Source organism: Arthrobacter sp. SLBN-122, assembly GCF_006715165.1.
In the GTDB taxonomy this organism is placed as follows: Bacteria; Actinomycetota; Actinomycetes; order Actinomycetales; family Micrococcaceae; genus Arthrobacter.
Map to the genome: position 1 here is coordinate 1,077,161 of NZ_VFMS01000001.1, position 453,754 is coordinate 1,530,914.

Below are 453,754 nucleotides of genomic sequence, written 5' to 3' on the forward strand. Positions count from 1 at the left end.
GCCGGAAACCGGGCAACTCCACGCTTCCAACCTCCTGACGGACGGGCTTCAGTCCTGCCTGACCGCAGCCCCCTCCCCTGTGTTCAGCTGGCAGCTGGACCTGGACCACGACGCCGATCCCGCCCTTGCCCGGCAAACCGGCTATGAGCTTGAGGTCCAGGACTCACAGGGCACGGTCTTGTGGACGTCGGGGCCGGTGGCGTCATCCTGCCAGCGCGGCATTCCGTATGGCGGTTCCCCGCTTGGCGACGACGCCGATTACGCCTGGCGCGTGCGTATCCGGGACGGAGCCGGAGCCCCCGGTTCGTGGTCCGCCCTGCAGACCTTCAGCACCGGCCTCACGGACAGTTCCTGGCAGGCCGGCTGGATGGGCCGGACGCCGGGTGGACGTGCTCCGCTGGAACTACTTAACGACGCGCTCCGGGTGGCCGGATCCCCCTTCCTGCCAGTCCCCTGCCCCGGGCTCCGCAGCTTCCGGTTGGAGGCCCGGCTTCGCCCCATGATGGGCCGCGCGGGGCTGCTCCTGCGCAGCAGCGGCCCCGGAACCGGTCTGCTGCTGGAGCTGGGCGCCGACGGACAGGTATCGCTCCGTCTCGCTCCGGCTTGGGAGATCCCGGCCTCCGCCGCTCCGGAAACCCCGGTACTGGCGAGCGCCCACGCCCTGGGCGCTGCGTCCGGCGCGTGGCGGGACCTTGCGGTCAGCGACGACGGCAGGACCATTCGGGTGGCTGTCGACGGCCTGGAACTGCTGGCCGTTGATGAGCCGCTTGAACAGTCCGTGGGCCAAGTCGCCGCGGGCACTATCGCCCTGCACCAGGGCCCGCGAAGCCAGGCCGAGTACGCCTCGCTGCGAATCGCGGGCACCACAGAAGGGAAACCCGGCGAACGGGAAGAACTCCTGTTAGACCACCGCTTCGATGCCGGCAGTGAACTGGCCCTGGCCTGCCTGGCACGCTGGTCCCGGACCACGGCACACCGCCAGCCCGATGAGTGGACCCTGTTCCGGACCACCCTGAACCTCACGGGGACGGTGCGGCGGGCCCGGCTCTACGCCGCAGCCCACCACCACGCCCAGCTCTCCGTCGCGGGGACACCCTGCCTCAGCACCACCTCGTTCGGCTACCCCGGCGAAGGCTATTACGACGCCGCCGACCTCACGGAGGTCCTTACTCAACACCCCGCGGACACGCCCGTGCCGGTGACAGCCCTGCTTCACTGGTACGGCCCGGGCCAGGGCCGCGCTGCCAGCATCCCGGGCCTCCTGGTCCGGCTCACCGTGGACTACGACGACGGGCGCCGCGAGGTCCTCACGTCCGGCCCGGGCTGGACCGCCGGCGAAGCCCCGTACCGCCAGTCGGGCTACCGCAACGATGAGGGCGATCCGGTGGAGCACCTGGACGGGGAAGCTGCGGCGTCCCTTAGCGCCGCCGTTGACCTGCCGGCCGCCATCACCTCAGGCCGCCACCCGTCGTCGGACTTTCCCCGGCTGCACCCCCGCAGGACCTTCCTTGCCGGCCGGTTCGTGGCGCCGCAGCAGTTCCTGACCGCCGTCGATGGCACCATGGTGGCGGACTTCGGCCAGGTGGTCCCCGCGAGGCCCGAAATAGATTTTCTGGCTGGCGCGCCAGGGCGCACCGTCATGCTCCGTGCCGGCTACGCGCTGGGTCCCGACGGCAGGGTGGACGCCGGGAAGACCGCCAGCCAGAACACCGACATGTCCTTTCCCTACACCCAAACCTCAGGGCCGCAGCAGTACCGGGCGTCGGTGCACCTGGGCTTCCGTTACCTGGAGCTCCCCGGCGTGGACGCCGCGGAGGTCTCACGCATCGGCGCCGCCAGTGTCCACGCCAGCCATCCCGGCGAGGGCAGCTTCAGCAGCTCGGACCCGGTGTTGGACTCCGTGTTCGGGCTGCTCCGCGATTCTGCGCTGTATGGCGTGCAGGAGCAGTTCGTGGATACCCCCACCCGCGAAAAGGGCCAGTTCCTGGCCGACGCCGCCAACATCTCCTATGCCACCATGGCGCTGTTCGGCGAACACGCCTTCACGGCGCAGGCGCTGCGGGAGTTCGCATGGTCCGCCCGCCGTTACTGGAATGCCGGGGAGGAGAAGGGGCGCTATAACGCCGTCTATCCAAACGGCGACGGCAAGCGCGATATCCCCGATTTTTCCCTGATGCTGCCGGAGTGGGCCGAGGAGTACCACCTCCGCACGGGTGATCTTGCCCTGGTCCGGGAGCTGCTGCCGCACCTGCGCGACACAGCTGACTACGCCCTGCGCTATATACCAGCAGAAGGCCCGACGGCGGGACTGGTCACCAACCTGGGCGGCGGCTCCGGCCCCTACCTGCACGGCATCGTGGACTGGCCGGCGCCCGGCCGGTTCGGCTACGACATGGAGTGCGCGGCCAAAACCACTGTCAATGCCCAGGCCTACTCGGCGCTGGTGTCCACGGCCCGGGTCTGCGGGGCGGCAGGTGAGGAGGACGCGGCGGCCCGCTACGCCGCTGCTGCCCGTGCCCTGGCAACTGCCGTCCGCACCCGTTTCCGGGTCAACGGAGTCATGGTGGACGGGCTGCAGGCAGACGGGACGCCCAGCTCCCACGCCTCCCAGCACGCCACCTCCTTCCCGCTGTCGCTGGGCATCACTGAGCCAACGTACGCCGCTACGGACGCCGCCCGGATCGCCGGGATGGGCATGCGGCAGGGCCCCATGACCGTGCACCGGCTGGTCCGGGCGTTGGTGGGCCAAGGGATGACGGATGGCGTGCTGGACCTGCTGACGAACAAGGATCAGCCCGGCTGGGCGCAGCTCCTGGACCGCGGCGCCACCTTCACCTGGGAGGCGTGGGACCTGGCGGACGGCAGCGACTACAGCCAGTCGCACGCCTGGTCCGCAGCGGTGCTCAAGGAGATCCTGGAGCACCTGCTCGGAGTCCGCTTCAGCGTGCCGGGCGGGAACGGGGTGGTGATCGAGCCGCCGCTGTGCCGGCTGGAGCACGTCCGCGGCAGCGTCCCGGTGGGCAACGGGTATGTGCAGGCCGCTTGGCGGCGCCGCGGCGGACAGGTGGAACTGGAGTGCACCATTCCACCTGGCGTTACAGCCACCGTCCGGCTGCCCGCCGGCACGTACGGCGTCAAGGGGCCCGGTGCGGATGCCGCCGTCGTGCCTTCCGCTGCAGGTGACCGTCAGGCGGACGGGGCCGCCCGGGACTTCCGGGTGCACACCGGAACCTGGACCTTCACGCCCGCCTAAGCCTCCGTTGGCGCAGAATCCCGCTGCCGCCGCCCGTGCCACCAGAGCAGCAGGCCCACCACGGCCGCGGAGAGCATACCAAGGCCGCCGGTGACCACCAGGCCGGTGCGGACGCCGAACTGTTCGGTCAGCCAGCCCGCCAGGAGTCCCCCGCAGGCGTGCCCGCCCAGCAGGAGCGGAAGGTACAGCGCCATGACGCGGCCGCGAATGGCTGGCCCCGCCTCCAGCTGGACAGCTGTGGCGGCGCTGGTCAGGAACAAGAGCGTCATGATGCCCACCACCACCAGCATGCCCACGAACAGCACCAAGTTGGGCATGAGGGCGGCCACCAGCTGCGACAGCCCGAAGAGACCTGCCGCAGCCACGATGCCGCGGCGGCCCATGTTCCCCAGCCGGGCCGCAAGGAGCGCGCCTGCCAGCGCCCCGAGGGCACTGACGGTGTTGAACAGCCCGAAGCCTTCCACACCGTTGTGCCACACCCGTTCGGCGAAGGCGGCGAGGACCACGGGCCCGTTCATGCCGAAGGCACCCAGCAGCCCCGCCAGCAGGATGAGGAGAAGCAGCCGCGGCCGTTCCCGAACGTACCGGAAACCGGCCAGTACCTGCCCGCGCCCCCGCTCCGCCGGTACACCCGGATGCAGCTCCCGGCCACGGATGGCGGCGATCATGCCCAGCACCAGCACGCCGATCAGCGCGTTTGAAGCGAAGGCCGCCGCCGGGCCCGCCTGTGCGATCAGGATGCCGCCCAGTGCCGGGCCGGCCATTGCGCCCAGCTGGGACAGCGCGTTGTTGAGTCCGATGGCGGGCCGCAGGCCGGCGTCGCCCACCACTTCATTGACGAAGACCTGCCGGGTGGGCTGGTCCACCGCTGCCGTAATGCCCAGGGCAATGCAGCTGGCGTAGACCACCCATACGGTGATGGTGCCGCTCGCGGCCCACGCGGCCAGCCCCACACCGAGGAGCACAATGATTGACTGGCACACCATCATGATGCGGCGCTTGGGGAAGATGTCCACCACCAGTCCCGCGAGCGGCCCCACCACCAGCATGGGCAGGAATTGGAGGGCGACGGCGGCACCCACCGCGGCGGGGCTTCCGGTCAGCTGCAGCACCAGCCAGTCCTGGGCCAGGCGCTGCATCCAGACACCAAGGCTGCCGGCCAGCTGCATGGCCAGGAACAGGCGGTAGTTGTGCTGCTTTAAGGGGTGGTACCAGCGGGGCTGGCTGATCCCGGGACGGGCGGCCGGAGCCGAACGGGTGCGGCGGGAAGGCACAGTCAGTTGCGGTGGCGGTGGGAGCGCAGCTTCACTGCGGCTGCGGCCAGGATCAGGGTGCCGGGAACCACCACGAAAAGTGCGGCGAGCATCCAGACGAACACCACGGCACCGAACAGCGCGGCGGCGATCAGCAGGGAGCCGGTCCAGTCGCGCAGCGAGATTGCCTGGCCGGCGTGGAGGGCCCGGCGCCACGTGTCCTTGCCGGTGCTTCCGGTGCAGGAGGAATCAGACCATGCGGATGCCGTGCGGAGCAGCAGGATGGCTGCGCCGGCGGCAAGCAGCAGCGTGGCGGGAAGGACCACGCCACGGCCAGGCAACTGGCCCACCCACGCGAGCAGCAGGTTGAGGACAATCACGACGGCGGCTGCCGCCGTCATGAGCCCCAGTTTCCAGCTGCCGGGCAGGGCAGCCTTGAACAGGCCCCAGAGGCCGCGGACCGAATCGTCCCGGCCGTTCAGGTGCCGCTCAAGGTGGGCGGTACCGGCGGCGTAGGCGGCGGGAATGGTGACCAGCGGGATGGACAGCACCAGCACCAGCACCCCCGCCAGGAGGGTTTCGGAGAACAGGGCGAACCGGTTCACCGGGATGGGCTCGTGGCTGGATGCGGGCGTGGTGCTGTCCATGGTGCTCATTTTCTGTCTCGTTTCCGCTAGCCCTTGAGGCCCTGGGTGGAGACGCCTTCAACAATGTACCGCTGGAAGATCAGGAAGAAGATCAGCACCGGCAGCAGGGCCAGGACGGACATGGCAATCATGGCGCCGTAGTCCGAGGACTGGGTCTGGTCCACGAAGAGCCGCAGTGCCAGCGGCAGCGGGTACTTGTCCGGGGTGTTCAGGTACAGCAGCGGACCCAGGAAGTCGTTCCAGCTCCAGATGAAGGAGAAGATCGACGTGGAGATCAGGGCCGGCTTCATCAGCGGCAGCATGATGGAGCCGAAAATCCGTGCGTGTCCTGCGCCGTCGATCCTTGCCGCCTCATCCAGTTCAGCGGGCAGGCCGCGCATGAACTGGACCATGAGGAAGACGAAGAACGCATCCGCGGCCAGGAACTTGCCGATCAGCAGCGGCACATAGGTGTCCACCAGGCCCAACTGCTGGAACACGATGTACTGCGGGATGATCACCACGTGGAAGGGCAGCAGCAGGGTGGCGATCATCATGCCGAAGAAGACGCTGCGGCCGGGGAAGTTGATCCGGGCGAATGCGTACGCCGACACACTTGCCGAGAGGACGGTCCCCACCACCGCACCGATGGCCAGGATCAGCGAGTTGGTGAAGAACTGCAGGGTGGACACCCCGCCGATCCCGTCCATCGCCGTGACGAAGTTGTCGAAGCTGAAGTTGTTGGACCACAGCGACGTGTTCTGGCCGCCGATTTCCGCGTTGGGCTTGAAGGACGAGGCAATCATCCACAGACCGGGGTAGAGCACGATGCCGGTCAGGATCAAGGCCACGAGGTGGAAGATGACGCTCTTGGCCCGCTTGGTCCCGGTGGATTCGGATTTCGGGTTGTAGGCCTGGGCCGCGGTGTCCGGGGCGGACTGGGTTGGCGTTGCCATGGTTGTCATTTTGCATCACCGCTGTAGTGGACCCAGGACTTGGACGTGCGGAAGAAGATCAGCGTGATGATGCCGACCACGATCACCAGCAGCCAGGCCATGGCCGAGGCGTAGCCCATCCGGAAATCGCTGAAGCCCCGCAGGTACAGGTAGAGGGTGTAGAAGAGGGTGGAGCCGGCGGGGCCGCCTTCACCGTTGGAAATAATGTAGGCCGATGCGAAGATCTGGAATGCGTGGATGGTCTCCATCAGCAGGTTGAAGAAGATCACCGGGGAGAGCATGGGCCAGGTGATGTTGAAGAACTTCCGCACCGGGCCGGCGCCGTCCATCGAGGCTGCCTCATAGAGATCAACGGGGATCTGCTTGAGGCCGGCCAGGAAGATCACCATCGGGGCACCGAACTGCCACACCGTCAGCAGGATGAACATCGGCATGGTCATTGCGGGGTTGCCCACCCAGCCGCCCAGGTTGATCCCGAAGAAGGACAGGCCCTGGTCCACCGGGCCGCTGTCGCCGAACATCGCTTTCCAGACGATGGCGATGGAGACGGATGCACCGATCAGCGACGGGGCGTAGAAGGCGGAGCGGTAGAAGCCCTGGCCACGGCGCTTGCTGTTCAGCAGCATGGCCACCGCCAGCGCCGCCGCGAGTTTCAGCGGCGTACCGAACACCACGTAGCCCACGGTCACGCCAACGGACTGCAGGAAGCGCTCGTCCTGGAACAGGGTGGTGTAGTTGTCCAGGCCGATCCACTTTGGCGGCTCGAACAGGTTGTAGTTGGTGAAGGACAGGTAGAGCGAGGAGATCATTGGCCCAACCGTGAGGGCAATGAATCCCAGCAGCCAGGGCAGCAGGAAGGTGTAGCCGGCACGGGCATCCGCGCCCCGCCGCCGCGACTTGCGCGGCAGCGGGGATCCGGACGACGCCGAACGCCTGCTCAGGGTTGGGCTTTGAGTCACGAGGTCATTCCGTCAGTCGTGAACGCTTGATGAGGCAATGTGCCTGATCAGCCGTTCTGCTTGATGAGGTCTTCGGCTTCCTTGAACCAGGCATCGGTGGCACCGTCGATGGTGAGCTTGCCGTAGTTCAGGTCCGAGGCGATGCGCTTGAAGGAGGCTTCGAGCGTGCCGAAACCGACGATGGGCGGCTCAGGGGCGTCCTTGAGGTACTTTTCAATGGACTTTTCGTAATCCACCACCAGCTTGTCCGTGCCTTCGAACGTGGTGCCGTCACGCTGGGTCTTGGAGGCGGGGACGCCGCGGGAGGTCTTGAAAATCTGGCCCACCTCCGGGTCGTTGACCATAAAGTCAATGAACCGGGCAGCAGCGTCCTTGTACTTGGTCTTCGCACTGGCCACCATCAGCATGGAAGGCTTGAGGAACAGGCCAAGATTGTTCGGATCGTCGGACGGAACCGGCACCAGCTTGAGTTCCTTGGCGCCGCTGTCGCCCAGGTAGCCGGCCATGAAGTTGTCCCAGGTGACTTCCGTGGCAGTGGCGTTGGAGCCGAACGGCGACTTCGGAGCCAGCTGCGTCACGCGGTCCTCGGGAATGATGGCACCTGTACCCCGCAGGTTCGCGGGAAGGTTCCACCACTTCTTCAGGTCGTCCTTGCTGAAGCCCAGCTTGCCGTCAGAGGTGAAGGCCTCGATCTTGTTCTGGCGCAGCCAGATGTTGAACATCCACCAGACGCCGGTGTAGTCGGTGCCGCCGTAGAGGGCGCCGTTGCTCTTGGTTCCCACCTGGGTAAGGAAGTCGTTGAATTCCTTGTAGGTCCATTTGCCGGTCGGCTCCGCGATGCCCAACGGGGCCAGCTTTGCGGGGTCATAGTAAACGGCGAAGGCGTTGGTGCTGGTGGGGATGCCGTAGGTCTTGCCCTTGATCTGGCCCGACGGCAGGAGGGACTTGTCAAAGGCGGATGTATCGATCTTGACGGTGCTGAGGTCCAGGAGCTGGTTGCGCTGGCCGTAGTCGCGCAGGTAGGACAGGTCCCACTGCATGACGTCCGGCAGGCCACCGCCGGCAGCCTCGGTGGCACGCTTCTGCCAGTAGCCGGCGAAGTCGGTGAAGTTGCCGTTGACCTTGATGTCCGGGTTCTTGGATTCGAACAGCTCGATGGCCTTGCGGGTGCGCGTCGCGCGGTCGTCGTTGCCCCACCAGGTGTAGTTGATGGTGACGGGTTTCTCAGCGGATCCGGTCTGGCCGGAAGAGCTGGATCCGTTGCCGCACGCCGACAGCGCTGCGGCGGATGCGGTGCCGATGGCCACGGTAGTGAGGAAATGCCTTCTGTTGATCACGGGAGCCTCCTTGCTCGATGAGTGCTTTGCCATTTCTCGGCCTACAACGTGAGTAGTGAGCTGGCTTACACGGCTTCTGAAACGATACAATATCTTCATTCCCGAAATTGGGCAAGCGTTTTCCAAAGGTCTGATGTCAGATCGGGTTTTCGCCCCAAACAGACAAAGGAGTCCCATGACAGAGCAGGAAACCACCGGGCCGTCGAGCATCTGGACCAAGATCCAGGGCATCGGTTTCGGTGGTGACTACAACCCTGAACAGTGGCCGGCCAGCGTCCGTTTGGAGGACCTGGAACTTATGCAGGAAGCGGGGGTGAATTTCCTCAGCGTGGGGATCTTCTCCTGGGCGCTGCTGGAACCCTCCGAAGGGCACTACGACTTCGGGTGGCTGGACGAGGTGATGGACAACCTGGCCGGCATCGGGGTGAAGGTGGCCCTGGCCACCGCCACCGCCGCTCCCCCCGCCTGGCTGGTCCGGAAGCATCCGGAAATCCTGCCGGTCACGGCTGACGGAACTGTGCTGGGCCCGGGCTCGCGGCGGCACTACACGCCGTCGTCGGCCGTTTACCGCCGCTACGCCACCGGGATAACGCGCGCCCTCGCGGAACGGTACAAGGACCATCCGGCCCTGGCACTGTGGCATGTGGACAACGAACTGGGCTGCCACGTCTCCGAGTTCTACGGGGACGACGACGCCGCTGCCTTCCGCGCCTGGCTGGAGCGCCGGTACGGGAGCATCGATGCGCTCAACGCTTCCTGGGGGACGGCATTCTGGTCCCAGAACTACGGCTCCTTTGAGGAGATCCTGCCGCCTTCCGTTGCGCCGTCCACCCTGAACCCGGGCCAGCAGCTGGATTTCCAGCGGTTCAACTCCTGGGCGCTGATGGACTACTACCGGGAGCTCGTGGCTGTCCTGCGCGAAGTCACCCCGGACATCCCCTGTACCACCAACCTGATGGCATCCAGCGCCACCAAGTCCATGGACTACTTCGACTGGGCCAAGGACCTGGACGTCATCGCCAATGACCACTACCTGGTGGCTGCCGACCCCGAACGGCAGATCGAACTCGCGTTCAGCGCGGACCTCACCCGGGGGATTGCGGGCGGTGACCCGTGGATCCTGATGGAGCATTCGACGTCGGCCGTTAACTGGCAGCCGCGCAACCAGCCCAAGATGCCCGGCGAGATGCTGCGGAATTCGCTGGCCCACGTGGCCCGCGGGGCCGACGCCGTGATGTTCTTCCAGTGGCGGCAGAGCTTTGCCGGGTCCGAGAAGTTCCATTCGGCCATGGTGCCGCACGGCGGACGCAACGCGCGCGTGTGGCGTGAGGTGGTGGAGCTTGGGGCTGCGCTGAAACGGCTTGAGCCCGTGCGCGCTTCGCGGGTCCAGTCCCGGGCTGCCATTGTCTTTGACTACGAGGCCTGGTGGGCCAGCGAGATCGACTCCAAGCCCAGCATCGACGTGAAGTACCTGGACCTGATGCGGGCCTTCCACCGGGCACTGTTCCTCCGCGGGATTTCCGTGGACCTGGTTCATCCCTCCGCTTCACTGGAGGGGTATGACCTGGTCCTGGTGTGCACGCTGTACTCGGTGGCTGACGATGCCGCGGCCAACATTGCCGCAGCCGCCTCCGCCGGTGCCACGGTGCTGGTGAGCTACTTCAGCGGCATCGTGGACGAGAAGGACCATGTGCGGCTGGGCGGCTATCCCGGCGCCTTCCGCGAGCTCTTGGGGGTGCGGGTTGAGGAGTTCCATCCCCTCCTTGCCGGTTCGCAGCTGAAGCTGAGCGACGGCACGGTGTCTTCGATCTGGAGCGAGGACCTCCACCTGGCCGGTGCGGAGGCAATGCAGTCCTTTACCGGGTACCCGCTGGAGGGAGTCCCTGCCCTCACCCGCCGCGCCGTGGGCTCGGGGGCGGCCTGGTACCTGGCCACCTTCCCCGACCGGGACGGGATTGATGCTGTCCTGGACAAACTGCTGGCCGAGTCCGGCGTCTCCCCCGCCGCGGCTGCCGATCCCGGCGTGGAGCTGGTGCGCCGGCTTTCCTCCGACGGGCAGAGCTACCTGTTCGCGATCAACCACACCCGTTCGGACGCTTCGGTGTCGGCCACCGGCACCGACCTGCTGACCGGCGGGACATTCTCCGGGACCGTTCCGTCCGGCGGTGTTGCGGTTATCGCGGAGGCATAGGCGTCCGGGCGCGCCGGCTGGTTCAGCGCCCCCTTGCCCTGCGTCTGACGGAAACGCGTACGACGGCGGCACCCCCTTGGGTGCCGCCGTCTCGGTGGCGAAGCGGGCCGCACGCGCGGCCACCGAACGGAGTGTGAGCCTGCGCCCGGCACAGGACACCATGACCTACCTGACCGCGCTGCTACCCGTCGCCCAAGGGGTGGCCGCCTACGCCGCCCTCAGCAAGGATGCCGACACGGCACGCCCGGCCGGTGATGAGAGGTCGCGGGGGCAGGTCATGGCCGACACCCTCGTTGAACGCGTTACCGGTACCCCGGGCGGGATCAGCGGGGTTCAGATCCAGCTCGTCATGACCGACCGCATGCTCCTCCAGGCCGATACCGAACCCGCCCGGGTCCCCGGCTACGGCATCATCCCCGCAGCAGTCGCCCGGGACATCGCACTCACCCCTGCAACCACCAAACCCGGTTCCCCCGCCACTGATGACACCGCCGAACACCCCGCCGACACGGCCGACAATGGCGGCCGGCGTGACCTGGACGTGTGGGTCCGCCGCCTCTTCGCCGCCCCTGGTAGCGGGGAGATGGTGGCGATGGACTCCAAGGCAAGGTTCTTTCCGGGCGGGTTAAAACGCTTCCTCCAGGTCCGGGACGATACCTGCCGCACGCCGTACTGCGACGCCCCCATCCGCCACCACGACCACATCGCCGCGTGGCACGACGGCGGCCCCACGAGCGCCAGTAACGGACAGGGGCTCTGCGAAGCCTGCAACCACACCGAAGAAACACCCGGCTGGACCGCAAAAGCAGTCCCCGGCCCGCGGCACACGGTAGCGACCTGCACCCCAACCGGCCACACCTACCACTCCACCGCACCACCACTGCCCGGCAGCGGCATGGGTAAGCGGCTCAAGGAACAGCTTCTGCACGGGGCGTCCTCCCTACCCTGCCCTCCGGACGTGCCCTTTCCATCCAGGTCCTGGGGCGGATAGTGCCCGCCGAACCGGTCGGACGGGCTTCTGAACCGGAACGACGACATAACGAACCTCGGACCAGGCGAAGGGAACGCGCCGCTCCATAGAAGCCATGCCTTGGAACGCGGCTGCTCCATTCCATTACCCCGCCAGGTCAGCCTGACAACTGCGCCTTAAACAGCTCCGCCCCGGAAGGAACATTGGTTCCTTCCGGGGCAGAGCTGCCACCCGCCGTCGGACGTCTGTGATGAGGAGGCACCATAGAGACGGTCCGGAGCCGTGTTGGCGGGGTGAGGACTATTTGCTGATGGCGGACTTCATCTCGTCGGTGGCTTTCTTGCCTGCATCTTCTGGAGAGAGCCGTTCGAACAGGACTTCGGAGGTGTACCGCTTGATGATTTCCTGGATGGCTCCTGCACCCTTCGGGGGCGGTGCCGGTGCCTCGCCAAGCTCATCCTTGATCTGGTCGATGAACTTGACCACCTTGACGTCGGCCGGAGTCAGCTTCGGCTGGATTGCGGCCCGGACCTCCGAGTTGGGGTAGACACCGCGGTCAGCGAGGAGGGCCTCTCCGGCTTTGACGTTGTTGGTCAGGAAGTTGATGAACTTCGCCGTTTCCTGCGGGTGCTTGGTGCGCGAGGAGGCGGACCAGAACTGTGAGGCCTTGTACCAAAGGCCCGCATCATCAGCAGAGCCGGTCTTGGTGGGGAACCGCAGGATCTTCAGGTCCCCGCCGCTTGCCTTCTCCAGTGCCGGGGCCTGGTTGGACCACCAGAAGGCCATGCCGTTCTTGCCCGTGGCCAGTCCGCTCTGGTCAAGGGGGGCAGCCTCGGCTTCCACCACCTCGGACGCGGACGGCACCGCCTTGTTCTGGCTCAGCTGCTTCAGGAAGGCCCACCATTCGGCGATGTCGCCCGGCTCGAAGCCCAGCTTGCCGTCGGAGGTGTACAGCGACTTGCCGTTCTGCCGGAGCCAAACCCCCAGGGAAGCCTCATCAGTTCCGTACGCTGCAGCGCCATAGGTTCCCTTGGGCGACTTGGCGGTGATTTCTGCGGCGATGCGGCCAAAGTCGTCCCACGTCCACTTGGTGTCGTCCGGGAGCGGCACTCCGGCTGCCTGGAAGACGGCGGGGTTGGCCAGGATGGTGGCGGCGTTGATGCCTGCGGCGATCCCGGTCAGTCCCTTCTCGCTCTTACCGGCGTTCAGCGCCGCTTCGTCCAGTTTGGAAGTGTCGATGTCGTACTTGGACAGGTCAAGAAGGGCACCCCGGCTGGAGTACTCCGTGATGTACTTCTCATCCATCTGGATGACGTCCGGGGCATCATTGGCCGCTACCTGGGTGGCCAGCTTGTCCCAGTAACCGCTCCAGTCGCCGAACTCGGGCTTGACCTTGATCTTCGGGTTTTCGGCTTCGAACTGCTTGATGGCCTCCTGGGTCAGCTGGGCGCGCTTGTCGCCGCCCCACCAGGAAAAGCGAAGCTCCACGGTGCCATCGGCGTTCTGCGGGGCTGCTCCCCCGCCACAGGCGCTAAGGGCCATAACGGCGGCGACTGCGGCGGCAACCGCGCCGGCCTTACGGGTTCGGCCCAAACGGGGTGGGTGGCTGGTGCCTGATGCGGGTGCCCCTGCAGGCTGCTTGGCAGCAGACGCAGGACGGGGGAAAAGCGGCACTGTGTACTCCGATCTTCGTTGATCCAGGTGCGGGTTGATGTGGGGACGGCGGCTGACTTCAGCGGAAGTCTGGCCGAAAGCCGTGAAAGCGCTTTCTGGTCCTAATGCTATAAGTTGCTCACTTGTATTACAAGACGGTGCTGCCATGAATATTGAGCGATTGGTGCACCGGAAAACCAAGACGAACGGCCCGCCGCTCGGACAGGCCGTTCGTCTTTGAGGTTTGCGCCCGGCTTATGAGATGCCCGGGGTTATTTGATGCCCGTGGTGGCGATGCCCTTGATGAGGAACCGCTGGCCGAAGAGGAAGACCAGGAAGACCGGCAGCAGGGACACGATGGACATGGCGAACAGCGAGCCCCAGCTCGTGGCCGACTGTGAATCCACGAACGCCCGCAACGCCACCGGAACGGTGAACATATCCGGGTCCGTGAGGTAGATCAGGGCGCCGAAGAAGTCGTTCCAGGTCCAGATGAAGGTGAAGATGGTGGTGGTGGCCAGGGCCGGCACCATCAGCGGCAGGATGACCCGCAGGAAGATCCGTGGATGGCCGGCACCATCAATTCGCGCCGCCTCATCCAGCTCCTTGGGGATGCCGCGGATAAATTGCACCATGAGGAAGACGAAGAACGCGTCCGTGGCCAGCAGTTTGGGCACCAGCAGTGGCCAGAAGGTATTAACCCAGCCGATCTGCGAGAACAGGATGTACTGCGGAACGATGACCACGTGGAACGGCAGCATGATGGTCAGCAGCATGATGCCGAAGAACAGCTTCTTACCCGTGAACTGGAGCCTGGCGAAGGCGTAGGCGGCCATGGAGCAGGAAACGAGGTTCCCCAGGATGGAGCCGATCACCACGATGGCCGAGTTCAACATGTAGTGGCCAAAGGGGTGCGTCAGCGCTGACCAGCCGGAGGTGTAGTTGCTCATTTCCAGGCTGTTGAGCCAGAGTCCCGGCTCGCGGAAGATCAGCTCATTGGGACGCAGGGAGGACACCACCATCCACAGGAGCGGGTAGATCATCAGCCCGCCGGCCAGGATCAGGATGCCATGCTTCATCAGCGATTTACCGCGCTGGGCCCGGCTGAAGGCCAGCGTTCCACGGGACTCGCGGACCCGGCGCTTGCGGTTCTTAGGCTTGCCGTCGCCCGCGGACTTCTTGTCCGGGGTGGGCAGCGTCTCAAGCTTAGTCGTCATAGAAAACCCAATACTTAGAAGCGATGAAGTTGATGGCGGTGAACACGCCGATGATGAGCAGCAACACCCACGCCATGGCGGACGCGTAGCCCATGTCGAACTGGCCAAAACCCTTTTGGTAGAGGTACAGCGTGAAGAACATGGTGGAGTCCGAAGGCCCGCCGTTGCCGCCGGAGACGATGAACGCCTGCGTGAACGACTGGAAGGAACCGATGATCTGCAGCACCAGGTTGAAGAAGATGATGGGGCTCAGCATGGGCAGGGTGATCTGCCGGAACTGCTGAAGCGTCGATGCGCCATCCACCCTGGCGGCCTCGTAGTACATGTTGGGGATCTGCCGCAGGCCTGCCAGGAAGATGATCATGGGGGCACCGAAGGTCCAGACGTGCAGCAGGATGATCGAGCCCAAAGCCGTACTGGGGTCCGAGATCCAGCCCGGACCCTGGATGCCGAACATGGCCAGGACCTGGTTGACCAGCCCGGTGGTGCCGAAGATCTGCTTCCACAGGATGGCAACGGCAACCGAACCGCCCAGGAGGGACGGCAAGTAGAACACCGAACGGTAGAACGGCAGGCCTCGAAGCCCCTTGTCCAGGACGAGCGCGATGAGCAGCGCCACGGCGAGCTGCAGCGGCACGCCCACAAAGACATAGGTGAACGTGACCCGGAGCGAGTTGTGCAGCCGGGCGTCGCTGAGCATCCGGGTGAAGTTGTCCAACCCGGTCCACTCCGGCGGCTGGAGCAGGTTGTAGTCCGTGAAGGAAAGGTAGAGGGACATCAGCATGGGGCCGATGGTGATGGCCACCAGGCCCACCAGCCACGGCAGCAGGAAAATGTAGGCGGCCTTGTTGTCCCGCCTGTTGGCCTTCTTCTCCTCGGGGGTGGCCTTGCCTTTCCGCCGGGTGATGGAACTGAGCTCGCTGATGGCGCTCACGGGACCTGCTCCATCCGGGACGCCAGGGTCACGGCGGCCGGCGCCAGCGCCGGACGCAGTGTCCTGGAGATGTGTTTTGCGGCCATGTGGTCTCCTTTGGTCATCGTGGCCTCCACGTTACGGTCATCGCCAGGCGATGGGGATCGGGCACTTCCGGCACGGTCTGCTGCCGCCTTACAGGACTGCAGGATCCGGGGCCCGGGGTGCCGTTTGAATTGCGGCTCCGTACCAAAGTAAACGGTTTCTTGACTCCTGTATAGCCCTTTGTTAGTTTTTGAGAAAACGTTTTCTGTTACCGGCGTTACGCCACCCCCACCCAACAAGCCGAGGGGCACAACCAATGAAGTTTGGTCTCAAGAAATCCGTCATGGGCGTCACCGGCGTTGTTGCCGCACTCACCTTGGCACTGACCGGTTGCGGCAACAGCCAGCAGGCCGCAAAAGTGGGCACGGCGGAAGACCCTGTCACCATCCGCTTCGCCTGGTGGGGCAACGATTCGAGGGCGAAAACCACTATGGAGGTTATCAAAGCCTTCGAAGCCGCAAACCCCACCATCAAGGTCCAGGGCGAAAACACCGAATACAGCTCCTACTGGGACAAGATGGCCACCCAGATTGCGGGCGGAACCACACCGGACGTCATTGCCATGAGCGGCGCCTACCCCAGCGAATACGCCAGCCGCGGCGTTTTGCTGGACCTGGACAAGGTCAAGGACCAGATCGATACCTCGAAGTTCGCCGAAGGCACCGCGGACCTGGGCAAGATCGACGGCAAGCAATACACCATCACGGCAGGGGTCAACTCCATGTCCATGGTCCTGGACCCCAAGGTGTTCCAGGCCGCAGGCGTGGCGATGCCGGACGACGAGACCTGGACCTGGGACGACTACGCCAGGATCGCAGCCGAGATCACGCAAAAATCCCCGGCCGGAACCTTCGGCACCACGCCCATGTCCAACGACTCCTTCCTTGCGGTATGGGCACGCCAGAACGGGGAAGCCCTTTACACGGATGACGGCAGGAAGATGGGCATCAGCGAGGACACACTGGCACGCTGGTTCGAGCTCAACAAGAAGCTGATGGATACCGGCGGCGCCCCCTCCGCGTCACAGACCGTTGAGGACGGCTCCGCGCAGCCGGAAATGACCCTGATGGGACAGGGAAAGCAGGGCATGAAGATCTCCTGGAGCAACCAGATGACGTCCTACTCCGGCGCTCCCCTGGTCATGGCCAAGCTGCCCGGCGAAAGCAAGCAGGCCGGCGCATGGCTGCGCTCCTCGATGGAGTACGCCATCTCCTCCAAATCCTCCCAGCCCAAGGAAGCGGCCCTGTTCATCAACTACCTGGTCAACAACATGGACGCGGCCGCGAAGATCAAGAGTGACCGGGGCATGCCTGCCAATACCGAACTGAAGGCGGGGATCACTCCCCTGCTGAAGGAAACCCAGCAGAAGGAAGCGGCCTACCTGGACCGCATCGCCGCCCTGAAGTCCAGGCTCCCAAGCCGTTCCCGGCAGGATCATCGGCCACCATGGAAGTTTTGAACCGTTACAACACGGATGTACTCTTCGGAAAGATCTCCCCGCGGGACGCAGCCAAGGGCCTGATCCCCGAGGTCAACCAAAACCTGGGCTGACCAGACCATCCGCGCGGTAAAGGCCAGCATCACCATCGGAAGGAGGCCGGCACAGTGACCCCAACACCACAGATCCCAGCGGTACGGCCCAGCGCAATCGCCGGCTACCACGACTGGCCCGCCTATGTGCGCGAGCATCCACGCCACCAGGCGTCCACGCAGTCGACGCAGGAGTTCTCGGACGCCTTGGGTGTGCCGGGGGCAGGGGAACCACCAGAAGTGACGGTGCACTGGGAGGAAACGTACGACGGCGCCACCACCTCCCAGCTCAGCTGGCAGTTGGGCTTCGGGCCGCGGACAACGGGCTGGCTGGTCCGGCCGGCCGGAAGTCCAGGACCCCTCCCGGGGGTCCTGGCCCTGCACTGCCACGGCGGAAACAAGTTCGGCGGGGCCGACCGGCTGGTGGAATTACCGGACATCCACCCGTCGGCGGCGGCCGCCCGTTCAGGCCATTACGATGGCCGCGCCCTGGCCACCGACATCGCACGGCGCGGCTTCGCTGTCCTGGCCCATGACACGTTCGCCTGGGGCAGCCGCAGATTTGACCTTTCAACTCCACCCTGGCGGACCGCCTCGGCGACAGCGGCGAGGCAGGCGCAGTGGCGGGAGGACGGCGTCGTGCCCTCCGACGCCGACCAATACAACGCCGCTGCGGCTTTCCACGAAGACACTGTTGCCAAAGCCGCCGGCCTCCTGGGCACCAGCCTGGCCGGCATGGTGGCGCACGACGACCTTGCCGCCCTCGACATCCTGGCGGCCCTGCCGGAGGTGGACCGGGACAGGCTCGGCTGCATCGGCTTCTCCGGCGGCGGCGGCCGGTCACTCGCCCTCTCAGTCCTCAGCCCGCGCATCCGGGCCGCCGTGGTGACCTGCATGATGACCACCTTCGAATCCCTTCTCCCTGACTACCTGGACGCCCATTCCTGGCTGCTGCAGACGCCCGGACTGTGGAAACTGGGCGACTGGCCGGAACTCACAGCCCGCTCAGCAGACGCCCGGTTCCTGGTCCAGTACGCCCTGGCCGACGAGCTCTTTCCGAAGGACGGGATGCGCCAGGCGCACGGGATCCTGGAATCCCTGCATGGCGGCACCGGCCGGTACACGGGCAGCTTCCAGCCCGGCGGGCACGTCTTCACCGCTGCCATGCAGGACGAAGCCCTTGATTTCCTGGCCAAAACGCTGGCATTCTGACCACTTTTACAACTGCTCCCACGTCTTACAACTGCTCCCAAGGACCCACGTGACCACACAGCATTCGGCGGAATCCACCCACCAGCAGACCGCTCCGACCGCCATCCCGCGGGTGGCCCTGGTGGGCGTGCACGGCTTCGGCGAGCGGCACCTTGCCAACCTGTCCCGGCTTGAACAGGCGGGCGCCCTGGAACTGGTGGCCGTCGCCGATCCCAACCCGCCGCAGCCTGGCAGCCTGGCCGCTTCGGTGGCCGTGTTCCCGGGCCTGGACGGACTGCTGGCCGCCCAGCCGGGCGTCGACGTCGTCATTATTGCCACCCCCATCCAGACGCATGCCCCGCTGGCCATCGCCGCCCTGGCCGCCGGGATGGACGTCTACGTGGAAAAGCCGCCCGTGGCGTCCCTGGCCCAGTTCGAGCAGGTCCTCGCCATTGCCCGGGAGAATGGCCGACTGGTCCAGGTGGGCTTCCAGAGCCTGGGATCCCGCGCCCTGCCCGCCATCAGGGACACTGTAGCCGCCGGGGAGATCGGTACTGTCCTGGGCATCAGCGCCACAGGCCAGTGGCTCCGGACCCAGGCATACTTCAAGCGCTCACGCTGGGCCGGAAAGCGCAGCCTGGACGGCGTGGATGTGGTGGACGGTGTTGCAACCAACGCCCTGGCCCACGCCGTTGCCACGGGCCTTTCCCTGGCCGGCGCGCGGACCCTCGCCGACGTCGCCTCCGTGGAGACGGACCTGTACCGCGCCAACCAGACCGAAAGCGACGACACCTCCGTCCTCCGGGTCCGCACCACCCAGGGAACCACGCTGCTGTGCGCCCTCACGCTCTGCGCCCCCGAACAGCTGGACCCGACCGTCACCGTGCACGGGACCCTGGGCGACATCACGCTCTCCTACACCCGGGACGAGGTGGTCATCACTACCGCCAACGGCGAGCGGCGGGAGACCTACGCGCGCACGGACCTGCTGGAAAACCTCCTCGACGCCCGGGCCACCGGGGCTCCCCTGCTCTCTGCGCTGCAGGACACCGGCGCGTTCACCGCCGTGCTGGAAGCGATCCGCACCTCTCCCGCGCCGGCCCCGATCGACGGACAATACATCTCGTGGGAGGGCGGAGGCGACGACGCACATCCCGTGGTCCAGGGCATCACCGACCTGATGGCCCGCGCCGTCAAAGCGCAGGCAACCTTCGCCGAGCTCGGAGCCCCCTGGGCCCGCGCCCTGCCGCCCACCCACACGCTGCCCCTGGACGGCCACCCGGTGGCGGACTACCGCGACGGCAGCCACATCCGCGCCGTCTCCTCCCCGCGCCCCTACCTGCACCCGGTCCGGACCCTTGCCGGAACGGTGGTGACGGACCACCAGCCACTGGACCATGTGTGGCACCTGGGCGTTGGAGTGGCGCTGCAGGACGTGGACGGAGTGAATTTCTGGGGCGGCCGGACCTATACCCGGGAGGCCGGGCAGTACGTCTGGCGCCCGGACCACGGCAGCATCGCCAGCACCGGCACCGCGGCCGAACAGAATGACGCGGTGGACGGCCGCGAGGGCCGACTCCAGGAGACCCTCAGCTGGAACGGCCCGGACGGTACCCCCATCCTTGTGGAGGAACGCTCCTGGGCCTGGGCAGGCGTCGCGCCCTCCATCTGGCGGCTGTCCCTCGACTTCGCGCTGTCCCCCGCCGGTGACACGCCGGTCAGCCTGGGCAGCCCGGGATCGAACGGACGCTTCGAGGGCGGGTACGGCGGCTTCTTCTGGCGCCTGCCGCAGTGCGGGGACGCGGCAGTCTGGACGCCCGCCGGTGCCGGCGAATCACAGACCCACGGCAGCGTCACGCGCTGGCTCGCCTGGTCAGGAGAGTTCGACGGCGGCCCAGCCACCTTGGTGTTCGTCGCCCCGGAAGGCTCCACTGATCCCTGGTTTGTCCGGGTGGAGGGCTACCCCGGAATAGGCCAGTCGCTGGCGTGGGACGCCCCCGTCAATGCCCGGCGGGGCAGCCCGGTGCGGCGGAGCATCACCGTCTTTGTGGCCGACGGAATCCTGTCCACAACCGACATCCAAGATCTGATCAACCAGCAGGGGGACCCGTCATGACCCAAACAACCACTTCAGCCGTCCCCCATGGGGAAGCGCGCCTGGCCCCCGGATCCAGGACGGACCGGGCCATCAAGCGCCGGCGCGTCCTGGACATTCTGGACGGGACCGGGCAGGACTCCCTGCTGCTCACCACCAACACCGCCCTGACCTGGTACCTGGACGGCAGCCGCGTCCACATCAGCCTTGCCGGCGATCCCATCGCCGCCCTGCTGGTGGACCGCGACGGTGACCACCTGGTCACGTTCAACAACGAAGCCGGCAGGATCGCCGCCGAGGAGCTGCCCGCCGGAGTCAACCTGCACACCGTCCCCTGGTACGGGAACCTGCACCAGGCCGCGGCCGCCGTCGGGAACGGCTCCCGGCCGCCGCTGGCCGAAGCGGACGTCGCGGCACAGTTGCGCGCCGCCCGGCAGCAGCTCCTCCCGGCCGAAACTGCCCGCTATTCCATGCTCAGCGCGGAACTGGCAGGGATCATGACCGATGTCCTGTCCGCCGCCCGCCCGGACACCACGGAGTTCGAGCTGGTCTCTGCGCTGGCCGCCCGGGTGGTGGCCGCCGGTGCGGAACCGCTGGTGCTCCTGTGCAACGGCAGCTCCCGCAGCACTTTCCGGCACCCGCTGGCAACCCATTCCCCGCTTGGCCGCCGCGCCATGGCCGTCGTGTGCGCCCGCCGGGACGGCCTGGTTGCCAACATCACCCGCTGGATCCGGTTCGACGCCGGCACCCCCGAAGAGCGCGACGCCGAGGCCCGCATCGCGGCCGTGGAGGCGGACATTTTTGACGCCACCGTTCCCGGCGCCCGGCTGGATCGGATCTTCGCCGAGATCCAGGCAGCCTATGCGCGGCACGGTTTCGGGGCGGACCAGTGGGAACAGCACCACCAGGGCGGTCCCGCCGGTTACGCGGGCCGGGATCCCCGGGTGACCTCAGAGGTGACCGACACGGTGTTGCTGGACCAGGCCTTCACCTGGAACCCCTCGGGCCCCGGCGTCAAGATCGAAGACACCGTGCAGCTCACCGAATCCGGACTTCGCGTCCTCACCGTGGACCCGCGCTGGCCGGTGGTTACGGTGAACGGGCTGGACCGGCCGGTGACGCTTCAGCTGTAGGAAGGATCCGCAGGCAACAGGAAACCCCGGGACCGATGCGGTCCCGGGGTTTACCGTTGGTGGTTGAGCTTGTCGAAACCTCAGCCTACGGAAGCTGCAGTTCACCGTCCACGCGGCGCGGGATGCCCAGGGGGTTGTCCTCGCGAAGCGCCGGGTGCAGCACCGCCTCGGGAGCATCCTGGTAGGCCACCGGACGCTGGAACCTGCGGACCGCCGTCGCACCAACCGAGGTAAAGAGGGAGGTGGTGGCCGGGTACGGGCCGCCGTGCTGCTGGGCCCAGTTGACGGCCACGCCCGTGGGCCAGCCTTCGAACAGGACACGCCCGGCGAGCCCGGAAAGCTGTTCGGCCAGATCCGCAATGTCCTCATCGGGCTGCGCGTGCAGGGTGGCGGTCAGGCTGCCCGGGACCTTGGCCAGGACAGCTGACAGTTCCTCCTGGTCCGTGTATTCGATCAGGATGGTGGTGGGGCCAAAGCATTCCTCCAGCAGCTGCTCGGGGCGTTCCAGCACCTTGGCGGCGGTGGTGGAGAACACCACCGGAGCCGCACCATTGGACGCGGCGTCCTGCTCCACGGTGCCGGCGACCACAGCCACGCCGTCCACTGATGCGAAGGCGCGCAGGCCGTCCGGGTAGGCTTCGGCGATCCGGGTGGTGAGCATGCCCAGGGCAGGCTTGTCCTTGCTGGCCTCCGCCACTTCCTTGGCGAACTGCGTTCCCGCAGGGATGAACACCAGGCCCGGCTTGGTGCAGAACTGGCCCGCACCGAGGGCGAAGGAGCCGGCCAGTCCGGCGGCGAGTTCGGCGGAGCGGGCCTGCAGTGCCGCGGCGGTGATGACCACGGGGTTCAGGCTCCCCAGTTCGCCGTAGAACGGGATGGGGTCGGGACGGGAGGTGGCGAGGTCGAACAGGGCACGGCCGCCGGGGATGGAGCCGGTGAAGCCCACGGCTTTGATGGCGGGGTCCTGCACCAGCGCCGTTCCCACTTCGCGTCCGTGGACCAGGGCGAACAGGCCTTCCGGTGCACCGGCGCCGAGGAGCGCCTCCGCCACGATTTCAGCGGTGCGCTCCGACAGGCGGAGGTGGCCCGAGTGTGCCTTGACGATCACCGAACAGCCGACGGCGAGGGCGGAGGCCGTGTCCCCGCCCGCTACCGAGAAGGCGAACGGGAAGTTGGAGGCGGAGAAGACGGCAACCGGGCCGATGGGCTTGAGGATCCTGCGCAGGTCCGGCCGGGGCGGGGTTGCCGCCGGGTCCGCGTGGTCGATGATGGCCTCAAGATAGGAGCCCTCGGTGATCACGCGGGCAAACAGGCGCAACTGGCCGGTGGTGCGGGCAACTTCACCGGTAAGGCGCGCGGCGCCCAGGCTGGTCTCGGCATCGGCGATCTCCACCAGTTCGGCAGCGTTGGCGTCCAGGGCGTCCGCCACGGCGTTCAGCCAGCCGGCGCGTTCAGCATCGGAAGCTGCGGCCGAGATCCTGGCCGCTGCTGTGGCCGCAGCGGTGAGCTCGGTCAGGGAAAGCGTTGCAGTTGTCACGTCAGGTACCTGTTCGTCGTATGGAAATTCATGGTTGCAGCGTGTCCCGGAAACGGAAGCCCAGTCCGGGCTGGTCCGCCAGGGCCAACCTGCTGTTGGTGAACCGCACCGGCGACGGCCCGGCCAGGATCCCCAATTGTTCGAAGGAAGCCTCTTCGACGTCCTCCACCATGGTGGGTTCGGCCAGGGTCAGGGCCAGTTGCCCGGACAGTTCCGGCAGCAGGTGCGGCATGACCTTGATGCTGTTGGTCCTCGCCAGCTCAACGATCCGCCGGAACGGGGTAATCCCACCCACGCGGATGATGTTGGGCTGGATGATGTCCACCGCCTCCGCCTCAATGAAATCGCGGAACCGGTAGATGGTGTGCAGGTTTTCACCAAGGGCGATGGGCACGGGCGAATGCTTCCGGAGCCGGCGGTAGGCCCAGAGGTCGTCCGCGCGGATGGGTTCCTCCAGCCATTCCAGCCCGAATTCGGCCAGGACATCCAGGGCCCGGAAAGTGGTGGGCAGGTCCCACCGCTGGTTGGCGTCGATCATGAGCCTGCGGTCCGGGCCCAGGACGGTGCGGACGGCGGCTACGCGTTCGCGGTCCTCGCGGATGTCCGGTTTTCCCACCTTGATCTTCACTGCCTGGTGGCCGGCGGCCACCCAGCGTTCGGTCTGCGCCACCAGCTCGTCCAGAGTGTAGTGCAGGTTGACCCCGGAGCCGTACACCTCTGCCGATTCCTGCCGCTGGCCCAGCAGGCCGGTGACCGAGGTTCCGGCGCGGCGGGCCTGCAGGTCCCACAGGGCCAGGTCCACGCCTGCCATGGCGATGGTGGTGAGGCCGCCGCCGCCGGCCTCGTGCAGCCGTTTCCAGAGCACATCCCACACCGTCTCCGGGGTGGCCGGCAGGCCGGTGACGAAAGGGGCGATGTCGTAATCCAGGAGCGCCTTGACGGCCTGGGGACCGATGGTGGGTGTCCACGAGAAACCGAAGCCCGTGCCGCCGTCGTCCGTCTGGATTTCCGTGGCAATCACGTGGTTCTCCGGCGCCTCCGCCCCCCAGCTGCGGAGCAGCGGAACGGTGAAGAGCCGGGTGGACAATCCGGTGATGCGCGGAACAGTGCGGACGGCTTCGGCCGCCGGTGCGCTCATCAGCGCCCGGCCAGCTCGTAGCCCTTGGCCAGGATGGCTTTGAGCTCCACGAGCTGTTCCTCCGTAGGATCGACCAGCGGCGGCCGGACCGAGCCCACCGGCAGTCCGCCCAGCCTCAGGCCGGCCTTGATCAGGGAAACGCCGAAGCCGGGGGTCTGGTCGCGCAGGCGTACCAGGGGTGCGTAGAAGCCCTCGAGGAGGGCGTTGCGGCGGTCCTCGTCCCCTGCGGCGTAGGCGTCGTAGTAGGCCTTGGCGATCTCGGGGGCCATGGCGAACGCCGCCGAGGAGTAGAGCGGGATGCCCAGGCCGCGGTAGGCGCCCTGCGTCAGTTCGGCGGTGAGCAGGCCGTTGAAGAAGGCGAAGTCCTGCCGTCCGGTGGCCTTGACCGCGGTGACGATTTCCTGGGCCAGGCCCACGTCGCCCAGGCCGTCCTTGAAGCCGATGACCTTGGGATTGGCGGCCAGCTTGGCCATGGACGCCGCGGTGAACTTCGCGTTGCCGCGGTGGTACACGATGACCGGCAGGCTGCTGGCGTTGGCCACGGCCTCGATGTAGGCCACCAGTCCGTCCGTGGGACCGGTCACCAGGTACGGCGGCAGCACCAGGAGCGCGTCGGCGCCGGCTTCTTCAGCAGCCCGGGCGGCGGCAAGGGCGTGGCCCAGGGGTCCGCCGGCGCCGGCCACCACGGGGACCTGTCCGGCAACAACCTCGACGGCGGCTGCCACCACGGTGCGGACCTCCTCGATGCTGAGGGCATGGAACTCACCGGTGCCGCAGGCCGGGAAGACTCCGCCGGGGCCAAACGGCAACCGTGAGCTGATGTGTTCCTTGAGCAGGTCCACGTCAACGGCGCCTTCGGCGGTGAACGGGGTGACGGGGAAGAACAGTACGCCGTCGAATTTCATGGTGTCTCCTTGCCTCCGGTGCCGGCTGTGACCAGCGTGGAGGCCTCGTCGTTGAGGGTTGGATTGGACTTGAGCTCACTGCGCCAGGTGCGCTTTGGCTGCCAGCCCAGCAGCTCATGGGCTTTGGCAATGGAGAATGCGGGGCTGGTGCCGGTGAGGCCGGCGCTGAGCGCTTCGCTTCCCGGCAGGAATTGGGGCATCAGCTCAGCAAGCGGGACGGTGGCCAGGGCGTCGGCTGCCCCCACGAAGAAGGTTTCCCCGTTGGGAATGTCTTCCATCTTCTGCAGCAGCACGTCCAGGAAGTCCGCTACGTCGCGGGCGTCCACATAGTTGAAGAGCGCCGGTGCTGAGAGGGCGGGGTCGGCCAGGCGTTCGGCAAGGGTGTGTCCCTGCTGGGTGGGAGCGCCTTCCCATTCCTCTGGCGAGATGACAAAGCACGGACGGAACGCCGCGTACCGGATCTTCTCCCCCTGCGCAGCGGCGAACATCTGCACGGTCTGTTCGGCGATGAGCTTAGACAGCGCGTAGGCGTTCCAGGGCTTGGGCGGGGTGCGCTCATCGAGCGGGAACGACGGCGGCAGCCACCCCGCCGGGCAGCCGTAACCCAGGACCGTGGGGCTGCTGGCGGTGACGATTTTGCCGATTCCCAGTTCCGTTGCTGCGCTGATCACGGCGAAGGCGAGCCGGGTGTTGGTGCCGAAAATGACGTCCTCCGGCGCGCTGAACGGTACCGCGATCGCCGCAAGGTGGATGACGGCGTCGGGCTTTGCCGCCCGAAGGAGGCGCAGCGCCTCACCCGGCGCCAGGAGGTCCGCGGTTTCCTGAACGACGCCGGCCGGCAGGAGTTCGGGGGGCACCACGTCACGGTCCACCGAGACTACCTCGTGTCCCGCCTGTGCCAGCCCCGCCACCACGCTGCGGCCGAGGCGGCCGGAGCCGCCGGTAACGAATATCCTGCTCATGGTTGTTCCTCTACTTGCCGCGGCGAAGGTCGACGCCGAGGTCCAGGTCCTCGACCCGGACGGGCAGGGACGTTTCCAGGGAGCGGTTGCCGGCAATGCCCACGGACACCGAACGCAGCCCGTCCAGGTAACCGGAGGGACGGCCCAGCGGGTCCTCGCCCGGTCCGTTGAAGAGATCCGACAGCAGCAGCTCGTCACCGCCGCCATGGCCGCCCTCACCGTTGACGATCGGCACCTCGTACGCGGCCTCCCAGTGGCGCTGGACCACCAGGCGCTCGCCGTTGCGGCGGACGGCGTCCTCTTCCTCAACAGGGGTTGCGGACGGGTCCACGACGGTCTTCTTGTCCGTACTGTGCAGGACGGCGGCGCGTTCCACCACCTCAAGCTCGGCGCGGCCTTCGGTACCGTTGACAGCCACCCGGTAGCCTTCCCACGGGCTGTGGGCATTCAGCGAGTAGCTCAGGCGCGGGCCGCCCTGGTATTCCACCACCAGAGCCAGGTTGTCCTCGATGGTGATGCCGGCGGTGAACACATCCTGGTCGCGGCGGTAGCCGTCGTAGTGTTCGTTGTCCAGGAACAGGGCCTTGAGGCGCTCGTCCTCCCTCAGGTCAAGCGCGAAGGGGTCCTTGGCGCCGCCGGGGGCATCGGCGTCGGGCGTTCCCCGTTCCGGGCGGGGGCCAAGCCCGCGCTCGGCGGCGTTCTTGTCGCCGTAGAACTTCAGGCCACCGGACGCGAAGATCCGCTCCGGGACGTCGTCGATCCACCAGTTGACCAGGTCGAAGTGGTGCGACGCCTTGTGGATGAGCAGCCCGCCGGAGTTCTTCTTCTCCCGGTGCCAGCGGCGGAAGTAGTCCGCACCGTGGACGGTGTCCAGCACCCAGCTGAAGTCCACGGAGGTGACCTTGCCGATCACGCCGCTCTGGATGATTTCCTTGAGCGCGCTGTTGCGGGGCGAGTAGCGGTAGTTGAACGTGACCACCACGTTCCGGCCGGTCTCCTGGACGGCCTGGGTGATCCGGCGGCAGCCTTCGGCGTCGATGGTGAGGGGCTTTTCGACGACGACATCCGCCCCCGCGCGAAGGCCCTCCACGATGTAGTCGGCATGGGTGTAGTCCGGTGTCGTGACTATGATGCGGTCGATGTTGTTGGCCTGGATGAACGCGGTCAGGTCCGCGGGATCAAACGATGCCACCGGTCCCGGCGCACCGAGTTCCTGGATGAGCTTCTGGTAAAACTCAACGCGTCCGGGGTTCACGTCGGAGAACGCCACGAGCTCGGCAGTATCGGCGTGCTTGCCGAAGATGGCGCGGATGTACATCTCGGACCGGCCGCCGGTACCGATCAGCGCGATCCGTGCCTTCCCACCATTGGGGCTGGTGACCTGCGAAATGGTGTCCGGGGAAGCAGCTGCGGCCGACGTCGTCTCGGCTGTGTTGACCATGGGGTCCCTTTCAAAACTAATTGCCGGCCGTGCGAACGGCGGCTGTGGATCGGCGGCGGCACTGGTAGCACCGGATGGGGAAACGCCTGAGAAAGCGTTTTCTCAGCTATCTATAGAAGTTGTATCAACCCCTCGGGCGATCCGTCAACCATTTTCCAGCTTGAAGGAAAGCGTTTTCTGAGGCTGCTCCCCGGCTGTTCGCCATCGGCGCGGGAAAACAGGTGGGAAAAGCGTAGAAATCGCTTTCCTGCTCCCGTATATGCTGTCTTTCAAAGCATCTGCCATCCCCGCCCAGCTGCCGGAACACCAAGGGTTCGGTGGCGGCGCGGACGGATGGCGCAAAAGAAGGGTTCCCTATGGCCAGGAAATCGGCAAGCGGCCGGATCGGCATTGCGGATGTCGCCGTGAAGGCGGGAGTTTCCCATGCCACCGTTTCACGCGTCATGAACGGAAACTTCACCGTGGACCCGGACATTGCCGCCCGGGTCCGGGCAGCCGCAGTCGAGCTGAAGTACCAGCCCAATCCCGTGGGCCGCAGCCTGGCCCTGGGCAAAACGGACACCATCGGCATTGTGGTGCCGGACCTGGCCAACCCCACCTTCCAGGCGATCCTCCGCGGCCTGAGCAGGGCGGCCGCCCAGGACGGTTACCGCGTGCTCATCGCGGACTCATTCGAAGTGTCAAGCGAGGAGTCCATCTTGGCGGGCGAGGCGCGGCGGCGGTGTGACGGGCTGGTCCTCTGCGCCCCGCGCATGTCGGACGCGGAACTGGAGGAGATTGCACCCTCCCTGCACCCGGTGGTGCTGATCAACCGCACCACCGCCGCGCCGAATGTGCCCAGCCTGGTGGTGGACTACGGCCAGGGCGTCCAGGACATCGCGGGGCACCTGGTGGAACTGGGCCACACCCGCCTGGCTTTCCTTGCGGGACCGCACGGCAGCGCCTCCAATGAGATGCGGCTCAAGGGCCTGGAAACGTTCAAGGCCGCCCACCCCGAGGTGGAGGTGACCATGCTGGAGGGCGGCTCCGACTTCGACACCGGGCACGAAGCCGTGGATGCCGTCCTGCACAGCGGGGCCACAGGCATCCTGGCCTTTAATGACCTGGTGGCGATGGGCCTCATGAGTGGCCTGCATGAGCGCGGCATGGATGTCCCCGGGGACATTTCCGTGACGGGCTTCGACGACATCCCTTTCGCCAGGTACACGACGCCGGCCCTCACCACGGCCGCGGTCCCCATCACCGAACTGGGCGAGCAGGCCTGGCATCAGCTCCGGGCGCTGATCCGGAAGGAAGGCCATGAAACCCCGGGCAGCCGCTACCAGCCGCGGCTGGAAGTCCGGGCCAGCACAGGGCCGGCCAAGGCGCCGCGCAGCATGGTGCACGGCTGATTCTCATCCCGCTGCATCAGAACCCAGCCCGGCCTCTTTGTAGAACCCCCCAATGTGGGCCGCCACCAGATCTGCGGCCCGGCCGCCGTCGCCATTCCTGACGGCAGCCAGGATGCCGTGATGCTCCGTGCGCAGCCGAGAGGCCGTGGCTTCCCAGTCCGGCAGATTGGCCGTCAGTTCGGCGGCGTATCCCTGGATGGCTTCCCTCAGCGACCCCATCATGGCGCTGACCACGGTATTGCCGGCTGCGTTGGCCAGCGCCAGGTGGAACCGGACGTCAAGGGCCAGGAAATCCCCGGCTGACAGGCCGTCCGGGGCATCCATGGCCGCCAGGAGGGCAGCCGCGTCATCGAGTTCGGGCGCGTCCTGCGGTGCTTTCGCCGCAGCCCACGATTCCAGCAGGACCCGCGTTTCCACAATGTCCGCCACGGGCAGGTGCTGGGTGGCCACGTGCAGCCGAAGGGCAGAGCCCAGCGCGGACGTGGGGTCCGAAATCACTACCGTTCCGGAGTCCGGCCCGGACCCCACGCCGGCGCGGACCACTCCCATTGCCTCGAGGATCCGGATGGCCTCCCGGACGGACGTGCGGGAAACCTTGAGTTGTTCGGCGAGCGTGCGCTCGGCGGGAAGCCGGCCACCCACGGCCAACCCGCCGGCGGAGAGTTGGTCCTCGATCCAGGTCAGGACCAGCTGATGGGTGCGCATAGGCCCAATGGTAGTTGATGTGGTTGGACCACATCACCTAGAGTGTGGTTGGACCATAGGAGGAGCCATGACCCACACCATCCAGCCCAACAATCCGGAGGCTACCCCGGCGCCGGACGCCACGGACATCCCCGCAGCGCCGGCACCCGCCGGGGCTCCGTCGTCGTCCGCCCTGCCTGCCGCACTGAAGCGGCGCATTCCCAAATACTCTGACCTTGCGCCGCTGATGCAGTTCAAGAAGCCGGAGTTCAGCAGGGAGGCCCGGCTGAAGCGGGCCAGCACCATCTGGGAGTTGCGCGACATCGCCAAGCGCCGTACTCCGCAGGCACCGTTCGACTACACCGACGGCGCTGCAGAAGAGGAAATCACCCTCCGCCGCGCCCGCCAGGCCTTCCTGGACATCGAGTTCCGCCCGGGCATCCTGCGCAACGTCTCCAGCATCGACCTCAGCACGGAGATCCTGGGCAAGCCGTCACGGCTTCCCGTTGGCATTGCCCCCACCGGGTTCACCCGGATGATGCAGTCCGAGGGCGAGTACGCGGGGTCGCAGGCAGCCGAGGCAGCCGGGATCCCGTACACCCTGTCCACCATGGGCACCGCTTCCATCGAGGACGTTGCCGCAGCGGCACCGAACGGCCGCAACTGGTTCCAGCTGTACCTGTGGACGGACCGGGACCGCTCGCTGGAACTGATCGAGCGGGCAGCCAAGGCCGGCAACGACACCCTCATGGTCACCGTGGACACCGCCGTGGCCGGCGCCCGCCTCCGCGACGTCCGCAACGGCATGACCATCCCGCCCGCGCTGACCCTCAAGACGGTCCTGGACGCCTCCTACCGGCCGGCCTGGTGGTTCAACTTCCTCACGCACGAGCCGCTCACCTTTGCGTCGCTGTCCCGCTACACGGGTACCGTGGCGGACCTGATCAACTCCATGTTCGATCCCACCCTCACCTTCGAGGACCTGGACTGGCTGCGCGAAACCTGGAAAGGCAAGCTGGTGGTCAAGGGCATCCAGACCGTGGAGGATGCCCGCCGCGTGGTTGACCATGGCGCCGACGGCGTGGTGCTGTCCAACCACGGCGGCCGCCAGCTGGACCGGGCGCCCATCCCCTTCCATCTGGTTCCCGAGGTCAAGCAGGCCTTCATTGCAGACAACAGCAATGCCGCCGTCATGCTGGACACCGGGATCATGAGCGGCGCGGACATCGTGGCGGCGCTGGCCCTCGGCGCCGATTTCACGCTGATCGGCCGCGCCTACCTTTACGGGCTGATGGCCGGCGGACGGGCAGGCGTGGACCGCACCCTACAGATCCTGGAGAAGGACATGGCACGGACCATGGCACTGCTGGGCGTCAGCAAGGTCTCAGACCTGACCCCGGACCACGTGCGGCTGCTGCAGAAGTAAGCCCTACTTCTTCCGGCCGAACTTCGGCAGGTTGGGGAGGTTGGCCAGCAGGTCCGCCGCCTTCGTGGCGGCCCGGCCCACCGTGCGGCCGATCTGCTGCGGAACGCTGTCGTCACTCAACGGAGCGGCCGTGCCGCCGGGAATCACGACGGCGGGGCTCAGCTCGGCGCCCTCCCGCACCAGCACGGGCGCCGGGGCTTCCTCCCGGGCCGTCCGCGGCGCGGCAGGCCTTTCAGCGGCGGACGGGCCGGCAGCGTGGGGCAGGGAGGGGGCTGCGGCTGCAACGCCTTCCTTCAGGTGGGCGGCGACTTCCGGGGCGGGGACCGCCTGTTGCGGGACTGTCAGATCATGGCCGGCCGGTGAAGCGGCGGCTTTGGCGCCAAGGCCGACGTCGAACGTCTCCAGCCAGCTGGCGATGCCCTCCAACGGCCCGCGGTTCAGGGCGTAGTAACGCTTCTGGCCCTGCGCGCGCATACTGACCAGCTGTGCCTCACGGAGGACTTTCAGGTGCTTGGAAATGGTGGGCTGGCTCGCCGCCAGTTCCTCCACCAACTCCCCCACGGCCTTGTCTCCTGCCCTAAGGGCCACCAGGATGTCCCGCCGGGTGGATTCCGCTATGACGGCAAATACGTCGTCTGTCACCATGCCTCCCACCCTAGCGACATATGCCTCGAAAGGCATCAACTATTTCGGGCGCCCGGAGAGCTAGTCGAACCAGGGATCCAGCCCGTGCAGCGGGAACACCGCCTTGCGGGTTGCCATGACGCTGCGGTCCACGGCGTCGTTGGGGTCGAAGCCCACTTCCCAGGACCGCCACCACAGCTCCACATCGTCCCCCATCAGGGCCGGAGCGTCCCTTCCAAACTTCTCGGTTACGTACTGCCGCCAGTCCCCGGGCACGGGCGTTCGCAGCGGCACAGGCCGTCCGGCAGCGATGGCCACCAGGTGCGTCCAGGCCCGCGGCACCACGTCCAGCACGTTGTAGCCCCCGCCGCCGGTGGCGATCCACCGTCCCCCACAGTAGCGTTCGGCCAGATGTCCGACGGCGTTCGCCGCCTCGCGCTGTCCGTCCACACTGAGATTGAGGTGCGTCAGCGGATCGTTCCGGTGTGAATCGCAGCCATGCTGGCTCACGATGACCTCGGGCTCGAAGGCACCCACCAGCTGCGGCACCACGGCGTAGAAGGCGCGCAGCCACCCGGCGTCCCCGGTACCTGCGGGCAGGGCGACATTCACCGCGGTGCCTTCCGCTGCAGGCCCGCCGATCTCGTTGGCGAACCCGGTCCCCGGAAAGAGGGTCAGCCCCGTTTCGTGCAGCGAGAGCGTGAGGACCCGGGGATCGTCCCAGAAGATGTTCTGGGTGCCGTCCCCATGATGGGCGTCGACGTCGATATAGGCCACCTTGCGCAGGCCGCCGTCGAGCAGCTTCTGCACCGCAACGGCGGCGTCGTTGTAAATGCAGAATCCGCTGGCGCGGTCCCGGGCCGCATGGTGCATGCCGCCGCCGAAATTGACGGCGTGGACGGCCGATCCCTCCAGGACCCGGCTGGCGGCCAGCAGGGATCCCCCGGCCAGGCGCGCCGCGGCCTCATGCATGCCGGCAAACGCGGGGTCGTCCTCAGTACCCAGCCCCCGGGACTCGTCCGGCTGGGAGGGGTCGGCACTGACCCGGCGGACCGCCGCAACGTAATCTGCCGAGTGAACGGACTCCAGTTCAGCGTCAGAGGCCACATCCGGTGCCGCGACATCAACATGGTCCAGGTCGAAGAGCCCCAGGCTGCGGGCCAGGCGGGCCGTCAAGTCCATCCGTTCCGGCGCCATGGGATGGCCCGGACCAAAGTTGTAGGCTGTCATGTCAGGACTCCACGCCACCATCGTTGGCGGCGCGGGCTGGCTGAGGCCGGGCAGGTATGTCATCAATCACAGGCTACCCGAGCCCGCGCTGCCGCCCACCGGCCATGACGCGGGCTTTAGTGGTTTACTACTGGGGGAAGCCGTTTCAACCGAGGAAAAGCCACACATGACGCAGAGCCAGTCGAGGCCCCGGACACCGGCCGCCTGGCACCCCCCGGTGCAGGAGCGGGAGGGCCTCTGGGTCCTGACGCGGCTGCGCGACTTCATCGACGACATCGCCAACACCACCCCGGCGCGGCTGGCGTTGACGGCGTTCGCCGCCGTCTGCACGGTGTTTACATTTCTGTTGTCCCTGCCGGTCTCTTCCGCTGACGGAACCCCCACGCCCATCCACCAGGCGCTCTTCACTGCGGTCTCAGCGGTGTGCGTTACGGGACTCACGGTGGTGTCGACGGCGGTCCACTGGTCCTTCTTTGGCCAACTGGTGATCCTGGTGGGCATCTTCATCGGTGGCCTGGGCACCCTGACCCTGGCGTCGTTGCTGGCATTGATGGTGAGCAAGCGGCTGGGCGTCCGGGGCAAGATCATCGCGGCGGAGTCCATGAACAACGCCGGCCGCCTGGGCGAGGTCGGCACCCTGCTGCGGATCGTCATCACCACGTCCGTGGTCATCGAGGGCGTCCTTGCCCTCGCACTGATCCCCCGGTTCCTGACACTGGGTGAACCGTTCTGGCAGTCGGTCTGGCACGGTGTCTTCTACGGCATCTCGTCGTTCAACAACGCCGGTTTTACGCCGCACTCGGACGGCATCGTCCCCTATGAGACGGACCTCTGGATCCTCATCCCCCTCATGGTGGGAGTCTTCATGGGAAGCCTGGGGTTCCCCGTGGTGATGGTCCTGCAGCAGAACGGCCTGAACTGGAAGAAGTGGAACCTCCACACCAAGCTCACCATCCAGGTTTCCCTGATCCTCCTGGTGGCGGGCGCCTTCCTCTGGGCGCTGATGGAGTGGGACAACGCCAGGACCATCGGCTCCATGAGCGTGGGCGACAAGATCACGCACGCGCTTTTCGCGTCCGTGATGACCCGTTCAGGCGGGTTCAACCTGGTGGACCAGAACCTGATGGATTCCACCACCATGCTGCTGACCGACGCCCTGATGTTCGCCGGCGGCGGCTCCGCGTCCACGGCCGGCGGCATCAAGGTGACTACCATCGCCGTGATGTTCCTGGCCATCATCGCCGAAGCCCGCGGCGACGCCGACGTCAAGGTCTATGGCAGGACCATCCCGCAGGGCAGCATGCGGGTGGCCATCTCCGTGATCGTCGCCGGCGCCACCCTGGTGTCCGTGTCGGCTTTCCTGCTGCTGCATATCAGCGGCCAGTCCCTTGACCGCGTATTGTTCGAAACCATCTCCGCGTTTGCCACGGTGGGACTCAGCACCAACCTGAGCGCCGAGGTGCCGCCGGCCGGCGTCTACGTCCTCACGCTGCTGATGTTCGCGGGCCGCGTGGGTACCGTTACCCTCGCCGCTGCCCTGGCCCTGCGCCAGCGCAGCCAGTTGTACCACTACCCCGAAGAGAGGCCGATCATTGGCTAGTTCCACAGACGCCGCCCGGCGCCCCGCCCACAATGCTCCGGTACTGGTCATCGGGCTGGGCCGGTTCGGATCATCAACGGCCGAGCAGCTGGTGAAGCAGGGCCGGGAAGTCCTGGCCATCGAACGGGACCGGAACCTGGTGCAGAAATGGGCGCCCCTCCTGACCCACGTGGTGGAGGCCGACGCCACCAACATCGATGCGCTCCGCCAGCTCGGCGCCCAGGAGTTCAGCTCCGCCGTGGTGGGTGTGGGCACCTCCATCGAATCCTCGGTGCTGATCACCGTCAACCTGGTGGACCTTGGCATCGAGCACCTGTGGGTCAAGGCCATCACCCCGTCGCACGGCAAGATCCTGACCCGGATCGGCGCCAACCACGTGATCTACCCGGAGGCCGACGCCGGGGTCCGCGCCGCGCACCTGGTGTCCGGGCGCATGCTGGACTTCATCGAGTTCGACGACGACTTTGCCATCGTGAAGATGTACCCGCCGCGCGAAACGGTGGGGTTCACCCTGGACGAGTCAAAGGTCCGGTCCAAATACGGCGTGACCATCGTGGGCGTGAAGTCCCCCGGCGAGGACTTCACCTACGCCCGCCCCGAGACCAAGGTGTCCTCCCGCGACATGCTGATCGTCTCCGGCCACGTGGACCTGCTGGAACGGTTCGCCGCGCGCCCTTAACCCAGCTGTTTGGTGATCTCCGCTGCCCGGTTGGCTGCGGCGCGGGCCCCGGCGGCGATGATGGCAGGGATGCCCTGCTCGTCGAATGTGGCAATGGCGCGTTCGGTGGTTCCGTTCGGACTGGTCACGGCCCGGCGGAGCGCGGTGGGGTCTGCTCCGGGCTCGGCAAGCATGAGGCCGGCACCGGCCACCGTTTCGCGGGCCAGCAGCAGGGACAGCTCCCGGTCCAGGCCCAGTTCCTCCCCGGCAGATGCCATGGCCTCGGCCAGGTAGAACGCGTAGGCTGGGCCGGACCCGCTGATCGCGGAGAGCGCATCCACCTGCTCCTCAGGGACCTCCACAACGGTCCCGGCCCCCTTCAGGATCCCCTTGACCTTCTGGAGCTGCTCAGGGGTGCAGTGGGTCCCGGGCGAGACGGACACAACGCCGCGCCCCAGTTTTGCCGGCGTGTTGGGCATGGTCCTGATCACCGGCTGCCCGGGAGGCAGGGCAGCCTCCAGCTGGGCGATGGACACGGCAGCGGCCACACTGACCACCACCGTGTCGGGCGAAAGGGCGGGGCTGATTTCCCGGGCCAGGTCCGTGATGCCCACGGGCTTGACGCCAAGGATGACGACGGCGGATCCCTTGGTGGCCTGCCTGTTGTTGTCAGGCTCTTCCTCACCGGCGATCGCAGTGATCCCGTGGTACCGCTCGGCCAGTTCCGAGGCGCGGCCTGCCCGGCGGACCGTGGCCACCACATCCGCCGGATCCGTTCCTGCCTCCAGCAGGCCGCCAAGAATGGCCTCGTTCATGGATCCACAGCCAAGGAATGCGATTCGGTTGCTCATGCCTCCATCATTGCAGTTCGCACGCATTCACAGGCAACTCCCATGTTGGGCGCAGGCAGCACACAACTTGGGGTCCTAACGTAGTTATTACCTCATTGAGGGTGCGAGTGATGCGGCAGGCATGGGGATGCCTGCCAGGGCACCGGCGGCGCGGCAACAGGTTTTCCCCCATTTTCCTGTTGCCCGCCCCGGTGCTTCCGCTTTTAACGGATCAGGCGCGCTGCTGGGCGGTTAAACCGCGGCTTCCACAGAGCGGGAAGCGGCCACGTGCGGTGCGGGCTCGAGGGGACCGGAAAATACCAGCTGGTCCAGGCGGCGGAGAATCAGGCCCTCGCGCAGTGCCCACGGGCAGATGCGGAGCTTCTTGAACTTGAACATCTCAAGGGCGGCCTCGGCCACCAGCGCGCCGGCCAGGAGCTGATGGGCCCGGGCCTCCGAGACGCCGGGAAGGTGCAGGCGGTCCTCCGAGCTCATGGCCGAGATCCGCTGGGTCCAGATGCCCAGGTCTGAGGCGTGCAGTTCCCGTTTGACGTACGGGCCTTCCGCGCTGGGGGCAGCACCGGCGATCCGGGCCAGGGAGCGGAAGGTCTTGGAGGTGCCGGCCACCACGTTGGCCCGGCCCAGGCCGTCGAATTCGCGGACGGCAGGCTTGAGCGTGGCCCTTATATAGCGCCGGAGTTCCTTCACGCTCTTGGCCGACGGCGGGTCCTCGGCGAGCCAGTCCCTGGTGAGGCGGCTGGCGCCAAGCGGCACGGAAGTGGCCACTTCGGGAAGCTCGTCCTGGCCGAAAGCCATTTCAAAGGAACCGCCACCGATGTCCAGGTTCAGGATGGGCCCGGCACCCCAGCCGTGCCAGCGCCGCACCGCAAAGAACGTCATGGAGGCTTCTTCGCTGCCGGTGAGTTCCTGGAGGGTGACCGTGGTTTCGTGCTTGACCCGGGCCAGCACTGCGGGGCCGTTGGTGGCCTCGCGGATGGCTGACGTACAGAAAGCCAGCAGGTCCTCGGCCTTGTGCCGGGCAGCGAATTCCCACGCTTCCAGCACGAACTCGGTCAGCTCGTGCTGGCCCTCGTCGCTGATGCTGCCATCGGGCTCAAGGTACTGGACCAGGGACAGCGGCCGCTTGTGGGACGCGAAAGGGACCGGCTGCGCGCCGGGATGGGCATCCACCAGGAGCAGATGGACAGTATTGGAACCAATATCGAGGACGCCTAGACGCATGGGGACATTATTGCTCGTCAGCGCGCTTGAAGTCGCGCCGGATGTTGGCCACGCCTTCGGGATTGATTTCGAAACCATAGGCGGCGCCGGGGTTGATCACCATGCCGAGTTCATCGCCAAGGTTGGCGATGATGGCTGCGCCCTGCGTGCCCAGCACGTTGGGTGCAGCTTCCAGGTACTGCTGGTCCACCCTGCTGGGGTGCGAGAAAACGGCGAGGACGGGGTCGCCGTCGGCGTTGGCGAGAACAAGGGGCTCCACCTGGGAGTCCATGCCCTCCACCGTGTCCGAGCTGATGATGTAGACCTCGCTGTTCAGGAACGACAGGATGACGTCCACAGGGTTCGCGTCAGGCTGTCCGCCGGTGGCGAGCTTCTCTTCGAGGTCGTTGAGCGGCTGGAGGTCCGTGTGCGCAGGCTGTTCAGTCATACGACTACCCGATCACGATCCGGTGGCCGGCGCAAACGCGCCGGCCAGGGCGCTATTTCTTGGCTGTTGCCTTCTTCTTGGCCGGCGCCTTGCGGGTGGCGGTCCGCTTGACGGGGCCCTTGGCGCGTTTCTCGGCCAGCAACTCCACGGCCTGCTCCCGCGTGAGCTCCTCGAGGGAGGTGGCGCGGGGAACCGTGATGTTGGTGATGCCGTCCGTGATGTACGGGCCGAACCGGCCTTCCTTCACCACGATGTTCTTCTCGGACACGGGGTCCGGGCCGAACTCGGCCAGCGGCGGCACGGCGGCACGGGCGCCGCGCTGCTTGGGCTGGGAGTAGATCTCCAGGGCCTGTTCCAGGGTGATGGTGAAGATTTCCTCCTCCGACCCGATGGAGCGGGAGTCGGTGCCCTTCTTCAGGTAAGGGCCGAACCGGCCGTTCTGGACCGTGATGAGGTTGCCTTCGGCGTCCTCCCCCAGCGCACGCGGCAGGCTCATGAGCTGCAGTGCCTCGTCCAGGGTGACCGAGTCAACGGTCATGGACTTGAAGAGCGACCCGGTGCGCGGCTTGGCCTTGACCGGCTTCTTGGGCGGCTTGGGCTTGCCGTTCTTGTAATACTCCACCGGCTGCTTGGCCAGTTCTTCCTCTGTCATCTCGGGGATGATCTCGGTGACGTAGGCGCCGTACCGGCCGTTCTTGGCCACGACGGTGTGCCCCGTGTGCGGGTCGGTGCCGAGGACGCGTTCCTCCGGCGCCGCCGTCTCCATGAGTTCGATGGCCTTGGCTGCCGTCAGTTCGTCCGGAGCCAGGTCCTCGGGCACGTTGGCGCGGGCCGATTCGACGATCTCGCCGGTCTTCGGGTCCACCACTGCGGCCGAGCTTTCCAGGTACGGGCCGAACTTTCCCACCCGGAGCGTGATGTCGTCCGTGATGGGGATCGAGTTGATTTCCCGGGCGTCGATCTCGCCGAGGTTGTTGACGATGCTCAGGAGGCCGGGATCAGAGTCCTCGCCGAAGTAGAAGTGCCGCAGCCAGGAGGCGCCCGCTTCCTGGCCGTTGGCGATCTTGTCCAGGTCGCCTTCCATGTCGGCAGTGAACTCGTAGTCCACGTAGTCGGAGAAGTGCTGCTCCAGGAGCCGGATGACCGAGAAGGCGATCCAGCTGGGCACCAGCGCGGAACCCTGCTTCCGGACGTAGCCGCGGTCCTGGATGGTGGAGATGGTGGAGGCGTACGTGGAGGGCCGGCCAATGCCCTTCTTCTCCAGTTCCGCAGTCAGCGACGCTTCCGTGTAGCGCGGCGGCGGCGAGGTTTCGTGGCCCACGGCCTGGATGTCCGCGGCGGTGAGGGAATCGCCCTTGGCCACGTTGGGCAGGCGGCGCGCTTCGTCGGAGTCGTCGTCGCCGCGCGTCTCGTCCTTGCCTTCCTCGTAGGCTGCGAGGAAGCCGGGGAACGTGATCACGGTACCGGACGCGGAGAACTCGGCGTCCCGCCCGTCGGACGCCACGGCACCCAGGCGGATGGTCGCCGTCGAACCCTTGGCATCGCCCATCTGGGACGCGACGGTGCGCTTCCAGATCAGCTCGTAGAGGCGGAACTCGTCCCCGGACAGCTGCTTGGCCACCTGGGCAGGCGTGCGGAAGGAATCACCGGCGGGGCGGATGGCCTCGTGCGCTTCCTGCGCGTTGGCGGCCTTGTTCGAGTACACGCGCGGCGACTGCGGAACGTATTCGGAGCCGTACAGCTCGGAGGCCTGCCGCCGGGCAGCGGTGATGGCTTCGTCACTCAACGCGGAGGAGTCCGTACGCATATAGGTGATGTAGCCGTTTTCATACAGCCGCTGGGCGATCTGCATGGTGCTCTTGGAGGAGAAGCGCAGCTTGCGGCCCGCCTCCTGCTGCAGCGTGGAGGTGGTGAACGGCGCCGCGGGACGTCGGGTGTACGGCTTGGTGTCCACCGACCGGACCGTGAACGAAGCATCCTGCAGCCCGGCCGCCAGCGACGTTGCCAGTTCCTCGTTGAGGTGGGCCACGTTCCGGGACGTGAGTTCGCCGTTGTCGTTGAAATCACGGCCGGTGGCCACCTTGGCGCCGTCGACGGCGGCAAGCTTGGCCTTGAAGGAGCCGGAATCGGCGCCGAACTGTCCGGTCAGGTCCCAGTAGGAGGCCGACTTGAAGGCCATGCGCTCACGTTCGCGGTCCACCACCATGCGGGTCACTACGGACTGCACGCGGCCGGCGGACAGGCCCCGGGCCACCTTGCGCCACAGCACGGGCGAGATTTCGTAACCGTAGAGGCGGTCCAGGACGCGGCGGGTTTCCTGGGCGTCCACCAGGTCCTGGTCCACGTCGCGCAGGTTGCCCATGGCGCGCTGGATGGCTTCCTTGGTGATTTCGCCGAATGTCATCCGGTAGACCGGGACCTTGGGCTTGAGCACTTCCAGCAGGTGCCACGCGATGGCTTCGCCCTCGCGGTCCCCATCGGTTGCGAGATAGAGTTCGTCGGCGTCCTTGAGCGCAGCCTTGAGCTCAGTCACCTTTTTCTTCTTGTCCGGGGACACCACGTAGTACGGCTTGAAGTCGTGATCAATGTCGACGGCGAACTTGCCCACCGAGGTCTTCTTCAGCTCGGCAGGGAGTTCGGACGGCTGCGGCAGGTCGCGGATGTGACCGATGGAGGCCTCAACGATGAAGCCCTCGCCGAGGTACTTGGCGATGGTCTTGCTCTTGGCCGGAGACTCCACAATCACGAGTTTCTTGCCGGTTTTGGCCTTGCTTGGCACGGTGCTCCTACAGAAAAAGGTTGCTGGGGCAGATGAGCCCATGTCCGCCTAGTTCACCATATTTTGGGGAATCGTGCGCATTCCTGTGGAAAAGATGCCGGTTCCGGCGAGCGCTTGTGGGGCTTGCCGTCAGGCCGGAACCGCTGCCGGAATGAGGAAGCCGTCGCGGACCAGGTTGGCCACGTCGGCGAGCAGCGCACCTTGGAAGGACCCGGCGTCTCCACCCAGGAGGGCCTCCAAAGCGGCGGCGATCTGCCCGGCGGTCAGGTCGCCGTCGCACGCCGACACAAAGCCTGCCAGTTCGGTGCTCATCAGATTGGTCCGGCGCAGCCCGGCGCCCTGCCGGAGCAGGATCACCCCGGGGTGTTCGGCGCCGGGGCGCTGGTGGCGCTCCTCGGTGACGTCGTCCGCCACGAGCAGGTGCGTGCCGGCAAGGTCGTGCCCGGCCAGCCAGTCGCTGCGTTCGACGGCGGCGCCCAAGTGGGGTCCGATGGGCTGCTCGATGGGGTAGGTGATTTCCTCGAAACGGCTGATGGCGGCCCCGTCGCCGGCAGCGGGACGCCGCAGCCACACCATGCCGAATCCGATTCCCGCCACATTCCTGGAGGCGAAGTCTTCAAGGTAGGCGGCGTAGGCGTCGCGGTAGTGCTGCCGGTCCCGGGACTCCGAGGCATCCTGCAGCCAGGTTTCGGCGTATTGTTCGGGGCTGACCTGCTCGCGCTGGATAAACCAGGCGTCGGTCCCCGGCCGTATCCATGACTGTGGCCGCTCGTCCCAGCCGGCACCGGCTGGAACTTCCCAGTTCCCCAGCATCTGGGCCGACCCGCCGGGTGCCAGGATGCCGGGCAGGTCCGCCACCAGGGCTGAAACGATCCCGTCGCCCGGCAGGCCGCCGTCGCGGTAGGTGAATCGGTCCGCTGCATCCTCCCCCGCACTGCGCGGAGTGATGACGAACGGCGGGTTGGAGACCACCAGCCCGAATTCCTCACCGGCCACGGGCTCCAGGAGCGAACCGAGGCGCAGGCTCACCCGGTCTTCGAGGCGGTCCGGGTCGACGGACAGCGCCTCTGCGTTAAGCAGGATGTTGAACCGGGCGTAGGCCAGGGCGCGCGCGGAAATGTCGGTGGCGGTCACATGCTGGCAGTGGTGCAGCAGATGGAAGGCTTGGATGCCGCAGCCGGTCCCCAGGTCCAGGGCGCGCTCGGTGTGGCGGCGGACGGTGGTCTGCACCAGGGTGGTGGATGCTTGCCCGATGCCCAGGACGTGGTCGTGCCGCAGCACTCCCGCCTGCTGATGCGCCGCGAGGTCGCTGGCCACCCAGAGCTCGGCACCGCCGGTGCCGTCGTCATTCCTGTCCCAGCCGTACGGCCGCAGGTCCGCCTTGGCGGTGAGCAGGCCCGAGCCGGGTACGGGCTGCACCAGCCCGAGCTCAAGGAGGCCTTCAACGCCTGTGTCCGGCAGCGCGGCGTCGAGCGTTTCCCGTTCCTGGGGCTCGGCGAGGAGCCAGAGGCGGACGACGGCGGCAAGCGGGGCCACCCCGTTGTCCTCCTTCACTGCCCGCTCGGCAGCGAGCAGCGCGGGAATGATCTGGTCCCGGCTCAGTGCCGCGGAGGCCGTAGGGCCCAGCAGCCCGGCCACGCCGTCCAGCGTGTACTCGAGGCGGCGCAGGTCTGCGGCGAGCGCCGCCAGCAGGCCGGGAAGGTCGCTGCGGGGAGCGTCGGGGGTGTTGCCGGCGGTGAACTCGTAAGGGGATCTAGGCACCGCTCAAGTTTAGTCCGGCGTGCCTGCGGGGTACGGTGGAGCCATGCCTTCCCGCCTTGCCCTCCTTCCGCGCGCCCGCACGGCAGCTGCTGCACTTCGCCGTCCGCTGCCGGGGACAACGCTGGCGGGGACGGTGCTTGCCGCGGTCCTCGGCCTGGCTGTGGCCGGGTGCTCGCCCGTGTCTTCCGTGGAAAACGCGGATGTGCCGAAGTGGCGGGCAACCGCCCTGCCATCGTCACCGGCTGCTGTTGTGCTTCAGGACTCGGGCAAGATCCTCAACCGGGACCGTATTGTGCAGGATGCCGCAAACGTTCCTGCCGGAAGCTACACGCTCACGGCTGTCTGTGACGGAGCGGGGAAGGCCTTCTTCGCGGTGTCGCTGGACGGCAAGCCCGTGGCCGAAGCCGGGGCCGCATGCAACGGCCGGCAGGAGACCACCAGGATCAGCCTTCCCGCCGCCGGACGGGTCGAAATCAGCAGCTCCAGCGTGGACGCTCCGCTGCTCTACGCCTACCGGCTGGTGCGCACGCAATAACGCCCGTTCCGGCTATGGCCCGCCGCCCGCTGCGGGCATAAAGTCTGACTATGCCCAGTGTGCGGAGGTTCTCCGCGCCCCTTTCCCAAGGGACAGCACGGGTGCCGCCGGCAACGAAGCCCCCGGCCGCCGTCGTCCTTGCGCTGGTGCTTGCGGCAGGTGCGCTGGCGGGCTGCGAATATACGTACGACGACGCCCGGGCCGGCACCGTGCAGGGCACCGCCACCATTGCCCCGGCACCGGCCTTCACCCGGGACCCCCTGCAGCAGGACCCGGTCAGCGACGCGGAACTGGGCGACTGGGTGTCGCGGGCGCTTCCGGACAGCACCGGCCCCGTGGTCCAGGCAGATGCCGGGCTCCTTGCTGCCGCTGAGGTGCGGATCATCTCGTCACCGGTCCTGAAGACCGGAACGTACATCCTGGCCATCGCCTGCCGGAGCCAGCGCCGGGTGACCTTCACGGTGCGCACCGAGACCCTCACCCTGGTGGACCTGGGCCTGCGCTGCGGCATCAACCGTGAAAACGTTATCTACGTGTCCACGGACAGCGTCCTGACGGTCAGGGTGGAAGCCAGGACCGCGGCCAACTACGCGTTCCGTGTGTACCGGCTGGGATGATGCCCGCGTGGACCCGGCAGGCTTATGGCGGGCCGGGGCTCAGGCTGCGGCGCAGCCTTCCGGGCAGCGGAGCGTCTCGGGGCTGGCCGCGCATTCTTCGCAGTACAGCGTGAGGGAGCGGCAGCTGGGGTTTGAGCAGTTCTCGAACTTGCTGGTGGGCGCGGAGCAACGGGCGCACTCGCCAATGGTCTTGGCGTCCTCGCTGAACTCCAGGTGCATGCGTTTGTCGAAGACATAGAGCGAGCCTTCCCAAAGGCCCTGGTCCTTGAAGGCTTCCCCGTACCGGACGATGCCCCCGTCCAGCTGGTACACCTCTTTAAAGCCGCGGTTCACCATCAGGCTGGAGAGCACCTCGCAGCGGATGCCCCCGGTGCAGTAGGTCACCACCGGCTTGTCCTTCAGGGAGTCGTATTTTCCCGAGTCGAGTTCCTTGATGAAATCGTGGGTGGTGGCGACGTCCGGGACCACAGCGTCCTTGAAGCGGCCTATCTGCGCTTCAAACGCGTTGCGGCCGTCGAAGAAGACCACATCCTCCCCGTCCTTCTTCCTGGCGTCCACGAGCTGGTGCAGTTCTTCGGGCTTCAGGTGTTTGCCGCCGCCCACCACGCCGTTGGCATCAACCGTGAGTTCTCCCGGTGCGCCGAAGGAGACGATCTCGTCCCGCACCTTCACGCTGAGCCGCGGGAAATCCTCCGCGCCGCCGTCGGACCATTTGACGTCGATTCCCCGGAACCCGGGGTACTCGCGGGTGGTCTTGACATACTGCTTAACCGCGCCGATTTCCCCACCGACCGTGGCGTTGATTCCGTCCTTGGAGATGATGATGCGCCCGGTGAGGCGCAGCTTCTCGCAGAGGGCGCGCTGCCAGAGCCGGACGGCGTCCGGATCAGCGATGGGGGTGAAGCCGTAAAAGAGCACAATTTTGTTCAAAGCCACGCATTTAAGGGTACCGGCTGCCGTGGCGGCCTGGTCCTGCTCCACAACGGCGGGAGGACTGGCCTCATTACGATTGCATAAGCACTTCCCTACCCCCTGTTGCTGGCGATCGGGCTGGAATAGTCTCTTGCCATGAGTCCGGAAACCCTGGTTGAAGACATCACTGGCCTGCTCGAGGTGTGGGTTGCGGGCTGGGCCGGGTGTCGCGGCTACCAGACCACCACCGAGGGCCGCTTCCCTGCCGCGCTCCGGACTGATACCAGCGGCGAATGGGAAGTCTTCGCGTCAGAACCAACTGAAGACGAGTTCGCCGCGCTGGCTGCCAGGACGGCAGCATCCCCCGCCAAGGTACTGACCGTCCTCACCAACGATCCCTCCCGGTATGCGGCCATGGCAGGCCGGCATGGGCTCAACGTCACCTCCGACTCCCAGACGATGATGATCGTGGACATGGAGACCCAGGACACTGAGGACCCCTGGCTTTCCGACGACGATCTGAGGCTGTCCACTTCCGAACAGAATGGCGTCCACTACGCCGAGGTCAGGTCCGGAGACGCCGTGGCGGCCAGCGGCCGGGTGTTCGTGGTGGGTGACACCGCGGTGTTCGACAAGATCATTACGGAGCCGGCCTTCCAGCGCAGGGGCCTGGGCAGCCTCATCATGCGCGCCCTGGCGGCCCAGGCTTCCGGGCACGATGTCCGCAGCGGCCTCCTTCTGGCGTCCAGGGACGGGCAAAAGCTCTATTCGCACCTTGGCTGGACAACCGTTGCGCGGGTCCTGATGCTCTCGGCGTCCCATGACGGATCGGATCTCTCGCTGAGCTAAGCCGCCCCGGCGGAAGTACGCCCCGTGCTGTTTTCCCGTTGGCGAACCGCGTGCCCGGCCCGCAGCACCGGATGAAAGAATGGTGGGGTGAATCCCCATGACTCCCTGATTCCTTTGCTGGGCCGCGGCCCGGAACCGGAACAGCTCCGTCATGTCCGGACCATACCGGCGCGGGAGGCAATCCACGCGCCGTGGCCCGATTGGGTGCACCCGGACATTGCTGAGGCGTACGGGTCGCTGGGCATCCGCGAGCCCTACCGGCACCAGGTGGACGCGGCCAATGCGGCGCACTCCGGGGCGCATGTGGTGGTGGCCACCGGAACCGCGTCCGGGAAGTCGCTGGCGTACCAGTTGCCGGCGCTTGACGCGATCCACCGCTCCGAACTGCGGGTGCTCGCAGACCCGGGAAAGATCCACGACGACGGCGCCGTCACCCTGTACCTGTCCCCCACCAAGGCGCTGGCCGCCGACCAGCTGAACGCCATCCGCGCCCTGAAGCTGCCCACGGTCCGGGCGGAAACCTATGACGGCGATACCGATCCGGCCGCCCGCCGCTGGATCCGGGACCACGCCAACTTCATCCTGGCCAACCCGGACATGCTGCACTTCGGCATCCTGCCCAACCACGCCTGGTGGGCCGGGTTCTTCCGCCGGCTGCGCTACGTCATTGTGGACGAGGCGCACAGCTACCGGGGCGTGTTCGGATCACACGTGGCCAACCTCATGCGGCGGCTCCGCCGGATCTGTGCGTACTACGGGGCGGGAACCTCTTTCCCGGAACCAGTATTCATTGCGGCATCCGCAACCGCCTCCGAGCCCGATGTCTCCTTCGCACGCCTCATTGGTGCCCCGGTGAAGGCGGTATCCCAGGACTGCTCACCCCACGGCGCCACCACTGTGGCGTTTTGGGAACCGGCGCTGACCGAGGTCCGCGGCGAGAACGGGGCTAAACAGCGCCGGACGGCAGTGGCCGAGACCTCGGACCTGCTGGCCAACCTGGTGTCCGCCCGGATCCGTACCATCGCCTTCATCAAGTCCCGCCGGGGTGCCGAAACCATTTCGGCCATCACCAAGCGGCTCCTTGACGAGGTGGATCCCAGCCTGCCGCAGCGGGTGGCCGCCTACCGCTCGGGATACCTGCCGGAGGAACGCCGGGCAGTGGAGAAATCCCTGCGTTCCGGCCAGCTGCTGGGCGTCTCCAGCACGTCCGCCCTGGAGCTGGGGATCGACATCTCCGGCCTCGATGCAGTCCTGGTGGCAGGCTGGCCCGGCACCAGGGCCTCGCTCTTCCAGCAGATTGGCCGGGCCGGCAGGGCAGGCCAGGATGCCATCGCCGCGTTTGTGGCCAGTGACGATCCGCTGGACACCTTCCTGGTGAACCACCCCGAGGCCATTTTCGACGTCTCGGTGGAGGCCACGGTCTTTGACCCGTCCAACCCCTACGTGCTCGGACCACACCTCTGTGCCGCGGCGGCGGAACTCCCCCTGGGACCGGCGGAGCTGGACCTTTTCGGGGGAACCGCCGAGATGCTCCTGGACCGGCTGGTGGCGCAGGGCTACCTGCGGCGGCGGCCTGCCGGCTGGTTCTGGACCCACTCGCAGAGCGCTGCGGCCATGGTTAATCTCCGGGCCGACGGCGGAGGTCCGGTCAGCATCGTCGACGCCGAGACCGGCTCCCTGCTGGGCACGATGGACTCGCCCCAGACCCATTACCAGGCACATACAGGCGCTGTGTACGTCCACCAGGGTGACACGTATGTGGTGGAGGACCTGAACGAGGACGACCACTGCGTCATGGTGCGGCGGGCAAACCCCGACTACTACACCACGGCAAGAGACGTGACCCAGATCGAGGTCCTGGACACCGTGCGGACCATGCAGTGGGGTGATGTGACCGTCCACTTCGGTGACGTGAAGGTGACCACGCAGGTTGTCTCCTTCCAGCGGAAGGCCTTGATTTCCAATGAGGTTTTGGGCGAGGAGCCGCTTGAGCTGGGTGCCCGCGAACTTTTCACCAAGGCAGTGTGGTTCGTGGTGGACAACCGTTCCCTCACGGGGGCCGGCCTCATCGAAGCCCAGTTCCCCGGTGCACTGCATGCCGCGGAGCACGCGGCGATCGGGCTCCTCCCCCTCGTCGCCTCCAGCGACCGCTGGGACATCGGCGGGGTCTCCACGGCGCTGCACGCGGACACCGGGGTGCCCACCATCTTTGTGTATGACGGGCACCCCGGCGGGGCCGGCTTTGCTGAACGGGGTTTCGACAAGGCCATGGTGTGGCTGGCAGCAACCAGGGACGCCATCAAGGCCTGCGAGTGCGACTCCGGCTGCCCGTCCTGCGTGCAGTCCCCCAAGTGCGGAAACAAGAACAACCCGCTGGACAAGGCCGCCGCGGTGACCCTGCTGGACGTCCTGCTCAAGGACGCCTCCGAGACCACCCTTTTGGATGTGGAGGCCAGGAGCTGACCCCGCTCCTGGCATGACCACTACGGCGGAGGCCCTGCCCGGGCACGGCCGGTTGCGGCACCCAGCAGCGAGCAATCCACCAGCTCGGTCCGCACCTCAACGGTCTGGCCCACGCCCTCTGAACAGTTAAGAACCGTGGCGGCGTGGCGGGCGGCCACCTCCGCGGCGACACTGCAGGGCTCACCCGTGGTGATGCCGCGAAGGGCATCGGCTGCGGCAAGGGCCGCCAGGTCCGCGGCCGCTGCCGCCCTGCTGGCCAGCACCGCCGACTGCGCCAGCAGCAGCATGACGGCCATGGCCGTCATGACCACCAGTGCCAGCCCAGCGGCCAGGACAGTCCCGGAACCGCGTTCGCGTCCATCACGAGTCCCCGGCCCGCACCTGCCCGCGGTGCGATGACTGCGCCCGACTGCGGGATGGCGCAACCCGGCGGCGGCGTACTTCAGGACCACGACGGCGTTGCCCCGCCCCTTGACGTGATACCGCCATTCAGCATTGCCCATCATCTGACTGCCCGGCCGTGCGCCGGGCCGCCGACGCCACCAGTAGCACTGCCGGCACCGGTCCCCGCTGTTTCGCTCCGCGTTGCCGCACGTGCCGTGAGGGTCCAGGGGATGGATGCTCCTAATGGTCCAGGCACCCGGTCCGTAACGGTGACGTTGAACCATTCACCGTCGGCAGCGACCGACGCAGCGGCCGAACTGCCGGCCAGCGTCCTCACTGTCCGTTCTACTGCCGCCGGGTCCTCGCCCCGGGCCAGCGCCCTGGCACCGGCCCGGGCTCCCTCCTCGATGCGCAGTTGCGTCATCCCCGCGGCGGCTCCGGCCAGCAGCATGGCCAGCAGTGCGAGCACGGCCGGCAGTGCCACGGCGAACTCCGCAGTGACGGCACCCCGTGCGTTTGCACCAGAGGCTGTTGGTCCGTGGTCCCCTTTGCCGCTGGCCATACGGCCGGTCCCGTCTTCCGAGGACCTGGCTTTCAGGTTCCCGTCTTCCAAGGAACTGGCTTCGACGGGACTTGCTTCGACGGACCTGGAACCGAGGGTCCTGGAATCGAGGGCTCCAGGGAGAAGAAGCCGGGCCGGTTTAGCCGTCACGGCAGCGCCAGGGCGGTCCGGATGAGGTTGAGGAGGAAGCCACGCACCTCGTCGCTGCGGAGAATGAACACAAGCAGCCCCGCGAATCCGACTGCGGCGAGGGTGGCGATGGCGTACTCGGCAGTGGCCATACCGGCCTGTGAACCCAGCAGCCCCCCGCGCCGGACCTGAGTTCCGGTACCGCCCGAACCGGGATAGAGCTCCACGACCTTGCTGACTGCGGGGACAGAAGCTTTGGGGGCAAGGGAAGAGGCGGAAGCGTACGGTGCCCTGTTGGTGCCTGGCCGGCTGCTGTCCCGTTGTCCGGGCTTCAGGCCGGATGCGGCGAGCGCGGAGGTTCCGGCGGTGTAGTGGCGGCGGTGGTGGTTGATGTACATGTGGTTTCCTTTCCGTTGTGCCGGTGCTCTTCCCGGCTGTCTTGACTCTTCCCGGCCCCGCGGGAGTGGGTAAGTGGGTGGATGGGCTAAGTGGAAAAGGTGGGCAATTCAGCCTTGTGGAGGAAGGGACCGGCGCTCAGTTCCGGGCACGGCAGCTGTGGGTCAGCCGGATGGCACCAGGGCCAGCAGGACCGGGACGACGCCAAGGCAAATGAAAGCGGGAAGGGAACACAATCCCAGCGGAACCACCAGCTTCACGCCCAGCGAAGCGGCCCGTTTTTCCGCGGCCCTGAAGCGTTCCCGGCGAAGCCTGGCGGCCTGGGCGTAGAGGATTGCGGACGACGGCGCCCCCGTGAGTGCGGCGAAGCCCAGCGCATCCCTGAGTTCCAGGATTTCCGGGAGCCGAACGGCAGAGCTGCGCCACGCTGTTTCCCAGTCGGCACCAATGGCGAGCGCCGAGACCACGGGCCGCAGGGAGTCCCTGTATTGGGGCACGGCTGAGGCAGCCACCAGTTCCAGCGAGCGCCCGATGCCCGCGCCGGCGTCGAGCATCGCCGCGACGAGTTCGAGCATCATGGCCGTATCCTTCAGGCCAGTACTGCGCTCACCCTCCGGCCCCTCGGCGGCGGCCGTCCGCTGTGTTCCTGGTGCGGCGTGAAACAGGTGACGGAGCCGGTGACGCGACCGGTCGGGCCCTGAACATGCAAGCCAGACAGCTGCGCCGAGCAGCAGGAACAGCGCCAGGCCCGGGGGCCAACCCGGTGTCATGGCACTCCTGCCCCTGCAGCCACCGAAACAAGCCGGGCGGACCAGGCCCTCCCGGCTGCCGTGAGCACCACGCCGCCGAACAGCGCGGCCAGCCCCAGGGGTGTCCCCAGCAGGGTGGCCAGCGGGTCCACGCCCAAGGCGGCGCCCAGTCCAAGACCCATCGCCGGAAGCCAGGTCAGGAGGCGGACTGTGGCTTTGGGGCCAGCGAGAGCGGTCTGCCTGGCTGCGTCCGCATCGTCCTCCGCTTCCAGCTGGGCAGCGAACCTGGTCAGCACGTCGGCGAGCGGGCATCCGCTGGCTTCGGCGATGTCGAAGCAGGCAGCAAGCTCAGACCAGGTCCTGGCTTCCCTGCCCCTGCGCGGGAACGCAATGGAAACAGCACGCCGGATGGCCTCCGAAACAGGGGCTCCGGTTGCCGCAGCCGCGCGTGCGGAGGCCAGGACTGCAAGTGAACCACCTGACAGCACCGGGGACGGGAATGCCGGGTGCTGCCCCTGCCGATCATCAGGGGTTCCGTATACAGTCCACAGTTCGTCCCACAGCCGCCCCGGTGTTCGTCCGCCTTTGAGCAGCGCCGCCAATTGCTGAACCACCAGGGTCAGGCCGGGTCCACGCATTCCTGCGGTACCCCTGCCGGCGTGGCTGCCCGGAGGCCGTATCCGGTTTCTCCGGCCTCCGGTCGCCTTCATGCTTTTGCCGCACGTTGAGCGCAACCTGTAGGCGGCATTCAGGGGCGGCTTGAGGAGCAGCACCACAGCGGTGCCCAGGAGCGCACAGAGGAGGACCGTCACAGGATGTCCCCCGGGTCCATCCCCAAACGGGCCGCCAGGGCAGGCCAGCCCGGGGCCCGCGCACCTGATTCTTCAAGGGCCGGCACCACCCTCAATCCCTCCGGGCCGTCGGCAATGAGTCCTACGCACAGGACTTCCCTGCCCCGGAGCGTCCTGCCCACATGGATGACAACATCGAGGGCGCTGGCAGCCTGGAGCCGCACGGCTTCGGGTCCCAGCCCTGCGAGCGCCCCGAGGGCGTTGAGCCTGGCGGGGACTGCTGCTGCCGTATTGGCGTGGATGGTGCCTCCGCCGCCGCTGTGCCCGGTGTTCATCGCGGTGAGGAGTTCGCGGACTTCCGCGCCCCGGCATTCGCCCACCACCAGCCTGTCCGGGCGCATGCGCAATGCCTGCCGGACGAGTTCACCCAAATCCACTGCCCCGCCGCCTTCAAGGTTTCCGTGGCGTGATTCCAGGGCGACCACATGGGGATGGACAGGATTCAGTTCGGACGCGTCCTCGATCAGGACCAGCCGTTCCTCCGCCGAACACAGGCCCAGCAAGGTGGACAGCAGGGTGGTCTTCCCTGAGCCCGTGGCCCCGCTGATCAGGAAGCTCAGCCTCCGCTCCACTACTTTCTCCAGCACGGCCTGCAATCCCGGACCGAACATTCCACCGGACCGCAGCTCCTCCATGCTGAAGACCCGCTCCCTGCGGATCCGCACGCTCAGCAGCGTCCCGGACGTGGAAACCGGCGGCAACACGGCATGGACACGGTAGCCGCCGGCAAGCCTGACATCGACACAGGGTGAACCGTCATCCAGGCGGCGCCCGCCCGCAGCAACAAGCCTGCAGGCCAGCGCCCGCAACTGGGCCTCGCCGTCGAACAGGACGGGAACCCGCTCGATCCCGCGGCCCCGGTCCACCCAGACGGAGCCGGGAGCGTTGACGAAGATGTCCGTGACTGCGGGGTCCCGGGTGAGCTCCTGCAACGGCCCCAGTCCGTTCAGTTCGGCGCTGATCCGCTCCACCGCGGCGAGGGAACCAGCGGTGCCCAACAGCCTGCCGGTGGCCTGGACTGCCGCCGCGACGCGTGACGGCGTCACGGCTCCCGCCTCAGCCATCATGGACTCCCGGACGGATTCCAGCAGCCCGGAATCGACCCTCCTGGCGCCGGCTGTTTCCCTGCTGCCCACCGGGCGGGCTGCCTGGTGCGCTTCCAGGACGCGGGTGCTGCGCCGTGAACCCAGGCCTCCCGCCGCCGCTGCACTGCCCGTTTCACCGGCCGGAGCCGGCGGACTGCCCGCCGCGCGCCTCATGCCATGTCTCCCACCGTCAGGTCCTCGCCTAGCCAATCGAGCGCAGAGGCAGCAAAGCGCCGGATATTCCGGCACTTCCCCAAGTCCAGCAGTCGGCCGGATTCCATTGCTCCTGCAACGGCGCGCAGTTCAGGTATCCGGCCCTGCACCGGCAGCCCTACAGCATCAGCGATCAGCGCACTGTCCAGGGCAGAACCGGGCCGGCCCCGGACCAACAGGGCCGCCTCCACCGGCGGAAGCTCCTGGAGCAGGCGCACCGCCGCCACTGCCGCCTTCAGCTGGGCGGGCACCACCATCAGGATCCGGTCGCAGTCCCACGCCAGCGTATGGAGCGGCTCTGCACCCCTCCCCACGTCGAGCAGGACCAGTTCATAGCCACGGCGGGCCGCGTCAAGCACACCGGCTGCTGCGGCGGCGGCGACAGGAAGGGGCTGCTCCCGGGTGGCAGGCCAGGACAGGAAGGAAAAGCCTCCCGCGACTGGCAGGGAATCCGAGAGCTGGAGGGGGTCGATGCTTCCCCGGGCCTCAGCGAGGTCCGGCCACCGGAGCCCGGGGTTTTCCTCGGCGGCGAGGGCCAACTCCAGGCCCCCTCCCCATGGGTCGCCGTCGATGAGCAGGACACGCACCCCCAGCCCTGCTGCCGCCTGCGCGATCCAGATGGCGGCGGTGGTGGCTCCGGCCCCGCCGCAGCCGCCCGTGATGCCAAGGACCAGTCCGCCAGGGCCCGGCGACCGGGACCTGCTGAGATGGTCGGCCAGCCAGGCAGCAGCATCCGGCAGCACGGCAACACGTTCCGCCCCCAGGGCAGCCGCGAGGTGCCAGAGGCTGTCCCCTTCACCGTCGAGGCCCACCATGACCGCAGGTGTGTGCCGCCGCGGCGGCAGTTCGCGCACGTCACTGCCTACCAGGACGGCGGACGCCGCTTCCCAATAGCGTCCAGCCTCCACAGCATCGGGCACAACGCGCAGCTGCGCAGCGGCGGCTGCCACGATACGCTCCACTTCGGCCCGGAGGACGCCGGAGGAGGTCACCAGCAGCACCTCGCCCGAACCGGCCGGCAGGGAACCACCAAGCCTTGAACCATCAGGCTTTGAACCATCAGGTTTTACCTTGTCCGGCAGCCAGGCCGCGCCGGATGACGCCACCTCCGTTGGCCGCCAGGAGGAGCCGGCGGCCTGTCCCGGTCCGGATGGGGATGCGTTCAGCTGGTGCCTGCTCATGGAGCCACTCTGCCGCGGACACCCAACCCGGTTAAGGGAACAAACTCCGTATGTGGACAAACCGCACCACGGACACCGCTGACCCACCACCTCGAGGGCAAGCCAGACCGAACGGCAAAGCACACCGAACGGCAGGGCAGAATGGAACCATGTACCTGCTGCTCGCCGCCCACCCCCACGGCGCGGCACTCCAGGAACTGACGCAGGCGGGCCACGCCCAGCCAGCCAACCCTGAACCCCGCACCGTGGCACTCAGCGGCCTTGCCGGCGTCGTGTGCGAGCTGGAAGCCCGGCGCCCCGGCGGCCAGCCGCCGCGCTGGATCTGGCAGCGGACCCAGGACTGGTACCCGGCGCTGCTCGCATCCCGGGTGGAGGTGGAACGCTGCTATGACCTCACCCTTTGCGGCAACATCCTGGCCTTCTCCCAGTTCAGCGCCCACACTGACTATGCCCGGAACACGGACAGGATGCCGGTGGAGGATCCCGTGCTTCCGCCAAAGGCGCTGCAGCCACCGCGTCCCCCTGCGGACCAGGGGGCCCTGTTCGACAACCCCGCCGCGGCACCGGCATCCGGCTGGACGCTTGAGGAGATCCGGGCTGAATACGCGGCCCAGCAGGCCGCGCTGGCCGCCGTGGGCACGGAGGAAAACCGTCGGAACCGCCTCCAGCTGCTGCTCGCGGCGGAGTCCGCGGCCGCCATCGTGGCCGCGGAGATGCAGCACGCCGGCGTCCCGTGGCGCGAAGACCTGCACGAACAGATCCTGGCCAGCCATCTGGGTCCCCGCCCGCCGATGGGCCAACGCCCGGTAAAGCTGGAGGCGCTGGCGGCGGAGCTGCGCACCCTGCTCAACTCACCCGGGCTGAACCCGGATTCCCCGCAGGACCTGATGCGTGCCCTGCACCGCAACGGGATCGAGGTCAAAAGCACCCGGAAGTGGGAGCTCAGGGAGTCCAGCCATCCAGCCATCGAGCCGCTGCTGGAGTACAAGAAGCTTTCCCGCCTCCATACCGCCAACGGCTGGGCCTGGCTGGATGCCTGGGTGGACGGCGGGAGGTTCCGCCCGGAGTACGTGGTGGGCGGCGTGGTGTCGGGGCGCTGGGCTTCCCGTGGCGGCGGCGCGCTGCAGATCCCCCGCCAGGTCCGCGGCGCGGTGCACGCCGACCCCGGCCACAAGCTCATCGTGGCTGATGCCTCTCAGCTGGAACCGCGCGTTTTGGCTGCGCTCGCGCAGGACTCGTCAATGGCTGAGGCGGCGCGCGACCAGGACCTGTATGCCGGGATTGCCGCCAAGGGCTTTGGCGGGGACCGGGCCAAGGCGAAGATGGCGCTGCTGGGGGCCATGTACGGGGCCACGTCCGGCGAGGCGGGCCGGCTTATGCCGCAGTTGACCCGCATCTATCCGCGCGCCGTGGACTTTGTGGAACGCGCGGCACGGACTGGTGAGTCGGGCGGGACGGTGACCACCAGGCTGGGCCGCAGCAGCCCTCCGCCGTCCGGGCAGTGGTTCCTGAGCCAGCGCTCGGCCACGGCGGAGGAGCATCGGCGGGCAGAGTCGATCGCCCGGTCCCGCGGGCGCTTCACCCGGAACTACGTGGTCCAGGGCTCGGCAGCGGACTGGGCGGCCTGCTGGCTTGCAGAATTACGACGGCGGCTGCGTGCCTTGCGGACGGCAGGAACCGGTGGCAGCGGCGGGGGTGTCCGGGCCGAGCTTGCCTTCTTCCTGCACGATGAGGTGATGGTGCACGCGCCGGCAGACGGCGTCGGCGCCTGCATCACGGCCATCGAGGAATCAGCGAAGGCGGCGAAGGAACTGCTGTTCGGCCCTATCCCTGTGGAGTTCCCGGTGAGCATGGCCGTCGTCGACTCCTACGACCTCGCCAAATAGCCGGGCGCAAGGGCATGCTGCTGCCGAGGCTGGCAGTACCCTTGGCGACGCAAAAGTAACCTACCGGGCGGTAGCTATACTCCCCCGGTGACGGACGTTACAGTCGAAGCGGCGACTGAAGCAGACCGGTCCACACGCTGATGCAACGACGCATACCAGGGAGGTCCCCGTCCATGGCGGGAAGATTTGAAATACACCGTGCAGGCGACGAGTCGTACCGGTTGAGGCTAACCGACGCCGAGGGCAACATCGTTGCGGTGTCCCCAACCTTCAAATCCCTCAGCATGCTCCGCGACGGGATCAAGGCCATGCGCGGGAATGCCGCCACCGGGATCGTGGTGGATTTGCGCCAGCAGCAGGCCTGAGCCAGCAGCAGGCCTGAAAACTAGACCCCTATCGGGTGCAGCCTGGTGCGGTCCCACGGGACGGACCAGCCGAGCTGGTCGAAGAGGCCGCTCAGGACAATGCCGGTGAATCCCCACACCACCATGCCGTTGACGGTGAAGGCAGGGCTGTCAAACGTGCGGCCCGCCCGGTGGACGGTGGCCATGACCCTGTTGTCCGGGTCCAGGAGGTCCCTGACCGGGACGCGGAACACCTGCGCTGACTCGCCGTAGTCCACCACCCGGACCGGCGACGGCGAATGCCACCACCCGAGCACGGGCGTCACCAGGAAGTTGCTGTGGGCCAGGCCCAGGTCCTGGAGCGTGCCCAGGACTTCCACCCCGCCTGCGTCCAGCCCGGTTTCCTCCTCGGCTTCCCGCAGGGCAGCCGCCACCGGCGTTTCGCCCGGGTCGATGCTGCCGCCGGGAAACGCCACCTGCCCGGGATGCGAGCCCAGGGTGTGGGCGCGCTCCAGGAGCAGGACGTCCAGGTCCGCCGGCGCCAGCGGTTTGCCGGACGCTGCCGGGACATCATCAAGCACGCCGAAGAGCATCAGGACGGCTGCCCTGCGGGCACGGGCGGCATCAACGGTCAGCGCGGCCCAGCGTGGATCAGGCGGGCCGGCCGTTCCGGATTCCGCCCGCCGGACCAGGCCGGCCAGGTCTTCGCGTGCGCTCACGAAGTCCTCGTCTGGGAAGCCATCCGGATCTCCGCGGCCCGGTGCTGTTCCGACAGGTACTGCTCCAGCAGTGCCTCGCTGCCGGGTGCAAGTTCATATTTAAGGAGCTTGGCCGCCTTGCCGGGGTCGGTCTCCCCCAGCCCGTAACTGGGGCACCAGTTGGCGACCGGACAGGCCCCGCAGGCGGGCTTCCGGGCGTGGCAGACGCGGCGGCCGTGGAAGATCACCCGGTGGGACAGCATGGTCCAGTCCCTGCGCTCAAACAGTTCCGCCACGTCCTGTTCGATCTGCACCGGGTCCTCGGACTGGGTCCAGCCAAACCGTTTGGCGAGCCGGGCGAAGTGCGTGTCCACGGAGATGCCCGGGATGCCGAAGGCGTTGGCGAGCACCACGTTGGCGGTCTTGCGGCCCACGCCGGGCAACGTGACCAGATCCTCCATCCGCCCCGGGACTTCGCCATCAAAGTCGTCCACCAGGCGCGTACACAACGCACGGACGTTACTCGCTTTGGCGCGGAAGAACCCGGTGGGCTTGAGGATGGTTTCCAGCTCCGTGGGGTCGGCCTCAGCCAAGGCCCGGGCATTGGGCCAGCGCGCGAACAGCACCTTGGTGACCTGGTTGACCGTGACGTCGGTGGTCTGGGCGGACAGCACGGTGGCCACCAACAGTTCGAACGGGTTGCGGAAGTCCAGTTCCGCATGGGCGTACGGATACTTTTCGGCCAGGGCCCGGTGGATGCGCCGTGCCCGCCGCTTCAGCGCCAGGACGGATTCGGACGAGACCACGGGCATCCCCGTGGCCTGCCCGGTCTTGCTGCGGGGCCCTGCCACCGGCGTCAGCCGCGCTCGATGTTGCTGAGGTCGCGCAGGACGCCCAGCCGCCCGTCCGTGTGCTGGACCAGGAATTCGTTGCCCCGGTCCTCAAGTGCCAGCACCCATCCGCCGGGTTCAATCACGAAGGCAGGGGCACCAGTGCGGGGGTCGTACGCGGTGCGGTGCTGGGCAACGGCGAACCAGAACGCCTCATGGATCGGTTGCCCGTCAGCCTCGTCGTGGCGGCTTGACGGATCCACCGTTGCCCCGATCGGCTGCTCGGCACGGACCTGCTGGTGCACGGCCGTGGCGGCCGGCGGTTCCCATGCCGCCTGTGGAGCGCCGGCTGCAGGGGCTGCCGGGTGCTGCGTCTCCTCCGCTGCCGGGGTTGGGCCAGGGCGGACGACGTCGGCTGCCTGGGTGGGCGGGCCAGCGTCCGTATGCGGTGTGCCGGCTTCCTGGTCGGAGACTTCGGGGGCGGTTGATACGGGAGCGGTTGGCGCGGGGGCAGAGGCGGCCGCTCCGGCAGCGGCGGCGCCGGCGGTGGCGGTGCCGGCTCCGGCAGCTGTCGCGCCGGTGCCCGCACTGGCGGTTCCTGCGGTAGCGCTGCGGGGACCCGTCACGGGGACGGCAGCGGTGGCGGGCATGTGGGCGGAAGGCGCCGGCTCATGGTTGGGGCTGGAAGATCCCGGCTGGACTGCGGAGGAACCTGCTCCGGCGCCACCGAACAGGGCACCGCCTTTGAAGCCGCCCTTTGACTGGTTGGAGCCGGACTGGTTGGAACCGGACTGGGGCTTGGGGGCTTTGGGGGTCCGCGGCTTCCGGGCCGGGACCGCGGCCTCGCGTGCCACGATGTGGGCCGGCGCTTCAGGCCGGTCCTTGAAGTCGGCCGAGAGGTACGGCAGGAAGCGGCCGAGCACGGTGGCGGCGAAGAGGATGAGCGCGCCGATCAGCCCCACCAGCAGGCTGGTGGCATATCCGCCTGCAACCGACAGGAAGAAGAAGGCCAGGGCGAAGGAGGCCACTACGGAGGCGAACTGGTCGATCGAGAGCGACCCCACCCGGATCCTGGTGGCGGGTGCAAGGCGGCGGGCGGCGAACAGTGCGCTGGCGATCAGCGGCAGGATGATGCCCAGTCCCAGGAAGAACAGGTTGTTCAGGTTCCACAGGTTATACCTGGCGCCGAAGAGGGGAAGCAGGGATGCGACGAACAGGACCAGGGTGGCGGCGAAGACGGCCAGGTCCCGCACGGTGAACGGACCAAGCACGGCCTGGTTGGCGTTCGGGTCGATCTTTGCGGAAGCGGCCTTCTGCCCTGCAGACTGCCCCTTGGCGTCGTTACCGGCCGGTGTTGCGTGCCCTGGTGCTCCCAGGGCGGATCCGGATCCTCCGGTTTCCGCCGTGGTATCCGGGCCCGTTCGCTGGCCGTAGCTCTGCTGGTTCATTCTGCTCTCCTTAGCGTGGCGGCACCGGGCCCGGTCCGGACCCGAAAACTGTGCCGTCTTGACATGCGGTCCGGGCCCGGCAAGGCACTGTTTGCGCCCCGCCGGAGGGGTCCGAAGTGAAGTCACAATTCCATCTCAGCCTAGTCAACGGCCAAGCTGATCACTAGCTGGGGCAGGTCTCCACGCGTGCCGGGCGAGTCATGAAGACGCCATTCACCGCATAAAAAATGCCGCTCGCGGTGGTACATGTGACGCCGCACACAGACGGTGCGCGGGAAGCATTAGGCTTGATTGCGGAACAGCTCTTTGCGGTATGCCGCCCCGGCTGAAGCCCATTGCCGTGCGAACGGCGGGCCATGCGGTGGCGGCGTCCCGCGCGGCAAAGATCGATGAATGATGAGGTTCACATGTCCCAGGACACCCCCAGCTCCACGGCCACCGTTCCGTCCGCTTCGGCCCAGCCGGCAGGACAGGAAGGCCGCCAGGGCGACGCCTTTGAGAACCTGCTCAATGAGACCCGGGCTTTCCCGCCCTCCCCTGAATTCGCTGCCGACGCCGTTGTCACCGCAGCCGAGTACGACGAGGCGAATGCTGACCGGCCGGCATTCTGGGCCAAGAAGGCACGGGAACTGCTGACCTGGAGCAAGGACTTCACGCAGGCCCTGGACTGGTCCGATCCGCCGTTCGCCAAGTGGTTCGTGGGCGGCGAGCTCAACGCCGCCTACAACGCCCTGGACCGGCACGTCGAGGCCGGCAAAGGCGACCGCGTAGCCATTTACTTCGAGGGCGAGCCCGGCGACACCCGCACCTACACGTACGCCCAGCTGACCGAAGAAGTGAAGAAGGCAGCCAACGCTTTCGAGTCCCTGGGCGTGGCCAAGGGTGACCGCGTTGCCGTGTACCTGCCCATGATCCCGGAAGCCGTCATCACCCTGCTGGCCTGCGCACGGATTGGCGCGGTCCACTCCGTGGTCTTCGGCGGGTTCTCCGCCGATGCACTCCGGTCACGGATCGAGGACGCCGAGGCCAAGCTCGTTGTCACTGCCGACGGCACCTACCGCCGCGGCAAGCCGAGCCCCCTGAAGCCCGCCGTTGACGACGCCCTGGCCCACGACGGCCACACCGTGCAGAACGTGGTGGTGGTCAAGCGCAACGGCCAGGACGTGGACTGGAAGGAAGGCCGTGACCACTGGTGGGCGGACACGGTTGAAGCCGCATCCCCCGACCACACTGCCGTGGGACACGATTCGGAGCACCCCCTGTACATCCTGTACACCTCGGGCACCACCGGGAAGCCCAAGGGCATCCTGCACACCACCGGCGGATACCTCACCCAGACCGCCTACACCCACAGGGCTGTCTTTGACCTGCATCCGGAAACGGACGTGTACTGGTGCACGGCCGACGTCGGCTGGGTCACCGGCCATTCCTACGTCGCCTACGCGCCGCTCATCAACGGGGCCACGCAGGTCATGTACGAAGGCACCCCGGACTCCCCGCACCAGGGCCGCTGGTGGGAGATCGTGGAGAAGTACAAGGTTTCCATTCTCTACACCGCCCCCACCGCCATCCGCACCTTCATGAAGTGGGGCGCGGAGATCCCGGCGAAGTACGACCTCTCCTCCCTGCGGGTGCTGGGTTCGGTGGGCGAGCCCATCAACCCTGAGGCCTGGATGTGGTACCGCAAGGTGATCGGCGGCGACAAGGCGCCCATCGTGGACACCTGGTGGCAGACCGAAACCGGCGCGCAGATGATCGCCCCGCTCCCCGGCGTCACTGCCACTAAGCCCGGTTCGGCGCAGGTTCCACTGCCCGGTATTGCCGTGGACGTCGTGGATGAGATGGGCGAATCGGTCCCCAACGGCCACGGCGGCTTCCTGGTCATCCGCGAACCGTGGCCGGCCATGCTCCGCGGCATCTGGGGGGACCCGCAGCGGTTCAAGGACACCTACTGGTCCCGCTTCGAGAACATGTACTTCGCCGGTGACGGTGCCAAGAAGGACGAAGACGGGGACATCTGGCTGCTGGGCCGCGTGGACGACGTCATGAACGTCTCCGGGCACCGGCTCTCCACCACCGAGATCGAATCCGCCCTGGTGAGCCACCCCGCCGTGGCCGAGGCCGCCGTCGTGGGCGCTACGGACGAGACCACTGGCCAGGCCGTCGTCGCGTTCGTCATCCTCCGTGGCGATGCTGTGAACAACGGTGACGCCACCGTCCAGGAACTGCGCAACCACGTGGGCAAGGAGATTGGGCCCATCGCCAAGCCCAAGAACATCCTGGTGGTGCCGGAGCTGCCCAAGACCCGGTCCGGCAAGATCATGCGCCGGCTCCTCAAGGACGTGGCAGAGGGCCGCGACCCGGGCGACGCCACCACGCTCTCCGATCCCACGATCATGCAGCAGATCGCCCAGTCGCTCAGAAAGTAACAGTGGCTTAGCATCCCTTTGCGGACCACGGAATGGCCCCGTTTCCCCCGTCACAGCGGGAAAGCGGGGCCATTTTGCCGTTGTGACGATTCAAAAGGTCCTAGTCTCGAAACTGTTATTTAAAGTTCTTCCATGTTCGCTTTTGCAAGATTATAGTCAGCGTGTGAGATGCCTCACACCGGCTATTTTTCAAGGGAGAGAACATGGCTTCAAAGTTCGATGCGTCGGCAACTGCGTTTCCCAGCAGGCGGACCATCCTCAAGACAGTCGGCGTGGGGGCAGCCGGACTGGCCGGCATCCCGTTCCTGGCAGCATGTACCGGCGGCAGTGGCCCGTCGGCAACGGGCTCGGAGTCCTCCGGCCTGACGTTTGGATCCGGTTCTTCCGATGACGTTCCCAAGCGTGCGTACCAGGCCGTCACGGATGCCTTCACGGCAAAGACCGGCAAGAAGGTCACCACCAACGTAGTGCCCCACAACGATTTCCAGAACAAGATCAATTCGTACCTGCAGGGTTCACCGGATGACGCCTTCACCTGGTTTGCCGGCTACCGCATGCAGTACTACGCGGGGAAGGGACTGCTCGCGCCCATTGACGACGTCTGGCAGACCATTGGCGGCAACTACTCCGATGCGCTGAAGAAAGCCTCCACCGGCCCGGACGGCAAGATGTATTTCGTGCCCAACTACAACTACCCGTGGGGATTCTTCTACCGGAAGAGCCTGTGGGCCGAAAAGGGCTACCAGGTCCCGGAAACCTTTGATGCGCTGAAGTCGCTCGCCGCGAAAATGAAGGCCGACGGCATCATTCCCATCGGCTTTGCGGACAAGGACGGCTGGCCGGCCATGGGCACCTTCGACTACCTGAACATGCGGCTGAACGGCTACCAGTTCCACGTGGACCTCTGCGCCCACAAGGAATCCTGGGACCAGCAGAAAGTCAGCACCGTCTTTGACACCTGGAAGGCGCTCCTGCCGTTCCAGGACCCCGCGGCGCTCGGCCAGACCTGGCAGGATGCCGCCAAGGCCCTGGAAGCAAAGAAGACCGGCATGTACCTCCTTGGTTCCTTCGTCACGCAGCAGTTCACCGACCCCGCGGTGCTGGACGACATCGATTTCTTCGCCTTCCCGGAGATCGCCATGGAAGGCCGGGACGCGGTCGAGGCACCTATTGATGGCCTGCTGCTCTCGAAAAAGGGCGGCGAGAACAAGGCCGCCCGGGACTTCCTGGCGTTCCTCGGCACTCCCGAGGCCCAGGATGCCTACGCCAAGGTGGACAACTCGAACATCGCAACGGCCAAGGGCGCGGACACCTCAAAGTTCACGCCGCTCAACAAGAAGTGCGCGGACACCATCAAGGATGCCAAGTACATCAGCCAGTTCTTTGACCGCGACGCGTTGCCGGCCATGGCCAACAACGTGATGATCCCTGCCCTGCAGAGCTTCATCAAGGACGGCAGCGTGGATGTCAAGAACCTTGAGGCGCAGGCCAAAACCCTTTACGCAGCGCAGTAGTCCCCTTAAACGGAGGACGACGGCGGCAGGAGACTTCCGCCGTCGTCCATCCCACCTGCACAGGCCCCAGCTAGGGAAAGATTTCCATGAGCAGCACCGCACAAGAACTGATCCCGCCGGAAGCGCGGGAACCCGCCGGCTCCCGGCCTGCCAAAGGCGGCCGTGTCCGCCGTTTGTCCGGACGGGACAAACTGGTCCTGTCCCTGATGGTCGGCATCCCCACCCTGATCGAACTGGCCCTCGTCTGGCTGCCCACGCTGATGTCCGTGGGACTTAGCTTTACCCGCTGGAACGGGCTGGACCTGGCGGACATCCGTCCGGCGGGAACCGAAAACTACCAATTCATCTCGCAGGACTACCCACCGTTCTGGCCCGCGGTCCAGCACAATTTGCTGTGGCTCCTGTTCCTGGCACTGATCGCCACGCCGCTGGGCCTGTTGCTGGCCGTGCTCCTGGACCAGAACATCCGCGGCAGCAAGATCTACCAAAGCATCTTCTTCGCTCCCGTCATGCTGTCCCTCGCCCTGATCGGCATCATCTGGCAGCTGTTCTACCAGCGGGACAACGGGCTCCTGAATTTCCTCCTGGGTACGGCCGGCACACCGAAGGCGGTGGACTGGTTCGGAGATTCGTCGGTCAACATCTGGGCGGCAATGATCGCAGCCACCTGGCGCCATGCGGGCTACGTGATGTTGCTGTACCTGGCCGGCCTGAAGGGCGTGGACCCGAGCCTGAAGGAAGCTGCGGCCATCGACGGCGCCAGCGCCGTCCAGACCTTCTTCCGCGTGGTCTTCCCGGCCATGCGCCCCATCAACATCGTCATCGTGGTGATCACCATCATCGAGTCCCTCCGCGCCTTCGACGTCGTCTACGTCATCAACCGCGGCACCAACGGCCTGGAAATGCTCAGCGCCCTGGTGATCCAGAACCTGGTGGGCGAGGGCCAGGTGATCGGCGTCGGATCTGCCCTGGCGGTGGTGCTGCTGGTCATCTCGCTTGTTCCCATCGTTTTCTACCTCAGCCGCACCTTCGGCAAGGAGAACCGAGCATGAGCATTACCGCTGCCCGCGCCGCCGGGAACGCCACCGCCAACCAGGCCCGCTCCGGCAGCCGGCCCAAGCGCCACTACGGGACACATATCTTCCTTGCGGCCATGGCTGTCATGTGGCTGGTTCCGCTGGGCTGGGCCCTCTTCACCGCGCTCCGGCCGGTGGCCTCCACCAACGAGCATGGGTACTTCAGCGTGGCCGGGGAGTTCAACTTCGACAATTTCGTCCAGGCCTGGACCCAGGGCGGGTTCGCCACCTATTTCTGGAACTCGGTCATCATCACCGTCCCCTCCGTCCTGCTGACGCTGTTCCTTGCCTCCCTGATGGCGTTCGCCGTCAGCCGGGTGAACTGGAAATTCAACATCACGCTGCTGATCATGTTCACGGCCGGCAACCTCCTGCCCCCGCAGGTCCTGGCAGCACCCCTCTTCGAGATGGCCAAACACCTGGAGGTGCCGTATTCGTTCAGCGACTCCGGCAACCTGCTCAATACGTACATCGTGGTGATCGCCATCCACATCGGGTTCCAAATGGGGTTCTGCACCTTCGTGCTGTCCAACTATATGAAGGCACTCTCCGCAGACCTGACCGAAGCTGCGCTGGTGGACGGTGCCGGCATCTGGCGGCAGTACCGGGAGATCATCATGCCCTTGTGCAGGCCCGCGTTCGCCGCACTGGCCACGCTTGAGGTCATCTTCATCTACAACGACTACTTCTGGCCGCTCCTCTTCATCCAGAGCGGCAACCGGCTCCCCATCACCACGGCGATCAACAACCTGCAGGGACAGTTCCTGAGCAACTACAACCTCCTGGCCGCGGGAGCGGTCATCACCGTGATTCCCACCCTGGTCATCTACCTGCTCCTGCAACGGCAGTTTGTTGCGGGCCTGACGCTGGGTTCCAGCAAGGGGTAGGTAAAGATGGACTGTGACGGGGACGCTGCTCCCCCAACCGCCGCCCGAAAGGAACACCATGCTCCCCGCTGCACGACACCAGGCCATCGTGGACACAGTCCAGCGGGAACGGGTTGTCCGCGTGTCAGACCTCGCCCAGCAGCTGGGCGTTTCCCTCATGACCGTCCGGCGGGACATCGAACTGCTGGAGGAAGCCGGCCAGCTTGAACGGATCCACGGCGGCGCCAAGCTTCCCGGCGACGCCAGCACCCATGAACCCGGCTTCGAACTGAAGTCCACACAGCTGACCTCCGAGAAGCGTGCCATTGCCGTCGAAGCGGCTGCGCTGGTCCATGAGGGGATGGCTGTTGGCCTGAGCGCCGGAACCACCACGTGGGCCCTCGCCAAGGAACTGGTCAATGGGCCGCCGATCACTGTGGTTACCAATTCCGTGCGCATCGCGGACTTGTTCCACCATGCCGCGGCCACCGGCCGGGCCCACTACAGCTCCACGGTGATCCTCATCGGCGGCCAGCGGACCCCGTCGGACGCCTTGGTTGGCCCCATCGCCACGAGCGCCCTGAAGCAGCTGCACCTCGACCTGCTGTTCCTGGGCGTCCATGGCATGGACGCGGTGGCCGGCTTCACCACTCCCAACCTGCTCGAGGCGGAAACGAACCGCGCCTTTGTGGCTGCCGCGCGCAAAACCGTGGTGCTGGCGGACCACACCAAATGGGGCGTCCTGGGCATCAGTTCCATTGCGTCACTGGACGAAGTGGATGAGGTGATCAGCGATCCGGGACTGGGTTCGGACGCGCAGCGTGTCCTGCAGGAGAAGGTGGGCAAGCTCCGGCTCGCTGCAGCCTAGGGGCAGCCGCAGGACTGCCGGACCTGCAGTTCGGCGGGAAAGATCAGGTGCTCGGCGGCGGTGCCGCGATGTGCGCCGATGAGGGCACTGACGGCGGCCTCCGCCATGGCCTTCGCGGGTTGCTTCACCGTGGTGAGGGGCGGCCAGCTGTACTCCGCTTCAGCTGAACCGTCAAAGGACGCCAGGGCGATGTCCTCCGGAATGGACAGCCCCGCTTCATGGAGGGCCCGGAGGATCCCCACGGCCTGCAGGTCGGAGGTGGCAAAAATGGCGGTGGGGCGGTCCGCGGCGGCCAGGAGCCGCTTGCCCGCCGCGTACCCGCCCTCCCGGGTGAAGGGCGCGCGGACAATGGGGCCCTCCGGCAGGCCCGCCTCGGCCAGGGCCTGCAGCCAGCCCTCCTCACGCCCGTCATAGTAGTTGCCGGTGTTGGTACCCATGGCGAGGGCGATGTTGGTGTGCCCATGGCCGATCAAGTGTTTGACAGCCGATTTTGCCCCGGCCACCAGGTCCACCCCCACGCTGTTAAATCCGGGCGCATCGCCGCTGTGGTTCAGCAGGACAACAGGGATCTCCGCAGATTCAAGTTCCGGCAGGGCAGGTTCCATCAAAACGCTGGAAAGGATCACCCCGTCCACCTGCCGGGCAGCAAGGTTGCGGACGTTCCGGAGTTCCTTCGCCAGGTTTCCGTCCGAATTGGTCAGCACCAGGGCGTAGCCCAATTCTGCGGCGGCATCTTCCACCGCATGGGCCAGCAGCGAGAAGAAGGGGTTGCTGTTGTCCGGGATGACCAGGCCTATCGTTTCGCTGGACCCCAGCTTCAGGGCCCGGGCGGCAGCATTGGGACGGTACCCCAGCTTTCGGATGGCATCCTGGACTTTCGCCTCCGTAGCCGGGGCCACCTTTTTGGGTCCGCCATTGACCACATAGCTGACGACGGCGGTGCTGACGCCGGCATAGCGCGCAACATCCTTGCGCGTCACCGGTCCGCGGGGCGCCGGGGCAGTCGAAGTGGCCATGGAGTACATGCTAGCTACCAGTGGACGGGGCGTCGCCAAAGTCGCGGATGGGGAGCCGCGCGCCGTTTTGCAGGGCGGACTGGTGGGCCACGATGCCCGGAAGGGTGAAGCGGGCAGCAACCCACGCGTTCACGGGCGGCAGGGTGCCGTTGTTGACCGCGGTGACGAAGTCGTCCACGAGGAAGTGGTGGCTTCCCTCGTGCCCGTTCGGTGCGCCGCTGAACTCATCCGGCAGCCGTTCGGCGTCGTGAACGGGGGAAAGTCCTGACACGAACGCGTCCCGTAGCTCCGGGGCCACATTGGCCAGTGAGGGGTCGTCCAGGGACATGCTGGGCCGGGTTTCCATTTGCTCGGAGATGTCATGGACATCCTGCTTGTCCTGCCACACGGTGACCTTGGCGAGCTGTTCAAAGCTTGCCTCCGTACCGAAGAAGCGGAAGCGTGATTCCCGGATGTGGGAGGGGTAGCCTACGCGGCGCATCTCATTGGTGCGCATCACGCCGCCGTCGTTCAGCTCGAATAGCGCGGTGGCGTTGGAGAAGTCGTTGCCGAACATGCTGACGTCCCGGTCGAAGACGCCGTCGTTCCGGTCATCCCGGACCCCTACACAGCTGACGCTGACCGCGTGCGCCGGAATTGCCCCCAGTACACCGCCGATTGCATGCGTGGGATAGAGCATGGGCGGGTAGCTGGCCGTCTCTTTCCAGCGCTCACCGCCGCTGTACTGGTAGGCGTCGTAGAAACCGAGGTCCATGTCGTGGACGTAGTCACCTTCCGAATAGAAAATCCGGCCGAACCTGCCTGCCGCCTGCTGCTCGCGGGCATACACGGTGGCCGGGTTGTAGTAGCTGGTCTCGCCCATCATGTAGACCTTCCCGGTGTCCCGGACCGCTTCGATGATGCGGGCGATTTCCTCTTCGGAAACCGCCATGGGCACGGCTGAGTAGACGTGCTTGCCGGCGCGGAGCGCCTGTTCCACGAGCGGGCCGTGGGTCCAGCGCTGGGTAAAGATGGCAACGGCGTCGACATCCGAGGCAAGGAGCTCGTCGTAGTCCCCCTTGGTCCCGGCAAGGTGGTAGCGCTCCGCGGCTTCGGCAGCACGCTCCGGCCGCTCGTCCACCGCATACACGTCACTGACGCCCGGGTGGAGGTTGAAAAGGTGGGCGAACTGGGCGCCGAACTGGCCGGCTCCTACCACGCCGATGGAAAACGTCATTGTCATGCCTTCCGTTGAGGGGATAACCGAGTCTTGCACCACGATCTACTCGAGTCAATAACCAATAGACGAATAAGACAGCCCGCACGTAAAAGAAAAACATCCTCTTGCCACCCGCATATCTACTCGTGTAGATTGCTTCACAGCCTGTTACTTTCATCACACTCGCCGAAAGGGTCGACGATGACCACCCTTACCAGGAACGCCAGCCCGGCCCAGCACACGGTGCGCCGGCCGCTGAAGCGCCGGGGACAAAGCGACCTGAAGATCGCACTGCTCTTCATCGCCCCGGCCATGATCGGATTTATCGTCTTTTACCTGGTGCCCACGCTGCGGGGCATCTACCTCAGCTTCACCGAGTACAACATCCTCGGGGACCCCGAATGGATCGGCCTCGGGAACTACCAGGCCATCGCCAAGGACCCGCTGTTTTGGAACTCCCTTGCGGTCACCGGGCAATACGTCCTGATCAACATCGCCCTGCAAACAGCCCTGGCCCTGGGCCTGGCACTGCTGATGCACCAGGTGGCCAAATCCACCCTGGTCCGCGGGGCGCTGCTCCTGCCCTACCTGATGTCCAATGTCATTGCCGCGCTGCTGTGGTTCTGGATGCTGGACTACCAGATCGGCGTGGTGAACCAGTTCATCGATTGGGCGGGGCTGCCCCGTACCGCGTTCTTCGGGAGCGAAGCGTGGGCCATCCCCACCCAGGCCCTGATCAACACCTGGCGCCATATGGGCTACACGGCGCTGCTGATCTTCGCCGGCCTGCAGGCCATTCCGGGCCACGTCTATGAAGTAGCAAAGCTGGACGGCGCCTCGCCGTGGCAGACCTTCCGCAAAATCACCATCCCGCTGCTGCGGCCGGTCCTGGTGCTGGTCCTGGTGGTCACGGTGATCGGCTCCTTCCAGGTCTTCGACACCGTGGCCGTTACCACCCAGGGCGGTCCGGTCAACGCCACGCGGGTCATCCAGTACTACATCTACCAGCGGGCCTTCACGGAATCCGACTTCGGATACGGATCAGCCATCGCCGTCATTCTCTTCCTCATCCTCGCCCTGGTGGCCTTCATCCAGATGAAGTTCCTCAAGGGCAACGAGTCGGACCTGGACTAAGGAGTCCCGCATGACCACCACCACCAGCCGCGTCCCGCTGGCCAAGCCAGCCAGCCGCCGTCGGCGTCCCTTCAATCCGCGCCGCGCCGGCGCATGGGCCCTCCTGGTCCTCGCCATCGCCGTCTCGGTCCTCCCCTTCCTCTGGGTGCTGCGAACGGCCCTGTCCACCAACTCGGCCCTGGCATCCCAGTCGGCCAGCCTGCTGCCGGCGGACTTCACCTTCGGCGCGTTCCTTCGGGTGTTCGGACTGCAGTCCCCCGCCGAGGCCGTCGCAGAAGGCGGTTCCGGGGCAGCCATCGACTTCTGGCTCTACCTGCGCAACTCGGTCATCTTCTCCTCGGTCACCACCGCCGGCGCCGTCTTCTTCAGCGCCATGGCCGCCTATGCCTTCGCCCGGCTCCGCTGGAAGGGCCGCAATGCGGTCTTCAGCCTGTTCCTGGGCACCATGCTGGTTCCGCCGATCTTCACGGCCTTGCCCAACTTCCTGCTGATCAAGAACCTGGACCTCCTGAACACCATGCTGGGCATGGTCCTGCCCTACCTCTTCATGACGCCGTTTGCCATCTTCTTCCTTCGCCAGTTCTTCCTGAACATGTCCCGCGAAGTGGAGGAAGCAGCAATGCTCGACGGCGCCAAGCACCTACGGATCTTCTTCCAGATCGTGCTGCCCAACGCCGCCGCCCCCATCGCCACCCTGGCGCTGCTCACCTTCATCGGCCAGTGGAATGAATACTTCTGGCCACTGCTGGTGGGGTCGCAGGACGATGTCCGCGTTCTCCAGGTGGGTCTGGGCGTCTTCAAGTCCCAGTCCCCGCAGGGCGCCCCGGACTGGTCCGGCCTCATGGCGGCAACGCTGGTTTCGGCCCTTCCCGTCCTGATCCTCTTCGCCGCCTTCGGCAAGAAGATCGTCAACTCCATCGGCTTTTCCGGCATCAAGTAACCCCTCATCACGCAACCCTCCCCACCCACCCTGCAATTTCCCCACCTCCCTACCCCGGCGCGCCATGGCGGCCTGCCGGAAGTACCTTCCCGAAAGGACCCGTCATGAAAAAGAAAGCAATCGGCACCCTCGCTGCTGCCGCTGCCGCCGTCCTGGCCCTCTCCGCCTGCGGAGGTGGCGGTGGATCCGCCGAATCCGCCAAGGGCGAGATCAACTACTGGCTCTGGGACGCAAACCAGCTTCCCGCCTACCAGCAGTGCGCGGATGACTTTCATAAGGCCAACCCGGATATCTCGGTCAAGATCACCCAGCGCGGCTGGGACGATTACTGGAGCACGCTGACCAACGGTTTCGTCGGTGGGACAGCCCCTGACGTTTTCACCGACCACCTGGGCCGGTACGGTGAACTGGCCAAGAACAAGCAGCTGCTCGCCATCGATGACGCCGTCAAGAAGGACAGCATCGATGTGGCCGGCTACAACGAGGGCCTTGCCGATCTGTGGGTGGGCCAGGACGGCAAGCGCTACGGCCTGCCGAAGGACTGGGACACCATCGGGCTGTTCTACAACAAGGCGATGGCTGCCTCCGCCGGCATCACCGAAGACCAGATGAAGAACCTCACCTGGAACCCGCAGGACGGCGGCACCTACGAGAAGGTCATTGCGCACCTCACGGTGGACAAGAACGGCAAGCGCGGTGACGAGCCGGGCTTCGACAAGAACAACGTGGACGTCTACGGGCTCGGATTGAACGGCGGCGGCGACTCCTCGGGCCAGACCGAGTGGAGCTACCTCACCAACACCACCGGCTGGTCGCACACGGACAAGAACCCGTGGGGCACCCACTACAACTTCGATGACCCCAAGTTCCAGGCCTCCATGGAGTGGTTCGCAGGCCTGGCCGACAAGGGCTACATGCCCAAGCTGGAAACGACAGTGGGTGCCAGCATGGCGGACACCTTCGCGGCCGGAAAATCGGCCATTAACGCCCACGGGTCATGGATGATCGGCCAGTACACCGGCTACAAGGGCATCGACCTTGGCATCGCCCCGACGCCTGTGGGCCCGGAGGGCAAGCGGGCGTCGATGTTCAACGGCCTGGCGGACTCGATCTGGGCCGGGACCAAGAAGAAGGACGCGTCCATCAAGTGGGTGGAGTACCTTGCTTCTGCCGACTGCCAGGATGTGGTCGCAGCCAAGGCCGTGGTGTTCCCCGCGCTGAAGACTTCCTCCGACAAGGCTGCCGAGGCGTTCAAGGCCAAGGGCGTGGACGTCACCGCGTTCACCGAGCACGTCAAGAACAAGACCACGTTCCTCTACCCCATCACTGACAACACGGCCAAGGTCAAGGGCATCCTGAAGCCGGCCATGGATGCCGTGGTCTCCGGCAAGGCCCCCGCCAGCTCCCTCACGCAGGCGAACGACCAGGTCAACGCCCTGTTCAAGTAGGCACCTGCCCAAGCCGTGGCTGCGTATGTGGTCGCAGCCACACAACGGATGCCGCCGCCCCCTCCTCGCGGCGGCGGCATCCGGCTATCCTCAGCTCATTGAGGGATTTGCCCTGGGCCCCCAGGCGCGTCCCCAGCACAACGAAAGAGACCTCCTTATGGAACCCCTCCACCTCCGTTCCGCCGGCACCAGCCTGGTGATCAGCTTCGACAGCGGGGAGGCCGAGGTCATCCACTGGGGCGCGGACCTGGGCGCGGACTTGCCCGATCCCGCCATCCTGACCGCCCCAGTGGCGCACTCCGCCATCGACGCCCGCGTCCCCGCGGGACTCCTCCCCCAGGCTTCCTCGTCATGGCGCGGGCGCCCCGCGTTGCGCGGCTCCCGCTTCTCCGAAGGCGGTGCAGGCCTGGACTTCTCCTCCCGCCTTCGCGTCACCTCCGTCACCGCCGACGGAGCCGGCGCCACCATTGTCCAGGCCGACGCCGATACCGGGATCAGCGTCTCGTCTTCCCTGACGCTTCACGACGGCGGCCTGCTGGAACTCCGCCACACCGTCACCAATGACGGTGCCACTCCTTTCCAGGTCGATGAACTGGCCACCGTCCTCCCGGTGGCGCCGGACGCCGTCGAACTTCTCGACCTGACCGGCCGCTGGTGCCGCGAGCGCCACCCCCAACGCCGCACCATCCAGCAGGGCACCTGGGTCCGCACAGGCCGCCACGGCCGCACCGGGCACGATTCCTCCCTGCTCTTCGCCGCCGGCACCCAGGGTTTCGGCAACCGCCACGGCAAAGTCTGGGCCACGCACCTGGCCTGGAGCGGGAACCACGAGCAGTTCGCGGACACCATTGGCGACGGCCGCACCATGATCGGCGGCTCGGAGCTGCTGGGTCCGGCCGAGGTCATCCTGGAGCCCGGCGGCAGCTACACCACACCCGCCCTGTTCGCGGCCTACTCGGACCGTGGCCTGGACGGGATCACCGCGGCGTTCTACAGCTGGTTCCGGTCCCGCCCGCACCACGTCCTGCCCGCCGCCTCCACAGGCCTGCCCGCCGGAAAGCCCCGTCCCGTGGTGCTGAACACCTGGGAAGCGGTCTACTTCGACCACAACCTCCCCACCCTGATCGAACTCGCCGATTCGGCCGCGGACCTCGGCGTGGAGCGTTTCGTGCTCGACGACGGCTGGTTCCGGGGCCGCCGCGATGACCACGCCGGCCTGGGCGACTGGTACGTCGACGAAACCCTGTGGCCCCAGGGCCTGACCCCGCTGATCGACGCCGTCACCTCCCGTGGCATGGAGTTCGGGCTGTGGGTGGAGCCGGAGATGGTCAACCTGGACTCGGACATCGCCCGAGCCCACCCGGACTGGATTGTTGGGCCATCCGCGATCCAGCACAAGGACGGCGGCCGGCTGCCCCTGGAATGGCGCAACCAGCACATCATCGACCTGGTGAACCCGGAGGCCTGGCAGTACATCTACGACCGCATCAACGCGCTGCTCGCCGACAACAACATCTGCTACCTGAAGTGGGACCAGAACCGGGATCTTCTGGAGCACGGCCACGCCGGCCGCCCTTCTATCCACGAGCAGACCCTGGCCGCCTACCGACTGTTCGACGAGCTCCGGAAGGCGCATCCCGGCGTCGAAATTGAAAGCTGCTCCTCCGGCGGCGCGCGCGTGGACCTGGGCATCCTGGACCGGACGGACCGGATCTGGGCCTCGGACTGCAATGACGCCCTGGAACGGCAGACCATCCAGCGCTGGACCGGCGCCGTGGTCCCGCCGGAGCTGGTGGGCAGCCACATTGGCCCCACCACCTCGCACACCACCGCCCGCACCCATGACCTGTCCTTCCGGGCCATCACCGCGCTCTTTGGCCATTTCGGCATGGAGTGGGACATCCGCGGCGTGCAGGGCAGGGACCGCGACGAGCTGCGGCGCTTCGTGCGGCTGTACAAGGAACACCGGGGCCTGATCCACAGCGGCCGCCGGGTCAATGCCGATGTCATGGATGAAGCGTTTCTGCTGCATGGCGTGGTGGCGGAGGGGGCCGTTGCGGAAGGCACGACGGCGGCACTGTTCGCCGTGGTCAGTATGCGCACCTCCGCAGCCGAGGTCCCGGGCCGGCTCGGCTTCCCCGGGCTGGAGCCGGAACGCACCTATCGGGTGGAAGCCCTCTTTCCCACGCCGGGTGACGCCGATTACGCCCACAACTACACGCAGGTCCAGCCGCCCGCCTGGCTGGCCGAAGGAGCGGTGGCGAACGGCAGGTTCCTCGCCGAGGTGGGCCTCCCCATGCCCATCCTGAACCCCGAGCATGCCCTGCTGCTGAAGGTGACCGCCGCCTAAACAACCGTCGATTGCTCCGTATTTGTCGTTTTCGGGCCTCAAAACGACACCTACGGAGCAGTCGATGGGGGTGGGTGGGCGTAAGAATGCGCGGCGGGCAGGGCCAACCGATAGATTTGCACGCATGACTGAAGCCTCCTCCATTGTCGAAGCCGGCCGCGGCACCATCCTGGTCATCAATGGCCCCAACCTGAACCTGCTGGGTACGCGGGAGCCGGAGAAGTACGGTACGTCCACCCTTGCCGATGTGGAGCAGCTGGCCGCTTCCGCGGGAGAGCAGCATGGCTTTGCAGTGGAGTGCGTCCAGTCCAACCATGAAGGCGTCCTGCTGGACACCATCCACGCCGCCCGGCAGAACGCGGTCGGCATTGTCCTCAACGCCGGCGCCTTCACGCACACGTCCGTGGCACTTCGTGACGCCCTGGCCGCCGTGCAGCTCCCCGCCGTCGAAGTTCACATCACCAATGTGCACCAGCGGGAGGAATTCCGGCACCACTCCTACCTGTCGCCGGTCTGCGCGGCGGTGATTGTTGGCGCCGGGGTGTTCGGCTACAAGCTCGCCATCGACTACCTCGCCGAGGTCCTCTAGCCGGAGGCGCTATTTCTGGATGCACTGCCCGGACGAAACGGGAGCGGACAGTGCCGGCGCCTGTTCTGCCACCGGGTCAAGGTCGTTCATGGTGATGGCGAACCCCACCTCGGCATCGGAGGTTGCCTTGGCGAAGATCACGCCGGCCACCTGGCCGTCGTTGGTGAGCAGCGGGCCGCCCGAGTTTCCCGGCTGCACATCCCCTGCCAGGCGGTAGATGTCCTCCGGCGAGGGGTTGTTTCCATAGATGTCCGGGACCAGGACCGTGGCGATGTCCTGCACCGTGGCGGGCTTGGACTGGAAAGGTCCGCCGTGCGGATATCCGGCGAACGCGGCCTGGCTGCCGCCGGGCAGGTCGCGGCTCAGCGGCAGCGGCCGGGACGGCAGGTTGTCTACGGCAAGGACCGCCAGGTCCCGCTTGGTATCGAAGTAGACCACGCGCCCGGGCATCGCGCCGCCGTCGGACATCTCCACCACCGGCTGCGACACGCCCGCGACCACGTGCGCGTTGGTCACCACGCGGTCCTGGGAAACCACGAAGCCGCTGCCGGTCTGGTTCTGCCCGCATTCGTACGCGGTGCCGGCGATCCTGAGCACCGACTGTGCCGCTTTGTTAAGCGCAGAGGTATTGGTGCTGGTGTTGGGCACCTGGACTTTCTGGCCCTGGTCCAGCCCTTCGATCAGCGTGGGGATGCCGTTGCCGATCACCGTGGAGCGCAGCTGCGCCATGGTGGCCTTGACGGGTGTCGGAGTGAGCCCGTCGATAAAGCGGATCACCTTGGACTCGGCCAACTGCTGGGACACCACCGGGACGCCGAGGGAGCTGACACTGAAGGCCAGCATGGACATCACCAGGGCCGAGACCACGAGGTTCAGCGCACCGCCCACCAGCCGGTCCACAGCACGCAGGGGCCGGATACGCACCACGCCGCGGAGCTGGCGCCCCACCATGGTGCCCAGCCCGTGCCCCAACGCCATCAGGACGACGGCGGCGGCGATGATGGCGGTAAGCCTCCATCCGGAGTCCTCGACGAAGGTGCTGACGAGGGGGACGGCAAAGAAGGCGGCAATGGCACCTGCAGCAAACCCTGCAAGGCCACCGGCCGTGACCAGGAACCCGTTGCGGAGGCCATAGATCAGGTATGACAGCAGCGCCAGGATCAGGACGATGTCCAGGACAGTCAGGCCGACCACAAAGGCTCCTTATTAACAGTTGAATTCCCATTCTAGTGGCGGACCCTGACAATCTTCCGCGGCCTGCGGCGCCCTCCGGCAGACCCGCGCTCAGCTGCCTGCAGGCGTTTCGGCTGCCAAGTTCGTCACAGAACGTTGAAAATTCTGAAACAATGGCACAAGCGCCACAGCCGATACTTTTACTCAGGAGATTTCATGGACATCGAGGTACTGCGCCGAGCACCCCTTTTCGCCACGCTCGACGACGACGCATTCCGGCTTCTGACGGATGAGCTGACCGAGGTGGACCTGTCCCGCGGCGCGTCCGTGTTCCGCGAAGGCGACCAGGGTGACCAGCTGTACTTCATCGTCTCCGGCAAGGTGAAGCTCGGACGCACCTCCCCCGACGGCCGCGAATCGCTCCTGGCCATCCTCGGCCCGGGTGAGCTCTTCGGCGAGATGGCGCTGTTCGACCCCAGCCCGCGCACGGCCACCGCCACCGCAGTGTCCGAAACCCGCCTGGCCGGGCTCAAGAACGAGAGCCTGAACACCCTGCTGCGCACGCGCCCCGAGGTTTCGGCCCAGCTGCTGCAGGCCCTGGCCCGCCGTCTGCGACGCACCAACGATTCCCTCTCCGACCTGGTGTTCTCCGACGTCCCCGGCCGCGTGGCCAAGGCCCTGCTGGACCTGGCAGACCGCTTCGGCCGGCCGGCCACCGATGGCGTCCTGGTGGCACACGAGCTGACCCAGGAAGAACTGGCGCAGCTGGTGGGCGCCTCCCGCGAGACGGTCAACAAGGCCCTGGCCGAGTTCGTCCAGCGCGGCTGGCTCCGGCTCGAGGCCCGCGCCGTGGTCATCCTGGACATGCAGCGCCTCCGCCAGCGTTCCCGCTAGGACCGGGCAAAAAGTAGGACAGCAAAAAGGCCGCCCCGAGGGGCGGCCTTTTCCGTATCTGGGTAGCGGGTCAGTTCCTGACCACGTCCAGTTCGACGACGGCCCACGACAATGCGGGAAGGCTGAGCCGGAGCTCGGACCCGCTTGCTTTGGCTCCCTGGAGCGGCTTCAGGCCCACCCGGTCCGGATTCTCCTGGTTGTTGATGGTGAAACGGTCACCGCCCTCCGGGATTTCGAGCACCTCCGCCCTGACCACCCGCTGCGCGTCGAAGCCACGCAGGCTGACCTCCACCTCGGCGGCCTCCTCCAGTCCCCGGTTGGCCAGGAACAGGGCCACGCGGCCCGTTTCCTCATTCCAGGTGGCGCTGACATCCACCAGGTCCGTGTCGCCGAACCGCGCGTTGTCGTACTTGTCCGAGTCCACGGACAACCGCAGGATCCGGCCCTTCGCCAGTTCTGCCATCCTTGCGAAGGGGTGGAAGATGGTCTGGCGCCAGGCGGGCCCATTCTCCTCGCTGAAGATGGGGGCAATGACATTGACCAGCTGTGCCTGGTTGGCAATCTTGACCCTGTCCCCATGGCGGAGCAGAGAGTTGAGCAGGGTCCCAACGACGACGGCGTCCGTCACGTTGTACTTGTCCTCGATGACCCTGGGGTGCTCACGCCAGCCGGCCTTGGAGACGTTGTGCGGCTGGTCTTCGGTGTCCAGGCCCCGCTGGTACCAGACGTTCCACTCGTCGAAGGACAGGTTGATGTGCTTCTTGTGCTTGCCCTTGGCCCGGACGGCGTCGGCAGTGGCGATAACCGATTCAATGAAGTAATCGGTATCCACAGCGCTGGCGAGGAAGCTGCCCACGTCGCCGTCACGCTCCTGGTAGTAGGCGTGCAGTGAGACGTAGTCCACCTCTTCATAGGCATGCGACAGGACCGTCTGCTCCCATGCACCGAAGGTGGGCATTCCGGAATTCGAGCTTCCGCAGGCCACCAGTTCGATGCCCGGATCCACGAACCGCATGGCCTTGGCCGCTTCCTGGGCCAGCCGGCCGTACTCTTCGGCCGTCTTGTGGCCGATCTGCCACGGACCGTCCATCTCGTTGCCCAGGCACCACAGTTTGATGTTGAACGGGTCCTTGTGGCCGTTCTTGGCCCGCAGGTCGGAGAGGCGGGTGCCGCCGGGGTGGTTGGCATATTCGACGATGGCCCGGGCGGCGTCCACTCCCCTGGTGCCCAGGTTGATGGCTTCCATGATTTCGGTGCCGGCCTGCCGGGACCAGTCCACGAACTCGTGCAGGCCGAAGGCGTTGGTCTCCAGCGTATGCCAGGCGCCGTCCAGCCGGCGGGGCCGGTCCTCGCGGGGGCCGATCCCGTCCTCCCAGTCGTAGCCGGAGACGAAGTTGCCGCCGGGATAGCGGATGACGGTGGCGCCGAGCTCCTTGACGAGTTTGAGGACGTCCTGGCGGAAGCCGTTGTCGTCGGCCTCCGGGTGGCCCGGTTCGTAGATTCCGGTGTAGACGCAGCGGCCCATGTGCTCCACGAATGAGCCAAACAGCCGGCGGGGCACGTCGGCGATGGTGAAGTCGCGGTCGAGGGTGATCCTGGCGCGGGACATGTGCAAATCTCCTTGGTTGTGCTTGGGGTCTGTGGTGGAAAAGCGAAGGCGGGGTTCAGGTGCCGGCGAGTCCCGTCGTCGCAACGCCCTTGATGATCTGGCGCTGGAAGAACAGGAACATCAGGATCAGCGGCAGTGCTGCGAGCAGGGCCGATGCCATGTTCTGGGCGTACTGGATGCCGTATGCACTCTTGATGGTCTGGAGCCCCACGGGGAGGGTCAGGATGGAGCCGTCGTTGGTGGCGATGAACGGCCAGAGGAAGTTGTTCCAGGCGCCGATGAACACAAAGATCGCGACGGCGGCCAGGATGGGACGGGACAACGGCAGGACCACCTGCAGGAAGATCCGCATGCGGCTGGCACCGTCCATCACCGCGGCCTCCTCGAGTTCACGGGGAATCTGGTCGAAGAACTTCTTGAGCACGAACACCATGGCGGGGTGGATGACCTGCGGCAGGATGATGGCCCAGGAGGTGTCGATCATGTGCAGTGCCACCATTTGGTAGAACAGCGGAATGATCAGGACCGGCGGCGGGATGATGATGGAAGCGATGATCACCACCATCAGGACCTTCTTGCCCCGGAAATCGATCCGGGACAGGGCATAGGCCACGAGTGCGGAGATCACCAAGGTGATGGCGGTGATGGCCGCCGAGGTGTACAGGGAGTTCCAGGTCCACAGCGGGATGTTGCCGTCCTGGAACACCTTTATGAACGCATCGGCGGTGAAGCCCGACGGCGGGATCCAGCTGATCTTCGGAGCGGCAGCGTCCGTCTCGCTCTTGAAAGCAGTGGCGGTTGCCCAGGCGAAAGGCACCAGCCAGAGGACGGCCAGCAGCGCGGCGACCGCCAGGACTGCAGCCCGGCCGGGGGTCATCCTGCGGCCGGTCCTGCGGCCGGCGGATGATTTGGCAGTGGCGGTGACGGGGCGGGTGAGGGTTTCGGTTGCCATGGCTATGCACTCCTGCGGCGGGTGATGAAGAACTGGATGACCGAAACAGCCACGATCAATCCAAAGAAGATGTAGGAGATGGCTGCCGAATAGCCCAGCCGGTAACCGGTGAAGCCGGTTTCAAAGATGTACTGCACCACCGGCCTGGTTGCTCCACCGGGCCCGCCGGCGGTCATCTGGTAGACCTGGTCGAAAATTTTCAGCGAGGCCAGGATCTGGAGGAGCACGATCATCACGGTGGTGGGGGCCAGCTGCGGCAGGGTGATGGAAAAGAACTGCCGCCAGGCGCCGGCACCGTCCAGCGATGCTGCCTCGTAGTGCTGGGCCGGGATGTTCTGCATCGCAGCCAGGTACAGCAGGAAGTTGAACCCCACGGTCCACCACAGCGTGGCGATGACGATGGCCCACATCGCTACGCCGGGGTCATTCAGCCAAGCCACCTTCGGCAGCCCGATCTTCACCAGGGTGTCGTTGATGAGGCCCAACTGGGGGTTGTACATCCAGGTGAAGAACAGGGACACCACCGTGGAGGCCAGCAGGTACGGGGCAAAGTAGGAAAGCCGCCACAGCCATTGTGCAGGCAGTCCGACGTTGACCAGTGCCGCCATGATCAGGGCAACGACCACCAGTGGGATGGTGCTGATGACCGTGAAGTAGAGGGTGTTGCCCAGCGAATGCCACATGTCGGCGTCGGCGAGGGCTTCCGCATAGTTGGCGAAGCCGATGACACTGTCGTTGGCACCGGTGAGCGACTTGCCCGTCATGCTCATGTACAGCCCGTAGAGGAGGGGCCAGACGAGGAAGACCAGGAAGAACGCCAGGAACGGCGCGGCGAACGCCCAGCCGTTGAGGTTGTCCCTGCTCCCTTGGGGACGGGGCCGGGCGGACCGGGATCCCGTCCGGTTGGACTGTTTTTGGCGGGACAGCCCTGGCAGCGTGCGCGCCTGCCCCTCGCTGTCGTGTGATGTTGCTAAGGAACTCATTTGGACTCCTATGTCACTTGGCGGTTCACACCGGGTTGGGACGGGAAAGCAGGGTGTTGGTGCGCCGCACGAAGGCATCCCAGCCATCAGCAGCCTTGTCGCGGCCGAGGAGTACGTTCTGTACGGTCTCGGCAAAGTAGGTCTGCCAGTCGGAGCCTGAGCCGCTGAACCAGGCCTCGGGGTCGTAGGCGATAATGTCCGCCGCGTTGGCATAGTGGATCTGGGGGGTGAGGTCGCGGTAAGCCTGGGACTGCACTACCGGCTGGTACGCCGGGATGTGGCCTGCCTCGGCCCAGGACAGGGAGCCTTTGAGGATGTCACTGACGAATTTGTAGACATCACGGCGCTTCGCGTCGTCGACATTCAACTGCCGGGGCAGCACGAAGGAATGCGAGTCGGCATAAGCCGCTGGTGTGCCGTAAAGCGTTGGAATGGTTGCTGCGTCTACCGGGATGCCTGCCTTCTTCATCGTTGGCAGTTCCCAGACGCCGCTGAACAGCATCCCCGAGCCGCCGCGGGCGAACTCCGCGATCCCTGTACTGATATCACCGCTCTGCGCCGCAATGGTGTCATCGAAGAGCGATGCCATGAACTCCAGGGACTCCACCGCCGCTTCATTGTCCGCAACCATCGGCTTGCCGGGCGTCAGCTCCATGTCCGCGCCGTGCTGCCGGTAGAGGGTGTAGAAGAGCCGCCACATCTGGGACCCGCTGCCAAGGTAGCCAAAGGACAGCCCGTGCGCCTGGGTCACCTTCTGCATTTCCCGGGCCATGCTGAGGAATTCCTGGGGCGACTTCGCCTCCTGCAATTGCCCGTTGCTGCCAAGCAGTCCCGCCTTTCCCGCCACGTCACGGTTGTAGAACATGACAAAGGGGTGCGAATCCAGGGCGATGGAAAAGACTTTGCCGTTGTTCTGGCTCTTGTCCCAGATCCTCGGCGCGAAGTTCTGGGCCGTGACGCCGAATTCGGACAGCAGGTCCAGGTCCCACGGGTCGATCAGGCCGCCGGGCGCGTAGCCGGGAACCCGGCTGGCATGCATGATGGCCAATTGCGGCGGCCGCCCGCCAGCCGAAGCCATGGCGAGCTTGGTGTAGTAGGGCGGCCCCCAGGCAAGGACCGTGGGATGAACCTTGAACCCGGGGTTTGCGTCATTGGCTTTGCTGATCATGGCCTGCATCTTGATGCCGTCACCGCCGGACAGCAGATGCCAGAACTGAATGTCCCTGACGGCTGCGGCGGAAGCGTTCCCGCCGCACCCGGCCAGGGCCGCTGCAGCAAACACGCTGCCCACGGCCGCGGTTCCTGATAACAGCTGCCGTCTTGACAGCTGCCTGCCTTCGAAAAACTCAAACTGCTTCACCCGTCACTCCTTTGGATGGGTCCGCTGAAAGTCATTTCCGTGCCACAAATCGTTGTCGCTGCCTGCCGGCAGCCACGCCCCGGAGGGCTTTAGTGTGACGCCCGCCTCAGATTACATCGATGTAATGACTACCGCAATGAAAAATTGTTAGCGTTCCCAAAGTGACCCGCTGCTCTCGGTTAGCTGCCGGAAGGTGTGGCACAGGGTTGAGCCTGGGAGGCGGTACTCTCCCTCTCCACGATGCGGTAGTCGATGGCCACAACCCTCTGCGGTCCCTCGCGGTCGCCCATGCGTTCGGTCAGCAGGCGCAAAGCCTCCCTGGCCACCTGGCGCTTGTCGAAGGAAACAGTTGTCAGCGATGGCACTGCGTACTGAGCGTCGGCAATATCGTCGAACCCGGCAACGGCTACGTCGTCCGGAACCCTTAGCCCGCGTTTCCACAGCACGCTGAGTGCTCCGATGGCCATGGAGTCCGTGAAGCAAAACAAGGCCTCGGGAAGCGGGTGCGAGTCAAGATAGGTGGACAGTGCTTTCGCCGCTGTGTCCGGGCTCCATTTTTCGCAGCGGATGATCAGAGAGTCATCCCGGGCAATGCCAAGTTCTTTGAGTGCCGCATGGTAACCACGGGTGCGGAGAACCGCCGCCGCCGAACCCCGGCCTTCAGCTGCTCCCAGCACTGCGATACGCCGCCTGCCGGTCCTGCCGAGCGCCAGGGTCATGTCACGGGCAGCCGCAACACTGTCCACCCATACGCGGTCGGCCAGTTTCTGGGACACCTCCCCCAGCAGGACCACCGGCGGGAGGGCAACCCCCACTTTGACGGCACTTTCATCCAGAACCACGGGGTTCAGGATGAGCCCGTCGATCAGGTTGGACCGCGCCCGCGACATCAGTTCGTACTCACGGGCGGGGTCGGACCCCGTCTCCTCGATCTGTACGCTCCACCCCTGCTCGTGGGCTACTTCCACCACGCTGTGTGCGATCTCGGCGGAGTACGGCGTTCCGAGGTCGGGCAAGGCCAGGGCAATGACGCCCGACCTGCCGTTGCGGAGCCCCCTGGCCGAGAGGTTGGGGACGTAGTCCAGTTCCGCCATGGCCCGCTCCACCTTGACCCTGGTGGGACCGCTGACCGGAACAATGCCGTTCATGACGTTCGAGACCGTCTTCGGCGAAACCCCTGCGAGGCGCGCTACGTCCTTGACCGTTGCGCGCAACGGCGCCCCCTTGCTCCCGGTATGGCTTTGCTGACGATTTTACTCCGGCCCGCACTCCCCCAAGCTGCACCGAGGGCGGAGCGTCAGCGTTCGCGCTGGTGGTCCCCCGCCACGGTCTTGGCGGCCTCGACTTCGAGCATGAGCCTGCCGTCTTCTTCAACCAGTGTTGGCTGGTAGACATGCGGCTTGCGCTTGTAGCTCAGGTAGGCGATGCAGCCGTTGGCCGAGGCCATCTTCTCGAGCATGATTTCGGAGCCGGGGACCAGCAGCTCACCCAGCTGGCGGCCTACGGTGTTCTCCTGCGCCGCCTCATCGCCCAGGGCCGTGGTGTTCCGCTCCTGGATCACCTGTGCGGCGTTGACCCACCGGCCCCACACGCCCTTGCCTTCGAGCAGCGAGGGTTCCTGGCCGAGCGGAACGGTGGCGGCGAAGTAGCGGGTGTCGAACCGGCGGTGTGCAAAATCGGGGCTGCGCCAGTTGACGAGGGACTTGAGCAGATCGGTCCGCAGGGAGAGGCCGCGTTTGCCCAGCAGCTGGGCGAGCGTTTTCTCCTGCTCGGCCACCGCAATGCGTGCCCGCATCCACTCGGGGGTGGAGGTGGCCTCGACCGTGCTGGACATGTCCGGGCCGGCCAGCAGCACCCCGGTTTCCTCGAAGAGCTCACGGATGGCGCCCACCACGTGGCGCCGCGCCAGCCCGACGTCGTCCGTTCCCATCTGCTCAGCCCAATGCTGCGGTGACGGGCCCAGCCACCCCATGGCATCGTCGTCGGCCGGGTCAAGGGACCCCCCGGGGAAGGCAAGGACCCCCAGCGGCGAGGAGCCGGGCCGGTAACCCAGCCACGTCTCCAGGCCGGTGGGCGAATCACGCAGGAGGACTACTGATGAGGCGTAGCGCGCTGCCCGGGGGGTGCGCTCGCCGTGTTCGAGCCAGCTTTGCGCTGCCCCTTCAAGGTCCTGGGGAAGTGCAAAAAGGCGTCGCGCGAGGTGTGGCAAGGGAAGTGTCCGGTCTTAACTGAATTCGGCGATCAGCTCGACCTCTACGGGAGAGTCGAGCGGAAGAACGGCAACGCCGACGGCGGAACGTGCGTGCTGCCCGGCCTCACCAAGGACGCGGCCCAGCAGTTCCGAGGCGCCGTTGACGACCGCGGGCTGGCCGGTGAATGAGGGATCCGATGCGACGAATCCCACAACCTTCACGATCCGGGTGATCCTGTCGAGGTCGCCGATGACGCTCTTCACGGCGGCCAGGGCGTTGACGGCGCAGACGGCTGCGTAACGCTGCGCGTCCTCGGGGGAAACGGTGGGCTCGTCGGCGTACCCTTCGCTACCGGCGGACACCTTGCCCGTAGCTTCGAGTTTGCCGCTAATGAACGGCAGCTGGCCCGAGGTGTAGACGTGGCTGCCGGAGATGATGGCGGGAACGTAGGAGGCCACCGGGGCGGCCACCTCGGGGAGGGTGATGCCAAGTTCCGCGAGGCGCTGTTCGACGGCGGAAACGGGCGCCGTTGCGGCGCTGGACTGGGCTTCGGCGGGGGTGCTCATGCTACTGCTTCTCCCTCTTGAGGTAGGCGACCAGGCCGTTGCCGTCGGGTCCGGGGACCACCTGGACGAGCTCCCAGCCGTCCTCCCCCCACTGGTCCAGGATCTGCTTTGTGGCGTGGATAATGAGCGGAATCGTCGCGTACTCCCATTTGGTCATGAGAGAAAGCGTAGCCCTTGCCGGTAAAGTGGAAAACATGGCGACTCGCAACAACCCCTTATTCGACACTGCCACCACACTGGGTAAGATCCTCGTTTTCCTTGGTGTGAGCGCGATTTGCGGTGTCCTCGTGGCAGGCCTGCTGGTCCCTGCCGCGGCCGTCTCCGGCAGCGCGGCAAGCGGTTCCATTGACTTCTTCGATTCCCTTCCGGCAGAGCTGAAGGTTGATCCCCCCAGCCAGACCACCAGGATCCTGGCCGCGGACGGCAGCGAGATCGCCAGCGTGTACACCGAGAACCGCACCAAGGTTCCGCTGGACCAGATTTCGCCGAACATGAAGAACGCCATCATCGCCGTTGAAGACAGCCGGTTCTACGAGCACGGCGGCGTGGACACCACCGGTATCCTCCGCGCGTTGGTGAGCACCGCCCGGGGCAACAAGCAGGGTGCGTCCACCATCACGCAGCAGTACGTCAACAACGTGCTCAACGCGAACCTCGCCGCCGCCGGCGAAGAGGACCAGATCAAGCTCAACGGCGTCAACAAGGGCGTGGGTGACAAGCTCCGCGAAATGAAGCTGGCCATCGCCCTGGAGAAGGAGTTCAGCAAGGACCAGATCCTTGAGGGCTACCTGAACATCGTGTTCTTCAACCGTGACGCATACGGCATTGAGGCCGCTTCCCGGTACTTCTTCAGCACCACCGCGAAGGACCTCACCCTCCCGCAGGCAGCGCTCCTGGCCGGCCTGGTGAACAGCCCCTCCGCCTTCGACCCCATCACCAACCCGGAGAAGTCCAAGCAGCGCCGCGACCTGGTCCTGGGACTCATGCTGAACCAGGGCAAGATCACCCAGGCCGAACATGACGCCGCCGTGGCCACCCCGGTGGAGCCCAAGGTGACCCAGCCCAAGCAGGGCTGCGCCTACGCGGCCTCTGCCCCGTACTTCTGCGATTACATCCTGCACCTGCTCGAAAACAACCCGGCCTACGGTGCGGACGTGAAAGAGCGCCAGCGGCTGATCTACGGCGGCGGGCTCACCATCACCACCACGCTGGATCCCAACGCCCAGGCCACGGCCCAGGAGCAGGCCAATGCAGCCGCCGGCGCCAACCCTGATAAGTGGGGCGCCGCCATGGTGTCCGTGCAGCCCGGCACCGGCAAGATCATTTCGATGGCCCAGAACACCACCTTCCTGCCCGGCCAGGGCTTCGACTCACAGTTGAACTTCAACTTGGACAAGCTGGACAAGGACGGCAACGACCTCAACGGCATGGGCGGCGCGCAGCCGGGGTCCACCATGAAGCCATTCACATTTGCCGAGTGGCTCAACGAGGGCAAGACCATGAACACCACGGTCAACGCCGCGCAGCGCGTCTATCCGGTTGGCTATCCGTGGAAGAACACCTGCGGCAAGATCCAGGGCGCCTACAGCACCGCACAGAAGAACGCCGGCCTGGACGCCGCGGACGACCTCCAGAACGCCGAGCCCCAGTGGTACAGGCCGTTGACGGTCCTGGAGGGCCTCTATAACTCCATCAACACCGTGACGTTTGCTTCGGCCGCCCAGCTGGACTTCTGCGGGATCCAGAAGATCGTGGACGCCGTGGGACTGCACAGCGGTTTGCCCTCAGCTGACGGCAGCGAGCCGAACCCCAAGGTGAACATGATGACCCTTGGCAACCTGCTGGGTTCCACCCAGACCTCGCCGCTGACCATGGCCAGCGCCTTTGCCACCTTCGCGAACGACGGCAAGTACTGCGAACCCATCGCCATCACCGCGGTCACGGACGCCACCGGCAAGCAGCTCCCGGCGCAGTCCAGCAGCTGCCGTGATGCCATCAAGCCGGAAGTTGCCCGTGGCGTGAACTATGCGCTGCAGGAAGTCCTGAACCGGGGTTCGGGCTCGCTGATCCAGCCCCGCATCTCTACCCGGACCAGCTTCCCCATCGGCGCCAAGACCGGTACGTCCAACAACAACGGCTCCACCTGGGTTGTGGGCCACACCACGGGACTGGCAACGGCTGCCTGGTTCGGCGATCCGTTGGGCGACCAAAGCCGTGCAGGACAGAACATCACGGTCAACGGCAAGTTCTATAAGGGCATTGACGGCTACATGATCGCCGGCCCCATGTTCTCCACCTACATGGCCAAGATTGCCCCGGCGTACGGCACCAACCCGTTCCCGGCACCGCCGAGCAACATGATCAGCGGAACCACCACTACCGCCCCTGGAAGGACCACCCCGCAGGCTACCCAGGCCCCCGTCCCGACGGCACCGGCTCCGCAGGCTCCCGCCACCCAGGCGCCGGCCCCGGCACCCACGAGCAACGGCAATGGGAACGATAAGAAGGGCAACGGCTAAGCGCCCATGAACATCGACACCTTGGCAAGCCGCGCACGTGCAATCGGGCGCGGCTTTGCCGTCACTGCAGGCGCTGGCGCAGCAGCCGGAATGGCTGCCTTCGGCTATGGACTGTGGGAGAAGAACCAGTTCGTCCTCCGCGAGGAAACGCTGGCCATCCTGCCTCCCGGCCGCGAACCATTCCGGATCCTGCACCTCAGCGACATCCATTTCGTACCGGGGCAGAACAAGAAGGCTGACTGGCTGGGGTCGCTGGCGGACCTTCAGCCGGACCTCGTGGTGAACACGGGCGACAACCTGAGCCACGTCAAGGCCGTGGACCCGCTGCTGGACGCTTTGAAGCCGCTGCTGCAATTCCCCGGCGTCTTCGTCCCCGGCTCCAACGATTACTTCGCGCCCAGCCCCAAGAATCCGGCAGCGTATCTGTTGGGGCCGTCCAAGGTGAAGCCGAAGCCGATCGCCCTCGACTGGCCGCGCCTGCGCTCGGGCTTCGGCATGAGCGGCTGGGTTGACCTCACCAACCGCAACCAGTCCCTGGTCCTCAAGGGCATGCGCTTCGATTTCTCCGGCGTTGATGATCCGCACCTGAAGCGGGAACGGTACGCCGGCTGGCCCCGCGGAACGGTCAGCCAGGATGCGAATGACCACCTCCGGGTAGCGGTCATCCACGCGCCGTACCAGCGGGTCCTGGACCACTTCACCGAAAGCGGAGCGGACCTCCTGCTGGCCGGACACACGCACGGCGGCCAGCTGTGCATCCCCGGTTACGGAGCCATCGTGTCCAACTGCGACCTTCCCACCTGGCGTGCAAAGGGCCTCAACGACTGGTCAAGCAACGGAAGCACGACGCCGGTCAACGTCTCGGGCGGCATCGGCACCTCGCGCTTCGCCCCGGTAAGGATCGCCTGCAAACCTGAAGCGGTCCTACTGACCCTCACCTCCCCCAACTGACCTGTTGCTCCATCACTTAGGGTCCCCAAAAAGGGGTTATGAGGACCATATCTGATAGGGCATCGGCATTACGGTCTGCAATAACTGGGCAAGCAGCACGCGCCGCTCAAAATCAGTGTGAACCGCCTCACGCCAATGGCATAGGGTAGTTGCTAGAGGAAACTACATTCGTTTTAGAGCTTGAGAAGCGGGCATGGCCAAGCAGACTCCATTTTTCCGATCCATCAGCCGTCTTTATCCGCACGTCCGGCCCATCATCCCCAGGCTCCTGCTGGGACTCCTCTGCGCCCTCCTGGCCAGCGTGGTGGCCCTGACCATCCCGCAGGTGCTGCGGGTCCTGGTGAACACGGCACTGCAGCCAGGGGGTACGCCGGATGCCGTCTGGGTTTCCGCCGCAATCATCCTGGTCCTGGGCATCGCCGAGGCGGGACTGGTGGCCCTGCGCCGGCAGTTCGTCATCAACCCCGCCACCTCCGTGGAAACCCGGATGCGGGTGTCCCTCTATGACCACCTGCAGGAACTGACCGTCTCCTTCCACGACCGGTGGGGCTCCGGCCAGCTGCTGTCCCGGGCCATGACGGACCTGAACTTCCTGCGCCGCTGGATGGCCTTTGGCGCCATCATGCTGGTGGTCACCACACTGACCGTGATCATCGGCATCGTGGCCATGTTCGCCATGAGCTGGCAGCTGGCCCTGATCTTCCTGGGCGCCGCCGTTCCCATCACCATCAACAGCTTCCGGTTCCGCACCCGGTTCAGCAAGGTTGCCCGCCAAAGCCAGGACCAGGCCGGGGACCTTGCCACAACGGTAGAGGAATCCGTCCACGGCATCCGGGTGCTCAAGGCCTTCGGGCGCAGCCGGGAGGCCCTGGAAAACTTCAACGAGCAGGCGGAAGAACTGCGCCAGACGGAGATCGCGAAGGCACGCCACCAGGCAACGTTCACCATGGTGGTCACACTGCTTCCCGAACTCGCCTTGGGAGCCGGCCTCGTGGTGGGCGTGATGCTGTGCGCCAGCGGCGAGTTGAGCATCGGCGCCCTGGTGGCGTTCTTCGCCACCGCCGCAGTCATCGCCTCCCCCGTGGAATTTTCCGGCATGCTGCTGGCCATGGCACTCACGGCCAAGACCGCCGTCGACCGCCACTACGAAGTGATGGACACGCAGAACGCCATCACCAGCCCTGCACAGCCCAGCAGTCCGGGCCAACTGGCGGGGGCGCTCCGCTTCAACCACGCAGCCTTCGCTTTCGAGGACGCACCGGACAAGCCGATCCTCAAGGACATCGACCTGGATATCCTGCCCGGAGAAACCATGGCACTGGTGGGCATTACCGGCAGCGGCAAGAGTGCGCTGATCCAGCTGGTGGCCCGGCTGTACGACGTCAGCGGCGGCGCCATCACCATCGACGGCGTCGACCTGCGGGACTTCGATGTCGAGGAGCTGCGCAGGATCGTCGGGGTGGCTTTCGAGGACACCACGCTCTTCTCCAATTCTGTGCGGGACAACGTCCTGCTTGGCGCCCCGGTCCGCACGGAGGATGTCCTGGACGAGGCCCTGGACGTGGCCCAGGCTCACTTCGCCTATTCCCTGCCCGAAGGCGTGGACACGCTGATCGGCGAGGAAGGCCTGAGCCTGTCCGGCGGCCAGCGGCAACGCATTGCGCTGGCACGTGCCATCGCCGCGCGTCCAAGAGTCCTGGTCCTGGACGATCCGCTGTCCGCCCTGGACGTTCACACCGAAGAACTGGTGGAGGCCCGCCTCCGGGAGGTCCTGAAGGACACCACCACCCTGATCGTGGCCCACCGTCCTTCCACCGTGGCCCTCGCAGACCGGGTGGCTTTGCTGGAGGACGGGCGCATCACCGCCGTGGGAACGCACACCGAGCTGCTGGCCGCCAACCAGCACTACCGTTACGTCATCGCCAGCCTGGACCGGGAGCCGCGGGACCTGGACTCCGAACTGTCGGCCCTCGAAGACCAGGCTGAGGAAGTGACCCGATGAGCACCGCAACGTTCGGCACCGCCAATGAAGACAACGCCCACCTCAGCAAGAGCGACAGCAGGGCAGTACGACGCCGGTCGCTCGCCCTGCTGCGGTCGCTGATCCGTCCGGTGCGGGTACGGTTCTGGCTGACCATCGCCATGGTGGTCCTGTCCCAGGCCGCACGGGTCGCCGGCCCCGCACTAATAGCGTTCGGGATCGACCACGCCCTGCCCGCCCTTCAGGCCGGCGACAACCTCCCGCTGGTGTTCACCGGCGTCGCCTACCTTTTGGCAGCCATTGCGACGGCGGGACTCACCGCCCTCTACGTCACCTCCACTGCGCGGCTCAGCCAGGCGATGCTGCTGGACCTGCGCGTGCGCGTCTTCCGCCACACGCAGCGGCTCAGTCTGGAGTTCCACGAAAAGTACACCTCGGGCAGGATCATCGCCCGGCAGACCTCGGACCTGGAGGCGTTGCGCGAACTCCTCGATTCGGGCGTCAGCTCGCTCGCTTCCGGCATGCTCTTCATGGCCTTTACCGCCGTCACCATCTTTGCCCTGGACTGGCGGAGCGGTTTGCTGGTGTTGGCGGCGGGCGTGCCGATGTTCTTCCTGTCCCGCTGGTACCAGAAGCACTCGCAGATCGCGTTCCGGGAATCCCGCGTGGTCTCCGCCCGGCTGATCGTGCACTTCGTGGAAACCATGACCGGCATCCGCGCCGTCAAGGCCTTCCGCAAGGAGAAGGAGAACTCGGAGCGCTACGGCAAACTCGCCGAGGACTACCGGCTGGTCACCGTCCGGTCCATCAACCTCAACGGCATCTTCCAGCCTGGCCTGGTGCTGATCGGCAACGTCTGCGTTGCCGTGGTCCTGCTGTTCGGCGGATTCCGGGTGCTGGACGGCGACCTGGCAGTGGGCGTGCTCCTGGCCCTCATCCTCTCCACCAAGCGGTTCTTCCAGCCCGTGGACCAGATGGCCATGTTCTACAACTCGTTCCAAAGCGCCCAGGCAGCCCTGGAAAAGGTGTCCGGACTGCTCGAGGAGGTGCCCACGGTCCGGCCGCCGAAGAACCCGGTGCCCCTTCCCAGTGCCACGGGGCGCATCGACTTCAACGGCGTGGAATTCCGCTACGGCGATGGCCCATTGGTGGTTCCCCTTCTGGACCTGCACATCCCGGCAGGACAGACCGTTGCCCTGGTGGGACAGACGGGCGCCGGGAAATCCACCCTGGCCAAACTCATTGCACGCTTCTACGACGTCACCTCCGGCACCCTCACCCTGGACGGCGTGGACCTCCGCGACCTGGCCACCACCGACCTCCGGCGGAACATCGTCATGGTCACCCAGGAAGCCTTCCTGTTCAGCGGCTCGGTGGCGGACAACATAGCCCTTGGCCGGCCTGAAGCATCACGCGGGGAGATCGAAGAGGCCGCCAAGGCGGTGGGCGCGCACGAGTTCATCCTGGAGCTTCCCGAAGGCTACGACACCGACGTCAACAAGCGCGGCGGCAGGGTCTCCTCCGGCCAGCGGCAGCTGATCAGCTTTGCCAGGGCGTTCCTTGCGCAACCGGCGGTGCTGATCCTGGACGAGGCCACCTCCTCGCTGGATATCCCGTCGGAGCGGCTGGTGCAGGCCGGGCTGGCCCGCCTGCTTGCCGGGACGGAGGCGGAGCGCAGGACGGCCCTGATCATCGCGCACCGCCTGTCCACGGTGGAGACGGCGGACCGTGTCCTGGTGGTGCACGACGGCCGGATCGTGGAGGATGGCACGCCGGAGGAACTGATCGGCGGCGGCGGACGCTTCGCCGACCTGCACGGGGCATGGAAAGACTCGCTGGTCTGACCCGCTTCTTCGGTTCGCCGCCCGGGATTTCGCATCCAGAGCCTGGATCGGCTATCCTTGTAAAGTTGCTTTTGCAGCGGATCGGGATGTAGCGCAGCTTGGTAGCGCGCTTCGTTCGGGACGAAGAGGTCGCAGGTTCAAATCCTGTCATCCCGACCATAACGAAAAGAGGGTCTCCTTGCGGAGGCCCTCTTTTTTCATCTCGATGTGGTCACGGCCATAACTGATCCTCTAACAGAAACAGCCCCGGAGCGGTTGCTCCGGGGCTGTCTCATCGCCTCCTGCTGTGAGGAAGCTGTTTACGCGGGATCGGGCCAGTTGCCGATGTAGGTGACGACGGAGGTGTCAGTGGTAGTGGTCTTCTTGTCCTTCTTCACCTTCGTGGAAGCAGGGTCAGGCCAGTTACCGATGGCTACCGACGTACCCGGGTTATCGGCGATGGAACCTGCAGACAGGACGGCCGGAGCCGCCGCGGAGAAAGCCAGGGCCCCAGCCAAGGCAGCCGCGGTTGCGATCTTCTTCAACATATAAGTTCCTCAATACGAGTCGGATTCGTTACAAAGCCAGCACTGTCCTTGTTGACACACATTGTAAAATATTTTCCACAGGGGCTGTCAAGCATTCGCGCAGCCTTGGCTGTCCAGAAGGAGGAAACGCGTGGGCAACGGATTCGGAGAAAAGCTCCGGGCGGAGCGCCTTGAGCGTGGACTGACACAGGCCGAACTGGGCAAGGACCTGTATTCACCCAGCTATATTTCGCTGCTCGAAACCGGACGCCGGGAGCCGACGGCCGAAGTAATTGAAGAATTGGCGCGCAGGTTGGAGCTGGCTCCCAAGGCCCTGGAGGCTTGGAGCCAGCCGATTTCCGTAAGTGATGCCGAGTACGTGCTGGCAGGGCTCTATGCCCGCCAGGCATGGGATCTGCGTGACTACCCCTTGGCTGCAACCCACGCTGCGGCAGCCGCGCAGATAGCGCTTGACGGCAAGAACACCAGTGCCTGGTGGAACATGACCTACATGCAGGCCGAGTGCCTCATGAAGCAGGGTGACCTGCAGGAGTGCCGCAAAATTGTTGAGCGCCTCCTTGAGCATCCAATGGCAACAGAGTCTGTGGGCCTTGGCGTGCGTGCCCGCCAGATGCTGGCCGCCGTGTGCCACGGCCAGGGCCAACTGCCCATCGCCGTGGAGCACGCGTTGGAAGCTGTCAGGCTCTCTGTCAATCTGCCCCGTGGTTCGACCGTGCTTATCGGGGCCCACAGAATCCTGATTGGCGCCTTGGCCGAAAGCGGTCGGTTGGATGAAGCCTGGAAGTACTGCCAGGCTCTGCTTGACCAGGTCGACGAGCACGCCATGTCCCAGCTCGCGGGCGAAGTTGCCTGGGTGATTGGCAATGTGGCGTTCATGCGGCACGACTATACGGAAGGCGTCAAGCACCACGAGAGGGCCGCACGTCTGCTTTCTCCTGCAAACGACATCGAATTGTGGGCCCGATTCAATAAGGCGTCTGCTGCTGTTCGGCTTTCCTCCGGGATCGTTGAACCCGAGACGCTCTCGGCGATCGAGCGGGCAGAGTTGGCCTTCTCTATTGTGGGCGGAACCAAGAGTGACGAACTGGAAGTCGCCTTCATCCGTGCCCGCTGGCTGTACCTGACCGGGGACATTGTTGCCGCCGTCGAAAAATTGCGCGAGATCCATGCCGAGCGCGACGCGCTGGGCAAGCACACGGCTGGGGAGGTTTCACTGCTGCTTGGCAAGTCCCTCAAGGCCGCGGGCGATACCGACGAAGCATTGGTCCATCTTGAGGACGCCCAAAAGGCCTTCGCGGCCGCCGGCGCACAGGACCGGGTCCAGCAGGCGCTGGACGCGATCCTGGAAATCAAGCTGGCGCAGAAACGCGCTGCCGCGGCCGCAAAGGCCAGTTGATCGAAACCAGGTAAACCCGCGAAAGCGGGCTTACCTGGCTTCAAGGTTGGCCGAGGCTGGCCTAGGAGAACGTCTTTCCAGTGATCTTCTCGTACGCTTCGACGTAGCGGCCGCGGGTACGCTCCACGACTTCCGCGGGAAGCGCGGGCGGCGGGGTGTCCGAAGATTTGTCCCAACCGGACTCGGCTGAAGTGAGCCAGTCCCGCACATACTGCTTGTCATAGGAAGGCTGGGCCTGGCCCGGCTTGTAGGTGCCGGCGTCCCAGAAACGCGAGGAATCCGGGGTCAGAACCTCGTCGCCCAGGGTGATGGACCCGGAGACGGCGTCGTAGCCGAACTCCACCTTGGTATCCGCCAGGATGATGCCGCGCTCACGGGCGACCTTTTCCGCCGTCGTGTAGATCTTTAGCGTCAGCTCGCTGAGGCGGGCGGCGATGTCATCGCCAACCAACGCCACCACGGCGTCGTAGGTGATGTTCTCGTCGTGTTCACCGATCAGCGCCTTGGCCGACGGCGTGAAAATAGGGCGCTCGAGCCTGGACCCGTCCACCAGGCCTTCGGGCAGCGGGATGTTGCACACCGTTCCGGAAGCCTTGTACTCCTGCAGGCCAGACCCCGTGAGGTAGCCGCGGGCGATGCACTCCACCGGGAACATGTCCAGCTTCTTGCAGATCATGGCCCGGCCTTCCACTTCGGCCGGCACTCCGTCCTCCACGGTGGAGCCGAGCACATGGTGCTCCACGCCCAGCTGGTCGAACCACCAGAGGCTCAACTGGGTCAGGATGCGTCCCTTGTCGGGGATTTCGCTGGACAGCACATGGTCGTAGGCGCTGATCCGGTCGCTGGCCACCACCAGCACGCATTCCTGGCCAACGCGCTGCAGAATGGACTCGTCGGCGGGCTCGTAGAGGTCGCGCACCTTGCCGGAGTAGACGTGTGTCCAGCCGGGCAGGTCAACGGTTTTCGTGGCGTAGCCGCGGTTCTCTGGGGTTTCAGTCATGGGTCAGGCCTTTGCTTTCACGATGGGCATGGAGCCTGTGGCACCATACGGTACCTTGATTTCCCCGCGGGCGGCTTTGCGACCGATGTCCGTGCGGAACTGCGAGCCGTCCAGCTTCACCAGCTCCACGCCGTCGTACGCTTTCTCGCGTGCCTCCACCAGGTCGCTGCCCAGGGCGACGACGGCCAGCACCCGCCCGCCGGCGGACACCACCTTGCCTTCCTCGTCCAGGGCGGTTCCGGCGTGGATGACGTGCACGCCGTCGAGTTCCTCAACCTTCTTGAGCCCGCGGATGCGGTCGCCGGTGCGGGGCTTGTCCGGGTAGTTCTCCGAGGCGATGACCACGGCGACGGCAGTTTCCCTGGCCCACCGCAGCTCTTCTGCCTTGTCCAGTTCGCCCTTGGCGGCCGCCATCAGCAGCGCACCGAGGGGGGTCTTGAGCCGGGCGAGGACCGCCTGGGTCTCGGGGTCGCCGAAGCGGACGTTGAACTCGATGACGCGAGTGCCGCGCGAGGTGAGGGCCAGGCCCACGAACAGTACGCCTACGAACGGGGTGCCGCGGCGGGCCATTTCCTTGACGGTGGGCTGGGCTACCCGGTCAAGGACTTCCTGGACCAGCCCTTCGGGGGCCCACTCGAGCGGCGTATAGGCGCCCATGCCGCCGGTGTTGGGCCCTTCGTCGTTGTCGAAGATGCGCTTGAAATCCTGTGCGGGCGAGAGCGCCACGGTGTTCTGCCCATCGCAGAGGACAAACAGGGAAACTTCAGGGCCGTCCAGGAACTCCTCGATGACCACCGAACCGCCGGCGTCGAAGCAGGACTGGGCGTGCGCCAAGGCTTCGTCGCGGTTGCGGGTGACCACAACGCCCTTGCCGGCGGCGAGCCCATCGTCCTTCACGACGTACGGGGCACCGAAGGTGTCCAGGGCGGATGCTGCTTCCTCGGCAGTCGTGGCCACCATGGCCATCGCCGTGGGGACGCCTGCTTCCGCCATGACTTCCTTGGCGAAGGCCTTTGAGGCCTCAAGCTGGGCTGCTGCCTTGCTGGGCCCGAACACGGGAATCCCGGCTTCGCGGACGGCGTCCGATACGCCCGCGGCCAGCGGCGCCTCCGGGCCCACCACCACGAGGTCCACACCGAGCCGGGTGGCCAGCTCCGCAACTGCCTCAGGATCGTTGCCGTTGATGTTGTAGGTGGGAACCAGCTTGCTGATGCCGGCATTGCCAGGCGCCGCGTGGACCTCGGACACGTTGGGGTCGGCAAGCAGGGAGCGGACAATGGCGTGTTCGCGGCCTCCGGGGCCAATGACGAGTACCTTCACAGTGTCCAAGGGTACTTTGTGCACCCTCCCCGCTCCTAAGCTGTGTCCTCCCCCGACCGGTCAATCCGGACTCCCGCCCGCTCCGAACCATAGACATGACAAAGTTGCGAAACAGGATTACAGGCCCGGCAACCATGGCCGCGTTGGCAGGCGTGGTGGCAGCCGCCGTCGTACTTGCTGTTGCGGAGCTGACGGGGGCGTTCTTCACCGCCAGGGCTACCCCCCTGTTTGCCCTGGGGTCCACCTTCATTGATTTCACGCCGCCCGCCCTGAAGGACTTTGCCATCGCCACCTTCGGCACCAACGACAAGGCGGCGTTGTTCGTGGGCATGGGCCTGACCATCGCGGTGCTTGCCTGCATCCTGGGCGTGGTGGCCTACCGGAAATGGGCGCTGGGCGTCCTGGGCGTGCTCTTCATGGGGGCCGTGATCGTGGCCAGTGTGGTGACCCGCGCGGGGGTGGGCGCCGCGGATTCCATCCCTTCCGTGCTGGGGACCATTGCCGGGCTGGTGGTCCTGCGCCGCCTGATGGTGCCGCTGTGGGGGTTGAAGGCGTGGCCGGAAGCGCCGGCGGATACAGCGTCCGACGGCGGAGAACGGGTTGGGAGCGACGGTACCAGCCGTCGCCGGTTCTTCGCCGCTGCCGGGATCACCGCCCTGGCCGCGGGCATTGCCGCCACCGGTGGGCGGGTGCTGGCTGCCGCGCGCAGCAATGTGGCCAAGGCAAGGGAGGCACTGACGCTGCCGTCGCCTGCAGAGGCCGCAGCCGCCGTACCGGCCGGGGTCCAGTCCCCGGTGCCCGGGGTTCCGCCGTGGCTGACTCCCAACGGCGAGTTCTACCGGATCGATACGGCGCTGAGCGTGCCGGAAATCAATGTTGACGACTGGGAACTGCGCGTGCACGGGCTCGTGGAACAGGAAGTGACGCTGACCTTCCAGGACCTGCTCGACGCCGACCTGATCGAGTCGCATGTCACGCTGACCTGCGTCTCCAATCCCGTGGGCGGCAACCTGGCCGGCAACGCCAAGTGGCTGGGCCTGCCTATCCGTGAGGTCCTGGCCCGCGCCAAACCCAAGGACGGGGCGGACATGGTGCTGTCGAAGTCCATCGATGGCTTCAGCGCCTCCACTCCCCTGGAGGTCCTGCAGGACGACAGGGACGCCATGCTGGCCATCGGCATGAACGGGGAGCCGCTTCCGCTCGAGCACGGCTACCCGGTCCGGATGGTGGTTCCCGGGCTGTATGGGTTCGTCTCCGCCACCAAGTGGGTGGTGGACCTGGAGGTCACGCGGTTCGCCGACAGCAAGGCCTACTGGACCGAGCGGGGCTGGTCGGAGCGCGGTCCCATCAAGACGATGGCACGCGTGGACGTGCCGAAATCCTTTGCGAAGGTACCCGCCGGGAAAGTGGCCGTGGGCGGGACCGCCTGGGCCCAGACGCGCGGCATCACCAAAGTGGAAATCCAGATCGACAACGGCGACTGGACGGAAGCCACCCTTTCCACCGAAGCATCCACGGTCACCTGGCGCCAGTGGTCCTACGAATGGGACGCCACGCCCGGCCCGCACTACATCAAGGTCCGGGCCACGGACGGGACCGGGGCGGTACAGACGGACCAGCGCGCCGATCCCGTCCCTGACGGCGCATCGGGGTGGCAGTCGGTGATGGTCACGGTGCAGTAGTCCCGTGCAGTAGTCCCCGGCATCTGCTGGACTGGCCCATAGACTGGCTGTATGCCGCACAATCCGCATGCCACCTTCACTGTTGACTCCGCCGTCGAACTGGCCGTGATCGAACGAAGCGGCTTTGTGGAGTCGCGGCACATCGGTTCGGCCGTGCTCCTGTCCGCGGACGGTTCGGTGGTCACTGAACTCGGGGACATCAACACCCCCATCTATGCGCGGTCCACGCTCAAGCCGTTCCAGGCCCTGGCGTCCATGCAGTCAGGGGTTCCGCTGCGGGGCGCCCAGGTCGCCATCGCCTGCGGAAGCCATACCGGATCCCTGGACCACATGGATGTGGTGGCGGGCATGCTCAAGGCAGCGGGCGTCCGTGAAGACCAGCTGCAGTGCCCTGAGGCGTGGCCACAGGATGAAACGGCCCGGAACTGGCTGGTGCGCTCGGAGAAGGGGAAGTCGCGGCTGGCGTACAACTGTTCCGGGAAGCACGCAGCCTTCCTGTGGGCCTGTACTGAGAACGGGTGGGACACCCACAGTTATCTGGAGCCAAACCATCCGCTGCAGCAACGGGTGCGGACCGTCGTCGAGGAATATGCGGGCGAGAAGATCGCGCACCTGGGGATCGACGGCTGCGGCGCCCCCGTGGCGGCTGTTTCCCTGAAGGGCCTGGCGAGGGCCTACTCCCACCTGGCCAAGGCCCCCGGTGACCAGAGCTTCAGCGCCAGGGCCGCCACCATCGCCACCTCGATGCTCGACTACCCCTGGGCGGTGCAGGGCCGCGGCGAAGCCAACACCCTGGTAATGGATGAGCTGGAGGTCATTGCCAAGATCGGGGCTGAGGGCGTCCTGGCCATGGCAACGCCCCAAGGGGTCTCCGTGGCAGTTAAGATCCTTGACGGAAATGTCCGCGCCACCTCGCTGGTGGCCCTCACCCTCCTCGCGGCGGCAGGGGCCGTGGAGATCCCGGGAGTTGCCAGCGCCCTGGAGCGCGTGGTGGAACCCGTACTCGGCGGCGGCCGCCCGGTTGGCAAGATCAGGCTGGGCCCGGCAGTTTCCGCGCTCCTGGACTGACGCCCACCCCCCAGCAACACGCCGAAGGAAGATTGAACGCATGGCCGTAGCCCGCCGTCGTATTGACGTCCAGCAAGGCAAAGCAGCACTGAAGGCGTGGCTGGAAGCTGCCCAGCCGACGTCGGACGTTCCCTTGCCGCGGACGGTCCTGGCCACTGCCGTCAGGTACTCATTGGAGGAGGTGACGGCGCGCGCGCCCGGAAACTCCGTAGAGGTGCGCGTCCCGCCCTTTGGCGTCACCCAGTGCGTTGAGGGTCCGCGGCACAGGCGCGGAACCCCGCCCAACGTGATTGAGTGCGACGCCGCCACCTGGCTTGCTATGGTGACCGGCCAGTTGGGCTGGGCGGAGGCAGTCGGGGCCGGCAAGGTGGCCGCGTCCGGCCTGCGCGCGGACCTGTCGGCCCTGCTGCCGCTGTAGTCCTTCCGGTGCGGCTACCCGCGGCCGATGAAAGGCATCCCTGCCGCGGTGACCACCACTGAGCCCACGCTGGCAGAGGCCGGCATGTTGGCCATCATCAGCACCGCACGCGCAGCATCCGCCACCGGAAACATCGGCTCCACCTTGCGGCTGCCGTCCGCCTGCAGCGCACCCGAGCCGACGCCGATGGTGTCCATGATCTCGGTGGCGGTGTTGCCGATATCGATCTGCCCGCAGGTGATGCCGTAACCGCGGCCGTCCAGTTCGATGCTCTTGGTCAGGCCGGTCATGGCGTGCTTGGTGACGGTGTAGGCCACGGTGCGCGGCCGGGGTGAATGCGCGGAGATGGAGCCGTTGTTGATGATCCGCCCGCCCTGAGGTTCCTGCGCCTTCATGGTCCGGACGGCAGCGGCGGCGCAGAGCATGGACCCGGTCAGGTTCACGGCCAAGGTGGCGTTCCAGTCCGCCAGGCTGATCTCATCCACCCCGGCCGCCGGGCCGAACACCCCGGCGTTATTGAACAGCACGTCCACGCGCCCCCACCGTTGGCGGGCCGCCTCGAAAAGGCGTTCGACGTCGTCGGGCCGGGTCACGTCGCAGGGAACCACCAGTGCGTCCGGGCTGCCGTCCGCTGTTTCCTTCAGCTGCGCCTCCCGGCGGCCGGCAAGTGCCACCCGGTATCCGTCGGCCAGCATCTGCCGGGCAACCTCCCGCCCGATGCCGGAGCCTGCGCCCGTGACGACGGCGACGCGTGCTGTGGGAGGGGAAGTGTTCATGCGCTCTCCTGGGCTAAAGCTGGGCCGGCACGGCCGGCTTGTTCAGCGGCCAGCCTATGACGGTCTTGGGCCGCGGCGCAGCGAACGTCCGCACCTTGGAGGTGGTCAGGCGCATGCGGACCAGGGATTCGGCGATGGTCACGGCAGAGGCTACGCCATCCACCACGGGAACACCTGCCCGTTGCCGGATCTGCTCGTCCAGGCCGGCCATGCCGCCGCAGCCAAGGACAATCACCTCAGCCCGGTCCTGGGTTACGGCCAGCATTGCCTGGTTGATGATGGCTTCCACGGCGCGCTCCGGTTCTTCCTCAAGTTCCAGGACTGCCATGCCGCTTGCACGGACTGACGCGCATCTGGCGTCCAGCCCGGCCAGCTTCAGCCGGTCCTCGATGAGGGGTACCGTCCGGTCCAGGGTGGTGACCACCGAATACTTGTGCCCCAGGAACATGGCCGTGCTGGCGGCGGCCTCGGTGATGTCAACGACCGGGACGTCCAGCAGCTCCTGCAGCCCCTCGCGGCCGTGCTCGCCGTATCCTGCCTGGATGACGGCGTCGAAGGGCCCGGGGTGGGACGTGACGGCGTCCATCACGGCTATGGCGGCAAGGTAGCTTTCGAAGTTTCCTTCGCAGGAGTCGGCGCCGAACCTCGGGGTGATGCCGACGATCTCTGTGCCGGGAGCGGCCACGCTGCGTGCCGATGCGGCGATCGAGTCTGTCATTGACTGGGTGGTGTTGACGTTTGCGACGAGTATGCGCATGGGGAGGATCCTTGGTCGGGCGGCCGTGGTTGGGCCGTGTTCAGTGGTGGGGCTTAGTGGGTGCTGACGACGGCGATGGCCTCGCCGTCGCGGTCGTCCAGCCTTTGGTTGCGGTCGGCGACGAAGAAGTACAGTGCCGCTGCTATGCCCGCTGCGAAGAACCAGGCGAAGGGTGCCGCGGCAGCCAGCCCGGGTACGAAGGCGATCAGCAGGGCCAGGACGGCCGCCGGAACCATGGCGATGATCGCCCGCGGGTTCACGCCTTTCCGGTAGAAGTACGCGCCTTCCGGTGATGCCGTGTAGAGCTCGGGGACATTGACCTTGCCGCGGCGGATCAGCCAGTAGTCCGCCATGACGACGCCAAACAGCGGGCCAAGCAGCGCACCGAGGCCGCCGAGGAAGTACACGATGACCAGCGGGTTGTTGTAAAGGTTCCACGGCAGGATGACGAGTCCGATGGTGCCCGAGACCATTGCCGCCCTGCGGAAGTTCAGCCGGCGGGGAAACAGGTTGGTCAGGGCGTACACGGGGGCGACGAAGTTGGCCATGAGGTTCACGGCGATGGTCAGGATCAACAGGGCAAGGCAGGCAAGGACCAGGAACAGCGTGTTGGGGATGGTCTGGACGATATCCGACGGGCTCTTGATGATGGTGCCGTTGATCTTGAACTGGCCGCCGGCCATGACCACCACGATGGCGCCGAACACGAGCATGTTGATGGGGATGCCCCAGAAGTTGCCGCGGACCACCGCCTTTTTGGAGACCGCTGAGCGGGTGAAATCGCAGAAGTTCAGGACGAACGTGCCGTAGATCGAGACCCAGAGGGCGCCGCCGGCGAAGATGGTGAGCCACATTTCCGGCCCTTCCAGGGCCTTGTTGGAAGACCAGGCGATGCTTCCACCGGCTTCCACGAAGATCCAGACGGCCATCGCCGCCATGGTGGCGAGGATCACAGGACCGGCAAAGGCCTCATATTTGCGGATCATTTCCATGCCGAAGCTGACGATGACCAGCTGCACCACCCAGAGGGCCACGAAGGCCATCCATCCCAGCGTGGACAGTCCCAGGATGGAGTCCTGGTCCAGGTCCCCCAGGGCCGGGAACATGGCTACGAGCATCACGCGGAAGACCACGGAAGCGAGGTAGGTCTGGATGCCGAACCATGCCACGGCCACCGCGCCGCGGAGGAGGCTGGCAATCTGGGCACCCCTGATGCCGAAACTGATGCGGCTCATGACCGGGAAGGGGACACCGGTCTTGACCCCCATGAAACCGGAAAGGGTCAGGAGTCCGAACAGCAGCGCGGCACCAATGCCAAGTGCCATCAGGATCTGCCAGCCGCCCAGACCCAGGGCGAACAGTCCGATGGCAAAGGCGTAGTTGCCCAGGCTGTGCACGTCGTTGGCCCAGAGGGTGAAGATGCTGTAGCTCGTCCAGCTGCGGCCCGCGCGTTTGGTGGGGGCAAGGTCGGCATTGTAGAGGGAAGGGCTGATGCTTGTGCTTGAAGCTGCGCTGGCGGTTTCGCACAGGGCTTCAACGCTGCCCGACGGATGGGCTGGAACGGCTGACGTCTCTGTCAGCCCCTGGCCCGCGTCAACGCCCGTGGAGGGAGGGGTTTGCATAGGGTTCTCAATTCTTTGGAGGATTCCGGGTGGTGAGGCCGACGTTTCGTCGTTTCTGTTATTCCACATTGCGGAATCAAGATATTGAATAGTGAAATAAGAATATGACCTGCGTCACTGACGGTCAAGCAGCAGCATCAGTGCAAGCCAGTCACAAACCGCTGCTTTCTGCCGTCCGCCTGATTCTCCGCCCGCATGCCAGCCGTCACGTTGACCGAGGCTCAGACTCCTACTATTCTCATCTAGCAATAATGTTTTCTCGCAATACGAAAAACATGAGCCCGATGCATTCAAAGATGAAAAGAGGCTGACGTGGCTGCAGGAGAAGATACCTCCCATATCCTCAGCGGGTTGACTAACCAGCTGCCTGATCGTGATCCGGAAGAGACTGCCGAGTGGGTTGAGTCCCTGGACGCGTTGATCAGGGAACAGGGCACCGAGCGTGCCCAATACATCATGCGGAGCCTGCTGCAGCGCGCGGGCGCGCAGAGCGTCGGGGTGCCGATGGTGACCACCACCGATTACGTGAACACGATCCCGGTGGACCAGGAAGCCGAATTCCCGGGCAACGAGGAGTACGAGCGCCGGTACCGGGCGTACATGCGGTGGAACGCCGCGGTCATGGTCCACCGGGCGCAGCGGCCCGATATTGGGGTCGGCGGGCACATCTCCACCTACGCCGGGGCCGCGACCCTGTACGAGGTCGGGTTCAACCACTTCTTCCGCGGCAAGGACCACCCCGGCGGCGGGGACCAGGTCTTCTTCCAGGGCCACGCCTCCCCCGGCATGTACGCCAGGGCGTTCATGGAAGGACGCCTGTCCGAGGAGGACCTGGACGGGTTCCGGCAGGAAAAGTCCCGGGAAGGGCATGCCCTGTCCTCCTACCCGCACCCGCGCCTGATGCCGCACTTCTGGGAATTCCCCACCGTGTCCATGGGCATCGGGCCGATGAACGCGATCTACCAGGCCCAGAACAACCGCTACCTGCACAACCGGGGCCTGAAAGACACCTCGGACCAGCAGGTCTGGGCGTTCCTGGGCGACGGGGAAATGGACGAGCCCGAGTCCCGCGGCCTGCTCCAGCTGGCCGCGAACGAGAACCTGGACAACCTGAACTTCGTGATCAACTGCAACCTCCAGCGCCTGGACGGCCCGGTGCGCGGCAACGGCAAGATCATGCAGGAACTCGAAGCGTTCTTCCGCGGCGCGGGCTGGAACGTGATCAAGGTCGTCTGGGGCCGGGAGTGGGATGACCTGCTCACCCGCGACACCGACGGGTCCCTGGTGAAAATCATGAACGAGACCGTCGACGGGGACTACCAGACCTACAAAGCCGAATCCGGCGGGTTCGTCCGTGAACACTTCTTCGGGAAGACCCCGCAGACCAAAGACCTCGTCGCGGACCTCACCGATGACCAGATCTGGAACCTCAAACGCGGCGGCCACGACTACCGCAAGGTCTACGCCGCCTACAAGGCCGCCACCGAATTCAAGGGCAAACCCACCGTCATCCTCGCCCACACCGTCAAGGGCTACGGCCTGGGCCCGCACTTCGAGGGCCGCAACGCGACCCACCAGATGAAGAAACTGACCCAGGATGACCTGAAGAAGTTCCGCGACCACCTCCGGATCCCCGTCACCGACGAACAGATCGAGAACGACGCCTACCGGCCGCCGTACTACCACCCCGGTAACGACGCCCCGGAAATCAAGTACATGATGGAACGCCGTGCCGCCCTCGGCGGGTCCGTGCCGGAGCGCCGGAACACCCACGCCGAAATCGCCTTGCCGGACGCGAAGTCCTACGAGGTGGCCAAGCGCGGTTCGGGCAAGCAGCAGGCCGCCACCACCATGGCCTTCGTCCGGCTCCTCAAGGACCTGATGCGGGATAAGAACTTCGGCAAGCACATCGCCCCGATCATCCCCGACGAAGCCCGCACGTTCGGGATGGATGCGTTCTTCCCGACCGCGAAGATCTACAACCCCAAGGGCCAGAACTACCTGTCCGTGGACCGCGACCTGGTCCTGGCCTACAAGGAATCCCCCGCCGGGCAGCTGATCCACCCGGGCATCAACGAAGCCGGCGCCGTGGCAGCCTTCACCGCCGCCGGGACCTCCTACGCCACCCACGGCGTTCCCCTGGTCCCGGTCTACGTGTTCTACTCCATGTTCGGCTTCCAGCGCACCGGCGACGCCTTCTGGGCAGCAGCGGACCAAATGACCCGCGGCTTCATTATCGGCGCCACCGCAGGACGGACCACCCTCACCGGCGAAGGCCTCCAGCACGCCGACGGCCACTCCCCCCTGCTGGCCTCCACCAACCCCGCCGTCATCACCTACGACCCCGCCTACGGCTACGAAATCGGGCACATCGTCCGCTCGGGCCTGGAACGGATGTACGGGCCGGACTCGAACGACAAGAACGTCATGTACTACCTCACCGTATACAACGAACCCATCATCCAGCCCGCAGAACCGGAAAACCTCGACGTCGAAGGCGTCATCAAGGGCATCTACCTGCTCGCCCCGGCAAAGATCGACGGTCCCCGCACCCAGATCCTCGCCTCCGGCGTCTCCGTGCCCTGGGCCATCGACGCCCAACGCATCCTCGCCGATGACTGGAACGTCTCCGCCGACGTCTGGTCCGTCACCTCCTGGAACGAACTGCGCCGCGACGGACTCGCCGCCGAAGAAGAAGCCTTCCTCAACCCCGGCCAACCCGCCCGCACCCCCTTCGTCACCCAGCAACTCGAAGGCGCCACCGGCCCCATCGTCGCCGTGTCCGACTACATGAAAGCCATCCCGGACCAAATCCGGCAATTCGTCCCCAACGAATTCGCCACCCTCGGCGCCGACGGCTTCGGCTTCTCCGACACCCGCGCAGCAGCCCGCCGCTACTTCAAAAACGACACCCACTCCATCGTGGTGAAAGTGCTGCAGCTGCTAGCGGCGAGGGGCGAAGTGGAGGCGGGAGCGCCCCAATACGCGCTGGACCGTTACAAGCTCCTGGACGTTACGGCCGGAACCACGGGCGGGGCAGGCGGCGACGCCTGATCGCGGCACAATCCGGCAGCCGGGTCATTTCCGTGGGGAGACTGACCCGGCTCCCTTGTTTGGTTAGGGTTCAGTTATGGGCAACACAGGGCCGGACAACTCGCAGGATCGGCAGGCGACGGGCATCGTCCTGGCTGGCGGTGGAGGCAGCCGGCTCGGTCTGGGCCCTAAGGCGTTGCTCCCCTACCGCGGACGGCCGCTAGTGGAGACGATTGCCGGGAACCTCCTCGACGGCGGCTGCCGCGAGGTGGTGGTGGTCCTTGGAGCGGGCGCACCGCACGTGGCAGCCGCAGCCGAACTGGACCGCTACCGGGTCATCGTCAACCAGGACTGGCACACGGGAATGGGCCGTTCCTTCCTGCTCGGCCACCAGGCCGCTGATCCGGGAGACCACCTACTGATCGCCCTGGTGGACCAGCCCGGCCTGACGCCCGCAACGGTGAAGCGGCTGCTTGCCCGCCACCGCCCCGGACGGATCACCGCCGCCGCGTACCGCCGCCGGGACGGCCTCGACAAAGGCGGGGACGCCGAACTCCAGAGGGGTCACCCGCTGCTCATCGACGCCTCGCTGAGGGATGCGGTGTGCGCAACAGTGACGGGTGACGCCGGGGCGCGCGGCTTTCTGCGGGCACATCCGGAGTTGGTGGATGAGGTGGATTGCAGCGATCAGTCAACCGGTGAGGACGTGGATACTCCCGACCAGTTGCACCTTCTCCGCTGACACCCGCTGATGGTCATGCCTGCACCCGAAGGTACCGTTCAAGGGCATCTTCTCCGGGTGACTTTCCATGTCGAAAGAAGTCGACACTGCCAAGCCTTAGTCCCTCCGGCCAGTGTGGTGGCTCCCAGTCCTGGTGTTCGCTTTTGTAGTGCCGGCCCGTGGGTGAGGTCCAGCCGGGTGGTTCATTCTTGGTCGCGGGGGTGGGTTTCCAGCCTGTGATGTGCCGGAGCCGGTGGTGCTTGGGGCATGATTGTCCCAGGTTGCTGATGCCGGTGGTGCCGCCTTTGTGCCAGGCGAGGATGTGGTCGGCCTCGTTGTCCAGGGAGTTGTTGCTGCAACCGGGGAACGGGCACTTGCCGTCCCGCATCCGCAGCCAGGCCCGCATCGCTCTTGTGATTCGGTAGCTGGTCCTGCCGATCTCCAGCGGTGCACCGTCGCGCGGGTCCACCAGGACCCGGTGGAAGGAATCGGCCCCGTCCGCGACGAGCCGCCGTGCCATGGACGCCGGGATGGGCCCGTACCCGTCCAGGACCGCCGGCTCCTCCGTCACCCCCATCAGCGCGAACACCGGGACCGTGACCAGAACCTGCGCCTGGATGTGCGTCGACAGGTGTTCCCGCCCGGCGCCGTCACTCCTACCGTCGCCGCCACCGGCCGCGACGACGCTGCCCGCGACGACGCTGCCCGCGACCTCGCCCGTGGCGCCGGCACTGCTCCCGCTCATGTTGCCACTGGTGTCACCGCCCGTGCCCAGCCCACCACTCAGGATCGCTTCGGCAAAGGTATCGGCACGCAGCTGGGGCATGGTGCGGGACTCGTTAGGGCCCTGCATCCCACGGGCAATAGCGGTGAGCCGGTTCCAGCCCGCCAAGGCCTGGTCCGCGGGCAGGCACGCGCTGAGCCAGGCCATCCCGTCCTGGTCCGGCCGGAACTCCACCCGCCGGTCCGCCACGCCCTTGGCATGGCGCTTCTCGATGCTTTCGGCGTGGTGGCGTTCCCGCCAGAGCCGGGCCTTGGACTTGAACCGGTGCGCCGGCATCTGCCCCATCGGGCACCCCCGGGCCGCGTCAAGTGCGTCCGGGTCAAGGAAATGCGCCTCCAACGCCGCCGCCCCCGCAGCATCAAGGCTGGCCGTCTCATCGGCCATGGCCACGGCGTGCTGCCATGAGATCACCCCGGCCTGCAACCCCTCCAGGGTCAGCGGCAACCTGGCTGTTACGGCGTGGGACGTGGCAAGGAAAGACCCCGCAGCCCGCGGACCCAACGCCAGCACGCACCCGATCTCCGCCGAGACCGCCATCTCCTGCGCCACCACCAGCACATCCGGCCCCGCAACAGCCCAGGCAGCCTCCGCGTACCTCACCGCGGCCTTCGCCTTTAGCCCCGCGATCCCCGCCTCGACCTGCCGGGACCCAGCCAAAATATCCAGGCACCCATCCGCCAACCCCGCCAACGGATCAGCGGCCGAAAACGGCAACGACCCCGCCCCATCAACCTCCGCATCAAGCACAGCGAGGGCAGCCTTGATGTCCTCAAACGCCCTCGCCACCGCCGCTTTCCCCATAAACCCATCATGACAAGGGGGTCTGACAATCAAGACCGGCCACGGAGAATTCAGCTCAGCCCTGCATCCTTCCCGCCAGCAACTGCTCCAGTCCCCGTTTGAAGCCAGCCCGCCCGCCGTGGGCGGGATGCCGGATTTTGGGGGCGTTCAGGCCGCTGCGCTGCAGGCTGTGCTGGGCTACGTTGCCCACCGCCACGATGGAACTGATCCCGAACAACGCTGCGAGGTCCTGCCAGAAGGGGGTTCCGAGTTTCGTCTCGGACGGCTTGGGCGTGCGGTTGGACAACGGCTTCCCTGGTTGATGGGGATGCCAGGGAAATGCGCTCCACAGCAGTGGCAGAAGCCCTACGTCCTCCAGCACCTGCCACATCACGGTGGCCGTTGGCTCTGCGGCAACTCCCGCAGCTTCCGGCGGAAGCACGTACCCCTTCCCGGGTCCAAAGAGGCCAAAGCTGTTGGCGGGGCCCTCAAAGATGGTCCGGTTGGTGAAGGGAACCCCGGTGACGCGCATGCCCCTGAATCCCGGTGCCTCCCCTACCAGCAGTATCCCGGGCCGCCGGTCGAGCATCTCCTGCAGGTAGATTTCCAGGTTGCGGCGGCGCAGCTCATTTGCCGGCACCGCATGGTTGAAGAAGTTGTTGGCCGCCGCTCCCGTTTCCACAGCCGCAAGCCGCTCAACAAGATCGTGGAAGGAGGCAGTCACCGGCGTGCTCTCAACCAGGCGGCGAACGTTACCAGCGGGGGTGGATGGCCTCGCGGAAGTAGTGGTCGTAGATCCAGCGGACGCCTTCGTCGAAGTCCTTGCCAACGCTGACCGTGGCTGCGGCAGCGTTAGCCCGGGCCTGCTCCACATTGCGGGCACCGGGGATGACGGTGGTGACCCCATCCTGTGCGGCGATCCAGGCGATGGCAGCCTGGGCGTTGGTGGCACCCTCCGGCACCAGCTGCTCAAACTCAGCCACGGCCTTCAGGCCCAGTTCGTAGTCCACGCCGGAGAAGGTCTCGCCGACGTCGAAGGCTTCGCCCTTGCGGTTGTAGTTCCGGTGGTCATTCTCGGCGAAGGCGGTGTCTTTCGAGTACTTCCCTGACAGCAGCCCGGAGGCGAGCGGCACGCGTGCGACGATGCCCACGCCTGCGGCCCTGGCAGCCGGGAGGACCTCATCCAGCGGCTTGAGCCGGAAGGCATTCAGAATGATCTGGACCGACGCGGTCCCCTCGTGCCGGATCGCCTCGAGGGCCTCGTCCGTCCGTTCCACGCTGACGCCGTAGTTCTTAATGGCGCCTTCGGACACCAGGGTGTCCAGGGCGTCGTACACCTCGTTGTTGCTGTAGACCGGAGTGGGCGGGCAGTGCAGCTGGACCAGGTCCAGGGTGTCCGTGCCCAGGTTCGTCCGTGACCGGTCAACCCACTGGCGGAAGTTGGCCAGGGTGTAGTTTTCCGGCCGCTGTTCCACGCGCCGGCCCATCTTGGTGGCCACCGTAACGCCCAGGCCCGGGTTGTCCGCGAGGAACTTTCCAATGGCCTGCTCGCTCTTGCCGTCCCCGTAGACGTCGGCGGTGTCAAAGAGGGTCACGCCGGCCTCCACGGAGGCTGCGAGGATGGCCTGCGCCTGTGCCGGGTCAACGTTGCCCCAGTCCGCCCCGAGCTGCCAGGTACCCAGCCCCACAATGGAGACGTTCCGTCCGGTCTTGCCTAAAATCCGCTGTTCCATCCCACGACTATATGCAACGATGCAACCCGCGGTCAGATCCGCCCCGCTGCGAACGCCTCTGGGGTCCGGATGTGACCTCGTTGCCCTAGGACGGAACGTGCTCCACCTTGGGCACCAGCCCTGCCTCCTTCAGCCCCAGGTAGATCCGGTCCCGCGCAATGGGCAGGGATGCGAAGCGAACTCCAGTGGCGTTGCGGATGGCGTTCGCGAGCGCGGGGGCCACCGGGTTGAACGGGCTTTCGCTCATGGACTTGGCCCCCAGCGGGCCCATCTTGTCGTTGGTGTCCGCGAAGTAGACCTCGCTGCGCGGCACGTCCGCAAAAGTAGGAATGTGGTACTGCCGGAGGATGTCCGTGGTGACCTTGCCGGCGTCGTCCACCACCACTTCCTCGTACAGCGTGGCACCCAGGGCCTGCGCGATCCCGCCTTCGATCTGGCCGCGGCACTGCCGCGGGTTGACCACCACCCCGGCGTCAGCTGCCTGCACGCTTTGCAGGATTTTCAGCTCGCCGGTGCCGCGGTTCACCCCCACCCGGAAGCCGTGCACGTTGAACGCGACGGAGCGCGGCGTACCGCCCCAGCGCCCTTCGGCAGCGAGTTCGACGCCGGCTTCCGCGGCCGCCTGCGCAAGTTCCGAAAGTGCCACGGGAGTCCCGTCCACCACCAGGGAATCCCCATCGAGGACGCACGCCGAGGCCTGGGTCTGCCGGATGCCGGCGGCGAACGCCCGGATCCGGACCGCCAGTTCCTCCGCTGCTGCGAGGGTGGCCTTGCCGGCCACCACGGTGCCGGCTGAGCCGAACGCGCCGGTGTCGTGCTCCACGAGGTCCGTGTCCGACTGCCGCACCGCCACCCGGGACGCCTGCGTGGAGAGGGCGGTGGCGGCAAGCTGGGCGTGCACCGTGGTGGTGCCGTTGCCGAATTCGGCGGTTCCGACGTCGGCCTGGTACGTCCCGTCCGTCAGGAGCCGCAGGCGGGAATGGGCAAAGTGGCCGCGCGGCGGCACGGTGTCGATCATGGACAAGGCAGCGCCTTCGCCCACCATCCAGTCCGGCCCAAGATCCTCAAGGCCTGCCTGCCGGTAGCGTTCGCGGCCGCGGTCCAGGGCATCCCGGACCAGGTCCAGGCACTGGTCCAGCCCATAGCTGCCGTAGTGGACGTCTTCCTCCGGGTCGGGCTGCGTGGACAGCATGTGGTCCCCCTCGCGGACCATGTTCAGGCGGCGGAACTCCAACGGATCCATGCCGATGCCGGCGGCCAGCTCATCCATGGCCGACTCGATGGCGAAGATCATCTGGCTCAGCCCGTACCCGCGGAAAGCACCGGCCGGCACGGTATTGGTATATACCGAATGCGCGTCCACCTTCTTATTGGCGCAGTTGTACACCGACAGCGATTCGCCGCAGCCGTGGAACATGACGCCGGGACCGTGGTTGCCGTAGGCGCCGGTGTTGGTCACCACGTCCAGCTCCAGTGCCGTCAGCTTCCCGTCCCGGCTGGCCCCGGCCTTCAGCTTGATGGTAAACGGGTGCCGGGTGGTGGTGGCGGTGAACTGTTCGGTGCGGGTCAGTTCCAGCTGGACCGGCCGCTGCAGCTTCAGGGCCGCGAGCGCCACGAGGTCCTCCGTGAGGACTTCCTGCTTGCCGCCGAATCCACCGCCCACACGCCCGGCCACCACATGCACCTTGTCCTCTTCAAGCCCAAAGACACGGCAGAGGGTACGGCGGACCAGGAACGGGACCTGGCTGGAGGTGCGCACCTGCAGCCGGCCCTCTGCATCCACCGAGGCGATGGCCGCGTGGGTTTCCAGTGCCACGTGCTGCACCCGCTGGGTTTGGTAGGTCTGTTCATGGATGAAGTCGGCGGCGGCGAAGCCATCGGCCACGCTTCCCAGCTCCGAGTGCAGCTCCGCCACCACGTTCCGTTCCGGCCCCGCAATCCGGGAGCGGGCAGCATCCTTGTCCCCGTGGACCAGCGGCGCGTTGGGGAGCAGCGCCTCCTGGGGCGAGAGGACGGCCGGGAGTTCCTCATACTCCACCTGCAGCGCACGCACGCCTGCTTCCGCGGCGCCCATTGATTCCGCCACGACGGCGGCCACCCGCTGCCCGATGAACCTGACCACGTCATCGAGCACCCGGGTATCGTCGGGGTCATCCGTGAACAGCTCGTGCTGGGCCGTGGAGAACAGTTGCTCGGGCGCATCCTCGGAGGTGAGGACAGCCACCACTCCGGGGACCTTCAGTGCCGCGGCCTTGTCGATGGACACCACGCGGGCATGGGCAAGCGGCGACCGCAGGATCTTTAGGTGCAGCAGGCCCTGCAGCTGCTCCTGCGGAACGTCCAGGGTGTACCGGGCCGTTCCGGTGACCACTGCCCGGCTGGCCGGAGCCGGGACGTCGTCACCCAGCCGGCCCGCTTCCGGGTCCGGCTGCCCCTCCCCTGCGATGCCGGACCCCGGCCCCTGGGGATCCGGATGGCCGGCATCCCCGCAGACCGCATCAGCGATGGCGCGGTACCCGGTGCACCGGCAAAGGTTGCCCTTGAGGTTCCGCGGCAGGTTCTCCTTCTGTTCATCACTGAAGGAGGCGGCAGTCATCACCATGCCGGCCGTGCAGAAACCGCACTGGAAGCCCTGGCGCTCCAGGAACTGCTGCTGCACGGGGTGAAGCTGCCCGCCGGGGAGCTTCCCGTCGGCGCAGTTGGCCGCGGCGAGCCCCTCGATAGTGGTGACGGAGTGCCCTTCTGCCCTGACCGCCGGGTAAATGCAGCTGTGCACCGGCACGCCGTCCACGTGGACCGTGCAGGCCCCGCAGTCGCCGCCGTCGCAGCCCTTCTTCACCCCCAGGTTTCCCTGCTCCCGCAGGAAGGTCCGCAGGCACTGCCCTGGACGGGGCGCGGCGTTCGCAGAAGTTCCGTTGATCTCAATGGCCATGCTCAGGCCCCTTTCGAAAGAGTTGTGGGCCCGGACTCCGGGATCCCGCCGTTCCGCGGCGGCCAGAAGTCTCCGGACACAGCCAGTCCCGGCGTTCCCTGCGGCGCTGCAAGTTCGGCCCGGATCTCCTCGGCCAGCCGGTAGGTCATGTCGCGGCGCCAGGCCGGCAGCCCGTGGATGTCGTCGTGGTAAAGGTCTGCAGGGATCGCCTCATCGAGCGCCGCCGTTAACTGGTCCACGTCCGGCAGCGCGTCGAAACGGAGCTGCACGGGCCGCTTGGTGGCGGCGGTGACCGTCAGCACCAGCGAGGTCCCGGCGTCGAGCCTTCCAATGAGCAGCACCCCGGACCGGCCCAGGTTGCTCAGCGACAGGCGGCGGAAGGCCACGCAGGCGGAAAGGGCCGACGCCGGGAGGTGCACGCTGCGGAGCAGCTCACCTGGTGCCAGGCCGTTCCTGGCATCACCGGTGATGAAGTCCGCCACCGGGAGGGCGCGGCTGCCGCCGCCGGGAGCCAGGATGGTGGCCACGCCGTCCAGCCCGGCGCAGAGGGAGATGACCGGTCCGGCGGGCAGCGACGTGCAGAGGTTGCCGCCCACCGTGGACATGTTCCACACCTTGAAGGAGGCCACGAAGGAGTCGCAGCATGCCCGGACCAGGTCCAGCGCCGGCCAGCCGCGGCCCGAAACATCCGGCAGGCCGGGAAGGCTGTACAGCTGGGCGATGGTGCAGGTGGCGGCGAACTCGATGCCGTCGTCGGTCACCGTGATGGGCGTCCATCCTGCAGCGCCCAGGTCCAGGAGCCGTTTGAGCGGCTGCGGCCCGAAGGCGTAGCTGCCGTAGGAGAAAAGGACCGTCCCGCCGGCCAGCCAGGCATCGCCGTCACGCCATTCCGCGGGGTCGGTGGTGGGGACCACCGCCTCAATGGTGTTCATGTCCATGCGATCTCCTGCTTGTCAACGTCTGTGGGCGCCGGGGCGGGCGCGGGGTGGGAATGCGTGGGATGTTGATGGATGGCGCCGGACGTTTCCCGCAGCGGCAGGCAGCTGGCCGCACGGCTGCGGGCGGCGATGATTTCCGCGGTGATGGACACCGCCACTTCCGCGGGCGTGACGGCACCGAGGTCCAGCCCGATGGGTGAGTGCAGCTGCGCGATCCGCTCCGGCGGGACGCCTGCGCTGAGGAGTTCGCCAACCCGCTGGAGGTGGCTGCGGCGGGAGCCCATGGCGCCCACGTAGGCAAGGTCCAGGGCCAGCGCGGTTTCCAGCAGCGGGATATCGAACTTGGGATCGTGGGTCAGGACGGCGGCCACGGTTCGGCGGTCCGTCCGGCCGGCGGCCGCCTCCGACGCAAGGTACCGGTGCGGCCAGTCGGCCACCACCTGGTCCGCGGCGGCAAACCGGGGCTGCCCGGCAAACGCCGGCCGGGCGTCCACGAGGGTGACGTGGTAGCCCAGCAGCTTGGCGGCCGGGACCAGCGCCGCACCGAAGTCGTTGGCGCCGAACACCAACATCCGCGGCGGGGCCAGCCGGGACTCCACGAGGATGGCGTCCCCGGCTGAAGGCTGCCCGGTGCCTGTCCGGTCCGGAGGACAATCCCCCGGCTGGCCCAGCCGGACCAGGCCCGTGCCGCCGCTGCGCACCAGGGATTCCACGTGGGCAGCCGGTTCCCCGTGCAGCAGGGCTGCCAGCTCCGGGGACGCAGCCAGAGGGAAGGTGGCGGGATCGGAAAGGACGACGGCGCCGCCTCCTGCGCTGCCCAGCACCCGTACCAGGGCCACGGGTTGGTCCGGGCTGGTACCGGAGAGTTGCAGCAGGGCGGTGCGCAGCGGATGCGCGGCCTCTCCGGGCTGGGCGGCGGGCACCGGCTGGATGTGGATGTCCAGCTGACCCCCGCAGGTGAGCCCGGCGGCGAAGGCGTCGGCGGCGCTGAAGCCGAAGGTCTCAAGGCGTGTGGCGTCGTCGTCCATTGCCTCCTGCGCGAGCGCCACCACGGCGCCTTCCACGCAGCCGCCGGAGAGGCTGCCCAGCACCTCGCCCGATTCGGTGACCAGCATGGACGTGCCCACGGGCCGGGGCACGGAGCCGGAAGCAGCCACGATGGTGGCCACGGCGAACCACCGGCCTTCGAGCCGGGGCATCCAGGGGCCGAGCGAAGGGATCAGGTCAAGCATGGCGGCACTCCTTCTTCCGCGCGGCGGTGGTGTCCATTGTCTGTCCTGCAGGGGGCCGGGCCAAGAGTTGACCCGGCCCCCCGGCTGTTTGGGGCAAAGCTCAGCCGCCCAGCAGGTGGTTGATCGGTCCGCGCGCGAAGTACACCAGGAAACCGATGCTCACCACCCACATCAGCGGATGGATCTTCTTCGCCTTGCCCGAGGCCGCCCCGATGATCGCCCAGCTCACGAAGCCGACGCCGATGCCGTTGGCGATCGAGTAGCTCAGCGGCATGGTGACGATGGTGAGGAATGCCGGCAGGGCCACCGTGAACTTGGTGAACTTGATCTCGCGGATCTGGGCCATCATCATCGCGCCCACCACCACCAGCGCGGCGGCCGCAACTTCCAGCGGCACCACGCTGGTGAGCGGCGTGAGGAACATCGAGCCAAGGAACAGCACGCCGGTTACCACTGAGGCCAGGCCGGTGCGGGCACCTTCGCCGATGCCGGCCGCGGAGTCGATGTACACGGTGTTGGAGGAGCCTGAGGTGGCCCCGCCGGCCACGGCGCCGAAGCCTTCTACGATGAAGGCTGCCTTCAGCCGCGGGAAGGTGCCGTCCTTGTGCGCGACGCCGGCGCTTTTGGCCAGGCCGGTCATGGTGCCCATGGCGTCGAAGAAGTTGGTGAACACGAGCGTGAAGACCAGCATGGTGGCCGCGAGTCCGCCGATCCTGGCAAACGAGCCAAACAGATCGAACTGGCCAACCAGGCCAAGGTCCGGTGCCGAGACCAGCTGGCCGGACAGGACCGGGGTGTTCAGGTGCCAGCCGCCGGGGTTGGTGGCGCTGGCGGGGCCCAGCTTCAGGATGGCTTCCACGACGGCGGCCAGCACGGTGGTGCCGACGATGCCGATGAGCAGGCCGCCCTGGACCTTGCGGGCCACCAGGATGCCCATAGCCAGGAGGCCGACGACGAACACGAGCGTGGGCACCGAGGTGATGGAGCCGCCGTCGCCCAGCTGGACAGGGGGCCCGCCTGCCGTGGGCCGGACGAAGCCGGAGTCCACGAAACCGATGAAGGCGATGAACAGGCCGATGCCCACGGTTATGGCCGCCTTGAGTTCCTTGGGCACCGCCCGGAAGATGGCGGTCCGGGCACCGGTGACGCCGAAGAGGACAATCAGGATGCCGTTGATCACCACCAGGCCCATGGCCTCGGGCCAGGTGACTTCCTGGATCACGGAGACCGCCAGGAACGAGTTGATGCCCAGCCCGGCGGCAAGTCCGAACGGGAGGTTGGCGATAAGGCCGAAGAGGATGGTCATGACGCCGGCCGTGAGTCCGGTGACGGCACCCACCTGCGCGGCGGACAGCCAGCCCCCGGCGACGTCGGTGGGGGCGTTGTCCGCGCTGAACCCGCCGAGGATGAGGGGGTTCAGGATGACGATGTACGCCATGGTGAAGAAGGTGACCAGGCCACCGCGGAATTCACGGGCAAGGGTGGAGCCGCGCCGGGTGACCTGGAAGAAGCGGCCCAGGAAGGATTCGGGGGGCTGGGGGGTTTGTGATCCCTGCGCCGAAGTGTGCGACGTCCGCCGGGAGGTGCTGGTGGTTGGAGCCGAATGCTCCTCGTGGGAATGGTCCAGGATGGTCATCGAAGCCGCCGGGCCTAGTAGTCGATCCTGGATTCGAGCGTGTTCCAGGTGTTGAACGGCTCCAGCGGGGCGGGGGCCTGGGGATCGCCCAGTTCCAGCTTGGATACCGGCATCAGGGAGTCCCTGTCCTGGTTTTCGAAGTATTCGTAGAACACCGCGTCGTCGAAGCCCACGGAGGCGGCGTCGTGGCGGTCGGCTGCGTAGACAACACTGCCTACCCGGGCCCAGAGCGCGGAGGCCAGGCACATGGGGCAGGGCTCGCAGCTGGTGTAGAGGGTGGCGCCGCTGAGATCGAAGGTGCCGAGTTCGCGGCAGGCGGTGCGGATGGCCGTGACTTCGGCGTGCGCGGTGGGATCGTTGTCCGCGGTGACGCGGTTGACGCCGTCAAACGTTTGGCCGTCCGCCGTGACGATCATGGCGCCGAAGGGGCCTCCGCTGTTAAGGACATTGGCCGTTGCCAGCCGGATGGAGCGGGCCAAAAATTGTTCGGCCGTGACGGTGGTACTCATGATGCGACTTCCTTTTGCCGGGAAGCCTGGTGTTGCGCAGGACCAGTAGAACCAGGTGCGAACGGTTACCAGGCTTCAGCATGTGCTGTGAAGGTTAAGTTGCGCCTGGTAGATAGCTTCCCGGGTTCGGGCGCCCGCCTTTGGCAGAATCGAGATTAGCACCGCTGTGTGGGCCACGCCATAGTTTTCTGGAAATTTAATTTCGTAATGTGAAATCGATGTTTCGGCGTCTTCACGGTGCTGCCGGCCGGGCAGTCACAAAGACTCCCGTTGACGTAGGCGGGGGCGTCTTCCTAGGCTGATCCCACCCGTCCTGCCCTGCAGGCCGCGGGCACCTGGATCAGCAGACAGGGCCTCACTGAGCTGGATTGAAAACCATCAGCGCTCAGAGAAGGACAGCCATGACGCAATCCACCGCACCCGCATCCCGTCTATGGATCAGGAATCCGCAGGCAGCTTTCACCGCCAACACCCTTGATGCTTCAGGCGGCCTGGTGGTCAGTGGCGGCGTCATTACCGAGGTCCTGGCAGCGGGACAGCAGCCGTCCGCACCCTGCACGGAAACGTTTGACGCCCGCAGTCACGTGCTCTTGCCGGGCCTGATCAACACGCACCACCACTTCTACCAAACCCTCACCCGGGCCTGGGGTCCGGTGGCCAATGCACCGCTGTTCCCCTGGCTGCAGAACCTCTATCCCGTGTGGGCCCGGCTCACCCCCAAGGACCTGGAACTGGCCGCGACGGTGGCCCTCGCCGAGCTGCTGCTCTCCGGCTGCACCACCGCTGCCGACCATCACTACCTGTTTCCCGCCGGCCTCGAAGATGCCATCGACATTGAGGTGGCGGCAGTGCGCCGGCTGGGCATGCGCGCCACGCTAACCCGCGGCTCCATGACGCTGGGAACGGACGACGGCGGCCTGCCGCCGCAGTCCACGGTGCAGCGCCCAGAGGTGGTGCTGGAAGACAGCGAGCGCCTGGTGGGCCGGTACCACGAGCGCGGCGACGACGCGGGGATCCAGATCGCGCTGGCTCCCTGCTCGCCGTTCTCGGTGACCAGGGAGATCATGGCCGAGAGTGCGGCACTGGCGGAGCGGCTGGACGTCCGGCTGCACACCCACCTGGCCGAGACCCTCGACGAGGAGGACTTCTGCCGGGAGATGTTCGGAGTGCGGACGGTGGACTACCTGGACAGCGTTGGCTGGCTGACGGACCGCACCTGGCTGGGACACGGCATCCACTTCAGCGATGCGGAGATCACCCGCCTCGGCGCCGCGGGGACCGCCGTCGCTCACTGCCCCACCTCCAACATGCGGCTGGCCTCGGGCACCGCACGCGTTCTGGAACTGGAGGATGCCGGAGTGCCGGTGGGGCTGGGGGTTGACGGCTCGGCGTCGAACGATGCCTCCAACATGATCCTGGAGGCGCGGCAGGCCCTCTACCTCCAGCGGCTGAGGTACGGCGCGGATGTTCCGGTGGAGCGGGCGTTGGGCTGGGCCACCCGCGGTTCCGCCGCCGTCCTGGGGCGGCCGGCGCTGGGCCAGCTGGCACCGGGGATGCAGGCGGATCTTGCAATGTTCAGGCTCGATGACCTGCGCTTCTCCGGCAGCCACGATCCCATCGCCGCCCTCCTCCTGTGCGCCGCGGACCGGGCAGACCGCGTGATGGTGGCCGGGCAGTGGCGGGTAGTGGACGGGCAGATCCCGGGGCTGGACGTGGCAGGGTTGATTGCCGAGCACTCGGCCGCGGCACGGCGCCTGGTGAGCGGCTCGCGCTGAACGGCTGACGCTTTCCCGGCCAACTGCTAGCGTGGCGCCATGACTCCGTCAAAGACGCCGGCCGAGATCCTGGACATTGAGGGTGTTGAGGTCCGGATCTCCAGCCCGGACAAGGTGGTATTCCCCCAACCGGGGCTGACCAAGCTCGACCTCGTTCAGTACTACCTGGCCGTGGCGGACGGTGCGCTGCGGGGTGCGGGAGGCCGGCCCATGGTGCTCAAACGGTTTCCCAAAGGCATCGACGCCGAGCCGTTCTTCCAGAAGCGCGTACCCGAAAACCACCCTCCCTTCATCGACACCACCACGCTGCATTACGCGTCCGGAACTTCGGCCGAGGAAGCGGTGATCCGCGACGCCGCTGGCCTCGCCTGGGTCATCAACCTCGGCTGCCTGGACCTGAACCCGCACCCGGTCCGGGCAGAGGACCTGGAGCACCCGGACGAACTCCGGGTGGACCTGGACCCCATGCCGGGCGTGGACTGGTCCCAGATCGTGGACGTGGCGTATGTGGCGCAGGAGGTCCTGGACGACGTGGGGCTGATGGGATGGCCGAAGACCAGCGGTTCACGGGGACTGCACATCCTGGCGCGCATTGCCCCGGAATGGTCCTACCGCGACGTCCGGCTCGCCGCCGAAACGCTGGCCCGGGAAGTGGAGAACCGGGCCCCGGGCCTCGCCACGGCACGGTGGTGGAAGGAGGAGCGCGGCGAGAGCGTGTTCGTTGACTTCAACCAGAACGCCAAGGACCGCACGGTGGCCTCCGCCTATTCCGTCAGGCCCCTACCGGATGCCCGGGTGTCTACGCCGCTCACGTGGGAAGAGGTCCGCAAGGCCCGGCCGGAGCAGTTTACGGTGCCCACGGTCCTGGAGCGGTTCGCGGAGATCGGCGATCCGCATGCCGGCATTGAAGGTGCCGTGGGCAGGCTGGACGGCCTCCTCGCCCTTGCCGAAAAGCTGGGGCCAGCGGAGAAGGCGCCACGCAGCGGCAACGGCTCCGGACGCCGGCAGTCGCTGATGCCGCTCATAGAGGTGGCCCGGACCAGGACCAAGCCCGAGGCACTCGCGGCGCTCGATGAATGGAAGGCCGGGCATGCCGGCGTCGTAGCTGCCCTCCAGCCCGCCGATGTCCTGGTGGACGGGATGCGCGGGTCCAGCTCGCTCTGGTACCGGGTCCGGGTGAACCTGCAGCATGTGCCCGAGGCTGAACGCCCTCCCCAGGAGGACCTCATCGCGGACTACGACCCCTGGGCCGGCAAACAGTGGCCTGGCGGGCCCGGCTCCTGACTGGCTGCTGTTAGATCAGCGCCGGCCGAAGACCGGAAGGGCGCGGAGCCAGCGGGAAAATCCCCCGGCCCGCCGCTCATGGTCGGCGGGAATGTAGAAATCCGGGTCACTGGCCCCGAAGGGCAGGTACAACTCCTGGCCCGGTGCCGGAAATTCCACAACCTGCTTCTGCTCCTGGGGGTTCATCTGCTCCTCCTGTTCCACATAGCGTTTCCGTATCTCGGAAAATATTTATTGCTATATGAAAAGGATAGGCAGCGGCTTCCCGGGCGTCAGTGCCCGCCTGACGCAGGCCTTGACGCCCGGCAGTCACAAAATGAATTTTGGCCCTGTGATGTACACCACCGGATTGCGGAGGTACGCTGTTAGGCAACTCGTGGCGCACGTCACGTAACCTGGGAGCAGCAGGCAGGGTCGTAATGAGCTGGCATCAATGGATGCCGGCTCTTTTTTGTTGGGTCGGCTCCACCGGAAACGCGCTCGAAACGCGCGCTTAATTTCAGTGATGGAACCTTGGTTCCACTTACCGGAGATTGGGAACAGACCATGAGCAGCAAGATCATCCTCGGCGAAAACCAGTACGGCAAGGCAGAAGTCCGCGTCGTCAAGATCACCCGGGACACCAACCGCCACGAGATCGAAGACCTGAACGTCACCTCGCAGCTGCGGGGCGACTTCGCCGCGGCCCACCTGGAGGGCGATAACGCCCACGTGGTGGCCACCGACACCCAGAAGAACACCATCTATGCCTTCGCCCGCGACGGCATCGGCTCACCGGAAGCGTTCCTGCTGCGCCTCGGCGAGCACTTCACCTCCAGCTTCGACTGGGTCACCGGCGGCCGCTGGGAAGCAGAGTCCTACGGCTGGAACCGCATCCAGGCACACGGCAGCGAACACGACCACTCGTTCGTCCGCAACGGCCAGGAAGTCCGCACCGCGGTCCTGGTCCGTGACGGCGCCACCAGCCACCTGATCTCCGGACTGAAGGACCTCACCGTCCTTAAGTCCACCCAATCCGGCTTTGTCGGCTACCCCCGGGACCGCTACACCACGCTGCCCGAGACCACCGACCGCATCCTGGCCACCGACGTCTCGGCCCGCTGGCGCTTCAAGACCGGCACCGATTTCAGCGCGCTGGACTTCAACAAGAGCTACGACGACGTCAAGGGCCTCCTGCTCGAAGGCTTCACCGAGAAATACTCCCACGCACTGCAGCAGACGCTGTTCGACATGGGCGCCAAGGTGCTCGAGGCACACAGCGAAATCGACGAGATCAAGTTCTCCATGCCCAACAAGCACCACTTCCTGGTGGACCTCTCGCCCTTCGGCCTGGACAACCCCAACGAGGTCTTCTTCGCGGCAGACCGCCCGTACGGCCTGATCGAGGCCACTGTCCAGCGCGAGGATGCTGCGGCAGCCCCGGCCGCCTGGTCCGGCATCGCCGGCTTCTGCTAAAACACAACACCCACAGGGTTTCGGCGGGCCCAGCCACGCACCGCATGACTGGGCCCGCCGGGGCCACCCCACAGCTTTCACCTTGTTAGCCAGACACCAGTTAGCCAGACGATGACGTCTGCCATGAACCAAGAAAGTCTGCCATGAACACCAAGAAGAAACTGGCCCCTGCAGCCGCCGAAAAAGGTGCACGGCCTTCACGCCCCGAGGACCAGCGCCTCCCGATCGGAAGCATGTTTGCCTACGGCTTCCAACACGTCCTCACCATGTACGGCGGCATTATTGCCCCTCCCCTGATCATCGGCGCAGCCGCAGGAATGAACTCCCAGGACATCGGCCTGCTCATTGCGGCCTGCCTTTTCGTGGGCGGCCTGGCCACCATCCTGCAGACCGTGGGCGTCCCCTTCTTCGGTTCGCAACTGCCGCTGGTACAGGGCGTCTCCTTCGCCGGAGTCTCCACCATGGTGGCCATCGTCCATGGCGGCGGGGGAATCCAGGCCGTCTTCGGTTCGGTCATCGCGGCTTCCCTGATCGGCCTGCTGATCACGCCGCTGTTCTCAAAGATCATCAGGTTCTTCCCGCCCGTCGTCACGGGCACCGTGATCACCACCATCGGCCTCACCTTGATGCCCGTCGCCGCCAACTGGGCCATGGGCGGAAACAGCAAGGCGCCCAACTACGGCAGCGTCGCAAACATCGGCCTGGCAGCAGCCACCATGGGCATCGTCCTGCTCCTGAGCAAGGTGGGCAGCGCCGCCATCTCCCGACTGTCCATCCTGCTGGCCATGGTCCTGGGCACGCTGATCGCCTTCGTCTTCGGCATGGCGGACTTCTCCAGGGTGGGCCAGGGCGAGATTGTCGCGTTCCCCACCCCCTTCGCCTTCGGACCGCCCACGTTTGAGCTTGCTGCCATCATCTCCATGCTGATCGTCATCCTGGTCACCCTCACGGAGACGTCCGCGGACATCATCGCAGTGGGCGAGATTGTGGGCACCAAGGTGGACTCCAAGCGGATCGGCAACGGCCTGAGGGCTGACATGCTGTCCAGCGCCGTCTCCCCGCTGTTCAACTCCTTCACCCAGAGCGCGTTCGCCCAGAACGTGGGGCTGGTGGCCATCACGGGCGTCAAGAGCCGGTTCGTGGTCAGCGCCGGCGGCGTGATCCTGGTGGTACTTGGCCTGCTGCCGGTCCTTGGCCGGGTGGTCGCAGCGGTGCCGACGCCTGTCCTCGGGGGTGCCGGCGTCGTGCTCTTCGGCACGGTGGCGGCCAGCGGCATCCGGACCCTGTCCAAGGTGGACTACAAGAACAACATGAACTTGATCGTGGTGGCCGCCTCCATCGGCTTCGGCATGATTCCCATCGCCGCCCCGGCGTTCTACGACAAGTTCCCGTCCTGGTTTGGCACCATCTTCCACTCCGGCATCAGCTCCGCGGCCGTGATGGCCATCCTGCTGAACCTGCTGTTCAACCACCTGCGGGCGGGCAATTCGGATAACCAGTCGGTGTTCGTGGCCGGCACTGAGCGGCTGGTGCGGGCGGAGGACCTCCGCTGCCTGGCCGAAGGCGACCGCTTCGAAAACGGCCGGCTGATCGATTGCGACGGCAAGGAAGTCGCCGTCCAGGCATCAGGGAAGGCATCAGAGCACTGACCTCCCCTGCAACATACGACGGCGGCGGCCCACTCCGAAAAGGAGGGGCCGCCGCCGCGCGTGGTTGGCGCAGTCCGGACAGGACAGGTGGCTTAGGTGCGGTTGAGCTCGCGGGAGATGGCCTCAGCCGCCTCGCGGAGGACGGGTACGGCCTTGTCGGCGAAGTCCTCGTCCACCCGGGAGACCGGACCGGACACGGAAATCGCACTCGGGGTGGGGGCGTTGGGCACTGCCATGGCGAAGCAGCGGACACCCAGCTCCTGCTCTTCCTCATCGATCGAGTAACCGCGCTCGCGGATCAGCTTGAGGTCGGCCAGGAGTTCGTCCACGTCCCCGATGCTCTTGGCAGTGGGGGTAGGCATTCCGGCGCGGGCCACGATGCCGCGGACAGTGTCGTCATCGAGCTGGGCCAGGATGGCTTTTCCGACCCCCGTGGCATGGGTGTGGGCGCGCCGGCCCACCTCGGTGAACATGCGCATCGAATGCAGCGAGGGAACCTGGGCCACGTAGATCACCATGTCCGAATCCAGCACGGCCATGTTGGAGGTCTCCCCCAGCCGGTCCACCAGGACCTTCAGCTGCGGCTGGGCCAGGGCGCCGAGCTGTTTGTTGGCGCCCTCCCCCAGCCTGATGAGCCGGGGACCCAGGGCGTAGCGCCGGTTGGGCAGCTGGCGAATGTAGCCGAGCGAGACCAAGGTGCGGAGCAGCCGGTGGATGGTGGGCAATGGCAGGTCCGTGGAGGACGAGAGCTCGCTGAGCGTCACGTCGCCGCCGGCATCGGTGATGAGCTCCAGCAGTTCGAAAACGCGCTCCACCGACTGCACCCCACCAGAGGCTTTTTCTGCCATTCCGTTGTCTCCTATGGCTCGGAATCCGACAACTCTTATCCGCATCGTGAAAAGAATTGCTTAGAACACCCAAGATACAGCACAGAGGTTTCCCCGGCGACGTCCGCCTTCGGTCGCAATCGGAGGGCTTGTATTTCCATAAAGTAGATAATAATATCCATAATACGAAAACATTCGGTTTGAAGCAGCAACAGGCCAAGGCCCTAACAGGAGGACATTCAATGGCGAACCCGAGCCCCGGAAATTCGATCACCCTGCGCGTGGAAGCACCGTCAAGCTTCAGCGCCACCAGCGAGCTGGCCGCAGCCGTGGGAGCCGCCGGCGCCGCGATCACCGCCCTCGACGTGACCGAATCCCACCACGAGACCCTGGTTGTTGACGTCACCTGCAACACCACCGACGACGCCCACGCCGCCCGCGTCAAGGACGCCCTGGACGCACTCGACGGCGTCACGGTCCAGCACGTCTCCGACCGCACCTTCCTGATGCACCTCGGCGGCAAGCTCGAGGTTGTCCCCAAAGTAGCCCTGCGCAACCGGGACGACCTCTCCCGCGCCTACACTCCCGGCGTCGCCCGCGTATGCCTGGCCATTGCCGAGGATCCCGCGGCAGCCCGCAACCTCACGGTCAAGCGCAACACCATTGCTGTTCTCACCGACGGTTCGGCCGTCCTGGGGCTGGGCAATATCGGCCCCGCCGCCGCCCTCCCCGTGATGGAAGGCAAGGCTGCCCTGTTCAAGCAGTTCGCCAACGTGGACGCCTGGCCGGTCTGCCTGGACACCCAGGACACCGAAGAAATCATCATGATCGCCAAGGCCATGGCACCGGTCTACGGGGGCATCAACCTGGAAGACATCGCCGCCCCGCGCTGCTTCGAGATCGAGAACCGGCTGCGCGACGAGCTGGACATCCCCGTGTTCCACGATGACCAGCACGGCACCGCCATTGTCACCCTCGCCGCCTTGGTCAATGCGCTGCGCGTGGTGGACAAGAAGCTGGAGGACGTGAAGATCGTGGTTTCCGGCGTCGGCGCCGCCGGCTCCGCCATCATCCAGCTGCTCAAGGCGCAGGGTGCGCGGCACATCATCGCCGCCGGCCGCTCCGGCGCCATCCACGCAGGAGAGAAGTACGACGACGAGCACCGCAGCTGGATTGCCGCGAACACCAACGAAGAGGGCTTCTCCGGAACCCTGCACGACGCCCTCAACGGTGCCGACGTGTTTATCGGCGTCAGCGCACCGCACGTGATCGGCGAAGAACAGGTGGCGTCCATGGCGGAGAACGCCATCGTCTTTGCGATGGCCAACCCCACCCCGGAAATCGACCCCGTCATCGCGTCCAGGCATGCGGCAGTGGTGGCCACCGGGCGCAGCGACTTCCCCAACCAGATCAACAACGTGCTGGCATTCCCGGGCTTCTTCCGCGGCCTGCTGGATGCCGGAGCCTCGGACATCACGCCGGACATGCTGGTGGCCGCCGCGGAGGCCATTGCCAACCGCGTGGCTGACGATGAGCTCAATGCCAGCTACATTATCCCCAGCGTCTTCGATCCCCATGTGGCTGCCGACGTTGCCGCAGCGGTGGCCGCGGCCGCCCGGTCAGCCCGCGTTGCAACGGCTGAACCGGCCGATTCCGCCACGGAACCAGCAGCAGCACTGGCTTCCGCCTGACCGCCCGACTTCCAGCCAAAGGAAAGGACCAGAAATGGCCATCACCGTCACAGATCCCCGGCCCATCGCCCGCGCAGAGGAGATCCTCACGCCCAAGGCACTGGCCTTCATCGAGGAGCTCCACACCCGGTTCGCCGGCACCCGCAACGAGCTGCTGGCGGCCCGCGCCGCCAAGCGGCAGCGGGTGGCCGAGAACGGAAAGCTGGATTTCCTGCCGGAGACGCAGGACGTGCGCGACGGCGACTGGAAAGTTGCGCCCGCACCGGCGGCTTTGCAGGACCGCCGGGTGGAGATGACCGGGCCCGCGTCACCGGCGAAGATGGCCATCAACGCCCTGAACTCCGGCGCCAAGGTATGGCTGGCGGACCTCGAAGACGCCAGCACTCCCACCTGGGCCAACGTCATCGACGCCATCCTGAACCTCCGTGACGCCGCCCAGGGCACCCTCAGCTACACCTCGGACGAAGGCAAGGAGTACCGGCTCCGCAGCGACGCGCCGCTCGCCGTCGTGGTGGCCCGCCCCCGCGGCTGGCACATGCAGGAGAAGCACCTGCTGGTCAACGGCGAACCCGCGGTAGGTGCGCTGGTGGACTTCGGGCTGCACTTCTTCCACATCGCCAAGCAGCTGGTCCTCAACGGGCAGGGCCCGTACTACTACCTGCCCAAGATGGAGAGCCACCTCGAAGCACGGCTGTGGAATGACGTGTTCGTCTTCGCCCAGGACTTCCTGGGACTGAACCAGGGCACCATCCGCGCCACAGTGCTGATCGAGACCATTCCGGCCGCCTTCGAAATGGACGAGATCCTGTATGAACTCCGGGACCACGCCTCCGGCCTGAACGCCGGCCGCTGGGACTACCTGTTCAGCATCATCAAGTACTTCCGTGATGCCGGCGAGGAATTCGTCCTGCCGGACCGTGCCTCGGTGGTGATGACCGCGCCCTTCATGCGCGCCTACACCGAGCTCCTGGTCAAGACCTGCCACAAGCGCGGCGCCTTCGCCATGGGCGGCATGGCTGCGGTCATCCCCAACCGCCGCCACCCCGAGGTCACCGAAGCCGCCTTCGAAAAGGTGCGCGCGGACAAGACCCGCGAGGCGAACGACGGCTTCGACGGGTCCTGGGTGGCGCACCCGGACCTGGTGCCCACCTGCCGCGAGGTCTTTGACTCGGTGCTCGGCGACAAGCCCAACCAGGTGGACAAGCAGCGCCCGGAGGTCAACGTTACGGCGGAACAGCTGCTGGATGTCTCCTCCGCCGAGGGCCAGGTCACCGAGGCAGGGCTGCGGCTCAACCTCTATGTGGCCATTGCCTACACGGCCGTGTGGCTGTCCGGGAACGGCGCCGTGGCCATCCACAACCTGATGGAGGACGCCGCCACCGCTGAAATCTCCCGCTCGCAGGTGTGGCAGCAGATCCGCAACAAGTCAGTCCTGGCGGACACCGGTAACACCGTCACCCGCGAACTGGTGGAGCGGATCCTAAACGAGGAGACCGAGCGGCTCCGCACCGAGTTCGGTGACGAGGCCTTCCGCCGCTACTACCAGCCGGCCAGCGAACTGATCGCGGACATCTGCCTGTCCGAGGACTACACCGACTTCCTCACCACCCCGGCCTACGAACTGGTGGGCTGAGGCATGGCAGCATCACCCAAAACGTCACTGACCGCCGGAGACCTGGCGGCCATCGACGGGCAGCTGGCCGCCACGGACCGGCTGCTGGAGCAGAACTACCCGGGCGACGACGGCTCGCGCCAGCCCGTCCACACGGTGTACGTGCCCGCGGACCGGTTCACGGCGTCGTTCGCTGCCGACTGGGGCGCCGAGGCGCTGGCCACGGCCAACGCCCACGGCGGCCTGGAAAAGCTCGGCGCGCTGCTGGACCAGGACGCGGCGCTGGCGGAGGCCGTTGCCCCCCGCGTGGAAGCAAAGCTTGCCGGCGAGCCGATCGAGGACCTGCGCCTGGACTTTGAGGACGGGTTCGGGGACAGGGGCGACGACGCCGAGGATGCCGCCGCGGTTGCTGCGGCTTCCGCTGTGGCCGGCGCAGTCGCGGCGGGCACTGCGCCCCCGTTTATTGGGATCCGGTTCAAGTGCTTTGAAGCTCCTACCCGCGCCCGCGGACTGCGCACCCTGGACCTGTTCGTTTCGGGCCTGGCCGCAGCGGGCGAACTGCCCGAAGGCCTGGTCCTGACCCTGCCCAAGGTGACCACCGTGGCCCAGGTCCAGGCGATGGACTACGCCGTGTCGCGGCTGGAGGAAGTGCACTCGCTCCCGGCGGGAAGGCTCCGCTTCGAGGTGCAGGTGGAAACGCCGCAGCTGATCCTCGGCCCGGAAGGGACATCGCCGGTGGCGCAACTGCCGCACGCCGTCCCGGGCCGGATCAGCGGGCTGCACTACGGCACGTACGACTACTCCGCGTCACTGCAGATCTCAGCCGAATACCAGTCCATGGAGCACCCCGTGGCCGACTTCGCCAAGGAAGTCATGCAGCTGGCCGTGGCCGGAACCGGTATCCGGCTCTCTGACGGGTCCACCAATATCATCCCGGTGGGGGACAACGTGGAGAACGCCTGGCAGCTGCACGGCCGGCTGGTCCGCCGTTCGCTGGAGCGCGGCTTTTACCAAGGCTGGGACCTGCACCCGGCCCAGCTGCCCAGCCGGTTCGCCGCCACCTATGCCTTCTACCGGCAGGGCCTTCCGGCCGCCGCGGCCCGCCTGCGCAACTATGTGGAGCGGACCGAGGGCGGCGTGATGGACGAACCCGCCACGGCCCGCGCCCTGGCCGCCTTCGTCCTGCGCGGCGTCCAGTGCGGCGCAGTAGGTGCCGAAGAAGTCCAGGCGCTTGCCGGCGTCGGAATTCCGCAGCTTACCGGGCTGGCGCACCCGCGGCTCGCCACCACTTCCAACTCCTAACTAAGGATCTCTCTTCATGGGCAAGTACTACTCCCCCACCGGCGGGCTGCCGCCGCAGACGCACCTGACCACCGAGCGGGCCATTGTCACCGAGGCGTACACGGTGATTCCGAAGGGCGTCATGACGGACATCGTCACGTCCAACCTGCCGGGCTTTTCGAACACGCGCTCCTGGATCATCGCCCGCCCCATCTCCGGCTTCGCCACCACCTTCTCGCAGCTGATCGTGGAGATCGGCCCGGGCGGCGGTGCCCCCAAGGCCGAGTTCGAGGCAGGGGTGGAAGGCGTCATTTTCGTGACCCGCGGCAAGGTCAACCTCACCCTCGACGGCGAACTGCACCAGCTGGAGGAAGGCGGCTACGCCTACCTGGCGGCCGGGTCGGAGTGGGGCCTGGAAAACGTTTCGGACGACGAGGTGTCCTTCCACTGGATCCGCAAGGCCTACGAACGGCTCGAGGGCTTCGAGGCCAAGTCCTTCGTCACCAACGAAAAGGACGTGGAGCCCACGTCCATGCCGGACACCAACGACGTCTGGAAGACCACCCGTTTCACGGACTCCAACGACCTGGCCCACGACATGCAGGTGAACATCGTGACCTTCCAGCCGGGCGGCGTCATCCCGTTCCCGGAAACCCATGTGATGGAACACGGCCTGTACGTCCTGGAGGGCAAGGCCATGTACCTGCTGAACAACGACTGGGTTGAGGTGGAGGCCGGCGACTTCATGTGGCTGCGCGCGTTCTGCCCGCAGGCCTGCTACGCCGGCGGCCCCGGCGAATTCCGCTACCTGCTCTACAAGGACATGAACCGCCAGGTGAAACTTACCTAAGCACCACCCGCCCAACTGGGTAGCAGTAGGTGTCGTTATGGAGCCCCAGAACGACACCTACTGCTACTTACATGGCTCAGGCGCCCGGGTTGAGGACCACCTTGATGCAGCCGTCCTGCTTCTTCTGGAACTTCTCGTACAGGGCAGGTGCACCTTCCAGTCCCGAGCGGTGGGTGACCAGGTCCATGACACCCAGCGGGTCGGCGTCGTCCTCTACGAGGGGCAGCAGCGTATCCGTCCAGTTGCGCACGTTGCACTGGCCCATGCGAAGTTGCAGCTGCTTGTCGAACATGGTCAGCAGCGGCAGCGGGCTGGCCGTTCCGCCGTACACACCGCTCAAGGAGACCGTCCCGCCGCGCCGCACGGCGTCGATGGAGGTATGGAGCGCGGCCAGCCGGTCAACGCCGCCGGTCTCCATCGCTTTCTGGGCGAGCTTGTCCGGCAGGAGTCCCAGCGCCTGGTGGGCGAAGCCGGCCAGCGGTGACCCGTGGGCTTCCATTCCGACGGCGTCAACCACCGCGTCCGGTCCCCTTCCGTCGGTCATCTCCCGCAGTTCGTCCGCAATGTCCTTGCTGTAATCAAAGGTCTCCACCCCGTGGCGGGCCGCCATCTCCCGCCGTTCGGGAACGGGATCCACACCCACCACGCGGAATCCCCGCTGCACACCGATCCGGCTGGCGAATTGGCCCACCGGCCCCAGGCCGAAGACCCCGAGCGTTCCGCCGGGCGGCACGTTGGCGTACTCCACCGCCTGCCAGGCGGTGGGCAGGATGTCCGAAAGGAAGAGGTAGCGTTCGTCCGGAAGCTCTGATCCCACCTTGACCGCACCGTAGTCGGCGTGCGGAACCCGCAGGAATTCGGCCTGGCCGCCGGGAACGGACCCGTAGAGCTCGGAGTAGCCAAACAGGGCCGCGCCGGACCCTTTCTCCCGCACCTGGGTGGTCTCACACTGGGACTGCAGGCCCTGCCTGCACATGTAGCAGGAACCGCAGGCGATGTTGAACGGGATCACCACGCGGTCACCCTTGCGGAGGTTGGTGACGCCGCTTCCCACTTCCTCCACAATGCCCATCGGTTCATGGCCGATGACATCGCCCTTGTGCATATACGGCCCCAGGACCTCGTAGAGGTGGAGGTCGGAGCCGCAGATGGCGGTGGAGGTGATCCGGATGATTGCATCGGTCGGTTCCTGGATCACGGGATCGGGTACTTCCTCCACGCTTACCGACCGTTTTCCCTGCCACGTCAGTGCTTTCACAGTCTCCCTTTCGCTCTGTCTTGCCCCCGGGGTCTCTCCGGAGGGCGGCCAGGACGCCCGCAGGCACCCTTTCTTCGACGCTATCGGTTTTACGCGAAAAAAGTAAGCATGCTGATGAAACCTTGTGGCCGCCGTCGACTGCTCCTAGCGTAGGAAGGGCAGGGAAGAAGACCACGCGAAAGGAACGCCATGTCGCTGTACCAGCCGGAACCGGTCGAAATCTCCACCCGCATGCGTCCGGGTGAATGGACGGAGGACAGCTTGGTGGAATTGGTCAACAGCTACCGCACGCGGATTGCAGAAATGGGTGCACCCGCATCAGAGGTGGCCACGGACATCGAGCGGAACGACGACGGTTCGGTGAAGGTGGTGGTGTCATGGGTCAAGCCCGCCATCGCAGGCGACGAGGAATCAGTGCCCGGCGGCCAGCCGCTCTGAATGCCGGACGCCGTGGCTGTCAAGGGTTCGGCTGGAGGGCGAGCAGCCGGCCAATGGCACTGGAGCCCAGGTTTTCCAGCAGGTGGCGCGGCCCGTCATAGACCTCCACTGCGCCGGCCTCGCGCAGCTGGCTTGCCTGGATTCCCCCGCAGGTAACACCGATGGACGGGATTCCCAGCGCCGCTGCCGCCTTCATGTCCCACACCGCGTCGCCGACATAGACGGCATCTGCCGCGTCAACGCCCACCGCAGCCAGGGCCGCTTCCAGGATGTCCGGCGCAGGCTTGCTTTCCTTCGCATCGTTCGCGCTGGTGGCGGCATCGATGAAGGAGTCGGCGTCCAGCACGGAGCGCATCACCTGCAGGTCCCGCTCCCGCGCCGAGGATGCCAGCGCCACCGCCAGGCCGCCGGAATGGCACTGGCCCAACAGTTCCTTGCCCCCGTCAAAGGCGCGGAGCGAGGGCCAGTGTGAGGCATACAGGGCGCCATGGCTGGCCATGATATCCCCATCCTCGTCGCGGTCCCGGTCCGCCGGGAGGAGGTTGTCCACCAGCCGGGCACCACCCATGCCGACGAGCTGGTGGATGGCCGCCATGGACACGTCGTGGCCGTACTGGCGGAACGCGCCCCACCAGGCGATGGTGTGGATATAGGACGAGTCGATCAACGTCCCGTCTACGTCAAAGAGGACCCCCCGGCGCGTGCCGCCAGGGGGTGTCGTGGTATCCGGCATCAGCCCACCGCTGCCCGTCGCACGTCCGGCGCCTTCTTCCGCCGGGCCGCCTCCTCCTTAGGAGAGTTGACGGTGCGGACGCGGTCGCGGATCACGGATCCAGCCCCGTCCAGGCTCTTGTCCCGAATGAGGCCCGTGCCGGCGATTTCCCGGGCCATGGCAACGCCTGCCACAGCAGCCCTCTTGGTGGGGAAGGTCACCGAAATGGCCATCAGGTTCCCGCTTCCGTCCATCATCCTGATCCGGTATCCACCATCGGGGGCGTCAACGAGTTCAAAATATCCGGCCATAACTATCACTCCTCCATCAATCACGGCGCTGTGCTTGGGAGCACTCCATGAGGTGTTAGTAAGTATACTTATCTATCCTGCGAAGGAGAAGTTACAGCCCCGGTCCGCGCCGCCTCAGCGCGAATCCGCCCCTTCCGGCGGAATGGGGGTGTCACTGCGCCGAACCGTATCCTGATGCAGCTCCAGGGCGCTAGTCACAAGGGCAAAATGGCTGAAGGCCTGCGGGGTATTGCCCAGCTGTCGCTTCGCTTTCACTGCCCATTCCTCGCTCAACAGCCCCACGTCGTTGCGCAGGTCCAGCAGCCGCTCAAAGAGTTCGCGGGATTCCTCGGGGCGGCCCGCACCCAACAGCGCCTCCACCAGCCAGAACGAGCAGGCCAGGAACACGCCCTCATCGCCCGGCAGGCCGTCGTCGCTCTGTTCCGGCCGGTACCGCAACACAAAGCCGTCCTGGGTCAGCTCCCGCTGGATTGCCTCGATGGTCCCCACCACCTTGGGATCATCGGGCGGCAGGAAACCCACCCTGGGGATCAGCAGCAGGCTGGCGTCCAGCTCGGGACGGCCGTAGGACTGGACAAACGTGTTCCGGCCGGCGTCGAAGCCGTTGGCCATGATGTCCCGGCGGATCTGGTCCCGCAGCGACTCCCAGCGCTCAACGGGGCCCGGCAGGCCGGACTCGCGCACGCCCTTCACCATCCGGTCGGCGGCGACCCATGCCATGACCTTGGAGTGCGTGAAATGCCGGCGCGGTCCCCGCATTTCCCACAGCCCGTTGTCCGGCTGGTCCCAGATGGTTTCGAGGTGTTCCATCAGCGCAACCTGCACGTCCCACGCCTCATCAGTGTGCTTCAGCAGCGAGTTCCGCGTCAGCGCCAGGCAGTCGAGGACCTCGCCCCATACGTCCAGCTGGAACTGCTCGGCGGCTGCGTTCCCGATCCGCACCGGTACCGAGTTCTCGTACCCCTTCAACCACGTCAATTCCATCTCCGGCAGCCGCCGTTCGCCGTGGATCCCGTACATGATCTGCAGGTCCGCGGGATCACCGGCCACGGCCCGGAGCAGCCAGTCCCGCCAGGCGGCGGCTTCCGCGGTGTAGCCGGCAGCCAACAGCGCCTGCAGGGTCATGGTGGCATCCCGCAGCCAGCAGTAGCGGTAGTCCCAGTTGCGCTGGCCCCCCGGCTGCTCCGGCAGTGACGTTGTGATTGCGGCCACGATGCCCCCGGTGGGGCCATAGGTCAGCGCCTTGAGCGTTATCAGGGAGCGGACCACGGCCTCCTGGTACTTCCCTTTGACAGTGCATTGCGAGGACCAGCCCCGCCAGAACGCAAAGGTGCTGTCAAGGACTGCTTCCGCTTCCACGGATACCGGGCGTCCCACATGGCTGGGCGCCCAGGTCAGCACGAACGGCACTTTCTCGCCCGCGTTGATGGTGAAGTCGCTGACCGTGTGCATGTTCTCGCCATGCAGCGGCGCCGGAGTGACCAGGTAGACGGCATCGGGGCCCGCGATCGCGTGCAGCCCGCGCTTGTCCTTGCGCACCCACGGGATGATGTGCCCGTAGTCGAACCTCATGACCAGCTCGCCGTGCATTTTGACGCTGCCGCTGATCCCTTCCACAATCCGGACGATGTCGGCCACGGAATCGCGCGGCGGCATGAAGTCGGTGACGCGAACGGTTCCGTCCGGCGTCTCCCATTCGGTGTCCAGGATCAGGCTGCCGTCGCGGTAGCTCCGGCGCGTGCACGCACCGCCGCTTTCGGGCGCCAGGAGCCAGCGCCCGGAGTCCGGCGTGTCCAGCAGGGAATTGAAGCAGGCAGGGGAATCGAACCGCGGCAGGCAAAGCCAGTCGATCGAGCCTTCCTTGCTGACCAGTGCTCCGGTTTGAAGGTCGCCAACTACCGCATAATCTTCGATTCGCGCCATGACATTACCCTGCCACAGAGAGCTCCGAAGGGAAGGGGATGCCCAGGTGTAGCCTGAGGCAGATGGCAATCCACATCGGCACCTCCGGCTGGAGCTACGACCACTGGGAGAACGTCCTGTACCCGCCCGGGCTGCCCGTCCGGGACCGGCTCCAGTGCTATGTCGCCGAATTCAGCACGGTGGAACTGAACGCCAGCTTTTACCGGTGGCCCAGGGACACCACCTTCGCCGGCTGGAACAGGCGGCTGCCGCCGGGGTTCAGCATGTCAGTGAAAGCTCCGCGGGGACTCACCCATGCGCGCAAGCTGTATTCACCGGAAGTCTGGGTGGAGCGCATCGCCCGCTGCTGGCACGAACTCGGGGACAAGCGTGCAGTGCTCCTGGTCCAGCTGCCGCCGCAACTGGAGCGGGACGACGCCCGGCTGGACTACTTCCTCGCTGCCGTTCCCCCGTGGATCCGGGTAGCTGTGGAGTTCAGGCATCCCACCTGGGACTGCCCTGAGGTGTTTGCCCTCCTGGAGCGGCACCAGGCCGCCTACTGCATCATGAGCGGCGCCAACCTGCCCTGCATCCTGCGGACCACCGCCCCCTTCGCGTATGTCCGGCTGCACGGACCCGACCAGGAGCACCTGTACGGGGGCTCCTACGCCGACGCCGACCTCCACTGGTGGGCCGACCGGATCCGTGAGTGGGACGCCACGGGCATCGACGTCTACGCGTACTTCAACAACGACGGCGGCGGGAACGCCGTGCGGAACACCCGGACCCTGCGCGCGATCCTTGGCAACAACGGCTGATGCCTGACGCTGCCCTGTGGCAGAGTGGTGGCATGGACACGGCCCCGCAGAACCCAGCCCAGGACACGGCACGCCCAGCCGCGCGGAACACGAAGGGCTACGCCGCCCTTTCCGGAAGCCAGTTCTTCCGGCTGGCACACCGATTGTCGGACGCAGTCAACGACGTCCGGATCCAGCTCGCCAAGCGTTGGAACTTCGTGCCGCAGACCATCGCCTACCAGGGCTACGGCTCCACTACCCGGGTGCGCGTACTGGGCAGGGTACTGCTGACTCAGAAGCCACTGCCCGGAAGCAAAGCCGAGCACGCGGCCAGGAACGGCAACCAGAACGTCCGCGGCTGGCGGGCATTCACGGGCGTGCCGTTGCAGTTTTCCGACGTCGAAATCACCATCGGCGATGTGGTCACCCACGTCACGGCGGACCGGGGCGGACTGATCGACACCGAGGTTGACGTGCAGCTGTCCCCCGGCTGGCACACCGCGGTGCTTCGGGCTGAGGGGACCGATCCGGCGGAAGCGCTGATCCAGGTGATCGCCCCGGGCGTGGAGTTCGGCATCGTCTCCGACATCGACGATACCGTCATGGTCACAGCCCTCCCCCGGCCCTTCCTGGCCTTGTGGAACACCTTTGTGCTCAGCGAACGGGCGCGCATGGCCACGCCGGGAATGGCCGTGCTGCTGGACCGGCTGACCATCGAACACCCGGAAGCCCCGGTCATCTACCTGTCCACCGGCCCCTGGAATGCCGCCCCCACCCTGGCACGGTTCCTGACCCGCAACATGTACCCCAAGGGCGCGCTGCTGCTGACCGACTGGGGACTGACGCAGGACCGCTGGTTCCGCAGCGGCCAGGACCACAAGCACCGCAACCTGGAGCGGCTTGCCCAGGAATTCCCGGATATGCGGTGGCTCCTGATCGGTGACAACGGGCAGCATGACGAGGCCATCTACTCGGCCTTTGCCACCGAAAACCCGGACAAGGTTGCTGCCATCGCCATCCGCCAGCTGTCCGTCAGCGAGTCCGTGTTCGCCGGCGGCCACTCCGAGGACGGTGACCACACCACCTCCAGGGTGCCGTGGATCTACTCCCCCGACGGCGCCGGCATCGCAAAGCAGCTCGCCATGCTGGACCTGCTCCGGGGCTGACCCAGCCGCCCTCGGTTGCTAGGCGCTGGCACCCAGTGCCGCGCCGCCGTCGGGCGCTTCAGTGGGCTCTGCGCCTTCATCGGCCAGGACATCCGGGACCACCGCCTGGGCGATGGCAAGGTCAGCTGCTGCAGCCAGGTCGCGTTCCTCGATAAGTTCCTGGAACCAGAAATAGGAGGCCTTGGGCGTGCGCTCCAGCGTCTCGAAGTCCACGTGCAGGAGCCCGAACGGCTGGTTGTAGCCGGCGGACCATTCAAAGTTGTCCAGGAAGGACCACACGTAATAACCGCGCAGGTCCATGGACTCCGCCACGCCCCCGGGCGCCGTGGCCCGCAGCGCGGTTTCCAGATGGTCGGAGAGGTACTTCAGCCGGCGCTCGTCCGGGATGAAGCGGGTGTTGGTGGACTTGTCGCGGACGATGATGTCCTCGAAGCTCGCTCCGCCCTCGGTGATGATTACGGGAGGGAGGTTGGGGTACCGCTCCGCCATCTCCTTCAGCGCCACCGCCATGTACTCCGGCTTGACCGGCCAGCCGTAGGACGTGATGTCGGCTTCCGGCCAGGCTTCCACGTGGAACGGTGTTGTCCCGCTGCCGGTTGCGTTGAGGTCGCTGCCCATGGCCTCCGCCATGCTTGTCGGCACCGTACCGCCGCCGGGGCCAGCTGCAACCTTGGTGGGCATGTAGTAGTTGAGCCCGTAGAAATCCAGGGGCTGGGAGATGACCGCCATGTCCTCTTCAGGGTGCTCGAAGGAGCTGAAGAACTTGGCCGCGCGGATGAGGTCCGGGTACTTGCCCGTCAGGACGGGATCGGCGTAGAGCCGGTTCTGGCCCAGGTCCATGAGCCCGGCACTGATCCTGTCCAACGGGTTGATCGAGTTCGGCACCATGGGCGAGTACACGTTGGTCATGCCGATCTCGCCCGGCACTTTTGCCGCGCGCAGGGCCTGGACGGCGAGCCCATGCCCCAGCAGCTGGTGGTGGACGGTGGGGAAGGCGCCGAGGGCCAGCTCCTTCCCGGGTGAGTGCAGGCCGAATGCGTAGCCATTGGCGCTGACGGTGGCCGGCTCGTTAATGGTCACCCAGCGTGCCACCCTGTCACCGAAAGCCTCCGCCACGAGCGCGGCATAGTCCCCCAGGCGGTAGGCCGTATCCCTGTTCATCCAGCCGCCCGCTTCATCCAGCTCCAGGGGCGTGTCCCAGTGGTAGATGGTGGCCATGGGCGAGATGCCGTTGGCCAGGAGCTGATCCAGGAGCCGGTCGTAGAACGCCAGGCCTGCGCTGTTGGCCGGGCCGGTGCCGCCCGGCTGGATCCGCGGCCAGGCGAAGGAGAACCGGTACGAGTCAACGCCAAGCTGCTTCAGGAGCGCCACGTCCTGGGGCATCCGGTGGTAGTGGTCCGTGGCCACCACGGGACTGTGGTCCTCCACGATGGCACCGGGTTTGGCGGCGAACCTGTCCCAGCCCGCGGGCCCGCGGCCGTCCTCGTCCAGCGCCCCTTCGATCTGGAATGCTGCGGTTGCGACGCCAAGCGTGAACCCCGGAGGGATGAGCGCTGCGAGGTCCTTGGCGGAGATATGCATTGGGTCCAGCCTTTTGGTCACGGTGGTTAGGGTACGTCTCAGGATGGCACAGCGGAGGACTGCCGGGCAGCAACCCGCTAGCCGGGACGGGGGTCACTGCGATCCAAAGAGGAACTCCTTGGCGTGCGCCACTGCCTTGCGGAAGGCATCATTGCGCAGGGTCACCAGGTGTTCCGTATCGCCGTCGGACGGCTCCAGGTAGCCGGTGAATCCGGGCCGCAGGACCCAGATGTCCCCGGCTGGCGGGAGGTAGAACACACCGAAGGAGCGCTGCTGCGTCTCGTCGGCGGTCCAGACCGGGACCACCGCCAGCGCAGCACCCGTGGCGGGGTTGATCCACTGCGCCCGCGGCAGTGGCTGTTCATGCGCTTCCGGGTCCAGGAAGGGCGCCGTTCCCTCGCCCCACCGCTGCTCAAAGCGCTCAAAAAATGCAGGAATAAGGTGTGAATCGTAGCGCCGCCAGTCGCTCATGCAGTCTTCCGCCTCCTTGGCTGAATGGCCCTGCCCCTGTTCAGGACCAGGGCCCGCTTTCCCACCGCACCGGGGTGACGCGGATGGCTGGTCCGGACGGGCCGCCACTCCTGCGGACTTTCCGGACCGGAATAATGGTGGGCGCCGCTGCCGCCAGCGTCCTGTCATAGTCGGCGCGGCGCACCGGGTCACGCAGCACGTTGAATGCCTGCATGATCCGGAGAAGTTCGTCCCCCTGCCCGGAGTGGCCCGTCGTCCCAGGCGTGTCCCCTATCGTTTCCGTGACCCCGTACGCGCGCCCGCCGTCCAGGTCCGGATGGTGGCTGCGCATGAGAGCCCGGTACGCGCGGGAGATTTCCTGCCGGCCGGCATCCCTGCCTACGCCCAGGATGGCGTAGTAGTCGGGAACTTCAGTCATCCCTGCCTCCTGTTTCGCCCGGCGCCCCTGTCGAAGGGCAGGGGCGCCCGGCACGAAAGCATGGTCCTAGCTCTTGATCTGGTGCTTTTCGCCCTCTTGCGTCTGGATCTCGATCCTGCGCGGCTTGGCCTGTTCGGCAACCGGAATCCGCAGGGTCAGGACGCCCTGGTCGTAGCTGGCCTTGATCTTTTCGCTGTCCAGGGTGTCACCGAGGATCAGCTGGCGGCTGAACACGCCACGGGGACGCTCAGAAGCCACCAGCTCCACGTTGGGCTGCGTGGGGTCCTGGCGCTCGGCCCGCACTGTCAGGACATTGCGTTCAACGTTCAGGTCAAGGGAGTCCACCTTCACAGCGGGAAGGTCGAACGCCACAACGAATTCCCCGTCTTCCTGCCAGGCGTCCATGGGCATGGCGGCCGGGCGGGCGGCGGTGCCAAAGACCTGCTGCGTGAGCCGGTCCAGCTCACGGAACGGGTCCGTGCGCATCAACATCATTTCCCACTCCTTAGCTTCCAGGTGTTGGATCTGTGGCTACCCACCACCTGCTTAATCTATGGTGGTGAATATAGATTTTTTATAGCACCCGTGCGAAACTGAAGCAAGATTCCGGCGGCGCGATTTTTGGGAGAGACAATGGCAGATCCTGTTGCGGGACGGGCCGGCCGCTCCCCCGGCCCGCGGGCCCTGTACGCCATCTCGGTGGCAGCGGAGCTGACGGGAACCGGGCAGCAGAACATCAGGCTTTACGAAACCAAGGGGCTGCTGACGCCGGCACGGACAGCGGGCGGCACCCGGCAGTACAGCGATGACGATATTGCCGTGCTGTTGCGGATCGGCGAGCTCCTGCAGGAGGGGCTGAACCTGGCAGGCGTTGCCAAGGTCCTGGAGCTGGAGGCGGCCAACGTGAAGCTGCACAGGGCGCTCCAGCGGGCCAGGTCGCGGCCACAGTGAAGGCAGTATCCCTGCAGGAGTTTACTCGTGCGGCGACTCGGCCCTTGACAGCTCCCCGGTGACCGGCTCCCCCGGAATCCTGGCGGTCCGCCAAGTGTCCAGCGCGATGACGCCGCCGAGGATCAGCAGCGACAGCGAGAACGACGCAAACGCATCCGTGGTCCAGTGATAGCCGAGGTACAGCCGGCTGACCACAGCGAGGACGATTCCGATTCCGGCTCCGACGAATCCAAACACTGCTGCCCGCGGGTTCCGGCGCCTGGAGAAGATGAGGTAGGTCCCCACCAGCAGGAAGTCGCAGGCTCCCAGGACGTGCCCGGACGGGAACGAGAACGTCTGGTCCGCACCAAACAGCATCTGGTCCACCGGCGGCCGGGAGCGCTGGACGATGTGGAGGATGATCTGCGAAATGATCACGCCGGTCAGCATGGCGGATGCAAGCAGGATGGGGCGCCAGGCGTGCTTCGCCGCGAATCCCCAGACAAGGATCACCACCAGCACGATGATGGGCAGTGCAATGGGGCCGAAGAACACCGCCAGGAAGATCATGATGGCAGTAACGGCGCCTGAACGCGTGGTGAGGAGCCAGTCATGCACGGGGACATCGGCGGCGGAAAGGCCGTCGGCCTGCACCACGCTGATCAGCGTGGCGATGAAGAGTGCCACCCCCACGACGGCCAGGATGATGGACGTCCGGTAAAGAGCGCGCCGGTCGGCAGGGTCCAGGTAGCGTTCCTCCACCACGAACTTCTCGTGGAAGACATGCCACCTGCCCGCCCTTCGGTCAGAGACTGCGGAACCTGCTGATTTCTGCGCCAATGTGCTGCCCGTCCCTATGCCGCGGAAGTTGCGTGCCGTGATGAATGCCTAGGGTGAAGATTATCCCGGGGTTGGGCCGTTCACTCCATCACGCGGTCAAAACGAGCCGGTGGTGAACTGCCAGCTCCGGCCCGCGAGCGGGTTTCCGGCCAGGTCCCGGATACCGGCAGTCCCCCCGGCAAGGGTCACGGTGTACCGGGTCTTGGCGGCCAGGGGCTCCTGCGGGTCCAGGATCCACTGGTTGGTGGTGCCGTTGCGGTAGGCCGATGCCGCCACCACGGCGCCGGTTGCGGAATTTTTCAGGGTGAACGTGGTGGTGCCCACGCCCTGGACTGCCTCGCTGAAGGTGGCGCTGATGTTGCTGCTCCTGCGGACCAGGAGGGCGTTGCTGCCCGGCGAGTAGCTGGTGACGGTGGGCGCCGGGCCGGTGGTGAACGTCCAGCTGGTGGACGCCAGCGGGGTGCCTGCGGCATCACGGACGGCCGAGGTTCCGCCGGTCAGGGTGGCCGTGTAGCTTGCGTCCGGAGCAAGGTTTGCTGCCGGATCAAGGGTGGCAGTCGTGGTGGTGGCGTTGTAGGTGACAGTGGCCGCGATGCTGCTGCCGGCCGCATTCCTGAGCACGAAGGTCCCGGCGGACACACCCTGCACGGCAGTGCTGAAGGTGGCTGCTACGTTCGCACCGGAGGCGGCTGCCGTGGCCTTGGGTGCCGGCGAAACGGACGTGACAGTGGGCGCAGGGGCAGGAGCAGTCACTGGAGCAGGAGCCGCTGCAGCGGTGTACAGCAGGCGGTTCGGGGTCCCCGCGGAAGCCCCGGCGATCACTCCGGGAGTGGCATTGGACACCAGGGCTGCAGCAACGTCAGCCGGAGTCAGGGCGGGGTTCTGCGACAGCATGACGGCGGCTGCTCCGGCGGTGTGCGGTGCGGCCATGGAGGTCCCGGACATGGATGCCGTGGCGGTGGTGGACGTGTAGTAGGCGGAGGTGATGCCCACGCCGGGAGCATAGAGGTCCACGCAGGACCCGAAGTTGGAGAAGGAAGCCTGCCGGTCGGCCGAGTCGCTGGCTGCCACGGTGATGGCCCCCGGGACGCGGGCAGGTGACGCGGTGCAGGCGTCCACGGCGGAGTTTCCGGCGGCAACCACGGTGGTGACGCCGTCGTTGAGGACTGCTTGGATGGCGGCGTCCACCGTGCTGCTGGCTGCCCCGCCCAGGCTGAGGTTGGCCACGGCGGGCGTGCCGGCGGCATGGTTCGCGGCGATCCAGTCCAGGCCTGCCACCACATCCGAGTTGTAGCCGGAGCCGGCGCAATCGAGCACCCGGACCGGTACCAGGGTGGCGCCCTTGGCCACGCCGTACGTGGTGCCGGCCACGGTTCCGGCCACGTGGGTTCCGTGGCCGTTGCAGTCAGTGGTCCCGTTGCCATCCGCCACGGCGGTCCAGCCTGCCGTCACCCGGCCCCCGAAGTCGGTGTGCGATGCCAGGATGCCGGTATCCACCACGTAGGCCCTCACACCGGCGCCGGCCGCTGCCCAGGAGTAGGAACCGGAGAGTGGAAGGGCACGTTGGTCCGTGCGGTCCAGGCCCCAGGGGGCGGGCTGCTCGGTCCCGGAAAGTTTGATGGGGGCGTCGGCCTCCACGGACAAGACCTTTCCGGATTTGGCCAGTGCGGCCGCCTGGGTGGGGGTGGCGGTGATGACAGCGCCGCGGATGGCGTGCTCGAAGGTGCGGCCGACGGCAAGGCCCTGGCCGCGCAGTCCGGCAACCTCTGCTGCGACGTCGGTGGTGGCGGCGTACTGGACGATGTAACGGCCGGCACCGGCAACGGGAGCGGGAGCGGGAGCGGGGGCAGCAGCCGCCGGTAGGGACGCCATGGAAAGGGCGACGGCGGAGAGCAGCGCCGTGAGGACAGGCAGCGCGAGGAAACGGGTACGAATTTTGGGGTCCTTCAGACGGCGGGAAAGGGGTGGCTGTACCAAAAGGATAGGAGCCGGAAGCACACGGCTTCCGGCTCCTTGGATGATCCTTCGCCAACCCTTGGCGGTTCCTGCGGACCGGTATCTATTCCTGGTTTTCTCCGGCGCTGGCGGCGGCCCCCACGTGGTTCCGCCAGCTGTGCTCGGGCTCGAAACCGAGCAGGCGCCGCGCCTTGTCGATGGAGAGTATCGTTTCGTGCTCACCCAGTTCCTTGGTCACCTTGACACCGGGGAAGACCTCGGCGGCCAGGCCGGCGCTTGACCGGCTCATGACCGTGTCCGCATTGGCGATGATGAAGGCTTCGAATCCCGGCTTGGCGTTCTCCAGTGCCCGCACTACTGCCTGCGCGCCATCCCGGCCGTCGATGTAGCCCCACAGGTTCCATTTCCGCAGGGTGGCGTCGGCATCGAAGGAGGGGAATCTGGCGTAGTCCGCCTCGTCCATGACGTTGGAGAACCGCAGGCCCGTGATGCTCAGCTCCGGATCCCACCGCGTCATTTCCACGGCCATCTGCTCCTCGAGGCGCTTCACCAGCGAGTAGGTGCTTTCCGGCCGCGGCGGGTATTCCTCATCCACCGGGATGTAGGGCGGGTCGATGTCGAACGGCAGGCCCAGCACGGTCTCGCTGGAGGCGTACACCACCTTCTTGATGCCGGCGCGCCGTGCGGCCTGGAAGACGTTGTAGGTGGAGAGCATGTTGTTCTCGAAGGTGGCTGCGTCCGGAAGGATGCCCGGGGCGGGAATGGCACCCAGGTGCACCACGGCGTCGAACCCGTCATGCCGGTCATCCACGCCCAGCAACGCGTCCACTACCTGGCCGTAGTTGCGCAGGTCCACCACCAGCAGCTCCGGACTCCGGGCACCCGCCCGGTCCAGGGTGAGGACCTGGTGGCCGTCATCGGCCAGCCGGCGCACCACATGCCGTCCCAGTTTTCCGCTTCCGCCTGTAACGGCAATTCTCATCACTGTTTCCTTTTGCTCGAGTGCGTTCACCGTGCGGTGTTTCGGTCAGGACGGGGGCCGCGGGGCTGCAAGGAACTGTTCGACGGCGGCGATCGCGAGGGCGGTAATCCCGCCCGGGTCCCCGCTGCCGTTGACGGACACAAGAATGCCCCTGCCCGCGTACACCGAGACTACTTCATGCGTCTGCCGGTGGTAGAGGTCCAGCCTGCGCCTGAAGACGTCAATGGTGTCATCCGTGCGCCCCTGCTCCAGGGCCCGGCGTTGCATGCGCTGCTCCAGTTCCGCGTCCGGTGCCTGGAGTTCGATCACGGCATCCAGCACATGCCCCTGGGCCGCAAGCATGCGGTCGAGTTCCGTTGCCTGGTGCGCTGTCCGCGGATAGCCGTCCAGCAGGAACCCTTGCACCGCGTCGCTCTCCAGGAGGCGGTCCCTGACCAGCGCGTTGGTGAGATGGTCCGGGACGAAATGGCCGTCGTCCAGGTACTTGGCGGCCTGGTTCCCCAGTTCGGTCTGCCGGGTGACGTTGCTGCGGAAAATGTCCCCCGTGGAAACGGCCGGGACCCGGAAATGCCGCGCCAGGTGTTCGGCCTGCGTTCCCTTGCCGGACCCGGGCGGGCCGATGATGAGCAGCCTGGTCATGTTCCTGTCCCTCCGCCGCCGGGCAGCCGTTGGTCCCAGGGCCAGCCCGCAGCAGTACCGGCGCCTGCTTCATTGTGCCGGTACTGCCTGGCCCCGCGCCAGCCTTCATCCCGTTCCAGGGCGGCGAATATGACGCTGTGGGCGTCCCGGGAATGTATATACTTCTGGTTATCGGTTTAGCAGCAGGCCGTTGGAAAGTTCGTCGATCCAGCGACCATCACCGGCCCCCACCCAGTTGCGGGGGTTCGCGTGTTGCCGGCTCGTTTTGACCTGAACGAATGGCACCAGAAAACCGTGGCCAGCGAGTCAACAGCAAAAACTGATACATCGATTACCGAGCATCTGCATGAACTAGTCCTCAACAGCTCCGACGTTGAGGACTTCCTTAATGAACTGGCACAAGTCTCCGCACGCAATCTCTCCGAGCCCGGCGACGAAATGCTGTGCGCCATCGCCCTTCTCCGGCAGCGCAAAGCCGCCACGGTGGCCAGCAGCAGCCAGGAGGCGAAGTCGATCGGACGGCTTGAGCACAGCTTCAGCGACACCCCGGGCCTGACGGCTTCCACCGTCCAGGAGATTGTCCATGCCCCGGACCTCACCGCCGACGGCCGCTGGCCGGACTACTCCACGGCCGCCATTGCCCAAGGGGTCCGCTCCGTGGCAGCGGTTCCGTTCCGGCTTGAAGGGGAAACCAAGGCGTCCCTGCTGCTGTACTCCCGCCGCGCACACCGGTTCGAAGGCCGGGTGCTGAAGTTCGCCGAGGATTTCGTCAGCCAGACATCGCTGGCGCTCCGCCTCGCGGTGCGGTTTGCCCATTACAGCGAGACGGCCGCGAACCTCCGGGCCACCCTTGAGTCCCGCACGGTTATCGACATGGCTGTGGGCATCATCATGGCCCAGAACCGGTGCAGCCAGCAGGACGCTTTCGACATCCTGAAGACCGCTTCCAGCACCCGCAACACCAAGCTGCATGACGTGGCAGCCGCAGTGGTCAACGCCTTGGGACAGGGACCGGCACGGACGCATTACGACGGTTAGCTTTACAACTGGTGCGGCCGTCCGCAGGCGGCTTTTCCGCCGGTAGACTGGTCCCAACTTTTCGCCGGGGGGCTTGATGGAACAGCAGCGTGTTTGCCTTGTCGTGGAAGATGACGACGATATCAGCGGACTGATCGAAGTGGTCCTGTCACAGGCGGGCTTTGAGGTCAGGACCGTGGGCACGGGGGCTGGGGCCATCGCCGCCGCGGCCGATCCCGCCATTGCCCTGGTGACCCTGGACCTTGGCCTGCCGGACATGGACGGGCACGTGGTGGCCCGCGCCATCCGGGAGGTCAGCAGCGCGCCCCTGCTGTTCCTGACGGCCCGTTCGGAGGGTGACGACGTTCTGGCGGGCATGGCATCGGGGGCTGCCGGCTACCTCACCAAGCCTTTCCGGCCGCGGGAGCTCAGGGAGCTCGCAGGACAGCTCGCAGCGTCAACGCCACCGGTTTCACAGGAGCCGCACATAACGGGCAAATCCTGCTGCTAAGTTCGCCTCCTAGAAATGAGGCATGACACCTCAGCAGCGATCAGCACGAAAACCCGGACGCGTCCGCCGGGCCGTCACGGCAGGAGCGGTAGCCTTCACACTGTCCGCCGGAGGGGCAGCCGCCTGGGCAGTTGACCGGTACGTTGTCCCGCACGTCGAGATCTCCGACGTCTCCGCCTACCAGGCCGGCCAGGCAGGCACGGCGGCGGACACCTCCGCCGCCTCCAGCGGCACCGGCGGCGCGGTCACCACCGACAGCACCCACGTCTCCGATTCTTCCAACATCTCGATCTCCAAGGTGACCACCGGCAGCGGTGACACCACGGTCACCTACTACGTTGCCGACGTCGTCCTGTCCGACGCCACGGCGTTGCAGTCCGCGTTCGCCAACAACAGCTTCGGCGAAAACATCACCGAAAACACGTCCGCCATCGCAGCGGACAACAATGCCGTGTTCGCCATCAACGGCGATTACTACGGCTTCCGCGATACCGGGATCGTCATCCGCAACGGCGTGGTGTTCCGGGATGCCGGGGCGCGCCAGGGGCTGGCTTTCTACCGGGACGGGACCGTGAAGGTCTACGACGAGACCACCACCACCGCCGCGCAGCTGGTGGCCGACGGCGTGTGGAACACCCTCTCCTTCGGCCCGTCCCTGCTGGACAACGGCCAGGTGGCGGCAGGGATCGAGGACGTGGAGGTGGACACAAACTTCGGCAACCACTCCATCCAGGGCGAACAGCCCCGCACCGCCGTGGGCGTCATCGACCAGAACCACCTGGTGTTCGTGGTGGTGGACGGGCGGAGCCCCGGCTACAGCGCGGGCGTGACCATGACCGGCCTGGCCGGGATCATGCAGGGCCTGGGCGCCACCACCGCTTACAACATCGACGGCGGCGGCTCCTCCACCATGTACTTCAACGGGTCCCTGGTGAACAATCCGCTGGGCCAGGACAAGGAACGCGGCACCTCCGACATCCTCTACATCGGGCAGTAGGAACAGCCATGGTCATCCTGATCCCGGCCTTCGAGCCGGACCGGCAGCTTCCCGCCCTGGTCCGTTCCATCCGCAGCACCAGGCCGGAGGTGCCAATCGTGGTGGTGGATGACGGCAGCGGGCCCGCCTTCCGGGACGTGTTCGACGACGTCAGGGCACTTGGGTGCCACGTCATCGGCTACGCCCGCAACCGGGGAAAGGGCTTTGCCCTCAGGGCGGGATTCGGCTTCATTGTGGACAACCTGCCCGGCCGGGACGTGGTGTGCGCGGACAGTGACGGGCAGCACACCGTGGCGGACATCCTGCGGGTGGCGGATTGGCTGCTGGCCAACCGGGACCTGGAATGGGGACACTCCACCATGGTGCTGGGCGCCAGGAGCTTCACCGGGAACGTCCCGGCCAGGAGCCGCCTGGGCAACACCGCCACCGGTCTGCTCTTTGCCCTGGCCACCGGCGAGCGCATTCCGGATACCCAGACGGGGCTCCGGGGCTACCCTGCCGCTATGCTTCCCTGGCTCCGCTCAGTCCAGGGAGACCGCTACGAGTACGAGTTGAACCTGTTGCTCGAGGCACAGAACAACGGCTATTCCATCGAATCCATCACCATCGCCACGGTCTACCTGGACCACAACTCCGGCTCGCATTTCCGGCCGTTCGCGGACTCGGCCAGGATCTATGCGCCGCTCCTGAAGTTCCTCGCCTCCTCCTTCACAGCCTTTCTGGTGGACACCGTGGTGTTTGTCCTGCTCACCGTGGCCATCGATTCCCTGCTGCTGGCGGTGGTCGGCGCCAGGGCCGTGAGCTCCGCGGTGAACTTCCTGGTCAACCGGCGGCTGGTGTTTGAGCGCGGCAGGGACAGTTCGGCCGGTAAGGCGGGCGTCCGCTACTTCAGCCTGGTGGCCGTGCTGCTGGCCGCCAACTTCGGGCTTGTCTGGGCCCTTGAAGCCGCCAGGGTGCCGGCCCTTCCGGCGAAAGTCCTGGCCGAGGCCGCGCTCCTTGCCGTCAGCTTCGCCGTGCAGCAGCGCTTCCTTTTTACCGGCCGGACCGCCACGGGAGCGACCGGCAGTTCCCGGTCCCGGACTCATATTTCCGCCTAGGGCCCGGCACAGCCCCGGCACAGTTTGGCCGGGCAATGTCAATACCAGCCCACCGTTACCACCCGGAGAACTTCACATGAACCAGCTTCTTTTCATCACCGCGGACCTCGCGGCCATCAGCATCCTCACCTTTGCCCTGTACCTGCGCAGGCACCGCCGCCGTGACCTGGTGGTGTCCTACCTGGGCATGAACGTGGGCGTCCTGGCCGTGGCCACGGCCCTTTCCGGTTCCGCAGCAGGCCTTGGCCTTGGACTGGGGCTCTTTGGGGTCCTGTCCATCATCCGGCTGCGCTCCACCGAACTGGCCCAGCACGAGGTTGCCTACTACTTCTCCGCCCTGGCCCTGGGCCTCATCGCCGGACTGGGAATCGAACCGCTGTGGCTGACCGGATCCCTGATGGGGCTGATCCTGCTGGTGATGTTCATCGGCGACCATCCGCGGGTACTGCCGGCCTACCGGCACCAGACAGTCATCCTGGACCGCGCCATTTCCGAAGACGGCGAACTCCGCGCCCGGCTGGAAGAGGTCCTCCACGGGAAGGTCCACTCGGCCACCATCTCCGAGCTGGACCTGGTGAACGACAAGACCATCGTGGACGTCCGGTTCGCCTACGCCCCGGCCGCAGTCCCTGCCATGCCCCGCCGTGCCTATGCCGGCCCCTCCCCTGCCCAGGCACCCGTCCAGGAAGCCGTCCAGGCAGGTGCCGCATGAGCACGCTGGTGGACACCGCCGTCGGCCACCTCGATTTCCTGCCGTCCGTCAGCCTTGAGGAACTCAACGCCCAGGCGGCCCTGCAGACGCGGGTGGACCGGAAGTATGTGGTTCCGCTTGAGGTGGCCGGCCGGCTGCTTGCGACCGTCCGCACCGGAATGCGCGTCCTGGACATGGCCGGCACCCGCAGCTTCGCCTACGACTCCGTCTACTTCGATACCGCCGCGCTTGACAGTTACCTGCTGGCTGCACACGGCCGGCGCCGCCGCTACAAGGTCCGCACCAGGACCTATGTGGACAGCGCTTTGAGCTTCCTTGAGGTGAAAACCGAGGGATCGCGTGAGGCAACGGTCAAGGAACGCATCCCGTACAGCCTTGGCGACCGGACCCGCCTGACCCCCGAGGGCCTGGCCTACATCCGGGAAACCCTCAGCGCATCCGGGATTGAAGTACCCGCACTGCCCCTGGAACCCGTGCTGGTAACCCGCTACGACCGAACCACGCTGTACCTGCCGGAATCGGGCAGCCGCGCCACCATCGACACCGACGTGATCTGGCAGCGTCCGGAGCACCAGCCCTGGGTCCTGCACGGCGCCGTCATCCTGGAAACGAAGTCGGGCTCCACGGCCGGGCCCCTGGACCGGCACCTCTGGGCCGCCGGCGTCAGGCCCTCCCGGATCTCGAAATTTGCCACCGGGATGGCGGCGCTGCGTCCCGGGCTTCCCGCCAACCGCTGGAACCGGACCCTGCGCCACCTGGCGCTGCGCCCCGTTCCGCCCGCCTGACCAACCCACACCGACTGCCTCCTGCCTTCCCCCACACGTCAAAGGACACCCCATGAAGAAAATCCGCTCCTACCTGTCAGTCGCTGCCCTGGCCCTCTCGCTTGGTCTCGCCGGCTGCTCCACCGCCGGCACCAGCACAGGCAGCACCTCGTCCGTCAGCGGCACCTCGTCCACCGCTGCAACCGGCGCCACTGCCGCCGTCGCCCTGGGTACCGTGGCGGAGGACACGCACTACGATGCCGACGATCTCACCTGGGATGCCGCCAGCGAGGTGGCCGTGGCCCTGGCGGACGGCGCCAGCAGCGTTGCCGCGGGGTCGGACGCCGTGAAGGTGGACGGCGACACGGTCACCATCAGCGCCGCCGGCAGCTACCGCCTCAGCGGGTCCCTGGCCAACGGCCGCATTGTGGTGGCTGCGGGCGATCAGGACACGGTCCGCATCATCCTGGACGGCGCCAGCATCTCAAGCGCGGACGGCTCACCGTTCGTGGTCCAGAGCGCCGACGAGGCCATTCTCTACCTGGCGGACGGCACCTCCAGCTCCCTGAGCGACGCCACCAACTACGCGGACCAGGGCACCGACGCGCCCAACGCCGCCCTCTACTCCAAGGCCGACCTGACCATCGCGGGCAGCGGATCCCTGAGCGTGGACGGCAACTTCAACGATGGCATCTCGTCGAAAGATGGGCTGGTCCTCGCATCCGGCAACGTCAGCGTGAAAGCAAAGGACGACGGCATCGTGGGCAAGGACTACGCCGTCCTGCTGGACGGGGCATACCAGGTGACCGCCGGGGACGACGGCTTCAAGTCCGACAACGACCAGGACGAGGGCCGCGGCTGGGTGCTGCTCAACGGCGGCACCCTGAACGTCTCCGCAACGGACGACGGCATCAAGGCCCACAACACGCTGACCATAGCGGGCGGGACCGCCACCGTCGCCAAATCCGAGGAGGGCCTGGAGGCCCAGCACATCGTGGTGTCCGGCGGCGCCACCACGGTCACGTCCAACGACGACGGCGTGAACGCCTCGGGCGGGTCTTCCACCTCCGGCGGGGGCGGCATGGGCGGCGGAGGCATGGAGGTGGGTGACTACAGCGTGGACGTCACCGGCGGCACCCTGACCATCAATGCGCAGGGTGACGGCCTGGACTCCAACGGCAACGCCGGCATCTCGGGTGGCACCGTGGTGGTCAACGGTCCTACAGCCAACAACAACGGCGCCCTGGACGTCAACGGCGAGCTGACGGTTACCGGCGGTACCGTTGCGGCGGCCGGCAGTTCGGGCATGGCGGTGGCACCGGGCGATTCCTCCACGCAGTCAGGCGTGCAGGTGACGCTGGGGTCCCCGGTTCCGGCCGGGACCGTGATCCAGCTTGCCGATTCGGCCGGCAAGGCGGTGGCGGCGTTCACCACCACCAAGGCCACGGCCTCCCTGGTCTTCTCCTCACCTGACATTGCCAAGGGACAGCAGTACACCGTCTACACCGGCGGCACGGCCACTACGGCCGCCGGGATCGGCGCCGGCAGCCTGGACGGGGCCAAGCAGGTGGGGACGGTGACAGCTGGCCAGTACACCGCGTCCCAGGGCCCGGGCGGCGGTGGCGGGCCGCGCTGGTAGTCCCGGAAAACAGATGGCGACGGCGGGAACCCGCCGTCGCCATCCGCGTTTGCCGATCGCTACTTCGAAAGGAAACCGAGCAGGGCCTCGTTGACCTCTGCGGCGTGGGTCCACAGCAGCCCGTGCGGGGCGCCCTCGATCTCAACGTACTCGGCGGCCGGCAGGACCTTGGCGAAAAGCCGGCCGGTGGAGTCGATGGGCAGGATATTGTCCGACGTGCCGTGCAGAATCAGTGCCGGAACGTCGATCTTCGGGATGTCGCCGCGGAAGTCCGTGATCCAGGTGGCCTGGGCGGCAACCAAGGCGGTGGCGCCCGCTCCGGCGGCCACGTTCCAGCTGGCGTTGACGGCCTCCTGGCTGAGGCGCGGGGTGCCCAGGAAGGTGTCGGAGTTGTAGAAGTTCTTGAAGAAGTCGCCCAGGAAAGCGTACGGGTCAGCCGTGACCGCCTCCTTGAGGCCGTCGAACACGTCCTGCGGGACGCCGTCCGGGTTGTCATCCGTCTTGAGCAGGAACGGCTCCAGGGATCCGAGGAATGCGGCCTTTGCAACCCGGGCCGATCCGTAATTGCCCAGGTACCGGGCCACCTCACCGGTGCCCATGGAGAAGCCCACCAGCACGGCGTCACTGAGGTCCAGGGCAGTCAGGAGCGTGTTGAGGTCCGCCGCGAAGGTGTCGTAGTCATACCCTTCGGTGGTCTTGCTCGATTTCCCGAACCCGCGGCGGTCGTAGGTGATCACGCGGTAACCGGCATCCAGCAGCGCAGTGGTCTGCTTCTCCCAGGAGGCCCCGTCCAGCGGGTAGCCGTGGATCAGCACCACAGGCTGCCCCGACCCGTGGTCCTCGTAGTAGAGCTCGATGTCAGTGCTGTTCTCGGTACCTACGGTGATCAAAGCCATGGAGGCGGTCCTTTCGAGGCTGTGGAATCGGTCCGGGCCGGGCAGTGCCTGGCCCTGCAGTTCCTACTCTAGGGGGGTCCGCCATGCCGGCCGCTACCGGGAAGGCTGCGGAAGTTCGCAGGATATCCGGGGGTTGGCGCCCATGTAGTTCAGTGGGCCTGCTGCGATGGTCAACGCTACAGTGCTGGCCTCGGCGCAATTCCCCGGCGCCGAGCCGAAGTAACCGCGCTGCCAGGCGGCCACGCCGCCGATGATCAGCCAGATGACGATAAGTGCTCCGAGAATCCGCATGATTCCTCCATGGCCGCGGCGGCTGTGGGATCAATTATGCGGCAAAAATGCACCTCCGGTCCCGGGTGGTTCCCGGTGCCGGAGGCGCATTTTTGTCAGGCGGTTTTGGCTAGGCGCGGGCAGCCTTGCCGGGCAGTGCCAGCTTGAAGACCTTGGCCCAGGACGACCCCACCTGCTTCAGCAGCGGGCCCGTGGTGTACTTCAGGCCGTAACGCTGGCAGATTTCGCGGACCCTGGGCGCCACCTCGGCGTACCGGTTGGAGGGCAGGTCAGGGAAGAGGTGGTGCTCGATCTGGTGCGAGAGGTTGCCCGTCATGAGGTGCATGAACTTGGAGCCCGAGATGTTGGCCGAGCCGATCATCTGCCGCACGTACCAGTCCCCGCGGGTTTCCCCGTCAACCATCTCTTCCGTGAAGGTGTCGGTTCCTTCCGGGAAGTGGCCGCAGAAGATGACCGCGTGGGCCCACACGTTGCGGACGGCGTTGGCAGTGATGGTGCCGAGCAGGGCCTGCTTGGCGGATCCGGTCAGCATGGCTACGGCGGGGGTGGCAGCGTAGTCCTTGGTGAACTGGGTGACAACCTTCTTGCCCAGCGCCTTGAGGTCCTTGAGCAGGGCCTCCTTGGACTTGGTGCCTTCCTTGTACTCGGTCAGCTCGAGGTCGTAGATGGCGATGCCCCACTCGAAGACCGGTGCCAGGATGGCGTTGAACAGCGGGTTGGCAAGGTTGATGGGCTTCCACGGCTGGTTCTCGTCCATCCGGAGGAGGTTGTATCCGACGTCGTTGTCCTTGCCCACCACGTTGGTCCAGCGGTGGTGCAGGTCGTTGTGGGTGTGCTGCCAGGACCGTGAGGGGGTGACGAAGTCCCATTCCCAGGTGGTGGAGTGGATGTCCGGGTCCCGCATCCAGTCCCACTGGCCGTGCAGGATGTTGTGGCCCAGCTCCATGTTTTCCAGGATCTTGGCCAGGCTGAGCAGGGTGGTGCCCGTGACCCAGGCGGCCTTGTTCTTGCTGACCAGCAGGGCTGCGCGGCCGGAGAGTTCCAGGCCGCGCTGGATCTTGATCATCCGGCGGATGTAGGCGGCATCCTCGGCCCCGCGCTTGCCCAGGATCTCGTCCCGGATGGCGTCGAGTTCGCGGCCAAGCTCGGCTACCTGTTCATCGCTAAGGTGCGCGGCGGCAGGCGGCCGGACGGCGGGGCTGCCGGATTCGGCCAGCTTGCCGGGCCGCGTCCGTGAGGTACCGGCGCTGGCTCCTCCGGCGGCAGTGGTCTTTGTGGGTGAGATGACAGACATACGTACTGCTCCTCAGAGTTCGAGGTTGACGGGCCCGGCGGCTGCCGAGACACACGTTTGGATCAGTTGGCCTGGTTCGCCGTGGATTTCCCCGGTCCGCAGGTCGCGGACCTGGCCGGCCAGGAGCGGTGTGAGGCAGCTGTGGCAGATGCCCATGCGGCAGCCGCTGGGCATCAGCACCCCGGCGTCCTCGCCGATATCCAGGATGGGGGTGTCGCCGTCGGCTTCCACCTCCCGGTCGGACGCTTCGAAGGTGACCAGGCCGCCGTCGTGTCCTACGCCGGCGTTGAAGGTGGTGTTGAAGCGTTCGATCATGAGGTTGCCGGCTTCCCCGGCAACGGCGACGTCGGTCCCCGGCGCCCGGGTGGTCAGCGCGGCGCGCTTCCAGAGGGCTTCGGCGTCGTCCAGGAAACTGTCGGGCCCGCAGGCGTAGGCAGCGCGGTCCTTCCAGTCGGGGCAGATCTCGTCCAGCTCCTTGGTGCTGGAGAAGTCCATGCGGCCCTGTTCTCCGGTGTACCAGTGGGCCAGCCGGAAGTTGGGGAACTGGTCGGCAAGTTCGGCCAGCTCTTCCCTGAAGAGGCTGTCACCCGGAGTGCGGGCGGAGTGGACCAGCACGACGTCGGCATCCGGGCGCCGCGGCACGAGGGTACGGATCATGGACATCACCGGAGTGATGCCGCTGCCCGCGGTGACCATCAGGAGGGGGCGGGGGTGTTCCGGAAGCACGAAGTCGCCCTGCGGCGGAGCCAGGAACAGGACGTCACCGGGTTTGGTGGTACGCACCAGGGTGCCGGAGACCGCGCCCACGTCGGTGACGGTGATGGCGGGGTCTTTTCCGGCCGGGGCGCTGAGCGAGTAGGAGCGCCAGTGGCGGACGCCGTCCAGTTCGACGCCGATACGCGCCCACTGTCCTGCCATGTGCGCCTTCCAGCCGCGTCCTGGGCGGAAGAAGATGGTGGCCGACTGGGCGGTCTCCTGGACCACCCTGGTGACCACGCCGCGGAGCTGGCGGGCTGAGTAGACAGGGTTGAACAGCGCGAGGACGTCTTCGGGTGCCAACGGGGTGGTAAGTACTGAGGCCGCCTGGGCCAGCTGTCGTAGCCGGATCATGCGGTTAAGCCTAAGGCGGCGCGAGCCATATTTCTCTCTCTCCGTCGTACGACCGTTCCGCAGTCACACAGTAGTAGGGGTGCGCAGCCCCCACCACGCACTTAAAGGATAACGGTTAGGTCTCGCAAAAGGTTCCCGCACCCTATCGGCGGCTCCAGCCGAGGGCGGGGGCGACGTGCTCCACGATGCTGCCCAGCAACTTGGCGTTGAACTCCACACCCAGCTGGTTGGGGACCGTCAGCAGGAGGGTGTCGGCCGCCTGCACGGCCATGTCGGCGGCCAGTTGCTCCGCCAGGAGGTCCGGCGCACCCACGTAGCTCTTCCCGAACCTGGCGGTCAGTCCGTCAATGACGCCCACCTGGTCGCGGCCGTCCCGGAGCGCGCTGCCGGCGAAGTAGTAGTTGTCCTCCTCGTCCACGATGGGAAGGACGCTGCGGCTGACCGAAACACGCGGGGTGTGGGCGTGGCCTGCCGCCGACCACGCGTCCCTGAACAGCTGGATCTGTTCGGCCTGGAGTTCATGGAAGGGAACGCCGGTGTCCTCGGTGAGCAGCGTGGAGCTCATCAGGTTCATGCCCAGTTCCGCGGCCCACACGGCGGTCTTCCTGCTGCCGGCGCCCCACCAGATCCGTTCGGACAGGCCCGGGGACTGCGGCTGGATGGGCAGGAGGCCGGTGGCACCGCCGGCGTACCGGGGGTCCGCCTCAGCCATGCCGGCCCCCGTGATGGCCTTGCGGAACACGGCAGTGTGGCGCCGGGCCATGTCCGCGTCGGTCTCCCCCGGCTCTGGGCGGTAGCCGAAGGCTGACGCACCCTCCCTGGCCGGTTCGGGTGAACCGCGGCTGATGCCCAACTGCAGCCTGCCGCCGCTGATCAGGTCTGCCGCTGCGGCTTCCTCCGCCATGTACAGGGGATTTTCGTAGCGCATGTCGATGACGCCGGTGCCTATTTCGATGCGGCTGGTGCGGGCGGCGATGGCCGACAGGAGGGGGAAGGGCGATGCCTGCTGCCTGGCGAAGTGGTGGACGCGGAAGAATGCGCCGTCCACGCCGAGTTCTTCAGCGGCAACCGCCAGTTCGATCCCCTGGAGCAGGGCGTCCGCCGCTGTCCTGGTTCGGGAACCCTGGCCGGGGCCCCAGTGGCCGAATGAAAGGAATCCTATGCGCTCCATACCTTCCCCAACTGCACGGCCGGCGGCGGCATTCCCGCGTGATTGCGCTCGGCGCCTACGGCTTCGTGGCCACCCTGCAGCCGGACGCGCACTTCGGCAGGATCCTGGCCGCCTATGGCGGAGTGTTTGTGGCCGGTTCCCTGGCCTGGGGAATGGCCTTTGACGGTTTCCGCCCGGACCGATGGGACATTGCGGGATCCCTGGTCTGCCTGCTGGGTGTCGCCGTGATCATGTTTGCCCCGCGGAGCGGCGGATAGGCCACGGCTAAACTGGCCCGGTGACCAACAGCGAGCAGCAGCCAGGACCGGCAGGCCCGCCCCCGCGCGGAAGAATCGCCGAACGGCTGCTGCCCGGCGGCGAGGAACCCGACCCCCGCTTCACTCTTGCCAACGAGCGAACCTTCCTGGCGTGGATCCGTACGTCGCTCGCGCTGCTGGCGGGCGGCATTGCCGTCGAGGCGTTCACGTCCGGCCTCTTCATCGAGCCTGTCCGGAAAGGCCTGGCCGTCCTCCTGCTCCTGCTGGGCATGATGCTCAGCGGTGGCGCCGCCGTGCGGTGGCTTCGGGTGGAACGGAGCATGCGCACCAAGGCACCGCTGCCCCTGCCGCTCTTCGTGCCCCTGTTGGCCGGGGCAGGCGCGCTGGCTGCCGCCGTCGTACTGGTCTTTATCCTCTGGCGCTGAGCCGATGGCATCGCGCGCACCCAGCCACCATGGCGACCCCGGCCTGCAGCCCGAACGGACGGCCCTCGCCTGGGGCCGGACCATGCTGGCGCTGGTGACGGCGAGCGCCTTCTTCCTGCGCTGGCTTCCCACCTACGGGCCGCCCATCCTGATGCTGCCGGCGATCTCCGGGGGCGCCGCCCTTGCCATTTACCTCACGCAGCGCCGCCGGTACCAGGCCAGGTCCCACGGCCTGGCAGGCGAAAGCATCGAGGCCGACCTCACAGCGGTGTTCTGGACCGCTGCCGCCGGAGTTGTCCTTGGCGGGCTGGGCATTGTGGTGGTCCTGGTCAGCTAGGACATCAGTCAGCTAGAACATCGGCAGGACGAAGCCGGCCAGGAGCGCCACCGAGCCGATCGCCGTCAGGCAGCGCCCCAGGACCGAGGCCGTCCTGCCGGCTTCCTCCGGCGTGGTGGTTTGCCATTGGGTTGGGCGCTTGGGGTGGTAGTAGATGGGCAGGGTGTCCCCCACTGCCATGTCCCGGATGTCGTAGGGGGACATGGGCGCGTTGTGCACCTGGTGCCTCCGGTCGACCCAGCGGAACCCCACCCCGGTGGAATCGGAATACACCACGGCTTCGGCCACCTCCCACGGGTGCACGAAGCGGCGAAGGAAACCGGTGTAGAACAGCAGCCCCAGTCCGGCGGGCAGGCACAACCAGGTGAGCACTTCCAGGATGGGACCTGCCATATCGAGCGCAGTGGGCATGAAGTTGATGGTACAGCGCGGGGACTGGTGGCTTAAGCACCTGATCCGTACGCTGAAGGAGACCGGACCGACGTAAGGGGAAACCATGAACGATCAGGACATTTTGACGCACATCCAGGCCCTGGTGGAGGAGGAGCACTCGCTGCGCGAGGGTTCCGGGGACGGGCAGGCGCCGGACCAGGCGCGCCTGAAGTACGTGGAGGAAAGCCTGGACCAGTGCTGGGACCTGCTGCGCCAGCGCCGGGCCAAGAAGGAATCGGGCGAAAACCCGAACGACGCCGAGCCCCGCCCCATCAGCGAAGTTGAGGGCTACCGGCAGTAATGCGGATTGCAGTAGCGCAGATCATCAGCGGCGCCGACACCGCCGCCAACCTTGAACTAGTGTGGGACTACGCCGCCCAGGCCAGCAATGCCGGCGCCCGGTTAGTGGTGTTTCCCGAGGCGACGATGCGCGCCTTTGGCCACTCGCTCAAAGACATTGCCGAGCCGCTGGACGGCCCCTGGGCCAGCGAGGTCCGCAGGATCGCCAAGGACCTGGACATCGCGATCGTGGCCGGCATGTTCACTCCCGGGAAGGACGGCCGCGTCCGCAATACGCTGCTGGTCACCGGCCCCGGGGTGGAAGCGTCCTACGACAAGGTGCATCTTTTTGACGCCTTCGGCTTTACCGAGTCCCGGACGGTTGATGCAGGGGAAGCGCCGGTGACGTTTGAGCTGGACGGGACCTTATTCGGCCTGGCCACCTGCTACGACGTGCGCTTCCCGGGCCTGTTCACGGCAAACGCCAACGCCGGCGCCCAGGTGAACATCGTGTGTGCTTCCTGGGGCGCCGGTGAGGGCAAGACCGAGCAGTGGGACCTGCTGGTGCGCGCCCGGGCGCTGGACAGCACCACATTTGTGGTTGCCTGTGGCCAGGGTGATCCCGAAACCACTGGCGCAGGTCCCGCGGGTGCGGCTCCCACCGGAGTGGGACACAGCGCTATTGTCACCCCCTTGGGCAAACCGGTGGTGGCACTCGGCGGCAAGCCCGAACTCGCCGTCGTCGATATTGATCCCGCAACCGTGGATGACGTGCGGGCCACGCTGCCGGTGTTGGCCAACGCCCGCAGGTTCTAACCCCGTGAGGCGCCGTTCACCGCTCTGAAACAGAAGGCAAAACAGGGTACGACGGCGTTTCCCACCTTGGGCGGGCCGGGTGGCCTGTAGTGGCGGGAATCGCCGCGGAAATTCCCGCCGCGGGAGTCTTCAGCCAGAGCCGCCGTTTACATGCCGGAAACATGGCGGATACGTGAACTTCACGCGGGAGCAGTTTGTGTAACGTGGCCGCAACTTTAAGCGGCATTGGTTGAAACACGGGGCGCCAAAAATGGAACCCGGGGGAAATGCCCCGGGGCCAAACGGGCCCCTGGACCACGATCACGTTGCGAAGGGACCCACCGGTGGAAATCACTGCCCAACACGTCTGGCTGATGATTTCGGCCGCCATGGTTCTGCTGATGACCCCCGGGCTTGGCCTGTTCTACGGCGGCATGACGCGCGCCAAGGCCGCGCTGAACATGATCATGATGAGTTTCATCTCGGCAGGAATCGTGGGCGTTGTCTGGGTTCTCTGGGGTTACTCGATGACCACGGGCGACGGCTTCCTGGGGCTCTTTGGAAATCCCTTCACCAGCTTCGGCCTGCAGAACCTGATGGGTTCGCCGGACCTCATCAAGGCCGGTTACAGCGCCACGTTCGCCATCATCACCGTGGCCCTCATCAGCGGGGCCATCGCAGACCGCGCCAAGTTCAGCGCCTGGGCTCTGTTCGTGCCCGTATGGATCACGCTGATCTACTGCCCCCTCGCCTACATGGTCTGGGGTGGCGGCCTGATGAGTGCCGGCGGAGCCGTGACTGCAATCTTCGGCCAGGTGATCGACTTCGCCGGCGGCGCTGTAGTGGAGATCAGTTCAGGAACTGCCGCGCTGGTGCTGGCGGTCATCGTGGGCCAGCGCCATGGCTTCGCCAAGGACCCCAACCACCGCCCCCACAACCTGCCCTTCATCATGCTGGGCGCGGCCATCCTGTGGTTCGGCTGGTTTGGCTTCAACGGCGGCGCCGCAACCAGCGTTGAACAGGCCGGCCTCATCTGGATCAACACCCTGGTGGCCCCTGCCGCAGCCATGCTCACCTGGCTCATTACCGAAAAGGTCCGCCACGGGCATCCCACCTCGCTGGGCGCCGCCTCAGGCGTTGTCGCCGGCCTGGTGGCCATCACCCCTTCCTGCGCCAACATCAGCCCAGTGGCAGCAATCGGCCTGGGCCTGGTGGCCGGAGCGGCGTGCTGTGTTTTCGTGGACCTCAAGTACCGCTTCGGCCTTGACGACTCCCTGGACGTGGTGGGTGTCCACCTGGGTGCCGGCCTCATCGGCACCCTGTCCCTGGGCTTCATCGCCCTGCCTGTGGATGGCCAGGGCGGCGGCCTCTTCTACGGCGGCGGTGTCCAGCAGCTCATTGCCCAGACAGCCGCCGTCGTCATTACCCTGCTCTTGTCCGGCATTGGCACGGCAGTCATTGCCCGGATCATCAACAACACTGTGGGCTTCCGCGTCAGCCACGAGGCCGAGACCGCCGGCGTGGACCTGTCCGAGCACGCCGAGACCGCCTACGCGTTCGGCGAGATCGGAGCAGGCTTTAATCCCCTGCGCCAGGCTGCGGTCCACATCCCCACCACTGCGGCTCCCGCAGAACGGCACGCCAAGGAAGACTCCTTCGCGTAGGTCCTAGTCCGCGAGGATCTTGTACAGCGCGCGGCGGGTTTCGTCCATCTTCTCGACGGCAGCAGCACGCTGTTCCTGCGTCACGCCCGTGCGGAACTGGTGGATGGCGCCCAGGAGCTTGCCGATGCTTTGGTGGAAGTCCCTGTCAGCACTGTCCGGTTCGGCGTTCCAGGCGTTCTCCATCTCCTCGGCGTGCTCCGCCACGTAGGCCCTGCCTGCGTCGGTAAGGGCAAACTCTGTGCCGCGCCCTTCGCTCAGCGCCTCGATCAGGCCCTCGTCCACCAACTGCTGCAGCGTGGGGTAAATGGATCCCGGGCTTGGCCGCCACATTCCGCCGGTCTTCGCGGCGATGGTCTTGATCAGTCCGTAACCATTGGAGGGCGCCTCCGCCAGCAGCGAGAGGATGGCTGCGCGGACGTCACCCCGGCTGGCGCGCCGGCCGCCCCGTCCGAAACCCGGACCGAAGCCGGGTCCGAAGCCGGGTCCGAAACCCGGGCCAAAACCGGGCCCAAATCCAGGTCCGAAACCGGGACCCCGGTGCCCGTGGGGTCCCCGGTGGCCCCTCCCCCGCTCGAAACGCCCCTTGCCAAACTCGGGGCCCGGATTCCTGTCGTCGAATATGCCTTTCATGGTGGCATGGTCCTTTCATTCCTGAAGTCGTCGCTGCTTATTCAGCGATAGTTAACGATATGTCGGTAACTATCGCTGGTCAATGGTTTTGCGTGACCAAATCCTGACCTTCCCCCCCCCTGTTTCACCCCTTGGCCGGAGCGTATTCTGTTCCCACCTTCAAGGACGAGGGCTGAGGAATGGTGAAGAGGCGGAAGCGCAGGCGTGGCTTTGGCGTTGCTCTGGGACGGATCCTGGGGTTCCTTGCAGCGAGTGTCATGTGCGGCGTGCTGGTGGCCAGCCTGGTGGTCCCGGCGGTGGCAGCCGCAGGGATGGGTGTCAGTTCGTCCATTGGCTACTTCGAACGCCTGCCGGAGGAGCTGGCGGTGCAGCCGCCGTCGCAGGCTACGAAAGTCCTGACGTCCGACGGGCAGCCAATCGCAACGTTCTATGCGGAAAACCGCGTGCGCGTGCCGCTGGACCAGATGTCACCCTTCATCAAGGACGGCATTATCGCCATCGAGGACAGCAGGTTTTACGAACACGCAGGTGTGGATCCGCAGGGGATCCTGCGGGCACTGGTGTCCAACCTGACCAAGGGCGGCGAGCAGGGCGCATCGACCATCACCCAGCAGTACGTCACCAATGTCCTGAACGAGGCGCAACTTTCGCAGGACAGGCCGGACGAGGTGGTCCTGAACGGGCAGAAGACCCTCGGCGACAAACTGCGGGAGATGAAACTCGCCGTCACCTTGGAGAAGAAGTACACCAAGAACCAGATCCTCGAGGGTTACCTCAACATCGTATTCTTCAGCAGCAATGCCTACGGAATTGAAGCCGCGGCGCGCTACTTCTTCAGCACCACAGCGAAAGACCTGACGCTTCCCCAGGCAGCCCTGCTGGCCGGGCTGGTCAACAGCCCCACGCTGTACAACCCCGCCACCAATCCGGACAAGTCCACGGTGCGCCGCAACCAGGTCCTGTCCGAGATGCTGCGCCTGAAAAAGATCACGCAGGCCCAGCACGATGAGGCCGTGGCCGCTCCCATCGAATTGAAGATCACTCCGCAGCAGCAGGGTTGCGCCAATGCGGCCATGGCGCCGTACTTCTGCGACTACATCTCACACCTGATCCTGAACAACCCCGCCTACGGTCCGACGGAGCCTGAACGTGAGCGGAGGCTGTACCGGGGCGGCCTCACCATCATCACCACCTTGGACAGCAGGCTCCAGGCGGCCGCGCAGGCCCAGGTGGACGGGACTGCAGGCGCAAATCCGGACCGGTGGGCAGCTTCGCTGGTTACCGTTCAGCCCGGCAGCGGCAAGATCCTGGCGATGGCCCAAAACACCACATTCCTTCCGCAACCCGGCAAGTTCGACACCAACCTGAACTTCAACGTGGATGCCAAGGACGCGCAGGGCAATGACCTGAACGGCGCCGGCGGATTCCAGCCGGGGTCCACCATGAAGCCCTTCACTTTCGCGGAATGGTTGAACGAGGGCAAGCCGATTACCGCCGAAGTGGACGCATCGAAGCGGGTCTACCCCCTGGGCTTCCCGTGGAAGGACAGCTGCGGCAAGGTGCTGGGAGCCTACAGCACTGCGCAGGCAAACCCTGCCCTTGGTGCTGCCGATGACCTGCAGAACGCGGAAGAGGGCTTCTACCGGCGCATGCCAGTCAACTACGGCCTCTACAACTCGATCAACACCGCCACCTTCGCTTCGGCATCCCAGCTGGACTTCTGCGGCATCCAGAAGATGGTGGATGCCGTGGGCCTGCACAGTGGCCTCGACAGCAGCCCTGTCAACATGCACCAGCTGGGCAACCTGCTGGGTGGCACCGGCGTTGCCCCCCTCACCCTTGCGAACGCGTTTGCCACTTTCGCCACGGACGGCCGCTACTGCGCACCCATCGCAGTGGCTGAGATCACGGATGCGGCCGGAGCGAAACTGCCTGCCCAGGCATCGGACTGCCACGACGCCGTCAAACCGGACGTGGCCCGCGGCGTCAACTCGGTGCTGCAGGATGTCCTGAAGAAGGGCTCCGGCGTCTGGATCAACCCCAAAGTGCATGACAAGGTTCCCACTGCGGCCAAGACCGGCACCTCGAACAACAACGGTTCCACCTGGGTGGTGGGGTACACCACCGGGCTGGTCACCGCGTCCTTCTTCGGCGACGCCCTGGAAGGCCAAAAGCGGGCAGGACAGAACGTGACCATCAACGGCACCTTTTACCCGCGCCTTGATGGGTTCATGATCGCCGGGCCGCAGTGGGCCAACTACATGCTCAAGGTGGCACCGCTTTATCCCGCTGCGCCGTTCGCGCCGCCTCCCGCGTCCATGATCGGCCCCAACCCCAATTACAAACCCTAGGGCCGGTTACCTGCCGTGGGTGGAACCCCTTGTCCTAGCCTGTCCCCTTCCACAGCCGCTTCCACCAGGAACGCCCCTGCTCCGGCTCGGCAGGAAGTTCCACAACCCGCGCTGCCCGCCGGCCGCGCCAGCGCTCCACTTCTTCCTCCACGTCACGGGTCTTGGTGATCACCGGCGGCCCGCCCTGCAGCTGGCGGCGGGCATCGATCACCCGCCGGTTGAAATCCTGCAGGAGATCCCGGACCTGCTGCTCCGTGTATTGGACGTCCAGCTTGGCATCGAGTTCAGCATCCTCGGTGCGGAGCAGGATGGCAGCCGGGCCCAGGCCGCTGATGTTCTCGCGCTGGATCAGCCCCTTGACCCACCAGTCGGGATCGTAGGATTCGCCCAGGCCGGGGATCGGCTTGCCCGCGTACTTGAGGTTGTCGAACTTGCCGTGCGCCATGGCGTCCCGGACCAGGTATTCGGCGCGGGCGGCGTCGCTGACTTTCCTGCGCTTCTCCCGCTCCTGGGCGTCGAGGGCATCCAGCGCGGCTTCCTCTTCGGCGCTGATGCCCGCGCCGCGGTATGAACGGAGCTCCGCCGCCCTCTCCAGGCGCTTCCGGAAATCCCCTGCCCCGCCGCTCATCGCTGCCACCGCCTTCCCTCGGGCTGACTGGCTTCCAGTATTTCAGCGGCGGGCTTGCTCTATCAACGCCCAAAGGTGGGCGGACGACGGCGGGACGTCCCGCCGTCGTCCGCCCACCTGGCGCCGTGGCGGAGGTTGGTGACGGCAATCAGGCGTTGGCGTGCTCGGCGAGGATGCCATCGATCTGGCCCACGGCCTCCTTGAGGCCCTCTTCCATGCCCATCTGCATCACCTGCTCCAGCTGTTCCTCGGACTCAAACGTGGACAGGATGGTCATTCTGGTCCGCTCCCCCGCGGGCTCAAGGGTGACTGTGGCGTGGCTGATACCCAATTCCCCGGTGGGATTGCCGTCATTGTCCGCAAAGCCGTCGTTGAACTCGAGCTGGCGCGGCGCCTCGATACTGGTGAACTCCCACCAGCCGTGCGCCTTGTCCCCTTCAGGACCTGTCATGTAGTAGCTGGCCTTGCCGCCCGGAACGAAGTCATGCCTGTAGAAGGTGGCCGGGTAGGTGGGTGGACCCCACCAGCGCTCCAGCTGCCGCGGGTCCTCGAAGAGCTGCCAGACGCGTTCCACGCCGGCATCGAACTCGGCAACCAGGGTGAGGCTCAGGGCCTCGGGGTTCTTATCCGTACTGATGACTGTCATGGCAAAGCCTTCCTAACCTTCAGCGAGAATCTCTTCCATCCTGGCGGCGCGCTGCCGCCAGATCTGTTCATATTCATCGAGCAGCCGCCGGGCTTTTTCGAGTCCTTCGTGATTGCCCCGCACGATTTGCTCCCTTCCGCGTTTTTCCTTGGTGACCAAGGATGCGCGCTCCAACACCGCCACATGCTTCTGGACGGCCGCGAAGCTCATGGCGTAGAGGGCTGCCAGGCCCGAGACGGAGTACTCGCCGACAGTGGCCCGGCGGACGATGTCGCGGCGGGTGGAATCGGCGAACGCCTGGAAAAGGCGGTCCAGTTCGGTCTCACTCAGCTTATCTACAACCATTTGGTTGTAGATTAGCCCTCAGGTAGACGTGCGTCAATGGGTTCTGGTCGCATCCATCCGGCGCCCCCGCCGCCGCCCTGCCGGTGCCGGTATCTTGAACCCCATGAGCATTTTCCTCGCCGGCGCGGGCCCGGATCCGCTGGGATTCCCGGAAGTCTTTGACCGGTTCGCACTCGATGCCCGGGAGCATGCCGGCAGGGACCGGCAGGCACGCATTGCCGTCGCAGGGCACGTTCGCGAAGGAAACGCGAACGACCTCGTGGCGATCTATGCCGGACCCCTCCAGGCCAGGATCGATTGCGAAATAATCGCCCTGCCGCTTATTACGGGAAACCCTGCCGAGGCCGCCGCCTTGGACGAAGTGGATGCAATCGTGGTGGGCGGGGGTTTGACCCCGGCCTACTGGGACGCCCTTCATCCTCTGGCCGCAGTCATCAGGAGAAAGGTTGTGGACAGGACGCCGTACCTGGGGTTCTCCGCCGGCGCCATGGTGGCAGCGCAGGGCGCGCTGATAGGCGGATACAGGATCTGCGGGGTGGAAGTGTGCGGCCAGGAGTGCTGGAAGGCCTGGACTCAGTAGATATCCGGGAAGGCCTGGGGCTTGCCGCGTTTTCTGTGGATGTCCACGCGGCGCAGGCCGGGACGCTGAGCCGGGCGGTGGGCGCCGTGGCGGCGGGTCTGATGGAGAGGGCCGTGGCCATAGACGAAAACACAGCCGTTGTTCTGCCGGCGCCGGGAGACCTGGACTACGACGTCATCGGCAGCGGGAACTGCTGGGACATCCACCGAACCGGAGGGGCCGCCACCGCCGTCGTCGTCCGCTCGGCGACCTGACCGGGCCGGAACAAGGCTGGCGCAAACGTACGGGCTATGAGTCGAAGTGGGTGCGGACGCTGCTGCCGGACAGCTGCTCGATCAATTCCCTGGCAACATCCCGGAGCTTGCGGTTGCGGTTGCTGGAGACCTTGGTGAGGATTTCCATGGCTTCCTCCTGCGAGCACCGGTTCTGCGCCATGATCACGCCGCAGGCCAGATTGATTGCAGTCCTGCTCTCGAGCGCGGCCTCAAGATCTTCGGCGCGGTTCTCTATCGTGTTGATGCGCACGGAGAGTTGCATGGTGTTGTGCACCGCCCCAGCGAAACCCACTGCCTTGTCGTAGACATCCGCTGTGAACACATGTGGTTTGGTTGCGAAAAAGTTCAAGGCCGCCCTGGCATCACCCGTGATTTCCAGCGGCACGCCAAGGGAGCTGCGCACGTTGTGCTCTGCCAGCTTTTCGTTGAATTCAGGCCACCTCGGATCTCTTGCGACATCATCGATCATGATGGGAGTCATTTCCCGGAGGGCACGGACGCAAGGCCCATCGCCCAACATCTGCTCGATGTGGTCAAGTTCCACGGCACGTGCACTGCTGCCGGCTGCAGTGGTGGGCCGACGACGGAGCTTGAGGGTGACGGCGCACTCGATCGTATCGTCCGCAGCTTCGGAGACCGCGGCGGCAGCCATCTCCGAGAGCCCGGACAGGAAATCCACAATGCCCTCGGCGCCCACCAGGATTTCCTGCAGCTGGCGCACGGACTCGTTATCTGCTGACGTCGACATGGAGCAATCTTACTGTCACAAGGCGCCGGCCGCATGGAGGCGTCTAAGGGTTGGCATATGCTGGAGAAATGCCCCAGCATCTCCCCCTTGACGAGCTCAGCACCGTTATCGCTCGCATCCAGGGACTGTTGTTAACGGAAGAAAAGGTGGGCACCGCGGTGAGCCTCCTGGCCCAGGCGGCCAAGGACTCAGTCCCCGGCACCATTGGCGCCGGTGTCTCCCTGCTGGATTCCAGGGGCCGCCGTACCAGCAGCGGCTACACGGACAGGGTGGTGGAACAGGCTGACGCCGCCCAGTACCGGCACGGTGAAGGCCCCTGCCTGACGGCCTGGGCAGCAGAGACTCCCGTCCTGGTCCAGGACCTCCACGACGACTCGCGCTGGCCGCTGTGGCGGGATTCCGTGCGGGACCTGCCCATCCGGTCTGTGGTCAGCGCCCCATTGATAGCCGGCAAGGAAACGCTCGGCGCCATCAAGCTGTACGCGGCCACCCCATCCGCCTATGACGCGGGGAGCGTGCGGCTGCTTCAACTGTTCGCCGCACCGGCGGCCACCCTCCTGTCGCATATCCAGGGGACCGAGGCTCCGCACAAGATGACGGAGGCACTGCGAACGTCGCTCCACAGCAGGGATGTCATCAACCGCGCCTGCGGTGTCCTGATGGAACGCCGGGGAACAACGCACCAGGCGGCGCTGCAGCAGCTGATGAACCAGGCGCGGCAGGAGCGCACCACCCTGCTCAACGTCAGCGAATCCATCCTGGCCGGGACGCCGGCGTCCGGGATTTAGGCAGCGCGGATGGGTTTTGATCCACACGAACCAGAGCAAAGACGCCGGCTCCGCGCAGCCATCAGGGCAGCAGACATTTCCGTGCCTGAGCTGTGGTTGAAGTACTTTGGCATGTCCGGGGACGCAGGCGAGTACGAGGTGGAGGCCTACCTTCAGGGCCTTCTCTCGCTGCCGCCGGTCCAGCGCGACCTGCTGGCACTGGCTGCGAACGAACTCATTGACGAGCGGCCCCGGCCGCGGGCGCCGTACTCCAATGACTTCACATCCGAGCCGCGGGCGGCGGAAGGAAATGACGACGGCGGCAGCCAGCCAGGTGCCGCATCACCCGGCCCCTAGGTTCCGGCTTCCCGCCAGAAGGACTTGGGGCCCTGTTCCGAAGCCCCTGCACAGGCGTAGTGTCGAACACAGGAGATTTCCGGACGCAGCATCCGGACATTGAATTCCGGGCCTTCCGCATCGAGAGCAGAAGGCCGACAGCCAGCAGCAACGGTCACTGGCGCAACTAGGGATCGAGGCCCTATGGCCCACAACGATGCAGTCACCACAGCGGACGAGTACCAGGACTTACTGCTCAACACTCCGGAATTTTCAAAGTTCCTCCTGGGCCTGGCGACCATATCGGCATCGCAGCTTGGGGGTGACGGCGCTCCGGTGGAATGCACGGTCACGGTGGAGCGCGACGGTGCGCTGTCCACCTTTGCCTACAGCAGTGAAGAGGGCCGCCGGCTGGATGAGACGCAATACGCCTTTGGTACCGGTCCTTGCCTCACGGCTCTCCGGGAGCAGCACACGGTATTGATTGAGGACCTGCAGCTTGACCAGAGGTGGGCCCCGTACACCTATGCCGTTGCAAAGCTGGGCGTCCGTTCGGCCCTGGCGGTCCCCATCCACACGGATCCCCTTTCCCAGGCAGCCCTGAACTGCTACGCGCATACCGTCCATGCGTTCGGCCCGGACACCGTCAAGCTGGTGGAGGACCAGGCCGCGTCGATGTCCCGCATCCTTCGGCTCGCCCTGCGGCTCCACGCCCCTGAAGTCTTTCCCGAGGACCTGCGCGCTGCCCTTAAATCCCGCGCGGTGGTGGACGCGGCCGTTGCGCTGGTGATGCTCCAGGCGCGCGGCAGCCGGGATGGCGCACTGGAGCTCCTCCAGGCCGCCGCCAAGTCGGGCAACCGCCGGATCCAGGAAATTGCGCAGGAAATCGTGGCAAGGGGAAGCTTCAGCGCTGGTCCGGGTAAGGGGGAAGCATGAATGCCGAATGGACCGGGGGTCCGGACCAGTTGGTCGAAGCCGACGAGCAGCGGCATGGAGCAGCACGCCGCTTCCAGGACACCGGCGTTCCACTCCTGAATTTGTGGACGTATTACTACGGCATCGGCGGGGACGTGGACGAGCTGTCCCTCGACGCCTACCTCAACGAAGCACTGCACCTCCCCGCGGCCCAGGTGGGACTCGTGAACACGGCCATGACCGAATTGACATGGGATGATGCCGAATGACGGACAACACGGGACCGCTGCAGGAACCTGGTGGCCTGGCCGATTCGGACTCCGAACAGTCCTTCCAGCGATTGGTCCTGGAGAGCCGCGACGTCCGTGACTTCCTCGCGGAACTGGCCGTCAGGGCAGCTTCACGGTTGTCCGTACGGGGAAATACCATCCACAGTGGTGTGACCGTCATCCGCCGCAGGAAGCCCCAGGCCGTAGCGGCCAGCGAGGCCGCGGCCAGGGTGCTTGACGAACTGCAGAACGGATTCGGCGATGGCCCCTGCCTCACGGCGCTCCGAAAACGAACCACCCTCCTGGTTCCCGATCTGGCCGCCGAAAAGCGCTGGGAGCCCTACGTCCGGGCCGCCCTGGAACACGGGGTTTCGTCGATCCTTGCCATTCCACTGGACCTTTCGGGGGATGCCGAGGCCGTGCTCAACCTCTACTCCGGCTGCAGCAACGGCTTCTCGGCCGAAGACATCAGCACAGCGGAGGCATTCGCCCGGCAGGCAGCCGGCTCCATCCGGCTGATCCTGCGGATCACCCAGCTGAACGAAGCACGGGAAGACATGTCAGCAGCCATGCAGTCGCGCACCGTCATCGACATGGCCATCGGCGCCATCATGGCTGAAAACAGATGCACCCGGGACGAAGCCTTCAACATCCTCACCCGGGCCTCCAGTACGCGCAACATCAAACTCAGGGACGTGGCGGCGTCGGTCATCACCTCGATCTCCGGTGAAGAGAAGATTCCCACCCATTTCAGTGAGTAGACGACTGTGTCGCCGCTCACAGGTGATGAGAATCACTCGCAATAATTCAGTGTTTTGGTTGAGTCGGTTGTTCAAGCACGGGCACTATGGATAGGCAGGGCGGGGAACATCCGCCCTTGACATCCTGGTGACGCAACGAGGCCCACCGGTGAGCACAGGCCACCGACCCTCCGAGCGCGGACAGGCCATTGACCGGACACAGCGCCGGCTTGATACAGGAAAGTACTGAACAATGACGTTTAACACTGCCGAATCCGTGACCCTGAAGATCTGGGACCGTGCCGCACTCCACGAGACCCTGGATTCCGCCGTCACCGATCTTTCGTCCCGCCACAACACCACCACGTGCCGGATCGCTGTCACCTGCAGCGGCCCCAACACCTTCACGCTGAGCCTGCGCGGCGAAGAGCCGGCACTGGTTCTCTAAGCACTCCAGTACCAAAGGGAGCGGACCACGCCGGACACCACCCGGCGTCGTCCGCTCTTTTCCTGTCCTTGGAACGGCGTAGCATTCGTCAGGTACGCGCAGCAGGACGGGGAGGACAGATGGATAACCAGCACAAGGCCAGCCGCTTCAATCCTGGGTCACTGGCAGTCCCGGTCATCCAGGCGCCGATGGCCGGCGGACCCTCCACCCCGCAACTCGCCGCGGCCGTCAGTGCCGCCGGCGGGCTGGGGTTCCTGGCGGCAGGCTACAAAACCGCTGCCGTCATGCGCTCCGAGATTGAAGCCATCCGGTCGCTCACGGACCGGCCCTTCGGGGTCAACCTGTTCGTCCCCCAGCCGTCGGTCGTCAGCCCTGCGCCCCTGCAGCAGTACGCGGCGTCCCTGGCCGCCGACACCGAACGCTTCGGTGTCAGCCTGGGAGAGCCGCGGCATGACGACGACGACTGGGACAAGAAGCTCGAGGTCCTGCTGGAGCTCGCACCGGCGGTTGTTTCGTTCACCTTCGATGTTCCCGGTTCCGGGGTTGTCGAAGCGCTTCACAAACGCGGTGTCTATGTGATCGCCACGGTGACGGACCGCGGGGAAGCACTCCGGGCGCTTTCGGCAGGCGCCGATGCCCTGTGCGTCCAGGGCCCGGAAGCCGGCGGCCACCGGGGAACGTTCAACGCCGTTGCTCCGCCGCCCACAGTGCCCCTGCATGGCATCCTCGAAGAGCTGGCCGATCTTGAGGTGCCGCTCATTGCAGCAGGCGGCATTGGGACGCGGGAGGATACGCGGGCTGCGCTCGACGTCGGCGCCGCAGCGGTCCAGGCCGGAACGGCTTTCCTCCTGGCCGATGAAGCAGGAACCAAGGCGGCGCACCGTGCCGCATTGTCGCCGGCCGGACGCTTCACCACCACCGCCGTCACCCGGGCTTTCTCCGGCCGCAATGCCCGCGGCCTCTACAACGAATTCATGCGCCGCCATGACGCGGACGCGCCGTACGGGTACCCGGAGATCCACCACCTGACCACTCCCCTGCGCGCCGCGGCCGCAGCCGCAGGAGAGCCGGACTGGCTGAACCTGTGGGCTGGCATCAACTACCGGCATGCCAAGGAAGGCCCTGCCGCGGTCGTCCTGACAAGCCTCGCGCCGTAGGGGCAGCACCTCCCCTGCCACGAACGACGGCGGGCCGGCCCCTTTCGGAGCCGGCCCGCCGCGCGTGGGTGGTGCTTTAGAAGGTGGCGGTGTCGATCACGAAGCGGTACCGGACGTCCGAGGCGAGGACGCGCTCGTAGGCCTCGTTGATCTTCTCTGCCGGGATGACCTCGATCTCGGCGCCCAGGCCGTGCTCGGCGCAGAAGTTAAGCATTTCCTGGGTCTCGCGGATGCCGCCGATCATGGAACCGGCAAACGAGCGGCGGCCGCCGATCAGAGCGAAGGCGTTGACGGGGAGCGGCTCGGCGGGGGCACCGACGTTCACCAGGGCGCCGTCGAGCTTCAGCAGGCCCAGGTAGGAGCTGATGTCGATCGAGGCGCTCACGGTGTTGATGATCAGGTCGAAGCTGCCGGCGAGGTCGCTGAAGGTGCTCTCGTCGCTGGTGGCGTAGTAGTGGTCCGCACCAAGCTTCAGGCCGTCTTCCTGCTTCTTCAGCGACTGGGACAGGACCGTTACGTCGGCACCCATGGCGTGGGCGAGCTTGACGGCCATGTGGCCCAGGCCGCCGAGGCCGACGACGGCGACCTTCTTGCCGGGCCCGGCGCCCCAGTGGCGCAACGGGGAGTAGGTGGTGATGCCGGCGCACAGCAGCGGCGCCGCGACGTCGAGCTCGATGCCCTCGGGAATGGTCACCACGAAGTCCTCGGTTACCACGACGTGGGTGGAGTAGCCGCCCTGGGTGATGGTTCCATCGCGGTCAACGGCGCCGTACGTGCCGACATTGCCCTTGAGGCAGTACTGTTCCTCGCCTTTCTGGCAGTTGACGCACTCCTTGCAGGAATTGACCATGCAGCCAACACCAACGCGGTCGCCAACGGCGTGCTTGGTCACGGCCGCTCCCACCTCGGTAACGATGCCGGCGATCTCGTGGCCGGGTACCAGCGGGTATTGCTGCGGGCCCCAGTCGCCGCGGACCGTGTGGATGTCCGAGTGGCAGATGCCGGCGAACTTGATCTCGATCATGACGTCATGGGGACCCACTTCGCGGCGCTCGATGGTGGTTGCCACCAGGTCCTCCGTGGCGGACGGGGATGCATAAGCCTTGACGATAGTCATGGTTCTCCTGTGATCTGTTGGGGGACTATTAAAATGCTACCGGGGTTGTTCGGATCAAACCCCGGAAAAAGTGGGGCCAGCATGGCCCTGTTGTACCTGGTCTTGGGAGTCCTACCCTGGGCGGCAGCCAGGGCCACGCCGGTGGAACTGTTGGTCAGGGGCGGAGGAGCACCTTGATGGCACGCCGTTCGTCCATGGCCTTGTACGCCTCTGCCGCCTGGTCCAGCGGGAGTTCGAGGTCGAACACCTTGCCGGGGTTGATCTCACCCCGGAGGATCAGGTCGATCAGTTCGGGGAGGTACTGCCGGACCGGAGCCGGACCGCCGTGCAGGTGGACGTGGGAGTAGAAAAGGTCCCGGCCGGGCAGCGCTACGTCGTGGGACACGCCCACGAATCCGACATGGCCGCCGGCACGGGCGGCGTGGATTGCCTGCAGCATCGATTCCTGGGTACCCACAGCCTCGATGACCGAGTGTGCTCCGAGCCCGGCGGTGAGTTCCTTGATCTTCTTCACCCCTGCGTCACCGCGCTCCGCCACGATGTCGGTGGCACCAAACTCACGGGCCAGGGCCTGCCGGTCGGCGTGCCGGGACATGGCGATGATCCGCTCGGCTCCCATTTGCTTTGCTGCCAGGACCCCCAAAAGTCCCACGGCGCCGTCGCCCACTACCGCCACGGTCTTGCCGGGTCCCACCTCGGACGCCTTGGCGGCAAACCATCCTGTACCCAGCACGTCGGAGGCGGCAAGCAGCGACGGAACCATGCCGGCGTCGGGCATCTCCGGCGTTGCCACAAGGGTGCCGTCCGCGAGCGGGACGCGCAGGTACTCAGCCTGCGCGCCGCCTACGCCCTGCCGGTGGATGCAGCCGCTTTGGTAGCCGGAGCGGCAGATTTCGCAGGTGTTGTCCGAGGCAAAGAAGGACCCGACGACGAACTGGCCCCGCCGGACGTTCTTCACCTCAGCCCCGACTTCTTCGACCACCCCCACGTACTCGTGGCCCATCGGCATGGGCTTGGGCAGTTTGTCGGCGCCGCGGTAGGGCCACAGGTCGGACCCGCAGACACAGGCGGCAACGATTTTGATAACCGCATCCGTGGGCTGCTTGATGGCGGGCTTGTCACGGTCCTCGACGCGCACGTCTCCGGGAGCGTGCATGATGGTTGCTCGCATGCTGGGTCCTCCAAGTGGGGAAAGGCTGAAAGCGGACATTCCCATCAAACCCGGCCAGGGACCCGTTAGCGAGGGTCCTGCTGTAACTGGTTCCGGCAGAACCTCCTTAGGGTTGGACCATCCGTCGTAACGTGTTCACTATGGATAACCGAGCCGAGGTACGACAGTTCCTGTCCTCCCGCCGTGGGCGCATCACCCCTGAGCAGGCAGGCATTGAACCGTACGGCGGACGGCGGCGCGTGCCGGGTCTGCGGCGCGAGGAAGTGGCGCGGCTTGCGGGCGTGAGCGTGGACTACTACACCCGCCTGGAACGCGGCAATCTTTCGGGCGTTTCGGACAGCGTGCTGGATGCCATTGCCGGTGCCCTGGAACTGGACCGCGCCGAGCACGACCACCTCTACGACCTGGCGCGGGCGGCAAACACGCCGGCGCGGAAGAGGGCTTCAGGCGGCGGTTCCGCTCCCTCCAAGGTCCGCCCGGAACTGCAGTACCTTTTGGACACCATCACCGGAGCGCCTGCCTTCATCGGCAACAACCGGCTGGACATCGTGGCCGCCAACACGCTGGGCTACGCCCTGTATTCGGACATGTACCGCACTCCGTCCCGGCCGGCCAACCACTCCCGGTTCATCTTCCTTGACCCCCGCGCCCACAACTTCTACCCGGACTGGGACCGGGCAGCCAACACCAACGTGGCCATCCTCCGCCGGGAGGCCGGCCGCAACCCGCACGACAAGGGGATCGCCGAGCTCATCGGTGAACTGTCCATGCGCAGCGACGAATTCCGTACGCTCTGGGCAGCCCACAACGTCCGCCGCCACTACGCCGGGACCAAGTTCTTCCAGCACCCCGTAGTGGGCCTCCTGGAACTGAACTACCAGGTCCTGGGCCTTGAAGAGGACCCGGGGCACACCCTGACCGTCTATCCCGCCACTCCCGGCAGCCCCTCCGAGGAAGCCCTCAAGCTCCTGGCGTCCTGGGCCGTGACCGAGAACATCGTGGAGATGGCCCACGCACGCGCCTGACGCGCCTGACGGCCACCGGCCCGTCCACGCACACTGATTCCAGTCACATTGACCCCCGTTGCGGTTCGTGGCTCCGCATTGCCTGGCTTGTCGCCGTGGGTCCGCATTTGTCGCCCGGATGGCGCCATAAGTAGCGCCGTTTCGCAGGATTTAGCGTTCATTGCGCGCTGCTGGCCAACGCCGTGGCCGCCGTGTTTAGGTGTTTCCACGGCACCGGCCAGGCCGTAAGCAGAACCCCAAAGCACCAGCCAGAAGCACGCGCACACCGCCGCGCAGGCGGTCCCATCCACCTCCCACGCCCACCCGGGCACACACCCCGGGTGCCGTCGTCGTACCCGGAATCTTTCCCCGAAAGGAACACCATGTCCTTCCCAGCACCCAAGCCCCACTCCAGTCCCGGCTCCCCTGCCTTCACCCGGCGCAGCGCCCTTGGCGCACTCCTGGCGGTTCCCGCCGCCGGCCTGCTGTCCGCCTGCGGTGGAACCGCCACCGCCGGCAGCCAACGCATCAGCCAGGCCGCCCTGGAACCTTTGGCTGCCTCCGTGCCGGCCGGAACCACCATCAAGGTGGGCGATCCCAGCATCAAAGTGGCGCTGGAACTGTCCGGGCTGGCCAAGGAACTGGACCGCGTCACGGTGGAGTTCGCCAACATCTCCGGCGGCCCGCAGACCACCGAAGCGTTCCGGGCCAACGCCCTGGACGTGGGGTCCGTGGCGGACATTCCGCCCATCCATGCCACCTGGACCGGCCTGGACGTCCGCATCATCGCAGCCGGCTACCGGCAGGACGCCGTGAACCATCCGATTTACGAGCTGGGGGTCGCGCCCGGAGCCGGCATCAGCAGGCTTGAGGACCTGCGCGGCAGGAAGGTGGCGTACAGCCCGGGCCAGGCGCAGGGCGCCCTGGTCCTGCGCCTCCTGGACAAGGCCGGGCTCAAGCAGGAGGACGTCAAGCTCGTGGAGCTGCCCAGCACCGGCGACGCCTATGCCACGGCACTGGCCAGCAGGCAGGTGGACGCCGCTCCCCTGGGCGGGGTGCAGATCAAGCGCTACCTGGCCAAGTACAGGGCCGACGGCGCCACCACCCTCCGCCACGGGCTGCGCGACGATCCCAGCCTCCTCTACTCCCCCGCCAAGGTCCTCGCCGATCCCGCGAAGGCAGCCGCGCTTGCCGCCTACGTAAGGGTCTGGGGCAAGGCGCAGCGCTGGATCGAGGACCACCCCGCCGAATGGCTGGAGGGCTACTACGTCAAGGACCAGGGCCTGTCCCGCGAGGACGGCCAGTACCTGATCGATGCCACCGGCAAACGCGACCTGCCCACGGCCTGGGCCGAGGCAATCGACCGGCACCAGGAGACCATCGACCTGCTGGCCCGCGAGCAGAAGAAGCCGCAGTTGACGGCGGCCGACCTGTACGACGCCCGGTTTGAAGCCATCGCCGGCACCGCATTCGCTTCCGCCGGAAAGGCAGGTGCCGCATGAGCGCCGTCCTGGACCGTCCCGTGCTGGCCCCGCACCAGGATCCGGCATTGGCCGGGGCGGCAGACGTGCGGCCAACAGGGAAGAGGCTGGGGCCCGGCCGACGCCGGCAGCTCGCCTGGGTGGGCCCGTCCGCTTTGCTGCTGCTGTGGACAGCCTCTTCCGCGACAGGGCTCCTTGACCCCAGGATCCTGTCCGAGCCGTGGACCGTGGTGGCCACCGCCGGTGAGCTCATCGCGGACGGCCGGCTGCAGGAGAACCTTGCCATTTCCGCCCAGCGCGCAGGCCTGGGACTGTTCTTCGGCATCCTGGTGGGCGCCGTGCTGGCGCTCCTGTCCGGGCTGAGCCGGGTGGGCGAGGCCCTCATTGACGGTCCCGTGCAGATCAAGCGCGCCATCCCCGGGCTGGCCCTGATTCCGCTGCTGATCCTGTGGTTCGGCATTGACGAGACCATGAAGGTCCTCACCATCACCATGGGCGTCTTTGTCCCGGTCTACCTGCAGACGCACGCGGGGCTGCGCGGCATCGACCTGCGCTTCGTGGAACTCTCGCAGACCGTGGGGCTCAGCCGGGCCGGGTTCATCCGCAAGGTTGTCCTCCCCGGTGCGCTGCCCGGGTTCTTCCTGGGACTGCGCTTCGCGGTGACCGGCGCCTGGGTGTCCCTGGTGGTGGTGGAGCAGATCAACGCCACCAGCGGCATCGGCTACATGATGGAGCTCGCCCGCACCTATGGCCAAACCAACATCATCGTCCTGGGCCTGGCGGTCTACGGCATCCTTGGCCTCCTCTCCGACGGCATTGTCCGCCTCATCGAACGAAAGGCCCTCTCATGGCAGCGCACCCTGGCGGGCTGACCGCCGTCGACAACCGTCCAGCCAGCACTGCGGCTTCCGCAGTCTCGGTTCGCGGCCTCATCCGCGGCTTCGGCCCCAAAGGAGTCCTGAACGGCGTGGACCTGGATATCGCCCCCGGCGAGTTCGTGGCCCTGCTGGGACCCAGCGGCTGCGGCAAAAGCACCCTTCTCCGCGCCCTCGCCGGTCTGGATCACGATGTCCTCGGCAGCGGCGTGATCAAAGTCCCGGACCGCGTCTCCGTGGTCTTCCAGGACTCCCGCCTCCTGCCCTGGGACAGCGTGCTGGGCAACGTCACCCTTGGCATTCGGGAGCGCGACGCCGGTGCCCGGGCCCGCAAGGCCCTCGCCGAGGTGGGCCTCGCCGGACGCGAAAAAGCGTGGCCGCACCAGCTGTCCGGCGGCGAACAGCAGCGCGTGGCGCTGTCCCGATCCCTGGTCCGCGAACCCCAGCTGCTGCTGGCCGATGAGCCCTTCGGCGCGTTGGACGCACTGACCCGGATCAGGATGCATGGGCTGCTCCAGGACCTGGTGGCCGCCCACCGGCCCGCAGTCCTGCTGGTCACCCACGACGTGGACGAGGCCATCGCGCTTGCAGACCGGATCGTGGTCCTGGACCACGGCCGCATCACCACCGTCCGCCCGGTGTCGCCGGAGATCCGCTCGTCCACCAACGCCGCCGGGCATGAAGCCCTCCGCCGCGACCTGCTGGCCGCGCTGGGTGTCCTTAGTGCAGCGGGCGTCGAGCCAACCCACACTGCTGAACCCGGCGCCGTCGGCCATTAACCCACCCCTACCGCAAGGAGCCTTCCCATGACTGACCAGACCCCTTCCCGGCGCCAGCTGCACCTGAACGCCTTCCTTATGAGCACAGGCCACCACGAAGCCTCGTGGCGGCTGCCGGAGAGCGACCCGCACGCCGGCACCAACGTGGAGCACTACCAGCAACTGGCCCGTACCGCCGAGCGCGGCAAGCTGGACTCCATCTTCTTCGCCGACTCCCCCGTCCTGTTCGGCGAGGTGGGCCGGCGTCCGGCCGGCAAGCTGGAGCCCACCGTGCTGCTGACGGCAATTGCCGGGGCCACCGAACGGATCGGGCTGATCGCCACCGCATCCACCACCTACAACGAACCGTTCAACCTTGCTCGCCGCTTCGCTTCCGTGGACTGGGCCAGCGGCGGCCGTGCCGGCTGGAACGTGGTGACCACCGCCGGACCGGACGCCGCGCGCAACTTTGGCGTGGACGACCAGCCTGCCCATGCTGTGCGGTACGAACGTGCCGCCGAGTTCATCGACGTGGCACAGAAGCTGTGGGACAGCTGGCAGGACGACGCCGTCCTCGCGGACCAGACAGGGGGCGTGTGGGGCGATGACGGCAAGATCCGGACCATCGACCACGAGGGAAAGCACTTCAAGGTCCGCGGCCCGCTCAATGTCCCCCGCTCCCCGCAGGGGCACCCGCTGATCGTCCAGGCGGGTTCATCCGAAGACGGCAAGGGCCTCGCCGCCTACTATGCCGACGCCGTCTTCACCGCCCACCAGACCCTCGCCGACGCCCAGGAGTTCTACCGGGACCTCAAGGCCCGTACCGCCGCTGCCGGCCGTGACCCGGAGACCATCAAGATCCTGCCCGGCATTGTGCCCGTCATCGGTGCCACCGAGGCGGAAGCCCTGGAGCTGGAACGGGAACTGGACCGCCTAATCAAGCCGGAGTACGCCCGGATCCAGCTGGCCAGGACCCTGCGCGTGGACCCGGAGGACCTGCCGCTGGACCGCCAGCTGCCGGACAACCTGCCCAGCGAGGATGAGATCGAGGGCGCCAAGAGCCGCTACACGCTGATCGTGCAGCTGGCCCGCCGGGAACAGCTCACCGTGCGGCAGCTGATCGGCCGCCTGGGCGGCGGCCGCGGGCACCGCACCTTCACGGGCACCCCCGTGCAGGTGGCGGACGCCATCCAGGAATGGTTCGACGGCGGCGCGGCAGACGGCTTCAACATCATGCCGCCGGTGCTCCCCGCCGGCTTGGAAACCTTTGTGGACCAGGTGGTGCCCATCCTGCAGGAGCGCGGCCTGTTCCGCACCGAATACAGTGGCCGGACCCTGCGGGAGCACTATGGCCTGCCGCGGCCGGAGAACCGGTTCAGCCGGCAGGCGGCCACGGTTGCGGCGGCAGCGGTGTGATTCGGGGACTTCCGGAGGGTACTCCCTAGACTGGCAGCTGAACGTTGATGCCAGGACTGGATAGAGGAGCAGGATATGAGCGGAGTAATCGTTGTAGGTGTGGACGCCAGCCCGTCGGCACGGAAGGCCGCGGAAGTGGCGCTGGGCCTGGCGGACTCGCTGGGGGCGTCCCTTCATGTGGTGACCGCCTTTGACGTCGAGAACGCTGAAACCTTCGGGGTGGGCTCGGACAAGGTGCGGATCTCCAACGCGGACAGCTCGGAGATGGTGGCAAAGTCCCTGGGCGCATCGCATCCGGGAGTGGAAATCACCCACTTCGCTGCCCGCGGCAAGCCGGCCGATTCGCTCATCAAGGAAGCCGTCCGCTTGGATGCCCGGCTGATCGTGGTGGGAAACCGGCGGATGCGCGGCATCGGCAGGCTTCTGGGCAGCGTCGCCAACAGCGTGGCGCACAACGCCCCGTGCGATGTCTACATCGCCAACACCTACGACGACTGACCTGACTCCCGCAAAAGGGGAGCGGACGACGGCGGGACCTCCCGCCGTCGTCCGCTCCCCTTTGCGCAATGGCCTGGTCAGGCGCCGTACTCCTCATCGGTCACGTGGTCGAGCCAGGTGACCACCTCGCCGTCTTCGTCGGCCTCGTGCATGGCCACATGGGCCATGAACCGCTCCGGGGTGGCCCCGTGCCAGTGCTCCTCGCCGGGCTCGATGTAGACCACGTCGCCGGGACGGATCTCCTGGACCTCCCCGCCGCGCCGTGCCACCAGCCCGATCCCGTCCGTGACGTAGAGGGTCTGGCCTTTGGGGTGGCGGTGCCAGGCAGTCCGGGCGCCGGGGGCAAACCGGACGTGCGCGCAGCCGATGGCCGATTGTTCATCAGGGTTCCGGATACCGTCAATCTGCACGGTTCCGGTGAACCATTCCTCGGGGCCGGCTCCTGTCTGGCCGCCGCTCTTGGTGTACTTCATGTTCTCCTCCTCAGGGATGGATTATGTGGTCTGGCGGGCCGGGGCCCGGGATGTCAGGTATGACAGGACGGCGGCGATGGAAAGAATGGCCGCGGCGGCCAGGAATGCGGCCTGGTAGCCCGCAGAGTCGAACAGCACGCCCCCGAGCGTGGATCCGATGGCGATGGACGTCTGGACCACCGCGACCATCAGGCCGCCGCCGGCTTCGGCGTCATCCGGCATCGCCTCCGCCAGCCAGCTCCACCAGCCGACGGGCGCGGCCGTGGACATCAGGCCCCAGAGGCCCAGCAGAACCACCACGGCGGCGATCCAGCCGCCGGCGGGAACGAGCGCTGCGGCAATGGCCGCCATCAGCACCGGAATGACGGCCAGCGTCCGGTACAGGCCCTTGCCCAGGAACCGGCCAATGAGCAGCGTTCCGGCAAAGCCCGCCACGCCGATCACCAGCAGGACGAGGGACACCGTGGCAACGTCCACGCGCGTCACGGTCTCCAGGAACGGGCGGATGTAGGTGAAAAGGACAAACTGGCCCATGAAGAAGGACCCACACGCAGCCATTCCCCAGGCGACCGGCCGGCTCTTGAGCCCGGCGAAAATCCCGAGCACGTTGCCGGGTGCCCGCTTCTGGACCTTCATCGACGGCAGGCTGATCCACTGCCAGGCCAGGGCAAGCACCGCTATGGGCACCAGGCAAAAGAACGCGCCGCGCCAGCCGATGAGCGAGCCAAGGTAGCTTCCCAGGGGTGCGGCCAGGACCGTGGCCAGGGCATTGCCGCCATTGAAGATTGCGAGGGCCCGCGGCACCCTGTGCGCCGGCACCAGCCGCATGGCCGTGGCTGCCGACATGGACCAGAAGCCGCCAATGACCACGCCGATGAGGGCGCGGCCCACCATGAACAGCAGATAACCGGGTGCGGTGGCCACCAGCGCCCCGGAGACCGCCATCAGCCCCGTCAGGCCCAGCAGGAGTGTTTTGCGGTTCATGCTGCCGGCCAGGGTGGAAACCGAGAGGCTGGTCAAGACGGCGAAGACACCGGAAATCGCGATTCCCTGCCCCACCGTGCCTTCTGAAACCTGCAGTTCGGCGGCCATGGGCGTGAGCAGGCTGACGGGCATGAATTCGGAGGCGATCAGCGCGAAGACGCACAGCGACATCGCGAAGACTCCGCCCCAGTGGGCCGGGTTGTGTCCGCGGGCGCCTGCTTCCTGCGGCTCGCTGGAACTGATGACTGTTGTTTCGGGTGGCATGTCCTCCATCAAACCGTGCTCCCGGCACCCTAGCGAGGGCCCTGCTGAAACGGGTCTTGGCAGACCCCCCTTACGCGCCCTCGCCGCAGTGGACAACTGGGCCTCCCGCCGTCGTCCGTGTCCTGTCCCCTGTCTTCTGGTTCTCACCCAGGTTGCCATGGTTTTGTATCGACGGGGAGGTTGTAGGCTTGGAGAAGTTAAGCCATGGCGGCCGTTTCGCATCATGCCTCCATGAGGCTTAGCGGGAAAGAGCAGGACAGCGTGGCCAGAGACCGCATGATCCAGCATGATGAAACAGTCACAGAACACCTGCAGGACCTCCTGCTGGAGTCAGTCGACGTCGGGGCGCTGCTCAGCGAGCTCGCAACTGTTTCAGCCGCCACCCTCTCGGTTGACCACGAGGTGATGTGCGGAGTGACGCTGATGCGTCGGAAGAAGCCCACCACGGTTGCGACGAGTAATTCCCGTGTTCCGGCCCTGGACGAGCTGCAGTACGGGAAGGGCGAAGGGCCCTGCCTGACGGCGCTTCGGGAACTGACAACCATCCATGTTCCAGACGTGCGCGAAGACACACGGTGGCCCCACTACACTGCGGCTGCCTGGGCGGAAGGCATAGGCTCCATCCTGGCCGTCCCGCTCCCGCTCGAGGGCGAAGCGAACGCCGCACTTAACGTCTACTCCGCGAAGACCCATGCCTTCAGCGGGGAAGCCATCGAAAAAGCGGAAGCCTATGCGCTGGAAGCGTCCAAATCCCTGCGCCTGGCTGTCCGGATCGCCCAGTTGGTCGATGACCGCGAGAACCTTATCGCGGCAATGGAATCAAGGACCACCATCGACGTCGCCGTCGGGGCGATCATGGCCCAAAACCGGTGCAGCCAGGAGTCGGCCATCAAGATTCTGCGCATCGCCTCCAGCTCACGCAACGTCAAGCTCCGTGATGTGGCAGCCGCCGTAGTCGCTTCGGTGGCTGATGATCCGAAAGTCCTTACGCATTTTGATGACTGACAGCAGACTGGCCTGACTGGGGGTTCCTTTTCAGGTCCTTGTCCAGTTCACGCAGGCAGTAATCCTTGAACCAGTACCTGATGCCCTGCGGCAGCTTTGGGTAGGCCACGGCCAGGAGGCCGAACGCGCGGTTGAAGCGGCGCTCGTGCCGGTCACTCCAGGCCAGTCCGAAGTCCTTCCGCAACTGCTCCGGAAGGAGCCCCGCGGTGAGGAACCTGGCCGGGGGGATGATGGCGCGGTACCAAAGGGCCGTGTGCTTGGGAAACAGCAGGCCGCGGCCAACGCGCACCCCGGGGTACTCCGCCCTGAGGGTGGAGATATGTTCCGCCCAGTAGCGGCCGAACTCTGTACGGTCCTTCGGCCACATGCCGGGGGGAAGCTGCAGGGCGGTACCGATCCGTGCATAGTCCCGGTACATCGAGTCCGCAGCGGCGTCGTCCAGCGGGCCGTAGATCTTCTCAATAATGGTGAGTGCGGTGTCGTAGAGGGTGGCCACCACCCAGAGCTGCAGTTCCGGATCGTAGGCGCTGTATCCGGCGGAGGCTTTATCTGCCGGGCGCTGCACCGGCACGTGGGCCCGGTTTACCCTGCGGCGGACCTCGTTCACCTGTGCGTCGTTGCCATAAACAACGGCGTAGACGTAGGTCAGGGTGCCCTTGAGCCTGTTGACCGGGCGTTCGGTGAACGTGCTGTGTTCCGCCACGCCCCTGCCGATGGCCGGATGGGCAAGCTGCAGCAGGATGGCTCGACCTGCCCCAGCAAGCAAGATGCCTTCCGCACGGTAATCGGAAAATTCCTGCACCATGTCAACAGGGTACCGTCACCGCAGGAGCGTGGAACCGGACCTTTGGCCCGTTGACATGGGACACCTTCGGGTCCCCGTCCGCGGCTACCTGTTCGCCGGCCGCAGCGAGGTGATCATCCTCTTGATGTCCGCGTACTCGGCCGTGCCCCGGTATTTCTTCGCCAGTTCCAGATAGGGCAGCGACGGGTCACCGGGCGTTGCGTTGTTCTCCGGGTTGTAGGATGCGCCGAACATGGCAGCATTCGGCGGCCATCGGAAGAATTGGAAGATGGGACAGGCGTCAGGGCCGCTTGCCGCGGGGCCGGACGTAATCCCGTAGCCGGCAGCCGGGGTGCGGTAATTACCCGGCGTGGCGGCGTTTCCGCGGGTCTCGAAAACGAACTGCGGCACCACCCCGCCCTGGGCCAGTACCGGGATATCCGCTGTGTCCAGGATTTCGTAGGGATACCGCTCGGTGCATGTGGATCCGGTGGCCATGTTGGTCCGCAGTGTCGCCATCACATTGCCGGCCTGGTTCCGCACCTCGGCGAAGGCCCCGCCGCCCTCGGCCAGTTCCCCCGCAGGGTCCTTGACGCGCCAGGCGGCAGGGAGGTCGAACGCCATGGTGCCGTCCGCCGTCGTAGAGGTGGTCCACTCCGCCGCGGCGGTGCTGACGGGAGGATTGCCGGCGGCGGAGGGAACGTCCGACGGCGTGGGCGCGCCTGACGTCCCGGCTTCCGTTGCGGAGGGACTGGCAGGGCCGGATGACGTGGGCGAGGGCTGCGGACTTCCGTCCTGCGGGGAGCACCCGGCCAGGACCGGTGTGAACAGGACCACGGCGGCCATTAACAGTCCGGGGAAAGCTTTGCTGAGCCTGCGCACCACACCCTCCTTTGGGCCTGACGGTGACCCTTCAAGTGTGGCGCGGCATGCCCAGGCGGGGCAGGGCCAATGGACCTATCCCCTCCCCCGCCGGCAGCCGTGTTACCGCTCCAGTGTTACCGCTCCAGCAGGGACACGTCGCGGACGGCGCCCTTGTCCGCGGACAGGGCCATGGCAGCGTAGGCGCGCAGCGCCGCGGACACCTGGCGGTCCCGGTCCTTGGGCTTGTAGCCGCCGTTGACCTCCAGCTTTTCGCGGCGTTCGGCCAGGATCTCGTCGGAGACCTCCAGCTGCAGGGTGCGCTGGGAGATGTCAATGCTGATGATGTCGCCGTCTTCCACCAGGGCGATGGCACCCCCGGAAGCAGCCTCCGGCGAGATATGCCCGATGGACAGGCCGGAGGTTCCGCCGGAGAAACGGCCGTCGGTGATGAGGGCGCACTTCTTGCCCAGGCCGCGGCCCTTGAGGAACGACGTGGGGTAGAGCATTTCCTGCATGCCGGGACCGCCGCGCGGGCCTTCGTAGCGGATGACCACTACGTCGCCTTCCTTGATGGTCTTGTTCAGGATCTTTTCCACGGCTTCGTCCTGGGACTCGCACACCACGGCCGGTCCGGAAAAGGTCCAGATGGACTCGTCCACGCCCGCGGTCTTCACCACGGCGCCGTCGATGGCCACGTTGCCGCGGAGCACGGCCAGGCCGCCGTCCTTGGAGTAGGCGTGCTCCACGGAGCGGATGCAGCCTTCGGCAGCGTCGGTGTCCAGGGAGGTCCATTCATTCGACTGGGAGAACGCGGTGGAGGAGCGGACGCCGCCGGGAGCGGCATGCCACAGGGCCTTCGCTTCTTCCGTGGCCTTGCCGCCGCGGATGTCCCAGTCGTCCAGCCAGCCGTCCAGGTCGGCGGAGTGCACGGAGTGGACGTCCTTGTGCAGGAGGCCGCCGCGGTTCAGCTCGCCCAGCAGTGCAGGGATGCCGCCGGCGCGGTGCACGTCCTCCATGTAATAGGTCTTGTTCCCGGCAACGTTCGGGGCAACCTTGGCCAAGCAGGGCACCTGGCGGGACTTTGCGTCCATCTCGGCCAGGCCGTAATCCACGCCGGCTTCCTGGGCCGCGGCCAGCAAGTGCAGGATGGTGTTGGTGGAGCCGCCCATGGAAATGTCCAGGGCCATGGCGTTGTCGAAGGCCTTCGCAGTGGCGATGGAGCGCGGCAGCACGGAGTCGTCGTCGCCGTCGTAATAGCGCTTCACCAGCTCGACGACGGTGCGGCCGGCTTTCTCGTAGAGCGCCTTCCGCGCGGTGTGGGTGGCCAGCACGGAGCCGTTGCCGGGCAGGGCCAGGCCGATGGCCTCGGCAAGGCAGTTCATGGAGTTGGCGGTGAACATGCCGGAGCAGGAGCCGCAGGTGGGGCAGGCGTTTTCTTCGATGAGGTTGATGTCAGCATCGGAGATGGATTCGTCCACGGCGTCGGCAATCGCGTTCACCAGGTCCAGGGAGCGCACGGAGCCGTCGGTCAGGGTCACGCGGCCGGCCTCCATGGGGCCGCCGGAAACGAAGACCACGGGGATGTTCAGGCGCAGCGCGGCCATGAGCATGCCGGGGGTGATCTTGTCGCAGTTGGAGATGCAGACCAGGGCGTCGGCGCAGTGCGCGTTGACCATGTATTCAACGGAGTCGGCGATCAGGTCGCGGGACGGCAGCGAGTAGAGCATGCCCGAGTGGCCCATGGCGATGCCGTCGTCCACGGCGATGGTGTTGAACTCGCGCGGCACGGCGCCGGCGGCAAGGATCGCGTCGGAGACGATCCGGCCCACGGGGGCGAGGTGGGTGTGGCCGGGAACGAATTCGGTGAAGCTGTTGGCCACGGCGATGATCGGCTTGCCGATGTCAGAGTTGGCGACGCCGGAGGCGCGCAGCAGTGCGCGAGCGCCGGCCATGTTGCGGCCGTGGGTGACTGTTTTTGAGCGGAGTGCAGGCATGCGTACCATCCTGTCCTGTCGCTCCCGGTCCCGGAAGACGGCGCTGCTACTAGTAGCAGGAGTACCAGAGTAATAGTATTTACGGGTGAGTGATCCCGGGCGGCGCAAAGAACTTGGCCTCTTCCTGCGGGCCCGCCGGGACCAGGCGCTGCGGGCCGATTACGGCCTGCCGCCGATCGGCCGCAGCCGCGAGCGCGGGCTCCGCCGCGAAGAGGTGGCCTTCCTGTCCGGCGTCAGCGTCACCTGGTACACCTGGCTTGAACAGGGCAGGGACATCAGCCCGTCACGCCAGGTCCTGGAGGCCATCAGCCGCGCACTGCATCTTTCCCCCACCGGCCTTGGCTATGTCCTGTCCCTGGGCGGCTACGCATCCGCCGCCCCTGCCGGCCCCGCCGCAGACACCGCCCCACCCCATATCCAGCGCCTCCTGGATGCGCTGGATCCCAACCCGTCCTTTGCCCTGTTCCCGGACTGGGGCGTGGCCGGCTGGAACAAGGCCTATGCGGCGCTGTATCCCAACATTGCCACGGTGCCGCCAGCGGACCGGAACCTGCTGTGGCTGGTGTTCACGGACCCCTATGTCCGGGACCTACTCCCGGACTGGGACACCACCAGCAAGCGGTTCCTTGCCGAGTTCCGGGCCGAAACCGGGCAGCGGCTCGGAGATCCGGACATCCAGTACCAGGTGGAACGACTCAAGGAAGCCAGCCCGGAGTTCCGGCAGGGCTGGGACCTGTACAGCATCCTGGGCTTCGAATCCCGCGAACGCCTCTTCCACCATCCTGCCGTCGGAGTCCTGCAACTGGAGCACCACCAGGTCTCCCCCTCGGACCGGCCGGACCTGCACATCGTGGTGTACACGCCGACCCCGGGCAGCGATGCCGCGGCGCAAATGATGTCCCTGCTGTCCGGGGCCTAAACGGGTTCCGCCGCGAGGTAGGCGAGCGCGGCGGCTGCCTGGGCCCGGGTGGCCATGCGGAGGGTGGGGTCAACGGCGGGCAGGAACGACGGCGAGTGGTTGGCAGGGATGTCAGCGTCCACTGTGCCATTCGCCACGGCCCGCCGGTAGGTTTCCGGGGGCACGGAGCCGACGACCCAGTACACGTAAGGGATGCCGAAGGCGTCAGGGATGCGGCTGAAGTCCTCGGACGCCGTCTGCGGGGCGGTGCGGTAGACAGCGTCCGCGCCGAAGGTCCTGGTGAAGGCTGCAGTGACCAGGGCGTTGGCCTCCGCGTCGTTGCTGGTCAGCGGGTACTGGTCGTAATACTCGAACTGCGGTTCCTGCGGCGAGCCGGCGGCTGCGCACTCGCCCCGTACGATCCGCTCGATGGCGGCAATCATGGCGGCCCGGACGGCCAGGTCGTATGTGCGGAGGTTGAGCAGCAGCTCTGCCCGGTCGGGGATGATGTTGGCCGTGGCTCCGGCGCTCACCGATCCAACAGTCAGCACGGCGAACTCCCCTGGCCTGGTTTCCCGTGACACCACAGTCTGCAGGCGGAGGACGAGCGAGGCGGCGAGCACCACCGGATCAACGGACTTGTGCGGCATGGAGCCGTGGGCGCCGCGGCCGTGGACGATAATCCGTACCGAGTCGCCTGCCGAGAGTACCGGGCCCGGGGTGGTGCCGATGGTTCCCGCCTCGGTGGGCATGACGTGCTGGGCCAGCGCGACGTCCGGCCGCGGGATTCCGGCGGCCAGGCCGTCGTCGAGCATTGCCTGCGAGCCCGCCGCCGTTTCCTCTGCCGGCTGGAAGAGGGCGGTGTAGGTTCCCTGCCAGGCCTCCCGGTGTTCCGCCAGGTACTTTGCCGCACCAAGCAGCGCCACCACGTGCATGTCGTGCGCGCACGCGTGCATCACCCCCGGAACCATGGAGGCGTAGCTTGCCCCCGTCGCCTCGGTGACCGGGAGGGCATCCATGTCTGCCCGGGCCAGGACGGCCGCACCTGCGCCGTTGGCAAGGACACCGACGACGCCGGTGCCGCCAAAGTGCCGCACGTCAAAGCCCCAGCCGGCCAGCTTTGCCGCAACTGCGGCAGACGTTTCGTGTTCGGCGAGGCCGAGTTCCGGGTGTTGGTGGAGCTGCTCGTAGAGCGGGATCTGCCAGGCCAGCTCCTGCTCGATGCCGTCCGCAGCGCTGTTCGCTAAGTCCATCGAAGCCTCCTCCCGGCCGCCTGCCCCGGCCCTTCCGGCCACCATAGGCAGCACCTGTGGATGGTGTCCATGGGCAACCAAAAGCGGCAGGCGGCGGGAGAACCCGCCGCCTGCCGCTTCCTTGCCTCCGAATGCTAGGCCGGCACCCCCTGCCGCACGACGGCCGGCTTGAACTGCGCACCCGCGCCCGGGAATACCGGCACGTCAATCCGCGCGTGGGTGTGGACCTCGGTGACCGTGGCCTTGGTGTGCAGGGCAATCTGTTCCATGGTGGTCACCCACATTCCGTCCATCGACTTCACCCGCTCGATGAGCTGCTCCAGGGCGACGGCCTTGGAGGGCCGGCCGGAGATGAACGGGTGGTTGGTCAGGACGAAGCAGCTGCCCTGGGAGTGGTGGGCCTCGGCTTCAAGCGTCCACATTTCCAGGACCTTCGCCGGGCTCTCGATCACACCGCTTCCGGTCACGCCAGGGTAGAAGGCGTACTGCTCCCAGTCGTCCAGGGTCCAGTCCACGGGAATCTCCACGATGTCCCGGGGATCGTCGGCGGCGACGGCGAAGCGGTAGGGGGCATCACCGTCGAGCAGGCTCGAATCGTAGAGGAAGCCGCGGTCCGCCAGCAGGCCCGGGGAGTGCCAGTTCAGTTCCCACCACGGTGCGCGGTAACCCACGGGCCGGACCCCTGCCACCTTGGCCAGGGCCTCGAGGCCGCGGTCAATGTAGCTGGCCTCGGTGGCGGCGTTGATGCCCTGCATGGGTTCGTGAAGGTAGCCGTGGTGGGCCACCTCGTGCCCGCCGTCCACGATCTGCCGGACCACATCCGGGTAGGACTCGGCTGTGAAGCCGGGGATGAAGAAGGTGGCCTGGATGTCCTGGCGGGCCAGGATGGCCAGCAGCCGGGGCACCGCGATCTTGGGGCCGTAGGACTGGTGGCTCATCAGCGACATACGCCGGGTGCTGGTGGGATCGTGGGCGATGGTGCAGGACTCGGCGTCGACGTCGAAGGTGAAGGACGCTGCGGCCTTGAAGCCGTCAGGCCAGGTGATGGGGTGCAGGGCGTCCGCGATGGCGGGCTTGTTCACGGGAAATCCTTTCGGCGGGCGCTGTGCGCCCGCCAGGGTTTGTGGAAGAGGAGTTGTGCCGCTTAGAGGGCGGGAAGGGCGGGCGAGCTGTCCGCCGCCTTGCCCTCTGTTCCGGGAGCGGTATCCGCCTTCTGTGAGGCGCGGGGCTCAAGGGCCAGATAGCGGATGTGCTGCCGCGGCCCGAGGATGGCGTACACTCCGGCGCTGGTCAGTCCGCCGGCCAGCCAGGACAGGTCCCAGCCGCCCAGGGCCACGGCGATGGGGCCCTGCATGATGGGGATCAGTCCGTACATGAACAGCCAGGTGGCGAAGATGCCGGCCAGGAGGGCAATGACGCCCGCCCAGTTGACGCCCGGCAGGCGCTTGGTGCCCACGCCGTCGAACAGGCGGTCCGGCGCACCGGGCCAGCGCTTGTCCAGCCAGAAGTAGTGCACCAGCATGATTCCGCCCCAGGCGGCCACCCAGGCCACCAGGCCGATCAGCCAGGCGTCGAGCACGGCGGCGAAGTCCTCCTGGAAGATGAAGAAGACGACGGCGGCGAGCGAGAAGACGCCAACGAACAGGTTGAGCTTGCGGCGGCTGATGGAGATGTCCAGGGCCTGGGTGGCCACGGAGAAGGTGTAGATGTTCAGGATGTTGGTGGCGATGGGGCCGTGGAGCACCATCAGCAGCACCGGCAGGGCCATGGCGCCGAAGTTCAGGACGATCAGCTTGCCGGGGTCGATTTCGCCGCTGTTGGTGGCCAGGCTGGCGCCCAGGACACCGAGCCACACCACGGGGATGAACTGGCCCAGCACGGAGGCCAGGTAGACCTTCTTCTTGGGGACGCTGGTGCTGACGAACCGGGAGTAGTCAGCGGCGTAGGTGAACCAGGTGATGCCCCAGCCGATGCCTATGGCGGTCATGACGGCGCTCATGGCGGCGATGCGCTCCGAGCCTTCAAGAATGGCGCCGGCGGGTCCGGCGTAGCCCCAGTCGATGTCCATGCCGAACCAGGCCACGGCGGACATGACGGCCAGGATGAGGATGGTGGGCGGTACCGTCCATTTTTCGAAGGCCGCGATGGCCTTGTAGCCGAACCACGCAATGGCCACCTGCAGGGCCATGATGAAGGTGGCGACGCCGATCTTCCAGCCGTAGTTGGGGGCGTCCGGGTCAACCCAGCCGAGGGTTCCGAAGAGCGCCATGACCAGGTCCAGGATGATCCAGGTGTTGACCGCGCACCAGCCGATGACCAGCAGGGCCTGGATGGCGGCTGGCAGATAGTTGCCGCGCCGTCCGAATGCGGCGCGGGCCAGGACCATCCCGGTGGCTCCGGTCTTCTGGCCCAGGAGGACGAAGCAGCCAAAGAGCAGCATGCCGATCAGGTTGCCCAGTACCAGGACGGTGATGGTGTCCGCGAGTCCGAGTCCCAACTGGATGCCGAGTGCCCCCAGCACCCAGTTGATGGGTGCCAGGTTGGCGCCCGCCCAGATCCAGAACTGGCCGGATACCTTGCGTGTTCGTGCTGATTCAGGGATGGGTTGGAGCCAGGCTTCGTGGTCCACGACGTTGTGGTCCTGCGTGCCCTGGCCGGGTTGGCCGTGCGTGGCTGGTGAAAGCTTTTTTTGCATGGGGGCCTCCGTGAGGTGAATAAGTACCAAAAGGCTATGTGGCCCCCATCACAAGGAACAAGATACGATATGTCGAACAGATTCTCCTACTACGTTACGGAACGTCGTGTCAGTGTTTCTCGGCGAAATACTCGCCCACCCCGCCCTTGCTGCCGCCGACCCCCTGGTCCATCCGCTGGGCGCGGTGGCCGACGCGCAGCCGGTCCGCTGGGTCCACTCCAGCGAGGTGCTGGACATCGCTCCCCTGCTCCGCGGCGGCGAACTGCTGCTCTGCGGCGGGATAACCCTGGCCACGGCCACGCCGGCAAAACGTGAAGACTACGTGCGCGAACTGGCCCAGCGCGGCATTGCGGCGCTCGCCATCGAGACCGGCGGCGCCCTGCCCGAGATCCCGGCCGACATGCTTGCAAAGGCCGAGGAATTCGGCCTTCCGGTAGTGGAGCTGCGCAAGGTGGTGCCTTTTGTGGGCGTCATGCAGGCCATCAATTCGATGCTGGTCAGCGAGTCCGTGGGGCACCTGCAGCAGGCCGACGCCGCCACGCGCGCCATGGCCGCCGAACTGGCCCACGGTGCTTCGCTCGACAAGATCCTGGGCGTGCTGGCCGGCATCACCGGTTCCGCTGTGACGCTCACCTCCCCGTGGGGAGTCACCATGGGCAGCGCGGCGCCAGAGGATTGGGAGGACGACGGCGACGCGCGGGCAGGCGTGCAGGACGCGTTTTCCGGGGTGGCCGGCGAAACAGTGGTCACCGTGGACATCCCTGTGCGCGGGGTCCTCATGGGCCGGCTGGAGGTGCGGGTGCCTGACGCTGCGGACCTGGCACTGGCGCAGGTGGCAGGGGAACGCGCCGTGGACATCCTGGGCCTGGCACTGCTGCAGCACACCCCGCCCGGGCTGCATGCCCTGGCGGGCGCCGAACTGATGCGGGCCGTGCTTCACTCTGCCCCCGAGTGGCGCCTGGAGCAGCTCGCGCCGGCCGCCGGCTTCCCCATTGACTCCCCCGCCGTGGTGGCAGCAATCCACGCGGCATCGCCGCAGGAGCTGCGCGGCGCCGTCGAAACCTTCCTGAGCTCGCAGCGCATCCCGTGCGCTGCGTACCTGGACGATGCCGAACTGGTGGTCATGATCGGCCTGCCCTGCACGGACACCGCCGGCGAACGGCGGCAGCTCCTGGAATCGCTCCGCGGGCTGGAAGGGGACCATGATGCGGTGATCGCCGTCGGTCCGGTAGCCGGCGGGGTGGCTGACGCTGCCTGGTCCCTGGCCGAAGCCCGCCGCACCTTGGAGGTGCGCCAGATCCGGCGGCGGAACGCCTCGACGCGCAGGCGGTTCCCGGCCCGCGGCCTGGTGGTGGTGGACGCCGACGACGCCGCCGTGGAGAGCCTCTCCCTGACCTGCCTCGACGGCTCAGCGCGCGAGGCGTTCGTCAACCGGCATCTGCGCGCAGTGTTGGAGCATGATGCGCAGCGACAGTCCCAGCTGCTGGAGACCCTGCAGGTGTGGCTGGACTCAGGCTGCAACACGGCGCAGTCCGCACGCGAACTGCACCTGGAGCGGCAGTCGATGCACCACAGGCTGCAGCGGATCTTCGAGCTGTGCGGCGGCGACCCGCGGGGCACCGGGCGGCTCGCGGCGCTGCACCTGGCTGCACGGATGGCCGGGCTGCCATAACTAGCCGCCGAATACTTAACGCTTCGTTTGGTACCTGGAAAGCACCACACCTTCGGGAAACGTCCGGGCCTCCACCAGGCTCAGCTTGACCCAGTGGTCCAGGGCAGTGAAGAAGGGCGTGCCGCCGCCTACCAGGACCGGATGGGAGACGATCACGTACTCGTCGATCAGCCCGGAACGCATGGCTGCCCGGGCGAGGGTGGCACCGCCGATGTCCATGGGGCCGCCTTCTTCCGCTTTGAGCCTGGTGATCTCAGCGACCGCGTCGCCGATGACCAGCCGGGTGTTCCAGTCGACTGTGCGGGTGGTGGAGGAGAACACCACCTTCGGCATGTCCCGCCAGCGGTGGGCGAACTCGACGTGCGCCGGTGTGACGCCAGGCTGCCGGTCAGCCGTGGGCCAGTCGGCGCTCATCGTCTCCCACAATTTGCGCCCGTACAGCGCCAGGCCCGTCGCCCCCACCCGGTCGGACCACCACTGGAACAACTCGTCGCTCGGTACGCTCCACCCGAGGTCGTCGCCGGGCGCGGCAATGTAGCCGTCCAGGCTCACGTTCATGGCGAAGGCCAGTTTGCGCATGGCGTCAGTCTTCCCTGAGCCGGCATTCGTTGTACAGAGCAGCACGGCACGGGATTATCGGGTCAGGTTGCCGGGCGGCCGCCCAGGCGGGTGGTGACCTTGGCGGCGGCGGCCACGCAGGCCTCGCCCAGGCTCCCGAACTGTTCCTTCGACACCCGGAATCGGGGGGCGGGGATCAGGACGGCAGCCACCACGTCGCCGCGGTGGTCCCGGACGGGGGCGGCCACGCCCACCTCGTCCATTGACGATTCGCCGTAGTTTCCCGCCCATCCCCGTTGTGCCACATCCTGGAGCCTGGCTTCGTAAGCCGCCAATCCGGCGTCGTCCAGTCCAGGGAAGGTGATGGTTCCGCTGCGCAGCAGCTCCCGCACCCGCTCTGCCGGCAGAGTGGAGAGGAACACCTGCACGGAGGCGCTCATGGCGTCCCGGTAGCGCGCTCCAAGGGGCGTGGTGTGCTTGATCTGGTGGTGGCTGGCGATTTGCTCCACGCAGATGGCCTCGTCGCCGTTCCACAGCATCAGTGCACTGGTCTCCCCGGTCTGCTCGGTCAATTGCCGCAGGACCGGATATGCCACGCGCCGTTCCTCCATCTCGGCCAGCAGCGGTCCGGCGACGGCGATGAGGCCCAGTCCCAACCGGAACCGCTTGGTTTCCGGATCCCGTTCCACCAGGTTTTCCTGCTCGAAGGTGGCAAGGATCCGGGAAACGCTGCTCTTGTGCATGCCCACGCGGTTGGCAATTTCGGTGACGCCCAGCAGCGGTTCGTCCGCCGTGAAGGTGCGCAGGACGGCAATGGCATTGACGACGACGGAGGCGCCTTTGGCGTCCGTCCCGCCATTGGTGCCGGTGCCGCTGCCGTTGCTGTCGGAGGTTGTTGCAGGAGTCATGGTGGACACCATCTTTCCTCATGCGCAGGTATTTGGCCGGGACGGCGGAAGCGGCGCCACGTGTCCGTGGCGCCGCTTCCCGGTACTGATTGTTAGCCCTGGATGATGTTGTGCTCCGGGCCGAAGGGGAACTTGGTGATGTTCTCCACCGTGTTGTCCTCGCCAATGACCAGGATGTCGTGTTCGCGGTAGCCGCCTGCGCCGGGCAGGCCGTCCGCCACGGTGATCATGGGCTCCATGGACACCACCATGCCTGGTTCCAGTACCGTGTCGATGTCCTCGCGCAGTTCCAGGCCGGCTTCGCGGCCGTAGTAGTGGCTGAGGACGCCGAAGGAGTGGCCGTAGCCGAAGGTGCGGTTGGCCAGCAGGCCGTGGCTGATGTAGATCTCGTTGAGCTCGGCGGCGATGTCCTTGCAGACGGCGCCGGGCTTGATGAGTTCCAGGCCGCGCTTGTGGACCTCCACGTTGATGTTCCACAGTTCCAGGGACCGTTCGTCCGGCTGGCCCAGGAAGAGGGTGCGCTCCAGGGCGGTGTAGTAGCCGGAGGTCATCGGGAAGCAGTTGAGCGAGAGGATGTCGCCCTGCTGCAGCTTCCGGGTGGTGGCCCAGTTGTGCGCGCCGTCGGTGTTGATGCCGGACTGGAACCACACCCAGGTGTCGCGGACCTCGCGGTGCGGGAACGTGCGGGCGATCTCGTGCACCATGGCCTCGGTGCCGATCAGTGCCACCTCGTACTCGGTGATGCCCTCGCGGATGGCGTTGCGGATGGCTTCGCCGCCCAGGTCGCCGATGCGGGCGCCATGCTTGATGACCTCGATTTCCTCGGCGGACTTGATCATGCGCTGGCGCATGGCGTCCTGCGAGACATCCAGAAGTTCTGCCCCCGGGAAGGCTGCGGCGATCTTCTCGCGGGTCAGGCCCGGGAGGAAGTCGTCCTCGACGCCCAGCCGGGAGGCCTTGACGCCGCGCTGGCGCAGAGCCTCCTGCAGGCCGAAGAAGAAGTTGTCGCGGCGCCAGTCGGTGTAGACGATGTTCTCGCCGTAGGAGGTGCGCCACGGCATGCCGGCGTCGATGTTCGCGGTGACGGTGACGGAATCCTCTGCCGTAACCACCAGGGCGTAGTTGCGGCCGAACGTGGTGTACAGGAAGTCGGAGTAGTACTTGATGCCGTGGTAGCTGGTCAGGATGACGGCGTCCAGGTCCTTGGCGGCCATGATCCGGCGGAGCCCGCCCAGGCGGCGCTCGAACTCTGCGTCGGAGAACGTGAGCTTGCCCTTGGAGCCGATGTGGAGGACCTTGAGGCGCTCGAGTTCGGCGATGGACGAGGCGTTATCGGTGGTGATAGTCACAGGGGTGGTGCCTTTCTAATGGATGCCAGCTGCTGTTGATGCAGTTGGTGTTGGTTTGCGTAGTGAGGTTGGTTTAGGGGCCTCTGGTTGCTCAGAGGTGTTTGAGGGGTTTCCGCGACGTTTCGGCGGCGAACAGCACGGCCACCAGGGATACGGCGGAGGCGGCCACCAGGTACCAGCCGGGGGCCAGCTTGCTCTGGGTGAGGCCGATCAGCAGGGTGGCCATGAACGGCGCGGTGCCGCCGAAGAGCGCGTTGGAGAGGTTGAAGCTGACGGCGAAGCCGCTGTACCGGACCTTGGTGGGGAACAGTTCGGCAAGGAAGCTGGGCAGGGTGCCGTCGTTCAGGGTGAGCATGCCGCCCAGCAGGATCTGGACCAGGACGATGACCAGGAAGTTGCCGGTGTCCAGCAGCATGAAGGCCGGGACGGTCAGGAGCATGAACAGCACGGAGGCGGTGATCAGCATGCGCTTGCGGCCGAACCGGTCTGACGCGATGCCGGTCAGGAAGATGAAGCCGATGTAGCTGGCCAGGGCGATGGTGGTGGCCAGGAAGGATTCGGTGGGCCCGAAGCCCAGTTCCTCGGACAGGTAGGTGGGCATGTAGCTGAGGATGACGTAGAAGCCGACGGCGTTGAGCAGGACTGCGCCGCAGGCGATGATCAGCTGTCTGCGGTAAGTCCTGAACATGTCCAGGGCAGGCGCTTTGGGTGCTGATTCTTCCTGCTCAGCCAGGGCGCGGAAGGCAGGAGTGTCTTCGAGCTTGGTGCGGATGTAGCGACCGATCAGGCCCATGGGGGCGGCCAGGAGGAACGGCAGCCGCCAGCCCCACTCGTGCAGCTGTTCGGTGCTGAGCACCGAGCTGAGGAGCGCCGCGATCAGTGAGCCCAGGAGCAGGCCCGCTGCGGTGCTGGCCGGCACCACGGCGGCATAGAGTCCGCGGCGGTTGGCCGGCGCGTATTCCACCAGGAAGGCTGAGGCGCCTGCGTATTCGCCGGCTGCCGAGAACCCTTGGACCACCCGGACCAGGAGCAGCAGGAGCGGAGCCAGCATGCCGATGGTGGCGTAGCCCGGGATGAGGGCGATGCAGAAGGTGGAGACGGACATGATGACGATGGAGAGGGACAGGGCTTTGCGCCTGCCGAGCTTGTCGCCGATATGGCCCCAGAAGAAGCCGCCCAGGGGACGGACGAAGAAGGAAATGGCAAAGACGCCGAAAGTTGCCAGCAGTGCGGTCTGCCGGTCCGCCTCGGGGAAGAAGACCGAGGAGATGACGGCCGCGAGGTAGCCGTACACGGCGTAGTCGAACCACTCGACGAAGTTGCCGATGAAGCTCGCGGTAACCACCCGTCGTCGTACATCTTTGCTGGGCACCGTATTGTCCACGCCATGCCCTGCCCGGGCAGGAGCATTGCCGTCATTGGCAACGACTCCTGCGGGGGGTGAGGTTGATTCTGTATTCAATGGAACCACCAGAGAAAGTAGGAGTTGCATCTGTTGCAACGTGGTTGTTTCAAGATAGGCCGTGACGCGCACCACAGTCAATAGGTGCAGCGCAGATTTATCCCCTTAGTTTCCGACGGAAACAGTACCTGCGCGGAAGACCATAAGGAGGAGTTCCACCGCTAGGGCATGTTGCGCTCATTGCAACAAAGTTGAAACAAGCGGACGCTGCCGAAAAAGGGTCCTAAGACACGGGCCAAAAACCCCGCCCTGCCGCATACTTTCGCCATGGACGTTGCAGCGCGAAAACCGGACCGGATCCTGCTCGCGCTGGTGGGCGTGGTGGTGGTTCTGGTGGTTGTTGCGCTGGCTGTGGTGTTCACCCGGGGTGAGCCGGCCCCGCTGGATCAGTCCAGCCCTGCCGGAGTGGTCCAGCAGTACAGCAAGGCCGTGATCGACGGCGACATTCCCACCGCCCAGTCCTTCCTCACGCCGGGTGCCCGGAGCAGTTGCCGGGGATCCTATCCAGGTGAACCCCGCCCCGCCCGCGTTGTGTTGATTTCGACGACGGAGCGAACGGATTCTGCCACCGTGAGGGTTTCGATCGTCCAGTCATCCCAGGGCGGACCGTTCGGCCCGTCGGAGTATGAGATGGAGGAAGCCTTCTTGCTCCTGAAAGTGAATGGGAAGTGGATGATTGACCAGCCGCCGTATCCCCTGACGGCCTGCTCCGTAGTTCCGGCCAAGCAATGACGGCGCCGGCAGCCCCAGCAGTCCGCGCGCAGGCCAGCGGCCTGGCAACCCTCCGCCGGCTGATCCTGTATGTCCTGCTGTTTGCTTTGGTGGTTATCACGGCGTCAGGCCTCAGCGGACTGCTGGAGCGCCTTTTCCGTACGGCGTCAGTCCTTGTCCAGGGCGACGTGGCCGGCCTGGCCCTGTCCCTGGCCTTCACCCTGATCGGCGGCCCGCTTGCGCTCCTTCTGTGGTGGTTCGTGTGGAGGCGGCTCGACGACGAGTCGGAGCGGACAGCCGCAGGCTGGGGGCTCTACCTCACCGGGATGTATGCAGTCTCCCTCATCATTGCCACCACATCGCTGCTGAACCTGGCCGCATCCTTCCTTGAATTCCAGGCAGCCCAGTGGCCGTCCCCCTTGGCCAACGGCCTTGTGTGGGGAGCCATCTGGTGGTGGCACCGGTGGATGTGGAAGCACCCGCACAGATCCCCGCGGCATCTCGAAGATATCCGGGTGCTCATCGGGTGGGTCTTCGGCTTGCTGCTGGGCGCAGGCACCGCTATTGCCGCACTGAGCTCACTGCTGGACGTCGCGATCCGCGGCTTCACCTCCACTGCCACCCTGGAACCCTGGTGGTTTCCCATCCTGCGGTCCCTCATTTGGGCAGCCGGCGGCGCGGTGGTGTGGTGGTGGCACTGGATCAGGGAAGGCGGGCGGCGCTTCCAGACAGCACTGGTGGACGTCACCATCATCGCCGTAGGAATCTTCGTCGCTGGCATCACGGCTTTGGGCGGGCTGGGCCTCATCCTGTTTGTGCTCCTGCGGCTGGCGTTCGACCGCAGCGAGCCGCTGAACCTCCTCCTCGAACCGCTCGCCCCGGCCATCGCGGCCGCCGTCATCGGGGCCGTGGTCTGGCGGTACCACCGCACCGAGTCCGTCCACAGGTCCACCCGGACCCGCCGGGCCAGCCTGCTGGTGACGTCGGCTGTGGCACTCGCGGCAGCGGCTTCCGGCGTGGGGGTAGTGGTGAATGCCTTGCTCGCCGCAGCGGTGTCGCCGCTGGCCGGCGGCGCCACGCGCACCCTTCTTCTGGGCGGCATCAGTTCGCTGGTGGTGGGAGGCCCGGTATGGTGGCTGGCCTGGAAGCCGAGGCGCCAACCGCGGACGGCAGACGACATTCCCCCCGGCCGGCGGCTCTATCTGGTGGCGTTTTTTGGTGTCAGCGCGGTGGTGGCGCTCATTACACTGCTGGTCATTGGCTACCGGCTGTTCGAATTCCTGCTGGGCGATGTTTCGGCTGGAAGCCTCCTGGACCGCGTCCGGGCACCACTGGGACTCCTGGTGGCCGCCGGGCTGGTGGCGGGTTACCACTTTGCTCTGTGGCGGCACGACCGGGCACTGCTTGCTGCCGCGGCCCCAGTGCACCAGCGGGTGATTGACCAGGTCACGCTGATCAGCGGCTACGCACAGGACGCAGTGGACCCGGAGGTTTTGGCGCGCGGCATCACTGATGCCACCGGCGGCGCCAAGGTGACCACGTGGCTCAGGGCGGACGACGACGGCACCGGACTTCCGCCGTCGTCCGTCCCTTCTGGCGGGGTTGATGAGGTCATCCGGCAGGTGGCAGCGGCCCTGGAGGGCGTGACGCCCCGGCACGTCCTGGTGATTGCGGGGCCGGGGACGCGGCTGGAAATCGCCCCGCTGGTTGCCGCGGGCGCGGAAACCTGGAAGGCTGCGAGCGCTGCCCGCACGCCGGCTGCTTCGGGTACCGATTAGCCCGATCCTCAAGATTTGCCAAGTTTATCCTGCCAGTGGATTAATCCTCTTCCTTTGGCTTTGCGGGGTGCCTAGTGTGGCACACATGCTTGCCAAGGGGGATAAATGAAAAGCACCACCGAAGGTTCTCAGGACGCCGCAAACCAGGACACGCAGCAGGTGGCGGCGCCAAATTCCATGGACTCAGAAGGCAACGTTGCCGAGTGGACGTCTGACTGCCTTCTCACACTCAAGAGTCCCATCCGCTTCATCCGGGCCGACTGGCCCTAAGCGCGGACCGCGCCGCCCGGGGACGGGCCACCTGGACCACCGGTATGACTCCTTGGAGCCATGTGCCCAACACGGCCAGCACACTGGTCCAGGTCGTTACCCGCCGTTTCAGGCCCGCCCGGGTTCGCCAAGCGCGTGCTCCCTGACGCTAAAAGCCAAGTGTCAGCTTGAGGCGTCCCGCTCGATTTCTTCGGCGAGGTCTTCCACCTCTTCGGGGCGGGCTTCAATACCCGCTTCCTCGAAGCGCTCCTCGAGGACGTGTGTCACATCGTCCTGGACATGGCCCAGCTGGATGTCATGGCGGACATCCTCGGCGATACTTTCAGGCGTCTCATGGTGCTCGGTTCCGGCCACGATCTCGTCGTTGCCGTCAAAGGGGTCGTTGGCGCCGCCAGCTCCGGAATCAGTCATACTCCATCGTTACCCTTCGCTGTCCGGCAGTAAACGGGCAGTAGGCGCCGATGGAAACGGACGAGGGCGGGCGCGTCCCCCTGTCGTCTGTTTCCATTGCGCCTCAGGAGACGTCGGCGAGAATCCCTTCAATCCGGGCCAGCAGGCCCGGCCAGCCGTTGCCCATGCCTTCGATGGCCTGCCTGCCCGTTGGGGTGTCGAGGCGGAATCCGGCGTGTTCGTGGTGGAGGATGGTCCCGCCGTCCACCGGCTCCAGCCGCCAGGTGATGGTGGTGTCAAGCATGCCCTCCGAGAAGAGGAAGCTGATGGACTTTCCCGGGTCCACGGTGAGGACCTCGCACTGCTGGTGGCCCCACGCATCCATGTCCATGGTGAAGCGGTGGCCCACCACGGGTGCGATGTCGCCCGGTGCCCACCAGCGGGCCAGCAATTCCGGGGTGGTCAGCGCGGCCCACACCGCCGTGGCGGGGTGCGAAAAGCGGCGTTCCAGCCGGATGGCGTTCTCGGTCATGACGGATTCTCCTCGTCGCCTAGGTCGGTTGCGCCGGGTTGGACATGGCCCCGGCCCGCCGTCCAAACCTGTAGCCGGCCCAGAAAGCGAGGAACAGCAGGCCCACGACGGCAACGGCAAGGCCGAGCTGGGTTCCCTGGGTGACAAAGGCCGCTCCATTGGCGCTGAACGGCTGGTTGCTCAGCGGGGCGTAGGCAACCCACCCGGTGAAATCCCGGTTGAGGTAGGCGATCAGGAAACCAACAAGCACGGCAACCAGGCCAAGCAAAGGCACGACGGCGGCAGGAACCTTGCCGCGTCTGGACCCCGGGCGTTCTTCAGGTGTTGCATTCTCCCCCATGCAGGCGAGTCTAGCCGCGAGCGTCGACCTGCCGGAGAGCGCTCACTCGCAGTACTTCCGCCACTTTAGAAACATCTGCCTCTTCTATTGCCGAGAAAACGCTTTCTCGGTATGGTCCTTGTCAGCGCTCACAAATATTCGGCGGCAAAGTGGCCCCGGACCGGGGCGCAGTTCATTCCAATGACGGAAGAGAGAACATGCGAAAAAGCAGTACGCACTTATCCATGTCTGCAGCCATCGCCGTGGCAGGAGCACTCCTCGTTGCCGGACCGGCAGGGGCTTCCCCAAACCCGGCGGCCGATCCTACCGCCCAGACCACCCAGACACCCCTTGAACGTCAGGTCCTGCCAGCAGGAAACGGCTGGGCATCCGAAGGGACCGGAACCACCGGCGGATCGGCAGCAGAGGCCGCCAACGTTTACGACGTCTCCAGCAAGGCAGAACTGCTGGCCGCCTTCGCCGCCGGAAGCCAGGCCAAGATCATCCGGATCCACGGCAGCATCAACGCCAACACCGCGGCGGACGGCTCCCCTCTCACCTGTGAAAGCTATGCCGAAGGCACGGGCTACAGCCTTGCGCAGTACCTCCACGATTTTGACCCCGAAACCTACGGGCGGGACCAGGAGCCGGCAGGTCCACAGGAGGACGCCAGGCGCCTGGCAGCCGCCAAGCAGGCGAAAACCATCCGGTGGGATATTCCCAGCAACACCACGATCGTTGGCGCCACCCCGGACAGCAGCATCACCGGCGCCGCCCTCCGCATCAATGGTGCCGGGAACGTCATCGTCCGCAACCTCACCCTGAGGGATGCGGCGGACTGCTTCCCCGCCTGGGATCCGACTGATGGCACCGAGGGAAACTGGAACAGCGAGTACGACCTGCTGCAGGTCATCAACAAGGCCACGCACGTCTGGATTGACCACTCGGCTTTCACGGACGCCCCCAACCTGGACAGCGCCCAGCCGCTCTACTTCGGCCGCCCCTACCAGGTGCATGACGGCGCAGTGGATGTCACCAACGGCTCGGACCTGGTGACCATGTCCTACAACCGGTTCTCCGAGCACGACAAGCTGCTCCTGATCGGTTCCACCGATTCACCCACGCGCGGCGACCCCGGCAAGCTGCGGGTCACCATCCACCACAACGTCTTCGAAAACGTGGGCCAGCGCGCGCCGCGCGTCCGATTCGGCCAGGTGGATGTGTACAACAACCACTTCGAGGTGACCGAGGACAGCAAGATCCCTTACAAATACAGCCTGGGCGCCGGGTTCAGCTCCCACCTCTACGCCGAGGCAAACGCCTTCACGCTTCCGGCCGGCATTGATGCTGCGGACATCATCGGCCGCTATAAGGGAACGGCCATCACCACTATCGCCAATGCGGTCAACGGCAAGATCACCGACCTTCGCGCGGAGTACAACGCGGCCGCAGCCCCCGCCGACCAGCTGGCTGAGGATACGTCCTGGACCCCAACCCTGCGTACCCAGGTCCACCCGGCCCAGGCCGTGCCGGCGCAGCTCAAGGACTCCACTGGACCGGTCTTCACGGCAGGAGGCAACCTTTAATGGCTGCCATCCTGCCCAGCCGCCGCGGCGTCCTGACGGCACTGGCACTCACCGCAGGGGCCGCGGCATTCTCCGGAACAGGCATGGCGAACGCACTCTCCCAGGCCGGTCCCGACCCCACCAAACCCCGCACCAAGCCGGTCATCTTCGTGGTGGGGGACTCGACGTCGTCGGCCTACCAGCAGTCCGAACGTCCCCGCGCCGGCTGGGGACAGGCCCTGCCGCTCCTGCTGGGCCCGCAGGCCACCGTCTTTGACTACGCCTGGTCCGGCGCCTCCTCGAAGAGCTTCGCGGACGCCGGGCTGCTGGACCGGGTGCTGGCGCTGATGCAGGCGGGTGACTACCTGCTGATCTCCTTCGGCCACAATGATGAAAAAGTGGCGGACCCGGCCCGCGGAACGCTCCCCGACACCACCTTTAAGGAGTACCTGGGCAGGTACATCGACGGGGCCAGGGCGCGTGGGGGCATGCCTGTGCTGGTCACCCCAGTGGAACGCCGCCGCTTCGATTCGTTCGGCAATGCCAAGGACTCCCACGGGGCGTATCCGCAGGCCGTCCGGGAGCTCGCCGCCGCGTCCGGGACTCCCCTGGTGGACCTCACGGCGTCCTCCAAGGCGCTGTGGCAGCAACTGGGGCCGGAAGGAACCAAGTCGCAGTTCCTCTTCCTGGCTCCCGGTGAGCACCCGCAGTATCCGCAGGGTTCGGAGGACAACACGCATTTCCAGGCCGCCGGTGCGGTGGCTGTGGCCGGCCTGGTGGCGCGCGAACTGCAGTCCAAGGAGATTGCCCCTCCGGGCTACTTCCTGAACATCGACGCGGTCACGGATCCCCTGCTGGATATGTACTGGCCTGCCGAGCGGCCCATCGACCTTCCGGTGACGCTCGACGTCGGACCGGGCCGGACGTTCGCGACAGTTCAGTCCGCCATCGATTCCGTCCCTGCGGGCAGCCTCCAGCGGACCATCATCAGGATCCAGCCCGGCACCTACCGGGAAGCCGTTCGGGTTCCGGCGGACAAGCCCCGGATCTCCTTCCTTGGCCAGGGCGGGCGGCCGGAGGACGTGCTGCTGGTGTTCAACAACGCATCCGGCACGCCGAAGCCCGACGGCAGCGGCAACTTCGGCACCTCCGGCAGCGCGTCCGTCCGCATTGACGGGCCGGACTTCGTGGCGCGGAACCTTACCATCAGCAACGATTTCGACGAGGCCGCCAACATGGGGATGAAGGACCGCCAGGCCGTGGCGCTGCACATCACCGGGGACCGTGCGGTGCTGTCCAACGTCAGGCTGCTGGGCAACCAGGACACCCTGCTGGTCAACTCACCGGGGGCAGGCGTCCAGGCCAGGTTCTACTTCGAGGGCTGCTACGTGGAGGGCGACGTGGACTTCATTTTCGGCCGCGGAACTGCCGTCTTCAGTGGCTGCGAGATCACGTCGCTGGACCGCGGCTCCAGCACCAACAACGGTTACGTGACGGCGGGCAGCCAGGACCTGTCCATCCCGTACGGCTACCTCTTTGACCAGTGCAGGCTCATCTCGGATGCCGCGAGGGATACCGTCCATCTCGGCCGGCCGTGGCATCCCAGCGGTGACCCGAAAGCCGTTGCCCAGGTGCTGGTGCGGGATTGCTGGCTGGGCGCGCACATCTCCGGAACGCCGTGGACGGACATGAGCGGCTTCTCCTGGCGGGAGGCACGGTTCCACGAGTTCAACAACCGCGGCCCCGGCGCGCAGGTTACGCCCGACCGTCCGCAGTTGCCCGGGGCTGAGGCGGGCAAGTACACGGTCCGGACGTACCTGCAGGGAACGGACGGGTGGGCGCCGCAGCTCGCCGGTACCAGGGCGGACTGCAGCGTGGTGCCGGCGGAGGCGGCTGCCTAGCTGCCGAGGGGATGCCCGGTTCCGGAATGGAGCCGGGCATTTCTCCTCTCCAGGGCCGGGACAGCGGGCCGGACCCGGGGTTAGGCTGGGCGGATGTTGACCATTGGAACCATCGTCCTCGGCGTCAACGACGTTGCCGCCGCCACCAAGTTCTGGCAGGAAGCCATCGGCTACGTCCCCCGGGAACCCTGTGACGACACGTGGGTGACCCTTGTGCCGGCGTCGGGCCCGGGCGCGGCACTGTCCCTCATGCTCAGCGAAACCCCGGTCCAGGCCTATCCGCGGATCCATCTGGACCTGTACGCGGATGACCAGGGTGCGGAGGTGGACCGGCTGGTGTCCCTCGGAGCCAAGCACGTGGACTGGGACATGTACCCCGACGACCCCGACTTTGTGGTTCTGGAGGATCCGGACGGAAACCGGTTCTGCGTGATCGACAAGAGTCCGCGGTAGCCGCCGGGAACAAGCCCGCCGTCCAGGCCGTTGGCACCCGTACGACACCTGCCGCATTCCAAGCGGCGGCAGCGACGGAAGGGAACCTCATGGTCAGGGCTATCTGGAACGGAAAAATCATCGCCGAGTCCGCGGACACGGTGGTGGTTGAGGGCAACCACTACTTCCCGCGAGACGCCGTCAACGCCGGCTACCTGCGCGACAGCGACAAGAACACGTTCTGCCCCTGGAAAGGCCAGGCCAGCTACCACACGCTGGAAGTGGACGGCCGGCGGAACGACGCCGCTGCCTGGTACTACCCCGATCCAAAGGACAAGGCCAAGCACATCGAGGACCGGATCGCCTTCTGGCGCGGCGTCACCATCGAGGACTAGCAGGCAGATAAGAAGGACGACGGCGGGTGGGCACCCGCCGTCGTCCTTCTGCGTCACTTGCTGCTGCTACCGGCGGCGGGTGGCCGGGCTAGGAGTTCCGGCCGCCCGCTGGCCTGGTCAGCGCCGATTTTTGCGGGGCTTTACAACGTTGAGTTCGCCGCTTTCATGCTTTGCTTTTTTGTCAGCCCGTTTTTCGAGGATCGACTTGCCGACTTTCTTGGCGGCGCTGCTTTTGGGGGATTTTCCGGACATCGGAATCACGCCTTTCCTTGCTTGCGTACCCGCAACGCTACGCGCTTTTATTTTTTTGGCTAGCCCTCTGAAGTACCGGGATCCCGGCTGATCTGCTTGCTACACCCCCGAGTTTTCTCTCATTCCTTCAGCGCCAAAATTCGGTGAGCTGTTGCGCAAGCATTTCACCTTGGCGGTGCCCCGCCCGGGCTGCGGCCGGGCGCAACGAAAAGTCCATCGCGTTGGGGCCGAACAAGTGCTCAGCTTCGCTGCCGGGGAAGACTGTTTCCACCCTGCTCCCGCCTGCCCGCAACTCCTCCACCTGCGCGGCGAGCTGCATTCCCCACTCCAGCGGCGTCCGGGTCCTGCCGCCGAAGGGCGAGAGCACCAGGACGCGCGCGAACCCCGACGCAAGGTCCGCGTTCTCGTTGCGCCGGTAGCCGCCGTCAATATAGCGCCTGTCCCCGATCCCATAGGCGAACCCGCTGGCACAGCTGGCGGCAACGGCGTCCACCAGATCCACGCCACTGCTGCTGTCGAACACGGCCGGCTCGCCGGTGTGGGCATCGACGGCCGTGATGAGCAGCTTGTGGTGCGGCCAATTTCGGATTGGCAGCCGCGCGGCCACAGTCCCGCGCCAACGTGCGGTCGGGTCATGGGCCGCGGCCAGATCCATGGCCAGAACCCCCATCCGGCGGCGCATGTCCCCCGCGTCTTTCGATGAGGCGATGATCCTGCCCGTCCGCTCCAGGTGGTCAGACACGGGTCTGGAAGGAGCGGGGCCAGTGGTGGATCCTGGCGAAGCCGTCGGGTGCGGGGGCGCATCCAGGACTGCGGCATAGAGTTCTGTGGCCGCGGCACCGGCGATCTGCGCCGCAGCGGTGGACCCGGCCGAGGTGCCGATGACCAGGTCCGCGTCCGTCACGTCCAGGCCGGCGTCGGCCAGCCCGGCGAGGACGCCGATCAGCCACGCGTTGCCGGTTGATCCGCCGCCGCCGAGGACCAGTGCCCGTCGGGAGTCCGCCGGCGGGATGAGGTGTGGTGTTGAAGAAGGTGTTGAGTTCATGGGAGTCGCCTTTCGCGAATAGCGTGTTTGGCGCTCCCGGTGGCGGCTACGTCAGCCGCGCGATCGTGGACTGCGGGGAGCACCCATTGCGGATACAGCATTCATGGGTCTCACCTCCTGCGGTCGGGTCACGATCACGGGAATCATGGCACAGCGGAGAAGCTGCCCGCAACAGGTAAATTTGAGGCGATGATTTCCATAGACCGGGACAACCCCACGCGTGACGACGTCCACCTCCTGCTCAGCGAGCACCTGGCAGACATGTTTGCCACCTCGCCGGCTGAGAGCGTCCACGCCTTGGACCACTCGGCGCTGTCCGCCCCCTCGATCACGTTCTGGACGGCCCGGGAGGACGGCAACCTGCTGGGGTGCGGCGCGCTTAAGCTCCTGGACTCCCCCACCGGCCCGGCAAGGCACGGCGAGATCAAGTCCATGCGCACCACGGCAACCGCGCGGGGACGGGGCGTTGCCACCCTCATGCTCCGGCATATCCTGGACGAAGCCCGGGCCCGGAACCTTGAGCACGTCTACCTGGAGACGGGAACCGAGGACTACTTCGCGCCCGCCCGCCGCCTCTACGCCCGGCACGGTTTCGCCGAGTGCCCGCCGTTCGCCGATTACGTGCTGGACCCCAACAGCGTCTTCATGGAGCTTCGCCTTTAGCAAGGCACATGCCCGGCACGTAAGGAGGCGGACGACCGCGTGTGGCCACCCGCCGTCGTCCCTCCTGCGTTTGGGCGCGTTCCGGTCACCCCTGCCGGGCTTTGCTGGCACACTGGGCCAATGAATGAGGCCCTCCCACCCACCCGCCGGCCCGGCATACGTGCTGCAATGTTCGTTGACTTCGATAATGTCTTCACCGGCCTGCAGGCCATCGACCCGGAGGCCGCGAAGCGTTTCGCGGAGGACCCCAAGCATTGGGCCGAAGCACTGTCAGCCGGAGACTCTGGCAAGAGCGCCCGCCGCTTCCTGATCCGCAACTGCTACCTGAACCCGACGGTGTACTCGAAGTACCGGACCTACTGGACCCGCGCCGGATTCCGCGTGATCGACTGCCCGTCACTGACACAGCGGGGTAAAAGCAGCACTGACATCAACCTGGTACTTGATGCCATGGACGCACTCTCTGGAAGCGTCGGCATCGAAGAGTTCTTTCTCGCCTCTGCGGATGCGGACTTCACATCGCTGATACAGCGGTTCCGCGCCGCCGACCGGATGACCACGGTGATAGCGGCCGGCGCCGTCGCCTTCGCGTACCGGGAGATGGCGGACCACGTGGTGGAGTCCCACGACTTCGTTGCTATCCTCAACGGCACCGCGGGCGAACCCATTCACGCGGTTGCCCCCGGGACTCAACGCCAGGCCCCCGCCGCAAGCAAGACCAAAACAAAGGCGGCTTCGCCGGGTGTCCGGGACGTGCTGGAGTTCGTCCGCGCCGCCCCGGGTCCGGTAGTCGGTGCGATGGTTGCTCACCGTGCCCTCGCAGCAGATCCTTCCCTGAAGACGGACTGGGGCGGTTTTGGACGATTTGGAACGTGGGTCTCACAAATTGGCAAGGACATCGAGTATTCGTCGGTGCAGGGCGGCTGGGTTTGGGACGCAAAGCGGTTTTCACTTGAAGATCTTCCGGCTCCTGCTGACAAGCAGCCCGGCGTTGAAGAGCAAGTTACGCGGGTAACGGATGTCCCGGCCCTCTCGGCCGCCCAGTTCCGGCAAATCTTCCAGTCCATGGCGGCCCGGCTCGGCGAGCATCCGGCCAACCGCACCGAGCTGTCACGACAGGTTCGGGATGATTGCGTCAGCGCGGGCGAGCCCGTGTCCCGTAACGCCGTGAGTTTCGTGCTGCAGGGCCTCTCCTACGCCGGCTTCCCGCTCAGTGATGAGGCAACGTCAGCCCAGCTGGCAATTGCCTGGACACGGTACGTTGAGGAACTGTGCCGGGTTGCGTTGTTGGAGTTCGACGCGGCTGAGCAGCTCGCGGTCCGGCGTTGGGCCAGCGGCGGGCTGTTGGATACCTAGCATCTCCACAGCCGAGGACTGGAAACCTTACACGGCCACAGGCAAGCCCGCGTCGAACCGACGCACCGAACGGAGACGGACAACGGCGGGTGGGCACCCGCCGTCGTCCGCTTCAGTTTGCCAGGTGTCTAGAACTGTCCGGTGGGCCCGGTGTCCTTGACCTCGCCGCGCCAGCCGCCGGTTTCGGTACCGCGCGATTCGATGAAGTCCTTGAACTTCCGCATGTCCGCCTTCACCTGCATCTCGTCGACCTTCAGGGCCGCGCCGGCTTTTTCGGTGGCGGTTTCCGGCGCCCATTCGAAGTGGACCTTGACCTTGGTGTGGTTGGCATCCAGCGGCGTGAACCTGATGATTCCGGCGTGGGACTTGCCGTCGGTGCTGCGCCAGGCGATGCGGTCGTCCGGCTCCTGGTCGACTATTTCGGTGTCGAATTCGCGCTGGACACCACCCACTTTGGTTACCCAGTGGTTGGTGGTGTCGGTGAGCTGGGTTACGGATTCCACGCCGGACATGAACCGTGGAAAGGATTCGAACTGGGTCCACTGGTTGTACGCGGTGTGCACCGGTACAGCGACGTCAACGGTCTCTTCTACGTGTTCCATCTGCTGCCTCCTAAAAACGGACGGCCGCAACAGCGGACTGGCAGGGCTTGGCATCCTGCCAGTCAGGCAGCCGCCACCTTTTCACGATAGATCCGCCGGCTACCGGGGTCCAGACCTCCGCAAAGAAGCGGACGACGGCGGGCGGGAACCCGCCGTCGTCAGCTTCCGCTGGGTGACTACCCGCTGAAGGGGACCTTTTCCCAGCTCAGCACGTCTGCACCCGGGGCGCTGTTGCCCGTGACCGTGAACCGGACATAATCGACTGCATTGCTGGCGCCATCCACCGTGATGCGCTGCAGGTTGCCCGGCGGGGCTACAGAGCTGCCCGAGCAACCCGGAACAAGATTTACATCCCGGAAACGCAAAGCCCTGTTCGCAAACGAAATTGCAGAGTACATTGGATGCAATTGCACTTGCAGAGTGATCTGCGTTACAGGACAGGCCTACCGTGAACCCCAGCGCTTTCCCAGAGCAGGCACCCGAGCAGTCCGTCGAACTGGATACCAACGGCTCCGACATCAGCTCGCACGCCTGGCTCGGCGACGCCCTGCCCCATGTTCCGCTGACCAAGGCCCAGAGCCGGGTGGTGGAGGTCATCCGCCGCAACCCGCAGCTCTCCTCCTACGCGGACATCGCCGAAATCGCCCAGCGCGCTGATGTGAACAATTCCTCCGTAGTGCGCACTGCCCAGCACCTGGGCTACCGGGGCTGGCCCGACCTGCAGCGGGAACTCCGCTCCCGCTACCTGGTGATGATCTCCACCGAAGACACCCTCACCGAGCACGGGGAAACCCGCAGCCCCCTGTATGAGGCCATCAACCACGACATGGAAAACCTCCGCCTGACGCTGGACTCCAACACCCCGGAGGAAGCCGAGGCCACCATTGCCGCGCTGGCGGCAGCCAAGTCCATTACCGTCGTCGGCATTGGCTCCTTTGCCGGACCCGCCAGCGTCATGGCCCACCTGGGGTCCACCATGGGTTATCCCATCAGCCTGGAAAGCCGCGCCGGCCCGCACCTGGCCTCAAGCACCAACAGCCTGGGCCCCGGCGACGTCCTAGTGGTCATCAACATGTGGCGCTCGGTCAAGCAGATCATCATCGCCGCAGAAGCCGCCAAGCAGGCCGGTGCCACCGTCGTCGCCATCAGCGACCTGCGCCGCGGCCGACTGGCCACGGCAGCTGACCACCTCCTGGTGGTGGCCTCCGAAGGCATCTCATTCTTCCAGTCCGTCACCGCCGCGAACTCCCTGGTTTACGGCCTGCTCGCCGGCATGGAAGCAGCGCACCCGGAGCGCAGCCGGGCCACCATCCGCCGCACCCAGCAGCTCTGGAAAGACCTGGACATCTACCTCGACTAACTGCGCTGCACAAACAGAACGACGCACCCAGAACCACCACAGCCACCCAGGAGTACCCCTATGAACGAGCCACAAAACCGCCGCGTCGCCGTCATCGGCCTCGGCGCCATGGGCGGAGCCATGGCCGCCACCCTGCACAAGGCAGGCTGGGACGTCACCGGCTTCGACCCCTCGGAAGCCGCCCGGAAAGCTGCCGAAGAAGCAGGCATCAGCACCACGGACTCCCTGGCCGGCCTGGCCGGAACCCCCTACGCCGTCCTCTCCCTCCCCGCCGCCGGCATCGTGGAAACCACCGTGCCGCAGCTCCTGGCCAGCCCGGGAACCGTCGCCATCGTCGACACCACCACCTCAGAGCCGGCCACCAGCAAGCACATGGCCGAGCTCGCGGAATCCCATGGGGCTGCCTTCATCGACGCCCCCGTATCCGGCGGCCGCGACGGCGCCGCAACCGGCAGGCTCAGCGCCTTCGTGGGCGCCACGGATGCCGCGCTGAAGGCCGCCGAGCCCGTCCTGCTGGCGCTCACGGGCGGCAACTTCAGCCACATCGGCGGCCCCGGCAGCGGCAACGTGGTCAAGCTCCTCAACAACGTCCTGGCGGCCGCCAACCTCGCCTCCGTGGGCGAGGCCCTGGGCGTGGCCAAGGCGTACGGCATCGACCCCGCCACGGCAGCGGCCAGCATCAGCGGTGCCTCCGGCGGCAGCAAGGTCTCGGCCACGATGTACCCCAACTGGGTCCTCACCGGCAGCCACGACTCGGGCTTCTCCATGGGGCTGATGGCCCGCGACGCCGCCCTGGCCGTGGACGTCGCGGCGCAGATCGGTGAGAAGCCCGCGCTCCTGGCCGCCGTCGCCAACCAGTGGCAGGACGCCCTGGCAGTGCTCGGACCAAAGGCCGACTTTACCGAGATCGCCCGCACGGTGGCTCCCGCCATCACCCCGGCCGGCGCGCCCGGCACCCCGTCCGCTGCATAGGCCTCCAGCGACACGATCCCCCAAAGGAACAGCATCTTGAGTATCACCACAGCACCCACCTCATCCTCCGCGGCCACTGCCAGGGAAGTCCTGGACGCCGCCTTCCCGGACGGCCTTGGTGCCTTCATTGACGGCGGCATAGCCACCGGCAGCGGTGACAGCATCACCCTCACCGCCGCCGCCACCGGCGAGCCCTTCGCCACCTACGCGGACCCTGGAGCCGAGGGTGCCAACACCATCCTGGAAAGCGCGACGGCGGGAGCCGCCGTGTGGGGGCGGCTGAACGGTTTCGAGCGGGCCGCCATCCTGCGCAATGTCAGCCGCGCGGTGGAGCAGCATGCCGAGGAACTCGCCATCCTCGAATCGGCCACCACCGGCAAGCCCATCCGCGACGCCCGTGCAGAAGCCGCCAAGGTGGCCGAAATGTTCGGCTATTACTCAGGCTGGGCGGACAAGCTCACCGGACAGACCATTCCCGTCCCTGGCAACTGGCACACGTACACCGAGCGCGTGCCGTGGGGTGTCGTCGTCGCCATCACCCCCTGGAATGCTCCCCTGTTCACCGCCGGCTGGAACTCTGCCGCACCGCTCGCCGCGGGCAATGCGGTGATCATCAAGCCCAGCGAATTCACCCCCGCGTCCTCGGTCCGGCTCGCCCAGATCGCCCACGAAGCAGGGCTTCCGGCCGGCGTCTTCAACGTTGCCGCCGGCCTGGGCCAGACGGTGGGCGCAGCCCTCACCACCGATCGCCGCGTGGGCAAGGTCAGCTTCATCGGTTCCGTCCCCACCGGCCGCCGCGTTGCCGTGGCAGCAGCCCAGGCCGGCATCCCGGCCCTGCTGGAACTCGGCGGCAAGAGCGCCAACATCGTCTTCGCCGACGCCGACCTGGACCGGGCCGCGGACGGAGCCATCTCCGCCATCTTCTCGGGCGCGGGCCAATCCTGCGTGGCCGGGTCCCGGCTCCTGGTGGAACGGAGCGTGCACGCACAATTCGTGGAGCTGGTCGCCGCCAAGGCAGCAAGGCTTCGCGTCGGTGACCCGCTCAGTGCTGACACCGAGGTGGGCCCCATCATCACCCCGCAGCAGTTCGCCACCGTTACCGGCCTGATCGAGGCAGGAATGGACGACGGCGGCCGTCGCCTCACCGGGGCCACATTGCCGGAGGCGCTGAGCGGCTCAGCCCTGAAGGGCGGGCACTGGGTGATGCCCACCCTGCTGGACGGCGTCACGCCCCAGAACCGGCTGGAAACCACCGAGGTCTTCGGACCAGTGGTGGGCGCGGACGCGTTTGATACTGAAGCCGAGGCCATTGCCCGGGCCAACAACACCAGCTTCGGCCTGGCCGGCGCGGTATGGACTTCGGACGTTTCCCGGGCGCACCACGTGGCCCGCGAGGTCAAGGCCGGCACCTTCTGGATCAACTCCTACAAGACCATCCACGTGGCGGTGCCGTTCGGCGGGTTCGGAGATTCCGGCCACGGCCGTTCCTCCGGCCCGGGCGTGCTGGACGAGTACACGCAGACCAAGGCCGTCTGGGTGCCCACACGCGCCGCCGGTTCCCCCTTCCCGTCCCTGTCCTACTAGGAGACCCATGGAAACGACTGACACAACCCCCGCGGCCGATGCGCTGCGCACTGCCCTGGCGGACGGCGTCGAACGCTGGAAACCCAAGGTGGAGGCGCTGGCCAAGGACATTCACGGTTTCAAGGAAGTCTCCTTCGAGGAGGTGAAGTCCGCGGAGGCCATCACCGCGCTGCTGGCCGAGGGCGGCTTCGAGGTGGAGCACGGCACCAGCGGCCTGCCCACCGCCTTCACCGCGACTGCCGGCAGCGGCGACCTGGCGGTGGCGCTGTGCGTGGAGTACGACGCGCTGCCTGGTATCGGCCACGCCTGCGGGCACAACCTGATCGCCGGCGCGTCCGTGGCTGCGGCACTGGCGCTACAGCCGTACGTGGACGAACTTGGCATCACGCTCAAGGCCATCGGCACCCCGGCGGAGGAGCACGGCGGCGGCAAGGCGCTGATGCTGCAGCAGGGGGCGTTCGACGGCGTGGGGCTGGCGTTGATGGTCCACCCCGTCCAGGACGGGGTCACCTACAACCCGGCCGGCACCAGCGCCCAGGCTGTAGGCCGGTACAAGGCCACGTTCACCGGCAAGGCGGCCCATGCGGCGGCCGCCCCGCACATGGGGGTGAACGCCGCGGATGCGGCCGTGCTGAGCCAGGTGGCGATCGGCCTGCTGCGCCAGCAGATCCCATCCGACCACCGGATTGCCTGCTTTGTGGCCGAGGCCGGTCATGTCACCAACATCATCCCGGAGAAGGCCGTGGTGGAGTTCGAGTGCCGTGCCTTCACACTGCGCGAATTCGAGGCGCTGCTGGTGCGGGTGCGCCGCTGCTTCGAAGGGGCAGCGCTTGCCACCGGAACCACGCTGGCGTTCGAGGACACCGAACCGCTGTATGAGCCGCTGATCCAGGATGACGACCTGGCAGCGCACTGGACCGCGGCGATGGACGCATTCGGCAAGGACACCTCGCCCGCCGCCGGGCTGAGCGGCGGCTCCACGGACATGGGCAACATCTCCCAGGTCATCCCGTCCCTGCACCCGTGGCTGAGCATTCCGGGTGCGGACGTTCCCATCCATTCGCATGCGTTCGCCGCACTGGCGGATACTCCGCAGGCGTACGGGGTGATGTTCGAGGCCGGCACCGCGCTGGCCTGGACCGTTGCCGCGGCTGCCTCAACCCCCACCCAACGTCAACGCTTCACCCAAGCGGCGTACCGCCGTCGTACTTTCACCCAGGAAGGCGCATCATGAGCACTGTCAAAACAGCCCGGACGGATAAGGCCGGCACCAGGCTGACCATCCCCATCGCCGCTCTGGCGTTCGTGATTGCCCTCGCCGTGCAGTTCATTGGGCAGGCGAAGATCGACCTGGGCATCGGCGCCATCATCATTTTTCCCATGGTGTGGGGCCTGATCCTTGGCCTGCTGGTGTCCATCCAGAAGTTCAAGCCGCTGGGCATTGACCTGCAGCGGGTTGCGGCTGCCCTGGTGGGCGTGGCCGTGCTGCTGCTGGTGGCGCGGCTGGCGTTCAACATCGGCCCCAGCCTGCCCACCCTGCTGAAGGCGGGTCCGGCGCTGCTGCTGCAGGAGGTGGGCCACCTGCTGGGGACCATCGTGCTGGCGCTGCCGCTGGCCGTGCTGCTGCGGATGGGCAAGGCCACCGTGGGTGCCACCTTCTCGCTGGACCGTGAACCGTCCTTCGCCATGGTGTCCGAGAAGTACGGCCCGGACTCGGACCAGTACCGCGGCGTGCTGGCGATGTACGTGTTCGGGACCCTCTTCGGCGCCGTGTTCATTACGCTGCTGACCTCGCTGGTGGCCAACTGGAAGATCTTCGATCCGCTGGCGCTGGCCATGGGCGCCGGCGTGGGGTCCGGTTCCATGATGGCCGCGTCCGTCGCGAGCATCACCGCCGCCTACCCGGGCGACCAGGAAGCTGTCCTGGGCATGGCCGCCGTATCCAACCTGATCACCACGGTGCTGGGCGTGTACGTGGGCATCTATGTGGCGCTGCCGCTGGCGGACAAGTTCTACCGGGTGCTGACGCGGAAGCAGGTGAGCCGTGAGGTTGTTGCTGCTGGTGCTGGTTCTGGCTCTCCTGCCGCTCCGGCCCGCAGCGCTGCCGATGTGGAGCGCGAGGCCGCGCAGGCGGAGGAGAACCGTCGGTTCCGTGAGCGGGTGGCCGAGTCCTCCGCGGCCATCAAGCTGCCGCTGTGGCTTTCACTGTCTGTGCTGACGGTTCTGGGTATTGGCACGGCGTCGATCGCAGCGAAGGGGTTCAGCCTGACCATCGTGCTGGGGTATGTGGTCCTGCTGGCGCTTGTCCTGGTGGGCATCGCGCTGGCGAAGGTGACGCGGAAGATCTCTGCCATCGTGTTCATCACCACCATCGGCGCATACATTTCCAGCCCGTGGTTCTTCGGGGCCGAGGCGCTTAACGCGGCCGTCAAGACCGTGGACTTCCTGTCCATCGCCACCGTGATGCTGACCCTGGCCGGCCTGTCCCTGGGCAAGGACATCCCGCTCCTGAAGAACATCGGCTGGAAGATCATCCCGGTGGGGCTGGTGGCCATCACGGCGTCGTTCCTGCTGTCCACGGTTATTGCCGAGTTCGCGCTGGGGTTGTGGCACTGAGTTAGTTGCGGGTCGTCGTCTTTGGGCGGCTTGCGCGGAACGGACGACGGCGGGTGGGCACCCACCGTCGTCCGCTTTCATTTCAAAGGCCGGATCCGGGAGGCTGCTCGATGGGGATTTTCAGCTCGCGCCTATTCTGCGGTCAGCCCGCGCCCTGGCCCTCGCGCGCCGTCTCCTCCAGAATCCTGGCCGAGGGCGCTGCGGTCATCAGTTGCCCTATCACGTCGGGGTTGTCCCACACGTCGCGGCGGAGCCCCTTCAGAAAGCCGTCCGCAGCATCTTTGGTATCGAAGTCAAGGAGTACGGTAACGCTGTTCTGCTCCTGGGTATCCCGGAAAAGCCGGACAGACCTGGCGCCGGAGGAAGCGCGGCCTGCAGGATCACTGTCGAATACCTTCTTGAAGGCCTCGTAATCCCGGACTGGATAGCTGATCTGCAAGGTGAACATCATTGTTCCTTTCCTCGGGCTGGGTCAGGTAAAGATAGGCCTTCCCGTGTCATCCCGATAGGGGCGGAGGGCCCCGCTGCCCCGGCTGCCTTTCCATCGTCCTGCAAGGCCAGCCCAGCCGCCGTCGGGCGACAGAACGGGCCTTGATATTGATGCCCACCGCGGCGACGAGCGGAAGCGAGCCCCTTAAACCTCCGCCACCGGCGCCGCGAATTGGGCCTCGTACAACCGCGCGTAAGCGCCGCCGGCAGCCAGCAGTGAACCGTGCGTCCCCTGCTCCACGATCTGGCCGTTCTCCATCACCAGGATGAGGTCGGCATCGCGGATGGTGGACAGGCGGTGTGCAATCACAAACGACGTCCGGTCGGACCTCAACGCACTCATCGCCTTCTGCACCAGCACCTCGGTCCGGGTATCAACCGAGGACGTCGCCTCGTCGAGAATCAAAACAGACGGCTGCGCCAGGAACGCCCGCGCAATCGTCAGCAGCTGCTTCTCACCAGCGGACACGTTGGCGCCCTCGTCGTCCAGCACCGTGTCGTACCCCTCGGGCAGGGACTTCACGAACCGGTCCACATAGGTAGCCGTTGCCGCCTCCAGAATCTCGTCCGAAGAAGTAGTAGGCCGCCCGTACGCGATGTTGTCCCGGATGGTCCCCCCGAACAGCCACGTATCCTGCAGCACCATCCCCATCCGCGAGCGCAGGTCGTTCCGCGTCATGGTGGTGATGTCCACGCCGTCCAAGGTGATCCGACCTGCGTCCAGCTCGTAGAACCGCATCATCAGGTTCACCAGCGTGGTCTTGCCCGCCCCCGTCGGTCCAACAATCGCCACAGTCTGCCCCGGCTCCGCCACCAACGACAACCCACTAATCAGGGGCTTGTCCGGTGAATACGAGAACGACACATCCTCAAACACCAGCCGCCCCCGCGCAGCACCGTCCGGACTCTGAAGGGAGGCCCCCGCAGGATCCGCCGACTGCTCCTCCGTGTCCAGCAGCTCGAACACCCGCTCAGCAGAAGCCACGCCGGACTGCAGCAGGTTGGCCATGGACCCCAGCTGCGCCAGCGGCTGCGTGAACTGCCGCGAGTACTGGATGAACGCCTGCACATCCCCCAGCTGCATCGCCCCGGACGCCACCTGGAGGCCGCCCACGACAGCGATCCCCACGTACACCAGGTTCCCGATAAACGTCATGGCGGGCATGATCAGCCCGGATATGAACTGCGCGCCGAAGCTCGCCTCATACAGCTCAACGTTCTTCTGCCGGAACCGCTCCCCCACCTCGCGCTGCCGGCCGAACACCTTCACCAGCGCGTGCCCTGTGTAGGTCTCCTCGATCTGCCCGTTCAGCTCGCCCGTGTTCTTCCACTGCTGCACGAACAGCTTCTGCGAGCGCTTGGCAATCAGCGCAGTGATCCCCAGCGTCAGCGGAATGGTCACCAGCGCGATCAGCGCCAGCGTGGGCGACAGGATGAACATCATCACCAGCACGCCCAGCACCGTCAGCACCGACGTCACCGCCTGGCTGATGGACTGCTGCAGGCTCTGCGAAATATTGTCCACGTCGTTCGTCACCCGGCTGAGCAGCTCACCGCGCTGGATCGAGTCGAAGTACCGCAGCGGCAGCCGGTTGATCTTCGCCTCAATCTTCTCGCGCAGCCCGAACACGGTCCGCTGCACCACGCCGTTCAGCACATACGCCGTCCCCCACATGAACGCCGACCCCAGCACATACAGCACCAGCGCCCACGTCAGCACGCTGGCCAGCGCCCCGAAATCGATCCCCGTCCCGGGCGTCAACGTCATGGCGCTGAGCATGTCCGCCTTCTGGTTCTCCCCCGCCGCCCGCAGCTGCGCAATCAGCTGCGCCTGCGTCACGCCCGGCGGCAGCTGCTTGGACACCACCCCGGCGAAAATCAGGTTGGTGCCCTCGCCCAGCAGCCGCGGCCCGATCACCTGCAGCACCACGCCCGCCACGGCCATGAACAGCACCAGGATCAGCCACGCACGCTCCGGCCGCAGGGTGGCCAGCAGCCGCTTGGCTGAGCCTTTGAAGTTCATCGCCTTCTCGGCCGGGACGTTCATCCCGGCAAAAGGACCGCCCCTTCCCGGTCCGCCGGCCGGGCGGGGAATGCGTACGACGTCGGCACTTGCAGTTTTGGACGCAGGCCCGGCCTTGGTGCCGGCTTCACGAGTGGGTTCCGGACTCATACCGTCTCCTCCGCTGCGAGCTGGGACGAGACAATCTCGCGGTACGTCTCTGACGTCTCCAGCAGCTCATGGTGCGTTCCGTGCGCAACGATCCTGCCGTCGTCGAGCACCAAAATCCGGTCCGCATCCACGATGCTGGACACGCGCTGGGCGATGATCACCAGCGTGGCGCCGGCGGTGCTGCGCTTCAGGGCCTGGCGCAACCGGGCATCGGTGCCCGTGTCCAGGGACGAAAACGAATCGTCAAAGATGTAGAGCTCGGGCCGCTTCACCAGGGCCCGGGCGATGGCCAGCCGCTGCCGCTGACCGCCGGAGACGTTGGTGCCGCCCTGCGAGATGGCCGCGTCCAGCCCTTCCTCCATCTCCTCCACGAAGTCCCGGGCCTGCGCGATCTCCAGCGCGCTCCACAGCTCGTCCTCCGTGGCGTCCGGATTCCCGTACAGCAGGTTGCTCCGCACCGTACCGGAGAACAGGTACGGCCGCTGCGGCACCAGGCCGATGTGCCCCCAGAGCAGGTCCGGATCCAGCTCGCGGATGTCCACGCCGTCGATCAGCACCGCCCCGGAGGTGACGTCGAAAAGCCGCGGCATCAGGTTCACCAGAGTGGTCTTGCCGGACCCGGTGCTGCCGATGATAGCCGTGGTCTGGCCCGCCTTGGCGGTGAAGCTGATTCCGGACAGGACGGGCTGGTCGGCACCCGGGTAAGCGAATCCGACGTCGCGCATCTCCAGCTCGCCGCGCCGCTTCCCGCCTGCGAGGGCCGCGCTGGTGACCGGGTTCTCGGGCGGCCGGACGCTGGACTCGGTACCCAGCACCTCGCCGATCCGGTCCGCGGACACCGACGCGCGCGGGATCATCACGGCCATGAAGGTGGCCATCATGACGGACATCAGGATCTGCATCAGGTAGCTCAGGAACGCGATCAGGGTGCCCACCTGCATGGACCCGTCCTCGATCCGGAACGACCCAAACCAGATCACCGCCACGCTGGAGACGTTCAGGACCAGCATGACCACGGGGAACATGAGCGCCATCAGGCGGCCGGCGCGCAGGGCAACGTCCGTGACGTCGGTGTTGGCGCGGGCGAAGCGGGCCGTTTCCATGTCCTCGCGCACGAATGCCCGCACCACGCGGATGCCGGTGAGCTGCTCACGCAGGACACGGTTCACGGTGTCGATCCGGGCCTGCATCTTGCGGAACAGCGGCACCATGCGCGTGACGATCAGGCCGACGGCGATCAGCAGCACCGGGACGCACACGGCAATGAGCCAGGACAGCTGGGCGTCCTGCCGGATGGCCATGATCACCCCGCCGATGCTGAGCATGGGCGCGGCAACCATCAAGGTGGCGGACATCAGCACCAGCTGCTGGACCTGCTGGACGTCGTTGGTGGACCTGGTGATCAGGCTGGGGGCGCCGAAGCGCGTGACCTCCTGCTCGGAGAACTCTCCCACCCGTTCAAAGATGGCGCCGCGCAGGTCGCGGCCCAGGCCCATGGCGGCCTTGGCGCCGAAGTACACGGCGATGACGGCGCACACGATCTGGGCCAGCGTGATGAGCAGCATGAAGCTGCCCGTGGACATGATGTAACCGGTATCGCCCCTGGCCACACCCTGGTCAATGATGTCCGCGTTCAACGTGGGCAGGTACAGCGACGCGATGGACTGCGCCAGCTGGAAAACCACGACGGCGGCGAGCAGCGGCCGGTGCGGCCGCAGGTATTCGACGAGCAACTTCCAGAGCAAGGCCGGGCTCCAACCTGACGGAGTGTCCACAAACGTGTGGTGCGAAGGTCAGTGTACGTCCGGAAACTGGCACTTAACCGGGGTTTTTGCAGGAAGTTGCCCGGTTCTCTTACGGCGTACGTCTGTCCTACGCATGCCGCGCGTCGAACCGCCGCCTGTAGTCCGTGGGGGTGGTGGAAAAGGCGGCTGCGAAGTTCTGGCGCAGGGTGACAGCGTTGCCGAATCCGCAGTCGGCGGAGATCTGTTCGATCGAAAGGTCCGTGGTTTCGAGCAGCCCCCGGGCTGCGTCCAGGCGGCGGGCGCGGATCCAGGCGGCCGGAGTGGTCCCGGTTGCTGCCCGGAAGGCGCGGACAAATGTGCGGCGGCTCAGGTGCGCCTGGGCCGCCAGCCGGTCGATGGTCAGCGGCTCCCCCAGGCGGGCCAGCGCCCATTCAAGCAGGCGCGAAATCGGGTCGTCACTTGAGCGCGCCGGCACCGGATGCTCGATGTACTGCGCCTGTCCGCCCTGCCGGTGCGGCGCGATGACCAGGCTGCGGGCCACCTGGTTGGCTGCCTCCGCCCCCAGGCGGGCCCGCACGACATGCAGGCAGGCATCCAGCGCCGAAGCAGTGCCGGCGGAGGTGAGCACATCACCGTGGTCGATGTAGAGGACAGACTGGTCCAGCGGGACATCCGGGTGCCGCGCAGCAAGGGAGTCGAACGCCTGCCAGTGCGTGACGGCCGGACGCCCGGCGAGCAGTCCGGCGTCGGCCACGGGGATCGCGCCAAGGCACAAACCCAGAATGGGTGCCTCGCGCCCGTGTGCCTCCTGGAGCACCTGCCGCAGCGAATTGCCCAGCATTCGCCCGTCGTCGAACCATGAAGGCACCACCACGATGTCCGCTTCCTTTGCGGCCGCCGGTCCTTCCATCTCCCCCAGCCGGTATCCCTCAGCGGTGGTGATCCCGCCTTCCTGGTCGGAAAAAAGAACCGTCGTCCAGCCGGCAAGGCCCTGCCGCGCCACCTCATCGAAAACCATCTGTGGCACGGAGAGGTGGAACATCGTCACCCCGTCGAAGGCATACACGGCGATCCTCATGGCACCCCTCCCCGTACTTTTGGCCCGAATCCATCGTACGTTCGCCTTCGTGCCACTGTTGACCTGCATCGGGAACGGGAAGAGTGGAACGGCCGCCAACCGGCAGCCGAATCAAACGCCAGGGAGAACCAAGACCATGAGCAGCCCCCGCCGCGCCCTCATCCTCATCGATGTGCAGCAGCAGTACTTCAGCGGCCCCCTCGAAATCCAGTACCCGCCGCACCAGGAGTCCCTGCCCACAATCGCCAAAGCGGTGGACGCCGCCACGGCCGCCGGCATTCCCATCGCCGTGATCCAGCACTCCGCGGGCGAAGGCGCGCCGGTGTTTGCTCCCGGCACACCTGCCTTCGAGCTGCACCCCGAGATCGAACGCCGCAGGACCGGCGAATGGAAGTCGCTGGTCAAGCAGTACGGCTCGGTATACGCCGGTACGGACCTTGCCGAGTGGCTGCGGAAGCACGACGTCGACACGGTCACCTTGGTGGGCTACATGACCAACAACTGCGTGCTCGCCTCCGCCGTGGAGGCAGAGTTCCTCGGCTTCAGCACCGAAGTCCTCTCCGATGCCACGGGTGCCATCAACCTCGCCAATGACGCAGGTTCCGCCGACGCAAAAACAGTGCACACCACGCTGCTCGCGCTGCTGAACTCGAACTGGGCAGCAGTGGCTGACACCGACACCTGGGCCAACGCCCTGAGTGCGCAGCAGCCACTCACCGGCAGTGACCTCGGCAGCTCCGCCGTGGCCGGACTGGAACTGGTTCCGCAAACCTAGCCAGCGTCCCCGGCTTCCCGCCTGCCCTTCCCGGCGGGAAGCCCGGGAACACCGGCAGCAATCGCGGCGTTGCATCCACGGGAACCAGCCCAAACGAATGTCAAGGACTTTTTGGATGAAGTGGATTTTTCTCGCCGGCGCCATCCTGAGTGAGGTGACAGCCTCCCTCTCATTGAAAGCGGCCCTGGATAATCCTGCGCTCTTCATCGTGGTGGTTCTCGGCTATTCCGCCTCCTTTGCATTCCTCGCCGGAGTCCTCCGCAAAGGCCTGGGCCTCGGTGTTGCCTACGGCATCTGGGCTGCCCTGGGGGTGACACTCACCGTGCTGCTGGCGGCCCTCATCTTCGGCGAAGCGCTGACGCCGGTGATGATGATCGGCGTCGCCATGGTGATCGGCGGTGTGCTCTGCGTTGAACTCGGATCGCGCAAGGAGCCGGCGGAGGAACCTGCCAAAGAAATGGTCAACTCATGATGTGGCTGCTGCTGGCAGCGGCAATCCTCACTGAAGTCAGCGCCACCCTCCTCCTGCGGGTCGCTTCCACCGGTAAGCGGCGCTGGTACGTACCGGTCGGCGTCGGCTATGTCCTGGCGTTCACGCTCCTCACGCTGACCCTGGACCAGGGCATGAGCCTCGGCGTTGCCTACGGCATCTGGGCCGCAGCCGGCGTCGCACTCACTGCCCTGGCCAGCCGCGTCTTCTTCAAGGAGGCCATCACCCCCGTCATGATGCTCGGCCTCGTACTCATCATCGGCGGCGTCCTGCTCATCGAACTGGGCACAGTGCACTAAAGGAGGCACCCAGACGTCAGGACAGTCAAGCGCCGCCTTAACCTCCGGGCTGGCCGTGAGAGCATGATAACGATCCCAAAAACGGGTGTATTGAGTCGGCAACCGCGGACGCAGCGCTGAAACTTCCTGAGGAGGGGAACCCCGTGAGCCAACCGCCGCTTCCTCCAGCCACCATTATCGACGTCGCATTGAAGGCAGGCGTTTCGAAGTCAACTGCCGCCAGGGCGCTGGCTCGGTACGGATCGGTCAGCCCGAAGACAAGGGAACGGGTGCAGAAAGCGGCGGATGAACTGGGTTACCAGCCCAACGCCCTTGCCCGCAGCATGATCACTGGGCGAACGCGGACCATTGGCGTGGTGATACCCGATGTGGGAAACCACTTCTTCGCCGTCGCGATGAGGGGAATTTCCACTGCGGCGCGCGACGCAGGTTATGAGGTCCTGCTGAGTAGTACCGAGGGCGATCTGGCGCTGGAGCGCCGCGCCGTTGAACTTCTCGCTGGTAAACGGGTAGACGGCATTGTCATTGCGCCTGTTTCCACAGAGGAAACAGAGCACCTGGAAAGACTGGAGAGCCAGGGTATTGCAGTGACCTTGCTAGATCGCCCGGCCCCTAAAGTCAAGGCTGCTTCCTACATCTCGGTGAATCACGTGGAGGCTTCCAGTCTTGCCGTTAATCACCTGATTGACCTTGGACACCGCGACATCGGGATAGTCACCGAGGCGCTGATGCCGGAGGGATGGCAGGCATCTGTCCCTGAGGAGGGCAAGAAGTTGCGGCCCAGCGCGGCACGTCTCCTCGGATATGTGAATGCACTCCAGAGCGCGGGAATTCGGTACCGGGACGAGTACGTCGCGCACAGCGCCTATGCAAAGGCTGCGGCCTACCAGGCTACCCGGCGGTTGATAAGGGATAACCCCGGGCTGACCGCGATCTACTGCACGGACAGTGAACTGAGCGCAGGGGCCTTCGCGGCCCTGCAGGATCTGGAGATCGCGTGCCCGAAAGATATGTCCTTGATCGGATTCGACGACCAGGAATGGGCCACTCTGGTCCGCCCCAAGCTGACGGTTGTGGACCAGCCCAGCCACCAGCTGGGGATGGCGGCCACCAACGAACTGCTGCTGGCTATAGGTGCGCCCCAGGACCGGCGGGGAGACCGGACGCTGAGCGGACGCCTCATCGTGAGGGACTCTACCGCCAGGCCCCGCACACCATTGGCAGCGGATCGCTGAAGCTTTCTGGGGTGAGCAGGGGAAAGGCCGGGACGGGCAAATGCCTCGTCCCGGCCAAACTCCTGATCAGGCCGTAACTGCTACCTCCGTTTTGGCAGGCAGCACCCGGTGGAGTGCAGCGGGGAGGGCGAAGATCGCCACGCAGATCGACACCACGCATGCGGCTGTCGTGTACCAGCCGAACGAGACATTGGACCCGGTGACCGAGAAGAGCCATACGGCGACGAGTCCTGCGGTGGCTCCGATCACGGAGGTGCCGATGTTGAAGTTCAGGGCTGCAGCCGTTGCCCTCACTTCCGGTGGGAAGCTGAGCACGTAGGCCACGCTCAATGGCGCCGCGACAAGGTTGTTGATGAGGGTGAAGACGATGACCGCGGCGGTGGCCAGCAGGATGGACTTGTTGCTGATGGCGTAGAAGGCCGGCACGGTCAGGGCGACGAAGAGTCCGTATCCGGTCAGCAGTACACGCCGGGCACCGTACTTGTCCGAGAGCTGTCCACCCCAGATGCTGGTGATGGGTCCAACGAGGTAGGTCAGCATTGAGGCCAGTAGCGCCTGGGACGCCGGGAAGCCTGCGGTGATCAGAGCTGTGACGAAGTACGCCTGGATGGTGTAGGAGCCAATCCGCTGCCCGGCGCCCAGGCCGATAGCCTTCAGCATGTCTCGCCAGTACAGCCGCAACGCGGTGCGCAGCGGGGTCTGCTTGACCTTTTCGGCTGCGACTGTCCGGACCACTTCTTGGAATTCGGGGGTCTCACTGAGGTGGTTGCGCATGTAGACGCCGATGAGGGCAATGGGGATCGAGAGCAGGAAGGGGATGCGCCATCCCCATGAGGTGAAGACGTCTCCCGGCATGGCGACGCTGAGGACATAAGCCAGCCCTGCCGCAAGGAAGGAACCCACGGAAGCGGTGGAATTCAGCACCCCGGCGATGAAGTTGGGCCGGCGGCCCCGTTCATGTTCGAAGAGGAAGTTTGCCGCCGTCGTGTATTCAACGCTGGCTCCGATTCCCTGAAGGAGCCGGGAGAGCAGCAACAGAACGGGTGCTGTGACGCCAATGGCAGCGTAAGTCGGCAGGAAACCAATCCCTGCCGTCCCGATGCTCATCAGGGCGATGGTCAGGATCAGCACGAATTTCCGTCCCTTGATGTCGCCCAGCGGCCCCAGGATGATGCCACCGAGGGGGCGGATGGCGTAGGAAAGGACGACGCCGACGTACACGGCCAGGAGGGCGACGGTGGGATCGCCGGAGGGAAAGAACTGGGTGGCGATGATAGCTGCCAGGGTTCCATAGAGCGTGAAGTCGTAATATTCGACCACGTTTCCCAGCATTGTGGAGGCGAAGATCCGCCGCCGGGCTGCCGGTGCCGCCAACAGGTCGGTGTCCGGCGTCTTGTTATCAGACATGATTCTTCCTTTGGGTGAAGGCTGAGCCTCGAGGCGTCAGCGGGGGACTTTCGGCACAGCGTCTTTGCCGGGCCGAAAGCCGACTGTTACGGGAAACAAAAATTTGCGAGCGTTTTCAGTTGAAGTGCCGGGCCGCCGGCGGGCTGCTGCGCCGCCCACCGGCGGCCCTGGCACGATTCCTGGTCAGGAGCCGTCGGACTTGGTGAGGTCCTGCATCTGGTTCGGGTAGGCCTGCCGAGCGTAGGCGTCCGAGATTTTCTGTTCGGCCAGGTCGCGGGCGACTTGCTCCGCTTCCCGGAGTGCGGGTGAGCCGTATCCGCCGGCGCCGGCCGTCTCAATGGCAACCCGGTCACCTGGCTGCAGCACCGTATACCCGTGGTCGATAGGCCGTGCTTCCGGATTGAGCACTGCTTTCGCACTGGCTCCCGGCATCCCTCCGTCCAGTCCCCAGGGCTGGGACTTCTGCCGGCTGGTATCAAGCCAGAAGTGGATGTCCGGATCTTCCACCCGGACGGCGCGCCGGATGCCAAGGCCTCCCCTGTGGCGCCCCGCCCCGCCCGAGTCCTGGATCAGTTCGTAGGCTTCGATGACCAGGGGGTATTCGGCTTCAAGGCTCTCAACCGGCAGGTTGGAGGTGTTGGTCATGTGGACCTGGACGCCGTCGAGCCCGTCCTTGGTGGCCCGGGCGCCGCATCCGCCGCCGATCGTTTCCAGGTAGACGAACTCTTTGCCGGTGCGTGAGTTTTTTCCGGAGAAGTGCACGCCGGTGTTGGCTCCATTGCTCGCCGCGGTGACGCGTTCGGGCACCGCTTCGGCAAGGGCGCCGTGGATCAGGTCAACGATGCGTTGGCACGTTTCGCTGCGTCCATTGACAGCGGCTGGTTCCTGGCAGTTGATGATGGACCCTTGAGGCGCCTCGATACGGACCGGCCGGTACAGGCCGGCGTTCGGCACGATGTCGGCGTCGATGAGGCTCTTCAACGAGTAGTAGACGGATGCGTAAAGTGCCGTCCAGACAACGTTTACACTGGCCCTCACCTGTGGCGGGTTGCCGTCGAAATCGAACAGGATTTCCTCCCCGGAGACTGTAATCCGGATCTGCAGATCGAGTTCGTTGTCGAGCTCCGGGCAGTCGAATTTGTCGGTGAAGGTGTAGACGCCGTCAGGCATATTTCCGATCGCTGCCCGGGTCCGGCGTTCTGTATAGTCCAACAGTTCGGCGGCGGCGGAGACCATGACCTCCCGGCCGTAGCGGTCACACAGGTCCTTGTATCGTTGGCAGGCCAAGCGGTTGGCTGCCTGTTGGGCCCGGAGGTCGGCCTGACGCTCGTGGGGTACCTGGCAGTTGAGCAGGATCAGGTTGAGCATTTCCTGCTGCAGGATGCCGGCCCTGATCAGGCGCACAGGCGGGATCCGCAGGCCTTCCTGGAAGATGTGGGCGTGGCCGCGGTCACCGAAGTCGGCATGGTGGGCAAGATTGGCCGCCCAGGCGGTGAGCACGCCATCGATGAAGATGGGGGTGGCCAGGACGATATCTGGAAGGTGCGAGCCACCGCCGCTGTAGGGGTCGTTTCCGATGAAGGTGTCACCCTCGGCGATCTCTTCGAGCGGGTAGCGGGCGAGAATTCCGTCCACGATGCCCATCAATGATCCGAGATGCAGTGGCGAGCCTCCTTCGTCCTGGGCGATGCCATGTCCGCTGGCATCGAAGAGTCCGGCGGTGCAGTCCCTGCGTTCCTTGATGTTGGTGGAGTAGGCGGCACGGACGAGGGTGCCGCCCATTTCCTCCACGATGGTTGACAGTGCGGAGCCGATGACCTCGACCAGGACAGTGTCCAGGCGGGCGGAGTCGGCTGAAACGGGCTTATTCACTGGTGCTCCTGCGGATTTCGATGACAAGGTTGCGCAGGTCGTCCACAACGCAGACGTCCGATGGCAAGAGGAGGGTGGTGGTGTCCATCTGTTCGACGACCGCGGGTCCGGCAACGCGGTGGCCGACGTCCAGCTTGGAGCGGTCATAGACCGGGCAAGGGACGTAATCTGCCTTTTCGGGCAGGAAGACATCCCGGTATCCGATGATGGCGCCTTCAGGCTTGCGCCCCTCCGAGTTTGAGCGGCGCAGGTCTGCGCGCGGAACGGTGGCGATGGCCTGGACGCGGAAGGTGACGGCCTCGACCACTTCGTTCCGGGCGCTGTAGCCGTACATCCGGTCGTGGGCCCGCTGGAAGGCTTCGATCAGTGAGCTGATCGATTCCTCGTCCAGGGCACCGTCAGGGACATCGACGGGAAGTTCATAGTTCTGCCCGGCGTAGCGCATCTCGACACGGCGCAGGAGGCTTCGACGGTCCTCTCCAATGTTTTCCTCGGCGAACCAGGCGGAAGCCTGGTCCGTGAGTTCGGCGAAGACCTGACTGAAGCCGCTGGAGGATTCGGGAGTGACCTGCAGGATCTTGGTCCGCATGAAGTCGCTGCGGATGTCGGTCATCAACAGCCCCAGGGCGGATTGGGCACCGGGGGTCTCCGGAACGATGATCCTGTTGATTCCAAGTTCGGTGGCCAGCCGGGACGCGTGCAGCGGACCGGCTCCTCCGAATGGCACGAGGACGTAATCACGGGGATCGTATCCGCGCTGCACAGAGATAACCCGGATGGCGCGGGCCATGTTGGCCGTGACCACGCGGATGATGCCTTGTGCAGCTTCCGGCACTGACAGGCCGAGCGGGTCTGCGATGGCCTTTATCGCCCGGTGTGAAGCCTGCGCATCGATTTTGAGCTGGCCGTTAAGCAGGTATTCAGGATTCAGGACCTGCAGAACCACATTGGCATCGGTCACAGTCGCTTCCTGGCCGTTGCCGTAGCAGGCTGGTCCGGGGAAGGCTCCGGCACTGGCGGGGCCGACACGCAGGTGGTTTCCACTGTCGATCCAGGCGATTGAACCGCCCCCGGCACCGACGGTGTGGATGTCGAGCATGGGAGAGCGGATGGGCCGGCCGTCGAGCTCCATGCTGGAGGTGACTTTGGGGGTGCCGTTCTGGACGAGCGAAACGTCCGAAGATGTTCCGCCCATATCGAAGGTGATGATGTCCGGGCTGCCTGCGGCCGCGGTGATGGCTGCAGCTCCCACCACGCCTGTACTTGGGCCTGACAGGACAAGGCGGACCGGAAGTTCTTCCGCCGTCGGGAAGGGGATGATGCCGCCGTTTGACTGTGTGACGTGCGGAAGGCACTTAAGCCCGGCGTCCGCAAGGTTACTCCGAAGCCGTGCCAGGTACTTGGCAACGACCGGTCCGACATAAGCGTTCGTCACTACCGTTGAGAGCCGCTCGAATTCACGGAATTCGGGCAGCACCTCACTGGACAGGGAGACATAGGCTTCCGGAAATTCCTCGGCGATGATACGGCCGATTTCACGCTCGTGTTCCGGGCGGACGTAGCTGTACAGAAGGCACACCGCAATTGATTCAACGCCCTTGGCCTTCAGGTCGCGGACCACTGCCCGGACTTCATTGGGGTCCAGGCCGGTTTCCACCCGGCCATCGTGACGCACGCGTTCGGTGACTTCCACGCGCAAGTCCCGGGGAACGAACGGCTCCGGCTTATCCGCCTGGAGGTCGTACATGTGCGGCCTGCGTCCCCGGCCCAGCTCCAGCAAGTCCCGGAAGCCCTTGGTGGTGATCAGTCCTGTGCGCACGCCGCGTCCAGTCAGGAGGGCGTTTGTACCTACGGTGGTCCCATGGGCAAAGTAACTGATCTCCCCGATATTCCGCCCGCCGATCTGGTCAAGCAGTTCTTGGACTCCCTGGATGATGGCCCGGCCTGGGTCATCCGGAGTAGAGGAGACCTTGCGGACATGGACCTGTCCGGTCAATTCGTCGAACGCGCAGAGATCCGTAAATGTACCTCCGGTGTCGACACCGATTCTTAGACTCATGATTTTCTGCCTGCCTGTCGTGCGGCTGCTGTTAGGGGTCTTTGGTCCCGCAGTGAGAAATTTTGGGAAGGTTCCCATCGGGATCTGATATCGAGTGTGACATGAGCTGGATCACACGTCAACGCTTTTTGGGATCGTTCTCAATCGAACCGGGAAGTCGCTGATTCGGGCAGCGTCGGAAACGCCCCGCGGCACCACAGCGACCTATTGACGAGCTGCACGGGTCAGCTGTAGCGTCATCACAACATCTTTTGGGAACGTTCCCCACTAGTTGTGATATTCGAAAGGATGAGCCCTTGAAAAGGCGCACACCCGTACCGGCAGCCCTTCCGGGACCGCACGCGCCACCAGCCCCTGAAGACCTGCCGGCATGGGATGGGGTGCAAAATGTCCTCCTGCGCGTGAGGCCCGCAAACTTCGAAGCTGGCGCTGATCGCGAAACGAAGACCGGAAGCCACTGTCCGTTATCCGGAATGTGGACCACCGAGGCTGAAGACCAAACCGTCGAAGCCTGGATCAATGAAGGCGAACTTATGCCTCCCAGTGCGGGCGCCGCGGCCACATGGACTTACCGGGCGGACGGGCTGGGACTCCCGGTCGAAACGGAGTCAGCCGCACCGCGAACAAAAGCAACCATTCAAATTGAAGAAAGTGAGTCCCAAGAAATGACTTCCACCAGAAGTGAAATCGACGTCGCCGTCCTGGGAGGCGGCATCCTGGGCGTTTCGACGGCCGTCCATCTCCTGCGTAGCGGGGCTTCCGTGGTCCTCATTACGGAAGGTGAACTTTCCAGCGGTGCAACCGGACGTTCCCTGTCGTGGCTGAACTCTGCAGGACATCGATCCCACGCTTATCACCACCTGCGCATGGCTGGCATTGACCGCTACCGGACGCTCTTCGCAGAGGACCCCACACGGGAATGGCTGCAGTTCCAGGGTGGCCTCTTCTGGGCACCGGCCGGGGACGCGCCGAAGGCGGAAGCCCGGCATGAGTACGAGCAATCCCATGGGTACGATTCCATCCTGATCAAACCCGAGCAAATTTCGGCACTCACCCCCGGAATCGATGACACAGCGGTCACAGACGCTGCAGTCTTCAACCCCGGAGAAGGATGGGTCAGCCTCCCGCACCTGGTGGCCTATCTTATGGAAGAGTTCCGGGCCCGCGGGGGCGAGCTGGTTACGAACTCAGGCAAATCACGGGTCCTCGCCACAGACGGAATGGCAGCAGGCGTCATAACAGAAGACGGCACCAGGTACACCGCCGACAAAGTGGTCGTCGCCTGTGGAGCCGCTACACCCAGTGTTGTTAAAGAGCATGGCGTCTATATCGCAGACGCATCACCTCTCTCCGCGCTCGTCATTACCGAGCCCGCGAACACTGACCTTGAAGCCGTCCTGAACACACCCCGGGCAGCAGTTCGACCCAACCCCGGAGGCAGCCTCGCACTCGATCATTCGTGGTACGAGGAGCAGATAGTGGAAGCAGCAGACGGTACCTTTTCCATGCCGGATGAGGTGGTGAAGGAGCTGACTGAAGAAGCCTCCCGGCTCCTGCAAGGCAATCCCCAGCTCACAGCTGCCAGCTGCAGGGTCGGTCGGAAGCCGGTACCGGGAGATGGCCAGCCGGTGTTCGGAGAATTGGAAAAACTCCCGGGTTGCTTTGTGGCTTTCTCCCACTCTGGAGCGACCGTGGGACTCATCGCCGGAGAACTGCTCTCCTTCGAAATCATCACCGGACAAAAGCACCCAATGCTGGAGACTTTCCGACCTGAACGATTCAGCCGCTGAGGCGGGTTTCCGCACGGCGTACGGCTGGCCCTACTGACAGATATATGGGCCTCCACCATCAGGGAATCAGGTTTTCCGCCCGGTAGCGGTCAAAGAGTGCGGTGAACGAGTCCAGCGTCCGCCGGTACCCCGTGAACCCCGCGTCACGGCTCTTGCCCATGTCCGTCACCACCTCGATATTGCGCCCCAGGTCACCATCCGTGTGCCACCAGGACGCCACCCGGTCCAGCTCCGGTTCGCTCAGGTTGTGCTTAGCGGCAAGCTGCCGCCACTGGTCTTCGCGGCCCGCCATGGACTGCTCCAGGTGACGTGGCTCACCTTGGTATCCCTCCCACTCCACGCCGAAGTAGGCTGCGAGTTTCGGCCACATCCAGCGCCAGCGGAACACATCACCGTTGACGATGTTGAAAGCCTCGTTCGCGGCTGCGGGAGCGGTGGAGGCCCAGAGCATATGCTCGGCCAGCAGACCGGCATCCGTCATGTCGGTCAGCCCGTTCCATTGTGTCTCGGATCCCGGGAAGACGAACGGCTCGCCGCTTTCCCGGCACAGGGTGGCCTGTGCGGCGAGCGTGAGGCCCATGTTCATGGCATTGCCCACCGCGTGCCCGATCACGGTGTGTGCACGGTGCACGGACCAGGTGAAGCCCTGCTGAGCCGCCGCCGCCCAAAGTTCGTCCTCCTGGGCGTAGTAGAAGTTGGGCACCTGAAGGCGCGGTTCCTCCTCGTGGAAGGGCGTGTCCGGCATTTCCCCGGCGGCGTACGCCTCAAACGGTCCGAGATAGTGCTTGAGGCCGGTCATCAGGGCAACGTGGGCCACTTCCTTTCCCCGGAGGGCTGCGAGGAGGTCACGGACCATGCCGGCATTGGCGGCGATGTTCTCTTCCTCCGTGGCACGCCGGGACCACGCGGTGAAGTAGACATGTGAGGGGTTCTCCGGACCAAGTACGGCGGCCAGGGAGGCAGCCGAGGTCAGGTCTGCGGCGAGCCACCTGACGCCGGCGCGCTCGGCTCCGGGCCTGCGGGACAAGGCAAGGACCGCCCAGCCTTGTCCAACCAAGGTATCCACCAGGGCAGACCCCGCGATTCCGGTGGCTCCGACGACGAGGGCCGTCCGTCCGTTGCCCGCTGCTATTCCTGCGCCGATGGTCATAGTGCTCCTTCTGGTGGGTGCTTGGTCGGGCCGGGATGTTAATTCCGACGACGGCCTCCTAGCGACAAGCTGCAGCCTTAGGCAGATATTCCGCACCTATGCGGTGGCCGCTCCGGAAACGCCAGGCCAGACGCGTTCGGCGAGCGCGATGACCGGCGGCACGGCGGGGTTGTCCGAGTCCGCGGGCCGCGCCATCCACAGGTAGACGGGCAGGGGAAGCGCTCGACGCAATGCGTTTCCTATTGTTCCTGCAGTTTTCCCGGACAAGTTCCTGCAGTTTTTCCGGACAAAGAGGACCTCCCCCGGGCGGCCCGCCTATGTTCAAATGGGAAGGTTGAACCGGCCCCCCCCGAGTCCGCTCCACGGCCTCGACCCGATGGAAGGAAGCACATGACCGACCGCCAGGAACACCCTCCAGTCCCCACGCCGGGTAGCGCCCAAGGCCTGGACAGCAAGGCTGAGGGCGGGTGCCCGGTGGCCCATGGCAGCGCCACAGCCCAGGGCAGTGAAAGTGAAAACCCGGCGATCGATTCCCCGCAGCCCAAGGGCCACCGGCCGCGGACCAACCAGGACTGGTGGCCCAACCAGCTGGACCTTTCCGTGCTGCACGCGCACGGCAAGGCGAGCAATCCGCTGGACCCGTCGTTCAGCTACCGTGAGGAATTCCAGAAGCTCGACGTCGAGGCCCTGAAGCGCGACATCACCGAGGTCCTGACCACGTCACAGGACTGGTGGCCGGCGGACTTCGGCCACTACGGCGGCCTGATGATCCGCATGAGCTGGCACGCGGCCGGTACCTACCGCGTCCATGACGGCCGCGGTGGAGCGGGCGACGGCGGCCAGCGGTTCGCGCCGCTGAACAGCTGGCCGGACAACGCCAACCTGGACAAGGCCCGGCGGCTGCTGTGGCCGGTCAAGCAGAAGTACGGCCAGAAGCTCTCCTGGGCCGACCTGCTGGTCCTGGCCGGCAACGTTGCCCTGGAATCCATGGGCTTCGAGACTTTCGGCTTCGCCTTTGGCCGCGAGGACGTGTGGGAGCCCGAGCAGATCTTCTGGGGCCCTGAGGACGCCTGGTTGGGCGACGAGCGCTACGTGAGCGAAGGCCAGATGTCCGAAGACGTTGGTTCCACCGAAATGGGCCTGATCTACGTCAACCCGGAAGGCCCCATGGGCAATCCCGATCCCGTGGCTGCTGCCGCCTTCATCCGCGAGACGTTTAAGCGCATGGCGATGAACGACGAAGAGACGTTCGCGCTGATCGCCGGCGGCCACACGTTCGGCAAGACCCATGGCGCCGGCCCGGCCGATGCGCACGTGGGTCCCGAACCGGAGGGTGCCAACCTTGAGGCACAGGGCCTGGGCTGGCTGAGCACCTACGGCAGCGGCAAGGGCGGTGACACCATCACCTCGGGCCTTGAGGTCACGTGGACTGACAAGCCCACGCAGTGGAGCAACCGCTTCCTGGAGATCCTGTTCGAGTACGAATGGGAACTGGTCAAGAGCCCCGGCGGCGCCCACCAGTGGGTTGCCAAGGACGCGCCCGAGATCATCCCGGACGCCCACGATCCCGCGAAGAAGCACCGCCCCACCATGCTGACCACGGACCTGTCGTTGCGCTTCGACCCCGTCTACGAGGAAATCGGCCGCCGCTTCCTCCAGAACCCGGACGAGTTCGCCCTGGCCTTCGCCAAGGCCTGGTACAAACTGCTGCATCGTGACATGGGGCCGGTTGGCCCGCACATGCTGGGTCCCTGGGTGCCGGAGGCGCAGCTGTGGCAGGATCCCGTTCCCGCCGTCGACCATGAACTGATCAATGAACAGGACATTGCCTCCCTCAAGGCCAAACTCCTGGACTCCGGCCTGACCATCCCGCAGCTGGCAGGCACGGCCTGGGCCTCGGCTGCCACGTACCGGAAGACGGACCGGCGTGGCGGTGCCAACGGTGCCCGGATCCGGCTGGAGCCGCAGCGCAGCTGGGAAGCGAGCGAGCCTGGGCAGCTGTCCACCGTGCTGCAGGCCCTTGAGCGCGTGCAGGAGGAGTTCAACGCCGCGCAGACGGGCGGCAAGAAGGTCTCCCTCGCTGACCTGATCGTCCTCGGCGGTGCCGCCGCAGTGGAAAAGGCCGCTGCCGACGCCGGCTTCCCCGTCACCGTGCCGTTCCGCCCGGGACGCACCGATGCCGCGCAGGAGCAGACCGACGTCGAGTCCTTCCAGTACCTGCAGCCGAAGGCTGACGGCTTCCGCAACTACTTGCGGCCCGGCTCGAAGCTCCCGCCCGAAACCCTGCTGCTGGACAAGGCCTACATGCTGGACCTCTCCGCACCGGAGATGACGGCGCTGGTGGGCGGCATGCGTGCCCTGGGCACCAACGTTGGCGGTTCCAGCCACGGCGTGCTGACGGACAAGCCGCAGGTCCTGACGAACGACTTCTTCGTCAACCTGCTCTCGCCGGGCACCAAGTGGAAGGCATCCGAGTCGGAGGAGAACGTCTACGAGATCACCGACGTCGCCACCGGTGAGCTGAAGTGGACGGCCACCCCCGTGGACCTGGTGTTCGGCTCCAACTCGCAGCTGCGGGCCCTTGCCGAGGTCTACGCCAGCGGGGACGCCAGGGAGAAGTTCGTCAACGACTTCGTGGCCGCCTGGACCAAGGTCATGGAACTGGACCGCTTCGACCTGAACTGATCAGGGTGAACTGAACCGCTGTGTCAGGGCCGGCTGCAACTGCAGCCGGCCCTGACTGCTCATCATGCCGTTTCAAATAGGGTAATCACCCGCATGGGGGGGTTATTGCCCGATATTGCCGGTATTGCCCAGGGGTTATTGCCCCCATTGCGGGGGAGGTTTATCACCCGCATTGGGGGATTATTGCCCGATATTGCCGGTATTGCCCAGGGGTTATTGCCCCCATTGCGGGGGAGGTTTATCACCCGCATTGGGGGATTATTGCCCGTAAAAAGGGGAAGTATCGCCCAATAAAGGGGGTGATTGCCCGATGAGGACAAACAGTTCGCTATGTCAGAATGGGCATGGTTTCGCTTGTCCGCGATGGGAAATTCGTAGAAAGCAAAGTCTTGTCTGGCCGCGTGACTCAGTTCTTACGCGGCCAGTTCCGTCCCCGCGATGCCGGGGGCGTGCCGGGTTGCGGGTGGCAATTCAGCATTCTCCTACAGCCATGGCACCCCATGAGCCTGAATAAGGCGTCCCAGTAATCGGAACTGGCGGTGGAGCCGTTCCGATCGATGATGGGAACGGAAATCATGGCACTGCTCCTCCGCCTAAGCCTTGACGTTGGCCCTAAGACGAACCGCACCGGAATATCCGGATTGATTCTGCACCCACGATGCCAACGCCATGCGCACTGAACTGTCTCTCCCCACCAACGGTGAAAAGGACGGCGCCCTCCGCAAGATGGGACCGCCGGAGGGCACTTTTACTGTCGCGGCCGTTCCGCTGCAACGGGTGCTGTTCGCCAGCGCCGAGGCGTACCCCTTCATGAAGGTGGGCGGACTGGCTGATGTCAGCAGTGCTCTGCCGAAGAGATTATCCGAGCTGGGCCTTGACGTCCGTCTCGTCATCCCTGCCTACAGGGGCCTCGGAGGCAGCCCGGTGCTGACGATCGATGTGCCGTTCGGTCCGATAACCGAGCGAGTCATTGTTCGCCGGCTCCCGTCCCTGGGCGCCGTGGACGTCCTCGCACTTGATGCTCAGGGGTGGTTCGACCGGGAGTTGCCGTACAGCTACCAGGACAACGATGTCATGCCGTTTGTGCTGTTCTCCAAAGCAGTCACAGCGCTGGCTGCCCGGGAAGAGTGGCGTCCGAACATCATCCACTGCAACGACTGGCATTGCGGGCTCGTGGCGCAGGAAGCCCGGCAGGGACTGCACAGGCAGGCGTTAGCGAGTACTGGGATCGTCTTCACCATCCACAACATCACCTATCAGGGGCCTGTAGGTGCGGCGACCAACCAGCTGATAGGACTGCCACAGGGCGGAAGTTTGCTCCAACGGGGTATCGCGTTCGCAGACCGGATTAACACCGTAAGTCCCCGCTACATGGAGGAGATCCTCACCCCGGCCCAGGGAGCGGGTTTGGACGGGCTGCTGCGCGACCGCAGGGACGTCTCGCGGGGCATCCTTAATGGCGTCGACTACGCCGAGTTCAGCCCCGGGCAGGACCCGTGGATTGACACCCGCTACAACGGTGACTTTATCGCAGGCAAGGGCGCGAACAAGAAAGTCTTGCAGAAGCTGAGCAACCTTGAGTCCTCTCCAGACCAACCGGTCTTCGGCATGGTCGCCCGGCTGGTATCCCAGAAAGGGATCAGCCTGCTGACTTCCGCTTTGGCGCAGTTTGTCGCCCGGGGAGCCCAGGTGGTGGTGCTGGGTGAAGGTGCGCCTCGGTACCGGCGCCAACTGCAGTCGGCCACCCGGCGTTACCCCGGAAGCGTAAGCTACCTTCCCACTTCCAGTGAGTCCCTGGCACGGCAGGTCTACGCAGGCAGTGACTTCTTCCTTGCGCCGTCCGTTTTCGAGCCCTGCGGGTTGACGCCGCTGATCGCCTTGAAATACGGGACCATCCCCGTCGTGCGCCGCACCGGTGGCCTCGCCGACACCGTGACGGATTACGCCGAGGACCCGGCCGAAGGTCTGGGGTTCGTCTTCGTGCAACGGCGCGTCGCGTCCATGCTGTCGGCTGTGGATAACGCACTGGCAGTCTACTCACGGATGCCTGAAATGAACCATCTCCAGCGGCGGGCAATGAAGGCGGACTTCTCCTGGCGGGTGCCTGGGCGTGAGTACGTGGCCGTGTACGAGGAGGCCCTGCACTCACGCAGTCACGTGGAGGTCAGCCGGAGCACCGAACAGACCGCCCAACCACGACGCCCCTCGAGGCCGTGTCCCGCTCCGCTTCCCTTGGCGCTCGTCCATCATGCCAATCAGTTCCTGATTACCGACGGCTATGAGGACCGGGAGGGTCTGACCTCGCTCGTTAGGGGGTACAGTGCGCTGCTGCAGATGCACGAGAAGTACCGCATCCCGCTGAACCTCCACTTCTCCGGGACACTGATTGAAGCCGCGGCCTGGCAGCACCCCTGGTTCCTGGCGGAGGTCCGCCGGCTTCGCGACGTCGGCCTGGTCTCACTCACGGGCGGGACATACTCCGAAAACATCCTGACCGCCTTCGATAGGGAATACAACCGGCGGCAACTGCGGGAGTTGTTTTGGCTCTACCGGCACCACCTCGGGTGCGCCCCGAGCGATCTGCAGATCTGCTGGGTCCCTGAGCGGGTGTGGGATACGGACCGCCTTGCGAAGGTCCTGACCGACCCTCGGCTGCCAAATGGCGGATACCGTTACGTCCTGCTTGATGACCGGCTGCTGTATCCCTCCGACGGTGCCCACGGAGTCAGCGACAGGGTTGAATTTGACGGGGCTGACCCTGCCAGCCCTCCGCCTTCGGATGCCCTCCGCCCATACCGGATCAAGGGCGGGAAGGGCCTGCAGGTGGTGCCGATGTCGACCCGGCTGCGGTACTGGATACCTCCTGATGACAGGAGCCACTGGCGTAGCCTGTCCCGGGCCGCCGCGCTCCCAACGGCTCCCGGTGATGACAGCGTCCTGGTGTATGCGGACGACATGGAAAGGAGCGCGGGAGTGGGGCCGTGGCATCCCAGTGCACTCGGCCGGTATGAGGAGTTCCTGCGTTGGCTTGCCACCGAGCCCAAGCTTTTACCTGTGGACCTCTCATCGTGGCTTCGCCAGCGCCGGAGGAGCCCCGGTGTTCGGGTTGTGGAACGCGGAACCTTCGTGGAGCTGGCGAAGGATTGGCACGCGGGAGAGGACTACAGCGGCTGGTCCAAGGACGAGGCGTGGGCCCCTTATCAAGAGCACCTCGCCCGGGCCCGCCGTGTGGTGGCCGACGCAGAGCAAGCGGGTGCAGAACGCCGGCTGACGGCGCTGGCCTGGAAGCATCTGCTTGCTTCTGGATTTGAGACGGCATGGCACGACACTGACCACCCCGACCGGATGCCGGCCGCCTGGGCCAAGGCTGTGGCAAGCCATGGGCGGGCCGCCTGCGTGTTGGCTGCTGCGGCGAGGTGGTTTGGCCGGCAGGCCCGCCCGCTGGAGGCCGAAATGGTTGACATTGACGAGGACGGCGCCGAGGAGCTGGTGATGCGAAGCGACCACCTGTTCGCGGTGCTCGCGCCCGAGCATGGTGGTCGGCTGGTCTACCTGGCCTACCGCGGCGCGAAGGGAGGCGTTTTGGTGATCGGCAACCCCACCGACGACTGGAACCGCCAGGAGGAGCTGAACATCTACATGGACGTCCCAGCCAACCACCCCGGCGGCCTTGCCGATGGCGGAGGGGTCCACGACCGATACGAAGTCAGCATCCACTGGGGGGACGGCATGATCGTATCGGAGCTGAGGAATGTGCAGGAGGACAGCCCTCTGTTCGGGTTGTCCAAAAAGGTGGTCCTTGACGACGCTGTCCCATCTCTGCTGGTGGCCTACGACCTGCCTCCGGGCGCAGACGGGGTCACCGTCCATACGTGCCTGTCGCCCGACTACTACCGGTTACTCCGCTACGGCGTGGCAGAGCTGCAGCGTACTGGAGGAACCAGCTGGCGGGGCGCCTCCAACCGGGCCATACAGGTATGGGTGGTGCTGGCCGACGACGAAGGCAGCGCATGGTGCGACCCGAAAGCACAGGAACCGGGACACGGCGTCCTCATCAGCCTGCGCGCGCAAGCAAGACCCTTCCACCTGCTCATCGGCCTCGGCGAGATCAACGAGGAGGTCGCCCAAGAAAAGATGACGTCGGCCCGGGAAGGGCTCGCCGCCCTGGCTGCACGCGAGCTGACGGGAGACCCGGCGTGAGTGCACCAAACCCTGACACTGATGCACGTGCGCTGAGGCAGGCGATTGCCGAGGCTCTGCTCACCTCGCCGCCACCGCTTGATGCCCTGCCTCCGGGACGGGCGCAAGTGCTCACACGCTCGGTTGTGCATGCCTCCCGCAGCCGGCCCGTTGTCCGGTGGACCGTAGCCCTTGGCTCAGGGTCCGGCACCTCAACTCTGCTGGCAGTAATCGGCAAGGCCTACCTTGCCGGCGGCGGCGAGCAGGCATGGCGGCTGCTCAGGAGCCTGCGTGAAGTTTGCTTCGACGACGGTGACCTCAGGGTCCCTGCACCATACGGGTATGACCCGTCCCGTCAGCTCCTCGCACAGGAGGAGGCCCCGAGCACCACGCTGCATTCACTCCTTGACGGCGACCCACGATCCGCCGCGCCCGAAGCGGGCCGAGCAGGGCGCTGGCTGGCCCGCCTCCACCATGTCAGGGGTGTTCATGTGCCCGACCTGGCGGCAGACTTCGAGCGGCTCAAGCTGGCAGAGTATGCCGAGGCGTTGGCCGGGCTCCTTCCCCAGGTCGCCGCCAGAGTGGCTGAGCTTACCGCAGCCACCGTTGAGGAGCTGGCCCGGGCGGATGGGTCCCGCGTGCTCACACACGGGGACTTCCAACCCAAGAACATCCACTTGGACCGGAAACGTCTCGTGGTAATCGACTTCGACCGCGCCGCTTGGGCCCCTGCCGCGCGGGACCTCGGCCATTTCATCGGCCAGACGCTGACCATGGGCGCCTCCCGTCATGGAAACCTGGCGGCCGCCGTGCCTTGGGTGGACACGTTCCTGGAAAACTACTTGGCTGCCGGCGGCGATGAAGGTGCAGTCCGGTCCGTCCCTGCCTACGTTGCCCGTACCTTCGCAGAGGTCCTTTTCTACCGCCTCGTGGTGCGCCCGGTAAAGGACTCCTCGTTCGTCCCTGACTGGCTGGACGCTTGGGAAGAGGCCCTCAGTGCCACCGCCGGAGGGAGGTCCCCGTGAGACCAACCAGCAGGCGTCGGACTCCCATGGCTGCCGCAGCGGCACACCCGCCAGGCACCCCTATTCCGGTCATGCATGCCCACATGATCCTGCGTACCTTCGGGCCATTCCTGCGCCCGCAGTGGCCCGGCTGCCTGCTGGCCGCGCTGCTCGCGGTCGCCGGGACGGGCATCGCGCTGCTCAAGCCGTGGCCGCTGAAGTATCTCTTCGACGAAGTGCTGCTGCCGAGCGGGAATCCCACAAGCCAGGACGTCCAGTACATCCTGGTCCTGGTCGTCGTGGCGCTGGCCGGCATCGCCGTACTGGACTCCCTGGTCGGTGCAGTCCGAAGCTATGTCCTGACCGTGATCGGCGAACGTGTCGCGGCATCGATCCGCACGGAGCTCTATGATCATCTGCAGCGGCTGCCCCTTGCGTACCACGAAGGGACACCAACAGGTGAACTGACCACCCGCCTGACTGGAGACGTCGACAAAGTGCGGGCACTGCTTACCGTGACGTTCGTTGACGCCTCAACGCACGTGCTCACCCTGGGCGGCATGGCCGGGGTGCTGCTGATCATGGACTGGCAACTCAGCCTGGCACTGCTGTTGGTGCTGCCACTGTTGCTGCTCACGGTGTCCAGCTTTCGGGCCCGCATCCGCAAAGTGGAAGAAGACGCGCGCGACAGCGAGGGCGACCTGGCGGCCGTGGCACAGGAGTCACTGGTAGCGATCAAGCTGGTCAAGGCCACAGGACGGGAAGAGGACGAGTCCAAGCGCTTCCGCCGCCACTCCGATGCCTCCGTCTCTGCTGTGCTGCGCTCGGCGCGCACCAGCGCCGCGTTTGGCGCCGCCGTGGATGCTGTGGTGGCCGTAGCCACCACAGGTCTGATCTGGCTTGGAGCCCAGCGTGTGCTCGAAGGTGCGCTAACACCAGGAGACCTGGTCATCTTCACCTCGTACCTGCGTGACTTCTTCGGTCCAACACGCGCCCTGTCCAAGCTCCCCGCCCAGCTGACTCGTGCCGGGGTGCGCGCGGCACGCATCGCGGACACCCTCCGGCGCAGCCCTGACATCCAGGACAAACCCGGTGCCGTTCCCGCAGGCCCACCCCGGAAGCAGCTGAGCCTGGACGCGGTCGAATTTGCCTACACCCATGACCGCCCCGTCCTGTGGAATGTGGACGTGACGGTCCCGGTGGGCAGTTCCGTGGCCGTCGTCGGACCCACCGGGGCAGGGAAATCAACAATCGCCGCCCTTATGTGCCGGTTGCAGGACCCCACCAGAGGCCGGGTCCTTCTGGACGGCACAGACTTACGTGACCTGACTGGCAAGAGCCTGCACGCACAGGTGGGGCTGGTTACCCAAGACGCCGTGCTGTTCCGGGCATCCGTCCGGGAGAACATTGCATACGGCCGGCCGGACGCGTCACTCCAAGAGGTCCAGGACGCAGCCCGCGCGGCCCAGGCCCACAACTTCGTACAGGCGCTGCCCCGCGGCTACGACACCGTGCTGGCCGAACGCGGGGCAACACTGTCCGGAGGCCAGAAACAGCGTTTGGCGCTGGCGCGCGGTTTGCTGCAGGGCTGCCCTATCCTCGTGCTCGACGAACCGACGACGGGTCTGGACGCCCAATCCGAGCACGCGCTGCTGGAGGCCCTCCGGCAGGTGGCCTCCGGGCGGACCACAGTGATCATCACGCATCGCATGGCTGCGGCCATGGCAGCGGACGAGATCATCGTCCTGGATGCGGGCCGGGTAGTGGAACGCGGTACCCACCACCGGCTCATCGCCGGCGGCGGCCTCTACAGCGAGATGTGCCGTCTACAAGGCATCACCGGCTTACGCCCCACGTGGAACGGCACCAGCCAGGGCAATGGGCGCCACCCCTCGCCGCAGCCCATAGTCGAACCTGACCAGCCCGCCATCTACCGGAGAGGAAGCCGACCGTGACCGGGCTTAATTTCCAGCCGGACCCAACCGACCTGAGGGCTGGTGTCAACGGCAGCAGGACGCATGCGCTGTCCGGCGTCATAGATCCCTCAGCCGAATCGGCAGCGCACGTGCTGCTGCATTACCCATCACCCCTTCCCAGTAAAGGATGACGCATGAACCGCACCCAAGTCCCATCCCAACACCGCCATATCAAGGAGCAGCAGGTCAATCGTGCCGAACGGGTCTGTGCACCGGAGTTCCTCAACCGCTATGTCCGCCCACACTTGGGTCCGGCGGTTCCGGGCGCCTCGGACGGAGGGACGTGGACAACAAAGGTGATTCAGCTGGACGGATCGGGAGCCGCCACTGTGGAGATTAATCTCGACGACGGCCCCCCTGTTTTCGCCAAGCTGTTCCCCTTCGAGGATGGCCCTGCCGTGCACGCAAAATTGCAGGCCCTGCGCAATGCCGGGCTGGGCGCCGGCTCCCCGTTCCAGGCTGTTGAGCCGCTGGCGTGGTGCGGGGAAGAGAAGGTCCTGCTGTGCCAGGGAGCCCCGGGCAAGGCACTGTCAGAAGTACTCGACGACGGCGCTGAGCTCATCGAGGGCTGCGCCCGAGCGGGATCGTGGCTGGCCCACCTGCATAAGGTGGATCTCCGGATCGGGGCTCCACACTCCCTGCTGGTGACAGGGGAACTGGCCAGCCTGGCTAAACGCCTTGTCAGAGTGGCGACAGACCGTCCTGGCTACGCTGAGGTGGCATTGGGCATGCTCGAACGGTTGGACGACCTCACCCATGACACCCTGGACGGCGTCCAGGCCCAAAGCCACGGGCAGTACCGGCCGATCCACGTCTTTCTGACCGAGGACACCGTTACGGTGATTGACCTCGACCGCAGCGCCCCGGCAGACCCCGCCCGCGATGTGGCCGAGTTCCTCCACCGGCTGCGCCAAGGCGTTCACTCAGCCACCGGTGACATTTCCCGGGCCGACCAGCCGTGCAACGCTTTCCTCGGCGCGTATCGGGAGGCAGCTGGCGTCGAGCGGCTGCGAAACCTGCGGTTCCACTGGTGCCGGTATATATTCCACAGCCTCAATCGCGACGTGAAAAACGGGGACGCCGACTGGCGCAACGGTGCAAACGATGTCTTCCGGCGCTACCGGGAGGAATTCTACCGGGTGGCGGAAGGGCGGGCAGGAGCATGACGTCAACTATGGGCGTCCTGCTGGACCGTGCAGGGGTGGAGCTCCCGCTGTCAGAGCTCGTGAGTCTGTGGCCGCTGGGCGGCTGGAAATCAGTTGCCCCCGTGGCAGGCGGCAAGAACGAGCACCTGCGCGTTGAAGCCGCGGATGGTGTCCACTACCTGCGCCGCTCGTACCGATCCAAACCGCATGAGGAACTCGCCCTCCAACTCCGCCTGATGCGGCTGCTTCGGGAGCGGGGATTTCCCGCACCGGAGGTGGCCCCGGCCAGCTCGGGCAAGGACCACGCCGAGCTTGCCGGCCGGTTATGGATCGCCACGCGGGGAGTCGAAGGGACACCGTTCATCGATGCATCGCCGGCGCACGTGCGGGCTATGGGACGAACGCTTGCACGGTACCACCAGACCGTGGCCGACCTTCCAGCCGCAGTAACCGAACCCGCCGTGCTGGCTGAACTGCGTACACGGGCAGATGACGAAGGGGTAGAGCCGGCCCTGAGAACCCGGACCGCGCTCCTGGTCGCACAATTAATCGCCATCCTGCCACACCTGCCCCGGGTGGTGGTGCACGGCGGTGCCCGACGAGGCAGCCTGGTATTCAACGGCAGCGAGATAGTGGGCGTCCTGGACTTCGACAGTGCCCACGCGGACGTGCGCGTCCTGGACCTTGCCGTCGCCGTCCACGACGTCGGCAAGGTCTACACCCGTCCAGGCGAAGCCGACAATAAGGTCGCCCTCGACCTCAACCGGGTCACTGAACTGCTGGCCGCTTACAGCCGGGACTTGTGGCCTACCGAGGCAGAGATCGAGGCGCTTCCGCTGCTGCTGGAGGCCAAACGGTTGAAGCGCGGCCTGGGGCGGATCAGCCGTTCACGGCACGGCGAAAAGCTCTCCGACAACGACTACACGAAGATCCGGTTGGAAGATCAGCGGATCGCTTGGCTGGACGAGCACCGCAGCGCCTTGGCGGCCGCTGTCAGGAAAGCCCTGGCGGGCCAGGGTTAGACAGGCCCGGGCCTGTCTAACGGTCGTACTGGTCGGCCGGGAAGCTGACCACCACGGTGGTGCCGCCGCCCGGCGTCTCCTTCAGGCTCAGCTCTCCCCATGCGCTTCAGCAATCCGCCGGCAGGTGGTCAGGCCCAGGCCCGAACCTTGTCCGTCGCCCTCCCGGTGCAGCCGGATCAGGGGTTCCAGCACGCGCTGCCGGTCCCCGGAAGCTATCCCCTTGCCGTTGTCCGCCACCAGGACCATGGCTCCGTGATAGTTGGAAGTCGCGCTGATCCGCACCTTAACGTCCCGGTCCGGGCTCCGGTAGTTCACGGCATTGGCAACCAGGTTCTGCAACAGGGTGCGCAGCTGGCCCGGTCCACGTGGAGCGTCAAATCCTCGCTGTCCACGACCGCATCAGGCCCGAAGGAGCGAAGCGGGGATCCAGGGAGGCATCAGTAACAACAGTCGTTTCACTGGTGAGGAAGACTTTGGCGCACATGGAGTCCTGCCGGGAACAGACCGCGGCTTCAAAACCGACGGCGGCCACCTGGCGCTGCTCGTCGGACGTGACAACGTTGATCACCCCGTTAGGCACGCCGCAGAGTTTGGCGGCCAGCTCAACGAGGTTTTGAAGGGGTTCGATTGACTGCTCGGCGCCGGTGACAAGCAGGCCCTGACCAGTTGGGGATGCCAAACCGTATTCCTGCAGTAGCTCGTCCCGCCCGATCGGATCCCCGAGGGCTGTAGGTGCCGCGAGAGTGCGCGCCATTGATTGTCCCCTTTCAGTCCGCAAATTAGGGTCCCGGGCGATAGTACAGGCCAGTGCCTGTTTTCCGCCGAACGCCCTCGCCGGGCGCGGCCGGCAGGAAGCCCGGCACCGTAGGATCTTGTGATGGCCCAGCTCATTGCCCCAAACATCAGCTTCCACCGGTCCTGGCTTGAAGCAGCCGCGGAGTTTGGCGGCGCCCGGCAGGACGGTGCGGGCGCCGACGGCTGGTCCCTGGACGAACTCAAGGACGCCCAGGTGTTTGGCCGCTTCGTCGATGCCCTCGTCAAGGACGCCCTGCCCGAAACCGTGCGCAAGCCCGGCTTTGTGCCCTGCACCTACCTTTGGATTGTCGACGGCGGCACTTTCCTCGGCTCGCTGGCCATCAGGCACGAGTTGACGGGCTACCTCCTCAACGAAGGCGGGCACATCGGCTACAGCGTCAGGCCCAGTGCCAGGCGGCGGGGCCATGCAGCGCAAGCCCTTGCTGACGCGCTTCCCGTGGCGCGGACACTGGGGATCGAACGGGTTCTCCTGACCTGCGACGAGGACAACGCCGGATCGCGGGCAACCATCGAGAAAAACGGTGGCCGGTATGAGGACACGCGCAACGGCAAGCGCCGCTACTGGATCAATAACCCCTAGCCAGGCGTATTCCCCGCCACCGGTCTGCCAGACTTGCCCAGTGATTACCGAACATGCGCTGCTTTCCGTCGTCCCTGGCCGCGAGGAGCAATTCGAGGCCGCGTTCCGCCAGGCCCGTCCCATCATTGCTTCGATGCCGGGCTTCGTTTCGTTGTCCCTGTCCCGATCGATCGAATCCCCTGGCACCTATTTGCTGCTGGTCGAGTGGGAGAAGCTGGAGGACCATACGGTGGGTTTTCGCGGGTCCCCGAAATACCAGCAGTGGCGGGCCCTGTTGCACCGGTTCTATGACCCGTTCCCGGTTGTTGAGCACTTCGAACACGTAAACTTGGCAGGTCGCTGACACGGCCCGAACACGGGGGAAGCCCCCGCGCGAGTCTGGCTCCAGCGCGGGGGCTTCTTGCTTCCCTGCCGGGGGAAATGGCGGGCAAGCACTTAAAAACTACCGGTCAGTAGGTTGGCCAAAGTGCCAAAACGGGCACCTTCGGCCAATCTTGAGCCAACCTTGAGAGGAGCCCCGGGACCTCCTCAAGGTACCTCAGTCAGCAGGCCCCGCCGTGGCATCAGGATCCTCTTCAGGTTCAAAGGTGTTGGGCTCGGCGCCATCGGATATACCCACGCCGTCCTTGCCGCCGGGGATACCGCCGTCGGGATTGCCCTTGCCGCCCGCCGAACCGTCCTGCGGCTCATCCTCGGGCAGTGAATCAGGTGAATTGATGGACATCGCTCCTCCTTCTGTGGCTGGGCCTCCACGCTAACAGCCCCCGCGGCAAAAGGCGCCTGTAACGGGGGCATCACTTTTGCAAGCAAACAGGAAACATCAAAATCTCACACCGATCTCCCAAATTGTCTTGACTTCGAACGTTTAGCGCTGTTACAAATTTTGTAACACCGGCAGCATGCCATTCACCACATCGCCAGGCCTCAGGCCATCCGTTACTCAGCGCATTTTTGAATCGATACAACAACGATGCGTACAAAGTCCACCCCCATCAAAGGAGATGAACGTGACAGCAAAACTCCCCACCTTCCGATCAAGGTTCAATAGGCCGATGGCTTGTTCCCTCGCTCTGGCCGCACTGGCGGCAGGCGCGGGACTCACGGTGTCCGCTCCCGCAGCCAATGCCGAGCCCAGCAACTATCGCTTCGACTTCGGCGCCGGTCCCGTAGAGCAGGGCTACACCGGAGTCAGCGCAACGGACACGTACAGCCCCGAGAGCCGCTACGGCTTCAACACCCCCGAAAACATGGCCAACGTCCCGGCAAAGGGCAGCGGCGCCGGCAGTGATGCAGTCCGTTTCCTGGAGTTTGGAACCAAGAGCACCAACACGTTCAACGTGGATCTGAAGGAGGGCCTGTATAAAGTCACGGTCACCCTGGGCGACACCTCGCGGGCCAGCATCGCGGCCGAAGGGGTCTTCCAGGCCATGAACCTCACCGGCAACGGCGCTACGGATTCCTTTGAGATCCCGGTGACGGACGGCCAGCTGAACCTGCTGGTCACCGAGGGCAAGGTGGGAACGGCCTTTACCCTGAGCTCGCTGGAGATTGAAAAGGTGTCCCGCCATCCGGAGATGGACCCGACTATCTGGGTGGGCGGCGACTCCACGGTGGCCAACTACTACCCCTTGGAAACAAGCGTCCAGGGCGGCTGGGGCCAGATGCTCCCGCAGTTCGTGGACCCGGAGGCCTTCGACATCCGCAATATGGCAACAGGCGGGCAGATCGCGCGCGGCTTCCGCAACGACGGCCAACTCGAGGCCATCCTGCAGTACATCAAGCCCGGCGACCTGTTCCTCCTCGAAATGGGCATCAACGACACCGCCGCGAAGAACGCCACCACCGAAACCGAGTTCAAGGAGATCATGCGCGACATGGTCCGCCAGGTGGCCGCTACGGGCGCCACCCCCGTCCTGGTCACGCCGCAGGGCCGGGCCACCGACTTCGTGGACGGAATCCACACTTCGGTCAACCGCTGGTACAGGCACTCCATAGTGGCCCTGGCCCAGGAGGAAAACGTGCCGCTGGTGGACCTGAACGTCCTGTCCTCCGCCTACTTCACCGAGATCGGGCCCGAAAAAACACTCGCCCTGTTCATGACCGGCGATACCCTGCACCCCAACCGGGCAGGTGCAGCGGAACTGGCCCGCCTGGTCACCGCTGACCTCACGAGGCAGGGCCTGCTGGGCGGGGCCGCCTGACGGGAGCCACAAAAGGAATCGCGACGGCGGTGTGCGGCACCCATGGCTTCGGAACCCCGGTGCCGCACCCCGGCGTCGTCCTTTCCTGTCCTGCTTAACTGCCCGCTTCCGCGGCCCGCTGCTGCCTCAGGATGTAGCGCTGCAGCTTCCCCGACGGCGTCTTGGGCAGGTCCGCCGCAAAGTGGATGCGGCGCGGGTAGGCGTGGGCGGCGAACTGCGTCTTCACCATGGTCTGGAGTTCGGTCACCAGGGCGTCACTGCCGTTGGTCCCTTCCGCCAGGACAACGTAGGCCTCCAGGACTTCTCCGCGCAGTTCGTCGGGTGCGCCCACCACGGCACTTTCCAGGACCGCCGGATGGGTGGCCAGGACGCTCTCGACGTCGAAAGGGCCGATCCGGTATCCGGCCATGATGATCACGTCGTCATCCCGGGAGGAGAAGAAATAGTAGCCGTCCGCGTCCACCATGCCCGCATCACCGGTCAGGTACCACTTGGCGTCCGCGCTGAACCTTTCGGCCGTTTTGTCCGGGGCGTCCCGGTACCCCCTGAACCACATCATGGGGCTTTCTGCCACGTTGACGGCAACCCTGCCCAGTTCACCCGGCGCGGCCGGTTCGTCGGCATTGTCCTTGAGGACGGTGCAAGTCCACCCCGGCAGGGGCCGGCCCATGGAACCGGGCCTGAGCTCCGTCCTGACCTCGTCATGCCAGGCGTTGATAATCATCATCCCGTGTTCGGTCTGTCCGTAGTGGTCCCGGACGGGAACGCCCAGCACCTCGCGGGCCCAGCTGATCACTTCGGGGGTCAGCGGTTCCCCGGCGGAGGAGGCACGCCGAAGCCGGAAGGGTCCCGTTCCGGCCTCGGTTTTTGCGCGCATGGTGCGGTACACCGTGGGAGCAGCCGCGAAGTTGGTGACGGAAAACGCCTCCAGCACCTTGAAGCTGAGTTCCGGCGAGAACCCCGGCCGCAGCAGGAGGTTGCCCCGTCCTGCCGCCATGGGCCCTAGAATCCCGTAGTACAGGCCATATGCCCAGCCGGGATCTGCGGCGTTCCAGAAGACATCCTCTTCACTGACGTCCAGGCCCACTTCGACGTACTGGCGGAAAGCGGCCAACGCCCGGACGGGCACCGGCACGCCCTTGGGGGCACCCGTGGTGCCGGACGTAAAGATCAGCACCAGGTCACCGTCACCGCCCACACCTTCGGCCGCGATTCCCGGTTGCTGCCTGGCCAGGAGCGGCGTGAGCGCCAGGTCCGGACCGGATGCTTCTGCACCGGCAACCACCACGACGGCAGCGGTTTCCTGGATCTTCGCCCGCTGGTCGTGGTCCGTAACCACAGCCTTTGCGCCGGACGCTGTGAGGCGAAGTTCGATGGCAGGCCACGCGAAGGCAGTGAACAGCGGAACATGGACAGCCCCGCGCCGCCAAATGGCCAGGAGCATGACCACCAGGTCAGCCGATTTCCCCATCAGGGTGGCCACCGCATCTCCGGGCCCCACCCCCAGCTCGGCCAGGGCGGCGGCTCCCCGTTCCGAGCGTTCCCGGAGCTCGCCGTAGGTGATGTCCTCCGCGGAGAGGTCGGCGGCAACCACCGTGAAGGCAACATTGTTGGGATCGTGGCTGTCGCACAGGAGTTCGGCTGCGCAGGCATCAGGAGCACCGTAAGTGGCAAGAAGGGCATCAACGGCTGGAACCGGACGGGACATTCATTCTCCTTTGAACAATGCGATCTGGGGCAGTGGAATAAACCTACTACTCAGTCAGCCCTTGGCCCCCGGCGCCCGGATGATGCGCCGCTGCGTGGCCGCGGCGATGGCGGCCGTACGGTTGTCCACGCCGAGCTTGCCGTAAATGTGCACCAGGTGGGTCTTCACCGTGGCCTCCGAGATGAAGACCTGCTTGGCGATGGCGCGGTTGGACAGGCCGGTGGCCAGCAGTTCCAGCAGCTGCACCTCGCGCGGGGTGAGGGAGGTGCCGGGATTGCTGATCCGTTGCATCAGCAGGGCAGCGGCCCGGGGCGCCAAGGCAGTGCCGCCCGCCGCGGCCTGCAGGACGGCCTGCCGCAGCTGTTCCGGCGGCGCGTCCTTGAGCATGTAGCCGCTGGCCCCGGCCTCCACGGCGGCCAGGATGTCCGCGTCGGTGTCGTACGTGGTGAGGATGAGCACCGGCGGCGGTGTGGCGAGCTTCCGGATCTGTGCGGTGGCCGTGACCCCGTCCATTCCGTCGCCCATCTGCAGGTCCATGAGGACAACATCCGGCGCCTCGCCAAGTGTCCGCAGCCGTGCCAGTTCCTTCAGCGCAGCAGCGCCGTCAGCGGCCTCTGCGGCTATGGAGATGCCCTCGAATCCGGTGAGCATGGCCCTCAGTCCGGCACGGACCACGGGATGGTCGTCCACCAGCAGGACGCGCACTTCAGCCACGCGGTCCCCCGTCCATCGGCAGCCGGATGGCCACCACGGTGCCCTCTCCCGGCACGGATTCAACTGCAAGCGAGCCGTTCAGTGCTGCGACGCGTTCCCGCAGTGAGCGCAGCCCAAACCCGCTGCCGTCCGCTGCGTCCCCGGCACCGGCCGCAGCGGCGGGATCAAAGCCGGCGCCGTCGTCGTAAATGTCCATGGTCACCTCGCTGCCCAGGAAGGCAAGGGTGACGACGGCGGTGGCGGCCCGGGCGTGTTCGCGGACGTTCGCGAGGCTTGCCTGCGCCGTCCGCAGCAGGGTGACGCGGACCGGCTGGGGCAGCTCCTGCGGCTCGCCGTCCACCTCGAGCCGGCACCGCAGCGCCACTCCCGCGGCCGCGGCGCCGGTCTCCGTGGTGCCGCAGAGCCGTCGCAGGGCCTCCACCAGGGTGGTCCCCTCCAGCTGCGGCGAGGACAGGCCGCGGACAAAGTTGCGCGCCTCCGCAAGGTTGTCCGCAGCGGTCTGCTGCACCAGCGCCAGTCGGGCGGAAGCGGTGGCAGTATCACCGTCCGTGAGCGACTTCTCCGCCGCCCGGCCCAGGAGCACGATGCTGGACAGCCCCTGCGCCAGGGTGTCGTGGATTTCCCGGGCCAGCCGCTCCCGCTCCGCCAGCGCCCCGGCCTCATGCTGGGACCTGGCCAGTTCCTCCCGGGTGCGGCGCAGTTCGTCCGCCGCACGCCGCTGGTTCTCGGCCTCCCGGTACAGGGCCCCATAGGCAAGGCCGGTAATCACCGAGAAGACCGCCCCCAGCACGGGCCCTACGATGGCCGCCGCGTGCGGCACCGGAGCACCGCTGGCAACCCATTGGGATGCGGCCACCGCCACGGTCATCAACGCGATCGCCGGCAGCGCTGCGCGGCGGGGCAGCAGGTGAAGGTGGAGAAAGAAGATGGGGAAGGCCAGCCAGGCGAAGTCGGCGCTGCCCGCGAGCAGGAACGCCCACAGGCCCGTGACCAGGCCCAGCCACAGCAGCCCGTAGCGGCGGGGGTTGAACCCTGTGCGGGCTTCGGCATGGCGTTTTTCGAGGACCGTTCCGGCCAGGTACACAGCGGCCAGGACGATCGCGCCGCCCGCCCACAGCCAGCGCAGCGGCCCTCCGGCCATCAGCATCCGAACCAGTGCCACAGCCAGCAGCACGGCGAACCCCGTGTGCAGGGTGACCCGCAGGACCCGGAGGATGGCCGCCGACGAGGCATTTTCCAAGGCATTCAACGGCCCCTTCGCCGGGATGCTGCCGGCCTTTTCCAGTGTTTGCATCAGGGGCGTGGCAGGCATTCCCTCAGCTTATGCCGAGACCGCCCACCGGGGATCAACTGAAAGGTTGACTCCGGAATCAACCTTTCCACGCCGCCGGATCAACCGTCCCCGCGATGCCGCTCGATGCCGTTCCCGGGAAAGTGGAAGGACAGAAGAAACCACCCCTGCTGAGAGAAGAAACAACGTGTTCCTGGCAATCCGCGATATCCGCTTCGCCAAAGGCCGGTTCGCCATGATGGGCGGCGTCGTAGCCCTGATCACCCTCCTGCTGGTCATGCTGTCAGGGCTGACCGCGGGCCTTGCCGAGCAGTCGACGTCAGCCATCGGCAAGCTCGGTGCGGCCGGCGCCAAACCGGTGGACATCATCGCTTTCGGCGCCCCCGGTTCGGCCGCCCCCAAGGCGTCCTACACGGAAAGCTCCGTGACCGCCGCCCAAGTGGAGAGCTGGCGGAACCAGTCCGGCGTCGAGTCCGCCGAGCCGCTGGGAATCACCCAGACCCGGGCCCAGACGGCCGGTGGTTCAGGAACGGCCAACGTGGCGGTTTTCGGTGTTTCACCCGGCAGCCGGTTGGCGCCAGTTGAGGTATCCACCGGCACTGCCGTGCTGGGCACAACCGTTGCGGAGGCCCTGTCCGTGGGCCAGGGGGACACGGTGTCCTTTGGAGGCGTGGAGCTTTCAGTCGCCGCCGTGGTGCCGGACCAGTGGTATGCCCACACCAGCGTGGTGTGGACGGCGCTGCCCGCTTGGGCTAAAGCAGCGCACGTGTCCGACGGCGGGCAGTTGGCTACTGTCGTCGCCGTCACGTACGGGGACGGGGCTACGGTGGACGAGGCTACTGCCAACGCAACCGCGCATACGGTCAGCGAGTCGCGCACGGGATCTTTCCAGGCGCTGGGCTCCTTCAAGAGCGAGAACGGCTCCCTGACCCTGATGCAGGCGTTCCTGTACGGGATCTCATCGCTGGTGATCGTGGCCTTCCTGACGGTCTGGACCATCCAGCGCACCCGGGACATCGCGGTGCTGAAAGCCATGGGCGCCCCCGGTTCCTACATCCTGCGCGACGCCATGACCCAGGCCGCGATCGTCCTCGTCGCTGGAGCTACCGTCGGCGGATCCGTGGGCGTGGCCGCCGGTTCCCTGGCCGCCCAAGCTGCCCCGTTCCTGCTGAACGCAGGCACCACGGTGCTTCCCGTCGTCGGGATTGTTGCCCTGGGCCTGGCCGGTGCCGCCCTGGCCGTCCGCCGCGTGACCAAGGTCGATGCGCTCCTGGCGCTCGGCGGCAACTAACTCCTCCCTCCCGAAAGGAACACCCTTATGTCCTCCATCCCCGCGCCCCTCAGCCTGGTCAACGTCACCCTCGAATACCCGGACGGCGGCGGAACCACCACGGCCCTGGACCGGGTCACCCTGACGGCACAGTCCGGGCAGCTGGTTTCGCTCGTGGGGCCGTCGGGCTCCGGCAAATCCAGCCTCCTGGCCGTTGCCGCCACCCTGGTCCGGCCCACCCGGGGGCAGGTCACGATCGACGGCACCGACACCACGGCCCTCAAGGACAAGGAGCTCACCGCCCTGCGCCGCGGCAAAGTGGGCATCATCTTCCAGCAACCCAACCTGCTACCCTCGCTCACCGCCGTCGAACAGCTCATCATCAGCGACCACCTGCGCGGGAAGCCTGCCAAGGCGGCAGGGACCAGGGCAGCGGAACTGCTGGACGTTGTGGGCCTCTCCGCGAGCGCCCGGAAGCTGCCGCACCAGCTTTCCGGCGGGCAGCGGCAGCGGGTGAATATCGCCCGGGCACTCATGGGTAGCCCCAAGGTGCTGCTGGTGGACGAGCCCACCGCCGCGCTGGACCACGAGCGCAGCGCCTCGATCATCGCCCTGCTGCGCCAGGTGACAACGGAGTTCGGGGTAGCAACGGTGATGGTCACGCATGACACCGAGTTCGTGCCGCTGACGGACGTCGTGGCCACCATGCGGGACGGCCGGCTGACGGAGCCTGTCCTGGCCCTCAGCCCAAGTGATGCACCGTAAATGCCGTCAGGAACCCCACGGAAGCGGTCAGCCCGGTGAGGTTGTGGTGCTCTTCGAAGGCCTCGGGAATCATGGTGTCCGCGAGCATCGCCAGGATGCCGCCGGCCGCAACGGAGGTGATGAAGGCAACCAGCTCGTCCGGCGCGTTTTCCAGCGTGACGTAGCCCAGCAGCGCGGCCAGTCCGCTCAGGATGGCAATGCCGCCCCAGAGCCCGAACACATAGCCCCTGCTCCGGCCGGCCTTCTTCATGCCGGCCGTACCGGACAGGCCTTCGGGCACGTTGGAGATGAAGACGGCCGCCAGCATTGCAGGACTCACCGCTCCCCCGGCCAGCAGGCCGACGCCCAGAACCACCGATTCCGGAACGCCGTCCAGCAGTGCGCCGACGGCTATGGCCGTGCCGCTGCCGGGATCGTCCTTCTCGGAGGGCTGCTGGTCCCCGGACCGTTTGCGGTGCTTGGCGCCGGCCCTGGACAGGAGCATGTTGGCGCCCACGTACACCACCGCACCGGCCAGGAAGCCGGCCACCGTGGGCCACAGACCGCCGCCCTTCACGGCCTCGTCCACCAGCTCAAAGGCAAGCGCGGAGATCAGAACGCCTGCGCCGAAGGCCATGATCGTGGAAACAACTTTGGACGGGATGGACCACCGCCAGGAAACGGCAGCTCCCAGGACCAGGGCTGCACCGGCACCGGTGCCCCATAACAGCGACATCAACCAAGTAGGCATACGTCTTCCGTCCCCAGTGCGGCGGAAATGAAACGAAGGGCATCAGTGCACCCCGTCACGGTCCGCGCGCCGAATTGATGCGATCTTGAGGCAAACCTTGCGATCCCTAGACCTTACTGGTCCACGCTGAAGCCATAGGACAAAACCAGCTTGTGGGGAGCAGGAAGTCATGGGAAGCAGAACAGCGTTGGACAACGAAGTCACAACCGTGGGAGGCGTGCTGACGGACAAGCAGCCGCTGGATTTCCACACGTTGGGGCTCGCCGGATGCATCGACCGGCTCACCGCACCCCTGCGGCAGCGCGGGACCGCGGTCCACTGGGATACTCCGCACTGGGGCGTCGAGATCCCGGCGGACTGCGCGTCCCTCCTGTACCAGTCCGCCCGCGAGGTGCTCAGCAACGCGTTCAAGTTCTCGTCCGCGTCCACACTGAACATCCAACTGGCGGCCGTTGACCACGGCATCCGCCTGGTAGTGGCCGACGACGGCACGGGCTTTGACAGCAACCTCGCCACGTGCGGGCGGCACCACGGGTACGGCCTGCGGCTCATGGCGGTGGCCGTGCAGGAAGCCGGCGGTGCGATGGACATCAGTTCCACTCCCGGCCAGGGCACCAGCGTGACGGTGACACTGCCGCTTGACTGACCCGCCGGCGCACCATGCCGGCCCAATAGACTCGGATGCCCGCCGTTGCTGGGACGGCGGGCATCCGTACGCCTGCACCTCCATGTGGTGGCCCCGGAACTTGGCCGGGGAGTCGTCCTTGACCTCGCCGTCGTCGCCGAAAACCGCAGGACCGTACTTTGCCTGGGCGCGGAAGGTCCTTGACAGGTCAGGGAGCGGGGCGCTGAATGAGGGGTACCGCGAACACCGCCACGAGGAGCAGCCATGACCGAGAATCCCACAAAGGACGACGACGACCGGATCCACAACCAGGCGCCTGCCGAAGGCGATCCGGGCGCGGACCCCACTGATCTCCGCGCCCACCCCCAGGACCCGGCCGAGGGGCCGGACGACGACGGGGACGCCAAAAAGTAACCCCTCCCGGCTTCCGCCTGTTAACACCCCCTTGCACCCACGCCACTGGTCTACTACGTTGTAGTTGAAATCGAGAAAGCGCTTTCCCGCTTTGATTGGGACTTCTTTGCGCAGCAATCACCAGTGGAATTGGATGACATGACGGACAGCACCCTCATCAGGTGGATCGATGGACAGGCACCGGCGGAAATCAGCGGCGGGACCACGTGGGGCATGCCGTTCCCGCGCGGGACCGTGCCCGGCGCGGAGGCCCTGGCTGTTGCCGACAGCAGCGGCACACCGGTTTCCAGCCAGGCCTGGCCATTGGCAACATGGCCGGACGGCTCCCTGAAGTGGGCGGGCATCGCGCTCCCGGCCACGGATACGCCGTCGGCCAGCTACCACCTGACGGCCGACGGCGGCACAGTCTTCACCGCCGGCCATCCGTCCCCGGGCGGTGGGTCCGTCACGGTCACCGAAAGTGCCGACGCGCTCACCGTGGACACCGGAGTCCTGCAGATGGTGATCCAGCGCAGCGGGTCCACCCTCTTCAGCAGCCTTTCCCGCGACGGGCGGGAAGTTGCCCGGGATGCCCGGCTGGTCAGCCTGCTGCAGGACAGCGTTTCCGAGGGTGCGGGAAGGGTTGACCGGAACGCCTTCACCGGCGGCGTCAACGCCGTCGTGCTGGAGCAAAGCGGTCCCGTGCGTGCCGTTGTGCGGCTTGAAGGCCACCACCGCCCGGACGTGCCGGAGAGCGGAAAGCGGGACTGGCTGCCGTTTGTTGTCCGCTTCTACTTCCACGCCAACTCCCGCAGCGTCCGGATGGTGCATTCGTTCATCTGGGACGGCGACGCGGACCGTGATTTCCTGGCCGGGCTGGGCGTCCGCTTCACCGTGCCGCTGGAGGCCGACCTGCATAACCGGCACATCCGGATCGCGGGCGCCGATGGAGGATTCCTCACCGAAGCGGTCCGCGGCCTTACCGGCTTGCGGCGGGATCCCGGCGAGGAGGTGCGGGACGCCCAGATCGCCGGCCGCCCCACTCCCCCGGCGGACAGCTGGAATCCCGAAGTCTCAAACCGCCTGCACCTGATCCCCACCTGGGGCGACTACACCCTTAGCCAGCTCAGTGCTGATGGATTCGAACTGCGCAAGCGCACTGCCGCCGGCCATGGGTGGGTGGGGATCTCCGGGGGCACCCGCGCCGGCGGTTTCTGCTCCCTGAGCGATACCCGGGGCGGCCTGGGCGTGGGGATCAAGGATTTCTGGCAGTCCCACCCGGGCCAGCTGGATATCCGCAGCGCCGGCACGGACGAAGCATCCCTGACCGCCTGGCTTTACTCCCCCGAGGCCCAGCCGATGGACCTGCGTTTCTACCATGACGGCCTGGGCCAGGACACGTTCGAGGAGCAGCTCGAGGGCCTGGAGATCACGTATGAGGACTACGAGCCGGGCTTCGGCAATCCCACCGGAATCGCCCGGACGCATGAGCTGACCCTGTTCGCCTACGAAGCGACCCCCACCACCGAAAGCCTCGCCGCCGACGCCGCCTCCGCTGCCGCTCCCGCGCTTCTGCAGGCCACACCGGAATACATGCACGCGGCGGGCGTCTTCGGCGACTGGGATCCGGTGGACCGCAGCACTCCGGCGCGGGCACGGCTGGAGGACCGGCTGGACTTCCTGTTCGATTTCTACGCCGGCCAGGTGGAACAGCGGCGCTGGTACGGCTTCTGGAACTACGGCGACGTGATGCACACCTACGACTTTGACCGGCACGTGTGGCGCTATGACGTGGGCGGCTACGCGTGGGACAACTCGGAGCTCTCCCCGGATCTGTGGCTCTGGTATTCCTACCTGCGCTCCGGCCGGGCGGATATCTTCCGCTCCGCCGAGGCCATGACACGGCACACGGGCGAGGTGGACGTCTACCACCTGGGCCCCTGGAAGGGCCTGGGTTCCCGGCATAATGTCCAGCATTGGGGCTGCAGCGCCAAGCAGCTGCGGATCAGCACACCCGCCTACCGCCGCTTCTACTACTACCTCACCGCTGACGAGCGCACCGGGGACCTGCTCACCGAGCTGGTGGACAGCGACCAGAACTTCCTGGGACTTGACCCGGTCCGCAAGGTCCGGCCCGATGCCGCCACCTACCGTCCCAACCGTGAAGCACTCGGCGTGGGCCTGGGGACGGACTGGGGCTCACTCGCCGCCACATGGCTGACGGACTGGGAACGTACCGGCAACCCGCGGTCCCGGGACCGGCTGCTGGGCACCATGGCGGACATCGGCGCACTCAAGTACGGATTCCTCACGGGTGAAGCGCTGTACCACCTGGACAAGGGCCGGTTCGACACGGGCCGGGAAATGATCTCGGTTTCCCACCTCAGCGCCGTGTTCGGCCTGGTGGAGATCTGCAGCGAACTGGTGGACCTGGTGGACGATCCGGAATTCGAGCGGGCGTGGCTGCAGTACTGCCGCCTCTTCCTGGCAACCAAAGAGGAACAGGTGGACGCCGTGGGCCAGCCGCTCGAGGGCATCTACCTCACCCAGGCACACAGCCGGTTGACGGCCTACGCGGCGGCGAAGCTGAATGATCCCCATCTGGCAGCGCGGGCGTGGCATAGCTTTGCCGAAGGCGGCGAACACCTGAACCACGAATCGGCCTTCACGCTCCGCAGGATCGCGCCGCCGCACGTGCTGCTGCCGGTGGACGAAGCGCCCACCGTCTCCACCAATGACACCGCCCAGTTCGGGCTGGCAGTCATCCAGAACCTGGCACTGGTGGGCCAGTACCTGGACTGACGCTGCCGGCCCCAAACAGACCGCGGCGGCGGCACCCACCCACGTGCCGCCGTCGCGGTTTTCCATGCCCGCTGAAGTGAGGCTCTGGAAACATCCGCACCCAAAAGGTATGTTGGTAAGCATGCTGATGATTTTTCCTACTCATCAGTTCCCGGTAGCAAAGCGAAGGAGACGTTATGAGCACGAAGGTGGAAAAACGCATTCTGGTGAACGTACCGGTGAGCACCGCTTATAACCAGTGGACGCAGTTCGAGGAGTTCCCGCACTTCATGGGCGGCGTCAAGAGCGTGACCCAGCTCAGTGATGACCGGCTGGAGTGGGTGGCCGAAATCGGCGGCGTCCGCAGGCAGTGGGAAGCCAAGATCCTGGAGCAGGTTCCGGACCGCAAGGTTGCCTGGGCCGCGACCGAAGGCGCCACGAACGCCGGGGCGGTGGAATTCGAGGACGTCGGAGGCGGTCAGACCTCCATCAAGCTGACCCTCGAATATGAGCCCGAAGGCCTGATCGAGAAGGTGGGCGACAAGCTCAATGTCGTGGACCGGCAGGCAGAATCAGACCTGCAGAAGTTCAAGGAATTCATCGAGGACGAAGGCTACGCGAGCGGCGCATGGCGGGGTTCCGTCAATCCCGGCGCCACGGTGGGCACGCCCGGTGTTGAGCATGCGGGCGCGTCCCTCGGTGATTCCGGCAAGGCCGGCGTCTCCGGCAAGGTTGCTGCCGGCGTGGGCATCGCAGCAGCGGCGGGCGCAGCAGCGGCCATGGCTGCAAGCGGCAACAAGGGAGACACGGCGGCCGCCGATGAAACGGTAACGCCGGTGGCTTCCGGCGAGCCGGCCACCGTCACCCCGATTACGACGGACACCACCACGGACACTTCATCCACCGGCACCGCCGGCGCAGTCCCGGCCGAGCCCCTCACCACCGGCGCCACCACCGGCAGCGCCTACCCGGGCACGGGGACAGCTGACACCACAACGGCAGGCACGACGTCGGCAGCCGGCTCTTCAGGCTCGGTCGCCGACCTGGATGACGGCAGGATCGGCCACCCGTTCGACCAGACCAACGGGCTGGTGGACGCCACGGGCGAGTCCGATGAAACGCTGGAGGGTGAGAACCTGAGTGCCGGCGAACGGCGCGAGGACGACCGCAACGACGGCGGCCTGCCGCCGGTCGGCGGCAACCTCGGCGGCCACTGACCGCCACCCGCAAAAGCAAGTGCCGCCCGCCTTCCCCCAAGGCGGGCGGCGCTTTGCCGTTATGCAGGGCGGTTTACTTGGTGCTTCCTGCGTAGAAAACGGCCGGCATGGCCGGGGTCTGCATGCCCTCGCCGATGAAGAAGCTCGGGTGCGGCGGCTGGTTGTAGCCCACTGTTTCGCGGGCTACCGCGGTCCGGTACATCGGGTCGTGCATCAGGGTGCGGAGCCGGATCTCCGTGGGTGAGGTGGTGGTGTAAACCCGCAGTTCGGTGCTGTCCGCGGACGGGAACACCAGCTCCTCGCGCCAGTCGCCCAGCAGGTCCGCCTGAAGTGACGGGTTTCCCTTGGTGTGGTTGTTGGTGCGGGCGCCGGTGGCCGTGAGGAGCCGGTCGCTGGTTTCGGTCTCCCAGTTCCATTTGGAGATGGTGGGTACGCCCACGCCGGCCTCGGCATTGAAGTCGTGGTCGACGATTTCCCGCAGCGGGTCGCCGTCCCACCACGCCATGAAGTTGGCGGCCGGGATCTTGTCCGAAATCCGCTCGCCCTTGGCGGACATCAGGAACCCGACGGGCGAGTTCCAGGCAGCGTCGCCGCCGACGGCCCAGCTTTCCGAGCCGGGGAAGCGGGGGTCGATGTCGCCGGTGGCGCCGCGGCCGGTGTCCTTGACGGCGGGAATGCTCCACAGCACCTCGCCCGTTGCGGCGTCACGGAAGGTGGCACCGCGGTTGCCACTGGCGGACATGCTCTCGTGCACGGCGAACGTCTCCAGGCCCGGGCGTGACGGATCAAGGTCGCCGGTGTGGATGGCGTCGCCGTGGCCCAGCTTGGTGTTGTACAGCGGGGTGCCGTCGTCGTCGATGGTCATGGAGCCGAAGACGAACTCGTCCTTGCCGTCCTGGTCCACGTCCGCCACGGAGAGGTTGTGGTTGCCCTGGCCTTTGTATTCGGCGCCGGCAACGTCGGAATCGAACTTCCACCGCTTGACCAGTTTGCCGTTGACCAGGTCGTAGGTGACCAGGACGGTGCGGGTGTAGTAGCCGCGGCTGAACATCATGGACGGGTGCTCGCCGTCGAGGTAGGCAACGCCTGCCAGGAAACGGTCCACGCGGTTTCCATAACTGTCTCCCCAGGCGGCAACGCTTCCACGGGGCGGGTCGTAGGGAACGGTGTCCATGATGGTGCCGCTGGCGCCGTTGAACACCGTGAGGTATTCCGGCCCGGAGAGGACGTAGCCGGCGCTGTTTCGGTAATCCGCGGCGGGGTCGCCGATGACCGTCCCTGCCGCATCGGTGGTGCCGTCCGCGGTCTTGAAGGCCACTTCCCCCTTGCCGTCGCCGTCAAAGTCGTAGGCCAGCATCTGCGTGTAGTGGGCTCCGGCACGGATGTTTCGGCCCAGGTCGATGCGCCACAGCTTGGTGCCGTCCATCTTGTAGGCATCGACGTATACGTTGCCGGTGTAGCCGGACTTGGAGTTGTCCTGCGCGTTGGAGGGGTTCCAGAGCTGGATGATTTCGTAGGCGCCATCGCCGTCCAGGTCCGCCACGGTCGAATCGTTGGCCGTGTAGGTGTACGGCTTACCGTCCTTGCTGACGCCATCAGCCGGCTTGTCCAGTTTGATGGGCAGGTAGTTCTGCGGCAGCGGGCTGAACTCCGCACTGAGCTTGTCCTGCCCATTGCCGTTGCCCACCGTCTTGATGACGTACTTCGAGGCGGCCGTTCCCGCCGGGTCCACATAGGTGGTGGTGCTGCGGATGGGCTCGTCGGTGATTTGGACGCCGTCGCGGATGACATGGAAGCCCACGCTGTCCTTGTCCAGGCCCAGCATCCGCCAGCCCAGGGTGACGCCCTGGTCCGTGAGCACTGCCACCGGGGCGCGGTCCAGGTTTTCCACCTGGCGCGTGGGTCCGGACACTGCCGGGGTTGGCTGGCCTGGATCAGCAGCGGCGAACGGGACACCGGTGAAAGCGAGCGCCGCTGCGGTGAGAGTGGCCGCGGCTGCGGCGGGCGCAGCCTTCCAGGCCCTGCCCGCTGGCGACTTCGGGGAACACATTGAGGGGTGTGCCAAAAGAACATCTCCTTTGATGCGGCGGCAGCTGAGTCTGCCGCACGACAGTTTTGTAACGTTTCATTCACGCAGCCGCACATGCCCTCAAAAGTGATTTCGAGGAGAGTTGGGCTGCGAGGAAACGCTTTCTGCCCTTCAGGTTTATCAGCGCCTGACAAAGTCCGTCAACAGTTTGACCGAAAGTTATTGGGAGAATTTGTTCTATTGCGTTTGCTTCTACGCCCCTTGGACGCCCGCTCACTCGGAACCCCTGGAGTGGGCGGGCGTTGCCAGAAAACGTGCCAAAGGTGAGCGGGCGTTGAGCCGCTATTTGCGTGTTGCCGCCTGCAGCAGCGGCAGGGTGCGGGTGGGCATGACCTCCACCAGGGACATGGCCGTGCTGGTGCGGACGACGCCGTCAATCGCCAGCATCGCGTTGGTGATGCGGTGGAGGTCGGCCGGGTCCTTCGCGGCCACCTTGGCGAGCAGGTCGGCGTCACCGGTGGTGGCATGCATCTCGATGATTTCCGGGATGGTCTGCAGCGCCGCCACGGCAATGTCACTCGAGGACTGGCTGATGGAAATGGAGATGAAGGCCAGCAGCGGCAGGCCCAACGCTTCCGTCCGCACCCGCTGGCTGAAGGGCGCCAGGCTCCCGTCGCTGGCAAGGCGGCGGAGCCGGGCGTGCACAGTATTCCGCGCCACGCCCAGCGTCCTTGAGAGGGACAGCACGGTGGCCTGCGGGTCCTGGTCGAGTGTGAGGAGGATCTCTGCATCAAGAGCATCGATGAGGTGCATACTAAGCATTTTGCCACCAGCGTCTTTCACAAAGGCCGGATCTGTCCTCCACCAAACAGTTGTGTTGCGCAAACGTCCTGAATCCGCGCACCATGCTGTCCATGACCAGCACCCTTCCCGAAGCCGCGGCACCCGAGGTCCGCGCCGCCGTCGCCCAGCTTCCCGCCTACGTGGCCGGCAAGAGCGCGCAGTCTGCCCTGACCGCGGCCCTGGCCTCGAATGAAAGCCATTTCACTCCCCTGCCATCTGTCATCGAAGCCATCTCAGCCGAGGCGGGCAGGATCCACCGGTACCCCAGCATGGGTGCGGTGGAGGCAAGGGATGCCATCGCCCGCCACTTCGGTGTCAGCGCCGGGGAAATTGCCGCCGGGCCGGGAAGCTCGGGTGTGCTGCAGCAGATCATCTCCGCCGTCTGCGGCCACGGCGACGAGGTGGTGTACGCGTGGCGTTCGTTCGAGGCCTACCCCATCCTGGTGGCAGTGGCAGGCGCCGTTTCAGTCCCCGTGCCGCTGCTGGCCAATGAACACCACGATCTGGACGCCATGGCCGCGGCCATCACCGACCGAACCCGCCTGGTAATCCTGTGTTCACCCAACAACCCCACGGGCGTGTCCATCAGTGAGGCCGCCCTGGAGGAGTTCCTCCGCTCGGTTCCGCCGCGCGTGCTGGTGGTGCTGGATGAGGCCTACATCGAGTTCCAGCGCGGGCCAGGCGTGAATTCGCTGGATTTCTACCGCCGCTACCCCAACCTGTGCATCCTGCGGACCTTCTCCAAGGCATACGGGCTCGCAGGCCTGCGGATCGGCTACGCCATCGCCCGCCCCGACATTGCGGAAGGCCTCCGCCGCACCGCCATCCCCTTCAGCGTCAACAGGATGGCGCAGGCGGCCGCGGTTGCCTCGCTGGCGGCCGGGGATGAGGTCCTTGAGCGGACCGAGGCGGTAGCCCGGGAGCGCACCCGGGTCGTCGAGGCGCTTCGGAGCTACGGCTGGGATGTGCCGGACAGCCAGGCCAACTTCTACTGGCTGCGTGCCGACGACGAACTGCGGGTGCGGCTGCTCGATGCATTGGCAGACGCCGACATCCTGGTGCGCGGCTACGCCGTGGACGGAGTACGCATCACCCTGGCCGATGAAGCCACCAACGATCGTGTCCTTGCTGTCCTGGCCGACCGGTCGCGGTTCCTGCGCGGGGCGGGCATGGCCCAGCGAGTACCTCCACAGAAGCACCTGCTGCCGCAACCCCTGCTGCCCCCGCCCCGCATATGGAAGGGCCGACGGCGGCACCTTCAGCGCCGCCGTCGGCCGTCCGTCATTCCATGGTTGAGGACGTCCTGGGCATCGGGACGGGGGCGTTCGCCGCGTCGCTGGGACTGTTCCTGCTCAAATCCAGCGGGGCGGTGACCGGCGGTACCGCCGGCTTGGCGCTGCTGCTCAGCTATTCGGCCCCGCTGCCGTTCGGCGTCCTCTTCTTTACGGTGAACCTTCCGTTCTTCGCCCTGGCGGTGTGGAAGAAGGGCTGGAACTTCGCCCTCCGCACCGGCGCCGCCATCGCCCTTGTCTCGGTGATGGCCAGCCTGCACCCTGCAGCCCTGGGGTCCCTGCATATCGACCCGGCGTACGGCGTGCTGGGCGGAAATCTGCTCGCCGGCGTCGGCCTCCTGATCCTGTTCCGGCACCAGTCCAGCCTGGGCGGTTTCAACATCCTGGCCCTTCTGCTGCAGGAAAAGCTGAAATGGCGGGCCGGGTATGTGCAGATGGTGCTGGACGTAGCCATCGTCCTGGCATCGCTCATCCTCGTGACGCCGCTGATGGTGCTGCTGTCCGCCGCCGGCGCCACTCTCCTGAACCTGATCATTGCCCTGAACCACCGGCCCGGCCGCTACCTGGGAAAGTAGGCAGGCGGCCGGGCATTTATTCCCCGCAGGCGGCTGAAATATCTGCGCGGGGACCTGCGTTGGCGCCCATATGACAACAATCGGAATCATCGGTGCAGGACATATTGGAAGCCAGGTTGCACGGAAGGCCGTGGAACTGGGCTACGACGTAGTCATCAGCAACTCCCGGGGCCCGCAAACCCTCCAGGACCTGGTTTCCGAGCTGGGCCCCAACGCCCGGGCGGCAACGGCAGCTGAAGCGGCAGCCGCCGGGGACTTCGCCGTGGTCACGGTGCCATTCAAGAACTACAAGGACGTTCCCGTGGAGCCGCTCGCGGGCAAGATTGTGATTGACACCAACAACTACTACTGGGAGCGGGACGGCAGGATCCCCGCCCTGGACAATGGTGAAGCAACCACCTCGGGCCTGCTGCAGGAGCACCTGCCCCAGTCCAAGGTGGCCAAGGGCTTCAACCACATCATGGCCAAGGACATCACCACCGACGGAACTCCGGCCGGCACCGAAAACCGGCGTGCGCTGGCCACCGCCAGCAATTACCCCGAAGCCGCGGAGCTGGTGACCCGCCTCTACGACGAATTCGGCTTCGACACCGTGGACGTCGGGCCGCTGTCCGAGAGCTGGCGCGTCGAGCGGGACCGCCCCGCCTACGTGAAGCGGCAGAACGCCCTGGAGCTGAAGGACAACCTGGCCAAGGCGCCACGGACCGTCTGATCCGTCCCACTCAAAACTTTCGTCCCACCCCAAACTGGCTGGCAGTTCCCACTGCCAGCCAGTTTTGTGTTTTCGGCACTACTTCCAGGCGGGTACCAGCACCACTTCGAACGGGCTCGGCGGCTGGTTGAACTGGGCATTGACCGCAGCGAGGGTGCCCTCCCCGAACAGGGCCACGGTGGTGGGGATATTGAATGCGCCGCTCTTGATGATGTTCCTGACCTCGGCGGAGGACAGGTCACTGGAAAGATCCAGGCGCGTTATCTGGTTCAGCTGGTTCTGGACCGCCCATACGTTGTCGCCGCGCACCAGGATGCCGTCCACAAACGGTACGCTGGCGCCCTTGATCGCGGTGCTTTCCCCGGTCTTGGGGTTGACCGTGTACAGGGCTCCGTTCATGGAGTGGGCCACGATCAGCACTTTGCCGTCCTCGGAGGCGGCGATGCCGTTGAGGTTGAATCCCTGCGTGAGCTCTGCCGCCGGGCCGCTCAGCTTAAGGGTCTCCACCTTGCCCAGCTCGCCGTGTTCGCCCACGGGCAGGAAGTAGAGTTCCGCCGCCGCTGAATTGGTGAACCAGGCTCCATCGCCGGTGAGGGTGACGTCGTTGATGAACCCTTTGCCCAGCTGGAAGTCGGCAACGGGCTTGCCGGTTTCGGTGCTGTAAACGAACGCCTTGCCGGTGGCTCCCCCTGCCACAAACAGCAACCCGTTGCAGGGATCGGCCTTCATCCCCACGGCGGCGCGGCCGGCGGGAGCGTCGATGAAGCGGGTGACAGTGCCCTTGCGGATATCGCCGCGGAAAATGTCACCGGTAGTGAGTTCACCTGCGTAGAAAGTCTTGCCTTCCCCTGCCGCGATGCCCTCAGCGGAGGTTGCGCCGTCGAGCACTATCTCCCTGGGATCCGGGGCGGCCAGCGCCGGAAGGGCGGTGGGAAGAAGCAATGAAAATGAGGCCACGAGCCCGGCGGCGGCACGGCGGCGTACTGTTTGGCGCATGCTGGTTCCTTAGTCTGGGTCGATGCGCGCGGGGCCCATCTGCGGAAGCTCCGCACGATTGGTGCTGCCAGTTTAAGCGCCGGTATTGGGCTTGCGAAGGCATGGGGCTACCCAATCTGCTTACAATCGAAACCTCTGACCACTACTGAGGGACCCATGAAGAAATTCGCCACAGCCCTGTTTGCCGCCGGCCTCGTTGCTTCCGCCACGGCCTGCTCCGCCACGCACCAACTGTCCACCGCTGAAACCTGCGAGCGGATCCAGGCCGTTGTGTCGAACCCCGCCAACAACGCCGGCAAGACGGGCATGAACAACCTCGCCAACCAGATCCGCCCCATCCACGCGGTTGCCTCGGACGATCTCAAGCCCGCCCTGGCCTCGATCCTTGCGTACACGGACGAGCAGGCCAAGGAAAACCCGGACAAGGACAAGCTGGCCGATCTCCAGTCCGGCTACCAGGAGGCAGGCAGCACGTACAGCAAGTTCTGCGGCCAGGCCGGCGGCTAAACAATCCGTTTACAAAGGGGACCAGCCGCCTGCGGACAGGCGGCCGGTCCCCTTTTCGCGTCCGTGCCTACAGCGTGGCCGGATCCGTGTTGGCGCCGCACAGGATGACCGCAACGCGTTCATCCTTCCGCGGCACGTAGGCGCCGGAGGTCAGCGCGGCGTAGGCAGCTGCGGCGCCGTGCTCCACCACTATCCGGTAGTCGTTCCACAGCGCGGAACGCGCGGCAATGATCTGTTCGTCGGTCACCAGGACGCTTTCGACGCCGCAGCGGACCGCCACGGAGAATCCAATGTCGCCTATGCGCCGGGCACCCAGGGAGTCCGCCGCCACTCCCGATACCGCTACGTCCACCGGTTCCCCCGCCGCCAGGGCAGCGTGCAGGGTGGGGGCCGTTTCGGGCTCAACGGCCACGACTTTGGCAAAGCCTTCGACCGCGGCAGCTACTCCCGCCATCAGCCCCCCGCCGCCCACGGCCACCAACACGGTGCCCACGTCCGGCACCTGTTCCAGTAACTCGGAGCCAACGGTCCCGGCACCCGCGGCGATTTCCGGCTGGTCATAGGCATGGCAGTAGATGGCGCCGGTCTCCTCCGCGTGCACGACGGCGGCCTGGTAGGCGGCCGCGTACTCTGCACCGCCCTGGATCACGGTGGCGCCGATGGCCTTCAGTTTGCTCACTTTGACTGGCGGAGCTGCTTCCGGCACGAAGACGGTTGCGGGCACCCCGAGCTGCCTGGCCGCATAGGCGTTGGCCAGGCCAGCGTTTCCGCCGGACGCCACCACAACGCCCACGTCCGCCCGCAATTCGCCCCGCTCCTTGCTGGCCAGGATCCGGTTGAGTGCGCCGCGTGCCTTGAACGTGCCCGTGTGCTGCATGAATTCGCATTTGAACCAGACCTGGCCCTTGACGGCGCCCGGGTCCGCCTCCATGACGGGGGTCCTGCGGATGAGGCCCGCGGTCCGCTGTGCGGCCTGGTCAACGTCGGCGCGGGTGATCATCCGTCAGACTTCGTCATCCCACGTGCCGGGCTCCTTAAGCGCGTCTTCCGGCTCGGGCTCCCGGGCCGCTTCTTCGCCGCCCACGTATGAGGCCGGGACCGTGCCCGCAGCGTGTGCCTGCTGTTCCTCCCGGATGTTCGATGCACCCGGCTGTTCCGGGTGCATGCCGGCCTGCGGCGCCTCTTTGGCTTCGCTCCTGGCCTCGTCCGGGTCGCCCGGTCCGCGAAGGTCTGCGGTGTTCTGGGGATCGTCGCTGGAAACGGTCATGGTCCTGCCTTTCACCTGGGAACTGCTGTGCAACCGGCCGGGTAACCCCGCCGGCTTCCAGCCTACGGTCTACAGGTAGTCGCCGGCCCGTTCCCGCGCGATTTCCAGCAGGGTTGAGTGGAAGGCAACCTCCGCCGGGGCGTACACCTTGTCCTGCCGCTGCGCCAGCAGCACCCTGCGCAGCGGTGCAGCCTCGCCCAGGCTCAGTACCCGCACGTCGGGATGCTGCAGTGCCACCGCAGTCTTGGGGACCATGGCCACCCCCATCCCGACGCTCACCATCGCCTGGGCCTCCTGGTAATCGTTCGCCTGGAACGCAATCACCGGTTCGAAACCGGCGTCATGGGCGGAGCGCTGAAGCACCTCCACTACCGGGTGCGCCTCCGCCCGCACAATCCACGACTCGGTGCGAAGATCCTCCATGCTGACCTCCTCCCGGTCCGCCAGCCGGTGTCCCCGGGCCACCAGGACAACCGTGCTCTCACGGAAGACTTCCGTGACGCGGATGGCCTCGTCGTGAAAGGGATTCCAGGGGTAGTCCCAGAGCAGGCACAGCCCGGTAACCCCGGATTCGAGGTCCGCTACGAGTTCGTCGAAGCGGGCGCTGCGGAGGGACAGGCCGATTGCGGGGTAACGCTTCTTGAAGGCGCGGATGACGAGGGGCAGGAAGGATCCCGCCAGCGTTGGAAAGGTACCTACAGTCAGGGATCCGCGGTTCAGTCCAGCCAGCTGGTTCAGGTCGGACTGCGCCGCCCGCATCTGGCGCACGATCTTGCGTGCGTGGCCGGCCAGCATCTGTCCTGCTTCGGTGGGCACCACGCCACGGGAACGGCGGTTCAACAACGGCTGGCCCACCTCCTGCTCCAGCTTCCGGAGCTGCTGGGACACAGCCGACGGGCTGTACATCTTCAGCTCGGCTGCCGCGGTGATGGAGCCCTGCTCCACCACCTCCAGCAGCAGGGCGAGCCGCCGGATGTCGAATAAATTGTCCTCTTCTTCGTGAAGCAACGCTTAACCCTTCTGAGGATTCGATTCATTGGCTGAAGTGGCCCGCGTAAAAGCTGTTCGTTGCCGGACTTTTCCAGCCGCGAGGGCACACACTGCCACTCCGTTCACCGTATATTTCAAGTGATTGAAGCAATACTACAGACCTCTTCAACTATTGAACATTGTCTTAACTTGTGATCTGGCTCATTCTCGATTCAGGCGCCACAACGAAGATCAGGCACAAGGAGATGTGGGACGACAATGAGGTTTGAAGCGGAATGGATGCGCGGGGGCACCAGCAAGTGCTGGGTCTTCGAGGCCGGGCACCTTCAGGAGGGCGGCGCCAGCCTGGATGTGCTGCTGCCGCGGCTGTACGGGAGTCCCGACTCCCGGCAGATTGACGGCGTGGGCGGGGCCACGTCCACCACCAGCAAGGCCGTGATCCTGCATCGGCCCGCGGGGGAGGGCGTGGATATCGAGTTCACCTTTGCGCAGGTAGGCATAGAAGAGGCCACCGTTGATTGGGGCAGCAACTGCGGAAACTGCTCGGCAGTAGTCGGCCTGTACGCCATCGAGAAGGGGTGGGTGGTTCCCGTCGGCGACGTCACCCGCGTTGTCACGAGGAACACGAACACCGGACAGATCATCGTCCAGCGTGTGGCCACTCCGTCCGGGGAACTGCCGGACGTACCGTCTGCCCACATGCCCGGCGTACCGTTTGCGGGCCACCTGGTGGGCCTGGGTTTCCAGGACCCCGCCGGGAAGACCACCGGAGCCCTGCTGCCGACCGGTGCCGCAACCGACACCATTACTGCCGGCGGGACGCGTTGGACAGTCTCCATGGTGGATGCCGGAGCCCCGGTGGTGATGGTCCAGGCTTCTGAACTCGGGCTGGACCCGTCCCGCTACGAAACCTGGCAGTCCGGCATCGAACAACAACTCGACGTCCTGGAACAGATCCGGCGGCAGGCAGCCGTGCGGATGGGGCTGGCTCCCACCATCGCCGGTGCGGCCCGCGCCATCCCCAAGCTCGCCGTCGTCGGACCTCCCGTTGACAGGGACCCGGACTGCGATGTCAACGTCATGATGCTTTCGATGGGCAAGCCGCACCCCGCGCTGGCCATCACCGGGAGCATCGCCCTGACACTGGCCGCCCGGACGCCGGGAACCATACTGCACGCCTTTGCTGGCGACTCCCTTGGCGCCACGCTGCGCCTCCGCACCCCGGCCGGGGTGATCGAGACGTGGACCGAAGCCCACGACGGAAGCCTGCTCGTCGGCGTCGACCGCACGGCCCGCACCATTGCCACCACCATCATCCATCTCCCCGAGGTCTCCGGCAGCGCCGCCGCTGCAGCCCTCGCGGGCGCTACCCTCTGAGGAGACCGTCATGACCAAGACTGCCCAAACAGAAGAAACGCAGACCAAAGACGTACTAACCCAAAGCGCGCAGCCCAAGGCAGCGCCTGTACCGGAAACGCTGGATGGGCGCCCCTCGCGCGCTTCCTCCCGGCGTCGTCGTATCCTGCTGTGGGTGGTGGCCGGCCTGGCCATCCTGGGTGTGATCGCCCTCGTTGTCGGCGGCATCTTCAACCAGGGAGCCGCCACGGACCCGGAGCCGACCATGACCGCTGTCCAGATCATCCCGCTGGTGATCCTCGTGGTGATGTTCGTCGTGGCCACCAAATGGCCGTTGAACATCGGCGTGATGGGGCTCGTGGCGTCCTTCGGCGTCGGCTATTTCATGCTGGGGATGTCCGATAAGCAGATCCTTGAAGAGTTCCCTGCCAGCATCGTCCTGACCATCATCGGCGTGACGTACTTCTTCAGCATGGCCCAGCGGAACGGCACCATCGACATCATCGTCAAGGGCTGCGTGCGTATGGTCCGCGGCAAGACGCTGCTGCTGCCGTGGGTGTTCTTCCTGATCGCCGCCGCATTGACCTCGCTCGGAACGTTCTCCCCCGCCGCCATCGCACTGCTGGCACCGGCCGCCATTGGATTCGCGTACGAATCGCGCATCCACCCAGTGGTCATGGGCGCCTTCATCATCAACGGTGCACATGCCGGTGGCTTCTCCCCACTGTCCGTGGCCGGCGTACTGGTCCACGACATCGCGGTGAAGAATGACTTCCCGATTTCCCAGGGTGGCTTGTTCATCGCCAGCTTCGCCCTGAACCTGATCCTGTCGGTGCTGACCATCGTCCTGTTCGCCCTGATCGGCAAGCTGCGCGACGGCAGCGGGCAGCACATGGACATCGATACGTCCTCCACCGGCCGCCCGCACGGCCAGCAGATCCTGACGCTGGCGCTGATCGCGGCAATGCTGGTGTGCACCCTCGGCTTCCACATGCCCATCGGCTTCGTGGCCCTCTCCGCCGGCCTGCTGCTCGCCTTCATCAACATCAAGGAACACAAGACCTTCATCGGTGGCATCTCCTGGTCCACCGTCCTGCTGGTGGCCGGCATGATCACCTACGTGTCCCTGCTGCAGCACGTGGGCGTTATCGACACCCTGGCCGAGCAGGCACTGGCCCTGGGCGCTCCGCTGCTGATCGCGCTGGTCCTCTGCTACGTGATCGGTGTTGGCTCCGCCTTCGCGTCGTCCACCGCCCTGCTCACCGCGTTCATCCCGCTGGCCGGCCCTCTCCTGGCCACCAGCTCGCTCAGCGCCTCCGGAACCGTGGCCGCCCTGGCCATCGCCGCCACCGTCGTCGACGTCTCCCCCTTCTCCACGGACGGTGCGCTGGTTGTGGCCAACGCGCGCGACGACGACCGGCAGCGCGTCTACAAGCAGCTGATGTTCTACGCAGGCGGCGTGGTGCTGGTAGCCCCCGCCCTGGCCTGGGCATTGCTGGTGCCCACCGGCATCATGTAGTTCTTCTTTCATAACCGGGCGGCCCGTCAGCATCTGCTGGCGGGCCGCTTGGCTGTTCCCTTTATTTCCGCCCGTCTCCCCTGATCCTGTCTCCCAGCTGTGAATTACGGCTTACCCGGGACGTTGTGCGCGCCCGCGGCGTTAAACGGAGCGGCGGAAGGAGGCCGGATGATCATTGTGCTGACGGGAATCGACGGATCGGGAAAGTCGACGGCGGCCCGCGCCTTGGTCTCGTCGGTGCGGGCGCAGGGCGGCAGGGCGCTGCTCCTGAGCAACCATGCGGGTCGGCGGGTCATGTCCCTGCTGGCCGCCAGGCTGGGAGTGCGCCTGCCCGCCAAACCGGCTGACGCCGTCGAGACCGCCCTCCGGGTGGGCAACGTCCTGGTCTCGCACCTGCGCGCCGGCCGCTTCGACGGCCTGGTGGTCATGGACCGGCACCTGCACTGCCAGCTGGCGCTGCGTTCCGCCAATGGACTGCCGCGCGGGCGGTTCCTGCCTTGGCTGCTGGCCCGCCTGCTGCAGCCGGACGCCGTCTTCCACCTGGCCATCGAGCCCGCCGAGGCACACCGCCGCATCGTTTCGCGCGGAACTGATTCCGAGAGCCTTGGCGATCTCGCAGCGTTCCACGCGGGGTACCGGGAACTGCCGGAGTACGCGGGGTTCGTGAAGGTGGACGCCTCCGTCCCGAAAGAGCAGTTGATGGCGGAGCTGTTCTCGCGGCTGGCCACCGTCGGCGTGGATACAGACCCCGCATTATCCGGCTAGACGCCTTGTTCTTAAAGAAAGGGGCGGGCCAGGACAGTTATGTCCTGGCCCGCCCCTTTCAAACGTTGCGGAGTGGGTGCCGCTACCGCGATGCCGTGGGAGAGGCCGACGACGAGGAGCCGCTGCCGGAGGACATCGTCGCCGACGAGGTGGACGAGGCAGTGGACGAGGCCGAGCTGCTCGGCGAGGATGTGCTTGCCGCACCGGCGGAACTGTTGGCGGTGGCGCTGGAGGTCGCGCTGCTTTCAGCCTTCTTCAACACGTCGTTGATGAGGTCCTCAAGCTCCTTCTGGTCCTGGTCGCCCAGGTCCGTGCCGCTCTTGGTGGCAACCACCAAAAGGCGGCCTTCGGCAGCGGAAACCTGCATCAGCTTCTGCTGGTCGTCGCCGCTGCGGGTGCTGACCGTGGCGAAGGTCATTTCAGCGTCAGTGTCCGCCTTCAGCTCCTGGCTGGAAACGTCGTACTTCTGGCCCAGCGCGGAGACCGAGAATTTGGCGCACTGGTTCATCTTGCCGCTGATGTCGCTCAGCGTCTTGACGGCGTCCGTGCCCTCGCTGCCGGACTGGGCGGACAGCGTGCGCGGCTGGTTGCCTTCGGAGAGCGCCACGGCCACGTCGCCGCTTTCCACCTTGTCCAGCAGGCCGGCGGTGGCAATGTCCTTGCAGTCCTTGGGATCAATGGTTGCCGTGCTCATCAGCAGGTTGGCGATGTTACCGCCCTGGTCAACCTGTTCCTTGGAGTAGAGCTTGAGTTCGTTCCCGCCGGCGTCCTTCTTGCCCGAGATGAGGTTGCGGAGCTCATCCTCCGAATACGCCTTGGCGTTCGCGGTCTGGGTGGGGGAAGGGGTCGCGGATGTGGTCGTGCTTGACGGGGTGGCAGTACCGCCGCCTCCTCCCGTGCAGCCGGCCAAGGCCAGCATCGCCGCAGTCACCACTCCAAGCGCAGAAACTTTTCGCATCAGGATCAACCTCCGAAATAGACAGCATGCTTAGTAGTTCTAAGCGTAAAGGGTGATGGGCGGGGACGGAAATAACAGAACGGTTTCAAAACAGGCGTGATGGCTGGGGTGGCCGCAGGTCAGGCGGGGGAATGCCCCGATGGTGGGCTGACGCCCGGCCCGGCAACAAAGGTGGCCTGGCGGCGCCGACAGCCCCCGCCTATGGAATAATCCAAGCAGGTGGTCCGTACCGGACTGATCCAGCAGCAGGAGGGGCCTCAATTGTCCGCCATATCAAGGGGCGCCGCCGGAGCGGCGGCCATGGCCATCAATAACACCCAGGTCCCCAAGCACGAGCAGCTGCGGCTGATCATACTCAAGCTCGCCAAAGAGGAACTGGAGCCCGGAGCCCGGCTTCCCAGCGAGCGGACGCTCATGGACTCTTACGGTGTAAGCCGCATCACAGTCCGCGCTGCCATCGGCCGCCTGGTCAATGAGGGGCACCTGGTCCGGGTTCCGGCGAAGGGTACCTTCGTGGCGGATTCCGCAGTGCAGTCAACGCTCCACCTGGCCTCGTTCACGCAGGAAATGGAGGCGATGGGACACGTGCCCAGCACGGTGGTGCTGGTGGCCGAGGCGGGCACTGCCCCCACGGATACGGCCGAGGCGCTCAGCCTGCCACCGAGCTCAGAGGCCATCCACTTGAAGCGCCTCCGCCTTGCAGACGGCCGGCCGGTCAGCGTGGATGACGCCTGGTACAACCCCGAGCATGCCCGCGGACTTCTGGATATCGACCTGACAGGCTCGGTTTACAAAGCCCTCGCCGCGCAGTTCGGGCACCAGATCGACAGGGCCCGGCAGAGCGTGAGGTCCGAGGGCGCCCCCGCGGATGTGGGGGCGCTCCTCGGAACCGGCACAGGGGCGCCGGTGCTGGCCTTCGACCGGGTGTCCTATTCAGGGCCCCTTGCCATCGAACATTCCCGCTCGTGGTACCGCTCCGACCGCTACTCCCTGAACATGGAAGTCCGGCTCTAGAAACAAACCCCTAGTCCAGCGAGAACAGCTCCTGGCCGGCGGTGACAGTGCCGGCTCCAGTGAGCGTTGCCACGTCCGGCTTCGTGTCGAGGACGACGACGGGACTCACCATCGAGTAACCGGCCGCGAGGGCGGCGGTGGGATCGACGCGCATGACGGCAGCGCCGGCGTCGACAGTGTCGCCTTGGGCAATCAGCAGCTTAAAGCCATCGCCTTTGAGCTTGACCGTGTCGATGCCCACATGGGTGAGCACACCGCGCCCTGAGGACTCAACCACTACAAAGGCATGTGGCAGCAGCTTGATCACCTTTCCCGCGACCGGGGAGACGACGTCGAACATCTCGCCTGCCGGCGGTTCCACTGCGGCGCCGGAACCCACCATCTGGCCGGCGAAAACAGGGTCGGGGACTTCGGCAAGGGGAACTACGGTACCGGCGATGGGTGCCAGCACCACCAGGGACTGTGCCACTAGAGGAGGTCCTCGATGTCTTCGGCCAGGGTGTCGGCCTCGGGGCCAACGATGACTTGGACAGCCGTGCCGGAGGCCAGCACGCCGTGGGCTCCGGCGGCCTTCAGGGAGGCCTCGTTCACGAGGGAACCATCCTTAACCTCAGTGCGAAGGCGGGTAATGCAGGCTTCAATCTCCACGATGTTGCCGGCTCCGCCCAGTCCTTCAATGATCTTTTCTGCTTTGGACATGGCTGCCCTTTCTGACGGTGCCCGCTCGGAGCACTGCTTCCTCACCGGGGCCGGCGGCCCAAGTGCGACCAATTATGGCTTCCACCACCGGCCATTTTGAATGGCCCGGCAGAATTTCCCATTGCCTTGACAGGCGCTCGTGGGATGGATCACACTGAACTGGTCATAACCAGACAGTACCGGCTGGAACCCCTCCTTTACAAGCCCCACCAGAACCCGCAAAGGTGCAACCATGTCAACATCCGAGACCGCCGCCTTGGCTCCCGAAAAGAAGCCAAACAAGGCGTTTGCCACACTGCAGCGCCTGGGCCGCACCCTGATGCTGCCCATCGCTGTTCTTCCCGCCGCAGGCATCCTGCTGCGCATTGGCCAGGCCGACCTGCTTGGGGCCATCCCTGGATTTGAAGGCGGCGCCGCCGTCATTTCCGCAGCCGGCAATGCCGTTTTCACTTGGCTGCCGCTCATTTTTGCAGTGGGCATCGCCATCGGCTGGGCCAAGAAGGCCGATGGTTCCACTGCTTTGGCCGCCGTCGTGGGCTACATGGTGATCGACGGCGTCTTCAAGGCCATGTCCCCGCTGGTCCTGGCCGGACAGGTTGATCCGGCCGGAAAGCAAGCAATGATCAACTACGGCGTCCTGGCCGGCATTGTGGTGGGCCTGCTCTCCGCCACACTGTGGCAGCGGTTCTACCGCACAAAACTGCCGGACTTCCTTGGCTTCTTCAGCGGCCGCCGCTTGGTGCCCATCCTGACCTCCGTCTCCAGCCTGGTAGCCGGCGTCGTCCTGGCCTTGGCCTACCCCCTTTTCAACGCCGGCCTTTCCGCGGTGGGCCAGGCCGTGGCCAGCAACGCTGTTGCCGGCGGCGGCATCTACGGCTTCGCAAACCGCATGCTGATCCCCGCCGGCCTGCACCACATCCTGAACTCCGGCGTTTGGTTCCTTATCGGCGACTACACCGACGCCTCGGGCCACCTGGTCCGCGGTGACCTCAACCGCTTCTTCGCCGGGGACCCCAGCGCGGGCATCTTCATGACCGGTTTCTTCCCCATCATGATGTTCGGCCTGCCTGCAGCAGCACTTGCCATTTGGCGGCACGCCAAGCCCTCGCAGAAGAAAATCGTGGGCGGCATCATGCTCTCCACCGCGCTGACCGCTTTCTTCACCGGCATCACCGAACCGCTTGAGTACTCCTTTATGTTCGTGGCCTTCCCGCTCTACATCGTCCACGCCGCCCTGACCGGAACGTCCATGGCGCTGGTCAACGCGCTGGGAATCCATCACGGGTTCACGTTCTCTGCAGGCCTGATCGACTTCGTCCTCAACTTCGGCAAATCACAGAACGGCTGGCTGCTCATCCCCATAGGACTGGGCTACGCCGCGATCTACTACTTCCTCTTCTCCTTCGTCATCAAGCACTGGAACCTGCGCACCCCTGGCCGCGAGGACGACGAAGTCACCGTGGAGACCGACGCCGCCAAGTAGCGTCACGCGCCTTCATCCTCATCTCCCGCAACTGCAACCGGAAGCACCCAGACCGCATGGAAATCATCATTCTCCCCACCCCTGCCGAGGTCGCCCGCGCGGCCGCGGACGCCGTCGAGGACCAGGTCCGCCGCGGCCCGTCCGTCCTGGGCCTGGCCACCGGGTCCACGCCACTGGGCACCTACCAGGAACTTATCGAACGGCACCGCAGAAGCGGCCTGAGCTTCGCAGAGGCCCAGGCGTTCCTGCTGGACGAATACGTGGGACTGTCCGCCGGGCATCCGCAGTCATACCACTCGGTCATCCGCGAGGAATTCACGGCAAGCGTGGACTTCGGCGCCGACGCGGTGCATGGCCTGGACGGCATGGCGGAAGACCTGCAGGCCGAGGCAGAGCAGTACGAGGCGCGGATTGCAGCTGCGGGAGGGGTGGATCTCCAGATCCTTGGCATCGGCACGGACGGGCACGTGGGCTTCAACGAACCGATGTCCTCGCTCGGCTCGCGCACCCGGATCAAGACCCTTACCCGCCAGACGCGCCAGGACAACGCCCGTTTCTTCGACTCCGCGGACGCCGTCCCGGACCACGTGCTGACCCAGGGGCTGGGCACCATCCGCGAAGCCCGGCACCTGCTGCTGCTCGCCATGGGCGAGGCCAAGGCCGAGGCCATCGCGGCCGCCGTCGAGGGCCCTGTCGCCGCCAACTGCCCCGCGTCGGCGCTCCAGCTGCACCCGCACGTCTCGGTCCTGGTGGACGAGGCCGCAGCCTCGCGGCTGACCCACCGGGACTACTACACGGACACCTTCGGACGGAAGCCGGCGTGGCAGGGGCTCTGAGCATGGGCCAGGGCACACCCGCTGCTGTCCGCCGCCCGCAGCTGGAACTTGCCGTGGAAAACGGCGACGGCGTCCGGCTGGCCGCCGCCGTGGGCGCGGCCCGGGTTGAACTTTGCGCCGCCCTGGCGGAGACGGAGGGCATCACGCCAAGCATCGGCACCATCGAGCAGGCGTGCGGGCTGGGCCTTCCCGTCCACGTCCTGGTGCGTCCGCGGCCGGGCAACTTCACCTATTCACCCGGCGAGCTCGATGTCATTGAGCGCGATGCCGCTGCGGCTTTGGGTGCCGGAGCCGCGGGCGTGGTGGTAGGTGTCCTGGCATCGGACGGCGGCCCGGATGTTCAGGCACTCCGGCGCGTCGTGGCAGCAGCGCGGGCCGTGAGGCCGGACGCCGAAGTCACGTTCCACCGCGCGTTCGACGCAGCCCTGGCCGCCGGCCTGGACCCCGCCGAGGCGCTCTCCCGGCTGGAGGAGGCCGGGGTGGACCGGGTCCTCACCAGCGGTGGTGGCCTCGACTGCGCAGCAGGGTTGGAGATGCTTGGCAGGATTGTGAAGCAGGGACGCCGGAGTGCTCCCTCGGTCCAGATCATGGCAGGCGGGGGTGTCACCCTGGCGCTGGTACCGTCGCTCCTTGAAGCGGGAGTCCATGCCGTGCACACCTCGGCGCGGCCCCGGTACGGGGGCGGGGACCGGGCTGGCGCCGCAGACCACGGCCTGGCCGCCCGCATGGCTGCCGCCGTGTCCGCCGTGCCGCTGATGCAACCGACGAACGAAGGACAGTAAACGATGGGCAATGAACTGTTTCTTCGCGGCCGTATTGTCACCGCATCGCTGGATATCGCGGACGGACTGGTGGCGGCCGACGGCGGCCTGGTCACCTTCGCGGGACCGGCGGAGGACTTCCCCGGGGTACTTCCGCCGGACGCAGCCGCCGGCCGCGTCCTGCTGCCGGGCCTGGTGGATGTGCACTGCCATGGCGCCTATGGTTCGGATTTCTCCGAGGGCGATCCCGACGGCGCGGAGCGTGCTGCACGCTACCTGCACAGCCGTGGAACCACCACGCTGGTGGCCAGCCTGGTCACCGGAGAGCCCGGCCACCTGGTCCGGAACCTTGGGATGTTGCGGGAGCTGGCAAGCCTGGGGCTGATTGCCGGATCGCACCTGGAGGGCCCTTTCCTCTCGGGCCAGCAGTGTGGCGCGCACGATCCCGCCCTGCTCCTGGAACCAGATCCGGATGTGGTGGCCCGCATGCTGGCCGCAGCAGGGCCAACCTTGGCCTCCATGACGTTGGCGGCCGAGCTGCCCGGCGCCCCCGAACTTGCTGGCCAGCTCGCCGCCCGCGGCATCATTCCTTCGCTGGGCCACACCGCGGCGGACCATACGACGGCTTCAGCCTTCCTGGCGCGCGCGGCGGCGGCTTTGGACCCGTCCGGCGATTCCACCGGGAGGAACCGCCCGACGGTAACGCACTTGTTCAATGCCATGCCTTCCCTGCACCACCGCTCCCCCGGCCCTGTCTCGGCCAGCCTCAGCGCGGCAAAAGCTGGAAAAGCAGTGGTGGAACTCATTGCCGATGGCGTGCACCTGGCCCCGGAAACTATGAAGCTGGTGTTCGACCTTGTGGGTGCGGAGAACATCGCCCTGGTAACCGACGGGATGGCCGCCACCGGCCTGGACGACGGGCGGTACCGGCTGGGTTCCCTCTCGGTGACAGTCAGCGGAGGCGTGGCGCGCGTGGATGACACGGGGGCCATCGCCGGTGGTACCAGCACTTTGCTGGACGTCGTCCGGGCCACCGTTGCTGCTGGTGTTCCCCTGCGGGATGCGGTGACGTCCGCGACCGCCGTCCCCGCCGCCGTGCTGGGGCTTTCAGCCAAGGCAGGCGATCTGCGGCCCGGGATGCCCGCCGATGTGGTCCTGGTTGATCAGGACCTGAACCTGGCCGGGGTGCTGCGAAAGGGTGCTTGGGCCACCGCACCAAGCTGAGCGGCCCGATACGGCAGGTCCCGGTCGTCCTGGCCGGGGCTTGATGCCTGGGAACCGTAGTTCGCAGACCCAGTTGCCTATGCTGCCTCGGGCCCTCCCGCAATGCGGCGACGAAGTGGGATCCGTTGAGCGCGCTCCCCGGCAGCCAGAGCCCGTAGCCGGGGCACAACCCCCATGGCCAGCGGCGGCCCGTGGCCGGGTGCCAGCAACCGGGGGCCCAGCTCCGCCAGGCGCGCAGCCGAGTCCTTTGACAGTTTCCAGTTCCACGTGGTGTACCGGGGCGGTCCGGACAGATCCGGCACCCCGAACAGGATTCCGCCGATCGAATTCAGGTTCACTGTCACAACAGCATCGCCGGTGATCAGGACGCCGTCGCTGGAGCGCCAATATGCTACATGCCCGGCGGTGTGGCCAGGGGTGGGGACGGCAGCCCACTCGGGCAGGCCAGGCACTTTCCCGTCCGGGGGAAGGCTCTGCACCACGTCGGTAATGTCGCCTGCCGCTTCTATCCGCCGGCGTGCCCGTGCCGGCAGGGACCACAGGAACGGGGCGATGAACCACCTGTCCAATGGCATGGAAAACTCAGGGATGTACCGCCCGGAAGCCATAGGCAGCTCGGCCTGGTGGACGAACACCGGGACGCCCCACAGCCGCGCCAGGGCTCCGGCTGCGCCGGAGTGGTCCGGATGGATGTGCGTCAGGAAGATGGCTGCGGGGGCGTTGCCGGGTCCGAGAATTCTTCCCACCGCAGCGCGCACCGGTTCCGCGCTGCCCGCCCATCCGCAATCAACCATCACCCACGCGGAACCGGACCTCACCAAGTAGAGATTTGAGGCCATCGGCCCGGAACCTGTGGTCATGAGAATCACTCCGGAGGCAATCTCCCGTGGTTCCGAAATCCGCATCATCGCCCTCTCACACCACCGGGTGGCGAATCAGGGTGCGCAGCTTTTCCGGTGCACTGCGCCGGGGATCACCCAGGTAAATCTCGTGGTGGCGCCCCCGGACCTTTAGTCCGGCTTCCGTGATGGCAGCGTCCAGTCGCGCAATAGTGGGACCTTCGTCCGCGTAGGGACCGATATGGAGCACTTGGGCACATCGGCCTTCTTCCCAACGTTCGAAGCGGACCAACGCCAAGCCCGGAAGGCCTTTGGGACGGGAGTCGTCCAGGGCCCGTTCCAGAAAGGCTTCATCGATAGGTTCCGGCTGGAGCATCATGGCCTGCCAGCGCCATGACTCCCGGGCAATGCCTGATAGTCCCGTAAAGTTAGCGGCCACACCTTCCTCATTCTCCGCATGGTTCGGGTCCTCAAACCACCACAAGGCTTCCAGGGGCATTACTTTTGTCACCTCGCCGGACTGCTTCTTGAGCCCGAAGTGCGCTGCGTAGCTGACCGTAAACAGCGCCTGGACCGCCTCGGCGAATGCCGGCCCGTCAGGGTCCCCCTGACCCTGGACAAGGGCGAAGAGCAGCGGAGGAACATCCACGAAGTCGACAGACCCCTTGCGTGTTTTATAGAGAGCCGCAACGTCCTGCCGAAGGTCACTCACCGTACATGCACTCCATTCGGCTGCCTTGGATGGAACGGCATGGAGAGCCCCGCCGCGGGAAGCCCAAAGCCTCCGGGGCCAAGCCAAAGCACGTGTGGCCCTGACAATGTCACTCCAATGGACCTCGCCATGAAGCCAGTTTTCCCCCGCCCTGGAGCAGCCAGTAGGGCCGAATGTCCTTCTCTACCCGTCTGCCCCGGGCAGGCACACTTCCACGAGTTCCCCACTCACGCGGGTCTCGAAAACAGGCTGCCGGGAAGTGGCGGGACCGGCCTTCACTTCCCCCGTGCGCAGCGCGAAAGTGCTCCGGTGCCAGGGGCAAACTACGCACGCTTCCCCGGCTACGTCTTTGATCTTGCCTTCATGCAGCGGCCCGGACAGGTGGCTGCAGACGTCGGACAGCACGTTGACGGTGCCGCCTTCACGGTGGACCAGCAATGGAATCCCCGCGACCTCGCGCTTATGGAGGCCGCCCTCCGGCAGCTCGGTCAGCGGTGCCAGCGGATGCCAGCCGGACGGAAAACGGTGCAGGATTTCCTCGCTGTGGTTGACGCCGGCGGCCTGCCGGTATGTGAGGTGTCCGCCCAGGAAACCGCCGGCGCTGACTGTGGCAAGCCCCAGATACGCAAGTACCTTGCCGCTGCCCTGGCTGCCCCTGGCCCGCTGGACCAGTGACGCAATGTAGAGCCCGGTTGCCGTGACGTTGGCCGCTGCATGCACCAGTCCCACCCTCTGCTGCTGTGGATGCAGCTGCGTCCAGTCGGTGAGTCCGGCCAGCGCAGAGGGAAGCACACTTGCGGTACCCACACCGATCAACAACCTGGCAGCTTTCTCACCACCCGGAACGGCATCAAGGACACCGGCCGAGAGCCAGGCGCCGATGGGGACCTGCACTGCAAGGGGGTGCACCGGGTGGCCGATGGGAACGCCATGCAGGAGGTCGCGGGCCCACTGTGGCTTGATGACCTTCTTGACGGCTTTCCGAACGCTCTTGGCCAGCGGGTCCAGCCATTCAGCTTCCTCAAGACGGGTGACAAGCTCAAGTGCAGGCAGTGGCTTCATGTGTGTCCCCTTACCCCGTTTCCAGGTATCCAGTCGATGCCCGAGAGCATAGCCCTGGATCAGGAGGGGCAACAATGGTGGGCCGGAAGTCAGGTGGCTACGGTCAGCGCAGGGGTGACCCCAGCACCGTGAACCGATGGCCTCCCATCTCCCCGGACAGCAGCGGCATCGCCTCGGCGATCGCGGCCCTGGTGCTGTCCAGTTCCAGCGATGCCCGGTGGGCCTCCGCCGATTCCCACAGTTCGGAAACGAAAACGGTGTCCGGCAGGTCATCGTTGATGCCCACCTCATAGAGCAGGCAGCCCGCGTCCTTCATTCCGGTCTTGGGTCGCAGCAGGATGGCCACGAGGGCGTCGCGCTGGCCGGGCTTGGTTCCAAGTACTCCCACATTGGCAAATGTCATAGGGACAGTGTGCAGTACCATCCGGACAACGGTCGCGGTCCACAGCCGTACCCTCGCGGGCCCTTGAAATCTCTGCGCAAGTAGGGTAAGCCTCCCCCTAGCACAGTGTTGGACACAGGCGGAGGATTAAACGACCGGACTACCCCGGAAGGGTCCGGAGTCGAAGCCGCCCGCATTTCCGGGCTGGCCGTTAAATGGGGCGGGCAGTGGGCAGTGCCGCCACGCTGAATCAGCGAAAATGCTCATGATGTGACGGCTTTAAGGCTGCCCGCAAAGGTGAATGGCACCCTTTGAGGAGCAACGAGAAATATGTCCAACACGCAAAAAAACCACTCGACCCGGGCAAAGGTGGCCCTGGTTCCGGTTCTGTCATTAGGTATGTTCGGAGGTTTCCTGGCTCTGGCCGCACCGGCCAATGCCGAAACCAGCCGCTACGGCTGTACGGTCGACCCGCTTGATCCAGAGGACCTCAGCGGCGACAAAGTCGACTTCAGTATTAAGGTCGATTGCAACGGCGAAAAGTCCGTCGAGATCCGCCAGTGGATCTACGAGAACGAACGAGGTCATCACCACGACGACCGCCTGGCGGAAAGGACGGTCAGCGTGGACTTTGACCGTCATGACGACGCAACGACTATTCACTGATACGTGGATTTCGGCGACGACCATGGACGCCATGACTACGCGATGAATAACCACGACGACTGTAAAGATCTCGAAATGGATGACCGCAAACATGACCGCAAGGTTGAAGAGGTCTACCAACTCGTCTCCTTCCGTGTTCAGAACCACGGCGGACACTGGTCCGACTGGACTGATTGGGAGGAGAGCGCCGTAGTGGAAGTGGACCATCACGGGCACTAGTCCCTAGTCGCCCGCACCCACAAAGTAAGGAGCCAGGGCCGGCGCCCCTGGCTCCTTACTGCTCTTGCCGCTTCACTCCGCGGCGCCCAGGCTTCCGCCATGCACGACGGCGCCACTCGCCGTCGTGTCTTCCTTCAGCATCCAGCCCACGCGCTTGACCGTCCGCAGCATCACCGCGCTCTCCACGATCTCAATGCCGGGCACCTTCTGCTGCAGCGCCAGCTCGGCGGACATGACGTCGGCGAGCGTGTGCAGCCACATGATGATCACGAAGTTGGTGGGCCCTGTGGTGGAGGCGCTCAGCCGGACATTGCTGATGGTGCGGATCCCGGCGGCAGCCGCCTCATGCTGCCCCGCCGGTACGTTGACGAACCACTGGCACGTCACCGGGAAGGACGAGTACCGCTGGGCGATTTCGCAGCGGAACGACAGAATGCCGCTTGCCAGCACCCGGTTCAGCTGGCGCTGCACCGTTGCCGGATGACGGCCAAGGGAGCGGGCGATGTCGGCAGCCGTTGCGCGTCCGTCCCTGGCAAGGAACGGCAGCAGGTCGAGGTGGCTTTGCGGAAGTTGCGCCGGCTGAACGGAGGCCGGACCAGCCGGGGCGGCAAGCGTCCGGAGCGTGGCCAGCTGTGAACGGCTCAGGACATTCAGCCGCCAGTCGTCACCGCTGCTGTGCAGCCGGGTACAGAGGGCCACCTGGTATTTGGTGAGCCCCTCAACTGCCTTCAGGCGCCTGACGACCTTGTCGCTGAACTCCTCCAGTGACCGCGTAATCACCGTCAGCATCAGGTCGCGGTTGCTGGCCGCCTCCTCCACGGTGATGATTTCCGGAACGGCGGCCAGTTCCGCCGTGACACTGTCCCGCCGGTTCATCTCGCAGTCCACCGCCACGTAGGCAAGGAGCATCTGCTTCGGGTCGCCCGCGAGGTGTGCCGTCACCCATGCGGCGCCGCTGGCGGCAAGCCGTTCCCAGCGGGCTGCCAGCGTGGTGGCATGCACATCCAGCACCTTGGCAGCATCCGCCCAGCCGAGGCGCGGCGCGGCCTGCAGGACCTGGATCAGGGCAAGATCATCCTCGCTGAGCTCCATTTTCGCTTCCTTTGCTTATTTATGAATCCTGCCCTGAAACAGCATATTTTGAATACTTCCTGCGCTTTCGCTACATGTGAACCACGCCACTTCAGAATAGTCCCCAAGCCCCGATGCCCATTTCCAAGGAGTGACACGTGCCCATAACCGATGACGCCAAGGACCTGCAGGAAGACCTCACCAGGCTCCGCCACGACCTGCACCGGCAGCCGGAAATCGGCCTTCACCTCCCCCGCACCCAGGAACGGGTCCTTCAGGCGCTGGACGGACTTCCGTACGAGATCACCCTGGGCAAGGACACGACGTCAGTCACTGCGGTCCTGCGCGGCGGGCACCCGGACGCCGGGAAGCAGGAGGCTGCAGGGGACACGACGGCCCGCCCGGCCGTCCTGCTCCGCGCCGACATGGACGGCCTCCCCGTCCAGGAAAAGACCGGCGTGGACTTCACCTCGCAAGCCGAGGGTGCCATGCACGCCTGTGGCCATGACCTTCACACTTCCATGCTCGCCGGCGCCGCCACCCTCCTTGCAGAGAAGAGGCACCAGCTGCACGGCGATGTGGTCCTCATGTTCCAGCCGGGTGAGGAAGGCTTCGACGGTGCCAGCTACATGCTGCGCGAAGGCGTCCTCGACGCTGCCGGACCCCGCGTCCAGGCGGCCTACGGCATGCACGTGTTCTCCTCGCTCGAGCCGCACGGCACCTTCTGCACCAAGCCCGGCGTCATGCTCAGCGCCTCGGACGGCCTGGAAGTCACGGTGCTTGGCGCCGGCGGCCACGGCTCGGCCCCGCATTCAGCGAAGGATCCCGTCACGGTGGCCGCTGAAATGGTGACGGCCCTGCAGGTGATGGTCACCAGGCAGTTCAACATGTTCGATCCCGTGGTCCTGTCCGTGGGTGTCCTCCACGCCGGCACCAAGCGGAACGTCATCCCGGAGTCGGCCCGCATCGAGGCCACCATCCGGACGTTCTCCGAAGCATCGCGCCTGAAGATGATGGAGGCCGTGCCGCGCCTGCTCAAGGGAATCGCGGCCGCGCACGGGGTGGAGGCCGCCGTCGACTACCTGCAGGAATACCCCCTCACCATCACCAACGAGGACGAAACCCACACCGCCGAAAAGGTGATCAGCGAACTCTTCGGCGAGCGCCGCCTCTCGCGCTGGGCCACTCCCCTCAGCGGCTCGGAAGATTTCTCCCGGGTCCTCGAGGAGGTGCCCGGCACGTTCGTGGGGCTCAGCGCCGTCGCTCCGGGCGGCGATCCGGCAACCTCGCCGTTCAACCACTCACCGTACGCAACGTTCGACGACGGCGTGCTGGCTGACGGGGCCGCCCTCTATGCGGAACTCGCCATCTCCCGGCTGGCCGCACTTTCACAGCCCGCCTAAGGCCGGCAGCAGCTCCACCGGCATCCCCCCAGACCCAACCGACCAGGAAGAAAACCATGTCCGTTGCAGCAACCAAGGCACAGACTGGACGCATGTCCACCGTCAAAACCGTCATCGGCACCGGCATCGGCAACGCCGTTGAGTGGTACGACTGGGCCATCTACGCCACGTTCACCCCCTTCATCGCCAGCCAGCTGTTCAGCAAGGCGGACCCCGCGTCGGCCGTCCTGTCCACCCTGGCGATCTTCGCCGTCGGCTTCGTCGCCCGGCCGTTCGGCGGCTTCCTCTTCGGCTGGATCGGCGACCGCGTGGGCCGGAAGACGTCGATGACCCTCGCCGTCGGCCTCGCCTCACTGGGCAGCCTGATGATCGGCGTCGCCCCCACCTTCGCCAGCGTCGGGGCGTTCGCCTCCCTGATGTTGCTGGTGGCACGGCTGGTGCAGGGCCTGGCGCACGGCGGTGAGCTGCCATCGTCGCAAACGTACCTGTCCGAGATGGCCCCCAAGGAGCACCGCGGTTTCTGGGCCACCCTGATTTACACCTCCGGGACCGTGGGCATCCTCTTCGGCACCCTGCTGGGCGCCGTCCTGAACATGAGCCTGAGCACCGAAGCGATGAACGCGTGGGGCTGGCGGATCCCGTTCCTGATTGGCGCCGCCATGGGCCTTTATGCGCTGATCATGCGGTCGCGGCTGCACGAAACCGAGGCCTTTGAAGGTGAAGCCACCTCGGAACGGCGCGCCCCGATCTGGCCGCAGATCGTCCGCTACCGCAAGCAGGCGCTGCAGGTCATCGGACTGACGGTGGGCCTGACGGTGATCTACTACATCTGGGGCGTGGTGGCCCCGAGCTACGCCACCACTGCCCTGAAGATCGACCGCGGCGAGGCGCTGTGGGCCGGCGTCATTGCCAACATCGTATTCATCGCCGCCCTGCCGGTGTGGGGCAAGCTCTCGGACCGGATCGGCCGCAAGAAGGTTCTCTGGGCCGGCGCCATCGGCTCCGCCGTCATGCACTTCCCCATGACCTGGCTGCTGAAGGATTCCGCCTGGCAGCTGGCGGTCAGCATGTCCGTGATGCTCGTCTTCATTGCCGCGAGCGCCGCCATCGTCCCGGCCGTGTACGCAGAGTTGTTCCCGACGTCGATCCGCACCGTTGGCGTGGGCGTCCCGTACTCCATCTGCGTGGCCGTGTTCGGCGGCACCGCGCCCTACCTGCAGCAGTGGCTCGGGTCCTCGCTGGGTGCCCCGCAGGTGTTCAACGTCTACGCCGTGCTGCTGCTGGTGGTCAGCGCCGCGTTCGTCTTCAGCATCCCGGAGACCAGGGGCAAGGACCTGACGCACTAGCCGCCCGTACTGGCAGAAGGGTCCCCGGCGCAGTTGAGCGCCGGGGACCCTTTTCTGCATTTGTGTTGCGGGCTGCCGCCGTCAGTGGGCGCCGATCTTCAGTGCCTGCTTCACCGCGGCTTCCGCCCCCTGCTTCCAGGGCTCGCCGTGCCCGGGCAGCAGCGTGGTGGCTCCTGTGGCGGCGATGGCCTCGAGGGATGCCAGCGCCTGTCCTGTGTCCTTGGTGGCGGCGGAGGCCACGATCTGCGCACCGGCCTTTCCGGTGTAGGGGTCCAAGGTCACCAGGGCGTCGCCGGTGAGGAGGACGCCCCGGTCCGGGAGGTGGAGGATGCAGTGCCCGTCCGTGTGGCCGGGAGTATGGACGACGGCGGGACGGCCAGTCAGTCCGTCCGCGACCCCGGTGCCCAGCGGCTGTGTGTCGGAGATGCCCTTGACGGCCAGGGCACCTGCCGCTGCCATGCTGCCGAGCCGCGGCAGCGATTTGGGGTGGGTGAACGGGTAGAGGAACCTGTTCCGTTGTGGCTTGTAGCGGTAGGGATGCGCCGCGAGCCTGGCATCTCCCTGATGTACCAGCACCGGGATTCCCCACTGCCGGTGGGCCCGCAGCGCGAATCCCACGTGGTCGAAGTGGCCGTGCGTGAGGACCAAGGCCTTGACGTCCTGCGGGCGCCGGTTCCGTTCCTCAAGGAGCTGGGTGAGCATGGGCCACATGGTGGGCAGGCCCGCGTCCACCAGGGTCACGCCGTGGTCGTCCTCGATCACATAGCAGTTGACGTTGGCGTGGGTAATCAGGTGAACGCCGTCTGCGACGCTGGGAATGATCATTGCCGGGGGCTCCTTCAGGCGGGCTGCTTGGTCACTGTCCCCTGGACGTACCCAGCAACAGGCAGACTGAAGCCTCGGCCGGACACTTGTCCTGTCCCATGTGTCCCAACCCCGGTGGTGCCGAGGGCTAGTGCCGGGGAGGCCCGATGGAAGAGCGGCTCACCAGCGGGCAACCCAGAATGGTCGGGCGAACCGCCGTTTGGGGCAGGTCGGATTTGCCCTCTATCGCATCAATCAGATGCTCTGTGGCCCAGGCTCCCATGGCATAGTGCGGCAAGGCCACGGTGGTCAGGCCCGGATGGAGATTGGCGGCAATCAGTTCCTGGTCGTCGAAGCCGACGACTGAAAGGTCGGCGGGGATGGAGAGCCCCAGCTCGGCGGCGGCGCGGTAGGCTCCCATTGCCATGCGGTCGTTGTAGCAGAACAGGCCAGTGGGCGGCTCCTCCCCCGCGAGGACCCGCAGCGCCGCCTCATAGCCGCCCTGTGCATCGGAGGCTGCGGACTCGACAGGTGCCGCGTCGCCGTCGAGCCCTGCTTCAGTCAGGGTGGCGCGGAAGGCCTGAAGCCGCTGGCGGGTTGAGGGTACGTCCGTGGTGTTGTTGATGAAACCGATCCGGGTATGGCCGGCCTCAAGGAGCGCTTGCACTGCAACGCGGGCACCCCCTGCTTCGTCCGGGATGACGGCGACGATGCCACCGTCGGCCGCTACGGAGTCGACCAGGATGGAGGGCACGCTGCCGAGGTTTGGCGGCAGCTCAACGCTGCGGTGGTACATGGTGGCGTAGAGGATTCCGTCCACCCGGCGCTCCAGGAGGGCCTCGACGTCGGCCTGCCGGGATTCCAGGCTGGCCGAGCCGGACGTGTTGATGACCATGAGGTTGTACCCGCCCGCCCTCGCAGCTTCATCAGCGCCCATGATGATCCTTCCGGCATGGGGCGTGGTGGCGATGTCCTCGCTGAGCAGGCCCAGCATCCCGGTCCTTTGGGTGCGGAGGGCCTGGGCCAGACGGTTGGGCCCATAACCCAACTGTTCCGCGGCGGACCGCACCTTATTCCGGGTTTCCTGACTTACCCTGGCGTAAGAGACCTCGTTGAGGACGTGTGAAACGGTGGTGGCGGACACGCCGGCGGCCACGGCCACGTCCTTGATGCCAATATTCCTGTTGCTCATCCGTCTCGGACGTCCTCATGTTTGGATGCTGCCGCGGGGGTTACCAGTAGGCTACTCGCTACTTTGTCCCGCGCCTGGCGGCGCTCAGGCAGCAACCGGCAGTACCAGGAGGTACCCCGCGGAAAGGCTGCTGCTCCAGCGGCGCGGCTCACGGACCACGAACTGCCTGGCCAGCTCCTCCGGCGTGAGCAGGCTGTTGGGGACAGGCGACGGTCCCCACTGTCCGCTGCCGTACGGGTACAGCGGGTCCAGGACATGGACGCCGGTCACGGCGAAGTCAGGGAACTGCCGGGGGTCGCCGAGGGATTCGAATCCGCTCATCACCCAGGCATGGCGCCCGCTCCACATCACCAGCCCTACCGGCCTGCCCGTGTCAGTAATAGCGCGGGCCGCCGTCCGAACCGCCTCGCCATAGTCGGCAATGCTCACCACGCGGTAAGGCCCCATCCCCGATTCCGTCAGCACCTGCGCCCAGCCGAACGGGTTGGCGCCATTGAACGAGTCGGAGGAGCGGGCGCGGGCCATCTCCCACAATTGACCCTGCTGCGTGGAGTCGGCCCAGGTGCCGCCGCCTGTGTCATCAATGAGGTTGTGGGCCATCTGGATGCTCGCCGCCACGCACCAGTCGAATGTGTACTGCGGAACAAAGTCCCCCTCCCGGTACAGGTTCAGGGCGAACGGCTGTGGCACTGGCGCAGGGGCCGGGGCAGCGACGGGCGCCTGGGCTGGGACCGGTGCCGGAATTGGCGTCGCGGACTCGACGGGAGCCGCGGGCGCAGCCAGGGCAGTACCCCCGGACGCGTCTTCAGGCGAACCTGCCTCAACGGAGGAACCCGCCGAGGCGGCGGGAGCGGGAGTGGCGGCGCCCTCCTGCAATCCGGCCACGGGAACGCAGGCGGTAAGGAATCCGGCCAGGGCAACGAGCCAGGCCACAAGGCGCAGACGGGCACCGGTCATGATCGCTCGTATCCATTCCTGTTGAGCTGGCTTACCTCATACCAGTCTCCTGCCACTGGCTCCCCTTGACTACCCCACCCCACTTTCCCTACACTTTTCATAAAGCAGAATCTAAATTCCACAAAGCGGAAACGGTAAGGAAGCCGGAAGCAAGGGAAGATAGATCAAAGCCCCTCCTCGGAAGGACCTACGATGACGTACACAGTGAACTGCTCCATCCTCCTCACGGAGCTTCCCCTGCTCGAGCGCCCCGCTGCCGCAAAGGCAGCAGGCTTTGAGGCCGTCGAGTTCTGGTGGCCCTTCGAAACCTCGGTCCCGGCAGACAGCGAGATCACCAAGTTCGAGAACGCCATCACGGACGCCGGAGTCCAGCTCACGGGCCTGAACTTCAATGCCGGCAACATGCCCGGCGGCGACCGCGGCCTGGTTTCCTGGAAGGGGCGCTGCTCCGAGTTCAAGGACAACATCGACGTCGTGGCCGGCATCGGCGAGCGCCTGGGCTGCAAGGCCTTCAACGCCCTCTACGGCAACCGGCAGGAAGAATTCACTCCGGAGGAGCAGGACGAGCTCGCCGTCAAGAACCTGGCTGCAGCGGCAGAAGGCGTCGCCCGCATCGGCGGCACGGTCCTCCTGGAACCGGTCAGCGGCGCACCCAGGTACCCCCTCCTCAGCGCCGACGACGCACTCAAGGTCATCGCCCGCGTCAAGGCGGAGGCCGGCGTCGGAAACATCAAGCTCCTCGCCGACTTCTACCACCTGGCCGTCAACGGCGACGACGTCCCGGCCGTGATCGAGAACCACGCCAAGGACTTCGGCCACATCCAGATCGCCGACAACCCCGGCCGGGGCGCCCCCGGCACCGGCACACTTCCCCTCGGTGAATGGATCGCCCGCAGCCGCGAACTCGGCTACGAGGGCTACATCGGCCTCGAGTACAAGGAACCGCAGGAGACGGCCTTCAGCTGGGCCATCCGCGACCACGCTTCCCGCTAGGCCTTAGCCGCACAGCAGCAAAGACCACACAAGACTTTCAGGAAAGAGAACCATCATGAGCAACGTTGCAGTCATCGGACTCGGAATCATGGGCCTGCCCATGGCCATCAACCTGGTCAAGGCCGGCCATACCGTCACCGGTTTCAACCGCAGCCAGGACAAGATCGACAAGCTCGTCTCTGAAGGCGGCAAGGGCGCCTCGAGCATCGCTGACGCCGTGAAGGATGCCGACGTCGTCATCACCATGGTGCCGGACTCCCCCGACGTCGAGGGCGTGGTCAGCGGCAAGGACGGCGTCTTCGCAAATGCAAAGCAGGGCACCCTGTGGATCGACGCCTCCAGCATCCGCCCCGACGTCGCCGTCCGCCTCGCGGCAGAGGCCAAGGAAGCAGGCATCCGCCCCCTTGACGCCCCGGTCTCCGGCGGCGAACAGGGCGCCATCGACGCCGTCCTCTCCATCATGGTGGGCGGCGAGAAGGCCGACTTCGACGCCGCCTCGGACGTCCTGAACGCCGTCGGCAAGACCATCGTCCACGTGGGCCCCTCCGGCTCCGGCCAGACCGTCAAGGCAGCCAACCAGCTCATTGTCGCGGTCAACATCGAGGTCCTCGGCGAGGCCATCGCCTTCCTCGAGGCCTACGGCGTGGACACCGACGCAGCCCTCAAGGTCCTCGGCGGCGGCCTTGCCGGCTCCAAGGTCCTGGACCAGAAGGGCCAGAAGATGCTGGACCGCAACTTCGACCCCGGCTTCCGCCTGGCCCTGCACCACAAGGACCTGGGCATCGTCACCTCCGCCGCCCGCGAAGCCAACGTCGCCATCCCGCTCGGCGCCGTCGTCGCACAGCTCGTCGCCGCCACCGTCAACCAGGGCGACGGCGCGCTGGACCACTCCGGACTCTTCAAGCAGGTCCTCCAGCTCAGCGGCCGCAAGTAACCCCGGCAGCAGGCAAACCAGCCCCTCCATAACGGGGCACTTCGACACAGACACGCCGGCCGCCGTCGTCAATTACGACGGCGGCCACCCCCAAAGTGCCCCACGACGGTTCGTGGGCGCACTTCAGCACACCCAAAAACAGACTTCCCAAGCTTTCAAGGAGCACCCAATGAGCAAGATGCGTACCGTTGATGCAGCGGTGGCCATCCTGGAAAAGGAAGGCGCCATCGAGGCGTTCGGCCTGCCAGGCGCTGCCATCAACCCCTTCTACTCCGCAATGCGCGCCCACGGCGGCATCCGCCATACCCTGGCCCGACACGTTGAAGGCGCCAGCCACATGGCCGACGGCTTCAGCCGCGCCAAGGACGGCAACATCGGCATCTGCATCGGCACCTCCGGCCCCGCCGGCACCGACATGATCACCGGCCTCTACGCCGCCTGGGCAGACTCCATCCCCATGCTCTGCATCACCGGCCAGGCCCCCGTGGCCAAGCTGCACAAGGAAGACTTCCAGGCCGTGGACATCGAGTCCATCGCCAAGCCCGTCACCAAGATGGCCATGACCATCCTGGAGCCCGGCCAGGTTCCCGGCGCCTTCCAGAAAGCCTTCCAGCTGATGCGCTCCGGCCGCCCCGGCCCGGTCCTGCTGGACCTGCCCATCGACGTGCAGCTGGCCGAGATCGAGTTCGACATCGACACCTACGAGCCCCTGCCCGTCGAAAAACCCAAGGCCTCCCGCAAGCAGCTGGAAAAGGCCCTGGACATGCTCCTCGCCGCCAAGCACCCGCTGATCGTGGCCGGCGGCGGCATCATCAACGCCGGCGCCTCCGCCCAGCTGGTGGAACTGGCCGAGACCCTGAACGTTCCGGTCATCCCCACGCTGATGGGCTGGGGCACCATCCCGGACGACCACCAGCTGATGGCCGGCATGGTGGGCCTGCAGACCTCCCACCGCTACGGCAACGAGAACTACTTGCAGAGCGACTTCGTGATCGGCATCGGCAACCGCTGGGCCAACCGCCACACCGGCGGCCTGGAGACCTACACGGCCGGCCGGAAGTTCGTGCACATCGACATTGAGCCCACCCAAATCGGCCGCGTGTTCTCGCCGGACCTGGGCATCGCGTCCGACGCCGGCGCGGCGCTGTCGGGGCTGGTTGAGCTCGCCCGTGAGCGCAAGGCGGCCGGGTCCCTGCCGGACTACAGCGCCTGGGTTGCCGAGTGCCAGGACCGCAAGGCCTCCCTGCACCGCAAGACGCACTTCGAGAACATCCCCATCAAGCCGCAGCGCGTGTACGAGGAGATGAACAAGTCCTTCGGCCGCGACACCACCTACGTGTCCACCATCGGCCTGTCCCAGATCGCCGGCGCGCAGATGCTGCACGTCTTCGGCCCGCGCAAGTGGATCAACGCCGGGCAGGCAGGCCCCCTGGGCTGGACCGCCCCGGCAGCCCTCGGCGTCGTGCGCGCCAACCCGGAGCAGACCGTGGTGGCCCTCTCCGGTGACTACGACTTCCAGTTCATGATCGAGGAACTGGCCGTGGGCGCGCAGTTCAACCTGCCGTACATCCACGTGGTGGTGAACAACTCCTACCTGGGCCTGATCCGCCAGTCCCAGCGCGGCTTCAACATGGAACAGAACGTGTCCCTGGCGTTCGACAACGTCAACAGCGCGGACTTGTCCGAAAACGCACGCGGCTACGGCGTGGACCACCTGAAGGTGGCCGAGGGCCTGGGCTGCAAGGCCGTGCGCGTGGAGGATCCCAACGACCTCGCCGCAGCGTTCGACAAGGCCAAGGCGCTCATGGGCGAGTTCCAGGTTCCCGTGGTGGTGGAAGTGATCCTGGAAAAGGTCACCAACATCTCCATGGGCGTGGAGATCAACGCCGTGAACGAGTTCGAGGAACTGGCGGAGACCGCCGCGGACGCCCCCACCGCCATCCTGGCCCTGCAGGCATAACCATGCGCGTGGTTATTGCCCCGGACAAGTTCAAGGGATCGCTCTCCGCTCCGGAAGTCTGCAGCCACCTGGAAAAGGGCCTGCAGCGAGGGGCGGGCGGGAACCTTGAGGTGGTCCGGATTCCGGTGGCCGACGGCGGCGAGGGCACCCTTGACGCCGCCGTCGGCTCCGGTTTCACCCGCCGGAGCGCAACGGTCGCCGGTCCGCTGGGACAACCAGTGGAAGCCGACTTCGCCGTCCGGGGCCACGAAGCCGTCATCGAGATGGCGATGGCGTCCGGGCTCGCGTTGGTGCCAGGCGTGCAAAACGGTGGCCGGCCGGATTCGGCAGCCGCAACCAACGCCACCAGCCTCGGGACCGGCCAGCTCATCCGCGCCGCATTGGATGCCGGCTGCCGCCGGATCATCCTCGGCGTGGGCGGCAGCGCGAACACCGACGGCGGCGCCGGGCTCCTGCAGGGGCTCGGCGCCAGGTTCCTGGACAGCAGGAACAACGAACTGCCACCGGGCGGGGCTGCGCTGGCAAACCTGCACAGCATCGATTTCACCGATTTCGAGCCCCGGCTGGTGGACACCCGCTTTGTGCTGGCATCCGACGTCGACAACCCGCTGCTGGGCGCCCAGGGCGCCGCTGCGGTTTTCGGCCCGCAAAAGGGTGCCACGCAACAAGACGTCGGCATGCTCGACGCCGCCCTGGTCAGGTTTGTCGAAGTCCTGGCCAGGGAAATCGGATTCCGCGCCGTCAAGGCTGCCGAGGCTCCCGGAGCCGGGGCAGCCGGTGGCGTGGGCTACGCCGCCATCGCTGTCCTGGCCGCCACGCGGCGGCCGGGCATCGACGTCGTCCTTGAATTCACCGGGCTGGCGGACCGCCTCGCCGGCGCCGACCTGGTGATCACCGGCGAAGGCAGCCTGGACGAGCAAAGCCTGCTGGGCAAGACCCCCATGGGTGTCGCCCGCGCCGCCGCCGCCCAGGGCGTTCCCGTCGTCGCCGTCTGCGGCCGGACTACCCTGGACCACGGCCAGGCGGCTGCCGCCGGATTCGAGGACATCCACGCTTTGACGGCGCTGGAAAGCGATGTAAACAGGTGCATAGCAGAGGCAGGACCGCTGCTGGAGCAGTTGGGCACCCAGATCAGTGCGGGACTCGCGGCCAACAGGCCCGCCACCGCAAGTACCAAGGAGGACCTCCGTGTCTGAAGAACGTTTTGACCTGGTCATCCGGGGCCGGCGCATCCTCACCACCGCCGGCATCGCACCCCGTGAAGTGGGCGTCCGGAACGGCAGGATCGTGGCCATCGAACCGCTGGGCAACGGCCTGGCCGGTGCTGAAGTCATTGAACTCGCCGACGACGAAACCCTGCTGCCCGGCCTGGTGGACACCCATGTCCACGTCAATGAGCCGGGCCGCACCGAGTGGGAAGGCTTCGCCTCCGCCACCCGGGCAGCGGCGGCCGGCGGCGTGACCACCATCATCGACATGCCGCTGAACTCCGTCCCGCCCACCACCACTGTGGAAAACCTCAAGCTCAAGTGCGAGGTGGCAGAGGACCAGGCGTTCATCGACGTCGGATTCTGGGGCGGCGCCATCCCCGGCAACAAGGCCGACCTGCGCCCCCTGCATGACGAGGGCGTGTTCGGCTTCAAGTGCTTCCTCCTGCACTCGGGCGTGGACGAGTTCCCGCATCTGGACGCGGACGAGATGGAGGAGGACATGGCCGAGCTGAAGTCCTTCGATTCCCTCATGATCGTCCATGCCGAGGACTCGCACGCCATTGACCGCGCCCCGCACCCCGGCGGTGACCACTACCAGACCTTCCTGGCCTCCCGCCCCCGCGGCGCCGAGAACAAGGCGATCGCCGAGGTCATCGAACGGGCCCGCTGGACTGGTGCCCGTGCGCACATCCTGCACCTGTCGTCGTCGGACGCGCTGCCCATGATCGCTTCCGCAAAGCGCGACGGCGTGAAGCTCACCGTTGAAACCTGCCCGCACTACCTCACCCTGATGGCCGAGGAAATTCCGGACGGTGCCACCGCCTACAAGTGCTGCCCGCCCATCCGCGAGGCCTCCAACCGCGAACTGCTGTGGCAGGGCCTGCAGGACGGCACCATCGACTGCATCGTCTCGGACCACTCCCCCTCCACGCTGGACCTGAAGGACCTGGAAAACGGCGACTTCGCCGTGGCCTGGGGCGGAGTCTCCTCGCTGCAGCTGGGCCTGTCCCTGATCTGGACCGAGGCCCGGCACCGCGGGATCCCGCTGGAGCAGGTGGTGTCCTGGATGGCGGCGAAGCCCGCCAGCCTGGCCCGCCTCACGAACAAGGGGCAGCTGGCGCTGGGCTACGACGCGGACTTCGCCATTTTCGCGCCGGACGAGGCGTTCGTGGTGGACGTGTCAAAGCTCAAGCACAAGAACCCGATCACCCCGTACGACGGCAAAGCGCTGTCCGGTGTGGTGCGCAAGACCTTCCTCCGCGGTGCCGCAGTGGACGGCCAGACCCCAACGGGCAGGCTGATCCGCCGCGGCGGCGTCTAGGGACGCGCCATGGCAGTGGAAGTCCACCATCCAAGGACGGCGTACCGTCCGCGGGTGGCCCCACCCAAAGCTGCCGCCCGCGGACTCGCCGTATGGGTGGTCCCGGCCGAAGGAACCAGCCCGGAAATCCTGCGCCACGCCGCCCAAATGGTCCTGGCAAGGGCCCTCGAAACTGCTCCGGAGGCGGAAGTCCACTGGCCTGCCGCCGGAGCCCCCACGTCCGCCGCGGAGGGAGACGCAGCCGACTCCTCTCCGTCTCCTTCCGCGGCGGAGGCAGCCGGCCCGGCACTTTCAAAGGACGACGGCGGCACCCGCCTGCCGCCGTCGGCCGGCCCCGTCAGCCGGGTCGCCGTGGACCTCGCCGCGGACACCGTCCTGCTGGACGGCAGGCCCGTGGCCCTGACCGGAGTCGAATACAAAGTGCTGCGCTACCTGGTGACCCATCTGTCCCGGACGGTGGGCCGCGAGGAACTGCAGGAGTTCCTGGAATCGCTGGATTTTCCCGGCGCCACGGCACGATCCATCGACGTCTACGTGGGCAGGATCCGCAAGAAACTGGGCAACGCCCGCCATGCCGTGGCCACCGTCCGCGGCGGCGGATACCAGTTTGTGCCGGGTCCGCACGCAGCCGTTCGTGGACCGGCGGAATACTGCATATGACGCGCTGGTTTGTATCACTAAGCGGCAACCCGCTTCACTTGATGTTTGGCCATCACTGACCGAGTCTTACAAAGGAACGCCATGAGCCCCACCCTGACCACCAAGCTTCAGCCCGGCACCCCGGCTCCTGAATTCACCCTCCGGGACGCCCAGGGCCGGGAGACCTCCTTGGCCGACTTCCGCGGCAGGAACGTCATTGTCTACTTCTACCCGAAGGCCGCCACCCCCGGCTGCACCACCGAGGCCTGCGACTTCCGGGACAGCCTGGCATCCCTCCAGGGCAAGGGCTACGAGGTTGTAGGCATCTCCCCGGATGCCCAGGAAGCCCTCTCCGGCTTTACCGGCGATTTCTCCCTGACCTTCCCGCTGCTCTCCGACCCCGACCACACTGTTGCCCTGGCCTACGGCGCCTGGGGCGAGAAGCTGGTCCACGGCGAAATCCACGAGGGCATTGTCCGCTCCACGGTTGTGGTGGACCCCGAAGGAAAAGTCACCCTGGCCCAGTACCAGGTGCAGGCCGACGGCCACGTCGCCCGCCTCAAGGAAGCCCTGGGCGTCTAGGACGCGCCATCACCTTCCGCGCCGTTTGACCGGACGCCCTGGCACTTTTTGGCCGGGGCGTTCGGCGTTTAACCGGCCGCCTTCGCCTCTGCCGCCACCTGCGCATAGGAATCCGAGACGCGGCGATAGACCGGCGTCAGGAAGGCCAGCAGGGCGGCCGCGATCATGATGATGCCGCCCGCCAGGAAAACCAGGGCGATGCCCCGCGAGGTGCCCTCGCCCAGCAGCGGGGCCAGCCGCGCCGCGCCGTCTGCGGACCGCGCGTAGGGAATGATCCAGAACTGGGCAATGGGGGCGATCAGGAACGCCGTCACGGGCGCCGCAGCTGACTCGAATGCCATGGCGAAGCCGAAGACCCGGCCCTGCCGCTCCAACGGAACCACCCGCTGGATCACGGTCTGTTCCGCCGCCTCCACGAACGGGACCAGCACCAGGTACAGCCAGATCCCCAGGATGTAAAGCCACGCCCACTCCCGCAGCGTGAACACCGCACCGATCACGCCCATGGCCGCCACCGCAGCCAGCAGGGTCCGCAGGGGATTGGCGCCCAGCCCGAACTTGCCGATCAGGGCCCCGCCGATGATGAACCCGGTGGATCCCACCGCGAAGACGGCGCCCCACATCTCCACGGAAAACATTTCCAGCCCGTACGGATCCATCAGCGCCATGTAGACGCCGCCGATGAAGTTGTTGAACGTGGAAAACAGGATCAGCGCGAACAGCCCCGAGATGGCCAGCACGGCAGCGAGCGAGCCCCGGAGGTCGAACCCGCCGTGCGCGTCGGTTGCAGCGGCCCGCACCTCCTCGGGCATCCGCAGGGTCAGCAGGTGGCCAAAGGCCCCCGCTGTGAGCACCAGGGCGGTGGCAATGGTCCAGCCCATACCCAGCAGCCCCACCGATAATCCGGACAGCAGGGAGGTGACGACGAACATCAGCCCCTGCACCATCCCCACCAGCCCGTTGGCGTTGGCGCGGCGCTCCGGTTCGATGAGGATGGTCACGGTGGTGGAGAGGGCAATGTTCCGCAGGTTCTCCACCACGGCGCCGATCAGGATGACCAGGGTGAAGACCCAGAACCACGGGCCCCCCAGATCCAGCAGGGACGTGGCCGGCGTCAGCAGGAACATCACCCCTGACAGCACGAACATCACCAGCGTGAAGCCGGCAGCAAAGCGGATCACGGCCAGCTTGCGGTACCGGTCCACGAAGGTGCCGAAACTGATGCTGGAGAGTGCAATGAGCAGCATGTACGCGCCGCCCACCACGCCGGTGGCGATCACGTTGCGCGTCTCCAGGTATAGCCAGAACGTCAGGGCGAACCACAGGTAGCTGGTGGTGATGTTGGCCAGGGCGGTGTTGACCAGGATGCCGGTGAAGGTCCGGGAGCGTTCGGCTGGACTGCGCGGGGAGGTGCCGGCGGTATCCGGACCCGCAGCAGCCTTGCCCGGTTCCTGCTGGGTCATGGGTTCCAGTGTAGTGAGGCACCATAATTGCCAACAGGGTGGAAACTAGGCTGATGGGGAGGGCGCTCAACTCCAACCCAACGAGGGAAGGGACGGGCATGGACCACGGGACGGATCAGGAAACCCCGGACGACGGGACGGATCCCCGCCTCCTGCTGCTGTTGGACTCGGTCTTTGGGACAGGCCCCGACGCAACCCTGGAACTCACCGTGGTGGTTGACGGTGCCGTCATTTCGGGGTCGGCTGTGTCGGAGCATTCGTGGACCCAGCGCCAGAATGACCAGGTGCGGATCGGCAGCTGGGCCATCGCCGGGGTTCTCGACTCGTGGGAAGCCGGGGCGGATGCAGCCGATATCCGCACTGGAGGCCAGCCACGGTACATCCATTTCCTGGGGCCAGTCCTGCTTTCCGGAGGTGTCAGGGTGCCCCTCCAGGCAACCAGGGTTGATGTCCGCAAGGTCGCGGCATGGAGCGTCGGCAGGCTACCGGAAGACTAGGATGGCCGCATGGCCATTGAGGTGCACCCGGCGACGAACTTCGAGGACGTGAAGGCAGTGTTGGGGCCCAAGCGGCCTGACGCCACGGTCTGCTGGTGCCTCAGCTACCGGATCCCTTCCAAACAGAACGTTGCCCTCCGTGCTGAAGAGCGCGGGGAGCTGGTCCGGCAGCTGGTGGCTCAGGATCCGCCGCCCGGGGTGGTGGCGTACGACGGCGGCGAACCAGTCGGGTGGGCAGCGGTCCATCCACGTGCGGACACCAGTTTCGCCCGGAACCGAAAAATCCCGCACGTCGACGACCAGGACGCCTGGTCCGTGTGGTGCCTCCGCGTCCGTCCCGGCCACCGCGGCAAAGGTATCTCGCACCATCTCCTGGCCGGCGCCGTGGCCATGGCCCGCTCCCACGGAGCACGCACCATCGAGGGCTATCCCGTAGACAACAAGGGCAGCAAGGTTGACCTCACCATGGCCTACGTGGGCACCCGGAAACTGTTCGAGGACGCAGGCTTCACCAAGGCGGCGGACACCCAATCGGTGCTGAACGGCTTCCCACGGGTACTCATGCGGTTGGAGTTGGCATGACCCGGGCAGTTTTTGAAGCTGTCCTCGCTGAGCTGTCGGCGCTTGAGGACCCACATGTGCGCGGGGCCAATCAAAAGCGCGGGGATGACCACGGCGTCAACCTCGCCCGGCTGCGGGAGATCGCCAGGCGTTTGAAGACCCAGCAGGACCTCGCCCTGGATCTTTGGGCTGCCGGTGACACGGCCGCCCGGCTGCTGGCAGTGTTGATCTGCCGCCCGAAAGACTTTGGTCCGGACGAACTCGACACCATGCTCCGCGAGTCGGGCGCACCCAAACTGCAGGACTGGCTGGTGAACTACGTGGTCAAAAAGACTCCTCACGCCGAGGCACTGCGGCTCGCCTGGATGGCTGATCCCGACGAACGGGTGGCAAGTGCCGGGTGGGAGCTGACCGCCGACCGGGTGGCCAGGAAACCCGATGGACTGGATCTGCCGGGCCTCCTGGACACCATTGAAGCGCAGATGAAGGACGCTCCGGGCCGGCTGCAGTGGTCAATGAACACCACCCTCGCACGGATTGGCATTGGACACGCTGATCTCCGGGTCCGGGCCCTGGACATCGGCGAGCGCCTGGGCGTCCTGAAGTACTACCCCACGCCGCCCAATTGCACGTCGCCGTACGCGCCTGCATGGATCAACGAGATGGTCAGCCGGCAGCAGCGGGCTTGACCGGCAGTACACCCGAGCCGGGACGTGACGGGCTGGCGGGTGGCTACTTCCGCCGCCAGTATTTGCCCCAGTCGACTTCCATGGCCCACAGCGCCAGAAGCAGCGCGTCCATGGTCATCAGCCCTGCCAAAAGGTACGCCCAACCCGCCAAAGCACCCACTGCAATCTCCTGACTATCCCCAGCCAATCGATTGCTGCTAAGTGTGGCACCTAGAGCGCCGGGACGGAATGCCCTCCACCCGCAGTTTTAAAAAGCACGCCCAACCTGTGGTGTGCCTCGGTCTCCAGCTTGAGCCGGCGGGTCAGTTTCTCCACGTGCCGCGACATCTCCTCCCCCACCGGGAGCCGGTCCCCCGGCCAGCTGGACGCTTCCCGTGATTCCGCGAGCGCGTGCTCCAGTTCCCTGGACGCTGCCCGCACTTTGCGTGAATGGAAGTAAAGGCGGAGCAATGCTTTCGCCTTGTCCGCACCGTTCCTTTTTACGTGTTCCATTGGCTTCCCCGCCTTCCGCAAGCCGTGCAGCCCCCAAGCGGCCGTCGTCGTACCGTCTCTTGTGGAAGCTGCTACGTTCCTTCGAGTGTGACCGGCGTTCCTCAACGTCCCGGCAAGCAGATGCCAAGATTTCCGCAAGATCTGCTGAGTGGCCATAAGGAGGGGCGGAAATGGACCCATACAACGGTGCTGTCAGCGAAGTCACGAAAGCCGTGGAGCGCACGACATGCCCTGTGCGCCTTAATACTGTAGAAGTAGAGCTATGGTCTCTCCCCCTGAAATCCGCCGTGCCGTGGTCATTGAAGATGACCCGGACATCCGAGGGCTGCTGGTCCGCGTCCTGGTCAAGCAGGGCTTCGACGTCACCCAGGCCGGTGCAGGGTTGCCGGGCGTGGAGGAGGTCCGCCGCACCAAGCCGGACCTGGTGACTCTGGACCTGAACCTGCCGGACCTTGACGGGCTGGAGGTGTGCAAGCTCCTGCGGGAATTCTCTGACGCATTCATCGTGATGCTCACCGCCCGTGCGGACGAACTCGACAAGCTGACCGGCCTGGACAACGGCGCCGACGAATACATCAGCAAACCGTTCAGCCCCCGGGAACTGCAGTCCCGCATCAATGCCCTGTTCCGGCGCCGTCCCTCGGCTGCAGCCGAATCCGCGGCCCGGGGCGAGCTGGAACGCGCCACCGAAGTGCAGCAAAGCCTCCTGCCCAAGGAAGATATCCGGGTTGACGGTTACGACGTCGCCGGCCTCTTCCGCCCGTCCCGCAGCGTGGGCGGGGACTTCTACGACTGGTACCAGACGCCCGACGGGCTGCACCTTACCTTTGCCGATGCCATGGGCAAGGGCATGGGCGCAGCGCTGATCGCGGCAACAGTCCGGGCAGTGATGCGCTCCACCGGCCTGCGGCAGGACCTGGACGCCGGGTTCGCGGCCGCCAGCAAGGCGATCGCCGCGGACCTGGACTCCTCCAATTCCTTCGTCACCCTGTTCCACGCCCGCCTTGACGCGGCCTCCGGCAAGGTGAGCTATGTCGACGCCGGGCACGGCCTTGCGCTGCACGTCCAGCCAAGCGGCCCGGCAGACCGCCTCCCCTCGGCAGGACCGCCGGTTGGCGCCTGGCCGGGAACCCAGTGGCCGCAGGCGGACCTGGAACTCGCCCCCGGCGATTCGCTGGTGGTGGTCAGCGACGGAGTGCTGGATGTTTTCGGAACCGTGGAGGACTTCGCCGACGCGGTGCAGCAGGCAACCCAGTCCGCAGGTTCGGCGCAGGAAGCCAGCACCTCCATCCTTGGCCTCGCCCCCGCCGAGACGGCCGAAGACGATGTCACGGTGGTTGTGGTCCGGCGCCTGCCCCTGGAAGCCGCGGCGTGACCCGTTTCTGGACCCGGTTGGTGGTTGTCCTCACCGTCCTGACCGGCCTGAATTACATCGCGTGGCGCTGGATGGCGTCCCTGAACTGGGAGGCGTGGTGGATCGCCCTGCCCCTGGTGGTGGCGGAAACCTACAGCCTCATCGACGTCATGCTCTTCGGCATGACCGTGTGGAAACTGAAGATCCGCAAGGGCGCTCCCGCGCCGCCGCACGATGCGACCGTGGACGTCTTCATCACCACTTACAACGAAGACCTGGACATGGTCCTCACCACTGCGCTCGCGGCTCAGAAGATCCGGCACCCGCACAGCACCTGGATCCTGGACGACGGAGCCCGGCCCGAGCTCCAGGCCCTGGCTGAACAGCATGGCCTGGGCTACGTGACCCGCAGCGGGGACTGGACCAAGGACCTCCCCCGCCACGCCAAGGCCGGCAACCTGAACAACGCCCTCATGGTCACCCACGGCGAGTTCCTGCTGATCCTGGACGCGGACCAGATCCCCGAGCCGGACATCCTGGAGAAAACGCTGGGCTACTTCAACAACCGCCGGGTGGCCCTGGTCCAGACACCGCAGTACTTCAGCAACGTCCCCGCCGATGATCCGCTCGGCAGCCAGGCGCCGCTGTTCTACGGCCCCATTCAGCAGGGCAAGGACGGCTGGAACGCCGCCTTCTTCTGCGGTTCCAACGCCATCCTGCGCCGTGAGGCCCTGATGCAGCTGGGCCTGGTGGGGTACGTCAAGGAAACCGAGAAGAGCATCCGCCGCGCCCTGGCCGCCTCCCGTGCAGCCATCAAGCAGGCCCGCAAGTCAGCGGACGTGGACTCACCCCTGGTGGCGGAGGTCCTGGACGAGGTGGAGGCAGCCACCCGCGAAGCCCAGGAGGAAGTGGACGCCGGCAGGCCCCTCGGCGAGGTCACGTACCGGGTCCGCCGCCGGGTGGATGCCGCCGTGCAGACCCTGGTCCAGGCCGACGTCGCCGCACTGCAGGCGGACCTCGAAGAGATCGCCGCCATGGAACTGGCCCACGTGGGCGAGTCCGGCGTCCCGGTGGTGGCTGACGACGCCGTCCAGCGCATGTCCGCCCGCGACTGGTCCCCGCTGGGCGCCCTGGAATCCGTCCAAGCCGTCCTGGATGCCCTGACGGTGGAACGAAGCGACGAAGCCCAGCCGGTGATGCCGCTGGCCACCATCTCCGTCACCGAGGACATGGCCACCGCCATGCGCATGCACGCCATGGGCTGGGAGAGCGTCTACCACCACGAGATCCTGGCCTACGGCCTGGCGCCCGAGGACATCGCCACCATGCTCACCCAGCGCCTCCGCTGGGCGCAGGGCACCATCCAGGTGCTGCTCCGCGAAAACCCTCTGGTCCAGAAGGGCCTCAAGCTGGGCCAGCGCCTGATGTACTTCGCCACCATGTGGACCTACCTCAGCGGGTTCGCGGCGGTCATCTACTTCGCGGCCCCCATCATCTACCTGCTGCTGGGCATCCTGCCGGTCAGCAGCCTGAGCTGGGACTTCTTCATCCGCTTCATCCCGTTCATGGTGGTCAACCAGCTGCTGTTCGCCGTGGCCGGCCGCGGCATCCCCACCTGGCGCGGGCAGCAGTACAGCCTGGCGCTGTTCCCCACCTGGATCAAGGCATGCACGACGGCGGCCCGCAACGTATGGTTCGGCCGTCCCCTTGGGTTTGCGGTCACCCCCAAGGCGCGCCAAAGCGGCGGACCCAGCTGGAGCCTCATCCGGCCCCAGATCGTGGTGTCCATCCTGCTGGCCGTGGCCGCCGCCGTCGGAATCATCCGCCTGGCCACGGGACTGGCGGAACCTCTGGGCACCCTGGTCAACGTTGTTTGGGTGGTCTTTGACCTGGTGGTCATGAGCATCCTGGTCCGCGCCGTGCTCTACAAGGGGTACGAACCGGCCGCAGAACCTGCAAACAGAGAGGAACCCTGATGGAGTTCAGTTACGAGGTCAAAGATTCCTACGCCGAGGTCAAGGCGGACGGGCGGCTCAACATGGTCTCCGCGCCCAAGCTGCGCGAATTCGTTACGGACGTCATTGCCGGTGGCTCCAACCGGATCGTGGTGAACCTGGAAAGCACCGCCTTCATGGACTCCTCCGGGCTGGGCGCGCTGATCGGCTGCCTCAAGGCGGCCCGCCAGGCAGGCGGGGACCTCCGGATCGCCGCGGTGCAGCCACAGGTGAACATGGTCTTGAAGCTGACCAGCATGGACAAGGTCCTCACGGCCTACGCCACGGCTGAAGAGGCGTTCAGCAATGACTGAGGTCCTGGCCTCGCGCAGCTTCCGGGGGCCCGCTGCCGAGGACGCCATTGAGTCGGTCCACAACGACCTGGACAGCCTCTGGCTGGACGTTCCGTTCGTCAATGACATGGACCAGATGACGTTTACGACGGCGGTCATTGAGTCCGCGTCCAACATCGTCCAGCACGCGCAGCCCGCCGGTGACCGGGAAGTGGAACTTGGGGTGGAGACCACCGTGCAGCCCGCACTGCTCCAGGCCCGGGTGAGCGCCTACTACGCCAAGCCGCCGTTCGGCCCCATGGAGCCGGCCACGCCGGGCGACGACGCCGAGTCCGGACGGGGCCTGGCGCTGATCGAGGCGCTGGTCACCACGGTCACCTTCGAGCGCCAGGGCGCCACCAACACCTGGGTGTTGTCCAGGACGTCCTCCCAGGATTAGGACTCTCCCGGCTGGGGCTGGTGGTTGTTGAACCGACATGACTGAAGCTGCGACGTCACCGCTTGACACCTCCCCGTGGCTGCTCTTGAATATTAACGTATGCTGAAATAACAGTTCCATGATGCGGAAGCCCTGTTGATGGTGATCCATAAACGGGCGCCGGGCTCTCCGGCATCCGCATAGCCGTCACCATGGATGCCAGCATGACCATCGAGGAAGACGCCAGCATGAAGCTTGCCGAATTCAACGCCGCCGGTTCCGCTGCGGCCCAGGCCACCCTCCGGCCCTGCATCGACGTCAGCCGCTGGGTGGAGGCGGTGGCGGCAGCACGGCCGTTCAGCAGCCGTAACCAGCTGCTGGAGTTCGCCGCCCAGGCAGCAAATCCCTTCACCCGCGCAGAGGTTGAAGCCGCCATGGCCCATCATCCCAGGATCGGGGAACGTCCGACGGCGGCCAGCACCGAAGCGTCCATGTCCCGTTCCGAGCAGGCCGGGGTGGACCCCGCGGATGCTGCGGCGGCCGAGGCCCTGGCCCGGGGGAACCGCGAGTATGAGGAGAAGTTCGGCCGGGTCTTCCTGATCCGGGCCGCCGGCCGCACCGCCCCGGAGATCCTGCGGGCCCTGAACCAGCGGCTCACCAACTCCCCCGGCCAAGAAGACACCATCGTGGCCCAGCAGCTGCGCGAGATCGCCGTACTGCGGCTTGAAGGACTGATCAGCGAATGAGCGTTTCCCACGTCACCACCCACATCCTTGACACCGGTGCCGGGCGCCCGGCGGCGGGGGTCGCCGTCGTCCTTTTGAAGAACGACGGCGGCACCTGGCAAGAGCTGGCGGCGTCCAGCACGGATGCGGACGGCCGGGCGAAGGACCTGGGGCCGGAGCAGCTGGAACCCGGGCACTACAAGCTGAACTTCGCCACGGGCAAGTACTACGCCGGACTGGGGACGGCAACGTTCTTCCCCGAGGTGGACCTGGTCTTCGAAGTCACCGGCCCCGAGCATTACCACGTGCCCCTGCTCCTGAGCCCGTTCGCCTACTCCACCTACCGCGGCAGCTAAGCTCCAACTCGCGGGCCTCAGCATCAATCGCGTAACCCAATGTCAAGGCCGTCACAGTTCCCGGCATAGGATCAGGAAGTATGGCTTCGAAGAGAGATCCTGAATCCGATATCGATGCCGACGGCGGCCAGTCCGGCGGGGTGCAGTCCGTGGAGCGCGCCCTGACGGTCCTGGAAATCCTGGCCCGGGAGGGGCATGCCGGGGTGAGCGAGATCGCCGAGGAGATGGGGATCCATAAATCCACCGTGTCGCGGCTGATCGGGTCCCTGGTAAGCCGGGAGATGGTCCATCAGAACACGGAGCGCGGAAAGTACCAGCTCGGGTTTGGCATCCTGCGCCTGGCCAGCTCCATTCCCGGGCGGCTCAGCCTGGTCCACGAGGCACGGCCCGTCCTGGAAAGCCTGGCGGAGGAATTCAAGGAAACCGTCAACCTCGCCGTCCTGCGTTCAAACTACGCGGTGAACGTGGACCAGGCCATGGGCCCCTCCACGCTGGCCACCTACGACTGGGTGGGAAGCCTGACACCGCTGCACGCCACGTCCAGCGGAAAAGTCCTCCTGGCCGCCCTGGATGCCGGCGAAAGGGACCGCATCCTGAAGGAGGCCGGGCTGGGGGAACGCACTTCCCGGACCATCACCAGCCGCAAGGAACTCGACGCACAGCTGCTCGAGGTGGCTGCCAAGGGGTACGCCGTGGTGCGCGAGGAGTTCGAGATTGGCCTCAATGCAGTTGCGGTGCCCGTCTACAACCACCAGGGTGAGGTTCTTGGCGCCCTCAGCATCTCAGGCCCGGCCTTCCGCTTCGACCCCGAGCAGACTCCGGGCCTGCTGGAGAAGCTCAAGGAAGCCGGACTCAAGGTCAGTGCCAACATGGGCTACACGCACCGCTGAGGACGGACGCCGGCAGCGCTCAAAGATCCTCGTCGAGCCGGCTGGTGAGGATCCGGTTGGCGTTGACCTGCAGGATGTCGAGCGACTCCTGGATCAGGGGTGAGGCGATGCTGCCCCTGCGCACCGCGGCCACAATGCGGCGCGTGGGTTTTGCCTTCCCGGTGATGCGCAGCCGAACCACATTTTCGGCACCGTGCAACGGTGCCAGCCGGGGCAACAGCCCGACGCCCAGCCCCGCACCGACGAATGCGATGTGGGTTTCCCATTCAACGGCCTCATGGGCAATCCGCGGTGTCACCCCAACTGCCGTGAACGCCGCGGTGAAGAGCGAATGGTAAGTGGAACCGGCGGCCTCCGTAATCCATGGTTCCGACGCCAGCTCTTCAAGCGTCGCTGTTCCCCGTGAGGCCAAGGGATGGTCACCGGGAATGATCACGTCCAGCGGATCATCGAGCAGGACTTTCTGCTCGAAGCGCGGGTCATCCTCGCCATAACTGCCGGACTGCATGGCAACAATGACTGCAAGGTCGATTCGTTCCGCAACCAACAAGTCGAAGCAGCGGGCCGGATCAGCCTCCAGAACCTGTACCTCCAGCATGGGGCGTGTTGAGCGCAGAGTGGCGGCCAGCGGCGCGAGCAAGTGGGCGGCTGCAGAGGAGAATCCACCGAGGCCAAAGTGGGACTGCACCTGGTCGCCGGCCTCCATGGCTGCGGCGCGCAGCCTCTCCCACTCGGCAATAAGGGGATCCGTGCCCGCCACGAGAAAACGTCCCGTGGCGGTAAGCCGCAAGCCCCGGCCGTCTTTCGTCAGCAGCTGCATTCCAAGCACGCGCTGGAGCTCCCGCAATTGAGCGGAGACGGCGGAGGCAGAGTAGCCGGTAAGTTCCGCGGTGGCGCCGATGGTGCCACAGCGGGCAAACACCCGGAGAGTGATGAGCCGCGGATCGATCATGCACCTATTCTGCATGGTTATCTTCAAAATCTCGCGCTTTTGTTGCACCGCCTGTGACCCTAATCTCATCACTACAAGTACTTTGACCCTGCCGCCAGCACCCGTGGTCAACACGCAACACCCACTACCCATGCCTCCCGGGAGGAAGCCCATGACTGCTTCAGTGAACGTCCCCCTCAATTCACGCGGAAAACTCGCTGCCTCATTGCCTGCCGAGCAACTGGCAGAGATCACCGCCCTGTTTGAGTTCCGGCGCACCGGCTACTCCCTCGATGCCCCCTTCTACACCGATCGTTCGATCTTCAACATCGACATGGAGGCGATCTTCGGCCAGCACTGGATCTTTGCCGCCAGCACCGCCGAACTGCCGGAGCCGGGCGACTACGTCACCGTTGACTACGGGCCCTACTCCCTGATTGTGCTGCGGAACGACGACGGCGGCGTGAACGTCCTGCACAACGTATGCCGCCACCGCGGCGCCCGCGTTCTCACCGAAGCTGCCGGGTCAACCGGAAACCTTGTCTGCGGCTACCACTCCTGGACCTATTCCCCGGAGGGCAACCTGATCCATGCCTCCGCGCCGGGGGAAACGAAGTTCGACAAGAGCTGCTTTGGCCTCAAGCGCGCCCACGGCCGTGAGGTCGCCGGCCTGATCTTCGTCTGCCTTGCGGATGAACCGCCGGCAGACTTCGACGAAACCGCAAAGATCTTCGAGCCCTACCTGGCGCCCCACGATCTCTCGAAGACAAAGGTCGCCTACCAGCAGAACATCATCGAAGAGGGCAACTGGAAGCTCGTCATGGAGAACAACCGTGAGTGCTACCACTGCGACGGCCACCCTGAGCTCGCCTGCTCCCTCTTCCCGACCTGGGGCCTGACGGAAGGCCTGATCCCGGCGCACCTTGAGGAGGTGTGGGACCGTAACAAGCAAGCCGAGGCCTCGCTCGAGGAGCGTTGCCGCCGCTACGGCCTTCCCTACGAGGTGGTGGAGCAGCTGGACACGCGCATCGCGGGAATCCGCATTTCACGGGAACCCCTCGATGGCGAGGGTGAATCCTTCTCCGCTGACGGGCGGAGGCTTTCCAAGAAGCTGCTCGGTGACTTGCCCGACTTCCGCCTTGGCCGCTGCTCAATGCACCTGCAGCCCAACAGCTGGTTCCATTTCCTCGGCGACCACGTCATCACGTTCGGTGTCTTCCCCATCAACGAACACCAGAGCCTGGTACGCACCACGTGGCTGGTGGCTGACGACGCCGTGGAAGGCGTCGACTACGACCTGGAGAAGCTCACCTACACCTGGAAGCAGACGAACCTGCAGGACAAGGCGTTCGTGGAGCTGTGCCAGCAGGGTGCCGGCAGCCCCGCCTATGAGCCCGGTCCCTACATGAAGAGCGAATACCAGGTGGAGGCGTTCATCAACTGGTACGTGCAGCGCGTGCAGGAGCACTTGGCATGATTGAACTCCTCACCGAAACGGCAATCCAGGAACCACAGCGAATCCGCGGTCTGGAGATGCCGTGGAACAGGGTGATGGGAAGCCCGGAGACACCCGCCCGGGCAGCCCGCGCATTGGGGCCATGGCACCCCCAGGAGTTCATGGCCGAATGCGTCGAGACTGTTCCCGAGGCCGGTGCCATGATGACCTTCGTGTTCCGCCGCTGTGACGGTGCACCCCTTGCATTCCGTGCGGGCCAGTACGTGAACGTTGCATTTCCGGTCAATGGCGAAGACCAGGAGCCGGTAGACCGCAGCTACTCGCTGTCCAGCTCACCCACCCAGCCGTGGACCTTCAGCATCACCGTCAAGTGCGACCCCACAGGACTGGTCTCGCCCTGGGTGCACGAGAACGTCAGACCCGGCACCATCCTTGAGATGCTGGGACCGGTGGGAGCCTTCCACCTGCCCGACGCTGACCGGCGGGCACGGTATCTCCTGCTTGCCGCCGGCGCAGGCATCACTCCGGTCATGTCCATGGTCCGGACCATCCACTCACTGCCCGGGCACGCCGATGTTGTTGTGCTTTACCACGGCTCGGATGCCGGCGGCTTTGCCTTCCACCGGGAGCTGGCCTATATCGCCTCCGTGGACTCTCGTTTCAAGGTCCACTACTCCCTGGGCGACCGCAGCGTACCGGAGCGGTGGGAAGGGCTTAGAGGAAGGCTGACGGCGGCCATGCTCGAGGAGGTGGCCCCCGATGCCAACGGCCGCCAGGTGTACGCCTGTGGTCCCGAGGGCTACTTGAACACCGCCACCGAGCTCCTCCAAAAGGTCGGCGTCGATGACACTTCCATCTACATGGAGTTCTTCTCGGGAGACCGCCAGACGCTCCTTGAATACCAGGCGGAGGTGGCGCTGGCAACGGACATTGCAGAGGAAATCGCCGAGGAAATCGCTGATTCCGCCGAGGACTACTTTGAAGGCCAGCCCGCAGCGTTCGGGCTCTACGAGCCCGGCTACGACGCCGACGGGACCCTGGAGGCCTCGGGGCTGCCACTGGAAATCAGTGACCCGGAAGCACCCGGCTCCGACCCCGCCGTCGACAGCCCGGGCATGGAGCCGGAAGCCGGTTCCCCGGATGCCTCAAGCTTCGACACCGTGGGAACAGGCAGCCTCACCATGTCCTTCATGCGTACCGGCATCAATGTCCGGATCGACCCCACCGAGCACATTCTCGAAGTGGCCCAGCGTGCGGGCGTCAGGATTGGCGCGAACTGCAAGGAAGGCATGTGCGGCTCCTGCAAGGTCGTCAAGCTTTCAGGGGAGGTCGAAATGAACCACCAGGGCGGGATCCGGGCGCGGGAAATCTCTGCAGGCAAGTTCTTGCCCTGCTGCTCCACGGCCCAGACGGACCTGGTGATAGATGCCTAGCACTTGTTCAACCCAGGAAGACCCATCTTCCGCCCGGCTCGGGGACGCCGGAGTACAACTCAGCCCATGAATTCAAACCAAAGGACTTGACATGGCTTTGAACAGCGACATCCGCCCGGATGCCCAACCCCACCTTGAGCTGGAGGAGCCCAACCTCGTTTCCGCAACGGAGAACCCTCCTTCCTCCCACGAACCACATGACGTGGAGGACACCCAGCAGATCATGCAGGAACTCCGCCAGACCAAGGCCGAACACGCTGTGGCACAACGGCGGAACCGCAAACTCACCCTCGACAAGGCCACCTTTGGCATCACAGGCGTCCTGGCACTGGCCTTCGTTGCCTGGGGCTTCCTGGGCCGGGACAGCCTGGCCGCCACGTCAACAGCCGCCCTCGGGTGGGTGATGGAATACACCGGCTGGCTCTTTATGGTCCTGGCCTCGCTGTTCGTTGTTTTCGTCCTCTGGCTGGCCTTAGGCAAGTGGGGCAACATTCCCCTCGGCAAGGACGGTGAGAAGCCCGAGTTCCGGACCGTGTCATGGATTGCCATGATGTTTGCGGCCGGCATGGGCATCGGCCTCATGTTCTACGGTGTGGCCGAGCCGCTCTACCACTACATCTCCCCGCCGCCCGGAACGGTGGACGGCCGCACTCCTGCCGCAATCCAGACAGCCATGGCCACCTCCATCTTCCACTGGACCCTTCATCCCTGGGCCATGTACGCCGTCGTTGGAATCGCCATGGCCTACGGCACCTACCGCCTGGGCCGCCGGCAGCTGATCTCCGCTGCCTTTACCTCACTCTTCGGGCTCCGGGCCGTGGAAGGCCCCGCCGGGAAGTTCATCAACATCCTGGCCATCTTCGCCACCCTCTTCGGCACCGCCGCATCCCTGGGCCTCGGCGCCCTCCAGATCGGCAGCGGCCTGACCTCGAACGGCTGGGTCGGGGAAATCGGCACCCCGGTCCTGGTGGCCATCGTTGCCATCCTGACCGCGTGCTTTGTGGCTTCGGCCGTTTCCGGCATCAGCAGGGGCATCCAATGGTTGTCCAACATCAACATGGTGCTGGCCGTGGTCCTGGCGCTCATCGTCTTCATTGCCGGGCCTACCCTGTTCATCCTGAACCTCATCCCTGCCGCCGTGGGGGACTACGCGAGGGACCTCGCGGAAATGTCCTCCCGCACCGAGGCGGTAGGTGATGAAGCCCTGCGCAAATGGATGTCCGGCTGGACCATCTTCTACTGGGCCTGGTGGGTCTCCTGGACACCGTTCGTGGGAATGTTCATCGCCCGCATCAGCCGCGGCCGCACCATCCGCCAGTTCGTCACCGGCGTCCTGCTGGTTCCCAGCATCGTCAGCGTCATCTGGTTCGGCATCTTTGGCGGCACGGCCTTCCACATCCAGCAGGAAGCGGACAAGGCGGGAACGCCGGGAATGGTGACCACCACCAACGGGGTCCCGAGCATCGACTTCGACGGTGCACTGTTCGACCTGGTGAAGAACATGTCCATGCCGGCCTGGCTGACCGCGGCCGTCATCGTCCTGGCCATGGTTCTGGTGGCCATCTTCTTCATCACCGGAGCCGACTCGGCGTCGATCATCATGGCCTCCCTGAGCTCCAACGGCGCCGCCGATCCCAAGCGCGGCCTGGTCATCTTCTGGGGGCTCCTCACCGGCGCCGTGGCAGCGGTCATGCTGCTGGCCGGCGGCGACGAGCCATCGGAAGCGCTCTCCGGCCTCCAGCGCATCACCATCGTGGCGGCCCTGCCGTTCGTGCTGGTCATGCTGCTGCTGTGCTTCGCACTGGTCAAGGACCTGCGCCGCGATCCGCTCTCCCTGCGGCGCCGCCTGGCCGACTCCGTGGTGGAGCGTGCCATCCGCACAGGCGTGGACCAGCACGGCGGCGCCCAGTTCGACCTCGTTACCAAACATCAATGTGATCAGCGCTGTCCCGACGACGGCCGCTGCGCGGCTTCCTCCGCTGACACCCAAGCCCACGCAAAGAACCAGGAGTAGACCATGACCACAGTCCTTGAGGGCCGCCCCACCGCTAACGTGACGGCGGAAGCAGGCGCCGTCGCCGGCGTCCGCAGCACCGACACGGCACAGTACGTCCTTACGCTTGCGTGCCCGGAGCGCCCCGGAATCGTCCGGGCCATCACCGCATTCCTCGCTGACCGCGGCTTCGACATCGTTGAACACCAGCAGTTCGATGACCACATGAGCGGCAAGCTCTACCTGCGCACGGCCTTCACCCCGGGAGACAAGGAAGTTTCCCCGGAAGGACTCAGCGCTGAATTTGCCGCCGTTGCCGACGAATTCGGCATGGAGTTCACCATCCACGACGGCCGCCCGCAGCGCGTGCTGGTGATGGTTTCAAAGTTCGGCCACTGCCTCAACGACCTGATCTTCCGCTGGCGCGCCGGCAGCCTGGGTGCGGAGATCGCCGTCGTGGTGTCCAACCACGAGGACCTCCGTCCCATGGCGGAAGCCGCCGGCCTGCCGTTCATCCACGTCCCCGTCACCGCGGACACCAAGCCCCAGGCCGAGGCGCGACTGCTGGAACTGGTTGAGGAGTACCAGGCAGACCTGGTGGTCCTGGCCCGCTACATGCAGGTACTCTCGGACGGCCTCAGCAAGACCCTTCGCGGCCGCGCCATCAACATCCACCATTCCTTCCTGCCGGGGTTCAAGGGCGCCAAGCCTTACCACCAGGCCTATGACCGCGGCGTGAAGCTGATCGGAGCCACCGCGCACTACGTCACCGCGGACCTGGACGAGGGCCCGATCATCGAGCAGGAAGTGTTCCGCGTGGACCACAGCCTGGACCCGAACGCCCTGGTCACGGTAGGCAGGGACGCCGAATCCCAGGCTCTGTCCCGCGCAGTCAAGTGGCACTGCCAGCACCGGGTCCTGCTCAACAACACCCGCACCGTCGTCTTCCGCTAACGCCAACGCCCGCCAAGCAAAACAGGAGAAACAACACCCATGAGCGCATCACCACGCGTTGTCATTATCGGCGCCGGCATTGTCGGAACCAACCTTGCCGACGAACTCACTGCCCGAGGCTGGACCAACATCACGGTGGTGGAACAGGGACCGCTGGAACTTGCCGGCGGCTCCACGTCGCACGCGCCGGGCCTGGTATTCCAGAACAACCAGTCACGGACCATGACCGAATTCGCCACCTACACGGTGAACAAGCTTCTGGCCCTGAGCAAGGACGGCGAGTCCTGCTTCAACCAGGTGGGCGGCCTGGAGCTGGCCACCACCCCCGAACGACTGGCCGATCTCCACCGCAAGATGGGCGTGATGACCTCCTGGGGCGTCGAAAGCCGGATCGTCGACGCCGACGAATGCGAAAAGATCTACCCCCTCCTGAACACCGGCAAGCTCACCGGCGGGCGCGAAGTCCTGGGCGGCCTGCTCATCCCCACCGACGGCCTGGCCCTGGCCGCCCGTGCGGTGCAGCTGCTGATCGAGCGCTCCACCGAGGCCGGCGTGACCTACCTCGGCTCCACCACGGTGACCGGCATCGCCCAGGAGGGCGGCAAGGTGACCGGCGTCGAAACGGACAACGGACTGATCCCGGCGGACATCGTGGTGTCGTGCGCAGGCTTCTGGGGCCGTGAACTCGGCAGGATGGTGGGGCTGGAAGTCCCGCTGCTGCCGCTGGCCCACCAGTACGCCATCAGCACCCCGCTGACCGAACTCCAGGGCGTCAACGAACTCCCCAATGGAGCCAGCAAGCCCATCCTGCGCTTCCAGGACAAGGACCTGTACTACCGCGAATGGGGCGACCGCATCGGCATCGGCAGCTACGCCCACCGTCCCATGCCGGTGGACATGTCCGCCCTGCCGAAGGTCCCCGCAGAGGAAATGTCGGACCACCGCATGCCCTCCCGCCTGGAGTTCACCCTGGAAGACTTCCTGCCCGCCTGGGAGGACAGCCAGGACCTGCTGCCGGCGCTGCGCAGCTCGGAGATCCAGGACGGCTTCAACGGCATCTTCTCCTTCACCCCGGACGGCGGCCCGCTCATGGGCGAGGCGCCGGACCTGGAAGGCTTCTTCGTGGCCGAAGCCGTTTGGGTTACGCACTCCGCGGGTGTCGCGAAAGCCATGGCCGAGCTCCTCGTGGACGGCCGGCCGCAGACGGACCTGCACGGCTGCGAGCTCACCCGCTTCGAGAAGGTCCAGACCTCCGACGCGTACGTCAGCGAAACCTCACAGCAGAACTTTGTGGAGATCTACGACGTGATGCACCCGCTGCAGCCCCGCGAATCCCCGCGGGACCTGCGGGTGAGCCCGTTCAATGTCCGGCAGAAGGAGCTGGGGGCGTTCTTCCTGGAGTCCGCCGGCTGGGAGCGCCCGCACTGGTTCGAGGCCAACCGCGGCCTGCTCGAAGAGCTTCCTGCCGAATGGCAGGCGCCGGAGCGCGACTCCTGGTCCGCCCTGTTCTCCTCCCCCATTTCCGCAGCCGAAGCGTGGAAGACGCGCACCGCCGTCGGACTTTACGACATGACGCCCCTGAAGCGGCTGTCCGTGGTGGGCCCGGGCGCGCAGGCTCTGCTGCACCGGCTCAGCACGGGCAACATTGCCAAGAAGCCCGGTGCCGTAACGTACTGCCTGCTGCTGGAGCACGACGGCGGCATCCGCAGTGACGTGACCGTCGCGCGGCTGGCGGAGGAGGACTTCCAGCTGGGCGTCAACAGCAACGTCGACTTCGACTACCTCCGGGTGGAGGCCCGGAAGCAGTCCGCCGCCGATCCCTCCCAGTGGGTGCATGTCACAGACATCACCGGCAGCACCTGCTGCATCGGCCTGTGGGGGCCGCTGGCCCGCGAGGTGATCGGCAAGGTCAGCTCCGACGACCTGACCAACGACGGCCTGAAGTACTTCCGCACCAAGGAAATCTCGGTTGGCGGCATCCCCGTCACGGCCATGCGCCTGTCCTACGTGGGTGAGCTCGGCTGGGAGCTCTACACCACGGCGGAGTACGGGCTTAAGCTGTGGGACCTGCTGTTCGAGGCAGGCCAGGAGCACGGCATCATTGCCGCCGGCCGCGGAGCGTTCAACAGCATGCGCCTTGAGAAGGGCTACCGGCTGTGGGGCACGGACATGACGTCCGAGCACCACCCGTACCAGGCCGGCCTGGGCTTCTCGGTGGCTAAGGACAAGACCGGGTTCGTGGGGGCGGAAGCCCTGGCGGCCCTGCGGGAACAGCCCGCCGCCAAGACCCTGCGCTGCCTGACGGTCGACGACGGGACGTCCATTGTGCTGGGCAGGGAACCGGTGTACGTGGCAGGGGAAGCCGCGGGCTACGTGACCAGCGCGGCGTACGGCTACACAGTGCGCAAGCCGATCGCCTACGCCTGGCTGCCCTCTTCGGTGTCTGAAGGCGACAGCGTGGAGATCGAGTACTTCGGCACCCGCATCGCCGCCACTGTCACCGCTGAACCGCTGTTCGATCCGGGCATGGAGCGCATCCGCGGCTGAGCCGCACCATTAGGGGTGGTTGGGCCTGCTTGAGACCGGCAGGCCCAACCACCCTTTTTCGTCCCCCGGGATGGCATTTAGCGGCAGTTGCAGCGTCGAACATCGCTGTTAAATGTCATCCCGGGCCGGGCAGACAAACGCCGGGCAGCAGGTGTCGGGGCTTGCGTCCGCTACCGGATACGGCAAGGATCTAAACCCGGAAGCGCAGCCGGACGGTAACACACCGGTGTAGCCGGCACTCATTAAAGGCGGATATGGGTAAGGGGAGAACAGCACGGCGGCGACGAGCCTGGGCAGGCAGGAGATTCTCATGGTGGACGGCAAACTGAGCAGCACGCGGCCAGACCCGCTCATTGACGTACTCCTGGACAGTCCGGACATGAAAGTGTTCCTGGAACGGTTGGTGGAGCTTGCAAGTGCCGAGCTCGGCCAAGGCCCCGGCGGAACGTCCTGCAGTGTGACCGTAACCAGGAACCGCAGGCCCATGACCGTCTGCAGCGGTGGTCCCGAGGCAGCCGAGATGGACGAGGTACAGTACGCCTCGAAGCAGGGCCCCTGCCTGGAAGCCATCAGGTCGGGCCACCAGATTGAGGTAGTTGACCTCCATACCGAGACGCGATGGCCGACATATCTGGCAGCAATGGCCGAAAGCCCCATGCGGTCGGTTTTTGCTGTTCCCATCGTGCTCAAAACGTCAGGTGGCGCAGCACTGAACTGTTACAGGCGGGATCCCGGCCCGGTCTCTGAGGATGTGAGGGACGCCCTGCTGGACCTGGCGGCAGCGGCGGCACAGTCGATAGCGCTCAGCGTGAGGCTGGAAACGTCCGCAGAGAAGTCCGAGGACCTTACGGCACCCATGGAGTCGCGCACCGCCATCAATCTCGCAGCCGGTGTGCTCATGGCCCAGACGGGCTGCGGCCATGAGCAGGCAATGGAGGTCCTGATCAAAGCCTCGAGCAACCGGAATGAGAAGCTGAGGGATGTTGCGCGCAGCATCCTGGCCCGCTTCGACAGCACCGCCCCCACAACCCATTTCGATTCCTTGTAACTCCGGCGCCCCTGGGCGGCACCCCGCGGCCCAATGACCCGGCTACCCCGCCGGCGCCGGCTCGGGCACGGCCGCCGGCTCCGCAGCCACCGCTGCTCCGCCCCGGTGTGGTTCGAAGCGGACGAACATTGCCTTGAAGCCGGGGGTGTTGGACACGCGGGCCACGTTTTCCTTGTGGACCAGGGCGTTGGCTTCGGGGAAGTAGGCGGCGGCGCAGCCCTTGGCGGTGGGGTAGGCCACCAGCCGGAACTTGTCTGCCCTGCGGTCCACGCCCTGGAAGGTGCTCACCACGTCCACCAGTTCGCGGTCCTGGAAGCCGGATTCGGCGAGGTCTTCGGGGTGGATCAGGATTACGCGGCGGCCGCCGGAGATGCCCCGGTAGCGGTCGTCCAGGCCGTAGAACGTGGTGTTGTACTGGTCGTGGCTGCGGATGGTCTGCAGCACCAGGTGGCCGGGCGGCGGCGTCAGGTACTCGAGGGGGCTGACGGTGAACCGGCCGCGGCCGATGTCGGTCTTGAAGGACCGGGTGTCGCGCGGCGGGTTGGGCAGCACGAACCCGTTTTTGGTCCGGACCCGGGCGTTGAAGTCCTCGAAGCCGGGCAGGACGCGGGCAATGTGGTCGCGGATCACGTCGTAGTCCTCGGCCATGCCTTTCCAGTCCACGGGGTGGTCCGGGCCGAAGGTGGCCTCCGCCATCCGGGCCACGATCACCGGCTCGGCCAGCAGGTGCCCGGACACCGGGGTCAGGCGGCCCTGGGTGGAGTGGACCACGGACATGGAGTCCTCCACGGACAGAAACTGCGCGCCGTTCGGGTGCTTGTCGTCCTTGTCCGTCCGGCCCAGGGTGGGCAGGATCAGCGAGGTGCGGCCGTGCACGATGTGCGAGCGGTTGGGCTTGGTGCTGATGTGCACGGTCAACCCGATCCGCTGCATGCCCGCTTCCAGCGCCTCGGTGTCGGAGCAGGCCAGCGAAAAGTTGCCGCCCATCGAAACGAACACGTCCACCTCATCGCGTTCGAAAGCCTCCATGGACTCCACCGCGTCGTAGCCATGGTGCCGCGGGGAAGTGATCCCGAACTCCGTATCCAGCGCTGCGAGGAGCCATTCCTTGGGCTTCTCCCAGATACCCATCGTCCGGTCGCCCTGAACATTGGAGTGCCCTCGAACCGGGCAGGCCCCGGCGCCGGGCTTGCCGAAGTTGCCCTGCAGCAGCAGGACGTTCACCATTTCCTTGATGGTGTCCACCGAGTGCGGCTGCTGCGTCACGCCCAGTGCCCAGCAGAAAATCGAGGCTTTGGACGCCACCAGCATCCCGGCCACCTTTTCGATCTGCGCACGGGTCAGGCCCGTGGCCTTCTCGGTCTCCGTCCAGTCCAGCGTGGCGCGGGCATGGCGGTAGGCGTCGAACCCGTCCGTCTGGGCCTCAATGAAGGAATGGTCGACGACGGTCCCCGGGTTGGCTTCCTCGGCCTCCAGCAGCAGGTGGCCGAGCGCCTGGAACAGCGCCAGGTCCCCGCCCACCTTGATCTGCAGGTACTCGTCAGCGAGCGGAGTGCCGCCGCCCACCACGCCGGAGACGGTCTGCGGGTCCTTGAAGTTGAACAGGCCGGCCTCGGGCAGCGGGTTCACCGCCACCACCTTGCCGCCCTTGTCCTTGCACTCCTTCAGCGCGGACAGCATACGGGGGTGGTTGGTGCCGGGGTTCTGGCCGACGACGAAGATCAGTTCGGCGTCGTGAATGTCGTCCAGGGACACCGTGCCCTTGCCGATGCCGATGGTCGGATTCAGGGCCGAGCCGGAGGACTCGTGGCACATGTTGGAGCAGTCGGGCAGGTTGTTGGTGCCCAGGGACCGCGCGAACAACTGGTACAGGAATGCGGTCTCGTTCGCCGTGCGGCCGGAGGTGTAGAACACGCAGCGGTCAGGGGTGGTGGCGCGGATGTGTTCGCCAATCAGTTCGAACGCGTCGGCCCACGAGATCGGCGAGTAGTGTGTCTCCCCCTCGCGGATGACCACCGGCTCGGAAAGCCTGCCCTGGTTGCCCAGCCAGTACTCGGTCTTCTCCGACAGCTCCGCGATGGAGTGTTTGGCCCAGAACTCGGCCCCCACGGTGCGGAGGGTGTTCTCCTCGGCCACCGCCTTGGCGCCGTTCTCGCAGAACTCCGCTGTCTTGCGTTTCTTGTCCGATTCCGGCCAGGCGCAGCCCGGGCAGTCGAAGCCGCCGCGCTGGTTCAACCGGAGCAGCGAGTGCGCCGTGCGGGTAACCCCCGCCTGCGCCACAGCGCGTTCCAGCGCCACCATCACGGCCTTCACGCCGGCGGCCTCGGTTTTGGGCTTGTGGACCTCGAGGTTGTCCTCATTGATGTCCGCAACGGGGGCGGGCTGCTTTCCGAACTTCATTGTTCCAACTTCCTTACCGGCTTGCGCTGGTCGACCTTCAGTGAAAGGCGCACCGGGTGTTCCCGGCGCGCCTTTCACTGGCACTTCAATGGCTTCCCGTTGACTACTGCGTGACCTTGGCCAGCGTTTCCTGCTCCGCGGCGATGGTGGTGCTGTCACCGTGGCCGGTGCGGACCACGGTTTCGGCCGGAAGCGTCAGCAGCCGTTCCCGGATGGACTTCAGGATGGTGGGGTAGTCGCTGTAGGACCGGCCCGTGGCACCCGGGCCGCCGTTGAAGAGGGTGTCGCCGGTGAAGACGGTCCCCTCGCTTTCCAGGTAGAAGCAGGTGGATCCGGGTGAGTGGCCGGGCGTGTGGATGGCCCGCAGCGCAGCTCCGCCCACCTCGAACACGTCACCGTCAGCGTGGTAGCGGTCCGGCTGGGTGTCGGGGTACACCTGTTCCCACAGGACCAGGTCCTCCTGGTTCAGGCAGATGGGCGCCCCCAGGGCATCGGCAACCTCGCGGGCGGCGCCAATGTGGTCGTTGTGCGCGTGGGTCAGCAGGATGGCCTTGACCTTACGGCTGCGGACCTGGTTGATGATCGCGGCGGCGTCGTGGGGGGCGTCGATGATGACGCATTCCTCGTCATTGCCCACAATCCAGACGTTGTTGTCCACGTCCCAGGTGCCGCCGTCGAGCGAAAACGTGCCCGAGGTGACCAGGTTCTCAATGGTGACGCTCATGCGGAAGCCCCAACGGGCTGGATCTCGACGACGGACCGCAGGACCTTGCCCTCGTGCATCCTGCCAAAGGCTTCCTCCACCTGGTCGATGCCGATCCGTTCGGACACGAAGGCGTCCAGGTCCAGGTTGCCCTGCTTGTAGTGCGAGACAAGCATGGGGAAGTCGCGGGACGGCAGGCAGTCGCCGTACCAGGAGGACTTCAGTGAGCCGCCGCGGCCAAAGACGTCCAGCAGCGGCAGTTCAAGCGTCATCTCCGGCGTGGGGACTCCCACCAGGACCACGCGGCCAGCCAGGTCACGGGCATAGAAGGCCTGCTTGTAGGTTTCAGGACGGCCGACGGCGTCAATCACCACGTCCGCTCCATGGCCTCCGGTGAGGGCGCGGATGGCTTCCACGGCGTCCTCCTGGCGCGAGTTCACGCCGTGGGTGGCGCCGAGGGACGTGGCCATCCCGATCTTGTTGTCGTCGATGTCCACGGCGATGATCGTCGTCGCACCGGCCAGCCTGGCCCCCGCGATCGCCGCGATGCCCACGCCGCCGCAGCCGATCACCGCCACGGACTCACCACGCTTGACCTCACCGGTGTTGATCGCGGCGCCGATGCCCGCCATGATGCCGCAGCCCAGCAGGCCCACGGCCGCGGCATCAACCTCCGGGTCCACCTTGGTGCATTGCCCCGCAGCGACAAGCGTCTTTTCGGCGAAGGCACCGATGCCCAACGCCGGCGAGAGCACGGTGCCGTCCTCCAGGGTCATCTTCTGGGTGGCATTGTGCGTATTGAAGCAGTACTGCGGCTGGCCCTTGGCGCACGCCCGGCACTCGCCGCAAACGGCCCGCCAGTTCAGGATGACCCGGTCACCGGGAGCCACGGAGGTGACGTCAGGGCCCACCGCGCTGACCACACCAGTGGCCTCGTGTCCCAGCAGGTAGGGGAAGTCATCGCCGATGCCGCCCTGCTTGTAGTGCAGGTCCGTGTGGCAGACACCGCAGGTGAGGATGTCCACGAGGGCCTCCCCCGGGCCCGGATCCGGCACCAGGATGGTTTCCAGCGACACCGGCGCGTTCTTCTCTTTGACTACAACTGCCTGGACTTTGTGAACCATGTTCTTGTGTTCCTTTCGTGGATCCGGCCGGATCCGGTGAGTGGGCACCAAGTGCCAATGTAGCGGAGTGCACTCCCGGGGACCCCCGCCATCTCGTTGCCCTTGCCGCACACAATTGCGTAATGCACAACATGATGCGCATAGCGCCTACTGCGAATATGGCAGCGGCAGCGGTCGCTGTCAATAGATATATCAGTCCGCGGGCAGCTGGTCGCCAGCCGCTCGGAGCGCCATGCAGCCGCATTACGTGCTGCAAATCGCGGGCAGTAGGCTGGATGGCATGGCTTTTGAAGAATCTCCTGCCGAGCGGCGCGAAGTTAACGTCCGCCGGGCACCCAAGTACGTCCCCTTCCTGATCCTGGGGGCGCTGGTGGGTGTTGCTGCAGCCGCGGTAGTGGCTTATGCGGTGCCGGGCGATGAAACCTTCGACCCGGGCGCAGTGTTCGGATTCTTCCTGGTGATGTTTGCCGCCGGCGGCGCAATCCTGGGCGCCGCACTGGCGCTGGTCCTGGACCGCCGGAGCCTGAAGCGGCAGGAGAAAGCCGTGGTGGAGGCCGTTCCGGATTCGGAGCCGGATACGGATCCCCAGGGTTAGCAAGTCACAAACCAGCGGCCGGAAAAGTCGTACCCCATATCGTGAGATAATCGACCAGTGGCACGCGGCGATGGAAAACTTTCCCATGATCTTCTCCCCGGCGAAAAAGGCCCGCAGGACGCCTGTGGCGTCTTCGGCGTCTGGGCCCCAGGCGAAGAAGTAGCAAAACTTACCTATTACGGGCTGTATGCACTGCAGCACCGCGGTCAGGAGTCGGCTGGCATAGCTACCAGCGACGGCAAGCGGATCAACGTCTACAAGGACATGGGCCTCGTGTCCCAGGTCTTCGACGAGACCACGCTGAACACCCTGACCGGGCACCTGGCCGTCGGCCACTGCCGCTACTCCACCACCGGCGCCAGCCACTGGGCCAACGCGCAGCCCACCCTGGGCGCCACCGCCACCGGCACGGTCGCCCTTGCCCACAACGGCAACCTGACCAACACCGCCGAGCTCAACGCCATGATCACCGAGCGCAACGGCGGCCAGCTCACCGGCGAAATGAAGCAGGGCAACACCTCGGACACCGCCCTGGTCACCGCACTTCTCGAAGGCGAGCCGGGCAAGAGCCTCGAAGAAACAGCCACGGAACTCCTGCCCAAGATCAAGGGCGGCTTCTGCTTCGTCTTCATGGATGAAGGCACGCTCTACGCTGCGCGTGACACCTACGGCATCCGTCCGCTGGTCCTGGGCCGGCTGGAGCGCGGCTGGGTGGTTGCCTCCGAACAGTCCGCCCTGGCCACCGTGGGCGCCAGCTTCATCCGGGAGATCGAGCCGGGCGAGTTCATTGCCATCGACGAGGACGGCGTGCGGTCCAAGCGGTTCGCGGAGCCGACGCCGGCCGGTTGCGTTTTCGAGTACGTCTACCTTGCGCGCCCGGACGCCGCCATTGCCGGCCGCTCCGTCTACGAGTCCCGCGTGGAGATGGGCCGCCAGCTGGCCCGCGAGAACACGCAGCAGGCGGACATCGTCATCCCGGTACCGGAATCCGGCACCCCCGCGGCTGTTGGCTACGCCGAAGAGTCCGGCATCCCGTTTGCGCACGGCTTCGTCAAAAACTCGTACGTGGGCCGCACCTTCATCCAGCCCTCGCAGACGCTCCGCCAGCTGGGTATCCGGCTCAAGCTCAACGCCCTGGAATCCGTGATCCGCGGCAAGCGTGTGGTAGTGGTGGATGACTCGATCGTCCGCGGCAACACCCAGCGCGCCATCGTCCGGATGCTCCGCGAAGCCGGCGCCGCGTCGGTGCACGTGAAGATCTCCTCCCCTCCGGTGCAGTGGCCCTGTTTCTACGGCATCGACTTCGCCTCCCGCGCTGAGCTGATTGCCAACGGCGCCACCATCGAGGAGATCTCCCAGGCCATTGGCGCCGACTCGCTGGCCTACATCTCCGAGGACGGCATGATTGACGCCACCCGCCAGCCGCGCGAGCGCCTCTGCACTGCCTGCTTCACCGGCAAGTACCCCATCAAGCTCCCGGACGCGGACAAGCTGGGCAAGAACCTGCTGGAGCGCACAGACCTGGGCGGCCTGAAGCCTTCCCCGTCCGCGCTTCCCGGCGAAACCGCCGCCCTGGCCATTGACGCCACCGAGGACCCGGCGGAGAAGCCCGGCGCCACCGGCTGCGACCCGGGCCCGGACTCCGAATTCGAAAACCTGCTGACCGAAGCCGACCTTGTGCCCGACGTACCCGCCGCCACCAGCGCCGACAAGAAAGAGTCCGTATGACTTCCGCTAGCACCGCCGCAGATAACTCCGGCATCACCTACGCCTCCGCAGGCGTGGACGTTGAAGCCGGGGACCGCGCCGTCGAGCTCATGAAGGATGCCGTCAAGGCAACCCACAACTCCTCGGTGATCGGCGGGGTGGGCGGCTTCGCCGGCCTCTACGACGTCTCCCGGCTGCTGACCTTCAAGAAGCCGCTGCTGGCCACGTCCACGGACGGCGTGGGCACCAAGGTTGCCATCGCCCAGGCCATGGACATCCACGACACCATCGGATTCGACCTGGTGGGCATGGTGGTGGACGACATCGTGGTGGTGGGCGCCGAGCCGCTGTACATGACCGACTACATCGCCTGCGGCAAGGTGGTCCCGGAGCGCATCGCTGGCATTGTCCGCGGCATTGCCGCCGCCTGCTCCGTTGCCGGCACCGCCCTGGTGGGCGGCGAGACCGCCGAGCACCCGGGCTTGCTGGGCGAACACGAATACGACGTTGCCGGCGCAGCCACCGGCGTTGTGGAGGCCGATGCACTGCTGGGCCCGGACCGTGTCCGTGCCGGGGACGTAGTGATCGGCATGGCCTCGTCCGGCCTGCACTCCAACGGCTACTCCCTGGTTCGCCGCGTCATCAACCACGCCGGATGGGCCCTTGACCGGCAGGTATCCGAACTCGGCCGCACCCTGGGCGAGGAGCTCCTTGAGCCCACCCGCGTCTACGCCGCCGACTGCCTTGACCTGGCCCGCACCTTCCCGGTCAGCGCCGGCGCGGCCGTTCACGGCTTCAGCCACGTCACCGGCGGCGGCCTGGCCGCGAACCTGGCCCGCGTCCTCCCCCAGGGCCTCGTGGCGACCGTGGACCGCGCCACCTGGGAACTCCCCGCCATCTTCAAGCTGGTGTCTGAACTCGGCAACGTGCCCCTTGCGGACCTGGAGCGCACCCTGAACCTCGGCGTCGGCATGGTGGCCATTGTGTCCCCCGAAGCCGCCGATGCCGCTGTTTCCCGCCTGAACGACCGCGGCCTGCCGTCCTGGATCATGGGCACGGTCACCGAGGATTCAGACTCCATCCTCAAGTCCGGCCCGGATTACGTCCAGGGCGCCAAGGGCGTGGACGGCGGAGCAGTACGCCTGGTCAACGCCTACGCCTAGGACCCTCCATCGAGTGCTCCGTACTTGTCGTTTTCACCCCCGATAACGACATCTACGGAGCACTCGATGTGTTTAAGCGGCCGGTTCAACCCTGCACTTGGATGAGGTTGAGGATTCCACCCTGGGGGTCCTCGATGGTGGCCAGTGATCCAGGAGCCGGATGGTCATCCGGCTCCACCAGCACTTCGCCGCCTGCCGCCAGGGCGGCCGCTGCCGCCGCCGCGATATCTGCCGCCCCAAAATAAATCTGCCAGTCGGCGTCTTCGTCTTCGTCTTCGTCGGCAGGAACAATGCCGGCCACCTCACTCCCGGCAATGAGCAACGTGCAGTAGCTGCCGCCGTCGTGCTGGGGGTACTCGGTGACACCATGGCCGAAAAGCTGCTGGAAGAATCCGATGGCGGCCTGCGGCTCGGGCGTGAAGAGCTCGGCCCAGGCCAAGGCGCCGGGTTCATTGAAGAGATGGCTGCCGTAGTGGGTACCCGCCTGCCAGATCCCGGTGGTTCCGCCGCCGGGAGGGGCCAGGAAGCCCAGTACGCCGGTATCGCCCACTTTCTCGGGCCCAAACTGCACGGTACCGCCGGAATGACGGGCATCGCGGAGCAGCTCCGCGGCGTCCGGGACCGCAAAGTAGACGTTCCACTCGGCAGCAGTCCCTGCCTCCAGCTGCAAGGGATTTTGCGGCGCTATGGTGGCCACCAAGTGCCCGCGGACAAAGGCCTGAGCATAGCTGCGGCCGTCCGGTGTGGGGAAGTCCTCGTAGGTCCAGCCGAAGACCCGTCCATAGAAGTCTTTGGCGGCAGCAACATCGGGGGTCTGCAAATCCGCCCAGCAAGGCTCGCCGCTGGCGTATGTGGTCCGAACAGTCATGCGGTCAGGTTACCAACCAACACGGAAAGCCCGCTGCCCTACCGGTATTCCGGTATGGCAGCGGGCTCCGTGAAGTAAGCGGTCACCCGAAAACGGGTATCAAAAAGGAGGTCCGCACATTCCCTGGGTCCAAACAGCAGCTCCTGCAGAACCAGAATGTGCTTTCGCGCCACAGCAGCCGGGCCCGGAGGCCACAGCAGGCTTGCGACAACTAGCCGATGCGACGGTGGTCTACCTCGTCGTCATCGTCATCCAAATCATCCGCGTACTTATCCACATAAGCCGAATAGTCCGGTTCGACCGGTTCATTCGAGTAATGGCTCGTTGAACGGCTGCCCGGGCCCGTCAGCTCACGCTGAAGTGCCGAGTAGTCAGTGTTCGGGGAGTAGTACTTAATGTCCCGAGCCTGCTTGGTAGCTTTTGCCTTTTGACGGCCGCGCCCCATGGCGTGACCCCCTTTTGTACTTGGACCGGAGGTGGTCACCTTGGCGATCGGTGAGGCCCCGGAATGTTTGGTCAATTTGTCGTACACCTAGATTACATGCTTTCGGCGGGCCCCGCTTGCCGCCTCGGGGTCCGGACGGCCGGGTGGGGTACCATGGCGCACCTCCACCCGCGGGATTCCGGCATTTTTCTTGGGTAGAGTCACTTAAGAACTGCCGATTTTGTCTGGCCTTTGGCGAGCCGCGGAACCAAACCCAGGAGGATGCGAACCCGTGAACCACCAGGACATCCCGCCCAAACCCGCTTCGCCCCCGCAGACCGGTAGCGTGCCACAGATCCAGGGCGGGACCGGCCCGGCCCCGGCTCCGGAATCCGTCACCTGGTCCCAGCCCCGCCACGATCCCGCGCCGGAAAATCACGTCAACAGGAAGCCTGCCCTGTGGAAGGCGCTTCTCGTCACCGTTATCGTCGCCGTAGCGGGCTCACTGGTGTGGCTTGCCGTCTGGCTGAATTCTTCACCCGGCAGCGAGGTGGCAAAGAATGACGCACAGGGTGTGCTGCAAACCGCCGTCACGCCGCCGGCCACTCCCCAGCCCCTTCCCCGGGAGGGTGTTGCACCCGCTGCCTACGCGATTGGTGACTGCTTCAAGGATTTCGACCCGCAGGCCCTCGCGTCCACCGTGGTGCCATGCGATACCGGCCACTCAGCCCAGCTCGTTGCGACTCTCCGCTACCCGGACAGCGCTGAGTATCCAGGGGCCGAGTCACTCAAGGCCAAAGCCCTGCAAGTCTGCCAGGCGGCGAAGCTCGGGCCGGCGGCCAAGCAGTTCCAGCTCAACTACCAGCGCACCTTCCCCAGCAGCACCAGCTGGGAATCCGGCGACCGGAGGGTGGATTGCTACGTCGCGGCCGACACCGGCAATGTGATTAACGCAAACGTGCTGCCCTGACGGTTCACCCGCCAGGGCAGCACGGTCCGCATCACAAGGCCGGCGGCTAGTCCTTCCGCCTGACCGACAGGCCGGAGCTCGGGGCCCCAGTCATTGTGTCCACGTTGCCCCCAGTCAGTTCGCCGAAGTCCGGCGCCGTATCAACCAGCACGGTGTCGCCGTCGCTGATCTCACCGGCGAGGATGGCCTTGGCCAGCCGGTCGCCGATCTCGCGCTGCACCAGGCGTCGCAGCGGCCGGGCGCCGTAGGCGGGGTCGTAGCCGGACAGCGCCAGCCACGCCTTGGCGCTGTCGGTGACATCGAGGGTGAGCCGCCGCTCGTGCAGCCTGCGCCCCAGTTCGCCGACGTGCAGCTCCACGATGTGGGCCAGCTCCTCCACCGTGAGGGCGTCGAACAGCACCACTTCATCGAGCCGGTTGAGGAACTCCGGCTTGAAGGACGCGTTCACCGTGGCCATAACGGCATTGCGCTTGGCCTCGGCGTCCAGGGACTGGTCCACCAGGAACTGGCTGCCCAGGTTGGACGTGAGCACCAGGATCACGTTGCGGAAGTCCACGGTGCGGCCCTGCCCGTCGGTGAGGCGGCCGTCGTCGAGCACCTGCAGGAGGATGTCGAACACCTCGGGGTGCGCCTTCTCCACTTCGTCCAGCAGCACCACGGAGTAGGGACGACGGCGGACGGCCTCGGTCAGCTGCCCGCCTTCCTCGTAGCCGACGTAGCCCGGAGGCGCCCCCACGAGCCGGGCAACAGAATGCTTCTCGCCGTACTCGGACATGTCGATCCGCACCATGGCGCGTTCGTCGTCGAACAGGAAGTCCGCCAGGGCCTTGGCCAGCTCGGTCTTGCCCACGCCGGTGGGGCCCAGGAACAGGAAGGAACCGGTGGGCCGGTTGGGGTCGCTGATGCCGGCCCGGGCACGCCGGACGGCGTCTGACACAGCGGCCACTGCCTTGCTTTGGCCGATGAGCCGCCTGCCGAGTTCCTCCTCCATGTGCAGCAGCTTCTGGCTTTCGCCCTGCAGCATGCGGCCGGCGGGGATGCCGGTCCATGCGGAAATGACCTCGGCGATGTCTTCCGCCGTCACTTCCTCCGCCACCATCTGTGCGGACTTGTCCGTCACGGCAGCCTCCGCTTCGGCAGCGGCGTTGAGTTCGCGTTCCAGCGCCGGGATTTCCCCGTAAAGGATGCGGGAGGCTGCCTCCAGGTCGCCCTCGCGCTGGGCCTTGTCCGCGGCGGAGCGCAGCTCATCCAGCTTGGCCTTCAGGTCACCCACCCGGTTCAGGCCGGCCTTTTCGGCCTCCCACCTGGCGTTGAGTGCGGAGAGTTCCTCTTCCTTGTCCGCCTTGTCCGCCCGGAGCGCGGCCAGCCGTTCCACGGAGGCGGCGTCAGTCTCGCCCTCCAGCGCGAGCTCTTCCATGGTGAGCCGGTCCACCTGGCGCCGCAGCTGGTCGATCTCCTCCGGAGCGGAGTCGATCTCCATGCGCAGCCGGGACGCGGCTTCGTCCACCAGGTCAATGGCCTTGTCCGGCAGCTGGCGGCCCGAGATGTAGCGGCTGGACAGGGTGGCGGCGGCCACCAGGGCGGAGTCCGCGATGGACACTTTGTGGTGCGCCTCGTAGCGCTCCTTGAGGCCGCGGAGGATGCCGATGGTGTCTTCGACACTGGGCTCGCCCACATACACCTGCTGGAAGCGGCGTTCCAGGGCTGCGTCCTTTTCGATGTTCTCGCGGTACTCGTCAAGCGTGGTGGCACCAATCAGGCGCAGCTCGCCGCGGGCCAGCATGGGCTTGAGCATGTTGCCGGCGTCCATGGAGGAATCACCGGTGGCACCCGCCCCCACCACGGTGTGGATCTCGTCGATGAAGGTGACGATCTGGCCCTCGGAGCCCTTGATTTCCTCCAGGACCGCCTTCAGCCGCTCTTCGAACTCACCGCGGTATTTGGCGCCGGCCACCATTGAGCCGAGGTCCAGGGAGATGAGGGTCTTGCCGCGCAGGCTTTCCGGGACGTCACCGGCCACCATCCGCTGCGCGAGCCCTTCCACTACAGCGGTCTTGCCCACACCGGGTTCGCCGATGAGTACCGGGTTGTTCTTGGTGCGCCGCGACAGGACCTGGACCACGCGCCGGATTTCGGAGTCGCGGCCGATCACGGGGTCCAGTTTGCCGGCGCGGGCCATCGCGGTGAGGTCGGTCCCGTACTTCTCGAGCGCCTGGAAGGTGTTTTCGGGGTCCGGGCTGTCCACCTTGCGGTCACCGCGGACTCCGGGCAGGGCAGCCAGGAGCGCTTCGCGGGAGGCGCCGGCGTCGCGCAGCAGGCGGGCCGCGGCATCGTTGCCGGCCGACAGGCCCACCAGGAGCACTTCGGTGGAGACAAAGGAGTCGCCCAGGCGGTCCGCTTCCTCCTTGGCATGCTGGATGGCCTGCAGGGCGGGCCGGGACAGCTGCGCTTGCTGGCTGGAGCCGCCGGACGTGGCGGGCAGGGCCTTGATGGCGCTGCTGGCCTGGACGCTGACGGCATCGGGATCGGCACCGGTGGCGCGAAGCAACGCGACGGCGACGCCCTCACGCTGGTCCATCAGCGCCTTGAGGAGGTGGGCTGGTTCCACCTGCGGGTTCCCGGCCGTCGAGGCGTTCATTGCGGCGGCGGAAAGAGCCTCCTGGCTCTTGGTGGTGAATTTGACGTCCAAAGAGAGCTCCTTTCTGGGGCTTGTTGACTAAGTTGAGTCTACTACGCTCAACTTTGGACGGCGAGGTCCAGTAGCCATGTTTGCCCAAGGCGAAATACCTGTCCAGAGCCGGAGGTCCCGCCGCCCTAGGTTCCGTACACGGCGACGGCAGCCGCCTTGACCACGAAGTGCACCGTCATGCCGGGGACAAGGCCGAGGTCGGCGGAGGCGGCGGGGGTGATGTCCGCGGCCAGGCCGCCGGCGCGGACGCGGATCTGGTCGCCGTGCGGCTCGAGGTCCGTGATGGTGACGGCGAACGAGTTCCGGGGGCTGCCGTGCGCGTCGTTGAGGAACACGGAGACGGCCGACGGCGGAAAGACGGCGACGCCGGGGCCGTGCGGCCTGGGCAGCGGGGCAGGTTCGCCGTGCGGGATTGGCTCCGCGGCGAAGGATTCGTCATCGTGGCCGGTGATTGTGAGTCCCTCACTGGTCCGCACCCCCGCGCCGTCCAAGGTGCCCGGAATGAAGTTCAGTCCGGCGAGCCCGGCTGCAAAGGAACTGCGCGGCCGCTCCAGCACTGTGCGGGTTGGGCCTTCCTCAACAATCCGGCCGCCCTCCAGGATGACCACCCGGTCCGCGAGCATCAGCGCGTCCAGCACGTCATGGGTGACGATGATCGCCTGCCGTCCGGCAAGGACCCGCTTGAAGAGCCGGCGCAGCAGCGGGGCGGAGTGGATATCCAGGGCGGCCAGCGGCTCGTCGAGCAGGAGGAGCGCCGGGTCGGCGGCCAGTGCACGGGCCACGGCCACGCGCTGGGCCTGGCCGCCGGAGAGTTGGGCAGGACGCCGCGCGGCCAGGTCTCCGGCTTCGACCTCAGCCAGCCAGCGCCGGGCCTGCTCCTCCGCGACTCTTTTGGAAACGCCGGCACTGCGGGGGCCGAAGGAGACATTGTCCAGGGCGTCCAGGTGGGGGAAGAGCAGGGGTTCCTGGGCGAGCAGGGCGGTGCCGCGGTGGTGCGGCGGTGACCACGTACGCTTCCCGCCGTCGAGGTCGAAGAGCGTCCTGCCATTGAGTTGGGCCATGCCACTGTCAGGCCTTAGCAGGCCCGCGATGCCGGCGAGCAGGGTTGATTTGCCGGCGCCGTTGGGCCCCATGACGGCCACGGTTTCGCCCGGCCGGACCGTCAGGGCCACGTCGAAGTCCCGCCCGGCCACCACTGTCTGGAAGGACAACGTCACCGGACGTCCCCTCCTGCCGGGGCCGGCGTCGTCGTCCGTTGTCCTGATCCGGCACGGTCCGCTGCCGGGCGCCGGTAGGCAAGCGCAACCACTGCCACGGCGACGGCTACGAGCACCAGGGACAGGGCGACGGCGGCGTCCGGGTCCGTTTCGCGCTGCAGGTAGATTTCCAGCGGCAGGGTCCGGGTCACCCCCTGCAGGCTGCCCGCGAAGGTCAGCGTGGCGCCGAACTCGCCCAGGCTCCGGGCGAAGGACAGCACTGCGCCCGACGCCAGCCCGGGCAGGACCAGCGGAAGCGTGACGCGCCGGAACACCGTGCCGGGCCGGGCGCCCAGCGTCGCGGCCACGGCCTCGTACCGTGAGCCTGAGGTCCGCAGCGCCCCCTCAAGGCTCACCACCAGGAACGGCAGCGCAACGAACGTCTGTGCCAGGACCACCGCCGTGGTGGAGAACGCGATCTGCAGGCCGAGCACATTCAGCGTCTGCCCCAACAGCCCCTGCCTGCCGAACGTGTAGAGGAGGGCAATTCCGCCCACCACCGGGGGAAGCACCAGCGGCAAAAGCACCAGCGAGCGCAGCAGCCCCTGCAGGCGGAAGGTGTCCCGCGCCAGGACCAGGGCCAGGGGAACGCCCAGCACAATGCACAGCAGGGTGCTCGCCGCCGAGGTCCGCAGGCTCAGTCCCAGCGCAGTCAGCGACGACGGGGAGGTCACCAGCGGAAGGAATTGTGCCCAGTCCACGCGGAGCACCATAGCCAAAAGCGGGAGCACGACGACGACGGCGGCCAGGACGGCCAGCGCGCGGACCCAGACGGGGATGCCAGAGTAGGCAGGACTCGGGGTGCGCAGGCGTGCCGGTGGCGGGCCTGCTTGCTGCCGGGTCATGTGCTGCTTCCGTTGCCGGCACCCGGTGGGCCGAACCCTGCAGCGGCGAGGGCCTCCTGGCCCTCCGGGCCCGTGACCAGGTCCAGGAAGGCCTGGGCGGTGGCCCTGTTCCGGCTGCCGGCAACCCCGGTGATGGGGTAGATGTTCACCGCGCTTCCCGACTCCGGGAACTGGATACCCGCCGCCTTGGACCCGGCGGCCTTGATGTCCGTGCCATAGACCAGGCCGGCGTCGGCCTCGCCGGAGGTGACCTTGCCCAGGACGTCTGTGACCGCGTTCTCCTCACTGACCGGGCTCAAGGTAACTCCGGCCGCCTCCGCCGCCCTGGCCGTGGCTGCCCCGCAGGGCACCTGCCTGGCGCAGGTGACCAGTTTGACGCCCGGCCGGGCCAGGTCCTTGAACCCTGCGATGCCCGCAGGGTTGCCGGGCGGCACGGCGATGGCAAGGGTGTTAGTGGCGAAGTTCCGGGGCGCGCCCTCAGTAAGGCCGCCGTCCTGCAGCTTCTGCATGGTGGCCGCGTCCGCGGCGGCGAAGACGTCCGCGGGTGCCCCCTGGCTGATCTGGCTGGCCAGGTCCGAGGACCCGGCGAAGCTCAGGGTGACTGTGGTGCCAGGGTTTTCCGCCTCGAAAGTGCGGGCCAGCTGGGTGAAGGTGGCCTTGAGGGAGGCGGCGGCGAAAACGGTGATGGTGCCGCCTGGCTTGGCCCCGGAGCCGGTTCCCGGAGCGCTCCCGGTTACTGCGCTGCCGGTTACTGCGCAGCCGGAAAGGACGGCCGCCAGCAACAGCGTGGCGGCCGGCAGGATGCGTCCCCGGATCATGCCGTGGCCCGTCCCTTCGGGGATTCGATGATGACCGTTGTTGCCTTGACCACCGCGGTGGCCACCGAGCCCGGCTCCAGGCCCAGCTCGCGCACGGCTTCGCTGCTCATCAGCGAGACCACCCGGAACGGCCCGCACTGCAGTTCCACCTGCGCCATGACCTTGTCCGTAATGACGTTGGTGACCAGGCCAACGAACCGGTTCCGCGCCGAGCTGCTGCCGCTCTTGGGGTCGTCCGGAAGCTGGGCCAGCTTCTGTGCGTGCGTTGCCAGCTCGAGGCCGTCCACTGCGAGCCGGCCGGACTCGTCCCGGAGCGGCGTCAACGTTCCGTGCTCCGTCCAGCGCCGGACGGTATCGTCGCTCACGCCCAGGAAACGGGCAGCTTCGGAAACGCGAATGAGGGCCATACCGTGATTCTAATCCGCAAATGCGGCAATACGTCTAGCATCAGCAGGTATTGAGGATTTCGGCTGGACACGTCGTTTCCGGTCTGGGCACCAGGGGCGCCACTAGACTCCTTCCATGGCCATCTACATCGACCCGCCGCTGTGGCCTGCACACGGAACACACTTCTCGCATCTGGTATCGGACTCGTCCCTCGACGAGCTGCATGCATTCGCCGCTGCTGCCGGGATCCCGGAGCGGGCGTTCGACGGCGACCATTACGATGTGCCGGAACGCCGCCTTGAGGAGCTGGTGGCGGCCGGGGCGGTCCCGGTGGAGGGCAGGGTGCTGGTCCGCAAACTCATTGCCAGCGGATTGCGGATCCCGGCGCGACGGCGGAACAAATCGCTGAAAGTCCCGCTGCTGGCCCGCTGGGAAGCCATCATGCCCGGCCACGACGCACTCTTTCTGGACCTCCTGGACCGGTGGAGCGAACCGCACCGCCACTATCACGGCTGCACGCACCTGTTATCGGTGCTGGAGGCGCTTGACCTGCTCACCGAGCCCGGCGAGGCGCCCCGGACAGTGCTGCTGGCGGCCTGGTTCCACGATGCCGTGTACCGCGGGTCGGCGGGCCAGGACGAGGAGGAGTCTGCCCGGCTGGCTGAAAGCAGGCTGGCCGGGAGCAGACTGCCGGCGGACGAGGTGGCGGAAGTGGCACGGCTTGTCCGCCTTACGTCGGAACACCGGCCGGAGCCAGGGGACGACGACGGCGCCCTCCTCTGCGACGCGGACCTTTCAGTCCTGGGCGGCGAACCTGAGGAGTACGCCCGCTACCTCGCCGCCGTCCGGAAAGACTACGCCCACATCGGTGACGCCGACTTCTCAGCCGGCAGGGCCGCCGTCGTGCGCCAACTGCTGGAACTGGACCCGCTCTTCCACCACCCGCGGGCCCGGGAACTGTGGCAGGACGCCGCGCACCGGAACCTGAAAGGTGAACTGGCATGAACGCTCCGGGTTCCAGCCCGCGGCACACGCACTCTGCCAATGCCGCACACCGCCAGCTCCCTTTCACGGTCAGGCTGGACTGGGGGCTGGAGGGAGCCACGACCGTGGCAGCGGGCGCCGACATTGCGGTGGTGGTGGACGTCCTTTCCTTCGGCACCTGCGTCAGCGTGGCACTGGACCGGGGCGCTGAAATCTTCCCCTATCCCTGGCGGGATACCAGCGCCGAAGACTTCGCCGCCCACCACCAGGCCCAGCTGGCCGGCCCCCGCGGCGGCGGCGGCCTGAGCCTCTCCCCCGCCAGCTTCCGCGCTGCGGAGTCCCTGGAAAGAGTGGTCCTGCCCTCCCCCAATGGATCGGAACTGTGCCACGCGCTGGCCGCGGACGTGCCGCTGGTCGCCGCCGTGTGCCTTCGGAACGCCGCAGCCACTTCCGACTGGGTGGCGGCGAACCTCCCGGGAGACGCGGTACTGGCAGTGGTGGCCGCCGGTGAACGCTGGCCTGACGGCAAGCTGCGGCCTGCCGTGGAGGACCAAATCGGCGCCGGGGCTTTCATCGCAGGGCTGGCGGCCGCCGGCAGGGGCGGCTATGAAGCCGGGGACGGCAGGCACGGCTACGCACCGGAGGCCGTTGCCGCCATGGCCGTGTTTGAAGCCGCGGAACCACGGCTGCGCGAAATGCTGCAGCAGTGTTCCAGCGGCCGTGAGCTGTCCGGAGCCGGCTATGCGGAGGATGTGGACATTGCCGCCGAACTGGACCAAAGCGATTCGGTGGCCATCCTGCGGAACGGGGCCTTCCGGCCGCTGTGAGGGCCCCAGCCTTGCACGTGTTTACGGATCACGGAACCGGATGCAAAACTGCAGGGATGAGCCTGCGCATCCAAGCCCTCGCCATTGATTCCACCGACCCCCGGGTTCCTGCCGCCTTCTGGGAAAAGGCGCTCGGCTGGCGCCGCACCCACGAAGAGGACGACGAGATTGTGCTCGAACCGCCGGCGGGCAGCCCCGAAGACGGCGTGCTGCCCGACCTGCTTTTCCTCCGGGTCCCGGAACGGAAGGAACTCAAGAACCGCCTTCACCTGGACCTCCGCCCCGAAGACCAGGACGCAGAGGTCGCCAGGCTGGAAGAACTGGGCGCCCGTCAGATCACAGTGGGACAGGGTGCGGCGGCAACATGGGTTGTCATGGCTGACCCGGACGGCAATGAGTTCTGCGTGCTCCGCGCCCTGCGGCCGGACGAATCCGCCTAGCGGTAGCTGCTGACCGGGTAGTTGCTCACGAAAGGCGTATTGGTGGGCACGATCTGCTTACCCAGCGGCATAAGGGATACCGGAATGAGCTTCAGGTTGGCGATGGCCAGCGGGATGCCGATGATGGTCACGGCCATGGCGAACGCAGTCACCACGTGGCCGATGGCGATCCAGATCCCGGCCACGAGCAGCCAGATCACATTGCCCAGCAGCGAAAAGACACCGGTGCCGCCTGGTTTGTCCACCACCATGCGGCCAAACGGCCACAGGGTGTAGGCGGCAATCCGGAATGAGGCAATGCCCCAGGGGATGGTGACGATCAGCAGGCAGCAGACCACGCCTGCCAGGAAATAGCCCAAGGCCAGCCAAAAGCCGCCGAAAACCAGCCAGATGATGTTCAGAAGTGTCTTCATGCACCTATTGTGCCCCCAGCCGTTGCGGGACCAAGCTGGGGGACTCCCCTGATTCAGCCCTGATCCCCGCCTTGGGCTGAATCAGGTGCAGCGCCTAAACCGTGGCAGCTGCCTTTGCCGCCTGGACAAAGGCCCGGACTTTGGCCAGGTCCTTCACTCCGCGGGATGCTTCCACGCCGGAGGAAACGTCCACTCCCCAGGCATGCGCCGCCGCTGATGCCTGGCCAACATTGGCGGCATCGAGGCCGCCGGCGAGCAGCCAGTTCCGTCCCCGCAGCGCCGGCAGGGCCGCCACCGAGGCGTAGTCCCAGGATTCCCCTGAGCCCGGCACGGCGGCGTCAATCAGGAGCAGGTCCTCGCCCCAGTCTTCGAACTCATCCTGTCCGGTACCCATGGTGACGGCCCTGATCAGCTTCATGCCGGCGTCGTGCACCGTTGCCACGTCCGTGCGTGACCGCGCACCGTGCAGCTGGATCCATTCCATGCCCGCGGCCCGGGCGATGGCGATGGCATCCGCCACCGGCTCGTCCCGGAAGACTCCGATGGGGGAAACTCCGCTGGGGACCGCTGCCAGCAGGGAGGCAGCCTGCGACGGCGAGACAACCCGGGGGCTGGCGGTGAGCACAAATCCCACGGCATCCGCGCCGGCATCCACCGCTTCGCGCACCGATTCGGGGGTGCTGAGACCACACACTTTGACGAACATTCCCGGCTCCTTCAGGCTGTTTTCGTGATGACCCCCCGCAGGAGAGTAGCAGGCACAGGGCACACGCTGCGACGCGTGACCACCGCGGCGAACTAGGCTGGGCTGATGCAGATCATCCGCTTCGCTGACCTCAAGGCCGAACCATGGCGCAACGGCGGCGGCGTGACCAAGGAAATCGCACGCAAGGGCACCGACGACGGCGGCTGGGACTGGCGGGTGAGCATCGCTGACGTCGCCAAGGCAGGGGACTTTTCCACCTTCCCCGGCATGGAGCGCGTCCTGACGGTCATTGAAGGGGAACTGCTGGTGCTCAGCGTCGACGGCGCCGAACACGCCATGGAAAAGTACCGGCCCTTCAGATTCGACGGCGGCGCGGCCACCACGGCCAAGCTGCCCACCGGCGACATCCGGGACCTCAACGTCATCACGCGCACGGCCGCCTGCAAGGGCTACACCTCCATCATTGAGCTGTCCAAAAAGCGTGCCCACCCCGTCTTTGAGGGGCAGCTTGGCGTGCTGCTGCAGGGACAGGCGAAGGTCAGTGAACGCGGGGCCGAACCGCTGGAGCTGGGCCGGTACGACGCTGTGATTGGTTCCGACGCCGACTCCCCCGAAATCCTGGGCCGCGGCTTCCTGGCCGTGGTGTCGATCGACCCGGTTACCGCGCAGGGCTGAACTCCTCCACCGCTGCGACGGTGCCCCGCCGGCGCGCGTGCTCAGCGGCAAAAACCACGCCGTGGCTGACAAGCGACTCCTCCAGTCCCGACACGACTCCTGACCAGTCTCCGGTGGCCAGCGCCCCCACCCACGCCTGCACGAGGCCCCTGTCGCCGCCCTCGTGCTTTTCGCCCTGGAGCTGTGCAGTAGCGGCCGGGATCGGGTAGACGGTGGTTTCCCCGGTCAGGAAGTCATAGGCCGAGACGGTGCCGGCCTCGACTGTGATTTCCCCGTGACTGCCGAAAATCCTGGTGATCCGTGGGCCCTTGGCGGTAAAAGCGGTGGCTGTGAAAGCGGCCGTTGTCCCGTTTTCGTACTCAATGTTCACCACCTGGTGGTCCACCACGTCGTTGCCTCCGCTGTAGACGCAGCGCCCATACGGCCCTGTTTCCAGTGCCTGCCACAGCGATTCCCGTGTGCCGCCCGGGTCCACCACGTCGGCAAAGTAGGCCCGGGCGGGGTCCGCCGCTTCACCGTTCGGAGGCCGGCCCGGCCCGTAGATGCGCAGGGCCGAATACGGGCAACGCGGTTCAGCCGGGCAGCTGATACAGCGGTCGGACGCGCCCTCCGGCGCCTCTCCGGGCCGGAAATGCGAGAGCCGGCCAAAGGAGGACACCCGCACGGGCCGGCTTCCGACGATGAAGGAAAGCCAGTCCACGTCGTGGGTGCACTTGGCCAGCAGGAAGGGGCTGGATTCTTCCTCCCGCCGCCAGTTCCCGCGCACGTACGAATGCGCGAAGTGCCAGAAACCCACAGGCTCCAGATGCTGGACGGAGATAATCCGGCCTACGGCCCCTGCAGAGAGGAGCTGCCGCAGCAGAGCCGTCAGCGGGGTGTAGCGCAGGACGTGGCAGACGGCGGCCCTGATCCCCGATTCCTGCTGCAGGCGGGCCAACTCCCCGCATCCGGCGGGGTCGGGGGCGATGGGCTTTTCGAGGAGGACGGGGTAGCCGTGGGCTGCCGCCGCGGCAAACGGCCTTCCGTGTTCGCGGTCGGGGGTGGCAATGATGATGCCGTCCGCCGGCAGCCGGGTGCGCAGCATGGCCTGCCAGTCCTCGAAGGCACCCGCGGCCGGCACGCCAAGCTCCGCCGCGAGGGCTTCGCGCAGCGGGCGGCGCGGCTCCGCGATGCCCGCCACCACGGCGCGGCCGGTATCAACTGCAAGCCGGGCATAGGCGGAGCCCCGTGCACCGGCACCGGCAATGAGGAGGCGCACGGGTGCTGTGGGCAGCGGAGCGGACGACGGCGGTGCCTCCATGGGTCAGCCGGCGTCGGCGGCGTCTGGGTCGGCGAGCCATTCCAGCGCAACGGCCGCCGTCCAGGACTGGTCCATGCTGCCCAGCGGCTCGCCCGTAAACGGCTCGTAGTACTCGGCGAAATGGCCTTCCATCAACTGGGCAAGGGACGCTTCACGCAGCCGCCGGTACCGTGCTTCGTCGCCCCGCCTGCGGAGGCAGCCCGCCAGGTACCAGTTCATCACCGGCCAGACCGGTCCGCGCCAGTATTGCCGCGGTTTGAGGCCCTCGTAGGTGGTGGAGGTTGATGCCGGCAGCGGGAAGGCCAGGCGCGGGTCGCCGGTCCAGTCCGGCCCCTCGAAGATCTCCAGCTGCCGCGGCAGCAGGGAGTGGTCCGCCGTGGAGATCAGCGGGGCGAACCCGGCCATGGTCGGCAGCCCGATCCATTCGCCGGCCAGCACATCCCGGTCCCGCGCCAGCCCTGTTTGTTCATCAACGGTGGCGTCCACGCCCTCCCGGAACTCCTGTGCCCACTCCCGCAAGCGGGGCGCGTCCCCGCGCAGGCCGATATGTTCCGCCAGCACGGCCAGGTCCTCGTTGGCCGCCGCGAAGATCGCGGACATGAAGACGTCCTTGACCTGGAAATCCATCACGCCGGGCAGCCGGGCGTCGTCGAACCGGACGTCGGCCATCTGCTGCACCAGCCAGAGGTAGCGGCTGTATTCCTCGTCGCTGGGCCGCTGGCTCAGGTCGGTCACCTTCAAGGTGTCGGTCCGGACAAAGGGCTCCATTTTCCCGGGCCGGACCCTGGAGTAGGGCCCGTCGAACCTTGGCGAGTTGTCCATCCCGGACTCCCAGCCGTGGTAGATGGTGAGCAGGCCGGAGCCGTCGCCGCCGCGGCTGCTGCGGAGCCAGGCATGCCAGCGGATCCACTGCGGCAGCGTCCGCCGGGTAAACTCCTCGGCGAGCCTGGCATCCTCGCCGCCGGCCGCCGTCGCGCGTTCCACGATGCGGCGCAGCAGCGTGGCATGCACGGGCGGCTGGCAAATGCCGCTGGACTGCACTCCCTCGGGTGACGCTCCGCGGGTTCCCCACCGCTCCACGTCCGGGAAATAGCCGGGGACGTCGGAGAAGACAATGTGCGGAATCATCCCGCTCTTCCACTGCGCCGCGAGAAGGTGGTCCAGCTCCTGCAGCGCCCGGGCCACGCTCATGGTGGACAGGCCGGTGGCCACGAACGCCGCGTCCCAGCTCCACATGTGCGGGTAAAGATTCGGTGCGGCGGTGACCATGGTGCCCAGGTCATTCCCGGCCAGGACATCCCTGGCCCGCTGCCGCATCTCCTCAAGGTCCCGAAGCGGAAACCCGGCTGCGTCCGCTTCTGCGCTCATGCCGTCAGTCCCAACTGGGTTTCAGTGTCGAAGAAGCGGAGCGCGCCTTGCTCGAAAAGCAGGCCCATCGTGTCCCCTGCGGAAACCCTGGCCGTGGAGGGGACCTGGACCTTGACGGTCTGGCCGCCCAGGTCCACCGTCAGCAACGTGGCGTGCCCCAGCGGCTCCACCACCTCCACCGCCGCGTCCAGGGATCCCTCCGAGCCGCGCTGGGCCAGGGCAATATTCTCTGCCCGGATGCCCACCATGACCGGGGTGCCGCCGGTGCGTGCCGCTGCCCTGGCCAGGAATTCGGGCGCCGCGATGCTCTGGCCGCCCACTTCCAGGGCACCCTGCTGGGTGATGCGGCCGTCCAGGAAATTCATGGGCGGCGAGCCAATGAAGCCGCCCACGAAACGGTCCGCCGGCTCCTCGTACACCGTGATGGGGTGGCCCAGCTGGGCGATCTGGCCCTTCTTCATCACCGCAACCCGGTCCGAGAGGCTCATCGCCTCCACCTGGTCGTGGGTGACGTACAGCGTGGTGGAGCCAAGCTGCTGGACGATCTTCTTCAGCTCGGCGCGGAAGTCGAGGCGAAGGAGGGCGTCGAGGTTGGACAGCGGCTCATCCATGAGCAGCACATCGGCGTCCATGACGATGGCCCGGGCGACGGCGACGCGTTGCCGCTGCCCGCCGGAGAGGTTGGCTGGGTAGCGGTCCAGGTACGGGCTGAGCTGCAGCAGGTCCGCGGCCCATGCCACCTTCCGCTCCAGTTCCTCCCGCGGAACCTTCTTCATCATCAGCCCGAACCCGATGTTGGTGCGGACAGTCCTGTGCGGGAAGACGGCATAGGACTGGAACACCATGGAAAGGTTGCGGTCCTGCGGCGGCAGGTAGGTTACGTCCCTCCCGCCGATGGAGATGCTCCCCTGGTCCGGGAAGTCCAGGCCCGCCACCATGCGCAGCAGGGTGGTTTTTCCGCAGCCGGAAGGACCCAGCAGCACCATGAACTCGCCCTCCGCAACTTCGAGGGAGACGTTGTTGGTGGCCAGCTCGGTGCTGCCCGGGTAGGTCTTGTGCAGACCCTTGATGGAGATGTCAGCCATGGGACGGGCCTCTCTGGGACGCAATCAGCGGATGGTGGAGCCCCACATGTTGGTGAGGTAGCGGCGCATGAAGAAGATGAAGACCAGGGCCGGGACCACCAGCAGGAAGCCGCCGGCGAAGCGGTAGGCGAGTGGCGATTCGGCGAGGGAGCTGAGGACCTGGGCGGGGAGGGTGCGCTGGTTCAGGGTCAGGATGGACGCGCCCAGGACTTCATTCCACGACATGACGAACGTGAAGATCGAGGCCGCGGCGATGCCGGGTATGGCCATCGGCAGGACCACCTTGAGGAAGGCCTGCACCGGGCTGCAGCCGAAGATCCTGGCCGCTTCCTCCACGTCGCGCGGAACACCGAGGAACACCGAGGCGGTAATCAGGATGGTGGTGGGCAGGGCCAGTGCGCTGTGGAGCAGGACGACGGCGAGAACGCTGTCGTAGAGCCCCGTCTGCAGGAAGAGCTGGGCCAGCGGCACAGACAGCACGACGATGGGCAGGGCGCGGGTGAACAGCAGGAACAGCTGGTACGGTTCCCTGCCGCGGAAGGCGAAACGTGCCACGGCGTACCCTGCGGGAACACCGATAAGCAGCGACAGCACGAGGGTGAACACGCCCACCTGGAAGGAGTTGATCAGGCCGCCCAGGATGCCGGTGGACTGCAGGAATGTCTGCATGGTCTCGGTGGAGAAGTTGTCCGGGATGAAGCTGAGCGGAAACTTCTGCAGCGACTGCCTGCTGGACATCGCGGCCAGCGCGATCAGGTAGATGGGCAGTGCCATGAAGAGGGTGATCAGGATGCAGGCCACTTGGAGGAGCACCCGGTTGCGGCGCCGCCGCGCCAGCGGCCTGCGGTCCACGCCGGGTTCAGGCCGGCTGGTCCCGGCATCGGTCCTGGACGTTGTTGCGTGGCTCATCGCGCCGCCTCCGTCTGATCCCTCAGGAGTTTGAGGTAGCCCACTGCCGTGACCATGGACACGGCCATGACCACCAGGGCCAGCGCGGATGCCACGTTGGGATCCTGCAGGCCGGTGTACCAGCGGTAGGTTTCGCCCACCACCAGCGGAAAGTTCTGGCCAGTGAGGGCGAGGGCCACGGCGAAGGTCTGGAAGGCCAGGATGGTCCTCAGGATCAGGGCTGTTTGGAGGCTGGGGCGCAGCAGCGGCAGGGTCACGTGCCACAGCCGGTTCCAGAAGCTGGCCCCGAAGACGCCGGCGGCTTCCTCGTAATCCTTGGGGATGGACTGCAGGCCGGCCACGACGATCACGAACACCAGCGACGTGGCCCGCCAGACCTCCGCGATCAGCACGGCAGCGAACATGGACGGATAGTTGTCATAGGCGAGCCAGGAGAAGGGCTGCATGCCCAGGGACGCCAGGAGCGAGTTGAGGTAGCCGCGGTCCGTGAAGACGGTCAGCCACACCAGGCCGGCTGCGAGGTCGCTGACTGCCAGCGGGATGGCCCAGATGTAGAAGTAGGCAGACGCCCCCCGCGGCTTGGCCCGGATGAGGAGTGCCATCGCCAGGGCCAGGACAAACTGGATGGGGATCATCACCACGATGAGTAGGAGGGTGTTGCCCACGGAGGACCAGAAGTACGGGTCCTGGGACATCCTGGTGAAGTTCGCCGTCGTCAGGCCTTCGGGGCCGCCGAACGCCTGCAGGACGCCGCTGACCATCGGCCAGCCGAAGAGCAGCGTCATGAACACGATTGACGGGGCGATCAGCAGCAGCGCCGCGGAACTCCCCCTCCTCCTGGGTGCGCGGACTCTTGGACCGGGAGGGGGAACGTGCGGCCTGGCTGCCGCCGGCGCATCCGGGGCGGCCATCACGCAACCTTGCAGGGCGACGTCTTGGGATCCGGTGCCCAGCACGGGACGTTCAGGCTGTCCATGATCTTGGCCAGTTCCGCCCCCTGCCGGTCCAGCGTGGCCTTGACGTCCGCGTTGTTCAGGCAGATCTCCTGGAAGCAGTTCTTGAACAGCTGGGAGACCTGGGGGTCCTTGTCGCCCAGGCCCACCGGCGGCAGGGCGAGCAGGGCGTCGGAGGCCTCCTGCTGCGCCTTGACCGCCTTTGCTTCAAGGGCCACGCCGCCGGGGAGGTCGCCGCCGATGTCCGTCTTCACCACGGGGAAGAAGGAGTTGGATTTCAGTGTCTCGATCTGCGCCTCGGGCTTGGACAGCGACTTGATGAGCTCGAAGGCCTTGTCCTTCTCGGGCGAGCCCTTCGGCACCGCCATACCGCCCACGATCAGGAGGTAGCCCCTGCCCTTGGGCCCGGACGGCGCCGGAACCATCTGCCAGTCGTCCGGCTTGTCCTTGACTGCGTTGATGAGGCGCGCCACATGGTCCCATGCCACCAACACCTCGCCGTTAGCCAGGGGCTCCTGCATGAAGTCGTAGTTGGCGGAGGCGGGATTCATGTTGGCCCAGAGCTCGCGCATGTAGGTCCAGGCAGTGACGGCGTCCTGGTTGCGGAAGGTGGTGATCTGTCCGCCTGTGAAGCTGGGAATCAGGAAGCCCTGGTAGAACCGGTGGTGCAGACCCTTGGGTCCAGCGGGAAGGCCGAAGACGGGGCGGCCGCTGGCCTCCTTGGCCGCCTTGGCCCACGCCAGGTACTGGTCGTAGGTCAGTTTGTCGACGTCAGCTCCCGAGGGCAGCCATTGCAGCGCCTTCTTGTTGACTGCCAGCACGTACGTGGCCTGGATCCACGGGATGTAGCGGGGGACGTCGGTGCCAAGCTTGGCAAGCTCAGCCACGTCCTTGGAGTAACCGGCCGAGGAGAGGTCCTTCATCAGCGAGCTGAGGTCCTCCAGCTGCGAGGCGAAGGGGGCGAGGTCGCCGTGGAGCCCCCCTGCGATGCCCACCTCGACCTTCCCCGCGGCGAGCTGGGACTTCAACGTGGTGTTGAAGACACCGGTATCAACAGGGTTGTAGGCAACGCTGATGTCCCCCGCGAATTTCTTGAGGGTGGCCTCGTACTTCTGGCGTTCCTCCACCGGGGCGAACTGCGTTGAGAGGAAGCTGACGGATCCCTTGCCGCCGCTTCCGCTGGTATTCACCCCGCAGGCTGCAAGCACCGGGCCGGCCGCCAAGACCGTAAGGCCCCCCTTCAACAATGCTCGCCGGCTGACGTCGTGGTGGGCGGAAACGGACATTAGAGCCTCCTGGGGGTGAAGGACTGCTAGGTTTTTTGTCTGATGATCGATCATAATTGTGTGATACAGATCACGTCAATGCTGCGGGCCAGTCCCTGTGCCCGCAGTGGACGGATCAGACGCATGAGGAAAGGTAGCCGGCGGAATGACGGACCAGAGGACGCTGGTGGGAGAAGTTGCCCAGCCGCCGGCGGGCCCCGCCACCAGCGCCGGGCACCTTCTCCAGCTCCTGCGCTCCAACGCCTCCGGGTACAGCCGGGCCGATCTGCTGGAGATCACCGGAATGGCGCGTTCCACCCTTTACGAGCGGCTCGACGCGCTTTTCGCGGCCGGGCTTGTCTACGAATCCACTCCCCTGCGCGCACAGCGTGGCAGGCCGCCCCGCTCCCTCCGTTTCGATGACCGCAACAAGCTGGTGCTGTGCCTGGAAATCGGCCATACGCACGCCGGAATCCATCTCCTGTCGCTGGGCAGGGAGGTGGTGGCTTCGGCGCGTATCCCCGTGGAGATCGGGAACGCCCAGGAGGTGGTGGTGGGCCAGGTGGTGGCGGAGGCGCTGCGGCTGCTCGACGGCCGGCGGCCGGTAGGGGCAGGAGTAGGACTGCCAGCTCCGGTTGACCCGCTCCACCGCCTGGGGCTGGAGCGGACCGTCCTTGCCCACTGGGACCTGCAGTTGTTGCAGGAGGCGATGGAATCCATGCTTGACTGCCCGGTCCTGCTGGAAAACGACGCCCGGTCCATGGCGGTGGGAGAAGTCCGGGGCCCCCTCGACTCCCTGGTCGCGGTGAAGGTCAGCACCGGGATCGGCTCCGGGATTATTGTCCGGGGTTCGCTGGTGCGCGGCGCCCACGGCGCCGCCGGGGACATCGGGCACGTGCGCATCCCGGAGGCCGCCGATTGCCGCTGCCGCTGCGGCAGGGACGGCTGCCTGGCGGCGGTGGCTTCCGGGCGCGCACTGCTGGCCAATCCGCAATTTGCGCATTACGGGACGCTGCGCCGGTTCGTTGACGCTTCCGACGACGATCCGGACGTCCGGGCCGCAATCTCGGCGGCCGGAAGGGTGCTGGGACGGGCCCTCGCCGCCATGGTGGGCACGCTGAACCCCGGCCGGGTAGCGGTGGGCGGGCTGGTGGGAGTGCTCCCAGGCTTCCTGCAGGCCTGCCGGCAGCAAATCCTCACGGACGCCTTCGAACCTTCCCTGGTGGATCTGGAGATCGTCCCGGCGGACAGCCGCAAGGCCACCGCAGTGGGCCTTTGCCGGCTCGTGGAGGAAAGCCTCTACGCGCCGGAGCGGGTGGAGCAACTGCTGGCCCAGCACGGCGGCTGAGCACGCCACCCACTGTGACCGGTGAGGTTGGGCACCAAGGTGGCCGCCGCCGTCGCGCCTTGCTACCTTGGAATCCAAGGCTCCATCCCGAGCCTCCGGACGACGGTTCAGTACCCGGCACGCGACAAGACTGGCCAAAGGATCTGGTCATGTCCTGGTTAATCCTCATTCTTTCCGGCGCGCTGGAGGCCGTCTGGGCAGCCGCCCTGCACCGTGCTTCCAAGGCTTCCGGGCGCCGGCGGTTGGCCCCTGCAGCCCTGTTCCTGGTGGCTGTTGCCGCGAGCACCGGCGGCCTGGCGGTGGCGATGCAGTCCATTCCCACCGGCACGGCCTACGCGGTATGGGTAGGGGTGGGCGTGGTCCTGACCTCCGCCTACGCAATGGCTACCAGGGTGGAACGTCCGACGGCGGCGCGCCTGCTGCTGCTGTCCGGCATCGCCGCGTGCGTGGTTGGCCTCAAGGTTGTGGCGTGATGATGAAGCATTCTGTTCCCTGGCTGGTGCTCCTGGCCTCCGCTGTCCTGGAGGCAGTCTGGGCCACGGCCCTGGGCCTGTCCGACGGTTTCAGCAGGCCGCTGCCCACGATTGTCTTCGCCGTCACCGCCACCCTGAGCATGCTGGGCCTGGGCATGTCCATCCGGAGCATTCCGCTGGGCACCGCCTACGCCATCTGGGTGGGCATCGGCGCCGCGTTGACGGTGGGCTGGGCCATGGCTACCGGAGTGGAACCATTTAGCGTTGTGAAGCTGCTGTTCATTGCCGGCATCGTGGGCTGCGCCGCCGGCCTCAAGGCGCTGCCTGCGATGGACGCGGCGCCTGCCCGCACCAGTGACTAGGCTTTTGCCATGGACTCCCCCGAGATGACCAATGCCTTGGACGCGCTGCAGCGCCGGGTAGCCGCCGGAACGCGCACCATCCTGGGCATCGCCGGGGCGCCGGGCTCCGGGAAGTCCACCTTTGCCGCCTGGCTGCAGAAGCAGTTCACTCCGGGAACGTCGATTGTGGTCCCCATGGACGGCTTCCACCTGGGCAACGCGATCATTGAGGGGACCCCGCTGCGTCAGCGGAAAGGCGCCATTGATACGTTCGACTCCGGCGGCTACCTTTCGCTGCTGCGGCGCCTGGCGCGCCGGGACGAGGCCGTGGTCTACGCACCCGAGTTCCGCCGCGCCATTGACGAGCCGGTGGCCGCCTCCATCGCCGTCCCGGCTGACGTCCCCCTGGTGATCACGGAAGGCAACTACCTGCTGGCGGACCAGGAACCGTGGAAAGAGATCCGGGCGCAACTGGACGAGGTGTGGTTCCTGGAAACGCCGCCCGCCCTGCGGCTGCAGCGGCTGGTGGACCGCCATGTGTCATTCGGGATGGACCCGGACGCCGCGGTGGCCTGGGCCAATGGACCCGATGAAGCAAATGCCCGCCTGATCCAGGCCACGCGCCCGGCCGCGGACCGCATCATCCCCTGGATTTAGCCAAACTTTTTGAAAATCAAGGAAACGAACAGGAGCACCATGGCAAACACGTCCACTAATCCCGGTGGCACTGTCCAACTCGGCGACGGCCTGGCCGTCAGCCCCCTGGGTTTCGGGGGCATGGCCCTCACGCCCGTGTACGGCGAGGTGGACCCTGCCGAGGCACTGCAGACCCTGCACCATGCCGTCGATGCCGGCATGAGCTTCATCGACACCGCGGACATCTACGGCGGCGGCAGCAACGAGGAACTGATTTCCCGGCTCCTCAAGGACCGGCGGGATGAGGTCCAGCTGGCCACCAAGTTCGCCCTGGTGGGCACGCCCACTGACGGCTACACGGACATCCGCGGCGATGCTGAGTATGTTCGGCAAGCCGTGGACCGGAGCCTGCTACGGCTGGGCACCGACGTCATCGACCTCTACTACATGCACCGCCGCGACGTCCGCGTCCCCATCGAGGAAACCGTGGGCGCCATGGCGGAGCTGGTCAAGCAGGGCAAGGTCAGGCATCTGGGCCTGTCCGAAGTGACGGCGCAGGAACTGCAGGATGCGGCAGCGGTCCACCCGATCGCGGCGGTCCAGAGCGAATGGTCCATCTGGAGCCGGGACGTGGAACGCCATGTTGTTCCCGCCGCTGCAGCACTGGGCGTGGGCTTTGTCCCCTACTCCCCGCTGGGCCGCGGCTTCCTCACCGGAACCGTTGACACCGCAAGCCTGGGCGAGAAGGACTTCCGGCGGAACATCCCCCGCTTTGCCCCGGACGCCGCAAGCGCCAACCAGGCGGTGGTGGACGCCGTCCGGTCCGTGGCGGACCAACTCGGTGCCACCCCCGCGCAGGTGGCCCTTGCCTGGCTGCCGGCCCAGGGAAAGCGGCTCGGCCTGCCGGTCGTTCCCATTCCCGGCACCCGCAAGGCCGCCCGGATCGACGAAAACCTTGGCGCGCTTGCCCTGGACCTGACCCCGGCGCACCTGGAGGCCCTCGACGCAGCGTCGGACGCCGTCGTCGGCTCCCGTTCCGCGGACCCCAAATGGGTGTCCGAGGGTCGGGAATAAGGCATTCTTCGCCCGCACACCCTGACTCAACCGCCACCCAAAGGAGCCCCATGCCTGCCATCGTCCATTTCGAAGTACAGATTGACCCCGCGCACCGCGATGACGCCGCCAAGTACCTGTCCGAAACGCTTGCAGCCACCCGCGCCTGGCCTGGCAACCAAGGCATTGAAGCGCTGGTGGATGACGCCGACCCCTGCCACATCCTGGTGGTGGAAACCTGGGCCACCACCCAGGACCATGACGACTATGCGGCCTGGCGGACCACGCCGGAAGGCAAGAGCGGCCTGCATAAGATCCTCGCCGGGCCGCCGTCCAAGCAGGTCTACTCCACCACCATGACGCTGGACCTTTAGCCCATGGACTCTCTTCGGTACGACCTGCCGGCCCTGACCATTCGCAGCATCTCCGTCAGCGCAATGGACAACAATGTGTACCTCCTGACGGCCAAGGAGAGCGGTGCACAGCTGTTGATTGACGCCGCTGACGACCTGCCTGCCATCCGGCAGCTGCTGGCGGACGGGGCAGCGGACACCTCGGCGTCTCTCCGCCTGGCGCTGATCGCCACGACGCACCAGCACTGGGACCACGTCCGCGCGCTGAAGGAGCTGGTGGAAGCAACGGGGGTGCCGACAGCCGCAGGGGCGGACGACGCCGACGCATTGCCGGTACCCGTGGACCGGCGGCTTGGGCACGGGGACAAGGTGGCCGTGGACGGCTTTGAGGTCACGGCCGTCCAACTGCGGGGGCACACTCCGGGCTCAATCGCGTTTGTCTACGAGGACCCGGACGGGCCTGCGCACATCTTCTCCGGTGACTCGCTGTTCCCGGGCGGGGTGGGCAACACACAGAAGGACCCCGGAAGGTTCAACCAGCTCCTGTCCGACGTCACGGAGCGGCTCCTCGGCGCCTACCCGGACACCGCCGTCGTGCATCCCGGCCATGGCAAGCCCACAACCCTGGGTGCCGAGCGGCCGCACCTGGAGGAGTGGCGCGCCCGCGGCTGGTAGGCGGTTAAACCCATCGAGTGCTCCGTAGTTGTCGTTATGACGCGTCTAAACGACAACTACGGAGCACTCGATGTTGGGGCCGTTGGGGGCCGTTGGGGATTAGCGGCTGCGGCGTTCGTTCGACGCCGGGGCGGACGCGCGGCGCGGGCCGCTGCGGGCGGGACGGCCGGAACCGCCGTTGCCGGAGGCGCCGCTGCCCGAGCCGTAAGAGCCGCCGGAGGTTCCGCCGGTGTTGGAGGACCAGACGGCCTTGCTGCCGCCGGCTGCTCCTGCACCCGCAGAGCGCTGGCCCGATGCTCCTGCTGCTGCGCGCTGGCCGGTTGCGGGGCGTCCACTTCGCTGGCCTCCGCCGGAGGCCGGGCGTCCGCCGGAGGCGGGGCGGCCGGTGCCGCCGCGGGGGGCGGCACTGCGGGTGATGCGGGAATCGCCGCGGCCCTCGGCTGCACGTCCGTCCGAACCGCGGCCGGCCGATGAGCGGCCACCTGCTGCGGGGACGTCGTTGCGGTGGGTGCCGGCAGCGGTGCCGCGGCCGCGGGCGTTGCGGCGGGCAGCGGCTGCTGCCACGGCGCGGTCCTCGTTCTGCTCTGCATTGCGGTCGAAGGCTGCGCGGGCTTCCGTGCGTCCTTCGAAGGCGACAGCCCGGCGTTCGGCGCGGGGAACATCGGTGCGGGCGGGCTCGGCCGAAACCTTGCCGCGTCCACCACGTCCGCCGCGGCCACCGGCCGACGGTGCAGCCTGGCGGCGTGCACGCTTGCGCTCGGCGTTGGCACCCGTCGAGGTGCCGCCACCCTGCCTGGGGGCCTTGGCGGCCATCAGTGCGGCGCGGGTGCGGGGGTCCACCTTGTCGGCGATTTCGCCCACCAGGTCAGCCACGATCGGGGAGTTGGCGGAGACACGCTCAAAGTTCACGTCAACGCCGGCAGCCTTCATGAGCTTCTTCACGTCGGCCTGCTGCTCGGGCAGCGTCAGGGTGACCACGGTGCCGTCCGAACCGGCACGCGCGGTGCGGCCGGAGCGGTGCAGGTATGCCTTGTGCTCGGTGGGCGGGTCCACGTGGATGACCAGTTCGACGTCGTCGACGTGCACACCGCGGGCGGCGACGTCGGTGGCCACCAGGACGCGGACGTCACCGTTGGAGAACTCGGCGAGGTTGCGGTCACGGGCGTTCTGCGACAGGTTGCCGTGCAGGTCCACGGCGGGGATCCCGGCGTCGGTCAGGGTCTTGGCCAGCTTGCGGGCGTGGTGCTTGGTCCGCATGAACAGGACGCGGCGGCCGGCGCCGGAGGCGAGCTCCACGATCAGCTGCTTCTTGACGGTCTGGTCATTGACCACCAGCACGTGGTGCTCCATGGTGGTCACCGCGGCCTGCGGATCGTCTACGGAGTGGGTGAGCGGGTTGGACAGGTAGCGCTGGACGATCTTGTCCACGCCGTTGTCCAGGGTGGCGGAGAAGAGCAGGCGCTGGCCCTGGCTGGGGGTCATGTCCATGAGCTTCTTGACCACGGGGAGGAAGCCGAGGTCGGCCATGTGGTCGGCCTCGTCCAGGACGGTGATCTCCACGGCCTCGAGGGTGAGGATGCGCTGGCGGATCAGGTCCTCCAGGCGGCCGGGGCACGCGATGACGATGTCGACGCCGGCCCGCAGCGCCTTCTCCTGGCGCGCCTGGGAGATGCCGCCGTAGATCACGGTGGTGTTCAGGCCGGCGGCCTTGGCCAGCGGCTCGATGGTGGCGTTGATCTGGGTTGCCAGTTCACGGGTGGGTGCCAGGACCAGGCCCATGGGGCGGCCGGGCTTGCGGAAGTACTTGGCTTCCCGCTCAGCGAGTCGTGCTACAAGCGGGATGGCGAAAGCAATGGTCTTACCGGATCCGGTCCGGCCGCGGCCCAGGACGTCGCGACCGGACAGCGTGTCCGGAAGGGTCTTGACCTGGATGGGGAACGGTTCAACGATTCCCTGGGCGGAGAGGGTGTCTGCAAGGGCCTTGGGAGTACCGAGGGCAGCAAAAGTAGTCATGTAGTTTTTTACGGTCTTTCTGGCGGTATCCGGGCGGATATCGGCCCCCGATGCCGGTTGGACCAGGGGTTTCGCCGAAGAAAAGTCAGGTGATCAAACCGGGCGCTGTAAATAGGACAGCCGGCCGGGACCAAATGGAACGCGTTCATCGACGCAGGATGTGCCTCTCACATGAAGAAAGCCCACTCCCTGGAAAGGATCTCCAATCAGGAGCAGGCGGCATCACTGCACATCAAGTTCCTCCAGTCTAGCATCCCGCGGCCCATCCCCCGTCCCGGGCGTTGCCTTCGAGTCCATGGCGGGGCAGTGTTGAGGCATGAGCGAACAGCCGGGGCAGCGCCAGGACAGGCACCAGAGTGAGGCACGCCAGCACCAAGCGGACGACGGCGGCGGGGCGCCGGAGGGGGCAGGTGGCGGCATCGATCCCGCTGCAGTCTGGGACGAGCGGTACAGCAGCAGGGCCCGGCTTTGGAGCGGGAAGCCGAACCCGCAGCTGGTCCGCGAGGCCGGCGGCCTGCGCCCGGGAAAGGCGCTGGAACTGGGATGCGGCGAAGGCGCGGACGCCATCTGGCTTGCCCAGCAAGGCTGGTCCGTGACCGCCGTCGACGTTTCCGCTGTTGCCCTGGAGCGGGCGCATTCGCACGAGCTGGCGGAACTGGCCCGGGAAAGCGTGGGCGTGTCCAACGGGGACATCGGCAGCCGGATCAGCTGGCAACTGGCGGACCTCACGCAGTGGCAGCCGGGTACTTCCTTTGACCTGGTGACCTCCCAGTTCCTGCACTCCCAGGAATTGGACTGGCGGGTCCCGCTGCGCACGGCCGCCGCAGCCGTCAAGCCCGGCGGAACCCTGCTGGTGGTGGGCCACCACCCGGACCGGCTGCCGCCCTGGGGCAACGACCACCACAGCCACCGGGAGATGTTCTACACCGGTGACGACCTGGTCCGTGAACTGGGGCTAGCCGGGCCCGGATGGCAGATCGAGGTCCTCACCAGCCGGGAGCGGCCGGCGACCGGGCCGGACGGACAGGAAGCGACCATTGCGGACGTCGTCCTGCGCGCCACCCGCCTGCCCCTAGTCCGGTAACGTCCTCCTGGCGGTGACCCGCGGCGCTACCACTGCCGCGGCTGCGCCGATGGCCGCTGTGAAGGCGAAGACGCCCGCGAAGGACTGGACCGCCGTCGTAAAGGCAGCGAAGACAATCCCGGTGGTAGCCAGCGACAACGCCCCGCCGAGGGAGTCCGAGATGGACATGGCGGAGCTGTTGAAGCCTTCGTTCTCCTTGGTGGACAGCGCCAGGGTCATCACGCTCAGGCGCGGGTAGAGCAGGCCCATGCCGCCCCCGGCCAGGACCCAGCCGGCGATGGCGACGGCGGCCGGCCAGTGCAGCGCGGTGGTGGCCAGGGCCAGGAGAACAGCTGCCAGAACCATGAGCGATCCCACCTGGACGGCGCGCAGGTCCGGCAGCCTGGCACCCAGCCGGCCCTGCACGGCGGCGGCACCGGCCCAGGCCAGCGCACCACCGGTGAGGGTCAGGCCGGCCAGGGTGGGCGGGAACGCGTACCGGTCGATCAGGAGGTACGGCAGGTAGACCTCCGCGCCGAAGAACGATGCCGACGCCAGCCCCCGCGCCAGGATCACGCTGGGCAGTCCGCGGCGGGCGGTGAGGGTCCCGGCGGGCACCAGCGGCCGGACCGCCACGAGGGCCAGGACGACGGCGGCGCACGCCAGGAGCGCCGCGGCGGCGGGAAAGGCGGGGATGCGGACGTCCGCGGAGAGGTTCAGGCCCAGCACGGCGAGCGCGGCCAGCGCCGCCCACGCCAGGCGGCCAAGGGCCCACGGCGGGACAGTTTCCTTCGGGCGGCCAGCCCTCTCCAGCCCGTCCGCGGCGCCCGGTGCATCGGTTCCCCGCAGTACCGGCGCGATCATCGCCAGCGCGGGAATGACCAGGCCCACCACGCCCAGGAACACCCAGTGCCAGCTGAAGACCTGGGCCACCACGCCGGCTGCGAATGGCCCCACCAGCGACGGGATCACCCAGGCGGCGGAGAACGCGGCGAAGATTTTGGGGTGCAGGGGCCCGGGGAAGAACCGCGCCACCAGCACGTACAGCGCCACGGTGAGGGCGCCGCCGCCGAGCCCCTGGACCAGCCGGCCGGCCACCAGCATGGGCATGGAAACCGAGGTGCCGGCGATCAGGAGTCCGGCCACGAACAGTGCCACGGAGGTGTACAGCGGCATGGCGGGGCCGCGGCGGTCAGACCAGTTCCCGGCCCCCACCATGCCGATCACACCGGTAGCCATTGGCCCCGCGAAGGCCAGGGCGTAAAGGCTTGCGCCGTTCAGCTCACGGCTGACCAGGGGCATGATGGTGGTCACGGCCAGGGATTCGAACGCGGCCAGGAACACCAGGGCGCAGGTGCCCAGGGTTACCCAGAAATACGGGGGCCGGAAGATCCCGGTAGCGGGGTGGGTGGCCGGAAGGGTGGAGTGCCGCACAGCGTTTCCTAGCCCACGTACCGGTTCCGGCCGGACCGGTAGCCGAAGACCGCCGCGAGAAGGCCCACCACCATGAACAGGACTCCGGCGGGAACGAAGGACCCGGTGGCCTGGTGCAGCTGGCCCACCATCAGCGTCCCTGTGGAGCCCACCCCGTAGCCAACGCCCTGCATCATGCCCGACAGGTGGGCGGCGGTGTGCCCGTCGCGGGTGCGGAGCATGATCAAGGTCAGCGCGCAGGCAGTGAGGCTGCCCTGCCCCAGCCCGAGCAGCCCGGCCCACACCCAGATCAGGTCCAGCGGGCCCAGGATGCTCAGCACGAATCCGCCGCCGGTCATCAGGGCGACCACCGTGTTGATGGCGCGCTGGTCCCGGAAACGCGCCGCCAGGGCCGGCGCGAACAGGGAACCCAACATCTGCAGCACGATGCATACGGCAACGATGAGGCCCGCCGTCGCCCCGTCCACACCCCGTTCGCGAAGGATGGGTGCCAGCCAGGCGAAACCGCTGAAGGACATCATGGCCTGCAGCACCATGAAGATGGTTACCTGCCAGGCAACGGAGGAGCGCCACACGTTAACCCCGTCCCGGACCGCCTGGTGCCGGACACTCCCCTGCCGGACAGCGACGGGAAGGAACAGGAGAAGGACGACGGCGGCAGGCAGCGCCCAGACCCACAGTGCCTTGGTCCACTCCCCCGTTGCCGTGTAGACCGGGAAGGTAAAGCCGGCACCGAGCGCGGCGGAGGCGCAGATGGCGGTGGTGTAGAGGCCGCCCATGAGTCCCAGCCGGTGTGGGAAGTCGCGCTTGACCAGGCCCGGCAGAAGCACGTTGCACAGCGCGATGGCGGCGCCGCAGGCTGCGGTGCCGACCAGGAGGGCAGGCAGATGGCTGCCGCCTGGGCCGGAACCGGTGTCCACCGGGCGGAGCAGCAGCCCCGCGGTCAGCAGCGCCATGGCGCCCAGCAGCACCCGCTCCGCACCGAACCGGCGCGCCAGGACCGGGGCGAGCGGCGCGAACACACCCAGCAGCGTGACGGGCACGGTGGTGAGCACCACTACGGACCAGCCGGGCAGCGCTGCCTGCGAGGTCACCTCCGGGAGGACGGCGGAAAGGCTGGAAAAGACGCTCCGCAGGTTCAGCCCGATCAGGACAAGGCACACGCCCAGGTAGGCAAGGGCGCGGCGGCTGCCTACCCGGGTTGGTTCCGCAGGCGGCAGTTCATCGATTTCGGCATCCACCAGGGTGCCGGGTTCCACCAGGCTGCTGCCGGTCCGGGACCGTCCCGGTCCGTCCCCGGAGGAAGGCCCCCGCCGCCGCTTCCCCGCTTCGGCATTCGTTGCGTCCGTCATGCGCCCATTCTTGCAGGAGTGGTCCGCCGGTCTGCAGGAGTGGTCCGCCGGTCTGCGGGAGAGCGCGGCCGGGAAGTTTTCCACATACGGCGCAAAGCACCTTCCGGCGCCCTCCTGCAGCTTCGTACGTTATAAGCAGCCGCGGCCCGGCAGAGGGCCGCACTAATCAACGGGAGCACCATGGAAACCACACCGCCACCGGAATCACGCCCCGCGCCGACGCAAACCACTTCCAAGAGCGCATCTCCGGCCGGGACCAGCCCACCTCCTGTCCTTCAGGGGCACCCTGGCCACCCCCCGGGCGTGCCCGGCAACAACCCACCTGGCAACAACATGCCCGGCAACGAAGGCCCCGGGAACAAAGGAACAAACAGCCTGGTCCTGGCGATCCTTGCCCCTGCAAGCATGATCCTCACCGCACCTGCTTCCATGTTCGCCATGTTGATGACGTACTCGGATGACGGCTCCTCGAGCAGGCGATGGGTGACTCCCCTGGTGCTGTTCAGCCTGCCTGTCCTGTTTGCGTCACTGGCGCTGAGGCTGGCACTACCTGCCCTCAAGGTGTCTCCGCGGAAATCAGCCAACTGGACTGCGGCGGCCGTTGCCCTCTGTATCTGCGGCCTGATCTTCGCCCTGGCGCTGGGTCCGGCGCTGGCCAACCTGGGGCTGTTCTGACCCCTCCGGTCCCCGGCCCGTACCGCGGCGCTATTCTGGAAGGGATGAGCGAATCCCCTGAAAACCCCCAGCAGCCGCATGTTCCCAGGCCTGTCACGCCCGGCACCCAGGCCTCCTTCGGCACCTACGGCGGCCGTCCTGTCAGCTTCGTGCGCCGCGGCACCAGGCTGCAGGGCCGGCGGCAGGCCGCCTGGGCCGAACACGCCGAACGGTGGGCCGTCAACGTGCCACGGCACGTGGCCAACACCTCGGTCCACCCCGACTACACCTTCGACGCCGCAGCGGAGTTCGGGCGTGAGGCCCCGCTCATCGTCGAGATCGGTTCGGGCCTTGGCGACGCCATCTGCCATGCGGCGGAACAGAATCCCGACACCAACTTCCTGGCCGTGGAGGTCTACACCCCGGGGCTGGCCAACACCATCATCAAGATCAACAGCCGCGGTCTGGACAATGTCCGCGTGGTGGAGGCCAATGCCCCGGAGGTACTGGCCACCATGCTGCCCGAAGGCTCGGTCAGCGAACTTTGGGTCTTCTTCCCCGATCCCTGGCACAAATCGCGGCACCACAAGCGCCGCCTCATCCAGCCCGAGTTTGCCGGGCTGGCAGCACGGGCGCTGAAGCCTGGCGGCCTGTTCCGGATCGCCACCGACTGGTCCAACTATGCGGTCCACGTCCGGGACGTCTTGGCGGGCTCACCTGACTTCGAAAACCTCCACACCGGCGAGCGCCGCGGGCCCGAAAGCCCGTTGACCCAAGTGTGGCAGTCCGGCGTTGAATCGGTGGTGGGCGGCGCCCCCGTCCGTGAGGGACGTGCACCGGTGAGCACGGAGCACACCGGCCCCAACGAAGGCGTGGATGAAACGGGCGGCTGGGCACCCCGCTTCGAGGGCAGGATCCGGACCAGCTTCGAGGCGAAGGCCCACGAGGCGGGCCGGCTCATCTTCGATCTCTGCTACCGCCGCCGCTGACGGCATCTCTGACGGCGCCGCTGAACCGTGCCTCTGACGCGCGCCGCTGACTGGCGCCGCGCGGCGGTCAGGCCACGCTGATCGAGGCAACAATCTCCTTCAGCATCTCCAGCCGGGGTTCCGCCTGCGGGTTCAGGTAGGGCCAGATGACCACCACACCAATGAACCGCCCGCTTTCCCACACACCCACTGTGGCTGCCACCTTGGCCGGGCCGCCGTCGTCGCCATATCCCACAACCACTGCATACGCGGCCTTGCCGGGCAGGTTCAGCTCACCCTCCGCCAGGAGGGTGCCGCCGCGTTCCTCGAGGTAGAAGCCTGACATCAGGTGGGCCCAGCCGTTGGCCTGCGGCGCATCCTGCACCGAAGTGTCGTCCTTGATCACGGTCACCAGGACCCCGCCCAGCAGGCCGTACTGCTCGCTGTTGGGCCCGGCCGTGGAGTCGTCCAGGACCTGGGTGTGCTCGGGGAAGTCTGCGGTGAAGCCCAGCGGGGATTCGATGTGCACTGACATTGGTTTCAGAGCCTCTCGAGCTTGGTGTCGTTGGGGACTTTATAGTACGTGGACACGTTGCTGGTGGACTGGTTCTCGGTCTTGACCTCCACCTCGCCCACCTTGACGTCGAACCCCGCCTCGTTCGTTGCGGTCACCACGGAATTCACCTGCACGGTGGCCGAGCCGGCCTCGTACAGCCGGGCTGCGTCGCGGGCGGCGCCGGCCTCATTGCCCAGGGCGATGTTGCGCAAATAGCTGTCGATGACGGGCCGGTTTTCCGGTGAGTAGTCCACAGCAATCTTCACCGTGCCCTGGGTTCCGGCCGTCACCGTGGAATCGAACTTCGCGGCCTCGGACTTCACCCCCGAGGTCACGCCCTGGGCCACGGTGCCGTCCATGGACACGGAGACGGAATCGATGTTGTTGCCCTTGTCCAGGTTGACCTGCAGCCCGCCCTTGCCGGAGGCTTCGAACACGCGGCCGTCCAGGTTGAGCTTGCCCTGCGCGGAGACCTCCCCACTGGCAGTGGAGGTCCCGTCCGTCAGGTTCCGCTCGTAGGCAAGGTCAAGCTTGGCCCCGCCGGATGCTGTCCCGGACTCGGCCGAGGCATCAAGCGAGAACGTTCCCTTGGCTTTGTCCGTCTGCCCGGTGGAACCGTTGTCCTCCGCGGCATCGTTGATGGTGTCCAGGATGTATCCGGGCGGGTTGCCGGCCACGTCCTTGATCTCGCCGATGCTGTCCGGCGGAAGGTCTCGGTACATCTGTTTTCGGGCTGCCATGGCTTCCTCCACGCTGGCGAAGGTGTACTCACGGGAGACCTCCCCCGTCAGCGTCGCTCCTGCCGTTCCAGTGGTGTCATTGACGCCCAGGCCCATGTTTCCGTACACCTTCATGGTGGCGGAGCCGTCAGCGTTCTCCACCACTTCGGTCCCCACCTCGGCGCCGCCATGAACCCAGGCGACCCGGGCCTCGATGGAGGCCTTGCCCGTCTCCGAGTAAACCGGGATGTCCGCCTTGGCCAGTTCCTGCAGGTGCTGCTTGGCCAGCTGCTGTGCGGCCGCGGGAATGCCGCCATCCATGCGCATCAGGTCTTCGGCGAACGGACCGTCGCTTCCTTCGCCTTCAATCAGGTACTTCCGGTCGGCATCGGAGAGGCCGGCCCACCATTTTGCCTGCTCGTCCGGGCCGGCATCAACCATCCGGTCCAGCCCAGACTCCAGCTCCCGGCGGTGTTCAGCGGCTGCCCTGGCTGCCTCGGCCTTTTCCTTGAGCCACTCCCTGGCCTGGGCGGCCAGCGAGGCCAGCCGGTCCCAGGTGCTGCTGCCGGAACCGCCGGCGCCGGCGGTGGACGCTTTTTCCTGCTCGTCAGCATGCTTCAGCAGGATTCTTGAGTTCTCCCGCAGGCTCGCCACCACTTTGTCCAGGCTGGGCCGGTGGCTGCTGCTCCACTCCTGGCGGAAGCGTTCCCCGTCCCGGCCCTTCCACGGCGCCGACTGGATCTGGCTGTGCAGGGAGCCGGCCCGGCTGCTGAGCAGCGACGCTGCCTGGTCCGCCGCTTTGGCCAACGCCCGCAACTGGCTGACGTCTGCGCCGTAAAAAGTCATGGTTTTCCCCCGGGAAAGAGTGCGATGCCTGTCAATCGCTGGTGCTTATGGTTGCACAGCTGGCGGAACCCGGCGATGGGGATCCCTCCCCATCGCCGGCATCCGGTACCACTGTGGCTTTCGTGCCAGCTCCTCAAAGCACCGCCGGCCGGCTGTTCGGGATCCGTCCGACGTGCGACGATTGGCTGTAAGAAGGGCACGCACAGCAGCGCACAACGCGCCTGTCCGAAGGAACAACAATTAAAGAAGAACTGAAACAGGCCGTGGACAAGGCCGAGGACGTCACCAATTCACGCGTCCTTGAGGTCTTTGCCCGGTCCGGATTCGCGGCCAGCGGCATCCTGCACCTGCTGGTGGGCACCATTTCCATCCGCCTTGCAATGGGCGGCACGGGCCACGCCGATTTCAGTGGCGCGGTGGCGGAGCTGGCCACTATGCCCGTTGGTCCCTTCCTGCTGTGGGGCAGCTTCGCGGCGTGCGCGGCACTCTCGCTCTGGCAGGCGGGCGATGCCATCTTCGACTTCAACCACCAGGCCACAAAGAAGAAGATCAAGAACAAGGCCAAGGCCGCGCTGCAGGCGATCGTCTACGCCGTCCTGGCCCTGACCCTGTGGCATTTCGCCATGGGCACCGGCTCTGGTGACGACAACCGGAAGGCCGCCAGCGACTTCACCATCTCCATGATGGAGGCCCCGGGCGGGGTTGCGCTGCTCGTCCTGATCGGAGTGGCAGTGGCAGTCACGGGCGTGGTGTACGGCATCCGGGGACCGAAGAAATCGTTCGAGAAGCAGTTGCAGATGCCTGCCCCCGGCCCGGCCAGAAAAGCGGTAACAGCCCTGGGAGTGGCAGGCTACCTGGCCAAGGGAACGGTGCTGCTGCTGGCCGGGCTGCTCATCGCCATCGCCACCCTCAAGGAGCACCCGGAGGATTCCACCGGCCTGGACGGCGGCCTGCGGGCGCTCCGCGACCAGCCGCTGGGACCCTGGCTCCTGGCTGCCGTGGGAGCCGGGCTGCTCTGCTACGGCGCCTACATGATCATGCGTGCGCGGCTGGCCAAAATGACCAGGTAGCCGCCGGCGGCGTGGTTAGGTTGAGTCATGCCCCAGGTACGTGCCGAACGTGTGATCCGCATCGACCCGGAGACGGCCTTTGCCTTCTCCCAGACCACCGGGGACTTCCGGCTGAAGTGGGACCCCTTCATTTCCGCCCAGGGCTTCCTTGACGGGGCGCGGGCGCCGGGAAAAGGCGTCCGCACCCGCACGAGGTCCCGGCTTGGCCTGCGCATGGTGAGCCAGTACGTCTCCTACGCGCCGCCCCGCAACGTGGGCATGACCATGGTGTCCGGGCCGTGGTTCTTCACCACCTTTGGCGGCGGCTGGCGTTTCAGCCCGGACGACGCCGGCACCCGGGCAGTCTGGAAATACACCTTTGCGTGCCGCCCGGCTCTGCTGCGGCCCGCCATGGAGCGGATCGGCAGCCGGCTGCTGGGCTACGAGATCGAACGGCGGATCGAGGCCTTCGCCCGCGCCTGCGAGGACGAGGCCCTGGTGGCGGAGTTCAGGGCGCTCAAACCCTAGGGAACCGTGATTACCGCCACGGAGCGCTGGGCGCCGTCGCGCAGTTCCACGCTGGAGATGCTCCCCAGTTGGAGGGGCGTGGCCCCGGTGACCTTGACCTTTCCGCTGGGGGTGGCCGTCCAGGCGCAGGCCCGGTCCTCTCCGCCGGCACGGTCGCGCACCCACAGGGAGAGGGTGCCTTCCGCGGGCAGGCTGCTGCCGCTCACCGCAAGCTCGGTTCCCCACGTCTTACGGGCCATGTCGATGTTGACCTGCAGCCCTCCTCCCGACGCCACCGAATAGGTGGCGTCAGGCTGCGGCGGCCTGGCGAGCAGGGGGCCAGCCGCCAATCCCACGGCCAGGCACGCAGCTGCAAGGGCCCCTGCCAGCGCCGCCCACCGCCGTCGCAATGTCCTGCGCCGGCGGACCAGTTCGTCAAAAAGGCGCCCCGGGACGCTGGTGTCCGGGGCGTCGCTGCCGCCGGGAACGGCGGTCAGTGCCACGGCGTCGGGCACGGGAAGGGAGTCCAGGAGCATGGGCACCTTCTCCAGCTCCGCCAGTTCCTTCCGGCAGGCACCGCAATCCTGGAGATGCGCCTCGAAGAGGGTGACGTCGGCGGGATCGAGACCGCCCAGGATGTAGGCCCCCAGCAGGTGGTGCGCGTTGGTGTTCACCGTTCCACCCCCATCTCATCCAGGATGGTGCGCAGTGCACGAAGCGCGTAGAACGCGCGGGACTTGACCGTTCCGCTTGGGATGTTGAGTTGGACGGCTGCCTCATTGACCGTGAACCGGCGGTAATGCAGTGTCACCAGGACATCCCGGTGTTCCTTGCTCAGCCGCAGCAGTGCTTCCTCCATCAGGACCCGGTTGAGCATCCCGTCAACCCGGCCTATCACCTCCGCGGGATCGGTCAGGCTGTCCTCCAGCGCCTCGGGCGGGCGGCGCTGGCTCCGGCGGTAATTGTCGATCATGATGTTCCTGGCCGTGCGGTACAGATAACTGCGGAAGCTGCCGTTGATGTCCGGGGCGTGCTGCCAGACGCGGAGCACGGTTTCCTGCACCACGTCCTCGGCCAGCTGCGGATCCCGCGTGGCGCTGAGCACGAACCGGCGCAGCGCACTCCCGTGTTCACGGTAGATTGCCTCCACCACGTCGTCATCGAGCGGCATACCACTCCTCCCGTCCCCGGCCCTGCACACAGCGTGGAACGCCAACCGCATCCTGCGCCCCCGGCTGTTACCACGTCCGGAAGCAGGAAACGGTTCAATCGCGGAGTTCCACAGCGCACCTGTGAACCATTCTTTACCGGGAAGCGTCGTAGGGGTTAGCGTCCGGTGATTCGACGCCGGGCGCCTGCTCGATGCATCAGCAATTACACCAACCGGGAAAGTCCAGCCAAGGAGCACACCATGAAACACCATGTCGGGCCAGGCCTTGCCATCCTGGCCCTGGCGGCGGCCCTCTCCGCCTGCGGCACCAGCACAGGCACCACCCCTGCGGGCACCAGCGCGGCCCCGGGTGCCGCCAGCACCGCCTCCGGCAGTGCGTCCGGCGCGGCTTCTTCGTCCACCACCGCCTCAGCCCCCGCGTCATCAACGCAGCCAGGCGCCGCCGTCGACGTTAAAACGGCGTCCTCGTCCGCAGGCAACATTGTGGTGGATGCGAAGGGAATGAGCCTCTACTTCTTCACCAAGGACACCAAGGACTCCGGCACCAGCGCCTGCACCGGCTCCTGTTTGGTCCAATGGCCCCCGTTGACCACCACGTCGGGGTCACCCGCGGCCGATGGCGTGACCGGGAAGCTGGGGACCATCAACACCCCCGACGGGAAGAAGCAGGTGACACTGAACGGCATGCCCCTCTACTACTACGTCAAGGACACCAAGCCCGGGGACGTCCTGGGCCAGGGCGTCGGGGGCGTCTGGTACCTGTCGGACCCGTCCGGCGCGATGATCAAGCCGGCCGGCCAGGGCTACTAGGCCTGGCACCCGCCCGCCCTACTTCAGGGGAACGTCCGGCACTTTGCCGGGGAGCGGGACTTCCGTGGGGACTGGAACGGGCAGTTTGGAGCCTTGTTCCAGGCCCTTCCTGACGTCCTCCGGAACATTGGCGGGCAGTGACGGTTCGGCGGGTGCCTCCGCCGGTTTCCGGGCGGCAGCATCATGGCTGGGAGTGTTGCCCGGCCGGGCAGGAGTGGCCGACGGCGCCGCTCCGGCGGGTGCCGAAGCCGGAGCCGGTGCCGGCGGGACGGCGTCCGGGCCGCCGGTTGCCGTCGGCTGCGGCACCGCGGGCCGGGGCGCAGGCACCTGCGGGGCGTCGGAGCGCGCCGGCGCCGCACTGGATCCAGTCACGAACGAGGTGACGGCGTGGTTCAGCTGGCTGAAGGATTCGCGGAATCCCTGGTCGGAGGCGGCGGCAACAGCGCCGCCGGCCGCGAGCGACGCGGCCACCGACAAGGTGGTGAGCGTGATGCGGCGCCTGGCCTTGCGGCGTGCGGCGAGTTCATCGGCCGGCCGGCCGGTGGGAAGCGCGGCGGTGGCAGCGGGTTCGACGGCGGGAAGCGCTGCGGTAGACATCCCTGCCATCAACGCCGCGACTTCGGCGGAAGGCTCAGGGGTCTCTGCTGCCAGGGCACCCAGGTTGACCAGGGCGTGACGGAGCTGGCCGTCGTCGTCCATGCCGGCCTCGAGCAGGAGCTGGTCGATGGCCCCTTCGTTGCGGGGTCCTGCGGTGTCACTCATGGTTCGCCTGGTTTCTTTTGAGTGTTTGGGCCTTGAGGTTCTGCAGGGCGCGGCGCTGGAGCTGCTTGATGGCTCCGGCGCTCTTGCCCATGATGGCGGCCACCTGGTCAATGGACAGGTCCGCCACGACGCGCAGGGCCAGGACCTCCTGGTGTTCGTCGCTGAGGCCTTCGAGCATCGCCGCGGCGCCGCCGGTCAGTTCCACGGCATGGTCCTCTGCGGACGGGGAGGTGCGGCCGTCCTGCTGGGGGTCGTACGGTGTCAGCTGCGGCCTGCGCTCCAGCCGGCGGTAGTGGTCCACCATCCGGGCATGGGCGATGGAAAAGATCAGGGACTTCGCGCCCGCCAGGCCCCCGGTGAGGGTGCCGATCCTGGGATAGAAAGCCAGGAAGACATCCTGGGTGACGGCTTCGGCATCATCCAGTCCCCGTGCCCTGAGATAGCCCTGCACCGGGCCCGCGAAGGTTCGATAGGCAGCGGCGAACAACGCGGCCGGATCCGTTCCGGCTGCGTCGTCGAATATGTCGATCTCTTCTTGGGCCAAAGTGTCTAGCACCAGGGGCTCCTCCATCCCGGGATCCGGCCTGCGCCTTGTCCCGGTCTCCGGTGCGGACTGTCAGTCCCCGCGGTCTTCCAGCTGCGTCGTTGCATGCCTGGCAGGGGTGCACCTCCACTGGTGTGCGTCCCCGGCCGGCTGCCTGGACTGCGGCCGCAGCCGGGGCGGCGGCCGCAGTCCAGACTAGCCAATGTGCCTTAGCGGGTGGAAACCGACGGCGCGTGCACGGTGTTGCCGCCAGCGGCGGGAACGGCGGGAACGGCAGGAACGGTGGTTTCGCCGTCGACGCCCGGAACCGCCGGAACGGCAGGAACGGCGGGAACGGCGGGAACGGACGGAACCTCAGGCTTTTCAACCTCAACGGCAGCCGAACCCTTGGTTTCGGCGCCGGCCTTGGCAGCGGCATCGGCCTTGGCCAGAACGTCGGTGCAGTAGCTCTCGATGTTCGCGTCACCCTGGGCTGCGATGGACAGCGAGGAGAACGCCTTCGAGGAAGTGTTCACGCCGCCGTGGGTGTAGGCGGTGCAGAGGCCCAGGGCTGCCGGACCGGCGGCGTCAACAGCGGTGTTGGCTGCTGCGGAAGCCGTTGCGTCCGCGGTGACCTCTTCGTCGGAGGCGTCAGCGGCGGCGGAAGCCTTGGCGGCGGCATCGGCGTCGGCGGTCTCCAGGGCGCCGGTTACAGCGCCGGTGGCCGTGGGAGCGGGGGTGGCCTGGGCGTCAGCGGCTGCTTCGGCTGCAAGCTTGGGGGCCGGAGCGCCGAAGAGTTCGTGGGCGGTCTGCTGGGCCTGGGCGGGAAGGACGCCCGAGACGGCTGCGGCGCCGGTTCCTCCTACGGCCAGGGTTCCGGCGGCCAGGACTCCGGCGGCGACTTTGCTGGTGGCGAGAACGGTGAACACAGACATCTAACTTCTCCAAACCTAGACAACACATCAGAGTGGGCCGCCGTGCGGACCCATCACGGACTACATCGCCCGGGGTTGCGGAAAGGTTACGGCTAGCTGGATTTTTCTTTTTCTGCGCCCAAATCGCTGGAAACGTTCGGGATCGCCGGTCCGTTCCGGCTAGGTCGCAGCGCTCCCACGATCCGCGAGGCAGCGGCGCCGGCGCGGGCCACCCGCCTGCCGGCCTAGTCAGGAACCAGCGCCGCCAGCCGCTGAATGTACGGCCCCACTTCCTCATCGTCCAGGACCAGCAGGTCCGGCTGGCCGCACAGCCAGCGGGCGTTGAGGGCGGTGATGTTCCCGTGTTCCAGCAGCTCCTCGAACTCGCCGTCGAGCTCATCCATACGGAAGACGCCGTCGGGAAGGGGCCCCGTGCCGCCGGGCCCTTCCAGGGAGGCGGCGGTCAGTCCGTCGTAGGCAGCCACGGCCCGGTTGAACAGGTCGAAGTGTGCCGTGGCACCCATTCCCGCCATTCCCTCCCGGACCAGCGCGTCCGTGGCGGTCCGGGCGGCCGCCATGACGGCATACTGCGCGAACCCGCCCTCCAGCGCCTGGCAAAGGTAGAAGTCCACGAAGTAGCTGCGGACGGCCACCGGTGACATGAGCTCGGCTCCCAGCAGGGCGTTGTGCATCGCGTCGATGATGGCCACGTTGGCCTCCACCACCTCCTCGTCCCTGCCGTCGATGCTGCTGCTGGTCAGGACAACGGGCTGCTGGCTGGTGGTCATGGCACTCCTTGCGGGGGGTGGCGGTACGCCGGACGCCTTCACGCTACGGCGGCCACGGCAGCCTGGGGCAGGAAATGAACGTCACGCGAAGTTTTCGGGGCCGGCTGGGAGGGCACCCGGCATGGGCCTGCCGCCGGGCGAACTAAGATGAATCAGATAACCACCCACCGGACCCGGCCCCGCCGTGACCTGCCGAAAGTAGCGCGTACATGCCATCCCAACCGGACGAAAGTGCGGAACTGGCAATACAGACACCCGCCATCAACGACCGCTCGCTGGCGGCGGGGCTGGCGTATGCCATGGCCAGCAGGGTCTCGGGCATATCGTTCGACGGCGGCACGGGGCTCATGCTGGGAAAGGTCCGGGGTGGCGCGGAGGTTCCTTATTCCACCACGGCCAAGCTGGTCCGGAAGGGCGGCGGCTGGAGCTGCACGGTGGGCGTGTGCAGCTGCCCGGTCCGCAAGGACTGCAAGCACGTGGCGGCCCTGCTCTTCGCGGCGGAGGACAACCCGGCCATCCGGGTGCAGCTGCTGTCGCCGTCCACTTCCACGCAGGTGTCCCGCGCCCCTTCGGCGGCGCTCTCCGACTGGGAGCAGGCCCTCAGCCCGCTGATCTCCCAGCCAGGTTCCGCCCCGTCCACCAGCGGGGTTCCCCTGGCCCTGCAGTTCGAGGTGGAGGAACCGCCGCCGCATTTCTCCTACACCGGCCGCCGGGACCCGGTGCGCGGCGTGCGGCAGCTCAAGGTGCGGCCGGTGATCATGGGGGCCAAGGGCAAGTGGATCCGCGGCGACGTTTCCTGGAATACCTTGAGCTACCTGAACTTCCGGCGCGAATCGAACCAGGCGCACGTGGAATGGCTGCAGGAGTTCCTTGCCGGCCACTCCTCCTCCGCCAGCCGGATGCACAACTCCGCGGGCCTGTGGCTGAGCCTGAACTCCTATGCAGGCAAGAACCTGTGGGGCCTGCTGTCCGATGCCACGAAGATCGGGCTCGCCCTGGTCCACTCGCGCGGCACCGAACCAGTCCGGCTCGCCGAAGACCCTGCCGCCGTCGGGCTTTCCCTGAGCCGGTACGGCACTCCGGTGGCCGACGCTGCGGAGGCCGGCAGCACGGCCAAGGCAGAGTCGTCCGACGGCGGCCTGGAGCTTTCGCCTACCATCACCGTGGAGGGGGCTGAGGTTGATCCGGCGTCCGTGGGCACCATCGGCAGGCCCGCGCACGGCCTGTTCTTTACCTCCGGCGAAGCAGCCCTGCCCGGCGTTCCCGACCCCAACGGCACCATCACCCTGGCACCCCTGGAAAACGGGCTGAGCGAGGAGCTGCTGGCGTTTGTCACCGCAGCCAGCACCCTGCACATCCCGGCCAAGGACGAGTCGCGGTTCCTCACGGGCTTCTATCCGAAGCTGAAGCAGACGGCCCGGGTCACGGCGCGCGACGAGTCCGTGGAACTGCCCGAACTGGCCGTCCCCACGCTGTCGCTGCTGGCCAACTACGGGGCGGACCACCGGGTGCGGCTGCACTGGGAGTGGCACTACAAGACCGGCAAGCTGGTCACCGCGCAGCCTTTGTGGCGGCACCCAGGCGATGCCGGCTACCGCGACGACACAGCGGAATCCCGCATTCTGGAGGGCATCGGCCGGCCGTGGGACGTGGTGCCGGCCCTGGGCGAATCCGCCACCGGCGGGTGGGGCACCCCCCGCCTGGCCGCCTCTGCCGAACTGAGCGGCCTGGACACACTGGCGTTCACGGAGGAAGTGCTGCCCCGGCTGCGCGAAGCCCCGGACGTGGACGTGGAGACGGTGGGCGACATCGCCGACTACCGCGAGGCCGAGGAGGCACCGGTGGTCTCCATCTCCACCAAGGCTACCGAACAGCGCGACTGGTTCGACCTGGGCATCCAGATTTCCCTGGAAGGCCAGCCCGTTTCCTTCGCCGCCGTGTTCTCCGCGCTCGCCGCCGGACACACCAAGATGCTGCTGCCCAGCGGCGCCTACTTCTCCCTGGACCTGCCGGAGCTGCACCAGCTGCGGGCCCTGATCGAGGAAGCCAGGTCGCTGCAGGACAACAAGGACGCGCCGCTGCAGATCAGCCGGTTCCAGGCCGGGCTGTGGGACGAGCTGGCGCAGCTGGGGATCGTTGACGAACAGGCTGCCGCCTGGCGGTCCGCGGTGGGTGGCCTCCTGGAGGGCGGCATCGACGGGCTGCCGTTGCCTGCCTCCCTCAACGCAGAGCTGCGACCCTACCAGCTGGAGGGCTACAACTGGCTCAGCTTCCTGTACAAGCACGGGCTGGGCGGGATTCTGGCCGACGACATGGGGCTGGGCAAGACCGTGCAGGCACTGGCGCTCATGTGCGCCGCGAAGGAACTGGCCGTTGAAGCCGCGGCGGCACTGGAAAGGTCCGACGACGGTGCTGCCGCCGCCAGTGTTGTGGACGGCGCAAACCAGCCCGCCGCCGTCGCGCCCTTCCTGGTGGTGGCGCCCACCAGCGTGGTGGGCAACTGGGCGGCCGAAGCCGCGCGCTTTGCTCCTGGCCTTACCGTCCGCACGGTTGGCGAGACCTTTGCCAAGAGCGGCCAGGCGGTGGCGGAGGCACTCGGCGGGGCGGACATCGTCATCACTTCCTACGCGTTGTTCCGCATCGATTACGAGTCGTATGCCTCCCGTACCTGGTCCGGGCTGGTGCTGGATGAGGCGCAGTTCGTGAAGAACCACCAGTCCAAGGCGTACCAGTGCGCGCGGAAGCTGCCGGCGGCGTTCAAGCTTGCCATCACAGGCACTCCGCTGGAGAACAACCTCATGGAATTCTGGGCGCTGACGTCCATCGTGGCTCCGGGCCTGTTTTCCAGCCCCAAGCGCTTCGCCGAGTACTACCAGAAGCCGGTGGAGAAGAACGGCGACAAGGGGCAGCTGGAGAAGCTCCGACGCCGGGTCCGGCCGCTGATGATGCGGCGCACCAAGGACCAGGTGATCAAGGACCTGCCGCCCAAGCAGGAGCAGGTCCTCGAGGTGGTGCTGAACCCGCGGCACCAGAAGGTGTACCAGACGCACCTGCAGCGGGAGCGGCAGAAGATCCTGGGGCTGATCGAGGACGTCAACAAGAACCGGTTCACCATTTTCCAGTCGCTGACGCTGCTGCGGCAGCTGAGCCTGGACGTGTCCCTGGTGGATCCGGCCCTCTCCGCCGTGCGCTCGAGCAAACTGGATGTTCTTTTCGAGCAGCTCGAGGACCTGGTGGCGGAGGGGCACCGCGCCCTGATCTTCAGCCAGTTCACCGGATTCCTCGGCAAGGTCCGGGAGCGGCTGGACGAGGAGGACATCGAGTACTGCTACCTCGACGGCAGCACCCGCAACCGCGCCGATGTGGTCAGCGAATTCAAGAACGGCAGCGCGCCGGTGTTCCTGATCTCGCTGAAGGCCGGCGGGTTCGGGCTTAACCTCACGGAGGCCGACTACGTGTTCCTGCTTGATCCATGGTGGAACCCGGCGTCCGAGGCGCAGGCCGTGGACCGCACGCACCGGATCGGCCAGGCCCGGAACGTCATGGTGTACCGGCTGGTGGCCAAGGACACCATCGAGGAAAAGGTCATGGCGCTGAAGACCCGGAAGTCGCAGCTGTTCGCGGACGTCATGGAGGGCGACGCCCTGGCCGGTGGCGCCATCACGGCCGAGGACCTGGCAGGGCTGTTCAAGGAGTAGGCTCCCCCAGTTTGGACCTATGCTGGTTCCAACGGAAAAGTACAACGTTGGAGAAGCGATGTCACAGCAGCAGACGGCACAGCAGAAATCCGCGGAAGCGCCGCCGCCGGCCCTGGCTCCCCTACGCCCCGACGCCTTCACCGTCCCCTACCGCGATCCCGTGTGGGATGGCCCCACCGACCCCATCCTCGTCGCCGACCACCTCAAGGGCGAGTGGGTCCTGTTCTACACCCAGCGCCGCGCCACCGCACCGGGGCTGACGGGGGTCGAATGGGTGCACGGAACCGGCATCGGCGTCGCCAGGTCTTCCGACGGCGGTGCCACCTGGCGCTACCAAGGCACCGTTGAGGGACTCATCCCGCCGGGAACGGAACTGCCCGCAACCCTTTGGGCGCCCGACGTCGTACGCATTGGAGACCGTTGGATCATGTATCTCACGGTCCTGGGCGGCCGGCGGACGGACTGGACCGGCACGGCGGAAATCGTCCAGTTCGCCAGCCGCGACCTGGAACGTGGGAGTACCTTGGCCGCATCAACCTGGACTCGCCGCGGGTGATCGACGCAGCCGTGGCCCGCTGCAGGGACGGCCGCTACCGGCTCTGGTACAAGGACGAGGCCCACGGATCGAACACCTGCAGCGCGGTCAGTGACAGGCCGGACGACCCGTCATCGTGGATTGCTGAAGGCGTCGCCATCCCCGGCCGGCCGCACGAAGGGCCCAAGGTCTTCCGGCTCGGCGGCTGGTACTGGATGATCGTGGACGAGTGGCGCGGCCAGGCCGTTTACCGCTCCCCCGATGCAACCGGCAACTGGGTCCGGCAGGAGCACCTTGGCGGGCTGATCCTCACGGCGCCGGAGAGCGTGGACGGAAGGGCCGTCGTCGGGCGCCATGCTGACGTGGTGCCCCTTCCGGACGGGGCGGCCGGTGACATGTCCGACGGCGGCACGCAGCGTGCGCTGCTGGTCTACTTCACCCATCCGTACTGGGGCGGCGAGGAGATCGACACGATGGCGCCGGACCCGCGCACCCGCCTCAGCCACGTGCGGGCCGCGTTACTGGAAATGGTCGGTGGAAACCTGGTCTGCACGGAACATTAGTCACTCCAATGCCGGACACGGCGAAGGGCCAAACCCCGGAACTATAAGCCGGCTGCTGCCGGCACCGGTCCGAGGTTTGGCCCTGATTCGTGCGCTGGGATGCGTGATGCGCTGCAGCTAGACCCGCTGCGGCGAGCCCAGTTCCACCGGATCCTCGTCCGTCAGGTACGCCAGCTCAGAGTGGGCTGCGAGATCGATGCCGCGCAGTTCGTCCTCGGGCTTGATGCGCAGGCCGATGGTCTTGTCCAGGATCTTTGCCAGGACCCAGGTGATGCCGAACGAGTAGACCAGCACGGTGATGGTGGCCAGGGCCTGGACGCCCAGCAGTTCGAAGCCGCCGCCGTAGAAGAGGCCGGTGACCGCGTTGGGTGCCGCGTCCGTGGCGAAGAGGCCGATCAGCAGGGTGCCCAGGATGCCGCCCACCAGGTGGACGCCGACGACGTCGAGGGAATCGTCGAAGCCGAGCCGGAACTTCAGTTCGATGGCCAGGGAGCAGACAGCCCCGGCGATGGCGCCGATGGCCACAGCACCCAGCGGGCTGACGGCACCACAGGCGGGCGTGATGGCCACGAGTGCGGAGATCAGGCCGGATGCGGCGCCCATGCTGGTGGCTGCGCCGTGGCGGACCCGCTCCACCAGGGCCCATGCGAGCAGGCCGGCGGACGCTGCTACTGCAGTGTTCAGGAAGACCACTGACGCCGACTGGCCGGCGGAGAGTGCCGAACCGGCGTTGAAGCCGAACCAGCCGACCCACAGCAGGCCCGCGCCCACCAGGACCAGCGGGCGGCTGTGCGGCTTGGCGTGTTCCACCTTGGGCCACCCGGAGCTCTTGCCCAGGACCAGGGCAAGGGCAAGGGCGGCCGCGCCGGCATTCATGTGGACCGCGGTGCCGCCGGCGAAGTCGATGGCCTTGATGCCGTTGGCGATCCAGCCGCCCATGGTGCTGCCGTCGGCCGAGTCGAATGCGAACACCCAGTGGGCGATGGGGAAGTAGACAACTGTGGCCCAGATGCCGGCGAACAGCATCCAGGCGCCGAACTTCATCCGCCCGGCCGCGGCACCGGCAACCAGGGCCGTGGTGACGCAGGCGAAGAACAGCTGGAACGCGGCGAACAGGATGACCGGGATGGATGCCGAATCATCGGCCGCCAGCAGCTGGCCCATGCCGGGGAACTCGGTGACGTCACCGATCAGCCCCAGCCCCCCAACAGAGTTGCCGAACGCCATCGAATAACCGAACAGGGCCCAAAGGACGGCCACCAGGCTGGCGCCGCCGAAGCACATCATCATCATGTTCAGAATCCGGCGTGACCCCACCATGCCCCCGTAAAACAGGGCCAGGGCGGGGATCATCATGCAAACCAGCGCCGAGCTGGCCAAAATCCAAGCGACATTTCCCGAATCCATGGGAAACCCCTTTCAAGATGCGAAGAAAGAACGGTAAGTTGCCGTCAGAGCCGCTCCGTGGGAGGGACGCGGAGGGAGAGGCCGCGTTCGGCGGAGGGGCGGCTGGTGTCGTCTGGTTCCAACTGTATGGCCGCTGTTTTGGGGTGGGTTTCCGGTGTGTTAAATGATCGTTTCGGTCATCCGCCACCGAGTTTCAGGCGTCCCACTGCACCCAGGTGCACGAGTGCGTCACGCACGGCATGCTTTGAGGGAGCGGACGACGGCGGGAGGCCGGGTTTTCGCGTCACCGGCACCAAAGGTGGGTCGAAAACATGCGCTGCGTGACGCCGTCGACCGGCTGCTCCATATTGCCGGACGGAAGCGACGGCTAGGCTGAAAGCCATTGGGCGGAAGGTTGCTTCGACCGGTACCGGCCACTGTCAAAACCCGGCACGAAAGGAAGCACCGCTTTGAACAACCAGCAGGCCATCGACCGGCAGGCACCCACGCCCGGAGACGAACCGCGGGAACTGCGGGTTGGCGTGGTCGGCATCGGATGGGCCGGCCAGCAGCACCTGAGAGCCTATTCGGAGCTGGACGGCGTCCGCATCGTGTCGCTGGCGGGAATGGAACAGGAACTGCGCGACTCCCTGCAGGCCGAGTATGCCATTCCCAACGGCTTTGGCCGCTGGGAAGAGATGCTGGACCACGGCGGCCTCGACACCATCAGCGTGGCAGTTCCCACCTTCCTGCACGCCCCGATCGCCATCGCCGCCCTGGAGCGGGGAATCCATGTGCTGAGCGAGAAGCCCATCGCGCGCAACGCCGTCGAGGGCCAGGCCATGGTGGACGCAGCCCGCAAGGCCGGACGCGTCCTGGACGTGGCCTTCAACCACCGCCGCCGCGGCGACATCCAGGCGCTCAAGGAAGTGATCGATGCCGGCGGGCTGGGCAGGCCCTATTACGCCAAGGCGTCCTGGCTGCGCCGCTCCGGCATCCCCACCCTGGGCAGCTGGTTCACGAATCCGGAGCTCGCCGGCGGCGGACCGCTGGCGGACATTGGCGTGCATGCGCTGGACTACGCCCTGCACCTCCTCGGTGAACCGAAGGTGGTGGCCGTGTCCGCCGCCACGCATTCAGAGCTGGGCCCGCAGGGCAGGGGCGGTGGAAACCGGTATACTGCGCAGGCCACCAGCCACGCCTTCGAGGTGGAGGACTTCGCGTCAGCGTTCCTCCGGCTTGAAGGCGGTAGGACGCTCCTCCTCGAGGCCGGCTGGGCCACCTACCGGGAAACGGACGACCTGCTCGACTTCACCGTCTACGGCAGCGACGGTGGCGCAGAACTGAAGGTGAAGGGCGCACCGTTCCCGCCGGTGGGCCAGCTCAGGGTCTTCACGGACAAGGAGGGCGAATCCGCCGATTACGTGCCGGCCGTGCTGCCTGGCCGGGCGCACGACGCAGTGGTGGAAGACTTCGTTACGGCGGTGCGCGGCGGCGAAGCAGTGTGGGCCGGGCACGACGGTTCCCTGGCCCTGTACCGTGCCCAGATCATTGACGCGTGCTACCAGTCCGCACTGGAGCAGAGGGAGGTTCGACTCTAATGAACGGCAAACTGAGGATCCGGGTGTGGAACGAGGGCGTCCACGAGGCCATCAACGAGCCCTCCCACATCGGGGAGATCTACCCCGACGGCATTCACGGCGCCATCGCCGCGGGCCTTCGCTCCCACTTTCCGGACGCAGACATCACGACGGCGGTCCTGGCCACCGACGACGAACACGGCCTTGACGAGGAGGTGCTCGCTGAAACGGACGTCCTGCTGTGGTGGGGCCATATGGCCCATGCCGAGGTGGGCGACGCCGTCGTGGAACGCGTCCACCGGCACGTGCTCGGCGGAATGGGCCTGATCGTGCTCCATTCCGGACACTTCGCGAAGATCTTCACCAAGCTCCTGGGCACCAGCTGCTCGCTGGCCTGGCGCAATGACGGCGAGCGCGAGCTGGTGTGGACCGTCAAGCCATCGCACCCCATCGCCGAGGGCGTGGACAGCCCCATCGTCATCCCCGAGCAGGAGATGTACGGGGAACTGTTCGACATCCCGGACCCGGACGACTTGATCTTCATCAGCTCCTTCGCGGGCGGCGAAGTGTTCCGTTCGGGTGTCACCTTCACCCGCGGCAAGGGCCGCATTTTCTACTTCAGCCCGGGCGACCAGGAGTACCCGGTGTACCACCACCCGCAGGTCCAGCGGGTCCTCGCCAACGGCGTGAAGTGGGCCGCGCAACCGGGGCTACAGCGTTCAGCCGCGGAAGTGACCAACCCTGCCCGGGAGTGGTTCGGGGAGGAAATGCGCCATTGACATCGGGTCCGGCCGGGAGCACATTGAGAGCGTCGCGCACGCGGTTCGGCAGGTTCTGGACGGGCACACCCTCCCTGACGGACCATCTCCCGGCGCCGCCCAGCCCGCCGGATGAATTAACAACCACTCCTTACCGGGAGCCAGAAATGCCTGCAGTAACGGTCACGAACCTCGAATCCAAATCCTTCAACGAACCTGACGAGAAGCGCCGCCCGCCCAAGACCGAGGTGGATGTGGTCAACATTGGCGGCGCAACCCTGGGACGTTTCACCTTTGAGCCCGGCTGGCGCTGGTCTGAAACCGTCAAGACCGTGGTCAAGACGGACAGCTGCCAGAACAACCACCTCGGGTTCTGCACCTCCGGCACCCTGACGGTGCAGCTCAACGACGGAACGCAGCAGACCATCCATGCCGGCGACGCCTATTCCATCCCGGCCGGGCACGACGCCTGGGTGGAAAACGATGAGGCGTTCGTGGGTTATGAAGTCATGAGTGCAGCCGAGTACGCCAAGCCCGCCTGATAACACGGAAGACCAAGGCGAACCAGCAGGAAAGGGAGGCCCGCCAGGACCTCCCTTTCCTGTGCCGGCGGCCCTACGGTTGAGGGGAATACAACGATCGGAGAGCAATGAAAGTCACCGTCATCGGCGGCAGCGGCCACATCGGTTCGTTCCTGGTCCCACGGCTGGTCCGCGCCGGCCACGAGGTCACCACCATCAGCCGCGGCACCAGCAAGCCCTACATCGACTCGCCGGAATGGCGGCACGTCCACCAGGTCACCGCAGACCGGCAGGCGGAAGACCGGGACGGCACATTCGGGGACCGGGTGGCCGGGCTGAAGCCGGACGCGGTGGTGGACCTGGTCTGCTTCACCCTCGAATCTGCGGCGTCACTGGTGCACCGCCTGCGCGGCGAGGTGGGGCACCTGCTGCACTGCGGCTCCATCTGGCGCTACGGGCAAAGCCTGAAGCTGCCCATCCGGGAAGGCTCTGATTCAGCGGCGGAGCCCTTTGGTGACTACGGTGTCCAGAAGAACCGCATCGCGGTGATGCTGCAGGAGGAGACCGCCAGCAGCGGCCTGGCAACCACCTCGCTGCATCCCGGCCACATCGTCGGACCGGGCTGGCACCCCATCGGCCCGCTCGGAAACCTGGACCCCGCCGTCTGGCAGGCACTCTCCGCCGGCCAGCCCCTTCGGATCCCCGGCACCGGCGCGGAACTGATGCACCACGTGCACGCCGACGACGTCGCCCAGGCTTTCGAAAAGGCCCTCGCCCACCGCGAGGCGGCCGCCGGCGAGGACTTCAACATCGTGGCCCCCACGGCGCTTACGGTCCGCGGCTACGCCGACATTGCGGCCGCCTGGTTCGGGCACGCCGCCGTTTTGGAGACGGTCAGCTGGGAGCGGTTCCGCGAAAACACCTCCCGCGAGTACGCCGAATCCAGCTGGGAACACCTCTACCGCAGCCACTGCTTCAGCATCGAGAAGGCCGCGTCCGTGCTGGGCTACGCGCCGCGGTACGAACCGGAACAGGCCGTCTTCGAATCCATCCAGTGGCTGGTGGAGCAGGGCAAGCTGCACGTCGCGCGCCCGCTGGGCGTCCCGGCGGGGTGAGGCCGCCTAGGCAGGCCGCCGCCGGAGCCGTGACACCAGCGAGGCGGCCAGCAGGGCAGTCATCAGTTCCAGCGCGATGACCAGCAGCAGTTCCGCGGCGCCGTTTGCACGGGCAATGGACGACGGCGGCGGCGCCCCGGCGTGGGCGTGTCCCGCACCGCCGGCGCCAAGCAGCAGGAACCCGTGGAGGGCTGCCATGGCCACCGCGGCAACAGTGACCTGGTGCAGGGCGCCCATGCGGCTGTGCCGCCAGATGTGCACCGTGCAGGGCAGGCAGACGGCGGCAAGCGCCAGCATGAACACGCTCAGCCAAAGGCCGTGGCGGCCGGCCGCGGCCAGCCACAGGTGCGCAGCGCAGCCTGCGGCGGTGACCACGGCGACCAGCCGGGAATGCAGGACCGGACCCTTGGCACCGGGCCGTCCTGCCGCCGTCGTACTCCCTGCCCCGGCGGCGACCAGACTAGTGGCAGGAGCCACGGCTGACGCCCTCGGTGTGGCAGGCCGCGGCCTGCTTGTTGGGATTGGCGGGTACATCCAGGACGGGACTGCGGTCGAAGAAGCCCTCGGGGCGGAGCTTGAAGCCCACCGTGTCCACCGGCATGATGGGCCAGTCCTCCACCCGCGGGAAGTGGGTCAGGCCAAAGGTGTGCCACACAACGATGTCCTGTCCGTCGATGTCCCGGTCCTGCGCCACGTAGGCCGGAAGGCCAGCTCCCCCGGCATGCTGGTTCACGAAGTCGCCGGTGGGGTAGCGCTCGTCCTCGGCGTGGCGGGTCACCCAGAGGTCCTTCGTGGCGAACGCAGCGCGGCGCGCAATGGACGAGTCCGGGTCCGCGAGCAGCGTGGGCTGGTTGGAGGAATGCAGCTTGTAGCCCACAGGCTCCCCCAGCCGGTTGTGGGATTCGGGGTTGGAAATGATCCAGGTCCGGCCGCGGCGGGCATCAGCCTCGCGGACCGCTTCGGATTCACGGGCCAGGACGGTGCGCTTTCGGGAGAAGGCGTTGCCGCGCTCATTGCCGGGACCCAGGGCCTGGCGGACCACGTCCTCCTCCTCCACCCGGTTGGTGAACCCATCGACTGCCATGTCCAGCCGGGCGCTGAAGAGGTGCTGGTGGAACGGGGCGCCCAGGCCGGGGGCCAGTTGGGAGATGTTGTCCGAGCCGCCCTCGGGGAAGGCTGACGTGAAGACGATGCCGGTGGCCTTGGCTTCGAATTCGATGGTGCCGTCCAGGTAGAGGTACCAGTAGAAGCCGTAATCGTAGTTGCCAATGGTGGTGAAGAAGGAGATGACCAGACGGCGGTTGCGGCGGGTGTAGGTGACGCCGCTCCACAGGTCCGAGTGCTTGGAGAGGATGCTCCAGTCCTCCTCGTGCATGCAGATGCCGTTGCGGACTTCGCGGGGGTTGCCGAAGGCGTCCGAGATGACGGGGCTCAGGTACGTGATGTCGCCCACGCAGTCGCAGCCCAGTTCCAGTGAGTTGGCGTACTGGCCCACCAGGTATTCGCCGGTGTCGAAGTAGTTCTGCCAGGACCGGATGGGTGACGGGTCACCGTAGGGGACCACCATTTCGGCGATCGAGGCGCGGTTGATGATGGGCCGCAGCCGGTCCCCGTCCCGGAAGCCGAGGTTGTGCAGGACCACGCCTTCGCGGACATCGAAACCGACGTCCACGCTCCACTTTTCCCACTCGACGTGATTGCCGCCGGTCACGGTGAAACTGGGTCCCTCCGGCTGGGTGATGCTGATGGGTTTCTGGGTGGTCCGCAGCGGCCCGGTCAGTTCCGGGTCCGTGTAGTTGCCGTGTTCGGCCGGGATGGGCATCACGCCCAGGTCGATCACCTGGGTGACCTCCTTGCTGACCACGTCCACGTAGGCCACCAATCCGTCCACGGGGTGCGCCCACGCGCTGTCTTCCGGGAACTCCTGCACGAACGCCAGTCCACGCAGGATCCGCCGGCCCTTCTCCTCCGTGTATTCGAAGACACCGGCGGAGAGCGGGGCAACCCGGACCTTTTCGACGGCGAGTCCGCGGTCCGCGAGCGCCTCGAGCCAGCGGTCATCCGTGGCCAGGAGGGCTTCAACCACCTCGAATTCCTCCTCCAGCACCGGCAGTTCGCCCGTCACCGCTGTATCCAGTTCGACGGCGGAGTCCACCCTTTGGTGCGTGACGGAGACAAGGACATCGTGCGGGGCCGCGCCGGAGACGTCGTGGATGAAAACCCGGAAACGGCGGTCCGCCGCCTCCGGATCCGAGCCGCGGGGCGGATCCTGCAGGCCCAGGTAGGCAATCCGGTGCTGCGGACCCAGGCGGCCTTCCGCCTGCAGGATGGACCGCACCTGCAGGATTTCGGCAGCGGTTGCCAGGCCGAATGCGGAGGCAGTTTCAGTTGGAGCAAGCGTCATGGGTGAACCTTTGTCCGGGCCGTTGCCGGCCTCTGGGATTTATTTTCTATAGTTGTAGAGAATAAACGTACGTAACATGGCTCACAAGAGTCAGGACCAAAATATTTTCCGGGGAGTGGCCGCGATGCCCAAGATTGTCGACCATGACGAGCGGCGCCTGGAACTGGTGGATGCCACCTGGCGGATCATTGCGCGGCAGGGACTGGAAGGCGCCACCATGCGCGAGATCGCCATGGAAGCCGGCTTTGCCAACGGAGCCCTGAAGCCCTACTTCCCCACCAAGGACACGTTGCTGGAGTTCGCCTTCGGCCACGTCTTCAACCGCACCAATCAGCGCATCGCCGAGGGCACCAGGGGCAAGTCCGGCCTGGCAGCCCTGCGGGCCTTTTGCCTTGAAGTACTCCCCCTGGACGAGGAACGCATCAACGAGGCACGGATCGTCATCCCGTTCTGGCAAAGGGCGGTGAATGACGCCCAGAAGGCCGGGATCCACCAGCGCTCGATGGACGAATGGCTGGCCGCCATCCACCGCTACCTGCAGGAGGCGAGGGACAGCGGAGACGTGACAACCGCCGTCAACAACCATGTCCTGGCCGGCCAACTGTTGAACATGCTGCTGGGCGCGCAGATAGAAGCGGCGCTTGCGCCGGAAGGCCGCACGGACTTCGGCCACGCGGCGCAGCTGGAGGGGTACCTGGCACTGCTGGGCAAAAATCCTGCCGGCAAATGAGCGCCTTACTCGAAAGTATGCTTACTATTGAGGGGTCAGGTTCTGGTTCACGCCGGAGCGAGCACGAACTGTTAGGAGCATCTCCATGGGTTTGGATGACAAGATCGGCAACGCAGCAGAGAAGCTCGGCGGCAAGGGCAAGGAAGCTGCCGGAAACGCCACGGGCGATGAGAGCCTGAAGGCCGAAGGCCAGACGGACCAGTCGAAGTCGGACCTCAAGCAGGCCGGCGAGCACGTCAAGGACGCCTTCAAGAAGGACTAGTCGACGCTCGCATAATGGGTGCAGCTCCAGCCGGAGTTGCACCCATTGTCGTATTCAGGGCCGCTGCTCCCCCACGTTGCCGGCCTGCACATTGCCGTGCATGTCCCGCAATTCCTGCAGCAGTCTCAGTTGTTCGGCGTTGATGTTCATGAGCATCTCGATGTGCGCCGCAGCGCGAACGTCCGTTTCGTAGTCATGCTGCGCCATGGCCGAGGCGATGGCGTCCTGGCGCTTGGCCGCGATCAACAGGATGGCCCCCTGCAGCCCGGCCAGCATGGACAGGAAAAGGTTCAGGAGGATGTAGGGATAAGGATCCCACGCACTGGCGGCGAGGACGTAGCTGTTCAGCGCAGCCCACGCTGCCATGAACGCCAGGAAGATGCCCACGAAAGGCCAGCTGCCCATCCCGTTCCGGAGGGTGTCCGCGGCCCTCTCACCGGGAGTGAGGCCTTCCTTGTGCCGCCGGTGCCAGTTGCTTCTGATGTCCGTCATGGCCCCAGACTATGTCCTGGGTGAGGAGCCGCGCGGCTAGTGGATAAGCCCTGACACGAGGTTGATGGTGGTGGCCAGCACGATCGCGCCAAGAAGGTAGGACAGCAGGGCCTGCCGCAGCACGGTGGCACGGATGGCGTTGGTCTTGAGGTTGGTGTCGGATACCTGGAAGGTCATCCCCACGGTAAAGGCCAGGTAGGCAAAATCCGCGTACCTGGGAGGGCTCTCCTCGTTGAAGTCGATGCCGGCCCCATTCCGGTAGTAGATGGCGGCATACCTCAGGGTGAACAGGGTGTGGACCAGGAACCAGGACAGGGCAATGCTGCCCAGGGCCATGGCCACGGTTGCGTCCTTGCTGTAGCCCTGGGCATTGGACGCATCCGCCAGGATCAGCCCCACGCCCGCAAAACTGGCCACCGTGGCCGTGAGGACCAGCGCGTCCGAAGAGACCCGGCCCGGATCCTCCCGCAATGCGTGCGCAGCGGTAGCCGCGGGACCGAGACGCCCAATGACGAGCCAGACCCACAGCAGGTACGTAACCGACGCCGCGGCCCAGCCAAGTGCCGGCGCGTAGGCCCAGTTGCCCAGGAAACCCACCAGCAGGGCGGCAGCCAGGCCGACGCCGGCCATCACCAGCAGGCGGAGCCGTGATTGGTGCGCGGGGGAATCGAAGTTCCGGCCGGGACCCGAGGGGACGGCCTGCATGGGATTCATGGCCAGATCATGGCACGCCCGTCTTGTGCTTTGCTGGAGGTGGAGACTTCTTATTTTCGACAACTGTTGAAAATAGACGGTCAGGGGACTAACCTGAACTCACTGTGTCGCGGGACACAGGCGGGGGATCGTCGAGTTGCATTCCGTTACGAGGAAAATCCATGCCAGCAACAGCTCCAACCCGGGGATCGTCCCGGCAGGCACCCCAGGACCTCACCTCCAGGGTGGCCGGTTCCTTCGACCACTGGAAGCACTTGGTGGCCGAATCCTTCGTGCCCCTCACGGCACGGACCAATGACGTGGAGGGCTTCCAGGGACGGATGCGTTCGCGCGTGCTGGACCGGATGTCCATCGTCGAAGTCACCGCCACTTCGCATGAGGTGCACCGCACGCCGGACTTGATTGCCCAGGCCCACGAGCGCTACTTCAAGCTGAACCTGCAGCTGGAAGGAACCGGCCTGCTGGTCCAGGACAACAGGGAAGCCGTGCTCCAGCCCGGGGACCTGGCCATCTACGACACCAACCGGCCTTACACCCTGGCGTTTGAGGACCAGACCCGGATCATGGTGCTCATGTTCCCCTGCGACGCCCTGTCGCTGCCTGCGGATTATGTGGGCCAGCTTGCCGCGGTGCGAATGGGCAGCGGGGGCCTCAGCGGGATCGTGGGCCAGTTTATTCGGGAGCTGTCGGCAAACCTGGATGTCCTGAGCGGCCCCAGCGGATCCAGGCTCGCCACCAACGCACTGGACCTGGTATCCACCATGCTGCATTCTGAAATGGACATTTCGCCGGACAGGATGAAGCCACAGGCACTCCTGGCTGTATCGATCCGCGAGTATATCGAGGCCAACCTGTCCGATCCGCTGCTGTCGCCGGCAGGCATCGCCGCCGCCCATTTCATCTCCACGCGGCACCTGCACAACGTCTTCCACGAGTCAGGCAGCACCGTTGCCGGCTTCATCCGGAGCCAGCGACTGGACGGGGCCCGCCGCGACCTGCGCGATCCGCTGCACGCCGGGAAGTCCGTAGGTGCCGTGGCCGCCGCCTGGGGATTCCTGGACGCCGCCCACTTCAGTCGGACGTTCCGCGACGCTTTTGGCGTCTCCCCCACCCAGTGGCGCCGCGCAGGCTAAATCAGGCCCTGGGCCAGCATGGCATCTGCCACCTTGACGAAACCGCCGATGTTGGCGCCGAGCACGTAGTTGCCCGGCTCGCCGTATTCCTCGGCTGTTGCCGCACAGCGGTGGTGGATGCCCACCATGATGTCCGTCAGCCGCGCCTCGGTGTGTTCGAAGGTCCAGGAGTCCCGGCTGGCGTTTTGCTGCATCTCCAAAGCCGAGGTGGCCACCCCTCCCGCGTTCGCCGCCTTGCCGGGCCCGAACAGCACCCCCGCGTCCTGGAACACCGAGACGGCGGCGCGCGTGCAGGGCATGTTGGCACCTTCACCGACCGCCACCAGGCCGCCGCGGACCAGCCGGGCGGCAGCACCGCTGTCGAGCTCATTCTGCGTTGCGCACGGCAGGGCCACGGAAGCATCCACGTCCCAGACCGAGCCGCCGTCCACGTAGGCAACGCCGGCGCGCCGCTCGGCGTAGTCCTTGAGCCGCGCCCGCTGCACCTCCTTCACCTCGCGGAGCAGGGCAACGTCGATGCCCGCCTCATCCACTACGTAGCCGGAGGAATCCGAGCAGGCCACCACGGTGGCGCCGAGTGCCTGCGCCTTGGCGATGGCGTTGATGGCCACATTCCCGGAGCCGGACACCACCACGCGCCGGCCGTCAAAGGACGTCCCCCGGGTCCGCAGCATCTGCTCGGTGAAGATCACGGTGCCGAATCCTGTCGCTTCGGGCCGCACCAGGGACCCGCCCCAGGAGATGCCCTTGCCGGTGAGGACCCCGGATTCGTAACGGTTGGTGATCCGCTTGTACTGGCCGAAGAGGTAGCCGATCTCGCGTCCGCCCACGCCGATGTCGCCGGCGGGGACATCGGTGTATTCACCGATGTGGCGGTAGAGCTCGGTCATGAAGGACTGGCAGAACCGCATGACCTCCGCGTCACTGCGGCCGCGGGGATCGAAGTCCGCACCGCCCTTGCCGCCGCCGATGGGCATGCCGGTCAGGGCGTTCTTGAAGATCTGCTCGAAACCGAGGAACTTGACGATGCCCAGGTATACGGACGGGTGGAAGCGGAGGCCGCCCTTGTAGGGCCCCAGGGCGAAATTGAACTCCACCCGGAAGCCGCGGTTGATCCGCACCCGGCCGGAGTCGTCGGTCCATGGGACCCGGAAGATGATCTGGCGCTCCGGCTCGCAAAGCCGCTCCAGGATGGCAGCTTCGAGGAATTCCGGGTGGCGGTCATGCACGGGGCCCAGGCTTTCGAAGACCTCAACCACCGCCTGGTGGAATTCCGCTTCGCCGGGGTTCCGCGCCAGGACGGTGTCCCTGATGGCTTCCAGCCGTGCATCCATAAACTCGTTCCTTACCGTGGAGCCGGGATGGGAGCGGGCGCCAGGCAGGCAACGTCGCCCCCATTAGGTTTACAGTTCAACCTATCCGATTGCGACTGGGAGCCGTTAGCCCGCTGCTACCGTGTGCACTAATCTCCGTATTGTGACAGTAATTTTCCGCTCAGTGAGATTAGCCCCGCCGGTACGCACAGTGGGAACGCCCTGATGCCGTACGTCTGCCTCCTCCTCTCCGGCGCCGCGCTGCTGGTCAACGGCCTGGCCACCCTTGGGCACCTTCCCCGCCGCGACGCCGCTGTGTTCAGCCTGGTCATCGGGGGCACCCAGCTGGCGCTCGGCGTCGTCCATGTCTCCACAGCCGGGAACGCCCCGCCGGCGCTCCTGACGGCGGCCGGCATGTTCCTGTTCGGGGTGACGTACCTGTACTCAGGGCTGGATCAACTGCTGAAACTCGGTGGCCGCGGCCTGGGCTGGTTCTGCGGGATGGTGGCCTTCTGCGGGGTGCTGCTGGCAGCCGCTTGGCTGGGCCCGGACCCGCTGCTGGCGGTTCTGTGGCTGTGCTGGTCGGTGCTGTGGGCGCTGCTGTTTGCCGGCATGGCCCTCGGCGCAGCGCGGCTCGAACCGTTCACGGGCTGGGCGTTGGTGCTGACCAGCCAGGCGTCGGCCACGGTTCCGGCCGTTCTTGGCCTGGCCGGGCACTGGCCCCATTCCCCTACCGCGGCGGCGCTGGCCGCCCTGTTCCTGTCCGCCCTGTTCCTTGCAGCACGGACACTGGCCCGGCGCGGAGGCAATGTTCCGCGCCGGGCCAGTGCCCAAGGGACCCTGCCTGCTAGGTGAGCGCGTGGCCCAGGGCGGCAACGTGATGGCGGCGCTGGACTGCCGACTCCACCAGCACGCCGGCCAGGAAGACCACGGGGACTGCCACCAGGAGGGCCACGGCGGTCTCCGCGCTGCCGCCAATGAGGGCCGTGAAGTTGCTGACCACCAGGTAGAGGACCCAGGCCAGCAGGATCACCGCCAGGATGGGAGCCACGCGGGTTTGCCAGAGGAGCGCACCCGCACGTTCCCGCCGGAAGAATGCGACGACGGCCGCCGAGCAGAGCATGTACAGCACCAGCAGGGCCGCCACGGCCAAACCGCTGAACCAGGAGAACAGGGTCAGCACGGGGTCCAGCGCCAGGATGGCGAAGGGCACCACCAGCACGACGGCGGTGGCGGACTGGACCCAGGCGGCGACAGCGGGTGCCCGGTGCCGGTTGGTCCGGGCGAGGACGGCGGGCATGGAGCCGCGCAGCGCCAGGGAGTGCAGGTAGCGGTTGATGCCGTTGTGGAACGCGATGATCCCGGCGAGCAGCGAGGTGACCAGGAGGATCCCGGCCACGATGCCCGCCCAGGGGCCGAACAGTTCCACCAGCGGACCCATGACGAAGGAGGTGGCGTCCCCTGATTCCAGCGCGGCGCCAGCGGCATCCATCACCTGTGAGGGCCCGTAGTAGCTGACCAGCATCCAGGAGATGAAGGCGAAGAACACCGAGATCACGCCGACGGAGAGGTAGGTTGCCCGGGCCACGGTGCGGTGCGGATCCTTGGCTTCGGCGGAGTAGATGGCCGTCGATTCGAAGCCGAACATGGAGGCCACCGCGAACATGATGGCAACACCGGGAGCTCCTGCGCCGATGGCTTCCGGGGAGAAGGACGCGGCAACGCTGATGCCCTCCGGGCCGCCGCCGTGGAACAGCACGGTGAAGCCGAACATCAGGAGGATGGCCACCTCGAGTCCCACCAGGACGGCCAGGACGCGGGCGCCGAGTTCGATGTTGAGGGAGCCCAGCACCTGGACCCCGGCCATGGTGGCCAGGGACAGCAGCCACCAGGGAAGCTCGAGTCCGGCAGAAGCCAGGAGCCCGGAGAGGGCTGCACCGTAGAGGCCGTACATGGCGGCCTGGACGGTGCTGTAGGCCAGCAGGGCCAGCCACGCCGCGCCGGCGCCGGTCCTCCTGCCGAACGCTGCCGTCACATACGCATAAAAGGCGCCGTTGGCCTGGATCTTCCGGCTCATGGCCACAAAGCCCACGGCGAAGATCACGATGACGACGCCGACAATCAGGTAGGCGCCCGGGGCGCCGGCACCGTTGCCCAACGCTGCCGCGAGCGGTGCCGCGCCCACGATCCCCGTCAGGGGCGCCTGGGCGGACAGGACGAAGAACAGGATGCCCAGCACGCCGATGCTGCCGGCGCGGAGGGCCGTGGAATGCTCCTTGACCGGAGCGTCAGTGGTCCGGGTCTCGGAATTCGAAATACTCATTGGATCCTTCTTAACGGTCATGAGCTCGGGAAAATTGCTGTGGGATCCAGCCTGGCAGCGGCCCGCGCTGCTGCTTTGTCCACCAGCGATCAGTTGTTGTCCGTCAGCGCAGTGCCGGTGCGCCGGGCACAACAAAGCGCGGCCGGCCACCCCGGACGGGGCAGCCAGCCGCGCTGGCAGTATTCAGTTGGATCCGGTTACCGGAGCACCACGGTGCGGTTGCCCTGCAGGATGACCCGGCCCTCGCAGTGCCACTTGACGGCGTTGGAGAGGGCTTTGCATTCGGTGTCGCGGCCGGCGGCCACCAGGTCCTCCGGCCCGTACGTGTGGTCCACCTCCACCACCTGCTGGGCGATGATCGGCCCCTCGTCCAGCTCTGCGTTGACGTAGTGGGCCGTGGCGCCCACGGTCTTGACACCGCGCGCGTAGGCCTGGTGGTAGGGCTTGGCACCCTTGAAGCTGGGCAGGAACGAGTGGTGGATGTTGATGGCCCGGCCGTCCAGCTGCCGGGTCAGGTCGTCACTGAGCACCTGCATGTAGCGGGCCAGCACCACCAGTTCCACGTCCAGCCCGTCCACCAGTTCCATGAGTTTCGCCTCGGCCTCGGGCTTGGTTCCGGCCGTGACCGGGATGTGGTGGAACGGGATGCCGTGCCACTCCACCAGGGCCTGGTGGTCCCGGTGGTTGGACACCACCGCCACCACATCGATGGGCAGTTCGCCGATCCGTGCCCGGAACAGCAGGTCGTTCAGGCAGTGCCCGAACTTCGACACCATGATCAGCACCTTGCGCTTGGAACCCTGGCGTTCCAGCTGCCACCGCATGCCGAACTTCCCGGCAACGGGGGCAAAAGAGGACCGCAGGAGCTCCAGCGTGGATTCGTCCCCCTCGGAGACGAAGTGCACGCGCATGAAGAAGTGGCCCTCGGAGCGCTCGCCGAACTGCTTGTTGTCGATGATGTCGCAGCCGTGCTCCAGCAGGAAGCCGGAGACGGCGTGCACGATCCCGGGACCTTCCGGACAGTCAAGGGTCAGGACGTGTTCCACGGTGGTGGGCGCCTTGGGTGCGGGGAGATGGGTTTCAGTAACAGTCATGGCTCAGCACTCGATTACATTCACGGCGAGGCCTCCTCGGGAGGTTTCCTTGTACTTGGTTTTCATGTCGGCTCCGGTGTCGCGCATGGTCTTGATGGCCTTGTCCAGCGAGACCTTGTGGCTGCCGTCCCCGTGCAGGGCCAGCCGGGCCGCGTTGATCGCCTTCACGCTGGCGATCGCGTTGCGCTCAATGCACGGGATCTGCACCAGGCCGCCCACAGGATCACAGGTGAGGCCCAGGTTGTGCTCGATCCCCACCTCTGCGGCGTTTTCCACCTGCGCGGGCGTTCCGCCGAGCACTTCGCAGAGCCCGGCCGCCGCCATGGAGCAGGCGGAGCCCACCTCACCCTGGCAGCCCACTTCGGCGCCGGAGATGGAGGCGTTCGTCTTGAAAAGGATTCCGACGGCGGCCGCCGCCAGCAGGAAGCGGACCACGCCGTCGTCGTCGGCTCCCGGAACAAACTTGATGTAGTAGTGCAGCACGGCCGGCACGATCCCGGCCGCGCCGTTGGTGGGCGCGGTGACAATCCGGCCGCCCGCGGCGTTTTCCTCGTTCACGGCGAGCGCGAACAGGTTGACCCATTCCATCGCCAGCAGCGGGTCCGCCGGTGCCTGGACGGGCGACGGCGCTGCTGCCGCGGCTTCGGCGCTTGCCGCGGAGGCGGTCAGGGTGCGGAACAGTGACGGCGCCCGCCGGGTGACGTTCAGGCCGCCCGGCAGGATGCCTTCGGCGTTGCAGCCGTTCTCCACGCATTCGCGCATCACCGCCCAAAGGCCCAGCAGTTTCTCCCGCAGTTCCGCTTCGCTGTGCCAGGTGAGCTCGTTGGCCAGCATGACCTCGGAGATGGACATGCCCTCACGGCTGCAGATCTGCAGCAACTCGTCGGCGGTGGAGAACGGGTAGGGCAGGACGGTGTCGTCCGGCACCACCTTGTCAGCGCCCGCCGCGTCCCCGTCCACCACGAAGCCGCCCCCAATGGAATAGAAGCTCCGTTCGCTCAGTACGGCTCCGGTGTGGTCCAGCGCGCGGAAGGTCATGCCGTTGGGGTGCGCGGGGAGGGACTTGCGCCGGTGGAGCACCACGTCCTCTTCCCAGTTGAAATCCACCCGGTGGGAGCCGGCGATATGCAGCTCGGCGTTCAGCGCCGCGGCCGCCACCTGGTCGTCTGCCGTGAAGGTGTTCACCGTTTCAGGTTCCAGGCCCTGCAGCCCCAGGACCACCGCCTTGTCCGAGCCGTGGCCCCGCCCCGTAGCGCCCAGGGAACCGAAAAGTTCCGACTGGACGCGCACCGTGGAGGCCAGCTGGCCGTCGCCCTTCAACCCGTCCGCGAAGAGCTTGGCCGCCCGCATCGGGCCCACCGTGTGTGACGACGAGGGCCCGATGCCGACGGAAAACAGGTCAAGGACGCTGAGCGCCATCAGGGAACCTCTGGTGAGGCGTACTCCCGCATGGCGTCCAGCAGCCACCGGCCCAGGAACTCGGCGAAGGATGCCCGGGGGAAAATCCGGAAGGACTCCTCCCCCGTCTTCCACAGGATGGCGGGGATGTTGGCGATCTCGGTGGAGAAGGCGGTGCCGGCCTTGAACACCCTGGGGTGCAGGTCCAGCGAGCAGCCTTTTTCCAGGACGCCGCGGGCCCGGGGGCCGGTCAGTTCGAACGTGGTCCGGTTGGCGGAAAGGTCCACCACCTGGCCCGCGTCGCTGCCCAGTCCCTCCCGGAGTGCGCGGATCAGGCCGCCGCCCAGGGATTCGTGCGCCTCGGTGGGTGCCACCACCAGGAATTCGCCGGGTCCCAGCCAGAGGACGGAGGTGTCGCCGCTGCCGGCGACGGCACCGGATCCGGCGGGAAGGCCGCCGGTGACAGCGGCCAGGCGCTGTGCCGTGTCCGATCCCGCCGTTGCCCGGAGCCCCACCATGGTGAGGAAGGGCAGCTCGGCGATCTCAACAGTCCCGGGCAGAGAGCCGGCCGCGAAGGCTTCGGAGAGCTGCTTGGCGGGGCTGACTCGGGCTGCGAGGTTCTTGTCTGCGGCGGTGGGGGATGCTGCTGTTTCAGCCATCTTTACGGGTCCCTTCTGGGTCAAAAAGCACTGTTTCTGCAACAACCACGTCAACCAGCTGGTCGCCGGCGGCGGCCACCAGGGTTTCGCCGATGCGGTTGCGGCCGTTCTTGATCAGGGCCAGGCCGAAGGACCTGCCCATGGCTGCACTGTGGTAGCTGGAGGTGACAAAGCCTTCCATCGGCACCGGCCCGTAGGCAGGGTTCGTGGAGCGGCCCTTTTCCACCAGCTGGGTGCCTTCGGGGAGCCGGAGCGTCCCGTCCACGGGCAGGACGCTGACCAGGTGCTTGCGGTCCTCGCGCTGGGCGTCGGCCCGGGAGTAGGAGCGCTTGCCGATGAAGTCCTTGGCCTTGGAGACGATCCACTCCATGCCCGCGTCCTGCGGGGTGACGGTGCCGTCGGTGTCCTGCCCGACAATCGGGTAGCCCTTCTCGGCGCGGAGCACGTGCATGGTTTCCGTGCCGTACGGGGTGATGTTGAATTCGGCACCGGCGGCAGCCACGGCTTCCCACGTGTTCAGTCCGTACCAGGCCGGGATGTTGATTTCGTAGGCCAGCTCGCCGGAGAACGAGATCCGGCAGATCCGGGCGCGGACGCCGGAGGCGAGGGTGGTTTCGCGGAAGGTCATGAACGGGAACGCCTCGGCGTCCAGGCCACCGTTGGCTGCCAGTTCCGGGGCCACCTTGGCGATGACCTCGCGGGACTTGGGCCCGACGACGGCGATGGTGCTCCACTGCTCCGTCACCGAGGTGCAGTGCACGTCCAGCTCCGGCCACTCGGTCTGCAGCCATTCCTCCAGCCAGTCCAGGACCTTCGCGGCACCGCCCGTGGTGGTGGTCATGAAGTAGGTGTCACCGTCCACGCGGAGGGTCACGCCGTCGTCGAAAATCATCCCGTCCGGCGTGCACATGACGCCGTAACGGGCCGAACCCGGGGCGAGCTTCTTGAACGCGTTGGTGTAGACCCGGTTCAGGAACTCCCCCGCGTCCTTGCCGCGGATCTCGATCTTGCCCAGGGTGGTGGCGTCCATGAAACCCACGGACTCGCGGACGGCGGCGCATTCGCGCAGCACGGCAGCGTCCATGTCCTCCCCGTCCTGCGGGTAGAACCAGGGGCGCTTCCACTGTCCAACGTCCTCGAACAGGGCGCCCTTGGCCACGTGCCAGGGATGGATCGAGGTGATGCGGGCGGGGTCGAACAGCTCCCCGCGCTGGCGTCCGGCCAGCGCCGCGAAGGCCACCGGGGTGAACGGTGCACGGTAGGTGGTGGTGCCGATGTCCCCGATGCCGCGGGACGCCTCGCCGGCCGTGCGGAGTGCGGCCGCAATGACGCCGATCGCGTTGACGCCGGAGGTCTTGCCCTGGTCGTTGGCGGTGCTGATGGAGGTGTACCGCTTGATGTGCTCCACGGAGCGCATGCCGGCCCCGGTGGAACGCAGCACGTCGGCCACGGACTGGTCGCGCTGGAAGTCCACGAAGTGGTGGTGCCAGTCGTCCGGGGTACCGTTCTCCCCCGGCACCAGCCACAGCTGGCGGGTGGGGGCCGCTGCCTTCGGTGCGGCGAGCGGGGAAGGCTCGACGGCGGACGCGAAGCCCGCGGCGATGGCGGCTTTTGCGCCGGCGGAGATTCCCTCGGCAAGGCAGTCGGCGGTGGCGAAGGAGCCCCGGCCGGAGCCGATGGTCTGCTGGTTGGGAACTTCGGTGCTGGGCACGAAGGCCGCCAGTTCGTCGTCCCAGCGCAGCTTGCCCTGCCGCTGGGAGTGCAGGTGGACCAGCGGGCTCCAGCCGCCGGACACAGCCAGCAGGTCGCAGCCGATCTGCTCGACGCCCGAGGTGAGTTCGCCGTCGTCGTTAATGCTGCGGACGGTGACACCGTCCAGCCTACCTGCGGAATCGGCGGAGGTGTTGGCCACGGCGCTGCCGATCAGCACCCGGATCCCGGATTCGACGGCGGCAGTTGCCGCGGCGGTCAGCGCGGGACGGGCGTCCACCACGGCGGCAACCTTGACGCCTGCGGCGGCGAGGTCAGCTGCCACGGAGTAGGCGCTGTCATTGGTGGTGCTGATGACCACGCGCTTTCCGGCGGCCACTGCGTAGCGGTTGAGGTAGGTGCGGACGGCCGAGGCCAGCATGATCCCGGGGCGGTCGTTGTTCTCGAACACCAGGGGACGTTCGTGGGCGCCGGGGGCCAGGACCACCTGGTTGGCACGGATGTGCCAAATCCGCTGGCGGGACACACCCGGAGCAGCGGGGGTGGTGAGGTGGTCGGTGCGGTTCTGGACGGCAATGACGTAGTTGGCGTCGTAGGCTCCGAAGGCGGTGGTGCGGTTCAGGACGGTCGATTCCGCGCCGGACACGAGCTCCGCCTCAACGTCAGCCACCCACTCCAGGGCAGGCTTGCCCTCGATGGTCTCGGCCAGGCCGGGGGCGGTGGAGCCGGAGAGCAGGGAACCGCCGAGTTCGGGCTGGTCATCGAGCAGCATCACACGGGCGCCGGTGCGGACAGCTTCGCGGGCCGCGGCGAGGCCGGCGGGGCCGCCACCGATCACCAGGACGTCGGTGTGGACGTACTTCTTGTCGTACTCGGCGCGGTCATCCTCCGGGTCCAGCTTGCCCAGGCCGTTGAGCAGGGTGGCCTGCAGCCCGTCCACGAGTGAGACGGTGGTGGCGGGGAGCATGGATTCTGCCACGTGGCCGGGGAACCGGGCCTCTACGCGGACCAGGGCGTTGGCTTCCTCCACGCCGGCGGACATGATGCCGCGGGCGCGGTCCTCGTAGAGGGAGTTGCCGGCGGCGATGCGGCCGTTGGCCAGCAGGGCCGAGGCCAGGGTGTCACCGGGGTGGCCGGTGAACTCCTCGCCGTCGAGCGTGAATCGCCAGGAGATGGTGCGGTCGAAGCGGCCGCCGGTTGCCAGGCGGGCGTTCTGGGAAGTCACTTGGTCGCTCCTTCCGGGGCGGTGGTGCTGAGGGGGGTGGTGCTCGCCGGGCCGGTGCTGGCGGTGCCAGTGACGGCGGCCGCGGGAAGTGGTGCGGCTGGCCGCGGCACTCCCATCGGGTAGACGGCCTGAATGTCGTAGCTCACGGTGTCGCGGAGCATGTTGAACCACTGGCGGCAGCCGGTGCTGTGGACCCAGCGCTCGGCGAAGACGCCCTTGGGATTCTCACGGTAGAAGAGGTAGCGGGACCATTCGGTGTCGCTCAGCTCGTTCGGGTTCTCCGGGTACGGCACGTGGGCCTGGCCACCGTAGTGGAATTCGGTTTCGTCCCGCGGGCCGCAGTTGGGGCATGGGATCAGCAGCATATGCGTTAGTCCTTTTCTGGTGGCAGCGGCTAGTGGGCCACGGCGGCGGCGCCGTGTTCGTCGATCAGGGCGCCGGTTTCGAAGCGTTCCAGCGAGAACGGCTTGTTCAGCGCGTGCGGGGCGCCGGTGGCGATGGTGTGCGCGAAGGTGAGGCCGGCGGCGGGGGTGCCCTTGAACCCGCCGGTTCCCCAGCCGCAGTTCACGAACATGTTCTCCACCGGGGTCAGGCCCACGATCGGGGAGGCGTCCAGGGTGGTGTCCACGATCCCGCCCCAGGTCCGGAGCACGTGGGCCCGGGCAAAGATGGGGAAGAGCTCGACGGCGGCCGCCATCTGCTGCTCGATCACATGGAAGGAGCCGCGCTGGCCGTAGCCGTTGTAGGAGTCGACGCCGGCGCCCATGACCAGTTCGCCCTTGTGGGCCTGGGAGACGTAGACGTGGACGTGGTTGGACATGACCACCGTGGGGTGGACGGGCTCGTGCAGTTCGGACACCAGTGCCTGCAGCGGGTGGGACTGGATGGGCAGCTGGAAGCCCGCCATCTCGGCCAGGACCGAGCTGTGGCCGGCTGCGCAGAGGCCCACCTTTTCAGTGTTGATGGTGCCCCGGCTGGTCTTGACGCCCACCACGCGGTCGCCGTCCTTGAGGAAGCCGGTCACTTCGCAGTTCTGGATGATGTCCACGCCCATTTCGTCGCACTTGCGGGCGAAGGCCCAGGCCACGTGGTCGTGCTTGGCGATGCCGGCGCGCGGCTGGTAGGTGGCGCCCATGACGGGGTAGCGGATGTTGTCGCGGATGTTCAGGATGGGGCAGAGTTCCTTGACCTGCTGCGGGTCCAGCCATTCGGCGTCCACGCCGTTGAGCTTGTTGGCGCCCACGCGGCGGATGCTTTCGCGGACGTCGCCCAGGGTGTGGGCCAGGTTCATCACGCCGCGCTGGCTGAAGAGGAAGTCGTATTCAAGTTCCTCAGGCAGGATCTCCCAGAGCTTGAGGGCGTGCTCGTAGATGGCCGCGCTCTCGTCCCAGAGGTAGTTGGAGCGGATGATGGTGGTGTTGCGCGCCATGTTGCCGCCGGCCAGCCAGCCCTTTTCCAGGACGGCGATGTTGGTCATGCCGTGGTTCTTGGCCAGGAAGTAGGCGGTGGCCAGGCCGTGCCCGCCGCCGCCCACGATCACGGCGTCATAGGAGGACTTGGGTTCCGGGTTCCGCCAGAGGAAGTCCGGGTGCTCCGGAAGATGCTGGGTGCTCACTGGGCGGCTCCAATCAGGTCTGCTTCAGCTTCGGCCCGGCCGGCGTCGGCGGAGAGGTGCGGGTAAAGGGGGAACTTGTCGGCCAGGGCCGCCACGCGGTTGCGGAGTTCGACGGCGGTGTCCCCGGGCAGGGTGCCCGTGCCGGCCGAGGCAATCAGCGCTGTGGCAATGATGTCTGCAACCTCGGCGAACTCGGCGGCGCCGAAGCCGCGGGCGGCGAGGGCTGGGGTGCCGATCCGGAGGCCGGAGGAAACCATCGGCGGGCGGGGGTCGAACGGTACGGCGTTGCGGTTGACGGTGATGCCGATGCGGTGGAGGGCGTCCTCGCCCTGCTGGCCGTCGAGTTCGGAGTTCCGCAGGTCCACCAGGACCAGGTGGACGTCCGTGCCACCATTGACAACCGAGATGCCGGCGACCTGGACGTCTTCCTGGAGGAGGCGCTCTGCCAGCAGCTTGGCGCCCTGCAGGACGCGTTCCTGGCGTTCCTTGAATTCAGGGGCTGCGGCGAGCTTGAAGGCCACGGCCTTGGCGGCGATGACGTGCTCCAGGGGACCGCCCTGCTGGCCGGGGAACACGGCGCTGTTGATCTTCTTGGCGTATTCCTCCTTGGCCAGGATGACGCCGCCGCGGGGGCCGCCCAGCGTCTTGTGGGTGGTGGTGGTGACCACGTCAGCGTACGGGACGGGGTTGGGGTGCAGGCCTGCGGCGACGAGGCCGGCGAAGTGGGCCATGTCCACCATGAGGTAGGCCCCCACGAGGTCGGCGATCCGGCGGAATTCGGCGAAGTCCAGCTGGCGGGAGTAGGCGGACCAGCCGGCCACGATCAGCTTGGGCTTGTGTTCCAGGGCCAGGGCTTCCACCTCTGCCATGTCCACGCGGAGGTCGGATTCGCGGACGTGGTAGGGCACCACGTTGTAGAGCTTGCCGGAGAAGTTGATCTTCATGCCGTGGGTGAGGTGGCCGCCGTGGGCCAGCGAGAGGCCGAGGATGGTGTCGCCGGGGTTCAGCAGCGCGAACATGGCGGCGGCGTTGGCCTGCGCGCCGGAGTGCGGCTGCACGTTGGCGAATTCGGCGCCGAACAGTGCCTTCACGCGGTCGATGGCGAGCTGCTCGATCACATCGACGTGCTCGCAGCCGCCGTAGTAGCGCTTGCCCGGGTAGCCCTCGGCGTACTTATTGGTAAGCACCGAGCCCTGGGCTTCCATCACGGAGGACGGAGCGAAGTTCTCCGAGGCAATCATTTCCAGGGTGGACTGCTGGCGGTGCAGTTCCTGTGCCACAGCGGCGGCGACGTCGGCGTCGACAGTGGCGAGCGAGGCGTTCAGTACGTCCTGCATTGTTCTCCTTTTGAGCCCTTCGGAGTTACTGATCCATAACTGATCTGTAACTGATATATTAGAACTGACGCAATAGTATGTTGTAGATCACGTGGCAGTCAATAGCTACCTTGGGAGAGCCCGGATGAGCGTAATGACAGAAAACCAGCTGGCGGGAGAAGGCGAGCTCTCGCTCGCCGAGCAGGCCTACCGGCACCTACGGGACCGGCTGATCATGCTCGACATCCGGCCCGGCGAGGCGATCAACGACGGCAAGCTCGCCGCGGAACTCGGGATCGGCCGCACGCCGGTCCGCGAAGCGCTGAAGCGCCTGGAAGGCGACCACCTCGTGGTGTCGTACCCCCGCCGCGGAACGTTCGCCACCGTCGTCGACATCACTGAACTTGCGGACGTCTCGGAACTGCGCGAGTCGCTGGAACCGCTGGCCGCGCGCCGGGCCGCCAAGCTGGCCACCCCTGCCCTCCGCAAGGAGATCAGGGACACGGCGGCGGCTATTGCGGACATGGGCGACGAGGACGATCCCTATGACCTCATGCGGTACGACATCAAAGTCCACCGCCTGATCTACCGGGCCGCCGCCAACACGCACCTTGAGGACGTCCTGATCCGGTACGACAACCTGGCCACCCGCATCTGGTGCATGGTGCTGGAAAAGGTGCCGTCCGTGGCGGCGCACATCGCCGAGCACGTGGAACTGCTGGAAGCAGTGGCCGACGGCGATTCGGACCGGGCGGGCAAGCTCGCCCTTGAGCACGTAACCAGTTTCGAGCAGGCCATCCGCAGCGTGCTGTAGGTTCCGCATCGACACCGTCACCTACCCAAGCGCCATTGCAGTAAAGGTCTCACCCGGCAGAGTTGTTCCTTCCAGCCAGACACAAATGGGCGCCGTTGAAGCAAGATAGTTGTTTTCAACCTGGCTGTGACGAACGGCGGAACGGAACCCATCGAGGTGCAGAATGATGGGCCGTCCGAAGGTCAGCTACAGCGCCGAGGGCATCGAGGCGCAGTCGGCTTTTGACTTCGGGGCGGTGGGGAACAGACAGCAGCGCTGAGAAAGGTAGCAAGTCCAGGCAGCACCACGCTTAATATCGTCGCTGACGTAGAAGGGCTTTCCGAGCTCAGGGACTGGGCTTTCATCGTGACGGTCGGCATGCCCTTTGACGCCATCATCAATCCTGTTCCGGCGGCACCGAGCAGACACGCAAGGCAAACATTCTCCAGCTGACCTGCTACGGAAATTCGTCAGGCTACCTGCCCGGGTTTGCTGACGACGAGCAAAAGATCAGGGACTGGATGGAGGACGTGTACACGGTGGCTCCCCAGCTTCGGGGCCGGGTGCTCGGCGTGCACGCCCAAACCTGGCAGCACTGCTTCGCCCTGCTCAGCCCGGAACGGGCATCTGCCCTTCCCGAACTGCAGCACCCCGTGGGATGGCTGCACTTCGCCGGTGACTATACCTCGGAGACCGCCGGCACCCATGGGGCGTATTCCGAAGGAGAACGAGTAGCAGCCCAGATACGCGCTGCCCTGAAGCCCGCAAGGTAGCAGGCAAAACCGGCAAGGGCACCGCCGGGCCCAAGCCATGCCCTGATCCTGCAACGAGCTTCCCTTTATTGAAAGGACCTCCTCATGACGGTCTTCGGAATAATCGGCGTCGGGTCTATTGCTGCCGCCATCGTCACCGGCCTATGTGAAGACGTCGGAGAACCCCCACAGGTAGTGCTGTCACCGCGCAGCCAGGCGCGTTCCAGTGATCTTGCCGCACGCTTCCGAACAGTCACGATTGCTTCAACCAACCAAGAAGTCGTGGACCAGAGCGACGTGGTCGTTTTGTGCGTACTGCCGCACCAAGCAGAGGAAGTGCTCGGGGAACTGGTATTTGGAGAAAACCAGGGAGTTGTCAGTGCCGTGGCCGGGGTGCACCTGTCCGTCCTGCAAAACCTGGTCTTCCCGGCCAAAGACATCGCACGAAGCATTCCGGCACCAGCCGTAGCCACACGGTCGAGCATTACACCGATCTACCCCGCCACGGAAGCTGCCCGCGACCTCTACGACAGACTTGGCGGAGGCATGGTGCTCGATGATGAGCTCGCATATGAATCAGTCTCTGCGGCATCGGCGACTGTCGAAGCCTACTTCCACTACCTTGGCGCCATCGCCGACTGGCTCGTTGCGCACGGAGTAGCCGCCACAGATGCCCGTCGATACGTCGCCGCCACGTTCAGCGACTTGTCCGAGGAAATGGACACGCCGCACGTCGATTTCAATACCCTGGCCCGCACGCACACGACAAAAGAAGGCCTCAACGAACAATTCGCAAAGCACCTCACCTCGAAAGGCACCTTCACAGCCGTGGGCGAAGGTCTCGATGCGGTTCTCGCACGCCTCTCACCCAACTGACAGGGCCAGCATCGCATCGCCGGTCCCAAGCCCCCTTTCAACAACAGCGCCCAACTTAAAGAGGTCGATCGCTCTACTCCCGACCGGACCCGATTGGGTACACCCCAACCTGGCGTCACAACCGCCTGATAAGGGAGGACTTGGCCAACGGCGGAGCTCCCAATCGTTCTCCGGTGCACTCCCCGGTGGCCACTGGTAGCACAGGCACCAAATGCCCCAGGCGGACTCTTCAGGGACAAGATCTTAGGATCGTTTGGATGCTTCTCAAGCTTCCGCATGTTGCTTCCTTGCCAGCAACTGTCAGGGTGAGATCTGAGAAGGCCAAGAACCGCTGTCAATAAAACAGGACCTCGTACTATCCTGACGCCACCACAGCCGCTGCCGTAACAGCGATCAGCCGGAGGGTCTAGCACCGTACTGAAGGAGTACACTCACAGGGACTCACAAGACCCACAAGACTCACAAGGACTCACAGATGCCCCCGCTGCCCAATCCCTTCCGCCCCACGGCGGGGGCCACTCCCCCGGAACTCATCGGACGCCAGGGAATGCTCGACGAGTTCGAGTACGGCCTTCGGCTCGGTTCGGGCGCCCCAGGATTGCTGACTATCATCACCGGCGCCCGCGGCATCGGCAAGACAGCGCTGCTCAGCGAGGCTCAAGAAAAAGCCCGCCAGCAAGGCTGGATCGTCATCTCCGAAACAGCCACGCCCGGCTTCCTCGGCCGGATCGGCGAGACGATGCGGCTTCATCTGGAGGAACTCGGCCCCGGCCCTGCCGCGCGCCGAATCACCGCCCTTGGCGTGGCCGGCTTCACGGTAACGACGCAACTGCCGCCCGAGCGGCAGGTAGATTGGCGCCGACTGGGCGAGCAACTCCTAAACGTGCTCGCGGAGACGAAGACCGGGCTGCTTTTCACTGTTGATGAGATCCACTCAGCTGACCGCACGGAACTGTCCCAACTCGCCGCCGACGTCCAACACTTCATTCGCGACGGGCTGCCGATAGGCCTGATTTTCGCCGGGCTCCCGGCGGCGGTATCGGACCTGCTCAACGAAGGCGTTGCCACGTTCCTGCGCAGGGCCGAACGGATCGACCTGCATGCCGCGACCATTAGCGAAGTTGAACGCTCCTACGAAGAGACGTTCCGGCGGGCAGGAATCAGGGTCAATAAGGAGCAGATCCGGCGCGCAGCTGAGGCGACCGGGGGCTACCCCTTCCTGATCCAGCTCATCGGCTACCAGCTCTGGCGCCAAGCCGAGATCAACGACCTCACCTTGGAAGCGGAGAACGTCACCCAGGCCATCGCAGCAGCCAGTCGCCGTCATGAAATGACGGTAATAGAAGCAGCTCTTTCCACTGCCTCGGAGAAAGATAAGGACTTCCTCCGCGCCATGGCGGAAGACGATGGTGCTGTTGCCGCCGGGGACATCGGCAAGCGGCTCAACGCGAAAAGCAACGTCGTGGCCAACTACCGGGCCCGGCTCATCGCCGCTGGACTCATTGAGGCACCTGGGTACGGGAAGGTGGATTTCGCCATCCCAGGCCTTCGCGAATACCTCCGCAAAAGTCGACACACGTAGCCCCGCCCATCGGGCACTGCCTCATCTGGCCAGCCAGCTTTACGGAACCTGCATTATCGGCGTGCTGAAATGGACGGGGGAGAGGGCTTCGAAAGGGGCTTCGCCTGATTTCCAACCGACACGCCTCTAGGACAATTGGCGACGACTTTAGCGAATTGCGGCTCGATTCCAGCCTCGGGAGTGGCCCGGAAAGCGGGCTCGGGCTGAACGTCGAATAGGAATCAGATGTGGCAGCGGTTCGTCCGTGATGGGGAGGAAGAACGCGCCTTGACGCAGGCTCCCGTTATCTCTGGCTCTTCGTGGGCATCCGTTTCTACCGCGTGCTCGGGCCGTGGGAAGTACATTGGATGTTCTCCAACTTCTCTGCAGCCAGGAGGGAGGCAAGTTCTTCAGTTGGGCCGCCGGCCCAAACAGACCAGAAGAACGTCCCGACAGCGAGGGCTGCCATGGTCAGGATGTCAGTTTGATTTCCCAGCGCGGGCTCGCCTAGGGGGCCGAACTGTCCATAGTAGGCAATAAGGAGCGTCGTCAGGAAGGTGACGACTATCCACAGGCCGCCGCGGATGTGACCCCGCCCCTTCGTGTTGCTCGACAGGTACAGGCCGCCTAGAAATAGCCCAGCGACTATGACCATGGCGCTGAAATAGATGGGGAAAGACCATGAGCCCGGGGCTTGTTCCTGGTTCCGGGTGAACAACCAGCCGCCGGCGGCCGCTACCCAGATCCACGCGACAGTGAAGCCTGCGGAGAGCAGCCAGCTGGGCAGAGGACGGCTCCACCCGCTCCGAACGCTTGCGTAGCCGCCGTAGAGCGGAAGCGCGAAGAATACGACGGTGAAAAGGTTGATGAGAGAGACCCAGCCGGCGAAGTAGATCAGCAACAGGCTGGCTACGTATCCGGCGAGGGCCCAGAAGGTGGCGGCCTTGAGCCGGAATGGGCGTGGGAGCTCAGGTGCGGTGCGCCGAAGGACAACGAGCACTGGCCCACCCATTAGGTAACTCAGTGTCAGGGCGATCGAAACCTGACCAACGAAGGAGTACCAGCTTGGGGCCGGAAAGAAGAAGAACATCCCCAGAGCTGTGCATATGGCCAGCGCCACGATGGGTGTGCCGAACCGGTTGATCCGTTGAAGTGCTTTGGGCAGCTCCCCATTTACCGACATGGAGTACGTGGACCGTGCGCCAATGCCCAGCCACACCCAGCCCGTGGCCATTGGCGAGAGTGCTGCGTCCGAGAGCAGGACCACGGAAAACCACGCGAAACCGGCGGCGGTGACGGCGTTGAGCAACGGCGCGGAAGCCCAGTGGCTTCCAAGGAGAGCGTGCCAGTCCCCTGACGCTACGTTGGCCGCGTCCCAGTTCACGGCTCCCACGAATCCGATCTGCAGAAGTATGTAAATCACCAGGGGAATCAACAGTCCTCCGACCACGATGGCGATCGGGATGTTCCGCTGTGGATTGATTGCCTCGCCGCCGAAGTCAAGAATCTGGCGGAGGCCGGAGTAGGCGAACACGATGCCGCCGCTGGCAAGTGCGCCGAGGATAGCGCCTGCACCTTGAGGGGCGAAGCCACCGCCGATGGTGAAGTTCGCGGAGGAAAAAGCGAAGAACATCAGCGTCGCTGCCACGAGTGGGATCACGAGCTTCCAAATAGTGATGTATTTGTTCGACTCGCTCAGGACTTTCGCGCCAAAGGAATTGAGGATGAAGAAGACAATGAGGAGCCCGAAACCTGCCACGATTCCCCGGGGCCATGACAGGATCATCGTCCCGTCGCTTTCGGTGAGGAGTCCTAGTTCAGGCCAGTTGCCCCCGACGTACGTGAGGATTGCCTGGACTTCAATAACGGGCAGTGCCAGCGCCGCAATCAGGTAACCCCACCCGTTGAACCAACTCAGGAATGCTCCGTGGGTGAGTCTGGGGTAGCGGACGCCTGCGCCCGAGCGCGGGAGCATGGTTCCCAGCTCCATCCATGCCGCTCCGATGACGCCGAAGAAGACGGCGCCCAGTACCCAGGTGATAATCGAGGCAGGTCCGGCGATACTTGCTGCGGCGAGGGTGGCCAGGAGCCAGCCGGAACCGATTTGAACGCTGACAGCAAGCGCGACCAGGCCGAAAAGTCCGATCTGCTTCTTCAGCTGGGCGTCGCTCGCCTCATAAGCTTCCCTCATGGGCGCATTATTTTTCGAGTGTCCATATGACTCCTTTGTCCTACCAGTATCCGGCTTCCGGACTTCACGCGATGTAGACGTTTCAGCTGTCGATTCGGCTTTGACTGCGCTTGCTGGCTGGCTTTGTTCCTGGCACTTCCCCTGCCGCCGCTTTTGGGGTCGGTTGATCCGGCCGTTCCAGGAAATGCCAAGGACGTCCTTCCGGCGTGGAACGTCTTTCAGGTTTATAAGAAATGGCGGTCCTGGGGTGCGCCACGGGAGGCGCGTCTAAGGAGTGCCATCTGCGTGAGGTCGTCGACGACCTGGTTGACGCGGGTTCTCCGGGCCTTGCTGCCGAGGGAGCGGCGCTGTTTGCCTGCGGCCAATATACGGGCCTGTTCCCGAGCGGTGGGAATCGCGTCCGTCCCCGGGGCGTGTGTGTAGGGATGGTAGAAGAGCGGCAGATTCGATCTGTCCTGCTCGTACTCAGACATTGTTCTCACGTTTTCAGTCCATTGTCGTCACGAAACATGGTGCTGCCTATCGCAGGGATAGGCAGCACCACAAGGATCTACGTCTCATAGGCACCCTGGGCCTAAGAGCACGCCGGCCCGCAGATTTTTTCAGTGTGTCATGGCGGTGAAAGCCTGATCGTAGATGGCCAGCGCCTGCTTCACCTCATCTGCCGTGACGACGGCGGGCGGCACCACGTGGAGGCGGTTGTCGGCCAGGAACGGCAGCAGGCCCAGGCGGAGCAGTTCAGCCTTGAGCCGGCCCATGTACTCCGCGTTGACAGGGGTGCGGGAGTCCCGGTCCTGGACGAGTTCCAGGGCCCAGAAGACGCCGCGGCCGCGGACTTCTCCGATGACGCCGTGCTTTTCGGCCAGTGCGAGCAGGCCGGGTTCGAGGTGGTCGCGGCCGATCCTGGCGGCATTGCCGACGATGTCTTCTTCTTCGAAGGCTTCGATGGACGCCACCACCGAGGCCGCGGCGAGCGGGTGCCCGGAGTAGGTGAGCCCGCCGGGGAAGACCCGCTCATCGAAAGTGGCGGCGATGTCGCCGGAGATGATGACGCCGCCTACGGGGACGTAGCCGGAGTTGACGCCCTTGGCGAAGGTGATGAGGTCCGGGGTGACGTTGAAGGCGTCGAAGGCGAACCAGTCGCCGGTGCGGCCGAAGCCGGCCATGACCTCGTCGAGGATCATCACGATGCCGTATTCGTCGCAGAGCGCCCGGACGCCTTCGAGGTAGCCGGGTGTGGGGACCAGGATGCCGGCGGTGCCGGGGACGGTTTCCAGCAGGATGGCGGCGATGGACTGCGGGCCTTCGGCCTGGATCACCCGACGGAGGTGGTGGAGGGCGCGCTCGGTTTCCTGTTCGGGGGTTTCGGCCCAGAACTCGGAGCGGTAGAGGTAGGGGCCGAAGACGTGGACGTGGCCGCGGGAGTATTCGTTGGGGATGCGCCGCCAGTCACCGGTGGCAACGATGGCAGCGCCGGTGTTGCCGTGGTAGGAGCGGTAGCGCGAAAGGACTTTGTCGCGGCCGGTGTGCAGGCGGGCCATCCGGATGGCGTTTTCGTTGGCGTCTGCACCACCGTTGGTGAAGAACACCTTTTCCATGTTGGCGGGTGCGTGGGACAGGATCTTGGCTGCGGCGGTGGCCCTGACGTGGTTTGCGGCCGCGGGTGCCACGGTGGCCAGGGTGGTGGCCTGCTGGGCGATGGCGGCTATGACTTTGGGGTGCTGGTGGCCGATGTTGGTGTTGACGAGCTGGCTGGAGAAGTCCAGGTAGGTGTTGCCGTCATGGTCCCAGACGGTGCTGCCGGATCCGCCGGCGATCGCCATAGGGTTCAGGGACTTCTGCGCGGACCAGGAATGGAAGACGTTGGCCCGGTCGAGGGCTACGACGTCGGCGTTGCTGAGGGATACAGCGGCCGACGTCTTGGCGTCTGCTGCGGGCAGGAGTGCCTGGTTGGCGACCATGGCGTTTCCTCTCGGTAAGTGGAATGGGAAGTTCCTTCATCATCCGCTTTCCGTCAGGGCTAGTGCCGTATACGTTTGTACAACCCATCTGTTTCTGTTCGACGTTTTCACACCGGGGATCACATGCCGCCAAATCTCAATGTCCTGCTGCGCAGCCGCTCGCTGAAGCTGCGGCTGGTGGTGCCGGACCTCGGGGCGCCTCGCCTTGAGGAGCCCGTCAGCTGGGTCCACAGCTCGGACCTGGCGGACCCCACCCCGTTCCTGGACTCCGGCCAGCTGTTGCTGACGGACGGTACCCAGTTCCCCGTGGAGGGTGAGTTCCGGAAGGGGTATGAGCAGTATGTGGGCCGGCTGGTGGAGCATGGCATCGTGGGACTGGGCTTTGCCACCCAGGTAGTCCACGGGACGTTGCCTGCAGGCCTCGAGGAAGCCTGCAGGGATCAGGGCTTGCCGCTGGTCGAGGTACCGGACCGGACACCCTTTATCGCCATCATCCGCACCGTTGCGGACTATCTGGCGCGGGAAGAGCACGCACGGGCCGAGTGGTCGCTGCAGGCCCAGCGTGCCATCTCGCGGGCAGCCCTGCGGCCTGACGGGTTGACCTCGATCCTCGGTGAGCTCGAGCGCCAGCTCCACAGCTGGGTTGCCCTGTACGATGCCGCGGGAAACTATGTGCGCATGCCGCGGAACCGCCCGGTCCCCTCCGGCATTGCCCCAGAGGTCACGGAGAAGGTGCGGCGCGCTCTCGACCTCGGTACCAGGTCGGCGTCCCATCTGAACGTCCGAGGGCAGTCGGTGACCCTGCAGACTCTTGGCCGGAAAGACAACCTGCGCGGCGCCCTGGTACTGGGCGCCATCGAACCCCTCGACCCCGCCCGGGCGGACATTGTCAACAGCGTGATCGGTCTGGCCAGCCTGGCCCTGGAGCAGGCGCGGACCCTCGATACGGCACGCAGGCACCTGCGCGCGGGAGTCTTCGAGCAGTTGCTGGCGGGCAGCACCGACGTCGCATGCCGCACAGCCCGCCAGGTGTGGGGCCAGCTGCCACGGGATCCGCTGATGGTGACCGTCTCCCGGCAGGAGAGCCCGGCGCCAAACCTGTTGGAGGCCTTGGAGCTGCTGGCGGACGACCACCGGGGTGCCGTGTTCTATGCGCTGCGGGGCGAGGTCCTGGTGATCCTGGCGGGCCAGGCCCACCAGGGGAAGGTTTTGGAGCTGCTGGGGCGCCACGGCGCGACGTGTGGTGTCTCGGCCGAGGCACCAATGGAGGGGCTTGCCGGTGCCCTGGAAGAAGCCACACGTGCGTTGCGGCGGGCAGCTGAAGTGGGCAGGGCCGTCGTCGAATTTTCCGAGCTCTCGACAGGCGGCATGCTGGGCCTGCTTCGCGAGGAGAAGGCCGGCCCGGTGGCCCGGGGGTTGCTGCAGCCGCTGATCAGCCATGACGCGGCCGAGCAGACGGAACTGCTGGAAACCGTACGGGAATGGTTTGCCAATAACTGTGTCTGGGACAAGACAGCGCGCCGTCTGGGAGTGCACCGCCATACGCTCAGGAACAGGATTGATACTGCCGGCCGAATCCTTGGACTGAACCTGGACAGCATGCAGGACCGCCTGGAGCTGTACGCGGCTGTTCAGTTCCTGGAATAGGCCGGAAACGAAGGCGAGGACCTCCGGCAGGTGTGCCGGAGGTCCTCGCTGTCAGGGCCCAGTGCCAGGTGCTGACATCCTGTGGGTGCTGCCCTAGTTCTGCGGGAAGCCCAGGTTAATGCCGCCGTGGCTCGGGTCGAGCCAACGGGAGGTGATGGCCTTTTCGCGGGTGAAGAACTGGAAGCCCTGGAGGCCGTAGGCCTTGGAGCTGCCGAAGATGGAATCCTTGAACCCTCCGAAGGAGTAGTACGCCACCGGAACCGGGATTGGCACGTTGATACCCACCATGCCCACTTCCACCTCGTTCTGGAAGCGGCGGGCCGCGCCGCCGTCGTTGGTGAAAATAGCCGTGCCGTTGCCGTACGCACTGGAGTTGATAAGGTCAAGACCCTCTTCATAGCTGTGGACGCGGACCACCGCCAGGACCGGGCCGAAGATCTCCTCGGTGTAAGCGCGGGAGGTGACCGGGACCTCGTCGATCAGGGTCGGGCCGAGCCAGAAGCCGTTCTCGTCGCCGTCCACGTTGATGCCGCGGCCGTCCGCCACAACCTTTGCGCCATCCTCAACGGCAATGTCGATGTAGGACGCCACCTTGTCGCGGTGCTGCTTGGTCACCAGGGGGCCCATGTCGCAGTTGCGGCGTCCGTCACCGATCTTCAGGGTCGCCATCCGGGAGGTGATCTTCTCGATCAGTTCGTCAGCGACGGGCTCGACGGCGACGACGACGCTGATGGCCATGCAGCGTTCACCGGCGGATCCGAAGCCGGCGTTGATGGCGGCGTCGGCAGTCAGGTCGAGGTCGGCATCGGGCAGGACCAGCATGTGGTTCTTCGCGCCGCCCAACGCCTGGACGCGCTTGCCGTTTTTGGCTGCAGTTTCGTAAATGTACTGGGCAATGGGGGTGGAGCCCACGAAGGAGATCGCCTTGACGTCGCGGTGCTCGAGGAGTCCGTCGACGGCTTCCTTGTCTCCGTGCAGGACGTTGAACACGCCTGCCGGAAGGCCTGCTTCGGTGAACAGTTCGGCGAGCCAGTTGGCGGCGGAGGGGTCCTTCTCGCTGGGCTTGAGCACGACGGTGTTGCCGGCGGCGATGGCGACAGGCAGGAACCACAGGGGAACCATGGCCGGGAAGTTGAACGGGCTGATGATGCCCACGACACCGAGGGGTGCCTTGGTGGAGTAGACGTCCACTCCGGTGGAGACGTTTTCGGAGTGCTCGCCCTTGATCAGGTGCGGGAAACCAGTGGCCAGTTCCACGACCTCCAGGCCGCGGGTGATTTCGCCCAGCGCGTCCGAGACGACTTTGCCGTGCTCAGCGGTGATGATCTGGGCGAGCTCGCCTTTGCGCTCGTTCAGCAGTTCGCGGACGCGGAACAGGATCTGCTGGCGCTTGGTGATGGAGAGGTCACGCCAGGCAGGGAAGGCTTTGTGGGCGGACGAGATGGCGGTTTCGATGTCCGAGGCATTCGCCAGGGCGACGCGTTTGGTTTCGATGCCGCGGGCCGGGTCGTAGACCGGGGCGGTGCGGTCCCCCGAGGAAAGGGCCTCGGCGCCGTCGATCCAGTGGGACAGGACGGGAAGTTCTTCGTTCGCGGTCACGCTGTTGCTCGCTTTCAGTTCAGGGAGTGTTGCCGGAGCGGCTTTGCAGCAACGGTACGGGGACGCCGCACGCTCGCGGGGACTCCATTTGGAGCTTGGTGCCGTTTCGGCTCGACACATGTATAGGCGGCCGCAGCCAGCGGACGTCCCTACCGTGGAGGCCACAGCAGGATCAAGTCTTTGAGGAGCCCAATGAAACGACGCAGCCACTTCCCTTCTGTACCCCCAGGCGCCGCCCGTACCGGGGAACACTGCCCCCAAACCGGATGGTGGAACCCGGCCGGGGAAGAGGCAACCAAAGCTTCCCTCCGAGCCGCCGCCGAGGCACGCTTCATAGGAGAGGGAAGCCTCATGCCGCCCATCAATGGCCTGCCCGGGACATGGGTGCCCCGCTGGCTCCGGGCTGCAGTTGCCCGTTCCAAAGACTCGTTCGATATCGGTGTATACGCGAAGTCGGAAAAACGGTAGAGTTTGTCTGACAATCTGCACACGCAGTAGTCGACTTTCGAATGTATTGGGGAAGCTCATGGCGGAATCAAACATGTCAGCTGCGGCACTTCCTCTGCGGATGTCCCCGGTGGCCTCGGTGTCGCGCAGGGATGGCGTCGTCAATGAGATCCGGCGCGCCGTTGTGCTTGGCACCATCAAGCCCGGCGAGAAGCTCACGGAGGTCCAGCTTTCCGAATGGCTCAACGTCAGCCGGCCCACTGTCCGAGAAGCCCTCAACCAGATGGCCCAGGAAGGACTCCTGGTCCAGGAGCCGTACCGCGGCCTCAGGGTGGCAACCCTGGACGCAGCAGCCATCATGGACCTCGCCAACACCCGCATGGCCTTGGACATGCTGGCCGCCACCGCGATCGTGGAGGATGACTCCGGGCGCCGCATGAAAATGGTGGAGGACAGCTGGGCCGAGTACAGCCGCGTGGAGATGGATCCGGACCCGGTCATCCGGCACGAAAGCCACGTGTCATTCCACCGGAGCCTGTGGGCCGCGTCAGAGAACGCGCTGCTGCTGCGACTCTGGCCGGTCACCGAAGCGCACCTGACCATCATCCTTGCCCAGGACCAGGCGGCACGGGCAGACCCCGTCCGCGCGCACCGGGTCCACGAAAAGCTGGTTCAGGCCCTTCGAACCAAGGACCTCGACGTCATCCGGAAAGCCTTCAGCGAACACACCATGCGCAGCGCGGAGGAACTCATCCCGCTGCTGGGCAGCGCAATCCCACAGAAAGAGAGCTAACCCATGAAGATTCTGATCGTAGGCTCGACCGGCCTGCTCGGGTCCTCGGCCGCCGCCGCCCTGCGGGACCGGCACGAGATCATCGAAGCCTCCCGCTCCGGGCAGGTCACGGTCGACCTCACCGAACCGGACTCCATCCGCCGGATGTTTGACCGGGTAGGACGCGTGGACGCCGTCATATCCTGCACCGGCTCCGTCCCCTTCAAGCCGCTCGCAGAACTCACGGTCAAAGACTTCCGGGTCGGCTTCGAGGACAAGGTCCTCGGCCAAGTCAACCTGGTCCAGATCGGCGTGGAGTATGTAAACGACGGCGGCTCCTTCACGCTGACCAGCGGCGTACTTGCCCGTGAACCCATCCTGACTGGTGTCGCAGCCTCCCTGGCCAATGGCGCCCTGGAATCCTTTGTCATGGCGGCCGCGGCCGAGCTGCCGCGCCGTATCCGCATCAATGCCGTCAGCCCCTCGGTCCTTGCCGAGGCCACCGGCTACCACGACTACTTCCCCGGATTCCAACAGGTTCCCGCGGAAACGGTGGGACGCGCGTACGTAAAGTCCGTCGAAGGCATCCAGACGGGACAGACGTACGCCCTGGACCAGTAGACAGGCAGCGCGCGCACCCCTCCCGCGGGCAACCCCCGCAAAAGCCGGTCTTCACACCCGTGAAGGCCGGCTTTTGCTGTTTCCAGTGGCAGTCCTCTGCGGCGCGGTCATCAGGAATTTACATTCGCGGTCTTCCTCACCCCCTCGCCGGCCCCGGCCCCGGAAGCACCCGGAAGCCGCGTTACAGCTTTATTTCCTTCACACTCGTCTTTTTTGCAGCAGCCACTGGACGTGGCGCCGGTCACAGGTTTACGCTTGAAGCACGAAGCTGATTGTAAGACAATAAAACAACCAAACGACATCCGGATGGCAACATCTTCAGCCATTCGCCCCCAGGACAGCTCGGCAGCATGGTGGCCGCGTCCGATCAGAAAAACTTCCATCCAGTCGGCGTATTTTCCTTAGTTTTTCCCGCCGGCCCCCTGACCCGTTTCCTGTAAAGAGGGTTTTAAAATGACCAAAACAAGCAAGATTGTCCTCGCCATCCTGGCCGTCCTGGTCCTCGGGGGGATTGGCGGCACATTGGGCGGCAAAATGTTCGGCGGCAACAGTGCCACGGCAGCGTCATCAGTCTCCGCCCAGGGCTCCTTTATCGATGACATCAAAAAGCGCGGCGAGCTCCGCGTCGGCGTGGCCATCGCCCCGCCCATGACCACCCAGCAGCCGGACGGGACCCTCGGCGGCCCCAACCTCATTCCCCTCGAGGAACTGGCCAAGCAACTGGGCGTGAAGCTGGTTCCGGTAGCCGCGGAGTGGAAGAACATCGTGGCAGGCTTGCAGGCCAACCGCTACGACTTCGCTGCAAACTTGGACTACACGGTGGAACGGTCACTGGCGATCTCCTTCACCAACCCGGTCTACGAATACCCCGGCGTGTTCGTCGTCAAGGCGGATGCCCCATTCACCACAAGCGACCAGGTCATCAGCAGCGGCGGCCAAATTGCCACCGCCCAGGGCGCAGCACCCGAGGCGACGCTGAAGGGCCTGACCGGGAACATCATGCCGATGGACTCCTACTCCAACGCCATCTCCGCTATCCAGGCAGGACGCGCGGTGGCAGAATTTACCGACCTTCCCACCGCAGAGTCCCAGGCACAGGCCGACTCTTCCCTGAAGATCATCGTCCCCAAGCCTGAAATCTACTCCGGCACCGCCGCCTACGGGGTTCCCGCCGGCGTCGACGCCCGGTCCATGCAGATCGTGAACATCGCCATCGAGCGCGCCCAGAAGAGCGGCACTCTGGCACAGGCCTACACCAAGGTCAACTACTTCGAGGTCAACAACCTCGGCGACCTCGCCAAGAAGTGATCCGCCAGGAACAACGCGGCCAAGGAGCCAAGACATGAACTACAACTTCGACTGGAACGTGGTGGCCAACGCCTTCCCTGCAATGATGCAGGGGCTGGGTCTCACCCTCCAGATCACTGTGATCACCATCGTCATCAGCATGATCCTCGCGGTGCCCCTGGCAGTGGGCCGCATGTCGAAGATCGAGGTGATCCGCTGGGCTGCCCAGGGATACATCGAGATCTTCCGCTGCACCCCGCTGCTGGTCCAACTGTTCTGGATCTTCTACGCACTGCCTGCCCTCACCGGGGTTACGCTCCCCGGATACGCGTCGGCTGTCATTGCCCTCACGGCGAACCTCACCGCCTTCATGGCCGAAACCTACCGCAGCGGTTTCCAGTCCGTTCCGGTTGAACAGGTCGAAGCCGGCAGGATGCTGCAGCTGAGCCGTTTCCAGCAGCTGCGCTACATCATCGTCCCGCAGGCCCTGCGCCAGCAGCTGCCGGTCATCCTCTCCCTGAACATCTCCCTCTTCAAGGACACGGCGCTGGTCTCCACCATTGCCGTCTCGGACCTGATGTTCATCTCCAACACGATTTCTTCCCAGACCTACCGGGCCCTGGAAGTCTTCACCCTCGCAGCGGGCGTCTACTTCGCCATCGCCTTCCCGATTTCGCTGATCACCAGCTCCATCGAACGCAGGATGCAGAACAGCTCCGGCATGGGTGCCCCGGCGCCCAGGAGGCTCGCATCGCGAATGATGCCCGGAACCCGTCCGGTGGTGCCGGCATGAGCCATTCACTGAGCACCGGGCTTCCTCCGGTCCAGCAGCAGAAGGACAATGATGGAACCGAACAGAAGGGCATCAAGGTGACAGCGCTCGAGCCCACCCCCCAGCTCACCGGGAATCGGCAGGTCCTGGTGGAAGCCCGCGGCCTCCAAAAAGCCTTTGGACCCCGCCAGATCCTCAAGAATGTCGACTTCGAGATGAACAAGGGCGACATCACCGTCATCATCGGCAAGAGCGGCTCCGGCAAATCCACCCTCCTTCGCGCCCTGGCCGGCCTCACCGACCCGGACGAGGGCCAGATCCTGATCGACGGGCACACGGTCTTCGCGGACCAGAAACGCACCAAGGAATGGGACAACATCCGCTCCGAAGTGGGCATGGTCTTCCAGGCCTACACGCTCTGGCCGCACATGAACGTGCTGGACAACCTCGTCCTTGCCCCCCGCAAGGTTCGCGGCGCCGCCGCCTCGGAATCCCGCGACCGGGCCGAAGCCGCCCTGGGCGAAGTAGGCATGGCCCACCACGTCCTCAGCAAGCCCACCCAGCTCTCCGGCGGTGAGCGCCAGCGCGTCGCCATCGCCCGGGCCCTGATGATGAAGCCCAAGCTCCTGCTCTGTGACGAAATCACCTCCGCCCTGGACCCACCCGTCGCGGCAGAAGTACTCGACGTCCTGCGCCGGCTCAAGGAAGAGGACGGCATCGCGGTCGCCCTGGTCACCCACGACATGGCCTTCGCCTCCAAAGCCGCGGACCGGGTGGTGTTCTTCCACAACGGCGAAATCGCCGTCAACGCCACCCCGGAGGCCGCGTTCGACAAGTGCGATAACGAAGACCTCAAGAAATTCGTGGACGCCGTCCGCTTCTAGGCCCACCGGTCCGGAACAGCCCCTCTGCCCCGGACCAAGAAAGGAACCATTGTGCACACCGTAGTGATTGGTGGCGGCGTCATCGGCCTCACCCAGGCCTACCACCTCGCCCGCGAGGGCGAGGACGTCACCGTCATTGACGCCCGGGCCACCGGCCTGGGCGCGTCGAAAGTCAACGCGGGGTGGATCTGCCCCGCGGAATCGGCACCCGTGCCCGGACCCGGCGTCGTCCTCAAATCCATGAAATGGATGCTCCGCCCGGACAGCCCGCTCTACATCCGGCCGTCCCTGAATCCAGCCTTCATAGGATTCATGCTGGGCATGTGGCGCAAGTCCAACGCCCGCGACCAGCGCGCCGGCTTCGAGGGCCACCTCCGGCTTGCCGCCGACACCCTGCAGATCTTTGACGAGTACCGCGCCGACGGCATGGACTTCGAAATGCACACGAACGGGCTGCTCATGGCATTCATGGAGCAGGACAACTTCGACCACCACGTCGACAACCTCGACCTGGCATCCCAGTACGGACGCCAGCCACGCGTACTGGACCGGGACGCGGTGCACGAGCAGGAACCACTGCTCACCGACGAGGTCCTGGGCGGCATCTACTTCCCGCAGGAACGCCACGTGGATCCGGGCGCAATGGCCACCGCGCTGCACCAGCGGCTGGTGGCAATGGGTGTCAAGATTATCGAGAACGCCCCCATTGATGCCGTGGACCGCAACGGGGACCGCGTCACCGCAGTACACAGCCGCGGCAACAGTTACACGGGCGACAACTTCGTCCTCGCTGCCGGCGCCTGGAGCGGAAACCTGTCCAAGCAGTTCGGAGTGCCCCTGCCCGTCCGTCCCGGGAAGGGGTACAGCGTGGAGGTTCCCGCCCTGGGCCTATGCAGCACCGTCAACCTCTGGGACGCCAAAGTGGCGGTCACCCCGTTCAACGAACGCCTGCGCCTGGCCGGCACCATGGAGTTCGGCGGCCTGGACGAGAAGATCAACCAGGTCCGCGTCGATGCGATCCTGCGGGCCCCGGCGAAGTACTTCCGCAACTGGGAGCCGCCCGCGACCAAGCCGACGCCGATGGCCGGCATGCGGCCGATGACACCGGACGGGCTCCCCGTGATCGGAAATCTCGGACACCTGCAGAACACGTACGTTTCCACCGGCCACGGCATGATGGGCATCACCCTCGCCCCCGGAACGGCTTCGGCACTGACGGATCTGATCGTCCGCGGGAGGATGGCACCCACCCTCCAGCCCTTCAGGGCCGACCGTTTCCGCGGCGTCCAGCGCCAGCCAGTCCCGGCCCACTAGTACCGGACCCCCAAATTTCCTGCCGCCCAACAGCGGCCTGACCACCTTTTGAAAGGAAGCGCCACACCATGTCTGCACGCACCAAGAAGGAACTCCGCGGCATCCTCGCCGCCGTCACCACCCCGTTCACCGAGGACGGCTCCGCCATCGACGAAGCGGCTCTGCAGCGCCAGGTGGAGCGCCTGGTCACCGCCGGCATCCACGGCCTCGTCCCCACGGGTACCACCGGTGAATTCACCACCCTCTCCCCCGAGGAGTACCGCCGCGTCATCGAGCTCTACGTCAAAGGCGCCGACGGACGCATCCCCGTAGTCGCCGGCATCGGAGCGCTCTCCACCCAAGGCGCCATCGACCTGGCCCAGCACGCCGAAGCCGTCGGCGCGGACGCCATCATGCTGGTCCCGCCGTTCTACGACCCCCTGGACCTCAGCACCCTCAAGACGTTCCTCTCCGCCGTCGCCGCGTCCATCAACATCCCGATCGTCTACTACAACGTCCCCGGTGCCACCGGCATCCAGCTGACCGCCGCTGAACTGGCCGAGCTCGGCCAGATCGACGGAGTGGACTACATCAAGAACACCTCCGATGACGCCGTGGGCCTGGCCGAACTCCTCGCCAACCACACCGACAGCATCAAGGCCTTCAACGGCTGGGACACCCTGACGTTCTTCGGCATCGCCTCCGGCGCCGAGGCCTCGGTCTGGGGCACCGCCGGCGTGGTGCCCGAACTCGCCGTCGAATTCTGGGAGGCCCTTGCAGAACAGAAGGACCTGGTCCGCGCCCGCGAACTGTGGAAGCACCTGTGGGCCATCAGCGACTTCCTCGAGTCCGTCAACTACGTGGCCGGCATCAAGGCAGGCCTGGAACTCATCGGCGAACCTGTCGGCCCGGCCCGCCTGCCCATCCAGCCGCTGCCCGCCGAGGAACGCGAGCGTTTCGCCGGCATCCTGCGCAACGCAGGCGTCCTCCCGGCAGTAGCAGCATGACCGCGCGCTCCGCCACCAAACTCGCCCTCGACGCCATCGAGGTCCACGCCGAAGGCGAGCCGGGCCGGATCCTGACCTCCGCCGCGTCCCTCGTGCAGGGCGAGACGATGGCGGAGCGCCTGCAGTACTGCAAGGACAACCTGGACTGGCTGCGCCGGCTCATGCTGCATGAGCCGCGCGGTTACCCGGGCCTCTGCTCGGTGATCCTCCTGCCTCCGGTCAACGAAGGCTCCGACTTTGGCATCGTGGTCCTGGAACAGGGCGGCTTCACCCCGATGTCCGGATCCAACACCATCTGCGCCGTCACCGCGGCCCTGGAGGAAGGCATCGTGCCGGTCCGCGGACCGGAAACCGTGGTCACCATCGACACTGCCGTCGGTATCGTCCAGGCAATCGCCAAGGTCCAGGACGGCAAGGTCCTCTCCGTGACCGTCGTGAACGTCCCGGCGTTCGTCGTCGAACTCGACTTCCCGCTCGAGGTGCCGGAGTTCGGCACAGTGCCCGTCGACGTCGTTTTCGGCGGCCAGTTCTTCGCACAGGCCAAGGCAGCGGACCTCGGCTTGGAACTGCACCCGGACAACGGCAAGGAACTTGCCCGCGCCGGTGCCTTGATCAAGATGGCCGCGCTGGAGCAGATCGCCTGCGTCCACCCGGACAATCCGCTGATTTCTGGGGTCAACCTGGTCATGCTGCACACCGGCGACCGCGTTCCCGGCCGGCAGGACCGCAACACCGTGGTGCTGTCCAACGGCAAACTCGTCCCGTCGGACCCGTCCACCTGGACTGGTGCGCTGGACCGCTCCCCCTGCGGGACCGGCACATCGGCCCGGATGGCAGCCCTGCACGCCCGTGGGCAGCTGGCCATCGGCGAAGACTTCTCCCACCACAGCATCATCGGCAGCGAATTCATCGGGCAGCTGACAGGAACAACGACGGCGGGCGGCCGCGAAGCGGTCCTTCCCACCATCCGGGGCCGCGGCTGGGTGACCGGCCGCACCCAATGGCTGCTGGACCCCACCGACCCCTTCCCCTCCGGCTACACCGTCGGCGACATCTGGGCCCCGGGCGCCTAAAGCACCCACTTAGACACTTTTCCGAAACAACTGAAAGCAGGAGTTGTGAGCCAGTTCATTAACGGCAAACTCGTCGACGGCAGCACCAGCGAAACCGTGGACGTCATCGACCCGTCCAACGGCAAAACCATTCGCACCATCACCCTGGCCGGAAGCGACGACGTCAAACAAGCTGTGCAGGCAGCCCGCGACGCGTTCCCCGCCTGGTCCCGTGCCACCCCCGGTGAACGGTCCGCCGTCCTCACCAAGTTTGCCGCGTTCATGGAAGAACGCGCCGAAGAATTTGCCCAGCTCGAATCCCGCCAGGCCGGCAAACCCATCCGCCTCACCCGCGAATTCGACGTCCCCGGCACCATCGACAACATCGCCTTCTACGCCGGCGCAGCCCGCAACCTCGAAGGCAAAGCCACCGGCGAATACTCCCCCGACCACACCTCCTCCATCCGCCGCGAAGCGATCGGCGTGATCGGTTCCATCTCACCCTGGAACTACCCGCTGCAGATGGCCGCCTGGAAGATCCTGCCCGCCGTCGCCGCCGGCAACACGATCGTCCTCAAGCCTGCGGAGATCACGCCGTTGACCAGCCTGCTGTTCGCAGAAGTGGCCACCGAAGCAGGCGTCCCTGACGGCGTTATCAACGTCCTCACCGGCCGCGGCTCCACCATCGGTGCCGAACTGCTGCGCCACCCGGACGTGGACATGCTCTCCTTCACCGGGTCCACCTCCGTAGGCCGGACCGTCCTGGACGCCGCAGCCACCACCGCCAAGCGCGTCCACCTCGAGCTCGGCGGCAAGGCCCCCTTCGTCGTCTTCGACGACGCGGACCTTGAGGCAGCCATCCATGGTGCCGTCGCCGGATCACTGATCAACACCGGGCAGGACTGCACGGCCGCCACCCGCGCCATCGTCCACCGCTCGCTCTACGAGAAATTCATCGAAGGCGTCGCCGACCTGTACGCCAAGGTCAAGCTCGGGCCCACTGCCGACCCCGCCACCGACCTCGGCCCGCTCGTCTCCCGCAAGCACCAGGAAACCGTCGCGGGGATGGTGGACCGGGCCCGCGGCTACGCCCGCGTCATCGGCGGCGGCATCCCTGAAGGGGACCTGGCGGGAGGCTCTTACTACCGGCCCACCCTGGTCGCCGACGCCACCCCGGACAGCGAAATCTTCCGCGACGAAGTCTTCGGCCCCGTCCTTGCCGTCACCCCGTTCGACACCGACGACAAAGCCATTGAACTGGCCAACGACACCCCCTACGGCCTGGCCGCTTCGGCATGGACCAAGGATGTCTACCGTGCCCTGCGAGCCACCCGCGAAATCCGCGCCGGCGCCGTCTGGGTCAACGACCACATCCCGATCATCAGCGAAATGCCACACGGCGGCTTCAAGCAGTCCGGCTTCGGCAAGGACATGTCCACCTACTCCTTCGACGAATACACCGTGGTCAAGCACGTCATGTTCGACCTCACCGGACAGCAGGCCAAGGAGTGGCACCGCACCATCTTCACCCTGGAGGGGTAGGCAGAATGACGACGACGGGACGTGGGCGCCGCTTCGACGGCAAGACCGCACTGGTCACCGGGGCTGGCGGCGGGATCGGATCCGCCATCAGCCGCCGGCTGGCCGCCGAAGGTGCCCGCGTGTTCGTGGCCGATGCCAATGAAACAGCCGCAAAGGAAGTAGCCGACGACCTGACGGGTGAAGGTTTCTCCGCCGAGGCGCTGGTCTTCGACCTTCTCGACCCCGAAGCGTCAGCGGCGGCCGTCCAGCACATCGTTGATGCCCGCGGCCGGATTGACGTGCTGGCCAACAACGCCGGCGTTAACCGACGCGGGGACCTGCTCTCCCTTTCGGAGTACGACTGGGACCTGTCCTTTGCCGTCAATGTGGACGCACTGTTCCACCTGTGCCGTGCGGTGCTGCCGCACATGATCGGCGCAGGTGGGGGTGCCATCGTGAACACGGCTTCCCAGTGGGGCCTGTACCCGGCGCCAGGACACATCGCCTACAACGTCTCCAAGGCCGCCGTCGTCGCCTTCACCAAAAACCTGGCCCGCGACTACGCCCCGAACAATATCCGGGTCAACGCCGTCGCACCCGGCGAAGTGCACACGCCCATGCTCGAAGCCGGGCTCGCCCGCAGCGGCCGCACTGTGGCCGACCTTGACGCCCTGGTCCCGTTCGGCCGGATTGGCAAACCGGAGGAAATCGCCGCCTTGGTGGCCTTCCTCGCCTCCGACGAAGCCCCCTACATCTGCGGCTCCGTCATTGAAATCACCGGCGCCCAGGCCGTTGCATGACCGGGCGCATGGACGGGAAGACCGTCCTGGTGACGGGAGCGTCGCGTGGCATCGGCCGCGCGACAGTTGAAGTCCTGCACCGCGATGGCGCGCACGTCGTCCTCCATTACGGGAACGACAAGGATTCCGCCCAGGCCACCGCCGACCGGCTCGGCGACCGTGTCCACCTGGTCCAAGGAGACCTCCGGGACCCGGCGGAGCGCCAACGGGTCTGGACGGAGGCTGCCGCCTGGCGCGGCGGCGTCGACGTGCTGGTCAACAACGCCGGCGCCTGGCTCGCCTCACATATTGGCGACGACGGCGCGTGGCAACAGGGCTGGCAGGGCAACTACGACCTGAACCTCCTGGCCCCCGCGGACCTGTGCCGGCAAGCCATCCTCGGATTCCGGCAGCGCGGCGGCGGCATCATCATCAACACCACCAGCCGCTCCGCCCACCGGGGGGATGACGCAGAACACCTCGCCTACGGTGCGGCGAAGGGCGGGCTGCTTGCCCTGACCAAGGGCATCGCGCGCGGTTACGCGAGGGAGAACATCCTCGCGTACGCCGTCGCCCCGGGCTGGGTGGCCACCGACATCGCAGGCGACCTCGCCACGGACCCCGCCGTCCTTGAAGGGCTTCCGTTAGGTGAGGTCACTCCGCCCGGTGACGTCGCAGAAGTCATTGCCTTCCTGGCCTCAGCACGCTCCCGGCACACCACCGGGGCCACCATCGACATCACCGGCGCCGATTACGTGCGCTGAAAACGCCCACCACCTTCATCGTCCTTGACCAAAACCTTCGAAAGGAAACCCATGAACCAGCGACACGTTAAGGACTGGCGCACGCTCGAAGGCGCGAGTGTTGAAATCCGCTATCAGGGATCCACCGTCAGCAGTGGATTCGTCGATGCTGTCACGGATGACGGCTCCATCCTCTGGATCCACTCAACCGTCGATGGCCGGCAGCTCTTTGAGAAGGCCAGCTTCTACCAGGTCTGGGCATGCGAAGAGCGCACCGGGTTCCACTACCAGGTATCGATGAGCGAACAGCCGGAACGTGACCTGCTGCCGGCCTCCTGAAATGGACGCGCCGGGTCGATGACTGATTCCCTGAGGTGCCGTTCACTGCACGGGCGCCTACCCTTCTTTCCGTGACTGTGGGGTTGGAGCTTGCAGCAGCAGGCATCGCAGGGTGGCTGCGGCCAGCCTCGGTCCTGCAAGGACGGGATTGCCGAGGTGCGCGGAAAGGGTTTTGCGGCCGGGGAAAGCCAGTACTGGGCCAGCAGGACGGCATCGTATGCAGAACCTTGTTCCTCGCAGGCATTTTGCAGCGTTCTGGCGAGGAGGGCATAACGTTCTACCGCGTCATTAAGAGGCCCAATGTTGGATGCCAGAATCAAGATCCTCTCGTAGGGGCCTTTGAGGACGGCAAGGAAGGCGCTTTCACAGCCGCATCTTTGGCAAAGATGAATTCTCCTGCGGCCCGGGCGTGGAGAGTTGTGGTGTCGATGATGTCGGCATCATTGAGCTGGTCCGCGACGATAGTCATGTCAGTGCATGCCAGGAGGATGGCCTGCGCGCCTCGGTCACGTAACTGGGCTGCGGCGCGTTTGAGGACAGCGGAGGCATCTCCGTCGGTTATACCCTTGACCAGTTCGTTGAAGATCACCTGGTCGATGTGTGCGGCGGTTGCACGGTCGGGGTATTCAATGCTGAAACCGGCTGCTGGGAACACCTCCTCGTACAGGCCTGCTGATTGCGTGAGGCTGGTGCTGAGGATTCCTACACGCTGCACGTGGCGACGTTGCAGTTCCTGTGCCATCACGGAGCGGATGTCGAGAACAGGCAGTGCTGTCTCCGCTTCCAAAGCTTGAACAGCACTGTGGCTTGTGTTGGAAGTCAACACTAGAAAGTCTGCCCCTCCTGCAGCAAGGTGCTTGCCGGCGTCGATCAGAAGCGCGTTGAGCGCTTCGAGGTTTCCTGCACCAACGGCGCGGGCGGCTTCTTCGAAGTTGATGGTCCATAGCAGTGAGTTCGGAGTGTGGGCCGGGTCCACGTTTGCCGCTGACTGAGTCATCTCGAGGTAGTAGACGCAGTTCGTTTTGGGCGCCAGGCCGATGAGGCCAGGGATTTTCTTTCTCATGGTGAGGTTCCTCGTCGTAGATGCGCGTGGTGGTGATCCTGCTCCAGCTGGCAGTGATTCTCCACCCGACAGTGAAGTAGACGTAGTCGATCACCGCTGGTGAGAATTCCGACCGTCGTGTACGGGAGAGCCTGTCAGGCGTCGTGGTTGGTCTCGAGTAGCCCGACCAGTCGATCCAATGCCTGCTCCGACCCGGTACCTTCGGTCCGCAGAATCACCCGGTCACCGTACTCGAGGCCGAGGCTCATAAGGGAAAGAACTGACGTAGCATCCATTGCTTCGTCAGCAGGCTCTTCCTCGCGTCCGATGGCGATGTCCAAGCCGTCGTATTCGTTTGCTGCTTCCACAAAGACTGTTGCGGGCCGGGCGTGTAAGCCAGACGTGCTCGCGATGATGGCAGTGCGTTCGAACATGTAACTCTTCCGTTCAGTTGTTGAAGAAATTGGGTGATTACTGCAGCCGGAGGTCTTCGACCATGCGGGCTACATGCAGCGTCAGGTAGGTGACTTCGTCTTCAGTAAGCGGCTCGCCCAGGCGCAGCTCGAGCACCGCCTGGAGCTTCAGCGCCGTACCGTGGGCCTCGGGATACGACTCACGGATCGCTTTGCTCAGCGCTGTCGCGCCGTCGTTTAGTTGTTGACCTGTTTGAGCACGGACGAAGAAATAGCGTAAATGGGTGATGAAGCGCGCGGCATTTACAGTGTCGCGATCGAACGGTCGTTCGTAGGCCTGCTCCAGGACCTCGAATAGCTGGGTGAAGACGCCGGTCATTTGGTAAGTGAGCGAAAGGTCTCCGGTAGCGAACCCTGCGTTGACAAGATGCAGGGCGATGGGCACTGCTTCGGCCTCGGGCAGGGCTTGTTCAATGCGGGTATTGACGAAATCAAGGACGCGTTGGGCTGTCTTTAGTTCCTCCGGGTAGAGGTGGGACACCTCGCCCCGGAGAGGGTATTCGAGGTCGATGCCTTGACGTATCCGCTTGATCGCGAAGCTGATGTGGTCGGCAAGGCCGACAACCGTGGTGGAGCTTATAGTGTTTGGCAGGTCTTTCCGGGCTATCTGCAGTGCTTCGTCCGCGAGCAGGAGGTGCTCGGGAGGTATTGCTGCCACGAGTGCACCGAAGTTGTCCGCGTCCCGGCCATCCTCGGGGACGAAGACACGAATAACTTTGCTCTCATCTACAGGTTTGCCTGGTTTGGCTTGAAACCCCAGACCGCGCCCCGTGAGGATGACTTCGCCCTTGTCTGGGGTCCGGGCGAGGACGACGTTGTTGTTGAAGACGCGCAAGACCTCCATGTCGCCCTCCTTTCGTTGAGTGCCGGAATCTCTGCTGTACTGGCCGGAGGCAGGAAACCCCACTTCCGGCCAGTATTACAGGCTGCCAGTGAGACTGGCCTAGTTCTTGAGGCTGGCGCCGTTGGTCGCGATGACGTCCTTGTACCACTTGAAGGATTTCTTCGGGTAGCGCTCCAGGGTGCCGGTGCCGTCGTCGTTGCGGTCCACGTAGACGAAACCGTAGCGTTTGCTCATTTGCGCGGTGGAGGCACTGACCAGGTCGATGCATCCCCAGGCGGTGTAGCCCATGAGGTGGACGCCGTCTGCCACTGCTTCCCGGGCCTGCACCAGGTGGTCGTTGAGGTAGGCAATCCGGTAGTCATCGATGACCGTTTTTTGACCTTCAACCTCCACCAGTTGATCTTTCGCGCCGACGCCGTTTTCCACAATGAAGAGCGGTTTTTGCCACCGGTTCCAGTAGTCGTTCAGGGCCACACGCAGGCCCTGCGGATCGATTTGCCAGCCCCACTGGGAGGCCTGCAGCGTCGGATTGACCACCCCGCCCATGATGTTGCCAGGACCAGTGACCTTCTTGCTCGGATCAGCTGTCTCGCAGACGCTCATGTAATAGCTGAACGAGACGAAGTCCACCGTGTTCTTCAGGTCCTCGCGGTCCCCTTCGGTGATGTCCAGCTCGATGCCGTTGTCCCGGAAGTGCCGCAGCAGGTAACCCGGGTACTCGCCGCGGCAGTGGATGTCGCCGAACGCGTAGCTGTCCTGCGCGGTGTGCATGGCTGCAACGACGTCGGAGGGGTCCGGGGTCAGCGGGTAGACCGGCAGCGCCAGGATCATGCACCCCACCTGCGCCTCCGGCATCAATTCGTGGGCCAGTTTGGTGGCGCGTGCCGATGCGACCAGCTCGTGGTGAATTGCCTGGTAGAGGTCCTGCTTGGTGAGCTGATCCTTCGGCGCCGGGATGCCGCCGGACAGGAACGGTTCGTGCAGCACGGAGTTGATCTCGTTGAAGGTCAGCCAGTACTTGACCCGGGACCCGAAGTGTTCGAACAGGGCGAGGCAGTAGCGCTCGTAGAAGCCGATGAGTTCACGGTTGGTCCAGCCGTTGTACTTCCGGGCCAGGTGCAGCGGGGTTTCGTAGTGGCTGATGGTGACCAGCGGTTCGATGCCGTGCTTTTCCAGTTCGTCAAGGACTCTGGAGTAGTAGGCCAAACCTTCGGCGTTAGGGGTTTCTTCATCACCGAGCGGGAAGATCCGGCTCCACGCGATGGAGAAGCGGTACACCTTGAAGCCCATCTCGGCGAAGAGGGCGATGTCCTCCTTATATCGGTGGTAGAAGTCGATCGCCACCTGCTTGAGGTTGTCCGGCGTCGGTTCTTCCGTAGGGGTTTCCGTGATGCCCTTGGGCATCACGTCCTGGATGGACAGACCCTTGCCGCCCTCGTTGTAGGCTCCTTCAACCTGGTTGGCGGCGGTGGCGCCGCCCCAGAGGAATCCTTTGGGGAAAGTGGTGGTCACAGCTGTGGATCCTTTCAAGCAGGAACTGGGAAAGTGGAAGTGAAGAAGGAGTCAGATCTGGACCGTGATCGCGGCGTCCCCTAGGGCCAGTTTCCCTTCGGTGACCGGGTCGACGTTTTGGAGCTGGGCGGTGTTGGTGACCATCACCAGGGTGGTGGTGTCGTAACCGGCTTCGGCCACCAAAGAGAGGTCTACGACCGCGAGCAGGTCGCCGGCGCGGACCTGCTGGCCTCGGGTCACGGCTGCTTCGAAGCCGCGGCCCTGGAGCTGGACGGTGTCGATGCCGATGTGGACCAGGACCTCCACGCCGTCATCTGACTTGATGCCGAAAGCGTGGCCGGTCTTCATGGCTGCCTTGATGGTCCCCGTGATCGGCGCGTGGATGCGGCCATCGGCGGGCACAATGCCCAAGCCCTTGCCCATCGCGCCGGAGGCGAACACCTTATCCTGAACATCTGCCAAGGCCACCGCCTCACCCGTCACCGGCGCCAGTACCTCCACGGTGCCGGGGACTGCGGAAACCTGGACGGGCTCAGCTGCCGCCTGCTTATCCCCGGACGTTCCGGGAACGGAAGTGCCGGCGTCGGCCGCTGCTTCTGCCTCGCGGGGGCCAAAGAGGAAGGTCAAGGTGAAGGCCAGGGCGACCGCGACGCCAGTGCCGAGGAAAAGAAGGGCGATATTGCCCACCGAGGTGAATGCAGGCAGGCCCAGCAGCGACGGGAAGACAAAGGACGTGGCACCGGTGCCCCCTGCGGCCACGATGGCGCCACCCACAACACCACCGGCGATACCGAAGTAGAACGGCTTCTTCAGGGGCAGGTTCACACCGTAGATGCCGGGTTCTGTGATACCGGCGAGGAAGCCCGAGAGAGCCGCAGGACCAGCCACGGCGCGGCGGGCCTTGTTGTGGGTACGAAACATGACGGCGAGGGTGGCTGCTGCCTGCGCGAGGACGGCCGGCAGCAGCGGGCCGAACAGGAGGGAGTGGCCAGAAGTGGCGATCTCATTGAGCATGCCGGGGACGAAGCCCCAGTGCAGGCCGAAGAGGACGAAGACCTGCCAGAAGCCACCCATGATTGCCCCTGCGAGCCACGGCGCGAAGGTGAACGCTGCGCCGATGCCGGCAGACAGCCCCTTGGCTGCGAAGGTTGTGACGGGGCCGACGGTGATCAGGACCAGTGGGACCATGACCAGAAGGGTCAGCAGCGGGGTGGTGAAGTTTCGGATAGCGGACGGAAGTACGCGGGTCAGGAAACGCTCAAGGTAGCCCTGCAGCCACACGGCGACGAGGATCGGGATGACCGAACTGGTGTAGTTCATCATCACCACCGGGATACCGGCAAAGCTCACAGCGTCTGGCTTTGCGGCAAGGGCAACGATGCTCGGGTAAACCAGTGCCCCGGCAATCGCCATGGAGGTGAACTGGTTGGTCCTGAACTTTTTGGCGGCGGTTACCGCCAGGAACAGGGGCAGGAAGTAGAACAGCGCGTCAGCGGTGGCAGCCAGGATTACATTGGTCTGGGATGTGGGATCGAGCCAGCCAAGTTGAATGGCCAGGCTCAGAAATGCTTTGAGCAGGCCTGCGGCCGCGAGTGGCCAGATGACGGGCGAAAAAATTGAGGAGATCAGGTCAATGAAGCGGCTCAAAAGGTTGCCCTTCGGCGCCGGTTCCTCGTCTGCCGCGCTGTCATCAGTGAGTTTGGTGATTTTTCCGAGCTCAGCGTAAACGGTGGGTACGTTGTCGCCGATTACCACTTGGTACTGGCCGCCGGCCTTCATTACGGTGATCACGCCGGGGAGCTTCTCGACCGCTGCTGTATCTGCTTTCGTCTCGTCCCGCAGCTTAAGCCGGAGCCGGGTAGCGCAGTGGGCGGCACTGACGATGTTCTTCTCGCCGCCTACCCCCTGCAAAATGTCGCCGGCCAAGGACCGGTAGTCCACACTTGCCATGTCAGACCTCTCTGTCTATTTTTGGGCACAAAAAAAGACCCGAGACGCACATAGTGTGCTTCTCAGGTCTTGCCCCGTTTCCGAGTAACAATCCTGCCGACGAAAACCGTCGCTAACATCAGAGCGTACAGGTGATTCCAGTCACGCGCAACACGACCCCTTTGAAAGCGAAGAGTTCTTATGCCGTGTTGGGGCTACGTTGTCTGGCTTCCCACCGTGCCTGCTGCATGTAAACATCAAATTCGTGGAATTCTATGATCCGGCACTGGCCAGTGGGGGTGACGATCCAGAAGAGCTCCTTCTCCGGCATGACTGCTTCGGCGGCGCCAAACACCTCATGAGTTCCTGGCGACGAACGCCCAGACTGCTGCCGGCGGACCGAGGCTCGGACGCCGAGGGGGTGTACAGCAGTTCTCCCTCGGCATGCGCTGGAACGTTCAAGATTGAGGCTGTACTGGATGGGCGAGACTGGTCTCGGCCACTTCCTGGCTACTCGATTGAGCGCCGGACAACGGGCAGCGCCCTGGAGGCAATTACTTCCTTCATCACGATGGTGGAGTTGAGGCTTTGCACGCCCGGCAGGCGGCTTAGCACCTTGTCATACAGCTTTTGGTAGGCCTCGCGGTCCGCCGCAACGATGCGGATCATGTAGTCCGGCTCCCCGAACAGTCTTTGGGCCTCAATGATTTCCGGAACATGGCTGATCGCGGCATCGAACTCATCCAGCACGTCAGGACGGGTGAGCGTTGCGAACGCAACGACTTCAAAGCCGAAGCCGGCCGAAGCTGCGTCCACGACCGCACGATAGCTGCGTATGATTCCGCGCGCCTCCAGATCCCGCACGCGTCGCTGGCAGCTCGACAGGCTCAACTGCACACGCCCCGCCAGTTCAGTGAACGATATTCGCCCTTCAAGTTGCAGCAATGCAAGAATCTCCCGATCGATCCTGTCCATGCCTCAAAATCTAGCATTTATATGAGGTTTTTCCGGAGAAGTTGCAAACACGTTGCACGGCTTTCGTCTTAGTGTGAACTGCATCGCAAATACACCACTAAGGAACGCTTCGTGAGTACCATGCCTGACACAGTTTTGATCCCTTCCCTTGATACCGCGCCGACTTCGATATTCGACGAGGTCGTCGAACGGGGCACCTCCAACTCGATGAAGTGGGCCTATAAGCACGCTCTTCTTTCTGCGGACGAGGCCGCGGCAGATCCGCTGCCCATGTGGGTGGCCGACACTGACTTCAAGGCCCCCCGGGTCGTGCTGGATGCACTGCATGAGGCTGTCGAGCATGGCGTGTTCGGCTACCCGGGCGGGGCCACGAAGAGTTACCTTGATGCTGTCACGGGTTGGCAGGCCAAGCGCTTCGGCTGGGAGGTCGACCAAAAGTGGGTCCTCCAGACTTCGGGCATCATCACGACCCTCAAGACTGCGGTGCAGGCCTTCTCTGCGCCGGGCGACTCTGTCCTCATCCAGCCGCCGGTCTACGCGCACTTCCACAACGACATGCTCATGAACGGCCGGCACCTTGCCTTCGCACCGCTGTCTAGGGTCGGAGACCGGTATGAGCTGGACGCGACGGTGTTCGAGGCCGCTATCCGGCCTGATACCAAAATTTTCATCCTCAGCAACCCCCACAACCCGACCGGCAACGTGTGGACCGAAGACGAACTGCGCACGATGGGGGAGATCTGTGCTCGCCACGGCGTGATCGTCATCTCCGATGAGATTCATCAGGACCTCATCATGGACCCCGCTAAGCGCCACATCCCCTTCGCGTCCCTCAGCGAGGAGTTCGCTCAGAACAGCATCACCTGCACTGCGCCGAGCAAGACTTTCAATCTCCCCGGGTTGCAGAGTGCCAACGTCTTTGTTCCCAACCAGCGGATGCGGGAAGAGCTCGCACGCCAGTATGACCGGAACATGTTCCCACTGGTCAACGTCCTTGGCATGGTTGCCGCAGAAGCTGCTTACGCCCACGGCGAGGCCTGGGTGGACGAGATGGTGGCTTATGTCCGGAGCAACCATGAACACTTCGCCGCGTCGATCAACAGCGCGCTTCCGCAACTGAAGGTCCTGCCGGCCGACTCGCTCTACCTGGCCTGGATGGACTGCCGGGGCCTTGGCCTGAACGCGGAAGAGCTGGACAAGTTCATGCTCACCAAGGCCCGCCTCTGGCTGGACAAGGGCCAGAAATTCGGTCTCGAAGGACACGGCTACATGCGGGTCAACCTGGGTTGCCCGCGCAGCACTGTCGACGAAGCCATTAACCGGCTCACCGCAGCCCTCATCAGCAACTGAAAGAAGAGAATTCCATGACCATCACCATTCAACACCGTCTGTCCGAACTCGGCGTCGTCCTCCCCGCCCCTGCACGGTCGGTAGCCAACTACCAGCCCTACGTCCGCACCGGGAACCTGCTTTTCACCTCCGGCCAGCTGCCGATGCGCGACGGTGGCTTTACCTCAATGGGCAAGCTCGGCGAAGGCGTCGACATCGCCGCCGGTCAGGAAGCCGCGCGCTGGTGCGCTGCGAACATCCTCGCCCAGGCCAAGGACGCCCTGGGCGACCTGGCGAAGATCAAGCGCCTGGTCAAGATCACTGTCTTCGTCGCCAGCGCGCCGGCCTTCACCGACCAGCACCAGGTCGCCAACGGTGCATCTGATTTCCTGGTCGAGGCGCTCGGCGAGGCAGGAAACCACGCCCGCTCCGCCGTCGGGGTTCCCTCGCTGCCGATGGACGTCCCGGTCGAAATCGAAGCCGTCCTCGAACTCCACTGATTCAACCGCGGGACACTCCCGCATCAAACTCATTCACCAAGTACGCACTGGCGACCGCACACCACTGACGACCCAAAGGCATGCCAGAAACCATCTGATCCCCCAAGCCCCTTCAAGGAAGAAGAGCGCTATGAAATCTCCCCAACGCGTTCAGGCATATGAAAAAGAGAACCTGAAACGGGATCTCAAGAGCAGGCACCTGCAAATGATTGCCATCGGCGGGGCCATCGGAACTGGATTGTTCTACGGCTCCGGCTGGGCCATCCAGACCGCAGGCCCAGCCATCATCATCACCTACATCGTCGCCTCAGCCGCCATCTACTTCGTGATGCGCGCCCAAGGCGAAATGTCCGTCGAGGAACCCGTCTCCGGCGGATACATCTCCTACTCAAGCCGCTACATCCACCCCTTTATGGGATTCCTCAACGGATGGAACGCCTTCATTTTCCTCCTCGCCACCAGTGCGGCCGAACTCAATGCCCTGGGCAAATATGTCCAGTACTGGGTCCCCGGTATGCCGATCTGGGTCACCGCGGCGATCGCGGTACTCATTATGTTCGTCATCAACGTCGTCGGCGTGAAGTTCTATGGCGAGGCAGAATTCTGGTTTGCCATCATCAAGGTGGTCGCGATCGTCGTCCTGATCATCTTCGGTGCTGCAATGATCTTCTTCGGGCTCGGCAACGGGGGCCAGCCCCTCGGACTTGGCAACCTGACGGAACACGGAGGCTTCTTCCCCAACGGCATCAGCGGCTCCATCCTGTCCATCGTGATGGTCGCCTTCGCATTCGGCGGCATCGAGAACCTGGGTCTGACTGCCGGCGAAGCCAAAGACGTTGAAAAGACAATGCCCAAGGCCGTAAATGCCACGTTCTGGCGTCTGATGATCTTCTACGTTGGAGCCATCACTATCCTGGTCACCATTTTCCCCTGGACCTCCTTGACCGGAAAAGGCAGCCCGTTCGTCGAGGTTTTCACCAGGATTGGCATCCCGGCGGCCGCAACGATCATGAACCTCGTGGTGATGACCGCGGTGCTCTCCGCGGTGAACTCCAGTATCTTCACCAACAGCAGGACCTTCTACAACCTCTCCCTCCAAGGCAAGGCCCCGGCGTTCCTCGGCAAGGTCAACAGCAAGCAGGTCCCCTCCGGCGCCGTCATTGCCGTCTTCGTCATCATGCTCGCCGGTGTGGGTCTGAACCTGCTCATGCCGGATCAGGTCTTCGAGATCTTCTCCTCGGTGACCACCTTCGGACTGATCTGCGCCTGGGGCTCGATCGCTCTCAGCCACCTCCGATTCCGGAAGCTGCGCATCCAGAACGGACAGGCTGACGCGATCAAGTACAAGTCTCCCTTCTACCCCTACGCCGACTACATCGCTCTCGTATTCGTTGCCGTGATCCTGGTCTGCATCGCCATCCTGCCGGACATGCAAGTCTCACTGATCGTCTCTGTGGCCTGGGTCGTGGTAGTCGCCGTCGCCTACAGGGTCTACCGCAAGCGGCAGTCCCCCGAGCAAGTCGAAACCGCTACCGAGGACTCCGTACCCGTCCCCGACCACATGGGCAGCTGACCCCGCCGCCCGTTACTCCTTACCTCCAGTAAAAACCACTCACAGAAAGTAGTCTCCATGACGTATCACGACCACAATGACCGCCAGTTCTTCCGCAACCTCCGCAAGGGCGCTCCCGCCGCCGTCGATGCCTTTCAGGCGCTCGACAAGGCTGTTTTCGAGAACCCGGACAACGTCATTCCGCTCAAGTACACCGAGCTCATCGCCGTCGCCGTCGCACTGACCACCCAGTGCCCCTACTGCATCGAAGCCCATTCGAACGCCGCCCGTGAAGCAGGCGCCACCGAACAGGAGCTCGCGGAGACCATCATGACAGCCACTGCGCTCAGGGCAGGAGGCGGTCTTACCCACGGCTGGCAGGCCCTGAAGTTCTTCCAAGGTGAAGCCGCCGCTTCCAACCCAAGCGTCCCAGCGGCATCCTTGTCCTGAGTAACCTCACGGCTAAAGCCCGTGTCCCGGAAATATCCCGGGCACGGGCTTCAGCCCGTTCACTACCGATCGATCCCCAGCAGAGAGAACACCCGAATGACCGCCTTCCCACTGACCCCCGCACCAAGCCCGTTGCCCCCCAATGACAGGATGGCTGTCCTGGCGGACCCCGGATTCGGGAACCACTTCACCGATCACATGGCCACCGCCTCCTGGTCCCTGACGGACGGCTGGCACGACCAGAAGGTCGGCCCTCTCGAAGCTTTTAGCGTCCACCCGGCGACCTCGGTGCTGCACTATGCGCAGGAAATATTCGAAGGACTGAAGGCCTACCGCCACGCTGACGGCTCGGTCTGGCTTTTCCGTCCCGAAGCCAACGCCGCCCGATTCGGACGATCCGCCACACGGCTTTCGTTGCCTGTCCTCGATGAGGAACTGTTCCTGGACGCCGTCACGGAACTCGTCCGGGCCGACCACGCCTGGGTCCCCGAGCATGGGAAGGAGCACAGCCTCTATATCCGGCCGTTCATGTTCGCCTCGGAACCATTCCTTGGCGTCCGAGCCGCGGCCGAAGCAAAGTTCTGCGTTATCGCCTCCCCCGCCGGCCCCTACTTTCCTGACGGGCCCACGGGAATCTCCCTGTGGGCCAGCCGGACCCAGACACGCGCAGCCAAGGGAGGGACCGGGGACGCGAAATGCGGCGGAAACTACGCCACCGGGCTCGCCGCCCAGGCCGAAGCCCGCGCCAACGGATGCGACCAAGTCCTCTACCTCGACGCCGTCGAACACGAATGGCTTGAGGAATCAGGCACCATGAACCTGTTCATCATCACAGCCGACCGCGAACTCATCACCCCTGGCTTGGGCACCATTCTGGAGGGCGTGACCCGGGACAGCATCCTCGCTCTCGCCGAAGAACACGGACTAACGCCGGTGGAGCGGCGCATCGGACTGAGCGAAGTGCAGACTCGCTGCGCGGACGGCACCATCACCGAGATCTTCGCCAGCGGCACCGCAGCGGCCATCACCCCCGTCGTGTCAATCCAAGGCGAAGACCTTGACATCACCATCGGAACCGGTGAACCGGGCCCGAACACCCTCGCCATCCGTGAACACCTCCTCGGGCTCCAGTACGGCGACCGGCCCGATTCGAGGGGTTGGCTCCAGCGGGTGATCTAACACGTTCAGAAGAACGCAGGGATAGAGATACGGAACCGAAGAAGAAGATGACCAGGACCCAAATATCCACGTTGCCCGCCAGCCACATTGAAAGCGCAGGACAGGACGTGGAGCGCCTCCAGCGCCGCACGATGGTCGTCCTTTCGGCGATGCAAGTCGTGGGCACGGTCGGTGTTGGCATCGCTCCTTCCATCGGCGTGCTCCTGGCCGGCCAGGTCACCGACAACGAAGCATGGGCCGGGCTGGCCCGTACCTCAAGCACACTCGGCGCGGCCTTGCTGGGCTTTCCCCTGGGCAACCTTGCGGCACGCCGAGGGCGGAGAGTTGCACTGGCGAGCGGGTGGTGGGTTGCTGCGGCCGGCTCCGGCCTTCTTGTCGCTGCCGCTCAATGGAGCCTGGTCGTTCCCTTATTCATAGGCTTGCTGCTTATCGGAGCGGGCTCCGCGGTCAGCTTGCAGGCACGGTTTGCCGCAACAGATCTTTCCACCCCCCGTCACCGCGCACGGTCTCTAGCGCTCATTGTCTGGGTGGGCACCATCGGCAGCGTCCTCGGCCCGAACCTTGGGGTGCCCGGTGAAGTCATCGGCCGTGCAACGGGCCTGACGGTGTTCGCTGCAGCGTTCCTGATCGCCTCAGGATGCCTCGCCGCTGCCGGAGGCCTTGTTTTTACGCTGCTGCGGCCCGACCCCCTTCTGCTCGCCCGAGCCCATGCCGTCAACGAGTCCGGTGGCCCGGGCAGCCGCGCGGTGGCCGCCCCGCCTGCAGGGCGTGGCCGGCCCCGGGCCATGCTGGCCGAGCTCCGGCGGAACCGGCCCGCGCGGCTGGCCGTCGTAGCGATTCTTACCTCTCAGCTCGTCATGGTGGCGATCATGACGATGACGCCGGTGCACATCGAGCACGAAGGCGGATCGGTGACGTTCATTGGCATCACAATCAGCCTCCACATCGTGGGGATGTATGGGGTTTCCCCCATTGTGGGCATCGCGGCGGACCGGATCGGCCACCGCCTGACTATCGCAGCCGGTATCGTCCTCCTTGCGGTTTCTCTGACGATCGGCATGATCAAGTCGTACGACATGGGATGGATGATGGCATCGCTGATCCTGCTCGGCCTGGGCTGGTCCTTCGGCAACGTCGGAGGTTCCGCCCTGTTCAGTGTGGCGGTATCCGGCCAGGCACGGGCCGCCTCACAAGGAGGCCTCGATGCCCTTTCCAACCTTTTCGGAGCCGCGGCCGCCTTCACGGCAGGTCCGGTCCTGATGTTCACCAGCTTCTCAGCCTTGGCGGCCATCGCCATCATTGCTCTGATACCTCTGACCGTGCTCACGGCCATCGCCCCGAAAGGAATCCCGTCCTGACCCACCCGAGATCTCACCCTCCAGTACTTCGAGCGGATCGCCTCCGCCGACGGCATCGTGCTGGCCGATTTCTGGGCCGCATGGTGTGGGCCCTGCAGGGCGTTTCGCCCCGGTGTTTGAACAGGCCTCCGAGCACAAGCCCCGACATCGTCTTCACCAAGCTACGGAAGCTGAGCCGGAACTCTCATCCCGGGCACAGATCAGCTCGATTCCTGCGCTGATGATCTTCCGCGACGGGATCCGCCTCTATTCACAACCAGGGGCGCTGCCTGCTGCTGTGCGGGACTCACTGATGGAGCAGGTGCACGCCCTCGATGTGGACGCCGGCCGGGCACAAAATCCCGGACAGGCAAGAGGAGACATCGAACGACTCCCTCCAGTCGTAGGCCCCAGCCTGAGTACGAGCCCGGGAGCAGTGGCCGGCCTCAGTACCCAAGGGAACTCCGTTCCCAGAAGCCCTCAGCGATAGCCTCTGCTTATGGGTGAACGATTGAGCATCGAAGGCCTGCGGTACGCGCGGGCCGTGACGGAAACGGGGTCTTTCAGTGCCGCAGCGAGGACGCACGGAGTGACCCAACCCGCCTTGTCGAACGGGATCGCGAAGCTGGAGGCATCCCTGGGAGAAAAGCTGTTCGATCGTTCCCCCCGCGGTGTAGCACTCACCAAATTCGGAGACACGATGCTGCCGCGCATCGAGCAGGCCCTCAGAGCACTTGACGACGTCCACGCAGAAGCCGCGAGGTGGAAGGCGCCCGTACCTGAGACGATCCGCCTCGGCGTTTCTCCGCTGATCAACCCAAAGATCGTGGCCAGCGCCTACCGGGCCGTCTGCGACGAGCCCGGGGAGGACGCGCGCAAGCAACTGGTGCTGCGGGAAGCGAACATGAGCGAACTGCGCGGTGCCCTCGAGGACGGCGACCTGGACATCATCGTCGTTCCCTCCGTGGAGCCGATGCCCCGCTACGAACACAGGATCATCGATTCCGAGCCATTGGTCCTGGTGGAAACACGGCCAGGGGCAGGACGGGCCCGCGTGGAGGACCTCGCGGGAAAACAGCTGATCCTGATGCCTGACACGTGCGGCCTTACCGCCTTCACCCGCAGCCTGATCCGCGAGCACGACCTCTCGATCACCGCCTACCCGGGCGAGGCCGGCACCTACCGGGTCCTCGAGGAATGGTCGCAGCTCGGGCTCGCGTCCGCCATGCTCCCGAAGTCGAAGCTTGCTGCCGCCGATACGACGTACCGCGAGATCCTCGATACCGACGGAAGCGTCCTGGAGATCTTCTACGAGACGATCTGGAGCCCCCACTCCCCCATTGCCAACCAACTAGTCCATCTCGCAGGCCGACTGGTCGAGCACAACAGCTGATCAAGCCTCGGACCACGCAGGCATAACGATAGGTTATGTCCGTATTCATGACCGTCCTCTACCGGGGAGGCGCTGCTGTTCATAGCGTTGGGAAGGCGCAGCCACCTGCTGCGAATCCTTTGCGACTATTGGAGCTCAATATGGCCTACCTGGAAATCACCCTGAAGATCGACGATGCCGACCGCGAGGCCGCGGCCGCCGTGTACGAGAAGTTCAAGCAGCCGTTCCTGGACACCGTTGGCGGTGCCCAAAGCAAACAGCTCCTGGTGCGCGAGGAAGACGTGCAGGTCCTGCACGGATTCGGCTCCACTGACTGCGCGCAAAAATATCTGGCCACTGATCTCTTCACCCAGGACGTCGTAGTCGCGCTCGCTCCCCTGCTTAAGGCCGAGCCGGAAGTCCGGATCTACGAGACCGTCTGACGCTCGCCCTCGTTCAGGACCGGACGGTCCGGACGCCGCGGGCGGAGTCTTGGGCCCTGCGGAACTGACGTTCCACCGGAGGGAGTGGGCATCGCTGGTGTCCCACTCCCTCCGCCCGGTCAGCGCCACCCAGAAGAAGCCCCCAGCACCTGATGAAAGGACCATTGGTGTCCACCACCCCCGTTACGCCCGGACTGGCGGCCATGCAGGTCGCGGAACCCGGCCAGCCGCTGAACCTCGTTCACAGGGCCCTGACCGCGACCCCGCCTGGCCACGTACGGGTTGACGTTGCCGCCACAGGCATGTGTCACGCCGATATCGGCACAGCACGCGCCAAGGGGAAGGGTGTCACCTTTCCTGTGACGCCCGGCCACGAAGCCGCCGGGACTATCGCAGAGATCGGTGAAGGCGTCACCAGGTGGGAACCTGGGAACCGAGTAGCTGTGGGCTGGTTCGGTGGCAGCTGCGGCCAATGTACATATTGCAGGCGCGGTGACGTCGTTCACTGTCCGCAACGGAAGATCCCCGGACTGTCCTACCCCGGCGGATGGGCCCAGACCATCACCGTCCCGGCAGACGCCCTCGCCAGGATCCCCGACGGCATGGCATTTACCGAGGCGGCACCAATGGGCTGCGCCGGGGTCACCACCTTCAACGCTCTCCGCGAAGCTTCCGTCCCGGCAGGCGGGACCGTAGCGGTCTTCGGCATTGGCGGCCTCGGACACCTCGCCGTCCAGTTCGCCGCGAAAATGGGCTACCGCGTTGTTGCCATCGCCAGGGGCGAAGAGCGCACCAAATTTGCCCACCAACTCGGCGCGCACCACTATATCGACAGCACCGCCGAGGACCCGGGAACGGCCCTCGCTGCACTCGGAGCCGCGGATCTGATCCTCTGCACTGCTCCCACAACCGGGCCCCTGGAAGGCCTCCTGCACGGACTCGCCATCCGAGGACGCCTCACCATTATTGGAGTGGACGCAGCCAGCCTCTCCATTCCGGTCGGACAACTCGTCATGAACGGGCAACTCATCACCGGCCACCTCACCGGCAGCGCTCTAGACACCGAAGAAGCCATGCGGTTCGCGCAGTTCAACGACGTGAAACCCATGACCGAACAGATGCCCCTTGCCCAAGCGAACGAAGCTCTCACCCGTCTTGCTGCGGGCGAAGCCCGCTTCCGAATTGTCCTCGACCCGACGGATGCCCCATGACCTCTCCGGATGCCTCTTACGACGTCGTCGTCATTGGAGCCGGGCTCGCTGGCCTCGTGGCAACGTACGAACTCCTCCACGCCGGCCACAAAGTCCTGTGCGTCGAAGCCCGCGACCGTGTTGGAGGACGGGCATTCAGCATCAACTCCGCAGAGGCGGGCATCGACCTCGGCGCTACATGGTTTTGGGAGAACGAACTGCGGGTCCGATCGATGCTCGAAACCCTCGGGCTCGCGAGCTTTCCCCAGTCATTGGCGGGAGACGCACTCTTCGACACCGGCCAGGATGGAAGCCGGCGGCTGCACGGAAACCCTGTTGGCTCCCCATCTCTCCGCTTCGAACGCGGAGCACATTCCCTCCCCATCGAACTGGCCCGCCGTCTTCCGGAAGGATCGCTCGCCCTGAACGAGCCTGTCGAGGCAATCACCGTCGATGGCGATGACGTCCAGATACTCACCCACAGACGGGAGCTGAGCGCACAACGTGTTGTCCTCGCCGTCCCACCCGCCCTGGCAGCGGAGTCTATTGAGTTCGTCCCAGTCCTCCCGCACGACCTCAAAGAGCTTTGTAAGCGTACTGCGGTGTGGATGGGCGGAATGATCAAGGCCGTCGCGGTCTACCCCGGCCCGTTCTGGCGCCGCATCGGCCTCTCCGGATCCGCCATTAGCCACAGTGGTCCTTTCCGTGAATTCCACGACCACAGCGGACCGGGCGGGGAGCCTGCAGCGATCTTCGGATTCGCTCCCTGCGCAGGACTCCCCCGACAAGGAACCAACGCCATTGCGCACGCATTCAACGACCAGCTTGTACGGCTGTTCGGCGCCGACGCAAGCAATCCCACCGAAATTCACGTCATGGACTGGAGCGCCGAGCCCTACACACAGCCGAGAAACCAGGAAGATGCGGGAACAAGCAGCTACGGCAACCCACTCTTCCAACAGCCCATCCACAACCGCGTACACTGGGCGTCCACCGAGACCGCCACCGCGTACGCTGGCCACCTCGAAGGAGCAGCTATCGCAGGCCGCAGTGCCGCTCAGGCGATCACTATCTCAATGGATACCCGTTCCATGACCTCGCCCTAAATGAGATTTCATACACCGCCTACGGGCATCCCTTCCCCGGAAGTGAGTGCTCCTAAGTTGAACCGCGGCATCAGTTGGCGTACACCCCAACCTGACGTCAGAAGCGGGGTCAATTCCGTCAGGATAGGGTCCAATTTCGGACCCACCGACACCTAATCCGGAGAGTCTCAGAGTCCAATCTGACGGAACCAGCGTTGAGCGACGCTGAATCCGGACCAGGATGGCGCACTATGCAAGCAACGCGCCGCAGTGGGACGCCCCAACATGTGACGTGGAATACTTCCCTAGAGGTGCGCGGCCGGGAAGGCCAGCGGAAATGGGGAAGGGCCGGTCAACATGCTGGAAACCGTTAATGAGGACGAAGAGGCGCGCCACTCAGTGCTTGCAACACTGGCACGGGAGCGGGACCTCGGCCTCCATACGGATCCGGACTTTGACCGGCGCCTTGAGGAGCACTTCCCCACGCTTCGCAGTCTCTTCCACTCGCTCTACTGCGCCCGGCAGGACTGGCTGGAACAGTTGTCCGCACTGGTGGTCCAGAGCGCACGGTCGTGGCAGGATCGCTCCGCGGAGCTGAAGGCGCTGGACGCCGAGCGCGAGGAGACGCCGGAGTGGTTCCAGTCCAACGGCATGCTGGGCGGCGTCTGCTATGTGGACCGCTACGCCGAAAGCCTGGAAGGAGTGCGCAGCCGCATTCCCTACTTCAAGGAACTGGGCCTCACTTACCTGCACCTGATGCCGCTGTTCCTGGCGCCCGAACCGCACTCGGACGGCGGTTACGCGGTGTCCAGCTACCGGGAGGTCAACCCGAAACTGGGCACCATGGAGCAGCTGCGTTCCCTCGCGGCGGAACTGCGCGCCCACGGGATCAGCCTGGTGGTGGATTTCATCTTCAACCACACCTCGGACGAACATGAGTGGGCGCGGAAGGCTGCCGCGGGCGACCCGGAGTACAGCGATTACTACTGGATCTTCCCTGACCGGACCATGCCGGACGCCTTCGAGGCGAACGTACGCGAAATCTTCCCTGAGAACCACGCAGGATCCTTCATCCAGATGGACGACGGCCGGTGGGTCTGGGCCACGTTCCACACCTACCAGTGGGACCTGAACTACTCCAACCCGGAGGTCTTCCGGGCCATGGCGGCCGAGATGCTGTTCCTGGCCAACCAGGGCGTGGACATCCTGCGCATGGACGCAGTGGCCTTCATCTGGAAGCAGCTGGGCAGCCCCTGCGAAAACCTTCCCCAGGCCCACACGCTGCTCCGCGCTTTCAACGCGGTCTGCCGTCTGGCGGCACCGTCACTGCTGTTCAAGTCCGAGGCCATCGTGCACCCGGACGAGGTGGCGCTGTACATCGACCCCGCAGAGTGCCAGCTTTCCTACAATCCCCTGCAGATGGCCCTGATCTGGGAGTCCCTGGCCACCCGGGACGTTTCCCTTCTCTCCCAGGCACTGGAACGCAGGCACAACATCCCGGACGGCACGTCCTGGGTGAACTATGTCCGCAGCCATGACGACATTGGCTGGACCTTCGCCGATGAGGACGCCGCAGAACTGGGCATCAACGGCTTTGATCACCGCCGCTTCCTGAACTCCTTCTACGTCAACCGGTTCCCCGGCAGCTTCGCCCGCGGTGTCCCCTTCCAGGACAACCCCAAGACGGGTGACTGCCGGATTTCGGGCACGACGGCGTCCCTGTGCGGCATGGAGGTGGACCCGGCTGAGGCGGTGGAACGGATCCTCCTGGCCCATTCGGTGCCGTTCAGCACCGGCGGCATCCCGCTGCTGTACCTCGGTGACGAAGTGGGCCAGGTCAACGACTACTCCTACCCGTCGGAGCCTGGCCACGAGGAGGACAGCCGCTGGGTGCACCGGCCGCACTTCCCCGCCGAACAGTACGCCCGCCGGGACGACCCCACCACCCCGGAAGGCGCGGTCTACGCCGGTTTGAAGCGGATGATCGAGGTCCGGGCCCGCACTCCCGAACTGGCGGGAACCGCACTGGTCGATTTCCGCACGAACAACCGCTCGGTGCTCGCCTACCAGCGCCCGGGCGATATCGAAGGCGCCGGAACTGTCCTTGCCCTCGCCAACTTCGGCGACTCAGCCCAGACCCTCCCTGCGGAAACCTTCGCCGGTTTCGCTGCCGCCGCCGTCGACCTTCTCTCCGAAGCCACCCTGCAGCTGGACGACGTCGTCACCCTCCTCCCCCGGCAGTACCTCTGGCTGCGCGTCACCCCCGCCTAACCCAAGTAGGTAGCGCCAAGTGTCGTTATGACCGCCCATAACGACACTTGGCACTACCCAGTTGGGCGGGCGGGGGCGGGACATGAAACCATACGGATCATGGCCTCCAAGATTGCGTACCAGGGTGAGCCCGGCGCCAACTCCAATATCGCGTGTCAGCAGATGTTCCCGGACATGGAAAGCGTGCCGTGCGCCAGCTTCGAGGACGCCTTTGAGCTGGTGACCACCGGCGAGGCGGACCTGGCCATGATCCCCATCGAGAACTCCATCGCGGGCCGGGTGGCGGACATCCATATCCTGCTGCCGCAGTCCAACCTGCAGATCGTGGGCGAGTTCTTCCTGCCCATCCACTTCGACCTGCTGGGCATCCCGGGCAGCACCATTGAAGGTGCCACCGAGGTGCACAGCCACATCCACGCCCTTGGCCAGTGCCGGAAGCTGATCCGCGAACACGGCCTGAAGCCCGTCATCGCCGGCGACACCGCCGGATCGGCCCGCGAGGTGGCCGAGTGGAACGATCCCCGCAAGCTCTCCCTGGCTCCCCCGCTGGCCGCCCGGATCTATGGCCTCGACGTGCTGGCCTCGCGGGTTGAGGACGACCCCTCCAACACCACCCGCTTCGTGGTCCTGGCCCGCGAAACAGCGCTGCCGGCCAGGGATGAACTTCCCGGGCCGGCAGTCACCAGCTTCGTGTTCCGCGTCCGCAACGTGCCTTCGGCCCTCTACAAGGCGCTGGGCGGATTCGCCACGAACGGCGTGAACATGACCCGGCTGGAGAGCTACATGGTAGGCAACGAGTTCGCCGCCACCATGTTCATGGCCGACGTCGAAGGCCACCCCGAGGACCTGCCGCTGAAGCTGGCCCTCGAGGAACTGGACTTCTTCACCACCGAGGTGCGTATCCTCGGCGTGTACCCCGCGGCTGACTACCGGGCGGCAGCCACCGCCTGACGCGGCTGGGCGGGGGCCGCCTTGCTGAGCGGCTTGAGCAGCGGCCGGAAGAAGGCGCCGAGCTCGGCGGTTGCGGTCAACGGCAGGACGTTGGCCACATACTGGTCCGGGCGGACCACCACCACGGCACCGGCACGGTCGATGCCGCGCAGCTCGAAGATGTCCGCCGTGGGATCCGTTGCGTACACCTTTTCGTAGTCCGTGAGCTTGAACGGGCCCACCTGCGGCTTGAACGCGGCAGGCACGGCACCGATGTCGACGGCGGTGTGCGGCTGCTGGTAGATGACCTTCAGGTCGAACCACGCATCCGGGTCGGCGCCGGCAGGCGTGGCAGCCAGCGGAGATTCGGGTGCGTTAACAAACCACTCGGCAAGCTTGTCCGTGGCGGAGTCCGTGCCGGGCAGGGCCTGGTCCGCGAAGACGTAGATCCGCCAGCGGCCGTCCGCCGTGGCGTGGTGGCCCAGGTGGATGGGGTTGGTGTCACCAACGCGGACGGCGGGTGCGGACTTGAACCGCTTGCCCACGGGGAAGCCGGCGGCAAGGCCCTGGTGGTCCGCCGAACCGATAATCAGGGACGGCGCGTATTGGGTCATGAAGCCTGCCGGGAACTCGGCGGTCTGCACATAGAAGTCCTCGAGGTCGGAGGGGTGCTCGAACTCCTCCGGCTTCTTGGCCATCATGGTGGACCACTCCTTGTCGAAGTCGATCAGGTTCTTGGCCACCACCTGCCGCTCCTCCGAGTAGGTGGTGAGCAGGCTTTCCGGGCTCCGGCCTTCCAGCACGTGCCCCAGCTTCCACGCGATGTTGAACCCGTCCTGCATGGACACGTTCATGCCCTGCCCGGCCTTGGCGCTGTGGGTGTGGCAGGCGTCGCCGGTGATGAACACGCGCGGGGTGCGGGTGCCGCGCTCCGCCGGCAGGACGTCATCGAACCTGTCCGTAAGGCGATGGCCCACCTCGTACACGCTGTGCCATGCCACATTCCGTACATCCAGGGTGTAGGGGTGCAGGATGTCGTTGGCCTTGGTGATGATCTGCTCGATGCTGGTGTTGCGGACGTCGTGGTGGGTGGCAGGATCCACTTCGCCCAGGTCCACGTACATGCGGAACAGGTAGCCGCCTTCCCGCGGAATCAGCAGGATGCTGCCCTTTTCGGCCTGGATGGCGCATTTGGTGCGGATGTCGGGGAAGTCGGTGACGGCCAGGACGTCCATGACACCCCAGGCGTGGTTGGCCTGGTCCCCCGCCAGCGTGCAGCCGATGGCCGTACGCACCTTGCTCCGGGCGCCGTCGGCTCCCACCACGTACTTTGCACGGACCGTCCGTTCCTGGCCCTCGTTGGGTCCGGCGGTGTGAAGCAGCGTCACGGTGACCGGGTAGTCGCCCTCGGTGCCGACCGTGAGGCCCTGGAAGTCATAGCCGTAGTCGGGCGTGAGGCGGGTGGGTGAGTTGGCGGCAAACTCGGCAAAGTAGTCCAGCACCCGCGCCTGGTTGACGATCAGGTGCGGGAACTCGCTGATCCCGGTTTCGTCGTCCACGGCACGGGCGGCGCGGACGATGTTCGCGTGGTTTGCGGGGTCCGGCTTCCAGAACGCCATCTCCGTGATGCGGTAGGCCTCGGCGATGATCCGCTCCGCGAATCCGAAGGCCTGGAAGGTTTCGACGCTGCGCGCCTGGATCCCGTCAGCCTGGCCGATGGCGAGGCGGCCCGGACGGCGGTCAATGATCCGGGTGGAGACATTCGGGAACATGGACAGCTGGGCGGCGGCGAGCATTCCGGCGGGGCCGGTGCCGACGATGAGCACGTCCACTTCCTCCGGGAGCTCCTCGTGGCGGTTCAGGCCGACGCCGGCCGCCGGCTGGACGCGCGGGTCACCGGATACATATCCGTGGTGGTGGAACTGCACGGGCTTTCCTCACTTCTTTGTGGATGAGTCGCGGGAGGTGTTCTATATAAGAACAACAGATTCGATAATTGAAAGCTAGAAACTTGGTTTCCACTGTACGCCGGATGTGACGGGGACGACAAGTGGCTCTGGAAGTGCCCGAAAAGCGCAGGAAAACCGGGGGTTGACGGACGCGGGAAATCTATGGATAGTGATCGTATACGATTTCGTACCTGATGAGGAGATGCTTTGGAGCAGGTCAACGGCGACACCCTGGCGGCAGCACGCAAGGTGGTCGCGGTGCACATCAACTACCCCAGCCGGGCTGCCCAGCGCGGCCGCACCCCGGCGCAGCCGTCCTACTTCCTCAAGCCTTCCAGCTCGCTGGCATTGAGTGGAAGCCCCGTCGAGCGCCCCGCAGGCTGCGAACTGCTCGGCTACGAGGGCGAGATCGCCCTGGTCATCGGCAAGGCCGCCCGCCGCGTTTCCATGGAAGACGCGTGGAACCATGTTGCCGCCGTCACCGCCAGCAACGACCTCGGCGTGTACGACCTCCGCTGGGCGGACAAGGGATCCAACCTCCGGTCCAAGGGCGGCGATGGGTTCACCCCGGTGGGCCCGGCACTGATTCCGGCAGACGCCGTCGACCCTTCCCAGCTACGCATCCGCACCTGGCACAACGGCGATCTGGTCCAGGACGACACCACTGAAGACCTCCTCTTCCCCTTCGCCCGGCTGGTGGCGGACCTGTCCCAGCTGCTCACGCTGGAGGAGGGGGACATTATCCTCACCGGCACCCCGGCCGGTGCCTCCGTGGCCAAACCCGGCGACGTCCTGGAGGTTGAGGTGGGCACCCTTGACGGCGCGCTCACCAGCGGCCGGCTGGTCACCACAGTTGAGCAAGGCACGACGGCGTTCGCTGAGTTTGGTGCCCAGCCCAAGGTGGATGACCTGCAGCGGGAGGAGGCTTATGGTTCCCGCGAAGCTGCTGGGCTCCCCGCACCCAAGCCCGCCCTTTCCGCCGAGTTGAAGGCGAAGCTGGAAAGCGTCGCCACGGCCACCCTGTCCTCCCAAATGCGCAAGCGCGGCCTCAATAACGTCAGCATCGACGGGCTGCAGGCCACCCGGCCAGACCGCCGCGTGGTGGGGCTGGCCCGGACGCTGCGCTACGTGCCCAACCGCGAGGACCTCTTCAAGACCCACGGCGGCGGTTTCAACGCCCAAAAGCGGGCCATCGACTCCGTCAACGAGGGCGAAATCCTGGTCATGGAAGCCCGCGGCGAAAAAGGAACCGGCACCGTGGGCGACATCCTGGCCCTGCGCGCCCAGGTCCGCGGCGCCGCAGCCATCGTCACCGATGGCGGCGTCCGCGACTACACCGCTGTAGCCGGCTTGGAGATGCCCACCTACTTCGCCAACCCGCACCCCGCCGTGCTGGGCCGCCGCCATATTCCGTGGGACACGGACATCACCATCGCCTGCGGCGGCGCCACCGTCCAGCCCGGCGACATCATCGTTGCCGACTCCGACGGCATCCTGGTGATCCCGCCGGCCATTGCCGAAGAACTGGTGGAGGACTGCATCCAGCAGGAAAAGGAAGAAACCTTCATCTTCGAGATGGTCAAGCAGGGCAACAGCGTGGACGGCCTCTACCCGATGAACGCCGAGTGGCGGGCGAAATATAGGGAATGGGGTGGCAATAATGACTGAAACCATGGCTGACCTCTCTGAGGCCACTCCCGGCAGCAAGTCCCAGCAGGCCTACCAGGCCGTCAAGGCGCGCATCGTGGAGGGCACCTACACTCCCGGTTACCGCCTGGTCCTGGGCGCCATTGCCAAGGATCTCGGCTTCAGCGTGGTGCCGGTGCGCGAAGCGATCCGCAGGCTGGAAGCCGAAGGCCTGGTGACGTTCGAACGCAACGTCGGCGCCACCGTGGCAGGCATCGACCCCACCGAATACCTCTACACCATGCAGACCCTCAGCATCGTGGAAGGGGCCGCGACGGCACTCTCCGCACCGCTGATCGACGGCCAGTCCATCGCCCGGGCCCGTGCAGTGAACCAGGAGATGCGCGAGTGCCTGGAGCACTTCGACCCGGTGCGCTTCACCCAGCTCAACCAGGACTTCCACAGCGTCCTGTTTGAATACTGCCCCAACCCGCACATCCTGGACCTTGTCCACCGCGGCTGGAACCGGCTGGCCGCGCTCCGCTCCTCCACCTTCCGCTTCGTCCCCGGCAGGGCCCGCGACTCCGTGGAGGAACACGAAAACCTGCTGCACCTCATCGAGACCGGGGCGGATGCAGACGACATCGAGAAAGCTGCCCGCCGGCACCGCACCGCAACCCTGGACGCTTACCTCGCCCAAACCAACTAGTACCCAAAGACCACTTGTACGGATAGAACCCAGTTAGGACTTCAACGATGACGACCTCGGTAGAAACCACCAAGCACTACGTTCCGGATGACCTGCCCACCCACATCCAGCACTACATCAACGGCCAGTTCGTGGACTCCGTCTCCGGCAGGACCTTCGATGTCCTGGACCCGGTCTCCAACCGGAACTACGCCACCGCCGCGGCCGGCCAAAAAGAGGACATCGACCTCGCCGTCGCCGCCGCCCGCGAAGCGTTCGTGAACGGCCCCTGGCCCAGGATGAAGCCCCGCGAACGTGCCCGGGTGCTGAACAAAATCGCCGACGCCGTCGAGGCCCAGGAAGCCCGGCTCGCCGAACTGGAAACCTTCGACACCGGCCTGCCGATCACCCAGGCCAAGGGCCAGGCCCTCCGCGCCGCCGAGAACTTCCGGTTCTTCGCGGACCTGATCGTCGCCCAGTTCGATGACGCGATGAAGGTCCCGGGCTCGCAGATCAACTACGTGAACCGCAAGCCGATCGGCGTTGCCGGCCTGATCACCCCCTGGAATACCCCGTTCATGCTGGAGTCCTGGAAGCTCGCCCCGGCCCTGGCCACCGGCAACACCGTGGTCCTCAAGCCCGCCGAGTTCACCCCGCTCTCGGCCTCGCTCTGGGCCACCATTTTCAAGGATGCCGGCCTGCCCGATGGCGTCTTCAACCTGGTCAACGGCCTGGGCGAGGAAGCCGGCGACGCCCTGGTCAAGCACCCGGACGTGCCGCTGATTTCCTTCACGGGCGAAACCACCACCGGGCAGACCATCTTCCGGAACGCCGCCGCCAACCTCAAGGGCCTGTCCATGGAGCTCGGCGGCAAGTCCCCGTGCGTGGTGTTCGCCGACGCCGACCTGGACGCCGCGATCGACTCCGCGCTGTTCGGTGTCTTCTCCCTCAACGGCGAGCGCTGCACCGCCGGCTCCCGCATCCTCGTTGAGCGCGCCATCTACGACGAGTTCTGCGAAAAATACGCCGCCCGGGCCAAGAGCATCGTGGTGGGCGATCCGCATGATCCGAAGACCGAAGTCGGCGCGCTGGTCCACCCGGAACACTTCGAAAAGGTCGCTTCCTACGTAGAGATCGGCAAGTCCGAAGGCCGACTCCTGGCCGGCGGCGGACGGCCGGAAGGCCTCCCTGAAGGCAACTACATCGCACCCACCGTGTTCGCCGACGTCGCCCCCGACGCCAGAATCTTCCAGGAGGAGATCTTCGGGCCCGTCGTTGCCATCACCCCGTTCGAGAACGACGACGAAGCCCTCGCCCTGGCCAACAACACCAAATACGGCCTTGCGGCCTACATCTGGACCCAGAACCTGACCCGGGCGCACAACTTCTCCCAGAACGTGGAGGCCGGCATGGTGTGGCTGAACAGCCACAACGTCCGCGACCTCCGGACCCCTTTCGGCGGCGTCAAAGCCTCCGGCCTGGGCCATGAGGGCGGCTACCGCTCCATCGACTTCTACACCGACCAGCAGGCCGTGCACATCACGCTCGGCAGCGTCCACACCCCCAAGTTCGGCAGCATCGAAGACTCCGCCACCAACGAGGGCTAACCCCTTACTTCCTGAAGAACCTGCTCAAAGAAGAGAGACCATCATGACCAACTTTGTTCCCACCCCTTCTGTCCCGGCACCGGACATTGTCCGCTGCGCCTACATGGAAATCGTGGTCACCGACCTCGCCAGGTCCCGCGAGTTTTACGTGGACGTCCTCGGCCTGCACGTCACCGAGGAAGACGAGAACAACATTTACCTGCGCTCCCTGGAGGAGTTCATCCACCACAACCTGGTCCTCCGCCAGGGACCCGTCGCCGCCGTCGCTGCCTTCGCCTACCGGGTGAAATCCCCCGCCGAAGTGGACGCCGCCGAGGCCTACTACAAGGAACTGGGCTGCCGGGTGGAGCGCCGCAAGGAAGGCTTCACCAAGGGCATCGGCGACTCCGTCCGCGTGGAGGACCCGCTGGGCTTCCCCTACGAATTCTTCTACGACGTGGAGCACGTGGAGCGCCTCACCCAGCGCTACGACCTCTACTCCGCCGGTGAATTGGTCCGCCTGGACCACTTCAACCAGGTCACCCCGGACGTCCCCAAGGGCCGCAAGTACCTGGAGGACCTGGGCTTCCGCGTCTCCGAGGACATCAAGGACGCCGACGGCGTCACCTACGCCGCGTGGATGCACCGCAAGCAGACCGTCCACGACACCGCCCTCACCGGAGGCAACGGCCCGCGCATGCACCACGTCGCGTTCGCCACGCACGAGAAGCACAACATCATCCAGATCTGCGACAAGATGGGCGCCCTGCGCATCAGCGACCGGATCGAACGCGGCCCCGGCCGGCACGGCGTGTCCAACGCCTTCTACCTCTACATCCTCGACCCGGACGGCCACCGCATCGAGATCTACACCCAGGACTACTACACCGGCGACCCGGACAACCCCACCATCACCTGGGACGTCCACGACAACCAGCGCCGCGACTGGTGGGGCAACCCCGTGGTCCCGTCCTGGTACACCGAGGCCTCCCTGGTCCTGGACCTGGACGGCAACCCGCAGCCGGTCATCGAACGAGAGGAAAAGTCCGAGATGGCGGTGACGGTTGGCGCCGACGGCTTCTCCTACACCCGCAAGGAAGGCTCCGCCGAAGGCGACCGGACCGGCTTCAAACTGGGAGTGCAGGTCTAGGAGATGCTGGAGCCGAAGACGATTGAGGCCATCGCGGATGAGCTGGTGGAAGCCGGCCGGACCCGCACCCCTGTCCCCCGCCTGACCACCCGCTACCCGGACATGACCGTGGAGGACTCCTACGCGGTGCAGCAGTTGTGGCGCCGCCGGAACGAGGAGGCCGGCCGGACGCTGGTGGGGCGCAAGATCGGCCTCACGTCCAAGGCCATGCAGGCCGCCACCGGCATTACCGAACCGGACTATGGCGCCATCTTCGACGACATGGTGCTGGAGACCGGCTGCTCCGTGGACTGGGACCGGTACACGCATCCGCGGGTGGAGGTGGAGCTGGCATTCGTCCTGAAGGACGGGCTCAAGGGCCCCGGAGTGACCATCTTCGACGTCCTGAAGGCCACCGACTACGTGGTTCCGGCCCTGGAGATCCTGGACTCCAGGATCGAGATGGAGGGCCGGACCATCGTGGACACCATCTCGGACAACGCGGCCATGGGCGCCATGGTGATCGGCGGCAACCCCGTGAAGCCGGACGCCGTGGACCTCCGCTGGGTCTCCGCCATCCTCTACAAGAACCAGACCGTGGAGGAGACCGGCGTGGCCGCGGGCGTCCTGGACCACCCTGCCAACGGCGTCCACTGGCTGGCCAACAAGATCGCCGCCCACGGCGACGCCCTGAAGGCCGGCGACATCATCCTGGCCGGATCCTTCACCCGCCCCATGTGGGTGTACAAAGGCGATACTGTCCACGCAGACTACGGACCCCTGGGGAGCGTCACATGCCGTTTCGAGTAGAGGACACCTTCCGGTCCGCCCTGGCTGCCCAAAAAGGTGAAGCAGCCCGGCCGCTGGCCGGAATGTGGGTGTGCTCCGGGAGCCCGCTGATCGCCGAGCTCTGCGCAGGGTCCGGCCTGGACTGGCTCCTGGTGGATGCCGAACACAGCCCCAACGGGCTCGAATCCATCCTGGCCCAACTCCAGGCCATCCACGGCTACCCGGTCCATACCGTGGTCCGGCCGCCGGTCAACGACACCGTGGTGATCAAGCAGTACCTGGACCTGGGCGTGCAGAACCTGTTGATCCCCATGGTGAACTCCGTGGCGGAAGCCGAGGCTGCGGTTGCGGCCACCCGCTACCCGCCGCAGGGCGTCCGCGGCGTCGGCTCGGCCTTGGCCCGCGCCGCCCGGTGGAACCGCGTCCCCGATTACTTGGCGCGGGCCAATGAGACCATTAGCGTCACCGTCCAAATCGAGTCGACGGCGGCCGTCGAGGCAGTGGAGGACATCCTCAAGGTCGACGGCGTGGACGCCATCTTCGTCGGCCCCTCCGACCTCGCAGCCTCCATGGGCCTGCTGGGACAGCAGGAACACCCCGAGGTGCGCGCCGCCGTCGAACACTGCTTGTCCGCTGCGAAGGCGGCCGGCAAGCCTGCAGGCGTCAACGCCTTCGCCCCCGCCACCGCCTGGCATTACCTGGACAACGGCGCCGGCTTCATCCTGGTGGGCGCCGACGTCGCCATCCTGGCCCGCGGCTCCGAAGCCCTCGCCGCCGAATACATCCCGCAGGCCGACGGCGGCACAACCGCGAGCTACTGACCTTCCCCTTCCTAAAGGACTTCTTCCATGACAGTTACTTCTGCGCTTTCCCCTGCCATTTCACCGGAGCGTGAAGCATCGTTGCTGGCTTCCGTGCCTACCGGCCTGCTGATCGGAGGGCAATGGCGGGAGGCGTCCGACGGCGGCACGTTCGATGTGCACGACCCCGCCACCGGAGAGGTGCTCGCCACCCTCGCCTCCGCCACGAGCGACGACGCTGTTGCGGCGTTGGACGCCGCCGACGCCGTCCAGGCGTCCTGGGCCATGACTGCATCCCGCGTGCGGGCGGAGATCCTGCGCCGGGCCTTCGACCTGGTCACCGAACGGGCCGAGGACTTCGCGCTCCTGATGACCCTGGAAATGGGCAAACCCCTGGCCGAAGCCCGTGGCGAAGTCACCTACGGCGCCGAGTTCCTGCGCTGGTTCTCCGAGGAAACCGTCCGGGACTACGGCCGCTACCTCACCACCCCCGAGGGCAGGAACAAGATCCTGGTCCAGCACAAACCCGTCGGCCCGTGCCTGCTGATCACGCCCTGGAACTTCCCGCTGGCGATGGCCACCCGCAAACTAGCCCCCGCCGTCGCCGCTGGCTGCACCATGGTCCTCAAACCCGCCAAACTCACACCTTTGACGGCCCAGTATTTTGCGCAGACGATGCTCGATGCCGGCCTGCCCGCCGGCGTCCTGAACGTCGTCTCCTCCTCCTCGGCGTCCGGGATCTCAGGTCCCCTGCTGAAGGACTCCCGGCTGCGGAAAGTCTCCTTCACCGGCTCCACCCCGGTGGGCAAACGCCTGATGGCCGACGCCGCCCAGAACGTCCTGCGCACCTCGATGGAGCTCGGCGGGAATGCCCCGTTCATTGTGTTCGAAGACGCAGACCTCGATGCCGCGGTCGAAGGGGCCATGGCGGCGAAGATGCGGAACATGGGCGAGGCCTGCACCGCCGCCAACCGGTTCCTCGTCCACGAATCCGTCGCCTCCGAATTCACCGCCAAGTTCGCAGCCGCAATGGGCGCCCTGGCCACCGGCCGCGGCACCGACCCGGCCACCCAAGTCGGGCCGCTCATCGACGCCGGCGCAAGGGACGACGTCCACGCCCTGGTGGCTGCCGCCGTCGGCGCCGGGGCAACAGCCGTCACCGGCGGGGCACCCGTGGACGGTCCCGGCTACTTCTACCAGCCCACGGTCCTCGCTAACGTGCCCAACGACGCCGCGATCCTGGGCCAGGAAATCTTCGGACCCGTCGCCCCCGTCACCACCTTCAGCACCGAAGAAGACGCCATCCGGCTCGCCAACAACACCGAGTACGGCCTTGCCTCCTACCTCTACAGCCGGGACTTCAACCGCCTGCTCCGGGTGGCGGAACAGATCGAGTTCGGCATGGTCGGCTTCAACGCCGGCGTCATCTCCAACGCAGCCGCACCCTTCGGCGGCGTCAAACAATCAGGCCTGGGCCGCGAAGGCGGAACCGAAGGCATCGCCGAATACACCACCACGCAGCACATCGGCATCGCTGACCCGTACGCGGACTAGGATGGCAGGGACGTCCGACGGCGTCACGCAGGGCATGCTTTCGGCCCACCTTCGGCGGCGGGACCCCGGAAATCCGGGGTTCCGCCGTCGCGCGTTCCGCCAAAACATGCCTGGCGTGACACGGCGTTCGCTCCCGGACAAGGGCTTTGCGCACAAAGACAAGAGCAGGGACCGGCCCTTCACCCAGACTGGGGAGTAACCCGCTACGCCGACCGGCTGGCGTCCTTGCTACTCGAAGTGGAGTATCCCTTGGAAACCTACGATGCACTCCTCGCGTCCATTTCCCCCGCGGCCGGCACCGGCCGGACCATCTTTGACCCCGCTACGGGTGAGGCTGTGGGCGAAGCACCCGTCCACGGCCTCGAGTTCCTCGAAGAAGCCGTCGCCGCTGCCGTCGCCGCCCAGCCCGTCTGGGCTGCCCTGGGCCACGACGCCCGGTCTGCCGCGCTCCTGAAAGCAGCCGACGCCGTCGAACGCTCCGCAGAGGAACTCGCCCAGCTGCTCTCCCGCGAGCAGGGCAAACCGCTCAACGGGCCCAATGCGCGCTTTGAAGTCGGGGCCTGCGTGGCCTGGCTCCGCGCCACCGCCGCACTGCCCCTGGAACCCGAAACCATCGTGGACGACGGCGAGACCCGCGCCGAACTGCATTACCGGCCCATCGGCGTCGTGGGCGCGATTGGACCTTGGAACTGGCCCATGATGATCGCCGTCTGGCAGCTGGCCCCGGCCCTGCGCATGGGCAACGCCGTGGTGGTCAAGCCGTCCGGCAACACCCCGCTGAGCGTCCTGGCCTTGGTCAAGGTCCTCAACGAGGAACTCCCCGAGGGCATCCTGTCCGTGGTCTCCTGCGGCCGGGAGGTCGGTGCCAGGCTCACCGACCACCCCGCGATCGGCAAGATCATGTTCACCGGTTCCACCGCCGGCGGCCGCGCCATCATCAAGTCCTCCGCGGACACCGTCAAACGGCTCACCCTGGAACTGGGCGGCAACGACGCCGGCATCGTCCTGCCCGACGCCGATCCCAAGGCCATCGCCACGGACATCTTCTGGGGCGCGTTCCTGAACACCGGACAGACCTGCGCCGCCCTCAAGCGCCTCTACGTCCACGATGACATCTACGACGCCGTCTGCGAGGAGCTCGTGGCGGTCGCCCGGCAGGTGCCCATGGGCAACGGCCTGGACGAGGACAACGTGCTGGGCCCGCTGCAGAACAAGGCACAGTACGACGTCGTGGCGAACCTCGTGGAGGCGGCCAAGGCTTCCGGGGCGCGCGTCCTGCTGGGCGGGAACCCGGATACCAGCCAGCCTGGTTTCTTCTACCCCACCACCCTGGTGGCGGACATCGACAACGGCAACCCGCTGGTAGCGGAGGAACAGTTCGGCCCTGCCCTGCCGATCATCCGCTACAGCAGCATCGACGAAGCAGTGGAGATGGCCAACGGGCTCGACGTCGGCCTGGGCGCCTCGGTGTGGTCCCCTGACCTGGCCGCCGCCCGGGAGGTCGCGGCCCGTATCCAGGCCGGCACCGTCTGGATCAACCGGCACGGCGCCGTGGACCCGCGCATCCCATTCGGCGGGGCCAAGCAGTCCGGCTACGGCGTCGAATTCGGCGTGGAAGGCCTCAAGGCCCTGGGCGTACCGCAGGTCATCAACGGCTGACGTTGACTCGGGAGCCCGGCACGCGGTCTGCCAGTGCCGGGCTCCCGGGGCTGTATGGCTTTACCCCAAGGCCGGGGCGGTGGACGTTCTGCCGGCGAACTGCCGGCGGGCCCACCGGGCGAGCTTCTTGCCCTTGCCCTTCCACCAGTTGTCCTCGTCCTGGTTGTGGTGGAACCGGAAGACAATGGCAACCAGGACAAACATGCCCATCACCACGTCCACCCAGGAGGACACCACCAGGGCGATGAAGACGGTCATGGCATTGGCCACGATGGACGGGATTGCCAGGGTACGGAAGACGGTACTGGCCACGTAGCGCCGGTGCGACCGCGGGACGGACAACTCACGGACCATGTCGAAGCAGACGCAGACCACAACAATGGTCTGCCCGATGGCCAACAGGATCTGCCCCGGCATGGAACTGCTGAACGCGGCCACGGATTCCATTCCCGGGCTCATGGCCGGCTCCTGATTGAAGCTTTGCTGAGATCTGTAAACACGGAAAAACCCCCAGAACTTGCAGAACCACCGCCGCTGATCCGGCGATGGTTCCATTCAAGTTCCAGGGGGCTTTTCCGTCACGAGTAGCGGGTACTCATATTTGTGATGGCTTGCCGGGAATCGGTACTTATTGCCCGAGCGCCCGCGGCCGCCACAGCATGACCGCCTGGGACCGGGGCCGGGGGCGCTGGCCGCGGGCCAGGCTCACCACGTCGCCCGCCGCACCGGCCGCGAAGATGCGCGAATCCACAGAGCGCGGCCGCCGCGCGAGTTCCTCGGTAAGTTCGGCGATCCGGCTTTGGAGGGCTGCCACCTGGTTTTCGAGTTCCAGGATGCGCTTGATCCCCTCCAGTGACACGCCTTCCTGGGACAGCCGCTGCACTTCCCGCAGCATGTTCACGTCACGCTGGGAGTAGCGCCGGGACTTTCCGGGGGCACGGCTGGGTTTGACGATGCCCAGCCTGTCGTACTGCCTCAGCGTCTGCGGGTGCATGTCCGCCAGCTCGGCCGCCACCGAAATCACGAAGATCGGCTGGTCAGCATTGATGTCCACGCCTCACCTCCGTGCCTAGAGCCGGGCCTTGGCTGCCAGGCCCTCGCGAACATCCGCCGACGACGTTGCCTCGGCGAACGCCTTGACCGCAGCCTCGGCTTCCTTGTTGAGGTTCTTGGGAACCGCGACGTCGATGGTCACCAGCAGGTCGCCGGTGGCCTTGGAGGTCTTGACGCCTTTGCCCTTCACCCGGAGGGTGCGGCCGGACGGCGTGCCCGCCGGAACACGCACCTTGACCTTGTCGCCGTCGATCGTGGGAACCTCGATGTCCGCACCCAAAGCAGCCTCCGGGAAGGTGACGGGGACATGGATCCTGAGATTGTCGCCGTCGCGCGTGTAGAACTGGTGCGGCTGGACAGCGACGGTCACCACCAGGTCACCGTTACCGGCAGCACCGGGCTGGCCCTTGCCGCGCACACGGACCTTCTGGCCGTCCTTGATGCCGGCGGGAACCCGGACATCGATCACTTCGCCGCTGGGTTCACGCAGGCCGATGGTGGTGCCGCGGATGGAACCGGCAAAGGAAATGCTGGTGGAAGCGGTCCGGTCGGCACCCTTCTGCGGGGTGCGCTGGAACCCGGGGGCTCCGCCGAAGCCGCCAAAGAGGTCCGCGAACTCGGGCGGAATACCACCCGCGGAGGGGTTGAACCCGCCGGCGTGGCGTCCGGTGTTGCCGGTGAACAGGCCGCCGAACATGTCCTCGAACCCGCCGTTCGTGGCGCCCGCGCCGCCCGGGGCAAACCGTGCCCCGCTGCCCATGGCCCGGATGGCGTCATACTGCTGGCGCTCGTCCGGATCCGAAAGCACCGAATAAGCCTCGGAGATGTCCTTGAACTTCTTCTCGGAAGCAGAGTTCCCCGCATTTGTATCAGGGTGGTGCTGCCGCGCAAGCTTCCGGTAGGCCTTCTTGATGTCGGCGTCGGAAGCGTCCTTGGCAACACCAAGGATCTTGTAAAAGTCCTTGTCCACCCAATCCTGGCTAGCCAATGGCGTTTCCTTTCAAAGTCTTCTAACTAACAGCTCTCCGCGGTACAGGGGCCCGGACCGCGCTCCGCTGGGTAGGGGGCCGTGCCCGCTCCGCGGTGCCCGCCACGCCGCGGCCCCCTACCCAGCTGCGCTTCGCTTGGTCCCACCTTAGGCGAGACAACCGCTGAGCGACGGACGGATAAGGGGCCCGGGAGTGGCTGTAAGGATCTGGCCGAGGGCCCCGACACGAGCTTGCGAGTGTTGGGAGGCCAGATCCGCTGCCGGAGCTGGGTGGCTGGGGATCGCAGATCCTCAGCCACCCAGCGTAGGGGCGGGGCCCCTTATCCGTCCGGCGCAGGTGAGAAGCCGACTAAGCCGGGACCGCCACGATGACCTGGGCTGCGCGGAGGACGCGGTCGCCTGACTTGTAGCCTGAGCGGAGCACCTGGCTGACGGTGTCAACCTCGATGTCCTCGCCGGGCTGCTGGATCAGGGCCTCGTGGATCGTGGGATCGAACTCCACGCCGGTCTCATCGATGCGTACCAGGCCGTAGGTCTTCAGCGCGTTCTCCAGTTTGGTGGCGATCGCGGCGAAGGGACCGTCGGTGAGGTCGCCGTGCTGCCGGGCGGCGTCGACGTCGTCCAGGACCGGGAGCAGGGAGTTCAGGACGCCGATGACGGCCATTTCCCCTGCCACGGCGCGGTCGCGTTCAACGCGCTTGCGGTAGTTGACGTACTCAGCCTGGAGGCGGAGCAGGTCGTTGCGCAGCTCGGCTGCCTCGGCGTTGCCGCCGGACCCTGCGGGCGCACCCTGGGCCACGGATTCCTCGGCCGGCACGTCCACGCCGTTGAGAATCTCCTCGGCCTGGGCCAGCGCGTCGCCGTCGGAATCTGCTGCCCCGGCCTGGGAACCGGCCCCGGGGGCGGACTGGCCGCCCTCCGGGTGCCGGGCCTGCCCGGTCACCGGGTCAACCTTGCGGTTGTCCCGGATGACCGGCTCCTGGCCGTTGCCCTGCGTGTTCTGCTGGCTTGCGGATGTGTTGTGCTCTTCCTCGTTACCGTGGTGCGGCATGGGTTACTTCTTCGCTTCGTCTTCGTCGATGATCTCGGCGTCGACGATGTCTTCGTCGGAGGAACCTGCCGAAGCACCGGGGGCACCCTCGGCACCTGCAGCGCCTGCGCCGTCCGGCGAACCGGGCTGGGCGTAGATGGCTTCGCCGAGCTTGGTCTGGGAAGCCTGCAGCTTCTCGAACGCGGACTTCACGGCGGCGTCGTCGGTGCCTTCGAGGGCCTTCTTGAGGCTGTCGACGTCGCCCTGGACCTCGGTCTTGACCTCTTCGGGCAGCTTGTCCGCGTTGTCGGCGATCAGCTTGTCCACCGAGTAGGCGAGCTGTTCGGCGGTGTTGCGGGTGTCGGTTGCCTCGCGGCGGGCCTTGTCCTCGGCTGCGTGCTCCTCGGCGTCACGGACCATGCGGTCAATGTCTTCCTTGGAGAGGCTGGAGCCACCGGTGATGGTCATCGACTGTTCCTTGCCGGTGCCCTTGTCCTTCGCCGAGACGTGGACGATGCCGTTGGCGTCGATGTCGAAGGTGACCTCGATCTGCGGGATGCCGCGCGGGGCCGGGGCGATGCCGGTCAGCTCGAACGTGCCCAGCGGCTTGTTGTCCCGGGTGAACTCGCGCTCGCCCTGGAAGACCTGGATGGCCACAGACGGCTGGTTGTCATCCGCCGTGGTGAAGGTCTCGGACCGCTTGGTGGGGATGGCGGTGTTGCGCTCGATCAGGTGCGTCATCACGCCACCCTTGGTTTCGATGCCGAGGGACAGCGGGGTGACGTCGATCAGGAGGACGTCCTTGCGCTCACCCTTCAGCACACCGGCCTGCAGGGCTGCACCAACGGCCACAACCTCATCCGGGTTCACGCCCTTGTTCGGCTCCTTGCCGCCGGCGAGTTCCTTGACCAGGTCGTACACGGCGGGCATACGGGTGGAGCCACCAACGAGGACGATGTGGTTGATGTCGGAGAGCTTGATGCCGGCTTCCTTGATCACATCGTGGAACGGCTTCTTGGTGCGCTCCAGCAGATCCTTGGTGAGGTCCTGGAACTTGGCGCGGGTCAGCTGCTCGTCCAGGTGGACCGGGCCGTCGGGGGTGACGGACAGGTACTGGAGCGAGACGTTGGTGCTGGTGGAGGAGGAGAGTTCCTTCTTGGCCTGCTCAGCGGCTTCGCGGAGGCGCTGCAGGGCGATCTTGTCCTTGGAGAGGTCGATGCCCTTGACCTTGAGCTGGTTCAACAGGTAGTCAACGACGCGCTGGTCCCAGTCGTCGCCGCCCAGGCGGTTGTCACCGGCGGTGGCGCGGACCTGGATGGTGGAGAAGTTGTCTTCGTCTTTGCCGACTTCGAGCAGGGAGACGTCGAAGGTACCGCCGCCGAGGTCGAAGACCAGGATGAGTTCGTCTTCCTTGCCCTTGTCCAGGCCGTAGGCGAGGGCTGCGGCGGTGGGCTCGTTGACGATGCGCAGGACGTTCAGGCCTGCAATTTCGCCGGCTTCCTTGGTGGCCTGGCGCTCGGCGTCGTTGAAGTAGGCCGGGACGGTGATGACGGCGTCCGTGACCTTTTCACCCAGGTAGGACTCGGCGTCGTTCTTCAGCTTCATGAGGATACGCGCGGAGATTTCCTGCGGGGTGTACTTCTTGGCGTCGATGTCCACCTTCCAGTCGGTGCCCATGTGGCGCTTGACCGATGCGATGGTGCGCTCGATGTTGTTGACGGCCTGGCGCTTGGCGATCTCGCCAACCAGGACCTCGCCGGACTTGGAGAATGCAACGACCGACGGCGTGGTGCGGCCACCCTCGGCGTTGGCAATAACGGTGGGCTCGCCACCTTCGAGAACGGAGACGACGGAGTTGGTGGTTCCGAGGTCAATACCTACTGCACGTGACATGTGTTGCTTCCTTCTTTCCTTGGAAACTGGTTGGCGCCCTAAGCATTGAGCGTTCTGCACTCAACTTTACTCAGGGCGCCAGCGATGTCAATTCAAAGTTGAGTGTGGTCGGCTCAACTTTGGAGACCATGTCAGGCTTTTAGCTCGATAATCCTTTGATTCCGGGCTTTCGTGCGCAGGATTACGACGGCGACCCAGGGTTTCGCCTTAGGAGAACGTAACGCCGGGCTGCTTAGCGCTCCGTATCCCGGTCGCCATGGAGCGGGCCGCGCTCTTCCGCCGTCGTTTGAACCTGGCGATCGGTGAGTCCTTCACGGATGGACTCCTCCGTGCGGCGGCCCGCAGTGCCGGCATCGCCGTAGTCGCCTTCCTCGTACTCGCCGTCAGCAACGTCGCGTTCGGCAGCGCCGCGTTCGGGCTCGTTGTTCGTGCCGGAGCCGCCGTAGTCGCCGTCCACGTACTGCCCGCCCTCTCCCGCGCCAGCAGCAGGAGTCGAGACTGTTCCGGCAGCGCCGTAATCGCCCTCCGGATATTGCTCACCCAGTTCCCCGGCCGGCCTTTCCACGGCCCCGGCGTCGCCGTAGTCGCCGTCCACGTACTGCCCGCCTTCCCCTTCAAGTCCGGGGGCGCTGCTGCCCTTGCGGGGCTCCTCGGCTGCAACTTCAGGGTTCTCAGTCATGGTGCATCTCTCCTTCGAGGCTCCGCGTCCATGCGGGCGCACTGGCAGTCTATCGACGGCCCGGGCGCATCAACAGGGCTTCGCCGGCACTTATCGGGAGGCCCGGACCGGCAGTCCGGCGACGCCTGCCAGCACGGCGAGGTGATGGTCGAAGAGCTCCGCAGGAGCCCTGAACGTGTCCGGCCCGTACTGGTTGAACACCTCAAAACTGACCGCGCCGGAGAGGGAGCTCCACACCAGGACACCCCGCGCCACGAGCTCCTCTGGGAGGTCCAGGCCGTACTCCGAACGGATGGCGGCCAGGTCGGCGGCCAGGGTTGGCGGCAGCTGCGGGGAGCCTTCGGCCGGAAGTGACAACTGGCCGGCCCGGGAAGCCGCGTCCAGGATCCCGATGAGGCTGACGATGACCCTTGTGCCGGGACCCGTGGTGCGCTCGGCAGGGGCGCTGTAGCCGGGAACGGGGCTGCCGAAAAGGAGCGCGTAGCTGGCGGGCTCGCGCACGGCCCATTCCCGGACAGCCCTGCCCAGCGCCAGGAAGCGGGCACCATGGTCACCTTCCGGAGCCTGGGCGACGGCGGCGTCCACTTCGTCCCCGAGCTCGCCGAAGGCGTCGATCAGCAACAGGGTCAGCAGCTCATCGCGGCTCTCCACGTAACGGTAGACGGCGGAGGACACCACCCCCAGGTCCCTCGCCACCGCCCGCAGGGAGAGCGCGGCCGCACCATGAGTGGCGAGGTGCTGCCGGCCCAGGCGGACAATGTCCACGATGGTCTGCGCCCTTGCCCGCTGCCGGGGCGTGAGCGGGCGGTCAAGGCCGGCGGCTGTTTCCTGGGCTTCAGTCACCGGTCCAGCATGCCACAATGGAGAGCGCGGGAATCAAAAGAGAGCACCGCTCTTGACTTTGGCCAAGACTCGGCCCCATGCTGTTTCTGAGAGCACTGCTCTCGGAAACTGGAACGAGGAGGACAAGTGGCAGATGTGCATGTAGTGACGGGAGCTGGACCGGTGGGATGGACGGTGGCCGAACAGCTGGCAGACCTGGGGCGGCGGGTGCGCGTCCTGACTCGTTCGGGCAGCGGACCCCGGCACCCGCTCATCGAACGCATTGCCGGGGATGCAAAGGATCCGGACATTCTGCGCACTGCCCTTGCCGGCGCCGAGGCCGTCTTCCACTGCATCCACGGGTCGGCCTACACCGCCTCGGCATGGCAGTCCGAACTGCCCGCCGCCGAGCAGGCAGTCCTGGCCGCCGCGCAGGAAGCAGGCGCCGTCGTTGTATTCCCCGAAAGCCTCTACTCCTACTCCCAGCCGGACCGCGTGATGACGGAAGACAGTCCCCGCGTTGCTGGCGGCGGCAAGCGCGGCGTGCGGACTGAATTGCTTCGGGCCCGTGCGGCCGCAGCCGCTCCTGCCGTGAGCGTGGTGGCGGGCGACTTCTTTGGGCCCCGCGTCCGGATGGCGCACGGCGGCGAGCGCATGGTGGTGCCGATCCTGGCAGGGAAGAACGTCAGCGTCATCGGCAGCTCCCGCCAGCCGCACTCGTTCACGTACGTCCCTGACCTGGCCAGGGCAATGATCGCCGCGGCAGACAGGCCCTCCGCCTGGAAAACCGTGTGGCACGCACCCACAGGCCCGGCGCTCACCCAGACGGAACTTGCCCACGCCTTCGCCGCAGCGGC

420 protein-coding genes, 1 tRNA gene, 4 pseudogenes and 1 riboswitch (2 of these 426 cut by a window edge) are annotated in these 453,754 nt (G+C 66.1%); of the genes and pseudogenes, 227 read left to right on the forward strand and 198 right to left on the reverse strand.

Features of this window, described 5'->3' with window-relative positions:
- Positions 1–3,253, forward strand: partial view of a family 78 glycoside hydrolase catalytic domain gene (locus tag FBY36_RS05125; protein ID WP_142117625.1) — the 3' portion only. 14 nt of this gene lie to the left of the window's left edge; the window shows 3,253 of its 3,267 coding nt (coding positions 15–3,267); its start codon lies beyond the left edge, outside the window; the stop codon is at positions 3,251–3,253.
- Here FBY36_RS05125 and FBY36_RS05130 read toward each other — a convergent pair.
- From FBY36_RS05130 to FBY36_RS05150, 5 genes are read right to left on the reverse strand one after another with little or no spacing between them, the layout of a single operon-like run.
- On the reverse strand, positions 3,250–4,527 hold the full coding sequence (locus FBY36_RS05130; RefSeq protein ID WP_142117626.1) for an MFS transporter: 1,278 nt from the start codon (positions 4,525–4,527) through the stop codon (positions 3,250–3,252). The genes FBY36_RS05125 and FBY36_RS05130 overlap by 4 nt on opposite strands.
- 2 nt (positions 4,528–4,529) lie before the next feature.
- Complete coding sequence (locus FBY36_RS05135; RefSeq protein ID WP_142117627.1) at positions 4,530–5,162, reverse strand: Poxvirus protein I5; 633 nt, start codon at positions 5,160–5,162, stop codon at positions 4,530–4,532.
- Between the two features lie 17 nt (positions 5,163–5,179).
- Positions 5,180–6,097, reverse strand: a complete 918-nt coding sequence (locus FBY36_RS05140; RefSeq protein WP_142117628.1) for a carbohydrate ABC transporter permease — start codon at positions 6,095–6,097, stop codon at positions 5,180–5,182.
- Positions 6,094–7,047 carry a carbohydrate ABC transporter permease gene (locus FBY36_RS05145; protein ID WP_142028977.1) on the reverse strand — a complete coding sequence of 318 codons (954 nt, stop codon included), beginning with the start codon at positions 7,045–7,047 and terminating at the stop codon, positions 6,094–6,096. Before FBY36_RS05145 ends, FBY36_RS05140 begins: the two co-directional genes overlap by 4 nt.
- A 47-nt stretch (positions 7,048–7,094) precedes the next feature.
- Positions 7,095–8,384: an ABC transporter substrate-binding protein gene (locus FBY36_RS05150; protein WP_142028978.1), complete on the reverse strand. Its 1,290-nt coding sequence runs from the start codon at positions 8,382–8,384 to the stop codon at positions 7,095–7,097.
- Between the two features lie 175 nt (positions 8,385–8,559).
- Between FBY36_RS05150 and FBY36_RS05155 the strand changes: the two genes are divergently transcribed.
- Both FBY36_RS05155 and FBY36_RS05160 read left to right on the forward strand, forming a co-directional pair.
- Positions 8,560–10,575, forward strand: coding sequence for a beta-galactosidase (locus FBY36_RS05155; protein WP_142117629.1), 2,016 nt, complete (start codon positions 8,560–8,562; stop codon positions 10,573–10,575).
- A 91-nt stretch (positions 10,576–10,666) separates the two neighbouring features.
- Positions 10,667–11,566, forward strand: a pseudogene (locus FBY36_RS05160) (HNH endonuclease); the annotation flags it as partial.
- A gap of 279 nt (positions 11,567–11,845) precedes the next feature.
- Here FBY36_RS05160 and FBY36_RS05165 read toward each other — a convergent pair.
- From FBY36_RS05165 to FBY36_RS05175, 3 genes are all read right to left on the reverse strand, one after another.
- Positions 11,846–13,219: an ABC transporter substrate-binding protein gene (locus FBY36_RS05165; protein WP_142117631.1), complete on the reverse strand. Its 1,374-nt coding sequence runs from the start codon at positions 13,217–13,219 to the stop codon at positions 11,846–11,848.
- A 251-nt stretch (positions 13,220–13,470) separates the two neighbouring features.
- Entirely contained in the window at positions 13,471–14,415 is a 945-nt protein-coding gene (locus tag FBY36_RS05170; protein WP_142028981.1) for a carbohydrate ABC transporter permease, read from the reverse strand.
- Complete coding sequence (locus FBY36_RS05175) at positions 14,405–15,349, reverse strand: carbohydrate ABC transporter permease (protein ID WP_142028982.1); 945 nt, start codon at positions 15,347–15,349, stop codon at positions 14,405–14,407. Before FBY36_RS05175 ends, FBY36_RS05170 begins: the two co-directional genes overlap by 11 nt.
- A 340-nt stretch (positions 15,350–15,689) precedes the next feature.
- Here FBY36_RS05175 and FBY36_RS05180 point away from each other — a divergent pair, with 340 nt between their 5' ends.
- The 4 genes from FBY36_RS05180 to FBY36_RS05195 all read left to right on the forward strand — a co-directional run bounded on the left by FBY36_RS05180 (position 15,690) and on the right by FBY36_RS05195 (position 21,382).
- Complete coding sequence (locus FBY36_RS05180; RefSeq protein WP_235008726.1) at positions 15,690–16,892, forward strand: ABC transporter substrate-binding protein; 1,203 nt, start codon at positions 15,690–15,692, stop codon at positions 16,890–16,892.
- A 146-nt stretch (positions 16,893–17,038) separates the two neighbouring features.
- A complete protein-coding gene (locus FBY36_RS05185; protein WP_235008727.1) occupies positions 17,039–18,175 on the forward strand; it encodes an acetylxylan esterase in 1,137 nt (378 codons plus the stop codon).
- Positions 18,176–18,224: 49 nt separating this feature from the next.
- Positions 18,225–20,270: a DUF6807 family protein gene (locus tag FBY36_RS05190; RefSeq protein WP_142117632.1), complete on the forward strand. Its 2,046-nt coding sequence runs from the start codon at positions 18,225–18,227 to the stop codon at positions 20,268–20,270.
- The gene (locus FBY36_RS05195; RefSeq protein WP_142117633.1) at positions 20,267–21,382 is read left to right on the forward strand and encodes a M24 family metallopeptidase; all 1,116 of its coding nucleotides are present in this window, start codon (positions 20,267–20,269) and stop codon (positions 21,380–21,382) included. The genes FBY36_RS05190 and FBY36_RS05195 overlap by 4 nt, the downstream gene beginning before the upstream one ends.
- An 85-nt stretch (positions 21,383–21,467) precedes the next feature.
- Here FBY36_RS05195 and FBY36_RS05200 read toward each other — a convergent pair whose 3' ends face one another.
- The 5 genes from FBY36_RS05200 to FBY36_RS05220 are packed head-to-tail and all read right to left on the reverse strand — an operon-like array spanning position 21,468 to position 27,365.
- On the reverse strand, positions 21,468–22,919 hold the full coding sequence (locus tag FBY36_RS05200; RefSeq protein WP_142117634.1) for an aldehyde dehydrogenase (NADP(+)): 1,452 nt from the start codon (positions 22,917–22,919) through the stop codon (positions 21,468–21,470).
- Positions 22,920–22,947: 28 nt separating this feature from the next.
- Positions 22,948–24,057 carry a mandelate racemase/muconate lactonizing enzyme family protein gene (locus FBY36_RS05205; RefSeq protein ID WP_142117635.1) on the reverse strand — a complete coding sequence of 370 codons (1,110 nt, stop codon included), beginning with the start codon at positions 24,055–24,057 and terminating at the stop codon, positions 22,948–22,950.
- Positions 24,057–24,962, reverse strand: coding sequence for a 5-dehydro-4-deoxyglucarate dehydratase (locus FBY36_RS05210; protein ID WP_142117636.1), 906 nt, complete (start codon positions 24,960–24,962; stop codon positions 24,057–24,059). The genes FBY36_RS05205 and FBY36_RS05210 overlap by 1 nt, the downstream gene beginning before the upstream one ends.
- Positions 24,959–25,924: an NAD-dependent epimerase/dehydratase family protein gene (locus FBY36_RS05215; RefSeq protein ID WP_142117637.1), complete on the reverse strand. Its 966-nt coding sequence runs from the start codon at positions 25,922–25,924 to the stop codon at positions 24,959–24,961. The genes FBY36_RS05210 and FBY36_RS05215 overlap by 4 nt, the downstream gene beginning before the upstream one ends.
- Positions 25,925–25,934: 10 nt before the next feature.
- Complete coding sequence (locus FBY36_RS05220) at positions 25,935–27,365, reverse strand: Gfo/Idh/MocA family protein (protein WP_142117638.1); 1,431 nt, start codon at positions 27,363–27,365, stop codon at positions 25,935–25,937.
- A gap of 356 nt (positions 27,366–27,721) precedes the next feature.
- On the opposite strand from FBY36_RS05220, the gene FBY36_RS05225 reads away from it, so the two are divergent.
- The gene (locus FBY36_RS05225; protein ID WP_142117639.1) at positions 27,722–28,756 is read left to right on the forward strand and encodes a LacI family DNA-binding transcriptional regulator; all 1,035 of its coding nucleotides are present in this window, start codon (positions 27,722–27,724) and stop codon (positions 28,754–28,756) included.
- A 3-nt stretch (positions 28,757–28,759) separates the two neighbouring features.
- Here the strand turns inward: FBY36_RS05225 and FBY36_RS05230 are convergent, their stop codons facing one another.
- The gene (locus FBY36_RS05230; RefSeq protein WP_142117640.1) at positions 28,760–29,461 is read right to left on the reverse strand and encodes a FadR/GntR family transcriptional regulator; all 702 of its coding nucleotides are present in this window, start codon (positions 29,459–29,461) and stop codon (positions 28,760–28,762) included.
- A gap of 67 nt (positions 29,462–29,528) precedes the next feature.
- Between FBY36_RS05230 and FBY36_RS05235 the strand changes: the two genes are divergently transcribed.
- Entirely contained in the window at positions 29,529–30,866 is a 1,338-nt protein-coding gene (locus FBY36_RS05235) for an alpha-hydroxy acid oxidase (RefSeq protein WP_142117641.1), read from the forward strand.
- 3 nt (positions 30,867–30,869) lie between these two features.
- Here the strand turns inward: FBY36_RS05235 and FBY36_RS05240 are convergent, their stop codons facing one another.
- Positions 30,870–31,511, reverse strand: coding sequence for an ArsR/SmtB family transcription factor (locus FBY36_RS05240; RefSeq protein WP_142117642.1), 642 nt, complete (start codon positions 31,509–31,511; stop codon positions 30,870–30,872).
- Positions 31,512–31,571: 60 nt separating this feature from the next.
- Positions 31,572–32,783, reverse strand: a complete 1,212-nt coding sequence (locus tag FBY36_RS05245) for an acetoin utilization protein AcuC (RefSeq protein ID WP_142117643.1) — start codon at positions 32,781–32,783, stop codon at positions 31,572–31,574.
- Between the two features lie 103 nt (positions 32,784–32,886).
- Between FBY36_RS05245 and FBY36_RS05250 the strand changes: the two genes are divergently transcribed.
- Both FBY36_RS05250 and FBY36_RS05255 read left to right on the forward strand, forming a co-directional pair.
- Entirely contained in the window at positions 32,887–34,320 is a 1,434-nt protein-coding gene (locus FBY36_RS05250; RefSeq protein WP_142117644.1) for a TrkH family potassium uptake protein, read from the forward strand.
- Positions 34,313–34,999 carry a potassium channel family protein gene (locus FBY36_RS05255; RefSeq protein ID WP_056328631.1) on the forward strand — a complete coding sequence of 229 codons (687 nt, stop codon included), beginning with the start codon at positions 34,313–34,315 and terminating at the stop codon, positions 34,997–34,999. The genes FBY36_RS05250 and FBY36_RS05255 overlap by 8 nt, the downstream gene beginning before the upstream one ends.
- On the opposite strand, the gene proC is transcribed toward FBY36_RS05255, so the two are convergent.
- The 5 genes from proC to FBY36_RS05280 all read right to left on the reverse strand — a co-directional run bounded on the left by proC (position 34,996) and on the right by FBY36_RS05280 (position 42,017).
- Positions 34,996–35,829, reverse strand: a complete 834-nt coding sequence (proC, locus tag FBY36_RS05260) for a pyrroline-5-carboxylate reductase (RefSeq protein ID WP_142117645.1) — start codon at positions 35,827–35,829, stop codon at positions 34,996–34,998. The genes FBY36_RS05255 and proC overlap by 4 nt on opposite strands.
- Positions 35,830–36,060: 231 nt before the next feature.
- Entirely contained in the window at positions 36,061–37,050 is a 990-nt protein-coding gene (locus tag FBY36_RS05265) for a Ppx/GppA phosphatase family protein (protein WP_142029000.1), read from the reverse strand.
- 7 nt (positions 37,051–37,057) lie between these two features.
- Positions 37,058–37,477 (reverse strand): SseB family protein, encoded by a 420-nt coding sequence (locus tag FBY36_RS05270; protein WP_056328622.1) that lies wholly within the window; start codon positions 37,475–37,477, stop codon positions 37,058–37,060.
- Between the two features lie 52 nt (positions 37,478–37,529).
- On the reverse strand, positions 37,530–40,256 hold the full coding sequence (gene topA / locus FBY36_RS05275; RefSeq protein ID WP_142117646.1) for a type I DNA topoisomerase: 2,727 nt from the start codon (positions 40,254–40,256) through the stop codon (positions 37,530–37,532).
- A 129-nt stretch (positions 40,257–40,385) separates the two neighbouring features.
- A complete protein-coding gene (locus FBY36_RS05280; RefSeq protein WP_142117647.1) occupies positions 40,386–42,017 on the reverse strand; it encodes a N5-glutamine methyltransferase family protein in 1,632 nt (543 codons plus the stop codon).
- 43 nt (positions 42,018–42,060) lie between these two features.
- On the opposite strand from FBY36_RS05280, the gene FBY36_RS05285 reads away from it, so the two are divergent.
- Both FBY36_RS05285 and FBY36_RS05290 read left to right on the forward strand, forming a co-directional pair.
- Positions 42,061–42,552, forward strand: coding sequence for a hypothetical protein (locus FBY36_RS05285; RefSeq protein ID WP_142117648.1), 492 nt, complete (start codon positions 42,061–42,063; stop codon positions 42,550–42,552).
- A 50-nt stretch (positions 42,553–42,602) separates the two neighbouring features.
- Positions 42,603–43,169 (forward strand): hypothetical protein, encoded by a 567-nt coding sequence (locus tag FBY36_RS05290; RefSeq protein ID WP_235008728.1) that lies wholly within the window; start codon positions 42,603–42,605, stop codon positions 43,167–43,169.
- Between the two features lie 39 nt (positions 43,170–43,208).
- On the opposite strand, the gene trhO is transcribed toward FBY36_RS05290, so the two are convergent.
- The gene (gene trhO / locus FBY36_RS05295; protein WP_142117649.1) at positions 43,209–44,105 is read right to left on the reverse strand and encodes an oxygen-dependent tRNA uridine(34) hydroxylase TrhO; all 897 of its coding nucleotides are present in this window, start codon (positions 44,103–44,105) and stop codon (positions 43,209–43,211) included.
- A 132-nt stretch (positions 44,106–44,237) separates the two neighbouring features.
- On the opposite strand from trhO, the gene FBY36_RS05300 reads away from it, so the two are divergent.
- Both FBY36_RS05300 and FBY36_RS05305 read left to right on the forward strand, forming a co-directional pair.
- A complete protein-coding gene (locus FBY36_RS05300; RefSeq protein ID WP_142117650.1) occupies positions 44,238–44,930 on the forward strand; it encodes a GNAT family N-acetyltransferase in 693 nt (230 codons plus the stop codon).
- An 87-nt stretch (positions 44,931–45,017) separates the two neighbouring features.
- Entirely contained in the window at positions 45,018–47,393 is a 2,376-nt protein-coding gene (locus FBY36_RS05305) for a DEAD/DEAH box helicase (protein ID WP_142117651.1), read from the forward strand.
- 20 nt (positions 47,394–47,413) lie between these two features.
- On the opposite strand, the gene FBY36_RS05310 is transcribed toward FBY36_RS05305, so the two are convergent.
- The 7 genes from FBY36_RS05310 to ssd form a co-directional block, all read right to left on the reverse strand.
- Positions 47,414–47,899, reverse strand: a complete 486-nt coding sequence (locus FBY36_RS05310; protein ID WP_327436689.1) for an Rv3654c family TadE-like protein — start codon at positions 47,897–47,899, stop codon at positions 47,414–47,416.
- Complete coding sequence (locus tag FBY36_RS05315) at positions 47,896–48,339, reverse strand: TadE family type IV pilus minor pilin (protein WP_142117652.1); 444 nt, start codon at positions 48,337–48,339, stop codon at positions 47,896–47,898. The genes FBY36_RS05310 and FBY36_RS05315 overlap by 4 nt, the downstream gene beginning before the upstream one ends.
- 146 nt (positions 48,340–48,485) lie before the next feature.
- Positions 48,486–48,866, reverse strand: coding sequence for a DUF4244 domain-containing protein (locus FBY36_RS05320; protein WP_142117653.1), 381 nt, complete (start codon positions 48,864–48,866; stop codon positions 48,486–48,488).
- A gap of 162 nt (positions 48,867–49,028) precedes the next feature.
- Positions 49,029–49,634, reverse strand: a complete 606-nt coding sequence (locus FBY36_RS05325) for a type II secretion system F family protein (protein ID WP_142117654.1) — start codon at positions 49,632–49,634, stop codon at positions 49,029–49,031.
- Positions 49,631–50,425: a type II secretion system F family protein gene (locus FBY36_RS05330; RefSeq protein WP_142117655.1), complete on the reverse strand. Its 795-nt coding sequence runs from the start codon at positions 50,423–50,425 to the stop codon at positions 49,631–49,633. Before FBY36_RS05330 ends, FBY36_RS05325 begins: the two co-directional genes overlap by 4 nt.
- Positions 50,422–51,723, reverse strand: coding sequence for a TadA family conjugal transfer-associated ATPase (locus FBY36_RS05335; protein ID WP_200830445.1), 1,302 nt, complete (start codon positions 51,721–51,723; stop codon positions 50,422–50,424). Before FBY36_RS05335 ends, FBY36_RS05330 begins: the two co-directional genes overlap by 4 nt.
- Positions 51,720–52,754 carry a septum site-determining protein Ssd gene (gene ssd / locus FBY36_RS05340; RefSeq protein WP_235008937.1) on the reverse strand — a complete coding sequence of 345 codons (1,035 nt, stop codon included), beginning with the start codon at positions 52,752–52,754 and terminating at the stop codon, positions 51,720–51,722. The genes FBY36_RS05335 and ssd overlap by 4 nt, the downstream gene beginning before the upstream one ends.
- 338 nt (positions 52,755–53,092) lie before the next feature.
- Here ssd and FBY36_RS05345 point away from each other — a divergent pair, with 338 nt between their 5' ends.
- Positions 53,093–54,829, forward strand: a complete 1,737-nt coding sequence (locus tag FBY36_RS05345) for a bifunctional 3'-5' exonuclease/DNA polymerase (RefSeq protein ID WP_142117656.1) — start codon at positions 53,093–53,095, stop codon at positions 54,827–54,829.
- Between the two features lie 173 nt (positions 54,830–55,002).
- Positions 55,003–55,194, forward strand: coding sequence for a YegP family protein (locus tag FBY36_RS05350; protein WP_142117657.1), 192 nt, complete (start codon positions 55,003–55,005; stop codon positions 55,192–55,194).
- Positions 55,195–55,214: 20 nt separating this feature from the next.
- On the opposite strand, the gene FBY36_RS05355 is transcribed toward FBY36_RS05350, so the two are convergent.
- Genes FBY36_RS05355 through FBY36_RS05365 form a run of 3 tightly spaced genes read right to left on the reverse strand, consistent with a single transcriptional unit; the run spans position 55,215 to position 58,149 of the window.
- Positions 55,215–55,892 (reverse strand): NUDIX hydrolase, encoded by a 678-nt coding sequence (locus FBY36_RS05355; protein WP_142117658.1) that lies wholly within the window; start codon positions 55,890–55,892, stop codon positions 55,215–55,217.
- Positions 55,889–56,683: an endonuclease III gene (gene nth / locus FBY36_RS05360; RefSeq protein ID WP_142122502.1), complete on the reverse strand. Its 795-nt coding sequence runs from the start codon at positions 56,681–56,683 to the stop codon at positions 55,889–55,891. Before nth ends, FBY36_RS05355 begins: the two co-directional genes overlap by 4 nt.
- 44 nt (positions 56,684–56,727) lie before the next feature.
- Complete coding sequence (locus FBY36_RS05365; RefSeq protein WP_142117659.1) at positions 56,728–58,149, reverse strand: hypothetical protein; 1,422 nt, start codon at positions 58,147–58,149, stop codon at positions 56,728–56,730.
- 407 nt (positions 58,150–58,556) lie between these two features.
- Here FBY36_RS05365 and acs point away from each other — a divergent pair, with 407 nt between their 5' ends.
- The 5 genes from acs (at position 58,557) to FBY36_RS05390 (ending at position 64,902) form a co-directional block, all read left to right on the forward strand.
- Complete coding sequence (gene acs / locus FBY36_RS05370) at positions 58,557–60,578, forward strand: acetate--CoA ligase (RefSeq protein WP_142122503.1); 2,022 nt, start codon at positions 58,557–58,559, stop codon at positions 60,576–60,578.
- Between the two features lie 203 nt (positions 60,579–60,781).
- Positions 60,782–62,092 (forward strand): ABC transporter substrate-binding protein, encoded by a 1,311-nt coding sequence (locus FBY36_RS05375; RefSeq protein WP_142117660.1) that lies wholly within the window; start codon positions 60,782–60,784, stop codon positions 62,090–62,092.
- A gap of 86 nt (positions 62,093–62,178) precedes the next feature.
- Positions 62,179–63,144 (forward strand): carbohydrate ABC transporter permease, encoded by a 966-nt coding sequence (locus tag FBY36_RS05380; RefSeq protein ID WP_142117661.1) that lies wholly within the window; start codon positions 62,179–62,181, stop codon positions 63,142–63,144.
- Positions 63,141–64,055: a carbohydrate ABC transporter permease gene (locus FBY36_RS05385; RefSeq protein ID WP_142117662.1), complete on the forward strand. Its 915-nt coding sequence runs from the start codon at positions 63,141–63,143 to the stop codon at positions 64,053–64,055. The genes FBY36_RS05380 and FBY36_RS05385 overlap by 4 nt, the downstream gene beginning before the upstream one ends.
- Before the next feature lie 58 nt (positions 64,056–64,113).
- Positions 64,114–64,902: a DeoR/GlpR family DNA-binding transcription regulator gene (locus FBY36_RS05390; protein ID WP_142117663.1), complete on the forward strand. Its 789-nt coding sequence runs from the start codon at positions 64,114–64,116 to the stop codon at positions 64,900–64,902.
- On the opposite strand, the gene FBY36_RS05395 is transcribed toward FBY36_RS05390, so the two are convergent.
- Both FBY36_RS05395 and FBY36_RS05400 read right to left on the reverse strand, forming a co-directional pair.
- On the reverse strand, positions 64,899–65,927 hold the full coding sequence (locus FBY36_RS05395; RefSeq protein WP_142117664.1) for a LacI family DNA-binding transcriptional regulator: 1,029 nt from the start codon (positions 65,925–65,927) through the stop codon (positions 64,899–64,901). The genes FBY36_RS05390 and FBY36_RS05395 overlap by 4 nt on opposite strands.
- A 1-nt stretch (position 65,928) precedes the next feature.
- Positions 65,929–67,134, reverse strand: a complete 1,206-nt coding sequence (locus FBY36_RS05400) for a Gfo/Idh/MocA family protein (RefSeq protein WP_142117665.1) — start codon at positions 67,132–67,134, stop codon at positions 65,929–65,931.
- 183 nt (positions 67,135–67,317) lie between these two features.
- Between FBY36_RS05400 and FBY36_RS05405 the strand changes: the two genes are divergently transcribed.
- The 5 genes from FBY36_RS05405 to aroQ all read left to right on the forward strand — a co-directional run bounded on the left by FBY36_RS05405 (position 67,318) and on the right by aroQ (position 73,577).
- Positions 67,318–68,250: a carbohydrate ABC transporter permease gene (locus tag FBY36_RS05405; protein WP_142117666.1), complete on the forward strand. Its 933-nt coding sequence runs from the start codon at positions 67,318–67,320 to the stop codon at positions 68,248–68,250.
- 10 nt (positions 68,251–68,260) lie between these two features.
- Complete coding sequence (locus tag FBY36_RS05410) at positions 68,261–69,190, forward strand: carbohydrate ABC transporter permease (protein ID WP_142117667.1); 930 nt, start codon at positions 68,261–68,263, stop codon at positions 69,188–69,190.
- Positions 69,191–69,294: 104 nt separating this feature from the next.
- Positions 69,295–70,638, forward strand: coding sequence for an ABC transporter substrate-binding protein (locus FBY36_RS05415; protein WP_142117668.1), 1,344 nt, complete (start codon positions 69,295–69,297; stop codon positions 70,636–70,638).
- Positions 70,639–70,795: 157 nt separating this feature from the next.
- Complete coding sequence (locus tag FBY36_RS05420) at positions 70,796–72,988, forward strand: alpha-galactosidase (protein ID WP_142117669.1); 2,193 nt, start codon at positions 70,796–70,798, stop codon at positions 72,986–72,988.
- A 124-nt stretch (positions 72,989–73,112) separates the two neighbouring features.
- Positions 73,113–73,577, forward strand: a complete 465-nt coding sequence (gene aroQ, locus FBY36_RS05425; protein WP_142117670.1) for a type II 3-dehydroquinate dehydratase — start codon at positions 73,113–73,115, stop codon at positions 73,575–73,577.
- A gap of 9 nt (positions 73,578–73,586) precedes the next feature.
- Here the strand turns inward: aroQ and FBY36_RS05430 are convergent, their stop codons facing one another.
- On the reverse strand, positions 73,587–74,771 hold the full coding sequence (locus FBY36_RS05430) for a MarP family serine protease (protein WP_142117671.1): 1,185 nt from the start codon (positions 74,769–74,771) through the stop codon (positions 73,587–73,589).
- Between the two features lie 195 nt (positions 74,772–74,966).
- On the opposite strand from FBY36_RS05430, the gene FBY36_RS05435 reads away from it, so the two are divergent.
- Entirely contained in the window at positions 74,967–75,644 is a 678-nt protein-coding gene (locus FBY36_RS05435; protein ID WP_013602309.1) for a Crp/Fnr family transcriptional regulator, read from the forward strand.
- A gap of 70 nt (positions 75,645–75,714) precedes the next feature.
- Here the strand turns inward: FBY36_RS05435 and arfA are convergent, their stop codons facing one another.
- The 8 genes from arfA to FBY36_RS05475 all read right to left on the reverse strand — a co-directional run bounded on the left by arfA (position 75,715) and on the right by FBY36_RS05475 (position 83,463).
- Positions 75,715–77,253 carry an arabinosylfuranosidase ArfA gene (gene arfA / locus FBY36_RS05440; RefSeq protein WP_142117672.1) on the reverse strand — a complete coding sequence of 513 codons (1,539 nt, stop codon included), beginning with the start codon at positions 77,251–77,253 and terminating at the stop codon, positions 75,715–75,717.
- A gap of 55 nt (positions 77,254–77,308) precedes the next feature.
- Positions 77,309–78,205: a carbohydrate ABC transporter permease gene (locus FBY36_RS05445; protein WP_142117673.1), complete on the reverse strand. Its 897-nt coding sequence runs from the start codon at positions 78,203–78,205 to the stop codon at positions 77,309–77,311.
- A gap of 2 nt (positions 78,206–78,207) precedes the next feature.
- Positions 78,208–79,188 (reverse strand): carbohydrate ABC transporter permease, encoded by a 981-nt coding sequence (locus FBY36_RS05450; protein WP_142117674.1) that lies wholly within the window; start codon positions 79,186–79,188, stop codon positions 78,208–78,210.
- Positions 79,189–79,213: 25 nt separating this feature from the next.
- Positions 79,214–80,548: an extracellular solute-binding protein gene (locus FBY36_RS05455; RefSeq protein ID WP_142117675.1), complete on the reverse strand. Its 1,335-nt coding sequence runs from the start codon at positions 80,546–80,548 to the stop codon at positions 79,214–79,216.
- Positions 80,549–80,727: 179 nt separating this feature from the next.
- Entirely contained in the window at positions 80,728–81,762 is a 1,035-nt protein-coding gene (locus tag FBY36_RS05460) for a LacI family DNA-binding transcriptional regulator (RefSeq protein ID WP_142117676.1), read from the reverse strand.
- A gap of 83 nt (positions 81,763–81,845) precedes the next feature.
- Positions 81,846–82,757, reverse strand: a complete 912-nt coding sequence (locus FBY36_RS05465; RefSeq protein WP_142117677.1) for an NUDIX hydrolase — start codon at positions 82,755–82,757, stop codon at positions 81,846–81,848.
- A 15-nt stretch (positions 82,758–82,772) separates the two neighbouring features.
- Entirely contained in the window at positions 82,773–83,306 is a 534-nt protein-coding gene (locus FBY36_RS05470; protein WP_142117678.1) for a RidA family protein, read from the reverse strand.
- Position 83,307: 1 nt separating this feature from the next.
- Positions 83,308–83,463 (reverse strand): DUF4177 domain-containing protein, encoded by a 156-nt coding sequence (locus FBY36_RS05475; protein WP_009359196.1) that lies wholly within the window; start codon positions 83,461–83,463, stop codon positions 83,308–83,310.
- Between the two features lie 37 nt (positions 83,464–83,500).
- On the opposite strand from FBY36_RS05475, the gene FBY36_RS05480 reads away from it, so the two are divergent.
- From FBY36_RS05480 to FBY36_RS05500, 5 genes are all read left to right on the forward strand, one after another.
- Positions 83,501–85,825, forward strand: a complete 2,325-nt coding sequence (locus FBY36_RS05480) for a transglycosylase domain-containing protein (RefSeq protein ID WP_142117679.1) — start codon at positions 83,501–83,503, stop codon at positions 85,823–85,825.
- A 6-nt stretch (positions 85,826–85,831) separates the two neighbouring features.
- Positions 85,832–86,776: a metallophosphoesterase gene (locus FBY36_RS05485; RefSeq protein WP_142117680.1), complete on the forward strand. Its 945-nt coding sequence runs from the start codon at positions 85,832–85,834 to the stop codon at positions 86,774–86,776.
- Positions 86,777–86,969: 193 nt separating this feature from the next.
- On the forward strand, positions 86,970–88,778 hold the full coding sequence (locus tag FBY36_RS05490; RefSeq protein ID WP_142117681.1) for an ABC transporter ATP-binding protein: 1,809 nt from the start codon (positions 86,970–86,972) through the stop codon (positions 88,776–88,778).
- Positions 88,775–90,601, forward strand: coding sequence for an ABC transporter ATP-binding protein (locus tag FBY36_RS05495; protein WP_142117682.1), 1,827 nt, complete (start codon positions 88,775–88,777; stop codon positions 90,599–90,601). Before FBY36_RS05490 ends, FBY36_RS05495 begins: the two co-directional genes overlap by 4 nt.
- 82 nt (positions 90,602–90,683) lie before the next feature.
- Positions 90,684–90,760, forward strand: a tRNA-Pro gene (locus tag FBY36_RS05500).
- Positions 90,761–90,900: 140 nt separating this feature from the next.
- Here the strand turns inward: FBY36_RS05500 and FBY36_RS05505 are convergent.
- Positions 90,901–91,128, reverse strand: coding sequence for a hypothetical protein (locus tag FBY36_RS05505; protein WP_142117683.1), 228 nt, complete (start codon positions 91,126–91,128; stop codon positions 90,901–90,903).
- A gap of 130 nt (positions 91,129–91,258) precedes the next feature.
- Here FBY36_RS05505 and FBY36_RS05510 point away from each other — a divergent pair, with 130 nt between their 5' ends.
- Positions 91,259–92,524 carry a helix-turn-helix domain-containing protein gene (locus FBY36_RS05510; RefSeq protein ID WP_142117684.1) on the forward strand — a complete coding sequence of 422 codons (1,266 nt, stop codon included), beginning with the start codon at positions 91,259–91,261 and terminating at the stop codon, positions 92,522–92,524.
- A gap of 61 nt (positions 92,525–92,585) precedes the next feature.
- Here the strand turns inward: FBY36_RS05510 and FBY36_RS05515 are convergent, their stop codons facing one another.
- Both FBY36_RS05515 and purD read right to left on the reverse strand, forming a co-directional pair.
- Complete coding sequence (locus FBY36_RS05515) at positions 92,586–93,524, reverse strand: phosphoribosylaminoimidazolesuccinocarboxamide synthase (protein ID WP_142117685.1); 939 nt, start codon at positions 93,522–93,524, stop codon at positions 92,586–92,588.
- A 3-nt stretch (positions 93,525–93,527) separates the two neighbouring features.
- Entirely contained in the window at positions 93,528–94,844 is a 1,317-nt protein-coding gene (gene purD / locus FBY36_RS05520; protein ID WP_142122504.1) for a phosphoribosylamine--glycine ligase, read from the reverse strand.
- A gap of 95 nt (positions 94,845–94,939) precedes the next feature.
- On the opposite strand from purD, the gene FBY36_RS05525 reads away from it, so the two are divergent.
- The 3 genes from FBY36_RS05525 to FBY36_RS05535 are packed head-to-tail and all read left to right on the forward strand — an operon-like array spanning position 94,940 to position 98,012.
- Positions 94,940–96,526: a molybdopterin-dependent oxidoreductase gene (locus FBY36_RS05525; RefSeq protein ID WP_142117686.1), complete on the forward strand. Its 1,587-nt coding sequence runs from the start codon at positions 94,940–94,942 to the stop codon at positions 96,524–96,526.
- Positions 96,527–96,577: 51 nt separating this feature from the next.
- Positions 96,578–97,594, forward strand: a complete 1,017-nt coding sequence (locus FBY36_RS05530) for an asparaginase (protein WP_142117687.1) — start codon at positions 96,578–96,580, stop codon at positions 97,592–97,594.
- Between the two features lie 40 nt (positions 97,595–97,634).
- Positions 97,635–98,012: a sterol carrier family protein gene (locus FBY36_RS05535; protein WP_142117688.1), complete on the forward strand. Its 378-nt coding sequence runs from the start codon at positions 97,635–97,637 to the stop codon at positions 98,010–98,012.
- A 14-nt stretch (positions 98,013–98,026) separates the two neighbouring features.
- Here the strand turns inward: FBY36_RS05535 and FBY36_RS05540 are convergent, their stop codons facing one another.
- Genes FBY36_RS05540 through FBY36_RS05550 form a run of 3 tightly spaced genes read right to left on the reverse strand, consistent with a single transcriptional unit; the run spans position 98,027 to position 101,167 of the window.
- The gene (locus tag FBY36_RS05540) at positions 98,027–98,788 is read right to left on the reverse strand and encodes an SDR family oxidoreductase (protein WP_142117689.1); all 762 of its coding nucleotides are present in this window, start codon (positions 98,786–98,788) and stop codon (positions 98,027–98,029) included.
- A gap of 13 nt (positions 98,789–98,801) precedes the next feature.
- A complete protein-coding gene (locus tag FBY36_RS05545) occupies positions 98,802–99,545 on the reverse strand; it encodes an aspartate/glutamate racemase family protein (protein ID WP_142029040.1) in 744 nt (247 codons plus the stop codon).
- 53 nt (positions 99,546–99,598) lie between these two features.
- Positions 99,599–101,167 carry an NCS1 family nucleobase:cation symporter-1 gene (locus tag FBY36_RS05550; RefSeq protein ID WP_142117690.1) on the reverse strand — a complete coding sequence of 523 codons (1,569 nt, stop codon included), beginning with the start codon at positions 101,165–101,167 and terminating at the stop codon, positions 99,599–99,601.
- A 312-nt stretch (positions 101,168–101,479) separates the two neighbouring features.
- Between FBY36_RS05550 and aceE the strand changes: the two genes are divergently transcribed.
- Positions 101,480–104,221, forward strand: a complete 2,742-nt coding sequence (gene aceE, locus FBY36_RS05555; RefSeq protein WP_142117691.1) for a pyruvate dehydrogenase (acetyl-transferring), homodimeric type — start codon at positions 101,480–101,482, stop codon at positions 104,219–104,221.
- Positions 104,222–104,297: 76 nt separating this feature from the next.
- Positions 104,298–104,942 (forward strand): nicotine blue oxidoreductase, encoded by a 645-nt coding sequence (gene nboR / locus FBY36_RS05560; RefSeq protein ID WP_142117692.1) that lies wholly within the window; start codon positions 104,298–104,300, stop codon positions 104,940–104,942.
- 13 nt (positions 104,943–104,955) lie between these two features.
- On the opposite strand, the gene FBY36_RS05565 is transcribed toward nboR, so the two are convergent.
- The 8 genes from FBY36_RS05565 to FBY36_RS05600 all read right to left on the reverse strand — a co-directional run bounded on the left by FBY36_RS05565 (position 104,956) and on the right by FBY36_RS05600 (position 115,465).
- The gene (locus FBY36_RS05565; RefSeq protein WP_142117693.1) at positions 104,956–106,506 is read right to left on the reverse strand and encodes an HNH endonuclease signature motif containing protein; all 1,551 of its coding nucleotides are present in this window, start codon (positions 106,504–106,506) and stop codon (positions 104,956–104,958) included.
- Positions 106,507–106,561: 55 nt separating this feature from the next.
- Complete coding sequence (locus FBY36_RS05570; RefSeq protein ID WP_160141875.1) at positions 106,562–107,209, reverse strand: uracil-DNA glycosylase; 648 nt, start codon at positions 107,207–107,209, stop codon at positions 106,562–106,564.
- Between the two features lie 28 nt (positions 107,210–107,237).
- A complete protein-coding gene (locus FBY36_RS05575) occupies positions 107,238–108,218 on the reverse strand; it encodes an aldo/keto reductase (protein WP_142117695.1) in 981 nt (326 codons plus the stop codon).
- Positions 108,219–108,303: 85 nt separating this feature from the next.
- Positions 108,304–111,150 carry a molybdopterin-dependent oxidoreductase gene (locus FBY36_RS05580; protein ID WP_142117696.1) on the reverse strand — a complete coding sequence of 949 codons (2,847 nt, stop codon included), beginning with the start codon at positions 111,148–111,150 and terminating at the stop codon, positions 108,304–108,306.
- A 2-nt stretch (positions 111,151–111,152) separates the two neighbouring features.
- Positions 111,153–112,088: an FAD binding domain-containing protein gene (locus tag FBY36_RS05585; protein ID WP_142117697.1), complete on the reverse strand. Its 936-nt coding sequence runs from the start codon at positions 112,086–112,088 to the stop codon at positions 111,153–111,155.
- Positions 112,079–113,320: an XdhC family protein gene (locus tag FBY36_RS05590; RefSeq protein ID WP_142117698.1), complete on the reverse strand. Its 1,242-nt coding sequence runs from the start codon at positions 113,318–113,320 to the stop codon at positions 112,079–112,081. The genes FBY36_RS05585 and FBY36_RS05590 overlap by 10 nt, the downstream gene beginning before the upstream one ends.
- A gap of 100 nt (positions 113,321–113,420) precedes the next feature.
- Positions 113,421–114,956: an NCS2 family permease gene (locus tag FBY36_RS05595; protein ID WP_142117699.1), complete on the reverse strand. Its 1,536-nt coding sequence runs from the start codon at positions 114,954–114,956 to the stop codon at positions 113,421–113,423.
- Positions 114,957–114,970: 14 nt separating this feature from the next.
- Positions 114,971–115,465, reverse strand: coding sequence for a nucleoside deaminase (locus FBY36_RS05600; RefSeq protein ID WP_142029051.1), 495 nt, complete (start codon positions 115,463–115,465; stop codon positions 114,971–114,973).
- Between the two features lie 401 nt (positions 115,466–115,866).
- Here FBY36_RS05600 and FBY36_RS05605 point away from each other — a divergent pair, with 401 nt between their 5' ends.
- Entirely contained in the window at positions 115,867–117,240 is a 1,374-nt protein-coding gene (locus tag FBY36_RS05605; RefSeq protein WP_142117700.1) for an 8-oxoguanine deaminase, read from the forward strand.
- Positions 117,241–117,279: 39 nt separating this feature from the next.
- Entirely contained in the window at positions 117,280–118,524 is a 1,245-nt protein-coding gene (gene ligD, locus FBY36_RS05610) for a non-homologous end-joining DNA ligase (protein ID WP_142117701.1), read from the forward strand.
- Between the two features lie 15 nt (positions 118,525–118,539).
- On the opposite strand, the gene FBY36_RS20670 is transcribed toward ligD, so the two are convergent.
- On the reverse strand, positions 118,540–118,710 hold the full coding sequence (locus tag FBY36_RS20670) for a hypothetical protein (RefSeq protein ID WP_200830446.1): 171 nt from the start codon (positions 118,708–118,710) through the stop codon (positions 118,540–118,542).
- Between the two features lie 360 nt (positions 118,711–119,070).
- Here FBY36_RS20670 and pucL point away from each other — a divergent pair, with 360 nt between their 5' ends.
- Complete coding sequence (gene pucL, locus FBY36_RS05615; protein ID WP_142117702.1) at positions 119,071–119,979, forward strand: factor-independent urate hydroxylase; 909 nt, start codon at positions 119,071–119,073, stop codon at positions 119,977–119,979.
- A 143-nt stretch (positions 119,980–120,122) separates the two neighbouring features.
- Positions 120,123–121,628, forward strand: coding sequence for a nucleobase:cation symporter-2 family protein (locus FBY36_RS05620; RefSeq protein WP_142117703.1), 1,506 nt, complete (start codon positions 120,123–120,125; stop codon positions 121,626–121,628).
- Between the two features lie 92 nt (positions 121,629–121,720).
- Here FBY36_RS05620 and FBY36_RS05625 read toward each other — a convergent pair whose 3' ends face one another.
- Positions 121,721–122,476 carry an IclR family transcriptional regulator gene (locus tag FBY36_RS05625; protein ID WP_142029056.1) on the reverse strand — a complete coding sequence of 252 codons (756 nt, stop codon included), beginning with the start codon at positions 122,474–122,476 and terminating at the stop codon, positions 121,721–121,723.
- A gap of 221 nt (positions 122,477–122,697) precedes the next feature.
- Between FBY36_RS05625 and FBY36_RS05630 the strand changes: the two genes are divergently transcribed.
- From FBY36_RS05630 to FBY36_RS05645, 4 genes are read left to right on the forward strand one after another with little or no spacing between them, the layout of a single operon-like run.
- Entirely contained in the window at positions 122,698–124,146 is a 1,449-nt protein-coding gene (locus tag FBY36_RS05630) for an NAD-dependent malic enzyme (protein ID WP_142117704.1), read from the forward strand.
- 34 nt (positions 124,147–124,180) lie between these two features.
- Entirely contained in the window at positions 124,181–125,779 is a 1,599-nt protein-coding gene (aceB, locus tag FBY36_RS05635; RefSeq protein ID WP_142117705.1) for a malate synthase A, read from the forward strand.
- A gap of 3 nt (positions 125,780–125,782) precedes the next feature.
- The gene (locus tag FBY36_RS05640) at positions 125,783–127,060 is read left to right on the forward strand and encodes a DUF6986 family protein (RefSeq protein ID WP_142117706.1); all 1,278 of its coding nucleotides are present in this window, start codon (positions 125,783–125,785) and stop codon (positions 127,058–127,060) included.
- A gap of 16 nt (positions 127,061–127,076) precedes the next feature.
- On the forward strand, positions 127,077–127,889 hold the full coding sequence (locus tag FBY36_RS05645; protein ID WP_142117707.1) for a bifunctional allantoicase/(S)-ureidoglycine aminohydrolase: 813 nt from the start codon (positions 127,077–127,079) through the stop codon (positions 127,887–127,889).
- A 76-nt stretch (positions 127,890–127,965) separates the two neighbouring features.
- Here FBY36_RS05645 and FBY36_RS05650 read toward each other — a convergent pair whose 3' ends face one another.
- Positions 127,966–129,147, reverse strand: coding sequence for a zinc-dependent alcohol dehydrogenase (locus FBY36_RS05650; protein ID WP_142117708.1), 1,182 nt, complete (start codon positions 129,145–129,147; stop codon positions 127,966–127,968).
- Between the two features lie 189 nt (positions 129,148–129,336).
- Here FBY36_RS05650 and FBY36_RS05655 point away from each other — a divergent pair, with 189 nt between their 5' ends.
- Complete coding sequence (locus FBY36_RS05655) at positions 129,337–129,585, forward strand: hypothetical protein (RefSeq protein WP_056330075.1); 249 nt, start codon at positions 129,337–129,339, stop codon at positions 129,583–129,585.
- A gap of 19 nt (positions 129,586–129,604) precedes the next feature.
- Here the strand turns inward: FBY36_RS05655 and FBY36_RS05660 are convergent, their stop codons facing one another.
- From FBY36_RS05660 to FBY36_RS05670, 3 genes are all read right to left on the reverse strand, one after another.
- Positions 129,605–130,318, reverse strand: a complete 714-nt coding sequence (locus FBY36_RS05660) for an HAD family hydrolase (protein ID WP_142117709.1) — start codon at positions 130,316–130,318, stop codon at positions 129,605–129,607.
- Positions 130,318–130,608, reverse strand: coding sequence for a hypothetical protein (locus FBY36_RS05665; protein WP_142117710.1), 291 nt, complete (start codon positions 130,606–130,608; stop codon positions 130,318–130,320). Before FBY36_RS05665 ends, FBY36_RS05660 begins: the two co-directional genes overlap by 1 nt.
- 114 nt (positions 130,609–130,722) lie before the next feature.
- Entirely contained in the window at positions 130,723–132,549 is a 1,827-nt protein-coding gene (locus FBY36_RS05670) for a glycoside hydrolase family 15 protein (protein WP_268815569.1), read from the reverse strand.
- A gap of 44 nt (positions 132,550–132,593) precedes the next feature.
- Between FBY36_RS05670 and FBY36_RS05675 the strand changes: the two genes are divergently transcribed.
- Both FBY36_RS05675 and FBY36_RS05680 read left to right on the forward strand, forming a co-directional pair.
- Positions 132,594–133,328 carry a DUF72 domain-containing protein gene (locus tag FBY36_RS05675; protein WP_142117712.1) on the forward strand — a complete coding sequence of 245 codons (735 nt, stop codon included), beginning with the start codon at positions 132,594–132,596 and terminating at the stop codon, positions 133,326–133,328.
- 32 nt (positions 133,329–133,360) lie between these two features.
- On the forward strand, positions 133,361–134,473 hold the full coding sequence (locus tag FBY36_RS05680) for an App1 family protein (protein ID WP_442858231.1): 1,113 nt from the start codon (positions 133,361–133,363) through the stop codon (positions 134,471–134,473).
- 18 nt (positions 134,474–134,491) lie between these two features.
- Here the strand turns inward: FBY36_RS05680 and FBY36_RS05685 are convergent, their stop codons facing one another.
- The 4 genes from FBY36_RS05685 to FBY36_RS05700 form a co-directional block, all read right to left on the reverse strand.
- Complete coding sequence (locus FBY36_RS05685) at positions 134,492–136,054, reverse strand: glycoside hydrolase family 1 protein (protein ID WP_142122505.1); 1,563 nt, start codon at positions 136,052–136,054, stop codon at positions 134,492–134,494.
- 93 nt (positions 136,055–136,147) lie between these two features.
- Positions 136,148–136,525, reverse strand: coding sequence for a hypothetical protein (locus FBY36_RS05690; RefSeq protein ID WP_142117714.1), 378 nt, complete (start codon positions 136,523–136,525; stop codon positions 136,148–136,150).
- Between the two features lie 40 nt (positions 136,526–136,565).
- Entirely contained in the window at positions 136,566–136,943 is a 378-nt protein-coding gene (locus FBY36_RS05695; RefSeq protein WP_142117715.1) for a J domain-containing protein, read from the reverse strand.
- A 66-nt stretch (positions 136,944–137,009) separates the two neighbouring features.
- Entirely contained in the window at positions 137,010–137,435 is a 426-nt protein-coding gene (locus FBY36_RS05700; protein ID WP_142122506.1) for an Hsp20/alpha crystallin family protein, read from the reverse strand.
- 141 nt (positions 137,436–137,576) lie between these two features.
- Between FBY36_RS05700 and FBY36_RS05705 the strand changes: the two genes are divergently transcribed.
- Positions 137,577–137,894, forward strand: coding sequence for a MerR family transcriptional regulator (locus FBY36_RS05705; RefSeq protein WP_142117716.1), 318 nt, complete (start codon positions 137,577–137,579; stop codon positions 137,892–137,894).
- A 21-nt stretch (positions 137,895–137,915) separates the two neighbouring features.
- On the opposite strand, the gene FBY36_RS05710 is transcribed toward FBY36_RS05705, so the two are convergent.
- From FBY36_RS05710 to FBY36_RS05725, 4 genes are all read right to left on the reverse strand, one after another.
- Positions 137,916–138,713, reverse strand: coding sequence for a phosphatase PAP2 family protein (locus FBY36_RS05710; protein WP_142117717.1), 798 nt, complete (start codon positions 138,711–138,713; stop codon positions 137,916–137,918).
- A gap of 96 nt (positions 138,714–138,809) precedes the next feature.
- On the reverse strand, positions 138,810–140,711 hold the full coding sequence (locus FBY36_RS05715) for a S8 family serine peptidase (protein ID WP_235008729.1): 1,902 nt from the start codon (positions 140,709–140,711) through the stop codon (positions 138,810–138,812).
- Positions 140,712–140,772: 61 nt separating this feature from the next.
- Positions 140,773–141,651 (reverse strand): NAD-dependent epimerase/dehydratase family protein, encoded by an 879-nt coding sequence (locus FBY36_RS05720; protein WP_142117718.1) that lies wholly within the window; start codon positions 141,649–141,651, stop codon positions 140,773–140,775.
- A 45-nt stretch (positions 141,652–141,696) separates the two neighbouring features.
- Positions 141,697–142,290 (reverse strand): adenylate kinase, encoded by a 594-nt coding sequence (locus FBY36_RS05725; protein ID WP_142117719.1) that lies wholly within the window; start codon positions 142,288–142,290, stop codon positions 141,697–141,699.
- Positions 142,291–142,584: 294 nt separating this feature from the next.
- Between FBY36_RS05725 and FBY36_RS05730 the strand changes: the two genes are divergently transcribed.
- The 7 genes from FBY36_RS05730 (at position 142,585) to FBY36_RS05760 (ending at position 149,027) form a co-directional block, all read left to right on the forward strand.
- Positions 142,585–143,328: a GAF and ANTAR domain-containing protein gene (locus FBY36_RS05730; RefSeq protein WP_142122508.1), complete on the forward strand. Its 744-nt coding sequence runs from the start codon at positions 142,585–142,587 to the stop codon at positions 143,326–143,328.
- Between the two features lie 76 nt (positions 143,329–143,404).
- Positions 143,405–143,818, forward strand: coding sequence for a response regulator transcription factor (locus tag FBY36_RS05735; protein WP_142117720.1), 414 nt, complete (start codon positions 143,405–143,407; stop codon positions 143,816–143,818).
- A gap of 22 nt (positions 143,819–143,840) precedes the next feature.
- On the forward strand, positions 143,841–144,815 hold the full coding sequence (locus FBY36_RS05740) for a phosphodiester glycosidase family protein (RefSeq protein ID WP_142117721.1): 975 nt from the start codon (positions 143,841–143,843) through the stop codon (positions 144,813–144,815).
- Positions 144,816–144,823: 8 nt separating this feature from the next.
- Positions 144,824–145,912 carry a bifunctional glycosyltransferase family 2/GtrA family protein gene (locus tag FBY36_RS05745; protein ID WP_142117722.1) on the forward strand — a complete coding sequence of 363 codons (1,089 nt, stop codon included), beginning with the start codon at positions 144,824–144,826 and terminating at the stop codon, positions 145,910–145,912.
- A gap of 76 nt (positions 145,913–145,988) precedes the next feature.
- The gene (locus FBY36_RS05750; RefSeq protein WP_142117723.1) at positions 145,989–146,624 is read left to right on the forward strand and encodes a DUF4956 domain-containing protein; all 636 of its coding nucleotides are present in this window, start codon (positions 145,989–145,991) and stop codon (positions 146,622–146,624) included.
- Positions 146,621–147,409, forward strand: coding sequence for a polyphosphate polymerase domain-containing protein (locus tag FBY36_RS05755; protein WP_142117724.1), 789 nt, complete (start codon positions 146,621–146,623; stop codon positions 147,407–147,409). The genes FBY36_RS05750 and FBY36_RS05755 overlap by 4 nt, the downstream gene beginning before the upstream one ends.
- Before the next feature lie 52 nt (positions 147,410–147,461).
- Positions 147,462–149,027, forward strand: coding sequence for a carbohydrate-binding domain-containing protein (locus FBY36_RS05760; RefSeq protein WP_142117725.1), 1,566 nt, complete (start codon positions 147,462–147,464; stop codon positions 149,025–149,027).
- A 59-nt stretch (positions 149,028–149,086) separates the two neighbouring features.
- Here FBY36_RS05760 and FBY36_RS05765 read toward each other — a convergent pair whose 3' ends face one another.
- The 5 genes from FBY36_RS05765 to FBY36_RS05785 all read right to left on the reverse strand — a co-directional run bounded on the left by FBY36_RS05765 (position 149,087) and on the right by FBY36_RS05785 (position 153,789).
- Positions 149,087–149,923, reverse strand: coding sequence for an alpha/beta fold hydrolase (locus FBY36_RS05765; RefSeq protein WP_142117726.1), 837 nt, complete (start codon positions 149,921–149,923; stop codon positions 149,087–149,089).
- Between the two features lie 93 nt (positions 149,924–150,016).
- The gene (locus FBY36_RS05770; RefSeq protein ID WP_142117727.1) at positions 150,017–150,214 is read right to left on the reverse strand and encodes a hypothetical protein; all 198 of its coding nucleotides are present in this window, start codon (positions 150,212–150,214) and stop codon (positions 150,017–150,019) included.
- Between the two features lie 109 nt (positions 150,215–150,323).
- Positions 150,324–151,508 carry a fatty acid desaturase family protein gene (locus FBY36_RS05775; RefSeq protein WP_142117728.1) on the reverse strand — a complete coding sequence of 395 codons (1,185 nt, stop codon included), beginning with the start codon at positions 151,506–151,508 and terminating at the stop codon, positions 150,324–150,326.
- Between the two features lie 12 nt (positions 151,509–151,520).
- Positions 151,521–152,618 carry a ferredoxin reductase gene (locus FBY36_RS05780; RefSeq protein WP_142117729.1) on the reverse strand — a complete coding sequence of 366 codons (1,098 nt, stop codon included), beginning with the start codon at positions 152,616–152,618 and terminating at the stop codon, positions 151,521–151,523.
- A 142-nt stretch (positions 152,619–152,760) separates the two neighbouring features.
- Positions 152,761–153,789, reverse strand: coding sequence for an LLM class flavin-dependent oxidoreductase (locus FBY36_RS05785; protein WP_142117730.1), 1,029 nt, complete (start codon positions 153,787–153,789; stop codon positions 152,761–152,763).
- A 38-nt stretch (positions 153,790–153,827) separates the two neighbouring features.
- Between FBY36_RS05785 and FBY36_RS05790 the strand changes: the two are divergent.
- From FBY36_RS05790 to FBY36_RS05800, 3 genes and pseudogenes are all read left to right on the forward strand, one after another.
- Positions 153,828–154,046 (forward strand): annotated as a pseudogene (locus FBY36_RS05790) (YnfA family protein); the annotation flags it as partial.
- Positions 154,047–154,066: 20 nt separating this feature from the next.
- Complete coding sequence (locus FBY36_RS05795) at positions 154,067–154,471, forward strand: YidH family protein (RefSeq protein WP_056330021.1); 405 nt, start codon at positions 154,067–154,069, stop codon at positions 154,469–154,471.
- Between the two features lie 4 nt (positions 154,472–154,475).
- Positions 154,476–154,808, forward strand: coding sequence for a DUF202 domain-containing protein (locus tag FBY36_RS05800; RefSeq protein WP_142117731.1), 333 nt, complete (start codon positions 154,476–154,478; stop codon positions 154,806–154,808).
- Positions 154,809–154,820: 12 nt separating this feature from the next.
- On the opposite strand, the gene FBY36_RS05805 is transcribed toward FBY36_RS05800, so the two are convergent.
- The gene (locus tag FBY36_RS05805) at positions 154,821–155,219 is read right to left on the reverse strand and encodes a hypothetical protein (RefSeq protein WP_142117732.1); all 399 of its coding nucleotides are present in this window, start codon (positions 155,217–155,219) and stop codon (positions 154,821–154,823) included.
- A gap of 85 nt (positions 155,220–155,304) precedes the next feature.
- On the opposite strand from FBY36_RS05805, the gene FBY36_RS05810 reads away from it, so the two are divergent.
- The 3 genes from FBY36_RS05810 to FBY36_RS05820 all read left to right on the forward strand — a co-directional run bounded on the left by FBY36_RS05810 (position 155,305) and on the right by FBY36_RS05820 (position 157,978).
- Complete coding sequence (locus tag FBY36_RS05810) at positions 155,305–155,541, forward strand: DUF2630 family protein (RefSeq protein ID WP_142029088.1); 237 nt, start codon at positions 155,305–155,307, stop codon at positions 155,539–155,541.
- Positions 155,541–156,335: a carbon-nitrogen hydrolase family protein gene (locus tag FBY36_RS05815; protein ID WP_142117733.1), complete on the forward strand. Its 795-nt coding sequence runs from the start codon at positions 155,541–155,543 to the stop codon at positions 156,333–156,335. The genes FBY36_RS05810 and FBY36_RS05815 overlap by 1 nt, the downstream gene beginning before the upstream one ends.
- A 323-nt stretch (positions 156,336–156,658) precedes the next feature.
- Positions 156,659–157,978, forward strand: a complete 1,320-nt coding sequence (locus FBY36_RS05820) for an ammonium transporter (RefSeq protein ID WP_142117734.1) — start codon at positions 156,659–156,661, stop codon at positions 157,976–157,978.
- Between the two features lie 3 nt (positions 157,979–157,981).
- On the opposite strand, the gene FBY36_RS05825 is transcribed toward FBY36_RS05820, so the two are convergent.
- A complete protein-coding gene (locus FBY36_RS05825; RefSeq protein ID WP_142117735.1) occupies positions 157,982–158,608 on the reverse strand; it encodes a PadR family transcriptional regulator in 627 nt (208 codons plus the stop codon).
- A 179-nt stretch (positions 158,609–158,787) separates the two neighbouring features.
- Here FBY36_RS05825 and FBY36_RS05830 point away from each other — a divergent pair, with 179 nt between their 5' ends.
- The gene (locus tag FBY36_RS05830) at positions 158,788–160,959 is read left to right on the forward strand and encodes a transglycosylase domain-containing protein (protein WP_142117736.1); all 2,172 of its coding nucleotides are present in this window, start codon (positions 158,788–158,790) and stop codon (positions 160,957–160,959) included.
- Positions 160,960–160,993: 34 nt separating this feature from the next.
- Here the strand turns inward: FBY36_RS05830 and FBY36_RS05835 are convergent, their stop codons facing one another.
- The 3 genes from FBY36_RS05835 to FBY36_RS05845 form a co-directional block, all read right to left on the reverse strand.
- Positions 160,994–161,587, reverse strand: a complete 594-nt coding sequence (locus FBY36_RS05835; RefSeq protein ID WP_142122509.1) for a J-domain-containing protein — start codon at positions 161,585–161,587, stop codon at positions 160,994–160,996.
- Between the two features lie 148 nt (positions 161,588–161,735).
- Entirely contained in the window at positions 161,736–162,233 is a 498-nt protein-coding gene (locus FBY36_RS05840) for an SRPBCC family protein (RefSeq protein WP_142117737.1), read from the reverse strand.
- 12 nt (positions 162,234–162,245) lie between these two features.
- The gene (locus FBY36_RS05845; protein ID WP_142117738.1) at positions 162,246–162,578 is read right to left on the reverse strand and encodes an ArsR/SmtB family transcription factor; all 333 of its coding nucleotides are present in this window, start codon (positions 162,576–162,578) and stop codon (positions 162,246–162,248) included.
- A gap of 103 nt (positions 162,579–162,681) precedes the next feature.
- On the opposite strand from FBY36_RS05845, the gene FBY36_RS05850 reads away from it, so the two are divergent.
- Together FBY36_RS05850 and FBY36_RS20785 are read left to right on the forward strand one after the other, a co-directional pair.
- Complete coding sequence (locus FBY36_RS05850) at positions 162,682–163,158, forward strand: Type 1 glutamine amidotransferase-like domain-containing protein (protein ID WP_235008730.1); 477 nt, start codon at positions 162,682–162,684, stop codon at positions 163,156–163,158.
- Positions 163,134–163,412: a hypothetical protein gene (locus FBY36_RS20785; protein ID WP_235008731.1), complete on the forward strand. Its 279-nt coding sequence runs from the start codon at positions 163,134–163,136 to the stop codon at positions 163,410–163,412. The genes FBY36_RS05850 and FBY36_RS20785 overlap by 25 nt, the downstream gene beginning before the upstream one ends.
- Positions 163,413–163,446: 34 nt before the next feature.
- Here FBY36_RS20785 and FBY36_RS05855 read toward each other — a convergent pair whose 3' ends face one another.
- Positions 163,447–164,181, reverse strand: a complete 735-nt coding sequence (locus FBY36_RS05855) for a GAF and ANTAR domain-containing protein (RefSeq protein WP_142117739.1) — start codon at positions 164,179–164,181, stop codon at positions 163,447–163,449.
- A gap of 68 nt (positions 164,182–164,249) precedes the next feature.
- Here FBY36_RS05855 and FBY36_RS05860 point away from each other — a divergent pair, with 68 nt between their 5' ends.
- The 7 genes from FBY36_RS05860 to FBY36_RS05890 all read left to right on the forward strand — a co-directional run bounded on the left by FBY36_RS05860 (position 164,250) and on the right by FBY36_RS05890 (position 168,813).
- Positions 164,250–164,969 carry a GAF and ANTAR domain-containing protein gene (locus FBY36_RS05860; RefSeq protein ID WP_142029098.1) on the forward strand — a complete coding sequence of 240 codons (720 nt, stop codon included), beginning with the start codon at positions 164,250–164,252 and terminating at the stop codon, positions 164,967–164,969.
- A 9-nt stretch (positions 164,970–164,978) separates the two neighbouring features.
- Positions 164,979–165,305 (forward strand): hypothetical protein, encoded by a 327-nt coding sequence (locus FBY36_RS05865; protein ID WP_142117740.1) that lies wholly within the window; start codon positions 164,979–164,981, stop codon positions 165,303–165,305.
- A 183-nt stretch (positions 165,306–165,488) separates the two neighbouring features.
- Positions 165,489–166,220, forward strand: coding sequence for a GAF and ANTAR domain-containing protein (locus FBY36_RS05870; RefSeq protein ID WP_142117741.1), 732 nt, complete (start codon positions 165,489–165,491; stop codon positions 166,218–166,220).
- Complete coding sequence (locus tag FBY36_RS05875; RefSeq protein WP_142117742.1) at positions 166,217–166,468, forward strand: hypothetical protein; 252 nt, start codon at positions 166,217–166,219, stop codon at positions 166,466–166,468. The genes FBY36_RS05870 and FBY36_RS05875 overlap by 4 nt, the downstream gene beginning before the upstream one ends.
- Positions 166,465–167,229, forward strand: coding sequence for a GAF and ANTAR domain-containing protein (locus tag FBY36_RS05880; RefSeq protein ID WP_142117743.1), 765 nt, complete (start codon positions 166,465–166,467; stop codon positions 167,227–167,229). Before FBY36_RS05875 ends, FBY36_RS05880 begins: the two co-directional genes overlap by 4 nt.
- A gap of 232 nt (positions 167,230–167,461) precedes the next feature.
- Positions 167,462–167,656 carry a hypothetical protein gene (locus tag FBY36_RS05885; RefSeq protein ID WP_142117744.1) on the forward strand — a complete coding sequence of 65 codons (195 nt, stop codon included), beginning with the start codon at positions 167,462–167,464 and terminating at the stop codon, positions 167,654–167,656.
- Positions 167,657–167,775: 119 nt separating this feature from the next.
- Positions 167,776–168,813, forward strand: a complete 1,038-nt coding sequence (locus FBY36_RS05890; RefSeq protein ID WP_142117745.1) for a nitronate monooxygenase — start codon at positions 167,776–167,778, stop codon at positions 168,811–168,813.
- 76 nt (positions 168,814–168,889) lie between these two features.
- On the opposite strand, the gene FBY36_RS05895 is transcribed toward FBY36_RS05890, so the two are convergent.
- Both FBY36_RS05895 and FBY36_RS05900 read right to left on the reverse strand, forming a co-directional pair.
- The gene (locus tag FBY36_RS05895) at positions 168,890–169,930 is read right to left on the reverse strand and encodes an NAD(P)-dependent alcohol dehydrogenase (RefSeq protein WP_142117746.1); all 1,041 of its coding nucleotides are present in this window, start codon (positions 169,928–169,930) and stop codon (positions 168,890–168,892) included.
- A 154-nt stretch (positions 169,931–170,084) separates the two neighbouring features.
- Positions 170,085–171,101: a zinc-dependent alcohol dehydrogenase family protein gene (locus tag FBY36_RS05900; RefSeq protein ID WP_142117747.1), complete on the reverse strand. Its 1,017-nt coding sequence runs from the start codon at positions 171,099–171,101 to the stop codon at positions 170,085–170,087.
- A gap of 140 nt (positions 171,102–171,241) precedes the next feature.
- Here FBY36_RS05900 and FBY36_RS05905 point away from each other — a divergent pair, with 140 nt between their 5' ends.
- The 6 genes from FBY36_RS05905 to FBY36_RS05930 all read left to right on the forward strand — a co-directional run bounded on the left by FBY36_RS05905 (position 171,242) and on the right by FBY36_RS05930 (position 177,133).
- Entirely contained in the window at positions 171,242–172,126 is an 885-nt protein-coding gene (locus FBY36_RS05905) for a helix-turn-helix transcriptional regulator (RefSeq protein ID WP_142117748.1), read from the forward strand.
- A gap of 362 nt (positions 172,127–172,488) precedes the next feature.
- Positions 172,489–173,607, forward strand: a complete 1,119-nt coding sequence (locus tag FBY36_RS05910; protein WP_142117749.1) for an ABC transporter substrate-binding protein — start codon at positions 172,489–172,491, stop codon at positions 173,605–173,607.
- Positions 173,604–174,458, forward strand: a complete 855-nt coding sequence (locus FBY36_RS05915; protein ID WP_142117750.1) for an ABC transporter permease — start codon at positions 173,604–173,606, stop codon at positions 174,456–174,458. Before FBY36_RS05910 ends, FBY36_RS05915 begins: the two co-directional genes overlap by 4 nt.
- Complete coding sequence (locus tag FBY36_RS05920; protein ID WP_142117751.1) at positions 174,434–175,240, forward strand: ABC transporter ATP-binding protein; 807 nt, start codon at positions 174,434–174,436, stop codon at positions 175,238–175,240. Before FBY36_RS05915 ends, FBY36_RS05920 begins: the two co-directional genes overlap by 25 nt.
- Positions 175,241–175,267: 27 nt before the next feature.
- On the forward strand, positions 175,268–176,635 hold the full coding sequence (locus tag FBY36_RS05925; protein WP_142117752.1) for an LLM class flavin-dependent oxidoreductase: 1,368 nt from the start codon (positions 175,268–175,270) through the stop codon (positions 176,633–176,635).
- 75 nt (positions 176,636–176,710) lie between these two features.
- Positions 176,711–177,133 (forward strand): universal stress protein, encoded by a 423-nt coding sequence (locus FBY36_RS05930; protein WP_142117753.1) that lies wholly within the window; start codon positions 176,711–176,713, stop codon positions 177,131–177,133.
- A 77-nt stretch (positions 177,134–177,210) separates the two neighbouring features.
- On the opposite strand, the gene FBY36_RS05935 is transcribed toward FBY36_RS05930, so the two are convergent.
- Both FBY36_RS05935 and FBY36_RS05940 read right to left on the reverse strand, forming a co-directional pair.
- Complete coding sequence (locus FBY36_RS05935) at positions 177,211–177,606, reverse strand: (R)-mandelonitrile lyase (protein ID WP_142117754.1); 396 nt, start codon at positions 177,604–177,606, stop codon at positions 177,211–177,213.
- 21 nt (positions 177,607–177,627) lie between these two features.
- On the reverse strand, positions 177,628–178,854 hold the full coding sequence (locus FBY36_RS05940) for an MFS transporter (RefSeq protein ID WP_142117755.1): 1,227 nt from the start codon (positions 178,852–178,854) through the stop codon (positions 177,628–177,630).
- A gap of 231 nt (positions 178,855–179,085) precedes the next feature.
- Here FBY36_RS05940 and FBY36_RS05945 point away from each other — a divergent pair, with 231 nt between their 5' ends.
- Complete coding sequence (locus FBY36_RS05945) at positions 179,086–179,859, forward strand: GAF and ANTAR domain-containing protein (RefSeq protein WP_235008732.1); 774 nt, start codon at positions 179,086–179,088, stop codon at positions 179,857–179,859.
- Here the strand turns inward: FBY36_RS05945 and FBY36_RS05950 are convergent.
- The 3 genes from FBY36_RS05950 to ilvD form a co-directional block, all read right to left on the reverse strand.
- Complete coding sequence (locus tag FBY36_RS05950) at positions 179,840–180,664, reverse strand: oxygenase MpaB family protein (RefSeq protein ID WP_142117756.1); 825 nt, start codon at positions 180,662–180,664, stop codon at positions 179,840–179,842. The genes FBY36_RS05945 and FBY36_RS05950 overlap by 20 nt on opposite strands.
- A gap of 84 nt (positions 180,665–180,748) precedes the next feature.
- Positions 180,749–181,525 carry a hypothetical protein gene (locus FBY36_RS05955; protein ID WP_235008733.1) on the reverse strand — a complete coding sequence of 259 codons (777 nt, stop codon included), beginning with the start codon at positions 181,523–181,525 and terminating at the stop codon, positions 180,749–180,751.
- Positions 181,526–181,641: 116 nt separating this feature from the next.
- Positions 181,642–183,501 carry a dihydroxy-acid dehydratase gene (gene ilvD / locus FBY36_RS05960; RefSeq protein ID WP_142117757.1) on the reverse strand — a complete coding sequence of 620 codons (1,860 nt, stop codon included), beginning with the start codon at positions 183,499–183,501 and terminating at the stop codon, positions 181,642–181,644.
- Between the two features lie 85 nt (positions 183,502–183,586).
- On the opposite strand from ilvD, the gene FBY36_RS05965 reads away from it, so the two are divergent.
- Positions 183,587–184,420 (forward strand): helix-turn-helix transcriptional regulator, encoded by an 834-nt coding sequence (locus tag FBY36_RS05965; RefSeq protein WP_142117758.1) that lies wholly within the window; start codon positions 183,587–183,589, stop codon positions 184,418–184,420.
- On the opposite strand, the gene FBY36_RS05970 is transcribed toward FBY36_RS05965, so the two are convergent.
- The 3 genes from FBY36_RS05970 to FBY36_RS05980 all read right to left on the reverse strand — a co-directional run bounded on the left by FBY36_RS05970 (position 184,417) and on the right by FBY36_RS05980 (position 188,347).
- Positions 184,417–185,652, reverse strand: a complete 1,236-nt coding sequence (locus FBY36_RS05970; protein WP_142117759.1) for an amidohydrolase — start codon at positions 185,650–185,652, stop codon at positions 184,417–184,419. The two genes, FBY36_RS05965 and FBY36_RS05970, sit on opposite strands and share 4 nt — an antisense overlap.
- A 134-nt stretch (positions 185,653–185,786) precedes the next feature.
- Positions 185,787–186,734, reverse strand: a complete 948-nt coding sequence (locus tag FBY36_RS05975; protein ID WP_142117760.1) for a polysaccharide deacetylase family protein — start codon at positions 186,732–186,734, stop codon at positions 185,787–185,789.
- Positions 186,735–186,796: 62 nt separating this feature from the next.
- A complete protein-coding gene (locus FBY36_RS05980; protein WP_142117761.1) occupies positions 186,797–188,347 on the reverse strand; it encodes a purine-cytosine permease family protein in 1,551 nt (516 codons plus the stop codon).
- A gap of 106 nt (positions 188,348–188,453) precedes the next feature.
- Here FBY36_RS05980 and FBY36_RS05985 point away from each other — a divergent pair, with 106 nt between their 5' ends.
- The gene (locus FBY36_RS05985; RefSeq protein WP_142117762.1) at positions 188,454–190,019 is read left to right on the forward strand and encodes a PucR family transcriptional regulator; all 1,566 of its coding nucleotides are present in this window, start codon (positions 188,454–188,456) and stop codon (positions 190,017–190,019) included.
- Positions 190,020–190,034: 15 nt separating this feature from the next.
- Here FBY36_RS05985 and FBY36_RS05990 read toward each other — a convergent pair whose 3' ends face one another.
- From FBY36_RS05990 to FBY36_RS06005, 4 genes are all read right to left on the reverse strand, one after another.
- Complete coding sequence (locus FBY36_RS05990; RefSeq protein WP_142117763.1) at positions 190,035–190,598, reverse strand: dihydrofolate reductase family protein; 564 nt, start codon at positions 190,596–190,598, stop codon at positions 190,035–190,037.
- A 62-nt stretch (positions 190,599–190,660) separates the two neighbouring features.
- The gene (locus tag FBY36_RS05995; RefSeq protein ID WP_142117764.1) at positions 190,661–191,497 is read right to left on the reverse strand and encodes an IclR family transcriptional regulator; all 837 of its coding nucleotides are present in this window, start codon (positions 191,495–191,497) and stop codon (positions 190,661–190,663) included.
- Between the two features lie 80 nt (positions 191,498–191,577).
- Positions 191,578–192,834: an aminopeptidase P family protein gene (locus FBY36_RS06000; RefSeq protein ID WP_142117765.1), complete on the reverse strand. Its 1,257-nt coding sequence runs from the start codon at positions 192,832–192,834 to the stop codon at positions 191,578–191,580.
- 91 nt (positions 192,835–192,925) lie between these two features.
- Entirely contained in the window at positions 192,926–194,296 is a 1,371-nt protein-coding gene (locus FBY36_RS06005; RefSeq protein ID WP_142117766.1) for an MFS transporter, read from the reverse strand.
- 267 nt (positions 194,297–194,563) lie between these two features.
- Here FBY36_RS06005 and FBY36_RS06010 point away from each other — a divergent pair, with 267 nt between their 5' ends.
- The 3 genes from FBY36_RS06010 (at position 194,564) to FBY36_RS20540 (ending at position 197,055) form a co-directional block, all read left to right on the forward strand.
- Positions 194,564–195,028, forward strand: coding sequence for a hypothetical protein (locus FBY36_RS06010; protein WP_142029134.1), 465 nt, complete (start codon positions 194,564–194,566; stop codon positions 195,026–195,028).
- The gene (locus FBY36_RS06015) at positions 195,025–196,785 is read left to right on the forward strand and encodes a DUF5671 domain-containing protein (protein ID WP_142117767.1); all 1,761 of its coding nucleotides are present in this window, start codon (positions 195,025–195,027) and stop codon (positions 196,783–196,785) included. The genes FBY36_RS06010 and FBY36_RS06015 overlap by 4 nt, the downstream gene beginning before the upstream one ends.
- Before the next feature lie 105 nt (positions 196,786–196,890).
- Positions 196,891–197,055 (forward strand): hypothetical protein, encoded by a 165-nt coding sequence (locus FBY36_RS20540; RefSeq protein WP_160141876.1) that lies wholly within the window; start codon positions 196,891–196,893, stop codon positions 197,053–197,055.
- Between the two features lie 162 nt (positions 197,056–197,217).
- Here FBY36_RS20540 and FBY36_RS06020 read toward each other — a convergent pair whose 3' ends face one another.
- From FBY36_RS06020 to FBY36_RS06030, 3 genes are all read right to left on the reverse strand, one after another.
- Positions 197,218–197,466, reverse strand: a complete 249-nt coding sequence (locus tag FBY36_RS06020; protein ID WP_142029136.1) for a hypothetical protein — start codon at positions 197,464–197,466, stop codon at positions 197,218–197,220.
- 103 nt (positions 197,467–197,569) lie between these two features.
- Entirely contained in the window at positions 197,570–197,977 is a 408-nt protein-coding gene (locus FBY36_RS06025; protein ID WP_142117768.1) for an SRPBCC family protein, read from the reverse strand.
- A 19-nt stretch (positions 197,978–197,996) separates the two neighbouring features.
- The gene (locus FBY36_RS06030) at positions 197,997–198,317 is read right to left on the reverse strand and encodes a hypothetical protein (protein ID WP_142117769.1); all 321 of its coding nucleotides are present in this window, start codon (positions 198,315–198,317) and stop codon (positions 197,997–197,999) included.
- Between the two features lie 224 nt (positions 198,318–198,541).
- Between FBY36_RS06030 and FBY36_RS06035 the strand changes: the two genes are divergently transcribed.
- The 4 genes from FBY36_RS06035 to FBY36_RS06050 all read left to right on the forward strand — a co-directional run bounded on the left by FBY36_RS06035 (position 198,542) and on the right by FBY36_RS06050 (position 202,589).
- Complete coding sequence (locus tag FBY36_RS06035; RefSeq protein ID WP_235008735.1) at positions 198,542–199,882, forward strand: pectate lyase family protein; 1,341 nt, start codon at positions 198,542–198,544, stop codon at positions 199,880–199,882.
- Positions 199,882–201,762, forward strand: a complete 1,881-nt coding sequence (locus FBY36_RS06040; RefSeq protein WP_142117771.1) for a pectinesterase family protein — start codon at positions 199,882–199,884, stop codon at positions 201,760–201,762. Before FBY36_RS06035 ends, FBY36_RS06040 begins: the two co-directional genes overlap by 1 nt.
- A gap of 93 nt (positions 201,763–201,855) precedes the next feature.
- Positions 201,856–202,215, forward strand: coding sequence for a VOC family protein (locus FBY36_RS06045; protein ID WP_142117772.1), 360 nt, complete (start codon positions 201,856–201,858; stop codon positions 202,213–202,215).
- Between the two features lie 89 nt (positions 202,216–202,304).
- The gene (locus FBY36_RS06050) at positions 202,305–202,589 is read left to right on the forward strand and encodes a DUF427 domain-containing protein (RefSeq protein ID WP_142117773.1); all 285 of its coding nucleotides are present in this window, start codon (positions 202,305–202,307) and stop codon (positions 202,587–202,589) included.
- Between the two features lie 117 nt (positions 202,590–202,706).
- On the opposite strand, the gene FBY36_RS20545 is transcribed toward FBY36_RS06050, so the two are convergent.
- Complete coding sequence (locus FBY36_RS20545; protein WP_160141877.1) at positions 202,707–202,850, reverse strand: hypothetical protein; 144 nt, start codon at positions 202,848–202,850, stop codon at positions 202,707–202,709.
- 118 nt (positions 202,851–202,968) lie between these two features.
- Positions 202,969–203,886 carry a patatin-like phospholipase family protein gene (locus FBY36_RS06055; RefSeq protein WP_142117774.1) on the reverse strand — a complete coding sequence of 306 codons (918 nt, stop codon included), beginning with the start codon at positions 203,884–203,886 and terminating at the stop codon, positions 202,969–202,971.
- Positions 203,887–204,075: 189 nt separating this feature from the next.
- On the opposite strand from FBY36_RS06055, the gene FBY36_RS06060 reads away from it, so the two are divergent.
- A complete protein-coding gene (locus tag FBY36_RS06060; RefSeq protein WP_142117775.1) occupies positions 204,076–204,549 on the forward strand; it encodes a GNAT family N-acetyltransferase in 474 nt (157 codons plus the stop codon).
- A gap of 120 nt (positions 204,550–204,669) precedes the next feature.
- Positions 204,670–205,905 (forward strand): NYN domain-containing protein, encoded by a 1,236-nt coding sequence (locus tag FBY36_RS06065; protein WP_142117776.1) that lies wholly within the window; start codon positions 204,670–204,672, stop codon positions 205,903–205,905.
- A gap of 128 nt (positions 205,906–206,033) precedes the next feature.
- Here the strand turns inward: FBY36_RS06065 and FBY36_RS06070 are convergent, their stop codons facing one another.
- The gene (locus FBY36_RS06070) at positions 206,034–206,507 is read right to left on the reverse strand and encodes an SRPBCC family protein (RefSeq protein WP_142117777.1); all 474 of its coding nucleotides are present in this window, start codon (positions 206,505–206,507) and stop codon (positions 206,034–206,036) included.
- A gap of 496 nt (positions 206,508–207,003) precedes the next feature.
- On the opposite strand from FBY36_RS06070, the gene FBY36_RS06080 reads away from it, so the two are divergent.
- The 5 genes from FBY36_RS06080 to FBY36_RS06100 are packed head-to-tail and all read left to right on the forward strand — an operon-like array spanning position 207,004 to position 213,039.
- The gene (locus tag FBY36_RS06080) at positions 207,004–207,867 is read left to right on the forward strand and encodes a MurR/RpiR family transcriptional regulator (RefSeq protein WP_142122512.1); all 864 of its coding nucleotides are present in this window, start codon (positions 207,004–207,006) and stop codon (positions 207,865–207,867) included.
- Positions 207,868–207,927: 60 nt separating this feature from the next.
- Positions 207,928–208,839 carry an NAD(P)-dependent oxidoreductase gene (locus FBY36_RS06085; RefSeq protein ID WP_142117779.1) on the forward strand — a complete coding sequence of 304 codons (912 nt, stop codon included), beginning with the start codon at positions 207,928–207,930 and terminating at the stop codon, positions 208,837–208,839.
- Between the two features lie 36 nt (positions 208,840–208,875).
- Positions 208,876–210,423, forward strand: coding sequence for an aldehyde dehydrogenase family protein (locus tag FBY36_RS06090; protein WP_142117780.1), 1,548 nt, complete (start codon positions 208,876–208,878; stop codon positions 210,421–210,423).
- Positions 210,424–210,430: 7 nt separating this feature from the next.
- Positions 210,431–211,657 (forward strand): amidohydrolase, encoded by a 1,227-nt coding sequence (locus FBY36_RS06095; RefSeq protein ID WP_142117781.1) that lies wholly within the window; start codon positions 210,431–210,433, stop codon positions 211,655–211,657.
- On the forward strand, positions 211,654–213,039 hold the full coding sequence (locus tag FBY36_RS06100; protein WP_142117782.1) for a DUF3100 domain-containing protein: 1,386 nt from the start codon (positions 211,654–211,656) through the stop codon (positions 213,037–213,039). Before FBY36_RS06095 ends, FBY36_RS06100 begins: the two co-directional genes overlap by 4 nt.
- A 142-nt stretch (positions 213,040–213,181) precedes the next feature.
- Here the strand turns inward: FBY36_RS06100 and FBY36_RS06105 are convergent, their stop codons facing one another.
- From FBY36_RS06105 to FBY36_RS06120, 4 genes are all read right to left on the reverse strand, one after another.
- Positions 213,182–213,490: a hypothetical protein gene (locus FBY36_RS06105; protein WP_235008736.1), complete on the reverse strand. Its 309-nt coding sequence runs from the start codon at positions 213,488–213,490 to the stop codon at positions 213,182–213,184.
- A gap of 183 nt (positions 213,491–213,673) precedes the next feature.
- A complete protein-coding gene (locus FBY36_RS06110) occupies positions 213,674–215,701 on the reverse strand; it encodes an ABC transporter ATP-binding protein (protein ID WP_142117783.1) in 2,028 nt (675 codons plus the stop codon).
- On the reverse strand, positions 215,698–217,446 hold the full coding sequence (locus tag FBY36_RS06115; protein ID WP_142117784.1) for an ABC transporter ATP-binding protein: 1,749 nt from the start codon (positions 217,444–217,446) through the stop codon (positions 215,698–215,700). The genes FBY36_RS06110 and FBY36_RS06115 overlap by 4 nt, the downstream gene beginning before the upstream one ends.
- Before the next feature lie 127 nt (positions 217,447–217,573).
- Positions 217,574–218,524, reverse strand: coding sequence for a GlxA family transcriptional regulator (locus FBY36_RS06120; RefSeq protein WP_142117785.1), 951 nt, complete (start codon positions 218,522–218,524; stop codon positions 217,574–217,576).
- Between the two features lie 136 nt (positions 218,525–218,660).
- Here FBY36_RS06120 and FBY36_RS06125 point away from each other — a divergent pair, with 136 nt between their 5' ends.
- The 4 genes from FBY36_RS06125 (at position 218,661) to FBY36_RS06140 (ending at position 221,323) form a co-directional block, all read left to right on the forward strand.
- On the forward strand, positions 218,661–219,299 hold the full coding sequence (locus FBY36_RS06125; protein WP_142117786.1) for an isochorismatase family protein: 639 nt from the start codon (positions 218,661–218,663) through the stop codon (positions 219,297–219,299).
- A gap of 115 nt (positions 219,300–219,414) precedes the next feature.
- Complete coding sequence (locus FBY36_RS06130) at positions 219,415–219,771, forward strand: DMT family transporter (protein ID WP_142117787.1); 357 nt, start codon at positions 219,415–219,417, stop codon at positions 219,769–219,771.
- Positions 219,768–220,088 (forward strand): DMT family transporter, encoded by a 321-nt coding sequence (locus FBY36_RS06135; RefSeq protein ID WP_142117788.1) that lies wholly within the window; start codon positions 219,768–219,770, stop codon positions 220,086–220,088. Before FBY36_RS06130 ends, FBY36_RS06135 begins: the two co-directional genes overlap by 4 nt.
- Before the next feature lie 143 nt (positions 220,089–220,231).
- The gene (locus tag FBY36_RS06140; protein ID WP_142117789.1) at positions 220,232–221,323 is read left to right on the forward strand and encodes a LacI family DNA-binding transcriptional regulator; all 1,092 of its coding nucleotides are present in this window, start codon (positions 220,232–220,234) and stop codon (positions 221,321–221,323) included.
- A gap of 66 nt (positions 221,324–221,389) precedes the next feature.
- On the opposite strand, the gene FBY36_RS06145 is transcribed toward FBY36_RS06140, so the two are convergent.
- From FBY36_RS06145 to FBY36_RS06155, 3 genes are all read right to left on the reverse strand, one after another.
- The gene (locus FBY36_RS06145) at positions 221,390–222,730 is read right to left on the reverse strand and encodes an MFS transporter (protein ID WP_142117790.1); all 1,341 of its coding nucleotides are present in this window, start codon (positions 222,728–222,730) and stop codon (positions 221,390–221,392) included.
- A gap of 183 nt (positions 222,731–222,913) precedes the next feature.
- Entirely contained in the window at positions 222,914–224,602 is a 1,689-nt protein-coding gene (locus tag FBY36_RS06150; RefSeq protein ID WP_142117792.1) for a hydantoinase B/oxoprolinase family protein, read from the reverse strand.
- Complete coding sequence (locus tag FBY36_RS06155) at positions 224,595–226,661, reverse strand: hydantoinase/oxoprolinase family protein (RefSeq protein ID WP_142117794.1); 2,067 nt, start codon at positions 226,659–226,661, stop codon at positions 224,595–224,597. Before FBY36_RS06155 ends, FBY36_RS06150 begins: the two co-directional genes overlap by 8 nt.
- Before the next feature lie 665 nt (positions 226,662–227,326).
- Between FBY36_RS06155 and FBY36_RS06160 the strand changes: the two genes are divergently transcribed.
- A complete protein-coding gene (locus FBY36_RS06160) occupies positions 227,327–228,451 on the forward strand; it encodes an NAD(P)/FAD-dependent oxidoreductase (protein WP_142122514.1) in 1,125 nt (374 codons plus the stop codon).
- A 58-nt stretch (positions 228,452–228,509) separates the two neighbouring features.
- On the opposite strand, the gene FBY36_RS06165 is transcribed toward FBY36_RS06160, so the two are convergent.
- Positions 228,510–229,601, reverse strand: a complete 1,092-nt coding sequence (locus FBY36_RS06165) for an SDR family oxidoreductase (protein WP_142117796.1) — start codon at positions 229,599–229,601, stop codon at positions 228,510–228,512.
- A 96-nt stretch (positions 229,602–229,697) separates the two neighbouring features.
- On the reverse strand, positions 229,698–229,832 hold the full coding sequence (locus FBY36_RS20990; protein WP_268815549.1) for a hypothetical protein: 135 nt from the start codon (positions 229,830–229,832) through the stop codon (positions 229,698–229,700).
- Positions 229,833–229,991: 159 nt separating this feature from the next.
- Between FBY36_RS20990 and katG the strand changes: the two genes are divergently transcribed.
- The 6 genes from katG to FBY36_RS06195 all read left to right on the forward strand — a co-directional run bounded on the left by katG (position 229,992) and on the right by FBY36_RS06195 (position 241,612).
- Entirely contained in the window at positions 229,992–232,286 is a 2,295-nt protein-coding gene (gene katG, locus FBY36_RS06170) for a catalase/peroxidase HPI (RefSeq protein WP_142117798.1), read from the forward strand.
- Between the two features lie 669 nt (positions 232,287–232,955).
- Positions 232,956–236,486 carry a glycogen/starch synthase gene (locus FBY36_RS06175; protein WP_142117800.1) on the forward strand — a complete coding sequence of 1,177 codons (3,531 nt, stop codon included), beginning with the start codon at positions 232,956–232,958 and terminating at the stop codon, positions 236,484–236,486.
- Entirely contained in the window at positions 236,483–237,490 is a 1,008-nt protein-coding gene (locus FBY36_RS06180; protein ID WP_160141878.1) for an aminoglycoside phosphotransferase family protein, read from the forward strand. The genes FBY36_RS06175 and FBY36_RS06180 overlap by 4 nt, the downstream gene beginning before the upstream one ends.
- Before the next feature lie 83 nt (positions 237,491–237,573).
- Positions 237,574–239,424: an ABC transporter ATP-binding protein gene (locus tag FBY36_RS06185; RefSeq protein WP_160141879.1), complete on the forward strand. Its 1,851-nt coding sequence runs from the start codon at positions 237,574–237,576 to the stop codon at positions 239,422–239,424.
- Positions 239,425–239,579: 155 nt separating this feature from the next.
- Positions 239,580–240,611 carry a phosphotransferase family protein gene (locus tag FBY36_RS06190; protein WP_142117806.1) on the forward strand — a complete coding sequence of 344 codons (1,032 nt, stop codon included), beginning with the start codon at positions 239,580–239,582 and terminating at the stop codon, positions 240,609–240,611.
- Positions 240,608–241,612, forward strand: a complete 1,005-nt coding sequence (locus FBY36_RS06195; protein ID WP_142117808.1) for a phosphotransferase enzyme family protein — start codon at positions 240,608–240,610, stop codon at positions 241,610–241,612. The genes FBY36_RS06190 and FBY36_RS06195 overlap by 4 nt, the downstream gene beginning before the upstream one ends.
- An 87-nt stretch (positions 241,613–241,699) precedes the next feature.
- Here the strand turns inward: FBY36_RS06195 and FBY36_RS20790 are convergent, their stop codons facing one another.
- Both FBY36_RS20790 and FBY36_RS20795 read right to left on the reverse strand, forming a co-directional pair.
- Entirely contained in the window at positions 241,700–241,951 is a 252-nt protein-coding gene (locus FBY36_RS20790; RefSeq protein WP_235008737.1) for an ATP-binding protein, read from the reverse strand.
- A gap of 34 nt (positions 241,952–241,985) precedes the next feature.
- Positions 241,986–242,291: a GAF domain-containing protein gene (locus FBY36_RS20795; protein WP_235008738.1), complete on the reverse strand. Its 306-nt coding sequence runs from the start codon at positions 242,289–242,291 to the stop codon at positions 241,986–241,988.
- 198 nt (positions 242,292–242,489) lie between these two features.
- Between FBY36_RS20795 and FBY36_RS06205 the strand changes: the two genes are divergently transcribed.
- Both FBY36_RS06205 and FBY36_RS06210 read left to right on the forward strand, forming a co-directional pair.
- On the forward strand, positions 242,490–243,008 hold the full coding sequence (locus FBY36_RS06205; RefSeq protein ID WP_142117810.1) for a GNAT family N-acetyltransferase: 519 nt from the start codon (positions 242,490–242,492) through the stop codon (positions 243,006–243,008).
- Between the two features lie 40 nt (positions 243,009–243,048).
- Complete coding sequence (locus tag FBY36_RS06210) at positions 243,049–243,351, forward strand: antibiotic biosynthesis monooxygenase family protein (RefSeq protein WP_142117812.1); 303 nt, start codon at positions 243,049–243,051, stop codon at positions 243,349–243,351.
- Positions 243,352–243,546: 195 nt separating this feature from the next.
- On the opposite strand, the gene FBY36_RS06215 is transcribed toward FBY36_RS06210, so the two are convergent.
- Entirely contained in the window at positions 243,547–243,732 is a 186-nt protein-coding gene (locus FBY36_RS06215; protein ID WP_142117814.1) for a hypothetical protein, read from the reverse strand.
- A gap of 328 nt (positions 243,733–244,060) precedes the next feature.
- Here FBY36_RS06215 and FBY36_RS06220 point away from each other — a divergent pair, with 328 nt between their 5' ends.
- On the forward strand, positions 244,061–245,209 hold the full coding sequence (locus FBY36_RS06220) for a rhamnogalacturonan acetylesterase (RefSeq protein WP_142117816.1): 1,149 nt from the start codon (positions 244,061–244,063) through the stop codon (positions 245,207–245,209).
- Positions 245,210–245,303: 94 nt separating this feature from the next.
- On the opposite strand, the gene FBY36_RS06225 is transcribed toward FBY36_RS06220, so the two are convergent.
- The 3 genes from FBY36_RS06225 to FBY36_RS06235 are packed head-to-tail and all read right to left on the reverse strand — an operon-like array spanning position 245,304 to position 248,943.
- Positions 245,304–246,917 (reverse strand): AMP-binding protein, encoded by a 1,614-nt coding sequence (locus FBY36_RS06225; RefSeq protein ID WP_142117818.1) that lies wholly within the window; start codon positions 246,915–246,917, stop codon positions 245,304–245,306.
- Positions 246,918–246,971: 54 nt separating this feature from the next.
- Entirely contained in the window at positions 246,972–247,631 is a 660-nt protein-coding gene (locus FBY36_RS06230; RefSeq protein WP_142117820.1) for a response regulator, read from the reverse strand.
- Positions 247,624–248,943 carry a sensor histidine kinase gene (locus tag FBY36_RS06235; protein ID WP_142117822.1) on the reverse strand — a complete coding sequence of 440 codons (1,320 nt, stop codon included), beginning with the start codon at positions 248,941–248,943 and terminating at the stop codon, positions 247,624–247,626. Before FBY36_RS06235 ends, FBY36_RS06230 begins: the two co-directional genes overlap by 8 nt.
- A 166-nt stretch (positions 248,944–249,109) precedes the next feature.
- Here FBY36_RS06235 and FBY36_RS06240 point away from each other — a divergent pair, with 166 nt between their 5' ends.
- A complete protein-coding gene (locus tag FBY36_RS06240; protein ID WP_142117824.1) occupies positions 249,110–250,213 on the forward strand; it encodes an ABC transporter permease in 1,104 nt (367 codons plus the stop codon).
- Between the two features lie 27 nt (positions 250,214–250,240).
- Positions 250,241–250,957 carry an ABC transporter ATP-binding protein gene (locus FBY36_RS06245; RefSeq protein ID WP_142117826.1) on the forward strand — a complete coding sequence of 239 codons (717 nt, stop codon included), beginning with the start codon at positions 250,241–250,243 and terminating at the stop codon, positions 250,955–250,957.
- On the opposite strand, the gene FBY36_RS06250 is transcribed toward FBY36_RS06245, so the two are convergent.
- Entirely contained in the window at positions 250,935–251,687 is a 753-nt protein-coding gene (locus tag FBY36_RS06250; RefSeq protein ID WP_142117827.1) for a ZIP family metal transporter, read from the reverse strand. The two genes, FBY36_RS06245 and FBY36_RS06250, sit on opposite strands and share 23 nt — an antisense overlap.
- A 169-nt stretch (positions 251,688–251,856) precedes the next feature.
- Between FBY36_RS06250 and FBY36_RS06255 the strand changes: the two genes are divergently transcribed.
- The 4 genes from FBY36_RS06255 (at position 251,857) to FBY36_RS06270 (ending at position 256,703) form a co-directional block, all read left to right on the forward strand.
- Positions 251,857–252,333 carry a sensor histidine kinase gene (locus FBY36_RS06255; protein ID WP_142029189.1) on the forward strand — a complete coding sequence of 159 codons (477 nt, stop codon included), beginning with the start codon at positions 251,857–251,859 and terminating at the stop codon, positions 252,331–252,333.
- Between the two features lie 243 nt (positions 252,334–252,576).
- A complete protein-coding gene (locus tag FBY36_RS20675; RefSeq protein WP_200830448.1) occupies positions 252,577–252,726 on the forward strand; it encodes a hypothetical protein in 150 nt (49 codons plus the stop codon).
- 123 nt (positions 252,727–252,849) lie between these two features.
- Positions 252,850–255,507 (forward strand): exo-rhamnogalacturonan lyase family protein, encoded by a 2,658-nt coding sequence (locus tag FBY36_RS06265; protein ID WP_235008739.1) that lies wholly within the window; start codon positions 252,850–252,852, stop codon positions 255,505–255,507.
- A gap of 176 nt (positions 255,508–255,683) precedes the next feature.
- Positions 255,684–256,703 carry an SRPBCC family protein gene (locus tag FBY36_RS06270; protein ID WP_142117829.1) on the forward strand — a complete coding sequence of 340 codons (1,020 nt, stop codon included), beginning with the start codon at positions 255,684–255,686 and terminating at the stop codon, positions 256,701–256,703.
- A 73-nt stretch (positions 256,704–256,776) separates the two neighbouring features.
- Here FBY36_RS06270 and FBY36_RS06275 read toward each other — a convergent pair whose 3' ends face one another.
- Both FBY36_RS06275 and FBY36_RS06280 read right to left on the reverse strand, forming a co-directional pair.
- Positions 256,777–258,753: a rhamnogalacturonan lyase gene (locus FBY36_RS06275; RefSeq protein WP_142122516.1), complete on the reverse strand. Its 1,977-nt coding sequence runs from the start codon at positions 258,751–258,753 to the stop codon at positions 256,777–256,779.
- A 321-nt stretch (positions 258,754–259,074) separates the two neighbouring features.
- Positions 259,075–259,554, reverse strand: coding sequence for an Lrp/AsnC family transcriptional regulator (locus FBY36_RS06280; protein WP_142117831.1), 480 nt, complete (start codon positions 259,552–259,554; stop codon positions 259,075–259,077).
- 83 nt (positions 259,555–259,637) lie between these two features.
- On the opposite strand from FBY36_RS06280, the pseudogene hisC reads away from it, so the two are divergent.
- The 3 genes and pseudogenes from hisC to FBY36_RS06295 form a co-directional block, all read left to right on the forward strand.
- Positions 259,638–260,729 (forward strand): annotated as a pseudogene (gene hisC / locus FBY36_RS06285) (histidinol-phosphate transaminase); the annotation flags it as partial.
- A gap of 80 nt (positions 260,730–260,809) precedes the next feature.
- Entirely contained in the window at positions 260,810–261,442 is a 633-nt protein-coding gene (locus FBY36_RS06290) for a YitT family protein (protein WP_142117833.1), read from the forward strand.
- 70 nt (positions 261,443–261,512) lie between these two features.
- A complete protein-coding gene (locus FBY36_RS06295) occupies positions 261,513–262,154 on the forward strand; it encodes an NADPH-dependent F420 reductase (protein ID WP_142117835.1) in 642 nt (213 codons plus the stop codon).
- Positions 262,155–262,232: 78 nt separating this feature from the next.
- On the opposite strand, the gene FBY36_RS06300 is transcribed toward FBY36_RS06295, so the two are convergent.
- Positions 262,233–263,150, reverse strand: coding sequence for a hypothetical protein (locus tag FBY36_RS06300; protein ID WP_142117837.1), 918 nt, complete (start codon positions 263,148–263,150; stop codon positions 262,233–262,235).
- Positions 263,151–263,306: 156 nt separating this feature from the next.
- On the opposite strand from FBY36_RS06300, the gene FBY36_RS06305 reads away from it, so the two are divergent.
- Positions 263,307–263,657 carry a hypothetical protein gene (locus FBY36_RS06305; RefSeq protein WP_018770711.1) on the forward strand — a complete coding sequence of 117 codons (351 nt, stop codon included), beginning with the start codon at positions 263,307–263,309 and terminating at the stop codon, positions 263,655–263,657.
- A 67-nt stretch (positions 263,658–263,724) separates the two neighbouring features.
- On the opposite strand, the gene FBY36_RS06310 is transcribed toward FBY36_RS06305, so the two are convergent.
- The 3 genes from FBY36_RS06310 to FBY36_RS06320 form a co-directional block, all read right to left on the reverse strand.
- Positions 263,725–264,657 (reverse strand): threonine/serine dehydratase, encoded by a 933-nt coding sequence (locus FBY36_RS06310; protein ID WP_142117839.1) that lies wholly within the window; start codon positions 264,655–264,657, stop codon positions 263,725–263,727.
- Positions 264,658–264,660: 3 nt separating this feature from the next.
- Positions 264,661–264,924 carry a hypothetical protein gene (locus tag FBY36_RS06315; protein ID WP_142117841.1) on the reverse strand — a complete coding sequence of 88 codons (264 nt, stop codon included), beginning with the start codon at positions 264,922–264,924 and terminating at the stop codon, positions 264,661–264,663.
- A gap of 69 nt (positions 264,925–264,993) precedes the next feature.
- Positions 264,994–265,932, reverse strand: a complete 939-nt coding sequence (locus tag FBY36_RS06320; protein ID WP_142117843.1) for a LysR family transcriptional regulator — start codon at positions 265,930–265,932, stop codon at positions 264,994–264,996.
- A 240-nt stretch (positions 265,933–266,172) separates the two neighbouring features.
- Here FBY36_RS06320 and FBY36_RS06325 point away from each other — a divergent pair, with 240 nt between their 5' ends.
- The 3 genes from FBY36_RS06325 to FBY36_RS06335 all read left to right on the forward strand — a co-directional run bounded on the left by FBY36_RS06325 (position 266,173) and on the right by FBY36_RS06335 (position 269,554).
- On the forward strand, positions 266,173–267,291 hold the full coding sequence (locus FBY36_RS06325) for a PrpF domain-containing protein (RefSeq protein WP_142117845.1): 1,119 nt from the start codon (positions 266,173–266,175) through the stop codon (positions 267,289–267,291).
- A gap of 10 nt (positions 267,292–267,301) precedes the next feature.
- Positions 267,302–268,789: an SLC13 family permease gene (locus FBY36_RS06330; RefSeq protein ID WP_442858232.1), complete on the forward strand. Its 1,488-nt coding sequence runs from the start codon at positions 267,302–267,304 to the stop codon at positions 268,787–268,789.
- 168 nt (positions 268,790–268,957) lie between these two features.
- Complete coding sequence (locus FBY36_RS06335; protein ID WP_142117847.1) at positions 268,958–269,554, forward strand: AAA family ATPase; 597 nt, start codon at positions 268,958–268,960, stop codon at positions 269,552–269,554.
- 82 nt (positions 269,555–269,636) lie between these two features.
- Here FBY36_RS06335 and FBY36_RS06340 read toward each other — a convergent pair whose 3' ends face one another.
- Entirely contained in the window at positions 269,637–270,512 is an 876-nt protein-coding gene (locus tag FBY36_RS06340) for a hypothetical protein (RefSeq protein ID WP_235008740.1), read from the reverse strand.
- A 261-nt stretch (positions 270,513–270,773) separates the two neighbouring features.
- On the opposite strand from FBY36_RS06340, the gene FBY36_RS06345 reads away from it, so the two are divergent.
- A complete protein-coding gene (locus FBY36_RS06345; protein ID WP_142117849.1) occupies positions 270,774–271,526 on the forward strand; it encodes a GntR family transcriptional regulator in 753 nt (250 codons plus the stop codon).
- A gap of 10 nt (positions 271,527–271,536) precedes the next feature.
- Here the strand turns inward: FBY36_RS06345 and FBY36_RS06350 are convergent, their stop codons facing one another.
- The gene (locus FBY36_RS06350) at positions 271,537–271,995 is read right to left on the reverse strand and encodes a PTS sugar transporter subunit IIA (protein ID WP_142117851.1); all 459 of its coding nucleotides are present in this window, start codon (positions 271,993–271,995) and stop codon (positions 271,537–271,539) included.
- Entirely contained in the window at positions 271,995–272,225 is a 231-nt protein-coding gene (locus tag FBY36_RS06355) for a glucose PTS transporter subunit EIIB (protein ID WP_050053469.1), read from the reverse strand. The genes FBY36_RS06350 and FBY36_RS06355 overlap by 1 nt, the downstream gene beginning before the upstream one ends.
- Positions 272,226–272,457: 232 nt before the next feature.
- Between FBY36_RS06355 and FBY36_RS06360 the strand changes: the two genes are divergently transcribed.
- Genes FBY36_RS06360 through FBY36_RS06375 form a run of 4 tightly spaced genes read left to right on the forward strand, consistent with a single transcriptional unit; the run spans position 272,458 to position 276,529 of the window.
- Positions 272,458–273,708: a PTS transporter subunit EIIC gene (locus tag FBY36_RS06360; protein WP_142117853.1), complete on the forward strand. Its 1,251-nt coding sequence runs from the start codon at positions 272,458–272,460 to the stop codon at positions 273,706–273,708.
- A gap of 56 nt (positions 273,709–273,764) precedes the next feature.
- Positions 273,765–274,544, forward strand: a complete 780-nt coding sequence (gene nagB / locus FBY36_RS06365; RefSeq protein WP_142117855.1) for a glucosamine-6-phosphate deaminase — start codon at positions 273,765–273,767, stop codon at positions 274,542–274,544.
- The gene (locus tag FBY36_RS06370) at positions 274,529–275,326 is read left to right on the forward strand and encodes a copper homeostasis protein CutC (RefSeq protein ID WP_235008741.1); all 798 of its coding nucleotides are present in this window, start codon (positions 274,529–274,531) and stop codon (positions 275,324–275,326) included. Before nagB ends, FBY36_RS06370 begins: the two co-directional genes overlap by 16 nt.
- 3 nt (positions 275,327–275,329) lie before the next feature.
- On the forward strand, positions 275,330–276,529 hold the full coding sequence (locus FBY36_RS06375) for an N-acetylglucosamine-6-phosphate deacetylase (RefSeq protein WP_142117857.1): 1,200 nt from the start codon (positions 275,330–275,332) through the stop codon (positions 276,527–276,529).
- A 77-nt stretch (positions 276,530–276,606) separates the two neighbouring features.
- On the opposite strand, the gene FBY36_RS06380 is transcribed toward FBY36_RS06375, so the two are convergent.
- From FBY36_RS06380 to FBY36_RS06395, 4 genes are all read right to left on the reverse strand, one after another.
- The gene (locus FBY36_RS06380; RefSeq protein ID WP_235008742.1) at positions 276,607–277,389 is read right to left on the reverse strand and encodes an MBL fold metallo-hydrolase; all 783 of its coding nucleotides are present in this window, start codon (positions 277,387–277,389) and stop codon (positions 276,607–276,609) included.
- A gap of 55 nt (positions 277,390–277,444) precedes the next feature.
- On the reverse strand, positions 277,445–278,080 hold the full coding sequence (locus FBY36_RS06385) for a GyrI-like domain-containing protein (protein WP_160141880.1): 636 nt from the start codon (positions 278,078–278,080) through the stop codon (positions 277,445–277,447).
- Between the two features lie 183 nt (positions 278,081–278,263).
- The gene (locus FBY36_RS06390) at positions 278,264–279,142 is read right to left on the reverse strand and encodes a Rieske 2Fe-2S domain-containing protein (RefSeq protein ID WP_142117861.1); all 879 of its coding nucleotides are present in this window, start codon (positions 279,140–279,142) and stop codon (positions 278,264–278,266) included.
- Between the two features lie 103 nt (positions 279,143–279,245).
- Complete coding sequence (locus FBY36_RS06395; protein ID WP_142117863.1) at positions 279,246–279,545, reverse strand: putative quinol monooxygenase; 300 nt, start codon at positions 279,543–279,545, stop codon at positions 279,246–279,248.
- Between the two features lie 309 nt (positions 279,546–279,854).
- On the opposite strand from FBY36_RS06395, the gene FBY36_RS06400 reads away from it, so the two are divergent.
- Both FBY36_RS06400 and FBY36_RS20550 read left to right on the forward strand, forming a co-directional pair.
- The gene (locus FBY36_RS06400) at positions 279,855–280,190 is read left to right on the forward strand and encodes a hypothetical protein (RefSeq protein WP_142117865.1); all 336 of its coding nucleotides are present in this window, start codon (positions 279,855–279,857) and stop codon (positions 280,188–280,190) included.
- A 75-nt stretch (positions 280,191–280,265) separates the two neighbouring features.
- A complete protein-coding gene (locus FBY36_RS20550; RefSeq protein ID WP_160141881.1) occupies positions 280,266–280,409 on the forward strand; it encodes a hypothetical protein in 144 nt (47 codons plus the stop codon).
- A 72-nt stretch (positions 280,410–280,481) separates the two neighbouring features.
- Here the strand turns inward: FBY36_RS20550 and FBY36_RS06405 are convergent, their stop codons facing one another.
- Positions 280,482–281,501: an Lrp/AsnC family transcriptional regulator gene (locus FBY36_RS06405; RefSeq protein WP_142117867.1), complete on the reverse strand. Its 1,020-nt coding sequence runs from the start codon at positions 281,499–281,501 to the stop codon at positions 280,482–280,484.
- Positions 281,502–281,638: 137 nt separating this feature from the next.
- On the opposite strand from FBY36_RS06405, the gene FBY36_RS06410 reads away from it, so the two are divergent.
- Both FBY36_RS06410 and FBY36_RS06415 read left to right on the forward strand, forming a co-directional pair.
- A complete protein-coding gene (locus FBY36_RS06410) occupies positions 281,639–282,883 on the forward strand; it encodes a M20 metallopeptidase family protein (RefSeq protein ID WP_142117869.1) in 1,245 nt (414 codons plus the stop codon).
- A gap of 56 nt (positions 282,884–282,939) precedes the next feature.
- Entirely contained in the window at positions 282,940–284,229 is a 1,290-nt protein-coding gene (locus FBY36_RS06415) for an MFS transporter (RefSeq protein ID WP_142117871.1), read from the forward strand.
- An 81-nt stretch (positions 284,230–284,310) separates the two neighbouring features.
- Here the strand turns inward: FBY36_RS06415 and FBY36_RS06420 are convergent, their stop codons facing one another.
- The 3 genes from FBY36_RS06420 to FBY36_RS06430 all read right to left on the reverse strand — a co-directional run bounded on the left by FBY36_RS06420 (position 284,311) and on the right by FBY36_RS06430 (position 287,182).
- Positions 284,311–285,054 (reverse strand): MBL fold metallo-hydrolase, encoded by a 744-nt coding sequence (locus FBY36_RS06420; RefSeq protein ID WP_142117872.1) that lies wholly within the window; start codon positions 285,052–285,054, stop codon positions 284,311–284,313.
- Positions 285,055–285,181: 127 nt separating this feature from the next.
- A complete protein-coding gene (locus tag FBY36_RS06425; protein ID WP_142117874.1) occupies positions 285,182–286,225 on the reverse strand; it encodes a LacI family DNA-binding transcriptional regulator in 1,044 nt (347 codons plus the stop codon).
- A gap of 84 nt (positions 286,226–286,309) precedes the next feature.
- Positions 286,310–287,182: a hypothetical protein gene (locus FBY36_RS06430; RefSeq protein ID WP_142117877.1), complete on the reverse strand. Its 873-nt coding sequence runs from the start codon at positions 287,180–287,182 to the stop codon at positions 286,310–286,312.
- Positions 287,183–287,374: 192 nt separating this feature from the next.
- Between FBY36_RS06430 and FBY36_RS06435 the strand changes: the two genes are divergently transcribed.
- The 7 genes and pseudogenes from FBY36_RS06435 to bcp all read left to right on the forward strand — a co-directional run bounded on the left by FBY36_RS06435 (position 287,375) and on the right by bcp (position 294,822).
- A complete protein-coding gene (locus FBY36_RS06435; RefSeq protein WP_142117879.1) occupies positions 287,375–288,175 on the forward strand; it encodes a hydroxypyruvate isomerase family protein in 801 nt (266 codons plus the stop codon).
- Positions 288,176–288,215: 40 nt separating this feature from the next.
- Positions 288,216–289,109 (forward strand): annotated as a pseudogene (locus tag FBY36_RS06440) (2-hydroxy-3-oxopropionate reductase); the annotation flags it as partial.
- Positions 289,110–289,278: 169 nt separating this feature from the next.
- Positions 289,279–291,069 (forward strand): glyoxylate carboligase, encoded by a 1,791-nt coding sequence (gene gcl / locus FBY36_RS06445; RefSeq protein WP_142117883.1) that lies wholly within the window; start codon positions 289,279–289,281, stop codon positions 291,067–291,069.
- 2 nt (positions 291,070–291,071) lie between these two features.
- The gene (locus tag FBY36_RS06450; protein ID WP_142117885.1) at positions 291,072–292,265 is read left to right on the forward strand and encodes a glycerate kinase; all 1,194 of its coding nucleotides are present in this window, start codon (positions 291,072–291,074) and stop codon (positions 292,263–292,265) included.
- A complete protein-coding gene (gene allB, locus FBY36_RS06455) occupies positions 292,258–293,601 on the forward strand; it encodes an allantoinase AllB (protein ID WP_142117887.1) in 1,344 nt (447 codons plus the stop codon). Before FBY36_RS06450 ends, allB begins: the two co-directional genes overlap by 8 nt.
- 9 nt (positions 293,602–293,610) lie before the next feature.
- Complete coding sequence (locus tag FBY36_RS06460; RefSeq protein WP_142117889.1) at positions 293,611–294,261, forward strand: winged helix-turn-helix domain-containing protein; 651 nt, start codon at positions 293,611–293,613, stop codon at positions 294,259–294,261.
- Between the two features lie 81 nt (positions 294,262–294,342).
- The gene (gene bcp / locus FBY36_RS06465; RefSeq protein ID WP_142117891.1) at positions 294,343–294,822 is read left to right on the forward strand and encodes a thioredoxin-dependent thiol peroxidase; all 480 of its coding nucleotides are present in this window, start codon (positions 294,343–294,345) and stop codon (positions 294,820–294,822) included.
- A gap of 68 nt (positions 294,823–294,890) precedes the next feature.
- On the opposite strand, the gene FBY36_RS06470 is transcribed toward bcp, so the two are convergent.
- Entirely contained in the window at positions 294,891–296,285 is a 1,395-nt protein-coding gene (locus FBY36_RS06470; RefSeq protein ID WP_142117893.1) for an MFS transporter, read from the reverse strand.
- A gap of 98 nt (positions 296,286–296,383) precedes the next feature.
- Between FBY36_RS06470 and FBY36_RS06475 the strand changes: the two genes are divergently transcribed.
- The 3 genes from FBY36_RS06475 to FBY36_RS06485 are packed head-to-tail and all read left to right on the forward strand — an operon-like array spanning position 296,384 to position 298,032.
- The gene (locus FBY36_RS06475) at positions 296,384–296,782 is read left to right on the forward strand and encodes a hypothetical protein (protein WP_142117895.1); all 399 of its coding nucleotides are present in this window, start codon (positions 296,384–296,386) and stop codon (positions 296,780–296,782) included.
- Positions 296,783–296,791: 9 nt separating this feature from the next.
- The gene (locus tag FBY36_RS06480; RefSeq protein WP_142117897.1) at positions 296,792–297,364 is read left to right on the forward strand and encodes a GNAT family N-acetyltransferase; all 573 of its coding nucleotides are present in this window, start codon (positions 296,792–296,794) and stop codon (positions 297,362–297,364) included.
- Positions 297,361–298,032 carry a DNA alkylation repair protein gene (locus FBY36_RS06485; RefSeq protein ID WP_142117899.1) on the forward strand — a complete coding sequence of 224 codons (672 nt, stop codon included), beginning with the start codon at positions 297,361–297,363 and terminating at the stop codon, positions 298,030–298,032. Before FBY36_RS06480 ends, FBY36_RS06485 begins: the two co-directional genes overlap by 4 nt.
- A 210-nt stretch (positions 298,033–298,242) precedes the next feature.
- Here FBY36_RS06485 and FBY36_RS06490 read toward each other — a convergent pair whose 3' ends face one another.
- On the reverse strand, positions 298,243–298,524 hold the full coding sequence (locus FBY36_RS06490; protein ID WP_235008744.1) for a hypothetical protein: 282 nt from the start codon (positions 298,522–298,524) through the stop codon (positions 298,243–298,245).
- Positions 298,525–298,786: 262 nt separating this feature from the next.
- Here FBY36_RS06490 and FBY36_RS06495 point away from each other — a divergent pair, with 262 nt between their 5' ends.
- The 7 genes from FBY36_RS06495 to FBY36_RS06525 all read left to right on the forward strand — a co-directional run bounded on the left by FBY36_RS06495 (position 298,787) and on the right by FBY36_RS06525 (position 304,554).
- On the forward strand, positions 298,787–299,899 hold the full coding sequence (locus tag FBY36_RS06495; RefSeq protein WP_142117903.1) for a PP2C family protein-serine/threonine phosphatase: 1,113 nt from the start codon (positions 298,787–298,789) through the stop codon (positions 299,897–299,899).
- Positions 299,896–301,854: a glycosyltransferase family 2 protein gene (locus tag FBY36_RS06500; protein ID WP_142117905.1), complete on the forward strand. Its 1,959-nt coding sequence runs from the start codon at positions 299,896–299,898 to the stop codon at positions 301,852–301,854. The genes FBY36_RS06495 and FBY36_RS06500 overlap by 4 nt, the downstream gene beginning before the upstream one ends.
- Positions 301,854–302,186: an STAS domain-containing protein gene (locus tag FBY36_RS06505; RefSeq protein ID WP_142117907.1), complete on the forward strand. Its 333-nt coding sequence runs from the start codon at positions 301,854–301,856 to the stop codon at positions 302,184–302,186. The genes FBY36_RS06500 and FBY36_RS06505 overlap by 1 nt, the downstream gene beginning before the upstream one ends.
- Positions 302,179–302,604: an ATP-binding protein gene (locus tag FBY36_RS06510; protein ID WP_142117909.1), complete on the forward strand. Its 426-nt coding sequence runs from the start codon at positions 302,179–302,181 to the stop codon at positions 302,602–302,604. The genes FBY36_RS06505 and FBY36_RS06510 overlap by 8 nt, the downstream gene beginning before the upstream one ends.
- A 227-nt stretch (positions 302,605–302,831) precedes the next feature.
- Positions 302,832–303,329: a 2-oxo-4-hydroxy-4-carboxy-5-ureidoimidazoline decarboxylase gene (gene uraD / locus FBY36_RS06515; protein WP_142122521.1), complete on the forward strand. Its 498-nt coding sequence runs from the start codon at positions 302,832–302,834 to the stop codon at positions 303,327–303,329.
- On the forward strand, positions 303,326–303,664 hold the full coding sequence (gene uraH, locus FBY36_RS06520) for a hydroxyisourate hydrolase (RefSeq protein ID WP_142117911.1): 339 nt from the start codon (positions 303,326–303,328) through the stop codon (positions 303,662–303,664). The genes uraD and uraH overlap by 4 nt, the downstream gene beginning before the upstream one ends.
- An 80-nt stretch (positions 303,665–303,744) precedes the next feature.
- On the forward strand, positions 303,745–304,554 hold the full coding sequence (locus tag FBY36_RS06525) for an IclR family transcriptional regulator (protein WP_142117913.1): 810 nt from the start codon (positions 303,745–303,747) through the stop codon (positions 304,552–304,554).
- Positions 304,555–304,573: 19 nt separating this feature from the next.
- Here FBY36_RS06525 and FBY36_RS06530 read toward each other — a convergent pair whose 3' ends face one another.
- Positions 304,574–305,506, reverse strand: coding sequence for a LysR family transcriptional regulator (locus FBY36_RS06530; RefSeq protein ID WP_142117915.1), 933 nt, complete (start codon positions 305,504–305,506; stop codon positions 304,574–304,576).
- A 151-nt stretch (positions 305,507–305,657) separates the two neighbouring features.
- Between FBY36_RS06530 and FBY36_RS06535 the strand changes: the two genes are divergently transcribed.
- From FBY36_RS06535 to FBY36_RS06560, 6 genes are all read left to right on the forward strand, one after another.
- Entirely contained in the window at positions 305,658–306,962 is a 1,305-nt protein-coding gene (locus FBY36_RS06535; protein WP_142117917.1) for an aromatic ring-hydroxylating oxygenase subunit alpha, read from the forward strand.
- Positions 306,959–308,374 (forward strand): ferredoxin reductase, encoded by a 1,416-nt coding sequence (locus FBY36_RS06540; protein WP_142117919.1) that lies wholly within the window; start codon positions 306,959–306,961, stop codon positions 308,372–308,374. The genes FBY36_RS06535 and FBY36_RS06540 overlap by 4 nt, the downstream gene beginning before the upstream one ends.
- 91 nt (positions 308,375–308,465) lie before the next feature.
- The gene (locus tag FBY36_RS06545; RefSeq protein WP_142117921.1) at positions 308,466–310,388 is read left to right on the forward strand and encodes a BCCT family transporter; all 1,923 of its coding nucleotides are present in this window, start codon (positions 308,466–308,468) and stop codon (positions 310,386–310,388) included.
- Positions 310,389–310,391: 3 nt separating this feature from the next.
- Positions 310,392–311,321 carry a formyltetrahydrofolate deformylase gene (gene purU, locus FBY36_RS06550; protein WP_142117923.1) on the forward strand — a complete coding sequence of 310 codons (930 nt, stop codon included), beginning with the start codon at positions 310,392–310,394 and terminating at the stop codon, positions 311,319–311,321.
- A gap of 39 nt (positions 311,322–311,360) precedes the next feature.
- Positions 311,361–313,868 carry a GcvT family protein gene (locus FBY36_RS06555; protein WP_142117925.1) on the forward strand — a complete coding sequence of 836 codons (2,508 nt, stop codon included), beginning with the start codon at positions 311,361–311,363 and terminating at the stop codon, positions 313,866–313,868.
- 310 nt (positions 313,869–314,178) lie between these two features.
- A complete protein-coding gene (locus FBY36_RS06560) occupies positions 314,179–314,916 on the forward strand; it encodes an ANTAR domain-containing protein (protein WP_142117927.1) in 738 nt (245 codons plus the stop codon).
- Positions 314,917–314,958: 42 nt separating this feature from the next.
- On the opposite strand, the gene FBY36_RS06565 is transcribed toward FBY36_RS06560, so the two are convergent.
- The 3 genes from FBY36_RS06565 to FBY36_RS06575 all read right to left on the reverse strand — a co-directional run bounded on the left by FBY36_RS06565 (position 314,959) and on the right by FBY36_RS06575 (position 319,143).
- On the reverse strand, positions 314,959–317,316 hold the full coding sequence (locus FBY36_RS06565) for an FdhF/YdeP family oxidoreductase (protein ID WP_142117929.1): 2,358 nt from the start codon (positions 317,314–317,316) through the stop codon (positions 314,959–314,961).
- A gap of 103 nt (positions 317,317–317,419) precedes the next feature.
- On the reverse strand, positions 317,420–318,040 hold the full coding sequence (locus FBY36_RS06570) for an MBL fold metallo-hydrolase (RefSeq protein ID WP_142117931.1): 621 nt from the start codon (positions 318,038–318,040) through the stop codon (positions 317,420–317,422).
- A complete protein-coding gene (locus tag FBY36_RS06575; RefSeq protein ID WP_142117933.1) occupies positions 318,037–319,143 on the reverse strand; it encodes an S-(hydroxymethyl)mycothiol dehydrogenase in 1,107 nt (368 codons plus the stop codon). The genes FBY36_RS06570 and FBY36_RS06575 overlap by 4 nt, the downstream gene beginning before the upstream one ends.
- Before the next feature lie 280 nt (positions 319,144–319,423).
- On the opposite strand from FBY36_RS06575, the gene FBY36_RS06580 reads away from it, so the two are divergent.
- The 3 genes from FBY36_RS06580 to purM are packed head-to-tail and all read left to right on the forward strand — an operon-like array spanning position 319,424 to position 322,608.
- Positions 319,424–319,738, forward strand: a complete 315-nt coding sequence (locus tag FBY36_RS06580) for a hypothetical protein (RefSeq protein ID WP_142117935.1) — start codon at positions 319,424–319,426, stop codon at positions 319,736–319,738.
- A gap of 57 nt (positions 319,739–319,795) precedes the next feature.
- On the forward strand, positions 319,796–321,466 hold the full coding sequence (gene purF, locus FBY36_RS06585) for an amidophosphoribosyltransferase (RefSeq protein WP_142117937.1): 1,671 nt from the start codon (positions 319,796–319,798) through the stop codon (positions 321,464–321,466).
- Positions 321,463–322,608 (forward strand): phosphoribosylformylglycinamidine cyclo-ligase, encoded by a 1,146-nt coding sequence (gene purM, locus FBY36_RS06590; protein ID WP_142117939.1) that lies wholly within the window; start codon positions 321,463–321,465, stop codon positions 322,606–322,608. The genes purF and purM overlap by 4 nt, the downstream gene beginning before the upstream one ends.
- Positions 322,609–322,693: 85 nt before the next feature.
- Here the strand turns inward: purM and FBY36_RS06595 are convergent, their stop codons facing one another.
- Both FBY36_RS06595 and FBY36_RS06600 read right to left on the reverse strand, forming a co-directional pair.
- The gene (locus FBY36_RS06595; protein WP_142117941.1) at positions 322,694–323,476 is read right to left on the reverse strand and encodes a VOC family protein; all 783 of its coding nucleotides are present in this window, start codon (positions 323,474–323,476) and stop codon (positions 322,694–322,696) included.
- Positions 323,477–323,687: 211 nt separating this feature from the next.
- Complete coding sequence (locus FBY36_RS06600; protein WP_142032484.1) at positions 323,688–323,921, reverse strand: DUF3073 domain-containing protein; 234 nt, start codon at positions 323,919–323,921, stop codon at positions 323,688–323,690.
- A gap of 271 nt (positions 323,922–324,192) precedes the next feature.
- Between FBY36_RS06600 and FBY36_RS06605 the strand changes: the two genes are divergently transcribed.
- The gene (locus FBY36_RS06605; protein ID WP_142117943.1) at positions 324,193–324,870 is read left to right on the forward strand and encodes a septum formation family protein; all 678 of its coding nucleotides are present in this window, start codon (positions 324,193–324,195) and stop codon (positions 324,868–324,870) included.
- Between the two features lie 46 nt (positions 324,871–324,916).
- Here the strand turns inward: FBY36_RS06605 and clpB are convergent, their stop codons facing one another.
- From clpB to FBY36_RS06630, 5 genes are all read right to left on the reverse strand, one after another.
- Positions 324,917–327,559, reverse strand: a complete 2,643-nt coding sequence (gene clpB / locus FBY36_RS06610) for an ATP-dependent chaperone ClpB (protein ID WP_142117945.1) — start codon at positions 327,557–327,559, stop codon at positions 324,917–324,919.
- Positions 327,560–327,684: 125 nt separating this feature from the next.
- Positions 327,685–328,776: a sulfate/molybdate ABC transporter ATP-binding protein gene (locus tag FBY36_RS06615; RefSeq protein WP_142117947.1), complete on the reverse strand. Its 1,092-nt coding sequence runs from the start codon at positions 328,774–328,776 to the stop codon at positions 327,685–327,687.
- Positions 328,773–329,660, reverse strand: coding sequence for an ABC transporter permease (locus tag FBY36_RS06620; protein WP_142117949.1), 888 nt, complete (start codon positions 329,658–329,660; stop codon positions 328,773–328,775). The genes FBY36_RS06615 and FBY36_RS06620 overlap by 4 nt, the downstream gene beginning before the upstream one ends.
- Positions 329,657–330,478: a molybdate ABC transporter substrate-binding protein gene (gene modA / locus FBY36_RS06625; RefSeq protein WP_142117951.1), complete on the reverse strand. Its 822-nt coding sequence runs from the start codon at positions 330,476–330,478 to the stop codon at positions 329,657–329,659. The genes FBY36_RS06620 and modA overlap by 4 nt, the downstream gene beginning before the upstream one ends.
- On the reverse strand, positions 330,475–330,885 hold the full coding sequence (locus FBY36_RS06630) for a TOBE domain-containing protein (RefSeq protein ID WP_142117953.1): 411 nt from the start codon (positions 330,883–330,885) through the stop codon (positions 330,475–330,477). The genes modA and FBY36_RS06630 overlap by 4 nt, the downstream gene beginning before the upstream one ends.
- A gap of 115 nt (positions 330,886–331,000) precedes the next feature.
- Here FBY36_RS06630 and FBY36_RS06635 point away from each other — a divergent pair, with 115 nt between their 5' ends.
- Genes FBY36_RS06635 through FBY36_RS06645 form a run of 3 tightly spaced genes read left to right on the forward strand, consistent with a single transcriptional unit; the run spans position 331,001 to position 333,116 of the window.
- Entirely contained in the window at positions 331,001–331,870 is an 870-nt protein-coding gene (locus FBY36_RS06635) for a DUF4031 domain-containing protein (RefSeq protein WP_142117954.1), read from the forward strand.
- Positions 331,867–332,676, forward strand: a complete 810-nt coding sequence (locus FBY36_RS06640; protein WP_142117956.1) for a 2-phosphosulfolactate phosphatase — start codon at positions 331,867–331,869, stop codon at positions 332,674–332,676. The genes FBY36_RS06635 and FBY36_RS06640 overlap by 4 nt, the downstream gene beginning before the upstream one ends.
- A 56-nt stretch (positions 332,677–332,732) precedes the next feature.
- Positions 332,733–333,116: a VOC family protein gene (locus FBY36_RS06645; protein WP_142117958.1), complete on the forward strand. Its 384-nt coding sequence runs from the start codon at positions 332,733–332,735 to the stop codon at positions 333,114–333,116.
- Here the strand turns inward: FBY36_RS06645 and FBY36_RS06650 are convergent.
- Positions 333,113–333,529, reverse strand: a complete 417-nt coding sequence (locus FBY36_RS06650) for a YccF domain-containing protein (protein WP_142117960.1) — start codon at positions 333,527–333,529, stop codon at positions 333,113–333,115. The genes FBY36_RS06645 and FBY36_RS06650 overlap by 4 nt on opposite strands.
- A gap of 94 nt (positions 333,530–333,623) precedes the next feature.
- On the reverse strand, positions 333,624–334,235 hold the full coding sequence (locus tag FBY36_RS06655; protein ID WP_142117962.1) for a phosphoribosylanthranilate isomerase: 612 nt from the start codon (positions 334,233–334,235) through the stop codon (positions 333,624–333,626).
- Positions 334,236–334,340: 105 nt separating this feature from the next.
- On the opposite strand from FBY36_RS06655, the gene FBY36_RS06660 reads away from it, so the two are divergent.
- Entirely contained in the window at positions 334,341–334,910 is a 570-nt protein-coding gene (locus tag FBY36_RS06660) for a HutD/Ves family protein (RefSeq protein WP_142117964.1), read from the forward strand.
- Here the strand turns inward: FBY36_RS06660 and FBY36_RS06665 are convergent.
- From FBY36_RS06665 to FBY36_RS06690, 6 genes are read right to left on the reverse strand one after another with little or no spacing between them, the layout of a single operon-like run.
- Positions 334,894–336,210, reverse strand: coding sequence for a Gfo/Idh/MocA family protein (locus FBY36_RS06665; RefSeq protein ID WP_235008745.1), 1,317 nt, complete (start codon positions 336,208–336,210; stop codon positions 334,894–334,896). The genes FBY36_RS06660 and FBY36_RS06665 overlap by 17 nt on opposite strands.
- Positions 336,211–336,213: 3 nt before the next feature.
- A complete protein-coding gene (ggh, locus tag FBY36_RS06670; protein ID WP_142117966.1) occupies positions 336,214–337,578 on the reverse strand; it encodes a glucosylglycerate hydrolase in 1,365 nt (454 codons plus the stop codon).
- Positions 337,575–338,663 carry an ABC transporter ATP-binding protein gene (locus FBY36_RS06675; protein ID WP_142117968.1) on the reverse strand — a complete coding sequence of 363 codons (1,089 nt, stop codon included), beginning with the start codon at positions 338,661–338,663 and terminating at the stop codon, positions 337,575–337,577. Before FBY36_RS06675 ends, ggh begins: the two co-directional genes overlap by 4 nt.
- Positions 338,664–338,687: 24 nt before the next feature.
- Complete coding sequence (locus tag FBY36_RS06680) at positions 338,688–339,572, reverse strand: carbohydrate ABC transporter permease (protein WP_142117970.1); 885 nt, start codon at positions 339,570–339,572, stop codon at positions 338,688–338,690.
- Positions 339,569–340,483, reverse strand: coding sequence for a carbohydrate ABC transporter permease (locus FBY36_RS06685; protein ID WP_142117972.1), 915 nt, complete (start codon positions 340,481–340,483; stop codon positions 339,569–339,571). Before FBY36_RS06685 ends, FBY36_RS06680 begins: the two co-directional genes overlap by 4 nt.
- Positions 340,483–341,811, reverse strand: a complete 1,329-nt coding sequence (locus FBY36_RS06690) for an ABC transporter substrate-binding protein (protein ID WP_142117974.1) — start codon at positions 341,809–341,811, stop codon at positions 340,483–340,485. Before FBY36_RS06690 ends, FBY36_RS06685 begins: the two co-directional genes overlap by 1 nt.
- A gap of 145 nt (positions 341,812–341,956) precedes the next feature.
- Here FBY36_RS06690 and FBY36_RS06695 point away from each other — a divergent pair, with 145 nt between their 5' ends.
- From FBY36_RS06695 to FBY36_RS06725, 7 genes are all read left to right on the forward strand, one after another.
- Positions 341,957–343,138: an ROK family transcriptional regulator gene (locus FBY36_RS06695; RefSeq protein WP_142117976.1), complete on the forward strand. Its 1,182-nt coding sequence runs from the start codon at positions 341,957–341,959 to the stop codon at positions 343,136–343,138.
- A gap of 73 nt (positions 343,139–343,211) precedes the next feature.
- Positions 343,212–343,277: riboswitch (guanidine-III (ykkC-III) riboswitch) on the forward strand.
- A 10-nt stretch (positions 343,278–343,287) separates the two neighbouring features.
- On the forward strand, positions 343,288–343,611 hold the full coding sequence (locus tag FBY36_RS06700; RefSeq protein ID WP_056330883.1) for a DMT family transporter: 324 nt from the start codon (positions 343,288–343,290) through the stop codon (positions 343,609–343,611).
- The gene (locus FBY36_RS06705) at positions 343,611–343,973 is read left to right on the forward strand and encodes a DMT family transporter (protein WP_142117978.1); all 363 of its coding nucleotides are present in this window, start codon (positions 343,611–343,613) and stop codon (positions 343,971–343,973) included. Before FBY36_RS06700 ends, FBY36_RS06705 begins: the two co-directional genes overlap by 1 nt.
- Positions 343,974–343,982: 9 nt before the next feature.
- Positions 343,983–344,609: a nucleoside/nucleotide kinase family protein gene (locus FBY36_RS06710; protein ID WP_142117980.1), complete on the forward strand. Its 627-nt coding sequence runs from the start codon at positions 343,983–343,985 to the stop codon at positions 344,607–344,609.
- A gap of 39 nt (positions 344,610–344,648) precedes the next feature.
- Positions 344,649–345,662, forward strand: a complete 1,014-nt coding sequence (locus FBY36_RS06715) for an aldo/keto reductase (RefSeq protein WP_142117982.1) — start codon at positions 344,649–344,651, stop codon at positions 345,660–345,662.
- A 50-nt stretch (positions 345,663–345,712) separates the two neighbouring features.
- Complete coding sequence (locus FBY36_RS06720; protein ID WP_142117984.1) at positions 345,713–346,015, forward strand: putative quinol monooxygenase; 303 nt, start codon at positions 345,713–345,715, stop codon at positions 346,013–346,015.
- A 3-nt stretch (positions 346,016–346,018) separates the two neighbouring features.
- Positions 346,019–346,669 carry an MBL fold metallo-hydrolase gene (locus tag FBY36_RS06725; protein WP_142117986.1) on the forward strand — a complete coding sequence of 217 codons (651 nt, stop codon included), beginning with the start codon at positions 346,019–346,021 and terminating at the stop codon, positions 346,667–346,669.
- Positions 346,670–346,768: 99 nt separating this feature from the next.
- On the opposite strand, the gene FBY36_RS06730 is transcribed toward FBY36_RS06725, so the two are convergent.
- Positions 346,769–348,682, reverse strand: a complete 1,914-nt coding sequence (locus FBY36_RS06730; RefSeq protein ID WP_142117988.1) for a DEAD/DEAH box helicase — start codon at positions 348,680–348,682, stop codon at positions 346,769–346,771.
- A 316-nt stretch (positions 348,683–348,998) separates the two neighbouring features.
- Between FBY36_RS06730 and FBY36_RS06735 the strand changes: the two genes are divergently transcribed.
- On the forward strand, positions 348,999–349,766 hold the full coding sequence (locus tag FBY36_RS06735) for an SAM-dependent methyltransferase (RefSeq protein ID WP_142117990.1): 768 nt from the start codon (positions 348,999–349,001) through the stop codon (positions 349,764–349,766).
- On the opposite strand, the gene FBY36_RS06740 is transcribed toward FBY36_RS06735, so the two are convergent.
- Both FBY36_RS06740 and FBY36_RS06745 read right to left on the reverse strand, forming a co-directional pair.
- Positions 349,755–351,179: an MFS transporter gene (locus FBY36_RS06740; protein WP_200830449.1), complete on the reverse strand. Its 1,425-nt coding sequence runs from the start codon at positions 351,177–351,179 to the stop codon at positions 349,755–349,757. The genes FBY36_RS06735 and FBY36_RS06740 overlap by 12 nt on opposite strands.
- Positions 351,180–351,187: 8 nt before the next feature.
- Positions 351,188–352,531, reverse strand: coding sequence for an MFS transporter (locus tag FBY36_RS06745; RefSeq protein ID WP_200830450.1), 1,344 nt, complete (start codon positions 352,529–352,531; stop codon positions 351,188–351,190).
- A 333-nt stretch (positions 352,532–352,864) separates the two neighbouring features.
- Between FBY36_RS06745 and FBY36_RS06750 the strand changes: the two genes are divergently transcribed.
- Entirely contained in the window at positions 352,865–353,206 is a 342-nt protein-coding gene (locus tag FBY36_RS06750; protein WP_142117992.1) for a hypothetical protein, read from the forward strand.
- A 44-nt stretch (positions 353,207–353,250) separates the two neighbouring features.
- Positions 353,251–354,174: a tRNA (guanosine(46)-N7)-methyltransferase TrmB gene (gene trmB / locus FBY36_RS06755; RefSeq protein WP_142117994.1), complete on the forward strand. Its 924-nt coding sequence runs from the start codon at positions 353,251–353,253 to the stop codon at positions 354,172–354,174.
- A gap of 67 nt (positions 354,175–354,241) precedes the next feature.
- Here trmB and FBY36_RS06760 read toward each other — a convergent pair whose 3' ends face one another.
- Both FBY36_RS06760 and FBY36_RS06765 read right to left on the reverse strand, forming a co-directional pair.
- Positions 354,242–354,688 carry a hypothetical protein gene (locus tag FBY36_RS06760; RefSeq protein WP_142117996.1) on the reverse strand — a complete coding sequence of 149 codons (447 nt, stop codon included), beginning with the start codon at positions 354,686–354,688 and terminating at the stop codon, positions 354,242–354,244.
- A gap of 5 nt (positions 354,689–354,693) precedes the next feature.
- Positions 354,694–356,274: a hypothetical protein gene (locus FBY36_RS06765; RefSeq protein ID WP_142117998.1), complete on the reverse strand. Its 1,581-nt coding sequence runs from the start codon at positions 356,272–356,274 to the stop codon at positions 354,694–354,696.
- A gap of 251 nt (positions 356,275–356,525) precedes the next feature.
- Here FBY36_RS06765 and FBY36_RS06770 point away from each other — a divergent pair, with 251 nt between their 5' ends.
- Both FBY36_RS06770 and FBY36_RS06775 read left to right on the forward strand, forming a co-directional pair.
- Complete coding sequence (locus FBY36_RS06770; RefSeq protein WP_142118000.1) at positions 356,526–357,344, forward strand: DUF1206 domain-containing protein; 819 nt, start codon at positions 356,526–356,528, stop codon at positions 357,342–357,344.
- A 27-nt stretch (positions 357,345–357,371) separates the two neighbouring features.
- Entirely contained in the window at positions 357,372–357,851 is a 480-nt protein-coding gene (locus FBY36_RS06775; RefSeq protein ID WP_142118001.1) for an SRPBCC family protein, read from the forward strand.
- Here FBY36_RS06775 and FBY36_RS06780 read toward each other — a convergent pair.
- On the reverse strand, positions 357,848–358,504 hold the full coding sequence (locus tag FBY36_RS06780; protein ID WP_142118003.1) for an anti-sigma factor family protein: 657 nt from the start codon (positions 358,502–358,504) through the stop codon (positions 357,848–357,850). The two genes, FBY36_RS06775 and FBY36_RS06780, sit on opposite strands and share 4 nt — an antisense overlap.
- A complete protein-coding gene (locus FBY36_RS06785) occupies positions 358,501–359,001 on the reverse strand; it encodes a sigma-70 family RNA polymerase sigma factor (protein WP_142118005.1) in 501 nt (166 codons plus the stop codon). Before FBY36_RS06785 ends, FBY36_RS06780 begins: the two co-directional genes overlap by 4 nt.
- A gap of 240 nt (positions 359,002–359,241) precedes the next feature.
- Here FBY36_RS06785 and FBY36_RS06790 point away from each other — a divergent pair, with 240 nt between their 5' ends.
- Positions 359,242–359,811 carry a COG4315 family predicted lipoprotein gene (locus tag FBY36_RS06790; protein WP_142118007.1) on the forward strand — a complete coding sequence of 190 codons (570 nt, stop codon included), beginning with the start codon at positions 359,242–359,244 and terminating at the stop codon, positions 359,809–359,811.
- 18 nt (positions 359,812–359,829) lie between these two features.
- Here the strand turns inward: FBY36_RS06790 and FBY36_RS06795 are convergent, their stop codons facing one another.
- The 4 genes from FBY36_RS06795 to FBY36_RS06810 form a co-directional block, all read right to left on the reverse strand.
- Positions 359,830–360,573: a hypothetical protein gene (locus FBY36_RS06795; RefSeq protein ID WP_142118009.1), complete on the reverse strand. Its 744-nt coding sequence runs from the start codon at positions 360,571–360,573 to the stop codon at positions 359,830–359,832.
- Positions 360,566–361,144, reverse strand: coding sequence for an RNA polymerase sigma factor (locus FBY36_RS06800; protein ID WP_142118011.1), 579 nt, complete (start codon positions 361,142–361,144; stop codon positions 360,566–360,568). The genes FBY36_RS06795 and FBY36_RS06800 overlap by 8 nt, the downstream gene beginning before the upstream one ends.
- Positions 361,145–361,326: 182 nt before the next feature.
- Positions 361,327–362,031, reverse strand: a complete 705-nt coding sequence (locus tag FBY36_RS06805; RefSeq protein WP_142118013.1) for a protein tyrosine phosphatase — start codon at positions 362,029–362,031, stop codon at positions 361,327–361,329.
- Positions 362,032–362,255: 224 nt separating this feature from the next.
- Entirely contained in the window at positions 362,256–362,798 is a 543-nt protein-coding gene (locus FBY36_RS06810) for a DMP19 family protein (protein WP_200830451.1), read from the reverse strand.
- Positions 362,799–363,007: 209 nt separating this feature from the next.
- On the opposite strand from FBY36_RS06810, the gene FBY36_RS06815 reads away from it, so the two are divergent.
- From FBY36_RS06815 to FBY36_RS20805, 3 genes are read left to right on the forward strand one after another with little or no spacing between them, the layout of a single operon-like run.
- Positions 363,008–366,496, forward strand: a complete 3,489-nt coding sequence (locus tag FBY36_RS06815) for a DEAD/DEAH box helicase (protein ID WP_142118015.1) — start codon at positions 363,008–363,010, stop codon at positions 366,494–366,496.
- A gap of 58 nt (positions 366,497–366,554) precedes the next feature.
- On the forward strand, positions 366,555–367,052 hold the full coding sequence (locus FBY36_RS20800; protein WP_235008746.1) for a hypothetical protein: 498 nt from the start codon (positions 366,555–366,557) through the stop codon (positions 367,050–367,052).
- Complete coding sequence (locus FBY36_RS20805; protein ID WP_235008747.1) at positions 367,049–367,594, forward strand: hypothetical protein; 546 nt, start codon at positions 367,049–367,051, stop codon at positions 367,592–367,594. The genes FBY36_RS20800 and FBY36_RS20805 overlap by 4 nt, the downstream gene beginning before the upstream one ends.
- Positions 367,595–367,711: 117 nt before the next feature.
- Here the strand turns inward: FBY36_RS20805 and FBY36_RS06825 are convergent, their stop codons facing one another.
- Complete coding sequence (locus tag FBY36_RS06825) at positions 367,712–369,001, reverse strand: ammonium transporter (RefSeq protein WP_142118017.1); 1,290 nt, start codon at positions 368,999–369,001, stop codon at positions 367,712–367,714.
- A 449-nt stretch (positions 369,002–369,450) separates the two neighbouring features.
- Between FBY36_RS06825 and FBY36_RS06830 the strand changes: the two genes are divergently transcribed.
- From FBY36_RS06830 to FBY36_RS06845, 4 genes are all read left to right on the forward strand, one after another.
- Positions 369,451–370,581 (forward strand): Gfo/Idh/MocA family protein, encoded by a 1,131-nt coding sequence (locus tag FBY36_RS06830; protein ID WP_142118019.1) that lies wholly within the window; start codon positions 369,451–369,453, stop codon positions 370,579–370,581.
- Positions 370,581–371,339, forward strand: coding sequence for a ThuA domain-containing protein (locus tag FBY36_RS06835; protein ID WP_142118021.1), 759 nt, complete (start codon positions 370,581–370,583; stop codon positions 371,337–371,339). Before FBY36_RS06830 ends, FBY36_RS06835 begins: the two co-directional genes overlap by 1 nt.
- Positions 371,340–371,485: 146 nt before the next feature.
- Positions 371,486–371,860, forward strand: coding sequence for a cupin domain-containing protein (locus tag FBY36_RS06840; protein WP_142118023.1), 375 nt, complete (start codon positions 371,486–371,488; stop codon positions 371,858–371,860).
- A gap of 107 nt (positions 371,861–371,967) precedes the next feature.
- Entirely contained in the window at positions 371,968–372,954 is a 987-nt protein-coding gene (locus tag FBY36_RS06845) for an NAD-dependent epimerase/dehydratase family protein (protein ID WP_142118024.1), read from the forward strand.
- A gap of 6 nt (positions 372,955–372,960) precedes the next feature.
- Here the strand turns inward: FBY36_RS06845 and FBY36_RS06850 are convergent, their stop codons facing one another.
- Positions 372,961–373,431, reverse strand: a complete 471-nt coding sequence (locus FBY36_RS06850; protein WP_235008748.1) for a hypothetical protein — start codon at positions 373,429–373,431, stop codon at positions 372,961–372,963.
- Complete coding sequence (locus FBY36_RS06855) at positions 373,415–375,358, reverse strand: primary-amine oxidase (protein ID WP_142118026.1); 1,944 nt, start codon at positions 375,356–375,358, stop codon at positions 373,415–373,417. Before FBY36_RS06855 ends, FBY36_RS06850 begins: the two co-directional genes overlap by 17 nt.
- A gap of 124 nt (positions 375,359–375,482) precedes the next feature.
- On the opposite strand from FBY36_RS06855, the gene FBY36_RS06860 reads away from it, so the two are divergent.
- Entirely contained in the window at positions 375,483–376,088 is a 606-nt protein-coding gene (locus FBY36_RS06860; RefSeq protein ID WP_142118028.1) for a TetR/AcrR family transcriptional regulator, read from the forward strand.
- An 85-nt stretch (positions 376,089–376,173) separates the two neighbouring features.
- Positions 376,174–376,350, forward strand: coding sequence for a CsbD family protein (locus FBY36_RS06865; protein ID WP_056330981.1), 177 nt, complete (start codon positions 376,174–376,176; stop codon positions 376,348–376,350).
- A gap of 54 nt (positions 376,351–376,404) precedes the next feature.
- On the opposite strand, the gene FBY36_RS06870 is transcribed toward FBY36_RS06865, so the two are convergent.
- Together FBY36_RS06870 and FBY36_RS06875 are read right to left on the reverse strand one after the other, a co-directional pair.
- A complete protein-coding gene (locus FBY36_RS06870; protein ID WP_142118030.1) occupies positions 376,405–376,842 on the reverse strand; it encodes a DUF1003 domain-containing protein in 438 nt (145 codons plus the stop codon).
- Between the two features lie 36 nt (positions 376,843–376,878).
- Positions 376,879–377,556, reverse strand: a complete 678-nt coding sequence (locus FBY36_RS06875; protein WP_235008749.1) for a DUF1345 domain-containing protein — start codon at positions 377,554–377,556, stop codon at positions 376,879–376,881.
- Positions 377,557–377,717: 161 nt separating this feature from the next.
- Between FBY36_RS06875 and FBY36_RS06880 the strand changes: the two genes are divergently transcribed.
- Positions 377,718–378,689, forward strand: coding sequence for a helix-turn-helix domain-containing protein (locus FBY36_RS06880; protein ID WP_142118032.1), 972 nt, complete (start codon positions 377,718–377,720; stop codon positions 378,687–378,689).
- Here FBY36_RS06880 and gdhA read toward each other — a convergent pair.
- On the reverse strand, positions 378,686–380,023 hold the full coding sequence (gdhA, locus tag FBY36_RS06885; protein WP_142118034.1) for an NADP-specific glutamate dehydrogenase: 1,338 nt from the start codon (positions 380,021–380,023) through the stop codon (positions 378,686–378,688). The two genes, FBY36_RS06880 and gdhA, sit on opposite strands and share 4 nt — an antisense overlap.
- A 204-nt stretch (positions 380,024–380,227) precedes the next feature.
- Between gdhA and FBY36_RS06890 the strand changes: the two genes are divergently transcribed.
- Complete coding sequence (locus tag FBY36_RS06890; RefSeq protein WP_142118036.1) at positions 380,228–380,857, forward strand: AmiS/UreI family transporter; 630 nt, start codon at positions 380,228–380,230, stop codon at positions 380,855–380,857.
- Here FBY36_RS06890 and FBY36_RS06895 read toward each other — a convergent pair.
- The 8 genes from FBY36_RS06895 to glyA all read right to left on the reverse strand — a co-directional run bounded on the left by FBY36_RS06895 (position 380,850) and on the right by glyA (position 391,363).
- Complete coding sequence (locus FBY36_RS06895; protein WP_142118038.1) at positions 380,850–382,325, reverse strand: APC family permease; 1,476 nt, start codon at positions 382,323–382,325, stop codon at positions 380,850–380,852. The genes FBY36_RS06890 and FBY36_RS06895 overlap by 8 nt on opposite strands.
- 197 nt (positions 382,326–382,522) lie before the next feature.
- Positions 382,523–383,419, reverse strand: coding sequence for a formyltetrahydrofolate deformylase (gene purU / locus FBY36_RS06900; protein ID WP_142118040.1), 897 nt, complete (start codon positions 383,417–383,419; stop codon positions 382,523–382,525).
- 3 nt (positions 383,420–383,422) lie between these two features.
- Positions 383,423–384,838, reverse strand: coding sequence for an L-serine ammonia-lyase (locus FBY36_RS06905; protein WP_142118042.1), 1,416 nt, complete (start codon positions 384,836–384,838; stop codon positions 383,423–383,425).
- The gene (locus tag FBY36_RS06910; protein ID WP_142118044.1) at positions 384,838–385,476 is read right to left on the reverse strand and encodes a sarcosine oxidase subunit gamma; all 639 of its coding nucleotides are present in this window, start codon (positions 385,474–385,476) and stop codon (positions 384,838–384,840) included. The genes FBY36_RS06905 and FBY36_RS06910 overlap by 1 nt, the downstream gene beginning before the upstream one ends.
- Positions 385,469–388,411: a sarcosine oxidase subunit alpha family protein gene (locus tag FBY36_RS06915; protein WP_142118046.1), complete on the reverse strand. Its 2,943-nt coding sequence runs from the start codon at positions 388,409–388,411 to the stop codon at positions 385,469–385,471. The genes FBY36_RS06910 and FBY36_RS06915 overlap by 8 nt, the downstream gene beginning before the upstream one ends.
- Entirely contained in the window at positions 388,408–388,776 is a 369-nt protein-coding gene (locus tag FBY36_RS06920) for a sarcosine oxidase subunit delta (RefSeq protein WP_142118048.1), read from the reverse strand. Before FBY36_RS06920 ends, FBY36_RS06915 begins: the two co-directional genes overlap by 4 nt.
- 29 nt (positions 388,777–388,805) lie before the next feature.
- Positions 388,806–390,026, reverse strand: coding sequence for a sarcosine oxidase subunit beta family protein (locus tag FBY36_RS06925; protein WP_142118050.1), 1,221 nt, complete (start codon positions 390,024–390,026; stop codon positions 388,806–388,808).
- Complete coding sequence (gene glyA / locus FBY36_RS06930; protein WP_142118052.1) at positions 390,023–391,363, reverse strand: serine hydroxymethyltransferase; 1,341 nt, start codon at positions 391,361–391,363, stop codon at positions 390,023–390,025. Before glyA ends, FBY36_RS06925 begins: the two co-directional genes overlap by 4 nt.
- 133 nt (positions 391,364–391,496) lie before the next feature.
- Here glyA and FBY36_RS06935 point away from each other — a divergent pair, with 133 nt between their 5' ends.
- The 4 genes from FBY36_RS06935 (at position 391,497) to FBY36_RS06950 (ending at position 395,345) form a co-directional block, all read left to right on the forward strand.
- Positions 391,497–392,156 (forward strand): GntR family transcriptional regulator, encoded by a 660-nt coding sequence (locus FBY36_RS06935; protein WP_142122527.1) that lies wholly within the window; start codon positions 391,497–391,499, stop codon positions 392,154–392,156.
- 428 nt (positions 392,157–392,584) lie between these two features.
- Entirely contained in the window at positions 392,585–392,908 is a 324-nt protein-coding gene (locus tag FBY36_RS06940) for an FAD-dependent oxidoreductase (protein WP_327436701.1), read from the forward strand.
- Positions 392,909–392,992: 84 nt separating this feature from the next.
- Positions 392,993–393,763, forward strand: a complete 771-nt coding sequence (locus tag FBY36_RS06945; RefSeq protein WP_142118056.1) for an NAD(P)-binding domain-containing protein — start codon at positions 392,993–392,995, stop codon at positions 393,761–393,763.
- A 475-nt stretch (positions 393,764–394,238) separates the two neighbouring features.
- Positions 394,239–395,345 (forward strand): ATP-binding protein, encoded by a 1,107-nt coding sequence (locus FBY36_RS06950; RefSeq protein WP_142118058.1) that lies wholly within the window; start codon positions 394,239–394,241, stop codon positions 395,343–395,345.
- 313 nt (positions 395,346–395,658) lie between these two features.
- On the opposite strand, the gene FBY36_RS06955 is transcribed toward FBY36_RS06950, so the two are convergent.
- Together FBY36_RS06955 and FBY36_RS06960 are read right to left on the reverse strand one after the other, a co-directional pair.
- Positions 395,659–397,515, reverse strand: coding sequence for an APC family permease (locus tag FBY36_RS06955; protein ID WP_142118060.1), 1,857 nt, complete (start codon positions 397,513–397,515; stop codon positions 395,659–395,661).
- 602 nt (positions 397,516–398,117) lie between these two features.
- A complete protein-coding gene (locus tag FBY36_RS06960) occupies positions 398,118–399,476 on the reverse strand; it encodes an aspartate aminotransferase family protein (RefSeq protein ID WP_142118062.1) in 1,359 nt (452 codons plus the stop codon).
- 123 nt (positions 399,477–399,599) lie between these two features.
- Here FBY36_RS06960 and FBY36_RS06965 point away from each other — a divergent pair, with 123 nt between their 5' ends.
- Positions 399,600–401,123, forward strand: coding sequence for a PucR family transcriptional regulator (locus FBY36_RS06965; protein WP_142118064.1), 1,524 nt, complete (start codon positions 399,600–399,602; stop codon positions 401,121–401,123).
- A 93-nt stretch (positions 401,124–401,216) separates the two neighbouring features.
- On the opposite strand, the gene FBY36_RS06970 is transcribed toward FBY36_RS06965, so the two are convergent.
- Complete coding sequence (locus tag FBY36_RS06970; protein ID WP_235008751.1) at positions 401,217–402,722, reverse strand: CoA-acylating methylmalonate-semialdehyde dehydrogenase; 1,506 nt, start codon at positions 402,720–402,722, stop codon at positions 401,217–401,219.
- A gap of 526 nt (positions 402,723–403,248) precedes the next feature.
- Between FBY36_RS06970 and FBY36_RS06975 the strand changes: the two genes are divergently transcribed.
- From FBY36_RS06975 to FBY36_RS07030, 12 genes are all read left to right on the forward strand, one after another.
- Positions 403,249–403,962, forward strand: a complete 714-nt coding sequence (locus FBY36_RS06975) for a GntR family transcriptional regulator (RefSeq protein ID WP_200830452.1) — start codon at positions 403,249–403,251, stop codon at positions 403,960–403,962.
- Between the two features lie 3 nt (positions 403,963–403,965).
- A complete protein-coding gene (locus FBY36_RS06980; RefSeq protein ID WP_142118068.1) occupies positions 403,966–404,562 on the forward strand; it encodes a short chain dehydrogenase in 597 nt (198 codons plus the stop codon).
- Positions 404,563–405,015: 453 nt separating this feature from the next.
- Positions 405,016–405,870 carry a substrate-binding periplasmic protein gene (locus tag FBY36_RS06985; protein ID WP_142118070.1) on the forward strand — a complete coding sequence of 285 codons (855 nt, stop codon included), beginning with the start codon at positions 405,016–405,018 and terminating at the stop codon, positions 405,868–405,870.
- Between the two features lie 34 nt (positions 405,871–405,904).
- A complete protein-coding gene (locus tag FBY36_RS06990) occupies positions 405,905–406,642 on the forward strand; it encodes an amino acid ABC transporter permease (RefSeq protein ID WP_142118072.1) in 738 nt (245 codons plus the stop codon).
- Positions 406,639–407,505, forward strand: coding sequence for an amino acid ABC transporter ATP-binding protein (locus tag FBY36_RS06995; protein WP_142118074.1), 867 nt, complete (start codon positions 406,639–406,641; stop codon positions 407,503–407,505). Before FBY36_RS06990 ends, FBY36_RS06995 begins: the two co-directional genes overlap by 4 nt.
- A gap of 51 nt (positions 407,506–407,556) precedes the next feature.
- Positions 407,557–408,819, forward strand: a complete 1,263-nt coding sequence (locus tag FBY36_RS07000) for an NAD(P)/FAD-dependent oxidoreductase (protein ID WP_142118076.1) — start codon at positions 407,557–407,559, stop codon at positions 408,817–408,819.
- A 68-nt stretch (positions 408,820–408,887) separates the two neighbouring features.
- Positions 408,888–409,805 carry a dihydrodipicolinate synthase family protein gene (locus FBY36_RS07005; protein WP_142118078.1) on the forward strand — a complete coding sequence of 306 codons (918 nt, stop codon included), beginning with the start codon at positions 408,888–408,890 and terminating at the stop codon, positions 409,803–409,805.
- Complete coding sequence (locus FBY36_RS07010) at positions 409,802–410,878, forward strand: proline racemase family protein (protein WP_142118079.1); 1,077 nt, start codon at positions 409,802–409,804, stop codon at positions 410,876–410,878. Before FBY36_RS07005 ends, FBY36_RS07010 begins: the two co-directional genes overlap by 4 nt.
- A 45-nt stretch (positions 410,879–410,923) precedes the next feature.
- Positions 410,924–412,399: a gamma-aminobutyraldehyde dehydrogenase gene (locus FBY36_RS07015; protein WP_142118081.1), complete on the forward strand. Its 1,476-nt coding sequence runs from the start codon at positions 410,924–410,926 to the stop codon at positions 412,397–412,399.
- A gap of 5 nt (positions 412,400–412,404) precedes the next feature.
- Positions 412,405–413,178: an SDR family NAD(P)-dependent oxidoreductase gene (locus FBY36_RS07020; protein WP_142118083.1), complete on the forward strand. Its 774-nt coding sequence runs from the start codon at positions 412,405–412,407 to the stop codon at positions 413,176–413,178.
- Positions 413,175–413,921 (forward strand): SDR family NAD(P)-dependent oxidoreductase, encoded by a 747-nt coding sequence (locus FBY36_RS07025; protein ID WP_142118085.1) that lies wholly within the window; start codon positions 413,175–413,177, stop codon positions 413,919–413,921. The genes FBY36_RS07020 and FBY36_RS07025 overlap by 4 nt, the downstream gene beginning before the upstream one ends.
- 51 nt (positions 413,922–413,972) lie before the next feature.
- A complete protein-coding gene (locus FBY36_RS07030; protein WP_142118087.1) occupies positions 413,973–414,239 on the forward strand; it encodes a hypothetical protein in 267 nt (88 codons plus the stop codon).
- A gap of 316 nt (positions 414,240–414,555) precedes the next feature.
- Here the strand turns inward: FBY36_RS07030 and FBY36_RS07035 are convergent, their stop codons facing one another.
- The 6 genes from FBY36_RS07035 to FBY36_RS07060 form a co-directional block, all read right to left on the reverse strand.
- The gene (locus FBY36_RS07035; RefSeq protein WP_142118089.1) at positions 414,556–415,302 is read right to left on the reverse strand and encodes an aspartate/glutamate racemase family protein; all 747 of its coding nucleotides are present in this window, start codon (positions 415,300–415,302) and stop codon (positions 414,556–414,558) included.
- Positions 415,303–415,436: 134 nt separating this feature from the next.
- Positions 415,437–415,715, reverse strand: coding sequence for an HPr family phosphocarrier protein (locus FBY36_RS07040; RefSeq protein ID WP_142118091.1), 279 nt, complete (start codon positions 415,713–415,715; stop codon positions 415,437–415,439).
- Positions 415,716–415,752: 37 nt separating this feature from the next.
- Entirely contained in the window at positions 415,753–416,598 is an 846-nt protein-coding gene (locus FBY36_RS07045; protein WP_142118093.1) for a PRD domain-containing protein, read from the reverse strand.
- A gap of 99 nt (positions 416,599–416,697) precedes the next feature.
- On the reverse strand, positions 416,698–418,110 hold the full coding sequence (locus tag FBY36_RS07050; RefSeq protein ID WP_160141882.1) for a glycoside hydrolase family 1 protein: 1,413 nt from the start codon (positions 418,108–418,110) through the stop codon (positions 416,698–416,700).
- A gap of 51 nt (positions 418,111–418,161) precedes the next feature.
- Positions 418,162–420,060: a beta-glucoside-specific PTS transporter subunit IIABC gene (locus FBY36_RS07055; RefSeq protein ID WP_142118097.1), complete on the reverse strand. Its 1,899-nt coding sequence runs from the start codon at positions 420,058–420,060 to the stop codon at positions 418,162–418,164.
- 489 nt (positions 420,061–420,549) lie between these two features.
- Positions 420,550–421,014 (reverse strand): Lrp/AsnC family transcriptional regulator, encoded by a 465-nt coding sequence (locus tag FBY36_RS07060; protein ID WP_142118099.1) that lies wholly within the window; start codon positions 421,012–421,014, stop codon positions 420,550–420,552.
- A 120-nt stretch (positions 421,015–421,134) separates the two neighbouring features.
- Between FBY36_RS07060 and FBY36_RS07065 the strand changes: the two genes are divergently transcribed.
- From FBY36_RS07065 to FBY36_RS07125, 13 genes are all read left to right on the forward strand, one after another.
- Entirely contained in the window at positions 421,135–422,364 is a 1,230-nt protein-coding gene (locus FBY36_RS07065) for a MalY/PatB family protein (protein ID WP_142122529.1), read from the forward strand.
- A 14-nt stretch (positions 422,365–422,378) separates the two neighbouring features.
- Positions 422,379–422,843 carry a RidA family protein gene (locus FBY36_RS07070; protein ID WP_142118101.1) on the forward strand — a complete coding sequence of 155 codons (465 nt, stop codon included), beginning with the start codon at positions 422,379–422,381 and terminating at the stop codon, positions 422,841–422,843.
- 130 nt (positions 422,844–422,973) lie between these two features.
- Positions 422,974–424,416 carry an amino acid permease gene (locus FBY36_RS07075; protein WP_142118103.1) on the forward strand — a complete coding sequence of 481 codons (1,443 nt, stop codon included), beginning with the start codon at positions 422,974–422,976 and terminating at the stop codon, positions 424,414–424,416.
- Positions 424,417–424,473: 57 nt separating this feature from the next.
- Positions 424,474–424,845 (forward strand): carboxymuconolactone decarboxylase family protein, encoded by a 372-nt coding sequence (locus FBY36_RS07080; protein WP_142118105.1) that lies wholly within the window; start codon positions 424,474–424,476, stop codon positions 424,843–424,845.
- A 96-nt stretch (positions 424,846–424,941) separates the two neighbouring features.
- Positions 424,942–426,024: a branched-chain amino acid aminotransferase gene (locus FBY36_RS07085; protein WP_142118107.1), complete on the forward strand. Its 1,083-nt coding sequence runs from the start codon at positions 424,942–424,944 to the stop codon at positions 426,022–426,024.
- A 47-nt stretch (positions 426,025–426,071) separates the two neighbouring features.
- On the forward strand, positions 426,072–427,382 hold the full coding sequence (locus tag FBY36_RS07090; protein ID WP_142118109.1) for an MFS transporter: 1,311 nt from the start codon (positions 426,072–426,074) through the stop codon (positions 427,380–427,382).
- A 57-nt stretch (positions 427,383–427,439) separates the two neighbouring features.
- Positions 427,440–427,502 (forward strand): thioredoxin domain-containing protein, encoded by a 63-nt coding sequence (locus tag FBY36_RS21070; protein ID WP_327436702.1) that lies wholly within the window; start codon positions 427,440–427,442, stop codon positions 427,500–427,502.
- 358 nt (positions 427,503–427,860) lie between these two features.
- Positions 427,861–428,754, forward strand: coding sequence for a LysR family transcriptional regulator (locus FBY36_RS07100; protein WP_142118111.1), 894 nt, complete (start codon positions 427,861–427,863; stop codon positions 428,752–428,754).
- A gap of 140 nt (positions 428,755–428,894) precedes the next feature.
- Complete coding sequence (locus FBY36_RS07105; RefSeq protein WP_142118113.1) at positions 428,895–429,176, forward strand: hypothetical protein; 282 nt, start codon at positions 428,895–428,897, stop codon at positions 429,174–429,176.
- A 167-nt stretch (positions 429,177–429,343) separates the two neighbouring features.
- Positions 429,344–430,387 (forward strand): alcohol dehydrogenase catalytic domain-containing protein, encoded by a 1,044-nt coding sequence (locus FBY36_RS07110; RefSeq protein WP_200830454.1) that lies wholly within the window; start codon positions 429,344–429,346, stop codon positions 430,385–430,387.
- Complete coding sequence (locus FBY36_RS07115) at positions 430,384–431,472, forward strand: flavin monoamine oxidase family protein (RefSeq protein WP_142118115.1); 1,089 nt, start codon at positions 430,384–430,386, stop codon at positions 431,470–431,472. The genes FBY36_RS07110 and FBY36_RS07115 overlap by 4 nt, the downstream gene beginning before the upstream one ends.
- 336 nt (positions 431,473–431,808) lie before the next feature.
- Positions 431,809–433,722, forward strand: a complete 1,914-nt coding sequence (locus tag FBY36_RS07120; protein WP_142118117.1) for an amylosucrase — start codon at positions 431,809–431,811, stop codon at positions 433,720–433,722.
- A gap of 99 nt (positions 433,723–433,821) precedes the next feature.
- Entirely contained in the window at positions 433,822–434,673 is an 852-nt protein-coding gene (locus FBY36_RS07125; protein ID WP_142118118.1) for a prephenate dehydratase, read from the forward strand.
- Here FBY36_RS07125 and FBY36_RS07130 read toward each other — a convergent pair.
- Positions 434,649–436,580 carry an FAD-binding monooxygenase gene (locus FBY36_RS07130; protein ID WP_142118120.1) on the reverse strand — a complete coding sequence of 644 codons (1,932 nt, stop codon included), beginning with the start codon at positions 436,578–436,580 and terminating at the stop codon, positions 434,649–434,651. The two genes, FBY36_RS07125 and FBY36_RS07130, sit on opposite strands and share 25 nt — an antisense overlap.
- 228 nt (positions 436,581–436,808) lie before the next feature.
- On the opposite strand from FBY36_RS07130, the gene FBY36_RS07135 reads away from it, so the two are divergent.
- From FBY36_RS07135 to FBY36_RS07170, 8 genes are all read left to right on the forward strand, one after another.
- A complete protein-coding gene (locus tag FBY36_RS07135; RefSeq protein WP_142118122.1) occupies positions 436,809–438,269 on the forward strand; it encodes a fumarylacetoacetate hydrolase family protein in 1,461 nt (486 codons plus the stop codon).
- Complete coding sequence (locus FBY36_RS07140) at positions 438,262–438,936, forward strand: GntR family transcriptional regulator (RefSeq protein WP_142118124.1); 675 nt, start codon at positions 438,262–438,264, stop codon at positions 438,934–438,936. The genes FBY36_RS07135 and FBY36_RS07140 overlap by 8 nt, the downstream gene beginning before the upstream one ends.
- A 47-nt stretch (positions 438,937–438,983) precedes the next feature.
- Positions 438,984–440,522, forward strand: coding sequence for a 5-carboxymethyl-2-hydroxymuconate semialdehyde dehydrogenase (gene hpaE / locus FBY36_RS07145; protein ID WP_142118126.1), 1,539 nt, complete (start codon positions 438,984–438,986; stop codon positions 440,520–440,522).
- Between the two features lie 43 nt (positions 440,523–440,565).
- Positions 440,566–441,651, forward strand: a complete 1,086-nt coding sequence (gene hpaD / locus FBY36_RS07150; RefSeq protein ID WP_142118128.1) for a 3,4-dihydroxyphenylacetate 2,3-dioxygenase — start codon at positions 440,566–440,568, stop codon at positions 441,649–441,651.
- A 3-nt stretch (positions 441,652–441,654) separates the two neighbouring features.
- Positions 441,655–442,440 carry a 2-oxo-hept-4-ene-1,7-dioate hydratase gene (gene hpaH, locus FBY36_RS07155; RefSeq protein ID WP_142118130.1) on the forward strand — a complete coding sequence of 262 codons (786 nt, stop codon included), beginning with the start codon at positions 441,655–441,657 and terminating at the stop codon, positions 442,438–442,440.
- Entirely contained in the window at positions 442,425–443,240 is an 816-nt protein-coding gene (locus FBY36_RS07160; RefSeq protein WP_200830455.1) for an HpcH/HpaI aldolase family protein, read from the forward strand. Before hpaH ends, FBY36_RS07160 begins: the two co-directional genes overlap by 16 nt.
- Positions 443,241–443,267: 27 nt before the next feature.
- Entirely contained in the window at positions 443,268–444,773 is a 1,506-nt protein-coding gene (locus FBY36_RS07165; protein WP_142118132.1) for an NAD-dependent succinate-semialdehyde dehydrogenase, read from the forward strand.
- Between the two features lie 249 nt (positions 444,774–445,022).
- Positions 445,023–446,432, forward strand: a complete 1,410-nt coding sequence (locus FBY36_RS07170) for an aldehyde dehydrogenase family protein (protein WP_142118133.1) — start codon at positions 445,023–445,025, stop codon at positions 446,430–446,432.
- A 60-nt stretch (positions 446,433–446,492) separates the two neighbouring features.
- On the opposite strand, the gene FBY36_RS07175 is transcribed toward FBY36_RS07170, so the two are convergent.
- From FBY36_RS07175 to FBY36_RS07205, 7 genes are all read right to left on the reverse strand, one after another.
- Positions 446,493–446,879 (reverse strand): hypothetical protein, encoded by a 387-nt coding sequence (locus FBY36_RS07175; RefSeq protein ID WP_142122532.1) that lies wholly within the window; start codon positions 446,877–446,879, stop codon positions 446,493–446,495.
- Positions 446,880–447,060: 181 nt separating this feature from the next.
- Positions 447,061–447,486: a heat shock protein transcriptional repressor HspR gene (locus FBY36_RS07180; RefSeq protein ID WP_142118135.1), complete on the reverse strand. Its 426-nt coding sequence runs from the start codon at positions 447,484–447,486 to the stop codon at positions 447,061–447,063.
- Between the two features lie 15 nt (positions 447,487–447,501).
- Positions 447,502–448,473 (reverse strand): DnaJ C-terminal domain-containing protein, encoded by a 972-nt coding sequence (locus FBY36_RS07185; protein ID WP_200830456.1) that lies wholly within the window; start codon positions 448,471–448,473, stop codon positions 447,502–447,504.
- Between the two features lie 349 nt (positions 448,474–448,822).
- The gene (locus FBY36_RS07190) at positions 448,823–449,524 is read right to left on the reverse strand and encodes a nucleotide exchange factor GrpE (RefSeq protein ID WP_142118137.1); all 702 of its coding nucleotides are present in this window, start codon (positions 449,522–449,524) and stop codon (positions 448,823–448,825) included.
- 3 nt (positions 449,525–449,527) lie between these two features.
- Positions 449,528–451,396, reverse strand: coding sequence for a molecular chaperone DnaK (gene dnaK / locus FBY36_RS07195; protein ID WP_142029318.1), 1,869 nt, complete (start codon positions 451,394–451,396; stop codon positions 449,528–449,530).
- 232 nt (positions 451,397–451,628) lie between these two features.
- Positions 451,629–452,075, reverse strand: coding sequence for a hypothetical protein (locus FBY36_RS07200; RefSeq protein ID WP_142118139.1), 447 nt, complete (start codon positions 452,073–452,075; stop codon positions 451,629–451,631).
- Positions 452,076–452,165: 90 nt separating this feature from the next.
- Positions 452,166–452,918: a TetR/AcrR family transcriptional regulator gene (locus FBY36_RS07205; protein ID WP_142118141.1), complete on the reverse strand. Its 753-nt coding sequence runs from the start codon at positions 452,916–452,918 to the stop codon at positions 452,166–452,168.
- Positions 452,919–453,044: 126 nt separating this feature from the next.
- Here FBY36_RS07205 and FBY36_RS07210 point away from each other — a divergent pair, with 126 nt between their 5' ends.
- Positions 453,045–453,754, forward strand: the 5' portion of a protein-coding gene (locus FBY36_RS07210; protein ID WP_200830457.1) for an NAD-dependent epimerase/dehydratase family protein. Its footprint extends 220 nt past the window's final position; only the first 710 of its 930 coding nucleotides appear in the window; the start codon lies at positions 453,045–453,047; its stop codon lies beyond the right edge, outside the window.

Excerpts from the sequence above, each read along its gene's own strand:
- FBY36_RS06030 (WP_142117769.1), bottom strand. The coding sequence starts at position 198,317 with ATGGGGGAGAATGCAACACCTGAAGAACGCCCGGGGTCCAGACGCGGC.
- FBY36_RS05525 (WP_142117686.1), top strand. The coding sequence starts at position 94,940 with ATGACAAAGTTGCGAAACAGGATTACAGGCCCGGCAACCATGGCCGCG.
- FBY36_RS06305 (WP_018770711.1), top strand. The coding sequence starts at position 263,307 with ATGAAGAAATTCGCCACAGCCCTGTTTGCCGCCGGCCTCGTTGCTTCC.
- FBY36_RS06790 (WP_142118007.1), top strand. The coding sequence starts at position 359,242 with ATGAAACACCATGTCGGGCCAGGCCTTGCCATCCTGGCCCTGGCGGCG.
- FBY36_RS05435 (WP_013602309.1), top strand. The coding sequence starts at position 74,967 with ATGGACATCGAGGTACTGCGCCGAGCACCCCTTTTCGCCACGCTCGAC.
- FBY36_RS05915 (WP_142117750.1), top strand. The coding sequence starts at position 173,604 with ATGAGCGCCGTCCTGGACCGTCCCGTGCTGGCCCCGCACCAGGATCCG.
- FBY36_RS05685 (WP_142122505.1), bottom strand. The coding sequence starts at position 136,054 with ATGCATATCTCCGCCAAGGACCTCGCAGCGCTCATCCCTCCGGGGTTC.
- FBY36_RS05645 (WP_142117707.1), top strand. The coding sequence starts at position 127,077 with ATGGGCAAGTACTACTCCCCCACCGGCGGGCTGCCGCCGCAGACGCAC.
- FBY36_RS07045 (WP_142118093.1), bottom strand. The coding sequence starts at position 416,598 with ATGGAGGTCTTGCGCGTCTTCAACAACAACGTCGTCCTCGCCCGGACC.
- FBY36_RS06945 (WP_142118056.1), top strand. The coding sequence starts at position 392,993 with ATGACGGTCTTCGGAATAATCGGCGTCGGGTCTATTGCTGCCGCCATC.
- FBY36_RS06165 (WP_142117796.1), bottom strand. The coding sequence starts at position 229,601 with ATGACCATCGGCGCAGGAATAGCAGCGGGCAACGGACGGACGGCCCTC.
- FBY36_RS05285 (WP_142117648.1), top strand. The coding sequence starts at position 42,061 with ATGCCTTCCCGCCTTGCCCTCCTTCCGCGCGCCCGCACGGCAGCTGCT.
- FBY36_RS05740 (WP_142117721.1), top strand. The coding sequence starts at position 143,841 with ATGACACCTCAGCAGCGATCAGCACGAAAACCCGGACGCGTCCGCCGG.
- FBY36_RS06475 (WP_142117895.1), top strand. The coding sequence starts at position 296,384 with ATGGACCACGGGACGGATCAGGAAACCCCGGACGACGGGACGGATCCC.
- FBY36_RS05835 (WP_142122509.1), bottom strand. The coding sequence starts at position 161,587 with ATGAGCGGCGGGGCAGGGGATTTCCGGAAGCGCCTGGAGAGGGCGGCG.
- FBY36_RS05250 (WP_142117644.1), top strand. The coding sequence starts at position 32,887 with ATGACGCAGAGCCAGTCGAGGCCCCGGACACCGGCCGCCTGGCACCCC.
- FBY36_RS06600 (WP_142032484.1), bottom strand. The coding sequence starts at position 323,921 with ATGGGGCGCGGCCGTCAAAAGGCAAAAGCTACCAAGCAGGCTCGGGAC.
- FBY36_RS06950 (WP_142118058.1), top strand. The coding sequence starts at position 394,239 with ATGCCCCCGCTGCCCAATCCCTTCCGCCCCACGGCGGGGGCCACTCCC.
- FBY36_RS06680 (WP_142117970.1), bottom strand. The coding sequence starts at position 339,572 with ATGAGCCACGCAACAACGTCCAGGACCGATGCCGGGACCAGCCGGCCT.
- FBY36_RS06805 (WP_142118013.1), bottom strand. The coding sequence starts at position 362,031 with ATGTCTGTGTTCACCGTTCTCGCCACCAGCAAAGTCGCCGCCGGAGTC.
- FBY36_RS06655 (WP_142117962.1), bottom strand. The coding sequence starts at position 334,235 with ATGTTCGTCAAAGTGTGTGGTCTCAGCACCCCCGAATCGGTGCGCGAA.
- FBY36_RS05565 (WP_142117693.1), bottom strand. The coding sequence starts at position 106,506 with ATGGGGAAAGCGGCGGTGGCGAGGGCGTTTGAGGACATCAAGGCTGCC.
- FBY36_RS05265 (WP_142029000.1), bottom strand. The coding sequence starts at position 37,050 with ATGCGTCTAGGCGTCCTCGATATTGGTTCCAATACTGTCCATCTGCTC.
- FBY36_RS05390 (WP_142117663.1), top strand. The coding sequence starts at position 64,114 with ATGCTCCCCGCTGCACGACACCAGGCCATCGTGGACACAGTCCAGCGG.
- FBY36_RS05855 (WP_142117739.1), bottom strand. The coding sequence starts at position 164,181 with ATGTCGACGTCAGCAGATAACGAGTCCGTGCGCCAGCTGCAGGAAATC.
- FBY36_RS06635 (WP_142117954.1), top strand. The coding sequence starts at position 331,001 with ATGGCCATCTACATCGACCCGCCGCTGTGGCCTGCACACGGAACACAC.
- FBY36_RS06255 (WP_142029189.1), top strand. The coding sequence starts at position 251,857 with ATGGGAAGCAGAACAGCGTTGGACAACGAAGTCACAACCGTGGGAGGC.
- FBY36_RS05745 (WP_142117722.1), top strand. The coding sequence starts at position 144,824 with ATGGTCATCCTGATCCCGGCCTTCGAGCCGGACCGGCAGCTTCCCGCC.
- FBY36_RS06705 (WP_142117978.1), top strand. The coding sequence starts at position 343,611 with ATGATGAAGCATTCTGTTCCCTGGCTGGTGCTCCTGGCCTCCGCTGTC.
- glyA (WP_142118052.1), bottom strand. The coding sequence starts at position 391,363 with ATGCAGGACGTACTGAACGCCTCGCTCGCCACTGTCGACGCCGACGTC.
- ligD (WP_142117701.1), top strand. The coding sequence starts at position 117,280 with ATGACTCCGTCAAAGACGCCGGCCGAGATCCTGGACATTGAGGGTGTT.
- FBY36_RS06065 (WP_142117776.1), top strand. The coding sequence starts at position 204,670 with ATGAATGAGGCCCTCCCACCCACCCGCCGGCCCGGCATACGTGCTGCA.
- FBY36_RS06920 (WP_142118048.1), bottom strand. The coding sequence starts at position 388,776 with ATGCTGCTGATCCCATGCCCCAACTGCGGCCCGCGGGACGAAACCGAA.
- FBY36_RS06685 (WP_142117972.1), bottom strand. The coding sequence starts at position 340,483 with ATGGCCGCCCCGGATGCGCCGGCGGCAGCCAGGCCGCACGTTCCCCCT.
- FBY36_RS05545 (WP_142029040.1), bottom strand. The coding sequence starts at position 99,545 with ATGCGCATACTCGTCGCAAACGTCAACACCACCCAGTCAATGACAGAC.
- aroQ (WP_142117670.1), top strand. The coding sequence starts at position 73,113 with ATGACTGAAGCCTCCTCCATTGTCGAAGCCGGCCGCGGCACCATCCTG.
- FBY36_RS06225 (WP_142117818.1), bottom strand. The coding sequence starts at position 246,917 with ATGTCCCGTCCGGTTCCAGCCGTTGATGCCCTTCTTGCCACTTACGGT.
- FBY36_RS06010 (WP_142029134.1), top strand. The coding sequence starts at position 194,564 with ATGGACGTTGCAGCGCGAAAACCGGACCGGATCCTGCTCGCGCTGGTG.
- FBY36_RS05490 (WP_142117681.1), top strand. The coding sequence starts at position 86,970 with ATGGCCAAGCAGACTCCATTTTTCCGATCCATCAGCCGTCTTTATCCG.
- FBY36_RS06430 (WP_142117877.1), bottom strand. The coding sequence starts at position 287,182 with ATGACCGGTGCCCGTCTGCGCCTTGTGGCCTGGCTCGTTGCCCTGGCC.
- FBY36_RS07080 (WP_142118105.1), top strand. The coding sequence starts at position 424,474 with ATGACGTATCACGACCACAATGACCGCCAGTTCTTCCGCAACCTCCGC.
- FBY36_RS06050 (WP_142117773.1), top strand. The coding sequence starts at position 202,305 with ATGGTCAGGGCTATCTGGAACGGAAAAATCATCGCCGAGTCCGCGGAC.
- FBY36_RS07190 (WP_142118137.1), bottom strand. The coding sequence starts at position 449,524 with ATGCCGCACCACGGTAACGAGGAAGAGCACAACACATCCGCAAGCCAG.
- FBY36_RS06835 (WP_142118021.1), top strand. The coding sequence starts at position 370,581 with ATGAACGGCAAACTGAGGATCCGGGTGTGGAACGAGGGCGTCCACGAG.
- FBY36_RS06375 (WP_142117857.1), top strand. The coding sequence starts at position 275,330 with ATGGGCAATGAACTGTTTCTTCGCGGCCGTATTGTCACCGCATCGCTG.
- FBY36_RS06290 (WP_142117833.1), top strand. The coding sequence starts at position 260,810 with ATGGAAGGGCCGACGGCGGCACCTTCAGCGCCGCCGTCGGCCGTCCGT.
- FBY36_RS05910 (WP_142117749.1), top strand. The coding sequence starts at position 172,489 with ATGTCCTTCCCAGCACCCAAGCCCCACTCCAGTCCCGGCTCCCCTGCC.
- ggh (WP_142117966.1), bottom strand. The coding sequence starts at position 337,578 with ATGAGCGCAGAAGCGGACGCAGCCGGGTTTCCGCTTCGGGACCTTGAG.
- FBY36_RS05395 (WP_142117664.1), bottom strand. The coding sequence starts at position 65,927 with ATGTACTCCATGGCCACTTCGACTGCCCCGGCGCCCCGCGGACCGGTG.
- FBY36_RS05580 (WP_142117696.1), bottom strand. The coding sequence starts at position 111,150 with ATGGCCATTGAGATCAACGGAACTTCTGCGAACGCCGCGCCCCGTCCA.
- FBY36_RS06020 (WP_142029136.1), bottom strand. The coding sequence starts at position 197,466 with ATGACTGATTCCGGAGCTGGCGGCGCCAACGACCCCTTTGACGGCAAC.
- FBY36_RS06935 (WP_142122527.1), top strand. The coding sequence starts at position 391,497 with ATGACAGAAAACCAGCTGGCGGGAGAAGGCGAGCTCTCGCTCGCCGAG.
- FBY36_RS05225 (WP_142117639.1), top strand. The coding sequence starts at position 27,722 with ATGGCCAGGAAATCGGCAAGCGGCCGGATCGGCATTGCGGATGTCGCC.
- FBY36_RS05530 (WP_142117687.1), top strand. The coding sequence starts at position 96,578 with ATGCCGCACAATCCGCATGCCACCTTCACTGTTGACTCCGCCGTCGAA.
- FBY36_RS06480 (WP_142117897.1), top strand. The coding sequence starts at position 296,792 with ATGGCCATTGAGGTGCACCCGGCGACGAACTTCGAGGACGTGAAGGCA.
- FBY36_RS06035 (WP_235008735.1), top strand. The coding sequence starts at position 198,542 with ATGTCTGCAGCCATCGCCGTGGCAGGAGCACTCCTCGTTGCCGGACCG.
- FBY36_RS06760 (WP_142117996.1), bottom strand. The coding sequence starts at position 354,688 with ATGTCAGTGCACATCGAATCCCCGCTGGGCTTCACCGCAGACTTCCCC.
- FBY36_RS06060 (WP_142117775.1), top strand. The coding sequence starts at position 204,076 with ATGATTTCCATAGACCGGGACAACCCCACGCGTGACGACGTCCACCTC.
- FBY36_RS05140 (WP_142117628.1), bottom strand. The coding sequence starts at position 6,097 with ATGACAACCATGGCAACGCCAACCCAGTCCGCCCCGGACACCGCGGCC.
- FBY36_RS07100 (WP_142118111.1), top strand. The coding sequence starts at position 427,861 with ATGGGTGAACGATTGAGCATCGAAGGCCTGCGGTACGCGCGGGCCGTG.
- FBY36_RS06750 (WP_142117992.1), top strand. The coding sequence starts at position 352,865 with ATGCCCGGCAACGAAGGCCCCGGGAACAAAGGAACAAACAGCCTGGTC.
- FBY36_RS06125 (WP_142117786.1), top strand. The coding sequence starts at position 218,661 with ATGAGCAGCCCCCGCCGCGCCCTCATCCTCATCGATGTGCAGCAGCAG.
- FBY36_RS06880 (WP_142118032.1), top strand. The coding sequence starts at position 377,718 with ATGCCAGCAACAGCTCCAACCCGGGGATCGTCCCGGCAGGCACCCCAG.
- FBY36_RS06335 (WP_142117847.1), top strand. The coding sequence starts at position 268,958 with ATGATCATTGTGCTGACGGGAATCGACGGATCGGGAAAGTCGACGGCG.
- FBY36_RS05810 (WP_142029088.1), top strand. The coding sequence starts at position 155,305 with ATGAACGATCAGGACATTTTGACGCACATCCAGGCCCTGGTGGAGGAG.
- FBY36_RS05345 (WP_142117656.1), top strand. The coding sequence starts at position 53,093 with ATGTACCTGCTGCTCGCCGCCCACCCCCACGGCGCGGCACTCCAGGAA.
- FBY36_RS05980 (WP_142117761.1), bottom strand. The coding sequence starts at position 188,347 with ATGCAAAAAAAGCTTTCACCAGCCACGCACGGCCAACCCGGCCAGGGC.
- modA (WP_142117951.1), bottom strand. The coding sequence starts at position 330,478 with ATGATCCGGGGACGCATCCTGCCGGCCGCCACGCTGTTGCTGGCGGCC.
- FBY36_RS05900 (WP_142117747.1), bottom strand. The coding sequence starts at position 171,101 with ATGCGAGCAACCATCATGCACGCTCCCGGAGACGTGCGCGTCGAGGAC.
- FBY36_RS06955 (WP_142118060.1), bottom strand. The coding sequence starts at position 397,515 with ATGAGGGAAGCTTATGAGGCGAGCGACGCCCAGCTGAAGAAGCAGATC.
- purM (WP_142117939.1), top strand. The coding sequence starts at position 321,463 with ATGACTTCCGCTAGCACCGCCGCAGATAACTCCGGCATCACCTACGCC.
- FBY36_RS05665 (WP_142117710.1), bottom strand. The coding sequence starts at position 130,608 with ATGGCCGGATATTTTGAACTCGTTGACGCCCCCGATGGTGGATACCGG.
- FBY36_RS05595 (WP_142117699.1), bottom strand. The coding sequence starts at position 114,956 with ATGACCATCCTGGACCATTCCCACGAGGAGCATTCGGCTCCAACCACC.
- FBY36_RS05920 (WP_142117751.1), top strand. The coding sequence starts at position 174,434 with ATGGCAGCGCACCCTGGCGGGCTGACCGCCGTCGACAACCGTCCAGCC.
- FBY36_RS05445 (WP_142117673.1), bottom strand. The coding sequence starts at position 78,205 with ATGGCAACCGAAACCCTCACCCGCCCCGTCACCGCCACTGCCAAATCA.
- FBY36_RS06185 (WP_160141879.1), top strand. The coding sequence starts at position 237,574 with ATGATCCTGCGTACCTTCGGGCCATTCCTGCGCCCGCAGTGGCCCGGC.
- FBY36_RS06405 (WP_142117867.1), bottom strand. The coding sequence starts at position 281,501 with ATGGAGCTCAGCGAGGATGATCTTGCCCTGATCCAGGTCCTGCAGGCC.
- FBY36_RS06825 (WP_142118017.1), bottom strand. The coding sequence starts at position 369,001 with ATGGATTCGGGAAATGTCGCTTGGATTTTGGCCAGCTCGGCGCTGGTT.
- FBY36_RS06575 (WP_142117933.1), bottom strand. The coding sequence starts at position 319,143 with ATGGTTCACAAAGTCCAGGCAGTTGTAGTCAAAGAGAAGAACGCGCCG.
- FBY36_RS05485 (WP_142117680.1), top strand. The coding sequence starts at position 85,832 with ATGAACATCGACACCTTGGCAAGCCGCGCACGTGCAATCGGGCGCGGC.
- FBY36_RS06620 (WP_142117949.1), bottom strand. The coding sequence starts at position 329,660 with ATGACCCGGCAGCAAGCAGGCCCGCCACCGGCACGCCTGCGCACCCCG.
- FBY36_RS06895 (WP_142118038.1), bottom strand. The coding sequence starts at position 382,325 with ATGAGTATTTCGAATTCCGAGACCCGGACCACTGACGCTCCGGTCAAG.
- FBY36_RS05495 (WP_142117682.1), top strand. The coding sequence starts at position 88,775 with ATGAGCACCGCAACGTTCGGCACCGCCAATGAAGACAACGCCCACCTC.
- FBY36_RS06735 (WP_142117990.1), top strand. The coding sequence starts at position 348,999 with ATGAGCGAACAGCCGGGGCAGCGCCAGGACAGGCACCAGAGTGAGGCA.
- FBY36_RS05600 (WP_142029051.1), bottom strand. The coding sequence starts at position 115,465 with ATGAGTACCACCGTCACGGCCGAACAATTTTTGGCCCGCTCCATCCGG.
- FBY36_RS06340 (WP_235008740.1), bottom strand. The coding sequence starts at position 270,512 with ATGCGAAAAGTTTCTGCGCTTGGAGTGGTGACTGCGGCGATGCTGGCC.
- FBY36_RS07070 (WP_142118101.1), top strand. The coding sequence starts at position 422,379 with ATGACCATCACCATTCAACACCGTCTGTCCGAACTCGGCGTCGTCCTC.
- FBY36_RS06360 (WP_142117853.1), top strand. The coding sequence starts at position 272,458 with ATGTCAACATCCGAGACCGCCGCCTTGGCTCCCGAAAAGAAGCCAAAC.
- FBY36_RS05470 (WP_142117678.1), bottom strand. The coding sequence starts at position 83,306 with ATGAGCACCCCCGCCGAAGCCCAGTCCAGCGCCGCAACGGCGCCCGTT.
- FBY36_RS05845 (WP_142117738.1), bottom strand. The coding sequence starts at position 162,578 with ATGGTTGTAGATAAGCTGAGTGAGACCGAACTGGACCGCCTTTTCCAG.
- FBY36_RS06665 (WP_235008745.1), bottom strand. The coding sequence starts at position 336,210 with ATGGAGGCACCGCCGTCGTCCGCTCCGCTGCCCACAGCACCCGTGCGC.
- FBY36_RS06025 (WP_142117768.1), bottom strand. The coding sequence starts at position 197,977 with ATGACCGAGAACGCCATCCGGCTGGAACGCCGCTTTTCGCACCCCGCC.
- FBY36_RS05450 (WP_142117674.1), bottom strand. The coding sequence starts at position 79,188 with ATGAGTTCCTTAGCAACATCACACGACAGCGAGGGGCAGGCGCGCACG.
- FBY36_RS06040 (WP_142117771.1), top strand. The coding sequence starts at position 199,882 with ATGGCTGCCATCCTGCCCAGCCGCCGCGGCGTCCTGACGGCACTGGCA.
- FBY36_RS07200 (WP_142118139.1), bottom strand. The coding sequence starts at position 452,075 with ATGACTGAGAACCCTGAAGTTGCAGCCGAGGAGCCCCGCAAGGGCAGC.
- FBY36_RS05830 (WP_142117736.1), top strand. The coding sequence starts at position 158,788 with ATGGTGAAGAGGCGGAAGCGCAGGCGTGGCTTTGGCGTTGCTCTGGGA.
- hpaD (WP_142118128.1), top strand. The coding sequence starts at position 440,566 with ATGACCAACTTTGTTCCCACCCCTTCTGTCCCGGCACCGGACATTGTC.
- FBY36_RS05775 (WP_142117728.1), bottom strand. The coding sequence starts at position 151,508 with ATGTCTGTCATCTCACCCACAAAGACCACTGCCGCCGGAGGAGCCAGC.
- FBY36_RS05515 (WP_142117685.1), bottom strand. The coding sequence starts at position 93,524 with ATGACTGAAACCCCAGAGAACCGCGGCTACGCCACGAAAACCGTTGAC.
- FBY36_RS07160 (WP_200830455.1), top strand. The coding sequence starts at position 442,425 with ATGCCGTTTCGAGTAGAGGACACCTTCCGGTCCGCCCTGGCTGCCCAA.
- FBY36_RS06105 (WP_235008736.1), bottom strand. The coding sequence starts at position 213,490 with ATGATGTTCACCTTGCAGATCAGCTATCCAGTCCGGGATTACGAGGCC.
- FBY36_RS06565 (WP_142117929.1), bottom strand. The coding sequence starts at position 317,316 with ATGAAGTTCGGAAAGCAGCCCGCCCCCGTTGCGGACATCAATGAGGAC.
- FBY36_RS07165 (WP_142118132.1), top strand. The coding sequence starts at position 443,268 with ATGACAGTTACTTCTGCGCTTTCCCCTGCCATTTCACCGGAGCGTGAA.
- FBY36_RS06675 (WP_142117968.1), bottom strand. The coding sequence starts at position 338,663 with ATGGCTGACATCTCCATCAAGGGTCTGCACAAGACCTACCCGGGCAGC.
- FBY36_RS05220 (WP_142117638.1), bottom strand. The coding sequence starts at position 27,365 with ATGGTCAACACAGCCGAGACGACGTCGGCCGCAGCTGCTTCCCCGGAC.
- FBY36_RS07175 (WP_142122532.1), bottom strand. The coding sequence starts at position 446,879 with ATGGAATCCGTGGCCGCGTTCAGCAGTTCCATGCCGGGGCAGATCCTG.
- FBY36_RS06355 (WP_050053469.1), bottom strand. The coding sequence starts at position 272,225 with ATGTCCAAAGCAGAAAAGATCATTGAAGGACTGGGCGGAGCCGGCAAC.
- FBY36_RS06960 (WP_142118062.1), bottom strand. The coding sequence starts at position 399,476 with ATGGTCGCCAACCAGGCACTCCTGCCCGCAGCAGACGCCAAGACGTCG.
- FBY36_RS05950 (WP_142117756.1), bottom strand. The coding sequence starts at position 180,664 with ATGGTGCAGGAATTTTCCGATTACCGTGCGGAAGGCATCTTGCTTGCT.
- FBY36_RS05990 (WP_142117763.1), bottom strand. The coding sequence starts at position 190,598 with ATGCGCAAACTGGCCTTCGCCATGAACGTGAGCCTGGACGGCTACATT.
- FBY36_RS06645 (WP_142117958.1), top strand. The coding sequence starts at position 332,733 with ATGAGCCTGCGCATCCAAGCCCTCGCCATTGATTCCACCGACCCCCGG.
- FBY36_RS07140 (WP_142118124.1), top strand. The coding sequence starts at position 438,262 with ATGACTGAAACCATGGCTGACCTCTCTGAGGCCACTCCCGGCAGCAAG.
- FBY36_RS20670 (WP_200830446.1), bottom strand. The coding sequence starts at position 118,710 with ATGAACCCCCAGGAGCAGAAGCAGGTTGTGGAATTTCCGGCACCGGGC.
- FBY36_RS06905 (WP_142118042.1), bottom strand. The coding sequence starts at position 384,838 with ATGGCGCTCAGCGTCCTTGACCTGTTTTCCGTCGGCATCGGGCCCTCG.
- purU (WP_142118040.1), bottom strand. The coding sequence starts at position 383,419 with ATGACTGTTACTGAAACCCATCTCCCCGCACCCAAGGCGCCCACCACC.
- FBY36_RS05970 (WP_142117759.1), bottom strand. The coding sequence starts at position 185,652 with ATGGACTTAGCGAACAGCGCTGCGGACGGCATCGAGCAGGAGCTGGCC.
- nboR (WP_142117692.1), top strand. The coding sequence starts at position 104,298 with ATGGGCAACACAGGGCCGGACAACTCGCAGGATCGGCAGGCGACGGGC.
- FBY36_RS05480 (WP_142117679.1), top strand. The coding sequence starts at position 83,501 with ATGGCGACTCGCAACAACCCCTTATTCGACACTGCCACCACACTGGGT.
- FBY36_RS06145 (WP_142117790.1), bottom strand. The coding sequence starts at position 222,730 with ATGTCTGATAACAAGACGCCGGACACCGACCTGTTGGCGGCACCGGCA.
- FBY36_RS05680 (WP_442858231.1), top strand. The coding sequence starts at position 133,361 with ATGGACACGGCCCCGCAGAACCCAGCCCAGGACACGGCACGCCCAGCC.
- FBY36_RS07020 (WP_142118083.1), top strand. The coding sequence starts at position 412,405 with ATGACGACGACGGGACGTGGGCGCCGCTTCGACGGCAAGACCGCACTG.
- bcp (WP_142117891.1), top strand. The coding sequence starts at position 294,343 with ATGAGCCCCACCCTGACCACCAAGCTTCAGCCCGGCACCCCGGCTCCT.
- FBY36_RS06745 (WP_200830450.1), bottom strand. The coding sequence starts at position 352,531 with ATGACGGACGCAACGAATGCCGAAGCGGGGAAGCGGCGGCGGGGGCCT.
- hpaE (WP_142118126.1), top strand. The coding sequence starts at position 438,984 with ATGACGACCTCGGTAGAAACCACCAAGCACTACGTTCCGGATGACCTG.
- FBY36_RS05945 (WP_235008732.1), top strand. The coding sequence starts at position 179,086 with ATGAGGCTTAGCGGGAAAGAGCAGGACAGCGTGGCCAGAGACCGCATG.
- FBY36_RS05870 (WP_142117741.1), top strand. The coding sequence starts at position 165,489 with ATGGCCCACAACGATGCAGTCACCACAGCGGACGAGTACCAGGACTTA.
- FBY36_RS06215 (WP_142117814.1), bottom strand. The coding sequence starts at position 243,732 with ATGTCCATCAATTCACCTGATTCACTGCCCGAGGATGAGCCGCAGGAC.
- FBY36_RS05210 (WP_142117636.1), bottom strand. The coding sequence starts at position 24,962 with ATGAAATTCGACGGCGTACTGTTCTTCCCCGTCACCCCGTTCACCGCC.
- FBY36_RS07055 (WP_142118097.1), bottom strand. The coding sequence starts at position 420,060 with ATGGCAAGTGTGGACTACCGGTCCTTGGCCGGCGACATTTTGCAGGGG.
- FBY36_RS05135 (WP_142117627.1), bottom strand. The coding sequence starts at position 5,162 with ATGAGCACCATGGACAGCACCACGCCCGCATCCAGCCACGAGCCCATC.
- FBY36_RS05905 (WP_142117748.1), top strand. The coding sequence starts at position 171,242 with ATGGATAACCGAGCCGAGGTACGACAGTTCCTGTCCTCCCGCCGTGGG.
- FBY36_RS05925 (WP_142117752.1), top strand. The coding sequence starts at position 175,268 with ATGACTGACCAGACCCCTTCCCGGCGCCAGCTGCACCTGAACGCCTTC.
- FBY36_RS05755 (WP_142117724.1), top strand. The coding sequence starts at position 146,621 with ATGAGCACGCTGGTGGACACCGCCGTCGGCCACCTCGATTTCCTGCCG.
- FBY36_RS05875 (WP_142117742.1), top strand. The coding sequence starts at position 166,217 with ATGAATGCCGAATGGACCGGGGGTCCGGACCAGTTGGTCGAAGCCGAC.
- FBY36_RS06545 (WP_142117921.1), top strand. The coding sequence starts at position 308,466 with ATGGCTTTGAACAGCGACATCCGCCCGGATGCCCAACCCCACCTTGAG.
- FBY36_RS05850 (WP_235008730.1), top strand. The coding sequence starts at position 162,682 with ATGAGCATTTTCCTCGCCGGCGCGGGCCCGGATCCGCTGGGATTCCCG.
- FBY36_RS06890 (WP_142118036.1), top strand. The coding sequence starts at position 380,228 with ATGCCGTACGTCTGCCTCCTCCTCTCCGGCGCCGCGCTGCTGGTCAAC.
- FBY36_RS05155 (WP_142117629.1), top strand. The coding sequence starts at position 8,560 with ATGACAGAGCAGGAAACCACCGGGCCGTCGAGCATCTGGACCAAGATC.
- FBY36_RS05385 (WP_142117662.1), top strand. The coding sequence starts at position 63,141 with ATGAGCATTACCGCTGCCCGCGCCGCCGGGAACGCCACCGCCAACCAG.
- FBY36_RS05885 (WP_142117744.1), top strand. The coding sequence starts at position 167,462 with ATGACGTTTAACACTGCCGAATCCGTGACCCTGAAGATCTGGGACCGT.
- FBY36_RS06485 (WP_142117899.1), top strand. The coding sequence starts at position 297,361 with ATGACCCGGGCAGTTTTTGAAGCTGTCCTCGCTGAGCTGTCGGCGCTT.
- FBY36_RS06730 (WP_142117988.1), bottom strand. The coding sequence starts at position 348,682 with ATGACTACTTTTGCTGCCCTCGGTACTCCCAAGGCCCTTGCAGACACC.
- nagB (WP_142117855.1), top strand. The coding sequence starts at position 273,765 with ATGGAAATCATCATTCTCCCCACCCCTGCCGAGGTCGCCCGCGCGGCC.
- FBY36_RS06710 (WP_142117980.1), top strand. The coding sequence starts at position 343,983 with ATGGACTCCCCCGAGATGACCAATGCCTTGGACGCGCTGCAGCGCCGG.
- FBY36_RS06785 (WP_142118005.1), bottom strand. The coding sequence starts at position 359,001 with ATGCCGCTCGATGACGACGTGGTGGAGGCAATCTACCGTGAACACGGG.
- FBY36_RS06095 (WP_142117781.1), top strand. The coding sequence starts at position 210,431 with ATGGAAACGACTGACACAACCCCCGCGGCCGATGCGCTGCGCACTGCC.
- FBY36_RS20675 (WP_200830448.1), top strand. The coding sequence starts at position 252,577 with ATGACCGAGAATCCCACAAAGGACGACGACGACCGGATCCACAACCAG.
- FBY36_RS06130 (WP_142117787.1), top strand. The coding sequence starts at position 219,415 with ATGAAGTGGATTTTTCTCGCCGGCGCCATCCTGAGTGAGGTGACAGCC.
- FBY36_RS05940 (WP_142117755.1), bottom strand. The coding sequence starts at position 178,854 with ATGCCACCCGAAACAACAGTCATCAGTTCCAGCGAGCCGCAGGAAGCA.
- FBY36_RS06300 (WP_142117837.1), bottom strand. The coding sequence starts at position 263,150 with ATGCGCCAAACAGTACGCCGCCGTGCCGCCGCCGGGCTCGTGGCCTCA.
- FBY36_RS05375 (WP_142117660.1), top strand. The coding sequence starts at position 60,782 with ATGGCTTCAAAGTTCGATGCGTCGGCAACTGCGTTTCCCAGCAGGCGG.
- gdhA (WP_142118034.1), bottom strand. The coding sequence starts at position 380,023 with ATGGATGCACGGCTGGAAGCCATCAGGGACACCGTCCTGGCGCGGAAC.
- FBY36_RS05290 (WP_235008728.1), top strand. The coding sequence starts at position 42,603 with ATGCCCAGTGTGCGGAGGTTCTCCGCGCCCCTTTCCCAAGGGACAGCA.
- FBY36_RS05215 (WP_142117637.1), bottom strand. The coding sequence starts at position 25,924 with ATGAGCAGGATATTCGTTACCGGCGGCTCCGGCCGCCTCGGCCGCAGC.
- FBY36_RS06235 (WP_142117822.1), bottom strand. The coding sequence starts at position 248,943 with ATGCCTGCCACGCCCCTGATGCAAACACTGGAAAAGGCCGGCAGCATC.
- FBY36_RS06510 (WP_142117909.1), top strand. The coding sequence starts at position 302,179 with ATGACTGAGGTCCTGGCCTCGCGCAGCTTCCGGGGGCCCGCTGCCGAG.
- FBY36_RS06815 (WP_142118015.1), top strand. The coding sequence starts at position 363,008 with ATGCCATCCCAACCGGACGAAAGTGCGGAACTGGCAATACAGACACCC.
- katG (WP_142117798.1), top strand. The coding sequence starts at position 229,992 with ATGACCGACCGCCAGGAACACCCTCCAGTCCCCACGCCGGGTAGCGCC.
- FBY36_RS05335 (WP_200830445.1), bottom strand. The coding sequence starts at position 51,723 with ATGAGGCGCGCGGCGGGCAGTCCGCCGGCTCCGGCCGGTGAAACGGGC.
- FBY36_RS05720 (WP_142117718.1), bottom strand. The coding sequence starts at position 141,651 with ATGAGAATTGCCGTTACAGGCGGAAGCGGAAAACTGGGACGGCATGTG.
- FBY36_RS20550 (WP_160141881.1), top strand. The coding sequence starts at position 280,266 with ATGGATGACCGCAAACATGACCGCAAGGTTGAAGAGGTCTACCAACTC.
- FBY36_RS07035 (WP_142118089.1), bottom strand. The coding sequence starts at position 415,302 with ATGAGAAAGAAAATCCCTGGCCTCATCGGCCTGGCGCCCAAAACGAAC.
- hpaH (WP_142118130.1), top strand. The coding sequence starts at position 441,655 with ATGCTGGAGCCGAAGACGATTGAGGCCATCGCGGATGAGCTGGTGGAA.
- FBY36_RS07030 (WP_142118087.1), top strand. The coding sequence starts at position 413,973 with ATGAACCAGCGACACGTTAAGGACTGGCGCACGCTCGAAGGCGCGAGT.
- FBY36_RS06310 (WP_142117839.1), bottom strand. The coding sequence starts at position 264,657 with ATGATCACCCGCGCCGACGTTGACCAGGCCGCACAGCGGACCGCGGGC.
- FBY36_RS06395 (WP_142117863.1), bottom strand. The coding sequence starts at position 279,545 with ATGACATTTGCCAATGTGGGAGTACTTGGAACCAAGCCCGGCCAGCGC.
- FBY36_RS07120 (WP_142118117.1), top strand. The coding sequence starts at position 431,809 with ATGCTGGAAACCGTTAATGAGGACGAAGAGGCGCGCCACTCAGTGCTT.
- FBY36_RS06160 (WP_142122514.1), top strand. The coding sequence starts at position 227,327 with ATGACTTCCACCAGAAGTGAAATCGACGTCGCCGTCCTGGGAGGCGGC.
- FBY36_RS05800 (WP_142117731.1), top strand. The coding sequence starts at position 154,476 with ATGGCATCGCGCGCACCCAGCCACCATGGCGACCCCGGCCTGCAGCCC.
- FBY36_RS05590 (WP_142117698.1), bottom strand. The coding sequence starts at position 113,320 with ATGCTTGACCTGATCCCTTCGCTCGGCCCCTGGATGCCCCGGCTCGAA.
- FBY36_RS05725 (WP_142117719.1), bottom strand. The coding sequence starts at position 142,290 with ATGACCAGGCTGCTCATCATCGGCCCGCCCGGGTCCGGCAAGGGAACG.
- FBY36_RS06845 (WP_142118024.1), top strand. The coding sequence starts at position 371,968 with ATGAAAGTCACCGTCATCGGCGGCAGCGGCCACATCGGTTCGTTCCTG.
- uraH (WP_142117911.1), top strand. The coding sequence starts at position 303,326 with ATGAGCGTTTCCCACGTCACCACCCACATCCTTGACACCGGTGCCGGG.
- FBY36_RS05620 (WP_142117703.1), top strand. The coding sequence starts at position 120,123 with ATGAACACCAAGAAGAAACTGGCCCCTGCAGCCGCCGAAAAAGGTGCA.
- FBY36_RS06715 (WP_142117982.1), top strand. The coding sequence starts at position 344,649 with ATGGCAAACACGTCCACTAATCCCGGTGGCACTGTCCAACTCGGCGAC.
- FBY36_RS07010 (WP_142118079.1), top strand. The coding sequence starts at position 409,802 with ATGACCGCGCGCTCCGCCACCAAACTCGCCCTCGACGCCATCGAGGTC.
- FBY36_RS05655 (WP_056330075.1), top strand. The coding sequence starts at position 129,337 with ATGTCGCTGTACCAGCCGGAACCGGTCGAAATCTCCACCCGCATGCGT.
- FBY36_RS06560 (WP_142117927.1), top strand. The coding sequence starts at position 314,179 with ATGGTGGACGGCAAACTGAGCAGCACGCGGCCAGACCCGCTCATTGAC.
- FBY36_RS06855 (WP_142118026.1), bottom strand. The coding sequence starts at position 375,358 with ATGACGCTTGCTCCAACTGAAACTGCCTCCGCATTCGGCCTGGCAACC.
- FBY36_RS06720 (WP_142117984.1), top strand. The coding sequence starts at position 345,713 with ATGCCTGCCATCGTCCATTTCGAAGTACAGATTGACCCCGCGCACCGC.
- FBY36_RS05270 (WP_056328622.1), bottom strand. The coding sequence starts at position 37,477 with ATGACTGAACAGCCTGCGCACACGGACCTCCAGCCGCTCAACGACCTC.
- FBY36_RS06245 (WP_142117826.1), top strand. The coding sequence starts at position 250,241 with ATGTCCTCCATCCCCGCGCCCCTCAGCCTGGTCAACGTCACCCTCGAA.
- FBY36_RS06765 (WP_142117998.1), bottom strand. The coding sequence starts at position 356,274 with ATGACTTTTTACGGCGCAGACGTCAGCCAGTTGCGGGCGTTGGCCAAA.
- FBY36_RS05805 (WP_142117732.1), bottom strand. The coding sequence starts at position 155,219 with ATGCCCACTGCGCTCGATATGGCAGGTCCCATCCTGGAAGTGCTCACC.
- FBY36_RS07065 (WP_142122529.1), top strand. The coding sequence starts at position 421,135 with ATGCCTGACACAGTTTTGATCCCTTCCCTTGATACCGCGCCGACTTCG.
- FBY36_RS06415 (WP_142117871.1), top strand. The coding sequence starts at position 282,940 with ATGTCCGTTGCAGCAACCAAGGCACAGACTGGACGCATGTCCACCGTC.
- FBY36_RS06100 (WP_142117782.1), top strand. The coding sequence starts at position 211,654 with ATGAGCACTGTCAAAACAGCCCGGACGGATAAGGCCGGCACCAGGCTG.
- FBY36_RS06690 (WP_142117974.1), bottom strand. The coding sequence starts at position 341,811 with ATGTCCGTTTCCGCCCACCACGACGTCAGCCGGCGAGCATTGTTGAAG.
- FBY36_RS06965 (WP_142118064.1), top strand. The coding sequence starts at position 399,600 with ATGCCGCCAAATCTCAATGTCCTGCTGCGCAGCCGCTCGCTGAAGCTG.
- FBY36_RS05640 (WP_142117706.1), top strand. The coding sequence starts at position 125,783 with ATGGCAGCATCACCCAAAACGTCACTGACCGCCGGAGACCTGGCGGCC.
- FBY36_RS06865 (WP_056330981.1), top strand. The coding sequence starts at position 376,174 with ATGGGTTTGGATGACAAGATCGGCAACGCAGCAGAGAAGCTCGGCGGC.
- FBY36_RS05750 (WP_142117723.1), top strand. The coding sequence starts at position 145,989 with ATGAACCAGCTTCTTTTCATCACCGCGGACCTCGCGGCCATCAGCATC.
- FBY36_RS06530 (WP_142117915.1), bottom strand. The coding sequence starts at position 305,506 with ATGATCGATCCGCGGCTCATCACTCTCCGGGTGTTTGCCCGCTGTGGC.
- FBY36_RS05765 (WP_142117726.1), bottom strand. The coding sequence starts at position 149,923 with ATGGCTTTGATCACCGTAGGTACCGAGAACAGCACTGACATCGAGCTC.
- FBY36_RS05230 (WP_142117640.1), bottom strand. The coding sequence starts at position 29,461 with ATGCGCACCCATCAGCTGGTCCTGACCTGGATCGAGGACCAACTCTCC.
- FBY36_RS05400 (WP_142117665.1), bottom strand. The coding sequence starts at position 67,134 with ATGACGTTTTCCATCGGCGTGGTAGGAGCCGGCCAGTTCGGCGCCCAG.
- FBY36_RS05840 (WP_142117737.1), bottom strand. The coding sequence starts at position 162,233 with ATGACAGTCATCAGTACGGATAAGAACCCCGAGGCCCTGAGCCTCACC.
- uraD (WP_142122521.1), top strand. The coding sequence starts at position 302,832 with ATGAAGCTTGCCGAATTCAACGCCGCCGGTTCCGCTGCGGCCCAGGCC.
- FBY36_RS05475 (WP_009359196.1), bottom strand. The coding sequence starts at position 83,463 with ATGACCAAATGGGAGTACGCGACGATTCCGCTCATTATCCACGCCACA.
- FBY36_RS05865 (WP_142117740.1), top strand. The coding sequence starts at position 164,979 with ATGGGTTTTGATCCACACGAACCAGAGCAAAGACGCCGGCTCCGCGCA.
- FBY36_RS07005 (WP_142118078.1), top strand. The coding sequence starts at position 408,888 with ATGTCTGCACGCACCAAGAAGGAACTCCGCGGCATCCTCGCCGCCGTC.
- FBY36_RS05535 (WP_142117688.1), top strand. The coding sequence starts at position 97,635 with ATGGCCGTAGCCCGCCGTCGTATTGACGTCCAGCAAGGCAAAGCAGCA.
- FBY36_RS06725 (WP_142117986.1), top strand. The coding sequence starts at position 346,019 with ATGGACTCTCTTCGGTACGACCTGCCGGCCCTGACCATTCGCAGCATC.
- FBY36_RS06800 (WP_142118011.1), bottom strand. The coding sequence starts at position 361,144 with ATGGAGGAGCCCCTGGTGCTAGACACTTTGGCCCAAGAAGAGATCGAC.
- FBY36_RS05935 (WP_142117754.1), bottom strand. The coding sequence starts at position 177,606 with ATGAAGTACACCAAGAGCGGCGGCCAGACAGGAGCCGGCCCCGAGGAA.
- FBY36_RS05505 (WP_142117683.1), bottom strand. The coding sequence starts at position 91,128 with ATGTTGAAGAAGATCGCAACCGCGGCTGCCTTGGCTGGGGCCCTGGCT.
- FBY36_RS06700 (WP_056330883.1), top strand. The coding sequence starts at position 343,288 with ATGTCCTGGTTAATCCTCATTCTTTCCGGCGCGCTGGAGGCCGTCTGG.
- arfA (WP_142117672.1), bottom strand. The coding sequence starts at position 77,253 with ATGTCCCGCGCCAGGATCACCCTCGACCGCGACTTCACCATCGCCGAC.
- FBY36_RS06840 (WP_142118023.1), top strand. The coding sequence starts at position 371,486 with ATGCCTGCAGTAACGGTCACGAACCTCGAATCCAAATCCTTCAACGAA.
- FBY36_RS06190 (WP_142117806.1), top strand. The coding sequence starts at position 239,580 with ATGAACCGCACCCAAGTCCCATCCCAACACCGCCATATCAAGGAGCAG.
- FBY36_RS05690 (WP_142117714.1), bottom strand. The coding sequence starts at position 136,525 with ATGAGCGACTGGCGGCGCTACGATTCACACCTTATTCCTGCATTTTTT.
- FBY36_RS06540 (WP_142117919.1), top strand. The coding sequence starts at position 306,959 with ATGATTGAACTCCTCACCGAAACGGCAATCCAGGAACCACAGCGAATC.
- FBY36_RS06985 (WP_142118070.1), top strand. The coding sequence starts at position 405,016 with ATGACCAAAACAAGCAAGATTGTCCTCGCCATCCTGGCCGTCCTGGTC.
- FBY36_RS06640 (WP_142117956.1), top strand. The coding sequence starts at position 331,867 with ATGAACGCTCCGGGTTCCAGCCCGCGGCACACGCACTCTGCCAATGCC.
- FBY36_RS05605 (WP_142117700.1), top strand. The coding sequence starts at position 115,867 with ATGACGCAATCCACCGCACCCGCATCCCGTCTATGGATCAGGAATCCG.
- FBY36_RS05930 (WP_142117753.1), top strand. The coding sequence starts at position 176,711 with ATGAGCGGAGTAATCGTTGTAGGTGTGGACGCCAGCCCGTCGGCACGG.
- FBY36_RS06280 (WP_142117831.1), bottom strand. The coding sequence starts at position 259,554 with ATGCTTAGTATGCACCTCATCGATGCTCTTGATGCAGAGATCCTCCTC.
- FBY36_RS06325 (WP_142117845.1), top strand. The coding sequence starts at position 266,173 with ATGAGGTTTGAAGCGGAATGGATGCGCGGGGGCACCAGCAAGTGCTGG.
- FBY36_RS06695 (WP_142117976.1), top strand. The coding sequence starts at position 341,957 with ATGACGGACCAGAGGACGCTGGTGGGAGAAGTTGCCCAGCCGCCGGCG.
- acs (WP_142122503.1), top strand. The coding sequence starts at position 58,557 with ATGTCCCAGGACACCCCCAGCTCCACGGCCACCGTTCCGTCCGCTTCG.
- FBY36_RS05235 (WP_142117641.1), top strand. The coding sequence starts at position 29,529 with ATGACCCACACCATCCAGCCCAACAATCCGGAGGCTACCCCGGCGCCG.
- FBY36_RS05205 (WP_142117635.1), bottom strand. The coding sequence starts at position 24,057 with ATGAGCGCACCGGCGGCCGAAGCCGTCCGCACTGTTCCGCGCATCACC.
- FBY36_RS07060 (WP_142118099.1), bottom strand. The coding sequence starts at position 421,014 with ATGGACAGGATCGATCGGGAGATTCTTGCATTGCTGCAACTTGAAGGG.
- FBY36_RS05170 (WP_142028981.1), bottom strand. The coding sequence starts at position 14,415 with ATGACGACTAAGCTTGAGACGCTGCCCACCCCGGACAAGAAGTCCGCG.
- FBY36_RS06315 (WP_142117841.1), bottom strand. The coding sequence starts at position 264,924 with ATGACCGTTTCCAGCGACGATCCCCAGAACACCGCAGACCTTCGCGGA.
- FBY36_RS06570 (WP_142117931.1), bottom strand. The coding sequence starts at position 318,040 with ATGAGCGTCACCATTGAGAACCTGGTCACCTCGGGCACGTTTTCGCTC.
- FBY36_RS06860 (WP_142118028.1), top strand. The coding sequence starts at position 375,483 with ATGCCCAAGATTGTCGACCATGACGAGCGGCGCCTGGAACTGGTGGAT.
- FBY36_RS06390 (WP_142117861.1), bottom strand. The coding sequence starts at position 279,142 with ATGAAGCCACTGCCTGCACTTGAGCTTGTCACCCGTCTTGAGGAAGCT.
- FBY36_RS05575 (WP_142117695.1), bottom strand. The coding sequence starts at position 108,218 with ATGGAACAGCGGATTTTAGGCAAGACCGGACGGAACGTCTCCATTGTG.
- FBY36_RS06270 (WP_142117829.1), top strand. The coding sequence starts at position 255,684 with ATGAGCACGAAGGTGGAAAAACGCATTCTGGTGAACGTACCGGTGAGC.
- nth (WP_142122502.1), bottom strand. The coding sequence starts at position 56,683 with ATGCCCGTGGTCTCGTCCGAATCCGTCCTGGCGCTGAAGCGGCGGGCA.
- FBY36_RS06205 (WP_142117810.1), top strand. The coding sequence starts at position 242,490 with ATGGCCCAGCTCATTGCCCCAAACATCAGCTTCCACCGGTCCTGGCTT.
- FBY36_RS06220 (WP_142117816.1), top strand. The coding sequence starts at position 244,061 with ATGGCTTGTTCCCTCGCTCTGGCCGCACTGGCGGCAGGCGCGGGACTC.
- pucL (WP_142117702.1), top strand. The coding sequence starts at position 119,071 with ATGAGCAGCAAGATCATCCTCGGCGAAAACCAGTACGGCAAGGCAGAA.
- FBY36_RS06490 (WP_235008744.1), bottom strand. The coding sequence starts at position 298,524 with ATGGAACACGTAAAAAGGAACGGTGCGGACAAGGCGAAAGCATTGCTC.
- FBY36_RS06110 (WP_142117783.1), bottom strand. The coding sequence starts at position 215,701 with ATGAGTCCGGAACCCACTCGTGAAGCCGGCACCAAGGCCGGGCCTGCG.
- purU (WP_142117923.1), top strand. The coding sequence starts at position 310,392 with ATGACCACAGTCCTTGAGGGCCGCCCCACCGCTAACGTGACGGCGGAA.
- FBY36_RS05630 (WP_142117704.1), top strand. The coding sequence starts at position 122,698 with ATGGCGAACCCGAGCCCCGGAAATTCGATCACCCTGCGCGTGGAAGCA.
- FBY36_RS06505 (WP_142117907.1), top strand. The coding sequence starts at position 301,854 with ATGGAGTTCAGTTACGAGGTCAAAGATTCCTACGCCGAGGTCAAGGCG.
- aceB (WP_142117705.1), top strand. The coding sequence starts at position 124,181 with ATGGCCATCACCGTCACAGATCCCCGGCCCATCGCCCGCGCAGAGGAG.
- FBY36_RS05825 (WP_142117735.1), bottom strand. The coding sequence starts at position 158,608 with ATGAAAGGCATATTCGACGACAGGAATCCGGGCCCCGAGTTTGGCAAG.
- FBY36_RS06995 (WP_142118074.1), top strand. The coding sequence starts at position 406,639 with ATGAGCCATTCACTGAGCACCGGGCTTCCTCCGGTCCAGCAGCAGAAG.
- FBY36_RS05350 (WP_142117657.1), top strand. The coding sequence starts at position 55,003 with ATGGCGGGAAGATTTGAAATACACCGTGCAGGCGACGAGTCGTACCGG.
- FBY36_RS05760 (WP_142117725.1), top strand. The coding sequence starts at position 147,462 with ATGAAGAAAATCCGCTCCTACCTGTCAGTCGCTGCCCTGGCCCTCTCG.
- FBY36_RS06660 (WP_142117964.1), top strand. The coding sequence starts at position 334,341 with ATGCAGATCATCCGCTTCGCTGACCTCAAGGCCGAACCATGGCGCAAC.
- FBY36_RS05675 (WP_142117712.1), top strand. The coding sequence starts at position 132,594 with ATGGCAATCCACATCGGCACCTCCGGCTGGAGCTACGACCACTGGGAG.
- FBY36_RS06045 (WP_142117772.1), top strand. The coding sequence starts at position 201,856 with ATGTTGACCATTGGAACCATCGTCCTCGGCGTCAACGACGTTGCCGCC.
- FBY36_RS05860 (WP_142029098.1), top strand. The coding sequence starts at position 164,250 with ATGCCCCAGCATCTCCCCCTTGACGAGCTCAGCACCGTTATCGCTCGC.
- FBY36_RS05180 (WP_235008726.1), top strand. The coding sequence starts at position 15,690 with ATGAAGTTTGGTCTCAAGAAATCCGTCATGGGCGTCACCGGCGTTGTT.
- FBY36_RS05365 (WP_142117659.1), bottom strand. The coding sequence starts at position 58,149 with ATGAACCAGCAGAGCTACGGCCAGCGAACGGGCCCGGATACCACGGCG.
- dnaK (WP_142029318.1), bottom strand. The coding sequence starts at position 451,396 with ATGTCACGTGCAGTAGGTATTGACCTCGGAACCACCAACTCCGTCGTC.
- FBY36_RS06975 (WP_200830452.1), top strand. The coding sequence starts at position 403,249 with ATGGCGGAATCAAACATGTCAGCTGCGGCACTTCCTCTGCGGATGTCC.
- FBY36_RS05880 (WP_142117743.1), top strand. The coding sequence starts at position 166,465 with ATGACGGACAACACGGGACCGCTGCAGGAACCTGGTGGCCTGGCCGAT.
- FBY36_RS05660 (WP_142117709.1), bottom strand. The coding sequence starts at position 130,318 with ATGCCGGATACCACGACACCCCCTGGCGGCACGCGCCGGGGGGTCCTC.
- FBY36_RS07115 (WP_142118115.1), top strand. The coding sequence starts at position 430,384 with ATGACCTCTCCGGATGCCTCTTACGACGTCGTCGTCATTGGAGCCGGG.
- FBY36_RS06070 (WP_142117777.1), bottom strand. The coding sequence starts at position 206,507 with ATGGAACACGTAGAAGAGACCGTTGACGTCGCTGTACCGGTGCACACC.
- FBY36_RS05300 (WP_142117650.1), top strand. The coding sequence starts at position 44,238 with ATGAGTCCGGAAACCCTGGTTGAAGACATCACTGGCCTGCTCGAGGTG.
- FBY36_RS05415 (WP_142117668.1), top strand. The coding sequence starts at position 69,295 with ATGAAAAAGAAAGCAATCGGCACCCTCGCTGCTGCCGCTGCCGCCGTC.
- FBY36_RS06630 (WP_142117953.1), bottom strand. The coding sequence starts at position 330,885 with ATGGCCCTCATTCGCGTTTCCGAAGCTGCCCGTTTCCTGGGCGTGAGC.
- FBY36_RS05410 (WP_142117667.1), top strand. The coding sequence starts at position 68,261 with ATGACCACCACCACCAGCCGCGTCCCGCTGGCCAAGCCAGCCAGCCGC.
- FBY36_RS05550 (WP_142117690.1), bottom strand. The coding sequence starts at position 101,167 with ATGCAAACCCCTCCCTCCACGGGCGTTGACGCGGGCCAGGGGCTGACA.
- FBY36_RS05420 (WP_142117669.1), top strand. The coding sequence starts at position 70,796 with ATGGAACCCCTCCACCTCCGTTCCGCCGGCACCAGCCTGGTGATCAGC.
- ilvD (WP_142117757.1), bottom strand. The coding sequence starts at position 183,501 with ATGCCTGCACTCCGCTCAAAAACAGTCACCCACGGCCGCAACATGGCC.
- FBY36_RS06795 (WP_142118009.1), bottom strand. The coding sequence starts at position 360,573 with ATGAGTGACACCGCAGGACCCCGCAACGAAGGGGCCATCGACCAGCTC.
- FBY36_RS20540 (WP_160141876.1), top strand. The coding sequence starts at position 196,891 with ATGAAAAGCACCACCGAAGGTTCTCAGGACGCCGCAAACCAGGACACG.
- FBY36_RS05405 (WP_142117666.1), top strand. The coding sequence starts at position 67,318 with ATGACCACCCTTACCAGGAACGCCAGCCCGGCCCAGCACACGGTGCGC.
- FBY36_RS05625 (WP_142029056.1), bottom strand. The coding sequence starts at position 122,476 with ATGGCAGAAAAAGCCTCTGGTGGGGTGCAGTCGGTGGAGCGCGTTTTC.
- FBY36_RS05695 (WP_142117715.1), bottom strand. The coding sequence starts at position 136,943 with ATGACTGAAGTTCCCGACTACTACGCCATCCTGGGCGTAGGCAGGGAT.
- FBY36_RS06650 (WP_142117960.1), bottom strand. The coding sequence starts at position 333,529 with ATGAAGACACTTCTGAACATCATCTGGCTGGTTTTCGGCGGCTTTTGG.
- FBY36_RS06775 (WP_142118001.1), top strand. The coding sequence starts at position 357,372 with ATGCCCCAGGTACGTGCCGAACGTGTGATCCGCATCGACCCGGAGACG.
- FBY36_RS06435 (WP_142117879.1), top strand. The coding sequence starts at position 287,375 with ATGACGTACACAGTGAACTGCTCCATCCTCCTCACGGAGCTTCCCCTG.
- FBY36_RS06250 (WP_142117827.1), bottom strand. The coding sequence starts at position 251,687 with ATGCCTACTTGGTTGATGTCGCTGTTATGGGGCACCGGTGCCGGTGCA.
- FBY36_RS06380 (WP_235008742.1), bottom strand. The coding sequence starts at position 277,389 with ATGACCACAGGTTCCGGGCCGATGGCCTCAAATCTCTACTTGGTGAGG.
- gcl (WP_142117883.1), top strand. The coding sequence starts at position 289,279 with ATGAGCAAGATGCGTACCGTTGATGCAGCGGTGGCCATCCTGGAAAAG.
- FBY36_RS06055 (WP_142117774.1), bottom strand. The coding sequence starts at position 203,886 with ATGAACTCAACACCTTCTTCAACACCACACCTCATCCCGCCGGCGGAC.
- FBY36_RS05735 (WP_142117720.1), top strand. The coding sequence starts at position 143,405 with ATGGAACAGCAGCGTGTTTGCCTTGTCGTGGAAGATGACGACGATATC.
- FBY36_RS06015 (WP_142117767.1), top strand. The coding sequence starts at position 195,025 with ATGACGGCGCCGGCAGCCCCAGCAGTCCGCGCGCAGGCCAGCGGCCTG.
- FBY36_RS05325 (WP_142117654.1), bottom strand. The coding sequence starts at position 49,634 with ATGACACCGGGTTGGCCCCCGGGCCTGGCGCTGTTCCTGCTGCTCGGC.
- FBY36_RS06400 (WP_142117865.1), top strand. The coding sequence starts at position 279,855 with ATGTCCAACACGCAAAAAAACCACTCGACCCGGGCAAAGGTGGCCCTG.
- FBY36_RS06810 (WP_200830451.1), bottom strand. The coding sequence starts at position 362,798 with ATGACCACCAGCCAGCAGCCCGTTGTCCTGACCAGCAGCAGCATCGAC.
- FBY36_RS06495 (WP_142117903.1), top strand. The coding sequence starts at position 298,787 with ATGGTCTCTCCCCCTGAAATCCGCCGTGCCGTGGTCATTGAAGATGAC.
- FBY36_RS05700 (WP_142122506.1), bottom strand. The coding sequence starts at position 137,435 with ATGTTGATGCGCACGGACCCGTTCCGTGAGCTGGACCGGCTCACGCAG.
- FBY36_RS07090 (WP_142118109.1), top strand. The coding sequence starts at position 426,072 with ATGACCAGGACCCAAATATCCACGTTGCCCGCCAGCCACATTGAAAGC.
- FBY36_RS07085 (WP_142118107.1), top strand. The coding sequence starts at position 424,942 with ATGACCGCCTTCCCACTGACCCCCGCACCAAGCCCGTTGCCCCCCAAT.
- FBY36_RS06525 (WP_142117913.1), top strand. The coding sequence starts at position 303,745 with ATGGCTTCGAAGAGAGATCCTGAATCCGATATCGATGCCGACGGCGGC.
- FBY36_RS06875 (WP_235008749.1), bottom strand. The coding sequence starts at position 377,556 with ATGAATCCCATGCAGGCCGTCCCCTCGGGTCCCGGCCGGAACTTCGAT.
- FBY36_RS06275 (WP_142122516.1), bottom strand. The coding sequence starts at position 258,753 with ATGTGTTCCCCGAAGTCGCCAGCGGGCAGGGCCTGGAAGGCTGCGCCC.
- FBY36_RS07040 (WP_142118091.1), bottom strand. The coding sequence starts at position 415,715 with ATGTTCGAACGCACTGCCATCATCGCGAGCACGTCTGGCTTACACGCC.
- FBY36_RS06580 (WP_142117935.1), top strand. The coding sequence starts at position 319,424 with ATGGCTTTTGAAGAATCTCCTGCCGAGCGGCGCGAAGTTAACGTCCGC.
- FBY36_RS05245 (WP_142117643.1), bottom strand. The coding sequence starts at position 32,783 with ATGACATACCTGCCCGGCCTCAGCCAGCCCGCGCCGCCAACGATGGTG.
- FBY36_RS06450 (WP_142117885.1), top strand. The coding sequence starts at position 291,072 with ATGCGCGTGGTTATTGCCCCGGACAAGTTCAAGGGATCGCTCTCCGCT.
- FBY36_RS20800 (WP_235008746.1), top strand. The coding sequence starts at position 366,555 with ATGTCACAGCAGCAGACGGCACAGCAGAAATCCGCGGAAGCGCCGCCG.
- FBY36_RS05815 (WP_142117733.1), top strand. The coding sequence starts at position 155,541 with ATGCGGATTGCAGTAGCGCAGATCATCAGCGGCGCCGACACCGCCGCC.
- FBY36_RS05895 (WP_142117746.1), bottom strand. The coding sequence starts at position 169,930 with ATGACTATCGTCAAGGCTTATGCATCCCCGTCCGCCACGGAGGACCTG.
- FBY36_RS06295 (WP_142117835.1), top strand. The coding sequence starts at position 261,513 with ATGACAACAATCGGAATCATCGGTGCAGGACATATTGGAAGCCAGGTT.
- FBY36_RS05240 (WP_142117642.1), bottom strand. The coding sequence starts at position 31,511 with ATGGTGACAGACGACGTATTTGCCGTCATAGCGGAATCCACCCGGCGG.
- FBY36_RS05310 (WP_327436689.1), bottom strand. The coding sequence starts at position 47,899 with ATGATGGGCAATGCTGAATGGCGGTATCACGTCAAGGGGCGGGGCAAC.
- FBY36_RS05320 (WP_142117653.1), bottom strand. The coding sequence starts at position 48,866 with ATGTACATCAACCACCACCGCCGCCACTACACCGCCGGAACCTCCGCG.
- proC (WP_142117645.1), bottom strand. The coding sequence starts at position 35,829 with ATGAGCAACCGAATCGCATTCCTTGGCTGTGGATCCATGAACGAGGCC.
- FBY36_RS05315 (WP_142117652.1), bottom strand. The coding sequence starts at position 48,339 with ATGGCCAGCGGCAAAGGGGACCACGGACCAACAGCCTCTGGTGCAAAC.
- FBY36_RS05785 (WP_142117730.1), bottom strand. The coding sequence starts at position 153,789 with ATGGAGCGCATAGGATTCCTTTCATTCGGCCACTGGGGCCCCGGCCAG.
- FBY36_RS05890 (WP_142117745.1), top strand. The coding sequence starts at position 167,776 with ATGGATAACCAGCACAAGGCCAGCCGCTTCAATCCTGGGTCACTGGCA.
- FBY36_RS06420 (WP_142117872.1), bottom strand. The coding sequence starts at position 285,054 with ATGATCATTCCCAGCGTCGCAGACGGCGTTCACCTGATTACCCACGCC.
- FBY36_RS05705 (WP_142117716.1), top strand. The coding sequence starts at position 137,577 with ATGGCAGATCCTGTTGCGGGACGGGCCGGCCGCTCCCCCGGCCCGCGG.
- FBY36_RS06085 (WP_142117779.1), top strand. The coding sequence starts at position 207,928 with ATGAACGAGCCACAAAACCGCCGCGTCGCCGTCATCGGCCTCGGCGCC.
- FBY36_RS05540 (WP_142117689.1), bottom strand. The coding sequence starts at position 98,788 with ATGAACACTTCCCCTCCCACAGCACGCGTCGCCGTCGTCACGGGCGCA.
- FBY36_RS06425 (WP_142117874.1), bottom strand. The coding sequence starts at position 286,225 with ATGAGCAACAGGAATATTGGCATCAAGGACGTGGCCGTGGCCGCCGGC.
- FBY36_RS05995 (WP_142117764.1), bottom strand. The coding sequence starts at position 191,497 with ATGGTGTCCACCATGACTCCTGCAACAACCTCCGACAGCAACGGCAGC.
- FBY36_RS05380 (WP_142117661.1), top strand. The coding sequence starts at position 62,179 with ATGAGCAGCACCGCACAAGAACTGATCCCGCCGGAAGCGCGGGAACCC.
- FBY36_RS06460 (WP_142117889.1), top strand. The coding sequence starts at position 293,611 with ATGGCAGTGGAAGTCCACCATCCAAGGACGGCGTACCGTCCGCGGGTG.
- FBY36_RS05780 (WP_142117729.1), bottom strand. The coding sequence starts at position 152,618 with ATGATCCGGCTACGACAGCTGGCCCAGGCGGCCTCAGTACTTACCACC.
- FBY36_RS06555 (WP_142117925.1), top strand. The coding sequence starts at position 311,361 with ATGAGCGCATCACCACGCGTTGTCATTATCGGCGCCGGCATTGTCGGA.
- FBY36_RS07025 (WP_142118085.1), top strand. The coding sequence starts at position 413,175 with ATGACCGGGCGCATGGACGGGAAGACCGTCCTGGTGACGGGAGCGTCG.
- FBY36_RS06980 (WP_142118068.1), top strand. The coding sequence starts at position 403,966 with ATGAAGATTCTGATCGTAGGCTCGACCGGCCTGCTCGGGTCCTCGGCC.
- FBY36_RS06910 (WP_142118044.1), bottom strand. The coding sequence starts at position 385,476 with ATGGCTGAAACAGCAGCATCCCCCACCGCCGCAGACAAGAACCTCGCA.
- FBY36_RS06155 (WP_142117794.1), bottom strand. The coding sequence starts at position 226,661 with ATGAGTCTAAGAATCGGTGTCGACACCGGAGGTACATTTACGGATCTC.
- FBY36_RS06330 (WP_442858232.1), top strand. The coding sequence starts at position 267,302 with ATGACCAAGACTGCCCAAACAGAAGAAACGCAGACCAAAGACGTACTA.
- FBY36_RS06990 (WP_142118072.1), top strand. The coding sequence starts at position 405,905 with ATGAACTACAACTTCGACTGGAACGTGGTGGCCAACGCCTTCCCTGCA.
- FBY36_RS06870 (WP_142118030.1), bottom strand. The coding sequence starts at position 376,842 with ATGACGGACATCAGAAGCAACTGGCACCGGCGGCACAAGGAAGGCCTC.
- FBY36_RS06175 (WP_142117800.1), top strand. The coding sequence starts at position 232,956 with ATGCGCACTGAACTGTCTCTCCCCACCAACGGTGAAAAGGACGGCGCC.
- FBY36_RS06120 (WP_142117785.1), bottom strand. The coding sequence starts at position 218,524 with ATGAGGATCGCCGTGTATGCCTTCGACGGGGTGACGATGTTCCACCTC.
- FBY36_RS05195 (WP_142117633.1), top strand. The coding sequence starts at position 20,267 with ATGACCCAAACAACCACTTCAGCCGTCCCCCATGGGGAAGCGCGCCTG.
- FBY36_RS06195 (WP_142117808.1), top strand. The coding sequence starts at position 240,608 with ATGACGTCAACTATGGGCGTCCTGCTGGACCGTGCAGGGGTGGAGCTC.
- FBY36_RS05585 (WP_142117697.1), bottom strand. The coding sequence starts at position 112,088 with ATGGACATGAACACCATTGAGGCGGTGGTCCCCACCACCGACCCCGCG.
- FBY36_RS07125 (WP_142118118.1), top strand. The coding sequence starts at position 433,822 with ATGGCCTCCAAGATTGCGTACCAGGGTGAGCCCGGCGCCAACTCCAAT.
- FBY36_RS05770 (WP_142117727.1), bottom strand. The coding sequence starts at position 150,214 with ATGCGGATTCTCGGAGCACTTATCGTCATCTGGCTGATCATCGGCGGC.
- FBY36_RS06595 (WP_142117941.1), bottom strand. The coding sequence starts at position 323,476 with ATGACTGTTCGGACCACATACGCCAGCGGCGAGCCTTGCTGGGCGGAT.
- FBY36_RS07105 (WP_142118113.1), top strand. The coding sequence starts at position 428,895 with ATGGCCTACCTGGAAATCACCCTGAAGATCGACGATGCCGACCGCGAG.
- FBY36_RS07075 (WP_142118103.1), top strand. The coding sequence starts at position 422,974 with ATGAAATCTCCCCAACGCGTTCAGGCATATGAAAAAGAGAACCTGAAA.
- FBY36_RS06135 (WP_142117788.1), top strand. The coding sequence starts at position 219,768 with ATGATGTGGCTGCTGCTGGCAGCGGCAATCCTCACTGAAGTCAGCGCC.
- trmB (WP_142117994.1), top strand. The coding sequence starts at position 353,251 with ATGAGCGAATCCCCTGAAAACCCCCAGCAGCCGCATGTTCCCAGGCCT.
- FBY36_RS06535 (WP_142117917.1), top strand. The coding sequence starts at position 305,658 with ATGACTGCTTCAGTGAACGTCCCCCTCAATTCACGCGGAAAACTCGCT.
- FBY36_RS06470 (WP_142117893.1), bottom strand. The coding sequence starts at position 296,285 with ATGACCCAGCAGGAACCGGGCAAGGCTGCTGCGGGTCCGGATACCGCC.